At 70.6% G+C, this 455,594-nt stretch carries 418 protein-coding genes, 6 tRNA genes and 10 pseudogenes (1 of these 434 cut by a window edge); 228 read left to right on the forward strand and 206 right to left on the reverse strand.

Annotation, left to right across the window (positions count from 1 at the left end):
• Positions 1-75: 75 nt before the first annotated feature.
• From ACTXG6_RS04305 to ACTXG6_RS04315, 3 genes are all read left to right on the forward strand, one after another.
• Entirely contained in the window at positions 76-1,632 is a 1,557-nt protein-coding gene (locus tag ACTXG6_RS04305; protein ID WP_445186457.1) for an AMP-binding protein, read from the forward strand.
• Entirely contained in the window at positions 1,625-2,827 is a 1,203-nt protein-coding gene (locus ACTXG6_RS04310; RefSeq protein WP_445186458.1) for an acyl-CoA dehydrogenase family protein, read from the forward strand. The genes ACTXG6_RS04305 and ACTXG6_RS04310 overlap by 8 nt, the downstream gene beginning before the upstream one ends.
• Positions 2,828-2,909: 82 nt before the next feature.
• The gene (locus ACTXG6_RS04315; protein ID WP_445186459.1) at positions 2,910-3,842 is read left to right on the forward strand and encodes an alpha/beta hydrolase; all 933 of its coding nucleotides are present in this window, start codon (positions 2,910-2,912) and stop codon (positions 3,840-3,842) included.
• A gap of 63 nt (positions 3,843-3,905) precedes the next feature.
• On the opposite strand, the gene ACTXG6_RS04320 is transcribed toward ACTXG6_RS04315, so the two are convergent.
• The 3 genes from ACTXG6_RS04320 to ACTXG6_RS04330 form a co-directional block, all read right to left on the reverse strand.
• Positions 3,906-4,193 (reverse strand): hypothetical protein, encoded by a 288-nt coding sequence (locus ACTXG6_RS04320; RefSeq protein WP_445186460.1) that lies wholly within the window; start codon positions 4,191-4,193, stop codon positions 3,906-3,908.
• Positions 4,194-4,804: 611 nt separating this feature from the next.
• Positions 4,805-5,653 (reverse strand): tetratricopeptide repeat protein, encoded by an 849-nt coding sequence (locus ACTXG6_RS04325; RefSeq protein WP_445186461.1) that lies wholly within the window; start codon positions 5,651-5,653, stop codon positions 4,805-4,807.
• A 115-nt stretch (positions 5,654-5,768) separates the two neighbouring features.
• Positions 5,769-6,392 carry a phosphatase PAP2 family protein gene (locus ACTXG6_RS04330; protein ID WP_445186462.1) on the reverse strand — a complete coding sequence of 208 codons (624 nt, stop codon included), beginning with the start codon at positions 6,390-6,392 and terminating at the stop codon, positions 5,769-5,771.
• A 294-nt stretch (positions 6,393-6,686) separates the two neighbouring features.
• On the opposite strand from ACTXG6_RS04330, the gene ACTXG6_RS04335 reads away from it, so the two are divergent.
• Both ACTXG6_RS04335 and ACTXG6_RS04340 read left to right on the forward strand, forming a co-directional pair.
• Entirely contained in the window at positions 6,687-7,511 is an 825-nt protein-coding gene (locus tag ACTXG6_RS04335; protein ID WP_445186463.1) for a hypothetical protein, read from the forward strand.
• Positions 7,512-7,694: 183 nt separating this feature from the next.
• A complete protein-coding gene (locus ACTXG6_RS04340; protein WP_445186464.1) occupies positions 7,695-8,645 on the forward strand; it encodes an ROK family glucokinase in 951 nt (316 codons plus the stop codon).
• Positions 8,646-8,677: 32 nt separating this feature from the next.
• Here ACTXG6_RS04340 and ACTXG6_RS04345 read toward each other — a convergent pair whose 3' ends face one another.
• Positions 8,678-9,220, reverse strand: coding sequence for a TetR/AcrR family transcriptional regulator (locus ACTXG6_RS04345; protein ID WP_445186465.1), 543 nt, complete (start codon positions 9,218-9,220; stop codon positions 8,678-8,680).
• 469 nt (positions 9,221-9,689) lie between these two features.
• Between ACTXG6_RS04345 and ACTXG6_RS04350 the strand changes: the two genes are divergently transcribed.
• Both ACTXG6_RS04350 and ACTXG6_RS04355 read left to right on the forward strand, forming a co-directional pair.
• Entirely contained in the window at positions 9,690-10,640 is a 951-nt protein-coding gene (locus ACTXG6_RS04350; protein WP_445186466.1) for a glycoside hydrolase family 43 protein, read from the forward strand.
• Positions 10,641-10,768: 128 nt separating this feature from the next.
• Complete coding sequence (locus tag ACTXG6_RS04355; protein ID WP_445186467.1) at positions 10,769-11,590, forward strand: mycofactocin-coupled SDR family oxidoreductase; 822 nt, start codon at positions 10,769-10,771, stop codon at positions 11,588-11,590.
• Positions 11,591-11,629: 39 nt separating this feature from the next.
• On the opposite strand, the gene ACTXG6_RS04360 is transcribed toward ACTXG6_RS04355, so the two are convergent.
• From ACTXG6_RS04360 to ACTXG6_RS04370, 3 genes are read right to left on the reverse strand one after another with little or no spacing between them, the layout of a single operon-like run.
• Positions 11,630-12,913 carry a M20 metallopeptidase family protein gene (locus ACTXG6_RS04360; RefSeq protein ID WP_445186468.1) on the reverse strand — a complete coding sequence of 428 codons (1,284 nt, stop codon included), beginning with the start codon at positions 12,911-12,913 and terminating at the stop codon, positions 11,630-11,632.
• A complete protein-coding gene (locus ACTXG6_RS04365) occupies positions 12,910-14,073 on the reverse strand; it encodes an amidohydrolase family protein (RefSeq protein WP_445186469.1) in 1,164 nt (387 codons plus the stop codon). The genes ACTXG6_RS04360 and ACTXG6_RS04365 overlap by 4 nt, the downstream gene beginning before the upstream one ends.
• Positions 14,061-15,437, reverse strand: coding sequence for a glutamine synthetase (locus ACTXG6_RS04370; RefSeq protein ID WP_445186470.1), 1,377 nt, complete (start codon positions 15,435-15,437; stop codon positions 14,061-14,063). Before ACTXG6_RS04370 ends, ACTXG6_RS04365 begins: the two co-directional genes overlap by 13 nt.
• Before the next feature lie 124 nt (positions 15,438-15,561).
• Between ACTXG6_RS04370 and ACTXG6_RS04375 the strand changes: the two genes are divergently transcribed.
• Positions 15,562-17,064: an APC family permease gene (locus ACTXG6_RS04375; RefSeq protein WP_445186471.1), complete on the forward strand. Its 1,503-nt coding sequence runs from the start codon at positions 15,562-15,564 to the stop codon at positions 17,062-17,064.
• Positions 17,065-17,160: 96 nt separating this feature from the next.
• On the opposite strand, the gene ACTXG6_RS04380 is transcribed toward ACTXG6_RS04375, so the two are convergent.
• A complete protein-coding gene (locus ACTXG6_RS04380; protein WP_445186472.1) occupies positions 17,161-17,859 on the reverse strand; it encodes a GNAT family N-acetyltransferase in 699 nt (232 codons plus the stop codon).
• A gap of 102 nt (positions 17,860-17,961) precedes the next feature.
• On the opposite strand from ACTXG6_RS04380, the gene ACTXG6_RS04385 reads away from it, so the two are divergent.
• On the forward strand, positions 17,962-18,963 hold the full coding sequence (locus ACTXG6_RS04385; RefSeq protein ID WP_445186473.1) for an NAD(P)H-quinone oxidoreductase: 1,002 nt from the start codon (positions 17,962-17,964) through the stop codon (positions 18,961-18,963).
• A 103-nt stretch (positions 18,964-19,066) separates the two neighbouring features.
• On the opposite strand, the gene ACTXG6_RS04390 is transcribed toward ACTXG6_RS04385, so the two are convergent.
• Positions 19,067-20,266, reverse strand: coding sequence for an aminotransferase class V-fold PLP-dependent enzyme (locus ACTXG6_RS04390; protein ID WP_445186474.1), 1,200 nt, complete (start codon positions 20,264-20,266; stop codon positions 19,067-19,069).
• A 112-nt stretch (positions 20,267-20,378) separates the two neighbouring features.
• Between ACTXG6_RS04390 and ACTXG6_RS04395 the strand changes: the two genes are divergently transcribed.
• The 5 genes from ACTXG6_RS04395 (at position 20,379) to ACTXG6_RS04415 (ending at position 25,024) form a co-directional block, all read left to right on the forward strand.
• Positions 20,379-20,939 (forward strand): bacterial proteasome activator family protein, encoded by a 561-nt coding sequence (locus ACTXG6_RS04395; RefSeq protein ID WP_445186475.1) that lies wholly within the window; start codon positions 20,379-20,381, stop codon positions 20,937-20,939.
• Between the two features lie 53 nt (positions 20,940-20,992).
• On the forward strand, positions 20,993-21,862 hold the full coding sequence (gene wzm / locus ACTXG6_RS04400) for a galactan export ABC transporter permease subunit Wzm/RfbD (RefSeq protein ID WP_445186476.1): 870 nt from the start codon (positions 20,993-20,995) through the stop codon (positions 21,860-21,862).
• A gap of 11 nt (positions 21,863-21,873) precedes the next feature.
• Complete coding sequence (wzt, locus tag ACTXG6_RS04405; RefSeq protein WP_445186477.1) at positions 21,874-22,641, forward strand: galactan export ABC transporter ATP-binding subunit Wzt/RfbE; 768 nt, start codon at positions 21,874-21,876, stop codon at positions 22,639-22,641.
• Positions 22,638-23,552, forward strand: a complete 915-nt coding sequence (gene glfT1 / locus ACTXG6_RS04410) for a galactofuranosyltransferase GlfT1 (RefSeq protein ID WP_445186478.1) — start codon at positions 22,638-22,640, stop codon at positions 23,550-23,552. The genes wzt and glfT1 overlap by 4 nt, the downstream gene beginning before the upstream one ends.
• 134 nt (positions 23,553-23,686) lie before the next feature.
• The gene (locus ACTXG6_RS04415) at positions 23,687-25,024 is read left to right on the forward strand and encodes a UDP-glucose dehydrogenase family protein (protein ID WP_445186479.1); all 1,338 of its coding nucleotides are present in this window, start codon (positions 23,687-23,689) and stop codon (positions 25,022-25,024) included.
• A 44-nt stretch (positions 25,025-25,068) separates the two neighbouring features.
• On the opposite strand, the gene ACTXG6_RS04420 is transcribed toward ACTXG6_RS04415, so the two are convergent.
• Positions 25,069-25,584: a GtrA family protein gene (locus ACTXG6_RS04420; RefSeq protein ID WP_445186480.1), complete on the reverse strand. Its 516-nt coding sequence runs from the start codon at positions 25,582-25,584 to the stop codon at positions 25,069-25,071.
• 57 nt (positions 25,585-25,641) lie between these two features.
• On the opposite strand from ACTXG6_RS04420, the gene ACTXG6_RS04425 reads away from it, so the two are divergent.
• Both ACTXG6_RS04425 and ACTXG6_RS04430 read left to right on the forward strand, forming a co-directional pair.
• Positions 25,642-27,042 carry an FAD-binding protein gene (locus ACTXG6_RS04425; RefSeq protein WP_445186481.1) on the forward strand — a complete coding sequence of 467 codons (1,401 nt, stop codon included), beginning with the start codon at positions 25,642-25,644 and terminating at the stop codon, positions 27,040-27,042.
• Between the two features lie 11 nt (positions 27,043-27,053).
• Positions 27,054-27,809, forward strand: coding sequence for a decaprenylphospho-beta-D-erythro-pentofuranosid-2-ulose 2-reductase (locus tag ACTXG6_RS04430; RefSeq protein ID WP_445186482.1), 756 nt, complete (start codon positions 27,054-27,056; stop codon positions 27,807-27,809).
• A gap of 91 nt (positions 27,810-27,900) precedes the next feature.
• On the opposite strand, the gene ACTXG6_RS04435 is transcribed toward ACTXG6_RS04430, so the two are convergent.
• Entirely contained in the window at positions 27,901-30,159 is a 2,259-nt protein-coding gene (locus ACTXG6_RS04435) for an FUSC family protein (protein WP_445186483.1), read from the reverse strand.
• A 116-nt stretch (positions 30,160-30,275) separates the two neighbouring features.
• On the opposite strand from ACTXG6_RS04435, the gene ACTXG6_RS04440 reads away from it, so the two are divergent.
• Positions 30,276-30,911: a nitroreductase family protein gene (locus ACTXG6_RS04440; protein WP_445189909.1), complete on the forward strand. Its 636-nt coding sequence runs from the start codon at positions 30,276-30,278 to the stop codon at positions 30,909-30,911.
• On the opposite strand, the gene ACTXG6_RS04445 is transcribed toward ACTXG6_RS04440, so the two are convergent.
• From ACTXG6_RS04445 to ACTXG6_RS04465, 5 genes are all read right to left on the reverse strand, one after another.
• Complete coding sequence (locus tag ACTXG6_RS04445; protein ID WP_445186484.1) at positions 30,856-32,094, reverse strand: acyltransferase family protein; 1,239 nt, start codon at positions 32,092-32,094, stop codon at positions 30,856-30,858. The two genes, ACTXG6_RS04440 and ACTXG6_RS04445, sit on opposite strands and share 56 nt — an antisense overlap.
• Before the next feature lie 59 nt (positions 32,095-32,153).
• A complete protein-coding gene (locus tag ACTXG6_RS04450; RefSeq protein WP_445186485.1) occupies positions 32,154-34,226 on the reverse strand; it encodes a glycosyltransferase in 2,073 nt (690 codons plus the stop codon).
• Positions 34,227-34,233: 7 nt separating this feature from the next.
• Positions 34,234-35,466 carry a UDP-galactopyranose mutase gene (gene glf / locus ACTXG6_RS04455; RefSeq protein WP_445186486.1) on the reverse strand — a complete coding sequence of 411 codons (1,233 nt, stop codon included), beginning with the start codon at positions 35,464-35,466 and terminating at the stop codon, positions 34,234-34,236.
• Between the two features lie 146 nt (positions 35,467-35,612).
• A complete protein-coding gene (locus ACTXG6_RS04460) occupies positions 35,613-38,075 on the reverse strand; it encodes a DUF6541 family protein (protein ID WP_445186487.1) in 2,463 nt (820 codons plus the stop codon).
• A gap of 161 nt (positions 38,076-38,236) precedes the next feature.
• On the reverse strand, positions 38,237-38,968 hold the full coding sequence (locus ACTXG6_RS04465) for a GntR family transcriptional regulator (RefSeq protein WP_445186488.1): 732 nt from the start codon (positions 38,966-38,968) through the stop codon (positions 38,237-38,239).
• A gap of 174 nt (positions 38,969-39,142) precedes the next feature.
• Here ACTXG6_RS04465 and ACTXG6_RS04470 point away from each other — a divergent pair, with 174 nt between their 5' ends.
• A complete protein-coding gene (locus ACTXG6_RS04470; protein WP_445186489.1) occupies positions 39,143-40,501 on the forward strand; it encodes a cytosine permease in 1,359 nt (452 codons plus the stop codon).
• Complete coding sequence (locus ACTXG6_RS04475; protein ID WP_445186490.1) at positions 40,498-41,949, forward strand: amidase; 1,452 nt, start codon at positions 40,498-40,500, stop codon at positions 41,947-41,949. The genes ACTXG6_RS04470 and ACTXG6_RS04475 overlap by 4 nt, the downstream gene beginning before the upstream one ends.
• A gap of 69 nt (positions 41,950-42,018) precedes the next feature.
• Here the strand turns inward: ACTXG6_RS04475 and ACTXG6_RS04480 are convergent, their stop codons facing one another.
• Both ACTXG6_RS04480 and ACTXG6_RS04485 read right to left on the reverse strand, forming a co-directional pair.
• On the reverse strand, positions 42,019-43,296 hold the full coding sequence (locus ACTXG6_RS04480) for a glycosyltransferase family 2 protein (RefSeq protein WP_445186491.1): 1,278 nt from the start codon (positions 43,294-43,296) through the stop codon (positions 42,019-42,021).
• Positions 43,293-44,240 (reverse strand): glycosyltransferase family 2 protein, encoded by a 948-nt coding sequence (locus ACTXG6_RS04485; RefSeq protein ID WP_445186492.1) that lies wholly within the window; start codon positions 44,238-44,240, stop codon positions 43,293-43,295. The genes ACTXG6_RS04480 and ACTXG6_RS04485 overlap by 4 nt, the downstream gene beginning before the upstream one ends.
• Positions 44,241-44,404: 164 nt before the next feature.
• Here ACTXG6_RS04485 and ACTXG6_RS04490 point away from each other — a divergent pair, with 164 nt between their 5' ends.
• On the forward strand, positions 44,405-45,823 hold the full coding sequence (locus tag ACTXG6_RS04490; RefSeq protein WP_445186493.1) for a lipopolysaccharide biosynthesis protein: 1,419 nt from the start codon (positions 44,405-44,407) through the stop codon (positions 45,821-45,823).
• On the opposite strand, the gene ACTXG6_RS04495 is transcribed toward ACTXG6_RS04490, so the two are convergent.
• The 4 genes from ACTXG6_RS04495 to ACTXG6_RS04510 form a co-directional block, all read right to left on the reverse strand.
• Positions 45,787-46,380 carry a class I SAM-dependent methyltransferase gene (locus tag ACTXG6_RS04495; RefSeq protein ID WP_445186494.1) on the reverse strand — a complete coding sequence of 198 codons (594 nt, stop codon included), beginning with the start codon at positions 46,378-46,380 and terminating at the stop codon, positions 45,787-45,789. The two genes, ACTXG6_RS04490 and ACTXG6_RS04495, sit on opposite strands and share 37 nt — an antisense overlap.
• 31 nt (positions 46,381-46,411) lie before the next feature.
• Positions 46,412-47,335, reverse strand: a complete 924-nt coding sequence (locus ACTXG6_RS04500; protein WP_445186495.1) for a decaprenyl-phosphate phosphoribosyltransferase — start codon at positions 47,333-47,335, stop codon at positions 46,412-46,414.
• Positions 47,332-47,889, reverse strand: a complete 558-nt coding sequence (locus ACTXG6_RS04505) for a phosphatase PAP2 family protein (RefSeq protein ID WP_445189910.1) — start codon at positions 47,887-47,889, stop codon at positions 47,332-47,334. Before ACTXG6_RS04505 ends, ACTXG6_RS04500 begins: the two co-directional genes overlap by 4 nt.
• 163 nt (positions 47,890-48,052) lie before the next feature.
• A complete protein-coding gene (locus ACTXG6_RS04510) occupies positions 48,053-48,886 on the reverse strand; it encodes an HAD family hydrolase (protein ID WP_445186496.1) in 834 nt (277 codons plus the stop codon).
• Positions 48,887-49,106: 220 nt separating this feature from the next.
• Here ACTXG6_RS04510 and ACTXG6_RS04515 point away from each other — a divergent pair, with 220 nt between their 5' ends.
• Positions 49,107-50,768, forward strand: coding sequence for an acetolactate synthase large subunit (locus ACTXG6_RS04515; RefSeq protein ID WP_445186497.1), 1,662 nt, complete (start codon positions 49,107-49,109; stop codon positions 50,766-50,768).
• Between the two features lie 13 nt (positions 50,769-50,781).
• Here ACTXG6_RS04515 and serS read toward each other — a convergent pair whose 3' ends face one another.
• Both serS and ACTXG6_RS04525 read right to left on the reverse strand, forming a co-directional pair.
• Positions 50,782-52,041, reverse strand: coding sequence for a serine--tRNA ligase (gene serS / locus ACTXG6_RS04520; protein WP_445186498.1), 1,260 nt, complete (start codon positions 52,039-52,041; stop codon positions 50,782-50,784).
• A gap of 72 nt (positions 52,042-52,113) precedes the next feature.
• Positions 52,114-52,569 carry a DUF350 domain-containing protein gene (locus tag ACTXG6_RS04525; RefSeq protein ID WP_445186499.1) on the reverse strand — a complete coding sequence of 152 codons (456 nt, stop codon included), beginning with the start codon at positions 52,567-52,569 and terminating at the stop codon, positions 52,114-52,116.
• Between the two features lie 208 nt (positions 52,570-52,777).
• On the opposite strand from ACTXG6_RS04525, the gene ACTXG6_RS04530 reads away from it, so the two are divergent.
• Positions 52,778-53,878 carry a methyltransferase gene (locus tag ACTXG6_RS04530; RefSeq protein ID WP_445186500.1) on the forward strand — a complete coding sequence of 367 codons (1,101 nt, stop codon included), beginning with the start codon at positions 52,778-52,780 and terminating at the stop codon, positions 53,876-53,878.
• A gap of 28 nt (positions 53,879-53,906) precedes the next feature.
• Here ACTXG6_RS04530 and ACTXG6_RS04535 read toward each other — a convergent pair whose 3' ends face one another.
• On the reverse strand, positions 53,907-55,073 hold the full coding sequence (locus ACTXG6_RS04535) for a glutathionylspermidine synthase family protein (RefSeq protein WP_445186501.1): 1,167 nt from the start codon (positions 55,071-55,073) through the stop codon (positions 53,907-53,909).
• A 22-nt stretch (positions 55,074-55,095) separates the two neighbouring features.
• A complete protein-coding gene (locus tag ACTXG6_RS04540; RefSeq protein WP_445186502.1) occupies positions 55,096-55,764 on the reverse strand; it encodes a hypothetical protein in 669 nt (222 codons plus the stop codon).
• A gap of 414 nt (positions 55,765-56,178) precedes the next feature.
• Between ACTXG6_RS04540 and ACTXG6_RS04545 the strand changes: the two genes are divergently transcribed.
• Positions 56,179-57,501, forward strand: a complete 1,323-nt coding sequence (locus tag ACTXG6_RS04545) for a septum formation family protein (protein ID WP_445186503.1) — start codon at positions 56,179-56,181, stop codon at positions 57,499-57,501.
• A gap of 18 nt (positions 57,502-57,519) precedes the next feature.
• On the opposite strand, the gene ACTXG6_RS04550 is transcribed toward ACTXG6_RS04545, so the two are convergent.
• Entirely contained in the window at positions 57,520-58,245 is a 726-nt protein-coding gene (locus ACTXG6_RS04550; protein ID WP_445186504.1) for a histidine phosphatase family protein, read from the reverse strand.
• Complete coding sequence (gene pheA, locus ACTXG6_RS04555) at positions 58,242-59,234, reverse strand: prephenate dehydratase (protein WP_445186505.1); 993 nt, start codon at positions 59,232-59,234, stop codon at positions 58,242-58,244. The genes ACTXG6_RS04550 and pheA overlap by 4 nt, the downstream gene beginning before the upstream one ends.
• A gap of 255 nt (positions 59,235-59,489) precedes the next feature.
• Between pheA and ACTXG6_RS04560 the strand changes: the two genes are divergently transcribed.
• Positions 59,490-60,002 (forward strand): macro domain-containing protein, encoded by a 513-nt coding sequence (locus ACTXG6_RS04560; RefSeq protein WP_445189911.1) that lies wholly within the window; start codon positions 59,490-59,492, stop codon positions 60,000-60,002.
• A 35-nt stretch (positions 60,003-60,037) separates the two neighbouring features.
• On the opposite strand, the gene ACTXG6_RS04565 is transcribed toward ACTXG6_RS04560, so the two are convergent.
• A complete protein-coding gene (locus ACTXG6_RS04565) occupies positions 60,038-60,922 on the reverse strand; it encodes a hypothetical protein (RefSeq protein WP_445186506.1) in 885 nt (294 codons plus the stop codon).
• Positions 60,923-61,063: 141 nt separating this feature from the next.
• Between ACTXG6_RS04565 and ACTXG6_RS04570 the strand changes: the two genes are divergently transcribed.
• Positions 61,064-61,840: a DUF2470 domain-containing protein gene (locus tag ACTXG6_RS04570; protein WP_445186507.1), complete on the forward strand. Its 777-nt coding sequence runs from the start codon at positions 61,064-61,066 to the stop codon at positions 61,838-61,840.
• Here the strand turns inward: ACTXG6_RS04570 and ACTXG6_RS04575 are convergent.
• Together ACTXG6_RS04575 and ACTXG6_RS04580 are read right to left on the reverse strand one after the other, a co-directional pair.
• Positions 61,787-62,176: a DUF3817 domain-containing protein gene (locus ACTXG6_RS04575; protein WP_445186508.1), complete on the reverse strand. Its 390-nt coding sequence runs from the start codon at positions 62,174-62,176 to the stop codon at positions 61,787-61,789. The two genes, ACTXG6_RS04570 and ACTXG6_RS04575, sit on opposite strands and share 54 nt — an antisense overlap.
• A gap of 283 nt (positions 62,177-62,459) precedes the next feature.
• Positions 62,460-62,939: a hypothetical protein gene (locus ACTXG6_RS04580; RefSeq protein WP_445186509.1), complete on the reverse strand. Its 480-nt coding sequence runs from the start codon at positions 62,937-62,939 to the stop codon at positions 62,460-62,462.
• 35 nt (positions 62,940-62,974) lie between these two features.
• Here ACTXG6_RS04580 and ACTXG6_RS04585 point away from each other — a divergent pair, with 35 nt between their 5' ends.
• Positions 62,975-63,781 (forward strand): CPBP family intramembrane glutamic endopeptidase, encoded by an 807-nt coding sequence (locus ACTXG6_RS04585; protein ID WP_445186510.1) that lies wholly within the window; start codon positions 62,975-62,977, stop codon positions 63,779-63,781.
• 4 nt (positions 63,782-63,785) lie between these two features.
• Here ACTXG6_RS04585 and ACTXG6_RS04590 read toward each other — a convergent pair whose 3' ends face one another.
• The gene (locus ACTXG6_RS04590) at positions 63,786-64,949 is read right to left on the reverse strand and encodes an L-talarate/galactarate dehydratase (RefSeq protein WP_445186511.1); all 1,164 of its coding nucleotides are present in this window, start codon (positions 64,947-64,949) and stop codon (positions 63,786-63,788) included.
• A 334-nt stretch (positions 64,950-65,283) separates the two neighbouring features.
• Here ACTXG6_RS04590 and ACTXG6_RS04595 point away from each other — a divergent pair.
• Positions 65,284-65,757, forward strand: a pseudogene (locus ACTXG6_RS04595) (ATP-binding cassette domain-containing protein); the annotation flags it as partial.
• A 34-nt stretch (positions 65,758-65,791) separates the two neighbouring features.
• A complete protein-coding gene (locus ACTXG6_RS04600) occupies positions 65,792-67,039 on the forward strand; it encodes an arginine deiminase (RefSeq protein ID WP_445186512.1) in 1,248 nt (415 codons plus the stop codon).
• Between the two features lie 242 nt (positions 67,040-67,281).
• Here the strand turns inward: ACTXG6_RS04600 and ACTXG6_RS04605 are convergent, their stop codons facing one another.
• From ACTXG6_RS04605 to ACTXG6_RS04660, 12 genes are all read right to left on the reverse strand, one after another.
• Complete coding sequence (locus ACTXG6_RS04605; protein WP_445186513.1) at positions 67,282-68,247, reverse strand: DUF5926 family protein; 966 nt, start codon at positions 68,245-68,247, stop codon at positions 67,282-67,284.
• The gene (locus ACTXG6_RS04610; protein WP_445186514.1) at positions 68,244-69,206 is read right to left on the reverse strand and encodes a DUF4328 domain-containing protein; all 963 of its coding nucleotides are present in this window, start codon (positions 69,204-69,206) and stop codon (positions 68,244-68,246) included. Before ACTXG6_RS04610 ends, ACTXG6_RS04605 begins: the two co-directional genes overlap by 4 nt.
• Before the next feature lie 13 nt (positions 69,207-69,219).
• Positions 69,220-69,555 (reverse strand): rhodanese-like domain-containing protein, encoded by a 336-nt coding sequence (locus ACTXG6_RS04615; protein ID WP_445186515.1) that lies wholly within the window; start codon positions 69,553-69,555, stop codon positions 69,220-69,222.
• A 170-nt stretch (positions 69,556-69,725) separates the two neighbouring features.
• Complete coding sequence (locus tag ACTXG6_RS04620; protein ID WP_445186516.1) at positions 69,726-71,363, reverse strand: solute symporter family protein; 1,638 nt, start codon at positions 71,361-71,363, stop codon at positions 69,726-69,728.
• Positions 71,360-71,701 (reverse strand): DUF485 domain-containing protein, encoded by a 342-nt coding sequence (locus ACTXG6_RS04625; RefSeq protein ID WP_445186517.1) that lies wholly within the window; start codon positions 71,699-71,701, stop codon positions 71,360-71,362. The genes ACTXG6_RS04620 and ACTXG6_RS04625 overlap by 4 nt, the downstream gene beginning before the upstream one ends.
• A 265-nt stretch (positions 71,702-71,966) precedes the next feature.
• Positions 71,967-73,709 carry a sodium/solute symporter gene (locus ACTXG6_RS04630; RefSeq protein WP_445186518.1) on the reverse strand — a complete coding sequence of 581 codons (1,743 nt, stop codon included), beginning with the start codon at positions 73,707-73,709 and terminating at the stop codon, positions 71,967-71,969.
• Between the two features lie 72 nt (positions 73,710-73,781).
• Positions 73,782-74,663: a hypothetical protein gene (locus ACTXG6_RS04635; RefSeq protein ID WP_445186519.1), complete on the reverse strand. Its 882-nt coding sequence runs from the start codon at positions 74,661-74,663 to the stop codon at positions 73,782-73,784.
• 88 nt (positions 74,664-74,751) lie between these two features.
• Positions 74,752-75,630 (reverse strand): LytR/AlgR family response regulator transcription factor, encoded by an 879-nt coding sequence (locus ACTXG6_RS04640; protein WP_445186520.1) that lies wholly within the window; start codon positions 75,628-75,630, stop codon positions 74,752-74,754.
• Positions 75,631-75,795: 165 nt separating this feature from the next.
• Positions 75,796-76,770, reverse strand: coding sequence for a S49 family peptidase (locus ACTXG6_RS04645; protein ID WP_445186521.1), 975 nt, complete (start codon positions 76,768-76,770; stop codon positions 75,796-75,798).
• A gap of 58 nt (positions 76,771-76,828) precedes the next feature.
• The gene (locus ACTXG6_RS04650; protein WP_445186522.1) at positions 76,829-78,034 is read right to left on the reverse strand and encodes a sensor histidine kinase; all 1,206 of its coding nucleotides are present in this window, start codon (positions 78,032-78,034) and stop codon (positions 76,829-76,831) included.
• A gap of 3 nt (positions 78,035-78,037) precedes the next feature.
• On the reverse strand, positions 78,038-78,901 hold the full coding sequence (locus ACTXG6_RS04655) for an Fpg/Nei family DNA glycosylase (protein WP_445186523.1): 864 nt from the start codon (positions 78,899-78,901) through the stop codon (positions 78,038-78,040).
• A gap of 9 nt (positions 78,902-78,910) precedes the next feature.
• A complete protein-coding gene (locus tag ACTXG6_RS04660; RefSeq protein ID WP_445186524.1) occupies positions 78,911-79,357 on the reverse strand; it encodes a hypothetical protein in 447 nt (148 codons plus the stop codon).
• A 254-nt stretch (positions 79,358-79,611) separates the two neighbouring features.
• Here ACTXG6_RS04660 and ACTXG6_RS04665 point away from each other — a divergent pair, with 254 nt between their 5' ends.
• Positions 79,612-80,946 (forward strand): hypothetical protein, encoded by a 1,335-nt coding sequence (locus ACTXG6_RS04665; RefSeq protein ID WP_445186525.1) that lies wholly within the window; start codon positions 79,612-79,614, stop codon positions 80,944-80,946.
• Between the two features lie 81 nt (positions 80,947-81,027).
• On the opposite strand, the gene ACTXG6_RS04670 is transcribed toward ACTXG6_RS04665, so the two are convergent.
• Positions 81,028-82,704, reverse strand: coding sequence for a DUF1996 domain-containing protein (locus tag ACTXG6_RS04670; RefSeq protein ID WP_445186526.1), 1,677 nt, complete (start codon positions 82,702-82,704; stop codon positions 81,028-81,030).
• Between the two features lie 127 nt (positions 82,705-82,831).
• Entirely contained in the window at positions 82,832-83,794 is a 963-nt protein-coding gene (locus ACTXG6_RS04675; RefSeq protein ID WP_445186527.1) for a DUF4142 domain-containing protein, read from the reverse strand.
• 370 nt (positions 83,795-84,164) lie between these two features.
• Between ACTXG6_RS04675 and ACTXG6_RS04680 the strand changes: the two genes are divergently transcribed.
• Both ACTXG6_RS04680 and ACTXG6_RS04685 read left to right on the forward strand, forming a co-directional pair.
• Positions 84,165-84,848, forward strand: a complete 684-nt coding sequence (locus ACTXG6_RS04680) for a winged helix-turn-helix domain-containing protein (protein WP_445186528.1) — start codon at positions 84,165-84,167, stop codon at positions 84,846-84,848.
• Between the two features lie 132 nt (positions 84,849-84,980).
• Positions 84,981-86,315: an MFS transporter gene (locus ACTXG6_RS04685; RefSeq protein ID WP_445186529.1), complete on the forward strand. Its 1,335-nt coding sequence runs from the start codon at positions 84,981-84,983 to the stop codon at positions 86,313-86,315.
• 50 nt (positions 86,316-86,365) lie between these two features.
• Here ACTXG6_RS04685 and ACTXG6_RS04690 read toward each other — a convergent pair whose 3' ends face one another.
• The 3 genes from ACTXG6_RS04690 to ACTXG6_RS04700 form a co-directional block, all read right to left on the reverse strand.
• Positions 86,366-87,310: an acyl-CoA desaturase gene (locus ACTXG6_RS04690; protein ID WP_445186530.1), complete on the reverse strand. Its 945-nt coding sequence runs from the start codon at positions 87,308-87,310 to the stop codon at positions 86,366-86,368.
• A gap of 153 nt (positions 87,311-87,463) precedes the next feature.
• On the reverse strand, positions 87,464-88,021 hold the full coding sequence (locus ACTXG6_RS04695) for a methylated-DNA--[protein]-cysteine S-methyltransferase (RefSeq protein ID WP_445186531.1): 558 nt from the start codon (positions 88,019-88,021) through the stop codon (positions 87,464-87,466).
• Positions 88,022-88,085: 64 nt separating this feature from the next.
• A complete protein-coding gene (locus tag ACTXG6_RS04700; RefSeq protein WP_445186532.1) occupies positions 88,086-88,760 on the reverse strand; it encodes a TetR/AcrR family transcriptional regulator in 675 nt (224 codons plus the stop codon).
• Between the two features lie 112 nt (positions 88,761-88,872).
• Between ACTXG6_RS04700 and ACTXG6_RS04705 the strand changes: the two genes are divergently transcribed.
• Positions 88,873-90,279: a cytochrome P450 gene (locus tag ACTXG6_RS04705; protein ID WP_445186533.1), complete on the forward strand. Its 1,407-nt coding sequence runs from the start codon at positions 88,873-88,875 to the stop codon at positions 90,277-90,279.
• Between the two features lie 110 nt (positions 90,280-90,389).
• Here the strand turns inward: ACTXG6_RS04705 and ACTXG6_RS04710 are convergent, their stop codons facing one another.
• Positions 90,390-91,091: a substrate-binding domain-containing protein gene (locus ACTXG6_RS04710; protein ID WP_445186534.1), complete on the reverse strand. Its 702-nt coding sequence runs from the start codon at positions 91,089-91,091 to the stop codon at positions 90,390-90,392.
• 30 nt (positions 91,092-91,121) lie between these two features.
• On the reverse strand, positions 91,122-91,712 hold the full coding sequence (locus ACTXG6_RS04715; protein WP_445186535.1) for a hypothetical protein: 591 nt from the start codon (positions 91,710-91,712) through the stop codon (positions 91,122-91,124).
• Between the two features lie 223 nt (positions 91,713-91,935).
• Here ACTXG6_RS04715 and ACTXG6_RS04720 point away from each other — a divergent pair, with 223 nt between their 5' ends.
• The 6 genes from ACTXG6_RS04720 to ACTXG6_RS04745 all read left to right on the forward strand — a co-directional run bounded on the left by ACTXG6_RS04720 (position 91,936) and on the right by ACTXG6_RS04745 (position 97,177).
• Positions 91,936-92,412: a nitroreductase family deazaflavin-dependent oxidoreductase gene (locus ACTXG6_RS04720; protein ID WP_445186536.1), complete on the forward strand. Its 477-nt coding sequence runs from the start codon at positions 91,936-91,938 to the stop codon at positions 92,410-92,412.
• A 56-nt stretch (positions 92,413-92,468) separates the two neighbouring features.
• Complete coding sequence (locus ACTXG6_RS04725; RefSeq protein ID WP_445186537.1) at positions 92,469-93,095, forward strand: TetR/AcrR family transcriptional regulator; 627 nt, start codon at positions 92,469-92,471, stop codon at positions 93,093-93,095.
• A 60-nt stretch (positions 93,096-93,155) separates the two neighbouring features.
• On the forward strand, positions 93,156-94,382 hold the full coding sequence (locus ACTXG6_RS04730; RefSeq protein ID WP_445186538.1) for an acyl-CoA dehydrogenase family protein: 1,227 nt from the start codon (positions 93,156-93,158) through the stop codon (positions 94,380-94,382).
• 221 nt (positions 94,383-94,603) lie between these two features.
• Positions 94,604-95,359: a transglycosylase family protein gene (locus ACTXG6_RS04735; protein ID WP_445186539.1), complete on the forward strand. Its 756-nt coding sequence runs from the start codon at positions 94,604-94,606 to the stop codon at positions 95,357-95,359.
• 184 nt (positions 95,360-95,543) lie between these two features.
• Entirely contained in the window at positions 95,544-96,206 is a 663-nt protein-coding gene (locus tag ACTXG6_RS04740; RefSeq protein WP_445186540.1) for a sugar transferase, read from the forward strand.
• Between the two features lie 110 nt (positions 96,207-96,316).
• On the forward strand, positions 96,317-97,177 hold the full coding sequence (locus ACTXG6_RS04745) for an SCO6745 family protein (RefSeq protein WP_445186541.1): 861 nt from the start codon (positions 96,317-96,319) through the stop codon (positions 97,175-97,177).
• Positions 97,178-97,199: 22 nt separating this feature from the next.
• Here ACTXG6_RS04745 and ACTXG6_RS04750 read toward each other — a convergent pair.
• From ACTXG6_RS04750 to ACTXG6_RS04790, 9 genes and pseudogenes are all read right to left on the reverse strand, one after another.
• Positions 97,200-97,331: pseudogene (locus tag ACTXG6_RS04750) on the reverse strand (acyl-CoA dehydrogenase family protein); the annotation flags it as partial.
• A gap of 58 nt (positions 97,332-97,389) precedes the next feature.
• A pseudogene (locus tag ACTXG6_RS04755) lies at positions 97,390-97,521 on the reverse strand (acyl-CoA dehydrogenase family protein); the annotation flags it as partial.
• 38 nt (positions 97,522-97,559) lie between these two features.
• Complete coding sequence (locus ACTXG6_RS04760; RefSeq protein ID WP_445186542.1) at positions 97,560-98,816, reverse strand: acyl-CoA dehydrogenase family protein; 1,257 nt, start codon at positions 98,814-98,816, stop codon at positions 97,560-97,562.
• A 4-nt stretch (positions 98,817-98,820) separates the two neighbouring features.
• Positions 98,821-99,699, reverse strand: a complete 879-nt coding sequence (locus ACTXG6_RS04765) for an SDR family oxidoreductase (RefSeq protein WP_445186543.1) — start codon at positions 99,697-99,699, stop codon at positions 98,821-98,823.
• Between the two features lie 14 nt (positions 99,700-99,713).
• A complete protein-coding gene (locus ACTXG6_RS04770; RefSeq protein WP_445186544.1) occupies positions 99,714-100,577 on the reverse strand; it encodes a MaoC/PaaZ C-terminal domain-containing protein in 864 nt (287 codons plus the stop codon).
• 5 nt (positions 100,578-100,582) lie between these two features.
• The gene (locus ACTXG6_RS04775; protein WP_445186545.1) at positions 100,583-101,014 is read right to left on the reverse strand and encodes a type II toxin-antitoxin system Rv0910 family toxin; all 432 of its coding nucleotides are present in this window, start codon (positions 101,012-101,014) and stop codon (positions 100,583-100,585) included.
• Between the two features lie 26 nt (positions 101,015-101,040).
• On the reverse strand, positions 101,041-102,231 hold the full coding sequence (locus ACTXG6_RS04780; protein WP_445186546.1) for a lipid-transfer protein: 1,191 nt from the start codon (positions 102,229-102,231) through the stop codon (positions 101,041-101,043).
• A 248-nt stretch (positions 102,232-102,479) separates the two neighbouring features.
• Positions 102,480-104,117 (reverse strand): CocE/NonD family hydrolase, encoded by a 1,638-nt coding sequence (locus ACTXG6_RS04785; RefSeq protein ID WP_445186547.1) that lies wholly within the window; start codon positions 104,115-104,117, stop codon positions 102,480-102,482.
• Between the two features lie 70 nt (positions 104,118-104,187).
• Positions 104,188-105,081 carry an MOSC domain-containing protein gene (locus tag ACTXG6_RS04790; RefSeq protein WP_445186548.1) on the reverse strand — a complete coding sequence of 298 codons (894 nt, stop codon included), beginning with the start codon at positions 105,079-105,081 and terminating at the stop codon, positions 104,188-104,190.
• Between the two features lie 173 nt (positions 105,082-105,254).
• On the opposite strand from ACTXG6_RS04790, the gene ACTXG6_RS04795 reads away from it, so the two are divergent.
• Positions 105,255-105,968: a TetR/AcrR family transcriptional regulator gene (locus ACTXG6_RS04795; protein ID WP_445186549.1), complete on the forward strand. Its 714-nt coding sequence runs from the start codon at positions 105,255-105,257 to the stop codon at positions 105,966-105,968.
• Complete coding sequence (locus tag ACTXG6_RS04800; RefSeq protein ID WP_445186550.1) at positions 105,965-106,882, forward strand: aminotransferase class IV; 918 nt, start codon at positions 105,965-105,967, stop codon at positions 106,880-106,882. Before ACTXG6_RS04795 ends, ACTXG6_RS04800 begins: the two co-directional genes overlap by 4 nt.
• Before the next feature lie 44 nt (positions 106,883-106,926).
• Here ACTXG6_RS04800 and ACTXG6_RS04805 read toward each other — a convergent pair whose 3' ends face one another.
• Positions 106,927-108,582 (reverse strand): TM0106 family RecB-like putative nuclease, encoded by a 1,656-nt coding sequence (locus ACTXG6_RS04805; protein WP_445189912.1) that lies wholly within the window; start codon positions 108,580-108,582, stop codon positions 106,927-106,929.
• Between the two features lie 163 nt (positions 108,583-108,745).
• Here ACTXG6_RS04805 and ACTXG6_RS04810 point away from each other — a divergent pair, with 163 nt between their 5' ends.
• The 4 genes from ACTXG6_RS04810 to ACTXG6_RS04825 all read left to right on the forward strand — a co-directional run bounded on the left by ACTXG6_RS04810 (position 108,746) and on the right by ACTXG6_RS04825 (position 111,390).
• The gene (locus tag ACTXG6_RS04810; protein WP_445186551.1) at positions 108,746-109,258 is read left to right on the forward strand and encodes a DUF6474 family protein; all 513 of its coding nucleotides are present in this window, start codon (positions 108,746-108,748) and stop codon (positions 109,256-109,258) included.
• A 71-nt stretch (positions 109,259-109,329) separates the two neighbouring features.
• Complete coding sequence (locus tag ACTXG6_RS04815) at positions 109,330-109,923, forward strand: hypothetical protein (protein WP_445186552.1); 594 nt, start codon at positions 109,330-109,332, stop codon at positions 109,921-109,923.
• A 103-nt stretch (positions 109,924-110,026) separates the two neighbouring features.
• Positions 110,027-110,803, forward strand: a complete 777-nt coding sequence (locus ACTXG6_RS04820; protein ID WP_445186553.1) for a YcnI family copper-binding membrane protein — start codon at positions 110,027-110,029, stop codon at positions 110,801-110,803.
• The gene (locus tag ACTXG6_RS04825) at positions 110,803-111,390 is read left to right on the forward strand and encodes a copper resistance CopC family protein (RefSeq protein ID WP_445186554.1); all 588 of its coding nucleotides are present in this window, start codon (positions 110,803-110,805) and stop codon (positions 111,388-111,390) included. Before ACTXG6_RS04820 ends, ACTXG6_RS04825 begins: the two co-directional genes overlap by 1 nt.
• Before the next feature lie 147 nt (positions 111,391-111,537).
• On the opposite strand, the gene ACTXG6_RS04830 is transcribed toward ACTXG6_RS04825, so the two are convergent.
• Complete coding sequence (locus tag ACTXG6_RS04830; protein ID WP_445186555.1) at positions 111,538-112,257, reverse strand: GntR family transcriptional regulator; 720 nt, start codon at positions 112,255-112,257, stop codon at positions 111,538-111,540.
• 154 nt (positions 112,258-112,411) lie between these two features.
• Here ACTXG6_RS04830 and ACTXG6_RS04835 point away from each other — a divergent pair, with 154 nt between their 5' ends.
• The 3 genes from ACTXG6_RS04835 (at position 112,412) to ACTXG6_RS04845 (ending at position 115,545) form a co-directional block, all read left to right on the forward strand.
• Positions 112,412-113,626 carry an acyl-CoA dehydrogenase family protein gene (locus ACTXG6_RS04835; protein WP_445186556.1) on the forward strand — a complete coding sequence of 405 codons (1,215 nt, stop codon included), beginning with the start codon at positions 112,412-112,414 and terminating at the stop codon, positions 113,624-113,626.
• 68 nt (positions 113,627-113,694) lie between these two features.
• Positions 113,695-114,540 (forward strand): fumarylacetoacetate hydrolase family protein, encoded by an 846-nt coding sequence (locus ACTXG6_RS04840; RefSeq protein WP_445186557.1) that lies wholly within the window; start codon positions 113,695-113,697, stop codon positions 114,538-114,540.
• A 69-nt stretch (positions 114,541-114,609) separates the two neighbouring features.
• Complete coding sequence (locus tag ACTXG6_RS04845) at positions 114,610-115,545, forward strand: VOC family protein (protein ID WP_445186558.1); 936 nt, start codon at positions 114,610-114,612, stop codon at positions 115,543-115,545.
• A gap of 64 nt (positions 115,546-115,609) precedes the next feature.
• Here ACTXG6_RS04845 and ACTXG6_RS04850 read toward each other — a convergent pair whose 3' ends face one another.
• On the reverse strand, positions 115,610-117,055 hold the full coding sequence (locus tag ACTXG6_RS04850; RefSeq protein WP_445186559.1) for a dihydrolipoyl dehydrogenase family protein: 1,446 nt from the start codon (positions 117,053-117,055) through the stop codon (positions 115,610-115,612).
• Complete coding sequence (locus ACTXG6_RS04855) at positions 117,052-117,732, reverse strand: NAD(P)H-binding protein (RefSeq protein ID WP_445186560.1); 681 nt, start codon at positions 117,730-117,732, stop codon at positions 117,052-117,054. Before ACTXG6_RS04855 ends, ACTXG6_RS04850 begins: the two co-directional genes overlap by 4 nt.
• Positions 117,733-118,001: 269 nt before the next feature.
• On the opposite strand from ACTXG6_RS04855, the gene ACTXG6_RS04860 reads away from it, so the two are divergent.
• The 4 genes from ACTXG6_RS04860 (at position 118,002) to ACTXG6_RS04875 (ending at position 120,913) form a co-directional block, all read left to right on the forward strand.
• Complete coding sequence (locus tag ACTXG6_RS04860; protein ID WP_445186561.1) at positions 118,002-119,072, forward strand: amidohydrolase family protein; 1,071 nt, start codon at positions 118,002-118,004, stop codon at positions 119,070-119,072.
• 72 nt (positions 119,073-119,144) lie between these two features.
• Positions 119,145-119,840, forward strand: a complete 696-nt coding sequence (locus ACTXG6_RS04865; protein WP_445186562.1) for an iron-sulfur cluster assembly protein — start codon at positions 119,145-119,147, stop codon at positions 119,838-119,840.
• Positions 119,841-119,899: 59 nt separating this feature from the next.
• Positions 119,900-120,607 carry a haloacid dehalogenase type II gene (locus tag ACTXG6_RS04870; RefSeq protein WP_445186563.1) on the forward strand — a complete coding sequence of 236 codons (708 nt, stop codon included), beginning with the start codon at positions 119,900-119,902 and terminating at the stop codon, positions 120,605-120,607.
• Positions 120,608-120,655: 48 nt separating this feature from the next.
• Positions 120,656-120,913: a hypothetical protein gene (locus tag ACTXG6_RS04875; protein WP_445186564.1), complete on the forward strand. Its 258-nt coding sequence runs from the start codon at positions 120,656-120,658 to the stop codon at positions 120,911-120,913.
• A gap of 82 nt (positions 120,914-120,995) precedes the next feature.
• Here ACTXG6_RS04875 and ACTXG6_RS04880 read toward each other — a convergent pair whose 3' ends face one another.
• The 4 genes from ACTXG6_RS04880 to ACTXG6_RS04895 form a co-directional block, all read right to left on the reverse strand.
• On the reverse strand, positions 120,996-122,138 hold the full coding sequence (locus ACTXG6_RS04880; RefSeq protein ID WP_445186565.1) for a 5-methyltetrahydropteroyltriglutamate--homocysteine S-methyltransferase: 1,143 nt from the start codon (positions 122,136-122,138) through the stop codon (positions 120,996-120,998).
• A gap of 245 nt (positions 122,139-122,383) precedes the next feature.
• Positions 122,384-123,001 carry a uridine kinase gene (locus tag ACTXG6_RS04885; protein ID WP_445186566.1) on the reverse strand — a complete coding sequence of 206 codons (618 nt, stop codon included), beginning with the start codon at positions 122,999-123,001 and terminating at the stop codon, positions 122,384-122,386.
• Complete coding sequence (locus tag ACTXG6_RS04890; RefSeq protein WP_445186567.1) at positions 123,002-123,244, reverse strand: DUF2630 family protein; 243 nt, start codon at positions 123,242-123,244, stop codon at positions 123,002-123,004. It lies immediately after the preceding gene.
• A 45-nt stretch (positions 123,245-123,289) separates the two neighbouring features.
• A complete protein-coding gene (locus ACTXG6_RS04895) occupies positions 123,290-123,865 on the reverse strand; it encodes a hypothetical protein (RefSeq protein WP_445186568.1) in 576 nt (191 codons plus the stop codon).
• Positions 123,866-123,916: 51 nt separating this feature from the next.
• Here ACTXG6_RS04895 and ACTXG6_RS04900 point away from each other — a divergent pair, with 51 nt between their 5' ends.
• The gene (locus tag ACTXG6_RS04900; RefSeq protein ID WP_445186569.1) at positions 123,917-124,699 is read left to right on the forward strand and encodes an IclR family transcriptional regulator; all 783 of its coding nucleotides are present in this window, start codon (positions 123,917-123,919) and stop codon (positions 124,697-124,699) included.
• Between the two features lie 105 nt (positions 124,700-124,804).
• Positions 124,805-125,608 (forward strand): enoyl-CoA hydratase/isomerase family protein, encoded by an 804-nt coding sequence (locus ACTXG6_RS04905; protein ID WP_445186570.1) that lies wholly within the window; start codon positions 124,805-124,807, stop codon positions 125,606-125,608.
• A gap of 65 nt (positions 125,609-125,673) precedes the next feature.
• On the opposite strand, the gene ACTXG6_RS04910 is transcribed toward ACTXG6_RS04905, so the two are convergent.
• Together ACTXG6_RS04910 and ACTXG6_RS04915 are read right to left on the reverse strand one after the other, a co-directional pair.
• The gene (locus tag ACTXG6_RS04910) at positions 125,674-126,081 is read right to left on the reverse strand and encodes a PaaI family thioesterase (RefSeq protein ID WP_445186571.1); all 408 of its coding nucleotides are present in this window, start codon (positions 126,079-126,081) and stop codon (positions 125,674-125,676) included.
• Positions 126,082-126,572: 491 nt separating this feature from the next.
• Positions 126,573-126,655: transfer RNA gene (locus tag ACTXG6_RS04915), tRNA-Leu, on the reverse strand.
• Between the two features lie 176 nt (positions 126,656-126,831).
• Here ACTXG6_RS04915 and ACTXG6_RS04920 point away from each other — a divergent pair.
• The 10 genes from ACTXG6_RS04920 to ACTXG6_RS04965 all read left to right on the forward strand — a co-directional run bounded on the left by ACTXG6_RS04920 (position 126,832) and on the right by ACTXG6_RS04965 (position 138,123).
• Positions 126,832-128,094: an FhaA domain-containing protein gene (locus ACTXG6_RS04920; RefSeq protein ID WP_445186572.1), complete on the forward strand. Its 1,263-nt coding sequence runs from the start codon at positions 126,832-126,834 to the stop codon at positions 128,092-128,094.
• A 62-nt stretch (positions 128,095-128,156) separates the two neighbouring features.
• Positions 128,157-128,615: an FHA domain-containing protein FhaB/FipA gene (locus ACTXG6_RS04925; protein WP_445186573.1), complete on the forward strand. Its 459-nt coding sequence runs from the start codon at positions 128,157-128,159 to the stop codon at positions 128,613-128,615.
• Positions 128,612-130,024: a PP2C family protein-serine/threonine phosphatase gene (locus ACTXG6_RS04930; RefSeq protein ID WP_445186574.1), complete on the forward strand. Its 1,413-nt coding sequence runs from the start codon at positions 128,612-128,614 to the stop codon at positions 130,022-130,024. Before ACTXG6_RS04925 ends, ACTXG6_RS04930 begins: the two co-directional genes overlap by 4 nt.
• Entirely contained in the window at positions 130,024-131,493 is a 1,470-nt protein-coding gene (locus ACTXG6_RS04935; RefSeq protein WP_445186575.1) for an FtsW/RodA/SpoVE family cell cycle protein, read from the forward strand. The genes ACTXG6_RS04930 and ACTXG6_RS04935 overlap by 1 nt, the downstream gene beginning before the upstream one ends.
• A 28-nt stretch (positions 131,494-131,521) precedes the next feature.
• Entirely contained in the window at positions 131,522-132,997 is a 1,476-nt protein-coding gene (locus tag ACTXG6_RS04940) for a peptidoglycan D,D-transpeptidase FtsI family protein (RefSeq protein ID WP_445186576.1), read from the forward strand.
• A 52-nt stretch (positions 132,998-133,049) separates the two neighbouring features.
• Positions 133,050-134,447: a serine/threonine-protein kinase gene (locus ACTXG6_RS04945; RefSeq protein WP_445186577.1), complete on the forward strand. Its 1,398-nt coding sequence runs from the start codon at positions 133,050-133,052 to the stop codon at positions 134,445-134,447.
• Positions 134,448-134,565: 118 nt separating this feature from the next.
• Complete coding sequence (gene pknB / locus ACTXG6_RS04950) at positions 134,566-136,539, forward strand: Stk1 family PASTA domain-containing Ser/Thr kinase (RefSeq protein WP_445186578.1); 1,974 nt, start codon at positions 134,566-134,568, stop codon at positions 136,537-136,539.
• A gap of 37 nt (positions 136,540-136,576) precedes the next feature.
• Positions 136,577-137,209: an aminodeoxychorismate/anthranilate synthase component II gene (locus ACTXG6_RS04955; RefSeq protein WP_445186579.1), complete on the forward strand. Its 633-nt coding sequence runs from the start codon at positions 136,577-136,579 to the stop codon at positions 137,207-137,209.
• Positions 137,210-137,322: 113 nt separating this feature from the next.
• On the forward strand, positions 137,323-137,607 hold the full coding sequence (gene crgA / locus ACTXG6_RS04960) for a cell division protein CrgA (RefSeq protein WP_445186580.1): 285 nt from the start codon (positions 137,323-137,325) through the stop codon (positions 137,605-137,607).
• Positions 137,608-137,661: 54 nt separating this feature from the next.
• Positions 137,662-138,123 (forward strand): PH domain-containing protein, encoded by a 462-nt coding sequence (locus tag ACTXG6_RS04965; protein WP_445186581.1) that lies wholly within the window; start codon positions 137,662-137,664, stop codon positions 138,121-138,123.
• A gap of 2 nt (positions 138,124-138,125) precedes the next feature.
• On the opposite strand, the gene ACTXG6_RS04970 is transcribed toward ACTXG6_RS04965, so the two are convergent.
• Together ACTXG6_RS04970 and ACTXG6_RS04975 are read right to left on the reverse strand one after the other, a co-directional pair.
• Positions 138,126-138,932, reverse strand: a complete 807-nt coding sequence (locus tag ACTXG6_RS04970; RefSeq protein ID WP_445186582.1) for a rhomboid family intramembrane serine protease — start codon at positions 138,930-138,932, stop codon at positions 138,126-138,128.
• A gap of 101 nt (positions 138,933-139,033) precedes the next feature.
• Positions 139,034-139,570 (reverse strand): peptidylprolyl isomerase, encoded by a 537-nt coding sequence (locus ACTXG6_RS04975; RefSeq protein ID WP_445189913.1) that lies wholly within the window; start codon positions 139,568-139,570, stop codon positions 139,034-139,036.
• A 134-nt stretch (positions 139,571-139,704) separates the two neighbouring features.
• Here ACTXG6_RS04975 and ACTXG6_RS04980 point away from each other — a divergent pair, with 134 nt between their 5' ends.
• On the forward strand, positions 139,705-139,983 hold the full coding sequence (locus tag ACTXG6_RS04980; RefSeq protein WP_445186583.1) for a hypothetical protein: 279 nt from the start codon (positions 139,705-139,707) through the stop codon (positions 139,981-139,983).
• Positions 139,984-140,109: 126 nt separating this feature from the next.
• On the opposite strand, the gene ACTXG6_RS04985 is transcribed toward ACTXG6_RS04980, so the two are convergent.
• On the reverse strand, positions 140,110-141,090 hold the full coding sequence (locus tag ACTXG6_RS04985) for an alpha/beta hydrolase family protein (protein ID WP_445186584.1): 981 nt from the start codon (positions 141,088-141,090) through the stop codon (positions 140,110-140,112).
• Between the two features lie 277 nt (positions 141,091-141,367).
• Here ACTXG6_RS04985 and ACTXG6_RS04990 point away from each other — a divergent pair, with 277 nt between their 5' ends.
• Complete coding sequence (locus tag ACTXG6_RS04990) at positions 141,368-141,793, forward strand: hypothetical protein (RefSeq protein WP_445186585.1); 426 nt, start codon at positions 141,368-141,370, stop codon at positions 141,791-141,793.
• A 149-nt stretch (positions 141,794-141,942) separates the two neighbouring features.
• On the opposite strand, the gene ACTXG6_RS04995 is transcribed toward ACTXG6_RS04990, so the two are convergent.
• Positions 141,943-143,277, reverse strand: coding sequence for an MFS transporter (locus tag ACTXG6_RS04995; RefSeq protein ID WP_445186586.1), 1,335 nt, complete (start codon positions 143,275-143,277; stop codon positions 141,943-141,945).
• 162 nt (positions 143,278-143,439) lie between these two features.
• On the opposite strand from ACTXG6_RS04995, the gene ACTXG6_RS05000 reads away from it, so the two are divergent.
• On the forward strand, positions 143,440-143,961 hold the full coding sequence (locus ACTXG6_RS05000; protein WP_445186587.1) for a winged helix-turn-helix transcriptional regulator: 522 nt from the start codon (positions 143,440-143,442) through the stop codon (positions 143,959-143,961).
• Between the two features lie 15 nt (positions 143,962-143,976).
• Here the strand turns inward: ACTXG6_RS05000 and ACTXG6_RS05005 are convergent, their stop codons facing one another.
• On the reverse strand, positions 143,977-144,798 hold the full coding sequence (locus ACTXG6_RS05005) for a methylenetetrahydrofolate reductase (protein ID WP_445186588.1): 822 nt from the start codon (positions 144,796-144,798) through the stop codon (positions 143,977-143,979).
• A gap of 82 nt (positions 144,799-144,880) precedes the next feature.
• Here ACTXG6_RS05005 and ACTXG6_RS05010 point away from each other — a divergent pair, with 82 nt between their 5' ends.
• The 3 genes from ACTXG6_RS05010 (at position 144,881) to ACTXG6_RS05020 (ending at position 147,867) form a co-directional block, all read left to right on the forward strand.
• Positions 144,881-145,837, forward strand: coding sequence for a ribose-phosphate diphosphokinase (locus ACTXG6_RS05010; RefSeq protein WP_445186589.1), 957 nt, complete (start codon positions 144,881-144,883; stop codon positions 145,835-145,837).
• Between the two features lie 102 nt (positions 145,838-145,939).
• Complete coding sequence (locus tag ACTXG6_RS05015; protein ID WP_445186590.1) at positions 145,940-146,389, forward strand: hypothetical protein; 450 nt, start codon at positions 145,940-145,942, stop codon at positions 146,387-146,389.
• 155 nt (positions 146,390-146,544) lie between these two features.
• Complete coding sequence (locus ACTXG6_RS05020) at positions 146,545-147,867, forward strand: MFS transporter (RefSeq protein WP_445189914.1); 1,323 nt, start codon at positions 146,545-146,547, stop codon at positions 147,865-147,867.
• Positions 147,868-147,906: 39 nt separating this feature from the next.
• Here ACTXG6_RS05020 and ACTXG6_RS05025 read toward each other — a convergent pair whose 3' ends face one another.
• Positions 147,907-148,275: a hypothetical protein gene (locus tag ACTXG6_RS05025; protein ID WP_445186591.1), complete on the reverse strand. Its 369-nt coding sequence runs from the start codon at positions 148,273-148,275 to the stop codon at positions 147,907-147,909.
• Positions 148,276-148,305: 30 nt separating this feature from the next.
• Here ACTXG6_RS05025 and ACTXG6_RS05030 point away from each other — a divergent pair, with 30 nt between their 5' ends.
• Complete coding sequence (locus tag ACTXG6_RS05030; protein WP_445186592.1) at positions 148,306-148,848, forward strand: acyl-CoA dehydrogenase family protein; 543 nt, start codon at positions 148,306-148,308, stop codon at positions 148,846-148,848.
• Here ACTXG6_RS05030 and ACTXG6_RS05035 read toward each other — a convergent pair.
• The gene (locus tag ACTXG6_RS05035; protein ID WP_445186593.1) at positions 148,845-149,393 is read right to left on the reverse strand and encodes a hypothetical protein; all 549 of its coding nucleotides are present in this window, start codon (positions 149,391-149,393) and stop codon (positions 148,845-148,847) included. The two genes, ACTXG6_RS05030 and ACTXG6_RS05035, sit on opposite strands and share 4 nt — an antisense overlap.
• 102 nt (positions 149,394-149,495) lie before the next feature.
• Between ACTXG6_RS05035 and ACTXG6_RS05040 the strand changes: the two genes are divergently transcribed.
• The 6 genes from ACTXG6_RS05040 (at position 149,496) to ACTXG6_RS05065 (ending at position 155,377) form a co-directional block, all read left to right on the forward strand.
• Positions 149,496-150,350: an enoyl-CoA hydratase-related protein gene (locus ACTXG6_RS05040; RefSeq protein WP_445186594.1), complete on the forward strand. Its 855-nt coding sequence runs from the start codon at positions 149,496-149,498 to the stop codon at positions 150,348-150,350.
• Positions 150,351-150,410: 60 nt separating this feature from the next.
• Complete coding sequence (locus ACTXG6_RS05045) at positions 150,411-151,949, forward strand: AMP-binding protein (protein WP_445186595.1); 1,539 nt, start codon at positions 150,411-150,413, stop codon at positions 151,947-151,949.
• Entirely contained in the window at positions 151,946-152,782 is an 837-nt protein-coding gene (locus ACTXG6_RS05050; RefSeq protein WP_445186596.1) for an enoyl-CoA hydratase/isomerase family protein, read from the forward strand. Before ACTXG6_RS05045 ends, ACTXG6_RS05050 begins: the two co-directional genes overlap by 4 nt.
• A gap of 169 nt (positions 152,783-152,951) precedes the next feature.
• Positions 152,952-153,308, forward strand: a complete 357-nt coding sequence (locus ACTXG6_RS05055) for a hypothetical protein (RefSeq protein WP_445186597.1) — start codon at positions 152,952-152,954, stop codon at positions 153,306-153,308.
• A 218-nt stretch (positions 153,309-153,526) separates the two neighbouring features.
• Complete coding sequence (locus ACTXG6_RS05060) at positions 153,527-154,357, forward strand: oxidoreductase (RefSeq protein ID WP_445186598.1); 831 nt, start codon at positions 153,527-153,529, stop codon at positions 154,355-154,357.
• 45 nt (positions 154,358-154,402) lie between these two features.
• On the forward strand, positions 154,403-155,377 hold the full coding sequence (locus tag ACTXG6_RS05065; RefSeq protein ID WP_445186599.1) for a helix-turn-helix domain-containing protein: 975 nt from the start codon (positions 154,403-154,405) through the stop codon (positions 155,375-155,377).
• On the opposite strand, the gene ACTXG6_RS05070 is transcribed toward ACTXG6_RS05065, so the two are convergent.
• The 3 genes from ACTXG6_RS05070 to ACTXG6_RS05080 form a co-directional block, all read right to left on the reverse strand.
• Complete coding sequence (locus ACTXG6_RS05070) at positions 155,374-156,591, reverse strand: MFS transporter (protein WP_445186600.1); 1,218 nt, start codon at positions 156,589-156,591, stop codon at positions 155,374-155,376. The genes ACTXG6_RS05065 and ACTXG6_RS05070 overlap by 4 nt on opposite strands.
• 88 nt (positions 156,592-156,679) lie before the next feature.
• Positions 156,680-157,408 carry an isocitrate lyase/PEP mutase family protein gene (locus ACTXG6_RS05075; protein WP_445186601.1) on the reverse strand — a complete coding sequence of 243 codons (729 nt, stop codon included), beginning with the start codon at positions 157,406-157,408 and terminating at the stop codon, positions 156,680-156,682.
• Entirely contained in the window at positions 157,405-157,911 is a 507-nt protein-coding gene (locus ACTXG6_RS05080) for a carboxymuconolactone decarboxylase family protein (protein ID WP_445186602.1), read from the reverse strand. The genes ACTXG6_RS05075 and ACTXG6_RS05080 overlap by 4 nt, the downstream gene beginning before the upstream one ends.
• Before the next feature lie 47 nt (positions 157,912-157,958).
• Between ACTXG6_RS05080 and pdxR the strand changes: the two genes are divergently transcribed.
• The 6 genes from pdxR to ACTXG6_RS05110 all read left to right on the forward strand — a co-directional run bounded on the left by pdxR (position 157,959) and on the right by ACTXG6_RS05110 (position 161,964).
• A complete protein-coding gene (gene pdxR / locus ACTXG6_RS05085) occupies positions 157,959-159,398 on the forward strand; it encodes a MocR-like pyridoxine biosynthesis transcription factor PdxR (protein ID WP_445186603.1) in 1,440 nt (479 codons plus the stop codon).
• 180 nt (positions 159,399-159,578) lie between these two features.
• A complete protein-coding gene (locus ACTXG6_RS05090) occupies positions 159,579-160,022 on the forward strand; it encodes a DoxX family protein (protein WP_445186604.1) in 444 nt (147 codons plus the stop codon).
• An 82-nt stretch (positions 160,023-160,104) separates the two neighbouring features.
• Positions 160,105-160,374, forward strand: coding sequence for a dihydrofolate reductase family protein (locus ACTXG6_RS05095; protein ID WP_445186605.1), 270 nt, complete (start codon positions 160,105-160,107; stop codon positions 160,372-160,374).
• A 252-nt stretch (positions 160,375-160,626) separates the two neighbouring features.
• Complete coding sequence (locus ACTXG6_RS05100; protein ID WP_445186606.1) at positions 160,627-161,097, forward strand: ester cyclase; 471 nt, start codon at positions 160,627-160,629, stop codon at positions 161,095-161,097.
• 134 nt (positions 161,098-161,231) lie between these two features.
• Positions 161,232-161,576: a hypothetical protein gene (locus ACTXG6_RS05105; RefSeq protein WP_445186607.1), complete on the forward strand. Its 345-nt coding sequence runs from the start codon at positions 161,232-161,234 to the stop codon at positions 161,574-161,576.
• A 58-nt stretch (positions 161,577-161,634) separates the two neighbouring features.
• Positions 161,635-161,964 (forward strand): hypothetical protein, encoded by a 330-nt coding sequence (locus ACTXG6_RS05110; protein ID WP_445186608.1) that lies wholly within the window; start codon positions 161,635-161,637, stop codon positions 161,962-161,964.
• Between the two features lie 5 nt (positions 161,965-161,969).
• On the opposite strand, the gene ACTXG6_RS05115 is transcribed toward ACTXG6_RS05110, so the two are convergent.
• Entirely contained in the window at positions 161,970-163,211 is a 1,242-nt protein-coding gene (locus ACTXG6_RS05115; RefSeq protein WP_445186609.1) for a LuxR C-terminal-related transcriptional regulator, read from the reverse strand.
• 187 nt (positions 163,212-163,398) lie between these two features.
• On the opposite strand from ACTXG6_RS05115, the gene hxlB reads away from it, so the two are divergent.
• Together hxlB and hxlA are read left to right on the forward strand one after the other, a co-directional pair.
• Positions 163,399-163,971 (forward strand): 6-phospho-3-hexuloisomerase, encoded by a 573-nt coding sequence (gene hxlB, locus ACTXG6_RS05120; RefSeq protein WP_445186610.1) that lies wholly within the window; start codon positions 163,399-163,401, stop codon positions 163,969-163,971.
• Between the two features lie 47 nt (positions 163,972-164,018).
• Positions 164,019-164,642, forward strand: coding sequence for a 3-hexulose-6-phosphate synthase (gene hxlA, locus ACTXG6_RS05125; RefSeq protein WP_445186611.1), 624 nt, complete (start codon positions 164,019-164,021; stop codon positions 164,640-164,642).
• Between the two features lie 408 nt (positions 164,643-165,050).
• Here hxlA and ACTXG6_RS05130 read toward each other — a convergent pair whose 3' ends face one another.
• The 6 genes and pseudogenes from ACTXG6_RS05130 to ACTXG6_RS05155 all read right to left on the reverse strand — a co-directional run bounded on the left by ACTXG6_RS05130 (position 165,051) and on the right by ACTXG6_RS05155 (position 169,748).
• Positions 165,051-165,395 carry a cupin domain-containing protein gene (locus ACTXG6_RS05130; RefSeq protein ID WP_445186612.1) on the reverse strand — a complete coding sequence of 115 codons (345 nt, stop codon included), beginning with the start codon at positions 165,393-165,395 and terminating at the stop codon, positions 165,051-165,053.
• A 3-nt stretch (positions 165,396-165,398) separates the two neighbouring features.
• Complete coding sequence (locus ACTXG6_RS05135; RefSeq protein WP_445186613.1) at positions 165,399-166,865, reverse strand: 4-hydroxyphenylacetate 3-hydroxylase family protein; 1,467 nt, start codon at positions 166,863-166,865, stop codon at positions 165,399-165,401.
• 189 nt (positions 166,866-167,054) lie between these two features.
• On the reverse strand, positions 167,055-167,402 hold the full coding sequence (locus tag ACTXG6_RS05140) for a VOC family protein (protein WP_445189915.1): 348 nt from the start codon (positions 167,400-167,402) through the stop codon (positions 167,055-167,057).
• A pseudogene (locus tag ACTXG6_RS05145) lies at positions 167,336-167,509 on the reverse strand (VOC family protein); the annotation flags it as partial. The gene ACTXG6_RS05140 and the pseudogene ACTXG6_RS05145, both read right to left, overlap by 67 nt.
• A gap of 78 nt (positions 167,510-167,587) precedes the next feature.
• Complete coding sequence (locus ACTXG6_RS05150) at positions 167,588-168,313, reverse strand: hypothetical protein (protein ID WP_445186614.1); 726 nt, start codon at positions 168,311-168,313, stop codon at positions 167,588-167,590.
• A 112-nt stretch (positions 168,314-168,425) separates the two neighbouring features.
• Positions 168,426-169,748 carry a LuxR C-terminal-related transcriptional regulator gene (locus ACTXG6_RS05155; protein ID WP_445186615.1) on the reverse strand — a complete coding sequence of 441 codons (1,323 nt, stop codon included), beginning with the start codon at positions 169,746-169,748 and terminating at the stop codon, positions 168,426-168,428.
• Between the two features lie 96 nt (positions 169,749-169,844).
• On the opposite strand from ACTXG6_RS05155, the gene ACTXG6_RS05160 reads away from it, so the two are divergent.
• Both ACTXG6_RS05160 and ACTXG6_RS05165 read left to right on the forward strand, forming a co-directional pair.
• Positions 169,845-170,018 carry a hypothetical protein gene (locus tag ACTXG6_RS05160; RefSeq protein ID WP_445186616.1) on the forward strand — a complete coding sequence of 58 codons (174 nt, stop codon included), beginning with the start codon at positions 169,845-169,847 and terminating at the stop codon, positions 170,016-170,018.
• A 286-nt stretch (positions 170,019-170,304) separates the two neighbouring features.
• Positions 170,305-170,823, forward strand: coding sequence for a phosphotransferase family protein (locus tag ACTXG6_RS05165; RefSeq protein ID WP_445189916.1), 519 nt, complete (start codon positions 170,305-170,307; stop codon positions 170,821-170,823).
• A 206-nt stretch (positions 170,824-171,029) separates the two neighbouring features.
• On the opposite strand, the gene ACTXG6_RS05170 is transcribed toward ACTXG6_RS05165, so the two are convergent.
• From ACTXG6_RS05170 to dnaA, 11 genes are all read right to left on the reverse strand, one after another.
• Positions 171,030-171,105: transfer RNA gene (locus ACTXG6_RS05170), tRNA-Ala, on the reverse strand.
• 46 nt (positions 171,106-171,151) lie between these two features.
• Positions 171,152-171,265 (reverse strand): DLW-39 family protein, encoded by a 114-nt coding sequence (locus ACTXG6_RS05175; protein WP_445186617.1) that lies wholly within the window; start codon positions 171,263-171,265, stop codon positions 171,152-171,154.
• 40 nt (positions 171,266-171,305) lie between these two features.
• A tRNA-Ile gene (locus ACTXG6_RS05180) sits at positions 171,306-171,379 on the reverse strand.
• Between the two features lie 110 nt (positions 171,380-171,489).
• Complete coding sequence (locus ACTXG6_RS05185) at positions 171,490-172,848, reverse strand: DUF3566 domain-containing protein (RefSeq protein ID WP_445186618.1); 1,359 nt, start codon at positions 172,846-172,848, stop codon at positions 171,490-171,492.
• Between the two features lie 104 nt (positions 172,849-172,952).
• Positions 172,953-175,475 carry a DNA gyrase subunit A gene (gyrA, locus tag ACTXG6_RS05190; protein WP_445189917.1) on the reverse strand — a complete coding sequence of 841 codons (2,523 nt, stop codon included), beginning with the start codon at positions 175,473-175,475 and terminating at the stop codon, positions 172,953-172,955.
• Between the two features lie 82 nt (positions 175,476-175,557).
• Positions 175,558-177,540: a DNA topoisomerase (ATP-hydrolyzing) subunit B gene (gyrB, locus tag ACTXG6_RS05195; RefSeq protein ID WP_445186619.1), complete on the reverse strand. Its 1,983-nt coding sequence runs from the start codon at positions 177,538-177,540 to the stop codon at positions 175,558-175,560.
• A 299-nt stretch (positions 177,541-177,839) separates the two neighbouring features.
• The gene (locus ACTXG6_RS05200; RefSeq protein ID WP_445189918.1) at positions 177,840-178,334 is read right to left on the reverse strand and encodes a DUF721 domain-containing protein; all 495 of its coding nucleotides are present in this window, start codon (positions 178,332-178,334) and stop codon (positions 177,840-177,842) included.
• Between the two features lie 239 nt (positions 178,335-178,573).
• On the reverse strand, positions 178,574-179,749 hold the full coding sequence (recF, locus tag ACTXG6_RS05205; RefSeq protein WP_445186620.1) for a DNA replication/repair protein RecF: 1,176 nt from the start codon (positions 179,747-179,749) through the stop codon (positions 178,574-178,576).
• 16 nt (positions 179,750-179,765) lie between these two features.
• A complete protein-coding gene (gnd, locus tag ACTXG6_RS05210; RefSeq protein WP_445186621.1) occupies positions 179,766-180,680 on the reverse strand; it encodes a phosphogluconate dehydrogenase (NAD(+)-dependent, decarboxylating) in 915 nt (304 codons plus the stop codon).
• Between the two features lie 70 nt (positions 180,681-180,750).
• A complete protein-coding gene (dnaN, locus tag ACTXG6_RS05215) occupies positions 180,751-181,908 on the reverse strand; it encodes a DNA polymerase III subunit beta (RefSeq protein WP_445186622.1) in 1,158 nt (385 codons plus the stop codon).
• Positions 181,909-182,600: 692 nt separating this feature from the next.
• Positions 182,601-184,367 carry a chromosomal replication initiator protein DnaA gene (gene dnaA / locus ACTXG6_RS05220; RefSeq protein WP_445186623.1) on the reverse strand — a complete coding sequence of 589 codons (1,767 nt, stop codon included), beginning with the start codon at positions 184,365-184,367 and terminating at the stop codon, positions 182,601-182,603.
• Positions 184,368-184,845: 478 nt separating this feature from the next.
• On the opposite strand from dnaA, the gene rpmH reads away from it, so the two are divergent.
• From rpmH to ACTXG6_RS05260, 8 genes are all read left to right on the forward strand, one after another.
• Positions 184,846-184,989 (forward strand): 50S ribosomal protein L34, encoded by a 144-nt coding sequence (gene rpmH, locus ACTXG6_RS05225; RefSeq protein WP_028924291.1) that lies wholly within the window; start codon positions 184,846-184,848, stop codon positions 184,987-184,989.
• Between the two features lie 16 nt (positions 184,990-185,005).
• Complete coding sequence (gene rnpA / locus ACTXG6_RS05230) at positions 185,006-185,506, forward strand: ribonuclease P protein component (protein WP_445186624.1); 501 nt, start codon at positions 185,006-185,008, stop codon at positions 185,504-185,506.
• Positions 185,503-185,808, forward strand: coding sequence for a membrane protein insertion efficiency factor YidD (gene yidD / locus ACTXG6_RS05235; protein ID WP_445186625.1), 306 nt, complete (start codon positions 185,503-185,505; stop codon positions 185,806-185,808). The genes rnpA and yidD overlap by 4 nt, the downstream gene beginning before the upstream one ends.
• Entirely contained in the window at positions 185,802-186,896 is a 1,095-nt protein-coding gene (gene yidC, locus ACTXG6_RS05240; RefSeq protein ID WP_445186626.1) for a membrane protein insertase YidC, read from the forward strand. The genes yidD and yidC overlap by 7 nt, the downstream gene beginning before the upstream one ends.
• A 104-nt stretch (positions 186,897-187,000) precedes the next feature.
• Positions 187,001-187,579: a Jag family protein gene (locus ACTXG6_RS05245; RefSeq protein ID WP_445186627.1), complete on the forward strand. Its 579-nt coding sequence runs from the start codon at positions 187,001-187,003 to the stop codon at positions 187,577-187,579.
• 1,326 nt (positions 187,580-188,905) lie between these two features.
• The gene (rsmG, locus tag ACTXG6_RS05250) at positions 188,906-189,799 is read left to right on the forward strand and encodes a 16S rRNA (guanine(527)-N(7))-methyltransferase RsmG (protein WP_445186628.1); all 894 of its coding nucleotides are present in this window, start codon (positions 188,906-188,908) and stop codon (positions 189,797-189,799) included.
• Between the two features lie 197 nt (positions 189,800-189,996).
• Positions 189,997-190,872, forward strand: coding sequence for a ParA family protein (locus ACTXG6_RS05255; protein ID WP_445186629.1), 876 nt, complete (start codon positions 189,997-189,999; stop codon positions 190,870-190,872).
• Complete coding sequence (locus tag ACTXG6_RS05260) at positions 190,869-191,837, forward strand: ParB/RepB/Spo0J family partition protein (protein ID WP_445186630.1); 969 nt, start codon at positions 190,869-190,871, stop codon at positions 191,835-191,837. Before ACTXG6_RS05255 ends, ACTXG6_RS05260 begins: the two co-directional genes overlap by 4 nt.
• 641 nt (positions 191,838-192,478) lie before the next feature.
• Here ACTXG6_RS05260 and ACTXG6_RS05265 read toward each other — a convergent pair.
• Both ACTXG6_RS05265 and ACTXG6_RS05270 read right to left on the reverse strand, forming a co-directional pair.
• Entirely contained in the window at positions 192,479-193,423 is a 945-nt protein-coding gene (locus ACTXG6_RS05265; protein ID WP_445186631.1) for a D-alanine--D-alanine ligase family protein, read from the reverse strand.
• A gap of 33 nt (positions 193,424-193,456) precedes the next feature.
• Positions 193,457-194,779: an aminotransferase-like domain-containing protein gene (locus ACTXG6_RS05270; protein WP_445186632.1), complete on the reverse strand. Its 1,323-nt coding sequence runs from the start codon at positions 194,777-194,779 to the stop codon at positions 193,457-193,459.
• A gap of 286 nt (positions 194,780-195,065) precedes the next feature.
• On the opposite strand from ACTXG6_RS05270, the gene ACTXG6_RS05275 reads away from it, so the two are divergent.
• Positions 195,066-195,731, forward strand: a complete 666-nt coding sequence (locus ACTXG6_RS05275) for a GNAT family N-acetyltransferase (protein WP_445186633.1) — start codon at positions 195,066-195,068, stop codon at positions 195,729-195,731.
• A gap of 218 nt (positions 195,732-195,949) precedes the next feature.
• On the opposite strand, the gene ACTXG6_RS05280 is transcribed toward ACTXG6_RS05275, so the two are convergent.
• The 9 genes and pseudogenes from ACTXG6_RS05280 to ACTXG6_RS05320 form a co-directional block, all read right to left on the reverse strand.
• A complete protein-coding gene (locus ACTXG6_RS05280; RefSeq protein WP_445186634.1) occupies positions 195,950-197,095 on the reverse strand; it encodes a peptidoglycan-binding protein in 1,146 nt (381 codons plus the stop codon).
• Between the two features lie 212 nt (positions 197,096-197,307).
• Positions 197,308-197,655: pseudogene (gene trxA / locus ACTXG6_RS05285) on the reverse strand (thioredoxin); the annotation flags it as partial.
• 21 nt (positions 197,656-197,676) lie between these two features.
• A complete protein-coding gene (gene trxB / locus ACTXG6_RS05290) occupies positions 197,677-198,675 on the reverse strand; it encodes a thioredoxin-disulfide reductase (RefSeq protein WP_445186635.1) in 999 nt (332 codons plus the stop codon).
• A gap of 211 nt (positions 198,676-198,886) precedes the next feature.
• On the reverse strand, positions 198,887-199,552 hold the full coding sequence (locus ACTXG6_RS05295; RefSeq protein WP_445186636.1) for a hypothetical protein: 666 nt from the start codon (positions 199,550-199,552) through the stop codon (positions 198,887-198,889).
• Positions 199,549-200,115, reverse strand: a complete 567-nt coding sequence (locus tag ACTXG6_RS05300) for a sigma-70 family RNA polymerase sigma factor (protein ID WP_445186637.1) — start codon at positions 200,113-200,115, stop codon at positions 199,549-199,551. The genes ACTXG6_RS05295 and ACTXG6_RS05300 overlap by 4 nt, the downstream gene beginning before the upstream one ends.
• Before the next feature lie 69 nt (positions 200,116-200,184).
• Entirely contained in the window at positions 200,185-201,978 is a 1,794-nt protein-coding gene (locus ACTXG6_RS05305) for a protein kinase family protein (protein ID WP_445186638.1), read from the reverse strand.
• A gap of 158 nt (positions 201,979-202,136) precedes the next feature.
• Positions 202,137-203,765 carry a murein biosynthesis integral membrane protein MurJ gene (murJ, locus tag ACTXG6_RS05310; protein WP_445186639.1) on the reverse strand — a complete coding sequence of 543 codons (1,629 nt, stop codon included), beginning with the start codon at positions 203,763-203,765 and terminating at the stop codon, positions 202,137-202,139.
• On the reverse strand, positions 203,762-207,136 hold the full coding sequence (locus tag ACTXG6_RS05315) for a hypothetical protein (RefSeq protein WP_445186640.1): 3,375 nt from the start codon (positions 207,134-207,136) through the stop codon (positions 203,762-203,764). Before ACTXG6_RS05315 ends, murJ begins: the two co-directional genes overlap by 4 nt.
• The gene (locus ACTXG6_RS05320) at positions 207,133-207,624 is read right to left on the reverse strand and encodes an NUDIX hydrolase (RefSeq protein ID WP_445186641.1); all 492 of its coding nucleotides are present in this window, start codon (positions 207,622-207,624) and stop codon (positions 207,133-207,135) included. The genes ACTXG6_RS05315 and ACTXG6_RS05320 overlap by 4 nt, the downstream gene beginning before the upstream one ends.
• Before the next feature lie 139 nt (positions 207,625-207,763).
• Here ACTXG6_RS05320 and ACTXG6_RS05325 point away from each other — a divergent pair, with 139 nt between their 5' ends.
• Positions 207,764-209,236, forward strand: coding sequence for a CCA tRNA nucleotidyltransferase (locus ACTXG6_RS05325; RefSeq protein ID WP_445189919.1), 1,473 nt, complete (start codon positions 207,764-207,766; stop codon positions 209,234-209,236).
• 176 nt (positions 209,237-209,412) lie between these two features.
• On the opposite strand, the gene ACTXG6_RS05330 is transcribed toward ACTXG6_RS05325, so the two are convergent.
• Entirely contained in the window at positions 209,413-210,657 is a 1,245-nt protein-coding gene (locus ACTXG6_RS05330; RefSeq protein WP_445186642.1) for an MFS transporter, read from the reverse strand.
• A gap of 257 nt (positions 210,658-210,914) precedes the next feature.
• On the opposite strand from ACTXG6_RS05330, the gene ACTXG6_RS05335 reads away from it, so the two are divergent.
• Positions 210,915-211,514 carry a YqgE/AlgH family protein gene (locus ACTXG6_RS05335; protein ID WP_445186643.1) on the forward strand — a complete coding sequence of 200 codons (600 nt, stop codon included), beginning with the start codon at positions 210,915-210,917 and terminating at the stop codon, positions 211,512-211,514.
• A 93-nt stretch (positions 211,515-211,607) separates the two neighbouring features.
• Entirely contained in the window at positions 211,608-211,985 is a 378-nt protein-coding gene (locus ACTXG6_RS05340) for a hypothetical protein (protein WP_445186644.1), read from the forward strand.
• Between the two features lie 5 nt (positions 211,986-211,990).
• Here the strand turns inward: ACTXG6_RS05340 and ACTXG6_RS05345 are convergent, their stop codons facing one another.
• Positions 211,991-212,557 carry an SdpI family protein gene (locus tag ACTXG6_RS05345; RefSeq protein WP_445186645.1) on the reverse strand — a complete coding sequence of 189 codons (567 nt, stop codon included), beginning with the start codon at positions 212,555-212,557 and terminating at the stop codon, positions 211,991-211,993.
• Between the two features lie 275 nt (positions 212,558-212,832).
• On the opposite strand from ACTXG6_RS05345, the gene leuS reads away from it, so the two are divergent.
• Entirely contained in the window at positions 212,833-215,766 is a 2,934-nt protein-coding gene (gene leuS / locus ACTXG6_RS05350) for a leucine--tRNA ligase (RefSeq protein ID WP_445186646.1), read from the forward strand.
• 102 nt (positions 215,767-215,868) lie between these two features.
• Here the strand turns inward: leuS and ACTXG6_RS05355 are convergent, their stop codons facing one another.
• The 4 genes from ACTXG6_RS05355 to ACTXG6_RS05370 form a co-directional block, all read right to left on the reverse strand.
• Positions 215,869-216,480, reverse strand: a complete 612-nt coding sequence (locus ACTXG6_RS05355) for a DUF1707 SHOCT-like domain-containing protein (RefSeq protein ID WP_445186647.1) — start codon at positions 216,478-216,480, stop codon at positions 215,869-215,871.
• A 147-nt stretch (positions 216,481-216,627) separates the two neighbouring features.
• Positions 216,628-217,467: a C40 family peptidase gene (locus ACTXG6_RS05360; protein WP_445186648.1), complete on the reverse strand. Its 840-nt coding sequence runs from the start codon at positions 217,465-217,467 to the stop codon at positions 216,628-216,630.
• A 513-nt stretch (positions 217,468-217,980) separates the two neighbouring features.
• A complete protein-coding gene (locus tag ACTXG6_RS05365; protein ID WP_445186649.1) occupies positions 217,981-219,099 on the reverse strand; it encodes an inositol-3-phosphate synthase in 1,119 nt (372 codons plus the stop codon).
• A complete protein-coding gene (locus ACTXG6_RS05370; RefSeq protein ID WP_445186650.1) occupies positions 219,096-219,662 on the reverse strand; it encodes a PadR family transcriptional regulator in 567 nt (188 codons plus the stop codon). Before ACTXG6_RS05370 ends, ACTXG6_RS05365 begins: the two co-directional genes overlap by 4 nt.
• Before the next feature lie 240 nt (positions 219,663-219,902).
• Here ACTXG6_RS05370 and ACTXG6_RS05375 point away from each other — a divergent pair, with 240 nt between their 5' ends.
• The 4 genes from ACTXG6_RS05375 to ACTXG6_RS05390 all read left to right on the forward strand — a co-directional run bounded on the left by ACTXG6_RS05375 (position 219,903) and on the right by ACTXG6_RS05390 (position 225,321).
• Positions 219,903-220,307, forward strand: a complete 405-nt coding sequence (locus ACTXG6_RS05375; protein ID WP_445186651.1) for a DUF5318 domain-containing protein — start codon at positions 219,903-219,905, stop codon at positions 220,305-220,307.
• Between the two features lie 97 nt (positions 220,308-220,404).
• Positions 220,405-222,948: a transglycosylase domain-containing protein gene (locus ACTXG6_RS05380; protein WP_445186652.1), complete on the forward strand. Its 2,544-nt coding sequence runs from the start codon at positions 220,405-220,407 to the stop codon at positions 222,946-222,948.
• Positions 222,949-222,967: 19 nt separating this feature from the next.
• Complete coding sequence (locus ACTXG6_RS05385) at positions 222,968-224,467, forward strand: glycosyltransferase family 87 protein (RefSeq protein WP_445186653.1); 1,500 nt, start codon at positions 222,968-222,970, stop codon at positions 224,465-224,467.
• 215 nt (positions 224,468-224,682) lie between these two features.
• Complete coding sequence (locus tag ACTXG6_RS05390; protein ID WP_445186654.1) at positions 224,683-225,321, forward strand: TetR/AcrR family transcriptional regulator; 639 nt, start codon at positions 224,683-224,685, stop codon at positions 225,319-225,321.
• 50 nt (positions 225,322-225,371) lie between these two features.
• Here the strand turns inward: ACTXG6_RS05390 and ACTXG6_RS05395 are convergent, their stop codons facing one another.
• A complete protein-coding gene (locus ACTXG6_RS05395) occupies positions 225,372-227,429 on the reverse strand; it encodes a M13 family metallopeptidase (protein ID WP_445186655.1) in 2,058 nt (685 codons plus the stop codon).
• 188 nt (positions 227,430-227,617) lie between these two features.
• Here ACTXG6_RS05395 and ACTXG6_RS05400 point away from each other — a divergent pair, with 188 nt between their 5' ends.
• Positions 227,618-228,322, forward strand: a complete 705-nt coding sequence (locus tag ACTXG6_RS05400) for an NUDIX hydrolase (RefSeq protein WP_445186656.1) — start codon at positions 227,618-227,620, stop codon at positions 228,320-228,322.
• Here the strand turns inward: ACTXG6_RS05400 and ACTXG6_RS05405 are convergent.
• Both ACTXG6_RS05405 and ACTXG6_RS05410 read right to left on the reverse strand, forming a co-directional pair.
• Positions 228,263-229,753 carry a glycosyltransferase family 87 protein gene (locus tag ACTXG6_RS05405; RefSeq protein ID WP_445186657.1) on the reverse strand — a complete coding sequence of 497 codons (1,491 nt, stop codon included), beginning with the start codon at positions 229,751-229,753 and terminating at the stop codon, positions 228,263-228,265. The genes ACTXG6_RS05400 and ACTXG6_RS05405 overlap by 60 nt on opposite strands.
• Positions 229,750-230,520: a deoxyribonuclease IV gene (locus tag ACTXG6_RS05410; protein ID WP_445186658.1), complete on the reverse strand. Its 771-nt coding sequence runs from the start codon at positions 230,518-230,520 to the stop codon at positions 229,750-229,752. Before ACTXG6_RS05410 ends, ACTXG6_RS05405 begins: the two co-directional genes overlap by 4 nt.
• 167 nt (positions 230,521-230,687) lie before the next feature.
• On the opposite strand from ACTXG6_RS05410, the pseudogene rpsF reads away from it, so the two are divergent.
• The 5 genes and pseudogenes from rpsF to dnaB form a co-directional block, all read left to right on the forward strand.
• Positions 230,688-231,002 (forward strand): annotated as a pseudogene (gene rpsF / locus ACTXG6_RS05415) (30S ribosomal protein S6); the annotation flags it as partial.
• 205 nt (positions 231,003-231,207) lie between these two features.
• Positions 231,208-231,705, forward strand: coding sequence for a single-stranded DNA-binding protein (locus tag ACTXG6_RS05420; protein ID WP_445186659.1), 498 nt, complete (start codon positions 231,208-231,210; stop codon positions 231,703-231,705).
• A 60-nt stretch (positions 231,706-231,765) separates the two neighbouring features.
• On the forward strand, positions 231,766-232,005 hold the full coding sequence (gene rpsR / locus ACTXG6_RS05425) for a 30S ribosomal protein S18 (protein WP_445186660.1): 240 nt from the start codon (positions 231,766-231,768) through the stop codon (positions 232,003-232,005).
• A gap of 9 nt (positions 232,006-232,014) precedes the next feature.
• Positions 232,015-232,470 (forward strand): 50S ribosomal protein L9, encoded by a 456-nt coding sequence (rplI, locus tag ACTXG6_RS05430; RefSeq protein WP_445186661.1) that lies wholly within the window; start codon positions 232,015-232,017, stop codon positions 232,468-232,470.
• Between the two features lie 524 nt (positions 232,471-232,994).
• A complete protein-coding gene (dnaB, locus tag ACTXG6_RS05435) occupies positions 232,995-234,389 on the forward strand; it encodes a replicative DNA helicase (RefSeq protein WP_445186662.1) in 1,395 nt (464 codons plus the stop codon).
• Positions 234,390-234,489: 100 nt separating this feature from the next.
• On the opposite strand, the gene ACTXG6_RS05440 is transcribed toward dnaB, so the two are convergent.
• The 9 genes from ACTXG6_RS05440 to ACTXG6_RS05480 all read right to left on the reverse strand — a co-directional run bounded on the left by ACTXG6_RS05440 (position 234,490) and on the right by ACTXG6_RS05480 (position 244,696).
• Entirely contained in the window at positions 234,490-235,110 is a 621-nt protein-coding gene (locus ACTXG6_RS05440) for a DUF1707 SHOCT-like domain-containing protein (RefSeq protein WP_445186663.1), read from the reverse strand.
• Positions 235,111-235,124: 14 nt separating this feature from the next.
• Entirely contained in the window at positions 235,125-235,907 is a 783-nt protein-coding gene (gene pcaD / locus ACTXG6_RS05445; protein WP_445186664.1) for a 3-oxoadipate enol-lactonase, read from the reverse strand.
• A gap of 2 nt (positions 235,908-235,909) precedes the next feature.
• Positions 235,910-236,683 (reverse strand): CoA-transferase subunit beta, encoded by a 774-nt coding sequence (locus ACTXG6_RS05450; protein ID WP_445189920.1) that lies wholly within the window; start codon positions 236,681-236,683, stop codon positions 235,910-235,912.
• A 62-nt stretch (positions 236,684-236,745) separates the two neighbouring features.
• Complete coding sequence (locus ACTXG6_RS05455; protein ID WP_445186665.1) at positions 236,746-237,549, reverse strand: CoA transferase subunit A; 804 nt, start codon at positions 237,547-237,549, stop codon at positions 236,746-236,748.
• 138 nt (positions 237,550-237,687) lie between these two features.
• Positions 237,688-238,629, reverse strand: coding sequence for an aldo/keto reductase (locus tag ACTXG6_RS05460; protein WP_445186666.1), 942 nt, complete (start codon positions 238,627-238,629; stop codon positions 237,688-237,690).
• Between the two features lie 50 nt (positions 238,630-238,679).
• Entirely contained in the window at positions 238,680-239,285 is a 606-nt protein-coding gene (locus ACTXG6_RS05465) for a TetR/AcrR family transcriptional regulator (protein ID WP_445186667.1), read from the reverse strand.
• Entirely contained in the window at positions 239,282-241,321 is a 2,040-nt protein-coding gene (locus ACTXG6_RS05470) for an ATP-binding protein (protein WP_445186668.1), read from the reverse strand. Before ACTXG6_RS05470 ends, ACTXG6_RS05465 begins: the two co-directional genes overlap by 4 nt.
• 13 nt (positions 241,322-241,334) lie before the next feature.
• Entirely contained in the window at positions 241,335-242,924 is a 1,590-nt protein-coding gene (locus tag ACTXG6_RS05475; protein WP_445189921.1) for an acyl-CoA carboxylase subunit beta, read from the reverse strand.
• 53 nt (positions 242,925-242,977) lie between these two features.
• The gene (locus tag ACTXG6_RS05480) at positions 242,978-244,696 is read right to left on the reverse strand and encodes an acyclic terpene utilization AtuA family protein (protein WP_445186669.1); all 1,719 of its coding nucleotides are present in this window, start codon (positions 244,694-244,696) and stop codon (positions 242,978-242,980) included.
• A 246-nt stretch (positions 244,697-244,942) separates the two neighbouring features.
• Between ACTXG6_RS05480 and ACTXG6_RS05485 the strand changes: the two genes are divergently transcribed.
• On the forward strand, positions 244,943-245,773 hold the full coding sequence (locus ACTXG6_RS05485) for an aldo/keto reductase (RefSeq protein ID WP_445189922.1): 831 nt from the start codon (positions 244,943-244,945) through the stop codon (positions 245,771-245,773).
• A gap of 79 nt (positions 245,774-245,852) precedes the next feature.
• Here the strand turns inward: ACTXG6_RS05485 and ACTXG6_RS05490 are convergent, their stop codons facing one another.
• Positions 245,853-247,001 carry an AI-2E family transporter gene (locus tag ACTXG6_RS05490; RefSeq protein WP_445186670.1) on the reverse strand — a complete coding sequence of 383 codons (1,149 nt, stop codon included), beginning with the start codon at positions 246,999-247,001 and terminating at the stop codon, positions 245,853-245,855.
• A 470-nt stretch (positions 247,002-247,471) separates the two neighbouring features.
• On the opposite strand from ACTXG6_RS05490, the gene ACTXG6_RS05495 reads away from it, so the two are divergent.
• From ACTXG6_RS05495 to ACTXG6_RS05505, 3 genes are all read left to right on the forward strand, one after another.
• The gene (locus ACTXG6_RS05495) at positions 247,472-247,861 is read left to right on the forward strand and encodes a hypothetical protein (RefSeq protein WP_445186671.1); all 390 of its coding nucleotides are present in this window, start codon (positions 247,472-247,474) and stop codon (positions 247,859-247,861) included.
• Between the two features lie 285 nt (positions 247,862-248,146).
• Complete coding sequence (locus tag ACTXG6_RS05500) at positions 248,147-249,523, forward strand: hypothetical protein (protein WP_445186672.1); 1,377 nt, start codon at positions 248,147-248,149, stop codon at positions 249,521-249,523.
• Positions 249,524-249,635: 112 nt separating this feature from the next.
• Positions 249,636-250,919, forward strand: coding sequence for a D-arabinono-1,4-lactone oxidase (locus tag ACTXG6_RS05505; protein WP_445186673.1), 1,284 nt, complete (start codon positions 249,636-249,638; stop codon positions 250,917-250,919).
• A gap of 12 nt (positions 250,920-250,931) precedes the next feature.
• Here the strand turns inward: ACTXG6_RS05505 and ACTXG6_RS05510 are convergent, their stop codons facing one another.
• Entirely contained in the window at positions 250,932-252,266 is a 1,335-nt protein-coding gene (locus ACTXG6_RS05510) for an amidohydrolase family protein (protein ID WP_445189923.1), read from the reverse strand.
• A 53-nt stretch (positions 252,267-252,319) separates the two neighbouring features.
• Positions 252,320-252,943 carry an NYN domain-containing protein gene (locus tag ACTXG6_RS05515; protein WP_445186674.1) on the reverse strand — a complete coding sequence of 208 codons (624 nt, stop codon included), beginning with the start codon at positions 252,941-252,943 and terminating at the stop codon, positions 252,320-252,322.
• A gap of 35 nt (positions 252,944-252,978) precedes the next feature.
• On the opposite strand from ACTXG6_RS05515, the gene paaI reads away from it, so the two are divergent.
• A complete protein-coding gene (paaI, locus tag ACTXG6_RS05520; protein ID WP_445186675.1) occupies positions 252,979-253,443 on the forward strand; it encodes a hydroxyphenylacetyl-CoA thioesterase PaaI in 465 nt (154 codons plus the stop codon).
• Here the strand turns inward: paaI and trmB are convergent.
• Positions 253,415-254,080: a tRNA (guanosine(46)-N7)-methyltransferase TrmB gene (gene trmB / locus ACTXG6_RS05525; protein ID WP_445189924.1), complete on the reverse strand. Its 666-nt coding sequence runs from the start codon at positions 254,078-254,080 to the stop codon at positions 253,415-253,417. The genes paaI and trmB overlap by 29 nt on opposite strands.
• A gap of 196 nt (positions 254,081-254,276) precedes the next feature.
• Here trmB and ACTXG6_RS05530 point away from each other — a divergent pair, with 196 nt between their 5' ends.
• The 12 genes from ACTXG6_RS05530 (at position 254,277) to ACTXG6_RS05585 (ending at position 270,712) form a co-directional block, all read left to right on the forward strand.
• Entirely contained in the window at positions 254,277-256,040 is a 1,764-nt protein-coding gene (locus tag ACTXG6_RS05530; RefSeq protein WP_445186676.1) for a DUF2339 domain-containing protein, read from the forward strand.
• A 69-nt stretch (positions 256,041-256,109) separates the two neighbouring features.
• Positions 256,110-257,597 carry a hypothetical protein gene (locus ACTXG6_RS05535; protein WP_445186677.1) on the forward strand — a complete coding sequence of 496 codons (1,488 nt, stop codon included), beginning with the start codon at positions 256,110-256,112 and terminating at the stop codon, positions 257,595-257,597.
• A complete protein-coding gene (locus ACTXG6_RS05540) occupies positions 257,594-257,866 on the forward strand; it encodes a hypothetical protein (protein ID WP_445186678.1) in 273 nt (90 codons plus the stop codon). Before ACTXG6_RS05535 ends, ACTXG6_RS05540 begins: the two co-directional genes overlap by 4 nt.
• A gap of 154 nt (positions 257,867-258,020) precedes the next feature.
• Entirely contained in the window at positions 258,021-258,821 is an 801-nt protein-coding gene (locus tag ACTXG6_RS05545; protein ID WP_445186679.1) for a helix-turn-helix domain-containing protein, read from the forward strand.
• Entirely contained in the window at positions 258,811-260,334 is a 1,524-nt protein-coding gene (locus tag ACTXG6_RS05550; protein ID WP_445186680.1) for a TldD/PmbA family protein, read from the forward strand. Before ACTXG6_RS05545 ends, ACTXG6_RS05550 begins: the two co-directional genes overlap by 11 nt.
• Entirely contained in the window at positions 260,335-261,786 is a 1,452-nt protein-coding gene (locus ACTXG6_RS05555) for a metallopeptidase TldD-related protein (protein WP_445186681.1), read from the forward strand.
• A 275-nt stretch (positions 261,787-262,061) separates the two neighbouring features.
• Entirely contained in the window at positions 262,062-263,888 is a 1,827-nt protein-coding gene (locus ACTXG6_RS05560; RefSeq protein WP_445186682.1) for a phosphoenolpyruvate carboxykinase (GTP), read from the forward strand.
• Between the two features lie 151 nt (positions 263,889-264,039).
• Positions 264,040-265,065 carry a hypothetical protein gene (locus tag ACTXG6_RS05565; protein ID WP_445186683.1) on the forward strand — a complete coding sequence of 342 codons (1,026 nt, stop codon included), beginning with the start codon at positions 264,040-264,042 and terminating at the stop codon, positions 265,063-265,065.
• Entirely contained in the window at positions 265,062-266,381 is a 1,320-nt protein-coding gene (locus ACTXG6_RS05570) for a hypothetical protein (protein ID WP_445186684.1), read from the forward strand. Before ACTXG6_RS05565 ends, ACTXG6_RS05570 begins: the two co-directional genes overlap by 4 nt.
• Before the next feature lie 66 nt (positions 266,382-266,447).
• Entirely contained in the window at positions 266,448-266,717 is a 270-nt protein-coding gene (locus ACTXG6_RS05575; protein WP_445186685.1) for a DUF3311 domain-containing protein, read from the forward strand.
• Complete coding sequence (gene mctP, locus ACTXG6_RS05580) at positions 266,714-268,375, forward strand: monocarboxylate uptake permease MctP (RefSeq protein ID WP_445186686.1); 1,662 nt, start codon at positions 266,714-266,716, stop codon at positions 268,373-268,375. The genes ACTXG6_RS05575 and mctP overlap by 4 nt, the downstream gene beginning before the upstream one ends.
• Positions 268,376-268,498: 123 nt before the next feature.
• Positions 268,499-270,712: a hypothetical protein gene (locus tag ACTXG6_RS05585; protein WP_445186687.1), complete on the forward strand. Its 2,214-nt coding sequence runs from the start codon at positions 268,499-268,501 to the stop codon at positions 270,710-270,712.
• An 89-nt stretch (positions 270,713-270,801) separates the two neighbouring features.
• On the opposite strand, the gene ACTXG6_RS05590 is transcribed toward ACTXG6_RS05585, so the two are convergent.
• Complete coding sequence (locus tag ACTXG6_RS05590; protein ID WP_445186688.1) at positions 270,802-271,137, reverse strand: DUF3024 domain-containing protein; 336 nt, start codon at positions 271,135-271,137, stop codon at positions 270,802-270,804.
• 99 nt (positions 271,138-271,236) lie between these two features.
• Here ACTXG6_RS05590 and ACTXG6_RS05595 point away from each other — a divergent pair, with 99 nt between their 5' ends.
• Positions 271,237-271,836, forward strand: a complete 600-nt coding sequence (locus ACTXG6_RS05595) for a peroxidase-related enzyme (RefSeq protein WP_445186689.1) — start codon at positions 271,237-271,239, stop codon at positions 271,834-271,836.
• Positions 271,837-271,937: 101 nt separating this feature from the next.
• Here the strand turns inward: ACTXG6_RS05595 and ACTXG6_RS05600 are convergent, their stop codons facing one another.
• From ACTXG6_RS05600 to ACTXG6_RS05615, 4 genes are all read right to left on the reverse strand, one after another.
• On the reverse strand, positions 271,938-272,744 hold the full coding sequence (locus ACTXG6_RS05600; protein ID WP_445186690.1) for an amino acid ABC transporter ATP-binding protein: 807 nt from the start codon (positions 272,742-272,744) through the stop codon (positions 271,938-271,940).
• Positions 272,741-273,688 carry an amino acid ABC transporter permease gene (locus tag ACTXG6_RS05605; protein ID WP_445186691.1) on the reverse strand — a complete coding sequence of 316 codons (948 nt, stop codon included), beginning with the start codon at positions 273,686-273,688 and terminating at the stop codon, positions 272,741-272,743. The genes ACTXG6_RS05600 and ACTXG6_RS05605 overlap by 4 nt, the downstream gene beginning before the upstream one ends.
• Before the next feature lie 7 nt (positions 273,689-273,695).
• Positions 273,696-274,628: an ABC transporter substrate-binding protein gene (locus tag ACTXG6_RS05610; protein WP_445186692.1), complete on the reverse strand. Its 933-nt coding sequence runs from the start codon at positions 274,626-274,628 to the stop codon at positions 273,696-273,698.
• A gap of 164 nt (positions 274,629-274,792) precedes the next feature.
• Positions 274,793-276,376, reverse strand: coding sequence for an FMN-binding glutamate synthase family protein (locus ACTXG6_RS05615; protein ID WP_445186693.1), 1,584 nt, complete (start codon positions 276,374-276,376; stop codon positions 274,793-274,795).
• Between the two features lie 101 nt (positions 276,377-276,477).
• Between ACTXG6_RS05615 and ACTXG6_RS05620 the strand changes: the two genes are divergently transcribed.
• The 4 genes from ACTXG6_RS05620 to ACTXG6_RS05635 all read left to right on the forward strand — a co-directional run bounded on the left by ACTXG6_RS05620 (position 276,478) and on the right by ACTXG6_RS05635 (position 280,581).
• Complete coding sequence (locus ACTXG6_RS05620; protein ID WP_445186694.1) at positions 276,478-276,759, forward strand: antitoxin; 282 nt, start codon at positions 276,478-276,480, stop codon at positions 276,757-276,759.
• A 166-nt stretch (positions 276,760-276,925) separates the two neighbouring features.
• Positions 276,926-278,173, forward strand: a complete 1,248-nt coding sequence (locus ACTXG6_RS05625; protein WP_445186695.1) for a thiamine pyrophosphate-dependent dehydrogenase E1 component subunit alpha — start codon at positions 276,926-276,928, stop codon at positions 278,171-278,173.
• A 3-nt stretch (positions 278,174-278,176) separates the two neighbouring features.
• Complete coding sequence (locus tag ACTXG6_RS05630; protein ID WP_445186696.1) at positions 278,177-279,151, forward strand: alpha-ketoacid dehydrogenase subunit beta; 975 nt, start codon at positions 278,177-278,179, stop codon at positions 279,149-279,151.
• A 5-nt stretch (positions 279,152-279,156) separates the two neighbouring features.
• A complete protein-coding gene (locus tag ACTXG6_RS05635; protein WP_445186697.1) occupies positions 279,157-280,581 on the forward strand; it encodes a dihydrolipoamide acetyltransferase family protein in 1,425 nt (474 codons plus the stop codon).
• Positions 280,582-280,675: 94 nt separating this feature from the next.
• On the opposite strand, the gene ACTXG6_RS05640 is transcribed toward ACTXG6_RS05635, so the two are convergent.
• A complete protein-coding gene (locus ACTXG6_RS05640) occupies positions 280,676-281,239 on the reverse strand; it encodes a TetR/AcrR family transcriptional regulator (RefSeq protein WP_445186698.1) in 564 nt (187 codons plus the stop codon).
• A gap of 87 nt (positions 281,240-281,326) precedes the next feature.
• On the opposite strand from ACTXG6_RS05640, the gene ACTXG6_RS05645 reads away from it, so the two are divergent.
• Positions 281,327-281,779: a DUF4267 domain-containing protein gene (locus ACTXG6_RS05645; protein ID WP_445186699.1), complete on the forward strand. Its 453-nt coding sequence runs from the start codon at positions 281,327-281,329 to the stop codon at positions 281,777-281,779.
• Positions 281,780-281,803: 24 nt separating this feature from the next.
• Here the strand turns inward: ACTXG6_RS05645 and ACTXG6_RS05650 are convergent, their stop codons facing one another.
• A complete protein-coding gene (locus ACTXG6_RS05650; RefSeq protein ID WP_445186700.1) occupies positions 281,804-282,643 on the reverse strand; it encodes an alpha/beta fold hydrolase in 840 nt (279 codons plus the stop codon).
• A gap of 121 nt (positions 282,644-282,764) precedes the next feature.
• Here ACTXG6_RS05650 and ACTXG6_RS05655 point away from each other — a divergent pair, with 121 nt between their 5' ends.
• A complete protein-coding gene (locus ACTXG6_RS05655) occupies positions 282,765-283,268 on the forward strand; it encodes an FxsA family protein (protein ID WP_445186701.1) in 504 nt (167 codons plus the stop codon).
• Positions 283,269-283,390: 122 nt separating this feature from the next.
• Here ACTXG6_RS05655 and ACTXG6_RS05660 read toward each other — a convergent pair whose 3' ends face one another.
• Together ACTXG6_RS05660 and ACTXG6_RS05665 are read right to left on the reverse strand one after the other, a co-directional pair.
• Positions 283,391-283,609, reverse strand: coding sequence for a hypothetical protein (locus tag ACTXG6_RS05660; RefSeq protein ID WP_445189925.1), 219 nt, complete (start codon positions 283,607-283,609; stop codon positions 283,391-283,393).
• Positions 283,543-284,220, reverse strand: a pseudogene (locus ACTXG6_RS05665) (hypothetical protein); the annotation flags it as partial. The gene ACTXG6_RS05660 and the pseudogene ACTXG6_RS05665, both read right to left, overlap by 67 nt.
• A gap of 30 nt (positions 284,221-284,250) precedes the next feature.
• Between ACTXG6_RS05665 and ACTXG6_RS05670 the strand changes: the two are divergent.
• From ACTXG6_RS05670 to ACTXG6_RS05690, 5 genes are all read left to right on the forward strand, one after another.
• A complete protein-coding gene (locus ACTXG6_RS05670) occupies positions 284,251-284,931 on the forward strand; it encodes a nitroreductase family protein (RefSeq protein ID WP_445186702.1) in 681 nt (226 codons plus the stop codon).
• Positions 284,932-285,154: 223 nt separating this feature from the next.
• Positions 285,155-286,345 carry an AAA family ATPase gene (locus tag ACTXG6_RS05675; protein ID WP_445189926.1) on the forward strand — a complete coding sequence of 397 codons (1,191 nt, stop codon included), beginning with the start codon at positions 285,155-285,157 and terminating at the stop codon, positions 286,343-286,345.
• Positions 286,346-286,638: 293 nt separating this feature from the next.
• Positions 286,639-286,959, forward strand: coding sequence for a GroES family chaperonin (locus tag ACTXG6_RS05680; RefSeq protein WP_445186703.1), 321 nt, complete (start codon positions 286,639-286,641; stop codon positions 286,957-286,959).
• 66 nt (positions 286,960-287,025) lie between these two features.
• Positions 287,026-288,903 (forward strand): VanW family protein, encoded by a 1,878-nt coding sequence (locus tag ACTXG6_RS05685; protein ID WP_445186704.1) that lies wholly within the window; start codon positions 287,026-287,028, stop codon positions 288,901-288,903.
• A gap of 164 nt (positions 288,904-289,067) precedes the next feature.
• A complete protein-coding gene (locus ACTXG6_RS05690) occupies positions 289,068-289,502 on the forward strand; it encodes a CBS domain-containing protein (protein WP_445186705.1) in 435 nt (144 codons plus the stop codon).
• A 48-nt stretch (positions 289,503-289,550) separates the two neighbouring features.
• Here ACTXG6_RS05690 and ACTXG6_RS05695 read toward each other — a convergent pair whose 3' ends face one another.
• Positions 289,551-290,111, reverse strand: a complete 561-nt coding sequence (locus ACTXG6_RS05695; RefSeq protein WP_445186706.1) for a helix-turn-helix domain-containing protein — start codon at positions 290,109-290,111, stop codon at positions 289,551-289,553.
• Between the two features lie 111 nt (positions 290,112-290,222).
• On the opposite strand from ACTXG6_RS05695, the gene ACTXG6_RS05700 reads away from it, so the two are divergent.
• Positions 290,223-291,287, forward strand: a complete 1,065-nt coding sequence (locus ACTXG6_RS05700) for an EamA family transporter (protein WP_445186707.1) — start codon at positions 290,223-290,225, stop codon at positions 291,285-291,287.
• A gap of 148 nt (positions 291,288-291,435) precedes the next feature.
• On the opposite strand, the gene ACTXG6_RS05705 is transcribed toward ACTXG6_RS05700, so the two are convergent.
• Positions 291,436-293,292, reverse strand: a complete 1,857-nt coding sequence (locus ACTXG6_RS05705; protein WP_445186708.1) for an acyl-CoA dehydrogenase — start codon at positions 293,290-293,292, stop codon at positions 291,436-291,438.
• Positions 293,293-293,500: 208 nt separating this feature from the next.
• Between ACTXG6_RS05705 and ACTXG6_RS05710 the strand changes: the two genes are divergently transcribed.
• Both ACTXG6_RS05710 and ACTXG6_RS05715 read left to right on the forward strand, forming a co-directional pair.
• Positions 293,501-294,601, forward strand: coding sequence for a peptidoglycan recognition protein family protein (locus tag ACTXG6_RS05710; protein WP_445186709.1), 1,101 nt, complete (start codon positions 293,501-293,503; stop codon positions 294,599-294,601).
• Positions 294,602-294,856: 255 nt separating this feature from the next.
• Entirely contained in the window at positions 294,857-297,727 is a 2,871-nt protein-coding gene (locus tag ACTXG6_RS05715) for a LuxR C-terminal-related transcriptional regulator (protein ID WP_445186710.1), read from the forward strand.
• A 195-nt stretch (positions 297,728-297,922) separates the two neighbouring features.
• Here ACTXG6_RS05715 and ACTXG6_RS05720 read toward each other — a convergent pair whose 3' ends face one another.
• The 4 genes from ACTXG6_RS05720 to ACTXG6_RS05735 form a co-directional block, all read right to left on the reverse strand.
• The gene (locus ACTXG6_RS05720) at positions 297,923-299,416 is read right to left on the reverse strand and encodes a dynamin family protein (protein WP_445186711.1); all 1,494 of its coding nucleotides are present in this window, start codon (positions 299,414-299,416) and stop codon (positions 297,923-297,925) included.
• On the reverse strand, positions 299,413-301,272 hold the full coding sequence (locus ACTXG6_RS05725; protein ID WP_445186712.1) for a dynamin family protein: 1,860 nt from the start codon (positions 301,270-301,272) through the stop codon (positions 299,413-299,415). Before ACTXG6_RS05725 ends, ACTXG6_RS05720 begins: the two co-directional genes overlap by 4 nt.
• A 217-nt stretch (positions 301,273-301,489) precedes the next feature.
• Positions 301,490-302,314: an IniB N-terminal domain-containing protein gene (locus tag ACTXG6_RS05730; protein WP_445186713.1), complete on the reverse strand. Its 825-nt coding sequence runs from the start codon at positions 302,312-302,314 to the stop codon at positions 301,490-301,492.
• A gap of 623 nt (positions 302,315-302,937) precedes the next feature.
• The gene (locus tag ACTXG6_RS05735; RefSeq protein WP_445186714.1) at positions 302,938-303,774 is read right to left on the reverse strand and encodes an IniB N-terminal domain-containing protein; all 837 of its coding nucleotides are present in this window, start codon (positions 303,772-303,774) and stop codon (positions 302,938-302,940) included.
• A gap of 341 nt (positions 303,775-304,115) precedes the next feature.
• Between ACTXG6_RS05735 and ACTXG6_RS05740 the strand changes: the two genes are divergently transcribed.
• Positions 304,116-306,296 carry an Hsp70 family protein gene (locus ACTXG6_RS05740; protein ID WP_445186715.1) on the forward strand — a complete coding sequence of 727 codons (2,181 nt, stop codon included), beginning with the start codon at positions 304,116-304,118 and terminating at the stop codon, positions 306,294-306,296.
• A 580-nt stretch (positions 306,297-306,876) separates the two neighbouring features.
• Here the strand turns inward: ACTXG6_RS05740 and ypfJ are convergent.
• Positions 306,877-307,830 carry a KPN_02809 family neutral zinc metallopeptidase gene (gene ypfJ, locus ACTXG6_RS05745; RefSeq protein WP_445186716.1) on the reverse strand — a complete coding sequence of 318 codons (954 nt, stop codon included), beginning with the start codon at positions 307,828-307,830 and terminating at the stop codon, positions 306,877-306,879.
• A gap of 68 nt (positions 307,831-307,898) precedes the next feature.
• Here ypfJ and ACTXG6_RS05750 point away from each other — a divergent pair.
• The 7 genes from ACTXG6_RS05750 to ACTXG6_RS05780 all read left to right on the forward strand — a co-directional run bounded on the left by ACTXG6_RS05750 (position 307,899) and on the right by ACTXG6_RS05780 (position 319,204).
• Positions 307,899-307,986, forward strand: a tRNA-Ser gene (locus ACTXG6_RS05750).
• Between the two features lie 418 nt (positions 307,987-308,404).
• Entirely contained in the window at positions 308,405-309,235 is an 831-nt protein-coding gene (gene mobA / locus ACTXG6_RS05755) for a molybdenum cofactor guanylyltransferase (protein WP_445189927.1), read from the forward strand.
• 39 nt (positions 309,236-309,274) lie between these two features.
• The gene (locus ACTXG6_RS05760) at positions 309,275-311,077 is read left to right on the forward strand and encodes an aldehyde ferredoxin oxidoreductase family protein (RefSeq protein WP_445186717.1); all 1,803 of its coding nucleotides are present in this window, start codon (positions 309,275-309,277) and stop codon (positions 311,075-311,077) included.
• 210 nt (positions 311,078-311,287) lie between these two features.
• Complete coding sequence (fdhF, locus tag ACTXG6_RS05765) at positions 311,288-314,269, forward strand: formate dehydrogenase subunit alpha (RefSeq protein WP_445186718.1); 2,982 nt, start codon at positions 311,288-311,290, stop codon at positions 314,267-314,269.
• Positions 314,266-316,029: an NAD(P)H-dependent oxidoreductase subunit E gene (locus ACTXG6_RS05770; protein ID WP_445186719.1), complete on the forward strand. Its 1,764-nt coding sequence runs from the start codon at positions 314,266-314,268 to the stop codon at positions 316,027-316,029. The genes fdhF and ACTXG6_RS05770 overlap by 4 nt, the downstream gene beginning before the upstream one ends.
• Entirely contained in the window at positions 316,026-317,246 is a 1,221-nt protein-coding gene (locus ACTXG6_RS05775; RefSeq protein ID WP_445186720.1) for a molybdopterin molybdotransferase MoeA, read from the forward strand. The genes ACTXG6_RS05770 and ACTXG6_RS05775 overlap by 4 nt, the downstream gene beginning before the upstream one ends.
• 29 nt (positions 317,247-317,275) lie before the next feature.
• Positions 317,276-319,204, forward strand: a complete 1,929-nt coding sequence (locus ACTXG6_RS05780; protein ID WP_445186721.1) for a molybdopterin biosynthesis protein — start codon at positions 317,276-317,278, stop codon at positions 319,202-319,204.
• A gap of 317 nt (positions 319,205-319,521) precedes the next feature.
• Here ACTXG6_RS05780 and ACTXG6_RS05785 read toward each other — a convergent pair whose 3' ends face one another.
• Positions 319,522-320,979, reverse strand: a complete 1,458-nt coding sequence (locus ACTXG6_RS05785; protein ID WP_445186722.1) for a catalase — start codon at positions 320,977-320,979, stop codon at positions 319,522-319,524.
• A 362-nt stretch (positions 320,980-321,341) separates the two neighbouring features.
• Positions 321,342-322,025 carry an MIP/aquaporin family protein gene (locus ACTXG6_RS05790; protein ID WP_445186723.1) on the reverse strand — a complete coding sequence of 228 codons (684 nt, stop codon included), beginning with the start codon at positions 322,023-322,025 and terminating at the stop codon, positions 321,342-321,344.
• Positions 322,026-322,257: 232 nt separating this feature from the next.
• Between ACTXG6_RS05790 and ACTXG6_RS05795 the strand changes: the two genes are divergently transcribed.
• Complete coding sequence (locus ACTXG6_RS05795) at positions 322,258-322,896, forward strand: HD domain-containing protein (protein ID WP_445185185.1); 639 nt, start codon at positions 322,258-322,260, stop codon at positions 322,894-322,896.
• A 270-nt stretch (positions 322,897-323,166) separates the two neighbouring features.
• Positions 323,167-324,012: pseudogene (locus tag ACTXG6_RS05800) on the forward strand (serine hydrolase domain-containing protein); the annotation flags it as partial.
• 119 nt (positions 324,013-324,131) lie between these two features.
• Here the strand turns inward: ACTXG6_RS05800 and ACTXG6_RS05805 are convergent.
• The 4 genes from ACTXG6_RS05805 to ACTXG6_RS05820 form a co-directional block, all read right to left on the reverse strand.
• On the reverse strand, positions 324,132-325,097 hold the full coding sequence (locus tag ACTXG6_RS05805; protein WP_445186724.1) for an amidohydrolase family protein: 966 nt from the start codon (positions 325,095-325,097) through the stop codon (positions 324,132-324,134).
• Positions 325,098-325,241: 144 nt separating this feature from the next.
• The gene (locus ACTXG6_RS05810) at positions 325,242-325,883 is read right to left on the reverse strand and encodes a TetR/AcrR family transcriptional regulator (RefSeq protein WP_445186725.1); all 642 of its coding nucleotides are present in this window, start codon (positions 325,881-325,883) and stop codon (positions 325,242-325,244) included.
• Positions 325,874-326,725, reverse strand: coding sequence for a fumarylacetoacetate hydrolase family protein (locus tag ACTXG6_RS05815; RefSeq protein WP_445186726.1), 852 nt, complete (start codon positions 326,723-326,725; stop codon positions 325,874-325,876). Before ACTXG6_RS05815 ends, ACTXG6_RS05810 begins: the two co-directional genes overlap by 10 nt.
• A 118-nt stretch (positions 326,726-326,843) precedes the next feature.
• Positions 326,844-327,509 (reverse strand): VOC family protein, encoded by a 666-nt coding sequence (locus ACTXG6_RS05820; protein WP_445186727.1) that lies wholly within the window; start codon positions 327,507-327,509, stop codon positions 326,844-326,846.
• 329 nt (positions 327,510-327,838) lie between these two features.
• Between ACTXG6_RS05820 and ACTXG6_RS05825 the strand changes: the two genes are divergently transcribed.
• A complete protein-coding gene (locus ACTXG6_RS05825; protein ID WP_445186728.1) occupies positions 327,839-328,135 on the forward strand; it encodes a VOC family protein in 297 nt (98 codons plus the stop codon).
• A gap of 46 nt (positions 328,136-328,181) precedes the next feature.
• Here the strand turns inward: ACTXG6_RS05825 and ACTXG6_RS05830 are convergent, their stop codons facing one another.
• Entirely contained in the window at positions 328,182-329,174 is a 993-nt protein-coding gene (locus ACTXG6_RS05830) for an LLM class flavin-dependent oxidoreductase (protein WP_445186729.1), read from the reverse strand.
• Between the two features lie 627 nt (positions 329,175-329,801).
• Between ACTXG6_RS05830 and ACTXG6_RS05835 the strand changes: the two genes are divergently transcribed.
• Genes ACTXG6_RS05835 through ACTXG6_RS05845 form a run of 3 tightly spaced genes read left to right on the forward strand, consistent with a single transcriptional unit; the run spans position 329,802 to position 332,412 of the window.
• The gene (locus ACTXG6_RS05835) at positions 329,802-330,275 is read left to right on the forward strand and encodes a hypothetical protein (RefSeq protein WP_445186730.1); all 474 of its coding nucleotides are present in this window, start codon (positions 329,802-329,804) and stop codon (positions 330,273-330,275) included.
• Positions 330,272-331,648, forward strand: a complete 1,377-nt coding sequence (locus tag ACTXG6_RS05840) for a dihydrolipoyl dehydrogenase family protein (protein ID WP_445186731.1) — start codon at positions 330,272-330,274, stop codon at positions 331,646-331,648. The genes ACTXG6_RS05835 and ACTXG6_RS05840 overlap by 4 nt, the downstream gene beginning before the upstream one ends.
• A 5-nt stretch (positions 331,649-331,653) precedes the next feature.
• Positions 331,654-332,412, forward strand: a complete 759-nt coding sequence (locus ACTXG6_RS05845) for an SDR family oxidoreductase (protein ID WP_445186732.1) — start codon at positions 331,654-331,656, stop codon at positions 332,410-332,412.
• Positions 332,413-332,432: 20 nt separating this feature from the next.
• On the opposite strand, the gene ACTXG6_RS05850 is transcribed toward ACTXG6_RS05845, so the two are convergent.
• A complete protein-coding gene (locus ACTXG6_RS05850) occupies positions 332,433-333,044 on the reverse strand; it encodes a muconolactone Delta-isomerase family protein (protein WP_445186733.1) in 612 nt (203 codons plus the stop codon).
• Between the two features lie 181 nt (positions 333,045-333,225).
• Here ACTXG6_RS05850 and ACTXG6_RS05855 point away from each other — a divergent pair, with 181 nt between their 5' ends.
• Together ACTXG6_RS05855 and ACTXG6_RS05860 are read left to right on the forward strand one after the other, a co-directional pair.
• On the forward strand, positions 333,226-335,004 hold the full coding sequence (locus ACTXG6_RS05855; RefSeq protein WP_445186734.1) for an MOSC domain-containing protein: 1,779 nt from the start codon (positions 333,226-333,228) through the stop codon (positions 335,002-335,004).
• Between the two features lie 34 nt (positions 335,005-335,038).
• Entirely contained in the window at positions 335,039-335,869 is an 831-nt protein-coding gene (locus ACTXG6_RS05860) for a nuclear transport factor 2 family protein (RefSeq protein ID WP_445186735.1), read from the forward strand.
• On the opposite strand, the gene ACTXG6_RS05865 is transcribed toward ACTXG6_RS05860, so the two are convergent.
• Positions 335,859-336,851, reverse strand: a complete 993-nt coding sequence (locus ACTXG6_RS05865) for a poly(ethylene terephthalate) hydrolase family protein (RefSeq protein ID WP_445186736.1) — start codon at positions 336,849-336,851, stop codon at positions 335,859-335,861. The genes ACTXG6_RS05860 and ACTXG6_RS05865 overlap by 11 nt on opposite strands.
• A 281-nt stretch (positions 336,852-337,132) precedes the next feature.
• Between ACTXG6_RS05865 and ACTXG6_RS05870 the strand changes: the two genes are divergently transcribed.
• The 3 genes from ACTXG6_RS05870 to ACTXG6_RS05880 all read left to right on the forward strand — a co-directional run bounded on the left by ACTXG6_RS05870 (position 337,133) and on the right by ACTXG6_RS05880 (position 340,673).
• Complete coding sequence (locus ACTXG6_RS05870; RefSeq protein ID WP_445186737.1) at positions 337,133-338,491, forward strand: MFS transporter; 1,359 nt, start codon at positions 337,133-337,135, stop codon at positions 338,489-338,491.
• A gap of 68 nt (positions 338,492-338,559) precedes the next feature.
• A complete protein-coding gene (locus ACTXG6_RS05875; RefSeq protein WP_445186738.1) occupies positions 338,560-339,255 on the forward strand; it encodes a GntR family transcriptional regulator in 696 nt (231 codons plus the stop codon).
• Positions 339,256-339,416: 161 nt separating this feature from the next.
• Positions 339,417-340,673, forward strand: a complete 1,257-nt coding sequence (locus ACTXG6_RS05880; protein WP_445186739.1) for an oxygenase MpaB family protein — start codon at positions 339,417-339,419, stop codon at positions 340,671-340,673.
• A 30-nt stretch (positions 340,674-340,703) separates the two neighbouring features.
• Here ACTXG6_RS05880 and ACTXG6_RS05885 read toward each other — a convergent pair whose 3' ends face one another.
• From ACTXG6_RS05885 to ACTXG6_RS05905, 5 genes are all read right to left on the reverse strand, one after another.
• Positions 340,704-341,192 (reverse strand): SRPBCC family protein, encoded by a 489-nt coding sequence (locus ACTXG6_RS05885; RefSeq protein WP_445186740.1) that lies wholly within the window; start codon positions 341,190-341,192, stop codon positions 340,704-340,706.
• Positions 341,182-341,553 carry an ArsR/SmtB family transcription factor gene (locus tag ACTXG6_RS05890; protein WP_445186741.1) on the reverse strand — a complete coding sequence of 124 codons (372 nt, stop codon included), beginning with the start codon at positions 341,551-341,553 and terminating at the stop codon, positions 341,182-341,184. Before ACTXG6_RS05890 ends, ACTXG6_RS05885 begins: the two co-directional genes overlap by 11 nt.
• A 76-nt stretch (positions 341,554-341,629) precedes the next feature.
• Positions 341,630-342,694 carry a sodium:calcium antiporter gene (locus ACTXG6_RS05895; protein ID WP_445186742.1) on the reverse strand — a complete coding sequence of 355 codons (1,065 nt, stop codon included), beginning with the start codon at positions 342,692-342,694 and terminating at the stop codon, positions 341,630-341,632.
• A 448-nt stretch (positions 342,695-343,142) separates the two neighbouring features.
• Positions 343,143-343,328 (reverse strand): hypothetical protein, encoded by a 186-nt coding sequence (locus tag ACTXG6_RS05900; protein ID WP_445186743.1) that lies wholly within the window; start codon positions 343,326-343,328, stop codon positions 343,143-343,145.
• A gap of 142 nt (positions 343,329-343,470) precedes the next feature.
• Positions 343,471-343,941, reverse strand: a complete 471-nt coding sequence (locus tag ACTXG6_RS05905) for an ArsI/CadI family heavy metal resistance metalloenzyme (protein WP_445186744.1) — start codon at positions 343,939-343,941, stop codon at positions 343,471-343,473.
• Between the two features lie 79 nt (positions 343,942-344,020).
• Here ACTXG6_RS05905 and ACTXG6_RS05910 point away from each other — a divergent pair, with 79 nt between their 5' ends.
• The 3 genes from ACTXG6_RS05910 to ACTXG6_RS05920 are packed head-to-tail and all read left to right on the forward strand — an operon-like array spanning position 344,021 to position 345,931.
• Positions 344,021-344,398, forward strand: a complete 378-nt coding sequence (locus ACTXG6_RS05910) for an ArsR/SmtB family transcription factor (protein ID WP_445186745.1) — start codon at positions 344,021-344,023, stop codon at positions 344,396-344,398.
• Complete coding sequence (arsB, locus tag ACTXG6_RS05915) at positions 344,395-345,486, forward strand: ACR3 family arsenite efflux transporter (RefSeq protein WP_445186746.1); 1,092 nt, start codon at positions 344,395-344,397, stop codon at positions 345,484-345,486. Before ACTXG6_RS05910 ends, arsB begins: the two co-directional genes overlap by 4 nt.
• A gap of 31 nt (positions 345,487-345,517) precedes the next feature.
• On the forward strand, positions 345,518-345,931 hold the full coding sequence (locus ACTXG6_RS05920; protein ID WP_445186747.1) for an arsenate reductase ArsC: 414 nt from the start codon (positions 345,518-345,520) through the stop codon (positions 345,929-345,931).
• Between the two features lie 151 nt (positions 345,932-346,082).
• Here ACTXG6_RS05920 and ACTXG6_RS05925 read toward each other — a convergent pair whose 3' ends face one another.
• A complete protein-coding gene (locus ACTXG6_RS05925) occupies positions 346,083-346,805 on the reverse strand; it encodes a hypothetical protein (RefSeq protein ID WP_445186748.1) in 723 nt (240 codons plus the stop codon).
• Positions 346,806-346,980: 175 nt separating this feature from the next.
• Here ACTXG6_RS05925 and ACTXG6_RS05930 point away from each other — a divergent pair, with 175 nt between their 5' ends.
• Positions 346,981-347,562, forward strand: coding sequence for an ATP-dependent Clp protease proteolytic subunit (locus ACTXG6_RS05930; protein WP_445186749.1), 582 nt, complete (start codon positions 346,981-346,983; stop codon positions 347,560-347,562).
• 158 nt (positions 347,563-347,720) lie between these two features.
• On the forward strand, positions 347,721-348,608 hold the full coding sequence (locus tag ACTXG6_RS05935; RefSeq protein ID WP_445186750.1) for a bifunctional helix-turn-helix transcriptional regulator/GNAT family N-acetyltransferase: 888 nt from the start codon (positions 347,721-347,723) through the stop codon (positions 348,606-348,608).
• A gap of 79 nt (positions 348,609-348,687) precedes the next feature.
• Here the strand turns inward: ACTXG6_RS05935 and ACTXG6_RS05940 are convergent, their stop codons facing one another.
• Entirely contained in the window at positions 348,688-349,059 is a 372-nt protein-coding gene (locus tag ACTXG6_RS05940) for an FKBP-type peptidyl-prolyl cis-trans isomerase (protein ID WP_445186751.1), read from the reverse strand.
• A 246-nt stretch (positions 349,060-349,305) separates the two neighbouring features.
• Here ACTXG6_RS05940 and ACTXG6_RS05945 point away from each other — a divergent pair, with 246 nt between their 5' ends.
• Complete coding sequence (locus ACTXG6_RS05945) at positions 349,306-349,599, forward strand: ABC transporter permease (RefSeq protein ID WP_445186752.1); 294 nt, start codon at positions 349,306-349,308, stop codon at positions 349,597-349,599.
• A gap of 12 nt (positions 349,600-349,611) precedes the next feature.
• Here ACTXG6_RS05945 and ACTXG6_RS05950 read toward each other — a convergent pair whose 3' ends face one another.
• On the reverse strand, positions 349,612-350,052 hold the full coding sequence (locus ACTXG6_RS05950) for a YdeI/OmpD-associated family protein (protein WP_445186753.1): 441 nt from the start codon (positions 350,050-350,052) through the stop codon (positions 349,612-349,614).
• Between the two features lie 398 nt (positions 350,053-350,450).
• Here ACTXG6_RS05950 and ACTXG6_RS05955 point away from each other — a divergent pair, with 398 nt between their 5' ends.
• The gene (locus ACTXG6_RS05955) at positions 350,451-350,723 is read left to right on the forward strand and encodes a GlsB/YeaQ/YmgE family stress response membrane protein (protein WP_445186754.1); all 273 of its coding nucleotides are present in this window, start codon (positions 350,451-350,453) and stop codon (positions 350,721-350,723) included.
• Between the two features lie 7 nt (positions 350,724-350,730).
• On the opposite strand, the gene hisC is transcribed toward ACTXG6_RS05955, so the two are convergent.
• Positions 350,731-351,786: a histidinol-phosphate transaminase gene (hisC, locus tag ACTXG6_RS05960; RefSeq protein ID WP_445186755.1), complete on the reverse strand. Its 1,056-nt coding sequence runs from the start codon at positions 351,784-351,786 to the stop codon at positions 350,731-350,733.
• Between the two features lie 92 nt (positions 351,787-351,878).
• On the opposite strand from hisC, the gene ACTXG6_RS05965 reads away from it, so the two are divergent.
• The 4 genes from ACTXG6_RS05965 to ACTXG6_RS05980 all read left to right on the forward strand — a co-directional run bounded on the left by ACTXG6_RS05965 (position 351,879) and on the right by ACTXG6_RS05980 (position 354,956).
• The gene (locus tag ACTXG6_RS05965) at positions 351,879-352,586 is read left to right on the forward strand and encodes a dienelactone hydrolase family protein (protein WP_445186756.1); all 708 of its coding nucleotides are present in this window, start codon (positions 351,879-351,881) and stop codon (positions 352,584-352,586) included.
• Positions 352,587-352,661: 75 nt separating this feature from the next.
• Positions 352,662-354,659, forward strand: a complete 1,998-nt coding sequence (locus tag ACTXG6_RS05970; protein ID WP_445186757.1) for an acetoacetate--CoA ligase — start codon at positions 352,662-352,664, stop codon at positions 354,657-354,659.
• A 97-nt stretch (positions 354,660-354,756) separates the two neighbouring features.
• A tRNA-Ser gene (locus ACTXG6_RS05975) sits at positions 354,757-354,846 on the forward strand.
• Between the two features lie 37 nt (positions 354,847-354,883).
• A tRNA-Arg gene (locus ACTXG6_RS05980) sits at positions 354,884-354,956 on the forward strand.
• Between the two features lie 108 nt (positions 354,957-355,064).
• Here ACTXG6_RS05980 and ACTXG6_RS05985 read toward each other — a convergent pair.
• Together ACTXG6_RS05985 and ACTXG6_RS05990 are read right to left on the reverse strand one after the other, a co-directional pair.
• Entirely contained in the window at positions 355,065-356,225 is a 1,161-nt protein-coding gene (locus tag ACTXG6_RS05985) for a tyrosine-type recombinase/integrase (RefSeq protein WP_445186758.1), read from the reverse strand.
• Complete coding sequence (locus ACTXG6_RS05990) at positions 356,197-356,961, reverse strand: hypothetical protein (protein WP_445186759.1); 765 nt, start codon at positions 356,959-356,961, stop codon at positions 356,197-356,199. Before ACTXG6_RS05990 ends, ACTXG6_RS05985 begins: the two co-directional genes overlap by 29 nt.
• An 87-nt stretch (positions 356,962-357,048) precedes the next feature.
• Between ACTXG6_RS05990 and ACTXG6_RS05995 the strand changes: the two genes are divergently transcribed.
• The 12 genes from ACTXG6_RS05995 (at position 357,049) to ACTXG6_RS06050 (ending at position 364,656) form a co-directional block, all read left to right on the forward strand.
• Positions 357,049-357,294 (forward strand): DNA-binding protein, encoded by a 246-nt coding sequence (locus ACTXG6_RS05995; RefSeq protein ID WP_445186760.1) that lies wholly within the window; start codon positions 357,049-357,051, stop codon positions 357,292-357,294.
• A gap of 329 nt (positions 357,295-357,623) precedes the next feature.
• On the forward strand, positions 357,624-357,974 hold the full coding sequence (locus ACTXG6_RS06000) for a hypothetical protein (protein ID WP_445186761.1): 351 nt from the start codon (positions 357,624-357,626) through the stop codon (positions 357,972-357,974).
• Positions 357,975-358,081: 107 nt separating this feature from the next.
• Positions 358,082-359,137, forward strand: a complete 1,056-nt coding sequence (locus ACTXG6_RS06005) for an AAA family ATPase (protein ID WP_445186762.1) — start codon at positions 358,082-358,084, stop codon at positions 359,135-359,137.
• Positions 359,138-359,387: 250 nt separating this feature from the next.
• The gene (locus ACTXG6_RS06010) at positions 359,388-359,549 is read left to right on the forward strand and encodes a hypothetical protein (protein WP_445186763.1); all 162 of its coding nucleotides are present in this window, start codon (positions 359,388-359,390) and stop codon (positions 359,547-359,549) included.
• Between the two features lie 597 nt (positions 359,550-360,146).
• A complete protein-coding gene (locus ACTXG6_RS06015) occupies positions 360,147-361,745 on the forward strand; it encodes a hypothetical protein (RefSeq protein ID WP_445186764.1) in 1,599 nt (532 codons plus the stop codon).
• 217 nt (positions 361,746-361,962) lie between these two features.
• The gene (locus ACTXG6_RS06020) at positions 361,963-362,211 is read left to right on the forward strand and encodes a hypothetical protein (RefSeq protein ID WP_445186765.1); all 249 of its coding nucleotides are present in this window, start codon (positions 361,963-361,965) and stop codon (positions 362,209-362,211) included.
• Complete coding sequence (locus ACTXG6_RS06025; protein ID WP_445186766.1) at positions 362,211-362,813, forward strand: hypothetical protein; 603 nt, start codon at positions 362,211-362,213, stop codon at positions 362,811-362,813. The genes ACTXG6_RS06020 and ACTXG6_RS06025 overlap by 1 nt, the downstream gene beginning before the upstream one ends.
• A 2-nt stretch (positions 362,814-362,815) precedes the next feature.
• Complete coding sequence (locus ACTXG6_RS06030; RefSeq protein WP_445186767.1) at positions 362,816-363,253, forward strand: hypothetical protein; 438 nt, start codon at positions 362,816-362,818, stop codon at positions 363,251-363,253.
• A gap of 13 nt (positions 363,254-363,266) precedes the next feature.
• Positions 363,267-363,749, forward strand: a complete 483-nt coding sequence (locus tag ACTXG6_RS06035; RefSeq protein ID WP_445186768.1) for a helix-turn-helix domain-containing protein — start codon at positions 363,267-363,269, stop codon at positions 363,747-363,749.
• The gene (locus ACTXG6_RS06040; protein WP_445186769.1) at positions 363,749-363,985 is read left to right on the forward strand and encodes a hypothetical protein; all 237 of its coding nucleotides are present in this window, start codon (positions 363,749-363,751) and stop codon (positions 363,983-363,985) included. The genes ACTXG6_RS06035 and ACTXG6_RS06040 overlap by 1 nt, the downstream gene beginning before the upstream one ends.
• 245 nt (positions 363,986-364,230) lie before the next feature.
• A complete protein-coding gene (locus tag ACTXG6_RS06045) occupies positions 364,231-364,407 on the forward strand; it encodes a ribbon-helix-helix protein, CopG family (RefSeq protein ID WP_445186770.1) in 177 nt (58 codons plus the stop codon).
• 24 nt (positions 364,408-364,431) lie between these two features.
• Positions 364,432-364,656 carry a hypothetical protein gene (locus tag ACTXG6_RS06050; RefSeq protein WP_445186771.1) on the forward strand — a complete coding sequence of 75 codons (225 nt, stop codon included), beginning with the start codon at positions 364,432-364,434 and terminating at the stop codon, positions 364,654-364,656.
• 281 nt (positions 364,657-364,937) lie between these two features.
• Here ACTXG6_RS06050 and ACTXG6_RS06055 read toward each other — a convergent pair whose 3' ends face one another.
• The 9 genes from ACTXG6_RS06055 to ACTXG6_RS06095 form a co-directional block, all read right to left on the reverse strand.
• Entirely contained in the window at positions 364,938-365,450 is a 513-nt protein-coding gene (locus ACTXG6_RS06055) for a hypothetical protein (protein ID WP_445186772.1), read from the reverse strand.
• An 840-nt stretch (positions 365,451-366,290) separates the two neighbouring features.
• Positions 366,291-366,449 carry a hypothetical protein gene (locus ACTXG6_RS06060; RefSeq protein ID WP_445186773.1) on the reverse strand — a complete coding sequence of 53 codons (159 nt, stop codon included), beginning with the start codon at positions 366,447-366,449 and terminating at the stop codon, positions 366,291-366,293.
• A 211-nt stretch (positions 366,450-366,660) separates the two neighbouring features.
• The gene (locus tag ACTXG6_RS06065; RefSeq protein ID WP_445186774.1) at positions 366,661-368,718 is read right to left on the reverse strand and encodes an FtsK/SpoIIIE domain-containing protein; all 2,058 of its coding nucleotides are present in this window, start codon (positions 368,716-368,718) and stop codon (positions 366,661-366,663) included.
• Between the two features lie 106 nt (positions 368,719-368,824).
• On the reverse strand, positions 368,825-369,349 hold the full coding sequence (locus tag ACTXG6_RS06070) for a DUF2637 domain-containing protein (protein WP_445186775.1): 525 nt from the start codon (positions 369,347-369,349) through the stop codon (positions 368,825-368,827).
• Complete coding sequence (locus ACTXG6_RS06075) at positions 369,346-369,564, reverse strand: hypothetical protein (protein WP_445186776.1); 219 nt, start codon at positions 369,562-369,564, stop codon at positions 369,346-369,348. The genes ACTXG6_RS06070 and ACTXG6_RS06075 overlap by 4 nt, the downstream gene beginning before the upstream one ends.
• A 17-nt stretch (positions 369,565-369,581) precedes the next feature.
• The gene (locus ACTXG6_RS06080) at positions 369,582-369,821 is read right to left on the reverse strand and encodes a hypothetical protein (protein ID WP_445186777.1); all 240 of its coding nucleotides are present in this window, start codon (positions 369,819-369,821) and stop codon (positions 369,582-369,584) included.
• A 569-nt stretch (positions 369,822-370,390) separates the two neighbouring features.
• The gene (locus ACTXG6_RS06085) at positions 370,391-370,834 is read right to left on the reverse strand and encodes a tyrosine-type recombinase/integrase (RefSeq protein WP_445186778.1); all 444 of its coding nucleotides are present in this window, start codon (positions 370,832-370,834) and stop codon (positions 370,391-370,393) included.
• Positions 370,723-371,193, reverse strand: a complete 471-nt coding sequence (locus ACTXG6_RS06090; protein ID WP_445190347.1) for a hypothetical protein — start codon at positions 371,191-371,193, stop codon at positions 370,723-370,725. The genes ACTXG6_RS06085 and ACTXG6_RS06090 overlap by 112 nt, the downstream gene beginning before the upstream one ends.
• A 49-nt stretch (positions 371,194-371,242) precedes the next feature.
• Positions 371,243-371,383, reverse strand: coding sequence for a hypothetical protein (locus ACTXG6_RS06095; protein ID WP_445186779.1), 141 nt, complete (start codon positions 371,381-371,383; stop codon positions 371,243-371,245).
• A gap of 88 nt (positions 371,384-371,471) precedes the next feature.
• Between ACTXG6_RS06095 and ACTXG6_RS06100 the strand changes: the two genes are divergently transcribed.
• The 8 genes from ACTXG6_RS06100 to ACTXG6_RS06135 all read left to right on the forward strand — a co-directional run bounded on the left by ACTXG6_RS06100 (position 371,472) and on the right by ACTXG6_RS06135 (position 378,904).
• Positions 371,472-373,403: a thiamine pyrophosphate-binding protein gene (locus ACTXG6_RS06100; protein ID WP_445186780.1), complete on the forward strand. Its 1,932-nt coding sequence runs from the start codon at positions 371,472-371,474 to the stop codon at positions 373,401-373,403.
• A gap of 67 nt (positions 373,404-373,470) precedes the next feature.
• A complete protein-coding gene (locus ACTXG6_RS06105; protein ID WP_445189928.1) occupies positions 373,471-374,148 on the forward strand; it encodes a flavodoxin family protein in 678 nt (225 codons plus the stop codon).
• A 30-nt stretch (positions 374,149-374,178) separates the two neighbouring features.
• Entirely contained in the window at positions 374,179-375,396 is a 1,218-nt protein-coding gene (locus ACTXG6_RS06110; RefSeq protein ID WP_445186781.1) for a cation:proton antiporter, read from the forward strand.
• 36 nt (positions 375,397-375,432) lie between these two features.
• Positions 375,433-376,080, forward strand: coding sequence for an RNA polymerase sigma factor (locus ACTXG6_RS06115; RefSeq protein WP_445186782.1), 648 nt, complete (start codon positions 375,433-375,435; stop codon positions 376,078-376,080).
• Positions 376,081-376,082: 2 nt separating this feature from the next.
• On the forward strand, positions 376,083-376,313 hold the full coding sequence (locus tag ACTXG6_RS06120) for an anti-sigma factor family protein (protein WP_445186783.1): 231 nt from the start codon (positions 376,083-376,085) through the stop codon (positions 376,311-376,313).
• 486 nt (positions 376,314-376,799) lie between these two features.
• Positions 376,800-377,033, forward strand: coding sequence for a DM13 domain-containing protein (locus tag ACTXG6_RS06125; RefSeq protein WP_445186784.1), 234 nt, complete (start codon positions 376,800-376,802; stop codon positions 377,031-377,033).
• A 189-nt stretch (positions 377,034-377,222) separates the two neighbouring features.
• Positions 377,223-378,131 (forward strand): GNAT family N-acetyltransferase, encoded by a 909-nt coding sequence (locus tag ACTXG6_RS06130; protein ID WP_445186785.1) that lies wholly within the window; start codon positions 377,223-377,225, stop codon positions 378,129-378,131.
• Positions 378,128-378,904, forward strand: a complete 777-nt coding sequence (locus ACTXG6_RS06135) for a GNAT family N-acetyltransferase (RefSeq protein WP_445186786.1) — start codon at positions 378,128-378,130, stop codon at positions 378,902-378,904. Before ACTXG6_RS06130 ends, ACTXG6_RS06135 begins: the two co-directional genes overlap by 4 nt.
• Positions 378,905-378,971: 67 nt before the next feature.
• Here ACTXG6_RS06135 and ACTXG6_RS06140 read toward each other — a convergent pair whose 3' ends face one another.
• From ACTXG6_RS06140 to ACTXG6_RS06155, 4 genes are all read right to left on the reverse strand, one after another.
• Entirely contained in the window at positions 378,972-379,388 is a 417-nt protein-coding gene (locus ACTXG6_RS06140; RefSeq protein ID WP_445186787.1) for a hypothetical protein, read from the reverse strand.
• Positions 379,389-379,495: 107 nt separating this feature from the next.
• The gene (locus tag ACTXG6_RS06145; RefSeq protein WP_445186788.1) at positions 379,496-381,145 is read right to left on the reverse strand and encodes a phytoene desaturase family protein; all 1,650 of its coding nucleotides are present in this window, start codon (positions 381,143-381,145) and stop codon (positions 379,496-379,498) included.
• Positions 381,146-381,261: 116 nt separating this feature from the next.
• Complete coding sequence (locus tag ACTXG6_RS06150; RefSeq protein WP_445186789.1) at positions 381,262-382,305, reverse strand: spirocyclase AveC family protein; 1,044 nt, start codon at positions 382,303-382,305, stop codon at positions 381,262-381,264.
• Positions 382,306-382,316: 11 nt separating this feature from the next.
• Positions 382,317-383,459, reverse strand: a complete 1,143-nt coding sequence (locus ACTXG6_RS06155) for a spirocyclase AveC family protein (protein ID WP_445186790.1) — start codon at positions 383,457-383,459, stop codon at positions 382,317-382,319.
• A gap of 138 nt (positions 383,460-383,597) precedes the next feature.
• On the opposite strand from ACTXG6_RS06155, the gene ACTXG6_RS06160 reads away from it, so the two are divergent.
• Positions 383,598-384,209, forward strand: a complete 612-nt coding sequence (locus ACTXG6_RS06160) for a TetR/AcrR family transcriptional regulator (RefSeq protein WP_445186791.1) — start codon at positions 383,598-383,600, stop codon at positions 384,207-384,209.
• Positions 384,210-384,278: 69 nt separating this feature from the next.
• Here ACTXG6_RS06160 and ACTXG6_RS06165 read toward each other — a convergent pair whose 3' ends face one another.
• Positions 384,279-385,553, reverse strand: coding sequence for a PucR family transcriptional regulator (locus tag ACTXG6_RS06165; protein WP_445186792.1), 1,275 nt, complete (start codon positions 385,551-385,553; stop codon positions 384,279-384,281).
• Between the two features lie 155 nt (positions 385,554-385,708).
• Here ACTXG6_RS06165 and ACTXG6_RS06170 point away from each other — a divergent pair, with 155 nt between their 5' ends.
• Both ACTXG6_RS06170 and ACTXG6_RS06175 read left to right on the forward strand, forming a co-directional pair.
• A complete protein-coding gene (locus ACTXG6_RS06170) occupies positions 385,709-386,836 on the forward strand; it encodes an LLM class flavin-dependent oxidoreductase (RefSeq protein WP_445186793.1) in 1,128 nt (375 codons plus the stop codon).
• Between the two features lie 11 nt (positions 386,837-386,847).
• Positions 386,848-387,330, forward strand: coding sequence for a nuclear transport factor 2 family protein (locus ACTXG6_RS06175; RefSeq protein ID WP_445186794.1), 483 nt, complete (start codon positions 386,848-386,850; stop codon positions 387,328-387,330).
• 170 nt (positions 387,331-387,500) lie between these two features.
• On the opposite strand, the gene ACTXG6_RS06180 is transcribed toward ACTXG6_RS06175, so the two are convergent.
• Positions 387,501-388,262: a hypothetical protein gene (locus ACTXG6_RS06180; RefSeq protein WP_445186795.1), complete on the reverse strand. Its 762-nt coding sequence runs from the start codon at positions 388,260-388,262 to the stop codon at positions 387,501-387,503.
• Positions 388,263-388,499: 237 nt separating this feature from the next.
• On the opposite strand from ACTXG6_RS06180, the gene ACTXG6_RS06185 reads away from it, so the two are divergent.
• From ACTXG6_RS06185 to ACTXG6_RS06195, 3 genes and pseudogenes are all read left to right on the forward strand, one after another.
• Positions 388,500-390,128: a PQQ-dependent sugar dehydrogenase gene (locus ACTXG6_RS06185; RefSeq protein WP_445186796.1), complete on the forward strand. Its 1,629-nt coding sequence runs from the start codon at positions 388,500-388,502 to the stop codon at positions 390,126-390,128.
• A gap of 87 nt (positions 390,129-390,215) precedes the next feature.
• Positions 390,216-390,581: a hypothetical protein gene (locus tag ACTXG6_RS06190; RefSeq protein WP_445186797.1), complete on the forward strand. Its 366-nt coding sequence runs from the start codon at positions 390,216-390,218 to the stop codon at positions 390,579-390,581.
• Positions 390,582-390,673: 92 nt separating this feature from the next.
• A pseudogene (locus ACTXG6_RS06195) lies at positions 390,674-391,249 on the forward strand (transposase); the annotation flags it as partial.
• Between the two features lie 37 nt (positions 391,250-391,286).
• On the opposite strand, the gene ACTXG6_RS06200 reads toward ACTXG6_RS06195, so the two are convergent.
• A complete protein-coding gene (locus ACTXG6_RS06200; RefSeq protein ID WP_445183634.1) occupies positions 391,287-392,864 on the reverse strand; it encodes an ISL3 family transposase in 1,578 nt (525 codons plus the stop codon).
• A gap of 96 nt (positions 392,865-392,960) precedes the next feature.
• Between ACTXG6_RS06200 and ACTXG6_RS06205 the strand changes: the two are divergent.
• Positions 392,961-393,674 (forward strand): annotated as a pseudogene (locus ACTXG6_RS06205) (IS256 family transposase); the annotation flags it as partial.
• 120 nt (positions 393,675-393,794) lie between these two features.
• On the opposite strand, the gene ACTXG6_RS06210 reads toward ACTXG6_RS06205, so the two are convergent.
• The 3 genes from ACTXG6_RS06210 to ACTXG6_RS06220 all read right to left on the reverse strand — a co-directional run bounded on the left by ACTXG6_RS06210 (position 393,795) and on the right by ACTXG6_RS06220 (position 402,089).
• Positions 393,795-395,456, reverse strand: a complete 1,662-nt coding sequence (locus ACTXG6_RS06210) for a multicopper oxidase domain-containing protein (RefSeq protein WP_445186798.1) — start codon at positions 395,454-395,456, stop codon at positions 393,795-393,797.
• 472 nt (positions 395,457-395,928) lie between these two features.
• Positions 395,929-400,830, reverse strand: coding sequence for an AAA family ATPase (locus ACTXG6_RS06215; RefSeq protein WP_445186799.1), 4,902 nt, complete (start codon positions 400,828-400,830; stop codon positions 395,929-395,931).
• Between the two features lie 464 nt (positions 400,831-401,294).
• Entirely contained in the window at positions 401,295-402,089 is a 795-nt protein-coding gene (locus tag ACTXG6_RS06220; protein WP_445186800.1) for a GAF and ANTAR domain-containing protein, read from the reverse strand.
• 163 nt (positions 402,090-402,252) lie between these two features.
• Here ACTXG6_RS06220 and ACTXG6_RS06225 point away from each other — a divergent pair, with 163 nt between their 5' ends.
• Positions 402,253-402,525 (forward strand): winged helix-turn-helix domain-containing protein, encoded by a 273-nt coding sequence (locus ACTXG6_RS06225; RefSeq protein ID WP_445186801.1) that lies wholly within the window; start codon positions 402,253-402,255, stop codon positions 402,523-402,525.
• Positions 402,526-402,568: 43 nt separating this feature from the next.
• Here ACTXG6_RS06225 and ACTXG6_RS06230 read toward each other — a convergent pair whose 3' ends face one another.
• A complete protein-coding gene (locus ACTXG6_RS06230) occupies positions 402,569-403,216 on the reverse strand; it encodes a class I SAM-dependent DNA methyltransferase (protein ID WP_445186802.1) in 648 nt (215 codons plus the stop codon).
• Positions 403,217-403,358: 142 nt separating this feature from the next.
• Between ACTXG6_RS06230 and chrA the strand changes: the two genes are divergently transcribed.
• From chrA to ACTXG6_RS06255, 5 genes are all read left to right on the forward strand, one after another.
• Positions 403,359-404,576, forward strand: a complete 1,218-nt coding sequence (gene chrA / locus ACTXG6_RS06235) for a chromate efflux transporter (RefSeq protein ID WP_445186803.1) — start codon at positions 403,359-403,361, stop codon at positions 404,574-404,576.
• A gap of 153 nt (positions 404,577-404,729) precedes the next feature.
• On the forward strand, positions 404,730-405,179 hold the full coding sequence (locus ACTXG6_RS06240) for a hypothetical protein (protein WP_445186804.1): 450 nt from the start codon (positions 404,730-404,732) through the stop codon (positions 405,177-405,179).
• A 64-nt stretch (positions 405,180-405,243) separates the two neighbouring features.
• Complete coding sequence (locus tag ACTXG6_RS06245; protein WP_445186805.1) at positions 405,244-405,936, forward strand: DUF305 domain-containing protein; 693 nt, start codon at positions 405,244-405,246, stop codon at positions 405,934-405,936.
• 505 nt (positions 405,937-406,441) lie between these two features.
• Entirely contained in the window at positions 406,442-408,001 is a 1,560-nt protein-coding gene (locus tag ACTXG6_RS06250) for an amino acid permease (RefSeq protein ID WP_445186806.1), read from the forward strand.
• 1 nt (position 408,002) lies between these two features.
• Positions 408,003-408,860, forward strand: coding sequence for a glutamate ABC transporter substrate-binding protein (locus ACTXG6_RS06255; protein ID WP_445186807.1), 858 nt, complete (start codon positions 408,003-408,005; stop codon positions 408,858-408,860).
• Between the two features lie 27 nt (positions 408,861-408,887).
• Here ACTXG6_RS06255 and ACTXG6_RS06260 read toward each other — a convergent pair whose 3' ends face one another.
• Positions 408,888-409,757 (reverse strand): metallophosphoesterase, encoded by an 870-nt coding sequence (locus ACTXG6_RS06260; protein ID WP_445186808.1) that lies wholly within the window; start codon positions 409,755-409,757, stop codon positions 408,888-408,890.
• Positions 409,758-409,930: 173 nt separating this feature from the next.
• Positions 409,931-411,799: a putative nucleotidyltransferase substrate binding domain-containing protein gene (locus ACTXG6_RS06265; RefSeq protein WP_445186809.1), complete on the reverse strand. Its 1,869-nt coding sequence runs from the start codon at positions 411,797-411,799 to the stop codon at positions 409,931-409,933.
• A 64-nt stretch (positions 411,800-411,863) separates the two neighbouring features.
• Here ACTXG6_RS06265 and ACTXG6_RS06270 point away from each other — a divergent pair, with 64 nt between their 5' ends.
• Positions 411,864-412,640: a PhzF family phenazine biosynthesis protein gene (locus tag ACTXG6_RS06270; protein ID WP_445186810.1), complete on the forward strand. Its 777-nt coding sequence runs from the start codon at positions 411,864-411,866 to the stop codon at positions 412,638-412,640.
• Here the strand turns inward: ACTXG6_RS06270 and ACTXG6_RS06275 are convergent.
• From ACTXG6_RS06275 to ACTXG6_RS06290, 4 genes are all read right to left on the reverse strand, one after another.
• Positions 412,637-414,244 carry a lipid II flippase MurJ gene (locus ACTXG6_RS06275; protein ID WP_445186811.1) on the reverse strand — a complete coding sequence of 536 codons (1,608 nt, stop codon included), beginning with the start codon at positions 414,242-414,244 and terminating at the stop codon, positions 412,637-412,639. The genes ACTXG6_RS06270 and ACTXG6_RS06275 overlap by 4 nt on opposite strands.
• A 133-nt stretch (positions 414,245-414,377) precedes the next feature.
• A complete protein-coding gene (locus tag ACTXG6_RS06280; RefSeq protein ID WP_445186812.1) occupies positions 414,378-415,319 on the reverse strand; it encodes a hypothetical protein in 942 nt (313 codons plus the stop codon).
• Positions 415,320-415,402: 83 nt separating this feature from the next.
• Positions 415,403-416,593, reverse strand: a complete 1,191-nt coding sequence (locus ACTXG6_RS06285; RefSeq protein WP_445186813.1) for a lipid II:glycine glycyltransferase FemX — start codon at positions 416,591-416,593, stop codon at positions 415,403-415,405.
• A gap of 214 nt (positions 416,594-416,807) precedes the next feature.
• On the reverse strand, positions 416,808-417,143 hold the full coding sequence (locus tag ACTXG6_RS06290; protein ID WP_445186814.1) for a YnfA family protein: 336 nt from the start codon (positions 417,141-417,143) through the stop codon (positions 416,808-416,810).
• 638 nt (positions 417,144-417,781) lie between these two features.
• On the opposite strand from ACTXG6_RS06290, the gene ACTXG6_RS06295 reads away from it, so the two are divergent.
• The 3 genes from ACTXG6_RS06295 (at position 417,782) to ACTXG6_RS06305 (ending at position 421,151) form a co-directional block, all read left to right on the forward strand.
• A complete protein-coding gene (locus ACTXG6_RS06295; RefSeq protein WP_445186815.1) occupies positions 417,782-418,405 on the forward strand; it encodes a phosphatase PAP2 family protein in 624 nt (207 codons plus the stop codon).
• A gap of 866 nt (positions 418,406-419,271) precedes the next feature.
• Complete coding sequence (locus tag ACTXG6_RS06300; protein WP_445186816.1) at positions 419,272-420,105, forward strand: hypothetical protein; 834 nt, start codon at positions 419,272-419,274, stop codon at positions 420,103-420,105.
• A gap of 152 nt (positions 420,106-420,257) precedes the next feature.
• Complete coding sequence (locus ACTXG6_RS06305) at positions 420,258-421,151, forward strand: SDR family NAD(P)-dependent oxidoreductase (protein WP_445186817.1); 894 nt, start codon at positions 420,258-420,260, stop codon at positions 421,149-421,151.
• Positions 421,152-421,334: 183 nt separating this feature from the next.
• Here ACTXG6_RS06305 and ACTXG6_RS06310 read toward each other — a convergent pair whose 3' ends face one another.
• Entirely contained in the window at positions 421,335-421,535 is a 201-nt protein-coding gene (locus tag ACTXG6_RS06310) for a hypothetical protein (protein ID WP_445186818.1), read from the reverse strand.
• A 511-nt stretch (positions 421,536-422,046) separates the two neighbouring features.
• Between ACTXG6_RS06310 and ACTXG6_RS06315 the strand changes: the two genes are divergently transcribed.
• Positions 422,047-422,322: a hypothetical protein gene (locus tag ACTXG6_RS06315; protein WP_445186819.1), complete on the forward strand. Its 276-nt coding sequence runs from the start codon at positions 422,047-422,049 to the stop codon at positions 422,320-422,322.
• A 166-nt stretch (positions 422,323-422,488) separates the two neighbouring features.
• Here ACTXG6_RS06315 and ACTXG6_RS06320 read toward each other — a convergent pair whose 3' ends face one another.
• The 6 genes from ACTXG6_RS06320 to ACTXG6_RS06345 all read right to left on the reverse strand — a co-directional run bounded on the left by ACTXG6_RS06320 (position 422,489) and on the right by ACTXG6_RS06345 (position 427,624).
• A complete protein-coding gene (locus tag ACTXG6_RS06320) occupies positions 422,489-423,280 on the reverse strand; it encodes a hypothetical protein (protein ID WP_445186820.1) in 792 nt (263 codons plus the stop codon).
• Positions 423,281-423,381: 101 nt separating this feature from the next.
• Complete coding sequence (locus tag ACTXG6_RS06325) at positions 423,382-424,218, reverse strand: SDR family NAD(P)-dependent oxidoreductase (RefSeq protein WP_445186821.1); 837 nt, start codon at positions 424,216-424,218, stop codon at positions 423,382-423,384.
• A gap of 71 nt (positions 424,219-424,289) precedes the next feature.
• On the reverse strand, positions 424,290-424,706 hold the full coding sequence (locus tag ACTXG6_RS06330) for a MaoC/PaaZ C-terminal domain-containing protein (RefSeq protein WP_445186822.1): 417 nt from the start codon (positions 424,704-424,706) through the stop codon (positions 424,290-424,292).
• Entirely contained in the window at positions 424,703-425,167 is a 465-nt protein-coding gene (locus tag ACTXG6_RS06335; protein ID WP_445186823.1) for a MaoC family dehydratase N-terminal domain-containing protein, read from the reverse strand. Before ACTXG6_RS06335 ends, ACTXG6_RS06330 begins: the two co-directional genes overlap by 4 nt.
• Positions 425,167-426,357 carry a lipid-transfer protein gene (locus tag ACTXG6_RS06340; protein WP_445186824.1) on the reverse strand — a complete coding sequence of 397 codons (1,191 nt, stop codon included), beginning with the start codon at positions 426,355-426,357 and terminating at the stop codon, positions 425,167-425,169. Before ACTXG6_RS06340 ends, ACTXG6_RS06335 begins: the two co-directional genes overlap by 1 nt.
• 85 nt (positions 426,358-426,442) lie before the next feature.
• On the reverse strand, positions 426,443-427,624 hold the full coding sequence (locus ACTXG6_RS06345) for a TetR/AcrR family transcriptional regulator (RefSeq protein ID WP_445186825.1): 1,182 nt from the start codon (positions 427,622-427,624) through the stop codon (positions 426,443-426,445).
• 144 nt (positions 427,625-427,768) lie between these two features.
• Between ACTXG6_RS06345 and ACTXG6_RS06350 the strand changes: the two genes are divergently transcribed.
• Both ACTXG6_RS06350 and ACTXG6_RS06355 read left to right on the forward strand, forming a co-directional pair.
• Positions 427,769-429,343: an acyl-CoA synthetase gene (locus tag ACTXG6_RS06350; protein WP_445186826.1), complete on the forward strand. Its 1,575-nt coding sequence runs from the start codon at positions 427,769-427,771 to the stop codon at positions 429,341-429,343.
• Positions 429,344-429,567: 224 nt separating this feature from the next.
• A complete protein-coding gene (locus tag ACTXG6_RS06355) occupies positions 429,568-431,793 on the forward strand; it encodes an FUSC family protein (protein ID WP_445186827.1) in 2,226 nt (741 codons plus the stop codon).
• Between the two features lie 183 nt (positions 431,794-431,976).
• Here ACTXG6_RS06355 and ACTXG6_RS06360 read toward each other — a convergent pair whose 3' ends face one another.
• Both ACTXG6_RS06360 and ACTXG6_RS06365 read right to left on the reverse strand, forming a co-directional pair.
• Positions 431,977-433,509, reverse strand: a complete 1,533-nt coding sequence (locus ACTXG6_RS06360) for a DHA2 family efflux MFS transporter permease subunit (protein ID WP_445186828.1) — start codon at positions 433,507-433,509, stop codon at positions 431,977-431,979.
• Between the two features lie 252 nt (positions 433,510-433,761).
• Complete coding sequence (locus ACTXG6_RS06365; protein WP_445186829.1) at positions 433,762-434,748, reverse strand: R2-like ligand-binding oxidase; 987 nt, start codon at positions 434,746-434,748, stop codon at positions 433,762-433,764.
• Between the two features lie 326 nt (positions 434,749-435,074).
• Between ACTXG6_RS06365 and hppD the strand changes: the two genes are divergently transcribed.
• The 7 genes from hppD (at position 435,075) to ACTXG6_RS06400 (ending at position 440,861) form a co-directional block, all read left to right on the forward strand.
• Complete coding sequence (gene hppD / locus ACTXG6_RS06370; RefSeq protein ID WP_445189929.1) at positions 435,075-436,274, forward strand: 4-hydroxyphenylpyruvate dioxygenase; 1,200 nt, start codon at positions 435,075-435,077, stop codon at positions 436,272-436,274.
• 103 nt (positions 436,275-436,377) lie between these two features.
• Entirely contained in the window at positions 436,378-436,956 is a 579-nt protein-coding gene (locus ACTXG6_RS06375) for a TetR/AcrR family transcriptional regulator (RefSeq protein ID WP_445186830.1), read from the forward strand.
• Between the two features lie 238 nt (positions 436,957-437,194).
• Positions 437,195-437,875, forward strand: coding sequence for a GntR family transcriptional regulator (locus tag ACTXG6_RS06380; protein WP_445186831.1), 681 nt, complete (start codon positions 437,195-437,197; stop codon positions 437,873-437,875).
• A 248-nt stretch (positions 437,876-438,123) separates the two neighbouring features.
• The gene (locus ACTXG6_RS06385) at positions 438,124-438,744 is read left to right on the forward strand and encodes a YdeI/OmpD-associated family protein (RefSeq protein ID WP_445186832.1); all 621 of its coding nucleotides are present in this window, start codon (positions 438,124-438,126) and stop codon (positions 438,742-438,744) included.
• Positions 438,737-439,459 (forward strand): class I SAM-dependent methyltransferase, encoded by a 723-nt coding sequence (locus ACTXG6_RS06390; RefSeq protein ID WP_445186833.1) that lies wholly within the window; start codon positions 438,737-438,739, stop codon positions 439,457-439,459. Before ACTXG6_RS06385 ends, ACTXG6_RS06390 begins: the two co-directional genes overlap by 8 nt.
• 5 nt (positions 439,460-439,464) lie before the next feature.
• Entirely contained in the window at positions 439,465-440,055 is a 591-nt protein-coding gene (locus ACTXG6_RS06395; protein WP_445186834.1) for an O-methyltransferase, read from the forward strand.
• A gap of 152 nt (positions 440,056-440,207) precedes the next feature.
• The gene (locus tag ACTXG6_RS06400; protein WP_445186835.1) at positions 440,208-440,861 is read left to right on the forward strand and encodes a hypothetical protein; all 654 of its coding nucleotides are present in this window, start codon (positions 440,208-440,210) and stop codon (positions 440,859-440,861) included.
• Between the two features lie 31 nt (positions 440,862-440,892).
• Here the strand turns inward: ACTXG6_RS06400 and ACTXG6_RS06405 are convergent, their stop codons facing one another.
• The 3 genes from ACTXG6_RS06405 to ACTXG6_RS06415 all read right to left on the reverse strand — a co-directional run bounded on the left by ACTXG6_RS06405 (position 440,893) and on the right by ACTXG6_RS06415 (position 444,265).
• Positions 440,893-442,191: a multidrug effflux MFS transporter gene (locus ACTXG6_RS06405; RefSeq protein WP_445186836.1), complete on the reverse strand. Its 1,299-nt coding sequence runs from the start codon at positions 442,189-442,191 to the stop codon at positions 440,893-440,895.
• Between the two features lie 195 nt (positions 442,192-442,386).
• Positions 442,387-443,742 (reverse strand): RNA polymerase sigma factor, encoded by a 1,356-nt coding sequence (locus tag ACTXG6_RS06410; protein ID WP_445186837.1) that lies wholly within the window; start codon positions 443,740-443,742, stop codon positions 442,387-442,389.
• Between the two features lie 97 nt (positions 443,743-443,839).
• Entirely contained in the window at positions 443,840-444,265 is a 426-nt protein-coding gene (locus ACTXG6_RS06415) for a YciI family protein (RefSeq protein WP_445186838.1), read from the reverse strand.
• A gap of 262 nt (positions 444,266-444,527) precedes the next feature.
• On the opposite strand from ACTXG6_RS06415, the gene ACTXG6_RS06420 reads away from it, so the two are divergent.
• On the forward strand, positions 444,528-445,058 hold the full coding sequence (locus ACTXG6_RS06420; protein WP_445186839.1) for a hypothetical protein: 531 nt from the start codon (positions 444,528-444,530) through the stop codon (positions 445,056-445,058).
• A 99-nt stretch (positions 445,059-445,157) separates the two neighbouring features.
• Complete coding sequence (locus tag ACTXG6_RS06425) at positions 445,158-446,033, forward strand: crotonase/enoyl-CoA hydratase family protein (protein ID WP_445186840.1); 876 nt, start codon at positions 445,158-445,160, stop codon at positions 446,031-446,033.
• Between the two features lie 291 nt (positions 446,034-446,324).
• Here ACTXG6_RS06425 and ACTXG6_RS06430 read toward each other — a convergent pair whose 3' ends face one another.
• Positions 446,325-446,900, reverse strand: a complete 576-nt coding sequence (locus ACTXG6_RS06430) for a TetR/AcrR family transcriptional regulator (protein WP_445186841.1) — start codon at positions 446,898-446,900, stop codon at positions 446,325-446,327.
• A gap of 80 nt (positions 446,901-446,980) precedes the next feature.
• Between ACTXG6_RS06430 and ACTXG6_RS06435 the strand changes: the two genes are divergently transcribed.
• The 8 genes from ACTXG6_RS06435 to ACTXG6_RS06470 form a co-directional block, all read left to right on the forward strand.
• Complete coding sequence (locus ACTXG6_RS06435) at positions 446,981-448,525, forward strand: class I adenylate-forming enzyme family protein (protein WP_445186842.1); 1,545 nt, start codon at positions 446,981-446,983, stop codon at positions 448,523-448,525.
• Complete coding sequence (locus ACTXG6_RS06440; RefSeq protein WP_445186843.1) at positions 448,522-449,457, forward strand: alpha/beta hydrolase; 936 nt, start codon at positions 448,522-448,524, stop codon at positions 449,455-449,457. Before ACTXG6_RS06435 ends, ACTXG6_RS06440 begins: the two co-directional genes overlap by 4 nt.
• 142 nt (positions 449,458-449,599) lie before the next feature.
• Positions 449,600-451,939: a PEP-utilizing enzyme gene (locus ACTXG6_RS06445; protein ID WP_445186844.1), complete on the forward strand. Its 2,340-nt coding sequence runs from the start codon at positions 449,600-449,602 to the stop codon at positions 451,937-451,939.
• 108 nt (positions 451,940-452,047) lie between these two features.
• Positions 452,048-452,224, forward strand: coding sequence for a hypothetical protein (locus tag ACTXG6_RS06450; protein ID WP_445186845.1), 177 nt, complete (start codon positions 452,048-452,050; stop codon positions 452,222-452,224).
• A gap of 55 nt (positions 452,225-452,279) precedes the next feature.
• Positions 452,280-452,417, forward strand: coding sequence for a hypothetical protein (locus ACTXG6_RS06455; RefSeq protein ID WP_445186846.1), 138 nt, complete (start codon positions 452,280-452,282; stop codon positions 452,415-452,417).
• A 6-nt stretch (positions 452,418-452,423) separates the two neighbouring features.
• A complete protein-coding gene (locus tag ACTXG6_RS06460) occupies positions 452,424-453,698 on the forward strand; it encodes an AGE family epimerase/isomerase (RefSeq protein WP_445186847.1) in 1,275 nt (424 codons plus the stop codon).
• A gap of 82 nt (positions 453,699-453,780) precedes the next feature.
• Positions 453,781-454,764 carry a pirin family protein gene (locus tag ACTXG6_RS06465; protein WP_445186848.1) on the forward strand — a complete coding sequence of 328 codons (984 nt, stop codon included), beginning with the start codon at positions 453,781-453,783 and terminating at the stop codon, positions 454,762-454,764.
• A gap of 201 nt (positions 454,765-454,965) precedes the next feature.
• On the forward strand, positions 454,966-455,594 hold the beginning of the coding sequence (locus ACTXG6_RS06470) for an LCP family glycopolymer transferase (protein WP_445186849.1). The gene runs 655 nt beyond the window's last position; only the first 629 of its 1,284 coding nucleotides appear in the window; the start codon lies at positions 454,966-454,968; its stop codon lies off the right edge, out of view.

Consider the following 455,594-nt stretch of genomic DNA (forward strand, 5'->3'; position numbering starts at 1 on the left):
AGTATCAAACTGACCGTGCACTCAGTCAATACGGTGCGCCTGTCATCATGTGCCGCCTCAGAACGGAGTTCGCCGATGAATGTCGAACCGGCCGTGCGCTGCGGGACCCGCAGCCGCTCCCATGCCGAGGTCAAGGCGCGCGCCGCCAGGGTGGCCGCCGGTCTGGGCGCCCTGGGGGTCCGGCCGGGCGACCGGGTGGCGGTGGTGCTGCGCAACGACATCGAGTTCGTCGAGATCACCCTTGGCACGGGGTTGATCGGTGCGGTCCCGGTGCCGGTGAACTGGCACTGGAAGGGCAAGGAGCTGGCCTACCTGCTCGGTGACAGCGAAGCGAAGGCGGTCTTCTCCCACAGCGACCTCGCGCCGGATGTCGCGGCAGTCCTCCCGCCCGGCGTCCGGCTGATCGAGGTCGTCACCTCCGCCGACGTAACCGAGGCAAACAACCTCTCCGACGAGGACATCGCACCGCGCACCGGGCACCCGGAGTTCGAGTCCTGGCTGGCCGAGCACGAGCCGTGGACCCGGCCGCCGACCAGTGCGCCGATGGGGGTCATCTACACCTCCGGCACCACCGGGAACCCGAAGGGGATCCTGCGCGCACAGCCCACCCCGGAACAGAACCAGAAGCTCGCCCAGTTCCTGCTGGACAGTTGGAAACTCGCCCCGGGCATGCGGACCCTGCTGCCGACGCCGGTGTATCACAGTGCGCCGAACGTGCACGCGATGATGAGTATCGCGCTCGGCTCGGACCTGACCTTCATGCCGAGATTCAGCGCCGAGGGGCTGCTGCGGCTCATCGACGAGCACCGGATCCAGCACATGCAGCTGGCCCCGACGATCCTGATCAAGCTGCTGGCGCTGCCCGAGCAGACCAGGGCCCGCTACGACGTGTCCTCGCTGCAGGCCGTCGTGCACGGGGCGGCGCCCTGCCCGGTCGAGGTCAAGAAAGCGATGATCGACTGGTGGGGCCCGATCTTCATCGAGTGCTACGGCGGCTCCGAGGCCGGCATCGTCACCGCCGGCAACACCGAGGACTGGCTGACCCACCCGGGCACCGTGGGCGCCGCCGTCGGCGGCGGGGCGGACCTGTTGGTGCTGGACCCGGACACCCGCGAGCCGGTGCCCACCGGGCAGGTCGGCGAGGTCTTCCTCAAGCGCCCCAACGTCTGGCCCGACTTCACCTACATCGGCGACCCGGGCAAGCGCGCCGCGATGGAGCAGGACGGCTACTGGACCCTCGGTGACCTCGGCTACCTCGACGAAGACGGGTTTCTCTACCTCACCGACCGCACCAGCGACATGGTCATCTTCGGCGGCACCAACGTCTACCCGGCCGAGATCGAGGAGTGCCTAGTCGGGTTGAAGGGCGTGAACGACGTCGCGGTCTTCGGCATCCCGGACGCGGAGTTCGGCGAGGTCCTCGCCGCGCACCTCGACGTCGACCCCGCGGCCGGGCTCACCCAGGACGACGTCCGCGGGCACGTGGCGGCCAACCTGGCCAGGTACAAGGTGCCCAGGGTCGTGGTGTTCGACAACGACCTGCCCCGGGAGGAGACCGGCAAGCTTTTCAAACGACGCATCCGGCAGCGCTACCTCGACGCCGCGGCCGAGAAGGTGGCAGCAGATGCCTAGCGTCGCGCCCTCGCCGACCCGCCACCAGCGACCCGAGAGTCCGGCCCGTCAGCATCCGATCTTCACCGAGGAGCACGAGGCCCTGCGGCAGATGATCCGGGCGCTCCTGACCAAGGAGTTCGTGCCGCACATCGAGGAGTGGGAACGCACGACGTTCCCGGACTCGGTGTTCGAGAAGATGGCCGGCGCCGGACTGCTCGGCCTCGACATGCCCGAGGAGTACGGCGGCCAGGGCGGGGACTACTACAGCGCCATGGTGCTCGCCGAGGAACTGTGGCGATCCTGCGCCGTCGGGACGGCCACCGGGATCGGCGTCAACGTCTCCCTGGTCATGCCCGTACTCCTGGCGCTCGGTACCGAGGAGCAGAAACAGCGCTACCTGGTGCCCGCAATCGCGGGCAAGGAGATCTTCTGCCTCGGTATCACCGAGCCCGACGGCGGCTCGGACGTCGCCGCGATCCGCACCCAGGCGGTGCTCGATGAGGCGACCGGCGAGTACGTGATCAACGGCTCGAAGATGTTCATCTCCAACGGCATCCGCGCCCACACGATCCTGCTACTGACCCGGACCGGCCCCGAGGACGGCCATCATGGGTTCACGCTGTTCCTGGTCGACATGGGCCTGCCCGGCGTCATCCGCGAGCGCAAGCTCGACAAGATGGGCATGAACTCCTCCGACACCGGGCTGCTGGCCTTCCAGGACGTCCGAGTGCCGGCCAGTGCCGCGATCGGGGAGATCGGGTCCGGGTTCTTCCACATCATGGCCGAGCTGCAGGCCGAACGCCTCGTCATGGCCGCCGGGGGGGTCGCCGCCGCGCAGGCCATGTTCGACAAGACCCTCCAGTACGCGGGAGAACGGACCGCGTTCGGCCGCCAGATCGGGCACTTCCAGGCCATCCGGCACAAGTTCGCCCAGATGGCCACCGACCTCGAAGCCGCCCGCCAACTCACCTACGCCACCGCGCGCAGCTACGCAGCCGGCGAGTACCCGGTCCGGGAAATCTCCATGGCCAAGCTGTTCGTCAGCCAGATCGCGTGGAAGGTGGCCGACGAGTGCCTGCAGATCCACGGCGGCGCCGGCGTCATGCGCGAGTACGGCATCGAACGCGCCTGGCGCGACGCCCGGATCATGCGCATCGGCGGCGGCACCGACGAGATCGTGCTGGACCTGATCGGCCGGACCTACGGCCTGTGACAGGTGCGGGCCCCGCTGTAGTCGAGCACCAGCCCGAGCACAGTCCACGACCGAGGCCCAGAACTCGACGAGGAGTTCGCGGATGACGATGACCTCCTGGGAAGGGCCAATGAAGCGGGTCAGCGTGCGCAGTCGGGTCCTCGCGACCGGGATGCGGCTGACCCTCTATCGGGTTGCGGACCGGGATGGGCGGCAGGCGCTGCGCGGACTGGCCAGAATGCGCCGTCTCGCCGATCACATGGGCGTACTCGGCCCACGCGCATCCGTGACCCCGGTGAACATGGGCGGTGTGCCAGGCGAGCTGGTCCGGGCCCTGGGCGTCCCCGCAACCGGCCCAACGGTGCTGCACCTGCACGGCGGCGGGTTCATCCTCGGCTCCCCTCGATCGCACCGGGGGCTCGCGGCCCAGCTGTCGGCGTACGCGGGTGCCTCGGTCTGGCTGCCGCACTACCGGCTTGCCCCGGAACACCCGTTCCCCGCTGCCTTCGACGACGCGGTTAGTGCCTACCAGTGGCTGGTGTCCGAGGGCAGGGCCGACCGGGAAACACTGGTCGTGGCCGGTGACTCCGCGGGCGGCCAGCTCGCCACCGCCCTGACCGCTGCGCTCAGCACCACCGGCCAGCCGGCTGCGGCGGGACTGCTGTTGCTCTCCCCGTGGCTCGAACTCGACGTCGCCAAACTCGACGCCAGCATCAGGGACCCGATGCTACCCACGAGTTACGGGTACGCCTGCCGCAATGCCTACTTCGGCACCGGCGACCCCACCGACCCACGCCTCAACGTGCTCACCAGTGATGTCACCGCCTTCCCGCCGGTGCTGCTTCAGGTCGGCGGGACCGAGATACTCACCGGCTGCGCCCAACAGTTCACCACCACACTTCAGGCTGCCGGCGTGCCGGTCGAGCTGCAGATCTGGCCCGGACAGATCCACGTCTGGCAGGCCTTCAGCCCGTTGGTCCCGGAGGGAAAGCGCGCCCTTCAGATCGCAGCCCGGTTCATCAGCGCACGCACCTGAAACCGTGACCGGGGTGCGAGGGAAGGCCCGGCTGGCTCGGCTTCAGCGGCTACAACGACGTGGCTAGAACGGGGCCCACTCGCGGCGACTGCCCCCCGTTTGAACCGCATGAACGCGCTTACGGATCTCCTCGGCCACCGACTCGCTCTCGCGTGCTTTTCCGGCGAGCCAGAGCGTCATCGATAGCTCGCGATAGTCGGCCAGAGTCGGATACCCGGGCCAGGGCATGATGTCAAAGCCGTAGACCTCGACGAACGTCCGGTACTCCTGCTCGGTGTGCCAGCCGAACCGGTCGTAGAAGAGCGCCGTCTCGCCCAGTGACCCGGGGTCGCGGGCAATCCTGACGATCACCGGCTTCCGCAGCCGGAAAACGGCGTTCGAGCCGATCCGGATCAGGGTGGCTCCCTGTACGTCGAGATCGAGCTGCTCGCCGGCGACGGCCAGGATGGGCGGTCTCTTCGGTCAGGCTCACAGGCGGTGTCTTCCTCACGATGGTCTCGCCAAGCCCCGCCGAACGTACCCGTCCGGCAAGCGCTCTGCGTGGCAGTGGGGGTCTGTTGAGGAGTTCATCGACTCGGGACAGCAGCCGCATCACGGCGGTGGCCGGAGGCTGCCCGGTCGAGTTCTGGGCGTCCCGGCGCGTGCTACCTGCGTGCTGTAAGCGGTGGCCAACAGCGGTACACCACGGTCACCAGTGACCGGCATGCCCTACAGGTCAGGTGCCCTACGTCGGCTACCTGATCGAGTTCCCAAGCTGAGAACGCGGGTTCGATTCCCGTCATCCGCTCCACTAGCAAAAGCCCAGGTCAACCGGTGTCCACGCCGGACCTGGGCCTTCGTCTTCGAGCCCCGCTGATCGGCTGGGCCTCCTCGCGGCGTTCCGCCGGAAGATCGCCAACTTGTTCAGATCAGACCGGTGCTGACGTGGAGGGCACCGGTGCGGTTGTTGAAGCGGCGGATACCTATGCGGATGGCTCGTGAATCTGCTCGAGCATGGTCTGACGCCACAGCGCCGCGGCCAACCGCCGGTCCGGGACAGCTGTCGAGATCGTCTGGTCGGGCGACCGGACCTCGCCCTCGGCCTCGAGTAGTTCGCGGAACAGCTCGACAGCTCCGCGGGCCGCGGCCAGGGCCTCGCCGGACCGGCCGACCCCGGCCAGAGCCTCAGCGAGGGTGTCCAACGATGCCGCCAGATTGAGCAGGTGCGCGGGGCGGTCGAGCGCGGCCAACTTCTGGTGCAGCTCGACGGCTTCGTGAGCGGCGGGCACGGCTTCACGTGGGCGACGCGCTGTGCACAGGTAGACCGCGAGTGTGTTGACCGCCCCGGCCAGGTCAGGAAGGTGGGCCTCGCCTCTGAGTTCGATGAGTTCCCGGTGCAGTTCGACGGTTTCCCGGGCGGCGCCGAGCCCTTCGCGTGGCCGGCCCGCCTCAGCTAATCGCAGGGTGAGGTTGTTCATCGAAATGGCGAAGATGAGCAGGTGGGTGTCGCGGTCGATGCCGACCAGCTCCCGGTACAGATCCACTGCTTCCCGGGCCGCGGTCAGCGCCTCATTCGGACGGGCGGCCTCGGACAGGTCAACAGCGAGGTTGTTCACCGCACCCGCCAGATCAGGCAGGTGACGGTCGCGGTCCAGCGCGACCCACCTACGCAACGATGCGACGGTGCGCTGCGCGGTCAGCACCGGATCGTCGACGGCCTCATGCCCATCCACCAGGGTCACCGCCCATACCCCCAGCCGTAGCTCAGTGAGTGTCCATGCGGGGCGCGGCTGATCCACAGCGCTGGGGGAGCCGCGCCCCGCGCCGCCCACGTCCTGCCTGAAGCTGCGGGCGGCTCGCCAACCTCAACGAGGAGCCAACCCCCGGGTTTCTGCCGTGCCTCTCAGCCTGTGCACGATCCTCAGCATCAGCCGGACCACGACGGGCTCAGGGGCTTCCGGCGGCGGATTTGGCCCGGGGGGTACGAGGCGCCGAGGTGATCAGCGGCCGGAAGATCGTCGGATCAGCCAGACCCAGAAGGCGGACCAGGGCGCGCCGTACAAGCAGGTACCCGAGCAGACTGACGGCCGCGCCAAGCAGCAATCCGGTCAGGACGTCGACCGGGAAGGCGGCCGCAATGTAGATCCGGGCGAATGCCATCACCAGCGCGGCCAGCGCCGCCCACCAGCCGAGCGCCCGGTTGACCAGGCACATGGTGGCGGCCACCGCGCCGGCCAGCACCGCGTGATCGCTGGGGAACCCCGGCGCCAGGCTGTGCTGAGCCAGGATCAACAGGTCCGGATACAGCATGTAGGGACGCCGCTCGGCGAACATCGCGGTGATCGGTTGGTTGATCGCCAACGCCAGCAGCATGCCAACCGGAGTCCAGAGCGCGGCGGCCACCGCCGCCAGATCCGTTCGCCGCCGCGCCAGCCACCACCCCGCGAGCATCAACCCGGCGAACACCACCAAGCCACCCTCGGTGGCATAGGCCGCCATCAGCGGTTGCAGCCACGGCGTGGACCGGGCCAGCGCGTTGATGGTCAACAACAGTTCGACGTTGACATTCACGGCACGTCCTCATCCTCAACGTTGAGAGCAAGAGACCGGTCAACAACGGCACCGACGTTACCGCGCTTGGTGCCCCTGGGGCGAAAGGAGAGCGTGCTCGGTGCCCTGCGGGCCTGCCTGGTCATTACCGTGCGTGTTCGGGCCCGTAGTGGCGGCGTCGGCCCGAACAGTCGCCGAGGTCCTGACCTCGACGGATCCCCCTTGCCGCAGTTGACGCAACCGTAACGGGGCGTGGTTGCGGCGTTTGCTAGGTTGCCTGTCCTCTGAGTTGTCTGACTCAGGCTGGAGGCCACCATGAAGCGCCGTGTCACTGCTCTCGCCGGGCTCGCGCTCGTCGGACTGTTAGCCGGGTGCGCGCAGGACAAGCCCGTCGTCCCGGCGGGCCCGCCGCCGTTGGCGAAGTTCTCCTCGGCCGGGGAGTTGAGCACCGCGGTGCTGGAGCGGGTGACGGCCGACAAGACCGCGAAGATGACCCTCACCGGCGGGGTGGATGGTCAGCCCGACCAACAGTTCTACGGCGTCGGAGTGCTGCGCCAGGGTGAGGGCGGCACGTCGATGCAGTTCGCCGAGCAGGTCCAGCGCCCCGGCGCGGCCGCCTCGGAGGTCAGGCTGGTTGTCCAACCTGACGCGACCTACCTCAAACCCCCGGCCGATGCGGTGCTGCCGCCGCGTAAGTCCTGGCTGCAGCTGGGTCGGTACACCACCGATCCGTTCTACCGGCGGTTCATGCCGATGGCGGCCGCGTTGCGCGCTTACGCCGACCCACAGGCGTTCTTCGCGCAGTACGGCGGCGCGATCACGATCATCCGCTCCGCCGAGGAACCAGTCGACGGGACCCGAGCGGTGCGCTACGACCTGCGCGCCGACCCGGCCGGAGCGGGGGCCAACCGCACCAGGCCCGCGATCGAGCAAGCCGCACTGAACCCCACCACCGCTGAGAGCCTGACCAGCGTGAACTACACAATCTGGCTCGACGAGAGCAATCACCCGATACGGACCCTGGTCGACGAACCCGTCCCCGGCGTGCCAGGCCCGTACAGCCTGGACTCGCACTACACCCGTTGGGGAGATCCCGTCTACATCAGCGCGCCGGAGCCGCTCCAGGTCACCCAGCAGTAGCGGCACGATCGACCTCGGCTGTCCCGCATCAGTCCCGAAGGCCGTCCTGTCGATGGCGCGGCCGGGTGACGTAGCGGTCCGATGTTCCGCCAGGCGTTGCCCCGAAGAGCATCTCGTCGCTAGCGTCGCAGGCCCGATTCAGCTTCCCTGCGTGGCCGCTGCCTTCGAGCTAGGAGGACGACGATGGGGTTGGTGATCGGAGTCGACATCGGTGGCACGAAGGTCGCCGCCGCGGTGGTGGACGACGACGGAACCATGATCGACAAGATGCGCTGTGACACCCCCGCGAGCACCGCGGAGACGGTCAACGACGCCATCGCCGACCTGGTGTGGCAGCTGCGGGAGCGACACGAGGTCGAGGCGGTCGGGATGGGTGCGCCCGGCTTCGTCGCCGCGGACCGGTCCACCGTGCTGTTCACCCCGAACCTGCCCTGGCGCGCCGAGCCGCTCGGTGCGTCGATGACCGAGCGGCTCGAGCTGCCGGTGGTGGTGGAGAACGACGCCAACTGCGCGGCCTGGGCGGAGGTCCGATACGGCGCCGCGCGCGGTGAGCGCAACGTCGTGGTGCTCACCATCGGCACCGGCATCGGCGGCGGCATCATCATCGGCGGCCGGCTGCTCCGCGGCCAGTTCGGCATCACCGCCGAGATCGGCCACATGAACGTGGTGATCGAGGGCGGACTGCGCTGCGGCTGTGGCAACCGGGGCTGCTGGGAGCAGTACGGCAGCGGTAGCGCGCTGGTCCGGGACGCCCAGGACTTCGCCCGCATCTCCCCTTCCCTGGCCCGGCGCATGCTCGACCTGGCCGACGGCGACCCGGACAAGATCACCGGCCCGGTGGTCACCCGGGCCGCCCGCGAGAACGACCCGGCCGCGGTGGAGATCTTCCGGGAGGTGGCCCAGTCGATCGGGTCCGGCATGGCCGGCCTGGCCGCGATCCTGGACCCGGCGGTGTTCGTCATCGGCGGCGGTGTTGCCGATGCCGGCGAACTGCTGCGCGACCCCGTCGAGTTGGCGTACCTGGAACGGCTCACCGGTCGGGGGCAGCGCCCGAACTCCAGGGTGGTGCTCGCTCAACTTCGGGGCGACGCCGGCATCGTCGGAGCCGCGGACCTCGCACGCTCAACCCACTGAAGCGCCATGTCCACCTGGCGCATTCGGCCGGGTCAGCTCGCACCCATTCCCTTCAGCAGGGTGCCGACGGCGAGGTCCGCGGCCTGCCCGGGGTCGCAGTCGGGGAACTGCAGCGCGAGCAGGCCGACAATCTCGTGGAGCAGGGCGACGGCCATCCCTTCGGGCAGGTCGGACCGGATGAGTCCCTCGTCCATGGCCCGCCGCATGAAAACGGCAATCCGGGCACGCTGTTCGAGCATTCGGGAATAGGACTCGGCGCTGCCGCGCATCTGCTCCGGGTCGATCGGGTAGCGGCGAACGACCGCGATAATGCCTTCCACGAACCGGTGCAGAGCCACAGCGACCGGCGCCCTGTCCAGCCGGGCGTCGCTGATTACCGCGTCGATCGCCCCAAGTTTGGCGTCGATCACGCTATCTTCCAGCGCTTCTCGACTTGCGAATCGGCGGTGAACCAGACGCCGGCTGACTCCGGCCTCAGCCGCAATAGCGGTAACGCTCGTGCTGGAATCCTCAGCCAGGAGCCGGGCACCTGTCTGAAGGATCGCGTCAAGATTCCGTGCCGCATCAACGCGCATAACTCAAAATCTACTCCATGTCGGACTTCCGGCGTATTGAGTGATGCCTAAATCCCTCAGGAGGATCTAAGAGAAACAGTTCCATGGTTCCAGCTACCACCCGAATGGGGGCCAAAACATTAGAGGAAGGTAAGGGGATGGCAAAGCGCACCTGAGCGAACCCCGAGGACGCCGGCGCCTCTTGGCTGCCGCGCCTGGCCTCGCCACGCTCGGCGAACGCGCCGTCCAGCCCGCGCCGCGCCTGCCAGCGGCTCCGCACTCACAACCCCGGGTCCGCCCCATTGCCGATCGACCTCCTGATCAACCTTCGCCTGAACTGCGGATACACGCCGACTGAACGGTTGTGATCCAGCTCCTACTTCCACCGCGGGGCGACCCCCTAGAATTTGCCTCGATGTCTCGCTTCCCCTATAGCACCTTGGTGCCACTGCTGACAGCTTCCCTCGCAGTCATACCGGTCGCGGCATTGGTGGCCGCAACAGCGGTCTCGACAATTAAACCGGTTATCGGGCGCGATTTTCCCGACCCCGCGGTGCTCGCGGTCGACGACAATTATTTCGCCTATTCGACAGCGAGCGGCTACGGGCATCAGTTCTGGCACGTGCCGGTCCAGCGCGCTTCCGACCTGAGCGGCGACTGGACCGTGGTCGGGGATGCCCTGCCGGTGCTGCCGCCCTGGTCCGCCAGGGACTCCCACGGCAACGCGAACGTGACGGCGCCCGAGGTGGCCCCCCGGAAGGGCGGTGGCTACATCCTGTACTTCGTCGCACAGGGCGGCCCGAAGAACGTGCAATGTGTCGGCGCCGCCCTGGCCAGCTCGCCGACCGGGCCCTTCCAACCGACGCCCAGCCCGCTGGTCTGCCAGCCGGGCTACGTCGACAGCATCGACCCGCAGGCATTCACCGACAGCGACGGCAAGCGGTACCTGCTCTATGCCAGCGGTCAGACCCGCACCACGATCTGGCTCCAGCAGGTGACCCCCGACGGGCTCGGCCTTGTCGGCGACCGCCGGGCACTGATCCAGGCGGACCGGCCGGACGAGGCCAACATCGTGGAGGCTCCGTCGCTGGTCAAGCACGGCTCCGAGTACGTGCTGTTCTATTCCGGGGACACGTTCAACAGCGGCGGCTACTTCGTCAACTACGCAATCTCGCCCGCACTTGCCGGCCCCTTCAAGAAGCACGACGGCCAGCTCGTCAACCGCGACTCGATGGGCGGTTCGTACCCCAACCCCGGCGGGGAGTGCGTAGTGGTCGGAAAGAAACACGACGCCCTTGTCTTCCACGCATCCGCCGGTCCGCACCGGCGCGCCATGTTCGTGGCCGGGCTGAGCTGGAGTCCCCTCGGCCGCCCGACCGTTGACCTGGACAACGGGCTGACCAGCCGATACTCCGACCTGGCGGCCGGCCGTCCGGACTGACCGGGATCCCGGGCTGCCGCGGTGATGCTCCACGTGAAACGCTCCACGTGAAACATGCCCCGAAATCCGACTGCGCCCCGACCGCCGGATCGGTAGCTTCGGCGACCGGCTCGAAGGGGGACGATCTCGTGGCTGGAAAGCTCGAAGGCAAGGTTGCGCTGATCACCGGGGCGGCGCGCGGGCAGGGCCGCAGCCACGCGGTGCGGCTCGCCCAGGAGGGCGCGGACATCATCGCGGTGGACATCTGCCGCCAGCTCGATGCGGTCAGCTACCCGATGGCCACCAAGGAGGACCTGGCAGAAACGGTGACCGAGGTCGAGGCGCTGGACCGGCGGATCGTGGCCACCGAGGCGGACGTGCGGGACGTGGCCGCGCTGAAAGCCGTGGTCGCGGACAGCGTCGCCCAGCTCGGCGGCGTCGACATCGTGCTGGCCAACGCCGGGATCGCCGTGTTCGACCCCGCCCTCCCCGACGCCACCGCGTTCCGCGAGGTGGTCGAGGTGAACCTGTTCGGGGTGTGGAACACGGTGCACGCCGCCACGCCGACGATGATCGAGCAGGGCCGGGGCGGCTCGATCGTGCTGACCGCGTCGGTGATGGGACTGACCGGGCGCGGCGGCAGCGGCAACGCCGGCGCGGACGGCTACGTCGCGAGCAAGCACGCACTGGTCGGGCTCACCCGGACCTGGGCGAACTGGCTCGCCAAGCACAACATCCGGGTCAACTCGGTACACCCGACCGGGGTGAACACCCCGATGATCGTCAACGACGTGATGCAGGAGGCGCTCGCGTCGCTGCCGCCCGGCGGCCCCGACCTGGGCAACCTGCTGGACGTCCCCATGGTCGAGTCCGTGGACGTCAGCAACGCCATCGCCTGGCTGGTCTCCGACGAGGCCCGCTACGTGACCGGGGTGGCACTGCCGGTGGACGCCGGGTTCCTCGCCAAGTAGCGCCCGTTTCCGGCCCTCCCCCAACCCTGCCGGGCAGGTTCAGCGGAGCAGGTCCAGCCCCCCGACGAGACCGGCCAGGTAGGCCCGGGCCAGCTCACCGACCACCGCGTCCGGCGGGGCGAACCTCGCGTTGTGCAGGCCGGGTGCACCGGGGGTGCCGTCGTCCACCCCGACGAACAGCATCACCGACGGCATCGCCTCGCTGTAGTGCGCGAAGTCGTCCGAGCCGCAGGACCGGAACTCCTCGTCCGCGGTCAGCCCCAGCCCGGAGAGGGTGGGCAGGATCGCCGACGACAGCCGAGGGTCGTTGCGCAGCGCCGGCTCGTTCTCCTCCAGCTCCAGCGTCCCGGTGCAGCCGTACGCGGCCGCCGTGTGCACCACCACCTCGCTCGCCGCCTCGCACAGCCGTTTGCGGTCGGCGGGGTCCAGCGCACGGATCGTGCCGTACGCCCGCGCCACCGGCGGGATCACGTTGGTCGCGGTGCCGGCGTCCAACCGGCCGATGGTCAGCACCGCCGAGTCCAGCGGATCCACCCGCCGGGAGATCAGATGGTGCAGCGACACGACGGTCTGGGACAGCGCCAGCACCACGTCGTCGGATCGGTGCGGGTACGCGGCGTGCCCGCCCCGGCCCTTGACGGTGATCGTCAGCTCGTCGCAGGAGGCGTTGACCGCCCCGGCGCGGCCGCTCACCACGCCGCGTGGCAGCACCGGCTGGACGTGCACACCGACCACCGCGCGCACCTCGTGCGCGGTGAACGCCGGGTCGGCGAGCACATCGCCTGCCCCGGTCGGGGACGCCTCCTCCCTCGGCTGCAGCAGCACCAGCAGGCCGTGCGGCAACAGTTCCGGCCGCCGCACCGCGACCCGGCGCACCGCCCTGGCCATCGCGACCAGCGCCGCGCAGTGCAGGTCGTGCCCGCAGGCGTGCATCACCCCGGAGTTGGACGCGAACGGCAGCCCGGTCTGCTCGAGCAGCGGCAGCGCGTCCAGCTCGGCCCGCAGCGCCACCGACGGACCGGTGGCCGGGCCGAGCCGCATCAGCCGACCGGTGCCGGCCACCCGTACCGGCGCATCCGCCGCCCAGCCCAGCTCGGCCGGCAAGCGCACGCCGTCCAGTTCGCCGGTCGGGCCGACCGCGGCGCACACGGCGTCGGCGGTGTCGTCCTCCTGCCCGGACAGCCGGGGGTTGAGGTGCAGCTGCTGCCGCAGCGCGATCGCGCCGGGCAGCTCGGCCGGCAGCTCGGCGGCCACCAATGCGGCCAGCTCGCCGAGCGGCACGCCGCCACCAGGCACGCCGCCGCCGGACACGCCGCCGGTCACGCCGCCACCGGCAGTCGGTAGAGGCCGGCGGAGTTGTGCTCGGCGATCATCGCGGCGATCCGGTGGACGTCCGGCTCGGCGGCCTCGCCGTCCCGCGCCCACCCGCCCAGGACCTGGTGCACCGCCCGGCGGAACGCGTTCGCCGCGACCAGGTACAGCTCGGGCAGCCCGAACGCGTCGGAGGAGTAGAGCACCTTGCCGAACGGCGCCAGCTCCAGCACCTCGGCGAGCAGCTCGGCGGCCCGGTGTCCGACGTAGGTCGAGGCCAGGCCGACGTCGAGGTACACGTGCTGGAAGGAGTGCGCCAGCCAGGCCGCTTCCCGGTGGTACGGGTAGCAGTGCAGCAGCACGATCGGCGTCCCGGTGCCCTCGGTGGCTCGGCAGAAGCCGGCGAGCAGCGCGGGGTTGGCCCGGTGCAGATCTTCCTCCGGGTCGCCGAACCCGGTGTGCAGCTGCACCGGCAGGCCGGCGTCCACCCCGCACCACAGCGCGTGCCGCAGCAGCACCGGATCGGCGATCCGCCCGGCCGCCGGCTCCCGCTCACGCAGCAGCAACCAGCGGTCGGTGGCCACCGCGACCTCGGCCGACGAGGGCCGCGTCGGGTCCACGTCGAAGCCGTACCGGTAGGCCAGGATCGACTTGCAGCCGACCACCGACTCCGCCGAGGTGCGCCGGGCCACCTCCTCGGCCAGCGCGGCGGGGTAGTCCTGGGCGCCGACCCCGGTGTCGGCCAGCGCCTCGGCGACCGCCTCCAGCCGGACCACCTCGCCCACCGGGGCACCGGCCGCCGACGCCAGCTCGTCCAGTCCGAGCAGGTCGTCGCCGCGGTACCCGTGATCGACCAGCAGCCGGGCGGTGCCGGACGCGGCGAACAGCCGGCGGTTCACCTCGGTCACGCCGAGCTCCGAGCGGCGGGCGAGGTACTCGGCGGCCGGGGCGTGCACCGCGAGGTCCAGCACCGGGGCGCACTCCCGGCGCACCGAGAGGCCGACCGCCGAGTCGAAGGGGTCGGCCCCCGGCGCCGGCGCGGGCGCCTCGGTGAGCAGCGCGCCGAACCGCTCCGGGTCCAGCGCGGCACCCAGCACACTGTGGCAGTGGTGGTCGACCAGCCGCAGCTCACCGACCCAGTCGGGCCACGCCGACACCATCAGTGCCGCCACCGGGTCACCGCGACGACCTCCTCCGGGCTGGCGTCGGCGAACTTCTCGATCTCGGCGTGCCGCACCGCGAGGATCGTCTCGGTGAGCTCCGGGCCGAACGTCTCGGTGAGCACCTTGTCGGCGGCGAACGCGTCCACCGCGGCGGCGAGGCGCTCCGGCAGCCGGGCGATGTTCCGCGCGGTGCGCTGTTCGTCGGACAGGCTCGCCGGGTCGCCGTGCACCGGGTCCGGCAGGGTGGTCCGCTGCTCCAGCCCGGACAGCCCGCTGGCCAGCAGGGCGGCCATCAGCAGGTACGGGTTGGCGCTCTGGTCCACGCACTTGACCTCGAAGTTCGCCGCCCGGGTCTGCTCGCCGACCGACCCGGTGACCAGGCGCACGGCGGCCTCCCGGTTCTCCAGTCCCCAGCAGCCGTACGCGCCGGCCCAGTGCGAGGGCAGCAGCCGCAGGTAGCTGGCCACGCTCGGCGCACCGACCGCGAGCAGCGCCGGCAGGCGCTCCACGATGCCGGCCATGAACGACTCGGCGTCCGTGGTCAGCCCGAACCGCCCCTCGCCCCCGCTGAACAGCGGCTGCCCGTTGCGGGCCAGCGACAGGTGCACGTGCCCGCCGTTGCCGACCCCGCCGGCCTGCACGCTCGGCGAGAAGGACACCGCCAACCCGCGCCGCGCGGCCACCGCCCGGATCGTGGAGCGGACCAGCACCGCGGTGTCGGCGGCGGCCACCGGCGACTCCGGCGCTACGGAGAGCTCCAGCTGCCCCGGCGCGTACTCCGGGTGGAACTGCTGCACCGCGACACCCTGCGCGGACAGCGTGCGGAGCAGCTCGACGGCAAAGTCGGATACCTCGATCACCCGGTTCATCCCGTACGCCGGGCCGATGCCGAACGGCTCCGGGTCGCTGTCCGCCGGGCCGCGGAAGAGCACCCACTCGACCTCGAACGCGGCCTTGGCGGTGATGCCGGACTCGGCGAGGCGGTCCACGACCCGGGATGCGAGCAGCCGGCTGCAGCCCGGGTGCGGCTTGCCGTCCTGGGTGTAGCGGTCCGCCGGCGCCCAGGCCCAGCCCGGCTGCGCGGACAGCGGCACCACCCGGCTCAGATCCGGCAGCAGCCGCAGGTCACCACTCGGGTTGGCCACCGAGGTGTCCGCGATGGAGTCGTCGAGCAGGAAGGCGTCGAACACCGGGGTGGCGCCGACCCCCCAGCCCGAGATCCGGTCGAACACCGAGACCGGTACGCCCTTGACCCGGCAGATCCCGCTGGTGTCCACGAAGGTCACCGCCACGGCCGCGACATCCCGCGAAGCCAGCCATTCCGCCTGCCGACGGCCCTTGGCGACCCGTTCCGCGCGCTCCTGCTCGTCCATCTACCTGTCCCCTCGCACCCGGAGCCTTGCCCGGACATTGATTCGGAAACATACTTTGAAGATCGTGCTGTAGAGATCAGTCGCGTCACTCGGTCGGGGGTTGGGCCGAACCTAGGAGGTCACCATGACCGCTGCCGATCCGACCCCCGCCAAGGAGCCTACGACCGGCCCGCAATCCGCTCCCGGGACCCGGCCCGCACTGCGCCGGAGCCTCTCGGTCTGGCAGGCGGTCGGCCTGTCGATCGCCCTGATGGCGCCGAGCATGGCGGCCAACATCAACCCGCAGGGAACCGCGACGTCGGTCGGCCGGGCGGTGCCGCTGGCGTTCCTGCTCGCCACCATCGGCGTCCTGCTGGTGGCCTACGTGTTCGTCCGGCTGTGCCAGCGGTTCAACCACGCCGGCTCCGTCTACGCATTTGTCGCGGCCACCCTGGGCGCCCGCGCCGGTACCGTGGCCGGCTGGTCGCTGATGGGCACCTACTGCTTCTACGGCGTCGTCACCTCGACCGCCGCCGGCATCTTCGGCACCTCGTTCCTGCAGACGTCGGGTGTGTGGCCGGACCCGCCGGACTGGGCGCCGTTCCTGATCAGCTGCCTGGCACTGGTGCTGGTCTGGCTGCTGACGGTGATCCCGGTGCGCGGCGGCACCCGGGTGCTGCTGTCCGTGGAGGGCATCACCGTCGCGCTGATCCTGGTCGTGTCGGTGGTGGTGCTGGTGCACCTGGTCAACGGCACCGCGCCCGGCGGCCTGCGGCCCACCTGGAACGTGTTCAGGGTGGCACCGGGCAGCGACAGCTCCACGGTGTTCCTCGGCGTGGTGTTCGGCTTCCTGTCCTTCGCCGGCTTCGAGGCGGCCGCGACCCTCGGCGAGGAGGCCAGGCACCCGCGCAAGGACATCCCCCGGGCGATCCTGGGCACCGCGATCTTCGGCGGCGCCTACTTCGTGTTCGTCACCGCCGTGGATGTCATGGGGTTCGGCACCGACGCCGCCGGGGTGGATGCGTTCACCAAGTCCAGCTCGCTGCTCGGTGACCTGGGGACGCGGTACGTCGGCGCCTGGGTGGGCGACCTGATCTCGCTCGGCGCGGCGATCAGCGCGTTCGGCTGCGCGCTGGCCTGCGCGGTCGGCGGGTCCCGGCTGCTGTTCGCGCTGAGCCGGGACGCGGCCGGCGAGCGCGGGCTCGGGCGGGTCACCAAGGCCGGTACACCGGCGGCCGCCGCGGTAGTCGTGGTGCTGGCGATGTACCTGATCGTCGCGGTGTTCGCGCTGGGCGCCGGCTCCTCGGCGATGGACGTGTTCCTGGCCAGCGGCACGATCGGCACGCTGATCCTGCTGGTCGTGTACCTGGTGACCACGATCGGCGCCATCCGGCTGCTGTTCTTCACCGCGCCCCGCACGGTGCCGATGTACGAGATCGCGGTGCCGCTGCTCGCGCTGGTCGTGCTCGGCTACACCCTGTTCCGCAACGTGGTGCCCTACCCGACGGGGACCAGCGCCTCGTACCCGCTGGTGGCCGGCGGCTGGATCGTGCTGGGCATCGTCGCGGTGTTGCTGGTGCCCAGGCTGTCCCGGTTCGCGCTGCGCGAGGACCTCACGGCGCCGACCGCTGTGCCGGCCCGGCGGTAGCGTGCGGCGGCCTGTTACCGAGCTGCACACCAGGCAGGTTTTTCGGCCACCTGACCTGCACCGTGTGCAGCTCGGTAACAACAGGCCGGCCCGCGGCTAGCCGGCGCCGAGCAGGTCGCGGCAGGCGTCCACCCCGCTCACCCTGGGTACCCACGCCGGGCGGTGCGCCTGGAAGTCGTCCCGGGTCAGCAACAGCCGGGTCTGGCGGCGCGCGCTGCCCCGGACAACCTCCGTCCGGCTGCCGTCCGCCCGGTAGCCGAGCCGGCGTGACACCGCGAGCGAGGCCGGGTTGTCGGTGAACGCCTCGGACCGGGCCAGCTCGGCACCCAGGTGGTCGAACGCCAACCCGAGCACCGCCGCGCGCATCTCGGTGCCGATGCCGCGCCCCTGGTACGCCATGCCCAGCCAGGACCCGGTGCTCACCTCCCTGGTCACCGCGAAGTCCACCCCGCGCAGGTGCTGACTGCCGACCACCCGACCGTCCAGCCGGACCAGGAAGGCCACCAGCCAGCTCTCCGGTCCCAGTTCGGCCCGGTTCCGCCAGTGGTACTGCAGCGTGCCCCGCCCCAGATAGCGCGGATCGGCGTCGGTCCAGGGCTCGTTGAACGGCATCTGCTCCGGCAGGTGCACGCCCCGGTAGGCCACCGCAACGAGTTCGGCGACGCCGGCGTCGTCGTCCGGGCGCAGCTCGAGGCGCGGTGTGCGCACGACGAGCCCCTGAAGCGGCCACGGGTCGGGATAGCTCCCGGTCGCGTCGGTGCCGGTCGCCTCGGTCCGGGCTGTGTCGTTCCCCATGCCGGTACAGGGTGCCGCACCACCGGCCACCGGCTCGACCGAGTTACGCCCCCCGGCGCCAGCCGCCCGGCGCCAGCCGCCCGTTGGGACTAGGTTTCCGCCATGCACGCGATCACGCTCCGCGAACCCGGTGGCCCTGAAGTCCTGGAGTGGACGGAGGTACCCGACCCCGAGCCGGGTCCGGGGGAGGTGCTGATCGACGTCGCGGCGAGCGGGGTGAACCGTGCGGACCTACTGCAGCGCCAGGGCTTCTACCCACCGCCGCCGGGTGCGTCGGAGATCATCGGCATGGAGTGCTCCGGCCGGGTCGCCGCGGTGGGCAGCGGAGTGTCGAGCTGGCAGCCGGGTGACGAGGTGTGCGCGCTGCTCGCCGGCGGCGGCTACGCGGAGAAGGTCGCGGTGCCGGCCGGGCACCTGCTGCCGGCGCCCCCGGGCTGGGACCTGGTCGACGCCGGCGGGCTGCCCGAGGTGGCCTGCACGGTGTGGTCGAACCTGGTCGGGGTGGCCGGGCTGCGGGCCGGCGAGCTGGTGCTGATCCAGGGTGGCACCGGTGGCATCGGCACCCACGCGATCCAGGTCGCCGCCGGACTGGGCGCCCGGGTGGCCGCCACGGCGGGCTCGCCGGAGCGCCTCGAGCGCTGCCGTGAGCTCGGCGCCGAGCTGGCCATCGACTACCACGACAAGGACATCGCCGACCAGCTGCGCGAGGCCACCGACGGGCGGGGCGCGGACGTCATCCTGGACAACATGGGCGCCTCCGCCCTTGCCGACAACATCGACCGGCTGGCCCCGGGCGGCCGGCTGGTGATCATCGGCCTGCAGGGCGGCACCAAGACCGAGCTGGACATCAACAAGATGCTGCGCAAGCGGGCCACCATCGCCGCGACGAACCTGCGCGGCCGGCCCACCGACGGCCCGGACGGCAAGGCGGCCATCGTCGCGGAGGTGCGCAGCGGGCTGTGGCCGCTGCTGGAGTCCGGCCGGGTCAAGCCGGTCGTGCACGCCAGGCTGCCGATGAACGAGGCCGGCGAGGCGCACCGGGTGCTCGGCGAGGGTGGCGTGATCGGCAAGCTCCTGCTGGTCAACCCGTCGTACCAGGGCTGAGCCGGCGCCGCTGACGCGGTCGTCGGAGGTGCCTTTGCTCTGCGTACATATGCGCAACAGCTGAGTTTGTTGCGTATACCTACGCAGAGCAAAAGGGGCCGGATCAGACCATCTCGTTGAGCGCCCGCGCGAGCTGGTCGATCTCCGAGCTCGTCGTGTAATGCGCCAGGCCGACCCGGACCACGCCGCCGACCTCGCCGCTGCCCAGGTGTTCGAGCACACCGTGGTCGCCCATGTCGGCCACCGCGCAGACGCCCCGGTCGGCCAGGTAGGCCGCCACGTCCTGGGCCTTGCGGCCGTCGTGGGTGAAGGACAGCGCCGGCACCCCGCCGGACGGGTTGCCGACGATGGTGATCCGGTGAACGAACTTGAGCTCGTAGATCAGCTTCTCCATCAGCTCGGACTGGTACTCGGCGACCGAGCGCATCGAGATGGCCAGCCGGTCCGCGCGCTCGCCCTGCGCCTCGTCGTCCAGCGTGGACAGGTAGTCGATCGAGGCGACCAGGCCGGCCAGCAGCGGGTAGCAGTGCGGGCCGACCTCGAGCCGCTCCGGGCCGGTGGCCAGCGGGTCGAGCGAGCAGGACGGCAGCCGCTCCAGCAACGACGGGTCGCGGAACACCAGCGCGCCGCACTGCGGGCCGCCCCACGCCGACGCGGACAGGACCAGCACGTCCGCGCCCAGCTCGTCGATCCGCAGCGGGCCGCAGGCCGCCGCCGCGTAACCGTCCACGACGACCAGCGCGTTGGCGCGGTGCGCCCGCTCGGCGATGCTGGCCACCGCCGGCCGGGTGCCAACGTGTTCCGAGCCTGCGGTCACGGCGACCAGCTTGACCGGGCCGTCGAGCAGCTCGTCGTACTGCCAGTCGGGCAGCTCGCAGGTCTCGATCTCGATCTCCGCCCAGCGCACCCCGATGCCCCGGGCGTCGGCGGCGCGTTGCCACGGGGCGATGTTGGCGACGTCGTCGAGGCGGGACAGCACGATCTGGTCGCCCAGCTGCCAGCTCGGCGCCAGCGCTTCGGCCAGCCGGCTGAGCAGCACTTCCCGGCCCGGACCCAGCACCACACCACGCGGGTCAGCGCCCACCAGGTCGGCGGCCGCCTGCCTGGCGGCGTCCTCGATGACCTCGGCGCGTTGCGACGCGGGGAACGCCTCGCCCGGCGGTGAGATGGGCGCGCGCACGGCTGTACCCATGGTCAGCGCGACCTGTTCGGGGCACTGGGCACCGGTCGGGGCATCGAGGTGCACCCACCCGTCACCGATCGCGGGAGTGAGTCCGCGCACCCGCGCCACGTCAAAGGGCATCATCATACGGTAACGGCACCCACAAGTTGATCGTCGACTGATCGGGTGTCGGCGGATTTTCCACCCGATCCCCCGATTCGACCGGGCATCCGGGAAGGGCCAGGATGGACCCATGAGCGAGCCTTCGGAGCAGCCCGAGAACAACGAACAGCAAGTGGTGGTCATCGGCCCGGACGGCTCGCCGGTCGGCATGGCCCGGGTCCCGGGCAGCGGTTCCGGGGAGTCGGAGCCGAGCCGCTCGGGCGGCGTCATGGACATGGTCGAGCAGCCGGCCAAGGTCATGCGGATCGGGACCATGATCAAACAGCTGCTCGAGGAGGTCCGCGCGGCGCCGCTGGACGAAGCGTCCCGGTCCCGGCTGCGCGAGATCCACGAGAACTCGATCAAGGAGCTGGAGCAGGGCCTTGCCCCCGAGCTGCGCGACGAGCTGCACCGGCTGAGCCTGCCGTTCTCCGACGACAGCATCCCCTCGGACTCCGAGCTGCGGATCGCCCAGGCACAGCTGGTCGGTTGGCTGGAGGGTGTCTTCCACGGCATCCAGACCGCGCTGTTCGCCCAGCAGATGGCGGCCCGCCAGCAGCTGGAGCAGATGCGCAAGGGCCTGCCGCCGGGCATCGGCGGCCAGCAGATGCCCGAGGGCATGGGCGGCGGCCAGACCGGGCAATACCTGTAACCGACGGGACGGGTGGGCCGGTGGCGATCGGCCAACCGGTACCGTGGGTCACCATGTCCAGCACCGTCCGCATCGACTCGGCCGAGTCGCCCGCCACGCCGTCCGCTCCGTCCCGGAGCTGGCAGCGCGCGTTCGGTGACCTGCGCCAAGGATGGGCGCAACGGTCGCTGTGGGGCTACCTGGGCTGGCAGGACATCAAGCAGCGGTACCGCCGCTCGGTGCTCGGTCCGCTGTGGATCAGCATCAGCATGGGCGTGCTGGCCACCGGGCTCGGCATCCTCTACGCCGCCCTGTTCAACAGCCAGATCCAGCAGTTCCTGCCCTACGTCGCCACCGGCCTGCTGATCTGGAACTTCATCTCCGGCTGCATCCTGGAGGGCAGCGAGGTCTTCATCACCAACGAGGGCCTGATCAAGTTCCTGCCCGCGCCGCTGAGCCTGCACGTGTTCCGGCTGATCTGGCGGCAGACGCTGTTCTTCCTGCACAACGTGGTGATCTGGCTGATCCTGATCCTGCTGTTCCCGCAGCCGATCAGCTGGACCCTGTTGCTCGCGGTCCCGGCGTTCCTGCTGCTGATAGTCAACGGCTTCTGGATCGCCATCCTGACCGGCATCGTCGCCACCCGGTTCCGGGACATCCCACCGATCGTCGCCAGCGTGGTGCAGCTGGTCTTCTACATGACCCCGATCGTCTGGGACTACGCCACGCTGGCCAAGAACCCGAACCCGCACGTCGCGGAGCGGGCCCGGCTGGCCGAGCTGAACCCGGTGATGCACTTCCTGGAGATCATCCGCGAGCCGATGCTCGGTGAGCCCATCGTCTGGCGGCACTGGGCGGTCGCCGGGGCGATTACCGTGCTCGGGTGGGCGGCGGCCCTGCTCGTTCTGCGCAACTACCGATCCCGCGTCGCGTACTGGGTGTGAGTGAGTAGCGAATGGTCAGCATCGACATCCAGCACGCCTTCGTCGACTTCCCGATCTTCGACGCGAAGACCCGGTCGCTGAAGAAGGCCGTGCTCGGCAGGGCCGGCGGGAAGATCGGCACCGAGAGCAGGGTGCCGATCATCGAGGCACTGCACGACATCAACCTGTCGCTGCACCAGGGCGCCCGGGTCGGCCTGGTCGGGCACAACGGCGCCGGCAAGTCCACCCTGCTGCGGCTGATGTCCGGCATCTACGAACCCACCCGGGGCAGCGCGCGGATCTCCGGCAAGGTCGCGCCGGTGTTCGACCTCGGCGTCGGCATGGACCCGGAGATCTCCGGGTTCGAGAACATCATGGTGCGCGGGCTGTTCCTCGGCATGACCCGCAAGCAGATGCAGGCCCGCGTCGACGACATCGCCGAGTTCACCGAGCTCGGTGACTACCTGGCCATGCCGCTGCGCACCTACTCGACCGGCATGCGGGTCCGCCTCGCACTCGGCGTGGTGACCAGCATCGACCCGGAGATCCTGCTGCTGGACGAGGGCATCGGCTCGGTCGACGCGGAGTTCCTCGCCAAGGCCCGGAACCGGCTCAACGCCCTGGTGGAACGCTCCGGGATGCTGGTGTTCGCCTCGCACTCCGACGAGTTCCTGGTGGACCTGTGCGACACCGCCATCTGGATGGACCACGGTCGGGTCAAGGCGCACGGCCCGCTGCGCGACGTGCTCAACCGCTACAAGGGCCGCGACGTCGTCGCCGAGCTCGCGGAGCGCACATGACCGCCCCACTCGCACCGGACTCGGTGGTCGCCGTGGTGGTCACCCGGCACCGGTCCGCGCTCCTGGTCGATTCACTGGCCGCGATGGCCAAGCAGACCCACCCGGTCACGCACCTGGTGGTGGTGGACAACGGCCCGGACCAGCCGGCCCGTGACGTGGTCGAGGCCTGCGGGCTACCGGTCACCTACCTGCAGTCCTGGCACAACCTCGGCGGCGCCGGCGGCTTCGCGCTGGGCATGCTGCACGCCCTGGCACTGGGCGCCGAGTGGGTCTGGCTGGGCGACGACGACGGCCGGGCCGCTGACGAGCACGTGCTGGCCACGCTGCTCGACATCGCCAAACGCCGCGAGCTGGCCGTGGTCTCGCCGGTGGTGGCCGACCAGGCCGACCCGGAGACACTGGCGTTCCCGCTGCGCCGGGGCCTGCGCTGGCACCGGGGGCGCGACGCGCTGGTGGGCCCGGACAACGACGAGCTGCTGCCGGGCATCGCATCGTTCTTCAACGGCGCCCTGTTCCGCGCCTCGACGCTGGACGTGGTCGGGGTGCCCGACCTGCGCCTGTTCGTCCGGGGCGACGAGGTGGAGATGCACCGGCGGGTGGTCCGCTCCGGGCTGCCGTTCGGCACGTGCCTGCGCGCCGCGTACGTGCACCCCAACGGCTCCGACGAGTTCAAGCCGATGCTGGGCGGCCGGTTGCACGCCCAGGACCCGGAGGACCCGGTCAAGCGGTACTACACCTACCGCAACCGCGGCTACCTGTTCGGCCAGCGCGGGATGCGGCTGATCGGCGCACTGGAGCTGGCCCGGTTCGGCTGGTACTTCCTGATCTCCAAGCGGGACCCGGCCGGCTTCCGCGAGTGGCTGCGGCTGGTCCGTCTCGGGCGCCGCGAGCAGTTCCACCGCGCCCCCTGAGCCGACCCGGAGCCCCGGGAACCGTCCCGACAGCCGAACGATCACCAATGTTCAGGCCGAATGCCTCTGCTGGTCGGCGGGGATGCCGACAATCTCCAGGCGAGACGACATCCCCGACACCGGCCAGGAGCGCGATGTTCGTTCGTCGTATCGCTGTCATCGGCACCGGGTACGTGGGCCTGACCACGGGTGCCTGCCTCGCCTCGCTCGGCCACCGGGTGGTGTGTGCCGACATCGACGCGGAGAAGATCGCCCGGTTGCGTGACGGTGACGTCACCATCCTGGAACCGGGGCTGAGTGAGCTGGTCGCGGAGGGGGTGGCGGCGGGGCGGTTGAGTTTCGTGGTCGGTGCCCGTGACGCTGTCGCGCCGGTCGGTGCTGCTCCGGACGGCGGCTCTCTCAACGGCACTGACGACCCGGTCGAGGTGGTGTTCCTGTGTGTGCCCACCCCGATGGGCGAGGGTGGTGCCGCTGATCTGGCCGCCGTCGAGGCCGTCGCGCAGGAGGTGCGTGACCTGTTGCCGCGCGGGTGCGTGGTGGTGAACAAGTCCACCGTGCCGGTCGGCACCGCGGCGCGGACCAAGCAGCTGCTGGGGCGCCGGGACATCGCGGTGGTGTCCAACCCGGAGTTCCTGCGTGAGGGCAGCGCGGTGCACGACTTCCTCAACCCGGACCGGATCGTGGTGGGCTGTGAGCAGCAGGACGCCGCGGAGCGGGTCGCCGCGCTGTACTCCCGGCTCGGTGCGCCGACGCTGCTGACCGACGCGGCCAGCGCGGAGATGGTCAAGTACGCGGCGAACTGTTTCCTGGCGATGAAGCTGTCGTATGTGAACGCGATGGCCGAGCTGTGCGAGCGGCTCGGCGCCGACGTGCACGAGGTCACCGAGGGCATGGGCTACGACAAGCGGATCGGGCAGTCGTTCCTCAAGCCCGGCCCGGGCTGGGGTGGGTCGTGTCTGCCGAAGGACACCCACGCGCTGATGCAGATCTCCGACGCCGCCGGTTTCGACTTCCCGCTGCTCACCGCGTCGCTGGAGACGAACCAGCGGCAGAGCGGGCGGATGGTGGACAAGATCCGCGGTGCGGTCGGCGGCTGCCTGGCGGACAAGCGGATCGGGTTGCTCGGGTTGACCTTCAAGGCCGGAACCGACGACCTGCGCGACTCCCCGGCGCTCGCGGTGGCCGCCGACCTGCTCGCCGAGGGCGCCGAGCTGACCGGGTTCGACCCCGGCTGCCCCGCCCCGGTGCCCGGGTTCACCGACGGCATCGCGGTCACCGACAACGCGATGACCGCCGCGAAGGACGCCGACGCGATCGTGGTGCTCACCGAATGGCCGGAGTTCCGGGCATTGGACTGGCCGGCGCTGGCCCGGGTCGCGGCCACCCGCACCGTGGTCGACACCCGCAACCTGCTCGACCCCGACGTCCTACGCCGCGCCGGCTTCTCCTGGGTCGGCGTCGGCTGCCGCTGACCAAACCCGTGAGCGGCGAGCTGGGCCATCACCCAACTCGCCACTCACGGGCTCGGCACAGGGTCCGGTCCCGGGGGCGGGAGGCGGAAGACGACGGTGCGCAGCACCAGGAAGTTGATGCAGGTCGCCGTGGCCTGCGCGAGCAGCCAGCAGATCGTGGTCTTCAGCGACATGTCCGGGATGAGCTTCAACGCCACCGCGTTGACCCCGACGTTGACGAAGAACGTGGTGCCGTAGAGCAGCAGGAACCCGGTGAACCGGCTCGCGCCCCGCACGGTCGGCGCGTTGAAGGTGAAGCGCCGGTTCAGCAGGTACGCCGTGGTGGTGCCGCAGATGAAACTGATCGCCTTGGCCAGGCTGGCGTGCAGGTCGAGATGCAGCAGCGCCTGGTAGAGGCCGTAGTCGACCACCGCCGACATGCAACCGACCAGCACGAACCGGCTGAGCTGGCGCACCAGCCTGGACCGGGGGTCCATACTGGGTGCCGTAGCCGGGCTCACATCCACCACATCAGGGTAGGCGAGGGCGTCCATCCCGGGGCGTCCGACCCCGGTGTCCACCGGGAACGTCAGACCCGTGCCCGGACGGGGTGACGCCGATCGGTAGCCTGAGCGGCGATGTCACCGCAGCCCAGCGAGCCGAGCACCAGCGTTCCCGGTAGCGCCCAACAGCAGCGCCTCACCGGGTTCGGCCGGACCGCGCCCACCACCGCGCTGGTGGCGCCGATCACCGCCGAGTCCGAGGTGTTGGACGCGCTGCGCTCCCCCGGTCCCCGGGGCATCACCGCCCGCGGCCTCGGCAGCTCCTACGGTGACCCGGCCCAGAACGCCGGCGGCCTGGTGCTCGACATGACCGGGCTGAACCGGATCCATGCGATCGACTCGGATGCCTGCGTCGCGCGGGTGGACGCCGGCGTGTCACTGGACACCCTGATGCGCGCCGCGCTGCCGTTCGGGCTGTGGGTACCGGTGCTGCCGGGCACCCGCCAGGTCACCATCGGCGGTGCGATCGCCTCCGACATCCACGGCAAGAACCACCACAGCGCGGGCAGCTTCGGCAACCACGTGCTGTCCATCGACCTCGCCACCGCCGACGGCACCGTGCACACGCTGACCCCGGACGGGCCCCGGGCCGAGCTGTTCTGGGCGACCGTGGGCGGCATGGGGCTCACCGGCATCACGCTGCGCGCCACGATCGCGCTCAAGCGGTGCGAGTCGGCGTACTTCGTGGTCGACACCGACCGCACCGCCGACCTGGACGAGCTGATGGCGCTGCTCACCGACGGCTCGGACGACCGGTACGACTACTCGGCGGCCTGGTTCGACACCACGACGACCGGTGCCGCACTCGGCCGCGCGGTGCTCACGCGGGGCTCGCTGGCCCGGCGCGAGGAACTGCCGGCCAAGCTGCGGGGCAACCCGCTGCGGTTCGACGCACCGCAACTGCTGCGCTTCCCCGACGTGTTCCCCAACGGGCTGGCGAACCCGAGGACGCTGCGCGCGTTCAGCGAGCTCTGGTACCGCAAGGCACCGAAGCGCCAACGCGACGCGGTACAGAACATCACCGCCTTCTACCAGGCCCTGGACGTCTTCGCGGACTGGAACCGGGTCTACGGCAAGCGCGGTTTCCTGCAGTACCAGTTCATCGTCCCGTTCGGCGCGGAGACGGTGTTCCGGCGGATCGTGGAGACCATCGCCTCCTCGGGCCACTCCTCCGGGCTGAACGTGCTCAAGCGGTTCGGCGCGGGCAATCGGGCGCCGCTGTCCTTCCCCGCCCCGGGCTGGACGATCTGCGTGGACTTCCCGATCGCTGCAGGTCTCGCCGAGCTGTGCAACGAGCTGGACGCGATGGTCCTGGACGCCGGCGGGCGGCACTACCTGGCGAAGGAGTCGCGCACCTCGCCGGCGGCGATCCGGCGCGGTTACCCCCGTCTCGACGAGTGGCGCAAGGTCCGCGCCGCCGCCGACCCGGACGGGGTGTTCACCTCCGATATGGCACGACGGCTGGAGCTGGTCTGAGTGATCTCCCGATGATCGACGCGGTAGGTAGTCCGCAGTCCGTGCTACTGCTCGGCGGCACGTCCGAGATCGGGCTGGCCATCGTGCGCCGGCTCGCCGGTGGCCGCCCGATCCGGGTGATCCTGGCCGGGCGCGCGTCCACCCGGCTGGACGAGGCGGTCGCCGGGCTGGAGCAGGGCGGCTGCGCGGTACAGACGCTGGACTTCTCCGCGACCGACACCGGGACGCACGCCGAGGTGGTGGCCAAGGCGTTCGCCGGCGGTGACGTCGATGTGGCGGTGGTCGCGTTCGGGCTGCTCGGGGATGCCGAGGCGGCCTGGCAGGACGTCGACACCGCCGTCGAGCTGGCCACCGTCAACTACACGGCGGCAGTCTCCGTCGGCGTGGCGCTGGCCGGTCAGTTCCGCTCGCAGGGGCACGGCGCGATCGTGGCGTTGTCCTCGGTGGCCGGCGAGCGGGTCCGGCGGTCCAACTTCGTGTACGGCTCCTCGAAGGCCGGCATGGACGGGTTCTACCTCGGGCTGGGCGAGGCGCTGCGGCCGTCCGGGGTGCGGGTCACCGTGGTCCGCCCCGGCTTCGTGAAGACCAGGATGACCGCCGGTATGCCCGCCGCCCCGCTCTCGGTGACCGCCGACGACGTCGCCGACGTGGTGGCCGCCGCGGTGCGCAACCGACGTGAGCTGGTCTGGGCGCCGTCGCCGCTGCGCGCGGTGATGAGCGTGCTCCGGCACGTCCCGCGCCCGATCTTCCGCCGCCTACCCCTCTAGCAGCAGCTCGCACACAGGGCCTGTACGCCGCACAGAGGCTGGGACCTCTGTGCGGCGTGCACCCGGTCTGTGCGGCCCGCTCTCGCGCGCCTCAGCCTCGGATGGCGGGATGCGGGTCGGCGCTGTGCGAGCGGTCCCGGGGGACGCTGATGGTCTGCGCCAGCGGGGCCGCCATGCCCAGCAGCAGCTTGTCCAGGCGGTCCAGCGAGTTGATGGTGCGGCGCAGGTGCAGCACCTCGATCCGGTCCGGCTCGCCACCGCCGTTGTTCGACGCGGCCAGCGCATGCACGTCCACGGTCGGGGCCAGTGCCGGCCCGCTGACCAGCTTCGCCGTCGCCGGTGGCGTACCGGTCGCGGCGAGCAGCACCTCGGTGTTGGCGATGATCCGGTCCAGCGTGCGGGCGGCGGAGGGCAGCCCGGCGAGCGCACCGGGCTCGGCCGCGCGGGCCAGGTTTCGCGCGGCCAGCGAGGACTCCTCGGTCAGCGTCAGCAGCCGGGTGGCGTGCCCCCGGCGCACCCGGGACGGGCTCAACCGGTGCAGCATCGGCGCGATCGCGGTGCGCACGTCGGTCGCGGCGCGGTCCACCTCACGGGTCGCCGCGATCACCGAGACCCGGTCCGCGTGCACCAGCAGCCGCTCGGCGTCCACCAGCTCCCGGTTCAGCGCGCCGAAGTAGTCGTGCAGCTCGGTGAGCACGGTGGACCGGGTGCGCATCGGCAGCACCAGCATCGCGGCGATCACCGAACCGGTCACCCCGATCGCCGTCTCCTCCAACCGCAGCAGCAGCAGGTCCGGGGTGAACGTGCCCAGGATGTCGTAGAGCATCCCGAGCATGACCGTGATGAAGAACGTCATCGTCGCGTAGGAGACCCGCAGCGAGTAGAACGCCAGGAAGATGCACACCAGCAGCAGCACGATGTTGACCGGGATGTTGCCGGCCAGCAGGGTGGCCAGCACGGTGCCGGCGATGATGCCGAGCAGCGTGCCCCAGAGCCGCCGCCAGCCCTTGACCAGCAGGTCGCCTCGGGAAGTGGTGCCGGCGAACACGATGAAGCCGGCGATCACCGCCCAGTACCAGCGTTGGTCGGAGAGCAGCTCGCCACCGATGATCGCCAGTGCGCCACCGATCGAGGCCTGGATGGCGCTGCGGGTGGACGAGGCCAGCTCGTGGTGGTGCGGCGGTTCCGGCTCCCGGTCGGCGTCAGCGAGGTCGTCGTCGGCGTCGAACCCGCCCTCGGCGTCCTCCAACGTCGGCTCGCGCTCGGAGACCTCGCCGGCCTTGCGGGGCACCTGCGGTTCGGTCTGCACCCGCACCGTGGTCTGGCGCATCTGCACGATGGCCAGCAGCATCTCCCGGATCGCCCGGCGCACCAGCAGCGTGTGGTGTGCCGGGTCGGTGGCCAACCGGCCCGGGTCGCCCTGGATGTCGTAGCGCGCGATGCGCAGCAGCAGCTCGTCGGTGTCCAGGGTGAGCGCGGCGGTCGGGTCGCGGTCCACGAAGCGGTGCAGCCCGCGCATGTCCTCGGCGAGGTCGGCGCGGGTGGCCTCGTCGAGGTCGTCGCCGAGCGCGCGCACCGTCGTGCGGGCCAGCCGGTCGGCGGAGAGCTCGGCGTCCACCAGCTGGCGCTGCCACTGCGGGTCCAGCCCGAGCAGGTCCGCGCGGTCCTCGATCTGCAGTGTGGTCTCGTGCATCCGGGTGGCCTGGCGGGCGACGCCACGCGGCAGCTCGTCGGACTCCGGCAGCGGGTCGCCCTCGTCGAGCAGCTTGACCAGCTCCTCGACCAGCCGGGCCACCTGCGCCCGGATCGACCCGGTGGTGCGCCGCAGCACGCTCGCCGGGGTCTCCCGGAACACCAGCAGCGCCATGACCGCGCAGCTCGACGCCCCGATCGCGACCCCCAGGTACATGGCGGGCAGGTCGGTGACCTTGGCCTTCAGGAACATCGCGAAGAAGAACGCCATGAACGTGCCCATGCCGAGGCTGGACCCGAGCTGGTCGAACCTGCGCAGATAGACCGCGATGAACATGACCACGACGAAGGCGGCGTCGCCGGCGAACGCGTACGGCGAGAGCAGCGTGGCCACCGTCAGTGAGGCGGCCATCGCCGGCGCGAAGAGCAGGATGTTCACCGCGCGCTGGCCGGTCGTGCCGGTACGCATCGACGTGGAGCAGACCATCGCGGCGACCGCCCCGAGGAGCAGCGCCGTCGACGGCACCCGCGCCGCGCCCAGCACCAGCACGGCCAGGATGACGGACAGCACCGCCTGGGAGGCGTAACGGAACCGGGTCAGCCCGTGATCGGAGGCGAAGAACCGGTCGGCGAGAGAGGCGAACCAACGGACGATCACCTCGCGACGATAGCCCGCCGGTCGCGGTGCCCGATCCGCAAAAACCCGCAACTCGGACGGCGGAATCCACCGACTCGCGCAAGGATTCGGGAGTGACTGGAACATCGGTGCTGAACCTGACCCCGGACGAGCTGCTGACCACCACGCGCTCGGTGCGCAAGCGGCTGGACCTGAACCGCCCGGTGCCGCTGGAGTTGATCAAAGAGTGCCTGGAGATCGCACTGCAGGCGCCCAGCGGGTCCAACCGGCAGGGCTGGCACTTCATGGTGGTCACCGACGCCGAGGAGCGCGCCGCGATCGGTGAGTACTACCGGCGCTCGTTCGCCGACTACGCCAAGTCCAGGGGGTTCGCCGGCGCGCTGCACGCCGACGACCCGAACCGCGCCGCCGTGCAGCAGCGGGTCGGCGACAGTGCCTCCTACCTCGGCGAGGTGATGGGCCAGGTGCCGGTGCTGCTGATCCCGTGCATCGAGACCGGGTCGGCGGAGCTGCCGGCGGAGAACCAGTCCGGGCTGTGGGGCTCGGTGCTGCCGGCGGCGTGGAGCTACATGCTGGCCGCCAGGGCGCGCGGCCTCGGCTCCGCGTGGACCACGCTGCACCTGAGCTTCGAGCGCGAGGTCGCCGAACTGCTCGGCATCCCGGAGACCGTCCGGCAGGCCGCCCTGCTGCCCACCGCGTACTTCACCGGCGAGACGTTCAAGCCGGCGGCGCGCCAACCGCTTTCGGAGGTACTGCACGTGAACCGCTGGTAAGCCGGCTTGAACGTCTCAGCACCCGCCGGCTCGGCTCCTCCACCAGGCTGTAGAGCAGGTGCGCGATGCCGAACGCGGCGAGGAACACCACCGGGGTCAGCACCGTGCCGAGCGGCCCGTCCGCGTGGAACGCCGGGATCCGCTCCATCACCGCCCAGAACACCTCGAACAGCGGCACGTGCACCAGGTACAGGCTGTAGGAGATCCGCCCGCCGTGCACCGCCCACCGGGTGGACAGCAGCCGGTCCACGCCGACCCGGGACCCCCCGGCCAGCGACAGCGCGCCGACCAGCAGCGGGAACAGCACCAGCACCACACCGCCGCGCTCGGTGCCCTCCGGGGCGACGCCGAGCCAGGCGCCGAACCACAACCCGCCCAGCACGGCGGCCAACAGCAGCCAGCTCAGCCAGGACGCGATCCGGCGCACCCGGTCGGTACGCACGATGTCCCGCACGACCAGGTAGATCAGCACCCCGGCGGTGAACCCGGTCAGGATCCGGGCCGCCCAGCTGAACGGGAAGTACGGGCTGCCGGTGCGCAGGCACAGAATCGACTCCGGTGCCATCAGCAGCACCGCCAGGCCGGCCAACAGCCAGCGCGGCCAGCGGCGCAGCCGGAAGAACAGCAGGGCGCTCGCCGGGAACAGCACGTAGGCCAACCACTCGGCGCTGATCGACCAGGCCGGCCCGACGAACGAGGCGCCGTCGTGCCACGGCCGCAGCCAGATCTGCACCATGCCCAGCTGCTGCAGCCACGAGCTCACGGTCAGCGTCGGCTGCACGTTCTGGTACGCCGGCGTGGCGTCGGACAACCGCACCATCTTGATCGCCAGGTAGGCCCCGAACAGCGTGGTGACCAGCGCGTACACCGGCCAGATCCGGCACACCCTGGCCCAGAGGAACTTGCCGGCGACCCGCCAGCGCCACCGGGGGCCGAGCTTGCCGAGGTAGGTGAACGCGATCACGAACCCACTGAGCACGTAGAACAGGTCTACGCCCATCGCGCCGGTGGTGACCGCCGGGTAGATCGGCGCCAGCACCTTCTCCAGCAACTTCCCCTGGGTGAACTCGAAGTGGAACAACACCACCCAGGCCGCCGCGAACAGCCGCAGCCCGGTCAGTGCGCGGATCTCGCCCGGGTCAGCGCCCAGCGAGGTCGGCGGCGCCGGCGCGGGGCGCGGCAACGTACCGGTCGCCGGCCCCGCCTCCGAAAGCTCGGTCTGATCTCCCGTGTCCGCCACGCTCAGCCGTGGTACACCCGGGTCCACTGCTCCGGACCGGTGAGTTCAGGCAACGCATCCTGGTAGGCCCGGCGCAGCCGAGGGAACTCCCTGGCCAGCCGCAGGTGGTTGCCGACCGCCGTGCCCAGCAGCTTCCAGAACACCCTCGGGTCCCGCTTGCGGTACGCAACGCCGCGGCCGTCCGAGGTGCCCACGGTCGCCCCGTCCAGGCGGGCCAGCAGGAACCAGCGGGCGTCCTGTGCGGCGACGTTGAGCTGCGGGCGCTTGTGGTGCTCCGGCTGCACCGGCACCACGTTGTGGATCAGGCCGCTGATCAGCGTGACGCCGATGGTGATCGGGTTCGTCGGCGGCTTGAGGAAGCGGCTCGCCCGCACCCGGTCCATCGACGGCAGCGGCAGGTCCTTCGCCGACGCCAGGACGCGGCCGTCGTCGAACTCCGAACGCTTCTTGCGCACCTCACCGAGCGCCACCGGCAGCTGGTCGAACAGCGCCGCCGGCCCCTCAGCGAAGTCGTGCATGGCCAGTTCCTGCAGGGCCACCGTGGAGTACTCCAGCGACATCAGGTGCTTCAGCGTGCTCTTCAGGCTGTGCCGGAACATCGCGCCGCCGTGCCGGTACGGGCTGTGCAGCGCCGCGACCACGAGCCGGTTGCGCAGGTGGAAGTAGGCCTGCCAGTCGGTGGCGTCGTCCTTGTCCGACCAGGGCATGTGCCAGATGGCCACGCCGGGCAGGCTCGCCGTCGGGTGCCCGGCCTTCTGCGCCCGCAGCCCGTACTCGGCGTCGTCCCACTTGATGAACAGCGGCAGCGGCAGGCCCAGCTTCTCCGCGATGACCCGCGGGATCAGGCACATCCACCAGCCGTTGTAGTCCACGTCGATGCGCCGGTGCAGCTTGACCGACTTGGTGGCGTGCCGCAGCGGGTACTTGGCGAAGTCGTGGTCGTAGGTGACGTTCGGCGCGGCCTGCCACATGAACTTGTGCCGGTCGACGACCTCACCCATCGAGTGCAGGTGGCTGCGGGCCTGCAGGTTCAGCATCTGGCCACCGACGATCATCGGGTACTCGGCGAACCGGGAGAACGCGATCGCGCGCAGCACCGAGTCCGGCTCGATCACGATGTCGTCGTCCATCAGCAGGATCTGCTCGCAGTCCGTGCTGGTCAGCGCCTCGTGCATGCCCCGGGAGAAACCACCGGAGCCACCCAGGTTGGGCTGGTCGTGGATCCGCAGCCGGTCGCCAAGCACCTCGGCGGCGGGGCCGAAACCGCCCGCGTCCTTAATCTTCTGGTTGCCCTGGTCGGCGACGATGACGGCGCCGATCCCGTCCCGGACCAGCTTGTCCTCGCCGAGCGCGGCGAGCGCGGCGACGCAGTCGTCCGGCCGGTTGTAGGTGCAGATGCCGATGGCCACGTTGGCCTGGCCAGGCGCGTCCACCGGCGCGTACCAGCTGGCCTCGAGCAGGGTGACCGGCTCGTCGTCGGTGGTCAGGTCGAACCAGTACCAGCCGCCGTCCTCGAACGGCTGCAGGTCCAGCAGGAACCGGCCCTGGTGCACCCCACTGCCGGGGGCGGCGGCGCGGCCACCGAGCACCGTGCCGCGCACGTGGATCTGGCTGCCGTCGGCCTTCGACCGGTAGATGTCGATCCGGCACTCGGCGTCCACGGCCAGGCGCAGCTCGACGCTCTCCAGGGTCGTCCAGCGCCGCCAGTAGCTGGCCGGGAACGCGTTGAAGTAGCTGGCGAAGCTGATCTCGGACTGGGCCGGCAGCCGCAGCCGGGTACGGCTGTCCGCCGCCGCCCGCTTGCGGTTGCCCTCGTCCTCGTCCAGATACAGCGCACGTACGTCCAGCGGGTCGCCGGCGCGGGGCAGGATCACCCGCTGCAGCAGCGTGCCCGGGCCGTCCCAGACCACCTCGGCGGCGGCCGGCGCCGGCTCGGCGGCCGGCGTCCCGGCAGCCGAGGTGCTCCCGGTGCGCTTGCCGGCCGTCTTGGTTGCGGTCTTGGAGGAGGCGCCCCGGCGGGTGGTCCCGTTCGGGGTGCTGGGCACCGCACTGGTCTGCGTGGCCAGTTCCGTCATCTGTAGGTCAGTCCTCTGCGTTGGTGGCTGCGTTGGCGTCCGAGCCGTCGAGTGCATGGCCGTCGGTGAAGTAGGGAGCGATCCGGTTGTCGAACATGGACAGCGCGGAACCGATCGCCATGTGCATGTCGAGGTACTGGTAGGTACCCAGTCGGCCGCCGAACAGAACCTTGCGGTTCGCGGTCTCCTTGCGGGCCAGCTCGCGGTAGCGCTCCAGCTTGACCCGGTCCTCGGCGGTGTTGATCGGGTAGTACGGCTCGTCACCGGACTCGGCGAACCGCGAGTACTCCCGCACGATCACGGTTTTGTCGGTCGGGTAGTCCCGCTCGGGGTGGAAGTGCCGGAACTCGTGGATCCGGGTGTACGGCACGTCCGCGTCGTTGTAGTTCATCACCGGGGTGCCCTGGAAGTCACCGGTGTCGGTGAGGACCTCCTGCTCGAAGTCCAGGGTGCGCCAGCCGAGCTCGCCCTCGGCGTAGTCGAAGTAGCGGTCCAGTGGCCCGGTGTAGATGACCGGCACGTCCGGCAGCTGGTCGCGGACCTCGAAGTAGTCGGTGTCCACCCGCACCTCGACACCCGGGGTCGCGGCCATCTTCTCCAGCCACGCGGTGTAGCCGTCGACCGGCAGACCCTCGAAACTGTCGTTGAAGTACCGGTTGTTGAACGTGTAGCGCACCGGCAGCCGGGTGATGATCGACGCGTCCAGCTCGGTCGGGTCGGTCTGCCACTGCTTGGCGGTGTAACCCTTCACGAACGCCTCGTACAGCGGGCGCCCGATCAGCGAGATCGCCTTCTCCTCGAGGTTCTTCGCGTCCGCGGTGTCGACCTCGCTGGCCTGCTCGGCGATCAGCGCCCTGGCCTCGTCCGGCGTGTGTGAGCGGCCGAAGAACGAGTTGATCAGCGCCAGGTTCATCGGGAAGGCGTAGACCTGGTCGGCCACCTTGGCGAACACCCGGTGCTGGTAGCTGGTGAACGCGGTGAACCGGTTGACGTACTCCCACACCCGCTTGTTCGACGTGTGGAACAGGTGCGCCCCGTAGCGGTGGATCTCGATGCCGGTCTCCGGCTCGGGCTCGGAGTAGGCGTTGCCGCCCAGGTGCGACCGCCGCTCGAGCACCAGGACCCGTTTGCCCAGCTCGGCGGCCGCCCGCTCGGCCACGGTCAGCCCGAAGAACCCGGACCCGACCACCACCAGGTCGACATCCGAGACACGGTCCGGACTGCTGGCTGGCTCGCTCACTGGGCCGCTGGTTCGCTCACTCACGACAACCGAGGGTAGTGGCGGGCGGTCCCGGTCCCGAAGTCGGCACCGACCGCCCACCGACTGTCGGACACAGGACAGCGCCCGGCAGCCGGGTGTCGGCCACCGTTGGTGACCGCCCGGCGCTACTTGGCCACGCCGGCCGGCGGCGGGGCAGCCGGCGGCTGGGCTGCCGGCGGTGGGGCGGCCGGGGCTGGCGGCGGCTGGGCAGCCGGCGGTGGGGCGGCCTTGGCGGGGGGCGCCGGGGTGGCCGGGGCTGGGGCGGCCTTGGCGGGGGCCGCCGGGGTGGCCGGGGTGACCGTCGCCGGCTGGACCGGGGCCGCGCTGACCGGCGCGGGGCCCGTCGCCGGTCTGGCCGGTGCCGGATCCGGCTCGGCCGTCCGTTCGGCGGCGTCCATCATCCGGATCCTGTCCAGGTCCACCTTGTAGATCCGCACCGAGCCGTCCACATGGGCCAGGATCAGGCCGGGGGTGTCGTCGAGGCGGTCCAGCCCGGGCACCGTTGTCATGAAGCCGCCACCGGTCCAGTTGCCCGGTGCTCCGGACGCCCCGATGATCGGCGCCCGCGAGTCCACGTAGACCCAGGCGATGTTCAGCTGCAGCACCAGGTGCCGGATGTACGGGTCGACGTCGAGGTAGCGGAAGCCGCGCATGAGGTCGTAGGTGTACGGGAAGTCGGGCACCCCGAGCGTGCTGATGTTGACCACCGGCAAGTTGTCGTGCACGTAGAGGTAGGTCGAGCCGTCGTTCGGGCTGTTCATGATCCGTTGGCCCGGCTCGACCCGGGGCTTCAGCCAGTCCGCCGCCGCCCTGTCCTCGGCATCCACCCGCATCAGCTGCGGCTGCGACCAGCGCTGGGCCAGTGCCTCGGAGGTGGTCTGCAGGTAGCGGCCGGTCGGCCCGGCCAGGTAGCCGAACATCATCAGCAGCAGCGCCAGCACCCCGAACGCGCCGACCAGCCGGGGGCGCGGCGGGCTGAACCTGGCCAGCGCGCCCGGCAACCGCACCGCCCGGGCCGCCATCATCAGCGCGATGAGCAGCCCGAAGACACCGAGGCCGGCCAGCGCCGGGGCGAACAGCGCCACATGCGTCTGCACCCGGCCGGCACTGTTGTAGAAGAAGCCGAGGATCGGGGCGGTGATTCCGGTGGGGTTGCGGTAGGCCAGCAGGGTGATCACCACCCAGGTCACCCAGGCCGCCACCAGCGGCAGTGCCCTGGCGAACACCAGCGTGGTGCCCACGCCGACGACGAGCAGCAGGGTCGGCCACACCTGCACCATGGACCTGAGGTCGAACATGCCGCCGTACATCAGCGGCAGCACCGAGCCCAGCGCGCGCACGATCGGCACGTGCGGACTGTCCGGCGGGAACGCCTCGATCCGGCCACTCACCGCGAGCGCGCCCCGCAGCACCGGCAGCGCGACCAGTCCGCCCGCCGCCAGCAGCAGGACCAGCACCGACCACTGCGCGCGCAGCATGGCCCGGCCGTCCCGGCTGCACAGCAGCGCCAACCAGCAGACCAGCACGCTCAGGCCGACGGACAACCCGGAGCTGGGGTGCACCGTGACGATCCCGGCGCAGGCCACCCCGATGCCCAGCGCGGTACCCCACGCCTTCGGCCGCACCAGCAGGATCGCCGCCAGCACCCCGGGCACCAGCACCAGCGCGCTGGCGTTCGGCAGCAGCCCGTTGTCCCTGGCCAGCTGCGCTCCGGGGCGGAACAGCCCGGCGGCGATCACCGACGTGACACCGGCGCCCAACGCCATCCAGCCGGCGTCGGCCCGCAGCCAGCGCACCGCCACCGCGCCCAGCGCCGCCGCACTCGTGGTCCACGCCGCGCCGGCCACCATCGCGATGGCCCCGTTCATGCCGACCACCGGGTCGCCGAACACGGAGCCGATGGTCGCCGCGAGCAGGTGGAACCCGTCCGGGTAGTAGACGGTCCGGCCGCCGGTCAGCACGTCTGCCGGCATGATCTGCCACGGCGCGCCCCGCCCGGTGCGCTCGATGTAGGCGGTGAGTACCGAGTGCAGGATCGGGTCGTGGTCCTGGTTGTAGGTGCTCCAGGTGCCGAACCCCTGGTACCAGGCGCGCAGCACGAACCCGGCGCCGAGGAGCACCAGTACGGCACCGGCCAGCTGGGCGAACCGCCCGGTCAGCGTGCCGAGCGGCGGCAGCAGCGGGCGGGCGGTCGGCTCGGGCAGCGTGGCCGGGGGGCCACCGAACCGCCAGCCCGCCGGCACCCAGCGCCGCGAACCGAGGCGGCGCACGTTCCGGCCGACCCGACCGCGTCCGATCGGTCCCGGACCGGCCGCCACCCGCCGCGCCAGTGCGCCGAGGCCCAGTCCCCGGCCGAGCAGCAGCCAGCCGAGCAGACCGCCGACCACGGCCAGCAACACGGTGCCGACCAGCAGTGTCTTCGGTTCGAATGGCACCCCGAGCACCGCGCAACCGCACGCGGTGAGCAGCGCGACGCCCACCGAGGCGGCCGGCGTTGCGCCCAGCAACACCACGCCCTGGCGCACCCCGAGCGCGAGCAGCAACACCAGGCCGGGCCCGTAGACGGTGGCGGCGGCGACAAGAACCACGCCTAGACCGGTGACCTCCCTCGCCTCCTCCTCGCCCGTTCCCAACCTCCGCCGAAGAGTAAACCGAACGATGCCGAGTACCCGATCAGCCCGGCTGCGTAGTTACCCAATTGGCGCCGGGCGGCGGGTTGAGCAGCGGCCGCCGCTCTACGGGCGGGGCGTCAGGGACGGCCGCGGTGGCGGGCCATCGCGGTGAGCGCGCGCACCACCCGCTGCTCGACCACCTCCATCGACTCGCCGACGTGGCGGTGCAGCGCGGTGAGTGCCTCGGCGAGGCGGCCGGCCAACGTCAGCTCGAGGATCTCCAGGTGCTCGGCGATGGTGAGCTCGATCCGGTCGGCGGTGAGGAAGTCGTACATCCGGACCGGCCGGATCCGCGCGTTCACCGTCTCCAGCGCGGCCGCCAGCACCGGGTTGCCGGCCGCCCGGCACAGCGTGAGGTGGAAGTCCTCGTCGAGCAGCACGAACCGGGGGTCCGGCGCCGGCGGCTCGGCGGCCAGCGCCCGCCAGGCCTGCAGCAGCGTGTCCAACGCCGCCGGGTCGTGCCGCACGGCGTCCGGCTCCATGGCCCTGGCCAGCCCGCGCAGCTCGATGGTCACCCGCAGCTCGTAGAGGTCGCGCAGCTCGGTCAGGTCCGGCAGCACCGGGTAGTAGCCGCTGTCCTGGCGCACCAGCAGCCCGTCGGCCGCCAGCCGGATCAACGCCTCCCGCACCGGTGTCCGGGACACCCCGAGCTCGGCGGCGAGCCGCTCCTCACCGAGCCGGTCCTGCGCGCCGAACTCGCCCATCATCAGCCGTCCGCGCAGGTCCTCGTACACCTGCTCCCGCAGTGAGGTGGACCGCGCCCGGCCACCGCCCCGATCCGCGCCGTCCGTATACAGCGACGTATCCATGGCTTGGACGTTAACGAGCCGGTGTTACGGACAGGTGAAACGACAGCATGATCGTCAGACGATCCGGCAACGGGCTCGTTACCGGAGACGCCTAGTGCCGAAACCGACGGTTCTTACCGTGACTGGCATGGATACAGCTGCGTATACAGCGCCGGACACCGAGGGCGGCACCCGATGACCGCGGTCACCAACAGTCCCGCCGCCACCGAGGCCCACGGGCTGACCTCGGAGTTCGAGCACGAACCCGTGCCCGCCACGCACCGGCGGTCCTGGCTGTCGGTGGCGGCGGTGTGGTTCGGCTTCCCGATGATCCTGACCAACGCGGTGTTCGGCGGTGTGATCGTCTACGGGCTCGGCCTGGTCCGGGGGCTGCTCGCGATCCTGGTCGGCAACCTGGTGCTGATGCTCTACGTCGGCCTGCTCAGCCACCTTGCCGGTTCGACCGGGCGCAACTTCGCCATCGTCGCCAAGTCCACCTTCGGCAGCCGGGGCTACGCGATCGCCTCCGGATTCCTGTCCACCATCGTGATCGGCTGGTTCGCCTTCCAGACCGGGCTCACCGGGGCCACCCTGCACAGCACACTGGGCTGGAACGAGCCGGGCACCATCCTGCTCGCCGGAGTGCTGTACATCGCGGTCACCTTCGTCGGGATCCGCGCGCTGGCCATCCTCGGCGCGGTGGCCGCCCCGCTGTTCATCGTGCTCGCCGCCGTGGCGATCGGATTCGTCGCCTCGCAGCGGGGTCTCGGTGGCGTGCTCGGGTACGGCGGACACCCGGGAGCGACCGTACTGAGCATCGGCGCCGCGGTGACGATGACCGTCGCCGGGTTCGCCGACTCCGGCACCATGACCGCCGACTTCACCCGCTGGTCGCGCTCCGGACGGCACGCGGTCGGCGCGAGCGCCACGGCGTTCCCGCTGGCCAACTTCGTCTCGATGGCGGTCGGCGGGGTGATCGTGGCGGCCGGCGCGGCCACCGACCCGGACAAGAACGGCGGCGACTTCCTGGGCATCCTGGTCGGGCACCACCCGCTGCTCACCGCGCTCGCTGTCGTCTTCGTGTTCATCAACCTGGGCTCGGTGTGCACCCACTGCCTGTACAACGGGGCGGTCGGCTGGAGCCACATCACCGCGAGCAAGATGCGGCTGCTCACCGTCATCCTCGGCATCATCGGAGTGGTGGCCGCGGTGGCCGGGGTGTGGACGCTGTTCGCCGACTGGCTGAACATCCTGGGCGTGTTCGTACCGCCGATCGGCGCGGTACTGATCACCGACCAGGTGCTGCTGCGCCGCCGCACCGAGCACCGCGCGACCGCCACGTTCCGGCCGACCGCGTTCGCCGCGTGGGCGATCGGCGCGGTGGTGGCCGCGGTCGTGCACTTCACCGCCCCGCAGTACGCCGAGGCCATCGCCGGCATCGTGGCCGCGACACTCGCCTACCTGGTCATCACACGGTTCGCCGGCAGTTCCACCGGCGCCGCTACCGCCGTCCCCGATACCGACTCGGTGCCGGCCGGGGAGACCACCCGATGAGCTCGCCGGACGAGATCTGCCAGCTGTCCGCCACCGAGCTGGTGCACAACATCCGGCAGGGGGAGCTGTCCCCGATGGAGGTGACCGAGGCGGTACTGGCCCGGCAGGAGCGCCTCGACCCGCTGCTGCACGCCTTCTGCACGCCCACCCCGGAGCTGGCCAGGGAGCAGGCGCGCCAGGTCGGCGAGAAACTCGCCCGGGGTGAAACGGTCGGCCCGCTGGCCGGCGTACCGGTCGGCGTGAAGGACCTGATCGCGACCAAGGGCATCCGCACCGCCATGGGCTCGCCGGCCTACCGGGACTTCGTGCCCGACGAGGACGACGTGGCCGTGGAACGGATCCTCGCGGCGGACGCGGTCATCCTGGGCAAGACCAACGTGCCGGAGCTTGGCTACAGCGGGGTGGGCCACAGCCCGATCTCGGCGACCACCCGGAACCCGTGGAACACGGACATGACCTCGGGCGGCTCCAGTGCGGGCTCCGGCGCGGCGGTGGCCAGCGGCATCGGCCCGGTCGCGCTGGGCAGCGACGGCGGCGGCTCGGTGCGCATCCCGGCGGCGCACTGCGGCATCTACGGGTTCAAGGGCTCAATGGGCCGGATCCCGCTGTACCCCGGCTGCCGGGACGAGCGGTACCCCGGCGTCTCCAGCTGGGAGAGCCTGGAGCACCTCGGGCCGATGACCCGGACCGTGGCCGATGCGGCGCTGATGATGTCGGTGCTGGCCGGCCCGGACCCCCGGGACCGGCACTCGCTGCCGGCCGGGGACGTGGACTGGTTGGGTTCGGTGGCCGAGGCGCGGTCGGACGGCCTGAGCGGGTTGCGGGTCGCGTTCAGCCCGGACCTCGGTTACCTGGCCGTGGACCCGGAGGTCCGGGAGATTGCGGCCAGGGCGGCGGCGGTGTTCGAGAAGGACCTGGGCTGCGTCGTCGAGCAGGCCGACCCGGGCTGGGAGAACCCGTTCGACAGCTTCTGGGGTCTGGTCGTCGCGGACACCGACCTGGCCGGCATGCGCGCGATGGTCGACGAGCACGGCGCCGAGATGTCGCCGCACCTGGTGGAACTGGTGCGCCGGCCGTGGACGGCGGCGGAACTGACCACGGCGGGGATGGTCCGCAAGGCGGTGAACAACCGGATGTGGCGGTTCATGGCCGACTACGACCTGTTCCTGACCCCGACGCTGGCGGTACCGCCGTTCCCGGTGCACATGCAGGGGCCGGAGATTATCGACGGGCGTTTTGTGCCGGCCACCTCGTGGTTGGGGTTCACCTACCCGATCAACATGACCGGCCAGCCGGCGGCGACCGTGCCGGCCGGCTTCACCTCGTCCGGCCTGCCGGTCGGCCTGCAGATCATCGGGCGGCACCTGGCTGACGGTGCCGTGCTGGGCGCCTCCGCCGCGTTCGAGGCGGCCGCGCCGTGGGCGCATCTCTGGCCCGCGCTGGACTGACCGGGGACCCGCGGACGCGCCCGAGTCACTCCCTCGACCTGGGAACCCGGGGCGAGCGAGCGACCCGCTCTAGTCCTCGCCGATCCGGGTCAGCGCCATCGTGAAGCTGACGATGATCACCTGGAAGCCGGTCACCGTCAGCACCATGCCGATGATCGGCACCTGCATCGTGTCCGAGGCGTCCAGCGCGCCGAACCCGGTGGCCCCCCATGACGTCAGCGCGACCAGGAAGCAGGCCGTACCGAGCAGGAACAGCAGGCCGCCGATCAGCAGCCCACGCTCCAGCGAGAACCGGGACACCATCCTGGCCAGCCGCGCCGAGGGCAGCAGCAGACCGAGGTGGCTCGCGTAGGACCGGGAGATCACCGCCAGCCCGAGGCCCTGCACGCCGAGCATGAACATGGTGGCGCAGGCCAGCATGCTGTGCGGCCCGAAACCGACATCGCCGACCATCTGCGGGCCGACCGCCAGCCAGACCAACCCGGCCAGCCCGATGCCCTGCAGCGCCAGCGACGGGTAGAACAGCAGCCAGCGTGGGCTGAACGCGAGCAGGAAGCGCAGGTGCCGCCAGCCGTCCCGCCAGGTGCGCAGGTGCGGGGAGCGGCTCCGCCCGTCGGGGCGCAGCGTGGTCGGCACCTCGACGATCTTCAGCTGGGCGAGCGAGGCCCGCACCACCATCTCGCTGGCGAACTCCATGCCCGAGGTGCGCAGCCCGAGCTCGATCATGCGGTCGCGGCGGAACGCCCGGATCCCGCAGTGGAAGTCGCGGACCGGGATCCGGAACAGCAGCCGACCCATCCGCGACAGCACCGGGTTGCCGAGGTAGCGGTGCAGGAACGGCATGGCGCCGGCCTCGATGCCACCCTTGAACCGGTTGCCCATCACCAGGTCGGCCCCGTCGCGCAGCGCGGCCACGAAGTCGTCCAGGTCGTCCAGCGCGTAACTGTCGTCCGCGTCGGCCATCAGCACGTACTCGCCGTGCGCGGCGGAGATGCCGGCCATCAGCGCGGCGCCGTAACCGCGCCGGGGCACGTCCACCACCCGGGCACCGTGTGCCCTGGCGATGTCCTGGGAACCATCGGTGGAGCCGTTGTCGGCCACCACGACCTCGCCGGTGACGCCGAGCCGCTGCAGCGAGGCCTGCGCCTTGCGCACACAGGTCGCCAGCGTCTCGGCCTCGTTCAGGCAGGGCAGCACGACGGACAGCTCGATCAGCGCGGCCGCCGCGGCGGGGCTGACCTTCTCGGTCGCCTCCGCCAGCCCGGCGGGGACCTGACCTTCGGTCAACTCTTCAGCGGTCACCGGCCCGGTGCTCTCTGCCTCTTCGGTGGCTTCGGTCGACGTCATCGGGTGTGCACTCCTTCGCCGGGCCCGGCGCCGTCCGGCAGGCCGGCCGGGACGGTGCTGAGTGCGCCGCGCAACATGGTCCGCGCGCCGCCGAGATTGCCCGCCACGAGCAGGCCGGGCAGCTTGCACAGCACGTGCAGCCGGGAGGTCAGGTGCCAGCGCGCCGCCCGCGCCGCCCTCGGCCACCCGTGGGCGGTCAGCTCGGCGGCCGCCTCGGTGAAGAACGCGCGCTCCTCGATGAACCGGGAACCGTCGTCGGCGCGCGCCGAGGACAGGCTGGCGGAGTGCCGACGGTACTCGATGCCGGGCCGCTCGCACAGCACCGCGGTCCCACCGCCGCGCAGGATGCGCAGGTACAGGTCGAGATCGAGGACGATGTCGAAGCCCGGCCGGAAACCGTGTTCGACCAGCGCCGCCCGGCGGAACACCACGCTCGGGAAGTACATCCAGTTGCCGCGCAGCAGGGACGCCGCGAGCCGCTCGCCACCCACCTCGGCGCTGTCCCGGACCCGGATCGAGGTGCGCGCCTTGACCCGGTCGACCAGCGGCGTGGTCGGGTGGCCGGCCTCGTCCACGATCCGGGCGCCGGTATGCAGGAAGGCGGCGGCCGGGTACTGCTCGGCGAGCCGCCGCACCCGGGCCACGAAGTCGGGCAGCAACCGGTCGTCGGCGCCCAGGATCACCACCAGCTCGGCGCTGCTGAGCTCGGCGCAGCGCTGGAAGTTGCGGTTGATGCCGAGGCGCACCGGGTTGGCCAGGTAGCGCACCCGCTCGTCGCCGAGCCCGGCCAGCCACGGCCCCAGCCCGGGGTCCCGGCCGACCGCGACGCCGTCGTCGACCACGGTCAGCCGCCAGCTCGGGTCGCCCTGGGCGAGGACGCTGGCCACCGTCTCGCGGAGGTGCGCCCCGTCGCCGTAAGCGGGCACCATGACGTCGACCAACACGGCGGCAGGATAGTGGCCCCCGGCAGCCGGCTCTGGATGCCCCTCCACAACCTGATCACAGTTTGGCAACGCCGTCCGGTCACAGGGCCCCGACCGGCGGACATCCACCGCCACCCGGGCGCCTGCTCCCGGACTACCGGGCCGCCCGGCGTACTGTCTGCCGGGTGGCGAACCGGAGCCAGCTGCGCGCCCGACTGGCCAGCATCGCGCCGGTCGGCGGCGGGCTGGCCCTCGTCGGGCTCGCGGCGTACGTCGTGCTCGCACTAGCTGGGCATACCCTGAATCCGCGCGACTACGCAGCCGCGGCCTCGATGTTCCTGCTCACCGCGATCGTCGGACCCGGTGTGTTCGCCGCCGTCGAGCAGCAGACCAACCACGAGGTGAGCGCCCGGCTGGCCGCCGGCGTCGACCCCGCGCCGGCGGTGCGCGCGGCCACCGTGGTCGCCGCCGGGCTCGCGGTGTTCATGTCGCTGGTGGTTCTCGCGCTGGGGCCGCTGCTGGTGCCCCGCGCGTTCGCCGGCCACACCGCCCTGCTGGCCGCCACCGTGGTGGCCGTGCTCGGCGCGGCGGCCGCCTACCTGCTGCGCGGCATCTTCGCCGGTCAGCGACGGTTCCAGTGGTACGGCATCAGCCTGGCCGGTGAGGGGCTGGGGCGGCTGCTGCCCTGCGTGGCGCTGGCGTTGATCGGCTGGGCCACCGCGGACCGGTTCGGCTTCGTCTTCGCGCTCGGCTGCGCGGTGGCCGCCGCGGTCACCCTGCCCGCCCTGCGCCGGCCCGATCAGCCGACCACCCGCAACCCGGACAGCCCGAGCCCGGCGGCGCGGATCCCGGCGGGCGCTGCCAGCGGCGCCTCGGCGATCGACGCCCCGGGCGGCGCACCGGTCCGGTTGCCCCGAATGGCCGCCTCGGTCGCCTCGCTCGCCTGTGCCTCCAGCCTGACCCTGCTGGTGGTCAACCTCGGCCCGGTGGTGCTGACCTCCCGGCTGGGGACCGACCGCGCCGACGCCGAGCTGGCCGCGAGCTTCGTGTCCCTGTTCCTGCTGGCCCGGATCCCACTGTTCCTGTTCGCGCCGGTGCAGGCGTTCCTGCTGCCCGCGCTCACCGCGGCCGCGGAGCGGGGTGACCTGGGTCTGGTCCGGCGCCAGGTGCGCACCGCGCTGCTCGCGGTGGCCGCCGTCGGCCTGCCCGGGGTATTGGCTGCCGGGCTGCTCGGCCCCTGGGCGTCCCGGGTGCTGTTCCACGCGCCGACCGAACTGTCCCGCCTGGTCGCCGCGCTGCTCGGGATCAGCACGGTGGCCATGATGGCCGCGCAGATCCTGCAGCCCGCGCTGGTCGCGTTGGGCCGCAACCGGGCCGCGATGGCGATCTGGGTGGTGGCCTCGGCGCTGTTCGTCGGCCTGCTGTTCGCGCCGATCGCACCGCTGAGCGCGGCGGTGGCCGCGCAGTTGGTGGCCCCGACGCTGGTCTGCCTGTTGATGACGCTGACCCTGCGCGCCGAGACCCGGGCGCGCACCGCCGGCGGGCCCGAGGTCCGCTCCGGCGGTGCTCAGCCGATCGAGCCCTCGGTGACGAACTCGTTGTAGGTGAACAGCTTGCCGGCCCAGCGCGGCAGCGGGAACGACGTCTGCTCGCGGACGGTCAGCCCCAGGGTGGCGTACAGCTCGGCCACCTCGTCGAAGCCGCAGAACCGGACGTGGGTGGCGTCGCTGGCGTAACCGCGCTCCTGCGGGGTGATCACCACGACCACCGCGCCGGGTCGCAGCGAAGGCAGGTACGAGCCGACCACCTCGAGCGCCGAGGGCTGGTCCATGTGCTCGACCAGGTGCGCGGCCAGCAGCCCGTCGAACGAGCGCGGCGCCCCGTGCGCGGAGGCGCGGAAGTCGTCGGGTGTGTACGCGGTCATACCGCGCTCGCGGCAGTAGGCCACCGAGTGCGCGTTGTGGTCCACGCCGACACTGCCGGGGCCGAGGTTGGCGAGGTTGCGGCCGATGCCACAGCCCACGTCCAGCACCGCGCGGTCGCCGACCAGGCGGCGCAGGTTCCGCCGGTACGGCGCCTGCACGTCCAGCAGCCGCTTCCAGCGCGCGCCTTCCAGGCGGGCCAGCCGCTCGGTGTAGGAGGAACCTTCGGTCGTGCTCATCGAGCCACCCCAGTCACAGGTCCTGCGAAAGTCACACGTACACCGCGACGACCAGTGCGCACAGCCAGAGCACCGCGAGCACCTGCAGCACCCGGTCGCCGATGGCGATCTCCTCGGGCTCGCCGCCGTTGCCGCCGTCCACATCGACCGCGTAGCGCAGCACGGCCACCACGAACGGCACGATGGAGATCACCGACCACACCGAGTTGTGGTGCGCGGCGCGGATCTCGAACGCCCACAACCCGTAGGTCATGATCAGCACGGTGGCCGACAGCGTCCAGACGAACCGCAGATAGGACGCCGAGTAGCGCTCCAGCGACTTGCGGATCTTCGCACCGGTCCGGCTGGCCAGCTCGAACTCCGCGTACCGCTTGCCGGCCACCATGAACAGCGACCCGAACCCGGCGGCCAGCAGGAACCACTGCGACAGCGGGATGTTCGACGCGGCACCACCGGCGATGGCCCGGATCAGGAAACCCGACGCCACGATGCAGATATCGATCACCGGCTGGTGCTTGAGGCCGAAGCAGTAACCCAGCTGCACAGCGATATACACCGCGATCACGATCAGCAGCTGCATCGAGGCCAGCCAGGCCACCGCCAGCGAACCCACGAACAGGACCGCCGAGGTGGCAACCGCCAGCTTCACCGGCACCAGGCCGGCCGCGATCGGCCGATGCCGCTTCACCGGGTGCGCCCGGTCCTCCGCGACATCCACCGAGTCGTTGATCAGATACACCGCCGAGGCGGCCATGCAGAAGGCGACGAACGCCAACCCGACCTTCTCCAGCACGGCGACCTGGACCAGGTCGGCACTCGCCAGCGGCGCGGCCAGCACCAACACGTTCTTCAGCCATTGCCGCGGCCGCATCGCCTTGACCAGGCCACTGACCGAGGACAGGGGTCGGCGCACGGGCGACTCCGGGCTCGCGGCCGGCGGGGAAGTTGTGGTCATCGCTCCGCCGATCCCTCGACGGCGTCCGGTGCGACAGTGCGCCGCCACCTGGCCAGCCGAGGAGTCAGTGCGGCCACGGTCGCGCCCAGCGCGGACCCGGCCAGCACATCAGTAGGGAAATGCACGCCGAGGACCAGCCGGGACAGCAGCATCGGCGGCACCAGCGCCGGGGTCAGCCGGCGCCCGAGCAGCGCACCGAACAGCACCGCGGCCGCCGTGGTCGAACTGGCGTGCGAGGACGGGAAACTCAACCGGCTCGGGGTGCCGACGAGCACCTGGACCGCCGGGTCGTTCGGGCGGGGACGGCGCACCACGCGCTTGACCGCGATGGACGCACCGTGCGCGACGGCGATCCCACCGGCGGCGTAGAGCCAGTCCCGCCGCCGCGGCCGGTCCACCGCGGCACCCAGTACGCCGATCGCCAGCCAGCCGGCGGCGTGCTCACCGAACAGCGACATGCCCCGCGCGACCCGGACCACGGCCGGCGCGTGCAGCCGGCGCTGTACCGCGCCGAGCAGCCTCGTCTCGGCGGCTCGCGACGGGTCGTGGTCGATCGCGGTGGTCCCAGTGGGCGCAGCCGCGGTCGTCCCGTTGTGGGCAGCCAGCGGTTCGGCCACTCCGGACGCCTCCAGGAGGTCGGGGCATGAGCAGGTGCCTAAGAGCAATTCCAGGCAGGGGCCGATGCTACGCGGAGCGCCGGATCCCGCCGCACTTGGCTCAGAACCAGCGCTCCAGTACCAGTGCCACGCCGTCGTCGGTGTTGCGCGCGGTCACCTCGTCGGCCACCGCGAGCACGTCCGGGTGGGCGTTGCCCATCGCCACCCCGTGCCCGGCCCAGCGCAGCATGTCCACGTCGTTGGGCATGTCCCCGAACGCGATCACATCCGCCTGGGCCACCCCTGCCGCCGCGGCCACCGCCGCCAGCCCGGTCGCCTTGGTTACCCCGGCCGGCGCCATCTCAACCAACCCGTTGGAACTGGCGAAGGTGAGGTCGACGGCGCCGCCGAGTGCCGGAGTCAGGATCGCGCTGAGCTCGTCGCTGCTCCGGGCCGGGTCCTTGACCAGCAGTTTGATCGCCGGGGCGTCGAGCAGCTGCTCGCGGGGCACGGCCGTGTGCTGCGAACTGGACCAGACGCTCTTGTACGCCTCGGGCTGACGCAGCCGCACGTCGACCTCGCAGAGGAACTGGCCCTCGATGTCGTCGAATGCGCCCCTGCCGACCCGCTCCACCGCGAGCCACGCCCCGGGCAGCAGGCGGGAGCAGGTCCGCGCCAGCTCGCCCAGCAGGGCCGGCTGCAGGGTCTCGGCGCACAGCACCCGGTCGGTGGGGATGTCGTAGAGCACCGCCCCGTTGGCGCACACGGCGGTACCGAGGCCGGGCAGGTAGTTCGCGATCGGCGGGATCCAGCGCGGCGGCCGGCCGGTGACCAGCACGAACGGGGTGCCGCTCGCCAGCACCTTGGCGACCGTGGCGATCGTGCGCGCGCTGGGCTGCAGGGTCGCCAGTAGCGTGCCGTCCACGTCCGAGGCGACCAAACGGGGCTGCTGCACGGTCCCAGCTTACGGAGCGGGTGCTCTCCGACGAGGGTGCCGCGGCGACGGTGTGCGCAACGGCTCACCTCCGGGGCGGAGCTGTGAGCCATCGTGCACCCGGGTCGCCCGGCAGCCGGCGCCGGACCGCAACCTGTCCCGGCCCATCACGCTGACGAGGTGAGGTTGCCTGCCTGCGTCCTGCCTGCGACCGCGGGTCAAGGGGCCTACGCTGGGCCGAGTGACGGATCCGGCCCAGCCCACCATCGCCCAGCTCATCGTGCAGATCCTCGAGGCGGAGGGGGTGGAGTACGTCTTCGGCATCCCCGGTGAGGAGAACATCGGGCTGATCGACGCGCTGAGCACCTCGAGCATCCGCTACCTGCTGACCCGGCACGAGCAGGCCGCGTCGTTCATGGCCGAGATCTACGGCCGGCTCACCGGCAAGGCCGGGGTCTGCTCGGCCACCCTCGGTCCGGGCGCGATCAACCTGCAGCTCGGGGTGGCCGACGCGACCACCAACTCCACCCCGTTGCTCGCGCTGTCCGCCCAGGTCGGCCTTGACCGGATCTTCAAGGAGTCGCACCAGGTGGTGGACCTGGTCCGGATGTTCCGCCCGATCACCAAGTGGTCCGACATGGTGCCCGCGCCGGCCGCCGTGCCGGAGATGCTGCGCCGCGCGTTCAAGACCGCGCAGACCGAGCGCCCCGGCGCCACCTACCTGGCCATCCCGGAGGACGTGGAGTCGGCACCGGTCCCGGACGGCGTCGTGCCGCTGCCGATCAACCGGGTGCGCGCCGAGGAGCCGTCGCCGGCGCAGATTCGGCGCGCCGCGGCGGTGCTGGCCGGCGCGAAGGCCCCGATCCTGCTGGCCGGGCACGGTGCGGCCCGGGATGACGCGGGCGCCGCGCTGCTCGCGCTGGCCGAGCAGTGGGGCGTGCCGGTGGCCACCACGTTCCACGGCAAGGGGGTCTTCCCGGACGACCACCCGAACGCCCTCGGCGCGGTCGGCTTCATGCGCCACGACTACGCGAACTTCGGTTTCGACGCCGCCGACGTGGTCGTCGCGGTCGGCTACGAGCTGCAGGAGTTCGACCCCGTCAAGATCAATCCCGGGCGGGACAAGCAGATCATCCACGTGCACCGGTTCGCTGCCGAGGTGGACGACCACTACCCGGTCGCGGTGGGCATCGAGGGCGACATCTCGCACTCGCTGGCCGCGCTGGGCACCGCGGTGGCCGGCCCGTTCGCGGGTGGCACCGGCGCCAGCAAGATCCGCCAGCTGCTCACCGACGAGCTCGAGCGCGGCGCCACAGACGACCGGTTCCCGCTGGTCCCGCAGCGGGTGGTGGCCGACACCAGGGCCGCGCTGGGCCGCGAGGACATCGTGCTCGCCGACACCGGCGCGGTGAAGATGTGGATGGCCCGGCTCTACCCGACCTACGCGCCGAACACCTGCCTGATCTCCAACGGGCTGTCCACCATGGGCTTCGCGCTGCCCGGCGCGCTGGCCGCGCACCTGGTGCACCCGGACCGCAAGGTGCTGGCCTCGGTCGGTGACGGCGCGTTCCTGATGAACTCGCAGGAGATCGAGACCGCGATCCGGGAGAACATCCCGCTGACCGTGCTGGTCTGGGTGGACGACTCGTACGGGCTGATCGAGTGGAAGATGAACCTGGAGCTCGGCCGACACAGCCACGTCAAGTTCGGCAACCCGGACTTCGTCAAGTACGCGGAGAGCTTCGGCGCACGCGGCCACCAGATCAGTTCGGCCGGCGAACTGCTGCCGACACTGCGCGAGGCGCTGGACTACGACGGCGTGTCGATCATCGCCTGCCCGGTTGACTACACCGAGAACCTGCGCCTCACCGACCGCCTCGGCGAGCTGACCGGCCCGTTCTGACCGTTCGGGGTGCTCACACCGGGGTGAGCACGTCCTGGCCGAGGAACGGGCGCAGCTGCGCGGGCACGGTCACCGAGCCGTCCGGCCGCTGGTGGTTCTCCAGGATGGCCACGATCCACCGGGTGGTCGCCAGCGTGCCGTTCAGGGTGGCCACGACCTGGTTGCGGCCGTCGCCATCGCGGTACCGGACGTTGAGCCGCCGCGCCTGGAACGTGGTGCAGTTCGACGTCGAGCTCAGCTCCCGGTACCGGCCCTGCGACGGCACCCAGCCCTCGCAGTCGAACTTACGCGCGGCGCTGGCGCCCAGGTCACCGGCGGCGGTGTCGATCACCCGGTACGGCACGTCGACGGCGGCCAGCATCTCCCGCTCCCAGCCGAGCAGCCGCTGGTGCTCCGCTTCGGCGTCGTCCGGCGGGCAGTAGGAGAACATCTCGATCTTATCGAACTGGTGCACCCGGATGATGCCCCTGGTGTCCTTGCCGTAGCTGCCGGCCTCCCGGCGGAAACAGGTCGACCACCCGGCGTAGCGCTTCGGGCCGGCGCTCAGGTCCAGGATCTCGCCGGAGTGGTAGCCGGCCAGCGGCACCTCGCTGGTGCCGACCAGGTACAGGTCGTCGTCGCGCAGCCGGTACACCTCGGCGGCGTGCGCACCCAGGAACCCGGTGCCCTCCATGATCTCCGGCTTGACCAGCACCGGCGGGATCATCATGGTGAACCCGGCGGCGATCGCCTTGTTCATCGCCATAGTGAGCAGCGCCAGCTGCAGCTGCGCGCCGATCCCGGTGAGGAAGTAGAACCGGGCGCCGGCCACCTTCGCGCCGCGCTCGCTGTCCAGGCCGCCGAGGCTCTCGAGCAGCTCCACGTGGTCACGCACCGGGAAGTCGAACTCGCGCGGGGTGCCCACGTGCTCGAGCACCACGTAGTCGTCCTCGCCGCCCGCCGGCACCCCGTCGATGACCAGGTTCGGCAGCGCGCGCTGAGCGGCGGTGAGCCCCTCGTCGGCCTCGGCCTGCGCCGCCTCGGCGGCCTTGACCTGGGCGGCCAGCTCCTTGCCGTAGACCAGCAGCTCGGTGCGCTCGTCGCCGCGCGCCTGGCCGATCTTCTTGCCCAGCTGACGCTGCTCGGCACGCAGCGTGTCGGCCCGCCCGACGGCCTCCCGGCGACTCTCGTCGGCGGCCAACAGTGCATCCACGGCACCCGGGTCCTCGCCGCGGGCCCGCTGCGAGGCGCGCAGCGCTTCCGGGTCGTCACGAAGCAATTTCAGGTCGATCACAGCAAGACAGCCTAGTCAGCGCCTGTTCGCGGACTCATTCGGCTCAACCGTTCCGACGCCGCACCACGGCCGCTACAGAATGGCGACCGCGACGACCAGACCGAGGGCGATGTGCGCGGCGCACACCACGAACGCCTGCGGGCGGCGCTCCTCGGCGGCCAGCACGTCGCCGATGTCGATACCGGTCACCCACTCCAGGATCCGCACCGCGATCGCCTGCACCACGATCCCGACCAGGCCGAAGATCAGCGAAGCGAGCAGGCCCTCGAGCAGCCTCCCGGACGAGCCGTAGATCGCCACCACGATGATGAACGCCATGCTGACCATGCCGAAGGCGGTCACCGCGACGGCGTTCGGCCGGCCCTCCCGGACCAGTTGGTTCAGCTTGCCCGGCGTGGTCAGGTCGATCGCGTAGAAGCCGAGCAACATCAGCAGCAGCCCGACCAGCGCGTACAGCACGATGGCGCCGAGGCCGCCGCCGATCACCCGGAAGAATCCCGGTTCGAGCGCGAGAATCGACGTGGTCACGTGTTTCTCCATCTCCTTCAGATCGGCAGCGGTGCGACTATTCCAGATCAACCGCCGCCGAAACGCACTGGCAGTCGGAACCACCCGACCGGTTTTCGCTGGCCATCCGCCGTCGGCGCGACCTACCCTCGACGACCGACGCCCTCGGCTGGGCATCGTCGCGCCCGGCAGCGGGCCCCGGCACCTCCGATCGGTCAGGAGCGGTGCATTGAGCGGCTCGGACGCACTGGCGCGCGGCGAACTCCCGGACCCGGTCGAGGTCACCGAGCCGAGGGCGCGGCCGTCCGCCCCGGTACCGAGGCGGACACCCGTCCCGACCCCGGCCCGGATCATGGAGCTCACCCGGGGTTACTGGGCGACCAAGACGCTGTTCAGCGCTGTCGAGCTGGGCGTGTTCGCGGCGTTGGCCGACGGTCCGGCCACGGCCGAGGAGCTGCGGAACCGGCTCGGCCTGCACCCCCGCGCGGCGCGGGACTTCTTCGACACACTGGTCGCGCTCGGCATGCTCGACCGGGACCAGCACGGCTACCGCAACACCGTCGAGACCGGCCTGTTCCTCGACCCTGCCAGGCCGACCTACATGGGCGGGCTGCTGGAGCTGCAGAACACGCGCAGCTACCCGCTGTGGGCGTCACTGACCGAGGGGCTGCGCACCGGGCAGCCGCAGAACGGGGCCGAGGCACAGGACATGTTCACGGCGCTCTACGCGCACCCGGAGAGCCTGCGCGAGTTCCTTGCCGCGATGAGCGGAGTCAGCCTCGGCCCGGCCACCGCGCTGGCCGACAAGTTCCCGTGGGACCAGCACCAGGTGTTCTGTGACCTCGGCGCCGCCCAGGGCATGGTGCCCGCCCAGCTCGCGCTGCACCACACCCACCTGCGCGGGATCGGCTTCGACCTGCCGCCGGTCGGGCCGGTCTTCGAGGAGTTTATCGCCAGCCGGGGGCTGAGCGACCGGGTGAGCTTCCACGGCGGCGACTTCTTCACCGATCCGCTGCCCGCCGCGGACGTGTACGTACTGGGCCGCATCCTGCACGACTGGGGGTTGCCGGCCAGGCGCCTCCTGCTGAGCCGGGTCTACGACGCACTGCCCGACGGCGGCGCACTGATCGTCTACGACACGATCATCGACGACGAGCGGCGGGTCAACGCGGTGGGCCTGATGATGAGCCTGAACATGCTGCTGGAGACCCAGGACGGCGCCGACTACACCGGTGCGGACTGCCAGGGCTGGCTGGCCGAGGCCGGGTTCCGGGAGAGCTACGTGCGCTATCTGGTCGGCGCGGAGTCCATGGTCGTCGGCCGCAAGTAGCCCGGGCGATCCGCCGCGGCCGGCGCGGTCAGGACTCGGGGATGCGGTGTGGCACGAACACCGCGCCGTCGTCGGTCACCAGGCCGGTCGTCTCCCGGATACCGAGCCCGGCGGCGTCGTCCCCGACGATCCAGGCACCCAGCGCCGGCCGGAACCCGTCGAACTCGGGCAGCGGGTCGAACAGCTGGTAGACGTAACCTTCGTCGCCGTACACGCCGCCGGTCTGCACCTCAGAGCCCGGGGAGACGATCGAGATGTTCGCGCCCTCCCGGCCCAGCCTGGGCTTGCGGACGTACTCGGTGAGGATGCCCGGGTTGTCCAGGAACGCCGGCAGCAGGTTGGGGTGCCCCGGGTACATCTCCCAGAGCACCGCGAGCAGCGCCTTGTTGGACAGCACCGACTTCCACAGCGGCTCGATCCAGAGCATCTCGGGCAGGCTGCGCAGGGCGTGCTTGCCGAACTCGTCGCTGAGGATCCACTCCCACGGGTACAGCTTGAGCAGCGCGGCGATCGGTGCCTCGGCGAGATCCACGAAGCGGTCCAGGGCGGCGTCCCAGCCGAGGTCCTCGATGGCCAGCCCGACGGTGTCCAGGCCCGCCTCGGCGGCGGTCTCCTGCAGGTAGGCGGTGGTGACGTGGTCCTCGCCGCTGGTGTCCGCGCTGGACCAGGTGAAGTGCAGCTCGGAGCCGGGCAGCGCATCGGCGATCGCGGCCCAGCGCGCCACCAGCTTCTCGTGCAGCGAGTTCCACTGGTCATCGCCGCCGTGGGTGTCCTTGAGCCAGTGCCACTGCAGGATGGACGCCTCGAGCAGCGTGGTCGGGGTGTCCGCGTTGTACTCCAGCAGCTTGGCCGGCCCGGACCCGTCGTAACGCAGGTCGAACCGCCCGTAGAGGTGCGGGTCGGAGCGCTTCCAGGACGCCGCGACGCCCTCCCAGGACCATTCCGGCAGCGCGAAGTCGCGGAACCGCTCAGTGGTCACCACGTGGTCGACGGCCTCCAGGCACATCGAGTGCAGCAGTTCGACGTCCGCCTCGAGGGCCAGGATCTCGTCCATCTCGAACACGTAGTGCACCGACTCGTCCCAGTACGGCCGGGACACCCCGCCCACACCGCGACCAGGGCTGTCGTAGACCATGCCCTGCTCGGTGATCCGCTGCTTCCAGTCCGGCCGGGCCGTACCCGTCTCCCGACGCATCAACTACCGCTTTCCCGGCGCATCAGCCGCCACTGGACCTGCCGCCGGAGGAACTGCCGCCGGAGGAACTGCTGCCGACGCCGAACCCGCCGCGCTTGACGCTGGACGAGCCGGCCTTGCTGTCCGTCGCGGCGCCGGGCGACCCGCCGGCGATGGTCCGGCCGGACGGGGTGGTCACGGTGCCGTTCCTGGGCACCGTGGTGGTTCCGCCGCTGGCCACCTGGCCGACGTTGCCGGAGCCGCCGTAGTTGTAGTGGTACTGCCCGCCGCCGCCCCCGATGAAGATCGGGAAGAACCCGCCGCCGAAGCCGCCGGAGTGGTATTGCGAGGAGTTCGCGGCCGGCTGCACGCAGTTGTTGTCGTCCACCACCACGTTCTTGTCGTCCACGCAGCGGGCCTCGACGGTGTCCGGCTGGGAGATCGCGTAGCCGATCGCGATCAGTGCGGCCACCCCCACGGTGGCGCCGCCGCCGATCATCACCCGCTTGCGGGTCTTCGCCTTGCGTGCCTCGTCGGCGAGGCGCAGCTCCTCGGCCTCCTCCTCCTGGCGCTGCGCCTGCAGGCGGGCCCGGCGCTCGGCCAGGGTGGGCTCGCGAGGTGTCGTGGAGTCCGGGTCCTGGTAGCTGACCCGGCCCGGCCGGCGCGCCGGCGGCGGCTCGGCCTCCCCGGTTGACCCGGTCGACTCCTCCACTGTCCCGGCCGGTCCTTCTCCCGTCCCGGCCGGACCGGTCGCCGCGGTCGGTTGCCCGCTCGACCCGCTCGGCTCGGTCGAAGGCAGCTCGATGGGCTCCGGCGCCGGCGGCTCCGCTGCCGCGGTCGGCTCTCCGCCGACTGGATTCGACCGCCGGGGCTCTCCCTCGGTGCTCATGGCATCACCCCTGCGCGAACCGTACCGTCCGGGTCCCGGTTTCCGGCGACCGACCGCGCCGGATCCGGGGACCGACCGCTCACCGGTCGCGGTGCCGTCGGTCGCCGCCCGGCCCGGCCCCGGGCCGAAAACCCGACCGCTACCTGGGCATTTCGCAGCACAACAGGAACCGACCAGCGCGCCGCGGCCCCCCGAAATGGGTTCCCCCGACCGGGCAACGGCATGATGAGGCCCGACATGGAGCCGACCGCTGGCGCCTCGCGCGCACACCGATCGCCCGGCCGAGCCGGCCGGGCGGGCCGGATCAAGCTCGGTCCACGCCATGTCGGCGTCGTGGTCGGCCTGCTCATCGGCGCCGCCGTCATGCTCATCGTGGCCACCCTCAACGACGTCGTCGGTGCCCGCGTCCCGGTGCTCAGCACGCTGGCCTCCGCGCCCATCCCGGACAACGAGCGGCCGCTCGCCGAACGCACCCCGCCGCCGGCCACCCCGGGCACCTGCCTGACCTGGCAGCGGACCGACGCGGCTGATGCGGTCCTCGTCGACTGCGCCCACCAGCACCTGTTCGAGCAGGCCGGCCCGGTCCAGCTCACCGATTTCAAGCCGGGCGCCACGATCCCGAACAACGACAAGTTCCGCGAGCTGGTCAACGAACGCTGCGCGCCGCTGGTGGTCAACTATCTCGGCAACAAGTACGACCCGTTCGGCGCGTTCCGGGCCGGTGCGCTCAAGCCGTCGCAGAAGAGCTGGAACGGCGGCGACCGGACGCTGCGCTGCGGGCTGCAGCGGTTCTCCCGGTCCGGCGCGCTCTATCCGATCGTCGGCAAGGTGGCCACCCAGGACCAGGCCGACGTCCGGCCGGCCGGCACCTGTCTCGGTATCGACGGCCGGTTCATCGGCGACCCGGTCGACTGCTCGCTGCCGCACGCGGAGGAGTCCGTGGGGGCCGTCGACCTGAGCCAGAAGTTCACCTCCGGCAAGTTCCCGGCGCCCGGTGACCAGGACGGGTTCCTGCAGCCGCAGTGCACCAAGCTCGCCGGTGCCTACGCCGGCAGCACGGACGTGATCACCAGCAAGAACCTGGTGGTGATCTGGAACAACGTAACCCAGCAGTCCTGGGCGGCCGGCACCCGGCGGGTGGCCTGCAACCTGGCCGCCGTACTGCCCGACAAGAGCGGGTACGCGCCGATCACCGGCAGTGTGAAGGGCCCGGTCCAGGTCGGGAACAAGCCGGCGGCGCCGGCCCAGCCGGAGGTCCCGCCGGGCGCACCGGCTCCCGGGGCGGGCGGCGACGACTCGGACAGCGACGGCCCCGCGTCCCAGGCACCGCCGCAGCAGCAGCCGTCCATCGCCCCGGTGCCGTTGCCGGCGAACCCGCTCCCTGCCCTGGGCGGCGGCAACGGCAACCAGGGCGGCAAGCCACCGGCGGGCCCGCTGGGCGGCGGCGACAAACCACCGGCCAACCCGTTGGGCGGCACTGACAAGCCACCGACCAACCCGCTGGGCAACGAGCCGGCGCTGACCAAGCCGGCCGAGGCGAGGAACAGCACACCCGGCTGATCAACAGCCGGATGCTCCCTAGTCCGGGGTCTGGTCTCCCGCGCCGCCGGTGCTGTCGCCCGGCACCGGCGAACCCTCGTCCCAGGACTTGAGCAGCCAGCCGCCCGCCCCCGCCGAGCCAGCCGGGAGCCCGCCCGCACCGTCCAGCGGTGCCAACACCACCCGGCCGGCGTTGGGCACGTAGCGGGTGTCGGCGTACTCGCCGATCAGGGCGCCGGCCGCGAGCCGGATCGCGGCACCGTGGCTGACCAGCACCAGCAGCCGGTCCGGGGTGTCGGCGTGCCGCGTCCACAGCTGCGCGACCGTCGGCAGGAACCGCTCACGCAGCTCGAGGGCCGACTCCCCGCCCGGCAGCCGCCGGCTCAGGTCACCGTCCGCCCACGCCGAGTAGACCTCGTCGAACATCTCCCTGGCCGCCTCGTCGGAGCGCCCTTCCAGGTCGCCGCAGAACACCTCGTGCACACCGGGGACCACCTCGACCGTCAACCCGCGCCGGGCGGCCACCGGCGCGGCGGTCTGCTGGGCGCGCACCGCGGTGGAGGCGTAGACGGCGGTGATCGGCTCGACCGCCATCGCCGCGCCGAGCGCCTCGGCCTGGGCGCGCCCCAGTTCGTTCAGCGGTGGGCCGGGGGGCCGGCTGTCCAGCGACTTGAGCACGTTCGACGCGGTCTGCCCGTGCCGCACCAGCACCAGCAGCGGGCCGCTGAGCCCCGCCGGGTTGGCGGCCGGGTCGGCGGCGCTCATGCCAGCCTCCCGGCGCGCACGCCGTCCAGCCAGCTGGCGGCCGCCGCGAACCGGCCCGCCTCGAGCGCGCTCACCGGGTCCGCGCCGACCGGGCCGCCGTTGCCCGCCGCCACGCCGGTGGATCCGCCGGTCCCGGTAGCGCCGTTCAAGCCGCCGTCGGGTGCCGCGCTGCGCGGGTACGAACCGAGGTAGCGCACCCGCAGGCAGCGCCGGTGCAGGGCGGCCAGCGCCTCCCCCATCGCCGGCTGCGCCACGTGCCCGGTGCAGTCCAGGTGGAACCAGTACTCGTCGCGCCGGCCCTTGATCGGGCGGGACTCGATCCTGGTCAGGTCGACGCCGCGGACCGCGAGCTCGTTGAGCACGGCGAGTAGCGCGCCGGGCCGGTTCTCCGTGGTCGCCGCGAGCGTGGTGCGGTCCAGGGCGGTCGGCGCCGGGGGTGGGCCGGGCGGGCGGACCAGTACGAACCGGGTGACCGCCGCGGCGTTGTCGGCGATGTCGTCGGCCAGGATCTCCAGACCGTGCACGATCGCCGCGACCGGTGCGGACACCGACGCGTCCACCTCACCCCGGGCGGCCTGCGCGGCGGCCTCAGCGGTGGAGCTGGACATCAGCACGGTCGCCTTGGGCAGGTTCGCGGCCAGCCAGTGCCGGGTCTGGGCCTCCCCGTGCGGGTGCGAGGACACGGTGCGGATGTCGTCCAGCGCGGTGCCGGGCCGGGCCATCAGGGCGAACTCGACGGCCACCTGCGTCTCCCGCACGATGACCAGCGGCGGGTCGGCGACCAGCGAGTCCAGCACCGCCGGCACGCCGCCCTCCACGCTGTTCTCGATCGGCACGCAGGCCGCGTCCGCCTCGCCGTCGCGCACGGCGGCGAGCGCGGCGGTGGTGCCGACGCAGGGCATCAGCTCAGCGCCTTGGGACTCGGGCAGGCTGAGCAGCGCCTGCTCGGTGAATGTGGCACGGGGGCCGAGGAACGCCAGACGGGGCACGCCGTCGAGCCTAACCGTCCCGGCGGGCTCGCCTAGGCGGGTCCTGAACAATGACGCTCGTCGCGAGCGGCGGTCCAGCCGGATGCATCGCAAGGCGGAGGAGCCGGCCGATACCGCCGTTGTATCGGCGGCGACGACAACGCCGCGAGGCGCCGGCTGGGCGACGCGCAGCAGAGCACGCATTGTTCAGGGCTCGCCTAGGCTGGCCGGGTGCCTGAGGTCCCGGAGCTGGTGCTGGTGGCGGTCGACGAACCGATGGCCTCGGCCTGGGACAAACTCGTCGCCGGCCGCCCCTGGGTGCGGGTGTTCCGGGGCTCGGTGACCGATCTCGAGGTGGCCGCCGTGGTCAGCCCGGCGAACTCGTTCGGCTGGATGCGCGGCGGGATCGACGGCGTCTACTCCCGGTGGCTGCCCGGCATCGAGGACCGGGTGCGGGCGGCGATCGCGGCCGAGTGGGGCGGCGAACTGCCGGTGGGCGAGACCGTGCTGGTGCCGACCGGTATCGAGCCGCCCGCGCCGACCTGGCTGATCAGCGCGCCGACCATGCGCCAACCCGGGGAACGCCTGGACCGCGCCGGCACCGCCGCCGGGCTGGCCGCCAGGGCGATCCTGCGACGCTGGCGCGACGGCGTGCTGCCGGACGGGCGGCCGGTCCGGGATGTGGCCGGCTCGATCGCGCTGCCCGGCCTTGGGACCGGCGTCGGCGGGCTCGCGCCGAAGACCTGCGCGCGCCGGGTGGCCGAAGCACTCGACGAACTGTTCGGCTGACGCGCCGAGGGCGCCCGCGACGAACCGTGGCCGGGTTAGAGCAGGCCCAGGTTGGCGAGTTCGGCCGCCGGCTCCTCGGCCGGGCCGCTGCCGCAGCGGGCCAGCAGGCCGCGCACGGCGCCGCCGGCCGCCTCGGACAGCCGGGCCACCTCGCGGACCAGCACTTTTGGGTCGGTCTCCAACAGCGCGCCCCGGACGTCACCGTTCACCAGCGCCCTCGCCACCCCGACCAGCAGGTTCAGCATGCCGTGGTCGGCCCGGCCGTTGCCGTCGTCGCGGCGCACCGCGTGCGGCACACCCAGGCTGGTGGTGAATCCCGCCGGGGCGCCGTCCGCGGCGGCCACGAAGTCGGCCACCTCGTCCACCGAGGGCACGTCGGAGAGGCGGGGGCCGCCGCAGCGCAGCTTCGGGGTGCAGCCGTGCTCGGACACTCGGCGCACCGCGTCCAACCACTGGGCGGTGTCGCCCTCGAGCGGGCGGCGCGGCTCGACCACCGGCAACACGTCCTCCGGCACGAACTCGGACACCCGTTCCAGCCAGGTCGAGTCCACGTCCGGCGGCGCGGCGGTCTCCACCGTGCACGGTGTGAGCAGCGAGTCCCGCGACAGCACCAGCGACAGCGCCTTGGGTACCGAGCCGAGGCCGGTGTCCACCACCAACGAGATGTCCACCGGCTCGCTGGGTGACATCTTGGCCAGCTGGCTGACCACTTCGGGTAGCCGCGACACCGGGCAGACCAGCTGGCCGGCCATCCCGCCGTAGTGGCCGTCCCGGGTCTTCAGGTAACGGCTCAGCACGTCGTGGACGGGCGGGATCAACTGCCTCGGCAGCAACAGGGTGGTGTCGTCGACGAGGTGAGCGAACAGAGCCGGGATCGGAACGGCTGCACCCCCAGGTTCGCCCTCGCGCACGGTCGACACCGACCGAACCTATCCGCTCGGCCGAGCTATTCCAAAACGGCTGCGCACGGGCCCGAGCGTGTTCGGGAGCACTCCCATCGGGGGTATCGCCAGGCACTTCGGACTAGGTTAGGCTCACCTAAGAAACTGGGAGGTGTACCTGTGGGCAGTACCCGACTCCGCCGGCCGCTCGCGCCGTCCAACGCTGAGCGCGCGCGCAGCATTGCCAGCCGAGGGGGCCACGCCGCTGTCGTTGGCCTGGATCAGACGCAGCGGGTCGTGCCGCTGCTGCACCACATGGATCCGGACGGCGCGGCGACCCTGTTGCTGCCGACCGATCATGAGCTGATGACCTGCGTACGGGAGGGTCCGCGCAGCGGCCTGCCCGCCATGCTGGAGCTCACCGACACGGCACCGGTCGCGCTGCGTGAGCCGGTCCGAGGGCTGCTGTGGATCAGCGGCTGGCTGGTGGCGCCGGGACCGACCTACGCGCGCCGACTGGCTCTCGACGTCGCCGAGAAGCGGCCGCACCCGCGACTGCTGGACCTCGGCCACGGCGCCAGCCTGCTCCGACTGCGCCCCGGCTCAGCGGTGATCGCCGACGCGGAGGGCACCGGTCCGCTGGCGCCGGCCGAACTCTCGGCCGCCTCGCCGGACCCGTTCTGCCAGTTGGAGAACGGCTGGCTGCAGCACCTTGAGGAGGCACACCCAGACGTGTTCTCCTCGCTCGCCCGGCACCTGCCGGAGCCGCTGCGGCAGAAGTCCGGCTGCCGGATCCGCCCGCTCGGGGTGGACCGCCTCGGCATCCGGCTGCGCGTGGAGGCCGAGGACGGCGACCACGACGTCCGGCTCGCGTTCGAGTCCTCGGCGGACACCGCCGAGCAGCTACGCGCGCAGGTCGGGCTGCTGGTCGGCTGCCCCTTCCGGGCGGCGCACTGAACGTCCGCCCGGGCGACGGCTCGAGGGCGGGGGCATCTCGCGCACCAGCTTGGTGACCTTCCGCTCGGCGTAGAAGGACACAAACGGGATGGTGCCGGCCAACGCCACCAGCAGCGCACGCACCGGCCGCCACCGGCACCGTTCGGCCAACACCAGCGAGCAGACCACGTAGGCCATGTAGAAGAACCCGTGCAGCGCTCCCACGATCGCAACCGGCTGGTTGTTACCGCCGAGGTACTTGATCGGCATTGCGATACACACCAGGACAACGAGTCCGGTACCGGTGATGTACGCCATTACCCGATAGGCATTCAGCGCAATTTTGCGGCTATCCATTGCTCGACTCCGAGGAGAGGGTCCCGGTCACAGACCGGAGTGTACGCCTGCCCTCTGGAATGCGGCACAGCACAGTGAGCCGCCACTGACCTGGCCAGATCGTGGGCAGGGAGCCCCTCGCCGTCAAGCTAGGAATTCGCTGAGAACTTCATTCCGGACGCTCGGGAGTGCCGCACTCAGAATTCGACGACCATTGCCGAACAGCATTCGCACGCGACCGCACGCGATAGAAATCAACGCAACGGAACGACGTGACGGCGCACACATTACAAGGCGGCGCTGCCTAACGGCCGCGGGCGGCTTCGGCCGCGCGGTCGCGGACGGCGAGCTCGGCGAGCATCCGGTTGTACGCGGCCAGCTCCGGGTCGTCGTCCAGGTCGTCGGCCGGCTTCTCGGGGATCCGTACCGGCTGCTCGGCGCGCGTCGGCGCCGACTGCTCGGACACCGACGGTGACCCCGGCCCGGCCGCGTCCGACTCAACCGCGTCCGGCTCAACCGCGCCCGACCCGACTTCCTCGAACTCCGGCCCGAACTCGGCCTCTTCGTCCAGCCGCTGGGACTCCAGCCGCAGCATCCGCCACCACATCACCGCGAAGAACACCGCGAACAGCGGCCACTGCAGCGCGTAGGCCATGTTCTGCAGCGAGTGGGTGATCTCCGCGCGGCCCCACTGCCACTGGGCGAGCAGCAGGCAACTCGCCACCGCGACGACCACCAGGACATGGCCGAAGACCCAGCGGGGGGCGAACACGAACCGGCGCACCGGACCAGCGTAGCCGCCAGGTAGCGTCGGTCACCGTGACGGGCGGGCTGCGCGACTGGCTGATACCGCGCGGGCCGTCCGATCCGACTCCCCTCGGTGAACCGGACCGCCGGCTGATGACGGCCGAACTGTGGGTCGTCTTCGGCATCACGCTGGGACTGTCCGGGTTGCGCAGCGCACTGTCGCTGCTGCAGTCCGCGCTGCAGGGGCCGCTCGCCAACCAGCGGGTCACGCTCAACGCGCCGGCCGCCACCAACCCGTACATCGACCTCGGGCTGCAGCTCAGCTTCGTGGTGCAGCTCGTCGGCTGGGGCGCCCTCGGCGGCTACCTGCTGGTGCGGGCCGGGCTGAAGCTGCGCGACATCGGGCTGGACCGGCGCCAGCCCCTGCGGGACGGGTTGATGGCGGTCGGCCTGGCCGCGCTGATCGGCATCCCCGGGCTCGGGCTCTACCTGCTCGCCAGGGCCGCCGGCCTGAACCTCACCGTGCAACCCAGCACCCTGACCGACACCTGGTGGCGGCTGCCGGTGCTGATCCTGTCGGCGGCCGGCAACGCCTGGGCCGAGGAGGTGCTGCTCACCGGGTACCTGCTGACCAGGCTGCGCCAGCTGGGCTGGTCACCGAACCGGTCGGTTGCGGTGTCGGCGCTGGTGCGCGGCTGCTACCACCTGTACCAGGGGCTGGGCGGCGGGGTGGGCAACCTGGTGATGGGCCTGGTCTTCGGCCGGGTGTGGCAGCGGACCGGCCGGCTGTGGGCGCTGGTCGGCGCGCACACGCTGCTGGACGTGGTGGCGTTCCTGGGCTACGCGCTGCTCGCCGGCCACCTGTCCTGGCTACCCTGACCGATCAGGCGTTCACCTCGTGGGTGGCGACCGTCCAGGCCCGGGCCTGCTCGCTCATCGTCACGCCGAGACCGGGACGCGCGGACAGGTGCATCCGCCCGCCGGAGATCTCCAGCCGCTCGTTGAACAACGGCTCCAGCCATTCGAAGTGCTCGACCCACGGCTCGCGTGGGTACGCGGCGGCCAGGTGCAGGTGGATCTCCATCGCGAAGTGCGGGGCCAGCTGCAGGTTGTGGTGCTCCGCGAGCGTCATCACCTTGAGGAACGGGGTGATCCCGCCGATCCGGGGTGCGTCCGGCTGCAGGATGTCGGCCGCGCGGTGCCGGATCAGCTCGGCGTGCTCCGCGACGCTGGTCAGCATCTCGCCGGTGGCGATCGAGGTGTCGAACGCCGCCGCGAGCGTGGCGTGACCCTCGGCGTCGTAGGCGTCCAGCGGCTCCTCGACCCAGACCAGGCCGAACTCCTCCAGCGACCTGCACATCCGGCGCGCGGTCGGCCGGTCCCACTGCTGGTTCGCGTCCACCATCAGCGCGACGCCGTCGCCGATCCGCTCCCGCACCGCGCCGACCCTGGCCAGGTCGGTGGCGTTGTCCGGGTGCCCGACCTTGATCTTGATACCGCCGATGCCGGACTCCACCGACGCAACGGCGTTGTCCAGCACCTGCCCGATGGGGGTGTGCAGGAACCCACCGGAGGTGTTGTAGCAGCGCACCGAGTCGCGGTGCGCGCCGAGCAGCTTCGCCAGCGGCAGGTCGGCGCGCTTGGCCTTGAGGTCCCACAGCGCCACGTCGAACGCCGCGATCGCCTGTACCGCGAGCCCGGAACGGCCCACCGAGGCGCCGGCCCAGACCAACCTGTCCCAGATCTTGGCGATGTCGCTGGGGTCCTCGCCGAGCAGCACCGGCGCGATCTCTCTGGCGTGCTCGTACTGACCGGGTCCGCCGGCCCGCTTGGCGTAGCTGAACCCGATGCCGGCGTGGCCGGACACCGTGCTGATCTCGGCGAACAGCATCGCGACCTCGGTCATCGGGCGCTGCCGGCCGGTGAGCACCTTGGCGTCGCTGATCGGGGTGGCCAGCGGCAGGGTCACCGAGGAGATTCGCACAGCCGAGATGCGGTCGCCGGTGGCACCGGCCCGGGCGGCGGTCGACGCAGCGGTGGCGGTCACATTTCGGAGGCTAGGGCCGGCGGCGATACCCGTCCAGGATCGGTTGGGCATCGGTCGATACCCGGACGACATCGACTCGAGCCTCGAGCCGTTGATTCAGGTGGCGGCTGGCAAGGCGCCGCCCGCAGCTCAGATCGGGCGTATCCGCCAGGGCGGCAACGCCGCCCACGCCCTCCGAACAGACACCAACACCGCCGTAACGCTGCGGGTAACGCCCCGTCACCGACAGGGCGGCCCGGTGTCGACCCTGGTGCATCCATCGTCACCGAGACCAACGTCAGTCCGGTAATTTTCGCTGAGAACCGGACTCACGTTGACCTCGATGCACCCCGCTCTCAGGTCAGCGCCCGGCGAGCGGATCGCGGTGGTCGGCCCGTCCGGCGCCGGCAAGTCCACCCTGGGGCGGCTGCTGGCCGGGGTGAACCCGCCGGATGCCGGGTCGGTCACCATCGGCGGGGTCGAGGTCAGCGCGCTGCCACTGGTGCGGCGCCGCCGCGAGGTCGTCCTGGTCACCCAGGAGCAGCACGTGTTCACCGGCAGCCTGCGGGACAACCTCACGCTGCCCCGGTCGGCCTCCGACGCCGAGCTGTGGTCGGCGCTGCGCACGGTCGGCGCCGGCGGCTGGGCGGAGCGGTTGGCCGCCGGGCTGGACACCGTGCTCGGTGCCGGCGGCGAGCCGGTGCCGCCGGCCACCGTGCAGCAGCTGGCACTGGCCCGGCTGATCCTGGCCGACCCGCACACGCTGGTGCTGGACGAAGCGACGTCGTTGGTCGAGGAGTCGATGGCCGGCGAGCTGGAGCGCTCGCTGGGCAAGGCGCCACGCAGTCCCTAGAGTCCTGGACGTGACTCAGGCCGCCGACACGACACAGCCCCAACCGCCCAGGGTGGACAGCGAGGTCGGCCGGCTGCGGGCTGTGCTGCTGCACCGGCCGGGGGCCGAGCTCACCCGGCTCACCCCGCGCAACAACGACCAGCTGCTGTTCGACGGCATCCCCTGGGTGGCCAGGGCGCAGCAGGAGCACGACCGGTTCGGCGCCGCCCTGACCGAGCGCGGCGTCGAGGTGCTGCTGCTGAGCGACCTGCTGGTCCAGGCGCTCGCGGCGGACGTGGACGCCCGGGAGCGGGGCATCGCGAGCGTGCTGGACGAGCGCCGGCTCGGACCACCGCTGGCCAGCCTGCTCGGCGACTTCCTGGCCGACCTGCCGCACGACGAGCTGGCCGGCGTGCTGATGGCCGGGCTGACGTTCGCCGAGCTGCCCGGCGGTTCGACGTCCGGTGCGCTGAACGGGTCGCTGGTGCGCACCATGCACGAGCCCAGCGACTTCGTGCTGGACCCGCTGCCCAACCTGCTGTTCACCCGGGACTCCTCGGTGTGGGTGGCGGACCGGGTGGCGATCACCTCGCTGGCGCTCCCGGCGCGGGCCAGGGAGACCGCGCTGACCGACCTGATCTACGCCCACCACCCCCGGTTCGTCGGCACCAAGCGGGCCTACGAGGCGCACTCCGCGCCGGTGGAGGGCGGCGACGTGCTGCTGCTCGCCCCCGGGGTGCTCGCCGTCGGGGTCGGCGAGCGCACCACGCCGGCCGGCGCCGAGTCGCTGGCCCGGTCCGCGCTGGCCGACGGGCTGGCCACCGCCGTGCTGGTGGTCCCGATCGCGCAGACCAGGGCGACCATGCACCTGGACACCGTGTGCACCATGGTCGACCGCGACGCGGTGGTGATGTACCCGACGATCGCGGACAGCCTGCGCGCCTACACGGTGCGGGCCGACAACGCCGGCGGCATCACCGTGGACGGCCCGGTGCCGTTCCGGGTGGCCGCCGCCGAGGCGATGGGGGTGGCCGAGCTGCGCGTGATCGACACCGGCCTGGACCCGGTGACCGCGGAGCGCGAGCAGTGGGACGACGGCAACAACACGCTCGCCCTGGCCCCGGGCGTGGTGGTGGCCTACGAACGCAACACCGAGACGAACGCCCGGCTGGAGGACGCCGGCATCGAGGTGATCAGGATCGCCGGGTCGGAGCTGGGCTCCGGCCGGGGCGGGCCGCGCTGCATGTCCTGCCCGCTGGCCAGGGATCCGCTGGACTGAGACCGGGACCGGGCCCTCGGTCGAGCCCTGGACCCGCAAGCTGGACCGAACCGCTCACCGAGCAACCTGAACCGCGAGCTGCCGGCCACCACCGCCGTCGACCCGACCGCGCCACCGCCCGCCGGCCCCCGGGTCTGACCGGCAGCGGCTACAACGGAGGACGGACAGACGACGGCCCCGGGCAGCACGCCCGGGGCCTTCGTAGTTGCTCAGCCCTAACGAGACTCAGCCGTGACAACGACTCAGCGCAGGGTGACCTGGCGGCCGGCGAGGGAATCCCGGGCCCGGCGTTCGCGCTCGGTCGGCGGCTGCTCCTCCAGCGAGGCCAGCGTCTCGGTCAGCCGCTTGGCGAACGCCTCGGCCGGCGCCGACCACTCCTTGACGTGCATCTCCTGGTCCAGGTCCCACACCGGCACCAGCAGCCCGTGTGCCCGGAACGAGCCCACGTACCGGGAGCCGGTGCCGAGGTCCAGCTCGTCGTTGACCTGCAGCCGGGCCAGCGCGGCGACCAACTGGTCCTCCGGCTCGGGGCGGACCCAGCGCAGGTGCGCCTTGGAGCCGGCGTCCACCCAGTACGCACCCCGGACCCCGTCGGCGCGGACCACCTCGGTCGGCATGATCACGTTGTTCGCGTGTTCCAGCGCGGCGGCGGCCTCCGCGCTCGGCTCACCCTCGTCGGGCAGCCACCAGGCGAAGTCGGCGTGCAGCGTGACGTCCAGCGCCGCGTCCGCGACCAGCAGGTCCTGCAGGCGCACCGGCCCGTCGCCCACCGACGCCCCGGCCACCGGCAGCACCTCGCCCGGCTCGGCGGTGAGCACCCAGCGCAGCGCCCGGCCCAGGTCGGCGGAGATGTCGCCGCTGCGGGTCTGCACCTGGAGCCCGACCAGCGCGTCGCCGTTCGGGCGGATCAGCGCTGCCGAGGCGCCGGGCAGCACGGTGGCCAACCGGGCGGTCCGCGAGCCGGCCAGCTTCTTCGCCTCGGCCGACAACGTCAGCGGCGCCAACCCGGACGGCACGAACTCGCGCAGCGCCACCAGGTCGCACTCGGCCGCGAGCCCCTCGAACGGGCGCAGCACGATGACGTCGTCGCCAGCTCCGTGGCAGGCCTTGTAGCGCTTGCCCGAACCGCATGGGCAGGGCTGGCGCGGGTTGGGACCGTCGGTGCCGGCCGCGGCGGGGCGGGGCCGGTTCTTCGTCTTCTTGCTCATCGCGGCAACACGGTACTTGCCGTCGCCCGACCAGCTCCGGCCGGCTCACGCACACTGACCACCCGGGGCAGCGGAATGCTCTTCGGCGGCCCGACCAGGGCGGTCAGCCAGAGCACCACCTTGGCGGAGACCACAGCGGTGGCGGCGGCGAGCAGGTCGACCAGTGCATGCAGCTCGACGCCGTTCGCCCTGGCCTGTACACCGCTGCGCAGCGACCAGAGCACGGTGAAGACGGACAGCGCCACGTTCGCCGCCCACAGCGCCCACCAGAGCAGCAACAGCCGGGACGGGCGGGGTCGCTGACCGGCCGGGCGGCCCAGCGCCGCGTGTTCCACCTCGGCAAGCACCGAACCGGGCACGCTGATGTTCAGCACCGGCACGATCCACCCGATCAGCACCATGCGCCGGCTCCTGGCCGGCCGGACGCCGGACCGCTCGGCGGCGGCCTCGATCACCCGTAGTACCCAGAGCAGCAGGTACACCCCCACCGCGACACCCAGCACGGTGCACACCCAGGAGGCGGCCTCAACCAGTGCGTCGGACGCGGCCACCTGGCCCGCGTCGAGTGCCTCGCCGCGGCTGCGCAGCAGCAGCACGTAGCGCCAGATCTCGGCGGCACCGGACAACGCGGCGAGCAGGGCCAACCCGCGCAGCAGCGGCACCAGCAGCCCGGCGTGGCCGGCGGCGATGCTCGCCGACGAGGGCGGGGTGGCCGGCTTCTCCAGCCGCCAGGGCAGCGCCGGGAACCCCCAGCGCGGCGGCGAGAGGTACCGGGGCGGACCGCTGTAGCGGCCGCGGCGCTCCGCCGGCGGGGTCGAGCCGGCCGCCGACTCCGGCGGCAGCGCGACCCACCGGGTGCGGACCAGGAACTGGCCGCAGTGCACGCAGAAGACCCCCTCGGCGTCCGGCGGCTGCGCGCGACCGCAGCGGGGGCAGTTCACCCCGGCCGCCCGGTGCACCGGTGGGCTGGCATCACACGACCTCGGGCTCGCCGGGGCCGTCGGACACCATCGGGCGCCCGGCCGACGCCCAGGCCTGCATGCCGCCGTCCACATTGACCGCCGGGTAGCCCTGGGCGATCAGGAACTCCACGACCCGCGCGGACCGCCCGCCGGAGCGGCAGATGACGTAGAGCGGGTCCTGGTCGTCGGGCAGCTCGCTCAGCCGGCCGGTGAGCTCGGACATCGGAATGTGGACGGCGGTCGGCGCGCGGCCGGCCGTCCACTCGTCGGCCTCACGCACGTCGAGCGGGCGCACGCCGTCGGGCAGGGCGGCGACGGTGACCGACGGCAGCTGGGAAGAAGTCACCTGCCCATGTTGCCACTAGGGCACGTCAGCGCACGGTAAGGCCGCCGCACGGCCACCCTCCTGTACGAACGCTCTCCGAGTGGACGAACGCTGCGCGAACGGCGCCGGGGCCGGCCCCACGTACTGGGACCGGCCCCGGCGAAACGAGCGGTACAGCGGAGTAGCGGAGGTCAGTGCGGTACCACCGCGTCGGCGCGCTCGGCGCCGGCACCGGTCAGCGAGCGGACCTCCATCTCGGCGTACCCGGCCTCGGCGGCGCGCTCCCGGCCGCCGACCAGGGTGCCCACCACGCCGAGGACGAACGACAGCGGGATGGACACCAGGCCGGGGTTGGAGAGCGGGAACCAGTGGAAGTTCGCGCCCTTGATCATCGAGGTCGCCGAGCCGGACACGGCCGGCGAGAAGATGATCAGCAGTACCGAGGAGCCGAGCCCGCCGTAGATGCTGAACAGCGCACCGGTGGTGTTGAACCGCTTCCAGAACAGCGAGTACAGGATCGTCGGCAGGTTGGCCGAGGCGGCAACCGCGAACGCCAGGGCGACCAGGAAGGCGATGTTCTGCCCGTTGGCCAGGATGCCGCCGATGATCGCCACCACGCCGATGACCAGCGCGGTTCGCCGGGCCACCCGCACCTCGGAGTCCGGTGCGGTGTTGCCCTTCTTGATCATGCTCGCGTAGACGTCGTGCGCGAACGAGGCGGACGCGGTGATGGTCAGGCCGGCCACCACCGCGAGGATGGTGGCGAACGCGACCGCCGAGATCAGCCCCAGCAGCACCTCACCGCCGAGCTGGTAGGCCAGCAGCGGTGCGGCCGAGTTGGCGCCGCCCGGCGCCTTGAGGATCGCGTCCGGGCCGACCAGCGCGGCAGCGCCGTAACCCAGCACCAGGGTGAACAGGTAGAAGATGCCGATCAGCCAGATCGCCCAGACCACCGAGCGGCGGGCCTCCTTGGCGCTGGGCACCGTGTAGAACCGCATCAGGATGTGCGGCAGCCCGGCGGTGCCGAGCACCAGTGCCAGCCCGAGCGACACAAAGTCGATCTTCGAAGTCGCCGTCTTGCCGTACTGCAGGCCGGGGCCGAGGATCTTCTCGCCGGACTTCGGGCTGTTCTCCACCGCCTTGCCGAACAGCGCGGACAGGTTGAAGCCGAACTTGCCAAGCACCCAGGCCGTCATCACGGCCGCGCCGACCAGCAGCAGGGTGGCCTTGATGATCTGGACCCAGGTGGTGCCCTTCATGCCGCCGACCAGCACGTAGACCACCATCAGGATGCCGACCACGGCGATCACCAGGGACTGCCCGTCGAAGAACGTGGACTTGTCGTCCTCCACGCCGAGCAGCAGTGAGATCAGTCCGCCGGCGCCGGCCATCTGGGCGAGCAGGTAGAAGAACGACACCACCAGCGTGGAGATGGCGGCCGCGGCCCGCACCGGGCGCTGTCGCATCCGGAAGCTGAGCACGTCGCCCATGGTGAACTTGCCGGTGTTGCGCAGCAGCTCGGCGACCAGCAGCAGGGCCACCAGCCAGGCCACCAGGAAGCCGATCGAGTACAGGAAGCCGTCGTAGCCGACCGTGGAGATGGCGCCGGCGATGCCGAGGAAGGACGCGGCGGACAGGTAGTCCCCGGAGATCGCCACGCCGTTCTGGGTGCCGGTGAAGGCCCGGCCGGCGGCGTAGTAGTCGGCCGCGGTGCGGTTCTGCCGGCCGACCACGAACACGACGACCAGGGTGATCAGCACGAACACCAGGAAGATGCCGATGTTCAGGCCGGGCTTGCCGACCGTGGCGGCCAGGTTCAGCCCGGTCATCGGATATCTCCCTCGAACCGCGTCCGAATCTGCTCGGCGGCTGGGTCCAAATGCTTGTTGGCGTATCGCACGTACACCGTGGTGATCACGAAGGTGCTGACGAACTGCAGCACCCCGATGAGCAGACCGACGTTCAGGTTGCCCAGGAGCTTGATCGACATGAACTCCGGTTCGTAGGCCGCGAGCAGCACGTAGAGCAGGTACCAGACCAGGAAGACACCGCTCATCGGGAAGACGAACCGGCGCAGCCTGCGGCGCAGCTCGACGAACTCCGGACTGGCCTGGATCTGCTCGTACAGGGTGCCCTCGCCCGGTTGGCGTTCACCGGTGGTAGTCACGGGCCTTCTCCTTCGAAACGTGCTCGACCGTGCGCTGGACGAACAACTGACACAGTGCTCCTTGCTCTGCTCGACGGCTCGCATCGAGGACCGGGCACTGTCGCACGAGTCAGCGTTCGGTCCGCTCAGTAGTTTCTCAGACACGCTGAGTTGCGTCCATCACGCTAGAGCACCAGGTCGACCCGGGGCTCCGACGGCATTGCCGGATCGCGCCGCGCCGGCCGAAATCACCCCAGTAGGTGATCAAAAACCACGTCGGCCTCGGTCAGTTCAGTCGGTGCGTGCGGTCCTGGCTCAGCCCCAGCCGCTCCGGGGCGTGCAGCCGCAGCAGCAGCCTCGGCACATCCGGCAGCAGCCGCTTGCGGGTCAGCTTGCTGACGACCGTCATCGTCAGGAACGCCAGTGGCACGGTGATCAGCGCCGGCCGGTTCAGCAGCAGCCCGATCCAGCCGCCCGGGTCCAGCCCGAACAGGCTCAGCGACACGGCGCCGCCCGAGCTGATCCCGCCGACCAGCAGCCCGGCCACCGCGCCCCGGTCGGTCAGCCCGCTCCACCAGATGCCCAGCACCAACAGCGGGCAGAAGGTGGACGCGGCGACCGCGAAAGCCAGCGAGACGGTCTGCGAGAAGTCCAGCCGGGCGGCGACAAGGGCCAGCCCCAGCGGCACCAGCCCGGCGATCACGGCGGCCACCCGGAAGTCACGCACGCCGCCGCGGGGGAACAGCGACGGACTGGTGGCCAGCACCCCGGCCACGCCGACCACCAGGCCGGACGAGGTGGACAGAAACGCCGCCCAGGCCCCCGCCGCGACCAGCCCGGCGAGCAGCGTGGCGAGCATGCCACCACCCAGCGCGGCGGTCGGCAGCAGCAGGACCGCCGCGTCGGTGTTGCCGCTGACCAGCAGCTGCGGCACGTAGAGCCGGGACAGCGCACCGAGCAGCGTGGGCAGCAGGTAGAACGCGCCGAGGAACGCCAGCACCACCACGGTGGTGCGCCGGGTCGCCCGACCGTCCGGGTTCGTGTAGAAGCGCACCAGCACGTGCGGCAGCCCCATGGTGCCCAGGAAGGTCGCCACGATGAGTGAGTAGATGGCGAACAGCTGGTAGTTGGAGTCCCCGGACAGCGGGGTCAGCCAGCTCGAGTCGCGCACCGGCAGGCCGTTGGGGATCGGCACCGAGCTGCCTGCGGTGAAGCCGAGCTTGGCGCCGGCCAGCACGCTGTGCAGACCGGCGTTCCAGATCACCGTGCCGTCCGTCGCCGTGCCGTCCACGACGCCGTCGGCCCGCAGCACCACGGGCTGGGTCACCCGCAGCAGCACGTCGGTCTTGATGCTCACCGTGGTGTCGGCCGGGAACTGGGGCGGCGCCGGCCGGTTGAACGGCTGGTGGTTGCCGCCCACGAAGATCAGCAGCACCACGGCGGGCACCGCCAGCGCGGTCAACTTCAGCCAGAACTGGAACGCCTGCACGAATGTGATCGACCGCATCCCGCCGAACACCACCGTGGCGATGACCACCACACCGGCCGCGACCATCCCGCTCCAGGCGGGCAGCGAGGGCACCACGGTGGCCACCGTGAGCCCCGCGCCCTGCATCTGGGGCAACAGGTACATCCAGCCGATGATGATCACGAAGATGGTGCACACCCGCTGCACCGCCGGGCTGCGCAGCCGGAACTCGGCGAAGTCCGGCACCGTGTAGGCGCCGGAGCGGCGCAGCGGCGCGGACACGAACAGCAGCAGCGCGAGATAGCCGGCCGTGAAGCCGACCGGGTACCAGAGCGCGTCCGGGCCCTGCTTGAGGATCAGCCCGGCGACCCCGAGGAAGGACGCGGCGGACAGGTACTCACCGGAGATCGCGCCGGCGTTCGCGGTCGGGCCCACGGTGCGGGAGGCGACCAGGAAGTCGGAGGTGTTGCGGGCGAACCGGACACCGAACGAGCCGATCACGGTGGAGGCGACCGCGACGATCGCGATGCAGCTGAGCGCCACCACGGCTGCCGGGGTCATGTTCAAGAGCCTAAGGCCTCATCGGATGACGCCAGAGCTTCAGGCCTGGTCTGGACCGCGGCTCAGTGACCGCTAGTTCTGGATGTGGTCGGCGAACACCTGTTCCAGGCGTTCGGCGGACCGGGCGTACATCCAGCCGAGCGCGAGCAGGAACGGGTAGGCCAGGACACCGAGCAACAGCCAGGGCAGCCGCAGCCCGAACAGCTCGAACCGGCCGAGCACCGGGAAGATGACGAACATGGCCGGCAGCGCGCCCAGGGTGATCAGCGCGATGCCGCCGATGCGCAGCGCCAGCGCCAGCTGCGAGCGGATCAGGCTGGAGCTGAGCACCTCGCCGACCTGGGTGAGCTCCTGCACGTCGACCACGGTGCGCACCGGCCGGGTCTGGCCCTTGCGCTGCGACAGCACCACCCGCTCCCGCTTGCCGGGTACGACCGGCTCCGGGGCCTCGAGCTCGGGGAAGGGCGGCGGCGGGGCGAACAGCGGCTCCACCCGGGCCGACCGCGGGATCGGCTCGGACTCGGGGCGGGCGGACATGGGGCGCTCGGTCGGGTCCTGCCGGACCCGGGAGAACACCTCGGTGACGTCGGTCGGCGACACCGGCACCGACCCGGGCCCCGGTGTGCTGATGGCGTGCCGGGGCACGTAGTCCAGCCGGGGTGGCCGGGGCTGCGCGCCACGGCGGGAGTGCCGGCCACCGCCGCCCACCCTGGCGCCCGGCGCGGTGTCCGGCCCGGCGGTGTCGGTGTTCGTGTCGACGGCCGGGACGGATCCGTTGGCGGCCTGGCGGCGCAGCTCGCGACGCAGCCGCATGGGTGAGTCGTCGGGCAGCGTGTCGACGTCCGGGTCGGCGGACTGCTTGCCGCGGTGCAGGTGGGACGGCTGAGCAGGGAGATCCGCGGGCTCGGGGTACTGGTCCGAGACCACAGACGGCACACGGCCGTCGTTGGTCACGCCCCGGCTCCTCGCTCGTTCCGCTCCTCGCTCGCTAACGCCCGCCGCACAGTTGTCGGACGAGCTGGCTCACCGTTGCCGCCTGCGGTCACCGCTGACTCCAGGCCTGCTTCGTTGCGCGGACCAGCCGATCCTTGAGCTCACGGGTGTGCCGGCGGCTGACCGGCAGCTCAGCGGTCTCCGGGCCGGTGCCGATCCGCACCACGTAGCCAGACCCGGACAGTCGCAGCTCGGTGACCAACGGCAGGGACACCAGGTACGAGCGGTGGATCCGGACGAAGCCAGCGTCGCGCCAGCGGTCCTCCAGCACCGACAGCGGGATCCGCACCAGGTGGCTCTTGTTGTCGTTGGTGTGCAGCCGGGCATAGTCGCCCTGGGCCTCGACGTAGCGCACCGCCGAGCGCGGCACCAGCTTCGTGGTGCCGGCCAGCTCGACCGGGATCACCTCGTCGTCATTGGCGCCGTCGGAGCCACCCGAGTCGTTGCTGGCCACCACCCGGCTGGACAGGATCCGGTCCAGCGAGCCGCGCAGCCGCTCCGAGCGCAGTGGCTTGAGCAGGTAGTCGACCGCGCCGACGTCGAAGGCGTCGACCGCGCGGTCGTCGTGCGCGGTCACAAACACCACCGCGGGTGGCACCACCATCGAGGAGAACACCCTGGCCAGTTCGAGCCCGTCCAGCCCCGGCATCCGGATGTCCAGGAACACCACGTCCACGTCGGTGCTGCGCGCGATCGGCGCGCCGGTGACCGGATGCACCGGAACCTGACCCGACGCCATCCCGGGCAGACCGTCCCGGGGACGCTCCCGGGTACTGAGCATGCGCAGCGCGTCATTGGCGTTGGAGGCGGTCAGCACGGTGCCGATCCGCTGGTCCTGGCCGAGCAGGTACTCGAGCTCGTCGAGCGCGGGCTTCTCGTCGTCTACCGCAAGAACGACGAGCCCACCAGAGCCTTCTGTGCTATTCACGATCTCCTCATCCTGCCCAATCCCCCCGGCCGTGACGTACATCATCGCACCGGAGCTGCGCCCACCGCGTCCTTATCGCGCATTTCAATGGTGACGGTGATCGTGGCCGAGTGCCAGAGCCACTGCGATTTTCACCACTCCCCGCGACGGGGGCCCAGCATGCCATCAAAGTCCGTACCGGGCCCACGCGGCGCGCACCTCGGCGGCCTGCAGTAGGTCACCGACCAGCCCGGAGACGCCGGAAGGCCCGGCGAGGGCCGACACACCGCCGACGCCCAACCGGGCCAGCAACGGCTTGCGGCCCTCCACCAGCACCGGTTCGGCATCCGGGAACCGGGCGCTGATGATCTCCCGCAGGGTACCCAGGCCGTCCACCAGGCCGAGCTCCGCGGCCTTCGCGCCGGTCCAGACCTCGCCGGTGAACAGCTCGCCGGCCGGGTCGGTCACGCCGGCGGCGGCGAACTTGTCGCCCCGGCGGCTGTTGACCCAGTCCTTGAACAGCACGTGCAGCTGGTCCTGCATGTCGGTCAGCCAGGCGACGTCCTCCGGCTTCTCCGGCAGGAACGGGTCGAGCCGGGCCTTGTTGGTGCCCGCCGTGTAGAGCCGCCGCTCCACGCCGACCCGCTCGAGCAGCCCGGAAAGGCCGAAGCTCTGGCTCACCACGCCGATCGAGCCGACCATCGAGGTGGCGTGCGCGTAGATCTCGTCCGCGGCGCAGGCCAGCCAGTAGCCGCCGGACGCCGCGACGTCCTCGCAGAAGGCCAGCACCGGCACCGGCGTCCTGCCCGGGCCCTTTGCACCGTTTGCCGAGGTCGCGTTGCCCGGGCCGGTGCCGTGTTCCTCGGCGAGGCCCCGGATCCGGTCCGCGATCAGCGCGGACTGGGTGGGTGCCCCGCCCGGCGAGTTGATCACCAATGCCACGGCGGCCAGCCCGTCGACCTCGAAGGCCCGCTTGAGCACCGGTTCCAGCACGCTCAGGTTGATCACCGAGCGGGCCATCGGGCCCATCGCCGGGGTGATCACGCCATGCAGTCGCACCACCGCCACCACGGACCGTTCGGCCCGCTCACCGAGCTTGCCCGGGAGCCGATCGGTCACTTCCTTCGGGAGCCTGTCGAGCAACCTTTGTGCGCCAGTCATGCCGACAACCTACGCGTTGACCAGGGTTGCCGGTCGCTGGAGCGCTCAGGTGGCGGCCTCAGGCGCGGATGCCGGCGCGGAACTTGGGCACCCGCAAGGTGATCTTGGTGCCGGCTCCCGGCGCGGTATCCACCACCAGCCCGAAGTCGTCGCCGAACGCCGAGCGCATCCGGTCGTCCACGTTGCCGAGACCGACGTGCGCGCCGGACAGGTGCGCGTCGGTCATGTCCTCGCGCAGCCGTCGCGGGTCCATCCCGACACCGTCGTCCTCGACGCTGATCACGCACTCGGCACCGGCGTTCTCCGCGATCAGGGTGATCGACCCGCCGTTCGGCTTGCCGGCCAGCCCGTGGCGCACGGCGTTCTCCACCAGCGGCTGCAGCGCCAGGAACGGCAGCACCACCGACAACACCTCGGGGGCGATCTGCAGCCGTACGTCGAGCCGGTCGCCGAATCGGGCCCGCTCGATCATCAGGTAGCGCTCGATGTTGGTCAGCTCGTCCTGCAGGGTGGTGTACTCGCCGGCCGAGCGGAACGAGTACCGAGTGAAGTCGGCGAACTCGATGAGCAGCTCGCGGGCCCGGCTCGGGTCGGTGCGGATCAGCGAGGAGATCGTGGTCAGGGCGTTGTAGACGAAGTGCGGCGAGATCTGGGCGCGCAGCGCGCGCACCTCGGCGCGGTTCAACCGGGCCCTCGACTCGTCCAGCTCGGCCAGCTCCAGCTGGCTGGAGATGTAGCGCGCAACCTCGGCGGTGGCCCGCAGCAGCACCGGCCCGGCGGTCGAGTCGGTCAGCGCGCCGAGGGTGCCGACGATGTTGCCCTCGGTCTCCAGCGGCACCACCACGATGCCCTTGACCACGCAGTCGTCCCGACCGCAGTCGATCGCGGTGTGCGAGGCCACCTGTTGACGGCCGGTCTCCACCACCTGCTTCGCCAGCTCCACCACGTCCATCGTGTGGTGGTCGGCCTCCCCGTCCCAGGCCAGCGACTGCGCCTGGGCGTCGGTCATGGTCAGCGCGCAGGTCTCCAGCAGGGTGCGCAGGTAGGGCAGCGCGAACGCGGCGGACTGCCGGGAGAGCCCCTCGCGCAGCGCCGGGGCGGCCAGCGAGACGGTGTGCAGGGTGGAGAAGGTGGCCCGCTCCAACGGCGAGGCGAACGCCCGCCGCCGCGCCCGCCACAGCATGAACAGCGCGATGGTGGCGACGATCAGCACGGTGACCAGCAGCACCAACAGCGAGCTCGGCGACGAGAGGAAGTCAGGCACGGCTCATCTCACCAGTCGTGACAGGCGGCGGTCCGCGAGGGGCTTGCCACCGGTCTGACAGGTGGGGCAGTACTGGAAGGAACGGTCCGCGAAGGACACCTCGCGCACGGTGTCGCCGCACACCGGGCAGGGCAGCCCGGTCCGGGCGTGCACCCGCAGACCGGAGCGCTTCTCCCCCTTGAGCCGCGCCGCGTCCTGGCCGACCGAACGGGTCACCGCGTCGGCCAGGACGGTGTGCATGGCCGCGAACAGGGCGTCCAGCTTGGTTTCGTCCAGCCGGCCGGCCACCGCGTACGGGGACAGCTTCGCCACGTGCAGGATCTCGTCGGAGTAGGCGTTGCCGACCCCGGCCAGCACGGCCTGGTCGACGATCAGGTTCTTGATCCGCTCGGTGCGGCCGGCCAGCAGCTCGGCCAGCTCGGCGCGGCTCAGGCTCAGCGCGTCGGGGCCCAGCCGGGCGATGCCGAGCACCTGGGCGGGGTCGGTGACCACGTAGACCGCCAGCCGCTTCTGGGTGCCCGCCTCGGTCAGGTCGAACCCGGGGCCGCCGACGGCGTCCAGGTGTACCCGCAGCGCGATCGGCCCCTTGCCCGTCGGCTTGGGCGGCACCGCCGACGCGGTGTCGTGCCAGCGCAGCCAGCCGGCCCTGGACAGGTGGGTGACCAGGTGCAGGCCGTCGCAGTCCAGATCGAGGAACTTGCCGTGCCGGGCGGCGCCGGTCACGGTCCGGCCGACCAGCGCGGAGGCCGGCGGGTCGAACGTCTTGAGCGCGCTCATGCTGGCCGGGTCGACCCTGGCGACCCGGTGGGCCACCGCGTTCTCGCGCAGGTGGTGGGCCAGCGCTTCCACCTCGGGTAACTCAGGCATGGCGGGTTCTCAGCTCACCGGCTGCAGCGGGCTGTCCGCGTACGCCGGGGTGGCCCTGGTGCGGATCATGCGGATGATCAGCTTGGTCTCCTCGCGGGCCTTGCTGACACCGCGCACCATGCCGACCCAGTGCTCCGGGTCCAGGTCGTAGCCGCCCGGGGTCTGCGCCACCAGGGTCCACGGCCGGCGCAGCGTCCAGCGCACCGGGAAGAACCCCACCACGATCAGGCCGGCGAGAACCACCCACCACGGCACGTGCACATCGGCGGGCATCCAGCTGAACAGCGCCACGTAGAACATGCCGAGGGTGGACAGGATCAGCACGGCGGCGGCCCGACCGCCGTCCACGTCGTGCTCGAACTCCTCGCCGGTGGCCGGCATGGACCACTCCATGCGCCGGCGCACCGTCCAGGTCCGGCCATCCGACCCGGTGACCGTCTTCGACTTGGTGACCATGTAACTGTCGTCCGCTCCCGTGCCGCCGGGCCTGTCGCCTGCTCCTTCCACTGTCCCACATCCCGGGGCCGTTGCCATCGACTCACGCGCCGGGTGCCGCCGCGGATCGGCTCCGGCACAGTCGCGACGCTCTGTGGTGGCATTTGAGTGGTTGATACCCGAAAGCGTGAGCTTGTTAGGCCACCAAGATCGCTCACGGTTACCGTCTCTGCCAGAGCTGACGACGGGGGCCGGCGCGAATGCAACGATCGTGGGTGCTGCTGCCCGTCGCCGCGGCGGCGTTGCTGATCACCCAGCTCGACACGCCGACGCTGCCCGCCGGTTACATCGACCCGGTGGCGCTGGCCACCGCGACCGCGGCCGCCACCTGGCACTGCGTCCTGCCGCACCGGGCACACCGGGTGGCCCTGCGCTCCACCGGCCGGCCACCGCTCACCGTCAGTGACTCCGAGCTCACGGCCGCCGAGGACGACGCTCCCGGCCGGTCGAAGGAGATCCCCGGCCTCGGCACCGGCACCGGCGAGAACCCCCGGGCGCAGATCAACGGCGAGCTGACCGGCGCGGACAGCACCGAGAGCTACCGGATACCGATGCGCGCCGGCGAGGTGCTCGGGGTCAGCGTCGCCGGCGGGGCCCGGCAGCTGGACATCCGCGACCCGAACGGCACCCTGGTCGAGGGCTCCAGCGCGGACCGCGCGTCCAGCTACCCGCAGTCCTCACCGCTGCCCGGCGGCGGCAACGCGACGGTCGACCACGTGGCCGCCGTCACCGGCACGCATGTGCTCACGGTGAGCAAGGGCACCGGCGCGTACCAGGCCACCGTGTCGATCCTGGCGCCGCCGACGGCCGGCCCACAGCAGATCTTCCTGGACTTCAACGGCCCCTCGGTGGACACCAGGATCTTCGGCCAGGACACCGGCGCCGCCCAGCCGAGGAAGCTGAGCCCGCTCTCGTCGTTCCTGGCGGCGTGGGGGCTGCCCGCCACCGACGAGCCGGCGCTGATCCAGAAGATCACTGACAGGGTGGCGGCGAACCTGCGCGGGGTCGGCGGCGGCACTCCCATCGAGGTCACCAACTCCGCCAGGTCGCCGAACATCTGGGGGCGCCCGGACGTCAGCCGGGTGGTCATCGGCGGCACCGCGGCGGAGGCCGGCATCGACACCGTCGGCATCTCCGAGTCGGTGGACCCGGGCAACTTCGACCGCAACGAGACCGCGCTGGTGCTGCTGGACAGCCTGAGCCGGCCGGCCAGCGAGGCCATCTCGCTGAACCACTACCTGGCCAACGGCGGCGACCGGCTCGACTTCATCGCGCACGCGGTCGGCAACATCGCCTCGCACGAGTCGGGCCACTTCCTGGGCAGTTGGCACACCGACCCGAACTCCGGCCGGCACGACCTGATGGCGCCGGGCGACCTGGTGGGCGCGTTCGGCTACGGGCCGGACGGGACCGGCGGCACCGCCGACGACACCAGGCCGAAGTTCGGCCAGGACAGTTTCGCCCCGGCCGAAGGCTTCACCGGTACCGAGGACACCCGCAACCGCACCGAGGTCGGGCTCGGCGGCGGGAACCGCCCCGCACGCGGCTGACCGACCGGGCTCGCGAACACGGCCCACCGAGTGAGCTCGGTGGGCCGTGTTCTCGCGGCGGAGCGTGGTGCTCCGCTCAGGTCAGCAGTTCCGGCCGGAGTTGATGCAGTCCGCGGCCAGCTTCCCGACGTCGTCCGACACGATGTTCATGAAGTCGGCGTGGTCCGTCGACGGGTCGTGCTGCTGGTCCGGGAAGGTGTCCAGGGCGAAGTTGCGCCCGTTCGGCCGGTTGTAGGTGAGGGTCTCGCGCAGTCGGGGGATGGCCTGGAACCCGTTGCCGCAGCGGCCGTCGTCGCCCGGGAACGCCACGTGCGAGCGGTGGTCGGCGGAGTCGAGGTTCTTGCCGTCCCAGCAGCTGGGGAACTCCAGGATCCGGACGAGGTCGCTGCCAGCCGGGCACAGCGGGTACTTGTCGGTGACCCGGTTCTCGAACCCGGTGCAGGTCCACTGCGCCTTGGCGTTCTTCGAGCCGTTCGTCTTCGCCTTGGCGTCACCCATGATGATCGTCAGGTCGTCCGGCATCGCGATGACCTTCTCCTCCGAGTTGCCCAGGAAGCGCAGGTCGACCGTCTTCTCCTGGAGGATCTTGCCGAGGTTCCCGTCGCGGCCGCCGCCGTCGGAATCGGCGTCGTCGCCCTGTTGGGTGGTATCGCGCACGACGGGCCAGAAGAACGTGGACTTGTTGTCCCGGTCGCAGCTGGTGCCGGCCGTGTGCAGGCTGTTGTCGGTGGAGTTCGCGTCGGTGGACAGGTTGCCGACGTAGTTGTGGATGTGCTGGGCCCCGTTGCGCTTGCCCGGCGTGACCATGAAGTTGTCCGAGTTCCGGTGGCCGTTGGGCAGGCCGCAGCGCGCCACGAAGCTGCCGGTGGAGCTGCCCCCGTTCCCGCCACCTCGGTTGCCGCCCTGGTTGTCGCCTCGGTTGTTGCCTCGGTTGTCGCCCTGGTTGCCGAAGTTGTTGCCGCTTCGGTTATCGATCTGGTTGCCGCGCTGGTTGTTGTCGCGCTGATTGCCGAACTGGTTGTCGATCTGGTTGCCGAACTGGTTGTCGATCTGGTTGCCGCGCTGGTTGCCGACGTTGTTGTCACGCTGGTTGCCGACGTTGTTGTCACGCTGGTTGCCGACGTTGTTGCCGCGCTGGTTACCGACGTTGTTGTCGCGCTGGTTGCTGCGCTGGTTGCCGCGGAGCCGGCCGTTGTCCGGGGGGACGTCGTTGATGTCGATGAAGTCGTCGTCCGACGCGGGCTGCGCTTTGTCCCGTCCGGGGAACTCCTCGTTGTTGTTCTGGTTGTTGTTCTGGTTGTTGTTCTGGTTGTTGTTCTGGTTGTTGTTGTTGTTCTCGTTGTTGTTAGCGTTGTTGTTGTTCTGGTTGTTGTTGTTCCGGTTGTCGTTGCGGTTATTGCGGTCGACGTTGTTCCGGTTGTTCCCGCCGTTGTTGTCCTGCTGGTTGTTGCCGTTGCCGCGATCTCTGTCGTCGGCCTGGCCGTTGCCGTTCTGGCCGTTGCCGTTCTGGTTGTTGTCGGCCTGGTTGTTGTCGGCCTGGTTGTTGTCGGCCTGGTTGTTGTCGGCCTGGTTGTTGTCGGTGCCGTCCGGGGTCTTGCCCCGAACTCGCCCGTTGCGGCCGTTGCCATCGCGCTCGTCGCCGTTGGCCTGGTCGGCCGCGGTGAGGTCGGTACGACTGTCGCCGCCGGCGGCTGCCGCGGTGCCGGCGGCCACCACGATTCCGCAGCCCACCAGCAGGGTCACCACCAACGCCAGCATCCGCGTCGGTCGAGGTAGTCGATGTCGTGTCGTGGGTCGAACCATGAGCGTTCTCTTCTCGTCATCGGGGAACGGTGAGGTGACCGGCATCGGGGCGCCGGGCACCGTCAGCCAGCAAGGTCGTCGGTTACCAAGGTCGTCGGGCGCCGCGGGGGCCGAGCTCCACCGGCGGTAGCGGCGCGACCGGCCGGCGCAACCGCACCGGTCGGAGCGCCACCGGCCGTCGGTGCGGATCCGAGGTGGTCAGGGGCGCCCACCGCCGACCGGAGGGAGCGTCCACGTAGGCCCGCACCACGCGGACCACTCCGATCACGGCGATCGCGGCGGCCAGGACCACCAGGACGGACAGCGTGACCATCGTCGGGTCAGGCCCGGGCAACCGGACCTGTGCCGCCGCTGAACCACTGCGCGCTGAGAGCGGAGCCCCGCCGGCCGGCTGAGCCGCGCCGATGGTGGTCACGCCCGACTGTGGGGACGACGTGCCGGCCGCCCCGGGAGCCGCGGTGCCGGCGGCCCGCCCAATTTCGTCGATGTACTCGATGTGCCTGCCGACCAGCTGCCCAGCCTGGACGGTGAGCTGGCGGATCTGTTCGTTCTTGGTGTCAGCTCCGGCCTTGTTGATCACCTTCAGGGTGTCCGCGCAGGCCAGTCGCAGCCGTCTGACCATGGTCTGGTCATAGGCCGGACCGGACTTGCCGGCGATCTCGACCAGCCAGCTCTGCTGATCCGGGGTCGGCTGGCTGGGCAGCACCACGCCCAACCGGCCGGAGACCGCGCGCAGTTGGCCCGACAGCCAGCCCAGATCGGTGGCCACGGTGCCGCCGAGCTGACGGACCGCCGGGCTGACGGCCATCTGTTGGGCCTGCTGGCCGGCCGGAACCTCCCACAACCCGTCCTGCCGCAGTGCAACCAGCAGCGTCCGGTCGGTGGGGCCGACCGGGCCGGAAGCGGTCTGCGTCCAGCCGCCGGACCCGGCGGGAGGGATCCGGGGTGACGGGATGAACAGCCAGGCCAACACGGCCACCGCAAGCCCGGTGAGGGCCGCGAAGACCATGGTCACGCGCAGCGTTGGAGTCGTGTCGGGGAGCACGGGAACGCAACCTTTCTCCGGCGCTGCCGAACGGGCCGGGGTGGCCGACGGGTCGCCGGTCGTACTGTGTCGCGGGGGAGCGAGCGAGACTTGGGCGCCGGTCCGATCCCACGGGGGAGCGTCTGACCCGGACTGGCGCTTGCGGGGACAGTTAAGAACCGACGCCACGCCAGGTTGCGGAAGCTGAGAGACCCACAACTCGGTGGTCGGCGGCCCGCGCCCAAGGGCGAGCCACTGCGCCGATAGCCACGGCACGCTGCGCCAACTGTCAGACAGCAAGCTCAGAAAACCCTGAAAATCGCTCCGCCGCACGGGTTGTCCCACCGTTCGTCGATTGTCATGACACGCATAGCGCGCGACGCTGGGCCGAGTGCAGCAGCCTCGGACGACCACGTTCCGGCGGTATCGCGTTCTCCTGGCGGTGCCGTCCGACCGGTCGACGGGCGCCCTGCTGCGGGGCCTGCGGTCCCACTCGTTCGACGCCACGGTGATCCACGACGGCACCCGGGTGCTGGACGCCGTACAGACCGCCTCCTTCTCCGCCGTGGTGCTCGAGGTCGGACTGCCCGGCCTGGACACCTCCTCGGTGCTCGCCGGGCTGGCCCGCCTCGCCGCCGACACCCCGGTCGTCGTGCTGACTCCCCGCGAACAGCGCGACCAGGTGGTGGCCGGGCTGCGCGGCGCCAAGGACGACTACCTGCTCACGCCGTTCGGCGCGGACGAGCTGGTCACCCGGCTGCGCCTGCGGGTCCGCGACCAGCAACCGCAGGAGCGTTCGGTGGCGCGGCGCGGCGACGTCACCGTGGACACCGCGCTCGGCCTGGTCAGCGTGGACGGCCGGCTGGTCACCCTGACCCCGACGGAGTTCGCGCTGCTCACCATCCTGATCAGCCACCCGGACCAGGCACTGTCCCGCGAGCAGCTGACCACCATGCTGTGGCGCGACCCGCCGTCCTCCAACGTCGTCGAGGTCTATATCGGCTACCTGCGCCGCAAACTCGGCTCCGAGCGCATCCGCACCGTCCGTGGCGTCGGCTACCTCCTGGAGGAGTAACCCGGCCCACCACCGTCCGTCCTTCCGCGAGTCGGGGCTCTCAGCACACTGTGTCGGTGCTCCCAGCACACTCACCCGCGCCGGGGCGAAACTCGGCGGCGGCGCGGCGGCCCGTCGACCATGCTGTGTGGCGTGTTCACCTTGATCAGGACCAACCGCGACTTCGGTGCACTCTGCACCGCCCGGACGGTGTCCTTCCTCGGTGACACGCTGAGCCTGGTCGCGTTGCTCCTCTACGTCGCGGACCAGACCGGTCAGGCACTGGCGGTGGCCGCGTTGCTGCTGGTCGGCGATGTGCTGCCGGCGCTGCTGGGCCCGCTGGCCGGCGCACTGGCCGACCGGTACGACCTGCGCCGGATCATGATCGGCTGTGAGCTGGCCCAGGTCGGCCTGACCGTGCTGCTGGCGCTCTGGCTACCGTCGCTGCCGGTGCTGCTCGTGCTGGTCGCGGCTCGCGCACTGGCCGCGCAGGTGTTCGCCCCGGCGTCCCGGACGGCGGTCGGCAGACTGGTGGAGCCGGCCGCGCTGCCCGGTGCGAACGCCGCGCTCGGGCTCGGTACCAACGGCGCCGAGGCGCTCGGCCCGCTGCTCGCCGCCGTGCTGCTGCCGCTGCTCGGGGTGCGCGGTGTCCTGTTGCTGGACGCCGGCACATTCGCGGTGTCCGCGCTGCTGCTGGCCCGCCTTCCGGCGCTGCGGCGGGCCGGCGCGGCGGTCGGGGACGGGGCAGGCGGCGCACTCGAGGCTCCGGCGGGGTTGGGGCGGGCCACCAGGGACGGGCTGGCCTACCTGTTGCGCGCCAGGGTGGCCAGGGCGGTGGTGCTCGGCACCTTCGCGGTGGTCGCCTGCAACGGCATCGACGACGTGGCGCTGGTGTTCCTGAACCGGGACGTCCTGGGCGGCGGCGACTCGGCGATCGCGGTGCTGCTCAGCGCGGTGGGCATCGGTCTGTTGGCCGGCTACTGGCTGCTCGGGCGGCCGGCGCTATCCCCGCTGAGCGGCGGGGCGGCCAGCGGGACAGCGGGAGGCGCGGGGGCCGACGGCGGGGCGGCGATGACCCGAGCGGCGACCGGGCGACTGGCGGTGCTGATGCTCGGCGGCTGGGCGGTGAGCAGCGCCGGCAATCTGCTCACCGGGTTGAGCTGGGCGGTCGCGGTGGCGTTCGGGCTGCAGGCGGTACGCGGGCTGGGCATCGCGGGGATGGACGTCGGCGGTACCACGTTGCTGCAGCGGGCGGTGCCGGCGGCAATGCAGGGTCGGGTGTTCGGCGCGTTCAACGGGGCGATCGGGGTGGCGGCCGGGTTGTCCTACGCGGGTGGCGCACTCCTGCTGGACGCCACGTCGGCCCGTGCGACGTTCCTGATCGCCGGCGGCGGCGGGCTGATCGCGACGGTGGCGACGGCGGTGGCGCTGCGTTCCCTGGTGCGTTCGCGAGTCCCGGGCGGTTCCGAAGAACCGCCCGGGAGCTGACGAAATCCGCGACTCACCCTGACGAGAGCCCCGACTCGCGGGGCGTTGGGTCAGGGGGTGATGCGCTTGGCGGCGATGCGCTCCTGGTTCGGCCAGCGGACGTTGGACGCCCAGCCGAGCTGCTCGAACCAGCGGATCACCCGTGCGGAGGAGTCGAGCTGCCCCTTGAGCACGCCGTGCCGTGCGCTGGTCGGGTCGGCGTGGTGCAGGTTGTGCCAGGACTCGCCGAACGACGGGATGGCCAACCACCACACGTTGCGCGAGCGGTCGCGGGTGGTGAAGGTTTCGTCGCCGAACACGTGGCAGACCGAGTTGATCGACCAGGTGACGTGGTGCAGTAGCGAGATCCGGACCAGGCTGCCCCAGAAGAACGCGGTCAGCGCGCCGAACCAGGACCAGGTGACCAGTCCGCCGATCAGCGCGGGCAGCAGCATCGAACCGACGACCAGCAGCGGGAAGAAGCGGTGGATGCGCTCGATGTCCTTGTCCGCCACCAGGTCCGGGGCGTACTTCGCGCGGTTGGTGCGCTCGTCGCTGAACAGCCAGCCGACGTGGGCGAAGAACAGGCCCTTGGTCAGCGCCTTCCAGTCGTTGCCGAACCGCCACGGCGAGTGCGGGTCGCCCTCGAGGTCGGAGTACTTGTGGTGGCGGCGGTGGGTGGCCACCCAGTCGGTGACGCTCATCTCGAGGGAGATGCTGCCGGCCAGCGCGAGCGCGATGCGCAGCGGCCGCTTCGCCTTGAACGAGCCGTGCGTGAAGTAGCGGTGGAAACCGACGGTGACGCCCAGCCCACTCACCACGTAGAACACGGCGAAGATCACAACGTCGCTCCAGCCGAGCCAGCCGGCGCCCCAGGCGAGGGGAACCGCAGCCAGCACGGCAAGGAACGGCAGCACCACGAACACCACCAGGAGCACCTGTTCGAGCTTGCTCTTCGGTTCGGGTTCGAGCTCCGGTCTCGCTGTGGTCTGGGCGGCGGTTGGGGCTGCTGTCATCGGATTCCTCTGGGGCTGAAGGGGCGATAAATTAGGGCTACCTAACTCTCACCTAAGAGTGTAGGAGGCGGCTCTCAGCCCGACAATGCGAATGCGTCCCCGCTCACTTCGTCGGTCGCGCCACACCGCACCTGGAAACGACAGGCCAGCTGCTCAGTTGGGCCACAGGTCGAGCATCGGCGGCAACGCGCCCTCCAGGCCGAGCAGCCACCGTTTGGCCTCGAGCCCACCGCCGAAACCGCCCAACCCGTCGACGGCCAGCACCCGGTGGCACGGCACGAGCACCGGGACAGGGTTCGACCCCATGATCGCGCCGACCCGCCGGGCGGCCTGCCCGGCGCCGCGCTCGGTGCGGTAGGCGCCACTGCGCACCGCGAGCTCGCCGTACGTGATGGTCCTGCCGTAGCCGACGGACTCGTACAGCGCGGTCAACACGGTGCGCTGGTCGCCCGTGGTGAGCCGCCAGTCGATCGGGTGGTCGAACGTGTGGCGGCGGCCGGACAGGTACTCGGCGAGCTCGGTGACGGCCGCGTCGGTGCGGACGGCGTCGACCGCCGGCTCGGTGCCCAGCCGCTCGGCCGCGATCGCCAGCTGCCGGCCCGAGCTGCGCGCCGGGCCGAAGCACACCAGCGCGACGCCCGCCTCGGTGACGCCGAGAGTGAGCGCGCCGATCGGTGCGGGTGCGGGCACCTCGGTCGATGCGAACCACACGCCGCCATTATGGCGACCGCCCCCGACAACTCCGGCCGCGAGCGGTCAGCCGCCGCGCGTGCGGTCAGCCCGGCGGGGCAGCTGTGGCCGAACCGGCCAGCCGCCTGGCCATCGCGGGCAGTGCGTTTCCCATGGTCAGGGCGTACTCGACGCTGATGTCGACCAGCTCGTCGCGACTGATGTCCAGGCCGCCGTCCAGCCAGGCCAGCACGAACTCGGTGACCCCGCCGGTAAGCAGCAGCGATATCGCCCGCAGGGTGCGCTCCCCGTCGGGCGGCAGCTCGAGCAGGTCGTGGCTCTGCTCCACCACCACCCGCGCGATGGTGCGCATCGCGGCGAACCGGCGTTGCATCAGGGCGGCGCTGCCGTACGCCTCGGCGAACAGCACCCGGGCCCTGCGCGGGTCGTCGAGGATCTCGGCGATCATCGTGCTGAACGCGGCGGTGGTCCGCGCGGTCAGCTCGTCCGGCGCCGCCGCGATGGCCTCGAGCGTGTGCCGCATCGCGGTGTCGAACAGCTCGTCGTGCAGCGCCGCGGCCAGCTCGTCCAGGTCGGCGAAGCTCTCGTAGAAGAACCGGGGACCGACCTTGGCCCGCTCGCAGATGCCTCGCAGGGTGGTCGCCGACCAGCCCTGGGTGCCGACGCTGTCCAGTGCGGCGTCCAGCAGCCGGCGGCGGCGCTCGGCGCGGCGCTGCTCGGCCGACACACCGCCGTAGGTGCCGGTCGCGGTCCGAGCCATGCCGTCAGTCTGACACAGTGACGCGAATTAGGAATCAACCGTTTACGGAAACGAGTGATTCCTCTATCGTTCGGGGACAGGCTTTTGCGGCGCGGCGAAAGGTCAGTGGATCATGACTGGTGCACTCATCAGGCAGGTGCAGTCCGTCGCCGTTGCCCTCTCCGAGCGGGTGCCGACCTTGGTCCGCCCGCTGGCCACGCCGCCCGATCCCCGACTCAAGCCGGTCATGGGTGACGCCGGCCCACCGTTCATCGGCCACGCGATGCCCGTGCTCTACGACACCCTGGAGTTCGGCCGCCGGCGCTACCAGAGGTTCGGCCCGGTCAGCTGGGGTGGCGTGCTGGGCACCAAGGTGGTCTCGCTGATCGGCCCGGAGGCCACCGAGATCGTGGCCGCCAACCGGGACAAGGCGTTCGCCAACGAAGGTGCCTACGAGTACTTCATCGGCCCCTTCTTCCACCGGGGCATCATGCTGATGGACTTCGACGAGCACCTGCTGCACCGCCGGATCATGCAGGAGGCCTTCGCCCGCCCCCGGCTGATCGGCTACCTCGACGCGATGAACCCGCGGATCGCGGACGGGCTGGCCGGTTGGCGCCCGGGTCGCCGGTTCGCGCTGTACAACGCCGCCAAGCAGCTCACCCTGGACATCGCCAACGAGGTGTTCGTCGGCGAGAAGGTGGGCAGGGACGCCGACCGGATCACCAAGGCGTTCGTGGACGCGGTGCACGGCGGCCAGGCCTACCTCCGCGCCAACGTGCCGGGCGGGGTCTGGGCCCGCGGCCTGCGCGGGCGGCGGGTGCTGGAGGACTACTTCCGCGACCGGCTGCCGGCCCATCAGACCGGAGGTGGCGACGACCTGTTCAGCGTTCTCTGCCGGGCGCGCAGCGAGGACGGCGAGCGGTTCACCGACGACGACATCGTCAACCACATGATCTTCGTGATGATGGCGGCGCACGACACCAGCACCATCACCCTTGCCATGATGGGCTACTACCTGGGCAAACACCCGGAGTGGCAGGACAAGGCCCGCGCCGAGGCACAGGAACTGGGCAAGGACGCGATCGAGTTCACCGACCTGGACCGGCTGAGCACGCTCGACCTGGTGATGAAGGAGACGATGCGGATCAACGCCCCGGTCGGCGGGCTGTTCCGGGAGACCGTCAAGGACACCGAGGTGCTCGGCCACTACATTCCGGCCGGCACCATCGTGATGACCAGCACCTACGCCACCCAGCGGCTGGCCGAGGTGTGGCCGAACCCGGACGAGTTCGACCCCGGCCGGTTCGCCGAGGACCGCCGCGAGGACAAGGTGCACCGCTACGCGTGGGCGCCGTTCGGCGGCGGCGCGCACAAGTGCATCGGCCTGCACTTCGGCGGCATGGAGGTCAAGGCGATCATGTACCAGCTGCTGCTGCGCTTCCGGTGGAGCGTGCCGGCCGGGTACGAGCCGCCGATCGGCTACGGCACCGGCCCGATGCCCATCGACGGACTCCCGGTACGGCTCGAGCGGCTCTAACCCAGCAAGCGGCTCCCGGCTCCCGCACCGGCGGGGGGCACCTCGGTCGAGTGGGCCAGGACCGGTTCAGCCCCAGGTCAGACGTCGGGGATCGCGGCGTCGACCAGTGCTCACCGTTCGACGGCACCGGACCGGGTGCTGTCCCGGACGACCAACCTCGGCTCGAGCGCGATGTGCGCGGCCCCCCGGGCCGGGGTCACGTCGGCGGGACCGGCGTCGCTCGCGGCGGCGAGCAGCCGGACGGCCTCCGCCGCGATCCGGTCCCTCGGTTGGTCCACCGTGGTCAGCGCGGGCTCGCCGAGCCGCGCGAAGTCGATGTTGTCGAACCCGGTGACCTGAACTCGGCCGGGGACCGCGACACCGTGCGCCCGGCAGGCCCGGGTGACGCCGAGCGCGATCAGGTCGTCGGCGCAGACGACCGCGTGGGGCAGCGGGCCGCCGGCAACCAGCGTCGCCACCGCGCCCGCTCGGCCTGGCCGGTGGCCGCCGCGCTCGGTCCGGCCGCGGTGCGGCGGGCGGGGCGGCTGTCCGACTTCGCGCTGGACGCCGCCCGCGCCGGCGGCTACCCGGCGGTCATGACCATGCTGTTCGCCGCCGAGACGCTGTACCTGGCCTGGTGCACCAGCGCGCACCAGGCCGGTCTGGCGCCGGCCGGCCCGGTCGGCGACTGGGTGGCGCTGCACGCCGCCGAGCCGTTCCGGGCCGGGGTCACCGCGCTCGCCGAGCAGGTCGACCAGATCCCGGCGGCGATCGCGGACAGCACCCTCGCCGGCTGGTTCGGCGGGATGCTCGACGCCGAGATCACCTTCCACGACGCGGTGTACGGCTGAGCGAGTGACTCCTCAGCCGGAGGTGTGCCGGGTGCCGGGGCGCAGCGTGTGGTCCCGGTAGGTGAAGGACTGGGTGAGGCGGACATGGGGGCCGGCGGCCAGCGGCGCATCCGGGCCGAGGGCGTCCCCGCTCACGGTGACCGTCGGGTGCGCGATCGTGACGTCGGCCTTCTCCAGGTAGATCGGGTCCGAGTCCGAGATCAGCACCCCGAGCGAGCGGGGGTGCGTCGGGCTGGAGCTGCCGTCGAACGCCTCGATCCGCAGCGGATTGCTGGACGTCGTCGTGGAGCAGGTCAGCGAGACGACCGCATCGGAGACGCCGTCGCCGGTGATGTCGCCGTACACCACCTGGTCGACGAGCACCTTCTGGTCCTCGGCCGGGCACCGGTAGCCGGTCACGGTGGCCCAGTCGGCGCCCTTGAGCGGGCTGGCCGCACCCGCCTTCGGGGCCGCCGAGGCGGACGCCCCGGCGTCGGTCGAGGTCGGCTCGGCCGAGCCGGACGGCGGCGTGCCCGCCGTGGGGGCCGGGGCGCCACAGGCCGTCAGGCCGAGCACCAGCGCGCCGAGCGCGGCGACGGGCACCATCCGCGCCGATGTGCGCATCTCGTCTCCCTCTCCGACTCGCCGGGCGGTCGGCGAGTCGGGGAGAGTCTTGCGCCGGCAGCGGCTCGACCGACCGCAACCGCCCCGATGGTGGGCGGGTTCCAGCCGGGGCTCAGGGACCGGTTGGAGCGGTGCACGAAGTGCACAGCGCGGGTGCACGCCAGGCCAAGCCCGTCGCCCCGGTCTGCGCCAGACTCAACGGCGTGACGAACCGGAACCGAGTGTGAGCGGCCTGCGGGACCTGGCCCAGCGTGCGGCGGGCTCCAGGGCGGGCGCCTTCCTCTACGTCCGGGTGTTCCCGCACATCGACCGGCCACTGCTGCGGGCCACCGGTGGGCGGTTCAGCGTGAGTGTCGGCTACCCGGTGCTGCTGCTGACCACCACCGGCGCGCGCAGCGGCCACACCCGGGAGAACCCGCTCGTGTACGGCACCGACGGCGACCGGATCACCCTCATCGCGTCCAAGGGCGGCGCGACGAGCCACCCGTCCTGGCTGCACAACCTGCGCAAGAACCCCAGGGTGTCGGTGCTGGCCGGCGCGCGCAGCGGCGACTACCTGGCCTCCGAGGCCACCGGCGCCGAGCGGGACCGGCTGTGGCGCAAGTCGGTCGACTTCTACCGGGGCTACGCGGACTACCAGCGCCGCACGGACGGCCGCCAGATCCCGGTCGTCATCCTCACCCCGGTGCCACCCGACTGAGCCTCGCCCGACGCGGTCACCCCCGGTCGGCCGGGCGGTGCGGATATTGTCGGGGCGTGGTGGCGCCAGAACAGCGGGTCGCTCGCACCCAGCAAGAGCGCCGGGGACACACCAGGGCGCTGATCCTGAATGCCGCGGTGGAGTGCCTGGTCGCTGACGGTTACGAGCGCACGACGACGGTCACCGTGCAGGCGCGGGCCGGCGTCACCCGAGGTCGCCTGCTGCACCACTTCCCGTCCCGGGCCGCCCTGCTGGTCGCCGCCGCGCAGCACCTCGCCAGCGAGCGGATCAGTGAGATGGAGCGGTGGATCGCCGAGTCCGAGCAGCGCCAGACCACCGGCGCGGACCGCATCGACCGGGCCACCGAGCTGCTCTGGGAGACGTTTCGCCAACCGTACTTCTGGGCCGCGATGGAGCTCTGGCACGCCGCCCGCACCGACGACGAGCTGCGCGGCGAGCTGGCCCCCACCGAACGTGAGCTGGGCCGCGCGGTCCGCCACGTGATCGAGACCATGTACGGCCCGGAACTGAGCGGCCACGACAGCTTCGCCGAGGTCCGCGACCTGCTCCTCACCAGCATGCGGGGGGTGGCGCTCAGCTACGCGGTGCAGCCCCGGGACCCGGGCACCGACCCCCACCTGCCGATGTGGAAACGGCTCGCCCGCAGGACGCTGCTCGACTGATCGGGCAAAACGGTCACGCATGACTGTATTCTTCCGGGCAGTCGAAAAAGGAGCGCGCTGATGGCCACCGCACCGCCGCGGACCCAGGACCGGATGACCCACGACGTCTGGCTGCCGCCGGAGATCGTGGCGCTGCGCGCGGAGGCCCGGACCGCGGTCGAGAAGCGGCTCGCCCCGTTCGCCAGGGAGATCGGCCGGCGCGAGGAGTCGGTGGACAGCTTCCCCTGGGAGGCCTTCCGCGGCCTGGCCGACGAGGGCCTGTTCACGGTCCCGTTCGGCGCCGACTACGGCCGGGGCCTGGAGCACCCGATGCTCGGCACCTGCACCGTCACCGAGGAGATCGCGTACCACTCGTCCTCGATGGCCGGCGTCTACGACGGCCAGTGCATCCTGGTGCCGCAGACCCTGACCTTCGCCAGCGACGAGGTCCGCGCCCGGCTGATCCCCGAGCTGACCAGCGGACGCACCGCGTTCTCCTTCGCCACCACCGAACCGGAGACGAGCTCGGACCTGACCGCCGAGCGCATGCAGACCGTCGCCGAGGAGACACCGGACGGCTTCGTCGTGACCGGCCGCAAACGCTGGATCACCAACAGCGTGGTCGCCGGCTGGGTGTCCATCCTCTGCCGCGCCGGGCACACCGACCGCGCCACCATGCTGCTGATCGACCTGCACTCGCCGGGCGTCCGGGTCGGCCGGCCGGACCTGAAGATGGGCCACCGAGGCCAGATCACCGCCGACATCGTGCTGGACAACGTGGAGGTGCCCCGGGAGAACCTGCTCGGCACCGCCGGCGGTGGCCTCGGTGTCGCACTGTCCGCGCTGGTCCGGGGCCGGATCGGGATCGGCGCGGCGGGCGTCGGCGTCGCCCAGGCGGCCCTCGACCTCGCCGTCGAGCGGCTGCGCACCCGGCACGTGTTCGGCGGTCCGCTGGGCAGGATGCAGCACTGGCAGTTCACCATGGCGCAGCGCGCCACCGAGATCGAGTGCGCCCGGACGCTCTACCAGAAGGCCGCCACGCTGCTCGACCGCGGCGACCGCTCCGCCGAGCCGGAGGCCGCGATGGCCAAGGCGTACGGCACCAAGCTGGCCAACGACCTGGTTCGTGAGGCCATCCAGATCCACGGCGCCGTCGGCTTCGCGCGCGAGGTCGCCGAGAGCGGCGAGTCCGTGCGGCTGGAGGAGATGTACCGGGACGCCAAGATCTTGGAGATCTTCGAGGGCGCCAACGAACTGCAGCAGTGGATCATCGCGCGGAACCTGATCGGTCGCGACGTCACCGGCTGAGGTCAGCTAAGACCTGAACGACCTCGAGAGTCACGCGCCGCTCGGGCGGCGGCCACCGTTGCACGAACCTTGCACGCGGGTCGGTACGGGACACACCGGGCACGCAGTGTTGCCAAAGATCTCGATTCGATTACCCTACGTTGCACCGATCCACGCTCCCCCTCGTTGGATCAACTGGAACAGCGCGTCCAAGCCCTGGTGTTCGTCGTGTCTGGAGTTCGATGTCTGGTCGCCACCGCAAGCCCACGAACACATCCCTGTGCCTGGCGCGGGTCGGCACGCTGACCGTGATGGCGACCGTGCCGCTGGCGATCGCCGGGACGGCGGTGGCCGCCACGCCGACGCTGACCGACCGGGGCTCGGCCAAGTGGGCCGACGACGACTCGGGCAACTGGTCGGACGACGACTCGGCCAGCGACTCGACCAGCGACTCGGACTCGTCGAGCCGGGACTCGACCGACTCGGGCGACTGGTCCGACTCCGACAACTCGTCCGACTCGGACAACTCCGACGACTCGGCCAGCTCCCGGAACGACGACTCGGGCAGTTCGGCCGACGGCGAAACGCCGTCGTGGCGCAGCCACCGCTCATCCAGAGCGGCGACCGACGACTACTCCCCCAGCTGGCGGCACACCGACTCGCCGTCCTGGAAGGAACCGAAGACGCACACCTGGCAGAAGCCGGCGAAGCCGTCCTGGAAGCAGTCGCAGTCGCCCAGCGCGAGCGCGCAGGAAGCCAGGTGGGACAAGCTCGCCCAGTGCGAGAGCACGCAGAACTGGGACGCCAACACCGGCAACGGTTACAAGGGCGGCCTGCAGTTCAACGACGCGACCTGGCGGGCCTACGGGGGCCGGCAGTACGCGCCGACGGCCGACCAGGCCAGCCGCGAGCAGCAGATCGCCGTCGCCAAGAAGGTGCAGCGTGACAAGGGTTGGCATGCCTGGCCCGGCTGCAGCAACAAGCTCGGATACACCTGAGCCGGCCAGCCGCAGATGTCCGCAACCACACTGACCCCTGAGATCCGCGCTGAGAATCACCATGGATCGGCTGTCGAGGGATCCGCCGACAACGCGAACCTTGACCGTTCCCGCTCGTTAGACGTTGTTAGTCGCGCCTTCAGCTCGGTGCGCACGTTGCCGGCGACCGCTGTTGGAGGGTTCGATGCCTGAGGCCGTACTCGACTTCCCGCTGCCCACGGCAGCTACCTGGGAGTCTGTCGCCCGGCGCGTCGTAGACCTGACAGTGGCAATCCTCGGCCTCCTGGTGCTGGCCATCCCGCTGATCGTGATCGGGATGATGATCCGCTGGACGAGTGTCGGCCCGGCGTTGTTCCAGCAGCAGCGGGTGGGCTTCGGCGGCCGCACCTTCACCATGTACAAGTTCCGCACCATGCACACCGGCGTCGGCGACGAGATGTTGCGCGCGCTGATCGCGGCCGAGCTGCGCGGTGAGGACACCTCGATCGACGGCAGCTACAAGCTGGACAGCGACCCTCGGGTCACCGGGGTCGGCGCGTTCCTGCGCGCGACCAGCCTGGACGAGCTACCCCAGCTGCTCAACGTGCTGGTCGGCGACATGTCCCTGGTCGGCCCCCGCCCGTGCCTGGAGTGGGAAGCGCAGATGTTCCCGGCCGAGTTCCGCCCCCGGTTCTCCGTGCGGCCGGGCATCACCGGGCTGTGGCAGGTCAGCGGCCGCTCCGCGATGGGCACCCTCGAAATGCTGCACCTCGACCTGACCTACGTGCGGACCCGCAACCTGATCAGCGACATCTCGATCCTGGTCCGCACCCTGCCCTCGGTGCTCCGGGACAGCAGCGCCCGCTAGGCGGGTCCTGAACAGCGTTCACCGGCCCCGGGCCGGGCCGGCCGCCACGTTCTGGGTGGCCGCGACGGCGACGCCGTGCCGGGCAGCTCACCGTGCGGCAGGGTGAAGCCATGGCACCGACCCCCACCCTGGCCAGGCGGTTCTGGGAAGCGATCGAACCGATCCACGCCGTCGCCTACTTCGCCCCCGAATCCGCCGAGGCCGTCCGCCGGGTCGGGCTGCGCGGCTTCTGGATGGGCTACTTCGCGAGCCGGGTGGCGCCGCTGGGTCCGGTGCCGTCGGAGGTAGTGGCCGCGATGGCCTACGGGTTCGCCCCCGCGATGGTCGCCAGGGCCATCCCGGACGCCTGGGGGTTCGCCGCTCCCGCGGCCGTGCTGGACGCCCGGATGACCGGCGCCGCGGCCGCCCTGCGCGCGAGCCTCGACCCGACCGCGATCGCCGACCTCACCGAGCTGTCCGGCCTGCTGTGGGAGGCGGTGGCCGGCTGCCGGTTCGACGGCCGCCCATTGGCCGCCGCGTGGTCCACAGCGCCCCGCCCGGCGGACCCGGTGGCGTCGGCCTGGCTGGCGACCACGATCCTGCGCGAGCACCGGGGCGACGGCCACGTGCTCGCCGCGGTGGGCGCCGGGCTGCGCGGGCTGGACGCCACGCTGACCCTCGTGGCCACCGGGGCGATCACCCGGGAGGTCATCCAGCCGAGCCGGGGCTGGAGCGACGAGGACTGGGCCCAGTCGCTGAGCGAGCTGCGGGCCAGGGGCATCCTGGACCGCGACGGCCGGCTCACCGAGGTCGGTGGTGCGCTGCGCCGCGACATCGAGGAGCTCACCGACCGGCTCGCCGAGGCGCCCGTCGAACGCCTCGGGCCGACCGGCGTCGAACGGGCCATCGACCTGGCCGCGCCGATCAGCCGGCACCTCGTCGACACCGGAGTCATCCCGGTGCCCAACCCGATGGGCGCCCCGCGCCCGTAAGCCGGGCGTCCGGTCAGCCCGGTCACAGGGTGCGCGCGATGATCTCCTTCATGATCTCGTTGGACCCGCCGTAGACCTTCTGCACCCGCGAGTCGGCGTACAGCCTGGCGATGGGGTACTCGGCCATGTAGCCGTAGCCGCTGAACAGCTGCACGCGCGATCGTCGCCTCGTGCGCGAACGTCCCGCCGCCGCCCCCGTACTCCTCAGGGATGGACGCACACAGCAGACCCAGCTCACCGGCCCTGAGCCACACCTCCCGGTCCACGTGCTGCTGGCGGCCCCAGCGCTGCTCGTTCGGCGCGCACTCCTTCTCGAAGAAGTTCCGCGCCATCTCGGCGAGCATGTCGGTGTCGGAGTCCAGCCAGCCGGACCGGTGCACGCTCACGCGAGCAGCCCCTTCGCGATGTGCGTCACCTGGATCTCGTTGCTGCCCGCGTAGATCATCAGCGACTTGGCGTCCCTGGCCAGCTGCTCGACGCGGTACTCGGCCATGTAGCCGTTGCCGCCGAACAGCTGCACCGCCTCCATCGCCACCTCGGTGGCCGCCTCGGAGGAGTACAGCTTCATCGCCGAAGCCTCGGCCAGCGAGATGGTCTTGCCGGCCCGTTGCTTCTCGATGGCGGCGAAGACCATGTTCTGCACGTTGATCCGGGCGATCTCCATCTTGGCCAGCTTGAGCTGGATCAGCTGGAAACGGCCGATCTCCTGGCCCCAGAGCGTGCGGCTCTTGGCATAGTCGACGCAGAGCCGGTGGCACTCGTTGATGATGCCGAGCGCCAGCGAGGCCACGCCGATGCGCTCCATGGTGAAGCCGGAGCGGACCTCGCTCTTGCTGTCGCCCGCATCGGCGCTGGGCTCCCGCTCGCCCAGCAGGCGGTCGCGGCCGAGCCGGACGTTGTCGAAGAACAGCTCCCCGGTGGGCGAGGACATCATGCCCATCTTCTTGAACGCCTTGCCCTGGGTGAGCCCCGGCATGCCCCTGTCCAGCACGAACGTCAGCACCTTGCGGTCGCGCTTCGCGGTACCCGGGTCGCCCTCGTCGAGCTTGGCGTAGACCACGATCACGTCCGCGTCCGGGCCGTTCGTGATGAACGTCTTCTGCCCGTTCAAGACGTAGTCCTCGCCGTCGCGTTTGACGTAGGACTTCATCCCGCCGAAGGCGTCCGAACCGGAGTCCGGTTCGGTGATCGCCCAGGCGCCGACGTGTTCGAAGGTGGCCAGCTTCGGCAGCCAGCGCTCCTTCTGCGCCAGGGTGCCCTTCGAGGTGATCGTGGCGGCGGTGAGCCCGAGACTGACGCCGATCGAGGCGACCAGACCGAGGCTGACCCCGGCCAGCTCGCTCGCCACCAGTGCGGCCATCGACTCCTGGCCGGTGCCGCCGCCGGAGCGCTTCTTCTTCTCCGCCGGCGGCTCGCCCGCCGCGGCCGCCGCCTCCTTCGCCCGCTGCCGTTCGAGCATCTTCCTGGTGGCCTGCGCGGCAATCGCGTCGATGCCGAACGCGGCGAACAGCTTGCGGATGATGTCGTAGGGCGGCAGCTCGCCACTCTCGAGCTGGTCGAGGTGGGGGCGGATCTCCTTGTCCACGAACTCCCGGACGGAGTCGCGGATCAGGACGTCGGTCTGGGACCACTCGATCATGGCGTCAGGCCCACTCGGCCAGGCGACCGTCGACGTCGTCGATGGTCCACGGGTCGTCGGACTCGGTGCTCGCACTCACGGTCCAACCCTGCAGCCTCTGGATCGAGCCGCCCTGCACCGCGAACACCTGGCCGGTGTGCGGGCATTTCTCGGTCGCCAGGTACGCGACCAGCGGCGCGATGTTGGCCGGCGAGAACATGTCGAACTCGCCCTCCTCGACCTCCTGGGCGAAGATCGCGCCCATCCCCGGGGTTGCCAGGGTGAGCCGGGTGCGGGCGATCGGCGCGATCGCGTTGACCCGCACCCCGTAGCGCTCCAGCTCCTCGGCGGCCACCAGGGTCAGCGCGGCGATGCCGGCCTTCGCGGCGCCGTAGTTGGCCTGGCCGGCGTTCGGCAAGGTGACCCCGGACGCGGAGCAGGTGTTGATCACCGCGCCGTTCGGCTGGTTGCCGGCCTTGGACTGGGCCTTCCAGTAGGCGGCGGCGTGGTGCAGGACCGCGGCGTGGCCCTTGAGGTGCACCGCGATGACGGAGTCCCACTGCTGCTCCTCGATCCCGGCGAGGAACGCGTCGCGCAGGATGCCGGCGTTGTTGACCACCACGTCGAGCTTGCCGAACTCGGCCACCGCCTGCTCCACCAGCGCCTTCGCGCCGGCCCAGGTGGCCACGTTGTCGGTGTTGGCGACCGCGCTGCCGCCGGCGGCGGTGATCTCGTCGGCCACTTCCTGGGCCGGACCGGTGTCCGCCCCCGAGCCGTCGTTGTTGCCGCCGAGGTCGTTTACCACCACGCTGGCACCCTCGGCGGCGAACAGCAGGGCGTGCTCACGCCCGATGCCCCGCCCGGCCCCGGTGATGACGGCGACTCGCCCGTCCAGTGCTCCCATGATCAGCTCTCCGCTCAGTCAGCGATCTCGGCAAGGCCGTCTTTGATCACAACGTCGTCGCCCACGGTGGTCTCGAAGTAGTACGTGGTGACCCCGTCGGCGGAGCTACCGCGCCAGATGGAGGTGGTGATGTCCTGGCCGGGCAGCACCGGCTTGGCGAAGCGCACCGCGAGTCGCCTCAACCGGGACACGTCCGAGCCGCCGACCTCGGTCAGCAGGCCCCACGAGGTGAAGGCCTGCATGCACAGGCCGTGCGCGATGATCCCGGGCAGCCCGGAGTCCTTCGCCGCCTCTTCGTCCAGGTGAATGGGCATCGGGTCGCCGGCTGCAGGCCCGTACCGGAACGTCTGGTCGTCGTCGACGTGCTGGGTGATGGTCGCGGTCGGCGGCTGGGCGCGCAGCGACTCGTCGAACCGGTGGTCCGGGGCGAGCGTGCCGACCGTGTCTCCGGTGTTGAACTTCCGCACGAACAGCGTCACGTACTGCTCGTTGACCAGCTCGCCGGCGGCGTCGCGGCACTCCAGGTACACGCAGGCCGCCGTGCCGTTGTCCTGGCCGCGCCAGCCCGTCATGGTGCCCTTGGAGACGAGCGTGTCGCCGGGGCGGATCGGGCGGTGGAACCGGAAGTCCTGTTCACCGTGCAGCACCCGGCCGAACAGCTCCAGCGGCACCACCTCGATGGCCGGCTCCAGCAGCGACTGGAACACCGGCACGATCGCGAACACCGGGTTGGCGGCGTCCCCGGCCAGGTGTCCCGCGATGGGGTCGTTGGTCGCCTTGGCGTACTCGACCAGCCGCTCCCGGGTGACCTCGAAGGTCGACGGTGGCGTCCAGGTGTCCAACCCGCTCTTGTCGAACTTCAGCTCGTCGTCGGCCATCGCGATCAGCCGACCAGCGCGGCGAACTTCACCAGCGAGGTGTCCAGGTTCTTCTTGCCGTCCTTCTCCACCGCCTTGCCGAGCGCCCCGACGATCATCTGGCCCTCGAAGGAGGCATCGATGGTCGCCTTGGAGCCGGCACCGTCGGCGGCCACGGACAGCGCGAAGCTGACCTTCACCCCGGCCATCCCGGTGCCGGAGATGACCAGCTTGTGCGGGGCGTCGAACTCGTCGACGGTCCAGGTGATGGTGTTCGGCATGCCGAGCATGGTGACCACCTCGGCGACCTGTGCACCCTTGCTGAACTGCGCGGGGACGTCACCCTTCCACTTGGTGTGGATGGTGAGCCACTTCTCGAAGTTGTTCGGGTTGGAGAACTCCGACCACACTTTGTGCGGCAGGGCTGTGAGGTTGATGGCAGCAGTGATCTGACCCATGGCGATTTTCCTATTGCTTAGGGGGTTCAGCGGTCGGCGAGCTGGTACGCGGTGACGACGGCGGCGCCGCCGAGGCCGATGTTGTGCTGCAGGGCGGCGGTGACGTTGTCCACCTGGCGCTTGGCCGCGGTGCCGCGCAGCTGCCAGGTCAGCTCGGCGCACTGCGCCAGCCCGGTGGCGCCCAGCGGGTGGCCCTTGGAGATCAGGCCGCCGGAGGGGTTGACCACCCAGCGGCCGCCGTAGGTGGTCTCGTTGTTGTCGACGAGCTTGCCGCCCTCACCCTCGGCGCACAGGCCGAGCGCCTCGTAGGTCAGCAGCTCGTTGGCGGAGAAGCAGTCGTGCAGCTCGATCACCTGGAAGTGCTCGGGGCCGAGCCCGGACTGGTCGTACACCTGGCGCGCGGCCTGGCGGCTCATGTCGAAGCCGACCAGGTTCTTCGCGGTGCCGTCGAAGGTCGAGGCGAAGTCGGTGGTCATCGCCTGGCCGACGATCTCCACCGCACGCGCGGCGAGATCGTGGCGCTCCACGAAGGCCTCGCTGGCCAGGATCGCCGCCCCGGAGCCGTCCGAGGTGGGCGAGCACTGCAGCTTGGTCAGCGGGTCGTAGACCATCCGCGACTGCTGGATCTGCTCCAGCGTGTACTCGTCCTGGAACTGCGCGTACGGGTTGTTCACCGAGTGCTTGTGGTTCTTGTAGCCGATCTTGGCGAACTGCTCGGCGGTGGAGCCGTAGAGCCTCATGTGCTCACGCCCGGCCGCGCCGAACATCCACGGCGCCGGTGGGAAGAGCACCTCGGAGATCTCCGCGAGCGCCGCGATGTGCCTCATCATCGGCTGCTCGCGGTCCTCGTACATCATGCCCAGCGAGCCGGGCTTCATCTTCTCGAAGCCCAGCGCCAGGGCACAGTCCGCGCGGCCGCCCCGGATCGACTCCGCGGCCAGGTACAGCGCGGTGGACCCGGTGGCGCAGTTGTTGTTGACGTTGACCACCGGGATGCCGGTCATGCCCAACTCGTAGACCGCGCGCTGCCCGGAGGTGGACTCGCCGTAGACGTAACCGACATACGCCGCCTGGACCTGGTCGAACCCGATCCCAGCGTCGGTGAGTGCGTTGGTGCCGGACTCCTTGGCCATGTGCGGGTAGTCCCAGCCGTCGCGGCGGCCGGGCTTCTCGAACTTCGTCATCCCGACGCCGACCACGTACACCCGACCTGACATGCCACATCCTCCTCATTTACATGCAGCGCTGTCTGTATGTAACCATGGACTCCGGCGGAGGGCAATCGTGGTCCGGGCCACCGACCCCGCCGGCCGACCCGAGCACAAGGGAGTGGCACGGAGATGGGACCGCCGATGCGCTGCCCGGCGTGCGCACCGAGATACTGGCCCGGGTCGGGCACATGCCGCAGGTGGAGACACCGGCCCGGCTCGTCGAGCTGCTCCCGCGGTTCGCGCCCGCGCGCGGGTCAGGTACCGGGTTGGACCGGCAGCGTGATGCTGGACAGGTGCCGGATCTCGTGGTCGGTCGGGACCAGTCGGGTGGCGCTGCCGAGGGGCTCCCCGGTACCGGTGTTGCGGGCGAACCGAGGGAACGAGCCGCCGGAGATCTGTAGCCGCAGCCGGTGGCCCGGTCGGAACCGGTACGCGGTCGGCCACAGCCGGACCGGCACGGTGTGCGTCTCGTCCGCGTCCGCCGGGAACGTCTCCGGGGTGATCCGCTGGAGGCCGTCGCACACGTTGACCGACCGGCCGTCGGGATCGACGTCGCAGAGCCGGACGAACACATCGGCGTACCCGGTGCTGGTGCGGAGCTGGATGGTCGCGGACACCGGGCCGATCACGTCCAGCGGTTCGCGCAGCATGGTGCTGGTGTAGGTGAGCACGTCCGGCCGGGCCTCGAGCTCGGCGTTGTCCGTGCGGCCGCCGGTCTTGGGGTCGAGCAGCGGGCCGCCGACGGTGGGTGTCGGGTCGGCGGGGTCGTAGCGGAACCGGTCCGCGCCGTCGCCGGGCGGGGTGGTGGCCAGTCGACGGTCCGGCTGCGGGTACCAGGTCTGCGGCGCGGTGCCCGGCGGTGGCCATTCCGGGTACTCCCGCCACTGCTCGGCACCCTGCAGGTAGAGCCGCACCGGTTGGTCCCGCACCGGGGTGTGGTCGCCGGTGACCTGCGCGCGGAACCACACGAGCGACTCGCGCACCGCCTCGGCGAACATCTCGAAGGAGACGTGCAGCCACGGGCCTACGGTCAGGTACGGGTTGCGGCCGGCGGCGCGCATGGCGGCGTAGTCGTCGAGCTGGCCCAGCAGCAGTACGTCGTGCCAGCCCCCGAACAGCAGGGTCGGCGCGGTGATCTGGCCGATCCGGTCCCGGTGTTCGCGGTCGGGCCCCCAGTACGGGTCGCCGGGTTGCTCGGTGACCAGCCAGCGCTGGAACCAGTCGACCTGCCGTCCGGTGCCGAGTTTGTCCAGCTCGGCGAGCGGCAGGTGGGTCATGGCCCTGCGGGCGCGCTTGTCGCCGAGCAGCTCCAGGACGTCGGCCTTCAGCGGGTTGCTGCGCTCCAGGGTCACCATCCGCGCGGTCCAGGCCAGCAGCCCGGCCAGCTCGAACGCGCCGCCGTAGTACCAGTTGTCCCGGAACCCGGAGGTGGTGATCATGGGCACCAGCGCGGTGATCCGGTCGCCGGCGTCGGGGGCCAGCGCCAACTGGACGTAGCCCAGGTAGCTGGGGCCGAACATCAACACCTTGCCGTTGTGCCAGGTCTGCTCCTCGACCCAGTCCAGGGTGGCCAGCCCGTCCTTGCGGTCGTCCAGGAACGGGTCGAACACCCCACCGGCGCCGTCCGTGCCCCGGCAGGTGGCCACCACGACGTTGTAGCCGCGCTCGGCAAAGGTGCGACAGATCAGCCGGCTGACCAGACCCCGGCGCCCGTACGGGGTGCGCATCAGGATCGTCGGGGCACCCGGCACCCGGCGGGGCCGGTACACGTCGGCGAGCAGCTCGACCCCGTCCGGCGTCGGTATCCGCTGACCCCGGATGACCGCGACGCTGCGGGTCACCGCCGGCGGCAGGTGCAGGATGCGCTCGACAGCTCGGCTCTGCAGGGTCACCGGGATACCCGTCCTTCGTCTCGGCCGCGGTGCATCAGGCGGTGCATCAGGCGGTGCATCAGGCGGTGCATCAGGCGGCCAGGGCGACGGTGTCGCCGGTGTGGATGGTCCCGGTGCGGGTGGCGGTGGCGTACGCGCCGGCGCAGGGGTACCGGCCGATGTCAGCGAGGGCGAGCCGGTTGTTCCGCACGATCGTGCGCAGCACCCCGGGATCGGCCGGCAGCTCCTCCAGGGCCAGCGTGGTCATCACGCAGCGGGGGGTGGGCAGTGGGACCGCCAGCTGGACCGCGTCGCCGACGTGCAGCGCGGCGCCGACCCAGGTGTTCTCCGCGAACCCCGGTGTGGGGGTCTCGACGATCAGGTTCATCCGGAACCGCCGCAGGTCGAAGTCGCTTCCCACTCCCAGGGCCGCGAGGTGCTCCAGTGTGGAGGTGGTCAGGATGCTGAGCGGGAACAGGTCCATGAACGAGCCCTCCGGGACCGCCGACGGCCACCCCAGGGCCGCGAACAGCGCCGACCCCAGTTTCATCTCCACCAGCACGTCCCGCTCCCCGGCGGGGTTGAGCTGCTCGATGTCCGGGTGGTACTCGTCGATGGTGTAGTCGGTGGGCGCGAACCGCCCCAGGTGCACCTCGCGGCCGAAGAACCGGGACAGCACGGCGTCGGCATCGGGGTCGTCGCTGCGCAGCGCGGTGCCGTCCGCGAGGTCGATCCGTACCGGCGGGAGTGGCTGCCCGACCCGGGGCGGCCGGAGGTAGTGGGCCCGGCAGGCGAACAGGTCCGGCCATAGCCGGGGATGCTTGGCGCTGACCACCTTGCCGGTCTGCCGGTCGATCAGGGCGTGGCCGCGGTCACCGACGATGCCGACGTCAGTGATGTCCACCGTCTCGACACGCTCGCCGAGCATCGACTTCACCGGGAACCGCCAGAGCCCCACGACCGTGCCGATCCGTTCGGTACCCATGCTGTCTCTCCCCGTTCATATCGGTGCAATGTTCCAAAAATAGAACCTTATTCTGCTAATGTAAACCCGTGACGTTCAAGGCGCGAGCGCCACCGGGGAACACGGCGTAGCAGCACCCGACGCCTCTCGGAGCGCCTAACCTGCGGAGTGACGACGCACGCGATGGGGAGCGCATGTCCACGACTGAATCGAAGAGCTCGCCGCGCCAGGATCGGCGCAAGGCCCGCACCCGGGCCCGGATCCTGGACGCCGCCGAGGAGTTCTTCGCCTCGGCCGACCCCGAGTCGGCGACGATCGCGCGGATCGCCGAGGCGGCCGATGTCGCCGTCGCAACGCTGTACCAGCACTTCGTGGGCAAGGACGACCTGCACCTGGCGGTGGTCGAGCGCGCCCTGGAGCACAACGAACGCCAGATGCTCGCCGTGTACGACTCCGAACTGCCGCCGGCAACGAAGCTGATCGACGCCGCCGGCGCCTACCTGCGCTTCTACCTCGAGTCGCCCCAGCTGTTCCGGGTGGTCGCGCTGCGCCAGGGGCGGGTCAGCGAGGAGTCCACCGACAGCCCGGTCGCGGTGATGATGGCCGAACGCGTCGACCGGATGACCCAGGCGCTGGCCCGTGTCGTCGCCGACGGCGTGCGCGACGGCTCGCTGCGCCCGGTCTCGCCGCTGGACACCGCGCGGTTCCTGTGGGGCTCGTTCAACGGGGTGATCGGGCTCGCACTGCGCCCGGACCGGTTGCGGCTGACCGGACCCGAGCTGCTCACCGCCCTCACCCAGGGGGTCGAGATCGTCCTCGACGGACTCGTCGGCGAGCCGCTTCGCGGCGACGACGGCCACCTCGCTCCCGAACTCCGCAGCCGGCTCCACGCCACACTGGGATCATGACCACGGGATTCGAGCGGGGCGCCGCATTCGTCGACGGCCGGTTCGTGCCCGTCGACGAGGCCCGCGTCCCGATCACCGACGTCGGGTTCTCGAGGTCCGACGTGACCTACGACGTCGTCGGCGTGTGGGACGGGGCGTTCTTCCGGCTGGACGACCACCTGGCGCGGTTCGAGCGCAGCTGCGCCGGCCTCCGGCTGCGACTGCCCTTCAGCAGGGCCGAGACCACCGAGATCCTGATGCGGCTGGTCCGGCTGTCCGGGCTCCGCGAGTCCTACGTGGACGTGATCTGCACGCGGGGCGTGCCCCGGGACGGCTCACGCGACCCGCGCACGTTCGAGAACCGCTTCTACGCCTACGCGATCCCCTACGTCTGGATCCTCCGCCCCGAGGACGCCGAGACCGGGATGGACGCGGTCATCGCGGCAACGGTCCGGCGGATTCCGGCGAGCTCGGTGGATCCGACGGTGAAGAACTTCCACTGGGGCGACCTGACCAAGGGGCTCTACGAGGCGTACGACCGGGGCGCGCGCTATCCGATCCTGCTCGATCACGACGGTTACGTGACCGAGGGCTCCGGCTACAACGTGTTCGCCATGGTCGGCGGGGAGCTGCTCACCCCCGAAGCCGGCGCGCTGGAGGGCATCACGCGCCGCACCGTCCTCGAGCTGGCGGCCGAGGAGGGCATCCGGGCGCGGTCCGCCGCGATCTCCGAACAGGCATTTCGCGGCGCCACCGAACTCTTCGCCACCTCGACCGCCGGCGGGGTCATGCCGATCACCTCGCTCGACGGCGAGCCGGTCGGCGCCGGGCTACCGGGACAGGTCACCAGCCTGCTGCGCGAGCGGTACTGGCAGGCGCACAAGGACCCGCGCTACCTCACGCCGGTCGACTACGGGCCGGCCCCGGCTCACTGACCCGGGCTCGGCGTCAGCCGACCGCGCTCACCGAAAGAGTGCCGTCACAGCTCGCTGGCCAGCGGGACCCGCTCCAGTGCCGGCGAGCACATCCACTCCCGCAGCACGTGGGTGGCGTGCACGTCGTCGGCGTTGTAGCGCAGCAGTCGCTCGCGCTGGCCCTCCTGCGGCGGGGCGCCGTCCATCCCGACCGCGTCCCGGTACCAGCGCATCGAGTTCTCCCCGCTCGCCTCGGGGTCGCGCCAGCTGAACCCGGCGGCGGGCGCAATCCGCTTCAGCCCCTTGCCGTGTGCGCACAGGAACCACTGGCTGACCACGGCGAACAGGTCCACCCAGCGGTCCGAGGAGATGAACTCGACGATCTCGGCGCGGTCCGGGATCCCGGGCCGGCCGGCGAACCGGTCAGCCGAGCCGAGCAGCCACCGGTTCTCCGCCTGCTCGTTGTAGCAGTACGCCGCGAAGGTCAGCCCGAGCTCGGCGCAGCGCCGGCGCACCGTGCGCAGCCAGCCCCAGAACTCGGCGAAGGAGCGCGCCTCGTCGACGGTGGGCAGTGGCTCCCAGGTGGCGAATGCGCGGTACCCGGTTGGCTCGCCGAGCTTTTCGGCCAGGTCGGCCCCACCCGGCGTGGACAGCAGGCACCCCCACAGGTACGCGCCGGACTCGCCGAAGCTCTCCATGTCGACATCGATCTCGACGTCGGCCCGGACCACCGGCACCCTGGCCACCTTGCGGACCACCGGCAGGCCCCGCTGCCAGGCCCTGGCCAGCGCCACCGCGTCGGCGAACGGCATCCCGTGCAGTGGCACCGGCGGCAGCCCGAACGGATCCAGCGCGGCCAGCTCGGTAACCTTGGTCACACCGATTGCACGCAGCGCAACAGCATCCTCACCGCGCAACACCAGGCTGACGTCGCCCTCGTCGGCCAGCACCGCCTCGCAGGTGGGCCACCAGGGGCAACGCCGGCACTCGGTGATCCGGGACGGCTGGGCCAGTGCCGGCGCGCCCGTTGCCGCCGCGTTCGCGACGGCGAGCCGGTCGGCGAACCGGGCGTCGTACTCGGCCAGCGTGCTGCGCCCGCCCGGCCAGCTCGGTGCCGCCAGGTCGTGCCAGAGCACCACGTCCGCGTCCATCCCGATCACACCGCCCAGGCTGGCGCCCGAGGCGCACCCGGTGACCTGCAGCATCCTGGTCAGATGGGCCAGGCGCAGCTGGTCACGAGTCTGCGAGCGCGGTCGGCGGGCCGGGTCCGGCGCGGCGAGCTCGGCCCTCGGCGCAAGGAACGGGCTGGTCAGCGCGCCCGAGCCCGGGTCGGTCACCCGGTGCCGCACCACGATGAGCGGCTGGTAACCGCCGTCCTCGGCGCGCACCAACAGGTCGACCTCGCCGCGCCGGGCACCGGCAAGGTCCAGGGGTAGCGCCGCGTTCCAGATGAACGGCACGCCGGCGGCCACCGCCGCCGAGGTGGCCTGCTCCCGCTCCGACGGGCGCCCGGGCGGCACCGCCAGCCAGCCCTCGCCGAGCGCGGCAGCCAGCTGAGCGCCGACCTCGGCCCGGTGCGAGACCGAGTCCGACTGGCGCTGCTCCAGCGCGGGATCGGGGCGCGCGCGGGGCGCCCCGGCGGCGGCCGGATCGTGGTCGAGGTGCACCCGGCGGCGGCAGCGGACCGTAGCGGCGGCGTCCAACGCCACCCGACCCGCAATCACCGTCACGCCAAGCAGAGTAGAGACCTTCCCCGACATCCGTGCGTCGGCAACACGCCAGCCACCTCCCGGCCACCCTCGTGGGGTCGTTCTGTCCGGCACGCAGCGCGCTTCCGGTGGATGAGCACGGCGTTCGGTGATCCAGACGGCTAGGGTGTCGCGCATGAAGCGGCGACAGGACAAGGCAGCCGGCGAGGCCGAGTCGGCACGGCACCTGTCCGACATGGTCACCGCGAGCAACGCCAAGCGGGCGATCGCGGTCGGCAAGGTGTTGGCGCCGGTGCTGCTGCCCATCGCCATGCGCGCGGCCGCGGTGGCCCGGGGCGCCTGGGACGACCGGCGGGCCCGCCGCCTGGGGGTCACCCCCGGCGAGCTGAACACCTACAGCGGCAAGGGCGGCGCGCTGCATGCCCGGATCGACGGCATCGCGAACACGCTGCGCCAGCTGCGCGACTCCGGCGCCCGGGAGGGCGGCGCGGCCGCCGTGGACAAGTTCGTCGCGGACACCGAACCCCGACTGCTGGACCTGACCGCCGCGGTCCGGGCCGCCGAGCTGATGCCGACCGAACGCCGCCGGGCCGCACACCGGGCGGTTGGCGCCGAGCTGGACCGGATCGAGCCACAGCTTCTCAACCTGCTCGGCGTCGACTCGCGGGGTCCATCCGCTGATCAGTAGGGTTCAATACCGATCTGTCTAGTAGGCCATTCGGCAATTACCGGTCTTCGGCCCGTTAAGCTGCGCCGGTGATGCCGGTCCCGACTCGAGGTGGTGCGCGGGTAGCGCGCGGCCTGTCGGCGGCGTCGGTCTGTGCGCTGCTGACCTACGGCGGCCACCGCGCGGCCGGTGGCGCCCTGCCGGACCTCGGGCTGTTGATCGTGCTCGCGCTGCTGCTCGCCGGGTTCCTGATCACCCTGGCCGACCGCAGGCGCGGACCACTGGCCATCCTCGTCCTGGTCGGCGGCTCGCAATTGGCGCTGCACGGGTTGCTCCAGTTGCTCGGCGGCTCGCACGAGCACACGGCTTCCGCCGGTTCGTCCGGTTTGCCCGGTTCGCTCGCTGTGCCGGCGCTGATGCCGGTGCTGATGTTCGGGGCGCACGCGCTGGCCACGGTGATCACCGCCGCGGTGCTGGCCGGCGCCGAGGCAGCCGTGTTCACCGTCGCGCACGCGCTGACCCGAGTGCTGCCGCTGTCCCTGTCGATGCCGCGCACGCCCGAGCCCCCCGGCCGCCCCGGCGTGGTCACCGGACCGCTGGACGCCCGGCTGCGCGGCGTGCTCGGTCGGCGGCTGCACCTGCGCCGAGGGCCACCGCTGCGATGTCCGGTCACCGCCGGGTACTGACCCGCGCGCCCCGAACCCCCGACACCCTCCCCTCCCCGGCACCGCCACAGCGGCGTGCCGCGCCGCGCGCCTTCCCGCGCGGAGACCCGAGACAGGAACAACCATGAGCACCTCCCGAACCAATCGCACCCCCTGGCGCGCGCCGCTGCGCGCCGGCCTGGCGGTCGCCGGCGCCGCCGCACTCGCGCTGGTCACCTCCGGGGTGGCCTTCGCCCACGTCACCGCGCAGCCCGGCGTCGCCACCAAGGGCAGCTACGCCAAGATCGCCTTCCGGGTGCCGTCCGAGTCCGAGACCGCCAACACGGTGAAGCTCGAGGTCACGCTGCCCTCCGACCACCCGATCCCCTCGGTGCGGACGACCCCGATGCCCGGCTGGACCGCGGTGGTCACCAAGGCGCCGCTGAACCCGCCGGTGGAGACCGACGACGGCAAGGTCACCGAGGCGGTGCACACCATCTCCTGGACCGCGCAGCCCGGCACCAAGCTCACCCCGACCGAGTTCGCCGACTTCGAGGTGTCGCTGGGCGCACTGCCGGACAACACCGACTCCCTGGTGATGCCGGCGGTGCAGACCTACGACGACGGCACCGTGGTGAACTGGAACCAGACCCAGGCCCCGGGCGCGCCGGAGCCGGAGCACCCCGCGCCCACGTTGAAGCTGGTCGACGGCGAGGGCGGGGCGCACGACATGGACATGGCCGGGCACGGGATGGCCACCCCGGCCGGTCCCGGTGACTCGTCGGGCGCATCCGGCGGCTCGGGCGGTGTGGACAACACGGCCCGCTGGCTGGGCGGGATCGGCCTGATCCTCGGCGCGCTCGGCCTCGGTCTCGGTGGCGGTGCGGTGTTGAAGGGCCGGCGGGGCGGGCAGGGCAACTGATGCGCCTGCTCTACCGGCAGCTGCTGGTCTGGCTGGTCGCCGGGCTGGCGCTGCTACTCGGCGCCGGCACGGCGTTCGCGCACGACGTACTGACCGCCAGCGACCCGGCGAACGGGGCCAGCCTGGCCACCGGGCCGAGCAAGGTGACCCTGACGTTCGACCTGCCCGTGAAGGAGTACTTCAGCACGATCACCGTGGTCGGGCCGGACGGCAACCACTTCGAGGCCGGACCGTCGACGGTGGACGGCAGCACGGTGAGCGCTCCGGTCCAGCCGCTCGGGCCGGCCGGCGGGTACACCGTCGGCTACCGGATCGTGTCCGACGACGGTCACCCGGTGAGTGGCCTGGTGCGCTTCACCCTGACCCAGGCCGGCCCCGGGCACGGCGTGCCGGCGGCCGAGGCGGCGGGCAGCTCGGCGGGTCCGAACGCGCCGTCGGCGACCGGGTCCGGCTCAGGCGGCTCGGGCTCGGGCTCCGGCTCGGGCTCCGGCGGCATCCCGGCCTGGCCGTGGATTCTCGGCGGGGTGCTGCTGGTGGCCGCCGGCGCGGCGATCGCACTGCGGCTGGGCAAGGGCGCCGGGGACTGACCCGACCCGGGGTGGCGGCGGGCCCGGCCGGCTCGCCGCCACCCCGGTTCACCTGCAGCGGCACGGCCGGGCCCGCGTGCTGAAAACCCCGACTCACCCTGCTGAGAACCCCGACTCGCGGGGGATGACACGCCGGCCGGGCGGGGGTCAGGCGCTGGTGGCGGGGTCGATCAGCGAGTCGTCAACGGTGGCCAGCGCTGTGGAGGCTCGGGTGAGCAGCACGTCGGTGGTGTGCTGGATGTGTGCGCTGAGGGCTGCCGCGGCGGCGTCCGCGTCGTGCGCCAGGGCGGCGTCCAGCATGGCCCGGTGCTCGCCGGGGATGTCGCGGTGCGTGTCGCTGCCCAGGGACACCGCCCAGCGGCGGTACAGCTCGGCGGCGTCCCGCAGCGACGCGGCGACGGCCCGCAGCCGCGGGTTCGGGCAACCGGCGAGCAGCGCCTCGTGGAACTCCGCGTGCGCGCTTGCCCACTCCTCGCTGACCCGGTCCGGGTCATCGGCGGCCCGATCCGGGGTGCGCTCCAGGCGGTGGTGCGCGGCCACCAGCTGACCCTCCCAGGCCAACCCGCCGTGCTCGACCGCCAGCCGCAGCACCAGTGGTTCGACCGCGCGCCGGGCCTCGGTGAGGTGCCCCAGGTCGTCTGGTGAGATCGGCATGACCCGGAAGCCGTACTGCGGCTCCGACTCGACGAGCCCCTCGGCGGCCAGCCGGGTGAGCGCCTCGCGGACCACACCCATGCTGGCGCCGTAGCGGGCGGACAGGTCGGCGAACGGCAACCGGTCGCCGGGGTGGCGCCGACCGGCCAGGATGTCCGCGCGCAGCTCGGCGTACACCCGCTCGGCGCGGGTGGGGACGCCGCTGCGACTCATGCGCGAGAGTCAATCATCTTCAGCATCACGCTGCAATGTTGAAAACGCCTTGACTTGTCGAGGTTTCCCCCGCAGCCTGTGACCTGAAGCTGTGACCTGAGCCCATGACGTGAGCACGCTGAAATCCCGCACCGCGGCCCCCCGGGAGAGATCTATGAGCATCATCCTGGACCGACCCAGCGCCACCGACGAAGACCGTGAGCTGCGCGCCGACCTGGTCGGCCGGGCCGCGAAGCTGGTCCCGCTACTCGCCGCCAACGCCCGGCGCAGCGAGGACGACCGCCAGGTGGTGGTTGAGAACATCACCGCCATCGACGAGGCCGGGCTGCTGTCGATCATGCGGCCCAGGCGCTACGGCGGACTGGAGACCGACTTCCGCACCAAGCTGGAGGTCTCCCGCGAGCTGGCCAGGGGCTGCGGTTCCACCTCCTGGGTGACGAGCCTGCTGAACGTGTGCGCCTGGTTCACCGCGCTCTGGCCGGAGCAGGCCCAGCACGACGTCTGGGGCGAACACCCCGGCAACCGGGTCGCCGGTGTGCTGTCCCCGACCGGCACCGCGACCGACGTGCCCGGTGGCTACCGGGTCAGCGGCAAGTGGGGCTGGGCCAGCGGCTCGGCGCACGCGCAGTGGGCACTGGTCGGAATCCCGCTGGTCAATGCCGACGGCACGCCCCGCGACCAGGGCCTGGTGCTGATCCCGATGACCGAGCTGACGATCGAGGACACCTGGTTCGTCGCCGGCATGAAGGGCACCGCGTCGAACACCCTGGTGGCGGACGACGTGTTCGTGCCGGCGCACCGCTACCTGTCGCTGGTCAAGGCGATCCAGGGCGACTACGCCACCCCGTTCACCGACGAGGCGCTGTACCGCTCCGCGTTCATCCCGGTGTCCGCGCTGATCCTGGCCGGTCCGCAGCTCGGGCTGGCCACCGCCGCGCTGGACCTGGTGATCGAGAAGGCGCCGAAGCGGACCATCTCCTACACGTTCTACGAGAACCAGGTCGGTTCGCCCAGCGTGCAGCTCGCCGTGGCCAGGTCGGCGTCCCTGATCGACTCCGCCCACCTGCACGCCTACCGGGCCGCCGCCGAGATCGACGAGGCCGCCGCGCAGGACGTCTACCCGGACTACGACGCGCGCGCCAAGTCCCGGATGGACACCGGCGTCGCGGTGACCTACGCCAGGGAGGCGATCCGGACGCTGGTGTCCGCGCACGGGGCATCCAGCTTCGCCGAGGTGAGCCCGTTGCAGCGGATCTGGCGCGACAGTGAGGTGGCCAGCCGGCACGCGGTGGTCCACCCTGAGATCAGCGCGGAGGTCTACGGCAAGTCGCTGCTCGGCCTGCGCGGCGACGTGACCCCACTGGTCTGATCCGTGGCGCCGGAGCGGGGGCGAGTGCGCCCCCCGCGGTGGTCACGACATCGAGGGAGGAATACGGAGTGCGTATCGGAAATCTGTCCGGCCGGCTGACCCTGTTCACCGAGCAGGGCGCCGTCGACGTGGACAAGGCCAGCGCCGGTCGGTTCGGGCCGGACCCGCAGGCCGTCTACGACGTCTGGGACGAGTTCCTGAGCTGGGCACAGGGCGCGGAGCTGGGTGAGGCGGTCAGCTTCGACGCGGCCGACCTCGGAGCACCGACCCCGACGCCGGCCCAGGTGTTCGGCATCGGGCTCAACTACTCCGACCACGCGGCCGAGTCGAAGCTCGGCGTGCCGGACAAGTTCCCGCCGGTGTTCACCAAGTTCCGCACCTCGATCTCCGGGCCGGTCACCACGGTCACGCTGCCGCCGGGAGGGCACACCGACTGGGAGGTCGAACTGGTGGTGGTGATCGGGCGCCGCGCGGAGAACGTGTCCGCCGACGACGCCTGGTCCTACGTGGCCGGGTTGACCGTGGGGCAGGACATCTCCGAGCGGATCCGGCAGACCGAGGGCCCGGCGCCGCAGTTCAACGTCGGCAAGTCGTTCCCCGGCTTCGCGCCGATCGGCCCCTGGGTGGTGACCCCGGACGAGTTCGACAACCCGGACGACCTCGAGCTGGGCTGCGCGATCGACGGCGAGTCGGTGCAGCACTCACGCACCAGCCTGCTGATCTTCTCGGTGCCCCGGGTGATCGAGGGGCTCTCCGCGGTGCTCCCGCTGCTGCCCGGTGACGTGATCTTCACCGGCACCCCGGCCGGCGTCGGGCTCGGCCGCAACCCGCAGCGGTGGCTGCAGCCGGGCGAGGAGCTGGTCACCTACGTCACCGGCATCGGCGAGCTGCGCCAGCGGTTCGTCAGCGCCTAACCCCTGTGGGTGGCGTTGGTCGGTATCGCGGCCAACGCCACTCACAGGTCCGTCCAAAGGAGGACAGGCATGGCACTGCATCGGTTGTCCCAGGTTGTCATCGGCGTGCCGAACGTCGAGGAGACCGCCCGCTACTACTCCGACTTCGGGCTGACCGGGGTCCGCGAGAGCACCGGCGAGTGGGGTTTCCGCACCCTGGACGGCGGCGAGCAGCTGCGCCTGGTGCCCAGCCCTCGGCGCCGGTTGGTGGAGCTGACCGTCGGCGCCGACGACCGGGACGACCTGGACCGCGTCGAACACCAGCTCACCGCGCTGGGTGTGCCGGTGACCAGGGGCGCGGACCGGGTGAGCGCGGTGGAGTCGGCCACCGGGGCGCGCGCCGTGGTGGCGATCGGGGCGCGGCTGAACCAGGCAACCGTGCCGGCCACCCCGTACAACGGCCCCGGCCGGCTGGAGCGGCCCAACGTGCGCGCTCCCGGCGTGGAGCGGATCACCCCGGTGCGGCCGCGCAAGCTGGGCCACGTGGTGGTCGGGACGACCGACGTGGCGAGCACCGAGCGGTTCTTCCTGGACGGCATCGGGTTCAAGCTGTCCGACCGGATCGCCGGCGCCGGCGCGTTCATGCGCTGCTCGACCGACCACCACAACGTGCTCGCGTTGGCCGCACCGGTGTCCTTCCTGCACCACACGTCCTGGCAGGTGGACGACGTGGACGAGGTCGGCCGCGGCGCCATGACGATGTTGGAGGACCACCCGGAGCGGCACGTCTGGGGGCTCGGCCGCCACCACGCCGGGTCCAACTTCTTCTGGTACCTGAAGGACCCGGCCGGCAACTTCTCCGAGTACTACTCCGACATGGACTCGATCCTCGACGACCAGCTGTGGACGCCGGAGGCGCACGAGGGCGCGAAGGGCCTGTTCAACTGGGGCCCGCCGCCGCCGGCGTCGTTCCTCAAGCCGGAGGACCTGGCCGCGCTGATGGTCGGGGCGCACTCCGCCCCCTGAGACGTCCCGTGAACAACTCGTGAGTGGCTGAGTGGTCACGGGGACCACTCAGCCACTCACGGGGTCAGGACTTCGCGCGGTAGGCCTCGAGCAGCCGCAACCACACCTCGTTGATCGTCGGATAGGCCGGCACCGCGTGCCACAGCCGCGACAGCGGCACCTCGCCGACCACCGCGATCGTCGCCGCGTGCAGCATCTCCGCGACGTCCGGGCCGACGAACGTGAGGCCGACGAGCACCTCCCGCTCGGTGTCCACCACCATGCGGGCCTTGCCGGTGTAGTCGACCGCGTGCACGTAGGAGCCGGCCACCGCGATGTCCAGGTCCACCGTGCGCACGGTGAGGCCCTCGGCGGCGGCCTGCTCGGCGGTACGGCCCACGGCGGCCACCTGCGGGTCGGTGAACACCACCTGCGGCACCGCGTGGTGATCGGCTGTCGCGGCGTACTCGCTCCACGCCACCGGGGTCGGCACGGCACCCCGGGCACGCGCGGCGATCGCGGCGCCGGCGATCCGGGCGGCGTACTTGCCCTGGTGCGTGAGCGGGGCGCGGCCGGTGACGTCGCCGGCGGCGTACAGCCAGCCGCCCTCGACCCCGAGCACCTGCCCGGAGTCGTCCACCTCCAGCGCCCGGTCCTCGGCCAGCCCGAAGTCGGCGAGCCCGAGCCCGGTGGTGCGCGGCCGCCGCCCGGTCGCGACGAGCAGCTCGTCCACCACGACCGTCTCATCGCCGACCCGCAGCTCGATCGTCTCGATCGTCTCGCCCTCGACGGCGCCGCGAGCAGTGCCCGCCTTCACCGAGTCCAGGCCGGTCTCCAGCCGCAGGTCTACCCCGGACGCCCGCAGCCCGTTCGCCACCAGCTCGCCGGCGATCGGCTCCAGGGCCATCAGGACGTGGGGATCGCGGACCAGCAGTGTCACCCGGGAGCCCAGTGCGGCCCAGGCCTGCGCCAGCTCGACGCCCACCACGCCGCCGCCGAGCACCCCGAGCCGGGCCGGCACCTGGTGCGCCGAGGTGGCGTCCCGGGAGTGCCACAGCCGCACCTCGTCCAGACCGGGGATCGGCGGAGTGACCGGGACACTGCCGGTGCACACGGCGACGGCCTGGCGGGCCCGCAGCGTGCGTTCCCCGCCGTCCGAATCCGTCACGGTCACCGTCCGCACCCCGGACAGTCGCGCGGTGCCGCGCACCACGGTGATCCCGGCGCCCTCGGCCCAGCGCAGCTGGCTGTCGTCGTGCCAGTGCGAGGCGATCTCGTCGCGGCGGACCAGGACGGCCTCGGGATCGAAGTCGGCGTTGACCCCGGGCAGCCGCCGCGCCGCGGCCACCGCCTGCGGGGTGCGCAGCAGCGCCTTGGACGGCATGCAGGCCCAGTACGAGCACTCGCCGCCGACCAGTTCGTTCTCCACGATCGCGGCGGTCAGCCCACCCCGCACCGCGTAGTCGGCCACGTTCTCACCGACCGCGCCGGCGCCGATCACGATGACGTCGTACTCGTCCGACTCGCTCATGCCCGGTTCCCAGCGGCGCCCGGCAGTACCGAGGCGATCGCCTCGGTCACCGCGGTGTCGCCGCCCAACAGGTCCAGCACCAGGCCGTCACTGGCCGGTTCGGCGAGCAGCCCGGCCACCACCTCGGCCACGTCGTCTCGGGTCACGTCGCCCCTGGGCAGCCCTGGCGGGGCCAGCTGGACCAGCCCGGTGCCCGGGTCGTCGGTGAGCCGGCCGGGGCGCAGCACGGTCAGCGCGACCGCCCGCTGCGCCACCTCCACCTCGGCCGCCTTCTTGGCGCGCAGGTAGGCGGCCCACACCTCGTCGGTGCCCGGCGCGGGCGGCCGGTCCACCCCGGTCGAGGAGATCAGCACGTAGCGGCGCACCCCGGCGGCCACGGCGGCGTCGGCGAGCAGCACGGCAGCACCCCGGTCCACGGTGTCCTTGCGCTCGGCGCTGCTGCCCGGGCCGGCCCCGGCGGCGAACACCACCGCGTCGGCGCCGGCCAGCCTCTCGGCGACCTGGTCGGCCGTACTGAACTCCAGGTCGATGACCTCGGCGTCCGCCCCGGTCCGCTGCACGTCCGGCACGTGGTCGGCGTTGCGCACCAGGCCGACAGCCTGATCACCCCGCTCGCTCAGCACCCGTTCCAGCCGCAGCGCGATCTTGCCGTGTCCTCCGGCGATAACAACTCGCATGACACCGACGCTAGCCGCACCCGCAAGCCCGCGCCGGACCGCCGCGCCGACCGTAATGGCTTGATCACAGGTACGAAGTGACCACTGACCAGCGCCCGCCACTCCACCGGGCTTCACCTGTTCGTCGTAAGACAGGCCCTTTTCTCGCCCTGCGAAAAACTTGCCCCCTTGTGAGCGGCGGCACCCGCGGTTGAGATCGAGTAGGCGAACACGAGTGCCCGAACACCCGCACCCACCCGCGAACCGAGCACCCCGATGGAGGGCCCCTGATGTACGAGAAGGACGGCGAGAAGTACTTCGTGGTGGATTCCCACTCGCACTTCTGGGACGCCAGCGAAGAGAACTGGGTGCCGGGGGCGGAGGAGTACGCGAAGGGCTGGATCGACTGCTTCTACGGCTACCACAAGCTGGGCCCGCCGGAACAGCACTGGGACTGGAACCGCTTCCTCAAGGTCACCGAGGAGGACTTCGTCCGGGACGTGTTCGACGAGGGCCACGTGGACGTGGCGATCTTCCAGTCGACGTACCTGAAGGAGTGGTACGGCAGCGGCTTCAACACGCTGGACCGCAACGGGGCGCTCGCGGAGCGCTACCCCGGGAAGCTGATCGTGAACGGCCGGTGGGACCCCCGTGAGGGTGAGGCCGGGATGAAGCAGCTGGAAGAGGACCACAAGCGCTACAACTTCACCGGCGTCAAGCTCTACACCGCCGAGTGGCGCGACGGCTCGCGGGGCTGGAAGCTGACCGACCCGGAGGCCTACCGGTTCCTGGAGAAGTCCCAGGAGCTCGGCATCAAGAACATCCACGTGCACAAGGGCCCGACGATCTGGCCGCTGGACAAGGACGCGTTCGACGTCTCCGACGTGGACCACGCGGCGACCGACTTCCAGGGCCTGAACTTCATCGTCGAGCACGTGGGTCTGCCGCGGATCGAGGACTTCTGCTTCATGGCGGTGCAGGAGCCGAACGTCTACGCGGGGCTGAGCGTGGTGGTCGGCGGGCTGATGTACGCGCGGCCGAAGTTCTTCGCCAAGGTGATGGGCGAGCTGTTGTTCTGGGTCGGCGAGGACAAGATGCTCTACGGCGGGGACTACAACATCTGGACCCCGAAGTGGCAGGTCGAAGGCCTCGTCGACTGGCAGATGCCCGATGAGGACCAGTTCTCCGACTACCCCAGGCTGACCACCGACTCCAAGAAGAAGATCCTCGGGCTCAACGCCGCCCGGCTCTACGGCATCGACGTACCCGCCGAGTACGAGCTCGGCGCCTCGGCGTCCGGCGGGGACGCGGACGCACCCGGCGAGGAACTTGTCAGCGGATCCGCCGGATCGCAGGCCTGATCACGACTCGTGAGTGGCGGGTGTCCTCTGGGACCACTCGCCACTCACGGGTCCGACGAAGGAGGACCAGGCATGACGGTCTCCGAGCGCGTGTACGCCGCGCTGGACACGGTCCGGGATCCCGAGCTGGACGAGTCGGTGCTGTCGCTGGACTTCGTGGCGTCCTGCACGGTGTCGCCGGACGGGGCGGCGGAGGTGCACCTGCGGCTGCCGACGTTCTTCTGCGCGCCGAACTTCGCGTTCCTGATGGTCGCCGACGCCTACGACGCGGTGATCGCGGTGGACGGGGTGAGCGCGGCGGCCATCGTGCTCGACGACCACTTCGCGTCCAACGCCATCAACGACGGCGTGGCCGCGCGGGCCGGTTTCGTGGCGTCGTTCGAGGGTGAGGCGCAGGGCGAGCTGGAGGAGCTGCGCACCAACTTCCTGAACAAGGCGGTGCTGGCCGGACAGGACCGGGTGGCCCGGCCGCTGCTGTCCGACGGCTGGAGCCCGGAGCGGCTCAGCGCGGCACATCTCGGCGAGGTGCCGCCATCACCCGAGCTGGAGCGGCTGCGGCACCGGCGCGGACTGCTCGGGCTGCCGGCCGGCGACGACGCGCCGCTGCTGATGGACGCGGCCGGCGCGCGGGTCACCCTGGACGCGATGCCACTGCACCTGCGGCGGGCCCGCACCACCCGGGTCGGCATGGAGGCCAACGGCGGCTACTGCCAGAGCCTGCTCGCCGACCGGTACAAGCTCGGGACGGCAACGGCGCCGGCTCCGTGACCGGCGTGAGTGGCGAGTAGTCCTGGGAGACCACTCGCCACTCACGATGTAATGGGCCCATGGATGTGCGTGCGCTGATCTTCGATGTGTTCGGCACCGTGGTCGACTGGCGCGGCGGGGTGATCAGGGACGGCGCGGCGCTGGCGGCCCGGACCGGACTCGAGATCGACTGGCCGGCGTTCGCCGACGACTGGCGCGACCGCTACCTCCCGTCGATGAACCGGGTACGCACCGGCGAGCTGCCCTGGACGAACCTGGACGGGCTGCACCGGAGCTCGCTCGACGAACTGCTCCGCGAGCACGGGGCCGACGCACTCGGTGAGGACGACCGGGCGTTCCTGGTCGGCGCCTGGCACCGGCTCGACCCGTGGCCGGACTCCGTGCCCGGGCTGACCCGGCTCAAGGCGCGGTACACCATCGCGCCGCTGTCCAACGGTCACGTGGCGCTGCTGGTGAACATGGCCAAGCGCGCCCGGCTGCCCTGGGACCTGGTGCTCTCCGCCGAGCTGGTGCACGCGTACAAACCGGACGCGGCGACGTACCGGTCCGCGCCGGAGCTGCTCGGCTTGGAGCCCGGCGAGGTGATGATGGTGGCCGCGCACCTGGACGATCTGGCCGCCGCACGCAGCCGCGGGCTGCGCACCGCCTACGTCCGCCGCCCGTCGGAGTGGGGCGCCGGTGGGACCGCCCCGGAACCCCGCCCCGGCGACGAGCTGGACCACGTGGTCGACTCGCTCACCGAGCTGGCCGACCACCTCGGTGCCTGACCCGCCGGTCCCGCCCGGCGGCGAACCCGTTGGCGACGACGACCTGCCATGGCGGCCGTGGAGCCCGGCGGAAGTGGCGCGGCGGTTGTCCGGGGTGACCGCGACCTGGTGCGTGGCCGGCGGCTGGGTGGTCGACCTGCACCTGGGCCGGGTGACCCGGGAGCACGGCGGCCGAAGGACGAGGCCGACCTGGCGACCCTCCTCCCGGTGCTGGATGGCGCGCAACGGGACTGGCTCGCGCGGTCGATCACCGTCGTGCACCCGGAGCACCCGTGGATCGCCGCCGTTGCTGGTCGCGGGGCCTGACGAAATCCCCGACTCACCCTGACGGAATCCCCGACTCGCGGGAGGTGTGGGGACGGCGGTCAGCCCCGGATCTCTTCGGCGGTCAGCCCCAGATCTCTTCGGCGGTCTCCACGATGAGCCGCAGTTTGGCGACCTGCTCCTCCAGGGTCAGCGCGTTGCCCTCGACGGTGGAGGAGAACCCGCACTGCGGGGAAAGGCACAGCTGCTCCAGCGGCACGTACTTGCTGGCTTCCTCGACGCGGCGCTTCAACAGGTCCTTCGACTCCAGCTCGGGGCGCTTGCTGGTGACCAGGCCGAGCACGACCCGCTTGCCCGGGGGCACGAAGCGCAGCGGCTCGAACCCACCGGAGCGCTCGTCGTCGAACTCGCAGAAGAACCCGTCCACCTCCAGCTCGCCGAACAGCGCCTCGGCCACGAAGTCGTAACCGCCCTCGGCGGCCCAGGACGAGCGGTAGTTGCCCCGGCACATGTGCGTGGTCACCCGCATCCCCGCCGGCCGGCCGGCGAGCGCGGCGTTGATCAGCCGGATGTAGCGAAGGTGCTGGTGATCCGCGTCCTCCCCGCGACCGGCCATCATCGCGCGCTGGGCCGGGTCGTTGAGGTACGCGAGGCTGGTGTCGTCGAACTGCAGGTACCGGCAACCCAGCTCGCCGAGCGCACGCACCTCGTCGGCGTAGGCGGCGGACAGGTCGGTCCAGAACTGCTCGACGTCCGGGTAGACGGAGCGATCGATCGCGGCGGTACCGCTGCGGTAGTGCACCATGCTCGGCGACGGGATGGTCAGCTTCGGCACCGCCGTGCGGGTGTGCTCGGCGAGGAACCGGAAGTCCGCGCCGAAGATGGTGTGCTCCAGCCGGACCGGGGCGCGAACGGCCAAACCGGCGGAGGTGAACGAGTTCTCCCCCCTCGCGTTGCGCATCCGGACCCGCATCTGCTCGTCGGTCTTCTGGATGCCGCCGAGCTGGTAGATGAAGTCCATGTGCCAGGAGGTGCGGCGGAACTCGCCGTCGGTGGCGGCGCGCAGACCGATCTCCTCCTGCAGCGCGATGACCGTGGTGATCGCCTCGTCCTCCACACCGTGCAGGTCCTCGGCGGAGAGCTTGCCCTCGGCGTGCGCCTCCCGGGCCGCGAGCAGCATGGGTGGGCGGAGCAGGCTGCCGACGTGGTCGGCCCGGAACGGCGGTTCGGTCAACTGGCGGGCGCTCTGCGCGGTCGGCACTGACATGCCCAGAACCTAATACGAATCAACTCCGCGCGAATGCCCCGGCGAGCTCATCCAGCCGACCGGCGGCGGCGGCGAAGTTCAGGTGGTCTCACCGCCGAGCACGCCGCGCACGACCCGGCGTTGCGGGCGCGCACCGTCGGCGTGCTGGTGGACGGCCTGCGCCCGCGTTAGTTCGAGCGCGGACCGAGCACCCCAGCAGCGCCGTCAGCGCCGTGAGCGCGGACCGGGCAGACCGGCGGCGGCGCTCAGCGCTGCACGAGAGCCGGGCGGGCCGGGTCGTCGAGCAGCACCAGCACGTCCGCGCCGGCCGGGTCGTGCTCGGCGTCGTAGCGGGCGTAGGCCGGCAGCGTCCACGCCAGCGCGGGGTCGGTGCGCCGGGCCAGCGCGGCCGCGGACATCCGCAGGTGCACAGTCAGCTCCGCCGGTAGACCGCGGCCGAGGAGCAGCGCGCCGGACAGCAACAGCACCCCGTTGCCGGCAAGCTCGACGCGCGGGTCCCGGTACGCCCGGTCCACCTCGGCGTCCCAGAGCCGGGGCAGTACCCACCCGCTGCCGGCCGGGCCCGCCGGGTCCAGCACCTCCCGGCGCAGCCCGGCCAGGTCCAGCCAGCCGTCCAGCAGCTCGTCCGGGTCGTCGCGGCCGTGCTCGAGGCGCACCGACGCCGGGCGCAGGTAATCCGACGCCGACACCCGCAGGACCGGCCGGCCGCGCAGCCTCAGCTCCTCGGCCAACCCGTCCGCGAAGCCGGCCGGTTCGGTCGGCGGCGCGCCGTCCAACAGCACCCGGACCCGGCCGGGCTCGCCGGCCAGCCGCTCGGCCAGCTCGTCGACCAGCACGGACCGCCGGATCGGGCGAACTTGCACCTACTGCTGGTAGTTCTCGACGACCCGGTCCGGGCGCACCTCGGCGGTCTCCGGGCTCTGGCCCATCTCCTTGCGGGCGCGGCGCTGGCGCAGCAGGTCCCAGCACTGGTCCAGCTGGACGTTCAGCGCATTCATCTGGGCGTGCTCGTCCTCGCTGAGCGCCCGGCCGACGTGCGCCCGCTCCAGCTTGTGCTCCTCGTCGACCAGTTCGCTGATCTTGGCCGTGATCTCACGATCGTCCACGGGACTGCCCTTCGGTTTCGGTCCGACTCACCGACGCGCGCAACGCTACGGCGCCCGCCAATATGCCTCACCGCGCGGGGAGAGCCGGTAGCCGACCTCCAGGCTCGTGGTGAGGCCGAGGTTCTTCAACTTCCGCACGTCGATCTTGAACGGTTCGCGTTCGCGGCCCAGCTCGACGGCCAGGTCACCGGCCCGCACGCCCGGGTGCGCGGCGATGACGGCCAGGGTGTCCGCCGTCCACGGCCCGTGCGTGCTCGCCGCGTCGAGCCGGTCCAGCCGGCGGTCCAGGTCGGCGCGCTGTGCGGCGGTGAGCCGGTCGTCGGCGGCCAGCGCGGTGCGCGGGTCGGCCCCCGCGTAGTGGAAGGCGATCCGGTACAGCGGCAGCGCGGGATCGCCGCGCAGGTCGTCCAGCAGCACTCCGAGCACGGGGTACCCGGCGGCGCGGGCATCGGCGTCGGTGATCGAACCGGGCGGCACGACCCGCACCTCGTCGATCTCGATCATGCCGCCGGCCGCCCGGTGCCGCCGCCCGGCGACCGCCTGCGACACCTTCCACCGGCGGTAGGTGACTGTGACGGAGCCGTCCGCCATGCCGGCCCAGAACCTCTGTTCGAACTGCATCCGTCTCAGAGTAAGACGTCCACCCCAGTGGCGCGGGCCACACTTCAACACATGACCACCCGTACCCCGCTCACCGCCGAGACCTCGGTCTGGCGCGCGCTGCGGGTGGTCGAGGTGGTCGCCGAGGTCGGGGACGGGGTGACCCCGAAGGCGATCGCCCGCCGGCTGAACTTCACCCTGCCCACCACCTACCGGCTGCTGGCCACCCTGGTCGACGAGGGCTACCTGGTCCGGCTGCCCGAGCCGCGCGGGTACGGGCTGGGCTACCGGATCGGCGAGCTGGCCCGCCGGCTGGTCGACCAGGTGACGGTGCCCGCCTCGGTCCGGGGGATCCTGCACGACGTGCACCGGGTCGCCGAGGGTGCGGCCTACTACCTGGTGCTCCGGGGGGCCGACGTCGTGGTCGCGCACCTGGACGAGTGCCCGGCACACCCGGCGCCCGCCGCGCTGCGGGTCGGCGAGCCGGCCGCCGCGCACGCCACCGCCGCCGGCAAGGTACTGCTCGCCGCCCTGGACCGCCGACGCCTGACCGCGCTGGTCGCCGACCCGTTGCCGCCGCTCACCCCGAGGACCGTGGTCGACCGGGCCGAGCTGTACGGCGAGCTGGAACGGGTGCGTGAGGTCGGCGTCGCCGTCGAGCTGGGCGAGCTGCAGCTCGGCCGGGCCGGGATGGCGGCCCCGGTGCGCGGGCCGGACGGCGTGGTGACCGGCGCCCTCGGCATCTCGGTGCGGGGCACCGACTTCGCGCTGCGCCGCGCCGGCCTGGAACGCGCGGTCCGCGACGGCGCCAACCGGGCTGCTTGCGTGCTGACCGAGCGCGCGGCGGCGGGATGACCCACTCCCCGGCGCCGACCTGTGGGTGGCGACCGGGGCTGCGCTGATTCCCGTGGCCCACTCGCCACTCACAGGTGCTCCGTCCCGGGTACTACGGTGCGCCGGGTGACTTCCGCTGACGGCGCCGGCCCCGTTGCCGATCTGGTCCGGTACGACCTGGACGGCCACGTCGCCACCATCACCTACAACCGCCCCGAGCGGCTCAACGCCATCGACGGCGCGATGCGCCAGGCGCTGAACGCGGCGTTCTCCCGGTTCCGGGACGAGGAGGACGCCTGGGTCGCGATCGTGACCGGTGCGGGACGGGCCTTCTGCGCAGGTGCGGACTTGCGTGGCGAGGGCGACCCGACCGGCGAGTTCACCGGCACCTTCTGGGAGCGCCCGACGGTCAACTCGTTCGAGAGCGGCTGGGAGATCTTCAAACCGGTCATCGCGGCGGTCAACGGATACTGCATCGGGTACGGCTTCACCTTGGTGACCTGGTGCGACTTCGTGATCGCCAGCGAACGCGCGGAGTTCGGCTTCCCCGAGGTACGGCTCGGGGTCCCGACCATGGTCGGCGCGATCCGGTTGCCTCGGAAGATCAACTGGCAGTACGCGATGGAGCTGCTGCTCACCGGTGAGCGGATCGGCGCGGACCGGGCACACGAGATCGGATTGGCCGGCTGGGTGGTGCCGCACGAGGAGCTGATGAACGAGGCACGGGCACTGGCCGCCCGACTGGTACGCGGCGCGCCGCTGGCCGCCCGGGCGATCAAGGAGGTGGCGGTGCGCACCGCGGACCTGCCGATGACCGACGCTATCCGGTTCGGCGAGACCATGCGCCGGGTGGCCGGTGCGACCGAGGACGCCGCCGAGGGCGGGGCCGCCGCCGCCGAGCGCCGCGAGCCGCGGTGGCGCGCCCGCTGAACGTGCCCAGGGACGAGCTCGAGCACCCGCTGGACGCCACCCGGCCCGGGCGGCCCACGGCGGCCTCAGCTGAGAACGGCCTGGGTCTGGTTGGTCAGGCCGACCAGGCGGCCGGTGTCGTCGCGCAGCTCGGTCTGCACCACGATCGTGGAGCGGCCGGAGTGCATCGGGCGGGCGGTGGCGGTGACCGTGCCGGAGCGCACGGCCGCGAAGAAATGCGTGCTGGACTCGATCGTGCTGGTCCGGGCCCCCGGTGACGTTCGAGCGAGTCCGGCGAAGGCGCAGGCGGCCCCAGCGCAGTCGGCCAGCGCCATCAGCGCCCCGCCGTGCAGGATCCCGCCGACGGTGCACAGGTCGGCCCGCCAGTCCAGGCTCAGCACGGTCTGCTCGGCGGCCACGGTGTGTGCCTGCACACCCCAGGCCGCGGCCAGCGGCATCGCCTCGGACACCACCCTGATCAGTTCGTCGCTCACCCACCGAACCCTGCCGGCGGGCCGGCGAGCTGTCCATGACCCCAGAGGTAATGGTCAACTCACCTGGCGCCCTCCGGCACCCGCTCTGCCCTCCACAGTAGCGAAAACCACCCCCGAACAGCCCAAACCAGCTAACGATTCGACCTTCGACAACGACACCCAGGTGACAAGCGCGGCACACTGGCGCCCACAGGAGGCAGCTCACAGAGGAGCCAGCGACGAGCAACGGCCAGAACAGCGGCCACCCAAGGTGAGCACCGAAGGTGACCACCGGAGGCGAGCGAAGCAACGCCCCAACAGTGAACACCGAAGGTGACCACCGCTGGGCGGCGAAGCAACGCCCAACGCGGGCCACGAAAGGTGACCACCGAAAGGGGGGTTCCGGGGGGCGAAGCCCCGCCGGGCGGGGCGTGGGGGTTGCACCCCCACAACATCGACGAGATGTCCCACCGCCCGCGCTCTCCGCGGGCATGGAAGCGCAATACATCGAGTGGGCGAGGAGGGAGTTGAACCCTCACGTCCTTACGGACACACGGACCTGAACCGTGCGCGTCTGCCATTCCGCCACTCGCCCGGGCGTGGTGGAAACGTTAGCACCGGGTCCGGGACCCCCACCGCGGGGGTACCAAGAACGACTAGAGACCGACATCGACCGACTGAACCACGAACTAATGGATAACTGACCCGCTTCCCTAGCACAGATACGATCGTTGGTAGGAGAAACACGCCGAGAGGACGAAGGGGTACCGAGTGGGCCGCGCGGATCGCTTCGAGCGCCGGTTGGAGGGTTTTGTGGGGGATGCGTTCGCTCGCGTCTTCGGCGGCAACGTCGTGACCGAGGAGGTCTCCCAGGCGATCGTTCGCGAAGCCGAAACCTCCGTGCGCCCGCTTGCCGGCGGCCGGCAACTCGTCCCGAATCGCTACGCGGTGCTGCTCAGCCCGACCGACCATGAACGGATGGCCGAGGATGCGCAGCGCGTCACCCAATCACTGACCACCAGGGTGTTACAGCTGGTCGCCGACCAGGGATGGGACACCTACGGCGACGTCGTAGTCTCATTGGAGCGCTCCGAGGCGCTGCACACGGGTCAGTTCCGTACCAGCTCGGTCGTGGATCCCGACACTTCGGGCCCCGCACCGAGACAACGCAACGCAAAGGAACCACCGATGAGCCAGCCACCAGGGCACCCTGAGGAGAACGGCCGCTACGGCTATGACCGCGCCCCGCGCGGCTACGGCCAGCAAACCTATGCCGAGCCGGCCGGGAACGAGCCTCAGGGTCAGGAGCCCGCCGGGTACGACCAGCAGGGCTACTCGCAGGACTACGACCCCCGTTACGCCCAGCAGCAGGGCCAGGACCAGGGCTACCCGCAGCAGCCGGGCTACGGCCAGCCGGGCTACCCGCAGCAGGGCTACGACCAGCAGGGTTACGCCCAGCCCGGGTACGACCAGCAGGGCTACCCGCAGCAGCAGGGCTACCCGCAGGGCTACGACCAGCAGGGTTACGCCCAGCCCGGGTACGACCAGCAGGGTTACGCCCAGCCGGGCTACGACCAGCAGGGCTACCCGCAGCAGCAGGGCTACCAGCAGGGTTACGCCCAGCCCGGCTACGAGCAGGGCTACTACGACCAGCAGGGCTACGACCAGCAGGGCTACCAGCAGCAGGGCTACTACGACCAGCAGGGTTACCCGCAGCAGGGCTACGAGCAGGGTTACCAGCAGGGCGCCGGCGCGAGCCTGACCATCGACGACGGCTCGAACCGCAGCTTCGACCTGCACGGTGGCACCACGGTCATCGGCCGCGGCCAGGAGTCGGACTTCCGGCTGCCGGACACCGGTGTGTCCCGTCGGCACCTCGAGATCAACTGGGACGGCCACACCGCCACCCTGTCCGATCTGGGGTCCACCAACGGCACCACGGTCAACGGCAACCCGGTGCAGACCTGGCAGCTGTCGGACGGCGATGTCATCCGGATCGGCCACTCGACGCTCGTCTACCGGGCAGCGGGATAGCCTTTCCTGAAGCCCCGCCCGGTTTCCCGGGTGGGACACGTCAGGAACGGAGTACGTCGCGGGTGCCGGAACTGGTACTGCAGCTGACCAGGGCAGGGTTCCTGGCCCTGCTTTGGCTGTTTGTGTTGGTCGCGCTGCGGGTGGTTCGCTCTGACCTGTACGCCGCGTCCGGGTTGCGTGCCCTGGTACCCGGACGGCGAACGAAAGTGCGAGCCAGCCGAGGAGGACGGGCGGCACGTCAACTCATCGTGACCCATGGTGCGTTGGCGGGAACTCGGGTGTCCCTAGACTCTAGGCCGATCATGTTGGGACGCGCGGACGATTCGACGCTGGTGCTGGATGACGACTACGCCTCGACCCGGCACGCAAGGTTGTCGCTGCAGGGCGAGGAGTGGTACGTGGAGGATCTTGGGTCAACCAATGGGACATATCTCGACCGAGCTAAGGTCAGCGGACCAACTCGGGTGCCGCTGGGCGTCCCGATCCGCATCGGCAAGACCGTGATCGAGCTGCGCTCATGACCCTCGTCCTTCGTTACTCCGCCCGGAGTGACCGTGGCCTGGTTCGGCAGAACAACCAGGATTCGGTCTACGCCGGGCCTCGACTGTTGGCGCTCGCGGACGGCATGGGCGGCCACGCCGCCGGCGAGGTGGCCTCCAAACTGGTCATCCAGGCCCTGGTCCCGCTCGACGACGACGTGCCCGGCGACGACCTGCTCGGCGAGCTGCGCGACGCCACCGCCGAGGGCAACGCCGCAATTACCCACCTGGTCTCCGAACAGCCCGATCTCGAGGGCATGGGCACTACGCTGACCGCGATCCTGTTCGCCGGGAACCGGCTCGGCCTGGTGCACGTCGGTGACTCCCGCGCCTATCTGATGCGCGACGGCCAGCTCAACCAGATCACCAAGGACGACACGTTCGTCCAGTCGCTGATCGATGAGGGCCGGATCAGCCCGGAGGAAGCGCACACGCACCCCCAGCGGTCGCTGCTGCTGCGCGCCCTGACCGGCCACGACACCGAGCCGTCACTGGCGGTTCGGGAGGCTCGGGCCGGCGACCGCTACCTGCTGTGCTCAGACGGGTTGTCGTCGGTGGTCTCCGAGGAGACGCTGGCCGACACGCTGCGCACCACGGACCCGAAGGTCACCGCGGACCGGATGATCGAGCTGGCGCTGCGCGGCGGCGGACCCGACAACATCACCTGCATCGTGGCCGACGTCGTCGACATCGACTTCGGCGAGGACGCCCCCATCGTGGGTGGCGCCGCCGGGGACGGCAGCGAGCAGCCCCAACCGGACTCGGCCGCCGCGCGCGCCTCGGTCACCACGCTGCCCAGGGTCGCGCCGCAGCGCATCGAGGCGACCACGATGGAGCTGCCCACGGTCCGCCGCCGGGGTCGCGCCTGGCTGGTCCTGCTGTCGCTGCTGGTCGTGCTGATCGGTGCCGGCGCGCTGGCCAGGCTGTGGGTGCTGCAGCAGTACTACGTCGGGGTCAGCGGCAACCAGCTCGCCATCTACCAGGGCGTGCGCGGCAGCGTGCTGGGCATCCCGCTGCAGAACCTGCGCGAGGGGTCGTGTCCGCCCGGCGCGACCGGCTGCACCGAGCTCTCGCTCGACGACCTGCAGGAGACCGCCCGCAGCGCGGTCCGCGACGGGATCATCTCCGGCAACGGGCTCCAGGGCGCCCGCGCCACCGTGGCGCGGCTGCGCGCCGACGAGATGCTGCCGCCCTGCCCGGTCACCCCACCGGCGGCGCCGGCCAACAACGCGCCACCGGCCGGTAACGGTGGCCGCGGCGCTCCCCCGACCGGGGCCAAGCCCCCACCCGGCCAGGGCGCCGCCTCGGGTGCCCCGACTCAGACCCCGGAGACCACGACGCTCCCTTCGGTGCCACCTCAGCCGGGCAAGACCTGTCGTCCGGTGAGCTGATGGGCTCACCCCGCCCGAGCGGAACGCCCGCTGGAGCAGCTGGAGCCGCACCGAAACCAACCCCGGCCAGCACGAACCCGCCGGCTGTGCCTTCTACGGGGCGGTCGATCGAGTTGGTGCTGCTCGCCTTCGCCGCGGTGCTGACCACCAGCGCGCTGGTGCTGGTCGAGGCCAACCAGGAGCAGGAGCTGACCAGGACGCTGCTCTGGCTGGGGCTGGCCTACCTGGGCCTGTTCACCGGAGCGCACCTGGTGGTGCGCAGGCTGGCGCCCTATGCCGACCCGTTGATCCTGCCGTGCGCGGCGGTGCTGAACGGGCTCGGCCTGGTGATGATCCACCGGGTCGACCTGGCCCGCTCGGACCGGGCGGCGCAGCTGGGCAGCCCGCAGCCGGATCTGTTCGCCGGCCGCCAGGTGGCCTGGACGGCGATCGCGCTGGTGCTGTTCGTCGGCACCCTGTGGTTCGTCAAGGACCACCGGACGCTGGCCCGCTACGGCTACACCATGGGTTTCGCCGGCCTGGTGCTGATCATGCTGCCGGGCATCCTGCCGAGCAGTATCTCCGAGGTCAACGGCGCCAAGATCTGGCTGCGGCTGAGCATCTTCTCGATCCAGCCCGGTGAGTTCGCCAAGGTGCTGCTGATGATCTTCTTCTCGGCGCTGCTGATCTCCAAGCGGGACCTGTTCACCACCGCCGGGCGGAAGGTCCTCGGCATGGAGTTCCCCCGGCCGCGCGACCTGGCACCGCTGCTGCTGGCCTGGGGCGCCTCGGTGGGCGTGCTGGCGCTGGAGAACGACCTGGGCACCTCGCTGCTGTACTTCGGCGTGATGCTGGTGCTGCTCTACACCGCGACCGAGCGGGTGTCCTGGCTGATCATCGGCATGGTCTTCTTCATGGCCGGCGCGATCGCCGCCTACCACCTGTTCGGCCACGTGCGGGCCCGGGTGCAGATCTGGCTGGACCCGCTGGCCGACTACAACCACTCCGGCTTCCAGCTCAGCCAGGCACTGTTCGGGCTGGGGACCGGCGGGGTCGGCGGCACCGGGCTGGGTGCCGGCCGCCCCGAGTTGGTGCCGTTCGCCTGGAGCGACTTCATCGTGGCGTCCATCGGCGAGGAGCTCGGGCTGATCGGGCTTGCCGCCGTGCTGGTCATCTACCTGGTGCTGGTCACCCGGGGGCTGCGCAGCGCGCTGGCGGTACGCGACAGCTTCGGCAAGCTGCTGGCGACCGGGCTGTCGTTCTCGCTGGCGCTGCAGGTGTTCGTGGTCATCGGCGGGGTCACCAAACTGATCCCGCTGACCGGCCTGACCATCCCGTTCATGTCCGCCGGCGGCTCCTCGCTGGTGGCCAACTACATCATCGTGGCGCTGCTGCTGCGCATCTCCAACGCGGCCCGCTCCCCGGCGAGCAAACCGGTGGCCCCGAAGACCCCGCTGGCCGACGCGCGCACCGAGATGGTCGAGCGTTGAGGCGGCCGTCCAGGGTCGGGGCGCGGCGGTGAACACACCGGTCCGCCGAGTCGCCATCGCCGTGATGGTGATGATCATGATGCTGCTCGCCAACCTCACGTATGTGCAGGTGGTGAAGGCGAGCGACTATCGCAACGACCCGCGCAACCAACGGGTGCTGCTGGGCGAGTACGCCCGCAAGCGCGGCCAGATCAGCGCCGGCGGGCAGGTGCTGGCCAACAGCGTGGAGACCGACGACCGGCTGCGCTACCAGCGCCAGTACGCCAACGGGCCGCTCTACGCCGCGCTCACCGGCTACTACTCGGTGATCTACGCGTCCAACGGCATCGAGCGGGCCGAGGACGGCGTGCTCAACGGCTCCGACGACCGGCTGTTCGTGCGCCGGCTGTCCGACCTGATCACCGGCCGGGACCCGAGCGGCGGCAACGTGGTGCTCACCATCGACCCGCAGGTGCAGAAGGTCGCCTTCGACGCGATGAACGCCAAGAAGTTCGCCGGGGCGGTGGTCGCACTGCGGCCGGCCACCGGGGAGATCCTGGCGATGGTGTCCACCCCGTCCTTCGACCCGACCCCGCTGGCCAACCACAACGCCGAGGTGCAGAAGAACGCCTGGACGCAGTACGCCGCCGACAACCCGCCGACCCTGATCAACCGGGCCATCTCGGTGACCTACCCACCCGGCTCGACGTTCAAGCTGGTGGACACGGCCGCCGCGCTGCAGGACGGGTTCACCCCGGACAGCCCGCTCACCGCCGCCTCCAGGGTCACCCTGCCGGGCACCAACACGACGCTGGAGAACTTCGCCGGCACCCCCTGCGGAGCCGGCCCCACAGCGACCCTGGCCGACGCGCTGGCTCGTTCCTGCAACACCGCGTTCGCCACCCTCACCGGTCAGGTCGGCCAGTCGAAGCTGCGTACCCAGGCCGAGCAGTTCGGCATCGGCGAGACCGACCTGGCCATCCCCATGCCGGTCGCGGCCTCCACCATCGGCGCCATCCCGGACACCGCCGCGCTGTACCAGTCCGGCATCGGCCAGCGGGACGTGGCGCTCACCCCGCTGCAGGACGCCGAGATCGTGGCCGCCATCGCCAACGGCGGCGTGCGGATGACGCCGTACCTGGTCAAGTCCATCCAGGCACCGGACCTGTCGACGCTGGACACCACCGACCCGGACCGGGCCGGCCGGGCCATCCCCGCCGACGTGGCACAGACCATCACCCAACTGATGATCGGCTCAGAGAATCGCACCCAGGGCGGTGGGAAGATCGCGGGAGTGCAGATCGCGTCCAAGACCGGCACCGCCGAGCACGGCAACACGCCGAAGCAGACCCCGCCGCACGCCTTGTACGTGGCGTTCGCACCGGCGGAGAATCCGCAGGTCGCGGTGGCCGTTGTGGTGGAGAATGGCGGTGACCGGGCGCTGGAGGCCACCGGTGGTTCGGTGGCCGCGCCGATCGGACGCGCGGTGATCGCCGCCGCGCTGGGTGGCGGTGGCGGGCGCTGATGGCTGTACTGATGGCCGGGCTGACGGCTGTACTGACGGCTGGCGATACCTGATGGCACTGAAGCCGGGCGACCACATCGCCGAGCGCTACCAGCTGAACCACCGCATCGCGGTCGGTGGCATGGGCGAGGTGTGGGAGTCCGCCGACGAGCGGCTCGGCCGCACGGTCGCGATCAAGGTGCTGAAGCCGGAGATCGGCTCCGACCCGGAGTTCCTGGAGCGCTTCCGCACCGAAGCCCGGATCGCCGCGTCGATCAACCACCGGGGCATCGCCGGCGTGCACGACTACGGCGAGGACATCACCCCGGACGGCACCCCCACCGCGTACATCGTGATGGAGCTGGTGCGCGGCGAGCCGCTGTCCGCCCGGCTGGCCACCCGGGGCAAACTCGGCCCGGTACTCACCCTGGACCTGCTGGAACAGGCCGGCCGGGCACTGCAGGCCGCGCACTCCAAGGGCTTCGTGCACCGCGACGTGAAACCGGGCAACATCCTGCTCTCCGAAGACGGCACGGTGAAGCTCACCGACTTCGGCATCGCGAAGGCGTTGGCGGCCGCGCCGGTGACCGCGTCCGGCATGGTGATGGGCACCGCGCACTACATCGCCCCGGAGCAGGCCAGAGGCGCCGAGGCCGGGCCGGCGAGCGACGTCTACTCCCTGGGTGTGGTCGGCTACGAGTGCCTGGCCGGGCATCGGCCGTTCCAGGACGAGAGCCCGGTCAAGGTCGCCATGATGCACATCAACGACCCGGTGCCGCAGCTGTCGACCGACATCCCCACCAACATCCGCGCGCTGATTGCGATCGCCCTGGTCAAGGACCCTCGGCGGCGCTACTCCGACGGCGGTGAGTTCGCCGCCGCGGTGGCCGCCGTGCGGCGCGGCCAGCCGCCGCCGACCCCGGGCACCCCACCCCTGGTGGGCGCCGGCCCCCGGCCGATCGTGGCGTCGGGCTCGCACGACCGGGTCACCGGGCCGTCCAGTGACGGGCTGGCGCTGTCCGGGCTCGCCGCGCCCGGGCTGCCGCCGCTGCCCGGCAACCAGTCCGGCAGGCTGCGCCCGCTGCCGGCGCCGGTGCGCGGAGGACGGGGCGGGCTCACCGTGGCGTTCGTGGTGCTCACCGCGGCCGCCGTGGCGATCGGGGTGCTGGTGGTCCGGCAGGCGGTGAGTTCGGACGGCGTGCTCCAACGGCCTCCCCCGGCGGCCACCGCGCCGCCGGGGGCCAACACCTCGGTGTCGGCGGACAGCGTGTTGGTGGACCCGGCCGGCTACAGCGGCCGGCCGGTCACCGCGGTCCAGTTCGAACTACAGAACAACGGGTTACTCACCCAGGCCCGCACGATGCAGGGCCTGGCGCCGACCACGCCGGCACTGTGCATGGTCACTGATGTGAGTCCAGCGGGCACGCTGCGTAAGGGAACGGTGGTGACGATCACGTGCGCACAACAGTGATGACCCAGAATGCGCAGGTCACCGACCGCAACGGGCCGGCGACCGCGGCCAGTATCGTTGCCGGGGCGTGCACCAGGCATGATGAACGCACCCTCGAGACCCCCAGGAAAAATCACCGATGACCACCCCGCGCCTGCTTTCCGAGCGCTACGAGCTGGGCGACACGCTCGGCTATGGCGGCATGTCCGAGGTGCACAAGGGCCGGGACGTCCGTCTGAGCCGCGACGTGGCGGTCAAGGTGCTTCGCGCGGACCTGGCCCGCGACCCCCAGTTCCAGCTGCGCTTCCGGCGTGAGGCGCAGAACGCGGCGGCGCTGAACCACCCGGCCATCGTGGCGGTGTACGACACCGGCGAGACCGAGAGCGAGTTCGGCACGCTGCCGTACATCGTGATGGAGTTCGTCGACGGGCAGACCCTGCGGGAGATCGTGAAGGGCACGGGCCCGCTGTCCCAGCAGCGGGTCATGGAAGTGATGGCCGACGTCTGCGCCGCACTGGACTTCAGCCACCGGCACGGCATCATCCACCGCGACGTCAAGCCGGCGAACGTCATGATCACCCGCGGCGGCGCGGTCAAGGTGATGGACTTCGGCATCGCGCGCGCGCTGGCCGACGGCCAGAACATGACCCAGACCGCGGCGGTCATCGGCACCGCGCAGTACCTGAGCCCTGAGCAGGCCAGGGGCGAGGCGGTGGACGCCCGCAGCGACGTCTACGCGGCCGGCTGCGTGCTGTTCGAGCTGCTCACCGGCGAGCCGCCGTTCTCCGGCGACTCCCCGGTCGCGGTGGCCTACCAGCACGTCCGGGAGGACGTCCGACGCCCGTCCGAGGTCAACCCGGACGTGCCGGCGGAGCTCGACTCCATCGTGCTCAAGGCGATGAGCAAGAACCCGGCCAACCGGTACCAGTCCGCCGCCGAGATGCGCTCGGACCTGGTCCGGGTACTGCGCGGGCAACGTCCGCTGGCGCCGCAGGTGATGAGCGACGAGGAGCGCACCGCGCTGCTGCACGGCGGCGGCGGCGCTACCCGGCGGCTGCACGCGCCGAGCACCCGGCACGCCGCGCAGACCGACTACGCCGACGACGGCCAGGCGGGCCGCGGCACCACCCGGATGATCGCCATCGGCGTCGGGGTGGCCGCGCTGATCGCGGTGATCGCATTCGTGGCCACCAAGCTGTTCGGTGGCCCGGGCTCTCCGGAGCAGGTGGCGGTGCCGAACGTGACCGGCCAGCTGCAGGAGGCGGCCAGGGAGTCGCTGAGCAACGCCGGTTTCCTGCCCAACATCCAGCGTGAGTCCTCCACCAACGTGCCGATCAACCAGGCCACCCGCACCGACCCGGCCGGCCTGGAGAAGGCGGCCAAGGGCAGCCAGGTCACCCTGTTCATCAGCACCGGCCCGGCGCAGGCCAAGGTGCCGGACCTGAGCGGCAAGACGACCAGCGAGGCCGCCCAGCTGCTACAGGCCAACGGCCTGGTCGCCTCCACCAACACCAACACCAAACCCACCACGGACCCGAGCCAGGTGGACAAGGTGGTCGACCAGGATCCGAAGGCGGGCGCCACGGTCGCCGGCGGCACCCAGGTGACCCTGACCACCGGCACCAAGCAGAACACCCTCACCGTGCCGCAGCTGACCGGGCTCGCGATCGACCAGGCCGAGCTGCAGCTGACCAACATGGGTCTGCAGTGGAACGCCACCCAGGTCGACGGCCCGGGCGACCGGGACACCGTGCTGAAGACCAGCCCGGCCGCCAACCAGCAGGTGGCGATCGGCGGGACGGTCACCCTGTACGTCTCCCGGGGCAACCAGATCAAGATGCCCGACGTGCGCAACCTGACCGCGGCCGACGCACGCACGGCTCTCAAGAGCGCCGGCTTCGACGGTGACATCCAGTTCACCAAGACGAGCGTGTCCAACCCGAGCCTGGCCGACGTGGTGGTCTCCCAGTCGGTGGCGCCGAACCAGGGCGTTGACCCCGAGGGTTCGGTACAGCTCGCGGTCGGCCAGTACTCCGGCACCTCGAGCAGCAGTAGCAACAGCAGCAGCGGGAACCGCTCGAACAACAACAACACCGGCGGATCCGGCAACTGACGTGCGCGCCGGGGCCGCCGTGCGGGATGCTGGTTCCATGCGCGTCCTGGTGATCGACAACTACGACAGCTTCGTCTACAACCTGGTGCAGTACCTGGCCCAGCTCGGCGCCACCACCACGGTGCGGCGCAACGACGTCGTGTCGATGGACGAGGTCGACGGCGTGGACGGGGTGCTGATCAGTCCCGGGCCGGGCACCCCGGAGCGGGCCGGCTCCAGCATGGCGCTCATCCGGCACTGCGCCCAGCTGCGGGTTCCGGTGCTCGGCGTGTGCCTCGGTCACCAGGCGATCGGCGCGGTGTGGGGCGGCGTGGTCGAGCGGGCGCCCGAGCTGCTGCACGGCAAGACGTCGCAGGTGCACCATGACGGCGCCGGCGTGCTGAGTGGGCTGCCCGATCCGTTCACCGCCACCCGGTACCACTCGCTGACCGTCCGGCCGGACTCGGTACCCGACGTACTCGAGGTCACCGGGCGCACCGAGAGCGGCGTGATCATGGCACTGCGGCACCGCGAGCTGCCGGTGGAGGGCGTGCAGTTCCACCCCGAGTCGGTGCTCACCGAGGGCGGCCACCGGATGCTGGCGAACTGGATGGCCAGCTGCGGCCACCCGGTGCCGGAGCCGCTGGTGGCGCGTCTGTCCGCTGAGGTAGCGGCACTCATCGAGGCCTGACCGAGGCCTACCCCGCGCGCGGTACCGTGACGTCAACGCGGTGCACTGCCCGGGTCCGCCCGGGCGGTGGCCGCCGCTGTCCCTGCACGCCGTCGAGATCAGTCGAGGACGAGATGCCTAAGTCCAAGGTTCGCAAGAAGGCGGTCTACACGCCGCCGAAGGAGAAGCCGACACCGGCGCAGGTCCGCGCCGCCGGCCCGTCCAGCCCCGTCTACGTCGGGGTGATGCTCGGCTTCATGGTGCTCGGGCTTGCCTGGTTGGTGGTCAACTACCTGGCCGGCGACAAGATCGGCTTCATGATCGCGCTGGGTGGCGACGGCTCCGGGTTCAACTACAACTTCGTCGTCGGCTTCGTGATGATCATTGTCGGGCTGCTGATGACCATGCGGTGGCGTTGACCCACAGCCCGGTAACTACACGCCTGTAACTCGTCCACACTGGGGACAACTCCTGTGGATAACTCCGCGACGCCGGGTTCGCCGGCTGTGCACAACTTCCGGTGGGCACCACCCGCGGCGCTGGTCGTAGTCGGCTGGCTCGGTGCCCTGGCGGCGCTGTTCTGGTGCACGCTGGGCACCAGCGAGCCGACCGGGCGGTTGCTGGCCGGGGTAACCGTGCTGGTCCTGGGCTCGGCGGCGCTGTTCGGCAGTGTGGCGCGCCCCCGGCTCGCCGCCGACCGCGCCGGCCTGCGGGTACGCGGCCCGCTCAGCGCCAAGGAATTCGACTGGGCACAGGTCAGCCGGGTCCGACTTGTGCACACCCGGCGATTCGGCCGTGACGTGCCGAGCCTGGAGATCGAGACCCGGGGCTCAGGGGCCGACGACGAGGGGCTGCTGGTGTTCAGCTGGCTCGACCTGGGGACAGATCCCAGGGAGGTGGCCGACACGCTGGACAGCCTGCGCCGCCCGATCTAGAGCTAGAGCGTGACGGCGCGCAGTTCCATGATCAGTAGCAGGACTACGACCAGCGCGGCGATACCGCCGGCCTGCCAGCCGTTGCGGTTGCGGGCCGGGGCGTAGACGAGCACCACGGTGCCGATCGCGCCGGCGACCAGCCCACCGAGGTGGCCGAGGATCGAGATGTCCGGCACCACGAAGCTGAGCACCAGGTTGAGCCCGATCAGCGTCAACGCCGGGCGGGCCGACAGCTTCATCCGGCGCAGCACCACCGCCAGGCCGCCCATCAGCCCGAACACCGCGCCGGACGCCCCGGCCACCTGCGAGTTCACCGAGCCGAACAGGAACGGCGCCGCCGAGCCGCCGAGCAGCCCGACCAGGTAGAGCGCCAGGAACCGGACCCGACCGAGGACCGGCTCCAACTCCTTGCCGATCACCCACAGGGCCACCATGTTGAACGCCAGGTGCAGCGGCCCGAAGTGCAGGAAACCGGCGGTGAACAGTCGCCACCACTGCCCCGCCGCCACCTCGGTCGGCTGCAGCGACCAGGCCTGGAACAGTGGCGCGACCGCATTGTTGGACAGGCTCGCGGCCTGCACCACCGTCCAGAAGAACACCGCCACGTTCAGCACGATCAGTGCCGCCACGGTGACCGGCTTGGCCGCCAGCGTGGCGCCGGCGACCGTCCGCCCGTACCTCGGCGCCGGCGCCGAAGCTCGCGGCGGCCGGGGCCCGGTCGGCGCGGCGGCACCGACGCACTCCACGCACTGGTAGCCGACCGAGGCCTCCCGCAGGCACTGTGGGCAGAACGGCCGCTCACAGCGCACGCAGGACAGCCCGGTCCGCCGCTCGGGATGCCGGGTACAGCTCACCGGTCCCGGCGGCGGAGCGGGCTGCGCACCACCGGTTGGCGGTGTGGTCGGATCGATCAGGGGACCTCGATCCGCTCGATGACCGCGTCGCGCACCGGGCGGTCCTGGGCGCCGGTCTGGGTGCTGCCGATGGCGTCCACCACCGCGCGGGACTCCGCGTCGGCCACCTCGCCGAAGATGGTGTGGCGGCGGTTCAGGTGCGGCGTCGGGCCGAGGGTGATGAAGAACTGCGAGCCGTTGGTGCCGGGGCCGGCGTTGGCCATTGCCAGCAGGTAGGGCCGGTCGAAGCGCAGCTCCGGGTGGAACTCGTCCTCGAACTGGAAGCCGGGGCCACCGCGCCCGGTGCCGGTCGGGTCGCCACCCTGGATCATGAAGCCGGAGATCACCCGGTGGAAGATCGAGCCGTCGTAGAACGGCCCCGAGCTCGCCCCGCCGGCGTTGGGCTGTGAGTAGTTCTTGGTGCCCTTGGCCAGCCCGACGAAGTTGGCCACTGTCTTCGGGGCATGGTCCGGGAACAGCACCACCCGGATGTCGCCCGCCGAGGTGTGCAGCGTCGCGGTCTTGTCAATGTCTGGTTGAGTCACGGCGCATATCGTGCCATCACCTCGAGAGTACCGTCGGGCCGACAGGTAGCGGCGGCCCAGCGGCGGCCCAGCGGCGGGCCAGCAGCGGCCCAGCGGCGGGCCATGGACGAGCCGCTCGAAACCGGCGTCGAGAGGTCATCAGCGTGAGTCGCACCAACACAGCCGAGCTGGATCTGCCCGGGCGCCTGCGCGATGCGCGCCGCGAGCTGACCGGCCGGCTCGACCCCGGTCCGGCGCCCGACCGGGTGCGCCGCCGCTTGCTCTGGGTCGGGCTGTTCGTCACCGCGGCCGGCGCGGCGATCTGGGCGATGCTGTCCCGGCGGCCCGCTGAGCTGGGACCGCTGTCCGCGCCGGCCACCCCGGTACCGGCGGCGAACACGACGAACGGTCGCGCTCCGAGCCCCTCGGACGCAGGGCACTGACCGCTTCCGAGTGGGATTCCCGGCGCTTTGCTCTGCGTAGGTATACGCAACAGGCGCCGGACCGACCCCGTGTTGCGTATATGTGCGCAGAGCAAAGGACTACGCAAAGGACTGTCGGGCGGCACGTCAAGCCGTAGGCGCGTGCTCAGTGAGGAAGTCCGCAACCGCGGACTCGTAGCCGGCGGGGTCCACGTTCCAGTTGGCGGTGTGCTCCGCACCCGGCACCTCCACGTACCGCAGCGGCCAGCCCAGCCGGGGCGCTGAGGCCGCAAGCGCCCGGCTCGGTCCCACCGGGACGGCGGTGTCCACGTCGCCGTGGAACAGCAGTGTCGGCGGCCGCCGGGCCGGCGGCCGCCGGAGCAGGTCGAACCGGTCGAAGTCGATGCCGATCCGGTGCCGGGTCACCACCGTAGCCAGTGAGGTCAGGCCGGGTGGCAGGTGGCGCAGGGTGGCCTGCTGGCGCAGCGTGGCCCGCCAGTCCAGCAGCGGGCTGTCCCACACCACCGCCCGCACCAGCGCGACCGTCGCCTCGGGGGCCCGGTCCAGGTACGCGCCGATGATCGCCGCGCCCATCGACCAGCCGTAGAGCACCAACCCGGTCGCGCCGTGGGCCAGCGCGTAGTCGACCGCCGCCGCCAGGTCCTGCCACTCGGTGTCGCCGAGGTGGTAGTGCCCGTCCGGGCTGGCCGGCGCGTCGACGTCGTTGCGGTAGGAGATGGCCAGCACCGGGTGGCCGAGCCGGTGCGGAACCGGCAGCACCCGCAGGCATTCCCGCCGGTCCGCGCCGCGGCCGTGCACCGCGATCACCCAGGTCGTGCCCGCCGCCGGCACCAGCCACGCCGGGCAGTCACCGAGCGGGGTGTGCACGCCGACGGTCTGGAAGGGCAGCCCGCGCGCACCCGGGTCCGGGTCGAAAGGGCCGGCGTCCAGCACCACCGGGCCGAGCGGTGGTGCCGCGCTGCCGGCCCGCAGCGGGCGGCGCAGCACCGTCTCGGCCTCCCCGGTCACCGGCCCGACGACAGCCAGCCCACCGGGCCAGCGCAGCCCCCAGTCGCCCGGCTGGCCGGCCCAGCGGCTGGGCCTGAGCCAGACCTCGCCGTCACGCACCGCTACCACCTGATCCGGATACTGAAGATCACGAACGGGCCGGAGCAGGACGCTCGAGTAGTACCAGCCCGTCACGCCCAGGAGCACGCCTAATGCGAGCAGAACGACCACGGATCAAGGATGTCAGGTCTGAGATCAGACCGTTATGCCACCGATATGGGTGAACTCATCTAGTTCCGTGCAGCTGATCACACCGCGAGCGCCGATTACTCGTTGTGGTTACGAAGCGACCGACTGCTTTCGACGACGCCCAGGCCTCTGGGAAGGGATTCAGAACATGAACCAGTACATCCACCGGACCGTCCGGGCCGTCGTGGCCGCCGCGTGCATGGCGACACTCGGCATGGCACTCATCACCACCGCCGCACCGAGCGCGAACCTGGACCAGAACGCACAGGACCAGTCGACCAGCAGCAGCAGCACCGGCGACTCGGACCAGTCGGACAACCTGGACAACCAGGCTTCGAAGACCCCGCCGCTGACCGGCGACGCGAACAACCCGCCCGGCCTGCACAACAACCTGATGAACCTCGAGGCGCCGAAGGTCAAGACCGCCTCGTACAGCAAGCACGACGCCCGCCACTGCTACGGCTTCGACGGCAGCGAAGACGTGCCCGGGCACAACAAGGTCCAGCACCCGTGCCAGGCGAAGCACAACAGCGTCCACAAGGGCGACGCCCAGTTCTTCGGCCACTCGGTCTGAACCGGCTCCCCACCAGCACAATGTGAGTCGCCGTTTCTGCGGCGCACCATGTGACGCGCTCCGAGCGCCCCGGTTCCCCGAGACCGGCGCGGCGCTCGGGGCGCGTCATCTTGTTGTCCCGGCCGGCCCGGGCTCGCCGGCCTGCGGGGCTAGGCGACCCGGCGCCACCGCAGGCAGCCGAGCACGACCGCCGCACCCAGTACCGAGAACAGCACGCTGACCAGCACCGCGGCGTTCCAGCCGACCAGCAGACCGCCGGCGACCGGCCGGGTGGCCAGCACCGCGGCGATGGTCACCCCGACCGCTGAACCGAGATAGCGCGCGGTGTTGTTCGCGCCGCTGCCCATCCCGGCGCGGCCGGCCGGCACGCTGGACACCGCCTGGCGACCCAGCGCGGCGTTCAGCACCCCACTGCCCAGCCCGGCGACGACCAGCCCGGGTAGCAGCCGGCCGAGTCCGTCACCGGGATGCAGGCCGGCGAGCGTGGCCAGTCCGGCGGCCACCACCAGCAGCCCGGCCGCCAGTTGCATGTCGCCGTCCACCCGGGCCGGCAGCCGCCGAGCCGCGAGCGCGGTGAACACGCTGACCCCGGACCAGGCCAACAACGCCAGCGCACCCATGACCGGGCTGCCGCCGAGGCCACGCTCGATGACGGTGGACACCAGCGACATCACGGCGATCACGCCCAGCCCGGTGGCCAGCCCGGCGGCGGTGGCGGCCACGAAGTCGGGGCGGCCGAACAGGGCGAGGTCCAGCAACGGCGCCGGGCTGCGTCGTTCCACGAAAACGAATGCCAGCAGCAGCAGCGCTCCACCGGCCAGCAGCACGATGACCGTGGGCCGGGTCCAGCCGTCGCGCCCGGTCACCAGGGCGGCCAGCAGCGCGCTCAGCCCGGTTCCCAGCAGCACGGCGCCCACCGCGTCCACCGGGTGCGACCGGATCGCCCTGGACTCGGTGAGCAGCAGCCGGGACGCCACCCCCAGCGCCACGGTGAGCACGGCGACCAGCAGGTAGGCGGCCCGCCAGCCGGCCGCCGTGTTGTCCAGCAACGCGGCCAGCAGCGGTCCGGCGGCGATACCGGCGCCCACGCTGGCGCCCCAGATCCCGGTGGCCCGCGACCGCGCCGGGCCCGCCGGGAAGGTGTGCCCGACCAGGCCGAGCCCGCACGCGACCAGAGCCGCCGCGCCCAGCCCCTGGCCGACCCTGGCCAGCACGAACGGCAGCGGTGAGCTGACCGACGCACCGATCACCAGCGTCACCGCGAGAACTCCGGCCCCGGCCACGAACATCCGCCGCCGGCCGAAGTCGTCGGCGAGCGCACCGGAGACCAGCAGCCCGGCGGCCAGCCCGACGCTCATCGAGCTGAGCACCCAGGTCTGAGCGGCCGGCCCGGCGCGCAAGGCGGTGGCCAGCGTGGGCAGCGCGCTCATCGGCAGTGTGAAGGCGACCAGCGCCAGGAACGTACCCAGGGCCGCCAGCAGCACGGTGCGGCTCGACCCCGCTCCCGTTCCGGCCGATTCGGGTCCGGCAGGGTGAGCCTGCGGTCCGGTAAACGCGCGCTGGCTCACGAGCCCTCCTCGGTCTGGTCACTGAACCGTAGCAAGGGTAAGGTTCAGTCACCAGACCGAAATTCTTAAGGTGGTCTCATGTCTCTGGGCAAGGACTATCAGCGCCAGGACTGTTCGCTGGCGCGCGCGCTCGAGGTCGTCGGGGAGCGCTGGACACTGCTCGTACTGCGGGACTGCCTGTTCGGCGTCACCCGGTTCTCCGACCTGCGCGGCCGCCTCGACATCCCGCGCGCGGTGCTCGCCGACCGACTGTCCGCACTGGTCGGCGCGGGTCTGCTGGAGCGGCGGCCGTACCGGCCCGGGCGCGAGGAGTACGTGACGACCGAGCAGGCGCTCGCGCTGTGGCCGGCGATCTACGCGCTGCGCGAGTGGGGCGAGCGGTACTACCCGCCGGCCGGCGGGCGACGCCGGTACTTCAGCCACATCCCGTGCGCCACCGACATCGACTCGACCGGGCGCTGTCCGGCCTGCGGCGCGATCCCGTCACCCGCTGAGCTGGAGACCCGCCCCGGGCCGGGCGCCGACCCGACGCTGCGCGACGACGAGGTGAGCCGCGCGCTCTACCAGCCGCACCGGTTGCTCACGCCGCTCACGCCCTGACCCGCCGCATGCCGGTCAGGCCCGCTCCGGCAGGTAGGTCGCGCAGCGCTCGTCACGCGCGCGCAGCGCGACCTCCAGCTTGGCGGCGACCTGGCGGAACCGGCTGACCGGCACGAGGTGCACGCCGGCGAACGCCCCGGTCTCGCGCAGCGCGAGCACCTGCTCGCAGGCAGCGTCCACGCCCGCCGCCGGATCCGCCTCCACCCGACGCACCAGCTCGTCCGGGATCTCGATGTCCGGAATGCTCGACGCCAGCCGCTTCGCCATGCCGGCGCTGGCCAGCACCATCACCCCGACGTAGACCGGCAGGTCGATCGGGTTCTGCTCACGCCATCGCAACAGCGTCGGGATCGAGTAGCTGACCTGCGCGAACACGAAGTCCGCCGACCGCTTCCAGGCCGGGAAGGGCCGGCTCAGCCCAGCAGCCACGCCGATTTTGAACCCGCCCGAGCCGGCGAACACCGGATCCTCGGCGGTGGACCGGGCCTCGGCCATCATGGTGCGGACGGTGAGCTCGCTGGTGCGGCCGCCGGCGGTGGGTTTGTCGCCGTGCACGAACAGGAACTGGTCCACCCCGTAGGCGGCGGCGGTGAGCAGGTCGCGGCGGAACCCGAGCAGGTTGCGGTCCCGGGAGTTGACGCAGGCGATGCTGCGCCCGCCCATCGCGGCCACCTCGTGCGCCACCGCGATGCTGGAGACGGTGGCCCGGCCGATGTGGTTGTCCGGGATGAGGAACGAGTCCGCCACCGGTGCGAGCACGCCGATCTGGTGCCGCGCGTGCCGCAGGTCGGGCCTGGTGGGGGGCTCGATCTCACAGATCAACCGGAAACCGCTCATCGGGGAAGATTACCGTCGGAGAGTTCAGGCTTTGATCAGTCGAGCTCGGCCGCGGCCCGTCGCCGTGCGGCACGATGGCGTCATGCGCGAGATCACCATCTTCAGCGGCTCGGCCCACCCCGAGCTGGCGGCGGCGATCTGCCAGCACCTCGAGGTACCGCTCGCCCCGAGCCGGCTGGTCCGCTTCACCAACGACTGCCTCGAGGTCCAGCTGCAGGCGAACTGCCGGGAGCGGGACGTGTTCATCGTCCAGCCGCTGGTGCCGCCGGTGCAGGAGCACCTGGTCGAGCTGCTGCTCATGCTGGACGCGGCGCGCGGTGCGTCCGCCGCCCGGATCACCGTGGTGATGCCGCACTACGCCTACGCCCGCTCGGACAAGAAGGGCGCGCCGCGGATCTCCATCGCCGGCCGGTTGGTGGCCGACCTGTTGGCGACCGCGGGCGCGGGCCGGGTGCTGACCATGACGCTGCACTCGCCGCAGGTACACGGCTTCTTCAGCGTGCCGGTCGACCACCTGCACGCGCTGACCGAGCTGGCCGAGCACTTCCGGGGCCCGGACCACCATGCGGACCTGCGCAACTCCGTGGTGGTCTCGCCCGACCTCGGCAACGCCAAGGAGGCGGCCAAGTTCGCCCGGCGGCTCGGCCTGCCGGTAGCGGCGGCGGCCAAGGAGCGGATCTCCGACGACAAGGTGGTGGTCACCTCGATCATCGGCGAGGTACGCGGGCGGGACGTGATCGTGCTCGACGACGAGATCGCCCGCGGCTCGACCATCCTCGAACTGGTGGACCGCCTCGCCGAGCAGGACGTCGCCTCGATCCGGGTGGCCTGCACGCACGGGCTGTTCACCGACGGCGCGCTGGACCGGATCGGCGCCCGGGACGACGTGGCCGAGATCGTCTGCACCAACACGGTGCCCATCCCGGACGCACACCGCCACCCCAAGCTCACCGTGCTGTCGGTGGCCAGGCCACTCGCCGAGGCGGTCCGCCGGATCCACAACGGCGAGTCCGTGAGCGTCCTGTTCGAAGGCCACTGACGCCACCGGGCACGCCCCGGCCGCCCCGGTGCCGGGTCAGCGGCGGCCACCGTCGGCGCGCACCTGGCCCGCAACCTGGCCCGGGACGGCGCCCAGCTGCTGGTGACCGACATCGACGAGAGCCGGCGCGGCGTCGCGGCGGAGATCGGCGCCACCTGGTGCGAGCCGGGAGCCGCGCTGACGGCCGAGGCGGACCTGCTGGTACCGGCCGCGCTGGGCGGCCAGCTGACCGCCGAGGTGGTGCCCGCCCTGCGCTGCCGCGCGATCGTCGGCCCGGCGAACAACCAGCTCGCCGACGACGGCGTGGCGCGGCTGCTGCACGAGCATGGCATCCGCTGGGTGCCGGACTACCTGGCCAGCGCCGGCGGGGTGACCTACGCGGTGGCCCGCGAGCTGCACGGCGCCGGGCTCGACGAGGCGCGGCACCAGGTGCTCGGCATCGGCGCGGTCACCGAGGAACTGTTGCGCACCGCCGACCGCCTCGGCACCGATCCGCACCAGGCCGCCCTGGGCCGGGTGCGCGAACAGCTGGCGGCGGCGGCGAGTAGCTGAGAGGAACAACCTGCGGGATGCGACCGGAACGCTCATGATGTTCTCGGCGACCTGGCCGGATCCAAGGAGGACCGATGCCCGAGTTCAGCGGGCCCGATCTCGCGGCGGGTTCCGGAGGTCCCGGCCCGGCGGCCGGCGGCTCGATCGCGACCCGGATGGACCGGCTGCCGATCACCCGAACCCACCGGCAGGCGACGGTGGCGGTCGGTCTCGGCATGTTCTTCGACATCTACGAGGTCTTCCTGGCCGGGGTGCTCAGCGGGGTGCTCGCCTCGCAGTTCCACCTGTCCAAGGCGGCGCTGACCCCGGTGCTGGCCTCGACGTTCATCGGGATGTTCCTCGGTGCACTGGTGCTCGGGCGGGCCGCCGACAGGTTCGGCCGGCGCGGCGCGTTCCTGTTCAACCTGGCGCTGTACTCGGTGTTCTCGCTGCTCGGCGCGTTCAGCCCGAACGCGGTCTGGCTGATGGTCACCCGCTTCTGCGCCGGCCTGGGGCTCGGCGCCGAGCTCCCGCTGGCCGACGCCTACCTCACCGACCTGCTACCGGCCCAGCGCCGGGGCCGCTACATCGCCTGGGCGTACACCGTCTCGTTCATCGGGGTGCCGTTCGTCGGGTTCCTCGCGCACTCACTGTTCGAGATCACCGTGCTCGGGCTGGCCGGCTGGCGGTGGATCTTCATCATCGGCGCGCTCGGTTCAGTGGTGGTGTTCTTCCTGCGGCGTGGGCTGCCCGAGTCGCCGCGCTGGCTGGACTCGGTGGGCCGCACCGAGGAGGCCGAGCGGATCACCGCCCGGTTCGAGGACGAGGCGCGGGCCGAGGGCCACGAGCTGACCGACCCGGACCCGAGCGACGGCCCCGCCAGCACCGGGAGCGAGCCGATCCGAAACCTGTTCCGCCCGCCGTACGGCCGGCGCACCGCGATGATGCTGGTGTTCCACCTGCTGCAGACCCTCGGCTACTACGGCTTCGGCACGCTGGTGCCGGTGGTGCTCGCCGCGAAGGGGTTCCCGGTCGGCCAGTCGCTGCTGTTCACCGCGGTGACCTATCTCGGCTACCCGGTCGGCTCGGCGCTGTCGCTGCCGATCGTGGAGCGGTTCGAGCGCAAGTTCCTGATCATCGGGGCGGCCATCGGGATGGCCCTGTTCGGGCTCGCCTTCGGGATGTCCCACGCGATGACCCCGATCCTGATCTTCGGGTTCCTGTACACCGCGACCAGTAACGTGTTCTCCAACTCGTACCACATCTACCAGGCGGAGATCTTCCCCACCGGACTTCGCTCCACGGCCGCCAGCGGCACCTACGCGCTGTCCCGACTGGCCACGGCGGCCATGCCGTTCGTGCTGGTACCGCTGCTGAGCAGTGCCGGCGTGGGTGCTCTGTTCAGCGTGGTGTGCGGCGCGATGGCCATCGTCGCGGTCGACGTCGCGGTACTCGGGCCGCGTACCACCGGGCGCCGGCTGGAGACCGTCAACCAGTGACCCCGGCGGCGCGGTCCGGCGGCTCGAGCAACTGCTCGATCAACGTCTCGGCGAGCCAGCTCTCGTAGCGCTCCGCCGTCCACCGAGCCGGCCGACCAGCATGTCGTAGAGCGTCGGGTGGTTGAGCGTGTAGAGCACGTCGGTGGCCTGGTCCTCGGTGAGCCCGGAGCGCAGCGGGCCCTTGCGGCGCAGCGCCGCGATGGTGTGTCGCTGGTTGTCGTGGAACTCCGCCTGCATCTTCTCCCACAGCGCGGAGATCTCCTCGTCGGCCGGAGCCGCCGCCCGGATGGCCTCGATGATCGGCGCGATCCGCGACTTGACCTGTCGGGACCCGACCACCTGCAGCCGCAGGTGCTGGCGCGGGTCGGGCGCGGCGATCATCTCCTGGAACCATTCCTGCTCCACCACCGGGCGCGGGTCCGGACCGTCCTTGACGGCGTGGTCCCAGGCCGCGACCAGCGGTGTCGTCCGCCGACCCCCATCGCGGCGGTGCCGTTCTTCGCACTCGGCCCACTGCTCGGTGCCGTCCCGCTCGGCATCGCCGCGCGCGCACTGGACGAACTGCTCGTGTTGGCCAGGACGAAGGTGCGCTTCGGTCAGGCCCAACCGCTGATCCACGACCAACGGTTCCAGGACGGCTTCACCTCGGCGCGGGTCAGGCTGAGCGCCGCGCGGAGCTACCTGCTGGAACAGGCCGCCGAGGTGTGGCGGACCGCCGTCGCGGGCACTGTCGGGCCGACGGCACAGGCAGGCGCCACCCTCGCCCTCGGTGCGGCCGCCGAGGCCGCTGTCGCCGCCGCGCGGTTCGCCCACGAGGCCGCCGGCACCGCGTCCATCCGCGCCGACAGCGTGCTCGCGGGGTACCTGAACGATGCCACCGTCGCCACCCGGCACGTCGCATTCAGCCCGTTCGCCCGGCAGAACGCCGGCCGGCTGCTGCTCGGCCTGCCACCGGAGCAGCCCGGCGGCCGGCCGCGCTAGTCGCCGGCGGCGAAGCCGCGGATCGGCATGCCGGCCACGGTGAACGCCATCTCGCCCGAGTTCATGTCCGGCAGCCTGACCCGGCACGAGTAGACCAGCGCCTCGCCGGGAACCAGCTTCTTCGTCTGGGGCGTCAACTCGACCGGCACCGGGGAGCCCCGGAACGTCACCTCGTGGGGGCCCAGGTCGGCGGTGTTCACGGTGATCGGCTGGCTGCCCTGGTTCTGCGCGACGATGGTCAGCAGCACGCCGCCCTTGACCTTGGTGACCACCGCGGTGACCGCCAGCCCGGTGGAGGTGACCACCGGCTGGGCGAAGCCGACGGGAACCACGGCGCCGGCCGAGGTGGTCGGCGCCCCCGGCTCTCCGGGTGCCGCGCGCGCGGTGCCGGCCGCCGGCGGCGCTGCCGCGGCGGGACGGGTCGACGTGCCGGCGGCGGCGAGTACGGCCCCCAGCCACCCGAGCCCGAACGCGACGAGTACCGCCACCACCAGAGCGCCCGAGACGCCGGGGCGACCACCGCGCCGGTGCGCGGGGCTACCCATGTCACAATTCTATTCCCGCTGACCCGACCGGCGCCGACAAATCTCATCCCGCGCCCTAAACTAACCGCGCTTAACTTTGCTTCTATCTCTGGGGGATAAGCGGTGGTCAGGATCATCTCCAGCGAAGAAGATGAGCAAGGCACCGTTCACCGTGCGGACCACGCCGAGGTAGCCACGCTGACCCTGGCTCGCGGCCGGTTCAACGCAATCACCGGCGCCTTCGCCGACCAGCTGATCACCGCGCTGAGCGAGTGCGGCGCCGACCCCGCCGTCCGGGCGATCGTGCTGACCGGCGCCGGGCGCAGCTTCAGCGTCGGCGCCGACCTGACCGCCGGGCCGGCCTCGATCCGCGCCGAACTGGTCGCCGACGGCGCCGCGGCGCCGGGATACCGCGAGCCGGCCGGCCGCGTCACGGTGCGGATGACCGGGCTGACCAAGCCGGTGATCGCCGCCGTGAACGGTGACGCGGTCGGCGGCGGCGCCACCATCACGCTGGCCGCCGACCTGCGGTTCGCCGCCGACACGGCCCGCTTCGGCTTCCCGTTCACCCGCCTCGGGGTGTGTCCGGAGGGCGCCTCGACCTACTTCCTGCCCCGGTTGGTCGGGCCGTCGAGGGCGGCGGACTGGCTGCTCAGCGGGCGGCTCGTCGGGGCGGTCGAGGCGGAACGGAGCGGCCTGGTGAACCGCGTCCTGCCGGTCGGGGAGGTGCTCGCGGCCGCCCAGGAGTACGCGCGGGAGCTCGCAGCCACCACCTCCCCGGCCGCCGTCGCGGCCACCAGAGCGCTGCTGGGCGCCGGGCCGGGCACCGTCGTCGAGGCGTCCGACGCGGAGAGCCGCGCGATCGTGGCGCTGGCCGCCGGCGCCGACTGCGAGGAGGGCGTGGCGGCCTTCCTGCAGCGCCGGCCACCGCGCTTCACCAGGGCGGACTCAGCGGAATCGCTGACGTCGCCGCGCTAACCGGCACCGGAACCGGTACGAAGGTAACCAGCACCTCACCCGACTGCCCGGAGGTCAACGATGAGCTCGCCAGAGATCCGCTGCGGCGATCGCAGCAGGACCCGCGACGAAGTCCTGCAACGGGCGTCGCGGATCGCCGCCGGACTGGCCGGCCTCGGCGTCCAGCCCGGCGACCGGGTGGCCGTGGTGCTGCGCAACGACATCGAGTTCATCGAGGTCAGCCTCGGTATCGGGCAGCTCGGCGCGGTGCCGGTGCCGGTCAACTGGCACTGGAAGGGCGCCGAGCTGGGCTATCTGATCACCGACTGCGGCGCGAAGGCGGCCTTCGTGCACCGCGACCTGGTGCCGGTCGTGGAGGAAGCGCTGGCCAGCCCGATCCCGCTGGTCGAGGTGGTGCCCAGCGCCGCCCTGCGCCAGGCGTTCAGGCTGCCGGACACACTGGCGGACCAGCGGCCGGATACCGGCCGCCTGGAGCTGGAGAGCTGGCTGGTCGATCAGGCCAACCACGTCGAGCCGCCCGCCGCGCCACCGCTGAGCGTCATCTACACCTCGGGTACCACCGGGCAGCCGAAGGGCATCCTGCGCGAGCCGATGGACCCGGCGCTCAGCGAGCAGGTCATCGGGCGGATCTTCCAGGCCTTCGGGTTGGCGCCCGGGCACCGCACCCTCATCCCGGCGCCGATGTACCACACGGCACCGAACGTGCACGCGCTGTTCGCGGTGGCCGCCGGGCTGGACCTGACGATCATGCCTCGGTTCGAGCCGACGGAGTTCCTCGCGCTGGTCGAGCGGCTCGGCATCCAGCACGCGCAGCTGGTGCCCACGATGTTCGTGCGGCTGCTCGCGCTGCCCGAGCCGGAGCGGACGAAGTTCGACCTGTCCTCGCTGGTGGCGGTGGTGCACGCGGCCGCGCCGTGCCCGCCGACGGTGAAACGCCAGATGATCGACTGGTGGGGCCCGATCGTGCTGGAGTACTACGGCGGCTCGGAGACCGGCGCGGTGGTGGCCTGCGACAGCGAGCAGTGGCTGGCCCACCCGGGCACCGTCGGAAAGGCGGTGGCCGGCTGCGACGTGCGGGTCTACCTGCCCGACGGTACCGAGGCGCCCGCCGGCACCTTCGGTGAGATCTACATCAACCCGGGGCCCGGCTGGCCGGACTTCACCTACATCGGCAACGACGAGAAGCGCCGGGCGATGGACCGCGACGGCTTCCTCACCCTCGGCGACGGCGGCTGGTTGGACGAGGACGGCTTCCTCTACCTCAGCGACCGGATGAACGACATGGTCATCTCCGGCGGGGTGAACATCTACCCGGCCGAGATCGAGCAGTGCCTGATCAGCCTGCCCGGGGTGCGGGACGTGGCGGTGTTCGGCATCCCCGACAGCGACTACGGCGAGACGCTGGCCGCGCACGTGGACACCGACCCGGACAGCGGGCTGACCGAGGACGACATCCGCGAGTACGTCCGGGCCAACCTGGCCAACTACAAGGTTCCCAGGGTGGTCGTGCTGGACCGGGACCTGCCGAGGGAGGACTCCGGCAAGCTGTTCAAGCGGCGGATCCGGGAGCGCTACCTGCAGGCGGGCAGCGGCACATGAGCCAGGTCGACAGCCAGGTCGACAGCCAGGTCGACAGCCAGGTCGACAGCCAGGTCGACATTGTCCGGGACGGCCACTGCGCGCACCTGGTGCTGCGGCGCGCGCAACGGCGCAACGCGCTGGACCGGGCTCTGGTGGACGACCTGTACTCCGCCGCGGCGGAGGTCGAGCACGACGCGGACGTGCACTGCGTGGTGGTCCGTGGCGACGGGCCGGCGTTCTGCGCCGGTATCGACGCCGGCACCCTGGTCGAGTTGGCCACCCCGGCCGGGCTGCGGGACATCCGGGGCGCCTTCGTGCGCGCGTTCGACCGGCTGCAGGCGATGGCCAAGCCCACCGTGGCGCAGGTGCACGGCGCCGCGATCGGCGCCGGCTTCGAGCTGGCACTGGCATGTGACCTGCGGGTGGTCGCCGCCGACGCCACGATGGGGCTGCCGGAGACCCGGATGGGCGTCGTACCGGACGTGGGCGCCTGCTCCCGGTTGACCGCGCTGGTCGGCGCCGGCCGGGCCAAGGAGCTGATCATGACGTCGGCGATGATCGACGGGATCCGGGCCGGGGAGCTCGGCATCGCCAACCGGGTGGCCGCCGCCGACGGGCTCGCCGAGGCCACCGGTGTGCTCGTCGGCGAGTTGCTGGCCTGCTCACCGTCGGCGAACGGCCTGGTCAAGGGCATCATCGACCACGCGGCGATGCCGGCCCAGGCGGCGGTCAGCGACGCCGAACTGGTCGCCCAGCTGTCCTGCATCCACACCCCGGAGTTCCGCGCGGCGGCCGAGGCGTTCCGCTCCGCGCCGGCCTCGAACGGGCGACCCGCGCCGGTCCGCGGCTGAACAGGTAGAGCTCTGACCTGCTCGTTCCCGAACCCCGAAGTTGATGTTGTACGCCGCGTACAACGGCTCCGGACAGCTTTGGCGGGACGAGACATCGTGGGTGCCGGACAACTCACTTAACCTGGACGTTCCGTCCCGTAACCGTCGAACGTGTGCATCGGGAGTTGGTGTGGAGCTAGTTCGGGGCCACTCTGCAGAGATCAACACAACGGCGGTGGACGCGTGCCGTTGCGGCCTGCCCACCCAGCCGCCGGAGGGCGGCAGCTGGTGGCGGCCGGACCTGGACGCCGATCCCGGGCCGAGGGTGCGCGCCGTGGTCCGCTACGGGGACAAGCCGGAGCTGCGCCGGGTGGTGCGCCTGGAGAACAACTCCGGGTGGGCCGAGCGCGGCGCCATGGTCGACTTCTACTCCGACCGCACGCCGCCGATCTTCTGGGCAGGTGTGGGGCGGTGCTGGGCGAACACCGCCCACCCGGTCGTCGCGGTGCGCGAGAGCGGCAGCGGCACCTGGGACATCAGCGCCTGACCGCCCCGGCACGAGCGCGGACCGGCAGCGCCACCGAAACCGGCAGCGCCACCGCCGGACCCGCCGCTCGCCCGGTGCCGGCCACCGGGTAGCCGCGCCGGTCCCTGGGTGCACTACCCCCTGGCAGCCGCCCGGCGCGCTCCCGATGATCGAGGTCATGGCCCCCGGTACAGGGGGAACGCACCGCGGTCAGCGCGGCTGCCGGGAGGGAATGCTCGATGTCTGTGTGGTTCATTACCGGGTCGTCACGCGGCCTGGGGCTCGAGATCGCTAGGGCCGCCCTGGAGAACGGTCACCAGGTCGTCGCCACCGCACGCGACAAGGCGGCGGTGACCCGGGCGCTCGGCAGTTCGGAGCGACTGCTCGCGGTGTCGCTGGATGTGACCGACGCGGGGCGGGCCGCGACGGCGGTCGAGGAGGCGACGGCGGCGTTCGGCCGGATCGACGTGCTGGTCAACAACAGCGGCTTCGGGCTGCTCGGGGCCGTCGAGGAGATCTCCGACGCCGAGGCCCGCGAGGTCTTCGACGTCAACGTGTTCGGCCTGCTCGGGGTGACCCGCGCGGTACTGCCCGGGATGCGGGCGCGGCGGTCCGGCCGGATCATCAACATCGGCTCGATCGGCGGGTTCGTGACCATCCCGAGCAGCGGCATCTACGGGGCGACCAAGTTCGCGGTCGAGGGCATCACCGAGGCGCTGTCCGCCGAGCTCGCCGGTACCGGCGTCACCGCGACCGTCGTCGAGCCCGGCGCGTTCCGCACCGAGTTCCTGGCGCCGAGCAGCATCCGCTTCGTGGACCCGAGCATCGACGACTACGCGGATACCGCGCACGCGATGCGCGGCCGGCTCGAAGCGGCGAACGGACAGCAGCCCGGCGACCCCAGGAAGGCCGCCGCCGCGATCCTGGAGGTCGCCGGCACGCCGAACCCACCGCTGCGCATACAGCTGGGCGCCGACAGCGTCGCGCGGGTGGAGGCGAAACTGAAGCTGGTCGCCGAGGAGCTGGCCGAATGGCGCGAGCTGAGTGAGTCGACCGCGTTCACCGAGTAGCGCGCCCGGGATGACTGAAGCACGTCCATCCGTACACTTCCAGCCATGACGAGTGTCGCGTTGGCCGTCACCGAGGGGATCCCGCTGATCGAGGTGGCCGCCCCGTGTGAGGTCTTCGGCGTGGACCGCTCGGACCTCGCCGACCCCTGGTACGACTTCGCGGTCTGCGGGCCGGACGACGCCAGGGTCGGCGGCTGGTTCAAGGTCGACGGGCCGGCCGGCCTCGACGTGCTGGTCGCGGCGGACACGGTGATCGTGCCGGCCTGCCGCAACGTGCACGAGAGCCAGCCGGCCGACCTGGTCGACGCGGTGCGCGCGGCCCACGAACGCGGCGCGCGGGTGGTGTCCATCTGCTCGGGGGCCTTCGTACTGGCCGCGGCCGGGCTGCTGGACGGTCGGCGGGCCACCGCGCACTGGCTGCACGCCGACCTCCTGGCGCAGCGGTACCCGAGGGTGCGGGTCGACCCTGAGGTGCTGTACCTGGAGGACGACGGCATCTTCACCTCGGCGGGCAAGGCGGCCGGGATGGATCTGTGCCTGCACATCGTGCGGCTCGACCACGGCGCCGCGGTCGCCAATGCGCTGGCCCGGCGGCTGGTGGTGGCGCCGCACCGCACCGGTGGGCAGGCCCAGTTCATCCCCACGCCGCTGCCGTCGGTCGGCGGCAACCACGGCCTGGCCGAGCTGCTGCCGTGGGCGATCGCGCGGCTCGAGCAGCCGCTGACCGTCGGCGACCTGGCGCGGCGGGCGAACATGAGCTCGCGCACCCTGGCCCGGCACTTCAACGCGGTCACCGGGGCCGCCCCACTGCAGTGGCTGCTGACCCAGCGCATCCACCGGGCCCAGGAGCTGCTCGAGACCACGAACGACAGCGTCGAGGAGATCGCCGCCCGCACCGGCATGGGCACCGCGACCACGTTGCGCCGGCACTTCAGCCGCTCGGTCGGGGTGCCGCCGGACACCTACCGCCGCACCTTCGCACCCGAACCGCCCGCTCCCGCCGATCTACTGGCTGACTAAGGGCGGCGTGCCTGCCAGGTCGTCCAGGCCAGCGTCAGCGCGGCGAGCACCGCGACGGCGACCAGGAGCGCACTGGGCGGCACCACCCCGGCCGCCGCGGCCAGCGCGAACGACGCGAGGAAGCCGAGGTAGGACACCGCCTGGTAGCTCGCGGTCATCCCGGCGAGCTGCTCCGGCGGGGCCAGCCGCTGCACCTCCAGCAGCCCGCACACCTGGCAGCAGCCGTAGCCGGCGCCGAGCACCAGGGCGGCGAGCACCACGAGCGCTGGGCTGAGCAGGACCGAGGCCGCCACCGCCACCAGCAGCCCGGCCACCACGATGCCCAGCGCAGTGGCCAGCAGCCGGCGCTCACGCCCGTGATCCAACCGCCGGGCCAGCGGCTGCACGGCGATGCCGGCGCCGGCGGTCAGCAGCGTGACCACCGCGCTGAAGATCAACGCATGGCCGGCGAGCTGATCCTTGACCAGCCCGGGAAGGTAGGCCAGCGCGATCGACGCGGAGCCGAACACCCACGGCGCCAGCGGCACCACCACGGTCCGGAACCGCCGTTTCGCCGCGGTCGGGAGCGTGGGCCGGCGGCGTGGCGCCCCGGTCTCCCGGGCACGGGTCTCCCGGGTGCGCAGGGCCAGCGGGATCGCGGCGACGGCCAGCACCAGGTGCGGCAAGTAGGGCAGCACGGTCGGCGCCGGCGCCCACTGGGCCGCCGCGCCGGCGACCAGCGGCCCGAGCCCGAAGCCGATGCTCATCGTCACGGTGAGCCGCCTCGGCCCGGGGTTGGCGCCGCCCGGGCCGCCGGCGTTACCGAGCTCCTTGATCCACGCCGCGCCGGAGCTGAACGCCGCCCCACTCGCCGCGCCGGCCAGCAGCCGGCCGGCGAAGAGCCACCCGACGCCGGTGCCGCCGAGGATCAGTGCCACGGTGCCGGCCACCGAGACGACCAGGGTCGGGACCATCACCCGGCGCCGGCCGTACCGGTCGGACACCGGACCGCCGAGCAGCAGGCCCGGGATCAGCCCGAGCACGTAGAGCCCGAAGGTGGCCTGCACGACGGTCGACGACAGTCCCAGTTCGGCCTGGTACAGCAGCAACAGCGGGGTGAACTGCTGAGCGCCCCAGCCCACGGCGGCCACCGCGAGCCCGGCACCCCACCAGGCCAGCCGCTCCCTGGTGGCACCTGCCTCAGGCACCGCGATTCGCTTCGTCACGCCGACCATGCTCGCCGCCGGGGAGATCGACCGCGAGTGACTGGAACGCCAACCTCCGAACACTTCCGGACAGCCCCTCCCGGAAGCCGCCGCGGGACTACCCGGCGTCCACCGAGCGCAGCCGCGCCGCGAGTTCGCCGGTCGAGCCCATCGCGTGCCGCTGCATCCCCGGGCCGAAGGTGACCCGCGTCGCGCCCAGCCGGGCCAGCTCGGCCACGGACTCCCTGTCCGGCCCGGCAGCCATGTTGAGAGGACCGTCGATACCCGCCCGCAGCTCCGGGAGCACCTCGGCCGGCGCGAGGAGCGGGTAGACGCAGTCGGCGCCGGCGGCCAGGTACAGACGGGCGCGTGCCACGGCGTCGGCGGGGTCACCCGTCCCGAACAGGAACGTGTCGACCCGCGCGTTGACGAAGAGAGCGTCACCCGCCTCCGCCCGTACCTCGGCCAGCCAATCCGCGTGCCGCCCAGCCTCTTTGAGCGAGGTGCCCTCCTCGGAGTCCTCCAGATTGCAGCCGACGGCGCCCGTCTCCAGGAGCCGCCCCACCAACTCCGAGGGAGCGAGGCCGTAGCCGCCCTCGAGGTCCGCGGAGACCGGCACGGAGACGGCCCGGACGATCCTGGCCACCGCGGCGAACATCTCCTCGGGCGGGGTCGCGCCGTCCTGATAGCCGAGCGAAGCGGCGATCCCGGCGCTCGGGGTGGCGAGCGCGGGGAAGCCCGCGTCGGCGAGGACCTGGGCACTGCCCGCGTCCCACGGCCCCGGCAGGACGAGCGGGTCGTCGGCGGCGCGGTCGTGATGCAGGGCACGGAAGGCGGTAACGGTCACCCGAAGTCGCCCGGCGTGTAGTGGCCGGGGACTGACCGGGTGGACACCCCGAAGCGGTTCCAGGCGTTGATCGCCGTGATCGCGGCGATGAGGTGGGCCAGCTCGGTCTCGTCGAACTCCTTCGCCGCCTTCGCGTACACCTCGTCGGGGACGAATCCGTCCGTGAGAACGGTGATCGCCTCGGTCAGCTCGATCGCCGCGATCTCCTTCGCCGTGTAGAAGTGCTTCGACTCCTCCCACGCGCTGAGCTGGATGATCCGTTCCGCCGACTCGCCGGCCGCCAGCGCGTCCTTGCTGTGCATATCCAGGCAGAAGGCGCAGTGGTTGATCTGGGACGCGCGGATCTTGACCAGTTCGAACAAGGTCGGCTCGACGCCCTTCCTCGCGGCCGCGTCGAGACGGATCATGGCCCGGTAGGCCTCCGGGGCGAGCTTCGCCCAGTCCAGGCGCGCTGGGTGTTCGGGGAGGTGTTGCTTGCTTTCCTGCGCTTCGTTCGTCGTCATGGCTACGACGCTACGTGCCCGGTGGCACAGGGGTATGGTCCATTTCTATGACCGATTCGTGGGCCAATTCGGCGGCCGACCCGCCTTCCGCGTTCGGTACGGACCTGCATCTGGAACTGAACGGATCCGGGCTGCGCACCGGGCTCATGGACGCTCTGCGGGAGGCTGTGCGCACGGGGCGTCTCGTGTCCGGCACCCGGCTGCCCTCCTCCCGCTCGCTCGCCGCCGACCTGGGCGTCGCCCGTAACACCGTGGCCAACGCCTACGCCGAACTGGTCGCCGAGGGCTGGCTCACCGCGCGGCAGGGGTCCGGGACCCGAGTGGCCAGGCGGGCCGAACCGCGCAGGGCCGCGCCCGCCGCTCCCCGTACCCGGCCGACCCGGCGCCGTCCCACGTACAGCCTGGTGCCGGGTTCGCCGGACCTCGCGGCGTTCCCCCGGACGCAGTGGCTCGCCGCCGCCCGCCGCGCACTGACCGCGGCGCCGCACGATGCCTTCGGCCGCGGCGACGCCCTCGGCCGGGTAGAACTGCGCACCGTCGTCGCGGACTATCTGGCGCGGGCCCGCGGCGTGTACGCGGACCCGGAACGGATCGTCATCTGCTCCGGTTTCCACCACGGCCTGATGCTGATGGCACAGGCACTGCGGGCGCGGCGGGTGCGGGCGGTGGCCGTCGAGTCGTACGGCCTCGACATTCACCGGGGCCTGCTGACGGACGCCGGCCTGCGCATCCCGCCCCTGTCCGTGGACGAACGTGGCACACGCACCGACGACCTGGCGCAGCTGCGCGGAGTCGGCGCGGTACTGCTGACACCCTCGCATCAGTTCCCGACGGGGGTCGCGCTGCACCCGGACAGGCGCGCGGCGGCTGTCGACTGGGCCCGTGCCACCGGCGGGCTGATTCTGGAGGACGACTACGACGGGGAGTTCAGATACGACCGTCAGCCGGTGGGCGCCCTGCAGGTCCTCGACCCGGAGCGGGTGGTGTATTTCGGCACGGCGAGCAAGTCACTGGTGACGGGGCTGCGGCTCGGCTGGATGGTGCTGCCCGAGGAGCTGGTGCCGGAGATCGTGGCGGCCAAGGGGCACGGCGACTGGATGACGAGTGCGCTGGAGCAGCTGACGCTCGCGGAGTTCATCGCGTCGGGTGCGTACGAACGTCAGGTGCGCTCGATGCGGCTGCGCTACCGGCGCCGCCGCGACCAGCTGGTCGCGGCCCTGGCACAGAGCGCCCCCGGCATCCGCGTGACCGGCATAGCCGCCGGGCTGCACGCGGTCGTCGAACTGCCGAGGGGGACCGAGCGCTCCGTCGTCGAGGCAGCGGCCTGGTTGGGCCTGGCGGTCAGCGGAATGGCGCGGTTTCGCCACGACGCGGCGGACTCCGGGCAGCGGTTGCCCGAGCAGGACGCGCTGGTGGTCGGCTACGCGACACCCTCGGACAGCGCGTGGGCGGGCGCTCTGGACGCACTGTGCAGGGTGCTGCCGTAGGCCGGGAGCTGTCCGGCTCGTCGTCCAAGGGGAGCGCCCGGCCCACTGAGGGACTCTGAGAGCCCCGCCGGGTCGGGACGCACCGATTCCGCTCGAGGACGCGTTGGGTATGCAGTGGATCGGCCCGGCCGTGGCTGCCGGGTGGTTCCACCGGTAGGCAGGCCCGAAGGAGTCGTCATCGTGAGGTTGCCGAGTTGGTCCCGGGACGTCACCGCGCTGGTCGCGCGGATCGGCATCGGGTTGGCGTGGATCGCGCACGGCTGGCCCAAGATCCAGGATCCGGCGAGGGTCGCGGCCGGTTTCGCCCGCACGGGCGTCTACCTGCCGGTGGTGTCGGCCTGGTACGCGTCCATCGTGGAGTTCGCGGTGGCAATCGCGCTGATCATCGGGATCGCTCTGCCGGTGGCGGGGACACTGCTCTTCCTCGACGCACTCGGTGTCATCTACTTCACCGTCGGGTTCACCGGGTTGCTGCACTGGCGCGGGGACTCGCAGCTCGCGCTGGTACTGGGCGTGGGTGCGCTGGTCGCCGGGTTGCACGGAGGTCGACTCTCCCTCGACTCCCTGATCACCCGATTCCGTACCCCGACACCGTCCGTCCCCCGCGCCTCCACGCCGACCTGACCGCCCCACGGCATCCCTCACCCGCCCTCAAGACTCACCGCGCACGTCGGGTTTCGTCGCGCGCTGCGCGCTGAAGCTCACCGTGCACACCTTCCTCACCCTCGACGGCGTCATGCAGGGACCCGGCGGCCTCGACGAGGACCCCGGTAACGGGAACGTCATCTCGTCCGACGTCCTCGCCGCGGTGTCGGCGCTCAAGGACACGCCCGGCCGCGAGCTGCAGGTGCACGGCAGCTGCCAGCTCGCCCGCACCCTGCACGACGCCGGGCTGGTCGACGAGTACCGGCTGCTGGTCTTCCCCATCGTGCTCGGCTCCGGCAAGCGCCTCTTCACGGACGGGGCCAGCACCTAGGCGTACACCCTGGTCGACAGCGAGATCACCCGCGCCGGCGCGGTCTACCAGGTGCTGCGACCGACGTCGTTCGGGGTGGGCGGGTTCACTGTTGAGGACGGCAAGCTCGCCATCCGACAGCCCGGGCCCGGGTCCGCCGAAATCTTTTGAGTCCTCGGCCTCACGTTCCGGCCGCAGCCGACGTCTACCCGACAAGGCGCCTCGGTAAGAGGCAGCCGAGCGATTCATTGACCATCGGGAAAGGCGCCAATTATGTCGGCAGAAGCGAACGCAGGAGAGAACGCAGAAGAGAACAAGGCCATCGTCGGGCGTTGGTTCAGCGAATTTTGGGGAAAGGACTTCAACCCAGCGGTCATCGACGAGCTCGCCGCTCCCGATATCCGGTTCGAGTACTCACTGCACGCTCCATGCCAGGGGCGTGAGCAGGTGCGCCAGTTCGCCAGCAAATTCCGCGCCGCGTTCCCGGATCTCAACTTCTGGGGCACGGCCGACCTGATCGCAGAGGGCGACTACGTCGTGGGCCAGTGGGAAGGCGGCGGCACCCAGACCGGCGACGCGTTCGACGACATGCCCATCGGTTCGCTGCCAGCTGGCACCGGCAAGACGATGCGCTTCACCGGCATCACCATCCTCAAGGTCGAGAACGGCCAGATCATCGAGGAGATCGGACTGGACGACGGAGTCACCGTCCTGCGCCAGCTCGACCTGATCGCACAGGCGTGACGAGCGGTGACCTCGCGGACCGGGCACTCCGGTCGGCGAGGTCACCAGCCGCATCCGCACTACCAGCAGGCCAGAGAGCGAAAGACCGATCCTGCCACCGCACGTCCCAGACCTGATGATCAGGAGCTCGTCCCATGACCAGTACTTCCGAGAACCGCCACAGGCCGGAATCCGTGGTTCTCACCCAAAACTGGCGCGCCGCGCCGGAAAGTACGACAACCCGGGGGCCAGCAGAAACCCGAGGTGACCCATCCGTTCGCGGGGGGATGCCGGACGCCGAGCGCAGACGACTGGCGGTCGCCGCACACCGGGCGTTGAACACTCATCCCGGATCGGTGGGCGAGTTGATTCATCGTGAAATCCACGCGTTCCTGGACTTCGGTTACCGCTTCGACGGTGGTGCGCTGATCATGCGGCTGGCCCAAGAGGTGACCGACGCCGACGTCGTTGCGCGACGTCCCACGCTTCCCCGGCAATAGCCGGGATCCCAACAGTCCTCCGCCAACCAGCCCACGCCGCTACCAGGAGTGAACACACATGCAGCAGCCACTAACCACCACGCCGCTCCCACCCGCCGCACCAGCCCTGAGCCGTGACACCACACACGCCGCGCTGCGCGCCGCCGCCTATGCCTTGCACGCCTACCCGGGTCCCGTCGGGGAGCTCATCGACCGGGAGTTGCGCAGCTACGTCGACTCCGGCCACGCCGCACACCCCGCCGCGTTGCCCGCACGACTGATCGCCACGCTCGCCGCCGCCGAGAGCCGCGAACCCACCGCGGCGCCCGGGCGAGACAACACTTCTGGATTGCCCGCCCGCTACCGCCCCGGCTCACCACTGCAGTGGGAATACGGCACCAGTTCTTGACCACGTCATCGGGCGGCATGGACCATCGCCGCGACTTCGGCCCTCGACCTCGCGCCCATCTTCCGAAACAAGTTCGCGATGTGGAACTTGACGGTGTTCTCGCTGATCCCCAGTTCGTGGGCGATGGAGCGGTTGCGGCGCCCCTCCGCGACATGCTTGAGCACCTCGAGCTCACGCACCCCGAGTCCCCATTCCTCGAGGTGCCCGAGCGGCGGCTCCAGCGGGTCCAGTGGAATCCGGACATCGAGTTCTGATCCCCACCCGGGCGTCGAGTGCGTGGTCGCCACGCCGTTGAGGGCGTGCACGCGCAGCACGAGCTGATGCATCGCGGGCGTGTCGATGGACAGGCCGCCCGGCCCGTCGTCGCGGATGTTCATCAGCAGGTTGGTGCCGTCGCAATCCCACTGGACACGGATCCGGCCGACCTCGCTCTGGTCGACCATCGCCAGGATGGTGCCGCGCACCACGGCCCGGGCCGTGTGCGCGACCTCGCCCGGCAACGCCCGGCCGTCGACCGGCGGCGCGATGAACTGCACATCGACGTTCCCGAACCGGACGAGTGGCCGCAGGTCCTCCCGCAGGCGCGCGAACGCCGCGTTGACCGGTTCCTCGGCGAGGCTGCGATCGCGATCGCTGACGGTGCGCAGCCGCACCATCGCGGCCGCCGCGAGGTCGGTGGCGGTCCGCCGGGCCCGCGCGTCATCGAGCTCCGCCGAGCGCAGCGCGGCCAGCAGCGTCTCCAGCGTGGTCGCGTGCACGTCGGTCAGTTCGGCGATGACGCGGGTGCGCTCGCTGGACGCGGCCCGTGATTCGCGAAGGTATGCCGGCGGAGCGGCGGCGACCTGCTGCTGGATGCGTACGGCAACCATCTGCCAGAGCTCGTCGACGAACGAGGTGAGTTCGCGCAGGTCATCGTCGGCGGAGGTAGCGAGGTGCGGGTCGGTGAGCACCAGCAGCGCGCCCGTTGACGCCATCCACGCGATCGCGTCCCGCTCGGTGCCACCGAGAACCGGCCGGCCGCACCACGCCCCGCTGCGCGGAAGCACCACCCGAAGGTCGTCGAGTTCCCCGATGGTCACCCGCGAGATGATCGCCTCGTCGCCGGCCTTCTTCTGCGGCCGGCCGATGCACGCCTCGGTGAAGATCACCAACGCGCTGTGCGGCAGGTACGCGGCGAGCGCGGTCGAGAAACGCTCGGCGATCTCCAGGAGCGGGGCCTCGAGGACATGCGCCAGCGACCTGAGCACTGACCGCGTCGTCGCCGCGTCACTCGGGCGCCCGTGGGCGCCGCCGATCGGCGGGAGACGAGGGGGCATCATCACGCTCACTCCCGCAGTGTACGCGATCGACCGCGCGGCAACCTACCCGTTCAGGTAGGTAGAACCATGCCATCTACTGGGGCGCCTACCTGATCAGGGGGGCCACAGTGGAGATATGGCGCACGAAGATCTCGTCTTTCTCTCCATCGGTCTGGATACGGTCCTGAAGGAGAACACGCAGCTCGTCGAGCTGCTGAACCGGACACAGTTCGAAGGGCTCACGGACCTGATCCGCACCGCGCCCGGGGTGTTCGTCGCGGGGGCCGGCCGTTCCGGCCTGGTGCTGAAGATGACCGCGATGCGGCTCATGCACCTGGGGATGGCCGCCCACGTGGTGGGCGAGACCACAACACCCGCGATCGGGGCCGGCGACCTGCTCATCGCGGCGTCCGGCTCCGGGACCACCCCGAGCGTCGTGCGGTCCGCCGCGAAGAGCCGGGAGGTCGGCGCGAACGTCGTGGCGTTCACGACCGCCGAGGACAGCGCGCTCGCCGACCTGGCGACCCGGGTGGTCGTCCTTCCGGCGGCGCAGAAGCAGGACCACGGCACGACTGTTTCGCACCAGTACAGCGGGAGTCTGTTCGAACAAAGCCTGCTGCTCGTCACCGACGCGCTGTTCCACGCCCTGTGGCAGATCGACGGAAGTCCCGCCGAGGAGCTGTGGCCGAGGCACGCCAATCTCGAGTGACCCCCGAGGAACCAAACAGAAGAACAACAACTAAGGAGAAGAGAACAATGAAACTGCAAGTGGCGATGGATGTCCTCACGACCGACGACGCGCTCGCGCTGGCCGGGAAGGTGGCCCCCTACGTGGACATCATCGAACTCGGTACTCCGCTGATCAAGAGCGAGGGCCTCGCGGCGGTCACCGCGGTGAAGAACGCACACCCGGACAAGATCGTCTTCGCCGATCTCAAGACCGCTGATGCCGGCGCTCTCGAAGCGGACATCGCGTTCAAGGCCGGGGCCGACCTGGTCACGGTTCTGGGCACCGCGGGCGACTCCACGATCATCGGCGCCATCAAGGCGGCTAAGGCTCACGCCAAGGGCGTCGTCGTCGACCTGATCGGGGTCAAGGACAAGGCGGCCCGGGCGCGCGAGGTCAGCGCCCTCGGCGCCGAGTTCGTCGAAATGCACGCCGGACTTGACGAGCAGGCCGAGGCCGGCTTCACGTTCCAGACGCTGCTGGACGAGGGCGAGAAGGCGCAGGTGCCGTTCTCCGTCGCCGGCGGCATCAACGTCGGGACGATCACCGCGGTCCAGCGCGCCGGAGCGACCGTCGCCGTCGCCGGTGGTGCCATCTACGGTGCGGATGACCCCGCGGTCGCCGCGAAGGCTCTCCGCGACGCGATCGTCTGATCAAGATCGTGGGCGCACGCCCGGCGTTCAGTGGCGACACGGCTCAACGATGGCAAGGCGCCGAAACATCCCCGGGATATGGGGATGTTTCGGCAACGCCGCCAGGCGGGGCAGAGCATCGCCGTTCAGGCGGTCTCCCTCGGGCGCACCACCTTCAGTCCGGAGGGCGCGGTCTCGGGATGGAAGCTGTCGAGGGTGCCGAGGTCGACGGCGGCTTGGTCCCAGTTCCCGGCGTGCACGTCCTGGTGGATCCAGCAGCCCTGCCGGGAGCACCTCGGCAGCCCGGGCCACGCCGTTCCGGGTGAGCCTGTTGACGTTCATCATGTCGTGCGTGTGCAGGAACCAGCGGCGCGCGTCCGTCGCAGCGCGGCGCCGTCAGGGGAGGGGCCTGATGGCTGGGCATCACGGTTACCCGGAGTCCGGGTAGCGGACCTCGAACCTGGTGCACCCGTCCGGCGAGCGCCACGTGCCGTGGGGCATACGGGGCGGGCGGCAGGCGTAGGCGCCCTCGGTGAAGGTCTGCCCGCACAGGTCGGTGATGGACCCGGTGAGGATGTCGACCTCTTCCCAAAAGTCGTGTAGCTGCACTCCGTTCGGGGTCGTGTCGGTGCCGGGCGCGAAGCGCAGGATTCGGGTCGCGACGTGCCCGTCGCTGGCCAGGACGCGCTCGTCAAGGCCGGGGCAGGCGCTGCCCGGCACCGGCGTCCATTCGACGGCGGTGCCGGAGGAGAACTCGCGTTCGGGTTTCGCCATGACCTACCTCGCTCCACCGGTCGCTGACGCGAGGTTGTAGCTGTCGAGGAACACGTCGACGGCGCGCGCGGCGTCCTCGTATCCGTAGTTGCGGTAGGCGTAGCCCTTCGCCACGAACGGCGCGCCCGCATAGAACATTTCGTACTGGTGGTGGCGGCCCGCGAACTCGGAGCCGACGACGTCCCAGGCGAGCTTGAACAGCTTCACCCGTTCCTCAACCGGGTAGCCCGGCGACTGCACGTAGCGCGCCATGTCGTCATGCGTCCGGTCGTCGATCAACTCCTTGTACGAAGCGGGAAGCTGGATCACGCCGCCGCCGGCGAGCTCGCGAATGATGTGCAGGATCCGGGGGTAGGTCTCGGCCTGCAGGGCCATAGGGCTGTAGACGAACCGAGGGTGCGGCCGGCAGACGCCCTGCATGTCGACTGAGCAGGTATACTCCGCCGCCAGCATCAGCCCCTCCACGGTGGCCGCAAGAGCAGCCAGCTCACCGAGTTTTTCCAGCACGCTCGGGATCTTGTCAATCTGGTTGACCTCGCAGATCTTGCGCGCGACTCCGGCTAGGAACTGCACTTTCGTCGCGAACCGGATCTGCGCCTGGCTGTTGCCCAACACGTGGGCGCTGGTTTCGAAGAACTGGGCACGCAGCCCGTCGACTTCCCGGCACACGAACACGTCCGACCAGGGCACGAGCACATCGTCGAACACAACCAGCGCGTCGGACTCGTCATAGCGGCACGACATCGGATAGTCGTAGGCACTGGGCTGGCCGACCGCGTACGGCCGCCGGCAGTACGTCTTCAACCCCGGCGCGGCCACGGGGACCACGGCGGTGAACGCGTGGTCGACATCTTCGGGAGTGAGCGGCTTGATGCAGGACACCAGGAGATAGTCGCTGACCGCTGTGCTGGTGCCGAGCATCTGCGCGCCGCGCAGCACGATGCCGTCCTGGTTCTCCTCGACCACGCCGACCTGCACGAAGTCGCCGTCCCAGCCGTGCGCTGTGGTTGCTCGGCTCACCTGCGGCGGGACGATCACGTAGCTGAAGAACAGGGAGTCATCCAGCAGCCGGCGGTACCACCTGGTGACATTGGCCCCGAGCCGGCGCCCGTTGCGGTCGAATACCTCGGGATGGCCGGCGAACCCGGCGAGGAAGGATGCGACGTGGTCGGGGCCCCGACCCACGAAGCCGTGCGACAACTGGGCCCACCTGGTGATCGACTCCCGGCGTTCGCGCAAGTCCTCGGGGGTTCGCGGGATCATGAACGGCTTGAGTGCCTCCCGCCCCGTCTCGGGCGCGACGGCGGTCATCCCGTTCGTGGAGTCAGCGGCGAAGTCATACATCTGTGCCACCGTGCCAACGATTCCGGCGAACGCCGGGTGTGCGGTGACGTCCTGGACGTACTCGCCCTCCACGATCACCGTGCGGCCATCACATAACGACTCTAGGTATTCCTTGCCCGTGCGCATGATCAGGTCCTCCTTGACCTCGTATCCGCGGGACCGGGCCGCTCAGCCGCCTCTGGCAGTTCGCGGCGCCGGATGTATACCTTCATCGACCATGAGAAGCCGTTCACGTGGGTCGCCGGGTGTCCCCATGCATGGCGACGCGGAAGGAGCGCCGCCGGCGGTGGTCGGCTGATGCCGGGCTCACGTTGTTCAGGAGTGAAAGGCGATGAGCTCGAGTTGCACGCCGTCCGGGTCGCGGAATGTCACGAGCGACAGCGGGAAGCCCTCCATGGGGTACACCCCGGAGTTGGTGACGTCCTGGCTGTTCAGGTGCGCCACCCACGCGTGTAGGGCATCGACCGAGGCAACTTGGAAGGACAGGTGGCGAGCCCGGTTCGGGTCGGGTCGAAGTTGTCCCCGGAGTTCGCTGGGTGGTGATCGACTCCCAGGCTGAATGAGGAGTCGGGTGGGCCGAGCACGATTGTGTAGCCACCGGCGTCGCTGCGATGGTGCCGCTCCTCGAACTGGCGCTGGAAGCCGAGCACTCGCTCGTACCAGGTGGCGCTGGTCTCGGCATCGGTGACCGTGATGCCGACATGGTGGATCGCGGTGAGGGCCGGTTGCACCGCGGTATCGGGCGTCGGCTTCGTCTCGATGCTGGTCATGTCACTCCTCCTCTGGGTCGTTTGAGCCGCGTAGGTCACGTGCCAGTCGCGCCGACCCTGGCGTTGCGAACCGGGCGATCAGGCGTGGGCCAGGAAGCGGGCGTCGTAGGCGTCGGCGAGTTCCCGCAGCGCGTTGCGACCATTGCCGGTGAAGGACGACCCGTGCATGAGCGCCAGCGTTGAGGTGTCCAGCTCGGCCAGCCGGGCGAGGGTGACCGGCAGGTCGGGCCCCAGCGAGGAGTACCGGAACATCGTCTCCATGTGCATCGCGGGGCCCACGATGTCGTCGGTTGTGAGTGCGGGGCCATCGCCGAGGTGGCTGAATAGATCGCCGCACAGCAGCGTGCCGGTGCTCTCCTCGTATAGGACTCGGGCCTCCCAGTTGTGCGGCACATGTGGCGTATCGAGGTGCCGCACCCGCTTGCCGCCGAGGTCGAGCACCTCGCCGTCGGCCATCGGTCGAGGCGGCCGGTCGCACAGGTCGTTGAGCGAGACCTCGCAGCCGAGCGCGCCGTGCGCGACCTTCGCGTCGGGGGCTGCTGCCAGCCACTGGTTCATCGAGCCGCACTCGTCGGACTCCACGTGCCCGAAGGCCACCCACCGCAGCTCCGCGACCGGGCATATACGCCCTACCGCATCGGACACGAGGGGGAACATCGCCCGAGGACCGGTGTGGAACAGCAGGGGCTCCTCGGCATGGATGAGGAACTGGTTGAACGTCAGGCCCGCGGGCGGAGCGATCTCAGGCACCCAGGTAGACAGCCGGTAGATGCCCTCGGCGATCTCGTCGACCTTCGTCTCCATCCGTCCTCCAGGATTCGGGCCGCCCCCTATCAGGCGGGCCGTCCCAGAGGGTGAGCCGATCGGCTCATCGCCACATCGGGCGAGTCCCCAATTTGTCCCCCTACACGCCCGATCAGGGTCGGTGGGGGGTCTGCGCCGCGGCGGCCGCGACCGCGGCGGCCTCAGCCCGGCTGCGCACCCCCAGTTTGGCCAGCACACGGCCGACGTGGTGCTCGGCGGTCTTGGCGGAGATGAACAGCCGCCCACCGATCTCGGCGTTCGTCAGGCCCTCGCGCAGCAGGCCGAGCACCTGCTGTTCCCGTGCGCTCAGCCCGGCTACCGCCGCCGCCGGCTGACGGGCGACCGAGCGGGCCCGGACTCCGAGGGAGCGCAGCAACGCCTCAGTGCGATCCACAAGCAAAGGGGCGCGGAGCCGCTCGAAGATCTCGACGGCCGCGCGGGCGTGATCAATCGCCGTGCCCCGGTCACAGACATCGGTACGCACCTGGGCCAGCTCCAGCAACACCATCGCGGCCAGCAGCGGGCGTTCGTCGGGATGCAGGTGAGACCGCGCCCGCTCGAAGCTTGCGATGGCCGCCTCAGGGTCAAGGCGCGCGGCGGCCACGCGACCGGCGGCGAGCGCGGCGTCGGCCCGAAGCAGTCGGCTATCAGCCAGCTCGGCCAGCTCGGCCAGCTCGTCGGCGTGCGCGGCCGCGGCGGCCACGTCGTCACGGGCCAGCTCGACCTCGACCAAAATCGACCGCAGGACGCCGACCCGCAGGCGGTCACCGTCGGCGCCCTCCAGGCCACGGCGGGCGACAGCTGCTGCCAGGTCGAGCTGCCCGGTGACCAGGTACACCCGAGCAAGCGGCTCGCATGCGCTCGGGCGGTCCTCGAACGGCCGCAGCAGCTCGGCTGCCTCTCTCACCTGGCCCTGCAGTACGCGCAGCGACGCCAGCCGCGCCGCTGCTTCGGCGCGGTGGGCGAAGATGACCGACCCTTCCGGCCCCAGGGCCTCCAGCAGAGTTGCCTCGCCCTCTGGCCACCTTCCCGCCGCGCACAGCACCGACCCGTACACCAGACGACAATGGGTGTGCAGTGCCCGGGGCCGGCCGCCGAGCGGCTCAGTCAGTGTCGCGGCGATCACCCGGGTCCATTCCTCGGCACGCGCCACATCACCGGTGCGGTCACACGCCCCTAACAATGCGCAGTAGCTCATCCCAGCGGTTGCCGGGTTACGCACCTCGCCGGCAGACAGCGCCGCCATCGCCTCGTCCAGCCTGGCAAACCCTTCGGCTGTCCGGCCCTGCACCACCAGCGCATAACCGCTGTCGGCGAGGGCTCGGACCTCAAGGTCGGTGTCAGCGAACTCGATCGCCAACTCCAGCGCCATCCGCGCCGCCTCTTCTAGACGGTCGATGTCCTCCGCCTCGCACGCGAGGACCGCCAGCTCCACATAACCCTGTTCTACGCAACGGCCCTCACCCACCAACAGCCGGCGTGCCCGCGACGCCCAACCATGCCCCACGACTCGATTCCCGAACCATGACGTGTGCAGGTCAACAAGCGCAGCCGCGACGAGCGCGGCCGCCCGCGGTTCACCCGCCGCCTTCCACTCGCGAAAAGCCAGCTCGAACTCCCGCCGGGCACCGATCAGGTCGTCATCGAACAGCAGCACGCCCCCCAGCATCTGCCGAGCCAGCGGGTCCGGATCCCCGGCGACTGATTCGCGCAAGTGAGCGAGCGCGCCGACGACATCGCCCCTGGCCAGCGCGACCTGCGCCGATTCAACCAGCGCCGAGCCATCCACAAACGAAAGCGTAATCCCCCAGGACACCGATCAGGGCCCCGAACCCGGCCCTCCTCGTTCGATGTTGCATACCCGCCACGGGCACGCCGGCGTGGGGGGTGTGGTGGCAAGCGCCGAGATCACGGCTACTACCCGCGCCGGCACCACTGGTCCAAGACCGGGCACGCTGGCGCCGCAGGGGCCGGTGCGAGCCGTGGCCGACATGTTCTTCACCCCGGAGTACTGGGACAACCACTTCGGCGGGCCCGACGGCCCCCCGATCCCCGACGACCTGCGGGACATGAAGCGAGTGCTCGCCGCCTTCCGTCGGCTGTGGGAGTTGGAGGACTCCGCACCGAGGGCGATCAGCCACGGTGACCCCCACATCGGCAACACCTACATCGACGCCGACGGACGTCCCGCGTTCCTGGACTGGCAGGGCATCTGCGCCAACCCGCCACTCGACGACGTCGCCTATTGGATCGCCGGGGCGCTCACCGTCGACGACCGCCGGGCCCAGGAACGAGCGCTCCTGGACCACTACCGCGAAGCGCTGACCGCCGCCGGGGGCACGCCCACCACCCCGGATCAGATATGGCAGGACTACCGACGCCAGCACCTGCACGGGTTCCTGTGGTCGCTGACCGGCCCCCGGATGCAACCCCGGGAGCGGGTGTTCGCCATGTCAGAGCGGCACGTCGCCGCCATCGAGGACCACGAGACGCTGGCACTGCTGACCTAGGCTAGTAGGCGCATCCGGCTCCGGCACAGTCGTGTACGTCGTCAGCTCGGGCCGGCCCGGGCGGCGGTCGGTGCCGGACAGTCCCGACATTCGTGCGGACCAGCTACTCGGTGGCCGACGGTAGGTTCGCCGTTGCGGCAACGCCTGCCGCAGGCCTCGTCCATGCTGCCGGCCGAGCCGGTGAGCGGTGTATCCGCTGGTCTAGCTGGTGGAGACGAGGGGAATCGAACCCCTAACCCCCGCCTTGCAAAGGCGGTGCTCTGCCAATTGAGCTACGTCCCCGGTTCCGGGCGGGTTCGACATCCCACCCGCCACAGTGTGCGGTGCGTCAGCTGTTCGAGGTCGCCTGCTGCCAGAGGTCGTCGCCGGAGCGGGACCTGACCTTGGTGAACACAAACAGCGCGGCACCGACAACGGCGGCGATAGCCAGCAGCTTCTTCATGTGATCCCTAGTCCTCTACGTGTGAGTGGGAGTTCTGGAGTGGGCCCAGGTGGACTTGAACCACCGACCTCGTCGTTATCAGCGACGCGCTCTAACCAGCTGAGCTATGGGCCCCTCGAAACGAGGCGTTGACGAGCCTAGCTCAGCCCGTCAACCGGGCCGAAACCGGGCCGGCTCTGCCCGGAGATCGACCGGACACGGCCAGGACACCTCCCGGTCACGGCTCAGTCCCGCTCGGACAGCGTCACTTCGACACCGCCGACCAGGTCCGCGGACACGTTGTAGACGAACGCACCGACCGACAGCGCCACCGCGAACAGCAGGCTGTTCACCGCACCGATCACCGCGGCCGCACCGAACACCCGTCCGGCGCTGATCAACCGGTCACCGGCCTGCTCGGTCACCAGATCGGCGTACTGGCCGTTCAGCCGGTCCCACACCCCGATGCCGTCCAGCACGCCATACAGCACACCGACCGCAACCAGCCAGATCAGGTACAGCACCACGGCGAGCACCAGGGCGATCTTCAGCACCGACCACGGGTCCAGCCGCTTGAGCTGCAGGCTGGCCTGCCGGGGGCGGCGGTTGCGCGGCCAGCTCATCGGGAAACCGCCCGGCGACCGGCCGGGACCGGCCCGCTCGTCGGAATCCGGGGTGGCCTCCGACTCCGCCGCGCGGCCGCCGAGGCGACCGGACTCGAGCGACACGGTCCGCGCCTGGCCGAGGTCGTTCTGGTCGGTTCGCTGCGCCCGGGGCCGGCGGCCGGCCGGATCGCGCTGGACCGCTTCGGTCGCCATGCCGGCGGCGGCAGCGGCGGACGCCACGGTGGCAGCGCGGGGTCCCCTGGGCCGGGACGGCGGCCTGGGTGTCGGAGAGGGTGTCGGAGAGGGTGTCGGAGAGGGTGTCGGAGAGGGCGCCGGCCGGGCGGCCTGCTCAACCGGCTCGTCGCCCGTCCGCCAGGTCCGGGTGTCCGACCCGGTCGGCTCGGAGGACTCGGGGATCCGCTGCCACGGCGGCGGCAGGGCGGCCGTCGGGGCCTCGGGCTGGCCGTTGATCGCGCCGGCCGCCGGCTCCGGGTCCGGTCCGGGCGAGGCCGTTTCGTGTTTCGCGGATGCCGGCCAGGTGACCGGCGGATCGGCCAGCGCCTGCTCGGCCTCATGGTCGAACACCGCATCAGACGTCGGGCCGGTGTCCGGTACCGAAGCGTCCGAGACAGGAGCATCCGAGACAGGAGCCCCGGACAGCGAACTGTCAGCGCTGTCAGCACTCGGATGACCCGGCACGGCGCTGTCCACGTTGTCCGGGCCGGGAGCCTCGAACGACGACGGGGCCGGGGCTTCGGGCACCGCCGCATCGGGCGCCGGGACGACCCCGGCATCGGTGGGCGGCGGCCCGGGCCGGGGCACGCGGGGTCTCGGGGACGGTCGGACTGTCCCGTTGCCCGCGCCCTGCGCCGCGCCGGTGACGTTGCGTGCCGGTTCGGCGGCGGGGTCCGACGCGGGAGAGGCGGCCGCTTCGGGGTCGCCGTTGACGGCTCCGGCCGCGGTCCGGTTGGAGTCCTGGGGGTCGGTCGGCTTGGTCACGAGCTGCCTCGCACCTCCTCGGTGCACACGTGGACGGACTACCAGAGCCTAGGGTCCTGGGAGCGAGGTTTCTGCTCCCAGGACCCTAGTGTCGTGAGTCCGTCCTAGCCGGCTGTGCCGTTGCCGGTGCCATTCTCGCCGGTGCCGTTCTCGTCAGGGTCGTCGAGCGCCTCGGCGTTGCGGGCGATCGCCAACAGCGTGGCGCCCTCACCGAGGTTCATCAGCCGCACGCCCTTGGTCTGGCGGCCGGCCTTGCGCACCTCGCGTGCCGTGGTGCGAATCACCCCGCCGCTGGACGTGATGGCGTAGATCTCGTCCGCCACGTCCACGATCAGTGCACCGACCAGGGTGCCACGGCGCCGGTCGTACTGGATGGTCAGCACACCCTTGCCGCCTCGACCCTGGACCGGGTAGTCCTCCATCGGGGTCCGCTTGGCGTAGCCACCCCCCGTGGCGACCAGCACAAACGTGTCGGCCAGCACGACGCCGAGGGACAGCAGCCGGTCATCGCCGTTGAACCGCATACCGAACACACCCGAGGTGGCCCGGCCCATCGGCCGCAGCGTCTCGTCGTCGGCGTGGAACCGGATCGACTGGCCCTCTGCGGACACCAGCAGCAGGTCGTCGTCCGGCCCGCACAGCACGGCGCCGACCAGCTCGTCGTCGTCGCGCAGGTTGATCCCGATCAGGCCGCCGGTGCGGTTCGAGTCGAAGTCCTCCAGCTTGGTCTTCTTGACCAGGCCGTTCTTGGTGGCCAGCACCAGGTACGGCGCCGCGCTGTAGTCCTTGATCTGCATGACCTGGGCGATCTGCTCGTCCGGCTGCAGGGCGAGCAGGTTGGCCACGTGCTGACCCCGGGCGGCCCGGTTGGCCTCGGGCAGCTCGTAGGCCTTGAGCCGGTAGACCCGGCCCTTGTTGGTGAAGAACAGCATCCAGTCGTGCGTGGAGCACACGAAGAAGTGCGCCACGATGTCGTCCTGCTTGAGCGCCGCGCCCTGCACGCCCTTGCCGCCGCGCTTCTGCGCCCGGTACAGGTCGGTCTTGGTGCGCTTGGCGTAGCCGGTCTGGGTGATCGTGACGACGACGTCCTCGACGGCAATCAGGTCTTCGTCGGTGACCTCGCCGTCGTCGGCGATGATCTGGGTGCGCCGGTCGTCGCCGTGCTTCTCCACGATCTCGATCAGCTCGTCGCGGACGATCTGGCGCTGCCGCTCCGGCTTGTCCAGGATGTCCTGCAGGTCGGCGATGATGACCTCGAGCTCGGCCAGCTCGTCGATGATCTTCTGGCGCTCCAGGGCGGCCAGGCGGCGCAGCTGCATGTCCAGGATGGCCTGCGCCTGGATGTCGTCGACCTCGAGCAGCTCGATCAGGCCGGTGCGCGCGACGTCGACCGTCGCCGACGCCCTGATCAGCGCGATGACCTCGTCGAGGGCATCCAGTGCCTTGACCAGACCACGCAGGATGTGGGCCCGTTCCTCGGCCTTGCGCAGCCGGTACCGGGTCCGCCGGACGATGACCTCGATCTGGTGCCGGATGTAGTGCCGCACCACCTGGTCTAGCCGCAGGGTGCGCGGCACCCCGTCGACGATGGCCAGCATGTTGACGCCGAAGCTGTACTGCAGCTGGGTGTGCTTGTAGAGGTTGTTCAGCACCACCTTGGCCACCGCGTCACGCTTGAGCGTGACCACGATGCGCATGCCGATCCGGTCCGACGACTCGTCGTTGATCTCGGCGATGCCGGCCAGCCGGCCGTCCCGCACCAGCCCGGCGATCGACTCGATCACGTTGTCCGGGTTGACCTGGTAGGGCAGCTCGGTGGCCACCAGGATGACCCGGCCCTTGACGTCTTCCTCGACCTCGACGACCGCGCGCATCCGGACCGAGCCCCGCCCGGTGCGATAGGCCGACTCGATGCCGCTGCGCCCGACGATCAGGCCCGAGGTGGGGAAGTCCGGGCCCTTGATCCGCTCCATGAGAGCGGCCAGCAACTCCTCGTCGCTGGCCTCGTAGTTCTCCAGCGCCCACACCACGCCGGCGCCGACCTCGCGCAGGTTGTGCGGCGGGATGTTGGTCGCCATGCCGACCGCGATGCCGGAGCTGCCGTTGATCAGCAGGTTCGGCACCCGGGCCGGCAGCACCAACGGCTCTTGCGTCTTGCCGTCGTAGTTGTCGGCGAAGTCGACGGTGTCCTCGTCGATGTCCTGCAACATCGCCATGGCCAGCGGGGAGAGCCGGCACTCGGTGTACCGCATGGCGGCGGCCGGGTCGTTGCCCGGCGAGCCGAAGTTGCCCTGGCCGTCGATCAGCGGGTACCGCATCGACCACGGCTGGGCCAGCCGGACCAGCGCGTCGTAGATCGACGAGTCGCCGTGCGGGTGGTAGTTACCCATCACCTCGCCGACCACGCGGGCGCACTTGACGTAGCTGCGGTCCGGCCGGAAACCGTTCTCGCCCATCGAGTACAGCACCCGGCGGTGCACCGGCTTGAGCCCGTCCTCGACCAGCGGCAGCGCCCGGCCGACGATCACGCTCATCGCGTAGTCGATGTAGGAGCGCTGCATCTCCTGCTGGATGTCGACCGGCTCTATCCGGTCACCGCCACCGGGGGGTGGGGCGGTGGGGTCAATGGTGTCCGTCACGTAGTCCTTCTTCTACTCGTACGGCTGGCTCTGCTGATGGCGCGGTTCGGCGCGCGGACCTACCGGCCCGTCACACGTCGAGGAACCGGACATCCTTCGCGTTGCGGGTGATGAACGAACGCCGCGACTCCACGTCCTCGCCCATCAGGATCGAGAACAGCTCGTCCGCGGTGGCCGCGTCGTCGAGGGTGACGCGCATGAGCAGCCGGACCGCCGGGTCCATGGTGGTCTCCCACAGCTCCTTGGCGTTCATCTCGCCGAGGCCCTTGTAGCGCTGCACACCCTCTTCCTTGGGGATCCTCTTGCCTGCCGCGCGCCCGGCCTCGATCAGCCCGTCGCGCTCCCGGTCGGAGTAGGCGAACTCCGGCTCGGATCCCCGACCGCCCCACTTGATCTTGTAGAGCGGCGGCTTGGCGAGGAACACGTGGCCGTGCTCGATCAGCGGACGCATGAACCGGAACAGCAGGGTCAGCAGCAGGGTCTGGATGTGCTGGCCGTCCACGTCGGCATCGGCCATCAGCACGATCTTGTGGTAGCGCAGCTTGGCCAGGTCGAACTCGTCGTGGATGCCGGTGCCCAGCGCGGTGATGATGGCCTGGACCTCGGTGTTCTTCAGCACCCGGTCGATCCGGGCCTTCTCCACGTTGATGATCTTGCCCCGGATCGGCAGGATCGCCTGGAACATCGAGTCCCGACCGGACTTGGCCGAGCCGCCGGCCGAGTCGCCCTCGACGATGTAGACCTCGGAGCGGATCGGGTCGGTGGAGCGGCAGTCGGCCAGCTTGCCGGGCAGCCCACCCAGGTCGCCGGCGGACTTGCGGCGGACCAGCTCGCGGGCCTTGCGAGCGGCCATCCGGGCCTGCGCCGAGGAGACCGCCTTGTTCAGGATGGTCTTGGCGTCGGCCGGGTTGCGGTCCAGCCAGTCGGCCAGCCACTCGTTGCACACCCGCTGCACGAACGACTTGACCTCGGTGTTGCCCAGCTTGGTCTTGGTCTGCCCCTCGAACTGGGGCTCCTTGACCTTGACCGAGACGATCGCGGCGAGGCCCTCGCGGATGTCGTCGCCGGTCAGTGCCGGGTCCTTCTCCTTGAGCAGCTTCTTCTCCCGCGCGTAGCGGTTGACCGTGGAGGTCAGCGCGGCGCGGAAGCCCTCCTCGTGGGTGCCGCCCTCGTGGGTGTTGATGGTGTTGGCGAACGTGTACACCGACTCGCTGTAGCTGGAGTTCCACTGCATCGCGACCTCGAGCTGGTGCTGGTCGCCGGCGGCCTGGAAGGAGACCACCTTCTTGTGGATCGGCTCCTTGCTCCGGTTCAGGTGCGCCACGAAGTCCTCGAGGCCGCCCGGGTAGCAGAACGTCTGCTCCTTGACCTTGGCCACGTAGCCCTCGGCGTCGGGCTCCTCCTCCTCGGCCGGGTGCCCGTTGCGCTCGTCGCGCAGCACGATGGTCAGCCCCTTGTTCAGGAACGCCATCTCCTGCAGCCGCCGGGAGATCGTCTCGATGTTGTACGTGGTGGTCTCGAAGATCGTGTCGTCGGCCCAGTAGGTGAGGATGGTGCCGTTGGTCTTGGTCGCCTCGCCCTTGCGCAGCTGGCCCGGCACCGAGCGCTCGTAGTGCTGGCGCCACACCACGCCGTCCCGGTGGATCTCCACGTCCAGCGCGGTGGACAGCGCGTTGACCACGCTCACACCCACGCCGTGCAGACCGCCGGAGACCGCGTAGGACTTGTCGTCGAACTTGCCGCCGGCGTGCAGCCGGGTGAGCACCACCTCGATGGCTGGCACCTTCTCCACCGGGTGCATGTCCACCGGGATGCCGCGGCCGTCGTCCTTGACCGAGACCGAGCCGTCGGACCGGAGGGTGACCTCGACCCGGGTGGCGTAGCCGGCCATCGCCTCGTCGACCGCGTTGTCCACGACCTCCCAGACCAGGTGGTGCAGACCACGCTCACCGGTTGAACCGATGTACATACCGGGCCGCTTGCGGACCGCTTCCAGGCCCTCCAGCACGGTGATCGAGGATGCACTGTAGGCGTTCTTCTTCGGGACAGCCACGGACCTGCACGTCTCCTTGCCTGGGTACGAACCGGTCGGGCTGCTCGATGCCTCGACCGGGGGTGGTCACGCGGAAATCGGGGCCGCGGAAACCCTCCCACTTACATCTTACTGGTCGGACCGACGAGAAGTACGCCTAGGACACCCCTAGAACGCACACAGAAGCCCGATCGGCGACCGGGACGGGTCAGTTAGCCCGAAAAGCTCCTCGAAAGTGGCCCTCGCCGTCACAGCGCGCCCTGAAACCGCCTCCTGCGGCCTCCCGCGGGTTCCGTGAGGTGTCAACCACCGGAGGGAACTCAGCCGTAGGTGTCGCGCGGGCCGCGCCCCGGCGCGTGCCGGGGACCCTTGCGCCAGGTCGGCGCCGACGGCCCTTGGATCTTCATCCGGCGCACCACGTTGGGCCCGAGACCAGCGGCGATCTTGCCGAGCAGCTGGCGCTGCAGGGTACGCAGCTGGGTGGCCCAGGCGGTCGAGCTGGCGGCCACCGTCAGCTCCCCGTCCTTGAGGCTGATCGGGGTGGCGTGCTCGGCCACGTCGGCGCCGACCAGCTCGGCCCAGCGGCCGAACACCGACGCCGAGACCAGCTGCTCGTTCCAGCCCTGGCTCTTCGCCATCTTGGCGGCGAGCCGACCCAGCGGCTGGGGGTCCCGGTCGTCAGCGCCGGAGCCGGACCAACCGCGTCGCCGCGCGCCCCGGCTGCTGCGCCGCCACTTGCCCGTGGTCGCCGCGCCGGGACGGTGGCCGCGGGCGGCAGCGGCCGCCTGGGCGGCCCGCAGCGCGTCGCGCGCCAGGTCCGACCCCGACGCGCCGGGCTTGGGACCGGTGGGACTGGGCGTGTCGTTGTCACGCTGTGCGACCGGCGGTCCCTCGGAACCATCCCCAGGCCTGAGGACAACCTCAGACTGAGAGCGCGGGTTGAGCGGTCCGCGGTCCGCGGCGGGCGGTTCGGAGCCGTCGGCGTCCCCAGCTGGTCCGGAGTTATCCACAGTATCCACAGTGTTGTCCACATCGCCTGTCGCGCGCGTTCCGGCTAGGCCGGGCCGGTTACCTGGCCCGATTCGATATTGAACCAAGCGCCCCGGAGTTTCTCCGGCACGTCGTCGGGCACTGCCGCGGTCACCAGTACCTGCTCCGCCCGCACCGCCAACTCGGCGAGCGCACGCCGCCGCCGGGCGTCCAGTTCGGCGAAGACGTCGTCCAGGATCAGGATCGGGTCGGTCGAGTCACCGGGGTCGCCGCGCAGCAGCTCGAACGACCCGAGGCGCAGCGAGAGCGCCAGTGACCAGGACTCGCCGTGGCTGGCGTAGCCCTTCGCCGGCCCGTCACCGAGGCGCAGCTCCAGGTCGTCGCGGTGCGGCCCGACCAGGCAGACACCGCGCTCGATCTCCTGCTTGCGCACCTTGGTGAGCTCGGCCAGCAGTGCCTCCTCCAGCGCGCCGGCGTCGGTGTCCTCCGGCACCCCGGTCGGCACCCCCGTCGGCACCGCCCCCGAGTCTCCGGCACCGGGCACCCCGACGTCGGGCACGCTGCACCGGTAGCGCAGCTCGATCGGCGGCGACTCCGGTGCCACCTCGGCGTAGGCGTCCCGGACCGGGCCGGCCAGCTCGGCGGCCAACCGAAGTCGCCCGGCCAGCAGCGCCGCACCGTGCCGCGCCAGGTGCCCGTCCCAGGAGTCCAGGGTGCGCAGGTCACCGGCCGCGCGGGCGGTCTTGAGCAACGCCGAGCGCTGCCGCACCACCCGGTCGTAGTCCGCGCGGATACCGGCGAACCGAGGCCACCGGCTGACCAGCAGGTCGTCCAGGAACCGCCGGCGCTCCCCGGGGTCGCCCCGGACCAGCGCCAGGTCCTCCGGGGCGAACAGCACGCTGCGCACGATGCCCAGCGCCTCGCGGGCCCGGGGCAGCTGGGCCCGGTTCACCCTGGCCCGGTTGGCCTTGCCCGGGGTGATCTCGACCTCGACCGCCAGCTCGCGACCGTCCCGGACCACCAGGCCCCGCACCACCGCGCGATCGGCACCCCGGCGGACCAGCGGCGCATCGGTGGCCACCCGGTGTGAGCCGAAGGTGGCCAGGTAACCGACCGCCTCCATCAGGTTGGTCTTGCCAACGCCGTTGGGGCCGACCAACACGCTCACCCCGGGCACCAGGGTCAGGTCGGCGGACGGCCAGGACCGGAAGTCGGTGACCGCCAGCCGGCTCAGGTACACCCGTCCGCCGGCGCGTTCAGCTCGGGCGCGACAGGGTGGCCGACTCCGCCCCACCGTGCCGGACCGCGTGCCCGCCGAACTGCTGGCGCAGGGCGGCGACGGCCTTCATCGCCGGCGACGCATCCTGGCGGGAGGCGAACCGGGCGAACAGCGCGGCCGAGATGGCCGGCATCGGCACCCGGAGATCGATGGCCTCCTCGACGGTCCAGCGGCCCTCGCCGGAGTCGTCGACGTAGGCGTCCAGCTCGGCAAGACCCGGGTCCTCGTCCAGCGCGCGGACCAGCAGGTCCAGCAGCCAGGAGCGCACGACCGTGCCGCGCGACCAGGCCTTGACCACACCCGGCACGTCCTCCACCAGGTCCTTGGCCAGCAGCAGCTCGTAACCCTCGGCGTAGGCCTGCATCAGGCCGTACTCGATGCCGTTGTGCACCATCTTCGAGTAGTGCCCGGCGCCCACCGGCCCGGCGTGCACGAAGCCCTCCTCGCGGGGGCCCTCCGGCCGCAGCCCGTCGAAGATGGGCATGGCGCGCTCGACGTCCTCCTTCGAGCCGCCGCACATCAGCCCGTAGCCGACCTCGCGGCCCCACACCCCGCCGGACACCCCGCAGTCGACGTAGTGCACCGACTTCTCGGCGAGCAGCGCGGCGTTCTTCTGGTCGTCGGTGAACCGGGAGTTGCCACCGTCGATCACCATGTCGCCCTCGGCGAGCAGGTCGCCGAGCTGGGCGACCGTGTCCCTGGTCGGGTCGCCGGCGGGCACCATGATCCAGACGATCCTCGGGGCCGCCAGCTTCTCGACCAACTCGGCCAACGACGACACATTGCTGGCCTCGGCATGCGGGTCGTAACCGACCACGTCGTGCCCGGCCGCCCGGAGACGTTCGGCCATGTTGCCGCCCATGCGCCCAAGGCCCACCAGCCCAAGCTGCATTACCGCTCCCATCGCGAATGCCCAGCAGAATGTGTCTCGCCACGCCGCCGGGTAGGCGACCGCCGACGAGTTATCCAGGCAACCGTACCGGCATCAGCAGATGCACGTACCCCGACGCGTGGCCCGGATTCGCGGCGGTCGCATCGTCACTCGAAACGGGGCGGGCCAACGCCGGTCGGCTCGGGGTGGTGAACCCGAGGTGGGCGCGCTCGGTGTGCAGCGCAGTCAGCCCGTCCAGCAGGTATCCGGGGTTGAATGCAATGGTCAGCGGCTCGCCGTCGAGCTCGCAGCTGAGTTGCTCCTCCGCGCTGCCCTCGTCGTCGCCACCCGCGGTCAACCGCAGTGAACCTTCGGTGAACTCCATCCGGACCTGCGCGCCGCGGTCCGCGACCAGGGACACGCGCTTGATCGCCTCGAGCAGCGGGGCGACCTCGAGGATCGCCGCCGAGGTGTGGTCGGTGGGCAGCAGCTGGCGGTACTTGGGGAACTCCGCGTCCAGCAGCCGGGTGGTGGTCCGCCGGCCGTTGCCGGCCAACCCGAGCATGCCGTCGCGGTCGGCGAGGGCCAGCTGCACGGCGTCCTTGCCGGTGAGCGTCTTCGCCGCGTCGGCCAGCGTCCGGGCCGGTACCAGGACGGCGGTGCTGATGCCGGCGTCGCCCGGCTCCCACTCCAGCTCGCGGACCGCCAGCCGGAACCGGTCGGTGGCGGCCATGGTCAGCTTGGTGCCCTCGATCTCCAGCCGGATCCCGGTGAGCATCGGCAGCGTGTCGTCCTTGCCGGCGGCCACCGCGACCTGGGTGACCGCCTGGGCGAACACGTCCGGGCGAACCGAGCCGGCGAGCTGTGGCATGTCGGGGAGTTTCGGGTAGTCCTCCACCGGCATGGTCGGCAGGCTGAACCGGGCGCTGCCGCAGGTGATGGTGGCCCGGGAACCGTCGACCGAGACGTCGACCGGATGAGGAGGCAGCGACTTGGTGATGTCGGCGAGCAGCCGCCCGGACACCAGTGCCCGGTCCGCCGAACCGACCGAGGCCTCGACCTCGACCCTGGTGGACACCTCGTAGTCGAAGCCGGAGACGGTCAGCCCCTGGCCGTTGCCGTCCACACCTCCGGTGCCGGCTTCCAGCAGTACCCCGCCGAGGACGGGAACCGGTGGCCTGGCCGGCAGGCTGCGTGCCACCCAGGCAACTCCGTCGGCCAACGCGTCTCGTTCGACCCGGAACTTCATGGCGGACCTCTTCACCCCAAGCAGCCATTCACGGCCAGTGACCCCGCGGCAGGCTCGATCCACACCCTGCGGCGGGAGCAGCGCGGCTTGCTAGGGGCACAACCGTAGAGCCTGCGCCTGAACGGGCCGACGCCGGGCATGCCGATCGGTCCGGCGACGGGTTCGAGGCCGGTCGGGACCACCGGTCCGGAGCACCGAGCCTCGGCCGGGTCCGCCGGCCGAGGAGCACACCGTGCACAGCGTTGTTTCTGTATTTCTCCTTTGGAGAAGAGAAATACAGTCGTAGCAGTAGGGGTTGTGGATACTGGGGAAGCTTGCCATCGGGCCTGCTCAGGTGGCGTGTCGCGATGGGGACAACCGGACAGCTCGGCTGCGGACAGCTTGAGGGGGTCGGTGGATAACCCTCCGCTGTCCCCCGGTCCGTCCCCAGTCATCCCCGGTTGACCCCAATCGCTCCACCGCTCGGGGCCGAGTAGTCCACGGGTTGGGGGCGGATGCTCCACGGACGTTCGGCCGAATCGCCGAGGAACCATCCACAGAGTTATCCCCAAGTGTGGGTGGAGGGTTGCCGATGCTTACACAGCGCGACGACTCGCCTGGGCTTCGCCTGGATCGGGTCGCGGCGAAATCAACGCGGTCGAGTGTGCCGCGGGGTGTGATCGATTACTCCGTGTCGTGAACGGGGGGTGAACTCAGGACCTCGCGCGCTGCTTGATACGCGCGGTGAGCTCCTGGACCTGCTCGAACGTCTTGCGCCGCTGGGCGATCTCGTTCCGGATCTTCTTGTCCGCGTGCATGACCGTGGTGTGGTCACGACCGCCGAACGTCTGGCCGATCCGGGGCAGAGACAGGTCGGTGAGCTCCCGGCACAGGTACATGGCGATCTGCCGGGCCTGCGCGACCGCCTTGGTCTTACCGGGTCCGCACAGCTCGTCGAGCGTCATGTCGAAGTACTCGGCGGTCACCGCCATGATCGTCGGCGCGGTGATCTCCGGGGACTGCGAGTCCGGAATCAGGTCCCGCAGCACGATCTCGGCCAGTTGGGTGTCGACCGGCTGGCGGTTGAGCGAGGCGAACGCGGTGACCCTGATCAGGGCGCCCTCCAGCTCGCGGATGTTGCGCTCGACCCGGGCGGCGATGAACTCCAGTACCTCGGCCGGTGCGGCGAGGCGGTCCTGGGCGGCCTTCTTGCGCAGGATGGCGATCCGGGTCTCCAGCTCGGGCGGCTGGATGTCGGTGATCAGGCCCCACTCGAACCGGGTGCGCATCCGGTCCTCCAGGGTGGCCAGCTGTTTGGGCGGCCGGTCACTCGACACCACGATCTGCTTGTTCGCGTTGTGCAGCGTGTTGAAGGTGTGGAAGAACTCCTCCTGGGTGCCTTCCTTGCCCTCCAGGAACTGGATGTCGTCCACCAGTAGCACGTCGACATCCCGGTAGCGGCGCTGGAACGCCACCTTGCGGTCGTCACGCAGGCTGTTGATGAAGTCGTTGGTGAACTCCTCGGTGGAGATGTAGCGCACCCGCATCCCCGGGAAGAGCCGCTGCGCGTAGTGGCCGACCGCGTGCAGCAGGTGCGTCTTGCCCAGACCGGACTCGCCCCAGATGAACAGCGGGTTGTAGGCGCGGGCGGGTGCCTCGGCGACCGCGACGGCGGCCGCGTGGCTGAACCGGTTGGAGGCGCCGATGACAAACGTGTCGAAGGTGTACTTCTCGTTCAGCCGACTGGTCAGCCTGGCCTGTGCGCCACCCTGGCCGCCGCCCGAGCCCGGCCCGCCGGTGTTCGAGCCGCCCTGCGCCGAGTAGGTCGGCCAGTTCTCCGGCTGCGGCGGTGTCTCGCGCGGGCCACCGGGTGGCGGGCCGCCCCAGTCCCTGGTCTGCTCGCGGGTCTGTGAGGTGTCCAGGTCCGGCTGGTTTCCCAGTCGGTCACCGAGCCGATCGTCGGGCTGGTCGTAGGGACCGCCGTTCCCCAGGTCCGGGCGACCGCCCAGGTCCGGGCGGACGCCGAGATCGGGTCGGCCGGTCATGTCGGCGCGACCGAGATCCGCGCCGGTGGGCGCCGGGCCGCCGATGTAGCGGGGCCGCTGGTCCATCCCGCGCTGGTCGTACCGCTCGTCGGGGCTGGCCTCGGCGCGGGGGACCTCGGTGCCGCTGGCGGCGGCGGCCGGGTCGACCACCACGGCCAAGGTGACCGAGGTACCCAGGTGGCGACCGAGCGCCTCGCTGATCGGCCGGCGCAGGATGCGTTCGATGGCGTCCTTGGCGAACTCGGTCGGCGCGGCGAGCAGTGCGGTGTCGTCGAGCAGGCCGAGTGGCCTGGTCAGACGTAGGAAGGCGCGCTGCTGGGCGGAGAGCGCGGCCCCCGGCGCGGTCGAGTCGGTGGTGCCGCCGTCGCGCGCTTGGCAGAGGTCGGCGACGACCCGCTGCCAGACCTCGCCAAGGCCGTTCGCCTGGTCGGCCATCGTGCGGCGCTCCCCCCTCGATCATTCCCTTTGCCAAACACCGATGTCAGCGGTGCCGTCCACAGGGTTATCCACACCTGTGCGCGGGACGCTACGCGGAGAGGAGGCTGAGGTGTCTGGGCACCCCCGGCGGCCGAAGCGCCCGGTCGCGGCCACTTCCCCTGGGTCGAAGCACGAAGGAGGGCACGCTAACAAGGTGACCATTCGTCCACAAGCTGCAACTTCGGCCATGCCCAGGTGTTGACAGGTATTGACACCACTGCGGGGTCGGCGTTGCGTCGGTGCTCACAGCCACCGGTCGAATGCCACCCGGTTTGACCACCCGAAAGCGTGCTGCGTACCCTGGACGTAACCGCGCCGCGAGCCGGCGCGCTGTGGCATGCAGTCATCCGGTCACTCTTCCCAGGAGTGACCGGCGTGGTCCGTCGAACGACGGCGTATGCACAGACCAACTCGCCGTTGAACGGGAGAACGCGAAGTGAGCAAGGGCAAGCGCACGTTTCAGCCGAACAACCGCCGTCGTTCGCGCACCCACGGCTTCCGGCTCCGCATGCGGACCCGCGCCGGCCGGGCGATCCTGGCCGCGCGCCGCCGCAAGGGCCGGGAGAAGCTGTCCGCCTGACCGGCCGCGACACACGGTGCTTCCGGCCGCTGCCCGGTTGACCCACCGGGACGATTTCTCCACGGTGCTCCGGCATGGACGCCGAGCTGGGCGCACACTGGTTGTAATGCATGTCCTCGTACCGGACCGGGTCCGAGGCGCCGCGGCCCCGGGTACGGCGGTGGTCGGCGCCCCGGCTCCCACCGACGCCGTTGTGTCGACGTCGGCTGCTTCTTCCGAGGCGACTTCTGGCGATGCTGATTCTTCCGGGGCGACCGACCTGGGCGCGCGCGATGCGTCGGCCGGTCCGTCGCCTCGGGTCGGATTCGTGGTGAGTAAGGCCGTGGGCAACTCGGTGGTCCGGCATCGGGTGGCCCGCAAGCTCCGGCACGTACTGCGCGAACGGCTCGATCAGGTGCCACCGGGTTCTCGGCTGGTGGTTCGGGCATTGCCGAAATCGGCCACCGCGAACTCGGCTCGGTTGGCCGCTGATATCGACCGGGCCCTGCGCACGCTGCTCAGCGCTGATTCTCGATGAGCGGGGAAGCGGAGAGCGTCGACCGGGCCGGTGGGTCGGACCGGGTCTCCCCGCTTGCCTGGCCGCTGATCTGGCTGATCAAGATCTACCAACGGGTGATCTCGCCGGTGCTGCCGCCGAGCTGCCGGTTCTATCCGAGTTGTAGTGCTTACGGGGTCGAGGCACTGCGGGTACACGGCCTTCTCCGGGGCAGCGCGCTCACGATATGGCGACTGCTGCGCTGCGGGCCCTGGCACCCTGGAGGTCTCGACCCAGTGCCACCTAGACGAACACGCGCCACCGAGGAGCGAGCTCCGTGCTGAATTTCATCTACTACCCGGTCTCGTGGATCCTCTGGTTCTGGCATGAGGTCTTCGGTTTTGTGTTCGGCCCCTCCACCGGTGTCGCCTGGGCGCTCGCGGTGGTGTTCCTGGTCTTCACCCTGCGGGCGATCCTCTACAAGCCGTTCGTGCACCAGGTGCGATCCATGCGCAAGATGCAGGAGTTCGCCCCGGAGATCCAGAAGCTCAAGAAGAAGTACGGCAACGACAAGCAGAAGCTTGCCGCCGAGATGCAGAAGCTGCAGGGCGAGCACGGGGTGAACCCGGTGGGCGGCTGCCTGCCGATGCTGATCCAGGTCCCGGTGTTCATCGGCCTGTTCCACGTACTGCGCGAGTTCCAGCCGTACAAGCAGGAGAACTACGTCTTCGACCGCGCGGACGTCGTATCGTTCAACGACGCGAGCATCTTCGGCGCGAAGCTCGGCGCGTCGGTGGTCCCCTACCACGGCGCACTGCCGCTGGCCGACTACCACACGACGATCCCGCAGATGATGGTCGTGATGATCCCGCTGATGATCGCGGCCGGTCTGTTCACCCACATCACCGCGCGACACTCGGTGGCCCGCCAGACCGAGGCTCAGCTGGCCAACCCGCAGTCGGCGATCATGAACAAGCTGACCCTGTACGTGTTCCCGATCGGCGTCGTGATCGGTGCCCCGTTCCTCCCGCTGGCCATCCTGTTCTACTGGGTCTCCAACAACCTCTGGACCCTTGGCCAGCAGCGCATCGTCTACAACAAGATCGACCGCGAAGAGGCGGAGAAGGTCGTCCGCAAGGTCGAGACGCAGAAGAACCTGGCCCCCAAGGTCGGCCAGAAGCCGGCCCCGGCGGCACGCCAGAAGAAGCCGGGTGCCAAGCCGATCGGACCGGCCCGCGCCGGTGACAGCTCAGGTTCCGGTGCCCCGGCGTCGAACGGCACCCCGAAGGTGAACGGGTCGAGCAGCGGGTCAGCGAAGTCGAACGGCACCGGCGAGCGCGAGGCGGGTGAGGTCACCGGCAACGGCGACAGCACCGCAGCGCAGCGCAATGGCCAGCCATCCGCGCCGACCAAGCGAAGTCGTAAGCGCTAGCAGAGCGAGCGGTGCACGGCTGAGCCGGAGCCCCGCCGATCGGACCGTTTTACACCGGCGGGCGGCCGGTAGCGTCGTGCGAAATGTGTCGGAGAGGAGCAATCGTGGCGAAGACCGCACAGGCTGATCAGGCGGACCAGGATCAGACGGAGCAGGTGGCGGGCGGCGAGGCAGCGGGCGGCGAGGCGACCGCGAGCTCTGGCTCCGGCTCTGGCTCGCAGGAGCTGCTGATCAAGGAGGGCGATGTCGCGGCCGACTACCTCGAGCGGCTGCTCGACGTGCTCGACTACGACGGCGACCTTGATATCGATGTCGAAGCTGGTCGTGCCGTGGTCAGCGTGGACGGCGGCGAGGACCTCGCCCGACTGGTGGGCGACCGCGGTGCCGGGCTGGAGGCACTGCAGGAGTTGACCCGGCTCGCCGTTCAGCAGGCGACCGGTACTCGCAGCCGACTCATGCTGGATGTCGCCGGCTGGCGGGTGGCGCGTCGCGCGGAGTTGGCGGAGCTCGGCAAGCAGACGGCGCAGGACGTGCTGAACACCGGTGAGCCGGTCCGGCTGCGCCCGATGACGCCGTTCGAGCGCAAGGTCGTGCACGATGCGGTGGCCGGGATCCGTGGTGTGTTCAGCGAGAGCGAGGGCGAGGACCCGCGTCGTCGCGTGGTGGTCTTCCCCCGTACCTGAGTGACTGTGAACGGTGCAGTGATGGCTCGATGTTTCACGTGAAACTCCTGCCGTGCAGCGCCCGTCTGGTCCGGCGATCCTGGTCGCCGACCGACGGGCGCTGTTCTGTTTCAGGGTCCGGTGGTTTTGAGGGGTGGTACGGGTGCGGGGCGCGGTGGACTGTGCGCGAGCCGATGGTCGGTCGGACCTTGCCGAGTTGGGTTCCTGTCGGGGGGCTGGGGTTCAGTCTGTGGCGGATCGGTCTGTGGCGGATCGCTCCTGGCGCTCCGGTCGGGTTGCCGTCGTGACCGGTAGGCCGGATGAAGCGCCGCGAGCGTGCACACCGGGGGTGGGGATGGATGCTGGCTCGGGTGAGGTCGACGGGTTGACGGGCTCTGTGGGTTTGGTTTGTTGGCCGGGTTCGGTTGGTTCGCGCGGCGGCTCGGCCGCAACGTCGGGGCCGGTGGGTGCGGGAGGTGCCGCGGGACCGGTCGAGTTGGCGGGATCGGCGGCATTCGCCGGCGCCCCCGAGTCAGGCGGTTCCGCGGGACTCGCCTTGTCGGCGGGTTCGGTCGAGTTGGCGGGGTGGGCTGCGCTCGTCCGCTCGGCCGGGTCGAGAGGCGTAGCCGGTCCTGGACGACGGCACGGGTCTACGGAGCCGGCGGCGGTGATGGTCGGCTCGGCGGGCCGACCCTGGGGCGGGCCCGGCGGGATGGACCCGGTCGGCTGGCTGACTCCGAGCGCCGGAGCCGACAGGTGGGGGGAGCTCGTCGGTGGCGGCGACGCGGGTGGGACCGACGCTCCGACGTGGCACCCCGAGTCGACAGACCGGAGCGGGCAGTACGCGGAACCTTCGATGTCGGCCGGGGAGCTGTACCCGCCCGGGCGCGCGGTCCCGGCGGGGGCGGGTGAGTTGAGGCCGGGCGGTGAACTGGGGATCGTGCACGGCGCTGAGGGCAGCGTCGGTACCGACGATTCGGCCGGGCGCGAGGACGGGTCCTCCGGTACCAACCAAGCTTCCGCGGCATCCTGGTACCTGCTGACCCAGCATCGGTCGGCTCGTCAGTGGTGGCCGTCGATTGGGTGGCGGCCGGCCTCTCGGAGCCCACGCCTGACCCGGCCGGGCGTGGTCGGCGCTCCGTCGCGCCACCGAGGACGGGGCAGCCCGTTGCTCCCGGCGCTGGCGCTGAGCCATGAGTTTGCTCTACGGGTGCGGGCGCCCCGTTGCGTGTTGTTGAGTCGCGGCGGCGTCCTGTCCGTCGCGGATGATGTTTCCACCCCGGCGTCAACGCGGCTCGGCGCGCGGCGACAGCGGGAAGTGAGTCGGCGGTCTCTGGAGGTTCGTCAGTGCGCGATGTGTCGGAACTGGGCAGCGACGTGACAGCGACCGGAGGTCCAGGTATTCCCCGCGGTTCGGAGCCTGAGGTTTCAGGACCCAGTGCGAGCACTGAGTCGGGCGACAGGGCCGCCGAGGCCGGCGGTCCCCGGGACGCCGACCCGGAGTCCGGTCCTGCCGCTGAGTCCGGCCTGCCGGCGAGCTCCTACCAGGCAGTTGCGGACGACGACTCGGATCCGCTCCCGGTTGCCGCCGCGCTGTTCGGCGATCGCCTGGAACTGGCTCAGCGGTACGTCGCCATGTTGGCGGACACCGGCGTGACGCACGGGCTGATCGGTCCCAAGGAGGGCGACCGGGTCTGGCAGCGGCACGTGCTCAACTGCGCGGTGCTGGCCGAGCTGGTGGAGTCGGGGGCGCGGGTACTCGACATGGGGTCCGGCGCCGGGCTGCCCGGCATACCGCTCGCGTTGGCCAGGCCGGACCTGGAGATCGTGCTGCTCGAACCGTTGGCGCGGCGGGTCGACTGGCTGCGTTCGGTCCTCGAGGAACTCGGCCTGCCGTTGACCGTCGTCCGGGGTCGCGCCGAGGAGCCGACCGTGCGTCAGGAGTGGGGCGGCGCCGACGTGGTGACCGCGCGGGCGGTCGCACCACTGGCCCGGCTGACCCGTTGGGCACTCCCCTTATTGCGGCCCGGTGGTCGACTTCTTGCGATGAAGGGTGCCTCGGCGACCGCTGAAGTGATTCGTGACAGTGCAGCCGTACGTGGCTTTGGAGGGTCGGCCCCGCGCGTGGTCCAATGCGGGGGCACGCACGTCGATCCGCCGGCCACTGTGGTCGTCGTGGAACGGACGGCAGCCCGGCGTGGCACCCGGGAAGCCCGACGAACGAGGGGACGGCAAGGATGAGCGTGTGGTTGCCCCCGGACGGCGGGCGAGCCTTCGGTGATGGGTCTGATGGTCGTCCCCACGACCGCGGCCACGACCGGAACCCCGATGTTTCACGTGAAACGTCCGCCGCCGGCCCAGCAGTTCCGGCAGCCGACCAGAGCTCCCAGGCCCGGCTCCACGCCGGCGCTCCCATTCAATCGTCATCGGAGGAGTACATGTGGACTCCCATCGCTGAGGAGGCCGAGCGGGCCGCCCGGGTACTACACCCGGGTGCCCCGTCGATGCCGAGACCAGCGCAGCGACGGATTCTGACCATCGCTAACCAGAAGGGTGGTGTCGGCAAGACCACCAGCGCGGTGAACCTCGCGGCCGGGCTCACCTCCTTCGGCATGCGCGTGCTCGTGATCGACCTCGACCCGCAGGGCAACGCGAGCACCGCACTCGGTGTCGAGCACACCAGCGGGACTCCGTCGGTGTACGAGTGCCTGCTCGGCGAGATCGCGCTGACCGACGCCGCCGTAGAGAGCACCCAGTCCCCCGATCTGCTGTGCGTGCCGGCCACGATCGACCTGGCCGGCGCCGAGATCGAGCTGGTGAGCATGGTGGCCCGCGAGCAGCGACTCAAGCAGGCGCTGGCACCGCACATTCTCGACGAGTTGGACGTCGACTACGTGTTGGTCGACTGTCCACCCTCGCTCGGTCTGCTCACGGTGAACGCGCTCGTGGCGACGTCCGAGGTGCTGATCCCGATCCAGTGCGAGTACTACGCGCTGGAGGGATTGGGTCAGCTGCTGAACAACATCGAGCTGGTTCGGGCTCACCTGAACCGCGACCTGTTCGTCTCCACCATCCTGCTCACCATGTACGACGGCCGGACCAAGCTCGCCGACCAGGTGACCAACGAGGTCCGCCAGCACTTCGGCGAGCGGGTCCTGCGCACCGTGATCCCGCGCAGCGTCAAGGTCTCAGAGGCCCCCGGCTTCGGGCAGACCGTGCTGGCATACGATCCCGGCTCGCGCGGTGCGATGAGCTATATGGACGCGGCCCGCGAGATGGTGACGGCTCAGCGCGAGGCGGAGTCGCGTCAGTGAACACACGCAAGGGTGGCTTGGGACGTGGCCTTGCCGCTCTGATTCCCACCGCCCCGCCGGACGGGGCGCCGTCCGGCGGCACGAACGGCGACAGATATCCGGTTACCGTGGCCGGCGCGCCGACCACGGCTGGCACGGCGGGTGAGTCGTCCGGTGGCACGGTTGCCGGAGCCAGCTACCGCGAGCTGGCAACCGCATCGATCGCACCGAACCCGCAGCAACCGCGCCGCGCCTTCGACGAGGAAGCGCTGGCCGAGCTGAGCCACTCCATCAAGGAGTTCGGCCTGCTGCAGCCGATCGTGGTCCGCGAGATCGGGCCGGACCGGTACCAGCTGATCATGGGCGAGCGCCGTTGGCGGGCCGCCCAACAGGCTGGCCTCGAGCAGCTGCCCGCGATCGTGCGGCAGACCGAGGACGACGCGCTGCTCCGCGACGCGCTGTTGGAGAACATCCACCGGGTCCAGCTCAATCCGCTGGAGGAAGCCGCCGCCTACGAGCAGCTGCTGGCCGAGTTCGGCGTGACGCACGATCAGCTCGCGGACCGGCTGGGTCGCAGCCGCCCGGTGATCACCAACATGATCCGGCTGCTGCGGCTGCCGGTCGCGGTGCAGCGCAGGGTTGCCGCCGGGGTGATCTCGGCCGGCCATGCACGCGCGCTGCTCGGTCTGGACGATCCCGCTCGGCAGGAGGAGTTGGCCACCCGCATCGTGGCCGAGGGCATGTCGGTGCGGGCCACCGAGGAAGCGGTCACGCTGGCCAAGCGCGAACCCGACCGGAAGACGGCCACCCCGGCACGTCGCGCGCCGCGGCCACCGGAGGCGGACCGGGTGGCCGACCGGCTCTCCGATGCTTTCGACACCCGGGTGAAAGTGGAGCTCGGCCAGCGCAAGGGCAAGATCGTTGTCGAGTTTGGTTCGCTGGACGATCTGGAGCGCATCGTCGGGCTGATGGCCCCGCCCGACTGACCTGTCGGCCGCTCCGAGGTTGGCCACGGCTCCGGGCCCGACCAGATTTTCGTGGCCGGGCCGAATCCCGGTGCCGCGGCCCGAGGGGCACCGTCCCGATCGATCGACCGTGGCCGGCACTCCTCGTCACGGGACCAGTTCGGGGGCGACACCGGCCGTCTCAGCGGCCTCCCTGACCATCGCTGTGGCCACCGTTGAGCACCCGTGGCCAGAGGGGCCGGCCAGGGGGTAGCTACGGCCCATGGCCAGCTCACGGCCAGTACGCCGATTGGGGTGGCCGCGCGAAGATGTGGCCATCCGGATCTTGGCCACGGCCAACCTGACGGGTCGCGCCGGCCGGGCGCGTGGCCGTGGCCGGTACCCCGCCGGTGGGGGCGAAACGGGCCGTGTCGGGCGCGTGGCCGAGGCCCGCCTGTGGCGGCCGGGTGGGCGGAACCGCGTCGGGCCAGTGGAGCCCTCCCGGATGCGGGCCAGCCGCGTGCCGGGATAGCCGGGCCACCCGGGTGCCGGGCCGGTCGGGTGCCGGGCTAGCCGGGCCAGCCGGGTGCCGGGCCGGTCGGGTGCCGGGCTAGCCGGGCCACCCGGGTGCCGGGGCCAGCCGGGCGCGGGCCGGCCGGGTGCCGGGTCAGCCGGGTGCCGGGTCAGCCGCGTCGGATCGCCTCGTCGATGAGTCCGCTGAACAGTTGGCCGAGGTGCTCCCCGGCCGCGGCGGCGGCGATCGGCAGCAGCGAGGTCTCGGTGAGCCCGGGGCTGACGTTCACCTCGAGCACGTGCACGGTGCCGTCCTCGGTGACGATCGCATCGGTACGGGACAGGTCACGCAGCCCGAGTAGCCGGTGTGCGTCCAGGGCGGCCTGCTCGGCGGCCCGCTGGACCGGCTCGGGCAACCGGGCCGGACAGTGGAACGTGGTGGCGCCCGGGGTGTAGCGGGCGGTGTAGTCGTACACGCCGCCCTTCGCGCAGATCTCCACCACCGGCAGCGCCCTGGGCTCCGGGTCGGCGCACACCGAGATGGCCACCTCGGTACCGACCAGGAAGCGCTCGGCGAGCACCGCGTTCCCGTAGGCCAGGCAGTCGACCATGGCGGCCGGCAGGTCCTCGGCGGCACGGACCACCTGGGTGCCCAGCGCTGACCCGCCCTGGTCCGGCTTCACCATCAGCGGCAGCCCGAGCCGGGCGACCATGGCCGCCAGCACCGCGCGGGCGCCGAGCTCGCGGAACGTGGCGTGCGGCAGCACCACCCAGTCCGGGGTGGCCAGGCCGGCCCTGGCCAGCTCCGCCTTCGCGGTGGGCTTGTCCCAGGCGCGGCGGCAGGCCCGGGAGTCGGTGCCCACGAACGGCACCTCGAGCATCTCGAGTACCGCCTGCACCGAGCCGTTCTCACCCTCGTCGCCGTGCAGCGCGATCACCACGGCCTCCGGCCGCTCGGTGCGCAGCCGCTCCAGCAGCGTCGCGTCGGCGTCCCACTGATGGACCACTGTGCCGACATCGCGCAGCTCGGTGGCGAGGCGCCGGCCGGAGCGCAGCGATATCTCCCGCTCGGCGGAAAGGCCTCCGGCCAGTACAGCTACCGTTCGATCACCCACCGGGCCATTCTGCGCCCACCGGGTGGCGGGTGCTCAGGTGGTGTCCGGAGAGGGTGTCTGCGGGCCGCGCCGGGTGCCGCTGCCGACTGACCGAGTGGCCGCTCGGTCCGGCGTCCCGAAGGTGTGCAGCACCTCCAGCTCGGCGTTCAGCACGCCGGCCAGCCGCCGGACCCCCTCGGTGATGCGCTCCGGCGTCGGGTAGCAGTAGGACAGCCGCAGCTGGCGGCTCCCCAGCCCGTCGGCGTAGAACCCGGTGCCGGACGCGTAGGCGACCCTGGCACGCACCGCACGGGGCAGCATCGCCTTGGTGTCCACGCCCTCCGGCACGGTGAGCCACACGTAGAACCCGCCGTCGGGGTGGGTCCAGCGGCAGCCGGCCGGCAGGTAGGTGCTCAGCGCGCCGAGCATCGCGTCGCGCCGCGCCCGGTACATCTCGCGGAACGACTTGACCTGCCCGCGCCAGTCGTGACCGGCCAGGTAGCGCGACACCATCATCTGGTTGAAGGTCGGCGGGCACAGGGTGGCCGACTCGGCGGCCAGCACCAGCTTGTCCCGCACCGCCGGCGGCGCGAGCGCCCAGCCGACCCGCAGGCCGGAGGCGAACGTCTTGGAGAACGACCCGAGGTAGATCACGTTGTCCGGGTCCATCGAGCGCAGCGCCGGGTAGGTCTGGCCGTCGAAGCCGAGCAGCCCGTACGGGTTGTCCTCGACCACCAGCACGTCGTACCGGCGGCACAGCTCCAGGATCTCCGCCCGGCGGGCCACCGCGAGCGTCACGCCGGCCGGGTTGTGGAAGTTCGGCACGGTGTACAGGAACTTCGCCCGCCGCCCGGCCGCGGCCAACTGGCTCAGCGCCTCGGCCAGCGCGGCCGGCACCAGGCCGTCGTCGTCCATCGCGACGTGCCTCACCTGGGCCTGGTACGCGGCGAACGAGCCGAGCGCGCCGACGTAGGACGGCCCCTCGGCCAGCACAATGTCACCTGGATCACAGAAGATCCTGGTCACCAGGTCCAGCGCCATCTGCGAACCGATGGTGACCACCACGTCGTCGGCGTGCGCGCGGATGCCCTCGGCGGCCATCACCTCGGTGATCTGCTCGCGCAGCAGCGGCACGCCCTGGGCCGAGCCGTACTGCAGCGCGACCTGCCCGTCGCGCGAGATCAGCTCGGCGACCTCGGTGGCCAACTCCTCCAGCGGCAGTGCCGCCAGGTTGGGCATGCCGCCGGCCAGCGAAACCACCTCCGGGCGGCTGGCCACGGCAAACAGTGCACGGATTTCCGACGCGGTCATGCCTTCGGTGCGGGATGCGAAGCGGTCCGCGAGGTCCGGCAGGCGCGCCGGCACCGGTGCGGACACAGCTGCCGACCCGGCTTCGGGTATGGCGGGACGGGACTCGGGGGCCGGCGAGGCGGCGGCCGAAGGGGGCACCCTGACGCTCCGGGATCGCTTGAGGCCGAACTCGGTCAGTCGTGAGTGTAAGCGGTCCCCGATCGGGCCAACCCTTCGCCGATGTTCACCGACCGGCCGCGGACCAGTGGGTTCCCGTCCGTTCCTGGATCGATCTATCCTCGAGAAAGGGCGCCGTAGACCGGCGTCCGGTGAGCCTTGGCCGGCCACTCGACGCCGTGGAGGTCCGAAGCACGTGTCGTCTGTGATCGGTATCACGCTCGACAACATCGACGAGCTGCCCAAGCGATGCAGGAGCTGCGTCTTCTGGGAGCTCGCGCCGCAGATGGGCGAGCAGGCCGCCGAGTACGGCAATACCGAGCTCGAGAAGGAAGCCTGGCTGTCCAGCACGCTGCTGGACTGGGGCTCCTGCGGCAAGATCGTCCATATCGACCGGATGCCCGCCGGCTACGCGATGTACGCCCCGCCCGCCGCCGTGCCGAGGGTGGCGTCGTTCCCCACCGGCCCGGTCGGGCACGACGCCGTGCTGCTGACCGCGGTCGCCGTGGTGCCGGAACTGGCCGGTGGTGGCATCGGCCGGATGTTGGTGCAGGCGGTCGCGAAGGACCTCACTCGGCGCGGGGTGCGTGCCATCGAGGCGTTCGGCGACGCCGCTCCGACGGCGGACTCGCACTGCGTGATCCCGGCCGACTTCCTGCTCTCGGTGGGCTTCAAGACCGTCCGGGCGCACCACCGCTGGCCCCGGTTGCGCCTCGAGCTGCGCAGCGGTCTGTCCTGGAAGGAAGACGTGGAGGCCGCCCTGGAGCGGCTGCTCAATGAGATCACCATCCCGGCGCAGAACACCGGCGCACTGCCCGCCATCGAGATCCCTCGCACCCCGGCACCCGCCCCGGCCCACTGACCGACCGACGCCGGGCACCGATCGGGCCATTTTGCGCCGGCTGCCGCTGAGACGTCCGGACAGGCGTTCGAGCGTTGCTCCGGTCGAGTGTGTCAAGTTGCCCGAAGTAGCGGCCCTACGGGCCACACAGGGCCGCCTGTACGCCGTCTGGGTGTGCTGAAACGACCGACTCGGTGTGCTGAGAGCCCCGACTCGCGGGAACGGTGCGGGGGGTGCGGTTATTCGGCGCGGGCGAGTTCGCGGGCGAGCACGTCCTGGAAGGTGAACGTGCCGGTGGGCTGGTCGTCCTGGCCGAGCAGGTACAGCCGCTTGACCGCGACCAGGATCCCTTCGGCGACCACGTCCCGGAACACCGGGTCGAGCAGCTTGCGCCGGTCGCCGAGGTGCGTCAGGTAACCGACCTCGATGCGTACCGCCGGCATCCGGGTCAGCCGCAGCATCTCCCAGGTCCGTCCCTGGATGCCGCAGTCCAGCATCCGGGTGCGGGCGACCAGCTCGCGGTGGATCAGGCCGGCCAGCGCCTCGCCGAGCGTGGAGGTAGAACCGTTGCCGGTGCCGAAGTGGAAGGTCGCCAGTCCCTGGGCGTGCATGCTGTGGTTGGCGTCGGTGTGCAGCGAGAGCAGCATGTCGGCGCCGGCGGCGTTGGCGAACGCGGCACGCTCGGCGTCCGGCGGGCAGGAGTGCTCGCCCCGGCAGAGCAGCGCCTCCATGCCGGTGGCGGCCATCCGGCCCTCCAGCCGGCGGGCCAGGTCCCACATCAGGTCGGCCTCGGCCACGTCCGCGACCATCACGCCGCGATCCGGGCCGCCGTGGCCGGGGTCGATGACGATGCGCTTGCCGCGCAGTCGGGGGCCGGCCTTGCGCACCCGCTCCTGCTCTCGCAGCAGGCCGGGCCGGCCGCCGGTGACCTTGCGGCCCAGCTGGCGCAGCGCGCGCAGGGTGGCCGGCCCGCAGATGCCGTCCTGGTTGAGCCCGTACTCGCGCTGGAAGGCCCGCAGTGCCTTCTCGGTCTGCGTGTCGAAGACGCCGCCCGGTCGGCCGGTGTCGAACCCCAGCTCGAGCAGCCGCTCCTGCAGGGTGAACACGTCGTCGCCGGCCATCGGCGCGGAAATCATCAGGCCCAGCATCCGGTCACCCAGCGACCAGCGTGCCTCGCGCAACGCCCGTGCGGTGGCCGGCCCGACGATGCCGTCGGTGATCAGCCCACGTTGCTGTTGGAAGGCCCGCACCGCACCTTCGACGAAGCTGTCGTAATGGTCGTCGGGGGCTCCGGCGGCGAGCGGGACGAGCAACCCGAACTCGCGCAATGCGGAGCGCACCTCGGCGACGGCCGGACCGCTGTCCCCCGTGCGCAGTAGCTGCATGCACCCCTCGCATCGCTTGACGTTCGCCGGCGCCGCCGGACGGCGCCCTAGGTCTGTGGGCCGGCATTATTGTGCCCTGACGGGCCCGATAGCACCCAATGCGCCCCCGGCACGTCTTCCGATCGTCCCCCGGACGGCCTAGTCGAGTCGTCTGAGAGTGCACACAGCAACGCCGGGCCGACATTGGGTCGGCCCGGCGTCGCTGAGATGGGTTACAGGTAGTCCGACAGGTCGTTCAGCAGCGCGGCCTTCGGCTTGGCGCCGACGATCTGCTTGACCGGCTTCCCGTCCTGGAAGACGATCATTGTCGGGATGGACATGACCTGGTAGTCCCGTGCGGTGCTCGGGTTCTGGTCGATGTCCAGCTTGGCCACCGTGATCTTCTCGGAGTTCTCACCGGCGATCTCGTCCAGGACCGGGGCGACCATCTTGCACGGTCCGCACCAGGTGGCCCAGAAGTCCACCACGACGGTCTTGCCGCTCTTCAGTACGTCCTGGTCGAATGTGTCGTCGGTAACGTTCACGGTGTTGGCCATCGATTCTCCTTCTGTTTGATGTCTCTTCGTCTGGTGGCTGGCGGGTCAGTGGGTGGCCGCGCTCACCTGCTCGGCGGTCGAGCCGTAGCCACCGCCGACCGGCTCGGAGCCAACCTGCTCCTCGGCCAGCCAGCGCTCGGCGTCGATCGCGGCGGCGCAACCCGAGCCCGCCGCGGTGATCGCCTGCCGGTAGGTGCGGTCCACCAGGTCGCCGGCGGCGAACACACCCGGGATCTCGGTGTAGGTGCTCGGCGCCTTGGGGGCCCGCAGGTACCCGTCCTCGTCGGTGGCCAGTACGTCGGAGACCAGGCCGCTGCGTGGGTCGTGCCCGATCGCCACGAACATCGCGGTGACGTCCAGCACGGACTCCGCACCGGTCACCGTGTCGCGCAGCCTCAGCCCGGACACGCTGCCGTTGGTACCGAGGACCTCCACCGGCGCGACGTTCGTGCGCCACCGGATCTTCGGGTCGTTCTGGGCGCGCTCGAGCATGATCCGCGACGCCCGGAACTCCTCGCGCCGGTGCACGATCGTCACCGAGCGGGCGAAGCGGGTCAGGAACGTCGCCTCCTCCATGGCCGAGTCGCCGCCGCCGACCACCGCGATGTCGTGGTCGCGGAAGAAGAACCCGTCACAGGTCGCACAGGCGCTGACGCCGCGGCCCAGCAGCTCCTGCTCACCCGGGATGCCCAGGTAGCGGGCCGCCGCGCCCATCGCCAGGATCACCGCGCGAGCCGAGTAGGTCTGCCCGTTCGCGGTCACCGTCTTGACCGGTCCGGTCAGATCGACCGACTCGACGTCCTCGGCGCGCAGCTCGGCGCCGAAGCGCTTGGCCTGCTCACGCATCTGCTCCATCAGGTCCGGGCCCATGATGCCGTCCCGGAAGCCGGGGAAGTTCTCCACCTCGGTGGTCGTCATCAACGCACCACCGAACTGGGAACCCTCGAACACCAGGGGGTTCAGCTGCGCCCGCGCGGCGTAGACAGCGGCCGTATAACCGGCCGGCCCCGATCCGATGATCACCAGATCCCGCACGTCCGACATATCTCCACCCGTCCGTTCCTCGCTTGATGTGCAAGCCTTTCAACGCGATCCTAGGAGGAGGCATTCCCGCTGGTGACGCGCGTCGCCGTTGAGGTGACCGGTGGTCATGCCGGCCCGGTCCCAGGATGCGCGGAAGTCGGGTCGCCGCAGGTCAGGGCCCTCCGCCCGGGAGCTGTGACCGCGCTCGCCGGAATGCCTCGACGGCCGGGGGTCAGCGGCCGACCGGGGTGTCGGCCAGCACTTCGCCGCGACCGGGCCCGCAGTCCGGGCTGACCACCAGCGCGCGCAGCCGCCCCGGCTCACCGGTGGGCAGGACCAGCAGCACTCCCGGGCGGCCGGCCCAGTTCACCTGCCTGGCCCCCAGCACGGTCGCGCCCGGTGCTCCGACGTGCGCCAGGCAGCCGGCCCGGCGCGCGGGATCGCCGAGCGGGCCGTAGTCCTGGCCGCCCATCGGCAGGTCCTTGCTGGTCAGCGCCAACGGGCCGGCTTGCTCGAGTTGACCGGCCGGCGGTGGTGTGGCCGGCACGGGTGCGGCGGTGGTGCCGGGGACGGCGACCAGCACCGCCGCGGCGGCAGCCGCCGCGACCACCAGCCCGGCGGCCCAGCGGGTCGACCGGCGGTCGGTGAGGCGGTGGACCGGTGCGAGCTGTCCGGTCGGTACCAACGGCGGGAGTTCGGCCAGCGCGGCATCCCAGCGGCGGAGCAGGTCCGGTGGCGGTGCGGGGAGCTCGGTGTTCGCCAGCTCGATGCGGTTGGCGGCCAGGGCGTCGAGCAGCTCCGGCGACAGGCCCGCCACGTCGAGGTCGTCGGGCACCAGCTCACCGAGGGCCAGCGCGACGGCCGGATCGTCCGAGCACGAGGGGTTCATCCCGTTCACCGTTCCTCCGTCGCGGCCGCCAGGGTGGGTGGCTCGCCCCGGTAGAGCTCCGCCATTCGCTTGCGACCGCGCCAACCGCGGCTCTTCACCGTGCCCTCCGCGACGCCGAGCAACTTCGCGGCCTCGTGGACCGGATAGCCGGCGATCTCCACCAGGAAGATCACCCGGCTCTGCTCCGAGGGCAGCTGCTCCAGCGCGGCGAACACGTCCATCCGCTCCTCGTGGTCGGCGATCGGGTTGCGCGGCGCGGGAATCTGCTCCAGCACCTCGCCGGGCACCGCCTCGGCCGGGCGGGCCCGGTCGCGCCGGTGCCGGTCCAGACAGATGTTCCGCAGGATCTGGCGCAGCCACGGCCAGATCGAGTCGCCGGACTCGCAGCTGGCAGCGGCCTGATGGGCGCGCATGAGGGTGTCCTGCACGGCGTCGGCGGCGTCCTCGCGGTTGCTCAGGGTGTGCACCGCGGTCGACCACAGCCGTGGGTAGTACCGGTTGGCCAGCACGGTGAACGCCCCCGGCTCACCGGCCAGATGGGCGCGGAGCAGCTCGGCATCGGAACGGGTCACCCCGGCGACGCTAGGGAGCCCTGTCGCCCGGTCCGGCCGGTTCGGGGAAATGCTTCGCGATCGCGAGCGCTACCCGGTGACGCGCTCGAAGCGGAGGTCGGAGATCTCGGTGACGTTCTGGTCGCCGCCGCCGCCCAGCTTCGTGATCCAGACCAGCACGTTCTGCACCGGTTGGCTGCCGGCCAGCGACACCACCGTGCTGTTGCCCGCAACCGTGGTGCTGCCGATCGGGATCGTCTGGCCGAAGGCCGCGTCGGGGGTCGGCGCGGAACGGATCTCGATCTGGCTGCCCACGCTCGGCGAGGCGATGGTCAGCGTCGACAGCTGCACCGGCGACGCGAACGACACCATGATCCCGACGCCAGGCTTGAGCGCAGGAAACGGCTGGTGATAGATGTAGGTGCCCCAGTTGGAGTTGGGGTCGTCGTCCACCACCCGGCCGACGCGGCCGGGATTGTCCGGGTCGCCGGTCGGGTCGAACACCCGGACCGAAGCCGCGTGCACCACGGCCTCACGGTTGCCGGCCGGCGCGGTGTCCGCGTCTGCTCCGGCGTTCGGGGCGGCACCGGGCGCGGCCGGGGCAGCGGCGACCGGGCCGGCGGCGGACGGGCCGCTGACAGTGATCCGGGGCGCCGAGGCCGGCGTGATGCCGAGCAGCGACCCGACCTGGATCCCGACGTAGGTGATCACCGCGACCATGCCGATCGCGAGGCCACCCATGCCGATGCTGAGCTTGCGCTTGCGGTCCGGCTCCGGCGGGGCCACCGAGTCGACCCGCCAGACCTCGTCCGGGTCGACCGGCGCGCCGTCGTCCGGCGGGGGCAGCATTGCCGCCTCCTGCTCGGCCTCCAGCAGCTCGGTGAGCACCTTGTGCACGCCGGCGGCCGTGTGGACCTGCCCGTGCGGGGAGCCGGCCCCGAGCGCGCCGAGGGCCAGCGCGGACACCTCCACGGACACCCCGGGGCGGATGATGCCCGGCGGTACCACCACGTTCTGCACGTCCCGGGGCGCGGCGGCCAGCCCGGCCAGCTCGGCGTCCGTACCGGAGAGCGGCCACCGGGCGGTGAGCAGCGCGTAGAGCAGCGCACCGAGCCCGCGCACGTCGTCGGCCGGCGTGACATCGGGGTGCGGCAGCGCGAACGCCAGCCTGGCCTTGCCCTCCGGGGTGATCCGGACCCGCTGCGGGTGCGCGCAGCCCAGTACCAGGCCCTGGCGGTGTGCCGCCTCGGCGGCCTGGGCGAGCGGGTCGAGCATGCCGAGCACCACGCCGGTACGCAGCGGCCCGGCGGCGACTGCCTCGGCCAGGCTGCGGCCGGGCACCCATTCGGTGACCGCGAGCCCCAGCACGTCGTCCGGCAGCCCGCCGTGGTCGTTGCGCATGACGTCGAGCAGCCGGGCACAGCCGACGTGCTCGAAGCGGCCCCAGCGCAGCGCCCTGCTGATCATGTCGGCGGCCCGCGCGGACTGCCCGGACTCGCCGGTCTCCTGCAGCAGGGTGAGCGAGACGTCCCGCTCGAGCACCGTGTCCCTGGCCCGCCAGAACTCGGCGTGCACCGAGTTGTCCGCGCCTGCCTGGGCCAGCAGCCGGTACCGGTCGGCGATCACCGTGCCGGCCGAGCGGGCCGGCTGGCTGTTCGGGCCGAGGCCGGTCGGTGGCTTGGCCGGGCCGGCCGCGGTGCTCTCTCCGACAGGCCTCGCCCGGGGGCGCGGAGTGGGGTGGTAGTTCGGCGGCGCGAGCGGGTTCTGCGCCGAGTCGTCGGGCCCGGCGGTCGAAGATCCGATGCCCTCGTCGTCGGCTTCGGCCTCAACGGTGGCCTCGCCACCCAGGGTCACGGCCGAGCGCCGCTCAAACTGCCTGCTCACCCTGCCCGACCCCCTCCGCCACTCGGGACCCGCGAGCCCCGGTTCAAGCCTACGGCAGGCGTACCCGGATCGAGCTCATTCAGGCTCAGCTGAGACGAGAGCGTCACCTGTCTCTCAGCCGGGTGTCAGCCGGATGACGGCGGCGGGCCAACGGTGTTTCAGCGGCGGGCCAACCGCTGCCAGAGCGGGTTCAGCTCGGCCAGGCGCACCACCCGCATGCCGATCAGGGTGACCACCATGGCGGCGACGGTGCCGGCCAGCAGCACGATCCAGGCCTGCGCGACCGGGCCGACCTGCTCGCCGAGCGGGCCGCGCACCCAGAGCACCAGGCCCGCGCCGGCCAACCCGCCGAAGGTGGACGCCACCGCCGTCTTGCCGAAGGTGACCGCCACCGAGGAGGTGTCCAGCGCGCCGAGCCGGTGCCGCAGCCAGACCTGGCCGACGACCGCGCCGACGATGAACGAGGCACTGTTCGCCGCCGCCAGCCCCAGCACCACGTCACCGGCCGGCAGCAGCACCGGGCAGAGCAGCAGCATCGGGATCTTCACCAGCACCATGACCAGCTGGATCAGCGTCGGGGTACGGGCGTCCTTCATGGCGTAGAAGACCCGCAGCTGGAGCAGGCACAGCGCATAGGGCAGCAGCCCGAACGCGGACACCGCAAGGGTGGCGCCCAGTCGGCTGGCACCGGACTCGGAAGTACGCCCGATGCTGAACAGTGCCACCCCGATCGAGGTACCGAACAGCGTGATCCACACGGTCACCGGGAGCAGCGCGATGGTCGAGTAGCGGCTGCCGAGTGACAGGTCCTTGATCACCTCGCCGAGTCGGCCGGCGGCGGCCGCGCGGCTCATCCGGGGCAGCAGGGCGGTGAGCAGGGACACCCCGAGCACCCCGTACGGCACCTGCAGCAGCAGCCAGGCATTCGCGTAGGTGGACACGCTGCCGGCGAACGGCGCGGCCACCCGGGTGGTGACGATGTAGCCGGCCTGCCCGATCAGCACGTAGCCGATCACCCAGGCGTACAGGCCGCCGGCCTCCAGCAGCCGGTTGTCCCAGCCCCACCTCGGCCGCCAGTGGAACCCGGCCCGGCGCAGCGATGGCAGCAGCACCAGCGCCTGCACCGCGATGCCCAGCGTGGTGCCGAGGCCCAGTACCAGCACCTTCGGATCGGTCAGGTGGATCGGGTACAGGTTGATCTCACCCGGCATCAGCAGGTAGATGCCGATCACGCCGAGCATCACCACGTTGTTCAGCACCGGCGCCCAGGCGAACGGCCCGAACACTCCCCGGCTGTTCAGGATCGCGCCGAACAGCGCGCCGAGGCCGTAGAAAATGATCTCCGGCAGCAGCAGTACGGCGAAGGCGGTGGCCAGCTTCGGATTGGCCGCGCTGTGCGAGTCACCGCCCAGGTACAGCCAGGTGAGCAGGGGCGCGGTGGCGATGGCGACCACGGTGGCCAGCACCATCACCGCGGTGGCCACGGTGAGTAGCTTCTGGGTGTACGCCTCGCCGCCGTCCGCATCCTCGGCCTGCGCGCGCACCAACAGCGGCACCATCACGCTGCTCAGCACGCCGCCGAGCAGCAGCTCGTAGACGATGTTCGGCAGCGTGTTGGCGACCGTGTAGGAGTCGTTGAGCACCGAGAGCCCGAGCGCGGCGGCCAGCGCCAGCTGCCGGACGAACCCGGTGATGCGGCTGACCAGGCTGGCCACCGCCATCGAGCCGCTGTCCCGAATCAGGGAGGTGCGCCGGGCGGCGGGGGACGAGGGGGTGGGCGAGGTCACCGACGCGGCACCCTCGGGCCGGTCGGCGGGGTGCCCCGCTCGCCCGGTGGCGGCGGCGTCGTCCTCGGACGACTCGGCGGGCCGCCCGTGCCGGCCGGTTGGTTCACCGGTGGGTTGGCTGCCCGGTCGCCCGGTGGGTTGGACTGCGGGTTGGACTGTGGGTTGGCCTGCGGGGTGGCCGGTTGGCCCACCGAGCGGCCGGACCGGTCGGTTCGGTCCGACCGGCCACTGGTCGGTCGGCCGATCGTCGGGGCCGGCCGGGTGGCCGGGGTGTTCGGCTGGGTCGGTTGCGCCGGGTTCGCCGCCGGTGGCCTGGCCTGGGGTGCCGGACCGTGCCTTACCGGCGCCTGGGGCGCCGGGGTCTGGGGCGCCGGGCCCTTGGGTGCCGGGCCTTGGGGTGACGGGCTCTTGGGTGCCGCGGGCTGACCCTGTTGGGCCGGCCGGTTCGCCGGGGGCTGTACCGGCTGGCTCGTGCTCGGCCGGCTCACCCGGGGGGCCGCCGGCAATGATCGTCCCGTCCGCCCCGGGTAGGCCGCCGGGGAGCTCGGCGGGACCGGCGTGCCGACCGACGGAGTGGGCGGGCCGACGCTGCGGCCGATCCGGTTGCCCGTCGACGCCGGCCTGGTGACGGCCGGGGTGCCCGAGGGCGGCTTGGGGCGCGCCGGCGCCGTTCGGTTGCCCGGGGCCGACGGGGTGCCCGCCGGCACCGAACGGCTGCCGGGGCGGGTCGCCGTGGTCACCGGCGAGGCTCTGCTCGGACCCGGTCGCACCGGGCGTCCGTCGGCTGGCGGCAGCGGCCGGGCCGGGTCCACCGGCGGCCTCGGGCTCGCCTCGGCGCGCCGACCGACCGGCGCCCCGCGCAGCCGACGGGTGATCCGCCGTACCGCGAGGATCACCAGCAGAAGGCCAGCTGTACCCGTCAACCACAACGTGATGGTGCCGTAAGCGGTCGAGCGCAACTGCAACCGGCTCGGTAGGCCGAGTGGGCTGCCGGCCAGCGTGGTCAGTCGCGCCTCCACGCTGAACTGGCCGGAGCGGGTCAGTTGGGTGTTCACCCGGAGCTGGAGCCGGCCCATCGGCGGGATGCGTTGCTCCGGGATCGACTCGGTGCGCAGACCGGGCGTGTTGGACAGCGCCACCCGCACCCGCATCGCCACCGGCAGCCCGTTGGCCAGGGTGATCGGCAGCGGAGCGCCCTTGTCACCGAGCGCGTACGGGCTCGGCGGCTCGAGCACGCGGACCAGTGAGCGCAGCAGCGAAACCCGCTGGGTGATCACCGAGGTTGCCACGCCGGCCAGGTCCGGGTTGCCGCGCCAGACCGCCGAACAGGCGCGCAGCAGTCCCTCGGTGACCGGGTCGAAGACCTGCGCCGGGGTGGCCCCGACGCCCGGCTCGGCCTCGGCGGCGGAGCGCAGATCGTGGGTGGCGTCCCGGTCGGCCCCCAGTTCGGCGGTGATCGTGCCGGGCACCTCGCGGGCGCCGGCGCGCAGTGGGTACACCAGTGTCGCGCTGGGTGCCGATGAGCTACTGACCTCGAGATCGGGGGCCGCGGGATTCGGGGCCCCGGCCGACGGGGTAACGGTGCCCGGCTGGCCGGCGGCGGGCGCCCCGCTCGCGGTGGGCTGCCCATCGGCGGCGGACGGGGGGTTGGCGGCCGTGGCGGGCGTACCGGGCAGCGCGGCCGGGGAGAGGCGGCCGGCGGCGATCAGGGTGCCGAGGGTGCCGAGCAGCTCACGGGCGTCGGTGCCGGTGGTGTTCCAGCGGTGCGGCGGTGCCACCAGCAGCGGACTGGTCGAGCTGCTGGTCGAACCGCTGGATGCCGAGGTCGGGCCGTTCAGCGCGCGGAACGCGGTCGCGCCGATGGTGTCCTGGTCGGAGAGCGGGGTGCCGCTGCCGGCCGGGCTGACGCTGTTGCCGGCCAGCGCGCCGAGGCCCCGGTTCGAGCCGTCCGAGCCGACCTCACCGGAGTACATGCCGCCGGTCGCCACGTTGCTGTCCTGACCGCGGGCGGCCAGCGTGACCAGCGGGTCGGCCAGCAGCCCGTTGGCCTCCGCGCCGGCGGCGGCCAGCCGGACCAGTCCACCCGCGGTGCTGCGGCTGGACCGTCCGCTCACCGCCACCGCGTCGGCGGACAGCACCACCTCGCGGCCGCCGTTGTGCACGTAGTCGCTGAGCGAGCGCTCGTCCAGCAAGCCTTCGGCCGGCCAGGTGGTGTCCGTGCGCACCGGCGTGCGCAGGATCTCCGAGGCGATCTTGGCGCCGTCCTGGGTGGCGTAGGCGGACAGGTCGTCCAGCCCGGCCCTGGACAGCGCGACCAGGTCGGCGTCCGCGTACGGCAGGGCCACCACGCAGCGCCCGGCGGCCAGCGCGCGCAGCCGGTCCAGCCACTGACCGGCGGCGGTCGCGCCCCGCCCGTCGACCTCCTGGCCGTCCGGCGGGCGCACCCGGTAGCCGGTGCTCATGTCCGCCGCCGTGCGGAGCAGGTCGGGGTCGACGGCCAGGCAGATCGCCTCGCGCACCGGCGACCCGACTGGGGCCGCGGTCTCCAGCGCGCCGAGCAGGCCGTCCAGCCGCCCGCCGTGGCTCATCGAGGCGGCCAGCTGGTCGTCGCCGAGCAACACCGGCTCACCGGGGCCGGTGGGCAGCCGCCGAGGTTGGTCGGCGATCGGGTAGAGCATGGATACCGGCGTCGGCCCGCCGGTGACCTCACCGGCCGAGGGCTCGGGTGCGCCGCCGTCCGCCGCCGGCAGCCCGAGCACCGGCAGCAGCATCCGAACCCCTGCCAGCCGGGCCTGGGCGCCGCTGTCCGGGGCACCGTTGACATTGATCAGCAGCTCGTAGACCCCGGTGCGCTGCAGGGCGAGCGAGCTGGTCACGGTGCCGCGCACCGGCACGCTGAACCGCACCGGTGTGCCCTGGCCCGGCCCGAGCTCGTCGGTCACCGGGGTGAACCCGGGGGTCACCGAGTCGTCGGCGGCGTTGCCGGTCAGCGCGGTGCGCACGTCGCCCTCGGTGCGAAGTCGGTCGCCGCGCTGGGCACGGATCTCGACGTCGCGCACCACCTGGTCGCCGATGTTCACCAGCTGCCCGGTCAGGGTCAGGGTGGCCGGCCCGGTGGAGGTCACCATCCGGGGGCTCATGGTGGCCACCCGCAGCTCCAGCCGAGGTCCCCGGGATGTCGGCGCGGTCGGCGCCGGGGCGGTCGCCCGGTTGGCGGGCAGCTCGCGGGGCGGTGGGAGGGCCCGCGCGCTGCCGGTCGGGGATGCGCTGGCCAGGCCGGGTACCGCGGCACCGAGCCCCCAGAACGCGGCGATCGCCAGCACGGCCAGCGCGACCAGCTTGGTCGCGGGCCGACGCGGGCCCAGCGTCACGCCGATTCCTCCAGCATGGCGGTCGCCCGCCGGACCAGTCGCCGCTCGTCGGCGTAGGCCAGCCTGGTCTCCAGCTCGTTGAGCGGGACCCAGGCCACCTCGGTCACCTCCACGTCGATGTCGGAGAGCTCGCCGCCGGTGGCCCGCAGCAGGAAGTGGTGCACGGTCTTGTGCACCCGCCGGTCCTCGGCGACGAACCAGAAGTCGATGGTGCCCAGTGGGGCCAGCACCTCACCGACGATCCCGGTCTCCTCCTGCACCTCGCGGACAGCGGCCTGTTCCGGCGTCTCGCCCTCCTCGATGTGGCCCTTGGGCAGTGACCACAGCAGCCGGCCGCGCCGGTCCAGCCGACCGATCACGGCGGCGATGGATTTCTCGTGGTCGACGACGAGTCCGCCGGCGGAGGTCTCGTCGACCGTGCGCAGCCGCCGACGGCGTTCCGGGCCGCGCCCGCGGCGCCCATCCGAGCGACCGCGGGAAGGGGACATGCCGAGATGGTAACGACGTCGCAAACATCACGTCCGGCGCACGACCCGGTTCAGTGGTGACCTGCCGTGGGTATGCACGCCCGCTGCGTCGGTACGCATAGACTGGTTCGCCGTGTCTGCTTTCGCCGCGTCGTACCCGATATCCCGAGATCTGCCCACTCGAGCAACCCACCGAATTTCCCGGGCCAGGGAGAATGCGGTCGTGGAGTTGTTGCGGGTGGCGCCGCTCGCGGATGAGCTGGCCGAGCGGTTCGCCGCCGAGGGGTACCGGCTGTTCCTGGTCGGTGGCAGCGTGCGGGACGCGCTGCTCGGCCGGCTGGGCAAGGCCGGCAGCGGCGACCTCGACTTCACCACCGACGCGACCCCGGACGCCGTGCAGCGGCTGCTGTCCGGCTGGGCGGAGCGGCAGTGGGACACCGGGATCGCGTTCGGCACCATCGGCGCGATCCGCCAGGGTGTGCAGATCGAGGTCACCACGTTCCGCGCCGACAGCTACGACCGGCGGACCCGCAACCCCGAGGTTGTCTTCGGTGACACCGTCGAAGGTGACCTGCTGCGCCGCGACTTCACGGTGAACGCGATGGCTATTGATCTGACCGGCGTGGACGGCCGCCGATTTGTGGATCCGCACGACGGGCTCGCCGCGCTGGCCAGCCGCATCCTGGACACCCCGGCCGCGCCCGAGGACTCGTTCGCCGACGACCCGCTGCGGATGTTGCGGGCGGCGCGCTTCGTGTCCCAGCTCGGCTTCGACGTGGCGCCGAGGGTGCGCGCCGCGATGACCGCGATGGCCGAGCAGATCACCCGGATCACCGCCGAGCGGGTGCAGGCGGAGCTGTCCAAACTGATCACGGGTGCGCACCCGAGGGCCGGCCTCGAGCTCCTGGTGAGCACCGGGCTGGCCGAGCACGTGCTGCCCGAGGTGCCGGCGATGCAGCTGGCCACCGACGAGCACATGCAGCACAAGGACGTCTACGAGCACTCGCTCGTGGTCATGGAGCAGGCGATCGAGCGCGAGGTCGACGGTCCCGACCTGGTGCTGCGCCTCGCCGCGCTGCTGCACGACGTGGGCAAGCCGGCGACCCGCAAGCTCGAGCCGGACGGGCGGGTCAGCTTCCACCACCACGAGGTGGTCGGCGCGAAGATGACCAGGGCCCGGCTGCGCGCGCTGCGCTACCCGAAGTCGGTCATCGACGAGGTGTCCCGGCTGGTGTACCTGCACCTGCGGTTCCACGGCTACGGCACCGGCGAGTGGACCGACTCCGCGGTGCGCCGCTATGTCACCGACGCCGGCCCGCTGCTGGAGCGGCTGCACCGGCTGGTCCGCTCCGACTGCACCACCCGCAACCGGCGCCGCGCGACCGCCCTGCAGCGCAGCTACGACTCGCTCGAGCAGCGCATCGCGACGTTGCGCGAGCAGGAGCAGCTGGACGCGATCCGGCCGGACCTGGACGGCAACGAGATCATGCGGTTGCTCGACCTGAAGCCGGGCCCGCTCGTCGGCAAGGCCTACCAGCACCTGCTCGCGGTCCGGATGGAGCAGGGCCCGCTCACCCACGAGCAGGCCGAGGCCGAACTCCGCCGCTGGGCCGCCGAGCAGAACCTGTCCTGACCCAAGCCGACCGCCGCCCCCCACCCCACCCCTTCCGCGAGTCGGGCGTCTCAGCACACTGAGTCGGGGCTCCTGGCACACACCCGCGCACGGGCCCGCACCGCACGCAGGTGTGCTGAGATGCCCGACTCGGTGTGCTGAGAGCCCCGACTCGCGGGGAGCTACGGGACGGGGAGCTACGGGCCGGTGAGGGCGGCGTCGGCGGCCTTGGCGGTACGCGGGGTGCGGCGGTGCAGCAGCTCGTGGCCACCCAGCCCGACGAAGTAGCACGCGGCGGCCAGCACCAGCAGCAACGGTGAGCGGCCGGTCGGCGGGGACAGCAGCGCGGCGGCCGCCACCGCCACCACGTAGCCGATGTTGAACACCGCGTCGTAGAGCGCGAACACCCGGCCGCGGGTGTCGTCGTCCACCTCGCTCTGGACGGCGGAGTCGGCGCAGAGCTTGACGATCTGCCCGCAGCCGGTGAGCAGGAACGCGCCGATCAGCGCGGCCTCCATCCGGATGTGCATGGCGAGCACGAGCGACGTCAGGCCGGCGATGACCAGGGCGATCCGGATCGCCCCCGACCGGCCGACCTTGTGCGCCAGCCACGGTGTGGCCACGGCGGCCGCGCCCAGCCCGGCGGCGGCCACCGCCACCATCTCGCCGATGCCACCCATCCCGGTGAGCAGCACGCCGTGCCTGGTGAAGCCGTGCCGGAAAAGCAGCAGCATCAGCAGCGTGGACACCCCGAACGCCAACCGGTGCGCAACCAGTGCGGCGAAGGATGCCGACGCACTGGGCACCCGGGCGGTGGCCCGCGCCCCGTCGACCAGGCCCCGGGCCACCGCGACGATCGCGCGCTTGGCCTCGGTGCGCTCGTCCGGGCCGAGCACGCCGGGGCGGAAACCGACGGCGACCAGCGCCGCGGCCACCGCGCCGAGCGAGGCGATCACCGTGATGGTGGCCGAGCCCGGGTTGTCCGCGCCGAACACGCCGCGCAGCGCAATGGCACAGGCCCCGCCGATCGCGGCGATCGCGGCCCCGGCGGTCGCCGCCACCACATTGGCCTCGACCAGGTGCTTCTCCTCGACCACGTGCGGCAGCGAGGCGGACAGCCCGGCCAGCACGAACCGGGTCACCCCGGTGACGGCGAGCGCACCCAGGTACAGCGGCGCGCCCGCGACGCCGGTGGCGACCAGCACCGCGACGACAACGGTGAGGACCGCACGCACCAGGTTCGCCGCCCACAGCACCCGGCGGCGGTCCCAACGGTCCAGCAGTGCGCCGGCGAACGGGCCGATGATCGAGTACGGCAGGAAGAGCACGGCCAGCCCGATGGCTACGGCGATCGGGTCGGCCTCGCGCTCGGGGTTGAACAGCACCGCGCCGCCGAGCGCGGCCTGGAACATCCCGTCGCCCCACTGCGCGGCGAACCGCACCACCAGTAACCTGCGGAAACCCCGGGTACCGAGCAGCCCGCGAAGACCGAGCCGATTGCGGCGCGTGTCTCCCTTGACGTTTCCGACCCGGTTGATGTCATCTCCAGCTACTCGCTGACCCGAACCCACGAGGCTCAAGGCTAACGCCTCCCCTGGTCCCCGCGGGCCGGTATTAGGCGTTGGGTATGGAGTCACCGAAAGGCTCGACAGAGTGTCATGATTACACGGCTGTCACGTGGGCACTGGAGGATGAAACGATGAGCGACGTGGCGGCGCACGGGCGGGCGGAAGAGGACCGCGACGTCGAGCCGGGGACTTTGCTGGTGGCGACGCCGGGCTTGTCCGACCCGAACTTCCGGCGAACCGTGGTCTATGTGATCGAACACCGCGGCGAGGGCACCCTGGGTGTCGTGCTGAACAGGCCGAGCGACGTCTCGGTGCAGGAGGTGCTACCCGCATGGGCGCCGCACACCACCCGACCGAGGGCGGTCTTCGTGGGCGGCCCGGTGGACGCCAAGACCGCGCTGTGCCTGGCCGCCTTCCGTCCGGGGCACGACCCGGCGACGATCGGCGGGGTCGTCGCGGTGCGCGGACCAGTGGCACTCGTGGACCTCGACTCGAACCCGGCCGAGCTGGCGCCTCGGCTGCGCGGCCTGCGGGTGTTCGCCGGTTACTCCGGCTGGAACTCCGGTCAGTTGGCCGGTGAGATCGGCCGGGGCGACTGGATCCTGGTGCCGGCTCTGCCGGACGACGTGCTCGCCTCCGGCAGCGGTGACCTGTGGGGGCGGGTGCTGCGCCGCCAGGGCATGCCGCTCGCGCTGCTGTCCACCTTCCCGGCCGACGTAGCGGCCAACTGACCGCTTGACCGAGCTGGTAGTCCCACCCGTTCGAGCAGCTGGTTCACACCAATCGCTTGGCGCGGGTCCGCCTCCGGCGCGCACACTTGGCCGGTGCGCAGTCTGTCCAGGTCATCGCGGGTCCACCGGGGCGCCGCGTTGGCGCTCGCCGGCCTGGCGCTGACCCTGCTCACCGGCTGCGCCCGGTTCAAGCCGTCCGAGGACTACACCGCGCCGGGGGCGGTGCCACCGGGGCCGAACTCGGCCGTGCTGCCGACCGCCTCGTCCACGGCTGGGACGGCCGGGCCCGGTCAGTCGGTCGGCTCGACGCCGAAGGCCACCCCGGCGACCGGGCCGTGGACCCTCGGCCGCCCGATGACGGCGTGGGAGAAGCAGTACCGCGACGAGTGTCAGCGGGGCATCGTGCAGAACGGCTGCAAGTACTTCACCGACCAGTCGCTGGAGCTGCAGGGCGTCAACCCGTTCAGCTGAGCGGGTCAGTTGGACGAGGGCTCGTCCGACGTGACGTCGGAGCTGCTCCCGGCATCCGCGCTCACGGTGTCCTTGGTCACAGCGCGCGCGCCATTGCCAGCACTCGCGGCGTCCGAGCCACCCGAGTCAGCTGAGCCAACCGAGTCGCCTGAGCCAGCCGAGCCACAGCCGTCCACCAGGCTGCACCCGGCGCACACCCCACTGCAGCCGCCGAGGGTGGGCACCGGCACCAGCTTCGCCGCCCTGTCCCCGAGCACCCCGCCGACCGCGGTCAGTACCAGGGCACCGAGCGCGGCGAGCACGATCAGCGTCAGCCGCACCGCGGTCGAGGGCGTGGCCAGTACCGCGAGCCCGCCGAGCACCGCGACCGCGCCGGCGGCCATCGACAGCGGCGCACCGATCTGGTTGCCGACCGCGAAGGTCTCGTCGTCGCGCAGCGTGTTGACCGTGCGCACCCCGGCGAACCGGTTGCGCGGCAGCCGCCGCCGCCAGCCGAGTATCCCGACCACCGCCAGCGCCAGCCCGCCGAGCACGAGCAGCCCGGCGATCACCCCTAATGCCTGACCAGCCACCGGACCAGACTAACCGGACCGGACAAAGCGCCAGGCGCGGCGGGGAACCGATGCGGGCCCCGTCGCGCTCGCGAGCTACCCTGGAGACGTGCTAGCGGCCCGCCTGCTGCTTATCGAGCCGCGCTGAGCGAATTCCACGCCGGCGCGGCCGACCCCTCATGCCTCTCGGCGGAGGGGTTTTTCCATTCTCAGCAGTGCGGATGCAGGCAGGGCGAACCGCGCCGCGGTCGGATCGACACCGACAGCGGCGGCCCGATCAGGAGGACCGGAGACACATGAGTACCGATACCACCGCGTCGAGCGCGGCCGCGACCGCGCGCGAACCGGAGGACGCGCCGCCGTTCCGGTACACCGCCGCGCTGGCCGGTCGGATCGAGCGCCGCTGGCAGGACCACTGGCGCGATCACGGCACCTTCAACGCGCCCAACCCGAGTGGTGAGCTGGGCGACCCGGAGCTGGCCGCCGCGCGGGGCGACAAGGTCTACCTGCTGGACATGTTCCCCTACCCGTCCGGCTCCGGGCTGCACGTGGGCCACCCGCTGGGCTTCATCGGCACCGACGTGCTGGGCCGCTACCTGCGGATGACCCGCCACAACGTGCTGCACACGATGGGCTTCGACGCCTTCGGGCTGCCTGCCGAGCAGTACGCGGTGCAGACCGGCACGCACCCGAGGACCACGACCGAGGCGAACATCGAGCGCTACCGCACCCAGCTGCACCAGCTGGGACTGGCGCACGACGACCGCCGCTCGGTGGCGACCACGGACGTCGAGTTCTACCGCTGGACTCAGTGGATCTTCCTGCAGATCTACAACGCCTGGTACGACACGGACACGAGCCGGGCCCGCCCGATCAGCGAGCTGGAGGCGGAGTTCGCCGCCGGCACCCGGGCGGTTCCGGCCGGTACCGAGCCGTGGGAGCAGCGCTCGCCGGTGCAGCGCCGGCTGCTGATCGACTCGTACCGGCTGACCTACCTGTCCGAGGCGCCGGTCAACTGGTGCCCCGGGCTGGGCACCGTGCTGGCCAACGAGGAGGTCACCCCGGACGGGCGCAGCGAGCGGGGCAACTTCCCGGTGTTCCGCCGCAACCTGAAGCAGTGGATGATGCGGATCACCGCGTACGCGGACCGCCTGGCCGAGGATCTGGACCGGCTGGACTGGCCGGACTCGGTGAAGTCCATGCAGCGCAACTGGATCGGCCGCTCCGAGGGCGCCACCGTGCGCTTCCCGGTCACCGGTGTCGACCAGAGCATCGAGGTCTTCACCACCCGCCCGGACACGCTGTTCGGCGCCACCTACATGGTGCTGGCGCCTGAGCACCCGCTGGTCGATGCGCTGGCCACCGGAGCATGGCCGGACGGCGTCGACGACCGGTGGACCGCCGGCGCGGCCAGCCCGGCCGAGGCGGTGGCCAGCTACCGGGTGGCCGCCGGGCGCAAGTCGGAGCTGGACCGCCAGGAGAACAAGGACAAGACCGGCGTCTTCACCGGCGGCTACGCGACCAACCCGGTGAACGGCGCGGTCATCCCGGTCTTCGTGGCCGACTACGTCCTGATGGGCTACGGCACCGGCGCGATCATGGCGGTGCCCGGCCAGGACCAGCGGGACTGGGACTTCGCGGTGAAGTTCGGGCTGGACATCGTGCGCACCGTGGCGCCTTCCGACGGTTTCGACGGCGAGGCGTACACCGGCGCGGGCCCGGCGATCAACTCGGCGAACGACGAGGTCAGCCTGAACGGCCTGGACGTCGCGGACGCCAAGCGGGTGATCATCGACTGGCTGGCCGGCAAGGGCGCCGGGGAGTCGGTGGTGCAGTACAAGCTGCGCGACTGGCTGTTCTCCCGGCAGCGCTACTGGGGCGAGCCGTTCCCGATCGTGCACGACGAGTACGGCCCGCTGCCGCTGCCGGAGGACCAGCTGCCGGTGGTGCTGCCCGAGATCGACGACTACTCGCCGCGCAGCTACGACCCCGACGCCGCCGACACCCAGCCGGAGCCGCCGCTGTCCCGGGCCACCGAGTGGGTCGAGGTCGACCTGGACCTGGGCCCGGTCGCCGGCTCCGCCACGGGTCAGGGTGTCCGGCACTACCGCCGCGAGACGAACACCATGCCGCAGTGGGCCGGTTCCTGCTGGTACCCGCTGCGCTACCTGGACCCGACGAACAGCAAGACGTTCTGCGACCCGGACGTCGAGCGCTACTGGATGGGCAAGGACCCGGCCCGGCACGGCGCGGCCGACCCGGGCGGCGTGGACCTGTACGTCGGTGGCGTGGAGCACGCGGTGCTGCACCTGCTGTACTCCCGGTTCTGGCACAAGGTGCTGTTCGACCTGGGCTACGTCAGCTCCGAGGAGCCGTTCCGCCGGCTGTTGAACCAGGGCTACATCCAGGCCTACGCCTACACCGACGCGCGCGGCACCTACGTGCCCGCCGAAGAGGTGGTCGAAGCCGAGAGTGCCGGCGGCACCCCTGGTTTCACGTGGAACGGTGCGCCGGTCCGGCGTGAGTACGGGAAGATGGGCAAGTCACTGAAGAACGTGGTGACCCCGGACGAGATGTGCGATCGGTACGGCGCGGACACGTTCCGGCTGTACGAGATGTCCACCGGGCCGATGGACGTCTCCCGCCCGTGGTCGACCCGGGACGTGATCGGCTCGCAGCGGTTCCTGCAGCGGCTGTGGCGCAACCTGGTCGACGAGCAGACCGGGCAGGCCGCCGTGCTGGACGGCGTCGAGCCGGACGAGGACACCCTGCGGCTGCTGCACCGGACCATCGACGGCGTGCACACCGACTACGCGGCACTGCACTACAACACCGCCGCCGCGAAGCTGATCGAGCTGAACAACCACCTGACCAAGGTGCTCAAGCCGGGCTCGGTGCCGCGTCCGGTGGCGGAGTCGCTGGTGCTGATGCTGGCGCCGCTGTGCCCGCACATCGCCGAGGAGCTGTGGTCGGTACTGGGGCACGAGGAGACGCTGGCCTACGCGCCCTTCCCGGTGGCGGACGAGCGGTACCTGGTGGCCGACACCGTGGAGTACCCGATCCAGGTCAACGGCAAGGTCCGGTCCCGGATCACCGTGCCTGCCGACGCGGACCGGGAGGCGGTACAGGCCGCCGCGCTGGCCGACGAGAAGATCGTTGCGCTGGTGGACGGCGGCAGTCCGCGCAAGGTGATCGTGGTGCCCGGCCGGCTGGTCAACATCGTGCTCTGACCCCGCCGTTGCGTGTACCTACGCAGAGCAGCTCTGCGTAGGTATACGCAACACGGCTCTCCGGGCGTCCCCCGGCGTCCACCGGTAAAGCCGGGCGTGGTGTCAGTCCGTCCGGTGCGGCCCCCGGCCCAGGTGTCCCCGGTCGCGGTCGCGGTCGCGCTGGTCCGGGTCCTTGTGGTGATCGCCCTTGATGACCCCGGCCAGGATGGCGACCGCCCAGATCGGCAGCACGATGCCCGGCCAGTAGCTGTGCCAGTCGAACCCGGAGGTCGCGGCCCAGATGCCGTTGGTGATGACCGCGCCGCCGAGCCAGCCCCGCCCCTGCTGGATCAGGTAGGCCCTGGTCCGGCCGGCCGGCTCCGCGCCCCCGGCCGGGACCGGTGAGGCCGTACCCGCGGACCCACTGCCCGCGGACCCACTGCCCGCGGACCCACTGCCCGCGGACCCGCTGCCCGCGGAGCCGCCACCCTCGGCGGGGAGGATCGACGACCCGGGCGCCGCGTCCGGCAGATCGCTGGTGACCTTGGCCAGTTCGCCGTAGGTCAGCGAGCCGTACGCGGCGCCGAGCCGCTCGTCGTACTCCAGCAGGGTCAGTCGGCCCTCGTCCACTGCCTGGCGCAGCCGGTCGGCCACCCGCTGGCGGTCCGAGTCGCTGGCCCGGAGGTGCTCCCTGGCCCGGAGGTGCTCCTCGTGTGGACCGGTACCGCTGGCCACCGCGTCCTCCCCATCACCGCTCTGCGCCTTTGTCGACGCCGAGAGTAAAGGTAGAACGGGCGGTCAGCCGGCCCGATTTTCGGCCTGAGGCCCGAAAGCCCGAGCCCCGAAGCCCGAAGCCCGAAGACCGAGGCCCGAAGCCAGTGCTCAGGTGATCCGGCGGGCGTTGTGGAACGGCATGCGGCTGATCGGGCTGAGCTTCACCACGTCGCCGGTCTGCGGCGCGTTCAGCACCTGGCCGTTGCCCACGTAGATGCCAACGTGGCTCACCGGGCTGTAGAAGAACACCAGGTCGCCGGGCTGCAGGTTGGCCCGGGACACCGGCTGGCCCATGACACTCTGCGCGGAGCTGCTGTGCGGCAGCGAGACGCCGGCCTTCTTGAACGACCACAGCATCAGCCCGGAGCAGTCGAAGCCACCCGGCCTGGCGCCACCCCAGACGTACGGGGTGCCCTTGGCGGTCAGCGCGGCCGCCAGAGCGCGGGACCCCTTCGACGGCGGCGGTGCGATCTTTACCGGCGGAGCGGCCGGGACCGCCGCCACAGCCGGGGCGGCCGCCACAGCCGGGACCGCCGCGGCCGGCGGCCGGGCGGCGGTGAGCGCGGCGTTGAGCAGTGCCGGGTGGTTCGGCCACAGCGGGGTGGCCGCGAGGGCCGCGACGGAGGCGGCCGTGCGGCCTGCCAGTGCGACCGGGATGGCCCCGGGCCCCGGGACCGCCGCGCTGGCCGCTGACAGGGCCGGTACGGCCGCCGGGTGGATCGCGGCGGGGGTGGGCATGGCGTGCAACGGCAGGTGGATGGCCGGGGTGCTCAGGTGGTCCGAGTAACCCAGTCGGCCGACCGAGGTGGGGAAGTCAGCGGAGCCGGCCGCGAACAACGCGGCAACGGTCGCGGTAGCGGCGGTGGCTTTGACCAACGCGCTCGCCCTGAGAGTGGGCTTGGCCGTGGCGGTTGCCCCGGTCCAGAACGCTTCAGGATGGTGCGGCACAGACTCCGAGCTCCTTCGTGGCGCCCGTCGATCGAGTCGCTGCCCCGGCCACCCGGGCCGCAGGTGAGCGGCCGAGAGGCGGTCGAGGCCGACCGGTACCCCCCTGGGTGATGAAAGGGGAGCGTCCGGGCGGGACCGCTGACCCGCTCCGTGCCGCCGCCTGGCGGTAGTTGCGGGTCCGATCGACGGTGGCCCCGCCGTGTCCACCCGGGGTCGGGTGGCGCGTTGCCGTGGGGCCGAACAGAAGTTACGAAGTTTATTGAATAGAAACTATGATGCAGATCACATTTGAACGATATTGTTTCGTGATGGATGTCACTAATCGTTCTCTAATGTTTTCGTTATTCAACCGTTTTCATCGCGGAACCGATCGTTATCTGACCTATATCTGCAGCTCAGGCCTTCGCGATCGGCCGATCAGCCCAACGTATTACTAGCTTATAGAAAGCAAACCGGGGAACTTTCACAATGGAAAGTTCCCCGGTTGATAAGGACATCTGTGCAGGTCAGAGGCTACTCACCGCGAATGAAGGACTCCACCGAGTCACGGGCCACAGAGTCCGAGTACTGCTCCGGCGGGGACTTCATGAAGTAGCTGCTGGCCGATAGCACCGGCCCGCCGATACCCCGGTCCAGGGCGATCTTGGCGGCCCGGACGGCGTCGATGATGATGCCGGCCGAGTTTGGCGAGTCCCAGACCTCCAGCTTGTACTCCAGGTTCAGCGGGACGTCACCGAACGCCCGGCCCTCCAGGCGCACGTAGGCCCACTTGCGATCGTCGAGCCAGGAGACGTAATCCGACGGCCCGATGTGAATGTTGTCCTTGCCGATATCGGAGGACAACTGAGAAGTCACCGACTGTGTCTTGGAGACCTTCTTCGACTCCAGTCGCTCCAGTTCCTTCATGTTCAGGAAGTCCATGTTGCCGCCGACGTTCAGCTGCATGGTGCGGTCCAGCTGGATACCGCGGTCCTCGAACAGCTTGGCCATGACCCGGTGCGTGATGGTTGCCCCCAGCTGCGACTTGATGTCGTCGCCGATGATCGGCAGGCCGGCCGCGCGGAACTTCTCCGCCCATTCCGGGTTGGAGGCGATGAATACCGGGAGTGCGTTCACGAAGGCCACCCCGGCGTCCAGGGCGCACTGCGCGTAGAACTTGTCGGCGTCCTCGCTGCCCACCGGCAGGTACGCGACCAGCACGTCGACCCGGGCCTCGCGCAGCGTGGCGACCACGTCGACCGGCTGCTCGTCGGACTCGGTGATGGTCTCCCGGTAGAACCGGCCCAGCCCGTCCATCGTCGGACCGCGCTGCACAGTGACGCCCAGCGGCGGCACGTCGGCAATCTTGATGGTGTTGTTCTCGGACGCCCCGATGGCCTCGGACAGGTCGCGGCCGACCTTCTTGGCGTCCACGTCGAACGCGGCGACGAAGCGGATGTCCCGGACGTGATAACCGCCGAAGTCGACGTGCATCAGCCCGGGAACCCGGGCGGTCGGGTCGGCGTCCGCGTAGTACTGCACTCCCTGCACCAGCGACGCGGCGCAGTTGCCGACGCCGACAACGGCGACTCGTACCTCGTGGGCGGGTGAGTTCACGGCCGGGTCCTCCTTGTGCGGTTCCTTATAAGTCATGTCAGGTCCTGTGTGGTGTCACGCTGCTCGGCTTGCTCGTGGGCAATCAGCTCGTTGAGCCAGCGGACCTCGCGCTCACTGGCGTCCAGGCCCAGCTGGTGGAGCTCCCGGGTGTATCGGTCGATCTGTTCGCCGGCCCGACCCAGCGTCGAGCGCAGCCCCTCGCGCCGTTCCTCGACCCGGCGTCGCCGACCCTCCAGGATCCGCATCCGGGTCTCGGCCGGCGTGCGGGCGAAGAAGGTCAGGTGGATACCGAAGCTGTCGTCCTCCCAGGTCTGCGGGCCGGCGTCGGCCAACATCTCGGCGAACCGTTCCTTGCCCTCGGCGGTGAGGTGGTACACCCGGCGTCGGCTGCGTCGCGACCAGGAGCCGGTCGGCTCTTCGCCGGGCTCCGCCGTGTCCTCGCTGATCAGCCCGTCGCGGACCAGCCTGCGCAGTGCCGGGTAGAGCGATCCGTAGGAGAAGGCGCGGAACCCGCCCAGCCGGACGCCGAGCTGCTTGCGCAGCTCGTAGCCGTGCATCGGGGCCTCGTAGAGCAGCCCGAGTACCGCGAAATCGAGCAAGCTGCCCTCCTCCGGGTCCGTGGCGCCCGCGGGTCACTCGCGGAACACATTGGCGATGGAGTGCCCCACTGTATCGCTCCGATACATCAGGCGGAGACATGACGTGGTGTGGCTCACCTCCAGCGGTGTTTGCCGCCCTGGTCAGGGCAGGACACCTGCCGTTCGCCCCCGAGTCGGGTACGGCTGCCCGGTTTCGCCGTCCCTGGGAGGCGCGTCAGTGGTCCCGCGTACCCTGGTCGGGTGCGGAGTCCGCGACAGATCGTCGACTATGCGTTGCAACGCCGGTCCTTGCTGGCCGACGTGTACGCCGGTCGTGTCGGCGTGGCCCAGGTCTGTGACGCCAGTCCGTACTTGTTGCGAGCGGCCCGCTTCCACGGTGAACCCTCCGAGGTGACCTGCCCGGTGTGCCGCAAGGAACGGCTCACCGAGGTCTCCTGGGTGTTCGGTGACGGCCTCAAACACGTCTCCGGCTCGGCTCGCACACCCGATGAGCTCGAGCGGATGGCGGCCACCCACCACGACTTCTCCGTCTACGTGGTCGAGGTGTGCCGCACCTGCAACTGGAACCATCTGGTCCAGTCGTATGTACTGGGCACCTCCGAGGCCCCCGGCCCCGGGGCGCGAAGAAGGACCGCCGCCGAGTGACCGGCCCCTACCGCCACTCGGTCGTGCGGCACGACCGAGACCCCGAGCGCCGACAGCGCCGGCCCCGAGCTACCGGTCGCCGCTGAATGGAGTCGACGTGAACGACCAGCGCGATCCCCGAGGTCGGGCCGAGCCGCCGGGCTGGCCCGTGCCCGCGCACGCCGCCCCGCCCGGCCTGCCACCGCAGGTCCCGCCTCCACCGCGGCGTCCGATGGCGCCACGGCGCGGCGCCAGCGTGGGCCCACGCCGCTTCGACCCGGCGCAACCGCCACCTCCCCCCGGCCCCGCCGGGCGGGCGGCCAACCCCGGTATCGAACCGGAGCTGCTGACCCATTTCGACGGCCCGGCCTCGCACGCGGTCGCCGCCGCCGGCCGGGCGCCCGCTCCACCACAGGCACCGCCCTACCGCCGGGGCCGGCCGACCCGGATCGAGCCGAACCCGCCACTGGCCGCGCCGGGCGGCGGCGGCCCGCCGGGCCCGGTACCGCCGCGCCACGGCGGCGCCGGTGGTGGCGGTGGTCACGGTGGCCAGCCCCGCAAAACCGGCTGGGCGCGGTTCCGCAAGCTAACGCTGGTGCTGGCCGCACTGTTCGTACTCGGACCGATCGTGGCCTTCGCCATCGGCTGGCTGATCTTCCCCGCGCCCACCCCGGACGACGTGGCGACCAGCCAGGTGGCCGAGGTGAACTATGCCGACGGCACCGAGCTCGCCAAGATCGTGCCGAGCGGCAACGTGAACCGCATCAAGGTGAACCTGAGCCAGGTGCCCCAGTCGGTGCGGTACTCGGTGATGAGCGCGGAGGACCGTTCCTTCCTGTCCAACCCCGGCTTCGACATCATGGGCCTCGGGCGGGCGGTCTGGAACCAGCTCACCGGCGGCCGGGGCGGCGGCTCGACCATCACCCAGCAGTACATCAAGATCACCACCGGGCAGGACCAGTACTCGCTGTTCCGCAAGTACAAGGAGCTCGTGCTCGCCGCGAAGATCTCCAAGGAATACAGCAAGGACCAGATCCTCGAGGACTACCTCAACACCATCTACCTGGGGCGCGGCGCGTACGGCATCCAGGCCGCCAGCCAGGCCTACTTCGGCGTGAACTCCGACAAGCTGTCCGTCTCCCAGGGCGCACTGCTGGCCGGGATGATCCAGTCGCCGTCACGGTGGGACCCGGCGAAGAACCCGGCCAAGGCCACCGAGCGGTGGAACTTCGTGCTGGACGGCATGGTGACCCAGCACTGGTTGAGCGCCGCCGACCGCGCCAGCGCCCGGTTCCCCACCACGCTCGCGCCCAAGCCGCCGGCCGGCGGCATCCCCACCGACGCGCGCGGGCACATCTACACCCAGATCAAGGCCGAGCTGGAGAGCAAGGGGATCAGTGAGCAGGAGCTCAACCAAGAGGGCCTGAAGATCACCACCACGATCAGCCCGTCGCTGCAGAAGCAGGCGCAGGCGATCTCCGACAAGGTGATGAAGGCGCAGCCGTCCAACCTGCGCACCGCGATGGTCTCGATCGACCCGCGCACCGGCGGCATCCTGGCCTACTACGGCGGTGAGAACGGCGTCGGGCTGGACTATGCCCAGGTGCTCAAGCAGCCGGGTTCGTCGTTCAAGCCGTTCGTGATGGCGGCGGCGCTGGAGAAGAGCCCGCCGGTCGGGCTGGGCACCACGTTCGACGGTTCGTCGCCGCAGACCATCGCCGGCCAGACCGTGTCCAACTCCGACGGCGACAGCTGCGACAGCTGCGACCTGAAGACCGCCATGACGAAGTCGATCAACACGATCTTCTACCAGCTCGCGGTCCAGGTCGGCCCGAGCGCGGTGGTCCAGGCGGCGCACCAGGCCGGCATCCCGGACGAGCTGCTGCCCAACCCCACCGCCGGCATCGCGCTGGGTGACAAGGAGGTGCACCCCGGCGACATGGCCGCGGCGTACAGCACCTTCGCCAACAACGGGGTCTACCATTCCCCGCACATGATCACCAAGGTGGAGACCGCGGACGGCCGGGTGCTCTATGACGGCGGCACCGATCCCGGTGAGCAGCGGATGAACCAGCAGGTGGCGCGCAACGTCACCGAGTCGATGATGAACGTGGCCAGCGGCTCGCTGATCCCGCTGTCCGGTGGCCGCCCGGTGGCCGCCAAGACCGGTACCACGCAGAGCCGCATCGAGGGCCAGAACAACGACGCCTGGACGGTCGGTTACACCCCGTCCATCGCCACCTCGGTCTGGGTCGGCACCGACGACAACTCACCGATCAAGACCTCGGCCGGCCGGCCGATCTACGGCCGGATGGTGCCCGGCACCATCTGGCAGCAGTTCATGAACGCCGCGCTGCGCAACAAGCCGGTCGAGCAGTTCAGCACGTTCGTCCCGCTGGGCACGCCGCCGGACGAGGGCTCGACCGACGCCTCCTCGAGCAACGACCCGAACAGTGACAACAGCGGTGACAACGGAAGCAGCCGCAACGACCTGTTCGGCGGCCAGGATCCGTGTGACTTCGTGGCCTGTGACGACAACGGCGACCCGATCGGCGGCCTGAGTCGGCGTCACAACCGGGGCAACAGCGACAGCAACAGCAGCAGCAACGACGGCAACAACGGCAACAACAACGGCGACTCCGGTAACTCCGGCAACAACTGACCCGAGAGGTCCTGGAGCTGTGCCGAGCGAGCCGCCACCCCCGGCGCGGGTGGTCCCGACCTGGACCGAGCCGGTCGCGGTGGCCGCCAGTGCGGTGATCGGTGGCCCGCTCGGCCGGCACGCGGTCGTCGGCCGGGCCCGGTTCTGGACGCCGCTGCGGGTCGTCCTGCTGGCCGCCGTGCTGGTGCTGTCGATGGGCTGGCTGGTCAAGGCGCCGTGTGTGCAACAGCACCCCGGCCCGACCGGGAAGCTGGCGCTGGACTGGCAGGACGGCCGGCAGTACGTCTCGATGTGCTACAGCGACGTCGTCACGCTCTACTCCGACTACCGGCTGACCGGTACCCAGCTGCCCTACCAGGCGCACTGGAACGACGAACCCGGTACCTCCGCCGACACCGTGCACTACATGGACTACCCGGTGGTCACCGGCTTCTTCCTGTGGGCCACCGCCCGGCTGACCATGCACTACGAGGAGCACGCGGCGTCCGGTGGACTGCCGACCGGGCTTCCCGAGGTGGTGTTCTTCGACCTGGTGGCGGCGTGTTTCGCGGCGCTCTGGCTGGTGGTGGTGTGGGCGGTGCGCCGGCAGCGCCCGCAGCGGCCGTGGGATGCCGTGTTGGTGGCCATCTCACCGCTGGCACTGCTGCACGTGTTCACCGGTACCGACGCGATCGCGGTGGCCGCGGTGGCGGGCGGGCTGTACGCATTCGGTCGCGGCCGCCCGGTGCTGGCCGGGATGCTGCTCGGGGTGGCCACGGCGGCCAAGCTGTATGCGGTCCTGCTGCTGTTCCCCCTCCTGCTGCTGGGCTGGCGGCGCCACCAGGCCGCTCCGGCGCTGCGCGCGTCGGTTGCCGCCGGGCTGACCTGGCTGGTGCTGAACGCGCCGGTCGCGGTGGCGTTCACGCCGGGCTGGTTGGAGTTGTTCCGGACCGGGGTGCGGGGTGCGCCGGAGCCCGACTCGATCTACTTCGTGCTGAGCTACTTCACCGGCTGGCTGGGCTTCGACGGTCAGCAGCAGCCCGGGCAGACCCCGGTGCGGCTGGACCTGGTGGTGCTCGGGCTGTTCCTGGTGTGCTGCGTGGGCATCGGGGTGCTGGTCCGGCGCGCTCCCCAGCCACCCCGGGTGGCCAGCCTGTGTTTCCTGGTGGTGGCCGCCGCGCTGCTGGTCAACAAGTCGTGGAGCCCGCAGTTCTCGCTCTGGCTGGTGCCGCTCGCGGTGCTCGCGCTGCCCCGGTGGCGGCTGCTGCTGGCGTGGATGACGGTGGACGCGCTGGTCTGGGTGCCCCGGATGTTCTACTACCTCGGGGTGGACGACCGCGGTCTGCCGCCGGAGCCGTTCCTGGTGATGGTGCTGCTGCGGGACGCCATGGTGGTGCTGCTCGGCGTGCTGGTGGTCCGTTCGGTGCTGCACCCGGAGACCGACCCGGTCCGGGCGCTGGGTACCGACGACCCGGACTGGCCGGCCCCCGTGCGGCGCGAGCCGGCGGGTCCCGCCCCGGTCGCCGCCGCGCGGTCCTGAGCCGCGCTGGTCCGGCGGTGGCGCGCGGTCCTGAGCACCCGCGGCCTGTTGTTACCGAGCTGCACACCCGGCAGGTTTTTGCGGCCCGCGGCCTGCCTCCTGTGCAGCTCGGTAACAACCTCGGGCGGTCCCGCGCCGAACGAGACTTGACGGTCTAGTCTCGCGCTCAGAAACTAGACGAGACCGTGCAGTCTTACAACCGATAAGCTGCGGCCGTGGCTGAGCAGGTGCGGGACCCGAGGCGTTCACCGGTGAAGCGGCGCGCCATCCTGGACGCCGCCGTCGCGGTGTTCTGCCGGGAGGGCTTCACCCGGACCAGCGTGGACGCGATCGCCGCCGTCGCCGGTGTCGGCAAACAGACCGTGTACGGCCACTTCGGCGACAAGGAGCGGCTGTTCCTGGCCGCCGTGGACGATGCCCGCAACGCGTTCCCCGCGGTCCGCGACGGGCTGGTCACCGACTCCGGCGACCCGCGCGCCGACCTGACCGACGCCGGCGAGGCGATCCTGGACGTGGTGCTCTCGCCCACGGTGTCGGCGCTGCACCGGTTGACCATCGCCGAGCTGCCGCACCACCCGGAGTTGCAGCGGATCTGGCGCGAGGGTGCCGAGCCGACCCTGGACAACGGCATCGCCGCTTACCTGCGCGGCTGTGCCGCCGCCGGCACGCTCGAGGTGACCGACCCGCTGCGCGCGGCCCGCCAGTTCTCCCACCTGCTGATCAGCGAGGCACGGGTGGCCACCGCCTACGGCACCCAACCGCTCGCGTCCGCCCTGCGGCGCAGCATCGCCGCCGGCTGCGCCGACCTGATCGTGCGCGCCTACCGCCCGGACCCGGTGAGTGCGCGGAGCTGAGGTCCCGTGAGTGGCGAATGGTCCCAGGGGACCACTCGCCACTCAAGAGGTCACCAGATGTGGATGCGGTCCTGGGGTGTCCGGAACAGGCTGTCGCCCACGTGCACGTTGAACGCCTGGTAGAAGGCGTCCACGTTGGGCAGCACGCCGTTCGTGCGGAACTGGCCGGGGCTGTGCGGGTCGGTGAGCAGGCTGTCCCGCAGCGACTCGTCGCGCTCCTTGCTGCGCCAGATCTGCGCGTAGCCGAGGAAGAAGCGCTGCGCCCCGGTGAAACCGTCCAGCACCGGGGGCTGCTTGCCGCCAAGGGATGCGACGTAGGCCCGGTTCGCCACGGTCAGTCCGGACAGGTCGGCGATGTTCTCGCCCAGCGTGAGCGCGCCGTTGATGTGGGTCCCGGGCAGCGGCGCGTAGCCGTTGTACTGCGCTACCAGGGCCTGGGTCTTCGCGGTGAAGGCCGCGATGTCCGCCGGTGCCATCCACTCGCGCAGGTTGCCGTCGCCGTCGTAGTGCCGGCCCTGGTCGTCGAACCCGTGGCTGATCTCGTGCCCGATCACCCCGCCGATCCCGCCGTAGTTGACCGCGTCGTCGGCGTTCGCGTTGAAGAACGGCGGCTGCAGGATGGCGGCCGGGAAGACGATCTCGTTCATCGACGGGTTGTAGTAGGCGTTCACCGTCTGCGGGGTCATGAACCACTCGGTCCGGTCCACCGGTTTGCCCAGTTTGTCCAGGTCCCGCTGGTACGCCAGGCGGGCCGCGCGGTCCAGGTTGCCGATCAGGTCGGCCCGGTCGACCCGCAGCAAGCCGTAGTCCTTCCACTTGTCCGGGTAGCCGATCTTCACGGCCAGCTTGGCCAGCTTGTCCTTGGCGGCCACCTTGGTCGGCGGGCTCATCCAGTCCAGGTTGTCGATCGATGTCCGGTACGCGCCGAGGATGTTCTGGACCAGCGTGTCCGCCCGTTGCTTGGCCGCCGGGGTGAAGTACCTGCCCACGTACAGCTGGCCGAGCGCCTCGCCCATCGCGGTGTTCACGCACGTGATCCCGCGCCGCCAGCGCTCCCGGTTCTGCTGTCGGCCGCCGAGTGTGCGGCCCACGAAGTCGAACCGAGCGTCGACGAAGTCCTGGCTCAGGTACGGCGCGTGGTCCCGGATCAGGTTCCAGCGCAGGTACTGCTTCCAGGTGTCCAGTGGCACCGAGGTCAGCAGGCCGCTCAGCGTGCTGAAGTAGCTGGGCTGGCTGATCACCAGGTCCGATTGGGTAATGCCGGCGGCGGCCAGGTAGTCCGCCCAGTCGAGGCCGGTCGAGCGGGTCGCGCTGGTCACGGTGAACTTGTTGTAGCTGGCCACCGCGTCGCGGTTCTGCACGTTCGTCCACTGCGCCCGGGCCAGCTTGGTCTCCAGGGCGAGCACCCGCCCGGCGCTGGCGTCGGCGTCCGGCTGCCCCGCGAGCGTCAGCATCTTGGCCACGTAGGCCCGGTACTTGTCGCGGATCGCGGCCATCTTCGGGTCCGGCGAGAGGTAGTAGTCCCGGTCCGGCATACCGAGGTCGCCCTGGGACGCCTCGGTGACGTAGTGCGTGGCGTCCTTGGCGTCCTGGGTGACGCCGATCGAGATCGGGTCCGAGGCGTTGAAGCGTTCGATGTCGCCGAGGTGGCGGATCAGGTCGATCGGGGTGTTCAGCTGGTCGACGGCGGCGAAGTAGGGCGCCAGCGGGGTCGCCTTCAGCTGGTCCAGCCGGGCGGTGTCCATGAAGCTGGCGTACAGGTCGCCGATCTTGCGCTGGTTCGAGCCGTCCGGTGCGCCGGTGCTCGACTCGGCGCCCTCGATCAGGGTGCGCTGGTCCTCCTCGGCGCGCTGGGACAGCATCGAGAAGGAGCCGTACTCGGACAGGTCCGGCGGGATCTGGGTGTTGCGCAGCCAGGTGCCGTTGGCGAAGGAGTACATGTCGTCCTGCGGGCGCACCGCCTGGTCGTAGCCCGGCAGGTCCAGCCCGGAGACCGGGGCGGTCGGCCCGGAGCCGGGTGACGCCGGCGAGGCGCAGGCCGCCACGGTCGCGGTCGCCGCCACGAGCACCGCGCAGGTGGTGAGCCGTCCACTCCGGTTACCCAGCATCCGCCACCCTTTCGGTCGCACAGGCCGGTGAGTCGGGCACCGACGTCCTACAGTCCGTCACGCCGACAGTCTCTGCGACTACGGACGGTCAGTGCGCCCGGGGTCGGCGGCGGCGGATCACGGCCCGGGTCGGCGGGGCCGGCGGGCGGCGGCGGGCGGCGCGGCCGGACCGGTGGCACAGTGAGCGGGTGTTGACCGAGGAGTCCGTCCGCGCCGCGCTGGCCGGGTTCGACCGCACCACCGAAGACCGTCCGGACCTGCGCGCCGCCGCCGTGGCGATCACCCTGGTCACCACCGGCGGGAGCACGCGCGGCGGCACGGACGGCGGCACGGACGGCGGCACGGACGGCGGCGACGCGGACCGGAGCTCAGACGGCGGCACGGTGCAGGTGCTGCTCACCCGCCGGGCACCGAAGCTGCGCACCCACGCCGGGCAGTGGGCGCTGCCGGGCGGGCGGGTGGACGCCGGCGAGTCGGTGGTGACCGCCGCCCGCCGTGAGCTGGCCGAGGAACTGGGGCTTGAGCTGCCCGAGGCCGCGGTGCTCGGCCGGCTCGACGACTACTCGACCCGGTCCGGGTTCGTCATCTCGCCGGTGGTGCTGTGGGCCGGCCCGGTGCACGCCGGCGGGACCGACCGCCCCGGTGACCGCGCGCTGCATCCCCGCCGGGGCGAGGTGGCCGCGGTCTACGGCATCCCGCTCGACCAGCTGGACGTGGAGCCGATCTTCGTCAGCATCCCGGAGTCGGACGCGCCGGTGATCCGGCTGCCGCTGATGGGCAGGTTCGTGCACGCCCCCACCGGCGCGGTGCTCTACCAGTTCCGCGAGCTGGTGCTACACGGACGCGCCACGCGGGTGGGACACCTCGAGCAGCCGGTCTTTGCCTGGCGCTGAGCCAACCGGGCCGCCGGCCCCGGTACCGGTGCGGAAGGTCGGCTCGGTCTTCAGGAACACTCCGAACAGGGCGACCAGCAGCGCGGCCCGTCCCCACACCCCGACCATCACCGCCTGCGCGGCCAGCCCGTCGAAGATGTCGAAGCCGGCGCCGGACTTGACCACGTAGAAGTAGCGGAAGATGCCCAGCCCGATGGCCACGTCGGCGATCAGGTAGCCCAGCACCCAGCCCCAGCGGATCCGCAGCAGCACGAAGAACGGCACCAGCCAGAGCGCGTACTGCGGCGAGTGCACCTTGTGCAGCAGCAGGAACCCGGCCAGCATCGCCGCGCTGACCTGCACCCACGGGTACGTGCCGGTGTGCCGGTAGCGCCGCCAGCCGAGCCCGACGGCCACCGCGAACGACAGCAGCACCAGCGTCGGGGACAGCCAGTCGACCATCGCCTGGAACGGCGCGTTGCCCGGCTCGGAGTACGGCCGGAACGCCCAGTACCAGACCGAGTTCGTGGTCATGTCGACCTTGCGCAGCTCCTGGAAGGTGAACGAGGCGCGCCAGCCCCGGTAACCCAGCAGCGCGAACGGCAAGTTCACCAGGACCGCCACCCCGGCGCTGGCCGCCACCACCCGCAGCGCGCCGGCCCAGTCCAGCTTCCTGGCCCTGGTCTCGCCGCCGGTCAGCACGTACAGCGCGAGCGGCAGCACGAACGCACCCGGGTACAGCTTCAGGGCGAACCCGAGCCCGAGCAGCACGCCCGCCCAACTGGCCCGGCGCACCAGCTCGTCGCGTCCGGCGGCGGGCCCGGAGCGCCCGTGCAGCACCGCGACCGCGGCCACCGCGCAGGCGACCGCCGGCAGGTCCCAGTTGTGGAACGCGTAGAGCAGCAGCGGCGGCCCGATCGCCCAGATCAGCGCCCGCCACCGGGACAACCCGCCGAGCAACCAGCCCACGAGCAGCCCGAACGGCGCCAGCAGCAGCGCGCTGTCCCGCAGGAACTCGCCGTCGGTGTGCGCACCCAGCGCGCCGGCCCAGATCAGCAGCCCGGTGAGCACCGGGTACTCCACCGTGCCGCCGGTCAGTGAGCCGGTCGGGGTGATCCCGCCGTGCAGGTAGGGGAACAGGTGCTCGTTGATCCCCCGACCCAGCCACAGGTGCTGGATGTCGGTGTAGCAGAGGTCGCGGTCGTGGCGTGCCTCGTAGTCCGGCGCGGAGCGACCGGCCGGGTCGAACTCGGGGCCGACGCAGCGGGTCTTGTTCGCGTAGCTGACCAGCATGGTCAGCGCGGTGAGCAGGACGAGCACCACCAGGGCCCCCCGGCTGACGCGGCCGAGCCGGCGCGCCGCATCGCCGTCGGCGGCGGTCCGGCCGGCCGGCCCGGGGGGGCCTTCGGCGGTCGGGGTCGCCGGCGGGCGGGGCTCGTCGCCAGCTGTCATCCCAGCCGCTCGCGCAGGAACGCGATGTCGGCGGCCTGCCCTTCGGCGGGGGTCTCCACCACGACCGGCGCGCCGGCGGCCGCGCACACCGCGACCAGCTGGTCCGGGTCGATGGTGCCGCCGGCAATGTTGGCGTGCCGGTCCCGCGCGGAGTTGAACTCGTCGCGGGAGTTGTTCAGGTGCACCAGGTCGATCCGGCCGGTGATCGCCTTGGCCCGGTCGACCACGTCGACCAGGTCCTCCCCGCCGGCGAAGGCGTGGCAGGTGTCCAGGCAGAACCCGGCGTCGAACTCGCCGACCGCGTCCCAGAGCCTGGCCAGCGCGTCGAACCGCCTGGCCATCGCGTTGTCGCCGCCGGCGGTGTTCTCGATCAGGATCGGCACCGCGAAGCCGCCCTCGTCGTGCTGGCGGGAGAAGAACTTGCGCCAGTTGTCGACGCCGACACCGGCGTCCTCGCCGACGGTGACGTGGCCGCCGTGTACCACCAGCCCGACCGCGCCGACTCGGGCCGCCCCCTCGGCGTGCTGCTGCACCAGCTTGCGGGACGGGATCCGGATCCGGTTGTTCGTCGATGCCAGATTGATCACGTACGGCGAGTGCACGAAGACCGTCTTGTCGCTGTCGCGCAGTTGCTCGGCCATCGGGTGGGCCGGCGGCTTCTTCCAACCCTGTGGGTCGGAGAGGAAGAACTGGAGGGCGTCCGCGCCGCACTCGTCGGCCGAGCCGAGCGGATCGCTGTCGGATCGAACGTGTGCCCCGATACGCATGGCAGCCAAGCCTACGCAGTCCACCGGGACCGGCGCGGAGTGCCCGGCGGCCCGATTGCTAACCTGTACGTGCAGGCCCCCTCGGCAATTGTCGGTGCCTGTTGAGACCCTCCTGCCGCGGACGGACCGCGGCCGCCCTTTGAGTCCATAGGAGGTTTGTGGTTCTCATGCGTCATTACGAGCTCATGGTCATCCTCGACCCCAATCTTGACGAGCGCACCATCACCCCGTCGCTGGAAGCGTTTCTGCGGGTAATCCGCGCCGACGGCGGCACGGTCGAGAAGGTCGACGTCTGGGGCAAGCGCCGGATGTCCTACGAAATCCTGAAGCACGCCGAAGGCATCTACGCGGTGCTCGACGTCACCTGCGAACCGGCCACGGTCGCCGAGCTGGACCGTCAGCTGTCGCTGAACGAGTCGGTGCTGCGCACCAAGGTGATGCGGGTGGAGACGCGCAAGCGGGCTGCCGCGCGCGCCGCCGCTCCGGGTGGCCCGGCCAACGTGGCCGCGGCGCCGTCCACGGCCGCGCCGTCCGACGCTCCGGCGTCGGCCCCGGCCCCCGACGCCCCGGCGTCGGCCTCCGCTGCTCCGGCAGTTCCCGCGCCGGCAGCTCCGGCTGCTCCGGCCACCCCGGCAGAGCCGGCCGCTCCGGCCGCGACTCCGGCCGACTGAGAACAGGGGTCCGACGATGGCAGGCGACACGATCATCACTGTGGTCGGCAATCTGACGGCCGACCCGGAACTGCGCTTCACCCCGTCCGGGGCCGCGGTGGCGAACTTCACCGTGGCCTCCACCCCGCGCCAGTTCGACCGGCAGAGCGGTGAGTGGAAGGACGGCGAGGCGCTGTTCATGCGCTGCAACATCTGGCGCCAGGCCGCGGAGAACGTGGCCGAGACCCTCACCAGAGGTTCCCGGGTGATCGTGTCCGGCCGGCTCAAGCAGCGCTCGTACGAGACTCGTGAGGGCGAGAAGCGCACCGTGGTGGAGCTGGAGGTCGAAGAAGTCGGCCCCTCGCTGCGCTACGCCACGGCGAAGGTGAACAAGGTCAGCCGGGGCAGTGGCGGCGGCGGGTTCGGTGGCGGCGGCAGCGCCGGCGGCCCGTCCGACGACCCCTGGGGCTCGGCACCCGCCGCCGGTAGCGGTGGCGGCAGCGGTGGCGGCAGTGACGAAGAGCCCCCGTTCTGACCCGCACCGGGCGCTGATCGCCCACACAGACTGAATAACCACATCTTGGAGTAACGCACGATGGCCAAGCCCATTCTGCGCAAGACCGCGAAGCCGAAGGTCTGCGCATTCTGCAAGGACAAGCACCAGCAGATCGATTACAAAGACTCCGGCCTGCTGCGTAAGTTTATCTCCGATCGAGGCAAGATCCGGGCCCGCCGGGTCAGCGGCAACTGCCGTCAGCACCAGCGCGATGTTGCGGTCGCGGTGAAGAACTCCCGCGAGGTGGCCTTGCTGCCTTATACCTCGACGGCCCGCTAGGAGATCACAGTGAAGCTGATCCTCACCGCCGACGTGTCGAACCTGGGTGCGCCCGGAGACATCGTCGAGGTCAAAGACGGCTACGGCCGTAACTTCCTGCTGCCTCGGCAGCTGGCCATCCCGGCCACCCGCGGCGCCGAGAAGCAGGTCGCCGCGATCCGCAAGGGCCGCGAGGCCCGCCAGATCCGCGACCTCGGGCACGCCAAGGAGGTGGCCGCGACCCTCAAGGCGCTGCCGCCGGTCAAGCTGGCTGCCAAGGCCGCGTCCGACAGCGGTCGCCTCTTCGGTTCGGTGACCCCGGCCGACGTGGTGGACGCGGTGCGTGCCGCCGGCGGCCCGCAGCTGGACCGCCGAGCGGTCTCGCTGCCGACACAGATCAAGACGGTCGGCCGGCACTCAGCGTCGGTCCGGCTGCACCCGGAGGTCAACGCCGAGCTGACCCTTGAGGTCACCGCTCGCGGCTGATCGCCAGACCGTTCTGGACCGGGACCGGTTCGCTCGATCGTGTCCCGGACGGCTTTTCCGGTGCCCCCGTCGCCCACAGTTGGCGGCGGGGGCACTGCCATGCCGGTAGCTGTGCGTAGCTGACGAACCCTCAGTCTTGGGTGTGGGTTGAGAGTCTGAGGCCCGCCGGACACGCCCGGAGAAGGATTTCTACCGGACACGCCGGGGTAATTTCGGGTGACTTGTCCCCATCGACCGTAACCGTCCTGACGTGCGCAAACGGCCGATATAGCGCAATCCGTCCCCAGGTTGTCCACATCGGGCACGCTTTCTGTGCGGGAGCTGTCCGAGTTGTCCCCAACTGATCAACAGAGTTGTCAACAGAGCGTTTTGGTTACTCAGCCCGCACACCCCTAGCCTGCCTTCTCGGGCTGGACGCGGATGGACTCGCCGACTGGATGAAGGGCGACCACCGGTCCACCCGAAGCCTTTCAGTTCTGTCGGGGACGACCGGTAGAACGATCACGGGGGAGGAAGGCAGCGCGATGGCGGTACCCGACGAACGGCCGGCAGGTCGGCCTCGTCATGTCCGGTCGGCGGATGAGCCGCCGCCGGAGTTCGATCGCCAGCCGCCTCAGGATCTGATGGCCGAGCAGTCCGTGCTGGGCGGCATGCTGCTCAGCAAGGACGCCATCGCCGACGTCGTGGAGGTGCTGAGCCCCGACGACTTCTACCGGCCGGCGCACCAGACGGTCTACGACTGCATCCTCGATCTGTACACCCGGGGTGAGCCGGCCGACCCGGTCACCATCTCCGCCGAGCTGGAGCGGCGCGGCGACCTGGTCCGCCTCGGCGGCGCGCCGTACCTGCACACGCTGATCGCCACCGTGCCCACGGCGGCCAATGCCTCCTACTACGCCGAGATCGTGGCGGAGAAGGCGATCCTGCGCCGCCTGGTGGAGGCCGGCACCCGAATCGTGCAGCTGGGCTACCACGGCGCGGACGGTGCCCAGGTGGACGAGGTGGTAGACCGCGCGCAGGCCGCCATCTACGACGTCACCGAGCGGCGCACCAGCGAGGACTACGTAGCTCTCGAAGAGCTGCTGCAGCCCACCATGGACGAGATCGACGCGATCGCGTCCCGAGGCGGGGTCTCCCTCGGCGTGCCCACCGGCTTCGTCGACCTGGACGCCTGCACCAACGGCCTGCACCCCGGCCAGATGATCGTGGTCGCGGCCCGGCCCGGTCTCGGCAAGTCCACCCTCGGGCTGGACTTCGCCCGCTCCTGTTCGGTGAAGCACGGCATGACCAGCGCTTTCATGTCCCTGGAAATGGGGCGCAACGAGATCGTGATGCGGCTGCTGTCCGCCGAGGCCCGGATCAGGCTGACCGACATGCGCGCCGGGCGGATGAGCGACGACGACTGGACCAGGATGGCCCGGCGGATGAGCGAGATCAGCGAGGCGCCGCTGTTCATCGACGACTCGCCGAACCTGACGATGATGGAGATCCGGGCCAAGGCGCGGCGGCTCAAGCAGCGCAACAATCTCAAGCTGTTGGTGGTCGACTACCTGCAGCTGATGACCTCGGGGCGGCGCGTGGAGTCCCGCCAGCAGGAGGTGTCGGAGTTCTCCCGGCAGATCAAGCTGCTGGCCAAGGAGCTCGAGATACCGGTGGTGGCGATCAGCCAGCTGAACCGTGGCCCCGAGCAGCGCACCGACAAGCGGCCGATGCTGTCCGACCTGCGTGAGTCCGGCTCGATCGAGCAGGACGCCGACATGGTGATCCTGCTGCACCGCCCGGACGCCTTCGAGCGCGACGACCCCCGGGCCGGCGAGGCGGACCTGATCCTGGCCAAGCACCGAAACGGCCCCACCAACACCATCACGGTGGCCCACCAGCTGCACTACAGCCGCTTCGCCGACCTGGCCCAGAGCTAGCCTCTCTGTGGCTGGCACAGACCTGGTGCCGCCGGCACAGGGTCTGCAGGGTCTGTGCGGCCGGTACCCGGTCTGTGTGACCGATACGCGGAGCGCCCGGTCAGCGGCGGCGGGTGGCGCGCGGGTGCCAGACGGTCACCGAGGCGAGTGTGGCCCGCCCACGCAGGACGAACTGGGTGGGCAGCACCGGGTCGGGCTCCCGGCCGCCGCCGGGCAGCAGCCGGCGCAGCCGCCCCCGGGGCCGGTCCGGGCGACCACTCGGGCCTCGGTGGCGTACCGAGCCGGCGACCAGCTCGAGCCCGTCGGTGTCCACCTCGGCGACGGCCGGCAGTACCACCCGGGTGGCGCTCATGTTGGCCGCAACCTCGATGATCACTTCGGGGCGCCGGATCACCGCGTCGGTGAAGTCGAGCATGGTGCGCTGGCCGAGGCCGGTGATCCGGACCAGCTCCGGTACCGCCCAGCGGCCGGTCCGCCGGACCTGGCCGAAGGCCACGTCGAGGACCAGCGGGGCCAGCTCCGGGGGCGGGCCGCCGGGCAGGTCGGACAGCACCGCGAGCAGCTCGGCCCGGGTGCGCGCCGCCCAGGACGCCTCGCAGCGGTCGCTGAACTCGACCGGGGAGATCCGACCCTGCTCCATGGCGGTGGCCAGCAGCGAGCAGGCCCGTTCCCGGTCCAGGTCGGAGATCCGCAGTTCGCTCGGACCCAGCTCGTCGGACACGGGGCCACGGTAGCTCAGCCGCCGAAGTGCGCGGTGAGCAGCGCGTTCACCTCGCCGGGCCGCTCGATGTTGAGCAGGTGCGCGGCCCGCACCAGCTCGAAGCGCACCCCGGGGATGCCGGCGGCGATGGTGGCGCCGTGCGGCTGCTCCGGGGTGGACGGGTCGTCGGTGCCGCAGATCATCAGGCTCGGCGCGGTGATCTCGCCGAGGCGCGCCACGTGGTCCCAGTCCCGGATCGCCTGACAGCAGCCCAGGTAACCCAGGTCCGGCGTCTTGCGCACCGAGTCCCGCGCCCAGTCCACCGTGTCCGGGTGCGCGGCGGCGAAGTCGGCGGTGAACCAGTTCCTCACCACGGCGTCGGCGATCGCGTCGGTGCCGCCGTGGGCCACCGCCTCGATCCGGGTCTCCCACGGAGCCTTGTCCGGGTAGCCGGCCGAGGTGGCCATCAGTGCGAGCCGGTCGATCCGCTCGGGTGCCTCGGCGGCAAGGTACATGCCGACCATGCCGCCGAGCGACAGGCCGGCGAAGTGCACCCGGTCCAGCTCGAGCCGGTCCAGCAGCGCGAGCACGTCACCGGCCAGCTCAGCGATCGTGTACGGGCCGGCGGGGACCGGCGAGCCGCCGTGGCCCCGGTGGTCCACCTGGATCACCCGCCAGTTCGGGGTCAGCGCCGGCAGCTGCGGGCGCCACATGTCCAGCGCGCTGCCCAGCGAGCCGAGCAGTACCAGCGGCGGTGCGTCCGCCGGGCCCTCGATCACGTGGTGCAGCGCCACCGAGCCGCGGTCTCCCATCGCCATAGTTACTGCCCCACCGTTCGCAGCGAGCGGAGTACCTCGAGCTCGCGGCCGGTCGGCGCCGGCGTGGGCACCAGCGGCTCCGAGCTGATCGCGAGCGGCCAGCCGGTCTCGGCGCGCACCTGCTCGACGGTGATCCCGGGGTGCAGCCCGGTGAGGGTCAGCTCGCGGGTCTCCGGGTCCGGCTCCAGCACGCCGAGGTCGGTGATCACCCGCAGCGGGCCGGCGCCGGTCAGGCCGAGCCGTTTCCGGTCATCCGGGCCGCTGCCGTGCCCCAGCGAGGTGATGAAGTCCACCCCGGACACGAACGCGCGCAGCCGGTGCCGCATCACGATCATCACCTCGCCGCAGGACGCGGCGATCTCCGGCGCCCCACCGGACCCGGGCAGCCGCACCGACGGCTCGTCGTACTCGCCGATCACGGTGGTGTTGATGTTGCCGTAGCGGTCCAGCTGGGCGCCGGACAGGAAGCCGACGTCGATCCGCCCCGGCTGCAGCCAGTAGTTGAACACCTCGGGCACGCTGACCACGGTCAGCGCGGACTCGGCCAGGATGCCGTCGCCGATGGACAGTGGCAGCAGCTCCGGGCGGGTGTCCAGGGTGCCCGACTCGTAGATCAGTACCAGGTTGGGCGCGTGCAGCCGTCGCGCCAGGTTGGCCGCCGTGGACGGCAGCCCGATGCCGACGAACAGGACCGCGCCGTCGCGCAGTGCCCGGGCGGCGGCCACCGTCATCATCTCGTCGGCGGTGTAGGACGGTGCCGCCTCGGTGCCGGCCATCGGCTCGACGGCGAGCTCTGTACGCGCCTCGCTCAGCACTGATGGTTCGCTCGTCGCCTCGCTCACGGTGCCACCAACTCCTCGAGCCACGCCGAGAACTTCTCCCGGTCCCGGCTCACCAGGTCCCAGGCCTTGTACGCGGCGTTGTCCCGCTCGTAGTAGCCGAACGCGTAGGACGGCTTCGCCCCGCCGGGGGCCACCGCCACCGCGTCGATCACCCAGGACGGCAGCAGTACCGCACCGGGCACCGGCTCGAGCGTGTCCACGATCTCCTCGACAGTGACCAGCGAACGCTTCGCGGCCAGCACCGCCTCCTTCTGCACCCCGGTGATGCCCCACAGCTGCACGTTGCCGTCCCGGTCCGCCCGCTGCGCGTGGATCACCGCGACATCGGGGTTCAAGGCCTTCACGGCGGCCAGCTGCTCGCCGGTGAACGGGCAGGTCACGGTGCTGATCGTGTCGGTGTGCGCGGGCAGGTCGGTGCCGGCGTAACCGCGCAGCACCCCGAACGGCAACCCGGAGGCGCCGGCCACGTAGCGGTTGGCCATGCCGGCGTGGCTGTGCTCCTCGATCTGCAGCGGCACCGGCCAGTTGTGGCTCAGCGCGTCGCGCATCCGGTGCAGCGAGCCGACGCCGGGATTGCCGCCCCAGGAGAACACCAGCTTCGACGCGCAGCCGGCGCCGATCATCCGGTCGTAGATCAGGTCCGGGGTCATCCTGATCAACGTGAGGTTGCGCTTGTGCTGCCGGATGATCTCGTGGCCGGCGGCGAACGGGATCAGGTGGGTGAACCCCTCCAGGGCCACCGAGTCCCCGTCGTGCACCAGCTCCGCGACCGCGTCGGTCAGCGTCTTGATCTCGGCCATGGCTCCGTCCGTGCTCAGCGGCCATCCGTCGTGTCATAACAGGGGTGGCCGGTCTGGCCGAACGTTAACCGTCCTTGCCGGGTGCCGCCAACGGGCGACTACCGCCGAGCGGAAGTGTTATCCGCCACCGGGTTCGGGTTAGAGCGCGGCCACGCTGTCGGCATCGGCGGCGGACAGCGCCCAGGAGGTGGCGGCGACGTTGGCCGCGACCTGTTCCGGCTTGGTCGCGCCGGCGATCACGGACGTCACCGACGGCTGCGCCAACAGCCAGCCGATGGCCAGTTCGGTGACGGTGTGCCCGTTCTCGGTGGCGAACGCGGTGTAGGCGTCGACCTTGGCGAAGTTCTCGTCGGTGGCGAAGCGGGCCAGCCCGGCGGCGCCGGCCTTCTTGGCGAACCCGAGGCGGCTGTCCTCGGGGTACGGCTCGTCCTTGCGGTACTTGCCGGTCAGCATCCCGGAGGCGAGCGGGAAGAACGGCACCACGCCGAGGCCGGTCGCGGTGGCGGCCGGCACGATCGACTCCTCGACATCCCGGGACAGCAGGCTCCACTCGATCTGGGTGCCGGTGAACCGCGCCCAGCCCTGGTCGGCGGCGACCTCACCGGCCCTGGTGATCTGTGCCGCCGAGACGTTCGAGTTGGCCAGGTACAGCACCTTGCCGGCCTCGACCAGCTCGTTCAACGTCTCCAGAGCCTCCTCGACGGGCCCGTCGGCGTCCGGGTAGTGCTGGTAGTACACGTCGATGTAGTCGGTACCGAGGCGGCGCAGACTGCCTTCGACGGCGGTTCGGATGCGGTCCGCGAGCACGCCCGGCCGGTACGCCTCGTCATTCGGTCGCGGGCTGAACTTGGTGGCGATGGCCACCTCGCTCCGCCGGGTACCGAGCGCGGCACCGAGGAACTCCTCGGAGCGCCCGCCGCCGTACATCTCGGCGGTGTCGAAGTGGGTGATGCCGGCGTCCAGCGCCGCGTGCACCACCGCCGTCGACGCCTCGGCATCGATGCGCATGCCGAAGTTGTTGCAGCCGAGACCGATCACCGACAGCTTCGGCCCGCCGTCACCGAGTGCGCGTTGCTCCATTGGTTGAACGTAAAACCGACCGGGCGGATCGGCAACTTCCGTTCTCAGCGTCAGAGCATCTGTCGCAGCACCCGGGCCCACTGCGCGGCGATCTGGCCGCGCCGTGCGGTGTCGTCGGTGAGGGTGTGCGCCAGGCCGAGCCCGCGCGCCAGGTCCAGGGTGGCCTGCACCAGCTCGCGCACCCCCGGGTGTGCCTCGTCCACCCCGAGCAGCTCGACGGCCACCCGGTGCGCCTCCCGGCCGACCTTGGCCTCCAGCGGCACCACGGCGGCCCGCAACGCCTCGTCGGTGGACGCGGCCACCCAGACGTGCAGTGCGGCCCGGAACGTCGGTCCGACGTACAGGTCGAGCAGCATGTCCACCACCGGTTCGACCCGGGACGCGCCACTGGGCAGCCCGGCGGCCCTGGCGCGCAGCTGGCGCAGCTGCTCCTCGCCCAGGTAGTCCACGGCGGCGGTGACCAGTGCCTCCCTGGTCGGGAAGTGGTGCTGCGCGGCGCCCCGGGACACGCCGGCCCGCTCCGCGATGACCGCCACGGTCGCCCCGCTCCAGCCCAGCTCGGCGATGCAGCTCACCGCCGCTTCGAGCAGCCACCGCCGGGTGGCCCGACTGCGTTCCTGCCGAGGTTCCCTGACGGCGCGCTCCCCCGTCGTCACTCGCCCGGTACGACGGCGAGCAGGGTGCCCACCTCGACCTGCTGGCCCACGCCGACCGGCAGCTCGGTGACCACGCCGTCTGCCGGCGCGGTGATCTTGTGTTCCATCTTCATCGCCTCCAGCCAGAGCACCGGCTGACCGGCCCGGACCTGATCGCCCACGGCGACGGCCAGGCGCAACACGGTGCCCGGCATCGGCGCCACCAGCGAGCCCGACGCCAGCGCCGACTCCGGATCGCGGAACCGGGGCAGCGGCGTGAGCGTCACCGAGCCCAGCGCCGACTCCACCGCGACCAGGCCCGGGTAGCGCGCCACCGCGAAGGACCGGCGCAGCCCGCCGACCTCCAGCACCACCTGCTCCGCTGTCGCCGACACCAACGCCACGCCGTCGTAGCCCTCGGCCCGCAACCCGTCCCGGGACAGTCGGTAGCTGACCTCGATACCGGTGTCCGGCTCGTCCGGTGCGGCGCCGGCCGGTAGGTAGCGCTTGCGCTGCGGCACGGACGCGACGTTGCGCCAGCCGCTGGGCAGCCGACCCTGCACGGTCGCGGCACCCCGGTTGGCGGCGGACTGGGCCAGCGCGGCGGCCAGCGCGGACAGCCGCACCGACTCGGGCCCGGCGAGCGGAGCGGCCAGCCCGGACGTCCCGGTCAGCCCGTGCCGGTCGAAGAACGCGGTGTCGATGTCCCCGGCCAGGAACGCCGGGTGGCGCAGCACGTTGACCAGCAGATCCCGGTTGGTGCGCACGCCGTGGATCTCGGCGCCGGCCAGCGCGGCGGCCAGGGCGCGGGCGGCGGACACCCGGTCCGGCCCCCAGGCGATCACCTTGGCCAGCATCGGGTCGTAGTGCACGCCCACCAGCGACCCGTCCACCACTCCGCTGTCCAGCCGCAGCCGGGGTCGTGAGTGGCGAGTGGTCCTCTGGGACCACTCGCCACTCACGGGCGGCAGTTGGAACTCCGCGTCGACCCCGGGCACGGCGAACCGGTGCAGGGTGCCGCTCTGGGGCTGCCAGTCCAGCGCCGGGTCCTCGGCGTAGAGCCGCACCTCGATGGCGTGCCCGGTGAACTCGGGTGGCCCGCCGGGCGGCAGCGGGGCGCCCTCGGCGACGGACAGCTGCAGCGCGACCAGGTCGAGGCCGGTGACGCACTCGGTGACCGGGTGCTCCACCTGCAGCCGGGTGTTCATCTCCAGGAAGTAGAAGGCCACGGTGCCGTCCGGGGCGGTGGCGGCGAGGAACTCCACGGTGCCGGCGCCGACGTAGTCGACGGCCCGGGCGGCCGCCACCGCCGCGTCGCAGAGCCGGGCCCGGGTCGTGTCGTCCACCAGCGGGGACGGCGCTTCCTCGATCACCTTCTGGTGCCGACGCTGGATCGAGCACTCCCGCTCGCCGAGTGCCCACACGGTGCCGTGCGCATCGGCCAGCACCTGGACCTCGATGTGCCGCCCGGTCGCCAGGTAGCGCTCGCAGAACACCGTCGGGTCGCCGAACGCTGAGCCGGCCTCCGCCGAGGCACTGGCCACCGCGTCGGCCAGCTCCGCCAGCGCCGAGACGATCCGCATGCCCCGGCCGCCGCCGCCCGCGGACGCCTTGACCAGCACCGGCAGGTCGGCCTCGGTCACCTCGGCGACCGCGAGCTCGGGCAGCACCGGTACGCCGGCGGCCGCCATCAGCCGCTTGGACTCGACCTTCGAGCCCATCGTCTCGATCGCCGACGGCGGCGGCCCCACCCAGGTCAGCCCCGCATCGGTGACCGCGCGGGCGAACGCGGCGTTCTCGGACAGGAACCCGTAGCCGGGGTGCACCGCGTCGGCGCCCGCCTCGGCCGCCGCCTTGACCAGCAGGTCGGCCCGCAGGTAGGTGTCGCCGGGCGCGTTGCCGGGCAGCCGCACCGCGGCGTCCGCGTCGGCCACGTGCGGCGCATCGGCATCGGCATCTGAGTACACCGCGACGGTGCCGATGCCCAGCGCCGAACAGGTCCGGAACACCCGGCGGGCGATCTCGCCCCGGTTGGCGACCAGCAGATTGGTGATCATCGTGGGAAGACCTTCACATCCGGAAGACGCCGAAGCCGTCGGCGCCGCGCACCGGGGCGTTGTGCACGACCGACAGGCAGAGCCCGAGCACGGTGCGGGTGTCGCGCGGGTCGATGATCCCGTCGTCGTAGACCATCCCGGACAGGAACATCGGCATCGACTCCGACTCGATCTGCCCCTCGACCATGGCACGCATCGCGGCGTCGTTCTCCTCGCTGTAGGCGGCGGCTGACTCAGGGCCCCGGGACGCGGCGGCCGCCCGGGCGACGATGGACAGCACACCGGCCAGCTGCGCCGGTCCCATCACCGCGGACTTCGCGCTCGGCCAGGCGAACAGGAACCGGGGGTCGTAGGCCCGCCCGCACATCCCGTAGTGCCCGGCCCCGTAGGACGCGCCCATCAGCACGGACAGGTGCGGCACCGTCGAGTTGGACACCGCGTTGATCATCATCGAGCCGTGTTTGATGATGCCGCCGTGCTCGTAGTCCTTGCCGACCATGTAGCCGGTGGTGTTGTGCAGGAACAGCAGCGGCGTGTCGGTCTGGTTGGCCAGCTGGATGAACTGGGCGGCCTTCTGCGACTCCTCGCTGAACAGCACACCCTGCGCGTTGGCCAGGATGCCGATCGGGTAGCCGTGCAGCCGCGCCCAGCCGGTGACCAGCGACGGGCCGTAGAGCGGCTTGAACTCGTCGAACACCGGAGCGCCGTCGACCGAGCCAGCTGGGCCGGCAGCGCCAGCTGGGCCATCCACAATCCGGACGATCACCTCGCGCGGGTCGAACGGCACCTTCAGGTCCGACGGCACGATGTCGAGGAGGTCCTCGGCGGGCAGCAGCGGCTCGCCGTAGTCGGTCTTCGGGGCCGGCCCGTGCTTGCGCCAGTTCAGCCGCGCCACGATGCGCCGGCCCAGCCGGATCGCGTCCTCCTCGTCGACGGCAAGGTAGTCGGCCAGCCCCGAGGTACGGGCGTGCATCTCCGCGCCGCCCAGCTCCTCGTCGTCGGCGTCCTCCCCGGTCGCCATCTTGACCAGCGGCGGGCCGCCCAGGAACACCTTGGCCCGCTCGGCGACCATCACCACGTAGTCGGACATGCCGGGCAGGTACGCGCCGCCGGCGGTGGAGTTGCCGAACACCAGGGCGATGGTCGGCACCTTGCGCTGGCTGGACCGGGTCAGGTTGCGGAAGGTGCGGCCGCCGGGGATGAAGATGTCCTTCTGGGTGGGCAGGTCGGCGCCGCCGGACTCGACCAGGTTGATCAGCGGCAGCCGGTTCTGCTCGGCGATCTCGGCGGCCCGCAGCCCCTTCTTCAGACCGGACGGGTTGATCGCGCCGCCCTTCACCGTCGGGTCGCTGGCGATCAGCATGCACTCGACGCCCTCGACCACACCGACACCGGTGATCACGCTGCCGCCGACGGTGTAGTTGGTGCCCCAGGCGGCCAGCGGGGACAGCTCCAGGAATGCGCTGTCCTCGTCGATCAGCAGCTCGACCCGCTCGCGCGCGGTCAGCTTGCCGCGCTTTCGGTGCCGCTCCACGTACTTCGCGCCACCGCCGGCAATCGCCTTGCCCTGCTCGGTGTCCAGCTCCGCGAGCTTGGCGAGCATGGCGGCGCGGTTGGTCGCGTGTTCGTCGGTGGGGGTGAAGGTGGTCGGCGCGGTCACAGGATTGCCTCCGGGATGTCGGCGTGCCGGCCGCGCAGCCACTCGCCGAGCGCCTTGGCCTGCGGGTCGAACCGGTGCTGGCTGGCCACCCCCAACCCGAGCAGGCCCTCGATGACGAAGTTCACCGCGCGCAGGTTCGGCAACGGGTGGCGCTGGATGGTCAGGTCGGCGGTTTCGGGGAGCAGCTCGCGCAGCTTCTCGGTGCTCAGGGTGTGCGCGAGCCATCGGTACGCGGCGTCGGCATGCTCGCCGGGACGCACCCAGACACCCAGGTTCGCGTCGCCGCCCTTGTCGCCGGAGCGGGCGCCGAGCACCGTGCCAAGCGGCGCCCGGCGGGTGCGGCCCGGCGGCGGTGCGGGTGGCGGCGGCGGGTCGGGTACGGCGGCCAGTGGGATCCCGCCGGCGGTCGGCGCGATGGTCAGCCGGTCGCCGCCGGGGAGCACCGCGATGTGCTCGACGGCCTCGGCGGGTACGTACTCGGCCCGGTAGACGCCGTACGGCGCGGCGTCGGTCGGCGGCGCGGTGACGTGGAAGCCGGGGTAGCTGGCCAGCGCGAGCTCGACCGCCGCCGCGCTGAACGCCCGCCCGGCCACCGTCGGGTCCGGGTCGCGCACCGCGCAGTGCAGCAGCGCACTGGCCCGCTGCTCGGTGTCCGCGTCGTCGTGGTCGGTGCGGGCCAGGGTCCAGGTCAGCTCGGCCGGTCGCTTGCTCAGCCCGGCCTCCAGCTGCGCCTTGACCAGGTCGGCCTTGGCGTCGATGTCCAACCCGGTGAGCACGAACGTGGTCTCGTTGCGGAACCCGCCGAGCGTGTTCAGGCAGACCTTGAGCGTCGGCGGTGGGGCCTCACCCCGGACGCCGGAGATCCGCACCCGGTCTACGCCGTCCTGCTCCAGCGCGATGCTGTCGAACCGGGCGGTCACGTCCGGGCCGGCGTAGCGGGCGCCGGTGATCTCGTACAGCAGCTGCGCGGTGACCGTCTCCACGTTCACCTCGCCGCCGGTGCCGTCGTGCTTCGTGATCACGCAGCTGCCGTCGGCGTCGATCTCTGCGATCGGGAAGCCGGGGGTGCCCAGCCGGCCGCGGCCGGTCAGCTCGGTGAAGAACGCGTAGTTGCCGCCGGTGGTCTGCGCGCCGCACTCCAGCACGTGCCCGGCGACCACCGCGCCGGCCAGCGCGTCGTAGTCCTCGCGGCCCCAGCCGTAGTGCGCGGCGGCCGGCCCGACCACCAGCGAGGCATCGGTGACCCGGCCGGTGACCACCACGTCGGCGCCGGCGTCGAGGCACTCCGCGATGCCCCAAGCACCCAGGTAGGCGTTCGCGGTGAGCGGTTCGCCGGCACTGTTCAGGCCCAGCTCGCCGGTCCGGTCCAGCAGATCGTCGCCGGTGACGTGGGCGATCCTGGCCTCGATGCCGAGCCGGTCGGCCAGCCCGCGCAGCGCGTCGGCCAGCCCGGCCGGGTTGAGCCCGCCGGCGTTGGTGACGATCTTTACGCGGCGCTCCACGGCCAGTCCGAGGTTCTCCTCGAGCTGGCGCAGGAAGGTCCGGGCGTAGCCGCGGTTGGCGTCCTTCAGCCGGTCGCGGCCCAGGATCAACATGGTCAGCTCGGCGAGATAGTCGCCGGTCAGCACGTCCAGCGGGCCGCCGGTCAGCATCTCCCGCACAGCGGAGAACCGGTCACCGTAGAAGCCCGATGCGTTGCCGATACGCAGTGTCACAGGTCAGCAGCGTGCCAGTGCGACCCGGGAAAAACAAGCGCGCGTGATTGTTTATTGCCCGCCGCTCGGGTGACAACCATTGGGGTACACCACATGTCGGACTCGTCACGTACACGAGCGGCCTACGCACCCCGCCTGCAACGCTTGGAGCCTTCCGACCAGCGACATTTCTCGGGGGCGAAATACGTGAGCAGTACCACCTCTACCGGACTCGGCACCGGCCGACCGGCCGCCGAGAGTGGGCAGATCCAGCTCGCCGACACGATCAAGGTGACCCGGCTGGGCTTCGGCGCCATGCAGCTCCCCGGACCGGGAGTCTGGGGCCCGCCGGCTGACCACGACGAGGCGATCCGGGTGCTTCGCCGGGCGGTCGAGCTCGGCGTCGATCTGATCGACACCGCCGACTCCTACGGCCCGACCATCAGCGAGGAGCTCATCCGTGAGGCCCTGCACCCCTACGACGAGAACCTCGTCATCGCCACGAAGGCGGGGCTCCTGCGCACCGGGCCGGGCAAGTGGTTCCCGTGCGGGCGCCCGGAGTACCTGCGCCAGCAGTGCGAGCTGAGCCTGCGCCGCCTCGGCGTCGACCGGATCGACCTGTTCCAGCTGCACCGGATCGACCCGACCGTGCCGGCCGAGGACCAGTTCGGCCTGCTCGCCGACCTGCAGTCCGAGGGCAAGATCAGGCTGGTCGGCCTGTCTGAGGTGTCGGTCGACGAGATCGCGGCCGCCTCGAACATCGTCGACATCGCCAGCGTGCAGAACCGGTACAACCTGACCGACCGCGCCTCCGACGACGTGCTGCGCTACTGCACCGAGCGGGGCATCGGGTTCGTCCCGTGGTTCCCGCTCGCGGCCGGTGAGCTGGCCAAGCCGGGCGGCGTGGTGCACGAGGCCGCCGAGCGGCTGGGCGCCACGGCCAGCCAGGTGGCGCTGGCCTGGCTGCTGCAGCGCTCGTCGATCATGCTCCCGATCCCGGGCACCTCCTCTGTGGCGCACCTGGAGGAGAACCTGGCGGGCGCCGGCCTGAAGCTCGACCTGGCCACGGTGAACGCACTGGACGACGCCGTCTCCTAGGCATAACGGTTCGGAGGGGCCCGCTGACCGAACCTGGTCGGCGGGCCCTTCAGCGTCCGTTGCGCGGTGCCGGCGAACCTCAGCGCGCGGTCGTCCGACTCCAGTTGTTGAGCTTGGCGACCACCCGGAGCAACCGACGGCGCTCCTTGGCCTCGGACGGGCCGGCCTTCGCGTGCAGCGGGTCCAGCGGGTCGATGTCCTCCGGGCGCGGCTCGTCCGGGGAGAGCAGCGAGCGCACGATCGCCGACAGCACCGCGATGGTGGGCACCGCGAGCAGTGCCCCGGTGATGCCCGCGACCACCACGCCGCCGGCCACCCCCAGCACGACCGCCAGCGGGTGCAGCTGGACCGCCCGGCCGAGCAGGATCGGCTGCAGCACGTGGCTCTCCAGCTGCATCACCGCGATGACAACGCCGAGCGCGATGGCCGCCGGCACCGGGCCGTTCGCCACCAGCGCGATCAGCACCGCCACCGAACCGGACAGCACCGCGCCGACCACCGGGACGAACGCGCTGAGGAACACCAGCGCGGCCAGCGGGACCACCAGCGGCACCCCGATGGCCCACAGGCCGATGCCGATACCGACGGCGTCCACCACCGCAACCACCACGGTGGCCCTGGTGTAGCCGACCAGCGAGGCGAACGCGCGCTGGCCGGCGATGTCCACCCGGGGCCGCTGGGCCAGCGGGATGACCCGGATCAGGAACCTCCAGATGCTGCCGCCGTCGTGCAGGAAGAAGATCAGCACGAACAGCCCGAGCAACATGCCGGAGGCGGCCTCGCCAACGGTGGCCGCGGTACTCAGCGCACCCGAGGTGATCACGTCGATGTTGGACGTGATGGAGCGCTGAAACTCACCGGACAGGTCGTCGAGCCGGGTCATCGGGATGCGCAGCGGCGGCCCGGCCAGCAGCGGCCGGAAGGTGACCTGGTAGCTCTGCACGAGGCGGTTCACCAGGTCGGGCAGGCCGGCGATGAAGGCGTTGACCACGAACGACATCACCATCGCGAACAGCGCGATGCTCGCGATCAGCACCAGCCCGGTCGCCACCCCCCTGGGTAGCCGCAGCCGGTCCACCACCGTGGTGACCACCGGCGCGAGCAGCGCGGAGAGCAGCAGTGCGATGGCCACCGGAATGACCACGATGCGCAGCTGGACCAGCAGGAACAGCAGCACGCTGAGCGCGGCGGCGATCAGCAGGAAGCGCGCGGACAGTTCGGAGGCCACCCGCAGCGGCGCCGGGATCGGAGATGGCGACAGGACCGAGTCCGTTGCCGGTGCCGGTCCGATTTCGTCCCGGCGAGCTGGCGGTTGGACGCTGGGCGGCCCGTTCGGTGACTCGGCGCGGTCGGGGTGCACAAATCCGACACTAGCGGCTACCTCGACATACTTTCCGCCGCGCGGCCGGCCGTCCCCCGTTTGGTGAGGATCGACCTGGATCGAGCCTGAACGGCCGGCGGCGGGCGCCGGCTCGGATGGGCAGGGATACGGCTGGGAGACAGCTGGGATACGGCCGCGAATACGGGGCCGGCCCAATAAGGCCACTCTATCGAGCCCTCATTCGTTTGTTCGGCTTACAACTCGGTAACTCCCGCAACCTCCGGTGGCGGCAGCCGTTGTCGCAGTGCAGACCCCGGAAGGCCCGACCGGCGCGGCGCGGCGCCGCGGGCCCGGGCGCGCAATTGAACGAGATCGTGGTGGAGGTAAGCGCACAGGTGTACGAGCCCTCAATTGACTTGGACAAACTCGGCAACGACGAGTGCGAGTCCACCCCGATATTTCATGCATTGGCCCGCCGCGCGGGTGATCCGGTCGAGCATTTCCGGCGAGATCCGCTGCGCGCCCCGCTGCCGTCGACCGGTCCGGCGGCGCCCGCGATGACCCGCATGCTGCTGCACGCGGTCCCGCCCACCGAGCGCGGCCGGGTAGCCGGACACGCCAGGTCGAACCGAACCGATGCCACCGCGCACCGGTCGGAGGAGGCCGTCCCGACGGCGGCCGCCCACCCGGAGCCCGGGGGAATCGCCGAGGTCGCCGGCGGGCGGGGTGGGCGGCACCGAGCGCTCCGTTCGATCGGGCACTCCTAGAGCGTCCGGGCATCGCTCACAGCGCGGTGACCGGCACTCGGCACAGTCGGGTGAGGTGCATGTTCCGTACGGGTCGCGTGGGGAAACTTCGCAACAGAGCGTGACGGCCCGGTTCGGCGCCGGCGCCGTGACGTGCGGAGATCAGCGGAATATAACGAAGCGTGACCAAATTGCCGGGCTGCCTCACTCTCGTGAGGCAGTTACCCGGAACCCATCCCCGCGTTGAACCTTCTGAAGAACGTTCCGCCGTCGCTGGTGGCACCGAGACACCGATCGAGCATTCGATTGACCACGGTGGCCATGCCGCGCCGGACGTCGAAGGAGGACCGGATGGACACCTGGGGTAGGCGTGGTTTCGCTGCCGCTGTCATCACCGGAGGCATGATCGGACTGAGCGGCACGGGCGCCGTCGCCGCCGTGCCGTCGGCTCAGTGGGGCGGCAGCCCCGAACCGGAACCGAGGACGCCGCAACGGCCACCGGCCGACCCGTCGGCGACCCGGTACGGCGCACCGGAGTACCAGATGGAGCCGCGCGCGGCCGAGTACCGGCTCGCGGAGTCCGCCGAGCAGACCGTGGCGACCCAGGCGCAGCCCGAGCAGGCGCCCCGGCACGCCAACCCGGCCTACGCTGCCGCTCCGGTCGCCGCCGACTACCAGGTCGACTACCCCACCGGTGGGATGGCCCGGGTACCGGCCACCGCCGGTGCGCACGGTTCGGACGGGTTCCTGGCCGGTGACCTCGCGGCCCTGGCCGACCCGCTGTCGCCGTCGTACAGCGGCACCCCGATCGGCGCGCTCGGCCTGGCCGAAGGCAGCATGGGCACCGGGTTCACCTCGTACGGGACCAGTGCGCCGGAGTTCGGGCGGATGGAGAGCCGGCACGCCCGGCCGGAGCAGCCCGAGCAGTACGGGGAGCGCCCGGCCGACTCGTACGCCGAGCGTCCCGCCGACCTGTACGCGGACCGGCCCGCCGAGCTCTACGGCGAGCGCCCCGCGCAGAGTTACGCCGAGCGTCCGGCGCAGAGCTACATCGAGCGCCCCCCGCAGAGCTATGGCGAGCGCCCCGCCGACCTGTACTCGGACCGGCCCGCCGAGCTCTACGGCGAGCGTCCGGTGCAGAGCTACGGTGAGCGCCCGGCCGAGCTGTACGGGGAGCGTCCCGCTGAGCTCTACGGCGACCGTCCGGCCGAGCTGTACGGCGAGCGTCCCGCCGAGCTGTACGGCGAGCGCCCGGCCGAGTTGTACGGCGAGCGCCCCGCCGAGCTGTACGCGGACCGTTCGCCCGGTGTGGAGATGCACCCGTCGGCCATGTCGCCGAGGTCCCCGATCGGCTCGATGGGCCAGCCGGCGGTCCCGCTGAGTCAGCAGGAGTACCAGCAGGCGTACCACGGCTACTCGCAGCCTGGGGGCTACCAGATGGGCCACCAGCCGATGCAGCCGCCGGCCGCGCCCGTGTACCAACAGATGGGCCTGCCGACGAGCTACCCGGCCGAGCGGTCGGTGCGCGCCGTCGAACTGGTCGGTGCGGCGTACCCCCAGGGTGCGCACCGGGGGCCGGAGCGGCACGGCGAGCCGGATCCGTCCCTCGACTCGGACACCTCGGCGCTGGGCAGTCTCGACAGCAGTGCGATGTTCGGTTCGCTGTCCCGGCCGCCCAGGTAGCCGATCACCCCAGAGATGTGCGGGTCGCGGGGACCTGCCAGTGACAAACCCGGATGGCACACGCCGTCCGGGTTTGTCGTGTCCGGGCCTCAGCCGGTTAGGCTCGCACCGCATGTGGACGAACTGGTCGGGTGGGCTGCAGTGCCGCCCCAGCGCCACCGTCCGGCCGCTGGATGAGACAGGGGTGCGGGCGGCGGTCCAGCGTGCCGCCCGACGTGGGGTCCGGGTCCGGCCGGTCGGCGCGGGACTCTCGTTCAGCCCGCTCGCGGTGACCGACGACGTACTGCTCGACCTGTCCGCGATGACCGGCCTGGTGCGGGTCAGCGGCGATCGGGTGCGGGTCCGCGCCGGCACCACGCTGGCGGCCCTGAACGTGGCGTTGGCCGGGCGCGGGCTGGCGCTGGCCACCCTGGCCGACGTGGACACCCCGACTGTGGCGGGCGCGGTCGCCACCGGGACCCACGGCAGTACCGGCCGCACCGGGTCGCTGTCCGCCCAGGTCACCGCGTTGCGGCTGGTGCAGGGCGGTGGCGAGGTGGTCGAGGTCGGCGGTGCCGACCTGGATGCCGCCCGGACCGGGCTCGGCGCGCTCGGCGTGGTCACCGAGGTCGAGCTGGCGGTGGTGCCGGAGATCGTGCTGCGCGCGTCGCAGGCGAGGCTCCCGCTGGCCGAGGTGCTCACCCCGGACTATCTGGACGCACACCGCTGGGCCGAGTTCTCGGTGTTCCCCTATGCCCGCCCCGACTCCGCGATTGCACTGGCCCGGTGGGCGGACGAGGTCACCGACCAGCCCGACCCGCAGTCCAGGGCCAACACGGTGCGCACCTTCGTGGAGCGCCGGCTGGTCCGGGCGGCCGCGGTGGGCGGCGGGGTGGCGCTCGGGCGGACGGTGCCCCGGCTGGTGCCGACCATCAACCGGGTGGCCACCGTGCTCACCGGCTCCGGCTCGGTCACCGACCTGGCGCACCGGGTGCTGGTGGCCCAGCCGGTGGTGCGGTGGGAGGAGAGCGAATGGGCGCTGCCCAGGGAGGCGCTGGCCGACGGGGTGTGTGAGCTGCTCGCCGCGATCAAGGAGCGGGAGCTCGACGTCGGCTTCCCGCTCGAGGTCCGGGTGGGGCCGGCGGAGAGCGGGTGGCTGCACCCGGCGTACGGCCGCGACACCGGATGGGTGGCGGTACACACCGCGACCGGTACCGACCCTGAGCCGCTGTTCACGCTGACCGCCGAGGTTCTGGGCGCACACGCTGGCCGACCGCACTGGGGCAAGCGGCACCCGTGGACGTCCGCGCAGGTCGCGGACGCCTACCCGAGGCTGCCCGACTTCCTGGCCGTGCGGGACCGCTACGACCCCGAACGGGTGTTCAGCAACGCGCACCTGGCCGCGCTGCTCGGGTAGTCACGGGCGTAGTCAAGACGCGCGGAGTCTCGCGGCCACCGCGCGGGCGTCGGCCTGCGCCTGGCCGCGATCCACCCGGGTCGGCTCACCTTCGGCCAGCACCTGGTCACCGGCCACCCATACGTCGCGGACCAGCCGCCCGCCGCCGGCCCACACCAGGTTGGAGACCAGGCCGCCGTCGTCGTCCAGGTTCAGGAACGCGGGGTCGTCGGTGCTGACGTGCACCACGTCGGCCCACCGACCGGGCTCGAGTGCACCCAGGTCGTCCCGCCCGATGGCCGCCGCGCCGAGCCGGGTGGACAGCAGCAGTAGGTCGGCCGCGGTCAGCTCGGCGGCGTTTCCGCTGGCCAGGCGCGCCAACCGGCCGGCGAGCCTGGCGTGCGCCCACAGGTCAAGGTCGTCCGAGGACGCCGGGCCGTCGGTGCCCAGTGCGAGCGGCACACCGGCCCGGCGCAGCGCCATCACCGGCGCGGTGCCGGCTGCCAGCTTGGCGTTCGAACCGGGGCAGTGCGCCACCGCGACCCGGTGCCGGGCGAGCAGCGCAATGTCCTCGGCGTCGAGGTGTACGGCGTGCGCCGCGAGCACCCGGCCGGGTGAATCAGCCCGGAGCGCCCCGAGGGCGGCCAGCATCCGGGGCACCGAGCCGTACTCGGCGCGCTGCGCGGTGTCCTCGCCGGTGGTCTCGGCCAGGTGGAGGTGCATCAGCGCACCGCGTTCGCGGGCCTCCTCGGCCACCGCCGGCAGGGCTTCGGCCGGCAGCGTGTACGCCGCGTGCGGCCCGTACCCGAGCTCGATCCGTTCCCCCGGTCCGTGCCGCAGCCCGTCCGCGTCGATCCGGGCGGACACCTCGGCCAACATCTGCTGCCAGGCACCGAGGCGGTCCCAGCCGGGCGCCGCGATGATCCCCGGGGTGAGCAGCACCCGACTGCCGGCGGCCAGCACGGCGTCGGTCACCGCGTCGGTGAAGAAGTACATCTCCACGCTGGTGGTGACCCCGGCGCGGAGCATCTCGACGCAGCCGAGCACCATCCCGGCGCGCACGTCGGACGCGTCCAGCTTCGCCTCGGCCGGCCACATCACCTCGGTCAGCCAGCGCATCAGCGGCAGGTCGCCGCCCATGCCGCGCAGCACCGTCATCGGGGTGTGGCAGTGCGCGTTGACCAGCCCGGGCAGCAGCAGCCCGTCGAGCTCGCGCACCGTCGCCGAGGCCGGCAGTGCCGGCGCCGCCGACCGCGGCCCACACCAGGCGATCCGGCCGTCCGCCGCGATGTCCAGCACCCCGTCGCGGACCACCGAGCAGCTCAGGTCGCACGGCAGCAGCACGGGCGCCGCCAGCCGGGTGACCACGTTGGAGCCGTCGTAAACAGTGCCGTCGTAAACAGTGCCGTCGTAGGCAGCGCTCAACGCTTCTCCAACAGCGATCGCAGGGAACGGAACGGCTGCAGCCAGGCCCCCTCGTCGGGCAGCGAGTCCAGCGTCATCCGAGGCAGCGGCTCGCGGAACACGCCGTCGATCTCCTCCAGGTCGCGGAAACCGATCACCTCCGAGGACTGCGCGAAGGTGGCGTACTCCCGGAAGCCGATGACCGTGACGTCGATCCCGTCGCGGACCAGCGCCTCCAGCGGGGACCGGAACGCCCGGCCGTCGCCGGAGGCCACCACGACCTGGGCGAGGTCGCCCTCTTTGCGGCGCAGCTCGATGTGGTCGAGCATGTCCGAGTCGATGTCGCTGTCGTCGGTGACCTTCGGCTTGGCGAACACCGCGAAGCCGACGTTGCGCAGCGCCTCGACCCACGGCCGCACCACCTCGGTGCTGCCCGGGGTGACGTTGGTGAACACGCACGCCTCGGCGACGCCGTCACCGGCCAGCTCGAGCAGCCAGCGCCCCACTGCGTCGAAACGGGGCCGGTACGCCGATGTCGGGCGGGCACCGAGCAGCGAGCCGAGGCTCATGTCCATGTTCGGTGCGTCCCAGACCAGCAGCACCCGGCTCCCGGGTGACTGCGGTACTTCGACGTCGGTCATGGGAGGACCCTAGCTGGCCTGCACACTGTTATCCCATGGCGGCTGATCAACGCGCGGAAGCACTGGCTCGGCGGATCGCGGATGCGATGCGCGCCTCGGACGCGGCGCAGGCCGGGGCCGGCGTGGAGCTCCTCGACGTCGGCCCGGGACGGGCGGTGGCTCGGCTGACGGTGACCGAGCGACACGTGAACGGGCACGGGGTGTGCCACGGCGGCTACCTGTTCCTGCTCGCCGATGCGGCGTTCGCCTACGCCTGCAACAGCTTCGGGGTGCCCACCCTGGCGGCCGGCGCGGACATCGTGTTCCTGCGCTCCGGTGCGCTCGGTGAGGAGCTCGTCGCCGAGGCGCGGTTGCGTTCCGAGGTCGGCCGCTCCGGGCTCTACGACGTGACGGTGCGCGCCGGCGACGCGGTGGTCGCCGAGTTCCGGGGACGCAGCAGGGCGGTGCCGACGCTGGCGCACCCGCCCGGGTTCATTCCGGATCCGCCCGCCGATAGATGAGGTCGCGGACCTCCCGGCCCTCGATCCGGGCGCGCTGCTCGAACTTGGTGAGCGGCCGCCAGTCCGGGCGGGGGCTCCAGCCGCCGTCGGCGGCGGTGTTGCGCAGCGTCGGCTCGCCCTCACAGACCTCGTACATCTGGGCGGCGTAGTGCGCCCAGTCGGTGGCCAGGTGCAGGGTGCCGCCGGGGTGCAGCCGGGAGGCGGCCAGCGCGACGAACTCGGGCTGGATCAGCCGCCGCTTGTGGTGCTTGCGCTTGGGCCACGGGTCCGGGAAGTACACCCGGATACCGGCCAGCGTGCCCGGTCCGAGGTACGCGGTGAGCACCCGCACCGCGTCGCCGCGCAGCAGCCGCAGGTTGGTCAGCCCCTGCTCCCGGATCCGCATCAGCAGTTGGCCGAGGCCGGGCTGGTAGACCTCGACCGCGAGGTGGTCGCGGTCCGGTGCGGCGGCGGCCAGCGCGGCCGTGGACTCGCCCATCCCGGAGCCGATCTCCATGATCACCGGTGCGGTCCGGCCGAACCAGCGGGGCAGGTCCAGTGGCTCGCCCGGTGCACTCGACAGCGGCTCGTTCAGCGGCAGCTCGCGCCCGTAGGTCGACCAGCTCTGGCGCCAGGCGTGTTCCTGGCCGTCGGTCATCCGGCCGCCCCGGTGCACGAAGCTGACCACTTCCCGGCCGCCGGCGGGCACGCGATCCGCGGCCCGCGAGCTGGGCGCGGTCTGGGCTTCTGACACGCCCGGAACGATACGTCGGCCACGACCGAGACCGCCTCGTGACCGGGATCCCCGTACTAATACTGATTCGCCCGGCCGCCGCCGAGGCGATCCTGGCGCTATGTCCACGACACTGTCCGATGCCGACCGGGTCGCCCGTCTGGCCGCCGAACTGGCCGAGCTCGGCCGGCGGCTGGCGTGGGCGCGCTTCGAGCTGCTGTCCATGGCGCCCCCGCCCTCGGTGCCGCCGCACCAGCCGACGTCACCGCCGCCGGCGCAGCCAACACCGCCCGCCCAGCCCTCTCCGGAGCCGCCGAACAGCAGGGAGAGCCAGCTCAACGGGCAGCTGCTGCCCTGGGCCGGCGGCGCGATCACGTTGATCGGCGTCGTGATGTTCCTGGCGTTGGCGGCGAGCTGGGGTTGGTTCGGGGTGTCGGCGCGGCTGTTCGCCGGCGGGATCCTCGGACTGGTGCTGGTCGGCCTCGCGCACCGGGTGCACCGCCGGGTCGAGGGACAGGCCGGGGCGCTCGCGCTGGCCGGCACCGGCATAACCGCGCTGTACCTGGACGTGGTCACCGCGACGGCGCGCTACCACTACCTGCCGGACGCAATCGGCCTGCTGGTCGGGCTGCTCGTGGCCGGTGCCGGGCTGGCGGTGGCCGACCGGTGGCGCTCCGAGCTGCTGGCCTGCGGCGCGGTACTCGGAGTCGGGCTGATGCTGCCGGCGTTGTACGGCGGTTCCATGCCGCTGCTGGTGGCGTTGGCGCTGGTGCCGCAGGTGGCCGCCGCACCGGTGGCACTGCGCCGGCGGTGGACCGGGCTGGCCATGGTCGCCGCCTTCTTCCCGGTGCTCTACGGGTCGGTCGCGGTGTTCGCCGCTGTGCTGAACGAGTCGCTGAACGGCGAGCCCGACCTCGGTCCCACGGTGGCCGCCGTGGCCGCGGTGTTCGTGGTCGGACTGGCGCTCGCCGTGCTCGGCTCCAACCGGCTGAACCCGGTGGCCGTTGCGGTGCGGCTGGTCGCCGCCCCGATGCCCCTGCTGGCCATGGCCACCCTGTACGTCGACTGGCGGGGCGCCTCGCTGGCCGCGGTCGTCGGCCTGGCCGCACTGACGGTGGCCGCACCGCTGCCGAAGCTGCCGCGGCCGCACCGGCTGACCAGGGTGACCGGCGCGGCCATCGGCGGGGTGGCGATCTTCGAGGCCACCGCGCTGCAGGTCGGTGGCACCGCGCTCACCGGCGTGTTGCTCGGCCAGGCGCTGGTGCTCGCGGTGCTGGCCGCCGTCGCCGGTCGACGTGGCCCGTTGGTCGGCGGGGTCTGCTATGGGTTGGTCGGACTGTCGCTCGCGGTGTGGCGCGACGCTCCGCTGCGTGCCCTGGTCGAGTTCCCGGCACAGCCGTACCTGTCGCGGGGGGAACCCGACGTCCGTGCGCTGCTCACCGGGCTCACCCTGTCGGTGCTGGTGTTGCTGCTGGCCACGGCGGTCATGGTGGCCTCGGTACGGCTGGGGCTGGCCAAGGGAGCCGCCCGGTCGGCATGGCTGTGGGTGCCGGCCGGGGCGACCGCGCTGTACGGCGCTGCCGGCACCGTGGTCACCGCCGCGCTGCTGCTGGTGCCCGCGCGGCCCGGATTCATCGGCGGCCACGCGCTGGTGACCATCTCCTGGACGCTGGCCGCGCTGCTGTTGCTGGCCCGGGGGATCGACCGGCCGGCACCGAGGGTGGCCGGCCTGGTGCTGATCGCGGCGGCGGTGGCCAAACTGGTCCTGTTCGACCTGGTGTCGCTGGACGGCCTGGCCCGGGTCGCCGCGTTCGTCGGCGCCGGACTGCTGATGCTGGCCGCCGGCACCCGCTACGCCCGGCTGGTCGCGCGTTCGCAGGAGTGAACGATTTCCCCCGAACCGCCCCGGTGCGCCGGGCCGTCGCTGACCATCACTGGTGTGGATCACCTCACCGTGGCAGCCGGCGTCCCGGCCCCGCCCTTCGTTCCGGTCGCGCTGCTCGAGCTGCTCGCCCGGCACGACCCGGCGCGAGCCGAACAGGTCCAGCGGCTGGGCGACGAGCCGCCACCGGACGCGGTGCTGGTCCTGGGGCCGGCCGAGCAGGCGGTCGGCCAGCTGGCCGCGGCACTCGCCGCCCGAGTGCCCGCCCGGCTCCGGTGCGCGCCGGTCGAGGTGTCGGATCGACACGCCAGGATCGCCGAGACGCGCGCCGTGGTGTGGGTGTTCGACGCGGCCGCGTCGGCTCCCGAGGCGCACTGGGCACGGTTGGCGGCACTGGCCGGGCAGGTGGACGAGGTGCACCTCGCGCTGGCCGGCACCGAACCGGGCCGGGGCGGTGGTGCCGCGCTCGCCGCTGTCCGCGCCCGGCTGGCGGAGCAGCTGCCCAGGCTGGCCGCCGCGCCGGTCCACCTGCTCGCCGAGGGACCGGGGCGGTTGGTGGCCGCGCTCGTCCGGCCCGCCGACTACCCCGGATACCGCAATGCACTGCGCGTCCTGGAGACCGGGCTGGTGGAAGCACTGGGTCGGCGGCTGACCCGGCAGCGCAACGCCGCCCGCCGCGAGATCGCCACCGGGGAAGCGTTGGGCAGGAACCGCGACGAGCTGGCGGGCCTGCACCGGGAGGCGATCGGCGAGTGGCCGAGGCGGTTCCGAAACGACCTGGCGGAGCTGCGTGGGCGCACCTCGCTGGAGCTGACCGGTGCGCTGCGGATACTGCGGGACGACGCGCGTGAACAGCTCAATCACGCCGACAGAGCCGCTCGTGCCCGGTTCCCCGAGCAGTTCGGCTCGGCCGCCGGCGAGCTCGCCCGGCGGGTGTCCGAGCAGATCGAGGACCTGTACGAGATCACCGGGCAGCCGGTGGACGGGGCCCCGCCGGGCGAGCACGCGGCGAGGATGGGCCCGCCGGTACCGAGTATCGCGCCGCCGGTCCGGTCCAGCCGATCGGTGTTGGAGGACCGGCTGATGTTGGTGGTCGGCGCATCCGGTGGGCTCGGGCTGGGGCGGCTGGCGATGTCGTCGCTGCTCGAGGTGACGTCGGTGCTCGGCGCTTCGGCGATGCCGGTCTCGGTCGGGCTCGGCGTCGGCGCCGCGTGGTGGCTCGCGCGCGCCCGTCGGGCGGTGACGGAGCGCGCCAGGCTCGCCCAGTGGGTGGGCGGGGTGCTCGATGAGCTGCGGATCGGCCTCGAGGCGATGGTGACCGAACGAGCGCTGGCCGAGGAGCGCCGGTTGGGCGGGGCGGTGAGCCGCGCGGTCGACGAACGGGTCGCCGTGCTCTCGGCGCGGCTGCGGGAACATGAGCGGCTGGCGCGCCGGGCGGCGGTCCGGCGCGCCGAGTTGCGCAGCGCGGACAACCGGAGCACCGACGAGCTCAGGGCCGCGGGCGCCGAGCTGGTCCGGTTGCTCGCCGTGCCGCTCGCGGAGCCGGAGCTGGCCGGATGATCCGCCCCGACGACCGCGACCGGATCGAGATCAACACCGGCGTGGACACCGACCTCGACGGCCACCCGGACACCGTGTTGCTGCCGGATCCCCTGGACTTCGCGCTGCTGGTGGACGTGGACCGGGACGGGCTGGCCGACCTGTTCATCCGGATCGGCCCGGACGGGGCCGCCAGCACCACCGATCTCACGGTCGACCCGGTGCCCTGGTGGCCGACCGACCCGGCGGCCGATGCCTGTTACGACCCGTTCTGGACGGACCGACCGTGACATCGGTGTGCCCGGGCATCGGCGGCGCGCTCGCGTCGAGGGGATCGGGGCGGCGGCGGGAGGTGATGTGCGACGGTGTGCGCGATGGCTCACATTTCGGCGCAAAATGTGAGCGAAGGCTCACACCCCAAAACACCTCCCCGCCAGAGCCCCGATGACGCGGGCCACCCGTCGGCGCGACGGCATGCGCGACCGGGACGGTCGGTTGCGCCGGGTCGGTGTGGGCGCGAACCGGGTCGAACCGGACGGCGTGCGGTTCCGAACCGTGCCGGAGCTGATCGGGTATCTGCAGGACTACCTGCGGATCTCCCAGGCGGACCTGGCCGACCGCTGCGGTCTGCGCCGCGAAACGGTGTCCCGCTGGTCGTCCGGCACGGTGACCCCGACGTTGGCCACCCTGCGGGCCGCGTTGGCCCCACTGGGGTGGTTGCCGGCGATCACGCTGGAACCGACCGAGGCGGTGCTCGACGAGCAGCTCGGCCGACCGGTCGACCTGGACGAGCTGCTCGGCCGGCAGGTGCTCGACCTGCTGGCCACGGTCTGCGCCGCCGCCGCCGAGGGCCTCGACGTGGTGGTCGGCGGGGAGGTCGCCGCGGTGCTGCAGGGCGTGCCGCTGCGTACCAGGCATCTGGTCATCCACCTGCGCGAGGAGCACCGGAACCGGTTGAAGCAGCTGGCCACCGCGCGCTGGCAGGGCGTCAACCTGGTGCTCGGTGCCGACCCGGACTCGGATCCGGTGTGGGCGCTCGGAATCGGCGGGGTGCGTGCGGTGCTGCGCTCCGGGCCGATCCGGCCGGCGACCCGGGTGGTACATCCCGAGCACCCGAAGTTCAACGGTGCCGCGGTGCCGGTGGTCAGCCTGACCGCGCTGCTCGCCACGGACTCGGCCGACGACGGTGGTCTCGGCCCGGCCGCGCGGGAGGTGACGGGTAGGTTCACCGCTCGTGGAGGGTGACGAGCGGATAGATCCAGAGTTCCGGGCACTGCCGTTGAGCGCGCTCGCCGACGCCGCGCTGAGCCGGGCCCGCCAGCTCGGCGCCAGCCACGCGGACGTGCGGGTGGAGCGCATCCTCAGCCAGTCGCTCGCGCTGCGCGACGGCGCGGTCTCCTCGGCGATGGACGCGATCACGGTCGGGTTGGCGGTGCGGGTGATCGTGGACGGCACCTGGGGTTTCGCCTCCACCGTCGAGCTGACCCCGACCGCCGCGGCCGCGATCGCCGCCAGGGCCGTCGAGGTCGCCCGCACCCTGCGCGCGGTGAACACCGAGCCGGTGGTGCGCGCCGACGAGCCGGTGTACGCCGGGGTCAGCTGGGTGTCCGACTACGACATCGACCCGTTCACCGTGCCCACCCAGGACAAGATCGCGCTGCTCGGCGACTGGTCGGAGCGGTTGCTGGCCGCCGACGGGGTGGACCACGCGGACGCCGCCTGCCCCCAGGTCAAGGAGAACAAGTTCTACGCCGACCTGGCCGGCACCACCACCATGCAGCAGCGGGTCTGGATCGAGCCCCGGTTCACCGCGACCGCCGTGGACCGGGCCGCCGGGCAGTTCGAGACCATGCGCACGCTCGCGCCGCCGGTCGGGCGGGGCTGGGAGTACGCCCTGGGCACCGCCGGCGGCTGGGACTTCGACGCCGAGCTGGCCCAGGTACCCGAGCTGCTGGCCGAGAAGATGAAGGCGCCGTCGGTCGATCCCGGCCGCTACGACCTGGTCATCGACCCGACCAACCTGTGGCTGACCATCCACGAGTCGGTCGGCCATGCCACCGAGTACGACAGGGCGATCGGCTACGAGGCGGCCTATGCGGGAACCAGCTTCGCCACCCCGGACCTGCTCGGCACCCTGCGCTACGGCTCCGAGCTCATGCACGTGACCGGGGACCGCACCGTGCCGCACGGGCTTGCCACGGTCGGCTACGACGACGACGGCGTGGCCACCGGCGAGTGGGACCTGGTGCGCGACGGCATGCTGGTCGGCTACCAGCTGGACCGCACGTTCGCCCCCCGGCTCGGCCTGGAGCGGTCCAACGGCTGTGCTTTCGCCGACTCGCCGCACCATGTGCCGATCCAGCGGATGGCCAACGTCTCGCTGCAACCGGACCCGGCGCGGGACACCACCACCGACGAGCTGATCGCCGGTGTGGACCGGGGCATCTACGTGGTGGGCGACAAGTCCTGGTCGATCGACATGCAGCGGTACAACTTCCAGTTCACCGGGCAGCGGTTCTACCGGATCGAGAACGGCCGCCTCGCCGGGCAGCTGCGCGATGTGGCCTACCAGGCGACCACCACCGACTTCTGGGGCTCGCTGCGTGCGTTGGGCGGGCCGTCCAGCTGGCTGTTGTCCGGCGCGCTGAACTGCGGCAAGGCCCAGCCGGGGCAGGTCGCCGCGGTCAGCCACGGTTGCCCGCCCGGGCTCTTCGAGCAGGTCAACGTACTCAATGCGGCGCGGGAGGCGGGGCGTTAGATGCGCGCGCAGGAGCTGGTCGAGCGGGCCCTCGCGGTCCGGGGGACGGACGTCGTCGGCCGCGTCGTGCTGGTCACCGAGTCCAGCGAGGCGGTGCTGCGCTGGGCGAACAGCACGATGACCACGAACGGGCACAGCACCGCGCTGAGCTGGTCGGTGATCTCCCTGGTCAAGCTGGCCGGTGCGGGCAACGGCGCCGGTGGGGTGGCCGCCGGCGTGGTCAGCTCCTCCGCGCAGGTCACCGACGCGAGTGAGATCGAGTCGATGGTGCGGGCCAGCGAGCTGGCCGCACGCCAGTCCGGCCCCGCGCGGGATGTCGCCGAGCTGCCGCTCCCCGGTGGCGCCGCCGACTCCGCCGGCTGGGCGGACCCGGCCGGCGAGACGTCGATCGGTGTGTACGGGGCACTGGCCGAGCAGCTGGCCGAGGCGTTCGCCCGGGGCCGCGACGGTGCCGCTGACGGCAAGCGCACGCTCTACGGTTTCGCCAGCCATGAGGTGGCCACCACCTGGCTGGGTACCTCCACCGGGGTGCGCAGGCGGTGGACCCAGCCGACCGGGTCGGTCGAGCTGAACGCCAAGACCGCCGACCTGACCCGTTCGGCCTGGGGCGGCCGTTCCACCGCCGACTTCACCGACGTCGACCTGCTCGAGCTGGACGCCGAGCTGGCCACCAGGCTGTCCTGGGGTGCCCGCCGCGTCGAGGCGCCGGCCGGGCGCTACCCGACGATCCTGCCGCCCTCCGCGGTCGCCGACCTGCTGACCTACCTGTGCTGGGGCATGTCCGGGCGGACCGCGCAGGAGGGCCGCAGCCCGTTCTCCGCCCCGGCCGGGTCCACCGCGGCCACCCGGGTCGGCGAGCGGCTGACGACGCTGCCACTCACCCTGACCAGCGACCCGGCCATGGGCTCGGCCGAGTCAGCCGGTCTCGGCACGGTGCCGTTCCTGGCCACCGCGTACTCCAGTGACGACGTCAGCGTGTTCGACAACGGCGCGCCGCTCGGCCGGGTGGACTGGATCGCCGACGGGACGGTCAACGCGCTGACCTACCCGAGGGCGGCGGCGGCGGAGTTCGGTGCCGAGTTCGCCGCACCGGGCGACAACCTGGCGCTCACCGGCGGCACCGGCGGCTCGCTCGCCGACCTTGTCGCGCGTACCGAACGCGGGCTGCTGCTGACCTGCCTGTGGTACATCCGGGTCGTGGACCCGGGCACCCTGCTGCTCACCGGGTTGACCCGGGACGGGGTCTACCTGGTCGAGGGCGGTGAGGTGGTCGGCGAGGTGAACAACTTCCGGTTCAACGAGTCGCCGCTGGACCTGCTGCGCCGTGCGAGCTCGGTCGGCTCCGCCGAGCGCACGCTGCCCCGGGAGTTCAAGGACTGGTTCACCCGCACCCTGATGCCGGCGATGTTGGTCCCGGACTTCAACATGTCCTCGGTCAGCCAGGCCAGCTAGGTGTGAAATCGAGCACTGAATTGGATCTCTGATCGGATGGAAACGTAAGCGCTTACGCAGTGATCTCCAGCGCTTTTCGGCTTCTGAATCGTTTCCCTTGATCGCTCCTGTGAGTGATGTGACAGTGTCCAGCGGCTGTGCGATGCGCTTTGCGCGACTAACCTCCAAGGCCAACCCTCCTCTCGGAACATGCCCGTCAGCACCAAGGTCTTGGCGGGCGGCTTGGGCATTCCAAGCCATTTCATGAGACGGCCGCCAGCAAGGAGACGTCAAACATGACCGCTGCAACCGTTCCCGGGCTCGAACAGGCCCCCACGACGAACGCCAGGCTGTTGAGCTGGGTCCGCGAGGTGGCCGAGCTCACGACGCCGGAACGGGTGGTCTGGGCGGACGGCTCGGAAGCCGAGTGGGACCGAATGACCTCGCAGCTGGTCGAGGCCGGCACATTCATACGCCTGAACGAAGAGAAGAAACCGAACTCCTTCTGGTGCGCCTCCGATCCCAAGGATGTCGCCCGCGTCGAGGAACGCACCTATATCTGTAGTGAGACCAAGGAAGGCGCCGGGCCGACCAACAACTGGGTCGACCCGAAGGAGATGAGGGAGACCCTGAACGGTCTGTTCCAGGGTTCGATGCGCGGCCGCACCATGTACGTCGTCCCGTTCTGCATGGGGCCGACCGACGCCGAGCAGCCGATGCTCGGGGTCGAGATCACCGACTCCGAGTACGTGGTGGCCTCGATGCGCATCATGACCCGGATGGGCGCCTCGGTGCTGCCGCTGTTCGACGGTCCGGCCGGGGACAAGTTCGTGCCCTGCCTGCATACCGTCGGCGCGCCGCTGGAGCCCGGGCAGCAGGACGTCGCCTGGCCGTGCAACGAGACCAAGTACATCGCGCACTTCCCGGAGTCCCGCGAGATCTGGAGCTACGGCTCGGGTTACGGCGGCAACGCGCTGCTGGGCAAGAAGTGCTACGCGCTGCGGATCGCCTCGGCCATAGCCCACGACGAGGGCTGGCTGGCCGAGCACATGCTGATCCTCAAGCTGACCAGCCCGGAGAAGAAGGACTACTACATCGCCGCCGCGTTCCCGTCGGCCTGTGGCAAGACCAACCTGGCGATGCTGCAGCCGACCGTGGAGGGTTGGACCGCGCAGACCGTCGGCGACGACATCGCGTGGATGCGCTTCGGCAAGGACGGCCGGCTGTACGCGGTGAACCCGGAGTTCGGCTTCTTCGGCGTGGCGCCGGGCACCAACTGGAAGACCAACCCGAACGCGATGCGCACCATCGAGCAGGGCAACTCGCTGTTCACCAACGTGGCGCTGACCGATGACGGCGACATCTGGTGGGAGGGCCTGGAGGGCGAGCCCCAGCACCTCACCGCGTGGACCGGGCAGGAGTGGACGCCGGACTCGGAGTTCGCCGCCGCCCACCCCAACTCCCGCTACACCACCCCGATCTCGCAGTGCCCGGTGGTCGCGCCGGAGTGGCAGGACCCGCAGGGTGTGCCGATCTCGGCGATCGTGTTCGGCGGCCGCCGCGCGGACACCGTCCCGCTGGTCGCCGAGTCCCGCGACTGGCAGCACGGCGTGTTCGTCGGCGCCACCCTGTCCTCGGAGAAGACCGCCGCCGCGGCCGGCAAGGTCGGCATGGTGCGCCGCGACCCGATGGCCATGCTGCCGTTCCTCGGCTACGGCGTCAGTGACTACTTCCAGCACTGGATCGACGTCGGCAAGAGCGCGGACGCCAGCAAGCTGCCCAAGATCTTCTGCGTGAACTGGTTCCGCCGCGGCGAGGACCGGCGCTTCCTGTGGCCCGGCTTCGGCGAGAACAGCCGCGTGCTGAAGTGGATGGTCGAGCGCATCGAGGGCAAGGCCGCCGCTGTGGAGACGCCGATCGGCTACGTGCCGACGCCCGACCAGATCGACCTGGAGGGCTTGGACGGCGTCACCGCCGACGTCGCCGACTCGCTCGCGGTGCACATCGAGGAGTGGAAGGCCGAGCTGCCGCTGATCGAGGAGTGGTTCGCCCAGATCGGCGACACGCTGCCCACCTCCATGCGCGACGAGTTCGAAGCACTCAAGCAGCGCCTCAACGCCTGATACCGGGCACGGGCATAAAACGGGGGCGGGCGCCAAGGCGCCCGCCCCCGTCCCGTACGTGAGGGGGCTCCGCCCCCATCCCGCGAGTCGGGGCTCTCAGCACACCGAGTCGCGGCTCTCAGCACACTGCCGCCCGGCTAACGTCTGCCCGGTGAGACGCGTGGCCGCTCGGCTGATCACCACCGCACTGATCAGTGCGGTCGCCGTGTTGGTCAGCGACGGGGTGGCGTGGGCGCACGCCGGCGGCCTGACCTCGTCGTCCAACGAACCCGTGGTCGTCGGCATCCAGCCGCCGGTACCCGGGCTGACTGTGACCGTGGTGGAGGCCGGCGCCCGGCTACGGCTGGACAACCGGACCGGTCAGCGGGTCGGCGTGCTGCCCCCGCCCGGCTCGGTGATCAACGCGCTACCGGTGGTGGACCCCGGTGACGTCGCCCTCTGGTCCGACCCCCGGATCGTCGCCGCCTCGACGAAGTCCCGGCCACCGGACGCGCGGCTGGCCTGGCGCATCCCACTGCGGGTCGGCGACGGCACCGTGCCGATCGAGCTGGTCGGCGAGCAGCGCTGGCCACCGCCGCCGGACGCCGGGCTGTGGTGGCTGCTGACGGCGGGTGCGCTGGTCCTACCGGTCGGGTTGGTCGCGTTGGGCAACCGATCCTCGGGGCGGCGTGTGCTGAAATCCCCGACTCAGTGTGCTGAGAGCCCCGACTCGCGGGGGACACGGGGTGGGGTATCGGCGGTGAGTCGGTGGACGTTGGCGGTGGCCACGGCGGTGGTGATGGGGGCGCATGTGGTGCACATGTACGGCTCGGCGCTGGTGGTCGCGCAGGGCACGCTGATCTGGGTGTTCCTGGCCGCCGCCGGGTTCGCTGTGGTCGGCTGGCCGATCGGGGCGGCGGGTGCCTGGCTGACCGCGCGGGGCCGGCCGGCCGGGCCGTTGCTCTGCCTGGTGGCCGGTGCGCTGCTGGCCATCATCATCGCGCCGGCCGACGTGTTCAGCTTCCACGACGCGGTCATCCCGTTCGCCTGGGGCCCCGACCTGGACCGGCTGCTCATCGCGCTCACCGTCGGCGGCGGGCTGGGTGTGGTGGCCGCCGCGTGGCTGCTGATGCGCCGCACGCCGGCGACCGGGTCGGCCGTGCCGCCGGCCACCGAGGCGTCAGGGGGGCAGTCGTGATTCTGGCGCACGGGATCGGTGGGCGCGCCGACCTTCCACTGCCCGGCGAGCTGGTGCTGCAGGCCGGCGGGTTCGTGGTGCTGGTGTCGTTCCTGGCGGTCGGGCTGACCTGGCGCCGGTCGCGGTTCCACACCGCCGTCCCCGGGCGCCCGCTCCCGGCGGCGGTGCAGCGACTGGCGGACAGTGACCGGGTCCGGCTCGGCCTGCGCTGTCTGATGCTCGCGCTGCTGGCCTACCTCCTGGTGCAGGCGTTCAGCGGCGTGCCGGACCCGAACCACAACCCGGCGCCGAGGGCGCTCTACGTGCTGCTCTGGGTGGGCATCGTGCCGGCCTCGCTGGTGTTCGGGCCGGTGTGGCGGGTGCTCAACCCGCTGCGCGCCCTGCACCGCGGCCTCAGCACCGTCCTGCGGCTGCCGCCGGCCGGGTACCGGGAGCTGCCGCCCGCGTTGGGTTACTGGCCGGCCGCGCTCGGGCTCACCGTGTTCGTCTGGCTGGAGCTGGTCCCGGGCGCGCGGGCGGACCCGCCGGTGGTCGGCGGGTTCATGGCCGGGTACGCCGTCCTGATCACCGCCGGCGCGCTCCGCTACGGCCCCTCCTGGTTCGACCGCGCGGATCCGTTCGAGGCGTACTCGTCGCTGGTGGCCGCCCTGTCCCCGGTGGGCCGTGCGGGGTACCCCGGTAACCACCACGAGGTCGAGCTGCGCAACCCGTTCCGGGGGCTCAACGCGGTGCGGCCGGCGCCCGGCCTGGTCGCTGTGCTGGCCGTGTGGTGGGGCTCGACGGTGTTCGACGGGGTGTCCGGCACGCCGTGGTGGGCGACCACCAGCCAGGTGGCCGCCGCCGCGTCCGGGATACCGGTCGAGCTGATCGCCACCGGCGTACTCGCCGCCCTCATCGCGCTGGTCGCGGCCAGCTACCGCCTCGCCACCGGCGCGCTGGCCCGGGAGCTGGTCAGCACGCTGATCCCGATCGCCGTCGGCTACACCATCGCGCACTACGCCTCACTGCTGCTCGTGGAGGGGCCGCGCGGACTGGCGCAGCTGGCGGATCCCTCGGCGCCCGCGCTACGCGGCGCGCCGGCCCCGCTGCTGATCGCGGTCATCCAGGTGGCCGCGATCCTGGTCGGGCACGTGGTCGGCGTGATCGCCGCGCACGACCGCGTGGTCGCGCTGAACCCGACAGCCCGCACCCCGGCCGCCGCGTCGATCGACAGTTCGGCGCTCACCGAGAGCCGGCGGCTGGCCGACCAGGTTCCACTCGTCCTACTCATGATCGTTTACACCATGATCGGACTTTATCTTCTTGTGATCGCCTGATCGGGCGGGAGGAGGCAGACTGACGCGTCGGCACGCTCCCGTTTCGGCACGGTCAGAGGAGTTTCGATGGCGTCACCCGAGGGGTCGGGTCTGCGCGTGAACGCGTGGAACCTGCTGCTGCTGGTCCCGTTCCTGATGTTGGTGGTGCCGTGGTTCAACTCGGATGCCCCCCGCCTGTTCGGGCTGCCGTTCTTCTACTGGTCGCAGTTCGCGTTCGTGCCGGTCGGGGTGGTCTGTGTCGCCGTGGTGTTCAAGATGACCAAGAGCGAGCCGACCTTGCCGGCGCCCGGTGCCTCCGGTGGCGTTGACGAGCTGGACGAGGGGACCGCCCGATGATCCACTGGGTGGAGCTCACGGTGTTCGCGGTGCTGTTCGTCGCCGTCACAGTGCTGGGGTTCCTGGCCTCGAGGTGGCAGCGGGGTGGCAGCCTGGACCATCTCGACGAGTGGGGCCTCGGCGGGCGCAAGTTCGGTTCCTGGGTGACCTGGTTCCTGGTCGGCGGCGACCTCTACACCGCGTACACGTTCGTCGCGGTGCCCGCGCTGCTCTTCGGCGCCGGCGCGCTGGGCTTCTACGCGCTGCCCTACACGGTGGTGCTCTACCCGCTGGTGTTCCTGCCGGTGCTGCGGCTGTGGTCGGTGTCGCGGGTGCACGGCTACGTCACCCCGGCCGACTTCGTGCGCGGCCGCTACGGCAGCTCGCTGCTGGCGCTGGTGGTCGCGCTGACCGGGATCGTCGCCACGATGCCGTACATCGCCCTGCAGCTGGCCGGGCTGGAGGCGGTGCTGCGGACCATGGGGCTGAACGCCTCCGGCATCGCCGGGCACCTGCCGCTGTTCGTCGCGTTCGTCATCCTGGCGCTGTACACCTACCAGTCCGGGCTGCGCGCGCCCGCGCTGATCGCCTTCGTCAAGGACATCCTGATCTACCTGGTGATCCTGGTCGCGGTGTTCTACCTGCCGGCCAAGCTCGGCGGCTGGTCGCACATCTTCGACGTGTCGGCCAAGAAGCTCGCCACCCCCAACCCGAGCACCGGCGCCCCGATGGGCTCCATCCTGCTGACCGGCAACAACCAGCTGCAGTACGTCACGCTGGCGCTCGGCTCCGCGCTGGCGCTGTTCCTCTACCCGCACTCGGTGACCGGCGTGCTGGCCTCGCGCGGGCGGGTTGTCCTCAAGCGCAACATGGTCGCGCTGCCGGCCTACTCGCTGCTGCTCGGGCTGCTGGCGCTGCTCGGTTACGTGGCCATCGCGGCCGGCGTCAAACCGATCACCAACAACGCCACCGGCCGCCCGGACACCAACACCGTCATCACCGTGCTGTTCCAGAACCAGTTCGGCGCGGTGTTCGCCGGCATCGCGTTCGCCGCGATCGGCATCGGCGCGCTGGTGCCGGCGGCGATCATGTCCATCGCGGCGGCGAACCTGTGGACCCGCAACATCTACAAGACGTACCTGAAGCGCGACGCCACCCCGGCGCAGGAGGCGAAGCAGGCCAAGCTCGCCTCGCTGGTGGTCAAGGTCGGCGCGGTGCTGTTCATCGTCGCGGTGGACCCGCAGTTCTCGATCGACCTGCAGCTGATCGGCGGCGTGATCATCCTGCAGACGCTGCCGGCGGTGGCCATCGCGCTGTACACCCGCTGGTTGCACCGTTGGGCGCTGATCGCCGGCTGGCTCGCCGGGATGGGCTACGGCCTGTATCTGCTTTACAAGATTCCCAACCCGGCGGCGAAGCGGCTGCATTTCGGCGGCTCCGCGCTGACCCTGGACAAACTCACGGTGTTTGGTTGGCACCCGTTCATCGGCTCGACGGTGCAGATCTACGTCGGTTTCGTCGCTCTGGTGGTGAACCTGCTGGTCGCGGTCATCGCGACGCTGGTTCTGCGGGCCACCTCGGCGTCGAATGGCGAGGACGAGACCACCGCGGAGGATTATCACACGGACGAGGGGAGCGATAGAATTAAGCCACCCGCGGTGGGCTCAGTGATCCATTAGAGAACGCACAGAGTGACCTCCGGAAAAATATTGGGCTGAACGGTGGAACGTTTTCGCCGATCGTCCGATACATGATGTGACCGCAGTCGCGGGCCTACCCTGGCCAGCCGGAGGTGACCAACTGTGTTGGATCTGGGAGCGTCGGAACACTCCGACCTCACCGAGGACCCAGCGAAGGAACTCGTTGCTGAGTTGACCGCGCACGCCGTCGAGGACGGCGCGCCGGCACACGCGGCAGCGGAGATCCGACGCCGAGGCGCGGCCGGGGAGACCCCGATCGGGCTGTACAGGCTGTCCGAGGTACTGGCCCCGGCGGGCGGCGCGGTGCCGCCGCAGCGGCTGCCGGCCGGCGAGCCGGGCGAGGTGGTGGACGTGGTCCACCGCTACCCGTGCGCCGTACTGGACGCGCCGAATCCCGCCCAGGTGGCGGAGAACCTGGCCGCCGTCCTCGCCGACGGCAAGCGGGTACTGGTCAGCGGTTCGGACGCCGAGGCGCTCGCCGCGGTGCGGGCGGCCCTGCCCGAGTCACTGCAGGGCGTCTGCCTGGACGCACCGCCGCCGCTGTCCGACACCGAGCTGCGCGAGCTGCGGTCGCTCCTGGTCACCGCCACACCCAGTCGACGGCTGCGCCTGGACCAGATCCTGCCGCACCCGAACCTGGTACCTGGCGCCGATCAGGTCGCCGCGCTGTGCCGGTCGGCCGGCGGCCGGGGCTACCCGCCCCGGGACGGCGTGGACATGCTGCCCGAGCTGCTCGGCGGGATGCCGGCGGAGCGATTAGCGGCGCTGTTGGAGACCGCAAGGCGTTGCCAGAGCACACTGCGCGCGATGGACCCGGCCGGTGACGCCCGCTGGGGGAGGGCGTTGCTGGAGCGGGTGCTGTTCGGCTCCGACCGCGAGCCGTTCGACAGGTTGCTGCGGCGCACGACCGACGTGGTGCTGGCCGCCGACAAGCTGCGCGACGCCGGCGACCAGATGGCCGTCGTCGGCACGCTGCCCCCCGGTTCGGTCGAGCAGCTGCGCAGCTACGTCACCTACCTGGACTCCGGTGGCCGGGCCCGGGTGTACTTCCGCTCGCCGCAGCAGCGCGCCGTGCAGCCGGTGCTGCGCCACCTGCGCCTGGACGGGGTGCCGCTGAAGGACTCCACGGTGCTGCACCAGGCGCTGGCGTTCGTCGAGCTGATCGAGTCGATGGACGAGATCGGCGAGCTGTGCCGGCGGCTGCGGGTGCCCGAGCCGAGGAACGTGCCGGCGGTGGCCGAGCTGAACCGTCAGCTGGACCGGGTCGAGGAGGCCGCCAGGGCCGCCGAGCACCTGCGGCACGAGGTGTTGTTCGTCCACCACGACAGCCCGGTGACCGTGCCCGACCTGATGACCACCGAACAGGTCGCGCGGACCATCGTGGAGTCCGGTGGCACCGGCGGGATGAACCAGGCGCGGGACCGGCTGATCGGGATGGCCAACCGGCTGGAGCGCTCGATGCCGAGCCAGGACGCCGCCCCCGAGTTCGGCGTGCTGATCTCTGCCCTGCTCTCGATCAACCTGCCCGCCTACCTGGACGCGCTGGACGTGCTGGCCGCCGCCCGCAGGGAGTACGCCGACCAGCGACGACAGGTCGAGCTGCTGGGGCGGCTGCGCACGGCCGTGCCCCGCCTCGCCGAGCTCTGGGAACAGGTCGGGCCGCGGCGGTTCACCCAGGGCACCGCCCGGTTCGTGCTGCTGGACGAGCTGCTCGAGGAGCTTCCGGAAGCCGACACCGCCGACCTCGTGCTGCTACTCGGTGCCGGGTCGCTGGGCACTGAGAACCTGCTCGTTGCGGCCGCGGCGCCCCGGCTGCTCGCGGTATCCGGTGGTTTTGCCGCCGCGCCGCTGCCCGGGCCGCCCAGCGCGGCGGACACCGTGCTGAGCACGCTGCGCCGGGCCGCCGTCCCGGTGATCGTCGCGGCCGGGGCCGAGGCTCCCGCCGAGCCGGCCGAGCCGGTGGCGCCACCGGTCGAGAAGCCGCCGGCCCCGGTGGCCTACGTCGAGATGCCGGCGCCCCCGGCCGGTGTCACCGAGGTACCGCCGCCACCACTGAGCGACGCGCCGGACGAGTTCTCCAACCCGCCGACCGAGGTACCGGCGGCCAGCCAGCCGTTCACCATGCCAGCTCAGCGGGAGGCTCCGGTCGAGGAGTCCGACCCGTCGATCAGGCGTGCCGAGCGCGGCAGTGCGCACCGGCAGGCCGAGTCGGCGGAGAACACCGAGCCGGCGGAGGCCGAGACGGAGTACGTGGTCCTGCCGCTGGGCATCGTGGCCCGGGCGGTCGAGTCGGCCGGCGGGCGCGACCAGAACTGACGCGTTGGTGGGGCGGCCCAGCCCGGGCCGCCCCGCTCAGTGCCGCCAGTGCCGCCTCCGCCGCCAGTGCCGCCTGCGCGGGGGCCCGCTCAGCCCCAGAACACGAACAGCGGGTCCTCGACGATCTCGGCGAGCAGCGGTTCGGGCCCGGCGTTCGGCGGGTGGTCGTAGCGCCGCCAGCCTTCGCCGACCCGGTGGTAGATCCGCCACAGGCCCTGCTCGGGATCGTTGTAGCGCAGCTGCGCAACGTGCACGGAGGACCACGCCGAGCCCAGTTCGGGGAACGCCGGCGGCCGCCGCTCCATGATGGTCACCCGGTCACCGTGGATGGTGTAGCCGATCTGCAGACTGGCACGAGCGTGCCCGGGAACGCGATCGGCGCACCAGCGGCTGAACAACGCCTGGTACTCCTTGGGCACGGCCATCGGTTCATGATCCCTGGTACGCGGTCCGGGCGCGATCGACCATCCCGCTGACTGGGAGCGCCGTGCCGGGTGACGGGTGCGGGGCTAGTGTCCGGGCCCATGAGTGCGCCTGAGACCGACCGCCCGGTGAGCCGCTTCGGCGTCGTCGAACCCGCTGACCTGCCGGACGACCTGCGGCAGCGGATCGAGGCCATCGCGGAGAAGTCCGGTTTCGTGCCGAACATCTTCCGGGCACTGGGGCGGCGGCCGGCCGAGCTGCGCGCGTTCCTGGACTACCACGACGCGCTCATGACCCCCGGCGAGGACGACCCGACGCTGTCGGCGGCCGAGCGGGAGCTGATCGTGGTGGCCACCTCCGGGGCGAACCACTGCACGTACTGCGTCGTGGCGCACGGCGCGATCCTGCGGGTGCGCAGCAAGGACCCGGAGCTGGCCGACCACGTGTCGGCGAACCCGTACAGCGTGGTGCTGGACGATCGGCGGCGCGCCATCGTGGACCTGGCGCTGCAGATCGCCACCGACTCGGCCAGCCTGCGCGACGAGGACCTGGAGGCCGCCCGGGACGCCGGCCTGACCGACGACGAGATCTGGGACATCGGCTCGATCACCGCGCTGTTCGCGATGTCCAACCGGCTGGCCCACCTCACCGCACTGCGCCCCAACCCCGAGTTCTTCCTGATGGGCCGCCTGCCCCGCTGACCCGGTACCGCCGCCGTACCCTCTCGGCGGCACAGACCCACCGCCGCTCGCACAGACCTTGCAGGCTCTGTGCGGCCCGGGGTGGGTCTGTGCCGGCCGGATCAGAGCACCTTCGACAGGAACGTTTGGGTGCGCTGGTGGACCGGGTTGGTGATCACGTCGCGGGGTTTGCCGGCCTCGACGATCACGCCGCCGTCCATGAACACCAGTGAGTCGCCGACCTCGCGGGCGAAGCCCATCTCGTGGGTCACCACGACCATCGTCATGCCGTCCTCGGCGAGCCCGCGCATCACCGCGAGCACGTCGCCGACGAGCTCCGGGTCCAGCGCCGAGGTCGGCTCGTCGAACAGCATCAGCTTCGGCCGCATGGCCAGGGCGCGCGCGATCGCCACCCGTTGCTGCTGCCCGCCGGACAGCGCCGCCGGGTAGGCGTCGACCTTGTCCCCCAGCCCGACCCGCTCCAGCAGCTCGCGGGCCTGCTCCCGGGCCGCCGAGCGGGAGTCGCCGCGGACCGTCACCGGCGCCTCCATGATGTTCTCGGCGGCGGTGCGGTGCGGGAACAGGTTGAACCGCTGGAACACCATGCCGATGTCGCGGCGCTGCCGGGCCACCTCGGACTCGCGCAGCTCGTGCAGCTTGCCGCCGTGCTCCCGGTAGCCGACGAGCTGCCCGTCCACCCACAGCCGCCCGGCACTGACCTTGTCCAGGTGGTTGATGCAGCGCAGGAACGTCGACTTGCCCGAGCCGGACGGCCCGATGATGCACATCACCTCGCGCGGCTGAACCTGCAGGTCGATGCCGCGCAGCACCTGGTTGGAGCCGAAGCTCTTGCACACCTGCTCGGCCTTGACCATCGGTTGCTCGGTGTCGGCCGGGGTGTCGGCACCGGTGTCCGGCTGAGTGCTCATGTGTCGGCTCCGCTCTTGGGTCGACCGAATCCGAACCGGGCGCGCATCCCGACCGGCTCCGCGCCCGGGAAGCCGGTGCCGCGGCCGTAGTAGCGCTCCAGGTACATCTGCCCGACCGAGAGCACCGAGGTGAGCACCAGGTACCAGAGCGCGGCCACGATCAGCAGCGGGACCGGTTGGAAGTTCCGCGAGTAGATGGACTGCACGGCGGTCTGCAGCTCGAAGTAGCCGATCACCACGACCAGCGAGGTCGTCTTCAGCATCGAGATGGTCTCGTTGCCGGTCGGCGGGATGATCACCCGCATGGCCTGCGGCAGCACCACCCGGCGCAGCGCCTGCGGGCGGGACATGCCGAGCGCGCTGGCCGCCTCGGTCTGCCCGTGCTCCACCGAGTTGATGCCGCCGCGGACGATCTCCGCCATGTACGCGGCCTCGTTCAGCCCCAACCCGAGCAGGCAGGCGGTGAACTGCACGATCAGCTTGTTGGTGTCGAAGGTGACGAACTCCGGCCCGAACGGGATGCCCAGCCCGAGGGTGGGGAACAGGCTGGCCAGGAAGTTCCAGAAGACCAGCTGGGTGATCACCGGGGTGCCCCGGAAGAACCAGATGTAGCCGCCGGCGACGCTGGAGAGCACCGGGTTCGGGGACAGCCGCATGACCGCGAGGATCAGCCCGCCCACCGCGCCGATCGCCATCGCCAGCAGGGTCAGCAGCAGGGTGTTGCGCAGCCCGCTGAGTACCACGTCGGAGAATGCGAACTGGCCGACCACCGGCCAGTTGAACCGGGGGTTGGTGAGGATCGCGTTCACCAACATCGCGGCCAGCACCGCGAGCACCGCCACCGAGGCCCAGCGACCCGGGTGGCGCACCGGCACCGCCTTGATCGGCGCGGCCCCGGTGGGGGCCGAGCCGACCGGCGGGCCGGGATCTGTCTGTGTGGTCACCGCTCGCTCACTGTCCGGTGTCGGGGTTGATCTGCGCGGTCTTGATCGCGCTGTCGGTACCGCTCGCGCCGTTCCACTTGGTCACGATCTTGCCGTAGCTGCCGTCCTCGATCAGTGCCTGCACCGCGCCCTGGACCGCCTTGGTGAAGTCGCCCTGGCCCTTCTTCAGCGCGATGCCGTACGGCGCGGCCTCGTACTGGTTGCCCAGCTGCTCGAGCTGGCCGTTGGTCTGGATCACCGCGTAGTTCACCACCGGCGAGTCGGCCAGCATGGCCGCGATCCGCTTGGAGGTCAGTGCCAGCGTCACGTCGGTCTGGGCCTGCAGCGCGGTCAGCGCGATCGGCGCCTTGCCCTCGGCCTGGCACTTCTTGCTGCGCGCGGTGACGTCCTCCTCCTGGACGGTGTCCTTCTGCGTGCCGACCGCCTTGCCGCAGAGGTCGTCGAGGGTGAGGTGGTCCGGGTTGCCCTTCAGCACCGCCGCCTTGGTGCCGGCGTTGAAGTAGCTGACCAGGTCGACGGACTTCTCGCGCTCGGCGTTGATGGTGAACGAGGACATGCCCAGCTCGTACTTGTCCGACCCGATGCCCAGCAGGATCGCGCCGAACGCGCTGTTCTGGAACTCGGCGGTGAGCCCGAGCTTCTGCGCGACGGCCTTGCCGAGGTCGACGTCCATCCCGACGAAGGTCTGGCCGTCGGTGTCGTAGAACTCGTTGGGCGGGTACGAGGCGTCGCTGCCGATCACCAGCTTGCCGTCGGACGCCACGCCCGCCGGCACCAGCTTGGCCAGCGCGTCGTCCTTGGCGGCCGCTGGCGCGTCCGACGGAGCCGCACCGCCCGGGCTCGGGGCGCCGCTGCCGCCCGCCCCGCAGGCGGCGAGCACCACCACCGACGCCGAGAGGCCGAGCAGGGCAAGCGCGCGGGTGTGGGTACGGCGGATCACGGTCGTCTCCTCAGGTTCAGCTCAGGAATTCACCGCATCGTGCCAAACCTGCCCCGATTGAGGTAAGCGTTTGACTCGATCAGTCGCCGAACCGATGCGGTCGGCGGATGGCTCCGGCCCGGATGGCCGAAGGCGGCGGTGTCGGTTAGCGGGTCTCGCGGCGCTCAGGCGGTGAACCTGGACGGGTCGGCGGCCTTCCAGTCGTGCACCCAGCCCTCCGGCGGCTCGGCCAGCAGCTCGCCCGGGCGCAGCCACTCGTACAGCTCGGCGTAGCTGCGCATCTCGGTGGGCGTCACCCGGCGGCGCAGCATGTGCGGCCGCAGCTCGTCCGGGTCGTGCACGCCGATCGAGGCCATGATCTGGGTCGCGCTGCGCACCGTGGCGCGCTGGAACTGCTCCACCCGCTCCGACTTGTCCGCCACGTCCAGCGCGCGGGCCCGCCGGGCGTCCTGGGTGGCCACCCCGACCGGGCAGAGGTTGGTGTGACACTTCTGCGCCTGGATACAGCCCACCGCGAACATCATCGCCCTGGCCGCGTTGGTGTAGTCCGCGCCCTGGATCAGCCGCTTCACGATGTCCGACCCGCTGGAGACCTTGCCGGACGCGCCGATCTTGACCCGGTCCCGCAACCCGGTGCCGACCAGCGCGTTGTGCAGCGTGATCAGCCCCTCGGTGAGCGGCGTGCCGATGTGGTCCAGGAACTCCAGCGGCGCGGCGCCGGTGCCGCCCTCCGAGCCGTCCACGATGATGAAGTCCGGGGCGGTGCCGACCTCGATCATCGCCTTGCACACCGCGAGCACGTCGCGCCGCGAGCCGACGCAGAGCTTGAAGCCGACCGGCTTGCCGTCGGACAGCTCGCGGATCCGGACCAGGAACTCGATCAGCCCGACCGGCGTGGAGAACACCTTGTGCGCGGGCGGCGAGATCACCGTCACCCCTTGCGGCACGCCGCGCACGCTGGCGATCTCGGCGTTCACCTTCGGCCCCGGCAGTACACCGCCGAGCCCCGGCTTGGCGCCCTGGGACAGCTTCAGCGACACGCAGCGCACCGCCGGGTTGGCGGCCTTCGCGGCGAACTTCGACTCGTCGAAGCCGCCGTCGTCGGTGCGGCAGCCGAAGTACCCGGTCCCGATCTCCCACACCAGGTCGCCGCCGGGCCGCAGGTGGTACTCGGACAGCCCGCCCTCGCCGGTGTCGTGCGCGAACCCGCCCCGGGCCGCGCCGGAGTTCAGGGCCAGGATCGCGTTCGAGGACAGTGACCCGAACGACATCGCGGACACGTTGAGCAGCGCCATGTCGTACGGCTGGCGGCAGTCCGGTCCGCCGATCCGCACCCGGGGTGGCTGCTCCGGCGTCGGCAGCGGGCACATGGCGTGCACGAAGTGCTCGTAGCCGACCTCGTACACCTCCCGCTCGGTGCCGAACGGCTGCTCCGCCTCGGTCGCTTTCGCGCGCTGGTAGACCAGCGAGCGGACCTCCCGGTCGAACGGGCGGCCGTCGGTGTTCCGCTCGATGAAGTACTGCTGGATCTCCGGCCGGATCTCTTCCATCAGGAAGCGCAGATGCCCGACGACCGGGTAGTTGCGCAGGATCGAGTGGTCGCGCTGGAGCAGGTCGTACACGCCGAGCCCGGTCAGTGCCAGCAGCGGCCCGGCGGCCAGCCACCACCAGGGACTGAGCGCGACGGAGAGCCCGAGGGTGGCCAGCGCGAGGAGCGCGATGCCGCCGAGATAGGTGAAACGGGTCACAGCGCGAGGCTAAGCGATGGCCGATACATCCGCCGGTGCGCACGCCGGAACCTGGAGAGTGGTTCGGTACGTTGTCAGGCCGACAGCAGAAGGGACTCGCCATGTCGTTGATCCGGAAGCTGGCTGCGCTTGGAGTGGCCGCAGAGGCCGCGCGCCGCTATGCCCAGAAGAACCCCCAGAAGGCCCGTGAGCTGACCGAGAAGGCAGCCTCGTTCGCCGACCAGCGCACCGGCGGCAAGTACCACGGTCAGATCGAGTCGGCCAGGCGCAAGCTCGCCGACCTCGGTGGCTACGCCGCGCCGGAGCCGCCGCTCACCGCACAGGCGGTCATCACCCCCCCGGAGCCGCGCCCGGCCCCGCCGACCCCCTACAAGCGCGGCTGAATCCGCGCGGGCGATGCCGCCCGAGGCGGCTCATGCCACGATGTCGATAGCGAGCCCGTCCATCCGGACGGGCGGCCGGCGCCCCCACCGGGTCGCCGGCCCGTTCGCTGCCGATGTGCCCCGGGCCGCCACAAGCGGCTTGGGGACCTGAGCACGAGGAGCCGCCATGCCGTCGTCGTGGCCCGGTTTTGTCGAGCCTGACCCCACTCCGCAGCAGGTCATCGCCGGCCTGCACGCCACCGTCGAAGGTGGCGAGGACCTGGTTCAGGTGCTCACCCCGGAGGGGGTGCGGGTGGCCGAGCCCCGGTTCGACCATTACCTGACCGACATCGACGTGGACGGCCTCAAGGCGTTCTACCGGGACATGGTGCTGGTCCGCCGGGTGGACCGGGAGGCCAACGCGCTGCAGCGGCAGGGCCAGCTCGGCATCTGGGTGCCGCTGCTGGGCCAGGAGGCCGCCCAGATCGGCGCCGGCCGGGCGATGGCGGCGCGGGACATGGCGTTCCCCAGCTACCGCGAGCACGGTGTGGCGTGGTGTCGGGGTATCGACCCCACCGAGCTGCTCGGCATCTTCCGCGGCACCGACCAGGGCAGCTGGGATCCCGCCGAGACGGGCTTCCACCTGTACACCATCGTGATCGGCAACCAGTGCCTGAACGCGACCGGCTACGCCATGGGCCAGCGCTTCGACGGCAAGGTCGGCGAGGCGTCGACCGGGGAGGCGACGATCTGCTTCTTCGGCGACGGCGCCACCTCCCAGGGCGACGTGCACGAGGGCTTCGTGTGGTCGGCGGTCTACGACGCGCCGGTGGTCTTCTTCTGCCAGAACAACCAGTGGGCCATCTCCGAGCCGCTGGAGCGCCAGACCCGGGTGCCGCTCTACCAGCGCGCCAGGGGCTACGGCTTCCCCGGTATCCGGGTGGACGGCAACGACGTGCTGGCCACCCTCGCGGTCACCCGGTGGGCGCTCGAGGAGTGCCGCACCGGCAACGGACCGGTGCTGATCGAGGCGTTCACCTACCGGATGGACGCGCACACCACCTCCGATGACCCGTCCCGGTACCGGCTCAGCGACGAGCTGGAGCTGTGGAAGCTGAAGGACCCGATCGAGCGGCTGCGCGTCAACCTGGTCCGCGAGCACCAGGTCGGCCAGGACTTCTTCGACGGGATCGCGGCCGAGTCCGACGAGTTGGCCGCCCGGTTCCGGGCCTACTGCGTTGCCATGCCGCAGCCCGGGCCGGAGCGCATGTTCTCCGAGGTCTACGCCGAGTCCGCGCCGGTGTGGGACAGGCAGCGGGACGAATATCTGGCGTACCACGCGTCGTTCCAAGCGCCCGAAGAACCGCTTGCGGGTTCGAGCATCAGCGCCGAAGAACCGCTTGCGGGTTCGAGCATCAGCGCCGAGGAGGCCTGAGCGATGGCAGGCGTGACGATGGCGAAGGCGCTCAACAACGGGTTGCGCGCGGCGATGGAGCGGGACCCGAAGGTCCTGGTGATGGGTGAGGACGTCGGAAAGCTCGGCGGCGTGTTCCGGATCACCGACGGGCTGCAGAAGGACTTCGGCGAGCAGCGCGTGCTGGACACCCCGCTCGCCGAGTCGGGGATCATCGGCACCGCGATCGGCCTGGCCATCCGCGGCTTCCGCCCGGTCTGCGAGATCCAGTTCGACGGCTTCGTGTTCCCCGGGTTCGACCAGATCGTGTCCCAGTTGGCCAAGCTGCACTACCGCTCGCAGGGGCGGGTGCCGGTGCCGGTCGTGGTGCGGATCCCGTTCGGCGGTGGCATCGGCGCCGTGGAGCACCACTCGGAGTCGCCGGAGTCGCTGTTCGCGCACGTCGCCGGCCTCAAGGTGGTCGCCTGCGGCAACCCGGTGGACGCCTACTGGATGATCCAGCAGGCCATCGCCTCGGACGATCCGGTGATCTTCTTCGAGCCGAAGCGGCGGTACTGGGAGAAGGCCGAGATCGACTACGACATCCCGCCGGCCCCGCTGTTCACCTCGAGGGTGCTGCGGACCGGTTCGACGCTGACCCTGGCGACCTACGGGCCGATGGTGCGCACCTGCCTGGACGCCGCCGAGGCCGCGCGCGCCGACGGCCACGAGCTCGAGGTGATCGACCTGCGCACGCTGTCCCCGCTGGACCTGGACCCGGTGTACGACTCGGTGCGGCGCACCGGGCGGCTGGTGGTGGTCGCGGAGGCGCCGTCGGAGGTGTCGGTGGCCGCCGAGGTGGCCGCCAAGGTGCAGCAGGACTGCTTCTACTCACTCGAGGCGCCGGTGCTGCGGGTGACCGGCTTCGACACGCCGTACCCCCCGTCCAAGTGCGAGGACGAGTTCCTGCCCGACCTGGACCGGGTACTGGACGCCGTCGACCGCTCGCTGGCCTGGTGAGTCGGATGCGTCAGGTGTTCAACATGCCGGATGTCGGCGAGGGGCTGACCGAGGCGGAGATCCTGTCCTGGCACGTCGCGGTGGGCGACACGGTGACAGTGAACCAGATCATCGTGGAGATCGAGACGGCCAAGGCGGCGGTGGAGCTGCCCTCGCCGTACGCCGGCACGGTGGCCGCGCTGCTGGTCGAGCCCGGGATCACTGTCGAGGTGGGCTCGCCGATCATCGCGATCAGCGACGGCGCCGACGAGCCAGCCGGCGCACCGGCCCCCGCGGAACCGGTCGCCGCCGCGGTCGAGGCCGCCGCCGAACCGGCCGGCGCGAAGATCGGCGAGCCGGGCGTGGACGGCCGCATCGCCAACCTGGTCGGCTACGGACCGAAACCCGGCTCGGTCACCCGCCGTCCCCGCACCCCGCGAGTCGGGGCTCCCAGCACACCGAGTCGGGACTCTCAGCACACCGAATCGGCCGCCGCGCCCGCCGTTTCGACCCCGCCCGCCGTTTCGACGCCGCCCGCCAATTCGACCCCGCTGGCCATCGAGCCGTCGCCAAAGCTGGTGCCACTGGCCAAACCGCCGGTGCGCAAGCTGGCCAGAGAGCTCGGCATCGACCTGAGCGCGGTCACCGGCAGCGGGCCGAACGGCGTGATAACCCGCGACGACGTCCGCCTCGGCGGCGCACCGGCGGCCAACGGCGCCACCGCGGCACCGGCGCCCGCGTCGGGCGGCACCGGCGGCGAACGGCGGGTGCCGATCAAGGGTGTCCGCAAGGCGACCGCCTCGGCCATGGTGAGCAGCGCGTTCACCGCCCCACACGTCACCGAGTTCCTCGCGGTGGACGTCACGCCGATGATCGAGCTGCGGGACCGGCTGCGGGCGTCGGCGGCGTTCTCCGGCGTCAAGCTGAGCCCGCTGACGTTCGCCGCGAAGGCGGTCTGCCTGGCCGCCCGGCGGACCCCGGAGGTCAACGCGAGCTGGGACGACGCCGCGCAGGAGATCGTCTACTACGACCACGTGCAGCTGGGCATCGCGGCGGCCACCCCGCGCGGGCTCGTGGTGCCGAAGATCCGGGACGCGGACACGCTGTCCCTGCGCGAGCTGGCCGAGGCGCTCGGCGAGCTCACCGTGACCGCGCGGGCCGGCAAGACGTCGCCGGCGGAGATGCTCGGCGGCACGTTCACGATCACCAACGTCGGGGTGTTCGGGGTGGACACCGGTACGCCGATCCTGAACCCCGGCGAGTCGGCGATCCTGGCGCTCGGCGCGGTGAAGCAGGCCCCCTGGGTGGTCGACGGGCAGCTGGCGGTGCGCACGGTCTGCCAGCTCGCGCTGTCGTTCGACCACCGCGTGGTGGACGGCGAACAGGGCTCCCGGTTCCTCGCCGACGTGGGCGCCCTCCTGGCCGACCCCGGCCTGGCCCTGACGTACTAGCGCGGTCCCGGCGGCTCACACAGCTCCCCGGGCTCGACACAGCCGCCCGGGCCGCTGTGTGAGCGCCACTGGAGCTGTGTGAGCCGAGCCGGGGTCAGGTCGTGAGCTGGGTGATCAGGAGAGACAGGCGCTGCTCCGCGTGGGTGGGGCGCAGGCGGTTGGCGGCAGTGAGGGTGGCCAGGCCGTGCAGGGTGCTCCAGAACAGCTCGGTGCGCGACTCCAGGTCGGGCTCGGCCCCGTGTCCGCCGACGGCCTCGCGCAGCACCTCGAACGCGACCCGCAGCGGCTCCGGTGACTCGGCGTCGGCGAACGTCAACGCCGTGTCCATGGTGAACATCGCCGCGTAGACGGCCGGGTGGTCGGCCGCGAAGCGCAGGTAACCATGGGCGACCGCGGCCAGCCGGGCACTCGGGTCGGCCCCGTCGGCGCGCAGGGACGCGGTGAGCTCACCGAACCCCTCGAGCGCGACCGCCGCCACGATCTCGTCCTTGCCGGCGAAGTGGCTGTAGAGCACCGGCTGGCTGTACTCGATGCGCTCGGCGAGGCGGCGGGTGGTGACCGCGTCCCACCCTTCCGTCTCGGCGATCTCCCGGGCGGTGTCCAGGATCAGCCGGTGGCGCTCGGCGCGCTGTCGCTCACGGCGTTGCTGGATGGCCATGGACTGAACACTAGCACTGCTAGACAAAAGAGCGATGCTTCGCTTATCGTTACTAGGACAGCTAGCGGCGCTAGGAAAGAGGTAGGGATGAGCCAGGACAGTACGACCGGTGCCGGTAGGAAGTTCGGCTACGCGGTGGCCGGGGTGATCGGCGTCGGCATCATCGCCATCGGCGCCCGGTTCCTGCTGGACCCGGTGGCCGCGACGGCCGGGTTCGGGGTGCAACCGCCGCCGGTCACCGACCCCTATCTGGACGTGAAGGGAGTCCGGGACATCGGCGCCGGGCTGGTCCTGCTGGCGCTGCTGGCGACAGGGCGGGGAGCGCAGCGGCGGCGTTCGGTGGGCGCCGCGATGCTGGCGGCGTGCGTCATCCCGATCGGTGACGCGGTGATCGTGCTGACCCACGGCGGCCCGGCGGCCGTCGCGTTCGGGGTGCACGGCGCGACGGCCGCGGTCGGGATCGCCGGTGCGGTCGCCCTGCTGCGTGGGGCCCGGCGCCCCGTCCCGGAGTCGGTGCGCCCGAACGAGGTGCGTGTCTGAGCGGGCGTGTGTCCGACGGGGCTACTACTCGGCGGACCAGCGCTTGAGGTGCGGCAGCAGCAGCGCGCTGAGCTGCTCGGGGACCTCGTCCGGGATCCAGTGGCTGACCCCGTGCAGGATCTCGAGCTGGTACGGGCCCTGCACGTAGTCGGCGCACCGGTCGACGCCGTGGCGGTCGATGAAGGCGTCGCCGTCGCTCCACACGAACAGTGTGGGCGTACGCACGGGCTCGCCGGAGCGGCGCGGGTCCACCAGTGGCATGGCCCGGTACCAGTTCAGCGCCGCGGTCATCGCGCCCGGTTCGGCGAACGCGGCCGCGTCCCGGTTGGCGTGCTCGGTGGACTGCCCACCCTGGACCAACACGCGGGCCAGGTACCGGCGCAGCAGCCACTCCGGCAGCCAGGGCAGCTGGAAGAACAACATGTACCAGGACTTGAGCCCCTGGCGGCTGGTCACCATCGCGCGCAGGAACGCGCCGACGTGCGGCACCGACACCGCGGTCACGCTGCGGACCTTGCCGGGCTGCTCGGCGGCGAGCCCCCAGGCCACCCCCGCGCCCCAGTCGTGGCCGACCACGTGCGCCGAGCCGCCGCAGAACTCGTCGATCAGCGCGGCGGCGTCGGCGACCAGTCCGGTGATCCGGTATGCCCGCCGGCCGCGCGGGCGGGCGCCCGGTGAGTAGCCGCGCTGGTCCATCCGGACGGTGCGATAACCGGCGGCGGTGAGCTCGGCGACCACGCCGTCCCAGCTATCGCTGTGCTGTGGCCAGCCGTGCAGCAGGACAACGGGCTCACCGTCCGGCGGGCCGTCTACGGTGACGTCGAACCGGAGTTCGCCCCGGGTGAGTGCCTTGGTGGCTGACATCGACCCAGACTTTCACAGTAACGGCGTTTTGGCACGGCCCTGATGGGCTATTCGGCACGTCACCACCGCCTCGGGAGCATCGGCGCGTGTTCGTGCGTTGAGTAGGTAGAGGGAGGCCGAGATGCGCCTGTTCGGGTTGTACGTGGTGATCGAGCTGGTCGCGCTGGTCGCGGTCGTCTCGTGGTTGGGCTTGGCCTGGACGCTGTTGTTGATGATCGCCGGGGGCGTCCTCGGGATGTGGCTGGTCCGGCGGGAGGGTGCCCGTGCTGCGCTGGCGATGGCTGAGGCGGTGCGTGGCGGTCGGGCGGCACACACCGAGGTGACCGACGGCGCACTGATCCGGCTGGCCGGACTGTTGATCCTGGTACCTGGCGTGGTGAGCGACCTGCTCGGGCTGCTGCTCGTGCTGCCGCCGAGCCGGGCGCTGGCCCGGCGCTGGCTGATGCGCGAGGCGGAGCGGCGGGCACCCGGGCTGCGCACGGTCCGGATCCGCACGGGTGGGCCGGTGATCGATGGCGAGGTGGTGCCCGGCTCGGGCCCGGCAGGCCCCGCTGGTCCGGCTCAGCGGTCCAGCTACCCGGACGGCCCGCCCCGGGTCATCGAAGGCCGGGTCATCGAGGGCTGAGCCCCCGGGCTCCGGCGGCCTGTCGACCCCGCTGTCGAGCGCACTATCCGACGATCTACCGCGGCGACTAGAGAGCGCTAGACGGCGGTAGCGACCCCGGGCCGGCGGGCGGTGCCGAGGGGTCAGAGCCGGGGATCCACCGGCTCCGACTCGCAGGCGAGCACAGCGGCGACCGCCTCGTCCACCCGCCACAGCGGCTCGCCGGCCACGAACCGGTGCAGCGCCTCCAGGCCGAACGCGTACTCGCGCAGCGCCAGCGAACGCCGCCGCCGTCCACCAGCGCCTGCCACCACGCCGTGCCGGCCGCACGGGACGCCGGGTCGGCCAGCGTGACGGTGCACCGGGCGGTGCTGACCAGCGTGCCCGGCGCTGCCGCCACCAGCCGGTCCAGTACGTCCAGCTGCCAGGCCACCGGCCGTTCCGCATACACCTCGCCGGCGCCGGCCAGCACGCAGAACGGGGCCAGCCGCACCGGCTCGCCGAGTCCCGCGTACCGCCGCCACGCCGCGTCGAAGCCCTCGGCGTCGGCCACCCTGGGCTGTGCCGCGGCCAGCTCGTCGCGCACCGGGACGCCCCGGGCGGCGGCGGCCGCGAGCACGGCGGCCACCGCGGCGGTGTCGGCCAGCGCGGCGTCGGTGCGCCGGGCCAGCGCGACGGGGTCGACGTCGACGATCAGGGCGGCGGTCGGCGCGGCCTCGCCCAGCTCCGGGAAGCACACCGTGGCGATGCCGAACGGCAGCTCGGCGCGGTGCACCCGGTCCGGGTGTTTGCCCAGCAGGTAGCCGAGGTCGCCGGCCGGCCGGTGGGTGGTGGTGATCGTCAGCAACACGCCGGCCAGTGTGGCAGCCGGGCCGAGTCGCCGGCCGCCGGTTTTTGCCGGGGTTGTCGAGCACCGTATTGAGCGCCGTATTCGGTGATCTAGCGCAGACCGTAGAAAGCGATAGATGGGCATAGCGAGCCCGGACGGGGCATCATCGCGACTGTGGAGCTCTACGACGCGATGCGCACGACGCCGGCCACCCGGGCGTTCACCGACGAGCCGGTGGACGACGCGGTGCTGTACCGGATGCTGGACAACGCCCGGTTCGCCCCGAACGGCGGCAACCGCCAGGGCTGGCGGGTGGTGATCCTGCGTGACCTGGCCACCCGGGTCCGGATCCGCGAGCTGTACCAACTGGGCTGGCGCGAGTACACCGAGCACGTGCGCCAGGGACTGGTGCCGTTCGCGCCGAGGGACAACGGTCGCTGGACGGGCCCGGCGATCGATCTGGAGGCCGCGCGCAAGATCCCGGCGGATAACGAGTTCGGCGACAACCTGGAGCACATGCCGGTGCTGCTGCTGATCGTCGCCGAGCTGGGCGCGCTGGCCACCGTGGACAACGGGCTGGACCGCCAGAGCATCATCGGCGGCGGTTCGATCTACCCGTTCTGCCACAACCTGCTGCTCGCGGCGCGCAACGAGGGCCTCGGCGGCGTGCTGACCTCGGTGCTGATGCGGGAGGAGCCGGCGGTGCGCGAGCTGCTCGGCATCCCGGACGGCTTCGCGGTGGCCGGCCTGATGGCACTCGGCCACCCGCAAAAGGTGATCACCAAGCTCCGCCGGGACCCGGTCGAGGACTTCACCGTGATCGACCGCTTCGACGGCCCCACGTTCACCGCCTGAGCCCCCGTGAGGGAGCTGCACCGCCCGTTACCGAGCTGCACACCAGGCAGGTTTGCGGCGCTCGCGACCGGCCTGCAGTGCAGCTCGGTAACGGCAGGCGGCCTGGCTACCTCAGCGCGGGGCGCGCCCGGAGCTCCCCGGGGCCTGACCAGCCAGGACGACACGTATCCGGGAAACTAGCCAAATCTAAGATCAAGGCAAGACTGCCGGATACAGTCCGATGGTGGACCCGGTACGCAATCCGTTCGCCCCCGGCGCCGGCCAGCGCCCGCCCGAACTGGCCGGCCGCGACCGGGAGCTGGACGCGTTCGACGTGGTGCTGGAGCGGGTTGCCCGCGGTCGCCCGGAACGCAGCCTAGTGCTCACCGGGCTGCGCGGCGTCGGCAAGACCGTGATGCTCGGTGAGCTGCGCTCGATGGCGCTGCGCCAGGGCTGGGGCGCCGGCAAGGTCGAGGCCCGCCCGGACGCCGACCTTCGTCGCCCGCTGTCCGCCGCGCTGCACCGCGCGGTGCGTGACCTGGCTGTGCGGCACCGCGCCCAGGACCGGGTCGAGCACGTGCTCGGCGTGCTCAAGGCGTTCGCGTTGCGCGCCGCGCCGTCCGACGCGAAGCTGCGGGACCGCTGGCAGCCCGGGATCGATGCGCCGCTGGTCAATGGCCGGGCCGACTCCGGGGACATGGAGATCGATCTGGTCGAGCTGTTCGCCGAGGTCGCCGAGCTGGCCGCCGACGTGGGCTCCGGGGTGGCGGTGCTCATCGACGAGATGCAGGACCTGCGCCCGGACGACGTCTCGGCGCTCTGCGCGGCCTGCCACGAGCTGTCCCAGTCCCGCTCGCCGCTGGTGGTGGTGGGCGCCGGGCTGCCGCACCTGCCGTCCGTGCTGTCCGCGTCCAAGTCCTACTCCGAGCGGCTGTTCCGGTACATGCGGATCGACCGGCTGGAGCGCGAAGAGGCGGACCGGGCGCTGATCCTGCCGGCCAGCCGGGAGGACGCCAAGTTCGAGCAGGACGCGCTGGACGCGCTGTTCGACGCCTCCGGCGGCTACCCGTACTTCATCCAGGCCTACGGCAAGGCAGCCTGGGACGCGGCCCCGACCAGCCCGATCACCAGCGCGGACGTCCTGGTCGCCGCACCGGAGGCGGAGGCGGAGCTGGCGGTGGGCTTCTTCGGCTCGCGCTACGAGCGGGCCACCCCGGGAGAGCGGGAGTACCTGGTCGCGATGGCCGAGCTGGCCGCCGGTAAGGACGAGCCGGTGGGCACCGCGACGGTGGCAGAGCACCTGGCCCGCAAGCCGTCCTCGCTGTCCCCGGCCCGGGACAGCCTGCTGAAAAAGGGGCTGGTGTTCTCCGCCCAGCGGGGTCATATCGCGTTCACCGTGCCGCACTTCGGCCGCTATCTGCTGGCCCAGGACTAGTGCACCTGCGAGGGTTCCACTAGCCCGTAAGGCCCTGCCCTGAGCGTCCGTTCAGCCCCGCACGGCGGCCGGATGCCCGATCTGCTACGCCAAACGGGTGAACCAGGCCTTTTTTCGCAAAGGGTGTAACGCACACCACCATTCGCTCGACAACCGGGTAAGCCCCGCGGCGCTGTCGGACCCCCGACCTGGCAGCCCCGCGGGGTCCCTTCGTTTCGGGGCAGGGTCCGGGCCGATTCCCCAGGCCCGGGGCACGCGGTACCTCGAGCGGGTCGGTCCGTAGCATCGTGCGGGTGTCAGACCCGAAGCTCGAGATCCAGATGCTGCACGACCGTGTGATGGTGCGGATCGCGCAGGGGTCCGGCGAGCGGCGGAGCAGCGCGGGGATCGTCATCCCGGCAACGGCGCAGATGGCCAAGCGGCTGGTCTGGGGTGAGGTGCACGGGGTGGGCAACCACGTGCGCACCGTGAAGGTCGGGAACCGGGTGCTGTTCAGCCCAGAGGATCAGTTCGAGTTCGAGGTCCAGGGCCAGACGTACCTGGTGATGCGCGAGCGCGACCTGCACGCGGTGGCGGCCGAGTCGTCCGACGACGGCAGCGGCCTCTACCTGTAGCGGGCCGGGGTGACCCGAGACCGGCAACGGCATCCGCTCGGCAACGGGTGAAGGGAAGAGGCGACAGTGCCCGACCGGCACAACGAGCCCGACTGGGCGAACCAGCCCACCGAGGTCATGCCCGCGATCGGCCGGCACCGCGTCGATCAGACCGCGGATCAGACCGGGGACAAACCACCGGCCGCTGGCGGCACCCCCGGCGGCCCGGACGGCGCTCCGCAACCGGTCGGCAACCGGTGGGTGTCCCTGGCGAAGCGGCGCTGGATGATCCCGACCGCCGCGCTCGGCGTGCTCCTGCTGGCCTACCTGGTCGACCTGGCCGCCACCCGCGGTGACATGCCGCGCGGTGTGCAGGTCTCCGGCGTGGCACTGGGCGGACTGACCCAGGCCGCCGCCCAACAGACCCTGATCGCCGAGCTGACCCCCGACCTGCGCCGGAACGTAGCTATCCGGGCCGGCCAGATCGGCACCTCGCTCGCGCCGGCCAGCGCCGGGCTGCGGGTGGACTGGGCATCCACCATCGACGCCGCCGCGCACCAGCCGCTCAACCCGTTCACCCGGCTCGCCTCGCTGTTCGGCGGTACCACCGAGCTCGGCGTGGTGACCTCGGCCGACGAGGCCCGCCTCGGCGACGCGCTGGACGGGATCAACACGATGGTCCGCAGGGAGCCGACGGACGGCGGGGTGCGCTTCGACGGCAGCACGCCCACCGCCGTCAAACCAGCTCCCGGCATCGCACTGGACCTGCCGGCGGCCGCCGCCGAGATCAAACGGGACTGGACCACCGGGCTGCCCGTCGACCTGCCGACCACCTCCGTCGAGCCGGCCGGCCACGTCACCGACGCGGCGGTCAGCCGGACCCTGGCCGAGGTCGCGGGGCCGGCGGTGTCCGCCCCGGTCACCGTGATCGGCAACGGGCGGGAGGCCAGCCTGAGCCCGGCCATCATCGCCATCGCGCTGAGCTTCGCGCCGGACGGCGCCGGCGGGCTCAAGCCGGTTGTGGACATCCCGAAGCTGGCCGATGCGGTCCGCCCCGAGCTGGTGACCACCGAGCAGCCCGCCAAGGACGCCTCCGTGAGCCTGATCGGCGCCACACCGGTGGTGACCCCGTCGGTGGACGGCCACGGCATCAACTACGAGGACACCTTCACCGGCCTGGTCGAGGTGCTCAAGCGGCCGGTCAACCGGCAGATCAGCGCCGTCTACGCGCCGCAACCGGCGAAGCTGACCACCGAGCAGGTCAACGCCCTTGGCATCAAGGGCAGCATCAGCACGTTCAGCACCGGCGGGTTCGCCGCCGACTCCGGGCAGAACATCAAGCGGGCCGCCGAGACGATCAACGGGAAGATCCTCAAACCCGGTGAGACGTTCAGCCTGAACACCGCGACCGGCCCGCGCGACGCCCCGCAGGGCTACGTGCCGGCCGGCATCATCGAGGACGGCCACCCGGCGCGGGGCATCGGCGGGGGTGTCTCGCAGCTCGCCACCACGCTGTACAACGCCGCCTACTTCGCCGGCATGACCGACACCGGGCACCAGGAACACAGCTACTACATCAGCCGTTACCCGGCCGCCCGCGAGGCGACGGTGTACGAGGGCGCGATCGACCTGAAGTTCCGCAACGACCTGACCACCGGGGTGCTCATCCAGACCGCCTGGACGCCGGCCGACATCACCGTGACGTTCTGGGGCACCAAGCGCTACGAGGTCACCTCGGCCACCTCGCCGCGCAGCAGCCCGGTCCCGCCGCAGACGCTGAACATGCCGGCCGGGCAGCCGTGCACACCCAGCGCCGGCGGCCAGGGGTTCACCGCGACCGACACCCGCACGATGCGGGACCTGACCACCGGGGAGACCAAGACCAGCACACACACGGTGCACTACAAACCGTCGCCGGCGGTGGTCTGCGCCCCGGCGCCCTCGGCCGACCCCGCGCCCAACTAGGGGCGCCCCGAGCGGTGGCTGCTCCGATCGTGTAGCCAGGCGCCCTTCGACGCAACCGGTGTCACGCCTTAGCGCAACGTCGCACCGGAAACCCTTCAGTTTAGTAGTACCGGTCACCTACCCTTCCAAGAGGGATGTCCACTCGATGCGAAGCGAGGTAGCAGATGAGCCGGATTTCCGACGTGCTGCGCAACAAGGGTGCCGACGTCGTCACCATCCGTCCGGACACTCCGGTGTCCGACCTACTGTCCCTGCTGGTCGGGCGCAATATCGGCGCCGTCGTGGTGACCTCAGAGGACGCCGTGGTCGGCATCGTGAGTGAGCGTGATGTGGTGCACTGCGTCTTCGGCAGAGGCGGGCAGCTCCTGACCACTCCGGTGTCGGACATCATGAGTAGCAACGTGGTCACCTGCGTCCCCGAGGACGAGGTCGACAACCTGATGCGGACCATGACCGAGCGGCGGATCCGACACCTCCCGGTGGTGGTGGACGGCAAGCTGATCGGCATTGTCAGCATCGGCGACATGGTCAAGGCGCGGATCGGCGAGCTCGAGGAGGAGCGCGCCCACCTGCACTCGTATCTGGCCGCGGGCTCCTGAGCAGCTGCGCAGAGAGCGGCCGCCAGCTGTAGCGGCGGCCGCCGGGTCTCACTGCGGCACGGTGGCGATCAGCATGAACTCGGCTGGCCGGTCGCCGGTGTTGCGATAGGCGTGCGCCTTGTCACCGGGCCAGGTGATGGCGGTGCCCACCGGCGCGATGCTGAGCTCACCGTCCGATTCGACGCCGACCTCGCCGGCGATGACCAGCAGCGCCTCCCTGGTGCCGAGCGTGTGCGCCTCGCTGTGCCGCACCTCGCCCGGCTCCAGCCGCCACCACCAGAGCTCCACCTGGTGCGGCGGGTCGGTGGACAGCAGCAGTTTCCCGGTGCCGCCGGACGGTCCGCGCCAGAGCGTGCTGGACTCGTCGACCGAGGCCTGGCGCAGCGTCGGCGCGCGCTCGGTGTCCACCAGTTCGGTCAACGACACCGAGAAGGCGTCGGCGAGGCGGCACAGCGTGGTCAGGCTGGGATTGCCCCGGTCACCCTCCAGCGTCACCAGTACGCCCTTGCTCACCCCGGCGCGCTGGGCGAGCTGGTCCAGGCTCCAGTTGCGGCGCCCGCGCAGCGCCCGCAGGTTCGCCGCCACCGCCCGGCTCACGGCGGAACTCACATCCCGATCGGTCACAGCACCCTCGAACGGTCATTATGATGGTACGTGGAGAGCAACAAAATGTACCATCGCACGGCGTGATCCGTGCGAGATCTTGATGGGGGTTTAGCGGTGCCGATTGTGCTGGCCGGGATGGCCGCAACGGTGTTCGGGGTATCTGACTTCATGGGCGGCACGGCGGCCCGACGAGTGCCCTCGGCCGTCGTCGCGATGCTCGCCCAGTTGGCCGGGCTGCTGGCGTTGGGCTTGATTCTGGTGGTGTTGCCGGCCACGGTGCTGCCCAGCGCGCTGGGCTGGGGTCTGTTGGCCGGGCTGGCCGGCGGCATCGGCGTGCCGCTGCTGTACCGGGGGCTGGCGGTGGGGCCGATGAACGTGGTCGCCCCGCTGACCGCGCTGACCTCGGCGGCCGTGCCGGTGATCACCGGCGCGGTGCTCGGCGAGCGGCCCTCGGTGCTGGCCTGGGTGGGCATCGCGTTGGCGCTGATCGCCGGCGTGGTGGTCGGGATGTCCCTGGACCCGAAGGGCACCGGGGGCTCGAACGGCTCAGCTGGCACGGATGGCTCAGCCGGCACGGATGGCACCGGCGGCGCCCTCGGTGCTGACCGGGGTGCTGACCGGGGTGCTGACCGAGACGCGCGCCGGCGTGCGCTGCGCGGCGTGGCCATCGCGCTGTTCTCCGGGCTGTGCTTCGGCGGGTTCTTCGTGCTGCTCGCCCAGGCCGACCCGGTGGCCGGGCTCTGGCCGGTGGCTACCGCGAAGGTGGCCGGCAGCCTGGTGGCCGGGGTCGCACTGCTCGGTGCGCTGCGTTCCGGCGGGCTCGCGGTCGGCCGGCTCGGTGGTGTCGGGGCCGGCGCGGGCGAGGTCGGTGTCGACCCGGCTTCCGGTGTCGGCGAGTTCGGTATCCAGGCCGGCGGGTCGAACGGCGGCGGCGTGTTGCTGGCCGGTCACGGCTGGCGGCTGGCCGCGCTGGGCGGTGTGCTGGATGCGCTGGCCAACGCGCTGTACCTGTTGGCCGCGCACCACGGGCAGCTCGCCGTGGTCGGCTCTGTGGTGGCGCTGTACCCCGCGTCGACGGTGCTGCTCGCCCGGCTGATGCACGGCGAGCGGATCGGGCGGGTGCAGCGCATTGGCCTGGCACTCGCGGTGCCCGCGTTGGTGCTGGTCAGCGGCGGCTGACCGGGCCGAGAACGAGACAACAGTGGCGGGTGGCCCTCAGGGGCACCCGCCACTGGCGTGTCGTCGAGCGAGTGTCGTCGAGCGAGTGTTGTCGAGCGAGTGTTGTCGAGCGAGTGTTGTCGAGCGAGTGTTGTCGAGCGTGGTGCTTCTAGAACGCCGCCTCGTCCAGCTCCATGAGCGCGTTGTCGGCGTTCTCGACGATCTTGCGCCGCGAGGTGAGCTCGGGCAGCACGGTCGCCGCGAAGAACCGTGCGGCGGCGATCTTGCCCTGGTAGAACGGGGTGTCGCGAGAGGACGCAGTCGAGGCTCCGACGTCGAGCGCCTTCTGGGCCACGTCCGCCTGGCGCAGCAGCAGCCAGCCGATGACCAGGTCGCCCACGCTCATCAGCAGCCGGACGCTGTGCTGGCCGACCTTGTACACCGAGGCCGGGTCCTCCAGCGCGCTGGTGGCGTAGCCGAACAGCGTGCCGAGCATGCCCTGGGTGTCCTCCAGCGCGGTGCGCAGCAGGGCCCGCTCCTCCTTGAGCCGGCCGTTGCCCGACTCGTCGTCCAGGAACTTCTGGATCTCACCGGCCACGTGCGCGAGCGCCACACCCTGGTCCTTGGCGATCTTCCGGAAGAAGAAGTCCAGGGACTGGATCGCGGTGGTGCCCTCGTACAGACTGTCGATCTTGGCGTCCCGGATGTACTGCTCGATCGGGTAGTCCTGCAGGTAGCCGGAGCCGCCCAGGGTCTGCAGCGACTGGGCGAGCTGCTCGTAGGCCCGCTCCGAGCCGACGCCCTTGACGATCGGCAGCAGCAGGTCGTTCACCCGCTCGGCCAGCTTCGTGTCCGTCCCGGTGGCCAGACCGGCCTTGATCTCGTCCTGGAAGGACGCGGTGTAGATGTAGACGGCGCGCAGGCCCTCGGCGTACGCCTTCTGCAGCATCAGGCTGCGGCGGACGTCCGGGTGGTGGGTGATGGTCACCCTCGGGGCGGTCTTGTCCATCATCCTGGGCAGGTCGGCGCCCTGCACCCGGTTCTTGGCGTAGTCCAGCGCGGTCAGGTAGCCGGTGGACAGCGTGCCGATCGCCTTGGTGCCGACCAGCATCCGGGCGTGCTCGATGACCTCGAACATCTGCGCGATTCCGTCGTGCACCTCGCCGAGCAGCCAGCCGACCGCCGGCGTGCCGTGCTGGCCGAAGGTCAGCTCGCAGGTGGACGAGGCCTTGAGGCCCATCTTGTGCTCGACGTTGGTCACGAAGGCGCCATTGCGCTCGCCGGGCTCACCGGTCTGGCCGTCGAAGTGGAACTTGGGCACCAGGAACAGGCTCAGGCCCTTGGTGCCAGGCTTGTTGAGCCCTTCGCCCTGGGGGCGGGCCAGCACCAGGTGCATGATGTTCTCGGTGATGTCCTGGTCGCCCGAGGTAATGAACCGCTTGACGCCCTCGATGTGCCAGCTGCCGTCGGCCTGCTGGAACGCCTTGGTGACGCCGGCGCCGACGTCGGAGCCGGCGTCGGGCTCGGTGAGCACCATGGTGGCCCCCCAGCCGCGATCGATCATCAGCTCGGCCCAGCGCCGCTGCTCCTCGGTGCCGTTGCGGTGCACCACGGCGGCGAAGTTCGGGCCGGCCATGTACATGAAGGCGGCCGGGTTCGCGCCCAGGATCAGCTCGGCGGCGGCCCACTGCACGGTCGGCGGGATGCCGTAGCCGCCGAGCTCGGCGGGCAGCCCGAGGCGGTACCACTCGCCGTCCCAGAGCGCCTTGTACGACTTCTTCAACGAGTCCGGCAGCGTCACGGAGTGCGTGGCCGGGTCGAACACCGGCGGGTTGCGGTCGGCGTCGGCGAACGAGTCGCTGAGCGGCCCGACGGCCAGCTTCGCCAGCTCGTGCAGCACGCCCCGCGCTGTCTCCTCATCCGCTCCGTCCTCGCCGAACGCGCCCGCGTTCAGCCGGTCCTGGACGCGGAAAACCTCGAAGAGGTTGAACTCCTGATCACGCACATTGGTCTTGTAGTGACCCATGGCCCTGGCTCCCTACTCGCTAGTAACTACAGAATATTACCGGCGAGTAACTCAAGCAACCCCTACCTCGTCACACGTTGTCGCCACCACTCCAGGGAGCGACGACCCGACACGGTGATCACACGTTCGAATGATGATCACGAACGGAAGGATCACTGTGCGCGATCGTTTCTAGTGTCGATGAGGCTGTCGGGACCAGGGAGGCGCGATGTACTCATCACGTCCCCCATCACCCCGGCCGGATGGCGTTCCGGCAGATACCCCAAAACTGACCAGGCGCGGGCTGATCACCCTGTTCAGCGGACTCGCGGTGGGTGGCGCGGCGGTCGCCGACGTGCTCTCCGGGGACGGGGTGGACCCGGTGGTCGAGGTCCGGCGGCTGCCCGGCCCGAGGCGACCGCCGATCTACACCTGTGACGCCTGGCGCGCCCGGCCGCCGTCCTCGCCGGTGGTCGTGGTGGACCAGCGGCCGAGCAAGATCCTGATTCACCACACCGCGACCGCCAACCGGAACAACGTCGCCCCGGTCGACCTCGGCGTGCTGACCAGGGCGATCCAGAAGTTCCACATGGACACCGAGGGCTGGATCGACTCCGGGCACCAGTTCCTGGTCAACCGAGGTGGGCTGATCGCCGAGGGTCGGCACCGCAGCCTGGAGACGCTGCTCAAGGGGAAGAGCTTCATCGAGGGCTCGCAGTGCTCCGAGTACAACGACGTGTCCATCGGCATCGAGAACGAAGGCACGTACACCGACGTCGACCCGCCGGCCGGTCAGCTCGCCGCCCTGCGCGCGCTGTGCGCGTTCGCCTGCGTGCAGTACCGGGTCGACCCGGGCCATCTGTACGGCCACCGCGACTACCGCGACACCGCCTGCCCCGGCGACCGGCTCTACGCGATGCTGCCCGCACTGCGCACCCAGGTGGCCCAACTGGTGGGTAAGGGCGCCGATTGGCGGGCGTCCGCGCCGCTGACCTGGCCACTGCTGCGGATCGCCGACCGGAGCGTCGCGGTGTTGGCCGCCCAGCACCTGCTCCGTGCCGCCGAGGTCCCGGGGGTGCCGGCGGACGGGGAGTTCGGCCGGACCACCGCCGACGGGGTCTACGAGTTCCAGCGCCGGCACGGCATGGAGCTCACCGGGATGATCGGCGGCGGGTCCTGGCCGTTGCTCGCGGTACCGGTACGGCCCGGCCAGGGCGGTGAGGCTGAAGCGGCGGTGCAGGTGCTGCTGAACCGGCCCGGGGTCCGACAGGTCCGGTGGCCGACCACGATGACCCAGGCGACCTGGCAGCAGCTGCTCAACACTGCGTGATCGAGCGGTGACCGGCTGGGTGATGACCGCCGGTGCGGGGACGTGCGACCGTGGGAGCGGGCTGGGCGTGCTGGTCGGGCCGATGTCGGGGGGCAGTATCCTCACCGAGCTCGTCACGATGGAGTGATCGGCCGGGCTCCGCCGCGGCGCTCCGTGCGCGGTGAGCTCGACGGAGACCCGCTCTGGGAGCGCCAGTGGAACTCCGGGCCCGGCGGACGTCGAGTGAGCGCCCGTGCCGTTGAGGGGAGACACTTCGTGCGTGCCAGCACCCGGATGCCGGTACGGCCGGGAGGCCCCGCCGGTGAGGCGGCCCTGACCGGCGCACCGACGGCCCGACGGCTCTACCGGGAGATCGCCGCCGCACCGGATGCCCCGCTGCGGCTGGACGTGGTCGGGGTGGCCGGCACCGGCAAGTCCGTGCTGCTGGATGCACTGGCGGAGCTGTACGCAGAGTCCGGTGCCCGGGTGCTGCGGGACGCCACCGCGCTGCCGGGTGACCTCGACCCCGCCACCGTGCTCCTGGTGGACGACGCCCACCTGCTCGCCGGTCCGGTGTTGGACGCACTGACCAGGCTGGCCCAGCCCGGCGCGCACCCCCGGCTCGCGGTGGCGCACCGGCCGTGGCCCCGCCCGCCCGGTCTGGCCGCGCTCGGCGGGACCCTGGCCAGGGCGCAGGCCCCGCTCGTGCTGACCAACCTGGACCGTTCCGGGGTGGCCGGCCGGGCCGCGCTGATGGTCGACGGTCGCCCGCAGGCCGCGCTGGTCGACTTCGTGACCGCCGAGACCGGTGGTCTGCCCTCGCTGGTGGAACGGTTGCTCGGTGCGCTGCGTGACGGCGACCAGCTGGACTCCGCGAGGGCCGGCACCGAGCTGCCCGCCGGCTTCGCCGAGCAGCTGTACTACGACCTGGACCGCCAGCCCGAGGCGGTGCAACGGCTGACCCTGGCGCTCGCGGTCGGCGCGCCGCTGGATGCCGAGGTGTTGTCCCCGCTGCTCGCGGTGTCCGCCCTCGAGGTCGACGAGCTGGCCGAGCAGGCCCGGTCGGCCGGGTTGCTCGCGGAGAGTGGCGCGCTGCGCCCGGTGCTGGCCAAGGCGGTGCTACGGCGCACCCCGGTGGTCCGTCGGCTGGCGCAGCGCCAACAGCTGGCGCAGGTGCAGCTCGACCGCGGTGGCTCGGTGCTCACCGCCGCGCGGAACCTGCTGGACACCGGGGCGTCCGGTGCGCGGATGGCCGCGGTGTTCGAGACCGCGGCCGACGAGGCGCTGAAGGACTCGTCCCCCCTGGCCGGGCGACTGCTGGACGCCGCCATCGCGGCTGGCGCGCCGGCCGGCAAGCTGGCCGCGCGGGGTGCCGAGGCGGCCGCCCGTGCCGGTGACCTGGACCGCGCCCTCGAGCTCGCCGACCAGGTGCTCGCCGATCCGACCGGGGTGACCGACGCGGACCGGGCGCGCGCGGTCACGGTGGCGGCCGCCGCGTTGGCCCAGCGTGGCCTGCTCGCCCGCAGCGCGGAGCTGTACCGCTGGCTCGGCGCCCAGGCGATGGGCGCGGCGGCGGTGGTCGCGGTGCCCGCGCTGATCGGCACCGGGGCGCTGGCGGAGGCGCGCGCGCTGCTCGAACCGGCCGCGGCCCCGGCTCCGGGTGCGCCGCCGGCCGGGCTGATCCGGCCACCGACGCTGCTGGCCGGTGCCGAGTCGCTGATGGCGCGGGGCATCTACGACACCATCGAGGGCTCGCCGACCGCCGCGCTGTCCCAGCTGGCCAGGGCCGCCGCGCTGCTCGAGCCGTCCGGCGCCGGCGTGCTGCTGCCGGACACCCCGGCCGCGTTGGGTGCGCTGGTCGCGGCGCACTGTGGCGAGCTGGACGTGGCCCAGTCGGTGCTGGACCGCGCGGTGGCCGCCGGGCTGGGCGGTCGGTCGGCGGCGTCGCGGCACCGGCTGCTGCAGGCCTGGATCGCCATGTCGCGGGGCACCACGCCGACGGCCCGCGCACTGCTCACCGAGGTCGACGCGACCGGGCGGCTGGAACCCCGCGACGAGCTGGTGGCCTCGGCGCTCGAGGTCGGGCTCGCGCGCCGCGCCGGTGACCTCGCCGCGCTGATGCCGGCCTGGGGACGCGCGCGTGAGGCGATCGTGCGCCACCCGGTCGACCTGTACGTGCTGCAGCCGCTCGGCGAGCTGATCGTGGCCTCGGCCCGGCTGCGCGAACAGGCGTGGGTGCGGCCGCACCTGGAGGAGGCGCACGCGCTGCTCGCCCAGTTGAACTACCCGGTGCTGTGGTCGGCGTCGCTGTACTGGTCGGAACTGCACGCCGCGCTGCAGGCGGAGAACTGGCCGGAGGCGCAGCGCCAGGCCGAGGCACTGGAGTCGGCCGCCGCCCAACCGACCGGCGGCGGCCGCTACGCCGGCGCGATGGCGGTGGCCGCGCGCAGCTGGCTGGCCGTGCTGCACGGGCAGGTGGACCAGGCGACGGTGGAGTCCGCGGCGCGCGGCCTGCACGCCGTCGGGCTGTCCTGGGACGGCGGCAAACTCGCCGGCCAGGGTGCCATCCGTACCACCGACCGCAAGGCGATGGTGGCCCTGCTGGCCTGTGCTCGCGGGTTGCAGAACAGCGGCCAGCACGTGGACGCCGGCCCGACCCCCGCCGCGCCGACCCCGGGCGAGCAGTCCGTGGGCGACCCGGTCGCCGATGGCCGGCCCGCGAACGGCCGCCCGGACGCCGGCCGCTACGGCACGAACTCCGGTGCGGCCGCCGGCCCCGGTACATTCCCGGCCCCGGTTGCGCCGAGCCCTCCGGTCCCGCCGCGAGGTGCTGGCCCCGGTGCGGGGGGTGGCCGTATCGGGGGTGGCGGCGCTGGTTCCGGCGCCGGCGGTGCCGGTTACGGCGGCGGGGGCGGCGGCGGTGCTGGCTACGGCAGCGCGGCCGAGCCGACCGGCGCGCTCAGTGACCGGGAGGTCGAGGTCGCCGCGCTGGTACTCGAGGGCCTGACCTATAAGCAGATCGGCGAGCGGCTGTTCATCTCCGCCAAGACCGTCGAGCACCACGTCGCCCGGATGCGCCAGCGCCTGGGCTCGAACAGCCGCGCCGAATTGATGGCCCACCTACGCATGATCGTCAACCGCCCCTGACCCCCGCGCGGGCAAGGCGAACGACCCCCCGCGAGTCGAACGACCCCCCGCGAGTCGGGAGTCTCAGCACACCGAGTCGCGGATCTCAGCACACCGAGTCGCGGATGTGCTGACAGTCCCGACACAGTGTGCTGAAATCCCCGACTCGCGGGGAGGTACGGGGCGACGTGACCTGGTGACCGGCGACGGCGGCGGTCAGCGTGGGAGGGCGGCGAGGATGCCTTCGCAGCTGCGCATCACGACGCGGGCGGCGTCGGCCAGCGCCCGGGAGGACAGCGGGTTCTCCGCCCGGCGGCGCCACCGGCTGAGCGCGTCCAGTGCCGCGGCGCGCGCTTCCCGGGGGTCCGCCATCGGGTCGAGGCCGAGCCGGGCCGGGGTGGCGCCGCCGTCGCCGCCGAGCAGCCGCTCCGCCTCGACGCGAGCCTCCTCGGGCACCTTGACGGCGCCGGAGCGCAGCGCGGTGAGCAGCCGGAGCTCGGCGAACTCGTGCGCCCCGGACATGATCCGCTCCAGCTCCACGGCCAGTGGCTGCGAGCTGGGCTTCGGCTCACGGCGCAGCACCAGGTCGAGGGCCAGCAGCGCGGACCGGGCCTTGAGCAGGTCGCGGCGCTCGGTGAACTGGATGTTGAGCACCTCGCGCAGGTCGTCCAGCCCGGAGCGGCGGACCAGCTCGGTGGACAGCTTCGTCGGGTCGGCCATGCCCTGGCGGATCATGGTGACGCTCAGCCGGACGCCGAACAGCCCGAACCGCTCCAGCAGCGCGCCGCGCGTCTCGGTGCTCAGATTCGCCGTGGTCTCCGACTTCACGAACCGGTCGGCCGAGAGCAGCAGCGCGTCCATGTCGTCACGGGGCAGCGTGGAGAGCTCGGTCAGCGCGGCGAACTCGGCCTGGCGCAGGGTGCGGCCGGTCTGGGCGAGCAGCCCGGCCACCGCGACGACGGTCTGGCACAGGTCGCGCAGCTTGTCGTCGGAGCGGTAGCGGCTGGCGATCCGCTTGGCGGACATCAGCGCGTCGAGCCGGCCGACCCCGATCTCGTCGGCGCGCGACAGCACCGCGATGGTGTTCACCGCCGTCGCCTTCGCCACGCCCTGGTCGTGGAACGACTCCAGGAACCGCACGTCACCGGAGTGCAGGTGGCGCATCAGGTACACCACGGCGTCGGCGGCGGTGGGCTCGTCCTCCGGGGCGAGGAACTGGTGGCTGCGCGCCGAGACGTCGGTGGACAGCGAGTCGATGCCCGGGGTGTCGATCAGCGTGGTGCCGCGCAGGCTCTGGGACGGCCAGTCGACGACCAGCCGGTCCACCCGTTCGGTCGGGGTGCCGGCCAGGTCGAAGGCCAGCGCGCCGTCGTTGCGGTGGATGCTCAGCTGCCGCGGTGAACCCCCGCCCTTGGTGTACATCAACACCTTGGGGCTGGGGGCGTCCTGGTACCAGGTGACCACCCGGGTGCACTCGCCCGCGTCGGTGGGCGCGATCTCCTCGCCGACCAGCGCGTTGAGCAGCGTCGACTTGCCGGCCTTCACCTTGCCGGCGATGGCCACCCGCAGTGGCTCGTCGAACCGGGTCAGGTGCATGCGCAGCCAGCCGGCGGCCTGCGGGCTGTCCCCGTAGGTCTCGATCGCGCGACCCAGCAGGTTGCGCACCGAGCCACCCAGGTGCATCGAGGCCGGCCCGTACGCTCCGGTCATCGGCCGGCCCCGAGCGCGGCCCCGCCGGAGGAGAACGCGGCCTGCGAGCCGACCGGGTCCAGTGCTTTGGCCCGCTGCGCCATGTTGTCGATCCGTTCCAGCTCGGCCCGCAGGTCACGGATCCGGGTGGCCCGGCCGCCCTCGACGGTCTGCACCGCCTTCTGCGCGGACATCACCGCGTCGGCCAGCGACGTGGACATCTCCTCGGCGACGGATGAGAAGTGGTCGCGCAGGGTGCGTTGCAGCTGGCGCAGCATGTCCCGCACGTCGCGGCCGACCTGGAAGGTGGTGTCGTCGATGTGCCGGCGCATCGCCTGCTTGGCGTCGGCCTGCCGCCGCTGCTTGTTGCGTTTCAGCTCGTCGTGCAGGGTCTTGCCGCCGAAGAGCAGCCCGGCACCGGCGGACAGCGGGTTGAGCATCGAGATCCCGGCCAGCCCCATGGCCATGCCGCCCATCACGAAGCCGCTGTAACCACCACGCACCCCGGTGAACAGCTTGGAGCCGATACCGACGACCTCCAGGTCCGGTTTCTCCAGGTGGGCCAGCTCGGACTGGAAGTCCTGCTGGCCGTAGTTCAGCTCCGGCAGCTGCCCCGACCCGTTCTCGCTGAAGTGCTCGGCGACCTGGGTGGCCAGGTACTGGGTGCGCTGGATGGTCCAGACGAAGTTCTGCGTGACCGACTGGGAGACCTGCTGCTCGAACCAGGTGGTGAACTGGTCCCAGGTGTCCTTGGGGTCGCTCTGGTCGATGACGTGCTCGGCCTCCCGGCTCACCGAGCGCAGCCGGTCCCGCAGGTCGTACTCGATGTCCGAGGTCAGGTCCTGCACGCCGTCGTTCAGGGTCTGCTGCCAACGTGCCGAGCGCTGCCGCAGGTCGTCGGCCTTCTGCTTGGCCTCCTTGAGCTGCTCGATCAGCCCGGCTGCCTTCTCCGGGTCCTCCTGGGCGATCAGCTCGGACTGCATGCTGGCGGCCAGCTGCTGGCTCACCGCGAGCACGTCCTGGCTGACCGAGCGGCGGTCCAGGTCGTCGGCGTGGCCGACCACGTCCCGCTGCAGGTAGTGGATCAGCTCGACGTAGCCGGACTCCTCCATCAGCGCGGTGTCCTCGGTGCGCAGCGCGTGCAGCCGCAGCGTGGAGGACACCGGGAAGACCCGGGGGCTCTCGCCGACCACCCGCAGGTGGCCCTGGTCCAGCTCGACGATGCGCCGCCAGTGCGGGTACAGGTCGGTCTTGGTGATCACGCAGGCCACGTTGGGGCACAGCTGCCGGGCGGCCGCGAGGAACTCCAGCTCCGGCGCGGTGTACTCCTGCGCCGCGTCGGACACCAGCAGCACCGCGTCGGCCCTGGGCAGCGCACCCATGGTGGCCGCGCCGTGGCTGGAGCCGAGGCCGCCGACGCCGGGGGTGTCCACCAGCACCAGGCCGCTCTCCAGTAGCCGGCGGGGCAGGCCCACCTCGGCGTAGGTCAACTGGTGGCGGTTGCCCGGGTTGCCGGCCTCCGAGACGTACTGCGCGAGCTGCTCGATCGGCACCTCGGTGCGCTGCGCCGGAAGCGGCTCACCGCTGTCGGACTGGCTCTCCCGCACCAGGGTGACCCCGGCCGCCTCGGCGTACTTGACCACGGTCGGGACGGCTGTCGCAATGTCGTCGTCGACCGGGCACACCGGGGCGTTCACCAGCGCGTTCACCAGCTGGCTCTTGCCCTGCTTGAACTCGCCGACGATCAGCACCCGGACGTTCGGGTCGGCCAGCCGGCTCCGGGTCGCCTGTAGCCGTTTGCCGAGATCGGGCCGGCCGTAGGCGCTGGTTGCCTTGAGCGCGAGGTCAACCAGCGCGACCGCATCAGGTAGCGCCACGCCGCTCCCCCTCCTCGTTCGAAGCCCTGCTCGTCACCAGCTCGCCGGTGACCATGTCGGTCACCCGCCGCCGGCCGGCGCCATCACGCCAAAGGGCCGGCTCCACGACCCGTGAGGGTGTGGAGCCGGCCGCTCCAGGTCTGCCGCCCAGGCTAGCGCGTGACCGGTGGATCTTGTGGGTCAGCGGGTGTCGCCTCACCGGCACGTGTTCATTGCCTCACGCGTGGTGCACGTCCAGGTCGTGACTGTCGTCGAAGCTCGCGCTGTTGTGCGAGTTGATGTCGTCGTGGCTGTCGCTGCGCGAGTCGTCCTCGTAGTTGCTGTGCGTGCTGTCGTCGTGCTGGCTCTGGTCGGCGTTCTGGCTCGCGTCGCCGTGGCTGCCGGCGGCGTTGACCGAGGTGTCACCGGAGCCGGAGTTGTGCACCGACGTGCTGGTGTCGTTGTCCTCGTTGTGGCCGTAGGCGTTGCCGCCGATGGACACCGAGCCGCCGTCGCCGACGTTGGTGTGGCCGAGGTCGGCGGTGGTCGCGTCGCCGGAGCCGAAGGCGGTGGTGTTGCCGTCGCCGGTCACCGCGTGGTTGCCGTCGCCGACCACGTTGCCGTTGCCGGTGGTGAGGGTGCTGTCGCGGATGTCGCCGCCGGCGGCCACGGCACCGTCACCGGAGGCCACCACCGGGTCGTTGTCGATGACCTGGTCGAAGTCGCCACCGTGGGTGTCGATGTCCTGGTGCACCGAGTTGTCGATGTTGGTGTTGTGCTCTTCGATGGTGGTGTAGTTGTTGGTGATGTAGTTGTTCAGGTAGTGCCCCGCGTCGTTGTGGCCGTGGTAGTCGTGCGGCGGCGGGTAGTGCACCCCGTGGTTGTTGTGCGAGTGGTCGCTGTCCGAGATCAGGCTCAGCGCGTCGTGCACGTCGGCGCTGGACACGTCGTGGAAGCCGCACTCGTTGAGGTAGCCGTCGGGGTCGGCCTGGAAGGCGGCCCGCGCGTCGGGGTCGCGCAGCAGGGAGAGCAGCCAGTCCAGCAGCGAGGTCGTGGTAGCCATCGGTGTGATCTCCTGAGTTCTCGTACGTCTCTGAGGTGTCGGACGTGGGTGTCGGACGTGGGTGTCGGACGTGGTGATGTGTCGCTGTGCCGCCGGTCGGGTGCTCCGGCGATGAGGCAAAAGCTATGGCCTTGGGTGCCCTGCGCCATCGGGGATGGGACAGGGTTCCGGCGGGCCGGCATTACGGGATGGGGCATTGGGCCGATTGGGGGGTTGGGGGATCCCCGGCTCGACGCCCTGATCTCACTCCGCGCACCTGGTTCAACCCGGCGGCCGGGCAGAGCCCTGGTCCGGCGGCCGGCGAGTCATCACGCTCGTGGGACCGGGGCTCAAGCTAGCAGCACACCCGGGTAGGGCAACCACAATTCCCTACAGGTATGAGCCGGATGGGGTCCCCCAGTCAGCTGAACGGGTGGGTCCGGTCGCGCGGTACGTGTCCGGCCAGGCGGTCCAACGCAGGTCGCCACCTGCCGGTCCGGGGCCGGACAGCAGTACGGCCGGTGCCTGGACCTGGGATTTCCCCGAGATCGCGGCACCGGCCGTGGGTACTGCGGGAGGTCGACCGGAAGGGTTGGTTTGAAACCCCGACGGTGGAGTTCAGTGCTGGACCCCAGTACTGAACCTCAGTGGTGGACGTCGTAGTCGTGGCTGTTCTCGTAGCTGGAGTCGTTGTGCGAGGCGACCTGGTCGTGGCTGTCGCTGTGCGAGCTGTCCTCGTAGTTGGTGCGCGTGCTGTCGTCGTGCTCGCTCTGGTCGGCGTGCTGGGCCGCGTCGCCGTGGCTGCCGGCGGCGTTGACCGAGGTCTCGCCGGAGCCGGAGTTGTGCACGTTGGTCTCGGTGTCGCTCTCGGTGTTGTGGCCGTGCGCGTCGCCACCGATGGACACCGCGCCGCCGTCGCCGACGTTGGTGTGGCCGAGGTCGGCGGTGGTCGCGTCGCCGGAGCCGAACGCGGTGGTGTTGTCGTCGCCGGTGACCGCGTGGTTGTCGTCGCCGACCACGTTGCCGTCGCCGGTGGTGAGGGTGCTGTCGCGGATGTCGCCGCCGGCGGCCACCGCGCCGTCACCGGAGGCAACCACAGGGTCGTTGTCGATGTGCTGGTCGAAGTCGCCGCCGTGCGTGTCGACCTTCTGGTGCACCGAGTTGTCGATGTCGGTGTTGTGCTCGTCGATGATCTTGTAGTTGTTGGTGATGTAGTGGTTCAGGTACTGCGGTGCGTCGTGGTGCGAGTCGTAGTGCGGCGGCGGCGGGTAGTGCACGTCGGTCGAGGCGAACTTGTGGTCGTAGCTGGCCGACCCGTTGTCCGCGATCAGGCACAGCGCGTCGTGCACGTCGGCCGAGGACAGGTCCTGGAAGCCGTGGTCGGACGCGTAGCCGTCCGGGTCGGCCTGGAACGCGGCCCGGGCGTCCGGGTCCCTGAGCAAGCTGAGAATCCAGTCGAGCAGCGAGGTCGAGGTGGTCATGGTGGTGATCTCCAGCGGGTGAGTGGTGCGGCTTCGGGTGGCGGTGCAGGTGGGATGGGGTAGCGGCGGGGCGGGGCTCGGATGACTGCCGGGTGTCTGCGTGGTGACTGCCGCAAAGTTAGGCCGCCGGGCCGTCGCCGCCATCGGGGATCGGACAGGGTTCCCGATCGGTCCCGATACGGGGTATGGGAGTCTGCGCGTTGGGGGCATTGGGGGATCACTCCCCCGATCCGACTACGGTGCTGGCTGCATATCGGCCGCGGTACCAAGCGCCGAGCAGGCTCGATCCCCCTACTCGTAGGGGATTCACGGCACCGGCCGCGGGGTAAGGGGAACGCGCGATGACCTACCAGCTCGGCATCGATCTGGGCACCACCTACACCGCGGCCGCGATCTGTCGGGCCAACGAGCGGTCGCCCGGCGGCGCCGATGTGGTCACCCTGGGCGCACGGTCGGCGACCGTCGCCTCGGTGATGTACCTGGCCGACGACGGCTCGGTACTGGTCGGTGAAGCGGCCGAGCGGCGTGCGCTGACCGACCCGGACCGGGTGGTCCGCGAGTTCAAGCGCCGGATCGGCGACGAGATCCCGCTGATGATCGCCGGCCGCCCCTTCCAGGCCCACGAGCTCGGCGCGCGCATGATCCGCTGGGTCGTCGACCTGGTCAGTGAGCGCGAGGGCGGCCCGCCCCGGCGGATCGCGGTGACCCACCCGGCGAGCTGGGGCGCGCACAAGAAGGACCTGCTCGGCCGGGCGCTGCGTGACGTCGGCCTGACCGTCACGTTCCTGGCCGAGCCGCAGGCCGCCGCGGTTAGCTACGCCTCCGCCGAGCGGGTCGACGCGGGCAGCACCGTCGCGGTCTACGACCTCGGTGGCGGCACCTTCGACGCCGCCGTGGTGCGCAAGAACAACAACGGCACGTTCGAGCTGCTCGGCCAGCCGGAAGGCATCGAGCGCCTCGGCGGGGTCGACTTCGACGAGGTCGTGTTCGGCCACGTCCGGGACAGCCTCGGCGGTCAGCTCGACTCGCTGGACCCCGAGGACCCGAACGTGCTCAGCGCGGTGGCCCGGCTGCGCCGCGAGTGCGTGGAGGCCAAGGAAGCGCTGTCCAGCGACACCGAGGCGACCATCCCGGTCCTGCTGCCCGAGCTGCGTACCCAGACCCGGTTGGTCCGCTCCGAGTTCGAGGCGATGATCCGGCCCGCGCTGGAGGAGACGATCGTGGCGCTGCGCCGCGCGGTCAGCTCCGCCGGTCTGAGCCCGGCCGACCTGAGCGCGGTGCTGCTGGTCGGCGGTTCGTCGCGGATCCCGCTGGTGTCGCAACTGGTGTCCGACGAGCTGGGCCGCCCGGTCGCGGTGGACGCCGACCCGAAGACGGCGATCGCGATGGGCGCCGCCCTGGCGATCTCGCCGCAGCCGCCCGCCGCCCGGCAGGCGCCGCCGGTGCCGGCCCCGATGCAGCAGGCCCGCCCGCCGGCTCCCGGCCCCTCCGCCGGTGCGGCCGCCGGTGTCGCGGGTGCCGGTGCCGCCGCGGGTGCCGCCGCCTACCTGTCCCGCCCGAGCGGCGGGTCCGGCGGATACGGTGGGCCCCCGGGCCCGCCGCCCCGATCGATGGGCGCCGCGCCGCCGCCGCGCCCGGACGCAGGCATCGAGCCGGCCTCGTTCGTCAACCCGCCCCGCCGTGGGCATGGCGGGGCGGACGACGGCTACTACGCGGAACCGGCCAAGCGCAAGCAGACCGGCCTGCTGATCGGCATCGGCGGCGTGCTGGCCATCGCGGCGATCCTGGCCGCGGTGTTCCTCTGGCCGTCCTCGACCGACACCAACTCGACCGGCAACAGCACCGACCTCACCCCGTCGACCGCCGCTACGCCGACCACCACCGAGAAGTCCTCCTCGGGGTCCGGGGTCAGCACGCACGTGAACAAGCCGACCCCCAGGGCGCCCACCCGCACGACGATCAACCAGCCGCCGACCACCCGCGTCGTCCCGCCGCCGGTCACCTCGGACACCACACCCACCTCGAAGACCGAACCGACGACGAAGACGCCGCCGTCCTCCACCAGCAACAGTGGCGGCACTCCCGACCCGGGCACCGGAACCGGTGGTGGGACGCCGAACCAGGGCCAGGGCGGCGGCCAGACCGGCACTGGGGGCCAGACCGGCACCGGCGGCCAGACCGGCACCGGGGGCGGCAGCGCCGCCGCCAGCCCGAGCGCCGGCAACACCGGTCAGAGCGGGTCCGGCGCCGGTCAGCTGGGCAATCCGAACAGCAACAGCCAGGTCGGCAACAACCAGAACAGCAACGGCCAGGTCAACCCGCAGGTGACGGCGTCGAACGCGCCGCCGGCCGCGGGCAACCAGCCACGGCAGGCCGAGTCGGACGAGAACACCGGCGCCGCGCCGACCATCAACCAGCAGCCGTCCTGGGCGCAGAGCGGTGGGGTCGGCCACGCGGTGGCGCAGCCGAATGCCAGTGGTGCAACCGGGGCGGGGCAGCAGGGCGCGGCCAGCCCGAGCTGACCGATGGCGGTGCCGGGAGGCGTTGCGCGACCGATGGCGGCTACCGGTCGGCGAACGCATCGAAACGCCGACCGAGTTTGCGCATTTCCCCGGCGAGACCAGTCAGCCGCCGCGTAAGTGGGTTGAACGGAGCTATCGGTTGCCGCGCCGGACCGATTTCGCCCACGATGAGCACTTCGCCGCACTGGAGCAGCCGGTCGCGCTGGTCTCGGACGTTAGGGAGTTCTTCCGTCCGGTGCGTTTCCCCACCTGGGAGATTGACACGCATAACTACGCCGCATCGAAATCGCCGCCGTCTCGTTACCACTTCAGAGTGACCGGGGTCGGCGTGGAACGGGAGCCCCCGCCCGGCCCCGGTCACCACCAGCTCCATTCAGTGAACGTCTCCTCACCTACTTGAGGCTTCGGCTGCTGAGCACCCGCGATCCGGATGCGGCCTGCTCAGTACGGGCCCGCTTAACGCCCCGATGGGGTATCAATCCCGGTCACCCACAACTGTGAATACGCCGGTTGTGATTCATTCCCGGTGCTCGGAACGGTTTGTCAATCTCATTGTCAGCCGTGCTCCCCGATCGGCCGATCAGCCGAGGTTCACGCCGCGCGAGAAGGTGTCGCATTGCTTGGGGTCGCCGGTCTGCAGCCCGGTGGTCAGCCATTTCTCCCGCTGAGTCGAGCTCCCGTGGGTGAACTGACTCTGGTTCACCTGTTGGCCGGCGATCTGAGACTGGATGAAGTCGTCGCCGATCCGCTCGGCGGTGTCCAACCCCGCGTTGATGTCGTCCTGGGTGATGTTCTCGATCAGCGGTTTGCCGGACGCGGCGGTGGTCTGGGTCGCATGGTTCGCCCAGACACCCGCGTAGCAGTCCGCTTGAAGTTCGAGGCGAACCGACCCTGATGTCGGCCCCGCGACGTTGCTCCGGACACGGTCGGAGGTGCCGATCAGGTCTTGAACGTGGTGCCCGTACTCGTGGGCCAGTACGTACGCCCTGGCGAACAGCCCGCCCTTGGCTCCGAAGCGGGTCTGCAACTCCTGGTAGAAGCTGAGGTCGATGTACACCTTGCGATCGGCGGGGCAGTAGAACGGCCCGGTGTCCGACGACGCGGCGCCGCACCCGGTCGATACCGACCCGTTGAAGAACCGGGTGTTCGCGGCTACGTACTTCGAACCCGTCCGCGCAAACTGGGTGGTCCAGTAGGACTGGATCGAGTTGATCAGCGCGACGGCCTCGCAGTCGTTGTTGCTGACGGTGTCCCGCCCGGACTGGCACTTCTGTTTGATCGATTCGTTGTCGACCTGCTGCCCGGACTGCACGTCGCTGAACCCACCGGCCTGCGGCAAGCCCTGGGGAAGGCCTTGCGGCAGTCCACCACCCCCACCCAGTTGTGACAGGAGGAAGTAGATCAGCAGACCGACGAGGCTGATTCCGCCGCCACCGGCGGCGACCCGGCCGCCGAGGCCGCCACCACCGCCGCTCGAGCCTCGGAGGTCCTCGACCTGCGAGGTGTCGAGTTCGGCGTCGGGGTTGATGTCCACGGGAGGATCCCACCACAGGTACCGGCGCTGGTCGAGAACCCGGCGCGCGGGTCGCTAGGCTGTCGGGTGGAAGCGTGGCAGAGCGGCCTAATGCACTCGCCTTGAAAGCGAGAGTCCCGAGAGGGTCCGGGGGTTCGAATCCCTCCGCTTCCGCCAACTGACCAGGCACGACAGCGGGGTACACCGATCTTGATGTACCCGCTGCCCGAGCCCTCGTCTCAGTTCTCGTCTCATTTGTGTGTCCGTGGCGGTTTCCCAGAGGTGTGTGCCGATCTGGGTGGCGACGTGGCCGAGGACGTGGCCCGTGACGTGCTGGTAGCGCTGGGCGAGCACCGCGTTGGACCAGCCCATGATCTGCATTGCCGCCCGGTCCGGAACCCCTAGCCCCAGCAGGACCGCCTTCATGAATGCCTTTGGGAGTACGTGCTCGCCCGAAGCGGTAGATAGGGCTACCTTACAAAGAGCACACAGTTGATCCTCTCGGTCGATCTTGCTCGCCGACTTTGCCACCTCCATAGCATGACGGACCACTAGGCTCACCCGGGTGGAAACCGGTGCGGGTGTCGCGGCGGGCGTGGTACTCGCTGGCGGACGCTCGTCACGCATGGGTGTGCCGAAGTCTGGCCTGGAGTGGCACGGCTCAACTCTGCTATATCGCACGGCAGCGCTGGTCGCCCGCACGGTGGGTGGCCCGGTTGTCGTGGTGGGTGCGCCCGGCCAGTTACTTCCGGCGCTGCCGGTCGGGGTCGCGGTCGTGACGGACCCCGTCGAGGGGCTGGGACCCATGCAGGGCATCGCAGCGGGGCTGGCCGCGGTCGCCGACCGCGCCGCGGCGGCATTCGTGTGCTCTACCGACATGCCGTTCCTCCACACCGCCTTCGTCCGGCGCGTGCTGCGGGGTCTGGCTGTCCCCGACGTCGACATGGTGCTGCCGGTGGCGCGTGGTTTCCGACAGCCACTGGCCGCCGGCTACCGGACCGCACTGGCCGGGCTGATCACGGATCTGGTCGCCGAAGGTGATCTGCGTCCGGGCATGCTGTTCAAGCACTGCCGGGTTCTGCAGCTCGACGACGCGGAGCTGCTCGCGGACACCGCTCTGGCCAGGTACGACCCGGACCTGGAGTCCGTGGTGAACATCAACACCCCGCAGGACTACGCACAAGCCCACGGACGCCCGCCGGCGGAGGTCACTGTGCAGTGTTTCGGCGCGCTGGCCGGTGGCGGTCGGCGCGGCGCGCGGTCGATCCGGGCGGCGACGTTGGATGAGGCGGCGAGCGGGGTGGGCCTCGCGTTGGATCGGCATGTGGTGGCCGCGCTGAACGGCGACCAGATCACCCGGGACGGACAGTTGCCGCTGGAGGCCGGGGACAGTGTTGCGTTCATATCCGGGGACGCCGGCGGCTGAGGCCCCGCTGTCCGGCGAGGACAGGCATACAGTCGGGGTGTGACCGCGGGCGGGTATTTCGGCCGGGCGCTGATTGTCGAGGTCAGTGGCCGAGCGGCGACCGCTGCGCCGTTGGCGCTTGAGGAGCGGGTGCTGCGGTCCTACCTCGGCGGGGTGGGCTTGGGCACCTGGCTGATGCACCGTTGCGCACCGGCCGGGGTGGATCCGTTGGCGCCGGCGGCCCCGTTGGCCTTCGTTTTCTCCCCACTTGTCGGCACCCCGTTGACCACCAGCGCGAAGTTCGCCGTGGTGGCCAAGTCGCCGCTGACCGGGCTGCTCACTGACGCACTAGCGTCGAGCCAGTTCGCCATCTCCGGCAAGCTGACCGGGCACGATGCGATCGTGATCCGCGGCCACGCGGATGAGCTCTCGGTGCTGCTGATCGACGCCGACGGGGTGCGCCTAGAACCGGCGACTGAGCTGGCCGGGCTGCCCGCCGCCGACGCGGAGGCCGCAGTCCGAGAACGCTTCGGCCGTGGCTGGCGCACCGCGGCCATCGGCCCCGCTGGGGAGCGGGGCGTGCGCTACGCGACGATCAGCCACGACGGCCGCCACGCCGGCCGTGGCGGGTTGGGCGCGGTACTCGGCGCGAAGAACATCAAGGCCGTGCTGGTGCGAGCCGGCACGAAGGTCGCGGTCGCCGACCCATCGGCTGTCCTGGATGCCGCCCGCGACCTGCGGAAACGCAGCTTTGGCCCGGCGACCGCCAAGTACCGCGAGCTGGGCACGCTGGCGAACCTGCTGGCCTTCAACGCCGTCAGCACCCTTCCCACCCGCAACTTCACCGCCGCCACGTTCGAAGGTGCGCCTCAGTTGGCCGCCGAGGAGCTGCACGAGATGCGCGGGGTCGCCCGCAACAGCTGCGCGTCGTGTTCCATCGGTTGCGAGCACATCTACTCCCGCAAGGGTGGCGGCAGCCAGCGGATGGAGTACGAAAACGTGTTCGCGCTCGGCCCGCTCTGCGGTGTCTCCGACCCGGACGACGTGTTTGCCGCGAGCGCCCGCTGCGACGAGCTGGGCATCGACACCATCTCCGCCGGCGGCACGATCGCCTGGGCGATGGAGTGCGTCGAACGCGGACTGATCGACGAACCGTGGCTGCGCTTCGGCGATGGCGCGGCGCTGCTGCGCGCCCTGAACGCGATCGGGGCGCGTGACCCGGGTCTGGGTGAGTTGCTCGCCCAGGGGTCACGGCAGGCCGCCGGAGTGGTCGGCCACGGTTCCATCGACTTCGCCCCGCAGGTCAAAGGCCTGGAGCTGCCCGGCTACGAACCGCGCAGCCTGCAGTCCATGGCGCTGGGCCTGGCGGTGAACTCCCGTGGAGCCGATCACAACCGCTCCGGTGCGTACGAGGCCGACCTGTCCGGCGAGCTGGACCGCTTCGACGGCGGTTCGGCGCACGTCGCTGCCGCGGTGGGCACCGAAGACCGGGCCGCGGTGATGGACTCGATGATCCTCTGCAAGTTCCTCCGTGGCGTCTTCACCGAACCCTTCACCGAGTGGGCGGCGCTGCTGACCTCGGTGACCGGGTGGGAGGTGGTTGCCGACGAGCTGCGCGAGACCGCACGGCGGATCGTCCGGGCCAAGCGGGCGTTCAACCTGCGTGAAGGTGCGACGGCGGCTGACGACAGCCTGCCGGCCAGGATGTTGGAGACCCCGCTCGCGCTGGAGTCAGGCCGAATGGCCACACTCACCGCCGAGCGCCTGCAGTCGATGGTCGATGGTTATTACGCGGCACGCGGCCTGGACCAGGCCGGACGGGTCGTTCCCGCGGACCTGGCGGACCTGCTGCTCGACGCCTGACGCACATCGAGACGCAAGGTCGGGCTCGTTGAACTAGGGTTGTCTGGGTCACAGTGCTCGACCACAGGGACCCCAGATGGCGGCTTCGCGGACCCGAGTTCGCCCCTCCGCGCTGGAATCCACCGCGATCGGGCTCCGACTCAGAGAGCCTTGCATACTGTATTCAGCTAAGGTTGCCTGGGTCACACAATCTGCAAGGCGGAGGTCGATATGACGGCTGTCCAGGAGCCGGCCACCTCGGTCCGCACCGTCACGGCCGAGATTGACGGCCAGTCGGTGACGGTGCCGGAGGGCACGACGATCTACGACGCAGCGAAGCAGGTCGGCGTCGACATCCCGGTGCTGTGCCACAACGAGCGCTACGACCCGGTCGGGGTGTGCCGGTTGTGCGTGGTCGACACCGGAGGTCGAGTCTTCGCGGCGTCGTGCGTGCGTCCGTGCGAAGACGGCATGGAGATCAAGACCTCGACGCCGGAGTTGGAACGCAACCGGGCGACCCTCACCGAGCTGCTGGTCGCTGACCAGCCGCCTCGGGAGCAGGACCCGAAGCAGACCACCACCGGCGACAACTTGCTGCTCGCGCTGGCTGACCAGTTCGGCGTCGCCCGCGAGACCACCGAGTTGCCGTGCGGCTCCGGCCGGGGCCACGACTCGTCCAACCCGGTCATCGACGTCGATCATGACGCGTGCATCCTCTGCGACCGGTGCGTGCGGGCGTGCGACGACATCCAGGGCAATGACGTCATCGGCCGGTCCGGCAAGGGCTACTCGACCAGGATCGCCTTCGACTTCAACGATCCGATGGGCGCCAGTTCCTGTGTCACCTGCGGTGAGTGCGTGCAGGCCTGCCCGACCGGCGCCTTGACGAACAAGTCGATTCGCAACATTCCGATCCGCCCCCGCGAGGAGCTCGACGCGGTCGACAGCGTGTGCCCCTACTGCGGGGTGGGCTGTGCGCTCACCTACTACGTGGACCGCGAGCGCGGGGCGATCTCCTTCGCCGAAGGCCGCGACCAGCCCGGCTCGCAGAGCCGGTTGTGCGTCAAGGGCCGCTACGGCTGGGATTACTCCGCCTCCCCGCAGCGGCTCACCGTGCCACTCATCCGTGTCGACGCCGCCTACCCCAAGGGCCCGCTGTCGGCGGACGTGCGCGGCGATGGCCGGGGCGGCACTCACAACGATCGAGGCCGAGGCAGCGGGAGCGGCAACCGCAGTGGCGGTGGGCGCCCCGAGAAGCGACCGGACGGCAGGCCGGGCAAGGACCGCGGCCGCAAACCCGGCGGGCTGGTCGACTACGACGAGGTGATGCCGCACTTCCGGGAGGCCACCTGGGACGAGGCCCTCGACCTGATCGCGCGCCGGCTCACCGAAGTGCACGCGGCGGGTGGTCCAGGCGCGATCGCCGGCTTCGGCTCCGCCAAGTGCTCCAACGAGGAGGCGTACCTCTTCCAGAAGCTCATCCGCACCGGCTTCGGCACCAACAACGTCGATCACTGCACCCGGCTCTGCCACGCCTCGTCGGTGGCCGCGCTGTTCGAGGGCGTCGGATCAGGCGCGGTGTCCACCACGTACGGCGACGTCGCCAACGCCGACGTCGTGATCATCGCCGGCTCCAACCCTACGGCCAACCACCCGGTGGCCAGCTCGTTCTTCAAGCAGGCCCGCCGGCGCGGCACGAAGATCGTCTATGTGGATCCGAGGGCGTCGACGGTCTCCGAGCACGCCGACATCTTTGTCCAGCTCAAGCCCGGTACCGATGTCGCGTTCTACAACTCGATCATGCATGAGGTGATCCGGCTCGGGCTGATCGACCGGGAGTTCATCGCGAACCGCACGTCGAACTACGACGAGCTCGCCCGAACCGTGGCGGACTATCCGCCGGAGCGGGCCGCGCAGATCACCGGGGTGGACGCCGATCAGATCCGCGAGGTCGCGAAGCTCTGGGGCGAGGCGGGCGCCGCGGTCGTGTATTGGGGCATGGGGATCTCCCAGCACACCACCGGCACTGACAACGCCCGTTGCCTCATCGCGCTCTGCTCGATAACCGGACAGGTCGGGCGCCCCGGCACCGGCCTGCACCCCCTGCGCGGGCAGAACAACGTGCAGGGGGCCTCGGACGCCGGGCTGATCCCGATGTTCTACCCCGACTATCAGGGCGTTGACCGGGACGCTACCCAGCGGCTCTTTGAGCAGGCCTGGGGCACCCCGCTCAACCCGAACCGAGGACTGACCGTCACCGAGATCATCAAATCGGTGCTGCAGCCCGACGGCGTGCGCGGGATGTACATGCTCGGGGAGAACCCGTTCCTGTCCGACCCGAACATCAACAAGGTGCGCAAGGCGCTCGCCACGCTGGACTTCCTGGTGGTCCAGGACATCTTCCTGACCGAGACCGCCGAGTTCGCCGACGTGATCTTGCCGGCCACCTCCTACCTGGAGAAGGACGGCACCTACACCAACACGGACCGCCGGGTGCAGCTCGGGCGCAAGGTGATGGATCCGCCCGGTCAGGCGCGGCCGGACTGGCAGATCGTGCAGGAAATCGCGCGGCGGATCGGGCTGGACTGGAACTACGGCAAGCCGAGCGAGGTGTTCGACGAGATGGTGGCGCTCATGCCGTCGTACCGAAACCTCACCTACGACAACCTGGGACTGTCCGGGAAGCTCTACCCGAACGCGGATCCCGAGCACACCGACGGCACGATCGTCATGTTCGACGAGAAGTTCAACACCGACGACGGTCTCGCGCATTTGGTGCCGGCGCAGTGGCTGCCGCCCCGGGAGCTGCCGGACGCCGAGTACCCGCTGGTGCTCAACACCGGGCGGTTGCTGGAGCACTGGCACACCGGCTCGATGACCAGGCGATCGTTCGCGCTCGACGCGATCTCGCCGGTCGCCGAGGTGTACATGCACCCGAAGGACGCCGCCGACCGCGGCCTCGCCCACGGCGAGATGGTGCGCGCCCGCTCCCGGCGCGGGTCGATCGAACTGCAGGTACGGATCAGCCACCGGGAGCAGCTGGGCAACTGCTTCATCCCGTTCCACTTCCGGGAGGCGGCGGCCAACCTGCTGACCATCGACGAGGTCGACCCGTTCGGGAAGATCCCGGAGTTCAAGTTCTGCGCCCTGCAGGTGGAACCGCTGGGCATGGCGTACGCGGGAACCGCATCGACGCAAGGGGCAGGGGTATGACCGAGGTGTCCGACCGCGCGGCCGAGGTCCGGTCACGGTGGGTGCCGGGCGTGGAGGCACGGGCTGGGAAATTCCCCGGACCGTCCCTGATCCCGGCACTCAACGCGATCCAGGCCCGGTTGGGTTGGCTGCCCCGCGAGGAGCTCGAGGAGCTGTCTCGGGATACGCGCCGTCCCCGGTACGAGATCGAGGGGCTGATCTCGTTCTACCCGCACTTCCGCACGACGCCGCCGACGAAGGTGGCCCTGCACGTGTGCCACGACCTGTCCTGCTGGCTTCGCTCCGGCGAGGAGCGGCTCGCTGAGCTGCGCGAACGTTACGGCGCGGACACCGACGTCGAGTTGGTCGAGGTGTCCTGCCTGGGCCGATGTGACAGCGCGCCGGCTGCGGCGGTGAACGAGTACCCGGTCGCGGCCTCCGACGTCGATGCCCTGGTGGCCGCCGCTCGGGACAGCGGAGTGGGCCACGCCGAACCCACTTCCTCGGGACGCACCGAGCCCTGGCCGAACGACCCCTACCCGTCCGGCTCCGGTGTGGGTGAGCGGTATGCGTCTCTGCGGGCGCTGCTGAGCGGTGAGCTGACCGCCGACGGGGTGGTGGCCACGCTCAAGGACTCCGGGCTGCGCGGGATGGGCGGCGCCGGATTCCCCACCGGGCAGAAGTGGGGCCTGGTCCGCGACGCGGAACCGGGCAGCGTGAAGTACGCGGTCTGCAACGCCGACGAGTCCGAGCCGGGCACATTCAAGGACCGGCAGATCCTGGCCGACCAGCCGCATCTGGTGTTGGAGGGGTTGCTGCTCGGTATGGCGGTGGTCGGGGCCGAGCAGGGCTGGGTGTTCATCCGGCACGAGTACGGGCCCGAGGAGCACGTGCTGCGCGCGGAGATTGGCGCGCTGCGTGCGGCCGGGGTGATCGGCTCGAATGCCTGCGGCAGCGGACGGCGCCTGGAGCTGGAGATCTTCGTCTCGCCCGGTGGCTACATCCTCGGTGAGGAAACCGCGCTTCTGGAGTGCATGGAGGGCCACCGGGGCGAACCGCGCAACAAGCCGCCGTTCCCCGGCAACTACGGGTTGCACGGCCGGCCGACGCTGATGAACTCGGTGGAGACCTTCGCCGATGTGCCGGTGATCCTGCAGCGCGGCGCCGACTGGTGGGGCCAACAGGGTCTGGGCGAGTCCGTCGGCTGGAAGTTCTTCGCCGTGTCAGGGCACGTGCAGAACCCCGGGGTGTACTGCGTGCCGATGGGCACCACCGTGCGATCCCTGATCGACCTCGCCGGCGGCGTCCGCGACGGAGGCCAGGTCGGCGCCGTACAGCCCGGCGGAGCATCGTCCAACTTCATCGGACCCGACCAACTCGACCTGCAGCTGGACTTCGGCACGCTCGCCAAGGGCGGCACCATGCTGGGCTCCGGCGCGATGGTGGTGCTCGCCGAAGGGACCGACCTGCTGGCCGCGTCGACGAACGTGCTGCGGTTCTTCCGCAATGAGTCGTGTGGCAAGTGCGTGCCGTGCCGGGTCGGCTCCACCAAGGCGCACGAGCTGCTCAGCGGCGTGCTGGACTCGGGAACCTCCGCGCTGGACGAGGCGCAACGCGGCCGGATCCTGCAGCTGGAGGAGGCCATGCGCAAGACCTCCATCTGCGGGCTCGGCCAGGTCGCGTTGGGACCGGTCGTGTCGGTATTGGGCCTGGACAAGGGCGGGGCGGCGGCCCGCGAGCAGCCCAAGCCGCAGGGCCAGCAGGAGCAGCCGCCACGGTGACTGGGCGGGAGTTCTTCACCGCCCGCACCGTCGCCGAGGCCCTTGCGGGCTTCCAGCCCGCCTACCGGACGCCGGTGCAGACAGTGGCGCTGGCAGACGCGCTGCACCGGGTTCCCGCAGGTGAAGTCCGCGCGCTGTCCCCACTGCCGGGATTCGCGCGGTCGACGGTCGACGGATTCGCCGTTCGGGCCGCGGACACCTACGGCGCCTCGGACGGGCTGCCCTCCTACTTGGACCTACTCGGGGCGGTGCTGATGGGGGCGGCGCCAACGGTCGCGGTCCGGCCGGGAGGTTGCGTGGCGATGCCGACCGGCGGGGTGCTTCCCGAGGGCGCTGACGCCGTGGTGATGGTCGAGTTCACCGCCGAAACGATGCCAGGCACGATCGAGGTCACCCGGCCGGTCGCGCCCGGTGGCGGACTGGTGCGCGCGGACGAGGACGTCGCCGCCGGAGGTGAGCTGGTTCCGGCCGGGCGACCCCTGCGGGCCCCTGACCTCGGGCTCCTTGCCGCCGCCGGGGTCACCACCGTCGAGGTGCACGCCCGGCCCCGAGTGGCGATCCTCTCCACTGGTGATGAGGTGGTGCCGCCGGACACCGCCGAGTTGGCGCCGGGGCAGGTGCGCGATGCGACCGCGTCGGCCTTGGCCGGGTTGGTCATCGACGCCGGCGGCGAACCCGTGATCGCCGGCATCGTCGGTGACGAACCCGGAGCACTAAAGAAAAGGCTGTCCGAGGTCCTGCCGCAGGCCGATCTGGTCGTCGTGTCGGCCGGGTCGTCGGTAGGGGCGCGGGACGAAACCGCCGACGCGGTGGCCGCGGTGGGTGAGGTCTGGTGTCACGGGCTGGCCATCAAACCTGGCAAGCCCACGCTGCTGGCCGAGTGCGGAGGCACCCCACTGATCGGACTGCCGGGCAATCCGCTGTCCGCTCTGGTGGTGTTCGGCCAAGTGGGAGTGCCGCTGTTGTGGCGAATCGCCGGCTGCGAGACCGCGCCGCCGCAACCGTCCCGCCGTGCCCGGTTGTCCCGTGACCTCGCCTCGGCGGCCGGTCGGCTCGACATCGTGCAGGTGCGAATTCGGGAGGGGGTCGCTGAGCCGCTGTTCGGCCCGTCGGCGCTGCTGTCGGTGCTGACCCGGGCCGACGGGTATCTCGTCGTCCCCGAGCCAGCGACCGGCCTGGACGCCGGCACCGACGTCGAGGTCACCCTCTACCGATGAGCCGTCACCGCGTGGCTACCGTCGGGAGAATGAGCGCTGAGAGCCCGTTCATCTCCGACCTACCCGCGGCCCAGGCGCTGGAGGCCTGGCGGGACGCGCGAGCCGCGGCGGGATGCCCCGCGCGGATGGAAGCGGTCCGGGTGCCCGTCGCCGCTGCGGTGGGTCGGGTCACCGCGGAACCGGTCTGGGCGCAGCGCTCCTCACCCGCCTTCGACTCCTCGGCGATGGACGGGATCGCGGTGCGAGCGGTCGACACGATCGGCGCGGCTGAAACCACCCCGGTACTGCTGTGCGCCGGGGATTACGAGGTGGTCGACACCGGCGACCCGCTGCCGGCCGGGTACGACGCCGTGGTCATGCGCGAGCACGTGCACCGCACCGAGGACGGGTCGGCTGAGCTGCGCGCCGCGGTCGCGCCGTACCAGCACGTCCGGTCGATCGGGGAGGACATCAGCGCGGCGGAGTTGCTGCTGCCCGAGGGCCATCGCCTGCGCCCGGTTGACGTCGCCGCCTGCGCCGCCGCCGGAGCGGTCGAGCTCGGTGTCCGCCGGGCGCCGGTGGTAGTGATCGTGCCGACCGGGGACGAGATCCGCCCGATCGGCAGCGAGCTGGCTCCCGGGGACATCCTCGACACCAACTCGCTGATGCTGGCGGCGCAGGCTCGCGAGGTGGGTTGCGAAGCCCGGGTCACGGAGATCATCAGCGACGACCCGGCCGCCATCGCCGCCGCGCTGCGTAGCGCCGCCGCTGAGGCGGATCTAGTCATCCTCATCGCCGGCTCCAGCGCCGGGCGCGATGATTACACCGCGCGCGTCGTCGCCGAGGCGGGCACGCTCGCCGTGCACGGCGTCGCGGTGCGCCCTGGCCATCCTGTGGTGCTCGGCACCGTCGACGGCGACCCGTCCACTCCGGTTCTCGGCGCACCCGGTTACCCGGTCTCCGCCGCGCTCACGTTCGACATCTTCGCTGCCCCGATGCTCGCCGACCTGGAAGGTGCCGCCCCGAGGGAGCGCCCGTCGACGACGGCGCGGCTGGCGCGGAAGTTGCCGTCGGCGATCGGGATGGACGACTGGGTGCGGGTCCGGCTCGGCCGGGTAGGCGGTGAGGTCGTGGCCACGCCGCTGCCCCGGGGCGCCGGCGTGCTCACGTCGCTGGTGCGCGCGGACGGGCTGCTGATGGTGCCGGCCGGGTTGGAGGGGCACCACGCCGGCGCGCAGGTACGGGTGGAGCTGCTGCGTGGGCTCGCTGAGATCGGTCGCACGATCGTCGCTATCGGCTCGCACGACCTGGTGCTCGACTTGGCCGCCTCCCGGCTGCGCGCAACCGACCCGTTGATCACCCTGGCCTCGTCCAATGTCGGGTCGCTCGGTGGGCTGGTGGCCCTGCGCGACGGGCTGTGCCACATCGCCGGGTCACACCTGCTCGACCCCGCAACTGGGCAGTACACGCTGCCCTACGTCGACAAGCTGGTCGGTGCCGATTCCAACGTGGCCGTCGTCCGGCTGGTGCACCGCGACCAGGGGCTCATCGTCGCCCCCGGAAACCCGCTCGGGTTGACCGGTGTCGACGATCTCACCCGGGCCGGGCTGCGGTATGTCAACCGCCAGCGCGGAGCCGGCACCCGGGCCCTGCTCGATCACGAAATGGCCACCCGCGGCATCGATCCCCAGCAAGTGTCCGGATACTCCCGCGAGGAGCACACCCACCTCGCGGTCGCCGCTGCGGTCGCGGCCGGGCGCGTGGACACCGGGATGGGCATCCTGGCCGCCGCGCGGGCGTTCGGGTTGGATTTCGTGCCCGTCGCCCAAGAGCCCTACGACCTGGTGCTGCGCAGTGCAGGGTTGAGCGAGGCGCTTCTCGCGCCCCTATGGGAGCTGCTGGAACGCGCCGACTTTCGGGCCGAGGTCGAAGCGCTCGGCGGTTACTCCTGCGCCGAAACCGGCCGCCGGATCCGCTGAGGACCTGGATCCGTCCCCGGCTCGCGACACACCAGCCACACTCATGCCGCCGGCGTAGCTGAAGAACTCGACGGGGCCGACGCGGCAAGTTGACGGTAGCCATTCCCGACCACCCACGGCTGCGTCCCCAACACCCCACCGAACGGCCCGCAGCTCGACGACCCGCACCTCCGAACTCACTCCGGCACGCTCGCGGGACCTGCTAGCTGCAGCCGGGCAACTGGCGCGCGGGCACTACTTTCAGTGTTTCCTCCGGTGGGGTGGTCGTGCGGCCCAGGCTGGCTCCGTTCGGACCGCACGACCACCATATATCTTATTTAGCCCAGTTCTTCGACAGCCTTGGCGACGCCTTTACCGTAGGCAGGGTCGGCCTTGGCGCAGTGGCCGATCCAGCGTTGCTGGATCTCCTGAGGGACGCCCCGCATAGCACGGGCGGTGTTATCGAACAACACTTGCTGTTGTTCCGCGGTCATCTTCCGGAAAAGATTCCCGGGCTGGCTGTAGTAGTCGTCGTCATCTTCGCGGAAGTTCCAGTGATCCGCGACATTGCCAATGGACTCCGGTGGGTTACGGTAGGCGGCCTGCTCCTGCCACTCGCCGTAACTGTTGGGCTCGTAGTGCAGAGTGCTGCCGTAGTTGCCGTCGACGCGCATCGCGCCATCTCGATGGTAACTGTGGACAGGACATTTCGGGGAATTGACCGGAATCTGATGATGGTTGACGCCGACCCGATAACGCTGTGCGTCCCCGTAGGAGAACAGTCGTCCTTGCAGCATCTTGTCCGGCGAGAAGCTGATACCGGGCACGACCTGTGCGGGGTTGAACCCCGCTTGCTCGACATCGGCGAAGTAGTTGTCCGGGTTGCGGTTGAGTTCCCACTCGCCGACCTCGATGAGCGGGTAGTCGCCCTTCGGCCAGATCTTCGTCAGGTCGAACGGGTGGTAGGGCACCTTGGCGGCGTCCGCTTCCGGCATGATCTGGACGCACAGCTTCCAGCGGGGGAAGTCACCGCGCTCGATCGCCTCGTAGAGGTCACGCTGGTTGCTCTCGCGGTCGTCGGCGATGACCGCGGCCGCCTCGGCGTCGGTGAGGTTCTTGACACCCTGCTGTACGCGGTGGTGGAACTTGACCCAGAAACGTTCGCCCTCGGCATTGATGAAGCTGAAGGTGTGGGATCCGAATCCGTGCATGTTACGAAACGAGGCCGGAATTCCCCGATCGCTCATGATGATCGTGACCTGGTGCAGCGATTCCGGCAGCGAGCTCCAGAAGTCCCAGTTGTTCTTCGGGCTCCGCAGATTGGTACGGGGGTCCCGCTTGACCGCGTGGTTGAGGTCGGTGAACTTGAGTGGGTCGCGGAAGAAGAAGACGGGAGTGTTGTTCCCGACAAGATCCCAGTTTCCCTCTTCGGTGTAGAACTTCAGCGCGAATCCGCGGATATCGCGCTCTGCCTCGGCGGCGCCGCGTTCCCCGGCGACGGTCGAGAACCGGGCGAACATCTCGGTCTTCTTGCCGACCTCGGAGAAGATTTTCGCCTTGGTGTATCGGGTGATGTCGTTCGTGACGGTGAAGGTACCGAACGCGCCGGAGCCCTTGGCGTGCATTCGCCGTTCGGGGATGACCTCCCGGTCGAAATGGGCCAGCTTCTCCAGGAACCAGACGTCCTGCAACAGCATGGGTCCGCGTGGTCCCGCGGTCTGGACGTTCTGGTTGTCCGGCACGGGTGCACCCGCGGCCGTAGTGAGTTTCCCAGAATTCCCGTTTTCTTCAGTCATCCCTTTTCCTTTAATCTCGTTGCAAGGCTACCGACAATCCGTGCAGTAGCCCCAAAATGGAGCTCCACCTCATCAATGGTGAAGCCATCGGTATTGCCAGATGACGCAGCCCGCATCGCTATCGCGTTGCGGTTCCGGCAAAGGTGGAGAACCTGATCACCGACTCTGTCGTGACGCCCGGCCGGAACACCGCGGCTTGGTGTAGGCGCTGACATCGCTGGTCGCCTCGAACCGAAGGCCACTGCCCTCGGCGTGCGGCTGGCGATCGCCGCGAGAGGGGTGCCGCCATGCCCGGTCGGGCGCTTTGCGTAGCCGATCGCGTGCCGGGGCGTCCGGCTGGATCGCAGGCCCCGCGGCCGGGGTCACTTGTCGTTGGGGTTGAGGACGCGGAAGGCGAGTCCGGCGGCGGCGCCGGCGACGAGCTCGGCCACCGGGTAGAGCCAGAACGTCGGCCAGGCGAACAGGTCCATGGTGGCGCCGCCGAGGGCCACCGCCGGGTTGAACGCGCCACCGGAGATCCCGCCGACGGCGACCGCGCCGGCTAGGACGGTGAACCCGATCGCCAGCCCGTAGAAGGAGTTGTCCGGGTGGTCCTTGCTGGTGGCGACGTTGAGCACGACGTAGGCCAGGGCGAAGGTGAACAACAGCTCTGCCACGATGGCCGCAGTCAGGGCGTGCCCGGACAGGGTCAGGGTCTTGACCGACGCCGGGGTAATGATCCCGCGGACCACCAGCGCGGCGAGCAGGCCGGCCACCAGCTGCGCGATCCAGTACCCGACAGCCCCACCGAGCCCGATCCGGCCCCGCACCAACACCGCCATGGTCACGGCCGGGTTGTAGTGGCCGCCGGAGACATGCCCACCGGCGTAGATCATGACCATGAGGGACGCGCCGATAGCCAGCGGCGCCAACGCGCTGCCGCTGTACACGCTGGCACCGACGGTGAAAACGAGGAAGAACGTCCCGATCAGCTCGACCGCGAGCTTCCGACCAGTCCCTCGGGCGGCGACGACCTTCGCGGTTTCTTGGGGCGTGAGAACATCCATGACAGCGATATTCGTTCTCTGACGGGCACCCGTCGCTGCGGCCACCGCCCATCTGCGTTCCTGGTTGGCTGGAACGGGTGCGTACCTGCTAGCGGTAAATGCGCCGGTCCGGCCACCGGCGCTGCCCGATGCGCCGCGGAAACGCTGAGGAAGGCCACCGCGATGGGGCGATCCGGTCGGCGAGAGTGGAGATCACACCGCCACGGGCCGCGCACACTCGAAGGAGCCGAACATGACCGAGACCATCGCCGGCGTGACGATCCCGGACAGCCGACTGGTCGCCGAGGCGACCGAGCTGGTCCGCGACTCGGCGCCGCCGCTGTTGTTCCACCACTCTCGCCGGGTGTTCCTGTTCGGCATGCTGCAGGGCATCCGCCGCGGCCTGACCCCGGACCCGGAGCTGCTCTACGTGGGCGCGATGTTCCACGACCTGGGGCTGACCGAGAAATACCGCACCCGCCACCAGCGCTTCGAGGTGGACGGCGCGGACGAGGCCCGCCGCTTCCTCACCGCGCACGGCATCGACGACGAGGGCGCCCGCCGAGCCTGGACGGGCATCGCGCTACACACCACCCCGGGCATCCCGGAGTTCATGGAGCCGGAGGTCGCCCTGGTCACCGCCGGTGTGGAGACCGACGTGCTGGGCATCGGCTACCTCGACCTGGACCCGGCCGCGGTCCGCGCGGTGACCGACGCCCACCCCAGGCCGGACTTCAAGCGGCAGATCCTGGCCGCCTTCACCCAGGGCTTCGCCGACCGCCCGGACACCACCTTCGGCACGGTGAACGCCGACGTGCTGGCGCACTTCGCCCCCGGGTTCACCCGCACCGACTTCGTCGAGGTCATCCAGGGCAACGCCTGGCCAGAATGAGGCCGCGCACGACCAGTAAAGATCAGTGCCGACGCCCTCTTCAGCATCGATTGAAGGACGACGATGGCCGATCAGAAGCGCGTAACCATAGCCGATCTCGGCCTGTTCACCGGTGCGCCGCAGCACGAGAACTTCTGCCGGGTCAAGGACCTGCTCGACACGCGCGAGATGGCTTCCTCGTCGAGGCCCTACACCTGGGCGCAGGGTGACCCGATCCGTTTGCCGGGGACTTACGAATTCGGAGGCACCGCGCGTTCGGCCGAGGAGTTCATGGCCGACACCGACACGGCGGCACTGCTCGTGCTGATCGACGGCGTCGTCCGGTACGAGCGCTACACCCTGACCGGCGGAGCTGACGTCCAGTGGCTCTCCATGTCGGTGGCCAAGAGCTTCATCTCCGCGCTCGTCGGGATCGCGGTCGCCGAAGGGCACATCGCGCGCATCGACGAGCCGGTCAGCTCCTACGTGCCGGTGCGGCCCGGATCCGCGTACGACGGCGTGTCCATCAGGAACGTGCTCAGGATGTCCTCCGGCGCCCGGTGGAACGAGGACTACCACGACCCGAACTCGGACATCTTCCGGCTCAGCATGGCCGGGCTGGGCATCGGCGGCACGCTCGACGACTTCGTCGCCGCCATGGTGCGCGAGAGCGAGCCGGGGACCGTCTGCCGCTACAACTCGGGTGACACGCAGGCGCTGTCGATGCTCGTGGCCCGGGCCACCGGCCGCTCGGTCTCCGACTACATGCGGGAGAAGCTGTGCGAACCGCTCGGCATGGTGTCCCCCGGCTACTGGATGGTGGACCCCGCGGGGACCGAGCAAGGCTACGTGGGGCTCAACTTGACCGCGCGCGACTACGCGAAGCTAGGCGAGCTCTACCGCAACGACGGACTGTGGCAGGGTCAGCAGATCGTCCCGGCCGACTGGGTGCGCGACTCGGTGACGGTCGCCGCCCCGCACCTGGAGCCCGGCCGGCCACTGGTCGGCGGGCACCATGTCGACCTGGGTTACGGCTACCAGTGGTGGATTCCCGCCGGAGACCGCGGTGAGTTCAGCGCGATCGGCGTCTACAACCAGTTCGTCTACATCGACCCGGCCAGCAGCACCACCATCGTGAAACTGTCCGCCAACCGCAGGTACGGCACGTCCGGTGTCGGTCTGGGGCGAGCGAACGCTGGAGGCGCAGATCATCGAGGCACGGTCTCCGGCGCTCCACCGACGACGATCTCCAGAACTCACGGCCGGACGGTACTCGCCAAGCTGGGCAGCAACTGGGCGGCGTTCTCGGCCAGCACCTGCTCGCGCAGGTCACCGGCAAGCAGCGGGGTCGCGTCGATCCGCTCGGCCAGTGCCTGGCACGCCGCGAGCGGGGTGAACGGCCAGTCGCTGCCGTACATGATGTGCGATGGGTCGGCCACCGAGAGCAACGCGCCGAGTAGTTCGGGTACCGGCGCTCCGGCCAGGTCGAAGTACAGCTTGCGCAGCGCGGCGCGCATCCCGGGCGGCGGCGGGGCGCCGGGCTCGCCCAGGATTGGCAGCAGCAGCTCGATTCGGTTGGCCAGCACCGGCAGCACCGCTCCGGCGTGCGGCACGATGACCTTCAGCGCCGGGTTGCGCTCGAGCACGCCGGAGATCACCAGATTGGTGATCGACCGGGTGGTCTCGAAGATGAACTCGAGCATCGGGCTCGGGAAGCCCAATGCCAGCTCGGCCCCACAGGACGGCGACGTCGGGTGCACGAAGACCACGCCACCCCGGCGGGCCAGCTCGGCGTAGAGCTCTTCGAGTGCGCTGTCGCCCAGGTACTGGCCGTGGTGGTTGGTTTCCAGCACAGCGCCGAGCGCGCCCAGCTCACCCATCGCCCGGTCCAGCTCGGTCAGTGCGGCGGGCACGTCGGGCAGTGGGAGCGAGGCGAAGAACCCGAATCGGCTGGGGTGGGCGGCGACCAGCCGGGCCGCCTCGTCGTTGCACCGACGCGCCAGTTCGGCGGCGGCCGCGTCGTCGCCGAGGTGCACACCCGGCGAGGAGATGGACAGCGCGGCGCTGCTGATGTCCAGCTCGTCCATGGCCTGCAGCGCCGACTGCTCGTCCCAGGCCGGGATGGCCGCGATGCCGTCCGGGCGGTCATGGCCGGCAGCCACCAGCGCGTCCCGGTAAAAGTCGGGCACGAAGTGGGCGTGCACGTCGATCCGTGTGGTCACAGTAACCATCGATACCGGAACAACGGGGCGAACGCATGGACGCTGGCTGCCGGAAATTCGAGACCGATCGTCCTCGGCCACGGCTGCTACCCGGGGATCGGCGGGGGAAGCTCGACGGAACGGGGGTGGCGTGCTGGGGACTGTCTAAGCGTTCTCGATCAGGGTGATGGTTGCCGGGGCCAGTGTTGATTGTCTGTCGAGGTGGATGGCGGTGCGTAGGGCGGTGAGGAGGGTCGCGGTGGCGAGTTCGACCAGGGTGGGTGTGTCGATGTCGTGGTGTTCGAGTCGATCCAGGATGATTTCGTCGAAGAAGCCGACCCAGCCGCGCATGGTTGTGCGGAGCACGGCTGGCACGGGGTCGGTGATGCCGAGGCGGTGCAGGATCCGCCGTGCGCCGTTCCAGCGGAGTTCGTCGACCATCGCGCGCATCTCGGGGTCTGCGCCGAGCCCGCCGCGCATGATGGCGACGAAGCCGGTGGCGTGTTGATCGATGTAGGTGATGTGGTCGGTGAGTGCGTGGCGCAGCTGCTCTCGCAGGGTGTCGCCACGTGGTGGGCGGCTCTGGTTCGCGGCGAGTTCGTCCGCGATGTCGCGCATGACGGCGAGGTAGAGCCCGCGCTTGTTGTCGAAATGGTGGGCGATGAGTCCGTAGGCGACGCCGGCGGCTTTCGCGATCTCGCTGGTGGTGACTTTTTCGTAGGAGTGTTCGGCGAACAGCTTGGCCGCGGCCGCGACCAGCAGGCGGCGCCGGTCCGTGCCCGCCGGTGCGGTGGTTCTCACATCCACTTGGCCAGGCTAGTGCGCGAGGTGGGTCGAGCCGGCGAGGCGGGCGGCGCGGTGGTGACGGGGTTCTCGATATGGCCGATACCGTCGATCTCGACCCTGATGGTGTCGCCAGGGCGCAGGAACCGTCCGGCGGGCCACCCGGTGCCGGCGAACGTCCCGCACGCGACGACATCGCCGGGCTCGAGCGCGCAAAATTGCGACAGCTGACTGAGGATGTCCGCCGGGGATCGGATCAGCTCGGCGATGCGGCCGCGCTGGCGCAGTTCACCGTTGAGGAACGTGCGCACCTCGGCGGTGGCAAGGTCGATCTCGTCGGGGGTTGCCAGCCATGGCCCGAGCGGGCCGTGGCTGGGGAAGCCCTTGGCCATGGCCGCCGAGGTGGGGTTGTCGGTTTGCCAGTCACGGACGGAGACGTCGTTGGCGACGAGGTAGCCGGCGATCGCGTGCTCGGCGTCGCGGACGCTGGCCTCGCGCAGATGGGCTCCCACGACGACGGCGAGCTCCCCTTCCCAGTCGACTCGTGAGGTGCCTGCAGGTAGCCAGATCTCCTCGAACGGCCCGGTGACCGATGAGGTGGCCTTGGCGAAGAAAAACGGGTAACGGGGTCTGGGGTGGGCGAGAGCGTAGCCGGCGGCGATGCGCACCAGTTTCGGCTCTCGCAGCAGCCAACGCAGGTTGACCTCGCGGCGGTGGTCTCGGGAATTGATCCCGATCGCCAGGTACTTCGGTGGGGCCGGGATCGGCGCCTGAAGGGTGACCGAGCCGAGCGGGTGGCGTGGCGCCGCCGGGAGCAGCGCGGCCACTCGTTCGTCGCGTTGGGTGTCGCCCAGCAGCTCGAGCACGGTGGCCGGGCCGTGCTCGGCGGCGGACAGGTCGGCGACCTGCTCTCCTAGCACGACCCCGACCCGCGTGCGGCCGTCGTGGCCTCGGAACGTTGCCAGTTTCACGATGTGCTCCCGGTTAGAGGGTCTTCCAACGGATGGTGCGCAGACCGCTTCGAGGCGGACGCCCATCGGGTGGGGCCGACCCGCGCTTGCCTAGTTCCTCGATGCTCACCCCGCCACGGAGGCGGCGTTCCAGTACGTCCGGGTCGAACTCGACGCCGATGGGGTTGTCGGCGAACTCGCCGCTCTCTAGCCAACCAAGCAACTCCAGGTTGCTGGCGAAGTTGTCGACCTGCAGCTCGAGGCGGTTGCCGTCAGGGTCCTCGTAGTACATCGACGTCGTCGGGCCGTGATTGATGCACCACACCGGATTGATGCCCACCCGGGCCAACCGTCGGTAGACCGCGATCAGCTCGCCGAGGTCGTGATAAGTGAACGCGACGTGATCCACGCCCCAGAACTTCCGGTGCAGGGCCCAGAACAAGCCTGGGATCCGCAGCAGGGCCGGGGTGTGGACCAACGCGATCCGATGGTGCTCGTCGTCATAGGTTAGAAAGGTGATCCGCTTGTCGCCGAACACCACAATGGCGTCCAGCACGGTCTGATACCACTCGGTCATCTGGGTCGGGCGGGGTGTCTTGAGAACAATGTGAGCGAGCTTCGCGGGGGCGCCCGGGCGCCGGCCGCGACCGAGGTCGGCCGCTTTGATCCGGACCGCCGGGGTCCGAGGTGTGGTGGCCATCATGAGAGTCCTCTCGGTGTTCGGGCGGTGAAAGGTCCGCTGTTGCGTGCCGGACTGGGATCGGCGCCGCGTGGTAGGCGGGGTGATCGCGGGTGAGGAGTCGCCGGCTGGACCAGTGCGCGCCCGGAGCGGGATCTCGGTGCGGGAGCGGAATCGCTGGTCGGGGTCGCGGCGGCTTGGTTTTTGTTCATGACGACTTCCCCCTTCGGCCAGTGGGCACCCGACGCGGCGCCGGCCTCCTGGCCTCTGTCGACGGTCTGATTGACCTGGCATCCGACGTCACCTACTGTGGCAGCTGATTGATAATCAGTCAACACCGAAGGGTGGCCATGACAACCCCAGAACCGCTCCATGCCGTGCGCGTGGACCCTAATCGTGCGGCGCCGATTGCCGGGTGCCGTTTAGGGCGCGCGCATGAGCTGCCGCATCTCCGTCGCACCAAGCTGCGCCTGCACATCGACGTCAACCCCACCGACCGCGACCAGGAGGAGGAACTGGAGCGCCTGCTGTCACTGGGCGCACGAAAGGTCGACATCGGCCAGACCGGCGAGGAGTCCTGGCACGTACTGGCGGACCCGGAGGGTTACGAGTTCTGCCTCCTACGGCGCCGCCTCGACCCGGTCTAGGCGGGTCTAGGCGGCGGGCCGTTGGCGTCGGTTCAGGTCGGAACGCCTACATGGCGTCGACCTTGGGCATGATCTCCTCCTTCAGACGCTTGAGATCATCGAGCGTCTTCGCGACCGGCACGTCCGCGAACGGCGGCCACAGCAGAGGCATCGTCAGCCCGGCCTCCTTGTAGCGCTTGAGGGTGTCGGTGATCTGCCCGGCGGATCCCACCATCAGGTTGGTGAGCTTGCCGTTCGCTGTCTGGTCGACGTCCTGGTCGGTGATGACGAACCAGAGCATGCTGGCGATCTCGAGGTCGTCGATCGTGTGGGAGCTGTCCATCTCCTCGAGCTCGCGCTGGATGGCGCCACGCCACCCCTTCAGGTCCTCCGGGGAGTCCTGGATGCCGATCCAGCCCGACAGGCCGTACTTGGCGACGCGGGTCGCCGCGCGCTTCGGGTCCTTGAGCCCGCTGAAGAAGATCGGCGGGTGCGGCTTCTGCACGGGCTTGGCCCCGAACCCGCAGCTCTCGAAGTCGGCGAACTCGCCGTGGTACTCGAAGACCTCGTTCGTCCAGATGCCCTGCATGATCTCGATCGTCTCGCGCACGTGCTTGTTGCGCTTGGGGAAGATGTGTGCGGCGCTCGCGGCCGCGAACTCCTCGGGCATCCAGCCGGCACCGACGGCGACGTTGAGCCGGCCGTTGCAGAGGTGGTCGATGGTGGCGAGCTCGGCGGCGAGCACACCGGGCGAGCGGTACGGCGTGTCGATGATGCTCATGCCGATCCGTACCTTGCTCGTCTTCGCGGCGAGCCAGGGGAGCAGCGGCATGCCCTGGAGGAACTCACCTCGGGAGGACACCGGCAGGCCCTTGGGCATCTCCGGGATCATGCCGAACGAGTACTGGAGCTCTCCGCGGTCGGAGGCCTCCGGGACGACGATCCGGTCGAGCGTCCAGACGGAGTCGAAGTCGAGATCCTCGGCGAGCTCGGTGAGGTCCTCGAGTTCCTTGACGGTCACCTTGTTGCGGAAGTTCGGCAGGTAGAGAGCGAGCTTCATGAGATACGGCCTCCTTGCCGGGCATGAGGGGGATGGCGGGAGCCAACGCTGGGGGGCGAGCGACACGCTTCCGCACCCACCGACCCGCCGCAAGGATTGGAGATCCTTACGGGCCCTGGTTGACGCTAAAGACTGAAGCTGACGCACCGCGCTCGTCCCAGTCGTCTCAGTTCGCCGCGGTACTGCCACCGGGTTCGGGGCGGATGGTGCGTATCGGTTCAGGCAGAGATGGGTGCTTGCCACGGTCACCTGACCGGTCCACTCTGGGCGCGCAGCTGGGAACGAAGACGGCAATGAGCGTCGATTTGGGACCGATTCGCGCACACCCCGGCACTATCCAGAACGACGAAATGGTGACGTCGCCACCGACCCCTCATCGCCGGTACAGCAGGAAATCCCTGACACAACCAAGGAGGCCGCGATGAGCACAGCGGATGTCCGGAGCAACGAGGCGAGCAGGGCCCCGAGCGTCAAGGGTGTCGAGCTGAAGTTCGAGGCGGTCGTCATCCCCGTCTCGGATGTTGACCGCGCGAAGGAGTTCTACGGGAACCTGGAGTGGCGGCTCGACGCCGACTTCGCCTTCGACAACGGCTTCCGGATCCTCCAGTTCACGCCACCCGGCTCGGGGTGCTCGGTTCAGTTCGGCTCAACGTCACGTCGGCCGCGCCCGGCTCCGCCCAGGGCCTCTACCTGGTCGTCTCCGACATCGGGGCCGCGCGCGAGGAGCTCGCCGCCCGCGGTGTCGACGTCAGCGACGTGTTCCACCCCGAGACGCCCGGCGCCCAGTTCCAGCCCGACGGCACGAGCGGTCGGGTCAGCGCGCCCGCGCCCGATCACGCCAGCTACAGCTCCTTCGCCACGTTCAGCGACCCGGACGGCAACGGCTGGCTGCTGCAGGAGGTCACGACGCGGCTGCCCGGCCGGATCGACGCCGCTGAGACGGTTTACGCGTCCGCCGCGGACCTGGCGAGCGGGCTTCGGCGTGCCGCGGCCGCCCACGGCGAGCACGAGAAGCGGACCGGCGAGGCGGACGCGAACTGGCCCGACTGGTACGCCGAGTACATGGTGGCGGAGCGGGCCGGGACGGAGCTGCCGACGTGAGTGACTATGACGTGATCGTTCTCGGCGGCGGGGCGCCCGGTGAGCACTGCGCCGCCGCGCTGGCCGAGGGCGGGCTGCGGGTCGCTGTCGTGGAGCGGGAGCTGGTCGGCGGCGAGTGCTCCTACTGGGCCTGTATCCCGTCGAAGTCGCTGTTGCGTCCCGGCGAGGCGGTGTGGGGCGCGCGCGAGGCCGGCGCGAGCGCACAGGTCGACGTTGCGGCGGCGCTGGCCTGGCGGGACTTCATGGTGTCGAGCTATTCCGACGCGGGCCAGGAGCGCTGGCTGGCCGACCACGGCATCGACCTGCTGCGCGGCACGGGCCGGTTGGCCGGCACCGGCGTGGTCGAGGTCGGGGGCGTCCGCCACACCGCGGCGCACATCGTGGTGGCGACCGGCGCGGATCCGATCGTGCCGCCGGTCCCGGGACTTCGTGAGCTGGACGGCGTGTGGACCAACCGCGAGGCCACCGGGATGAAGGCGGTCCCGCGCCGCCTGCTGGTGCTGGGCGGCGGGCCGGTGGGCGTCGAGATGGCCCAGGTCGTGCGGCGGCTCGGTGGCGAGGCGGTGCTCGTCGAGGGCGCAGACCGCCTGCTTCCCCGGGAGCCCGCGCCGCTGGGCGAGGCGCTCGGGGAGGCCCTGCGCCGGGATGGGATCGAGCTGAGGCTCGGGATGCACGCCACTGCCGCGCTGCGGGAGGGTGACGAGTTCGTCCTGCGCTTCGACGGCGGTACGGACCTGCGGGGCGACCGGCTGCTGGTGGCGACCGGTCGGCGCCCACGCGTCGAGGGGATCGGCCTGGAGACGGTCGGGGTGGCGGTCGACCCCCGTGGGATCCCGGTTGACGAGCACCTGCGCGCGGGCGAGCGACTCTGGGCGATCGGCGACGTCACCGGGATCTGGCCGCTCACCCACGTCGGCGAGTACGAGGGAGACGTGGTCGCGGCGAACATCCTCGGCGATGCGCGTCCGGCGAACTACGAAGCTGTTCCGCGAGTCACCTACACAGATCCGCAGGCCGCGGCGGTGGGCGCGGTCGAAGCGGCCTACAGCGCCACCGCACCCATGTCAGAGGTGCCGAAGACCGCCACCTACACGCACGCCTACGCCGAATCGAACGGGTTCCTGACGCTGCTCAGCGACGGCGAGCGACTGATCGGCGCCTACGCGCTGGGGCCCGAAGCCGGTGAGTGGCTGCAGCAGGCGACGCTGGCCATCCGCGCACACGTCCCCCTCGAGGTGCTGAGCGACACGATCCAGCCCTTCCCCAGCTTCTCGGGGATCTACGACGCGGCGGTGAAGGCGCTCCGTAGGCAGATCGCGGACATGCCGCGGCCGGTCGGACCGACGGAAACGCAGATGGCGAGCCTGAGGTGACGCAGATGAGCAGCGCAACCACTCCTGTTTCCACCCAGCGTGAACCGGAACTGCTCGGACAGACGGTCGTCGTGATCGGCGGCAGCGCGGGCATCGGGCTGGAGACAGCTCGACGTGCCCGGGCGGAGGGTGCCGATGTGTTCCTCACCGGCCGCAATCCCGACCGGCTGGAGCAAGCGGCGCTGGAGGTCGGCGCGCAACGCACCGCGGCCTTCGACGCCAACGACGCGCCTTCCCTGGCGAGGTTCTTCCAGGACCTGCCAGCGCCGATCGACCACGTGATGGTCACAGCCGGTGGTCCGCACTACGGGCCCCTGCTCGAGATGGACTCGGCCCAGGTGCGCCAGGCGATCAGCGGGCACGTGGTGCTGGCGCTCGAGGTCGCGCGTAACGCCGCCGGCAAGATGAGGCCCGGGGGGACGCTACTGCTCGTGGGCGGTACCGGCGGCCGGCGCGTCGGTCACGGCCTCGGCATCGTCTCCGCCGCCACCGCCGCGCTGCCGCCGTTCACGGCGGCCCTCGCGCTCGAGCTCGCGCCGGTCCGGGTCAACCTCATCGCCGCCGGCTTCGTCGACACCCCGTTGTCAGCAGCGCTGCTCGGAGATCGACTCGAGGAGCGCCGGAACGAGCTGCGCAAGACGCTCCCGATCGGCCGCGTCGTCGGCCCCTCCGACGTCGCCGCGCTCGCTGTCCACATCATGGCCAACACGGCGCTCACCGGCGCGACGTACGACATCGACGGTGGGCAACAGTTCGTCTCCTGATGAACACGCGAACGCCGTCGTCAGCCGCCGGCGAGCGCCGGGTCACTGGGGTGTGGGGTGAGCGGCGTGGTCTGCACGTCCATCCAGCCCAACACCGACAGCGGCAGCGACGCCATGATCGCCTGAATCTCGGCGCCGTCACCTGCCTGCCACAGACCCAGTGCGCGCCCCTGCCCGGGCAGCGTCCACAGCCGCAGCAGGTGTCCCTGCCCGGCCTGCTCCCGCGCGCTGGCTGCCTCGCGTGCCAGGGCGGCATCGACCGTCTCGCGGGGCGTACCCGCCGGGACGGTGACGGTGAACGTGGTCAGGAACTCGGGCGCGACTGACCGGGGCTTCTCGGTCTGCCCGGTCGGGTCATTGGGGTGCGGCGCGAGCGGTGTGACCTCATCGGTGCGCCACACCCGCAGCGGCATCGAGGCGAGGACCTTCTCGAGCTGGTCGCCGTCGCCGGCGGCGAACATGCCGAGCGAGCGCCATTCGCCCGGTTGCAGCGGCGGGCGCCACAGGCGCAGCAGGTTCCCCTGCGCCGCGAGGTCGCGCGAGTGCGCGGCCTCGCGGGTGCGGATGTCCTGGACGTCCCCCTCTGGCGTTCCAGCCGGGACCTGGGTGGTCATGGTGACGAGGTATTCCATGATGAGCGCCTCCTGGGCGGATCGGGGCCTTCGCTCGCGGACCCGAACCCCGCGGCAGCCGGGCCGCCTCATTATTGCCCGCACCCGCACGTCCGGCCCCGCGTACCTGTGGAGGACCGATCGTCCGCCTGGGAAGGTTGTGGCTACTTTCGGGCGCGCGCCGACGGAGGGTAGGCAGCCGGTGATCACAGATCGACGGGTCGGCCGACTGCTGTCGGTGAACGTGGGCCTGCCGCGGGATCTCGACTGGCACGGCCAGGTGGTGCACACGGCGGTCTGGAAACGGCCGGTCGAGGGCAGGCGGCTGGTGCGGCGGCTGAACATCGACGGCGATGGGCAGGGCGACCTGGGCGGGCACGGCGGGGAGCACCGCGCCGTGTTCGTGTACCAGATCGAGTCCTACCGGCACTGGCAGGAGCAGCTGGGTCGCGACGACTTCGAATACGGCCAGTTCGGGGAGAATTTCACCGTGTCGGGCCTGGCGGATGACCAGGTGCGCATCGGCGATCGGTACCGGATCGGGGAGGCGATGTTCGAGGTGACCCAGCCAAGGGTCACCTGCTACCGGGTCGGCATCCGGATGAACGACGCGCGCCTGCCTGCACTGCTGGTCTCCCATCGGCGGCCCGGGTTCTACCTACGGGTGCTGAGCGAGGGCGTTGTGCAGGCCGGGGACGAGATCGTCCAGGTGGCCGCGGGTCCGGCGGCCATGACGGTCGCCGAGGTCGACGCCCTGCTCTACCTGCCCGGACATCCCCGCGGGCGGCTGCGGGAAGCGCTGCGGATCCCAGCGCTTCCCGACGGCTGGAAAGCCTCCTTCCGGGCGATGCTCGCCCAGCCCGAGATCCCCGGTAGCGCGGCGGGCAACGCCGGACTGGCCGACGTCAGCCCGCCGCCCGCCTGGCCGGGGTTCCGTCCGCTGGCCGTGACCGAGGTGGAACCGGAAAGCTCCTCGGTGGTCTCGGTGCACCTGGCCCACCCCGAGGGCGGGGCCGTGCCGGCCGCCCTGCCTGGGCAGTTCCTGACCCTGCGACTGCACCCCGGCCCCGGCAGGCAGCCGCTCCTGCGCAGCTACTCGCTGTCCGGTGCCCCTGACGCCGGTACCTACCGCATCAGCGTCAAGCGCGAGCCGCATGGCGCGGGCAGCGGGTTCGTCCACACCCGGGTGCGCCCTGGCGACCTGCTGGAGGCTGCCGCGCCGAGGGGCACCTTCACCCTCCGCCCCGGCACCGCACCGGTCCTGCTGGTCAGTGCGGGCGTGGGGGCGACCCCGGTCCTGGCCATGCTGCACACCCTGGCCGCGGCGGGGTCCGACCGTGACATCTGGTGGCTGCACGGCGCCCGCAACCTGGCCGAGGAGCCGTTCGCCACCGAGTCACGGTCCCTGCTGGCGACGCTGGCGAATGGGCACCGACACGTCTGCCACAGCCACCCCGGCCCGCACGACGTCCAAGGACGCGACTACCAGACGGCTGGGCGGCTGTCGGCGCAGGTACTGGCCGCGATCGAGCTGCCGCGCGACGCCGATGCCTACATCTGCGGGCCGGCCGGGTTCATGGCGGAGATGTCCGCCGCCCTGGTCGACCTTGGCATCGCTCGGGCACGCGTGCGCACCGAGATCTTCGGTGCCGGGCCGGCGCAGACCCCGGGGATAGCGAGTGCGACGGCCCGGCCGCCGCACCCGCCGGCGTCCCAGCCGGTCGACGGTCCGCTCATTGCCTTCGCGCGCAGCGGCCTGACGGTCCGCTGGGACCCTGGTTGCGCCAGCCTGCTGGAGCTGGCCGAGGCATGCGACGTGCCGGTGCGCTGGTCCTGCCGTACCGGGGTGTGCCACACCTGCGAGACAGGCCTGATATCCGGAGCAGTCAGCTATGCCCCCGACCCGGTCGACGTTCCCGCCGACGGCAGCTCGCTGATCTGCTGCTCCCAGCCCCGTGGCGACCTGGTACTCGACCTGTGAGCAGCGAGTATGTGGATTCGAGAGTGGGGTTGAGATGCCGTGGTTTCCGGACTTCGCCAATGCCGCGGAGCTGGTGCGCAGGCAGACGCGCGCCGAGGGTCAGGCTGATCCGGTGGGGCAGTACTTCACCGCGCTGAACAACGGTGACACGCACGCCCTGGAGACCGTGTGGCCCGGCGAGGTCGTGGTCTACGACCCCCGCGCCGGCGAGGTCCGCGGTCACCGGCAGCTGCGGCGGTTCGTCCGGCACAACCAAGCGTGGCTGGCCGAGCGTCACGCACGGATCGAGACGGTGGCCGCCACGTGTGTCGGTGGGCGGGCCGTGGTCGAGCTGCTGGCCCACCTGACCGACGACGGGCGGGACCTGGCCTGGCCGGTGGCGGTCGTCGCGGAATCCCCGGACGACCGGTCGGTGGTGTTCCGCACCTACTGCAGCCAATGGCCGGTCGACGGGCGGCGCCACCTCCGGCCTCCGATACTCGAGGCCGGGGCCGTCCACCCCGGTGACGTCGTCGGCCGCTACCAGGCCGCGCTCGAGGCCGGTGACGCCGAGGCGGTAGTGGGCACCTTCGCGTCGGATGGGTACTTCCGTGGCCCTATCGGCCCTCGGCACGCCCACAGCGGCGTCGGTGAGCTGCGTTCGTTCTTCACCCGGTGCTTCAGCGCGGGCGGCGGCATCGGCCTGCAGCCCTGCGTCGTGACCGACGACGGCGTGCGCTGCGCCATGGAGTACAACTGCGTCCGCTGGGGCAGCCACGACCTGCCGCCCCAGGCGGGAGTCGGCGTCTACGAACGCGGCCCGGACGGGCTGTTGGCCGCGGTCCGCGTCTACGACGACATCGAAGCACCAGAGGTCAGTGCGTGATGTTGCTGTGCTGGTTGCTCCAGTTGGTGCGCTCACGGAACAGCTCACCGGTCTGTGCGACAAACGCCTGGTGGGCGTAGTGGTCGTGCCGGAGGCGGTCCATCATCCACGCGGTCGGGTATCCCAGGTAGCCGTAGACGCCGTTGAAACAGAGGGCGGTCAGGGGAGCACAGCCGGGCTGGCCCGTGACGTCGTTGTGACTGGGGCCGTCGAGCGTTGCCCACGCTTTGGTGACCGACGCGGGCGCGGCGTCGTAGTAGGCAGAGTTGGACTGAAGCCCGGTGAGCGCCCACGGCAGTGGCTGGGTGGACGGTGAGATCAGCTGGTCGGCCGACCCGTTGACTAGGAAGATCGCGCCACCGGTGAGTTTCCGGGTATCGGGACAGCTGGTCGTGCTGCCACAGAGGATCTGCGCGGGAGTCTCGACGAGGACCGCCGTGGTGATCAGTCCATCGGACTGGATCATGGCGTTGAGCGCGCCGGCCGCACCCTGGGAATGCCCGATCGCTCCCACCCGTGCCGTTGCCAGCCGGTGGTAGAAGGGGCTGGACGGCCGACTGTCCTGGCGTACCAGCCAATGCGCGGCATCCAGGATCTGCTGTCCGCTGCCGGTGTTGCTGTCCTCGGTAGCGACCACGACAAAACCCCAGGACGCCAGGTGTGCGAGCAGGTAGGCGTACTGACTGGGGACGTTGAAGGTCCCGTTACCCCAGGTGATGACCGCATGCCGGGTCCCGCTGCGCCCGAGGTCGGCGGGGTACCACACGTCGAACTTCGAGCCGGAGGAGTCACAGCAGCCGACCGCGGTTGTTGAGGTGACCGCCCAGGGGCCGCGGGCAAAATACTTCTGCTCGATCGGCAGCGTGGGCGCGTTGGGTACCCGGGCCGAGTCGGCCGCCCAGGCGGGGACGCTGACGACGGCCATCGCCACCCCGAAGCTCAGCAGTAGCAGCACGGCGCGGGAGACCGCGCGTCTTGTCAAGGTGACTCCGCTGGCGCACCGGTAACGGCGGACCGGCGGGAGACACCCATACCCGGTTAACGTCGATGTCTACGACCGGTCACGACTCCCGGGAGAGGCGCGGCACACAGGGCGGGAGCCGGGCCAGCGAAATTGTAGCGATGATTCGCGCCAGGATTGTTGACAATATTGCTCACGTTACTGACGCTGGGAGCACCGACGGACGAGGAGCGGTGACGTCGAAGTGCCGTCGGGCACCGTGGATCGCTCCGCCACGTTCCGCACGACAAAGGCGTTGATATATGCAGAACTCGAACGCGGCCAACCGGCTCGACAGACTGCCGATCTCCCGTTTCCACAAGGTCACCCTGCTGGCCGTCTCCTTCGCGTACTTCTTCGAGTTCGCCGACATCAACAGCTTCGCGGTCACCGCACCCCGGCTGATCTCGCTGTGGGGCGTCACGATCAACCAGATCGCCTACGTCACCTCGCTGTCGTTCGTGGGGATGTTCCTCGGCTCGATGGTGGCGGCCTGGATCGCCGACCGCTGGGGGCGCAAGAACGCCCTGACGTGGACGACGCTGTTCTTCGGCTTCTTCTCCTTCGCGTCCGTCTTCTCCTGGGACACCGTGTCGCTGGGCGCCTTCCGCATCCTGACCTCCGCGGGCCTGTCCGCGATGACGGTCGTCGCGGTCATCTACATCAGCGAGCTGTACCCGGCCGCCCGCCGCGGCAAGTACCAGGCCTACGCCATCACGATCGGCATCTGCGGCACGCCCGTCACCAACCTCATCGCCAGCGTGGTCGTCCCACTCAACGACTGGTCGTGGCGCCTGGTGTACCTCTGGGGTGCGCTCGGCCTGTTGTTCCTGGTGTTCGTCCGCCATCTGAAGGAGTCGCCGCGCTGGTACGAGAGCCGGGGCGAGCATGCGCGCGCCGACGCCGTGCTGCGCGAGATCGAGGAGCAGGTGGCCGCCGAGAAGGGACCGCTGCCCGAGCCCGCCGCGCCCGCTCCGGTCCCCGACACACCACCGGCCAAAGCCAGGCTGCGCCTGCTGCTACAGAAGAGGTACCTCGCCCCCACCCTGCTGCTCACCGTGCTCTGGGTGACGCAGACGATCGGTTTCTTCGGCTACTCGAGCTGGGCCCCCACCCTGCTGGCCAAGGAGGGCTTCAGCGTCGAGAAGTCGATCTTCTACGTGGCACTCACCACGATCGGCGCACCACTGGGCTCCTTCTTGGCGTCCCTGGTCACCGACCGGTTCGAGCGCAAGTGGTGCCTCGCGGCCTTCGGGACGGTCATCGCGGTCTGCGGTCTGCTCTACGGACTGACCTTCAACCCGGTCCTGATCGTCGTGTTCGGCTTCCTGGTGAACCTGATCGAGCGCGGCTACACCGCGCTGGCCTACGCCTACTCTCCCGAGCTGTTCGACACCCACGGCCGCTCGCTGGGCACCGGTGTCTCCTACGGACTGGGTCGCCTGTCCAACGCGGCCGGCCCGTTGATCATCGCGAGCCTCTACAACGGGAGCGGCTACCAGAGCGTGTTCGTCTTCATCGCGGGCACCTGGCTGGTCGGTGCGCTCGCCCTGGCCCTCTTCGGTCCGAGCACCCGGCGGGCCCGGCTCCAACAGGCCGCCGCGCGGCCGGTGGGGGCCTGAGCCCGGCACCAGGCGTTACCGTTGACGCACCAATCGTGTCCCGAATCCGCGCGCGGAGGTTGTAGACAATGACGGCGACAGAGAGCTCGGGCTCGGTCGACGCCGAATCCGCACCGGCGGTACCTGTCGTCGACGGCATCCGCGCGGCCATCGCCGACGGCGAGTTCGTCCCCGATCAGCGCCTCGTCGAAGCAGACCTCTCCGAGCGGTTCGGCGCCAGCCGCGCGAGCGTCCGGACCGCGCTGGTCCAGCTGACCAGCGAGGGTCTGGTCGAACGGGTGCAGAACCGAGGCGCCCGCGTTCGAGCGATCTCACTCGCCGAGGCCATCGAGATGACCGAGGTGCGGATGGCCCTCGAGGGGCTGTGCGCGGCCAAGGCGGCCGAGCGGTTGACCGACGACAACCGTGATCAGCTCCGCGGCATCGGCTCGGCCATGCAGGCAGCTGTCGCCGCCGGAGACCTCCTCGGCTACTCCGAGCAGAACAAAGAGCTCCACGCCCTGATCCGCGCCCTCGGGGGGCAGACAACCGCCAGGGCAATCCTCGAACGACTGCGCGGGCAGAACGTCCGCCACCAGTTCCAGCTGGCCATGCAACCCGGGCGGGCCGCCGCCTCTCTACCGCAGCACCTGGAGATCATCGAGGCGCTCTGCGCGGGTGATCCCGACGCCGCCGAGGCCGCCATGCGCAGCCACCTGCGCAGCGTCATCGACACCCTGCCCGACGTAGCGGCATCTCGACCACGACGGTTCAACGCCCTCTGACCCCGGCCGCCGCACTACGTCGGAATAGCCGGTGATCGGCTCGGGGAGTGGTGGCTCACCGGTTCAGCCGGTCGTCGAACGGCGGCCGGACTTTCGGCGTCACCGGGGACCGGTCACTACGCGAGTTGAACGCGAGTAATTATTCGTGTCACCATCGGGACATGTTCTCTCGGGCTGAGCTCGCACCGGCTGAGGCTGTCGACGCCGACACCTTGGTCTACCCACACCGGTTCAACAGCGCGCGCGAGCGCAACGAGCGCCTGGCCCGCCCGCTGCGCATCATCGCGGGGGTCACGACGGTGGATGAGCGATTGCTCGACCGGTTGGGCCGGCGGATGTTCGCCCGCGACGAACTCGGCGCGCGGCTGGTCAAGGCGATGCGCCTGGCGAAGGACGACCCCGAGCGGGTCACCATGGCGCAGTTCAACCGTGCCATCGCCGAGGGGATCGACGCCGTGGTCGAGGCACCCGAGGCGCTGCGCGAGTTCTTCGCGGTCGTCGACCAGGTTCCGGACTGGGTGGACTTCGATCTCGTCGAACGGGGAGCGCGGGCGTTCCGCCGGCTCGGGCGCAGCCGCGATGACGTATTGCTGCAGCTGTCGCTGATCGGCGGATACCGGTTCGCCGGACCGGCCGACCTGCTCGTGCAGACCGGTGGTCTGACCGGGTCGACCGCCCTGCGCCGGCTCGGGGAGACCCAGAAATGGGGCGACGCGGTCGGCACGCCGGCCGGCATGCGCCGGGACGGCGAGGGCTTCAAGCTCACCGTCCACGTGCGGGCGATGCACGCGCTGATCAACCACCAGTTCGAGACCAACGGCCGCTGGGACACCAGCCAGTACGGCCTGCCGATCAACCAGAGCGACCAGGCGGCGACACTGGGGCTGTTCAGCAGCACCCTTCTGCTCGGGGTCCGCGCGCTCGGGCGCATCGTGACCCGCCCCGAATCGCTGGCGATCATGCACCTGTGGAAGTACGTGGGCTGGCTGATGGGGGTCGACGAGGACTGGCTCTTCGACACCGAACGCGAGCAGAACACGTTCAACTACCACGTCCTGCTCGCCCAGGCGGACACCACACCGGCGGGTGCCGCGCTGGCCGTCGCGCTGGTCGACGGCCAGCTCACCCAGAACTACGGGCACCTGAACACAGTGCGCGGCCAGTACACCCGACTGCGGACGCTGAGCATGCTGCGCTACTTCCTGCGCAAGGACGGCCTGCGTGACCTGAACCTCCCGATCACACCGGTCTGGGCCGTCCCGCCCATCATCGCGATGAACGTCCTCGAATCAGGACTGATCGCCCGCACCCGCGCCGGGCGCCGCTACCTCGAACACGCGGGCGACCGGACGTCGCTGCGGCAGCTGCACCTCCGGTTCGGCACCGCACCGAAGGAGATCGGCGCCCTGCCGAGCTGACCGCCGCGGCGGCCGACCCACGGCTCGCCGTCAGGAGGCGACCTCGACGTACCGGGTCAGGATGCCGGTCCAGCCGCCGGACGAGGCGAACACGCCGCGCATCGTCTCGGCCTGGTCGCCGTAGCGCTCCAGGTGGCGGTGCCGCAGCTCGACGACGGTGCTCGTCCCGGCGGTATCGGCGGTGAAGCTGATCTCGACCTCGGTCTCCAGGGACGGGTCGAAGGTCCAGTTCGTGCCGATCTGCCAGAGCAGCACCAACTCGCCCGGCGGCTCCCAGCGAGCCACCCGGCCCCACTGACACTCAGTGCCGTCCACGCCGCGTTCGAACCAGCGGCCGCCGGGGTGGGGTTCGACGACGACCTGCGCGATGGCCGAACTGCCGATGGAATGCTCGCGCGGCCACCAGTCGGACATCCGCTCGGTGAACAGCGCAAACGCCCGATCGGCGGCAAGCGGGACGCTCACCGTGCGGTGGACCACGATCTCGGTGCTCGGGACGGTGTTCGGCTCAGTGCTCATCCCACTTCTCCTCACGCTCGCTCCCCGACTCATCGGCGGGGTCGGTCCGGGTTGCCGCCTCGGCTCGGGCGAGGGCGGCGAAGTTGTCCAGTGCGGTCGTCCAGAAGCGATCGAAGTAGTCGCGGACCGCCTCGAAGCCCGCTGGGTTGATCCGATACAGATGGCGAGTCCCGGCCACGGCCTCGATGACCAGCTCGGCCTCCTTGAGCACCCGCAGATGCTGCGACACCGCCGGCCGCGAGATCGGCAGCTGTTCGGCGAGTACGCCGACCGCCATGGGCCCGTCCAGGAGGCCCTCCAGGATGGAGCGGCGTCGGGGGTCACCGAGCGCGTCGAGCACGGCGGCGGCTGATGCGGACACATCGGTAAGTCTCTACGAACGGTAAGTGTGTGTCAACCGTTCGCTGAAACTTACCGTTGTACGTGCACCGGGGTACTCACATGACGAGGGCGAGCCCGATGGCGAACGCGCTGTAGAACAGCGCCGCCGCGGCGAGGAGCCGGGGGGTGAGGCGGCCGGTCCGCAGCAGTATCAGCAGGTAGGTCACGGCGGCGATGGTGGCGATGCCGGCCAGCAGGAGCGGTGTGTCGAATCGCCACGGGGTGAACAGCAGGCCCAGCCCGGACGGGATCGTTGCCTGGATCATCATGGAGCCGGAGATGTTGGCCAGCGCGAGCTGGGTCTTGCCCTGGCGCACCCAGATCAGGGCGTTCATGGTCTCCGGCAGCTCGGTGGCGATGGGCGCCAGCAACAGTGCCACGACCACCGGCGGTAGCCCGAGCGCCGGACCGGCCCACTCCAGTTGTCCGACGAACACCTGCGAGGCCGCAAAGATCAGCGCCAGCGTGATCAGGGTCTGGGCGACAACGGCGAGGCGGGACGGGACCTCGCGGCGGGGTTGGAGCTTGAGTGGCTCCAGGTCCGACGTCGTCGACGGTCCTCCGCCGCGCAACTCCCGCCAGAAGTACACCGCGTATGCGGCGAAGAACGCCACCCCCAGCCAGGGCTTGATGCTGAACGCGACCAGGCCGAGCCCGACCTTGACGGCGAAGACCGCCAGGAACCAGGTTTGGTCGCGGGCCAGCCGTCGAGTGTCGACTCCCTCGATGGCGTCCCGGGTCTGAGTCCGGGGGCCGATGTGCTCGCCCGCGTCCGGACCCGCGGCAGCATCGGGGACGGTGATGCGGGTGGCACGGGCTCGCCAACGACGGACGATCAGGGTCGCGCCGACGGTGGCGTAGGCGATGGTGCCGACCACCAGCGGGCCGCCGAGCGCGGCACCGACTCCGATGTCCGCGCCGTGCGGGCCGCCGCCGAAGGTGACCGCGACCAGGGTCACGACACTTTCCGGTAGCGCGGTACCGACAGCGGCCAGGACCGTGCCGACCGCCATCGCCCCGACGTTGAGCTGCAGGCCAAGCCATTCGACGGCGTTGACGAACCACTCGCAGGCCAGATAGATGACCACCGCGCATCCCAGCAGCAGCAGTACGTGGACCACGACTCACCTTCCCGCGCCGGGAGGATCTCAGTCGCGGTGCTGGGCGACCACGATCCGCGACGGATAGCTCATCCGAACTGGATCGAAGGTCTCGCCCACCCACCACCTCAGCGGTGTGGGTCCAAGGGCCGGGGAGTACGCGACTCCCAGTATGTCGACCGCTTGATTGGGGGCTACTCCCCTTCACGAACACGGCCACCCTAACGCCGGTTTCGTCGATTTCGCAATCGACGAAATGTTGGGCGAACCGAAGTCCCGATTCAGGCTCTCGCAACAATGGAGAACGCCACGGCTCAACCGCGGTTGTTGGCCGCCTCATCTGTCGGGCTGCCAGGCGCGACGCTCACCGAGTGCGCTGGGCCGACCCTCGGCACCGCGCCGCGGCCGTACCCCAGTGGCCCGCCCGGCTGCGCATTGTGCGGTTGGTCACACAGGTGGAGCCGCCCGGTCAGAGGCCGGGCTGACCCGATTCGCCGAGCCCACGTCCCCGTGCCGGGGAGATCAGGCGGGCAACGTTCCGCGCACGTGGCACACCGGTCACGCCGAGCCAGTCACGACACGTGGCCAGCAACAGTGCCAGGCCGTACATCGCGACAGGCAGCAGCACCAGCCCGACTGTGATCACGACGCTCATGCTCGCTCCCTCGGAGGCAAGATGAACGAAGGCTACCGGCCCAGGGCTGGTCGCGAGACCGCCGAGGCGGTGAATTTAGCCACTCCACACCTGAAAGTTAGGCGCGCCTCAACCGGGCGGTTCACTCGGGCGCGGCGCTACGTCAGCAGCAGGTCGACAGCTCTTCGCCGTCCTTGGTGCTGGGCGTCCCGCAGATGCACTCGCCCGTGTCCGGCTGTCCGAGGGTGTGGATGCTGGTGGCCCCGGGAGCGTCGGCCTTGACGGTGTAGACCTCCCACGGCTCGGCACCGGGCCCGTGCACCCAGACCTTGTCCTGCAGGGCGTAGCAACAGGTGGTGTCGTCCTCGACCTGGGTGAACAGGCCTAGCTCCGACAGTCGGCCGGTGGCGGTGCGGACCTCGTCGGTGGTCTCGACCTCGACGCCGAGGTGGTCCAGCACGGTGGGCTTGTCAGGTTCGCCCTCGATGAGCACGAGTTTCAGTGGTGGCTCCGCGATGGCGAAGTTGGCGTAGCCGGGGCGCCGCTTGGCCGGTTCCACGCCGAACAGCGACCGGTAGAACGCGATCGATCCTTCGAGGTCGGAGACGCGCAGGGCGAGCTGAACACGGGACATGCCGATCACTCTCCAGCTTGTTTCGAAGTCTGTCGAGACAAACCTTGCGGCCTGATTAGAGGACTGTCAAGATAGAAATGTGTCGAAACAGGAGCGCCTGCTGACGGTGCTGACCGAGGCGGCGGAGTGCTGCTCCCCGCTGGTGCGCGAGCCGTTGTCGGGCGGTCAGGCCGTTGAGCTGTCCCGGTTGTTCAAGGCGATGGGCGATCCGGTCCGGCTGCGGTTGCTGTCGCTGATCGCCTCCCACGCCGGCGGCGAAGCGTGCGTCTGCGACCTGTCCGGCGTCTTCGACCTCACCGGGCCGACGATCAGCCACCACCTCAAGGTCCTACGGGAGGCCGGGCTGATCTCCGGTGAACGGCGCGGCACCTGGATCTACTACCGGGTGCTGCCCGAGGCGCTGGGGCGGCTCGCCGCGGTACTCGTCACGGATGACGCTCCGGTGGTGACCGCGTGAGCGGTGACGACCTCACCTCGACCGCGGCATCCGGGGTTGTCGCCAAACTCTCCACCCTGGACCGGTTGCTGCCCGTCTGGATCATCGCCGCGATGGTGGTCGGGCTGGCCGGCGGCCGGCTGATCCCGGGCCTTGGCGGGGCGCTCGACGCCATCTCCGTCGACGGGGTCTCGCTGCCGATCGCGCTCGGCCTGCTGGTCATGATGTACCCGGTGTTGGCGAAGGTCCGCTACGACCGGCTCGACACGGTCACCCGCGACCGCCGGCTGTTGATCCCGTCGCTGGTGCTGAACTGGATCGTAGGCCCGGCGCTGATGTTCGCCCTGGCCTGGCTGTTCCTGCCTGATCTGCCCGAGTACCGCACCGGGCTGATCATCGTCGGGCTCGCCCGCTGCATCGCCATGGTCATCATCTGGAACGACCTCGCCTGTGGTGACCGCGAGGCGGCGGCGGTACTGGTGGCGCTGAACTCGGTGTTCCAGGTCATCGCCTTCGCCGGGCTGGGCTGGTTCTACCTGCACGTACTGCCCGGCTGGCTCGGCCTGCCCCAGGCCGATCTGAACATCTCCGCCTGGCAGATCGCGAAATCGGTGCTGATCTTCCTGGGTATCCCGCTGGTCGCCGGCTACCTGACCCGCCGCCTCGGGGAACGCGCGAAGGGCCGGGACTGGTACGAGGCGGCGTTCCTGCCGCGCATCGGCCCGTTCGCGCTCTACGGGCTGCTGTTCACCATCGTCGTCCTGTTCGCCCTGCAGGGCGACGCGATCACCAGCCGACCGCTGGACGTGGCGCGGATCGCGCTGCCGCTGTTGGTCTACTTCGCGCTGATGTGGGCCGGCTCCTACGCCCTGGGCAAGGCGGTCGGGTTGAGCTACGAACGCACCACGACCCTCGCGTTCACCGCCGCCGGCAACAACTTCGAACTCGCCATCGCCGTCGCGATCGCCACCTTCGGCGTCACCTCCGGGCAGGCCCTCGCCGGCGTGGTCGGCCCGCTCATCGAGGTCCCGGTCCTGGTCGCGCTGGTCTACGTATCGCTGGCCGCCCGCCGCCGCTGGAGCAACACCCCCACGCCAGCCAGAGCCTGAACCCGCTCTGGCTCGAGCCCGAGGAGCGATCGTGAAGAACGTCCCCGAAGTGCTGTTCGTCTGCGTCCACAACGCCGGGCGTTCCCAGCTGGCCGCCGGGCTGCTGCACCACCACGCCGCCGGTGCCCTGCACGTCCGCTCCGCCGGCTCCGCACCGGCCGATGAGATCAACCCCGCCGTGCGCGAGGCGATGGCGGAGATCGGGCTCGACATCTCGCGGGAGTTCCCCAAACCACTGACCGACGACGTTGTCCGGGCCGCCGATGTGGTCATCACCATGGGTTGTGGGGACGCCTGCCCCGTCTACCCCGGCAAGCGCTACCTCGACTGGGAACTGGACGACCCGGCCGGGCGGGGCATCGACGCGGTACGCCCGATCCGCGACGAGATCGACCGCCGCGTCCGTGCCCTGCTCGCCGAACTGCTCGGCACCAGCTCGACATGACAACCCGGGCACGGGTACGCATGGACTCCGCACCAGATCCGCTACGCCGAGCTGCTGTGGGGAAACTGTCTGCCCGCGCGGTACGACACTGTTGCGGCCGCGGTGCGGGCGATCCGGGCCGAACGGGCGACGCAACCCGGCTGAACCCTGGTCAGGACGGCAGTGCGCCGACCGCGCGGGCGATGACGAGGACCGAGGTCAGGAGTGCCGCGATGGACTCCACGGTCATCAGCAGCTTCGCCCGGGTGGACAGCGGCATCGTGTCGGTCGGGCTGAACGCGGTGGAGTTGGTGACGGAGACATAGAGGTAGTCGATGAGGGTGGGGACCCAGTCCGCACGGCCGCTGGCACTCACCGCGACCTCCTCGACGGCGTCGTCGTTCTCGTCCTGGGAGAACCGGAAGTCCGCGGCGGGTAGTTCGCGGCGCGAGCCGCCCTGGGTCCGTGCCACCGGACCGCCCCGGTCGAGTTCCCAGAAGATCAGCCCGAACGCGATGATGTTGGTGAACCACACCTGCCCGGCCGCGAGCAGCAGTTCACGTGCCTGCTCGCCGGTGACGGTCAGGAGGGCGTGCAGCAACAGTCCGAGGGCGACCTGGTTGGCCACGGCGATGACCAGGGCCACCGCCAGTGACAGCCGACGGGACCATCGCGTTTGGCGGGTGAGCCGGCGGGGGTTCACCACGATCACCGGTATGAGCAGCAGGATTTCGAGGGCGGGGACCACGTACCGGGGGACCGCGAGGAGCCGCTCCGGCAGCAGCGCGTAGAGCGCGATCGCAACCAGTACCGCGGCGACCGCGGGCAGCCGCGCCTCGCCCCGGCGTCCCTGGCGGGGGTGGGGCCGGTCACTGCGGCCGATCGCGCCGAGCATGGGTGCCTCCAGCTGTCCGGCCAAACCCGGGAGGCAGTCAGCATGCCACGACGTCGATCACGTCGAACTTCGTGATCGTCGACGGGTCGCTTATATCCGGGGCGGCGGTCACGGAGCAGAATGCGGTGGGACAGGATGGCAGTACCCACTGAGCCAGGAGGCGCCGGAGATGCGGATGAACGGCATGGCGGCGATGACCATGAGCGACTCGGTGTACGAGCGGCTGCTGCAGCAGCGGATCATCGTGCTGGGTCAGCAGGTGGACGACGAGATCGCCAACCGGATCGTGGCGCAGCTGTTGCTGTTGTTCGCCGAAGACCCGGAGGCCGAGATCCGGCTGTACATCAACTCGCCCGGTGGTTCGGTCATGGCCGGTATGGCCATCTACGACACCATGCAGTACATCGAGTGCGATGTGGCCACCTACGCGATGGGCCTGGCCGCCTCGATGAGCCAGTTCCTGCTCACGGCCGGGGAGCGGGGCAAGCGGTATGCGTTGCCGCACGCGCAGATCCTCATGCACCAGCCGTCGGCCGGCGTCGGTGGCACCGAGTCGGACATCGCCATCCAGGCCGAGCAGTTCCGCCGGCACAAGCGGGTGATGGCAGAGCTGACCGCGGAGCAGACCGGGCAGACCGTCGAGAAGATCACCGCCGACGCAGACCGGGACCGGTGGTTCACCGCCCAGGAGGCCTTGGAGTACGGCTTCATCGACCATGTCGTCTCCCGGGTGACCCAGGAGCCGAGCGGACAGTAAGCCAGCGGGCGCGTCCGAGACCGCCCCTCGCCGAGTTCAACCCCAGCGGCTGTTGATCATGTTGGGGTGCCCGCCGCGGTTGAACTCGGCGGCGGCGTCCGGGAGTGGCACTGAATTCGGATTGCCTACGCCGGCCGTTCTCTGACTAAGGTCAGAGAATGGATCCGACCTCGGTCGCGCAGGTGCGCCGGTTCAACCGGACGGTCACCCAGCGGGTGGGTGCTCTCAACGACAGGTTCCTCGGCCGGGACCGGCCGCTGGGCGAAGCGCGCCTGTTGTGGGAGATCGGGCCGCTGGGCCGTGACGTGCGTTCGCTGCGCGCCGAGCTCGGCCTCGACTCCGGTTACCTCAGCCGGCTGCTGCGAGCACTCGAGGCCGCCGGGTTGGTCACCGTCGACGCGGACGACGCCGACAAGCGGGTTCGGGTCGCCCGCCTGACCCCGGCCGGCGCGGCGGAACGCCAGGCTCTGGACCGACGCAGCGACGAGGTGGCCGAGATGCTGCTCGAGCCGCTGAGCCATCGGCAGCGGGACCGGCTGGTCGCCGCGATGGCCGATGTCGAACTGCTGCTGCGCGCCGGGATGATCGAGATCGAGGAGACCGATCCCGGCCACCCGCACGCGCGCTACTGCCTGAACTCCTACTTCGCCGAGCTCGACGCCCGGTTCGAGGGAGGCTTCGACGCCGCGCGGTCCATCCCCGCCCCCGAGGCCGGGCTGCGGCTACCCGCCGGGCTGCTCCTGGTGGCCCGCCTCGGCCCGGACCCGGTGGGCTGCGGGGTTCTTCGGTTCCACGGCGAGCGGCACTGTGAGATCAAGCGGATGTGGGTGGCAAAGACGGCCCGCGGTGTGGGCCTCGGCCGGCGGTTGCTCGACGAGCTCGAAGCTCGCGCCACCGCGCACGGCGCCCGGGTCCTCCGGCTGGAGACGAACGGTGCACTGACCGAGGCGATCAGCATGTACCGGTCGGCCGGCTTCGTCGAGGTGGCGCCGTTCAACGACGAGACCTACGCCCAACACTGGTTCGAGAAGCACCTCACCGGGTGAGCCAGCCGCACTGACCAGCCCCCGTGAGTGGCGAGTGGTCCCCTGGGACCACTCGCCACTCACGGGACAACTGTCGAGCTCAGACCGAGACCAGGTCGCAGACGAAGATGAGGGTCTCGCCCGGCGCAATCGCTCCACCGGCGCCGCGGTCGCCGTAGCCCAGGTGCGGCGGGATGGTCAGCTGACGGCGCCCGCCGACCTTCATTCCCTGCACGCCCTGGTCCCAGCCGGCAATGACGCGGCCGGCGCCGAGCGGGAACTGCAGCGGCGTGCCCCGGTTCCAGCTGGAGTCGAACTCCGCGCCGGTGGACCAGGCGACCCCGACGTAGTGCACGGAGACCGTGGAACCGGCCTTCGCCTCGGCTCCGTCGCCCTCCCAGATGTCCTTGACCTGCAACTCGGTCGGCGGCTCGCCTTCGGGGAAGTCGACCTCGGGCTTGTCGGTGCTCATCGGCGCGTCTCCTTGTGTGCGGTGCTTCGCCTGGCGCCGGGAGTTCCTGGGCAGGCGGCACGGGCTGCTGTCGGCCACGCGGGTCACCCGTCGCGACGGCACCCACGCTACCGAGAGCTGATCAAAGCTGTGTGGGGCACCTGTGCTCGCGGGACCGGCCGAGCTCCCGCGACCCGGCCATCCCGCCGTTCGCCGGGAGCCCTCCACCCGGTCGGCCTAGCGGGCATTACGCCAGGTAGGGCCCAGGTGCAGCTGGCCGCCATCCTGGACGACCGGCACTACATCAAGAAGCCGACCGACCGGGCCCACACCGTGCGGGCGTTCCAGAGCCTGCTCGACCAGCGCAGCCAGTTCATCACGTTCCTGACGCTGTTCACGGCGGCGGTCGCGGCGATCTTCCTGGTCGTCGGCGGGATCGGGGTAGCCAACATCATGCTGGTCGCGTTCGCGGTGAGCCTGGTGATCGGCCTGGTGGCCGGCGTCTACCCGGCGAACCGGGCCGCCCGCCTGCTGCCCATCGAGGCGCTGCGCTTCGAGTAGGCCGCGGCGCGCTCAGTGCCCGCGCAGCTCGTCCAGCACCTTGGCGATCCGCCGCTGCCTGGTCGCCTCGGCCTTGGCGGTCCCGACCTGGCGGGCGTGCTCGCGGCGGCGGCTGGTGGACAGGGCATCGAACGCCTGCCGGGCCCCCGGCTCCCGCTCCAGCGCGGCCGCCAGCTCGGCGGGCACCGCGACCTCACGGGGAGCGGTGTCCAGCTCGATGTCCACGTCCACCTGGTCGCCGGCGGCCACGCCGGCCAGGTTCCGGTTCTCCGCGCTGAGCGGCACGAAGTACGCCCCGCCCATCGGCGCCACCGTGGTCCGGTAGGTGTGGGCGCCGACGGTGACCCGAACCGGCGGGCGGCGGTGCGAGCCCAGCCCGGTGACCACCTCCTCGGGCACCCGGATTCCGGTCGCGGTTTTGCCGCCCAGCTCGACGGTGGCCTGGAAACGCATGGCCGGGAGTATCCACCCTCACCCGGTCGAGGGAACGTCATATTAGAGCCCGCAACAATCCGCCGAGGATTTGTCCGTGGCCTCGTTTGTGCTGCGCAACTGTGGGGTAACTCTTGGGCGTGCATTCGTGTCTCGGGTGGTGTGGCGCATGCCGGGGCCGTGGTACACAGCGGTTAGCTCGAGTGCGGTGTCCCGGCGTCCGTCGCGGTCGCCACCCTCGGGTTGGTCTCAGCCGCCGAGAGCCAGCCGTGGCGCCCTGACCAGCGCCCCGGACGAGTAACTCTTTGTCCTGTATTTGGGTTCTCAGGTGGTGCAACCGAACTGATCTTGTGATAGCCAATGCAGCCAACGGGCTGTGGCAGGGCGGCCCGTCGAAATCGGAGATACGGAGAGATCACATGATCGGCGCCATCGTCTCGTCAATCATCATCGGCCTCGTCCTGGGTGTGCTCGCCCGGCTACTTCTCCCGGGCAAGCAGAACATTCCGCTTTGGCTCACGATCGTGGTCGGGATCGTGGCTGCTTTTATCGGCAACTACCTGGCGACGCTGCTCGGCGTACGGGTCACACCCGGCTTCGACTGGATCCGGCACGGCATCCAGCTGGTGCTCGCCCTGATCGGCGTCGGTGTCGTGGCCGGCATGTACAGCAAGAAGGGCGTCCGGAGCTAGAGGCCGCCTAGAGCGCGAACTTCCTGGCCGCGGCCAGGAACGCGTCGTTCTCGTCCGCGCCGGCGACGGTGACCCGAACACCGTCGCCGGCGAACGGGCGAAGGATGACCCTTTCGCGCTCGCAGTGCGCCGCGAACTCGGTGCTCCGCTCGCCGAGTGGCAGCCAGACGAAGTTGGCCTGGCTCGCCGGCACCTCGAAGCCCAGCGCGAGCAGCTCGTCCCGGACCCGAGTCCGTTCCTCCGTCACCTCCGCGCAGGTGCCCAGCAACTCCGGCAGACAGTCCAGCGCCGCCGACGCCGCCGCCTGGGCCAGCGAGTTCACGCTGAACGCCGGGTACACCTTGCGCAGCGCTCCGATCACCGACGGATCTCCCACCGCGTAGCCCACCCGCAGCCCGGCGAGCCGGTACGCCTTGGAGAACGTGCGGAGCACCACCACGTTGGGCCGGCCGTCCAGCAGGGTCAGCCCGTCCGGCACGTCCGGGTCGGTGACGAACTCGTGGTACGCCTCGTCCAGCACCACCAGGACGTTCGCCGGCACCTCGTCCAGGAACGCGCACAGCTCGTCGCGGCGCAGCGCCATTCCGGTCGGGTTGTTCGGCGTGCACAGGAACACCAGCCGGGTGTGCGGGGTGATCGCCGCGGCCATCGCCTTGAGGTCGTGCCGGTACTCCGCGTCCAGCGGCACGGTCACGTTCCGCGCGTTGCTGACCCGCACGACGATCGGGTAGGCCTCGAACGACCGCCAGGCGTAGATGACCTCGTCGTCCGGACTGCCGCAGACGATCTGCACCAGTTGCTGGCACAGCAGCACCGACCCGCAGCCGACGGCGATCCGGTCGGTGGACAGGCCGTGCCGGTCGGCCAGTCGGGCGGTGAGTCCGGTCACCGCCGGGTCCGGGTACCGGTTGCCGGCGGCGGCCGCCGCGGCGATTGCGGCGAGCACGGCGGGCGGCGGCGGCAGCGAGATCTCGTTGCTCGCCAGCTTCAGGGAACCCGGGACGGTGCGTCCCGCTGCGTAGGCCGGGATTGCGTCGAGGTCAGCCCGGATCGTGGCGTCCATAAGGACGCACGGTAGTCGGAACCGGCCGGCGGTGGATCGGTGCATCGGGCCTGCATTCGGCATCGGGGACGACGACATGCGAGGCTGGCACCATGACCGATGTCCGCACCGAGACCGTGCCCCTCGAAGACGGCAGCGAGCTGCTGCTGACCGTCGCCGGGCCGGACAGCGCGGTACGCGGCGGGATCGTTGTGCTGCACGAGTCCAGAGGGGTCACCGACGGGGTTCGCTGGCTGGTACACAGCCTGGCCATGGAGGGCTGGCAGGTCGTCGCGCCGCACCTCTACCACCGCGACGGGGACGACGAGCAGGGCGCCGACGACAAGACCGACCAGCAGGTTCGCGACCAGGTCAACAGATTGACCGGGTCCAGCGTGATGGCCGACACCGACACCGCGTTCGGCTGGCTGGCCGAACGCGGCATCACCGCCGACCGGATGGGCGTGATCGGGTTCGACATGGGCGGCTCGGTGGCGCTGGTGGTGGCCGCGAAGCGCTCCCTGGGCGCGGCGGTCACCGTCGCCGGCAACCACATCTCCGAGCCGCTGTCGACCGACCTGCCGTCGCCGCTGGAGGCCGCACCCGAGGTGACCTGCCCGTGGTTGGGGCTGTTCGGGGAGCGCTCGAAGGATCCGTCGCTGCACGACGTGGAGAAGCTGCGCGCCGCCGTGGCCAGCTCGGAGGTCGCCAGTGACGTGGTGATCTACCCCGAGGTGGACCACCGGTTCGACGAGGACCACCAGCACTCCGCCGACGCGTGGCAGCGCACCCTGAACTGGTTCGACGCGCACCTGCGCTGATTCGAGCCCGGCTCGGGAGTGACACCCGCCCTGATCGGCTGGCCGACTCGGTAGCGGTCGGCCATGCTGAGTGGCATGACCGACAGTGCCGCCGCCTCCGCCGCCTCCGCCGATCTGCCCGAACAGATCTGGTCGCCCGATCCGGACCGGGCGCAGGCCAGCGGCATGGCCGAGTTCGCCCGATGGGTGGCCGAGCACCGCGGAGTGCACGCGGCTGACTACTCCGAGCTACATGCCTGGTCGGTCAGTGATATCGCCGGGTTCTGGTCGGCGCTCGCGGAGTTCTCCGGGGTGCACTTCCACGACCAGCCGGACACCGTGCTCGGCTCGCGGGCGATGCCCGGCGCCGAGTGGTTTCCCGGTGCCACGCTGAACTACGCCGAGCACTCGCTGCGCTCCGGCGACGGCCGGGCCGACGGCGACCTCGCGGTGATCTTCGTTCGGGAGGACGGGCTCGAGCGGACCGTCACCTATGGTTCGATGCGCGAGCAGGTGGCGAGGGCGCGGGCCGGGTTGGTGGCCGCCGGAGTCGGGCGGGGCGACCGGGTCGTGGCGCTGGCGCCGAACTGCGTGGAGACGCTGGTGGCGTTCCTCGCGGCGGCCAGCCTGGGTGCGATCTGGTCGTCCTGCTCGCCGGACTTCGGCAGCCGCGCGGTACACGACCGGTTCGCCCAGATCGAGCCGACCGTGTTCATCGCGGTGGACGGCTACATCTACGGCGGCAAGAGCTACGACATCCGGTCCACCGTGGAGGCGCTGCGCGGCCAGCTGCCGACCCTGGCGGCCACCGTGCTCATCCCGTACGTGAACACCGACGCGACCCTGGACGGCACGCTGAGCTGGGCGGAGTTCACCGCTGACGGCTCGGCGGAGCTGGCGTTCGACCCGGTCCCGTTCGACCACCCGCTGTGGGTGCTCTACTCCTCGGGCACCACCGGGCTGCCCAAGGGCATCGTGCACGGGCACGGCGGCATCGTGCTCGAGCACATCAAGGCGCTGCGGCTGCACTTCGACGTCGGCCCCGGCGACCGGCTGTTCTGGTTCACCACCACCGGCTGGATGATGTGGAACCTGATCATCTCCACGCTGCTGGTCGGCGGTACCGCGGTGCTCTACGACGGCCACCCCGGCCACCCCGGCCTCGGTGCGCTGTGGGCCATGGCCGAGCGGCACCGGGTCAACGTGTTCGGGGTGTCCGCCGGGTACGTGCAGGCCTGTCTGAAGAAGGGCCTGCGGCCGCGCGAGGACCACGACCTCACCTCCATCCGGGCGATCGGTTCCACCGGCTCACCGTTGTCCTCGGAGGGATTCCGGTGGATCGCGGACGCGGTGGACGAGCGGATCCAGATCGTCAGCTGCTCCGGCGGCACCGACCTGTGCGCGGCGTTCGTCGGCGGCTCGCCGACCGTGCCGGTGTGGCTGGGCGAGATCTCCTGCGCCGCGCTGGGCGCCGCGGTGAAGGCCTACGACGAGGCCGGCAAGGAACTGGTCGAGGAGGTCGGCGAGCTGGTGGTCACCGAGCCGATGCCGTCCATGCCGGTGTTCTTCTGGAACGACCCGGACGGCAGCCGGCTGCGCGAGGCGTACTTCGAGGACTACCCCGGGGTGTGGCGGCACGGGGACTGGATAAAGATCACATCGCGGGGCTCGTCGATCATCTACGGGCGCAGCGACTCCACGCTGAACCGGGGCGGCGTCCGGATGGGCACCGCCGACTTCTACGCGGTCGTCGAGGCGTCAGACAAGGTACTGGACTCGCTGGTGATCGATACGTCGTCGCTGGCCAAGGACGAGGGTGAGCTGCTCTGCTTCCTGGTGCTGGCCGACGGCGTGGAGCTGGCGGACGTGCAGCCGGCGCTGCGTACCGAACTGCGCCGTGAGCTGTCCCCCCGGCACGTGCCGGACCGGTTCATCGTGATCGACGAGATACCCCGGACGCTGAACGGCAAGAAGTGCGAGGTGCCGGTGAAGAAGATTCTGGCCGGCGTCGCGGTGGACAGGGCGGTGAGCCGGGGCGCGCTGGCCAACGCGGCGGCCCTGGAACCGTTCGTGGCGCTCGCGGCGGCCCGCTGAGCAGCGACTTCGGGCCGGATCGCGGACGGTGGTGTACCCCTTTGATTCGGCCCGGAGCGGCTGTGTAACCTATCCATCTGGAGGCCGACAGGCTTCGGGAGGCTTCGCCTAGTCTGGTCTATGGCGCCGCACTGCTAATGCGGTTTGGGGTCACCCCCCATCCCGGGTTCAAATCCCGGAGCCTCCGCGCAACACCCAGCCGCGGCTGGTATACAAGTGAACATGCGCTCGTAGCTCAACGGATAGAGCACTTGACTACGGATCAAGAGGTTGCAGGTTCGAATCCTGCCGAGCGCGCAACGAAAGTCCTGGTCAAAGCCTATATCGGGCTTGTGAGACCGGCCCTGATAGCACTCAGGGGGCCGAAAATCTCACAAAATCTCACAGTATTTAGTTGATCTAGTTTCAGCTGAACAGTTCGGCGAACGCCTCGGACCCAGATTCGAGGTCCTTGGCGCTCGGGTGGATGTACTTCCTCGCGGCCATGCTCAGGTCGGCGTGACCGGCCCAAGCGGAGATCGTTGGCGGTGGGACCCCCTTCTTGCTGAGGAAGGTCAAGGCCGCGTGCCGAGTGTCGTACAACCGCACCGGCCGTAGACCCGCGGCGGCGGACAGCTTCTTGAAGCGCCGCCGCAGCCAGTCGGTGCGCTGCGGCAGGCCCAGCTCATCGGCCAGCACGTAGACGCTGCCACGGTGTGCATCGGGGCCGGCGGCGAGCCGTTCGGCGGCGTGGCGCGCCTTGAGGGTCCGCAGCGCGGCGGTGAGCTGCGGTGGTAGGGGCAGCTCGCGCCGACCAGCCTCCGTCTTCGTCGACTTCTCGACCACCTCCAGGCCGTTGTCCGTGGCGACCAGCGTGCGGGCGTTCTGCACCTTGAGTGTCCGACCATCAAGGTCAATGTCGGACCAGCGCAGCCCGCACACTTCCTCGGGCCGCAGACCCATGACGGCCATCATCATGATGGGCCGCATCCGCTCGTCCAGGGACGACAGGAACGGGCGGAGGTCGTCCTCAGTCCACGGCTCACGGACCGTCTTGATCTGAGCCGGGCATCGCACCGGGGCGGCCACGTTGTACGGCACCAGCCGGCGGTGCACCGCACTGTCGAGGGCCGCCTTCAACCGGCTCAGCGTGAGCTGAACCGAGCGGGGCGACAGGCCGGTGCCGGGCTTCCCACCGCGCCGCCGACCCGACGTCAACATCCAGTCGACCAGGTCCTCGACGTCGTTCGTGGACAGCTTCTGCAGTTGGCGGGCGCCGAGCCGGTCTCGCACCGGTCGCAGCGCGTCCTCGTAGTTGCGGACGGTCGCGCGTTCCCGGCCCCTGGTGGCGCTGCGCAGCCACTCGGTGACGTAGTCGTCCACGGTGGTCTTGGTTGGCATCGAGAAGGTGCCACCGTTGACCCCGGCCATGATCTTCGTCAGCTCGGCGCTCGCCTCCCGGCGAAGGTCGAACGTCCTGGTCAGCTGCTTGCGCTTGCCGGTCTTCGGGTCATCACCGATGTCGACGATGAACCGGTACCGGATCTTGCCCTTCACCTCAATCGGCTTGATCGGTGGACTCGCCATCTTCACCATTCCCTTCGGTCTGCTCGGCTACGTGTTTGAGCGCGGCCGTGACGGCCATGCGCACAACTGACTCAAGATTGCGGTTGGCCTCCTCGTAGGCACGCTTGTATGCCTCTTCGCGTGCACTGGTGATCGCGGAGGCGGCATCGTCTCTGGCGGCCTTGAGCTCCTTGGCGGCTGATTCGAGTTGGTTCAGCACGGTGCTCCCAGAGTTGGAGAACCAGTTCTCTAGCTGATCTCGGCCGTCTCGGGTGATTCGCTCAAGCTCCGGGCCAACTAGCCAGTGATCTTCGGGCTTCGGGATGTAGTTGATCGCGCGGGTGAACTGGAGCCATGCCGCAGCGCGCTCCTCGTCCGTCTGCGCGTCCTTAGCGTCTGGCCCAGGGAGTGGCGGCAGACGTTCGCCAACCATCCACTCGTAGACCATGCGGGCCCGTGTCGTGGTGCCGCCGGTGACCGGGTACTCGGTGTCGTTCTCCGGCAGTAGCAGCGCGAGCGGGGATACCCCCAGTACGTGGGCCAGGGTCAGCAGCTCGTCCACGGTGATCCGGCGTCGTGGCTTGCCTTCCTTTCCGCGCGTCTCGATGAGGTACATCTGCCCGGTTGTCAGGGGTAGTCCCTGGTCAGCGCACTTGGCAATGACTTCTTCGACGGACCAGTCTCGGCGCTTGCGGGCGTCCCGCACGCGCTGGCCGATGAGATCGTTCAGCTCAGAATTCGACATCAGATGGAACATTACCAGACAGCGTGGAGTCTGTGGTACAACTGGTGTAGGCCAGTTCATCCGGAACTGTTCGACCTGAACGAGAAACGAGACTGTGAGATGACCCAGCCTCCAGCAACGATCAGCTACCCGCCGTCGGCGGCGCAGACGCTCAACGACCTCCGGCAGGGGCCGCCCACCCTGGACATCCCGACCGCGTGTAGGTGGATCGGCATCAGCAAGGCCCACGGCTACGCGATCGCCGCGAAGGGCGACTTTCCGGCGAAGGTGATCAGGGTGGGCGCGTCCTACCGAGTGATCACCGCGTCGCTGATCCGACTCTTGGAGGGCGCGGACGCGGCGTGATCAGGGCAAAAAAAAGGGGGCCCCGGCTGGCCGGCCCGGGCGCCCTCACCACCTATAACCCCAAGAACAGGATGCCATGACGTACCAACCAACGGCAAGCAGGGCCGACGATCAAGTTCCCGAGATCTGGGTCCTACAGGCACTGCCGACCGGGTTGCTGGCCGAAGAATCCAAGCGGCTGGACGCCGAGCTGACGGTCCGCCGCGAGGCCGAGCGCGGCCGGCCGAGTTCCCGTCAAACCGACGAACTCCAGGACCGTGCGTCCGCAGCCCGGCTGATCGTGAAGCGCCGTGAAGCGATGCGCCGCCACCCGTCGGGGGGTGGCCGCAGTGACCATCGGACAGCGTGACATCGGCGCCGTCGAGGCGTTCTTGGTTGACCTGATCACGGCCGGAGTCGACGGACCCCTGCCGATGCTGGGGTCCGCCGAGTGGTCTGCGGCCGACGAGTCGACCCAGCTGGCCGCGTTGGCCGCTTGGGCGCTTGGTGGAATCCGCGAGCTGGACCCGCGTGTGATCGAGGTACGTTGCGCTGCCGAGTTGGCCGCGCATGCGCTTCGAATGAAGGCCGCCGCTGTAGATGTCCACAGCGCCGCCGACTGGGCCGACCAGGCCCGGCGCCACGAAGCCCAGCAGCGGGCGCTCCGTGCGCGCGCCCAGCCCTACGGAGCAGCGGTATGAGCGCGCCCTTCGAGCCGACCCATGGGGACACCTCAGGGACACCTCTAGGGACACCTCCGCAGGCCCCTGACCTGCAAGGGGGACAGCAGGGACATAAGGGACAGTTAGTGGTGGTCCCCCGAAGCCGCTGGACCGCCGCCGAGCTAATGGGGATCACGTTCCCGCCGCCAAAGTGGGCAATCGCGGGCCTGGTTTCCGAGGGCCTAACCCTCCTCGCCGGTGCACCCAAACTCGGTAAGAGCTGGCTCGTCCTCGACTGGGCCATCGCGGTCGCACGCGGCGACAAGGTGCTCGGCGGAATCGACGTTGAACAGGGCGACGTGCTGTACCTCGCCTTAGAAGACACGGGACGCCGACTGCAGAACAGAGTCCGCAAGCTGCTCGCCGGCAGCGACGCCCCGGCCAGGCTCACCCTCGAGACACGGTCGGCGGCCCTGCCGAACGGTGGCAGCGACGGCATCCGGGACTGGCTCGACATCCACCCGGAAGCCCGGCTGATCGTCATCGACACGTTCGCTAAGGTGCGAGGCTTCGCCCGGCAAGGCCAGTCCGCGTATGACGCCGACTACGCCGCCGTCTGTGTGGCCAAGAGGATCGCGGACGACTACGGCGTCGCTGTGATCCTCGTTCACCATGTCCGCAAGATGAGTGCCGAAGACTTCCTTGAGGCAGTGTCCGGGACCAACGGCATCGCCGGTGCCGCTGATGCCGTACTCGTCCTTAAGCGCAGTCGAGGCGAGGCTGACGGGAGCCTCGATGTCACGGGGAGAGACATCGACGAGCGCCAGTACGCCTTGACCTTCAACAGTGAGACCGGGCAATGGTCCGCGCTTCCCGGCGAGGCGATCGACCACCTCATCGGAGACACCCGGGCCGCCATCCTGCGCCACCTCCGCGAACATCCCAGTCAGGGCCCAAAGCCCATCGCGGCGGCCACAGGACTTGCCTACGAGCTGGTCAAAAAGACGTGCGTCCGGATGGCTGAGGACGGCCAGATCGTCAACGACGGCCGGGGACATTACAAAACTGTCCCCGGTGTCCCTGCTGTCCCCACCGCAGGTCAGGGCCCCGCAGGGGTGTCCCCAGGGGTGTCCCCCGACGCCGCAACTGTCCCCGTAACAGCCGACCGCGATCTGTGGTTGATCTCTGGGGAATCGGCATGAACCGGAAGCGGTCTGGCGTTCCCTGTTCCCCAGACCCTGACCAGCCAAAACAGCCCCGAAAAGAGATCTCCTGATGGGTAGCAACCACTTCACCTTCGCTGTGGGCCGGTCACCGAAGCAGCCGCGCCACGCTCCGCGAGGAGGACCGGCGATTCCGCATTCAAAGCGGTGGCTGCCACCCCGAACCAAGGTGGAGTTCAACCCGGACGGCTGGACCAGTCCCGGTTCCGACCGTCTCCCAGCGTGCCCGGTGTTGCCCAGACTGAACGCGGGGCTGCCTCCCTGCACCAACGTCGCCGTGTTCCGCATCGAGAAGTACAGCCACAGCTACGTCAGTACCTCGTACTGCTGCTGGGAATGCATCCCCGACGACCAGGACGACATTCCCTTCTACGAGGCGGCAGGCGTCTAAAGACTTTCACCACCGCGAGGCAGCCCGGGCGTCCATGGCCCTCACCCCCGCCCGGGCTGCCACCTACCTCGAATCATAAGCCCTGTTGGTGCCCCGTGTTACCGTCGAAACTGCGGGGCCTGGGCGACGGCAATTGAACAGGCCCCGCACCTAACTCAATACCGAGGTGCCGCGTGAAACCTGACGCCGGGTAACTGAACCGGACATCAACGCGGGCAAGGCGACACACCGCATCTGTCGCCTGCGCGGCACCCTTGGACACACATCACACTCCGCTACGTACATTCACCCATTATGCAGCGGGGAAATTTGATAGAGTAGAAGTGCAGCATCCGGCGAGTTCCGGCTTATACCGGCGGCGACACAGTTCCCCGGCAGGGGAAAGTCCGCAGGGAAGTCAGAGAGCCGCCGCAAACTGAATGCAAGGCCACACGCACAAGTCGTGGTCGACAAAGGCTGCCGCAGAGGCTCCGGGTTGATCCTGGGGCGCGGCGTGCGAAAGTCGAGGCGAAGCGAACGGCGCGAGGAACCCCGGAAAAGGCCACAGGCCACCCGGGCGAAACCCCCTGTTCTGAAAACTCACCTCTGGAGTACCTAATGACTGTTTCTGAGCTGTTCTCGAATGCGGCCGACCCCGCCGATCTGGTCGAGCGGTTTGAGAAGTACAAGACTGTGCTGAACAAGTCGCGGGCTGCGGCAGCCGGTGGCGGGTCCCTCGCGCAGCAGCGCATTGCGGCCGAGCTGCAAGCCCTGCCGCTCAACAAGTCGCTGTCCCCCGAGATGGTCGCCTCCGTGTCTGAGGGCCTGAGCCGCAGTGATTTCCTCGCCAAGGATTTGAACCTGGCCGGGCCCGGTACCGCACTGGTTCCCTATGACCTTTCCGCGCCGGCGAAGGAATTGTATCCGCGCAACACACCATTGCGGAATCGCTTCGCTCGCACAAAGGGATACGGCACGGCGCACGAATTTCGTCGCATCCTGGGTGTAACGGGCTCGGGTACTGGCGGTGTGGCTACGGTCCACCCCGGTATCGGTGAGACCTCAACCACCACGTGGTCTGGGCGCACACTGGTTCGCCCGCCGGTAATTCAGATTGCCGCGGATGACGTCCAGGTGCCGTACCGGATGTTCGGCACCTCCGAACGGGTCACCAGCTCCGCGTACTGGGCGGGTCAGGGATATGAGGACGTTCAGCAGCTTGCCAGCACTTCCGCGTTGTGGTCGGCGATGTTGCTGGAGGAGCGCATGCTCATGTCCGGCCGTGGCACCGCATCCGGGTTTAGTGGAGCACTTGCCGTGCCGAGTGCTCCGACGGTGACTACCCCCGTTGCGTCTGGCAGCCAGGTCCCGGTGACCGGTGTGACCACGAATGTCTACGCGTTGATCGTGGCGGCGACGCAGTTCGGTAGCACCCCGATTGGTGTGGTTGGAACCTCGGTGTTCACCGCGGGTGATGTCGTCAACGTTGCTTGGGCGGTTCAGGCCGGCGCCGAGAGGTACGACGTCTACGTGGGCCAGGGTGCGTCGCAGCCGGCTAACTCCGCGTTCCACCTGGTCGGCAGCACCTTCGGCTCCAACACGAGCCTTCTGTTGCAGGGCGCGCTGGTCACCGGCACGGCCGCAGCCAGCACTGTCACCGGCACCGACGCGACCGCCTACAGCAACGGGTACGACGGGCTGATTCCGATTCTGACGAACCCGGCGCTGGCCGGCTCGGTGCAGACGGTGACTGGTGCGCTGACGTCGGACGCGCCATTCCAGACGCTGTTCACGGCGCTGTACGCCGGCAACCAGGCCGATCCGGAAACGGTGTGGCTTAACGCCGCCGACCGCTCCGCGCTGAGCGACGTGCTCAAGAACGCGAGCAGTGCGTCCTACCGCATCCAGCTTCAGAACGGCCAGGACGCGTCCATCGGCGCAGTGGTGACCGGAATGCAGAACCAGAACACGGGCCGCATGGTCGATTTGAACGTTCACCCGTTCATGCCGAAGGGTATTGCCCTGGCGACGTCGGAACACCTACCGGTGCCGAACTCGAACATTTCGAACTGTTTCGAGGTTGTCAACGTTCAGGATTACGTTGCATACCAGTGGCCGCAGATTGAGCTGGCGTTGGATTGCTCCGTGGTTTGGACGGGCACGTTCTGCGCATACGCGCCGGTGTTCTCGGGCAGCGTGATCTTCGCATCGTCCTAACCCACCATTATCTTGCACACTGGGGGCCAAACCCCCGGTGTGCAGCCAGCGGCTGGCGGAAACACTTCGGCGAGTTGACCCGCCAGTCGCATGGACTTGCGTGATCCGGTACCTGGGCGGGCCGGGCCACGCAACCCGATGGTCGGCGGTGCTCCCTTGGTGCAGCGGGCACCGCCGACCATCCACTCTCCGCCCACCGCCTAAAGGAGCCCGCCGAATGAGCAGCATTGATGACAACTTCCGCGGTGACCACACGAAGGACGACTTCCGGGAGGCCATGCGCACGGCCCCCAGTCGGCCCGTGAGCGCTGAAAACCCCATCCCCGGGTTGGGGCACGACGAATACATCATCCCCGCGCTGTGGGCCTGTGACATCCGCCGGCGCATGACCCCAGCGATGATCGAGGAAGACGCAAAACTCACCCGCGAATTCCTCGCCGACATGCACGGGCCGGTGAGCGACTAATGGCATACGGGGCGAGCCACATTTCGGTGTTCGCGCCGCTGGTCAAATCCGCCCCGGCCAGCGACGGCACCGTCATGGTCTACGGCAAAGCCACAGGCTCCGACCTCGACCTCGACCAGCAACGCATGGACGCCGGCTGGCTGCGCACCGCAATGCCCACCTACATGGTCATCGGAAATGTCCGCGAGATGCACAACGCCAAGCGGGCCGTGGGCAAGGCCATCGAGCACGAGGTCAAGGCCGACGGGCACTACATCAAAGCCCACATCGTCGACCCGGTCGCCGTGAGCAAAGTGAACGCCGGCATCTTCACCGGCTTCTCGGTCGGTATCTCATCGCCGGTGATCGTGAAGGCGGCCGACGCCCCCCAGGGCCTGGTGACGGGCGGCGCCATCATCGAAATCAGCCTGGTCGACCGCCCTGCCCTGCCCACCGCAACCCTCGCACTGTGTAAGGCGGCCGGGGCTGGACTGGTGCGCACCAAAGCACTGACCGGCCACATCGACTACCAGGCCAAAGCGGCAACGGTCACCGACCCCGCACTGATCCGCGGATACCTCGAACTGGCCCGCCGCAACAGCAACGTCAACAGGAGCGATTGAACATGGCACAGACCAGCGACCAGCCGTTCGTCGCCGCGCTGAACAAGGCGCTAGCGGGCGAGCCGGTCAACGTCAAGATTGCGGCGGTCGAAGCCGCAACCAAGGCGCTATCCGACCCCGACGTAATCAAGTCCCTCGCCGCCAGCGTCCTCATGAGCGAACCGGTCATGGCGAAGATCACGAAGGCGGCGCAGGACCACGCCCGAGAGCTCGTCGAGAAAGCACAGAAAGACAATGAGGCGTTCGTCGCGGACATGAAGGGCCGCCTCGACGTGGTCGAGAAGATGGCTCGTGTCGGCCAACCAGCGGTACGCCCCCAGCCCGAACCCAATCCGATGGGGCAGCGCTACCGCCAACTGGCCGCGCAGACCGATGACCGGGTGCTGCGCGCCGGCTACGAGCAGCTGGCCGGCGAGCACGACATCCGCTCGGTCAACTGAAGGGGGAGAACTGATGGGCAACCCGCGCACACCAGGGCAGCGCCTGGAGCACGCCCAGCGCGACGAGGAGATCGTCCGGCTACGTGCAGACGGAGTCCCGCCACGGGACATCGCCGCCCGCTACGGCGTCACCGAGAGCCGGGTCTCTCAGATTTGGACCAAGGCGCTCCGAAGCATGCCGGCACGCGGCCTCGACGAACGCAAGGCCGAGGCGGAGCAGTTCTACGAGACGATGATCTCCACCCTCGTCCCGCTGCTCCGCGACCCCTCCGTCCCAGCAGGCACCAAGGCGAAGATCAGCGACTCGATCAACAAGTGGTCGGTTAGCCGCGCTGAGTTGTGGGGACTCAACGCCGCCAAGAGGCGCGAAGTCGAAATCATCACCGCGAGCACGATCGACAAGGCCATCAACGAGCTCACGGGCGAGATCGAGGCCAAAGCCCAGCACGACCAAATCATGGCCGAACTAGCCGAACTTGACAGGAGAGACCACTGATGTCCAAGTACGTCATCACCGAGGAAGCCGTCGACCAACTCCTACTCGCCGAAAACCGCAAAATGGCGCGCCTCCTTCTCCAGGCCAAACGGCTGGGTTACGACACCACCGCCGAGGAGAACCGGATCCGCGAAATAGACGGCATCCTCACCAACCCCCAGAACAAGCAAACCCTCCAGCGAATCAGCGAGCTCGCCAGCGAAGACATGCAGCTGCCCCTCACCAAGCTGAAGTAGCCATTTAAGTAAGCCAGGCGGCCTCATCTGCCCTCGCGCGTGCGCGCGGGGCGCTGCGGTCCACGGTGGATGATCAACTATTGTCGTCCACTGTGGATCGGCGCATGATCGTTCGTCGTTCGCATTTCAAGATCGGTGATCTTGCTGATCCGCATTCATGATCCAAACGATCATGAGGTGATCATCGGGTAGCGGCACGGGGCAGGCTCCCTACAGTGTGGTCCAGGCGTGGTCAAAGGAGGACGATGGACAGCCCAGTCCGACGCAAGGGTGAGCAGCCCGCCCCGAAGGGCAATGTGGTGAGACTTCGGGTCTCGGACGCCGGCCTGGCGGCGCTGGACGCGCTGGCGGAACGGGAGCAGCGGAACCGGTCGGACATGATCCGCATCCTGCTGCGCCGGGGCATGGAAGCCAGCCCGTAGCCCGCGTCAGCGACAATGCTGGGCATGACCACTACCAACCCCGTCGTTGCGGCACTGCCCGGTCAAGGCTGGCGTTACGTAGTCGAGGACGCCGAGGGCCCTGTCCTCACTCCTGTCGTTGGCTTCCTCGTCCACGCTGACGGCTCCGTCGTAGCGGTCGCCGCCGACCCCGACTACGCCGACAACGGGATCCGTCCAGTCGCGGAACTTGGCGCCGTCACGACTCTGCTGCCGCCCAACGAGGACTAAGGCGAGCCTGCGCTCGTAGCGCCCGCGCCCAGTTCGCTCCGCTCCCGGTTCGCGGGAGGCGCTCCGAGCCAGACCGTTGGTGGTGGAGTTGGGCCTCAAATTGGCCCGGCGCGGCCCGTTTTCCCCTTGTCCACCCATCAAGTGACACCCGTCCTACCAGCGGAAACGACCCCCGTCTCACACACTTCTCACGCGGCGATCACCCGTTTTGCGGGGTTCCGAACGCACCGCAGCCCCCGACCGGCGTGGTCGGGGGCTGCTGGGGTGGGGGCTGGCTGAGGTTAGTGCTCCGCGAGCTGCGCGGCGAATGCGTCTTCCAGCGAGGCGGCCTCGGCGGCGGCGACGAACTCGGCCCGCAGTGCCGGATCGGCCAACACGGCACCCATCGCCAGCCGAACCAGCTCGTCGACGTCACGCTCGAACACCCGCTGCGACAGCGGCAGCGCGGCGAACCGGGACTGACCCTCGCTGTAGCCGTGGTTCCACGTCGCTTCGTGATACTGCCTAGCGGCGGTACGAACGGCCTTCTGTAGCACGCTGGGACGCTCGGCGCGTGGCGTCTTCGGCCTACCCGCAGCCTCAAGCACGCGGGCCATAGCGGCGTCGTTGAGCTCGTCTTCGTCCGGCGCGACGGTGGTGAGCTCGATGAGGCGATCCTGCACCCTGCTGGTGATGGCACACCGATGGCCGTCGAGGCTGAACAAGATCGTGTCCGCATTCGCCGGCGTGACGAGCGTGGTGCGGCCATCAATCAGGAGGCGCAGCTCGTCAATGTTCTGGGCGGTCGAACGCATGGCGGGTTCCTTCTCGGATAGGCGGGTGAGTCGCGGCCTGGCGGCCAGCAACGACGCCGGTCGAGCCGGCGCCGAAACTGGCGGTCAGAACGCGCTGAATTCGTCGGCCGCGACAGAGCCGGCGAACACCTCGGCGACCCGACGCTCGCGCTGCTGGACCGTGGGACGCTTATCGCCAGCGGCATGGGCGCGCTGACTGGGCACGGCAACCCGGGTCGAGACAGAGGTCTGGCCAGCGGTCGCGCGGGGGGTGTTTGGCATGCCCTCAGTCTACCAGTTCCACAAGGTCAACAGGGGTCTGACCTGCGAAAACAGGTCCAACCTGAGATCATTCACAGGGTCGATTGGTGATCCAACCGAGAGCCCACCGTGGCTTCTGCACCTTGAGCCCTGTTGATCAAGAGAGCCACCGGTGGCTTCTACGCAACTCCCCCCTTGCTCTGAGTTCACGTTTGAAACTCAGGGCAAGGGTTGGGGTTGCGACGGATTTTTTCTAGTTCTTGCGGCCGAGAGGTTTGCCCGCACCTTAGGTATTGCGTTTCTGCATTTGGGTAACGTGCAGGTTCGCCAATTTTTTTGCGGAGCGAGAGTTTTGGGCCGAATTTTTTTGGAGCATTCGTTAGTCGGAACGCTGGCCACCCCAGCGGAACCATTCGACTACGTACCGCCCGGCCCGGATTTGCCGTCCTGTGCCGTCGCAGCGGCCGCAGGGTCGCCAGGCTTTCCCGGTGGGGCTGCGGCGCTTCCCGGTGCCTGTGCAGCGTCCACAGCGCCGGTATGGCCATACGGTGCAGGTGATCCCGTAGCTGACCAGGATTAGCAGGCCGACTGCGACGGGTGTCATGAGTCCATCTCCTTGGCGAGTGCTTCGAGCAGTTGCATGCGGGTGACGGTTGAACCGTCGGGGAACAGGACGGCGTCTTTGTCGCCGAGCACGTCTAGGACGTCTTCGAGGAACTGTCGGCGGGATAGCCCGGGTGGTAGCCCGTCGGTGGTCATGGCGGTCTCCTCAGTCGCGGTGAGACGATCTTGTTCGAAGATGATGGGGGGTGGAAACCTCGGGGATTTGCTGATCCCGAGGTCCCGCAATGCTCTCCGCTACACACGTCAGATCAGGTGTTTGCCCAGTTCAGACGCTTGCGTGTGCTGCTACAAAGATCGCTACGTGTAGCGGGGCGCGCGCTACACAAACGGCGCCCCGCTACACGTGTCATTGCTCGATTTCCGGGTGTGCACCGGCTGCGGAGAGCACTTTCTCCAGGTCTTCGCGGCGCAGTCCGCGCCGGTTGACCCGCTCCCCGGTTTCGTCCTCTGCGGCTACCTGGACGGTGGGCACGCCGAGCTCGCGCAGCTCGACACCGAGCCTGCGGACGTCCCAGTCGCCGTAGACGGCTGGCCGCAGCTCGGCCAGCACCTCCAGCAGCTCCGAGTGCCACATGCGCTCACCGCCGGTCATGGCGAACGCGGTGCGCACGTCGGCCAGGAGGTCCACCTTCGGCGCCGCCTCGGGTGACTCCCCGGCTGCTTGCCCGGTCAGCAGTCCGGCCTTCTCCCGGGCCAGGTAGGCGCGGGACACGATCGAGTCGGTTGCGGCGGCGTCCAAGTAGTACGACCTGGTCACCACCGGCGCGTCAGTCGCTCCGACTAGGTAGCCGATGCCCCGGTCTGACCGGGTGAAATGGGTCGCCCGGATACCGCTCTTGTAGCTGGAGGTGCCCAGCACCATGTCGTTTTCGACCTGGCCCATCACCCGCAGACAGAACCGGGTGCCGACGTTCGCGCTGACCCCGGTCGGCAAGCTGTCCTTGTCTGGGCGCTGTGTCGCCAAGATCAGGATCACACCCAGCGCCCGGCCCCGTTTGATGATCGCCGTAGCGAGCTGACCTGCCTCTTTGCCGAATTCGCCGTGTGAGAACAGCTCCTGCGCCTCGTCGACCACGAACACCTTCGGGAACAGTCCCAAGGTGCGTCGATTTGCCAGCTCACGGGTCACTTTCGAGTCCGGGACAAGATCCCTGGCGGTGGTGCGCAGCTGCTTCAGCTTCGCGGCCCGGCGCTCCAGGTCGGCCAGCAGCAGCCGCAGCCCGTTGAGGCAGCCCTCGATGGTCTGGTCGTCCACACCGGACCCGTAGGCATGGGCGATCCGCTCGAACGACTCAAGGTCACCCGAACCTTTCAACTCCCATATGTCCAGCTCGGCGGTGGGATCGAGCGCGCAGCCTGCCAGGACGGTCCGCAGTGACGCCGTTTTGCCGGCGCCGGGCAGGCTGCCGATCAGCATGTTCGACTCGATCAGCGGGAGCTTCACGGGGCGGCCGCGCTGGTCGGTGCCGAACGCCAGCACCCCGAAGATGTCCGCCAGCCCCGAGTCCCGTAGCGGGTACTTCACCGGCCGCGCCTGTGACATGGCCACCTTGAGCACGGTCAACTCCAGGCGGCCGCCGTGCGCCTCCTGGTCGGCTTCGGGCCAGCAGCAGGAGATTGGGCGCCGCAGACCACTGGCTAGCTGCGGCCGGCGGTCCGCGACCATCTCGGCGGTGACACCCGCCGGCAGGTCCACCGACGCCAGCCAGCCCGAGCCGATATCCCGGATGGGCGCCGGGTAGGTGATCCGCCCTTGCTTGGGCGACATCGCGGCGATGCCGAGGCTTTGCAGCGCCGTGGTCAACACGTCCGCCCGGAGCGGCTCGGAGGTGAACGGACTGACCGTTGCTTGGTCGGTCACCCGCCTGTCGCCCGGTGCGCCCACCTTGCCCAGCACACCGACCACAGTCACCAGACCGGCGGCCATCCATTCCGGTGGCGCGAACGCCACGAACACCCACACACCGACTGTGACCAGCAGTAACCCGATCAGGGCGACCGTGCCTCGCTGCCGCGCCCGGGTGTTGCGCTGCCGGGAGAGGGACATGTACTCGGCGGTGGCGTTGCGGCGCACCGCGTCGTGTCGCACCGGGGCGGCTTCCGCGTCGAACACCCACCGGGTCACCGACCGGGCGGCCCGGTACAACCCGATGGGTGTCCACAGTGCCAACCGCGCCAAGTACAGGGGGCTGTGGGCTCCGTGGAACCGGACGGTGTGTGCTCCGTACTGGGCCTGCCACCGGCACCACGCCAGGAACTCCACCCGGTTCCGCAGGTAGGGCGGGAGCACTGGGCGCCGGTTCTCCACCCTGCTGGCGACCGCCGTGATGTCGATGGTGTGCGGCCGCTCAGGCAGGTCGACCGGCATCGGCTGGTCGTCCTCGTACGGTTCGAGCGCGGTCACGCGAACCACCGCCGGATGGTCCACGGCAGCCATAGCAGCCAACGGCGCTCGGTGCGGATCTCGGCAATTAGCTCCGACCGGGTGGGCTGCTTGGGCTCGACGGCGGTCATCGGGTCACCCCGCTCTTGGAGGCCAGCAGCTGCCGGGCGTGGTGCTCACTGATACCGGCGACCTTGGCGATCCGCCGCCGGCCGGCACCCTCAGCGATGAGTTCGGCGACCTGGTCAGGGTCATCTTGAGTGAAACCTTGGGTACCTACAGGTGGCCCGTTCGGAGCGACCATTCCGACGGCGAGGTGGACGCATAGTCCGAGGACGAGCGGCGGGATCGCGGCCACCCCGACGACAAGCAGCCAGGACGGGGACGAGCCGGTCGACTCCAACCAGTGCACGGTGCCGTTCAGCACGACGGAGATCGCCAGGAGCGACCAGGTCATGGCCAGCGGCTGCCGACCATGGGTGTGCAACCAGGCGGCACAGGAGGCGGCTGCACCGGCGTCGACCACGATCGGGTAGAGGAAGCTCAACGCTCCGTAGCCGGCGAGCTCGCCCAAGTGCATCAGAGACTGATAGGACAGGGCGGCGGCGGCCAGTGCGACCACCGCCAGCGCGGTCCGGACGACGATCCTCACAGTTGCTCACCGGCCTCGAGCTGGCGTGCGGTTGTCTCGTCTCGCCGCGCGGCGGTGATCGCGGTGGTGGTGTCCCGGCCGGCCTGGCGCAGAATCTCGGCGAACCGGTACCAGCCGACCGCACGGGAGTAGAGGCATTTGATCTGCTCGCCGACGTCGCCGGCCCGCTCGGCGGCCCAAAGGTCATCGTCGAGGCGGTCCATACGGTCGGACAACTTCCGCAGCTGCCGGTTCACAGTGCACCCCCGGCCAGCTCGGCGGCGGTGATCTCGTCGCGCTGCGCTGCGAGTTCGGCCCCGTGGGACTCCCGGCCGGCCTTGTCTAGCAGCTGGCCCCACTCGCGCCAGGCGTGAGCCCTCTCGCGCAGCGCCACGATCTGCGCGGAGGTGTTCCCGGCCTTCTGGGCCTCGAACAGCTCGATGTCCAACTCGTCCATGCGGTCACCGAGGATGCGCATCTCGTCGTGGTTCATCGGCCGCACTCCTTGCAGCCGGCGTTGTTGTCGTGGTCGGTGAACCGGCGACAGAACGCGCAGTACGCCGCATACGCCAGGCGGATCATCGGCCGGCCTCGGCTTCATCGCACGACCAGCAAAGGATCAAGTTCGGGCTGGAGTCGGGCCGAAAGTCGCGGCCACACTCGGCGCATTCGCGCAGGTCATCACACCAGGGTGGTCGGTTGATGTTGTCAGCGTGTCCCTCAGGGGGCGCTGTAGTGGGCTGTACGGTTTTCACGGGTCTAGGGCCTCCTAGATCAAGTCCCCGGCCGGCGGTGGTTCGCCGTGCTGGGGGCGTCCCGTCTCACGGACTTCTCACAGACCGTTTGAGGCGGGCCGGATTTGGAGGCTTTGACCGGACTTCCGCCGGACTAAAACGGCGGGAATGGACTCGTTTTGCCCCTGCGGATAGGTGTTATTCCGCTACGGATCAAGAGGTTGCAGGTTCGAATCCTGCCGAGCGCGCCACAGTCTTCGCGGGTAGGAGGCCCTGAATCCTAAGCGGATCAGGGTGTTTTTCATGCCCTGCATGACTAACTGCATGACTATGGGTCGTCAAGTGAGACGTCGCCGTCCTCGGTCGTACGAGCATCTTCCGGTGCCTTTGCCGCCTGCTGCGGGCCACCGCCGCCCGGGAAGATCTCGTTCATTGCCGTGGCCCCGTCCTCCAGCACGGGGCGGATCTGGAAGCGGTAGACCATCTCCGTAACGGCTGTCCCGCTGTGGCCGACCAGTCGTGAGATGTTCTCGATCGGCACCCCGTTGTCGGAGAGCAGCGAGACGAAGCTGTGCCGCATCTCCCGAGGCGTCCAGTCCGCGCTATCCATCCCTGCGTCGTCGAGAACCTGTCGGAACAGCCGTGAGACATTGCGCGGATTCAGCTCTGTCCCGACCGTGGAGGCGAACACCAGGCCGTGATCCCTCCACCGCGCGCCCGCCTTGCCCCGGTCGGCTGTCTGTAGCTCGCGATGACCTCTGAGCGCCTCCACGCAGCGCATCGGCATCGCGAGCCGTCGGCGTGACTGTTGACCTGCTTGGCCTCCTTCGCAAGCCGTCTGTCCACGTCGTCAACGGACAGGTCTCTGAGCTGCCGGCGTCCGAGCGCCGGAACAATATGGCCCTCAGCCAAGAACCGGAAGTTCTCCGCCGTGCGGGGCGATCGACCACTGAGCCCGAACTCAAGCCAGTAACGGACCGCTTCTCCGACGGTGTAGTCGCTTGGCGCGATGGTCAGGCCGTCGTCGAGGTCGCGGAGCATCTCCTTCAGGAGGTCCTTGCCGGCGGTCTTGGTCTTCGCGGACCGTTGGCGGACGATGCGCTTGCCACGAGCATCGAACCCGGTCGTCACCGAGACGATCCAACGATTGCGCCCCTCGGACCAATGCAGTGCGGGTCGATCACGGTGCCGAAGCCGCCGGGGGTGGCCCGTAGCCGGATCGACCCGCCGGCCCGTATTGCGGGCCGGCGAGCACCAGCTCGGCCACGCCGTGCAGCGCCCGCCTGGTCGCGATCAGGTTCGTTGAGCCGGTTGCGGTCATCTGGTCTCCTCGTGTAACGCCTGGGCCAGCTCGGGGCACTGAGCATGCCTGGCCCCCATCCAGTGTTCGCGGCACCAGGAGGCGTTACATGGCAGACGACGGCTGGCACCAGGTCAATCCCGAGGATGTGCCCGAGGACGGCCGGGTCCGCACCGTCGTTGTCGACGGGCGGAGTGTCGCGCTGTCGCGCTGCGGCGCGCAGTTGGGCGCGCTGGAAAACCGGTGTCCGCACCAGGGCGGCCCGCTCGGGGAGGGCTCGATCGAGAAGGGCTGGCTGCGCTGCCCGTGGCACGGCTACGACTATGACCCGATCACCGGCAAACCCCCTTCGGGATTCTCCGACGGCGTGACCACCTACCCGGTGCGCGAGGCCGAGGACGGCGTGTTTGTGCGGCTGCCGGAGCCCGCGCCGCCGGCCCGCACGGTCGCCGACGTGCTGGTCGAGACGCTGGTGGCCTGGGGTGTTCGCCACGTGTTCGGCATGGTCGGGCACTCCAACCTCGGTTTCGCCGAAGCGCTGCGGCGGGCCGAGCAGCGCGGCGAGCTGACCTACATCGGGATTCGGCACGAAGGCGCGGCGGCGTTCGCGGCCAGTGCCTACGGAAAGCTGACCGGGCGCCCGGCGGTGTGTTTCGCGATCGCCGGACCGGGCTCGACGAACCTGTTGACCGGGTTGTATGACGCCAAGCTCGACGGCGCCCCGGTGCTGGCGATCTCCGGCCAGGTGCCCTCCAAGGTGCTCGGGCGCGGCGCCTTCCAGGACCTCGACCTATCGGCGGTGTTCCGGGACGTGTCGGTGTCCACCACCACCGTGCACAGCGGCAGCGACCACGCCGAACTCGCCGCGCTGGCCGTCAAGCACGCGGTGGACCGGCGCGGGGTGGCTCATCTCGTGCTACCGGACGAGGTCCAGGTGCAACCCAGCGAGACACCGGCGGCAGCACCCGACGGGCGTCGGGACGACCGCATGGTGCGCCCTTCGGAAAGCGCCGTGGTCAGCGCCGCGACACTGGTTCGTGACGCCCGCCGGCCGGTGCTGGTCGTCGGGCACGGTGCCTGGGACGCGGCCCAGGAGGTGCGGGTGCTCGCCGAGAAGCTCGGCGCCCCAGTGCTGACTACGTTCAAGGCCAAGGGCCTGGTTTCCGACACGCACCCGCTCGGTGCCGGGGTACTGGGCCGCAGCGGGACGCCGGTGGCCAGCTGGCTGATGAACGAGTCCGACCTGCTGATCGTCATCGCTGCCTCGTTCGCAAACCACACCGGGATCGCCGCCTACAAACCGATCTTGCAGATCGACGACGACCACGCCGCGATCGGCCGGTTCGACGCCGTGACCACCGCGCTGCTCGGCGACGCCAGGCTCACCGTTGCCGCGTTGAGCGCCGCGCTCGGCGAGGTCAAGGCGGAGGACCAGCGCGGCGACATCGCCGCGCGGTGGCAGATCTGGCGAGCGGAGAAGGCCCGCCGAGCCCGCGACGACCGGGGCCGTGGGGTGGCGGCCGCGGCGGTGTTCGAGGTGTTGTCGGCACACCTGCCGGCCGACGCGGTAGTGACCGTGGACGTCGGCAACCACGCCTACTCACTCGGCCGGTACCTGGAGTCGAAGGGCCAGCCGGTGCTGATGTCCGGGTACCTGGGCTCGATCGGCTTCGGCTACCCGGCCGCGCTCGGCGCGTGGGCGGCGGCGCCCGGTCGCCCGATCGTCGCGGTGACCGGTGACGGGGGCTTCGGGCAATATGCCATGGAGCTGACCACTGCGGTGAAGTACGGCATCGGGATCAAGCACGTGCTGCTCAACAACAACGCGCTCGGCAAGATCAGCAAGGAGCAACTGGCCGGTGGCTACCCGGTCTGGCAGACCTCGCTGCGTAACCCCGACTGGGCTGGCTACGCCGAGCTGTGCGGCGCCACCGGGATCCGCGTCGAATCCCGCGACCGGCTCGACGACGCGATGACCGCACTGTTCAACTCCGAAGGACCCGCCCTGCTGTGCGTCGAACAGGACGCCGAGCTGCTCTGACCCGCACATTCTCTCGAGGAGGACAGTCGTGACCGCTACTGAGCCACGCTACGACGACCTGCGCGCGATGTTTATCAACTGCACCCTCAAACGCTCTCCGGAGCGCAGTCACACCGAAGGTCTGATCGACGTCAGCCGCCACATCATGGAGAAGCACGGCGTCGCGGCGGAGGTGGTGCGCGCCATCGACCACGACATCGCCACCGGGACCTGGCCGGACATGACCGAGCACGGCTGGGCGCGCGACGACTGGCCGGCGCTGTACGAACGGGTGCTGGCCGCCGACATCCTAGTGCTCGCCGGGCCGATCTGGCTCGGCGACAACAGCTCGATCACCAAGCAGGTCATCGAACGGCTCTACGCCTGCTCGCACCTGCTCAACGCGGCCGGTCAGTACGCCTACTACGGCCGGGCCGGCGGTTGTCTGATCACCGGTAACGAGGACGGCGTCAAGCACTGCGCGATGAACATCCTGTACAGCCTGCAGCACCTGGGTTACACCATCCCGCCGCAGGCCGACTCCGGGTGGATCGGCGAGGCCGGCCCCGGCCCGTCCTACCTCGACCCGGGCTCGGGCGGTCCGGAGAACGACTTCACCAACCGCAACACCACGTTCATGACCTGGAACCTGATGCACCTGGCCCGGATGCTCAAAGACGCCGGCGGCATCCCGGCCCAGGGCAACCAGCGCAGTGAGTGGGATGCCGGCTGCCGGTTCGACTTCGCCAACCCCGACTACCGCTGACCCGGCGCCGAGCATCAAGGACTGGTCGCCATGCCCGACGTCGCCTTCGTCAACCTGTTCGCCGTCACCGCCATCGCACTCTGCGCCCCGCTCGCTCTCGCCCTGGTGCCCAAGCTGCGGATCCCGGCCGTCGTGCTCGAGATCGTGGTCGGGATCGTCGTGGGCCCCTCGGGGCTGGGCTGGGTGCACCCGGACCTGCCGGTCCAGATCGTGTCCCTGCTCGGACTGGCGTTCCTGCTGTTCCTGGCCGGGCTCGAGATCGATGTACACCTGTTGCGCGGCCCGGTGCTGCGTCTGGCACTGCTGGGCTACGTGATCACCCTGGTGGTCGGCTTGCTGGCCGGGCTGGGGTTCGCCGCGGCGGGTTGGGTGCGCAGCCCGCTGCTGCTGGCCATCAGCCTGTCCGCGACCTCACTCGGGCTGGTGGTGCCGGTGCTCAAAGATGCCCACCGCGCCGAGGGCCGGCTCGGGCAGACCGTGATCGCGGCCTGCTCGATCGCCGACTTCACCGCGGTGGTGCTGTTGTCGCTGCTGTTCTCCGCCACCGGCGGCGGCACCGGCGGCCGGATCGTGCTGCTGGGCATGTTCGTCGTCCTGGTGGCGGTGACCGCGGCCGTGGTGTCGCTGGCCGGGCGCTCGATGCGGCTCGGTGCCACCCTGACCCGGCTGCAGGACACCACGGCGGAGATCCGGGTGCGGGCCGCGGTCGTGCTGCTGGTCGCCTTTGTCGCGCTGGCCGAGGCGTTCGGGCTGGAGAGCATTCTCGGTGCGTTCCTGGCCGGCGCCGTGGTGGGCCTGCTCGACCGGGACAGTACGTCGCACCCCCGGTTCCGGATCAAGCTGGACGCTATCGGCTACGGCTTCTTGATCCCGGTCTTCTTCGTGACCAGCGGGTTACGCCTGGACCTGGGTGGATTGTTGGCGGACCCGACCGCGTTGCTGCGGGTGCCGTTGTTCCTGGTGGCGCTACTGCTGGCGCGGGGTCTGCCCGCGGTGCTCTACGCACAGCGTTTCGGCCGCCGGTCGGCGCTGGCCGCCGGCCTGTTGCAGGCCACGTCGCTGCCGTTCATCGTCACCGCGACACAGATCGGCGTGCTCATCGGTCTGATGACACCGGTGACGGCCGCCGCGCTGGTGTGCGCGGGGCTGTTGTCGGTGCTGCTGTTCCCGGCTGGGGCGCTGGCCCTGCTGCGCGGCGGCCGAACGGCCGAACCGACCGACCGGGAACCCGAGCAACTGACGCAATGAACCGGCGGATCGGCGAGATGCCCGTATATTCCGCGGGTGACCCTGCCCCCGGACGACGTGCTGGTGGCGGCACTGCGCGACGGGGACAGCGCGGCGTTTGCCAGCGTGCTCGACGCATGGTCGTCCTCGATGCTGCGGCTGGCCCGCTCGTTCGTCTCCACCCACGCCTCGGCCGAGGAGGTCGTCCAGGACACCTGGCTGGCGGTGCTCAACGGCCTCTGCGGTTTCGAGGGCCGGTCGGCATTCAAGACCTGGGTGTATCGCATCCTGGTCAACACGGCCAAGAAGCGCGGTGGCCGGGAGTGGCGCAGCATTCCCTGGACCAGCCTGCTACCGAAGGACGAGGACCACGGCCCGACCGTCGACCCGACCCGTTTCCAGGGTGCCGACGGCGCCTACCCGGGTCATTGGCGGCAGTTCCCGGCCGAGTGGACCTCGCCCGAGGCCACCGCGCTGCGCGGTGAGGTGCGTACTGTGATCTCCGGGGTGCTCGGTGAGCTCCCGAACCGGCAGCGCATCGTGATCAGCCTGCGCGACCTGGATGGGCAGAGCTCCGAGGAGGTATGCGACCTGCTCCAGATTTCCGCCGCGAACCAGCGCGTCCTGCTGCATCGGGCCCGCGCGGTGGTGCGCGAACGGTTGGCCGGCTACCTGGCTACCTCGACCGCCGGGGAGGGCCGCTGAGCGTGGACTGCAACAAGTTCGTCGAGCTGGTCACCGCGTTCCTGGACGGCTCGATGCACCCGGATACCCAGGCTCGGTTTGTCGAGCACCTGGCCATCTGTGAGGGCTGCGAACGCTACCTTGACCAGTTCCGCGTGACCATTCGGGAACTCGGCCAACTGCCGCCCGAAACCCTGTCCGCTCAGGCACGGGACAGCCTCCTCGACGCCTTCCGCGGTTGGCACGCTCGATAGCACCCGGGACCGGTTCCGGTGCGTGGAAGGGCCCACGGGAACGGTCCACTTGGTGGAACCCGTCGACATGACCGGCGACCTGCTCCCCCTGCTCGAGCTACGCGGTCGGTCTCAGGTTGAAACCTGGTCGAAGCTTGATGTGTAACGTCTGGGACGGCATCCGACTCTAGACCTGTATGAGTCGTCGCGCCTCTCGCCCTTCGCCGCTGCCCCGACGCCCTGTCCAGATCCTGCTCGCGGGCGGTGTCGCCCTATTCGTTGTGGCCCTTGGGGTGTTCGAGCCCTGGAAGCTGGTGATTGATCGGACGATCGACGAGTCGCCCCCCGGAGTTTCCGAGTCCGTTACCTTGCTTGACGGCCCGATGGCGCCAGCGGTGCTGGCGAGGGGCCAGCTGGTCAGCCACGAGCACGCGAGTACCGGCACGGTGGTGGTCATGCGACTCGCCGACAACTCGCGGGTGCTGCGGCTGGAGGACCTGCGTACCAGTGACTCCGTTGCTGCAAGTGTGGCTGGCCGCCGCGCCGGTTACCGAGGGTCGGGACGGCTGGTATGTGTTTGACGACGACCGCCACGTCGACCTCGGCGAGCTCAAGGGCAACATCGGCAGCTCCAACTATCCGTTGCCACCCGACGTCGATCTCGCCGCGCTGCCGAGCGTGACGATCTGGTGTGACCGGTTCAACGTGTCGTTCGCTGCAGCCGCCCTCAAGCCCGAATGACGCATTTGGCGCTGCCAATGGTGTGTCCGCGATTGTCGCAATTGCTCAATCGTGAGCGCACGCGTCGCCCAGCCAACAACCTCGGCTGTCTGGCGGGCTAGCACCCAAGCGTGTGATCACCGAGAGGGGCAGATCATCACGACCGGCCAGCCCGGGTCGCCCGTGACCACTTTCCGACAAGTGTGCACCGTGGACCCCACCGGGCACCTTGATGAACTCGTTCGCTTCTATTGCGACGGGCTCGGACTCTCCGAGCTGGATCGTTCTGTCAACCACGCCAGCTCTCGGAGCGTGTTGCTCAGATTGCCCGGCGCGGAGCACTACCTCGAGTTCCGTCAGGGCGACCTCGGCCACCTGTGCCTTCCGCCCACCAGCGAAAACCTGCTCGTGCTCTACTTTGACGACCAAACTCAAGTGGCATCGGTCGCCGGCCGGCTGGCCAAGATCGGTCATCCACCGGCTCAGGCGGAGACCCCTGTCTGGTGGGAGAACGGCGCTGTCACCGTCGAGGACCCCGATCACCGGAGGATCGTCCTAGTGCCGAGGCGCCTGTTCGACAGGGTGGTCGAGCCCTCGGTGGCTATTGAGTGGTATGCTGGCGACCGGAGTGCACTCCGCGCGCTGTTCGAGCTGGCGGAGGACTCCGCGACCGAGCTTGACTCGTACCTGTCCTTCGGGCGGGTCCTCGTGGCGAAGACGGGGTGCGACATCGTCGGGCACCTGCAGTTGGTGAACGCCGGCGCACCCGGTCTTGCCGAGATCAAGAACATGGCGGTGCGCGAAGACCAACAGGGGCGAGGTGTCGGTCAGCGACTGGTCCAGGCAGCTCTGACGCTGCTCGCCGCCGAAGAAGTGGCGCGGGTACGGGTTGCGACAGCGGCTGCGGATATCGACAATCTCCGCTTCTACCAGCGGCAGGGCTTTCGCATGCGCTCGGTCGAGCGTGACGCGTTCACCGAAGCGAGCGGGTATCCGCCGAACAGCGAGGTCGCGGGCATCATGCTGCGCGACCGGGTGTGGCTCGACCTCGAGCTCGACCCCGCGTCACGCAGCGTTCCCCCTCGATCTTCATCGACTCTGGGGAAGTACGTGCGATGACGCGGCTGACCGATGTCGACCTGTATCTGCGCGGAGCGGAGACCCTGCTCTCCAGTTGGGAGCAGTATGCCAGGGGGGCGAGCGGTGCCTCGGTGCAGCACTTCCGAGGCGGTGTCGCGGCGGTCTTCCCCAACGAGCCCGAGCGTGCGGTCTACAACAACGTGCTCCTGCAGCGCGGTCTCGCCCATGCCGACCGGGCCGACGCCCTGGCCGTGACGGAGGCTGTGTACGACTCCGCCGGTATCACACACTTTGCCGCCTGGGTGCACGAGAGCGACACGGCGATGCGCGGCGAACTTGAGCAGCGCGGATACACCCTCGAGGAGTCGACGCGCGCGATGGGCATGACGCTCGACGACATTCCCCTGCCCCGCCCGGACATCGAACTCGGGCCGTCCGACTGGCTCGAGTGCCTGCGCATCCTTGCCGTGCCCCCTGGTCTGCTGAGCGGTGCCGATCACACCGCCTTCCACGTCCTGGTCGCGTGTCTCGACGGCGAGAGCGTGGCCACCGCCCTGGCCTTCGACCGCGGCGGTGACTGCGGCATCTACAACGTCACGACACTGGAGCGTGCGCGGCGACGCGGGGTGGGGACGGCGCTGACCGCCGCCCACCTGCACGACGCGCTCGCGCGCGGATGTCGTACCGCGAGCCTGCAGTCCACGGAGGTTGCCGAGCGTGTCTACGTCAGCCTTGGCTTCCGTGATCTGGGTCGGATCCTCGAGTACGTCCCGCCGATCCATGAGCGAGCCAGGAGACAGGCAGCGGGGTGAGCACCGACTGGTAGGTGGCGCAAACGATCACGGCGCGACCCCCCGGCGGGTGCGTTTCACTAGTCGATCAGCGGTGTTCGCGTCGGCCTGTCACGATGTTTGCGCTGTCCTGGCCACCCTCTTCGACCTCGAAGCCGAGGGCGGTGAGGACATCAGCGAGGGCGTAATTCATCGTCTGCTGGATCTCTTCATAGATCGTGTTCCCTGGTGCGTGGTGCTCCGTCTGTCGGGCGTGCTGGATCCACGCGATCGTCACGCCGTCGGTCGAAGGGGTCAGACAGACGCCAGCAACTGCGTCCTGGGGGGCGCGATGTTGGAGGTCGAATCCGGTCTCCACGAGGGCGCTCGTCAGCTCGCGGGCCAGCGCGCCATATGGGTGGTGCGCGGCAAGTGCCTCGTCCTGTCCGTCGATGAGTCGGTCGAGCTGATCCGAGGGGTGCGCTTCGAACCCATTGTCCTCGGGAGCCGCAGATTGCTCGTCCATTGGAGTAACCGTTCTTCGTGACAGTTCAATGTTCGCCGTGTCGTGTTCTGAACTGGCTCCGGCGTCGTTGTCCGCTGCTGCGGTCTCCTCGCTGTAGCCCGGGCAGATCAGGTGGGTCGGGTCGACGTAGCGGGAGTCGGCGTTGACCGTTGGCTCACGACGGCCCGGGCCCTGCGCAGCGTGTGAGGGCGCTTGCCGACCGTGCCGCGCCGTAGGAGCTCTCGCGCGGCGACGTAGCCTGGTCCACCGGTGATGCCGCCGCCCGGGTGCGTTCCGGCACCGGTGAGGAACAGCGCGTCGACCGGTGTTCGGTAGCCGCCGAACCCGCGTGCGGGGCGCAGCGGGCCCGCGCGTCCGAGGGTCATGTCGACGTGGGTGATGTTGCCGCCTGTGGCGTTGACGAGGTTGCCGATGTCGTGGTTGGTGAGGACTTGGCGGCCGATCTCGAGTTCCTGGAGGCCGTCGTAGTACTGCGCGGCCTGGGCTACCACGCTGCGTCCGAAGTCTTCCTTCGTGGTTTCCCATCCGTCCTGGGGCTGGTAGGGGGCGACGGCGACGTAGAGGTAGAGGGTGTCCTGGCCACCCGGGGCTTGCGAGGGGTCCAGGGCGGTGGGGATCACTGGCCAGATCGACCACTCTCCGTCGCGTGCGAGCAGGCCGGCGGCGGACCGCGCGAACGTTCGCTCCATGGCCGCCTCGGTACCCAGCGTGTGGGAGGGCTTGCGCAGGTCCAGGTCGTCGCGGCGCCACTTCTGATGGCGCGAGAGCTGTAGGCGACCCGACAGCGCGATGTCGACCTTGCCCTGGCCGTAGTTGAGATTCGAGGTCGGGATTGCCCGCACGCGCCTGTTTTCGGTGGACGACAGGGTGTCGGTGGGCAATAGTCGCTCGAGCGTCTGGCGCGGGTCGCACGCCGCCAGTACCGCGGTGCGTGCCTTGATCTCGCGCCCGTCGACCAGACGGGCTCCCACCGCCCGGTTGTTGCTGACGAGGATCTCCTGGACCATGGCGTCGCAGTGGACGGTCCCGCCCCGTTGCCGCAGGCGTCTCGTGAGCGCGTCCGGGATCGCTTGGACGCCACCGATCGGTCGCTCGCAAGCGAAGCGGTGCATCGTGGCCATCCACAGGAAAGCCACGCCGGAGCCGCTCTGGTTGTTAGGGATCGTCGAGCCGCAGGTTGCGTGGATGGCGTCGCGTACGACTTGGTGCTCGAAGCGCTCGATCGCGATCTCGGTGATCGACGAGGCGACCATCGAAACGATGTCGCGCAGGTCCTTGCGGGACTTCACGGCGCCACGGAGGACCTGGCGCAGTGCCGCGGGCTCGGGCCGCGTGGGGTTGGTGACGGCCATGGCGAAGACCATGTCGGCGAAGCCGTCCAGCATTCGCGCGAACTCGAGGTAGACCCGGGCATCGGCGGGGGAGAAGCGCGCGATCTCCTCGGCGGTACGGGCGGGGTCGACCCAGAACGCGATCGACTCGCCTTCGGGTCCGAGGTACACGTGACCGGGGTCGATCACCGTGTGCCGCAGCCCGTAGCGCTCGAGCTCGAGCTCTTTGGACGGCGGGAAAGCGTCCCAGAAGAACGCATCGACCGAGAAGGAGTTGATGAGATGGCCGGGTGCCTGCGCGATCGGGCGATGGCAGGAGGTCATGCCCCCGACGCGCGGGTTGGCCTCGAGGACGGTCACCGACAACCCGGCGTCGGCGAGGTAGTTGGCGGCGACCAGGCCGTTGTGTCCGCCTCCGATGACCACGACGTCGCACTCCTCGAGGCGGACCGGACGGTCGGCGTGCGGTGGCGAGGCGTCGTGAGACGAGCGGGGCGCTGGCGGTCGTGTCATGGCGGGTTCCTCTTTGACGAGAGCTGCGCTCAGCGGTCATGGGACTTAAGTTGCTTGAGGTACTGCGAGGCGCACAGCGGCGTGTGGGGCTGACCGCAGTACGCCGAGGTCGTCAGGTAGGAGGGCAGCTGGGGATAGCTGTCGGCCTGCATGGACATCCACGCGAAGGGCAGGAAGTACCCCAGCGCGGATACCGTCGCCCATCCGGTGATCGCGAGGAACGACAGCAGGCCCTTGATCCGGCCACCGACGGCGAGTCGGTCAAGTCCGCGCTCGACCGCAGATACGCCAGCGGCGTCGCGCGACTGGCGCAGCCACGTGATCATCACCGCGAAAACCGCGGCGAACACGCAGTGGTAGACGGGGAACTGATAAATCTGCCCGGCGAACAGCGTCAGCAACGTCGGCGTACCCGCGAACACGTAGAGCTGCGGGTAGACCAGCGCGGTGAACTCGACGAAGAAGTCACCGATGGTGACGAGCACGAACAGCATGGCGTAGAGCGACACGCTGCTGGCCGAGGGCAAGCGCTGTCCCAGCCATGCGAGCACCCGGCCGCCGATGATGGCTGCCAGCAGGCCGAAGTACATGTACAGCGGCATCGCCCACAAGAAGCCCTCCGCCATCTGCCCTTGGCCGGGACTGGAGTACCCGGGGATCCCGTTCGACCACGCCCCGAGGTTCACCGAGTGGGCGTTCATCAGGAAACTCGGGTTGTAGTAGTTGAGGATGGGGTCGACCTGGTAGGCGAGCATGAGCCCCAGCAGTAGCTTGCCGTCGAACGGCACCCGTCGAGTCCGCAGCCATGGTCGGATGACCGTGAACCACCCGAAGCTCAGGACGGCCAGGACGCTGGCGACCTCCACCGTGCGCAGCCACCACAGGTACTTGTAGTGGTCGGGCCCCGGATCGGGCGGGGCGAAGTCGTCGGAGAGCGCCCACCTCACCAGGAGGTATACGAACGAGACCGCGACGACTCCTCCGAGCGCCGCCCAGAAGTTCACCGTGCCCGCGGCCCGCGAGCTGTCCCGCTGGCCGGCCGGGAGAGAAGCGTCTGTTGTCGCCGGTGCCACGGTCGCTTCCCTCACCCGGCGGTGGACTGCGTCGGGGCGGCGGGCACGGTGGTGCCCTTGGGTGTGACGAGCGTGCCGTCGGGCGCGATGCGCAGCGACGACTCCCCGCGTGAGAACGGGACGCGCGGGTCCGGGCAGGCCACGTCGGTGCCGGGGCCGCACACCCCGGAGGTGAAGTACGAGCGCTCCTGGACGTCCTGGGGCCAGGCGTCGCCGCGCAAGGCGATCAGCGCGTTGGGCACGTGGTAGAAGGCGAAGAAGATCACCGTGATCGCGCCGGAGACCGCGGAGAAGCGCATCCAGCCCTTCGTCCTGTCGGAGACGTTCAGCTGGTCGATGCCGTGCTCGGCGAAGCTTCGTCCCCGGTCGTCGCGGAAGTACCGCAGGGAGCCCCACGTCGTGTACAGGAGGCTGGCGGTGATGCCCTGATAGACAGGGAACTCGTAGTAGTGGCCCGCGTTCAGCGCCAGCCAGCGGATCGATGAGCCGTAGTGGTGGGAGCCCATCATCATGAACAGCGCCTCCCACAGCGTGCCGACCACCGCCATCGGAATGAACGCGATGAACCACATGCTCACGGCACTGATCGAGGGGTAGCGCTGGCGTGTCTTGCGGAACAGCGCATTGACGATCACCACCATCAAGAAGAACGCGCACGTGTACACGCCCGGCAGCCAGAGCAGAGGCTGGGGGATGTTCTGGGGGTTGGGCGACATCCACCCCGGGACGTGCCCGACCCAGGAGCCGAAGTTGACGAAATACGCGTTGTAGTTGAAGCCGGGAGTGAAGTAGTTGTAGAGCGGATCGGACCACCACAGCAGCGCGAAGGCCAGGATCATCAGGCCGTCGAAGGTGAACGACCCGGTGCGCATCCGTGGCCTGACCGCCTTGAACCAGATCAGGGCGAGCATGCCCGCGAACAAACCCCATTGCTGGATGCTCAGCGCGATCTGCATCCAGGTGGGCAGCGGCGTCGGGCCGGTGGGAACGCGGTGCGCCTCGCCCGCGATGAGCCAGGCGACGATCAGGTAGGCGGCGAACGCGAGAAACCCGAAACCGAGCGCCGCCCACCAGGTGATCGGTCGCGTGCGCTTCGGAACGACCGCGGCAGCGTCAGGAGTTGCCGCCGCCGGTGGGGCAGAGGTTGTCGCCATCAGGATCTCCTTCACTTGCCCGGGCCAGGGGCGTTGCCAGCGCTGGCCGAGGATCACCGACTTCCTGAAGTAGATAGACAGACTGCCCATCTATTAGCCTTGTGTCAAGCTTGCACCCGGAAAGGGCCGACCGCATCGATGAGCAAATCCGAGATCAGAACAGAGGACCGCCGGCGCACCCGCGCGGCCACGCGTCACGCGCTGCTCGCCGCGACCAAGGACCTGCTCGCTGACGGAACGACCTTTGCCGCGTTGAAGGTCGAGCACATCGTCGAGCAGGCCGGGATGTCGCGCGCGACCTTCTATCTGCATTTCCGCGACAAGTCCGAGCTCGTCGCCGCGCTCGCCGCCGACCAGGTCGCATGGCGAGACGAGATCGGAGCCGAGGCGCTCGCGGACCCCACCCTGAAGCGCGAGACGCTCAGCGCGATGATCACCAACATCGTCGCGCGCTGGGCCGAGAATCGCGCCGTGCTGTCGGCGATCATCGAAGTCGCCGAGTACGACCCCGCGATGGCCGATACCTGGCGCGCGGCGATGCACGAGGTCGCCGACAAATCCGCCCAGCAGTTCCGCGCACGTTGGGCCGGGCGCAGCGACGGTCCACACGACCCCGACACCGTCGCCGAGATCTTCACCTGGATGTTCGAGCGATCATGCCATCAGATCCTCAGGGACCCCACCCGCCAAGCGACGGTCGCCGAATCGATCGAAGAGATCATCTGGCGTGTCCTCGAGTACCGCACCTGACGCCGGTCCAGGTCGTTCGCCCGTGGGGCAATCGCATGCGCTCTGGACCTGAGGATCGAATATCGATTCTCACGTGCTCGACGGCAGGGTGTCGTAGATAGCCAGGGCCGCATGCAGCTCGATGGCCCGCTCGGTGACGGGGCATCCCAGCAGCTCCTCGATGCGTTGCAGCCGGTAGCCCACAGTATGCGCGTGCACGCGCATCCGCCTGGCCGCCTCGCGCTGGTTGAGGTGGGTGTCGAGCAGCATCCGCAGGGTTTCGCGCAGCCGATCGTTTGCAGGGGTATCCCCTGCGAGCGGGCCGAGATACCACCGCATCATCCGGCGCGCCCGTTCCGGATGACTGCTCAACACCGAGATCAACGCGACCGAGCCGTACCGGGCCAACGGTCGGCCGATCCGCAGGGCGGTATCGAGCGCTTCCTGTGCCTGCTCGTGCGTCTCCCGGAACCCAGTCAACCCGTCCCCCGGCTCACCAATGCCGACCGTGGCACCGACCTTCTCCCCGAGCCGGCTGATCGCCAGCTGGTAGTCCGGGGTGATGGGCCCGTCGATTGGGTTCGTTACGGCAATCCACATCCAGGCGCTGTTGCCACCGGTGGGAAGCACGAGCGGTCGCCCCGAGCCCGGTGACAGCGCAGCGATCCGCTCGGCCAGCACTGCCGCGGTCGCCGCCTCAGACCCGCTCGGATCATCTTCGACACGAACCACGAAGCCCACGTTGCGACGGGACACCTCGTAGCCGAGCACCATGCTCAGCTCGGCGGGATCAGGGTCGGTGCGCAGATGCAGCAGGTCGTGGATCACCGCGATCTTCCGGGCGGTGGGCCAGCGCAGGTGTGCCAGCCGGGAGCTTCGGTACTCCTCGCGCAACCGGCGCAGGGCGGCGTTGATGAAGCGGAAGACGATCTCGGAGGTTGCCTCGAGCACCGGCCTGAGCAGGGTCGGGTCGTCGACGCGCTCGAATGCGATGCGTGCGCAGCTGCGCCACAGCGCGGCATGCCCGACCCTGTAACCGTCCAGCAACGACTCCACGTCCAGTGACCGATGGACCAACATGTCCATGTACCGCAGAGTCTCCGACGGTGGGGGTGGCGGCGTCGGGACGTCATCGCCCGTGACCGGACCTCCTCCCGCTACGGAGGGTCGCCGCAGCAGCTGCACGACGATCCGGATGTTGGCCTGGCAACTGAGCAGAATCTGGTGCTCACCCTCCGCCCCGAGGTCGGGCATCAGCGGCACGATGTCGTCCGCCAGTACGCGTGCGTTCGCCATCTCGTCCTCTGCGAGCCCGGCGGCGATGGCCGCCAACCCCTCCTCGACGGTGGAGACCGCCGCAGGCATGTCGCCGTTGGGTCGGCGGGGACCTGGATCGTCTGCCGCAACCCTTGGCGAACCTTTGGTCATGTGTGCCATTCCCTCCGCCAGGATCTGCTCCTAAGCTTCCCGCACTGCCGAAGAGCACTTTCTTTCGGGTGAGCACGATGCGGAGGACTGCAATGCGTTTCATGGTCGCAACGGAGGCAGAGACTCCACTCGGAACGACTCATCATCGTCGATACAAAGAGGTCTTGGAAGAGGCCAGATTCGCCGAGGAAATGGGCTTCCACACCTGGGGAACATCCGAGCAGCATTTCATGAGCCCGGTGTCGTGCGTATCCGCGCCGGAGGTCCTCTACGGGGCTGTCGCCGCACTCACCTCACGTATCCGTATTCGGCACGCGATCGTGCTGCTGCCGTTCGCCTTCAACCATCCCCTGCGGGTGGCCGAACGCATCGCCACGCTCGACATCGTCTCCGACGGGCGTGCTGAGCTCGGCGTCGGCCGAGGCAACCACCTGACCCAGCTCGGCGCCTTCGGCGGAGACGCCGAGCAGACCCGCCCGGAGATGCTCGAGTCCGTCGAGATCATTCAGAAGGCCCTCTCGCAGCCGACCTTCTCCCACCAGGGCAAGCTGCTGCAGATTCCCGAGGTCAGCCTGTGCCCCCGCCCGGTACAGCAGCCGTTTCCGCCGATGTTCATGGTCGCTACCAGCTTGGAGAGCCACCGGCACGCCGGTCAGCTCGGCATCGGCGTGCTCAGCAACGACAACTGGATGGGCTGGGATCACCTGCGTAAACAGTCCGATGCGTACGAGGAGGGACGCAAGGCCTGCGAGACGGAGTGGGGTGCCGGTACGAGGCCTTCCACCAAGAACTTCACCGCGTTCACCGGGTATGTGGGCAACGACGAGACAGAAGCCATCGAGGTCGGCGGCCCGATCGCCATGAGTTTCCTCGGCCCGGTGCTCGAGATGTTCTACGAGCCCCTCGCGGAGGCCGCACCCAGCTACGCCTACATGAAGCAGATTCGGGAGTCGGTGGGAGACGTGATCGAGACCGGCGATATCAGTGGGCTCGTGGAGCGCACGCCGAACGTGCTCGTCGGTACGGCGGAGCAGATCATCGACAAGATCGAGCGGCTTGAGATGCTCGGCTACGACGACGTTGGGTTTCGCATCGACGGGCACACCCACCAAGGAATCATGGAGCAGCTCGAGCGGTGGGGTAAATACATCATCCCGCATTTCACGATGCCGAACAGCGTCATCCCGAAAAATATGACCGTTCCGGGCCGAGTGGGCTGAGGAGAATCACCGTGACGAACAACGACGACATCACTTCCATGCTGCAGAGCTGGATCGGAGCATTCTGCACGGTCGACTCAGTGACAATGCTGACGTTCTGGCCTCAAGACTATGAGGACATCGTCTACCAGTCCGAGGAGAACGCCCGGGTGCTCACCACCTATGCCGAGATCAAGACCTACTGGGAGGAACAGATCCCGGCTTCTTTGGAGGGCATCGCCAAGATCGAGGACACCGACATCCGCATCCACGTGCACGGTGGCGACATCGCCACCGTCTACCTCTCCGCGCTGGCCTCGGCGAAGTTCCCGGGCAGCGAGCATCTGTACGTGGCCCCTTTTCGGGCCAGCATCGTGTTGCGGCGGTTCTCCGAGGGTTGGAAGTTCGTGCACTACCACGAGTCCCGCATCCTGGACCTCGATCTGGTGACCGAGGCGCTGAACAACGGCGGTGCCTCCGAGCTGACCTACGGGAAGGTCGCAAGCGCCGACTGACAGTGCCGCCGACGCGTGGGCGGCCCACGCCAACCGTCGAAGTCCCGTAGAGAGCTCAGAAGCGGTATGCGCCGACGACGACCGGCTGCCTGGCCGCGACGGCCGACTCGATGCCGCGCTGAGCATACTCCGCGGCGGGCTCTCCAGGAGTTGCTTAGGGCGTGTCCTGCTCACCGGGTTCCGGCCGACCCGGCAAGGGAGAGGTTGCGGAGTCGGGCGGTGTTGTCGAACGACCCGAAGCCCACCCTGCCGGAGTTGAAACTCGTGTCCGTGGCCGTCATGAGCGGAATCCGTGAGCCGTCCAGGTACACCGCGATCGTTCCCAGGTCGGCGCAGTGCAGCACCCGTACCCGATGCCACCGCTTGTCGGTGATCGCGGGCGCGGCACCCTTCTTGCGGCTCGCGTCCCATTGATCGTCGATTCGTCGCCGATCGGTGTTGTTGACGATGAAGATGCCGTTGTGCGCGTAGGACGTGTTGGCGGTGGAGAGATGGACGTAGTAGAACTCCGTGTCGGAGCGGTAGCCGAACACGATGATCGCGTCCCGGGCACTGTCGTCGAGAGTCGAGTCCAGCTGGACCTCGCCCTCGATCTGCACCGAGCCGAACTCCGAGCCCGCCGACAACACCGCATACTCGAACGGACGGCGAGGACCAGGACGTTCCGTTCCGGCCTCGGCGAGGATCGCTTCTGTCCCCGGGAATCGCCACTTTCCGGCGGTGATCGGGGCCCAGTTGTCCGCCGTCATCACGTCCGTCATCGTGGTGTCGGCGACGTCGCAGGCGGCGGCCGTCTCGTCCCGTTGGGGCGGTGCCGGGTCGGGCGGCGCCGGTGGATCCGGCGGTGCCGAGCAGGCCACGGCGAGCAGCGCGCCGGCGATGATCGTCGACAGGCGGCGCGACCGGGACGTCGACCCCGTGCCCGTTGACATCATCGGCTGGCCATTCTCCAGGCGTGCCTCTCTGGGCGGGGGCTGGGGCTTCGCAACGCAGGGTAGCGGCGAAGGGATCACTTCGTGGGCAGGCCAGGAGCTCCGCGCGTCCCCTTTCCGCGCTGGTCGTCCGGCGGGAAACCCCATAGTCTGATCACGATCGGTCGCGGCGCGGCTGTCCCCGACGCCGGCCGGCGCGGGGCCGGCGCCCGGCGTCATGCGGCACTAGGGGGGCACGTGGTCGATGACGAACCGGCGCGCCGCCGCACGCGGACCCGCCTGGTCTGGGCGATGCTGCTGCTGACTCTGGCGGTACCGGCCTGCGGGGGCTCCCCGGAGCCGGCGGCTCCGACGCCGGCCGGGCCGGCCGCGTCGCCGGAGCAGTCCCCCGAGCTGCCGCTTCCGCCGTTCACTCCGCCGTCGTTCCCGCTGCCGGAGCCCCGACCGGACGGCTTCGGGGTGACGCTCACCAAGTTCCTCACCCTGCCGCGGTCCGAGCTGATCCCGCCGGTGTTGGACGCCAGGCTGGAGCGCTACAACCGGATCAACTATTTGGGCGAGATCCCGGACGGCTCCGGGCGGCTGTTCGTGCCCGACATGAACGGGATGCTCTACGTCATCTCCGGCGGCAATCCGGCTCCGTACCTGGACGTCGGTGGCCGGGTCGGCCCGGACTTCTTCACCCAGAAGGGCCTCGGCTCGGGCCTGTCGTTCGCGGCCTTCCACCCGGACTTCGCCCGCAACGGGAAGCTCTACACTGTGCACACCGAGGCCCGCGGCGCGCTGACCAGGGCGAAGCCGAACCTGGGGCCGACACCGGCGCGCACCCAGATGCACAGCGTGCTGGTCGAGTGGACCTTCAAGGATCCGGCGGCCGCCACGTTCGACGGGACCCGGCGCGAGCTGATGCGCATCGGCTTCGTCGGGACGTACCACAGCATCCAGCAGATCGACTTCAACCCCACCGCCAAACCCGGCGACGAGGACTACGGCCTGCTCTACCTCGTGGTCGGGGACGGCGGGGCGGTCAACACGGCGGCCGACGACGGGTTGACCAGCAAGGTCCCGCAGGACCTCACGGTGCCGCAGGGGAAGGTCCTGCGGATCGACCCGCTCGGCACCAGCCCCGGCAAGCAGTACGGGATCCCCCGGGGCAATCCGTTCGTCGGCAAGCCCGGCGCCCTCGGCGAGATCTACGCGTACGGACTGCGCGACCCGCACCGCTTCAGCTGGGACCCCGAAGGCGCCCGCTCGATGCTGCTGGGCAGCATCGGGGAGGACAATGTGGAGTCGATCTACGATGTGCGCCCGGGTGACAACTTCGGCTGGAGCGACCGGGAGGGCCCGTTCGTGGTCCAGCCCGCGAAGAACTGCCTGGTCACGAAGCTGCCGGCGGACGACCGGCGCGGCTTCGTCTACCCGGTCGCCGCCTACGGCCACACCATCCCGCCGGGGATCAAGCCGTGCTCCGACACTGGGCACGCGGTGATCGGCGGGTTCGTCTACCGCGGCGAGGCGCTGCCCGAACTGCGCGGGAAGTACGTGTTCGCCGACGGTGTCTCCGGGCGGATGTTCTACACCGAGGCCGCCGAGATGCGCCGGGGCAAGCAGCTGGCGACGATTCACGAGTTGACGCTGTTCGACGAGGCCGGCGCCGCGATCACCATGCGCACGACGGCCGGCGACCCGAAGGTGTTGACGGCCGGCAAACCCCGGGTCGACCTGAAGTTCGGCATCGACGGCAGAGGCGAGCTGTACGTGCTGGCCAAGGCCAACGGGACGATCTGGAAGGTGACCGGCACCAAACAGGTCGAGCCGCCCGTGCCGTCTGCCACGCCGGCACCGCAGCCCTCCCCGTCGCGCTGACCTCCTAATGGGGCCGCTCTTAGGTGGAGCCGCTCCGAGCTGTCACAGCTGTCACTCTGTCACTTCGGGTCCCGCTGGTTTACCTCAATGAGATCAACCCCGGCCACCGCCCAGATCCACGTGAGCGAGCCACTGCGCCTCGATGCCTACGGCGTCGCCGCCACCATGGTGCCCGTCGGCGGCCATACGCCCGGCTCCAGCGTCGTACTCCTCGATGACGGCGACGCCGTGGTGGGCGACCTGTTCCGAGCTGGCTTCGGCCTGGGCCGCATCCGCCCCGGCCACCCACTGCGGCACTACTTCGCCGAGCACCCCGACCGCGTCCGGCAAGGGCTGGACCTCGTGCTGCGCCACGACCCGGCCCTGCTGCACGTCGCTCACGGCGGGCCCAGCGTGCCGGTCGGCGAGATCCAACGCCGACTCGACCAGATCGCTCCCCGTAATCGGCCGTGATCGCGGGACTGTTCCAAGATCGGTGTTTCCGGCCCGACACGCCGGGCCGTGGTCCGGCGGGATGGGCACTGTGAGTGATGACATCTGACGCTGTGAGCACAGAGAAGAAGATCAAGGGGTCGGACCGGGGGCTGTCGCCGGAGCAGGCGGCCGCGGCGGCGATGGTGGCCGAGGCTCGGCAGCGTGGGCTGAAGCTCACTGGTCCGAACGGGCTGTTGAAGCTGTTCACCAAGAACGTTCTGGAAACGGCGCTTAATGAGGAGATGACCGAGCATCTCGGGCACGAGAGGCATCGTGCCGATGCTGGTCGTGAGTCGACGAATGTGCGCAACGGCACCCGATCGAAGACGGTCATTTCTGACGCTGTCGGTGAGGTGCGGATTGAGGTTCCTCGCGATCGGGAAAGCGCGTTCGAGCCGCGGATTGTGAAGAAGCGTCAACGGCGACTCACCGATGTGGACGAGATCGTGTTGTCGCTCTATGCGAAAGGGTTGACGACCGGGGAGATCTCGGCGCACTTCTCCGAAATCTATGGCGCGTCGGTGTCGAAAGAGACGATCTCACGGATCACTGACAAGGTCGTGGCCGAGATGCAGGAGTGGGCCAGTCGGCCGTTGGACGCGGTGTACGTGGCGATCTTCGTTGATGCCATCGTGGTCAAGGTGCGGGTTCTGGCGCACGTTGCGTGATTTGTGCTGGTTGGTATCAGCAGGCGTGGAGGACTCGCGTGCGCAGGAGGTCAAAGTTGGCGCGGCCGAACATCTGTCGCTTCAGCATTTTGATCTTATTGACGGTGCCTTCGACCCGGCCGGAGCTGTGCTGCAGGGTCAACCCGGCGTGGACGGCGGCCTCGTCGCGGCGCAGGTTGCGGGCGAAGGACGCCATCGGTGTCAGGGTGTCCTGCTCGACGGCGACGATCCATTGTCGGAGGTCTTCGCCGCGCAGCTCGGTCATCATGGTGGCGAATCCTCGGACGTGAGTGGTGAGCCGGTCGAGCTCGGTGTCTGTCTCCCGGATCTGGCTCAGATGCTGAGCGTGCTCGGGGCGGAGCCGGTCTGGGTGGGTCATGATCCAGCTCGTGACCTCGCGGACGGTTGGGGGTTTCGGGCCGGGTAGCGCGGCGTGTCCTCGACCGTCGCGGAATTGGCGTAGGTAGCGCTGGACGGCCAATTCCCCGCCCGGATAGCCGAGTTTCTTGATCTCCCGGAACAGGCCGGTGGCGTTGCGTTGACCCTCGTTCCACCTCTGGTGCAGATACTCGATGTGCTCATCGACGAGGTGCGCGCGTTGCTCGGTCTTGGCGGTGAGGTCCTCGACCGAGCGCGCTTGGATGAGCTTGCGGACTGTGGCCGGGTGTAGGCCCAGCTGGCGACCGATCGCCACTTTCGACAGGCCCTGCTCCCAGAGTTCGTGCACCGCCGAGCGCTGTTCCCGCATCCGGGTGACGATCTTCTTCTCCGGAACAGACCGGATCAGCGGTGGCGCCGCCCCTGGTCCGGCGGCTGTCGCCGAAGATATGCCCGCGCAGGTGACAGGGGTGAGGTGGGCGCGGTGCGCGTTGACCGTTTTCTCCACGGCGTGGCCCAGGTTGCGCCATAGGTGCCACCGATCGGCGACCTGCACGGCGTCTGGCGCGCCCAGTCGGGCTGCTTCGGCATAGGCGCCTGCGCGGTCACGGCAGATCACCTCCACCCCGGGATGATCGAGTAGCCAGGCCTCGAGGGTCGCGGTCTCGCGGTCGGGCAACAGGTCGACCGGGCGGCCGCCAATCATGTCGATCACGACGGTGCCGTAGACATGGCCGCGGCGTAGAGCGAAGTCATCAACGCCGAGCACCGGTAACTTTCCGACGTGTGGGTCCGGCAGGCCGCGCAACAGCCGCAGCAAGGTGTCGCGGCTGGTCGGCATTCCCAGCCGCGCGGCCAGTCGAGTTCCCGCTCGTCCGGCGAGCGCGACCGCGATGGCGGTCAGCGCCGAGCGCAGCAACGACGTGTGCCGCAACCGCGGACCGGTCAACGCCGCGGGCTGCTCAACGAAGGTGCGCGCCGCGCACCTCGGGTTGTCGCAGAAGAACCTGCGGACCCGCACCCGCAGCACCACCGCCCGATCCGCTATCGGAACATCATCCAATCGCCGCTGATAGCGGCTGTGCACGCGGGCCGAACCATGCCCGCACCGCGAGCACTCCGCCCCGGCCGCGCGGACACGAACGTCCAAAATTATCCCGGCGCCGCCGGCGGTCACGGCCTCGATGACCACCGACTCCAGATGCGGCAGCAACACCTCAAGATCACATTGCCGTGATCTTTCGCGAGACCGATCCACAAATTCCTACGACACGCCGAGTACAGGGCCGATCACGCAACGTGCGCCAGAACCAAGGTGCGGGACGGGCAGGTCACTAACCGGCCCATCTACGCCGCTATCGGCGTCACCGTGGACGGCCGCAAGGACGTGCTCGGGTTGTGGGCCGGCACCGGCGGCGAGGGGGCGAAGTTCTGGATGAGCGTGCTGGTCGATCTGAAGAACCGGGGTGTGCGTGACGTGTTCTTCGTGGTCTGCGACGGGCTGAAGGGCCTGCCCGAGGTGGTCGAGAACGTATGGCCACTGACCATCGTACAGACGTGCATTATCCATCTCATTCGGAATACGTTCCGGTTGACCTCACGCAAAGACGCCGACGCGATCAAGCGCGACATCAAACCAATTTACACGGCGCCCAATCCCGATGCCGCGCTCGTCGCGTTGGACGAGCTCGAGGAGAAATGGGGGAAGAAATACGGTGCGATGATCCGACTGTGGCGTGGCGCGTGGAACGAATTCGTGCCGTTCCTGGACTACGACATGGAGATCAGGAAAGTGCTCTGTTCGACCAACGCGATCGAATCACTGAACGCACGATACCGCCGGGCCGTGCGAGCACGCGGGCACTTTCCCAGCGAACAGGCCGCGCTCAAATGCCTGTACCTTGTGACCCGCAGCCTGGACCCCACCGGTACAGGCCGCGCACGATGGACGATGCGCTGGCAACCCGTGATCAACGCCTTCGCCATCACCTTCAGTGACCGCTGGCCGGCCGCTGAAACCTACTAACCAAACCGCCGGAAACACCGATCATGGGATAGACCCGTGATCGCGGTCACCGGGACCAAGGCGCCGGCTCTGCGGTGTTCGATGGCTGAGCCGAATGGCCGGTAAACCCGGATTGGGCCGTTAGGTGCGGTAGGCGAGCACTCCCATCATGCCGGCGTTCTCGTGGTAGGCGTTGTGGCAGTGGGTGACCCACAGTCCGGGGTCGTTGGTGTCGAACTCGCAGGTGACGCTGGCGCCGGGGAGCACGATGACGGTGTCCTTGCGTGGTCCCCCAGGGCCGCCGACGGCGAAGGCGTGGCCGTGGAGGTGCATCGGGTGCCACATGGTGGTGGTGTTGATGTAGGTCATCCGTACCCGCTGTCCTGAGGTGAGAATCGCCAGCGGCGGTGCCGTGAGGCTGTACCGCTTGCCATTGATGCCCCAGTTGTAGCTCTGCATGTCGCCGGTCAGGGTGAGTGGGATGGTCTGGTCGATGGTGTGCGCGGGGAGCCGGTCGCTGCTGGCGGCGGTGAGTTGGCCGACCTGGCTGCCGCCCACGAGAGTGCCGTTGAGCTCCGCGGGGCGCACGGTGGCCGGCGGGACGGCGCCGTTGCCGGTGCGGACCAGCGCCAGCGCGGTTTGGTTCTTGCCTTCGGCCAGCGCGACGAGGGGGAACACGCCGTCGGCCAGGGTGACCAGGACGTCGTAGCGCTCGCCCATGCCGAGTAGCAGCGTGTCGGCCTGGACCGGGTTGATGGGGTGGCCGTCGGTGTGCACGACCGTCATCCGGTGCCCGCCGAGCGCGACGCGGAATGCGGTGTCACCGCCGGCGTTGATGAAGCGGATGCGGACCCGGCTGCCCGGCTTGCTGGTGAACGTCACGGGGGCGGTCGGCACCCGGCCGTTGATCAGGTAGTACGGGTACCTCACATCGCCGGCGTCGCCCCCGAGCAGCGGGCTGGTCGCGTTCATCAGGATCGCGCTGGATCCCGGCATCGAGCCGGTCGATGGTGAGGGGCTGCCACCCATGGGCATGCCACTCATCGGGGCGGCCGATGGCGCGGGGCTCATCCCCGGCATGTTCATGCCGCTCATGCCGGGCATGTTCATGCCGGTCATACCGGGCATCGGAGTTGAGCTCGGAGGTGCGGTGCCGCTGTCCATCCCGGGCATGCCCTTGTTGAGCGCGGCGGACACCTCCTCGGGGGTGAGCCCGTCAACGCCGTCCAGCCAGTCGTCGAGCACCACGGTCCAGTCCTCGTCGTAGGACAGCGGCTCGTGTGGGTCCTCGATGATCAGTGGTCCGTACAGGCCGCGGTCGAACTGGACCCCGACGTGGGGGTGGTACCAGTAGGTGCCCGGCTCGTCGACGACATAGCGGTAGGTGAACGACCCGCCGGCCGGAATCGGGTTCTGGGTGACGTGGGGGACGCCGTCCATATCGTTGCGGATGGCCAGGCCGTGCCAGTGCATGGTCGTGTCCTGTGGCAGATGGTTTGTCACACCGATCTGTACCTGGTCGCCGGCGTTGACTCGGAGCTCATGCCCGGGGACGACGCCGTCGTAGCTCCAGGTCGCGACGGTGGGGCCACCGAGGTCGACCATGCCGGGCGTTGCGCTGTAGCTGAACGTGCGCGTGACGCCGTCCCGGTAACGGCTCGCGTCCACCGCGTTCACCTGCGGCCCGTCCGGCGTCACCAGCGCAGCCGCGGCCGGCGCCGGGGAGCCTTCGCGGCTGCAGGCCGCGAGCAGGCCTACTCCGGCCAGCGCTAGCCCGTCCCGAAGGACGGCCCTGCGGCTCAACGGTCTACTGGAGCTAGTCACTGGTTGCAAATGCCCCTTCGGAAGCGGAATGGAGCAGGAAGGGGCGGGACCCTTCAGGGGCACGAGCGGCGGCGCTGGCGCAGCCGCGACAGCCACCGTGGCCACTTCCCACGATCACACCCTGCTGGCGATTGGCCTTCCCCGCAGGCGGCCAACTTCGCTACCGGCTAGCCGGAAGTCGCACCGTGTGAGCCCCTCGCGCCGGGGTTCGTCAGGCACGCAGGGACGGAGATCCATCGCCTTCACGACGTCCTTGCCCAGATACCCTCTATGAGGTGCGCCGGGTCGATGACCTGGGAAATCCTCTAGGCGCTGATCCTCGGATTCGCCCGGCGATCCTGCGCGACCTGTGATCGGTCTGCTGATCGCCGGCGCGATCGGGGCCTGGGTGCCGCGGTCCTGGTCCGTTGCCCGGGTCGTCACCTGACCGGCGTCGCCGGTGGCCCCCGCGTCAGCGAAATTTGCCGAGGCCGACAGTGCTGAGGGGAAGCTCCAGCCGCAGGGTGGTGCCCGATCCGGGCGGGCTGTCCAAAGAGATTCGTCCGCCGAGCGCCTCGGCGCGGTCTTTGAGGCCGAGCAGCCCGGTGCCCTGGGCCATAGCGCCACCACGCCCGTCGTCGCGGACCTCGACCCGCAGCAGATCGGCACCCTCGGCCTCGACGATGTCGGCCCGGACCTGGACCAGCGAGGCGGCGGCGTGTTTGGCGGCGTTGGTCAGCGCCTCGGAAACCACGTAGTACGCCGCGATCTCGACCTGTTCCGGCAATCGCTGCTCGACCGCGACGTTCAGCTCGACGGGCACGGCGCTGCGCAGCGCCAGCGCCTCCAGGGCGGCGTCCAGCCCGCCCTCCGCCAGGACAACCGGATGAATGCCACGGGCGAGTTCGCGCAGCTCATCCAGCGCGCTCGTCACCTCGCTGACCAGCGAGTCCAGCTCGACCGCCAGCTCGCCGGAATCGGGCGGCGTCCCCGCCTGTGCCGCGCGCAGCCGAAGGGCCAGGGAGACCAGTCGCTGCTGGGCGCCGTCGTGCAGGTCGCGCTCGATGCAGCGCCGGGTGTGGTCGGCGGCGGCCACGATCCGCGCCCGCGACGCGGTCAGCTCGGCATACAGCTGGGCGTTGTCCAGCGTGACGGCGAGCTGGCCGGCGATGAGCGTGACGGCGTCGAGCCGGTCGGTGGTGAACGCGCCACGCAGCAGCCGGTTCTCCAGCAGCAGCACCGCCCGCGGGCTACCCCGGCTCAGGATCGGTACCGCCAGCAGAGCGCAACAGGCCAGCTCGGTGAAGTACGGGTCGCGGGCAAAGCGGTCATCGCCGGTGGCATCGCCCACGACCAGCGGTTCACCGGTGCGCTGGACGTAACGCAGCACCGACATCGGCAGCTCGTGCTGGTGGCCGGTGCCGCTGATCGGGGTGGTACCGCCGGCGGGTGTCGGCAGTAGCCAGTCGTGCCGGTCGTTGTCCCAGAGCAGCAGGTGGACCGCGGTGGCGCCGGTCATCGCGCCGAGTACCTCGACCACCCGGGTGTGCAGCTGGTCGATGCTGGTCTGCGCGCTGAGTGCCTGCGACGCGGCCACGATGCCGAGCAGGTCCAGGGTGCCGGTGCTGACCCCAGCGCGGTCACGCGAACCGTCGGTGGGCTCCTCGCCGCCGACGGTCACCTCGAGGGGGCGTAGGGCGGGGTAGGCCCAGTCGAGTTGGTCCACCTTCGCGCTCGCCCCCCAGGCCAGGTAGTGCTCGCGGGCCTGGGCGAGCAGGGCGTAGCCGGCGTGATCGTAGCTGCGGGCCAGGAGAAAGCGGGCCGCCCGTTCGGTGATCAGGGCTCGATGCCAGGGCCGGGGACGGCCGGCGACCTCGCGACGCGCGATATCGAAACCCAGTGCGGCGGCGCGGAAGTCGCCGAGCGCCCAGGCGCGTTCGGCTTCGAGTAGCCGCAGCAGGTGTAAGAAGTTATCCGGGGCGGCCGCGGCGCGGGCTGCCAGCCAACCCGTCACCTCATCCAGCTCGGACAACAGCTCCCGACGGTCGTCACCATGGCCGGCGCGGACCTGCCCGGCGAGGGCCAGCCCACGCAGCAGGCGGGCCACGGCGGTCGGGTACTGGCCGAGGGCCGCCGGCAGCAGCGGCATCGCCGCCGCGGTGTGCCGCGTCAGGCCGGCCGGATCGCTGAAGATGGCGGCGGCCAGCGCGCGGGTGAGGTGCCCGTTGAGAAGCGCCAGCGGGTTGCCGACGTACCTCTCGGGCGTGACCTCACCAGCCGCGGCGGGGCTTTCGCCGCGGAGCACACCGGCCAGCCAGCGGTAGCCGTCGAGCCACTGGGCGATCTGTTCGCTGCCGGTATGCCGGGCGAAGGTTAGCGCGGCCTCCACCTCGGCGACGCAGGCGTCCAGCGATGGCGCGGCGTCCAGCAGGCCCGTGACGGCCGGGTAGTAGGTGTGTCCCGCAGTGGCCAGGTCACCCCCGGCGATCAGCCCTTCCCGGGCCCACTGCGCATCGTGGACACCGTTTTCGATCGGCTCGCCCCAGCAACTCAGGATAGCGAACAGGAAGCGAGCCTTCGAGGTGCCGGGCTCGTAGCCGCGGGCTTCGCCCAGCGCGAGGATCCGCCGCCTTCCCCGGTACCCGGCAGGGTAGTCGCCGCGCAGCACCACGGCGTGGAAGGCCGCGTGGCAGGCGGGGCCGACCAGAGCTCGGGCCGGGCCGTGCTGGATCACGATCCGCAGCGCCTCAAGACTCAGCCACCCGTGTATCGAGAAGTCCTGGCCGAAGTACGCCGGCGGCAGCGTTGCGTCGATCAGACCGGACGCGGCCAGCAACAGGGGGTCGGTGATGTCTGGCCGGGCCAGATCATCGGCGGCGTCGGTGTGGTCCAGCCACCGGTATAGACGGTCGGCCTGGCGGTCGAGCTCAGCCGGCAGACGGTCTGGCGCCGGGACGTCCATGCCGAGCTCACGCAGCGACTCAACACCCAGCACGACCGCCTCCGCGAATCGGGTCCGGTGGGTCAGGCTTCTCATCTGCACCGCCGTCGGGTCGGCGCGCTGTAGGGCGGTGGGGTGTAGCTGCTCGATGGTGCGGTACTCCTCGTCGGCCTCCTCCAGACGTCCGATGCTGTACAGGGCGGCGTGCCGGCCGGTGTGCACTGCGATCAGCGTGGCGGTCTGGCCCGGGTCGATCAGCCGCAGCGCGCCCGCCAGGAGTGCGTTCACCAGGGCGTACTCGCCGATCAGCGCCGCCTGGTCGGCGGCGCGGCGCAGTAGTCGCACCACCTGTGCGCGTTCCGAAGGATCGTCGACCGTATCGGCCACCGGCAGGTACTGCTCGGCCGCGACGGCGAACAGCTCCGGCACCTCGCCCAGCCGTCGCGCCATGGCCAGCTGCAGGGTGCGTCGCCGCGGCGGGTCCAGCCCGGCCAGGATGGCCTCGCGGATGCGGTCGTGGCGAAACCGCACCGCCTCCCGCGCCCCGGGCTCGGCCACCAGCAGGGCCTCCTCCAGGGCCGGCGCCAGCGCCTGCTCCACCGCGCCCGCTGGCGTCGCGGTGGCGGTCTGCAGCAGGCTCAGCTCGACATGCCCGCCCAGACACGCCATCGCCTCCAGCACCCGCCGCGACGGTGGCGGTAGGGCCTCGACGCGACCCGCGAGCAGCGCGGCCACGTCGGAGCCGCCGAGGTGCGTGCGCACGGCCGTGGTGTCCCACCGCCACCCGGCGGCGGTCATCGCCAGAAGGACGTCGCCGCGCAGTGCGTTGAGCAGCTCCACCGTCTCGTACGGATTGCCGCAGGTGCGCGGATGGATCAGCTCGGCCAGGCCCGCCGCCGTGGCCGGGTCCACGTGCAGCATCTCGGCCACCATGCCGACCAGACTCGACACGGACAGGTTGTCCAGCCGCAGGTGTTCCACGTCGGCCTGCTCGCTCCATCGGGACAGCGGTAGCGCCAGCGGGTGCGCGGCGTCCACCTCGCCGTCCCGAAGGGCGCCCACCAGCAACAAGCCCTCGACCGGCTCCTCGCTGAGCAGTAGGTCGACGAAGCCGAGCGGGGTGCGCCCGGCCCACTGCAGGTCGTCGAGGAACACCACCAAGGGTCGTTTCCGGGAGGCGACCGCGCGCACCACCGCCACACCCGCCCGCTGTATGCGCACCTGTGCGGTCAGCGGGTCCCCCGCACCCGGCTCCACGGCCAGCAGCGCGGCGAACTCCGGCACCACCGCAACCAGCAAACCCGCGTTGGCGCCCACCGCCCGCAGGATGCGCTCGCGCAGCCGCGCGAGCTCATCCTCGGGCTCGGCCAACAGCAGCCGACCCAACGCCCGAAACGCCTGATGTCCCGCGCTGAACTCGCTATCCCGCCGATACTGGTCGAACTTGCCCGCCACGAACCAGCCATCGCCGCCGGTCACCACCGCCCGCAGCTCATCGACCAGCGCTGTCTTGCCCACCCCCGCCGCCCCACCGATCAGCACCCCACGGCATCGACCAGCCAGCGCGGCCTCGAACGCCTCCTTAAGTACCGCCACCTCCGCCTCGCGGCCCACCAGCCGCGACGGCGGCACCAGCCGCACCGGAAAATCACGCCCACCGACACCGACACCGACACCGACACCGACCGCCGCCGCCGGACCGCTCTGGACGCGCCGGGCCCGCTCCAGGTCATAGACCAGCCCTTCCGCGCTCTGGTAGCGGTGATCCGGTTCCTTCTCCAGCAGGTGCAGGATGATCGCCGACAGCGGCGCCGGGACAGCCGGGTTCACCTCCGCAGGCGGGGGCGGCACCCGGGCCAAGTGGGCATGCACCAGGCGCAGCGGGTCACCCGAGCCGAACGGCGGCGCACCCGTGGCCAGCTCGTACAACGTCGCACCCAGCGCATAGAGGTCGGCGCGATGATCCACCGACCGCCCGGTCCGACCGGTCTGCTCCGGCGCCAGATACGCCAACGTCCCCACGATCTGGGTGTGGTGACTGAACTCCGGGCGCACCTCGACCAACGGCCTCGCCAACGCGAAATCCACCAAACACGGGGTGCCATCGCCCGAGAGCACGACATTCGCCGGAGTGATATCGCGGTGCATCACCCCGCGGCGGTGCATCCCGGCCACCGCCCGGGCCAACCGCACCGCCAGCTCGATCAGCTCGTCGACGTCCAGCGGCGTAGGCACCCTCGCGAGGCTGGTACCCCCGACGTCCGCCAACACGATCGAGTCCGGATATGTCGGCGCATCCAGCAGTTGCGCGACCCCCACCACACCGCGCAGCCGGCCCAGCATCCCCAGCTCGTGGCGCAGCCGCCGCGGCGCATCCGCCCCGAGCGGCTCCTTACGGATCACCGTGCCGCCGGGCAGGTACAGCCGAGTCACCCACGTGCGCTCGCTCTGGTGCACTACCTCGGCGCCAACCGGGGAATCTAGCTCCGGCCCCACCCCGCCTGCCCCCATCCGATACCCACACACCCCCCGACCCGCACCTCATACGTCCCCACACCCATGCCAGGGCCAAGGCGAGAGCTCAGGGAAGCGCGGGGTGGGGCGCGACGGCGATCCCGATCACCGGCCGACGTGCCGTCCCCAGCCGGTGATCGGGTGGGGACGATCTCCTCGCGCTCATGGCTGACACGAAACCCACGGCCACACTCTTCACGCACGGAGACTGGAGCGACCCCGGGACTGTCACGGGGGACCACCCCGGGTTACCGGGGAGAAACGTCCGCACACCCCGGGGTCGGGTGGGTGCGCGCCGGCTGCTCGGTGGAGAAACGTGTCCGCGTGGATGTCGCCGAACGGGAACGAGCAGCCACGGCTGCCAGGGCAGTCCCCGGCCTGGACTAGCGTTGAGCGGCGTGGCGCAGGTCGTCCATGTCGAGCTTGCCGGCGGCGATGATGTGGTTTGCGAGGTCGCTGACTCTGATGTTGAGTCGCTGCGAGGCGTTGCGTAGAAGTTCGAATGCCTCGTCTCTGTCCAGCTTGCTCTGGGCCATCAGCAGGCCGACCGCGGTTCCGATTTCGCGGCTGGAGCTCAGCGCGTTGAGCAGGTTGTTAGCGAGTGCGCGTTCCCGGGAGCCGATGATCGCTATTGCGGCGTGGGTGGCCAGGATCGCGGCCACCGCTTGCGCGTCCGCGTCGAAGGCCGCGGGGGTGCGGGAGTAGAAGGTGATAATGCCGATGGTGTCGGTGTCGGTGAACAGGCGCACCGCCAGCAAACTGCGGACCCCTGTCAGCTCGACTGCCTGGGCACTGAACGCCGGCCACCGTCGCTCGCTGGACAGGTCCTCGACCAGGACGGTGTGTTGATCTCGGATTGCGTCCAGGCTCGGGCCCTGGTCGGTGCGGTACTGCAGCTCATCAACTCGCGTCGGCACGTCGTCGGTGGCCGCATCGGTGCTCCGCCGGTCCCACTCGTGGATCAGTGAGACTCCGCAGTGATCACAGCCTGGGACGTAGCGCGTCGCGACCGAGGTGATCTCCGACAGGGTCGCGCTCGGCGAGTTCCCCGAGCTGAAGGCGCGGGCGATCTCGGCAAACCGATCCGCCCAGCCATGGTCACGCCACTCGTTCCTGGCTGTCCTCCGGTGTGCCAGTCGGAGGTTCGCCGATGCTGCGGAACGAGAGCTGGTCGTCATCGCGGACCTCTCCTCCACTGGGTGCGTCACCAGTACGCGGCAGCGTAAGCGGGCGGAGGGATGTACGTCAATAAAAACGTATGTTTAATCTCGCGTGTCTTGACTCGCGGGTTTATACTCAGCGCCGATGTCTCACGCACAGGACCAAAGCAGCTGGACGCTCTTGACCGCGCACGGGCGCGCCCTGGTGGCGATCGCCCAAGATCCCGACGCCAGAATGCGGGAGCTGGCCGAGGTGGTCGGGGTGACCGAGCGCACCGTTCAGGCGATCGTCGCTGACCTCGAGGCCGCGGGCTACGTGGCCCATACCCGGGTCGGGCGGCGCAACCGCTACACGGTGCACCTGGACCGCCCGTTTCGTCACCCCGCTCAGGACGGGCACCGGGTCGGCCCGTTGCTGGACCTACTCGGCCCGCCCGCCGCCGAGCACGAATAGACCCCTGACCCCTGTCGGCTTCAGGTTGAGCGTGAGCGTGAGATCAGGGTCGGGGCGGTTTGCGCGCGAGAAGGAAGGCCTGGGGGGACCGCTCAGGCTCCTCGGGCGCGCGACGGACCGTGGCGATGACCTCTAGCCCGACCTCGCGGAGCTGGGTGGTGACGTGGTCCGGGTCGAGGCTCCAGGCGTCGAGGTCGAGATCGTGGCCGTAGGCGTGGGTGATGCGCCGATGGCCGTCGCCCACCTGGAAGGCGAGCTGAAGGTGGCCGCCCGGCCGAAGAATGCTGCCGAGCGTCCGCAGCGTTGAGGGGAGCTCCCCGGGCGGCACGTGGATCAGCGAGTACCAAGCCAGCAGCCCCGCGAGGGATTCCGGGGCGGCGGCCGGCGCGTCGAGACGGCCAGTGTTGAACGACAACGTGGGGAAGCGGCGGCGTGCCTCGGCAACCATCGCCGGTGAGAGGTCTGCTCCCGCGACGTCAAGCCCCAGTTCGCGCAGATGCCCGGTGATGCGGCCCGGTCCACACCCCAGATCGAGCACCCGCCCGCCGCCCGCGGCCGTGACATGCTCGGCGAATGCGGACAGCACCGCGCGGTCCCAGATGTTCGTGGCGAGGTTGTCCTCGAGCAGTCGCGCATAGTCGACCGCCACCTGGTCGTACGCGTGCCGGGTTGCGGCGTAGGTGTCGTTCATGTTCGGAGACGCTAGAGCGGTGCCCTGACAGCAACACCCGGGTCGCCGGCTCACCCGGATCGACCACCGTGGCGTGCCACCTCGGCTGCCGCATCGACGTCCCGCTCCGCGCCGTGAGCCACCCCCTGATCCGGGAGGAACCGTGACTCCGCCCGCATTCCCCCACCGCGAGCCCCCCGACGAGCCCGCCGACGAGCCCGCCGACGATCTGTCGACCCCAACGCTGCTGACCGTGCTGCGTGACTGGGGTCGACTCGGTTGCGTCGGGTTCGGCGGCCCACCCACGCACATCAAGTTGCTGCGCGACCTGTGCGTCACGCGCCGGCGATGGATGGGGGCCGCCGAGTTCGAGGACGCGATCGCGGCATGCAATCTTCTGCCCGGGCCGGCGTCCACCCAGTTGGCGATCTTCTGCGCCTGGCGCGTCCGCGGCCGGATCGGGGCCGTGCTCGGCGGGGTCGCGTTCATTGCGCCGGGGCTGGTCCTGATCCTCGGGCTTGCCGCCCTGTTCCTGGCTGGCACTCCGCCACGGTGGGTGGCCGGGGCCGGCGCCGGCGCCGGTGCGGCGGTGGCCGCGGTCGCCGTGCAGGCCGGGTGGGCCTTGCTCGTGCCCAGTTGGAAACGTCCCCGCGACAGCGGCCGAGCGCGGTGGTTGATCTACCTCGTCGCCGGGGCGGCCGCGGCCGCGGTGATCGGTCCGTGGCTGGTGGTCGTCCTGCTCGGTTGTGGTGTGGCCGAGCTCGCCGCCCACCACCAACGGAACGACGGCGCGCCGCATTCATTCGTCGGGATCCCGGTTCTCGCGGCCGGCGCTGCCGGGGTGGGCTCGCTGCTGTCGCTGTCGTGGGTGGCGTTGAAGGTCGGTGCGCTGTCCTACGGCGGCGGGTTCGTGATCATTCCGCTGATTCAGGCCGACGCCGTGAACCACTACCACTGGATGAACGCGACCCAGTTCCTCAATGCTGTCGCGCTCGGCCAGATCACCCCTGGCCCCGTCGTGCACACCATCGCGGTCGTGGGCTACGCCGCCGGCGGAGTCGCCGGCGGCCTGCTCGCCGCCGCGGTCGCGTTCGCACCGTCGTTCGCGTTCGTGCTACTCGGCGCCCACCGCTTCGACGAGCTCCGCGGCAACATCCGAGTGCGCGCGTTCCTCGATGGCGCCGGCCCCGCCGCGATCGGCGCGATCCTCGGCTCCGCCGTTCCCCTCGCCACGGCACTGACCCAGACCTGGCAGTACGCCATCTTCGCCGGCGCCGCGGTACTCCTGCTCCCGCTCGGCAGGGGCGTGGTCCTCACCCTCCTGGGCGCCGCCGTGGCAGGAGTAGTCCTCACGTCCGTCGGCGTGCCCCTGCCTCGCTGACTCCGGGACACCGAGCCGAAACCGGGCGTCTCCTCGGTGTCCTGGTCGGCGGCCGCGTCGGCCACGCTGCACTGCCTCACCGGCTGCGCGATCGGGCGCCTACCACCACCACTAGACGCGGATCGGGCCCATGGTGCGGAGGTGAACGGTGGGATGGCTACAGTCGGAGTTGTGCCGACCCGGTCCACCACGGCGTTGCGTCAGTGGCTGTTGATCGTCGCGGTCGCCGCCGGTCTGGTCGGCATGCACCACCTCGTCGCTCCCGCGAGCCCGGCTCCCGGCGCACAGCCCGACACGGTGGGGATGGCGCCGACTCACCTGGGCATGGACATGGGCGGCCCGCTGCTGGCTACGGCGAACCAACCCGTGTCGGTGAGCGAGCCGGGTTGCTGCCCGTGCATGGGCGCGATGATGGGACACCCCTGTCAGGCGGTGCTGGGCGCCGACGCGGACGCGGCGGCCGAGGCGATGCTGCTCGCGGCGACGGCGGCCTCACGCGATGCACCGCTGGCCACGCCCGGTGCCGCGGCGAGCACGCTCCCGGCGCGTAGCCCACCGAGCAATGGTGTCCGGTTCTCCCAGCTCGGCGTCTGGCGGCGCTGATCAGTCACCCGCTGTTTCCGGTGACCCATCAGTAGCGCACAACACAGACGTAAAGGACACCACCATGATCACGCGTACCGTCGCGACCCGAACCGCCACCGTCGCCGCCGCTCTGACCCTGAGCGCGGTTCTGGCCGGATGCGCCAGCAGCACCAGCCCGACCAGCAGTGCACCGCCAGCCACCGCCAGCAGCCCAGCCACCACCAGTAGCCCAGCCCCGGCGGCGCAGGCACACAACCGGGCTGACATCACCTTCGCCACGGAAATGATCCCGCACCACGCCCAAGCTGTGTCGATGTCCGCACTCGCCGCGCGGCAGGCCAGCTCACCGCGGGTGAAAGACCTGGCTGCCCGGATCGAGGCCGCTCAGCAGCCCGAGATCGACCAGATGAGCGGTTGGCTACGTGCCTGGGACGCGCCGGTGCCCGACACCGACGCCCCGGGCACGGGCGGGATGAGCGGCATGGCCCACGGCGACACGAGCCAGAACAGCCAACCCGGGATGAGCCACGGCTCCGGCGCGATGCCGGGGATGATGTCGCAGCGGCAGACGCATCAGCTCAGCCAGGCCAACGGCGCCGCGTTCGACACGATGTTCCTGCAGATGATGATCGGCCACCACCAGGGCGCGATCACCATGTCCCAGACCGAACTGGCCGACGGTGAGAACCCCGACGCCAAGACGCTGGCCCAGAACATCATCACAGCTCAGCAGCGCGAGATCACCGAGATGCAGACCATGCTCGCCCACGGGTGAGCCATCGGTAACCGCTGCCGGGCCGGCCTGTCCGTCAGATGGGCGCCAGCTTTCGTCTATTCGACTGATGATGGCGCAGCGGTAGGGCGAATACCGTGCGGCTGGCTGTCGACTCACGGGTTTGGTCGGGGAGCCCGTTTGAAGAGGCAGGTGGTCCGCCGGCGGTCCCCCGGTCGGCGGGCCACTTGTCGCCGCGCGCTTATCAGGATTGGTAGGACGGCGCCCGCCCGGGCCGCCGAATTTAACCGGCACGCTGGACGCCCTTCGCGACCTCGCCGGCGGCTCGGTCAGCCAGGTCAGGGGCCCCAAACGACCCGGCCGCGCGGTGAGTATCGGTCCGGTACACGGTCGCGATCGATCATTGCACGCGGTCGCGTCGAACTCTAAGGTTGCCTCACTCGCATGGGTGACCTGTCGGCGGATCTCCGGCGTTGTTCACCTGGTTGACCATGCGTCACGAGGAGATGACTATGCGTGGCCCAGTCGACCAGGTGAGGACGATGCCATGACCCAGGACGAAGCCACCACCAAGACCCAAGAACCCCAGCATTCCCTAGACGCCGAGCAGGTCGGCTACAAGCAGACCCTCCAGAGCCGACACGTCCAGATGATCGCCATCGGCGGCGCGATCGGGACCGGGCTGTTCCTGGGTTCGGCCTCCCGACTGCACAGTACCGGGCCGGCGCTGCTGTTCAGCTACGCCTTCGTCGGGGTCATCGCGTTCTTCCTGATGCGCGCGCTCGGGGAGCTGGTGCTGCACCGGCCGACGTCGGGCGCCTTCGTGTCCTATATGCGGGAGTTCTACGGCGAGAAGTGGGCCTACGTCACCGGGTGGATGTACTGGCTGAACTGGGCGCTGACCGGGATCGCCGAGCTGTCCGCGGTCGGGCTGTACATCCAGTACTGGTGGCCGCAGATGCCCACCTGGGCAACCGTGCTCATCGCGCTGGCCGTGGTGCTGGCGATCAACCTGATGTCCGCCCGGGCGTTCGGTGAGTTCGAGTTCTGGGCGGCGATCCTGAAGGTCGGCGCGATCGTGATCTTCCTCGCGGTCGGTCTGGTCGTGGTGATCGGCGGGTTCAGCATCGGCACCCACAAGGCGGGGTTCTCCAACCTGTGGAGCAACCCGGGCGGCTTCTGGCCGGCCAGCGGCGACTACACCTGGTACGGGCCGATCCTGGTCATGTCCGGCGTGGTGTTCGCCTACGCGGCCATCGAGATGGTCGGCGTGGCGGCCGGCGAGATGGCCAACTCAGAAAAGGAAGTACCCAAGGCCGTCAACGCCGTCATCTACCGGATCGCCATCTTCTACTGCGGCTCGATCCTGCTGCTGGTCTCCATGCTGCCCACCACCGAGTACAAGTCCGGGACCAGCCCCTTCGTCACAATCTTCGACCGGATGGGCCTGCCCTGGATCAGTACGCTGATCCAGGCCGTGCTCATTGTGGCCGCGCTGTCCAGCCTGAACTCCGGCCTCTACTCCACCGGGCGGGTGCTGCGCAGCCTGGGCATGTCCAAGCAGGCGCCGAAGTTCACCCTCAAGATGAGCGCCTCGGGCGTGCCGTGGGCAGGCATCGTCATGACGTCGGTGGTGTTCGTCCTGGGCGCCGCGCTCAACGCGTGGGTCCCGGACGCGTTCGAGATCGCCCTCGAGGCCGCGGCGATCGGCGTCCTCTTCACCTGGGCCACTATTTTCCTCTGCCAGCTGCGGCTGCGCTCGCTGGTGAACCGGGGGGTGATCCCGGCCAGTCCGTTCCAGATGCCGGGTCACCCGTACACCAGCATCATCGGGCTGGTCTTCCTCGGCCTGGTCCTCATAGGCCTGGCCGTGTCGGGCTGGCAGAGCAGCCCGTACTTCGGCCACAAGGTCACCTTCCTGGTCGTCGTGTTCGGGATCCCGATCCTCGCCGTGCTACTCGCGCTGGGCTGGAAGCTCGTGGAGCCCGCGGTCATAGCCAACACCAACGGGCGGATCAAGGCGGTCTGGTCGAACGACGGGCCGACCTACGGGCCGAACGTCGACCCGGACGACCTCGACCCGGCCAAGCCGTCCGAAGGGAACTGAGATGGCGAACATGGTGCGACGGCTGGCCGCGGCGGCGCTGGCGGGGCTCGCCGTCGCCACCCTGGCGGCATGTGGTGGCTCCGGCGGCGCGGGGCCGAACCCCTCACCGGCGCCGGTGCCGGGGGCAACCCCCAACGGGCGGCTCACCATCGGGATCCCGTTCGACGAGCCCGGCATCGGGGTGAAGGACGGCACCAGCTACCGGGGCTTCGACGTGGAGACCGCGACGTACGTGGCCAAGGCGCTCGGCGTGCCGGAGGCGAACATCACCTGGAAGGCGGCCACCGGCGGCGACCGGGAGCAGCTGCTGCAGAGCGGCCAGGTGGACCTGATCTTCTCCACCTACTCAATCACCGACGCCCGCAAACAGGTGGTCGACTTCGCCGGGCCGTACTTCGTGGCCCACCAGGACCTGCTGGTGCGCCGCAACGACGAGGAGATCACCGGACCGGAGACGCTGAACGGCAAGGACCTGTGCGCCGTGTCCGGCACCACCTCGGCGGCCAACGTGCTGGCGCGCTACCAGGGTCGGATCCGACTGAAGGAGTTCTCCAGGTGGTCCGACTGCGTCCAGGCGCTGGCCGACAGCCAAGTTGACGCGGCGACCACCGACGACGTCATCCTGGCCGGTTTCGCGGCCGAGCCGCAGTACCGGGGTGTGCTGAAGCTGGTCGGTAAGGGCTTCTCCGACGAGGTCTACGGGGTCGGCATCCGGAAGGGCAACACCGAACTGCGCGACAAGGTGAACGCGGCGTTGAAGCAGTACGTCGCCGACGGCTCGTGGCGGAGTGCGCTGAACATCACCGTGGCGCCCTCGGGCTACAAGATCCCCGACCCGCCGAACCCGGGCAGCGCCTGAGCGGCTCAGGGCGTGTCCGTCGGATCGTCACAGATCCGCCGGACTCGCCCTGGTCCGGATCTCCCACGCACGCCACGGGAGGCGTGGCTGGCTCCCGTGGCCAGGATCGACGCCGATGATCCGGCCGCCGGGCAGGGCGGTGGTCTCGTGCTTCGCCTCCTCGTCGACGACGGTCAGCAGGGCCAGGTCCTCGGTGGCCCTGAAGCGTCGCCGCTGCCAGTCGAAGATCGAGTCATGACCGTGGATCTGGCTGAATGGCAGCGTCGTGGCCAGCCAGCTGGGCAACAGCTCGGTGGCGGTTTCCGCCCACACCGGGCCGACGCTGCGGGCGCGCCGCCGTCCGTGTAGCAGCGTGCCGGCGCGGAACAGCGCACCGTCGTTCGCGCCGATCAGGGAGTTGATCCTGGTCGCGGCCTGTTCGGCGCTGCTCGTCACAGTGAGCGCGGTACGCCAGAAGCCCGCCGTGACGCCCGCGTGGGTGATCAGGAAGCTCTCCCCGTTGTTACGCGAGTCGTCTCGCACCCAGGTGGCCACCCGCATCTGTCCCTCGGCCCACCAGCGGCGCAGGGTGTCCCCGGACCGGGCGCTGATCCGCTCCGGCCAGTGGAACACCGGATCGCGCAGGTAGTGCGCCTCGTGGTTGCCGACGAGCTGGACCCACTGGGTCGGCTGGTGGGTCAGGTAGCCGTCGACCAGGGCGACCACCGCGTCGGAGGCGGGGCCGCGATGAACCAGGTCACCGACCTGGATGACGGTCAGGTCGTCGGGCAGCCGACCGGTTGCGCTGTCGGCGCCGAGCCGCCGGAGCTCGGTACGCAGCTCGTCGATGTGGCCCGCGACGTCGCCGATGACCGCAACGCGGTGCGCCGGGCCGCCCGGTCGGTCGGAGCCCGGCACTAGGAGCGCCCTGAACGATGCATGCTCTGCTGCGCGGCGCCCAGTCGGCGCCTCGCGGCGTTGTCGTCGCGGCCGATACAACAACGGTATCGGCCACTCCGAGAACGACACAAGCCTTGCGACGCATCCCACTGGATCACCGCTCGCGACGAGCGGCACCATTCAGGACCCTCCTAATGTGCCGGCTCCGGTGAGGCCCACGCCTCGGTGGGGACGAACTGCGAGATGTTGTCCATCCGGCGCTGGACCGAGGAGATCTCCCGGACCGCCTGGGCGATCACGCTGCGGTCGATCGAGGACATCCGGCTCATGGTGAGCAGGTCGGACGGCCGGTCGCCGGCCCGGTTCTGCATCAGCTGGTAGCGCAACCGCAGCCGTTGCAGGACCTCGAACGCCTCGATCAGCATCCTGGCCTGCTCGTCCGGCAGCATGGCCGACCCGGCGGCCACCCGCAGCCGCTCGGTGGTGGGCAGCGCGGCGGAGCCGACGCTCAGCGCGGCCCAGCGCGCGATGTTCACGATGGGCAGCAGCGCGTGCGACTTGATGTCGAAGATGTCCGGCCGGCGGGCCAGGATGTTTCGCATCGGTCGCAGTTTCGCGCGCTTGGACAGCGACTCCCGCAGGAGCAGTCGCATGGTGCCCGGATGGCGGCGCACGTCGCCGAAGACCCGGGTCACCGCCGGCAGCCCCGGGTCGCCGTGGATCGGCCTCCCGTCCACCAGCAGCGACATCATCATCGCCCCGTTGTGCTCGGCCGGTGCGGCCATCCACTCCTCGGCGGCCAGGCGCCAGTCTTCGTTGGTGCGGGCGAACAGGGCGTGCCGGGCGGTCGCGCCGTTCTCGTCCCCGTGCAACCCGGCCCGCTCCAGCACCTGGTAGACCTCGCCGAATGCCTCCCGGTAGTGCACGATCTCGGCGTTCGAGACGGACCCGTCGAACGCCGCCGCCGAGTCGACGTCCGAGCTGAGCACCGCCTCCCGCCGCCCGTTGCTGCCCAGCGACAGCCAGGTGAAGGCGTCCACCGACAGTTCCGGGTGCTCGGCGAAGACGAACCCGATCGCGCGCCGGACCAGCGTGTCGACGACGGTGGAGTACACCGCGATCACCCGACCGGAGGCCAGGCCGCGGGACAGCAGGTCGCCCAGCATGGCCGGTATTCCGGCGGCGTGGCTGGTCAGGTCCTCGACGGAGGGGGCCCGGCGCAGCTGCTCGTGCAGCGAGACCCCGGCGGTACTGGGTGAGATGGCGAAGTCGCGTGGGCAGACGACCCCGCGCAGTCCCCCGGCCCTGTCGGTCACCAGCAGGAACTCGGCGTCCCGGTCGAGCAGGAGCAGCAGCGCCTCGGCGGCGGAGTCGCCCAGCACGGCGGTGGGCACCGAGGTGTCCATCACCGAGTGCGCGGGAGAGCTCGACGGCAGGCCCTCGACCAGCACGTGGGTACGCAACGCCGAGTCGGTGACCAGGCCGAACCGTCCGGTCTCGAGCGGGACCACGGCACAGGGCGCGCCCTCGGCGGTCATCCGCCGGGCCACCTCCGCGACCGGGGTGGACGGCTCGACGACCAGGGGAGGCCGGACGATCAGATCGTCGACCAGGCTGTAGGTCGGGGCGGCGGGCACCCGGCCTCGGGCCGTGGACACGATCTCGACCAGGAACCGCGCCCCGCGGCGCGAGGTGAAGACGGGCGCCGCCAGTGCGGCGGGGACGCGCGCCACGACCACCTCGCCGGCCGCGACGGCGCGTGGCCCGATCGAGCGCTCGGTCAGCATGGCCGAGAACCCGAACATGCCGCCGGGCGAGACGACCTCGTCGGGCCCGTCGGCGCGGGTGTCGGCGTCGTTCCACAGGTGCACGTGTCCCTCGAGCACGACGTACACCTCGCAGGACGGGTTCCGGAACGCGTCCAGGATGAGGTCGCCGTCGGCGAAGCGGTCCACCCGCGAGCCCTGCGCGATAGCGTCCAGAGCGCCCGCGCCGAGTGAGTCGAAGGGCGGGTGCTTGGCCAGGAATGCCGCGAGCTCGGCCGGGTTCACGTCCGTCATGCTGCCACAACGTCCCGACGTGCCAGCCGCGATTTGCGGCTCGACCTGTGTGTTGTCATGAGGCATGCGTGAACTGGTGGTCCTCGACGTCTTCGGCGGGCCCGGCCCCACCGGCGGCAACCGGCTCGGGGTGATCGTCGGAGACGACACTGCGCCCGGAGCACGGCAGCGACGAGCGGCGGAGCTGGGGTACAGCGAGACGGTGTTCGTCGACGACGTCGCGGGCGGGGTCGTCGACATCTACACCCCGAGCATCCGGCTGCCGTTCGCCGGACATCCGCTGGTGGGGGTGTCCTGGCTGCTGCGCGCCCGGCTGGGCACCTGCGACGTGGTGCACCCCGGAGCCGGTGCGGTACCTGCCGGGGTCGACGGTGAGTTCAGCTGGGTGGCGGGTCGGGCGGACTGGGTCACCGGACGGACCACGCTCGAGTTGGCCTCGCCCGCCGAGATCGACGCTCTGCCCGGCCCGCCCGTCGGCGAGGGCTTCCTCTACACGTGGGCATGGGTCGACGAGGCGGCCGGCGTGGTGCGGGCCAGGGCCTTCCCGCGCCGCGGCGACGCGATCGTGGAGGACGAGGCCACCGGTGCGGCCGCGCTCCTGCTCACCGCCGAGCTGGGGCGTTCGCTGACTGTGCACCAGGGCGTCGGCTCCGAGATCCGTACGCGGCCGCACCCGGACGGGCGGATTGCGGTGGGCGGCCGGGTCACGCTGGTCGAGGAACCCCGCACGACCGGCGAGCGGAACGGACCGGCGAATGTATCGCGATCGGGCCGTGTCCGACGCCGTCCAGACGGCCCAACCTGGGTTCCGCTCGGACGGAACCCCAGGCCCGACGGCTAGCCGAGAGAGCCGCGCCTTCTGCCGAGCAGGATCGCGGCCGCGAACAGTGCGACCGCCACGGTGCCGGTGGCCGTCAGGACCGCGAGTGTGGTCAGGCGGTCCGGAGCGAGGTGCTGCAGCAGCCAGTAGCCGGCGGCTATCGCGGGCAGCATGGCGAGGGTGGCGAGGAGGGCAGGCACCCCGTGCCGAGGGTCGACGAGGTGCTCCGGCCGGATGTGCCGCCGCAGCCGGTTGATCACGGTGGCGGCGGAGACGACCTCGCCGACCAGGATGGAGATCATCAGCATGACCAGGGTGAGCTTCGGGTCGGAGGTGAGGAACACGGTGGCGACCGCGATGACCGTGCCGGCCGCGAAACCCAGGATGCTCGCCCTGCGGGGGCCGCGGTCGTCGAGGCGGGCGAACAGCGCCCGGCGGCCGAGATCGTGCAACCCGGACACCAGCTGGCCGATCGCGGCGATCAGGAGGCAGGCGGTGAGCTCGTCGACCAGCGCCTGTTGGTGGAGCTGACCGTTGCTCAGCAGGTCCGCGGTGGGGCCGGCGAACGCCAGCAGCAGACACAGCGGGGGCAGCGCGGCGAGCGTCGCGTAGTAGAGACATTGCCGCCACGCCGCCGCGAAGCCCGGCCAGTCCGCGTCGGCGGCGGCCCGGGCGAGGCGGGGCAGCGCGGCCATCGAGACGGCGCGCCCGGCGACGTAGGACAGGGCGTAGAACAGCTGCGAGGCGAGCTGGATGACCAACACCCCGCCCGGCACGGTGGCGGCGATCACCGCGAGCAGGTAGTCGGTGGCGGCCGGAGCGGCGGCCACCGGGGTGGAACGGGTCATGCGGCGTACGCAGTCCTGCGCCACCGGTGACCGGTGCAGTCCCCAGCGCGGCGCCACGAGCAGCCCGACACGTGCCGCCCCGTAGAGCTGCAACCCGGTGTGGACCGCCACCGCCGCGGTGCTCCCCACGCCCAGCCAGACGACCATCGCCAGCGGTGAGTCGCCGACGTCCAGCCCGGTGCCGAACACCCGCCCCACGATCAGCACCATCGCGATGGTCGCGATGCTCTCGAAGGTGGGTGCCCCGGCGGCAAGGGCGAACCGGCCGCTGCTCTGCTGCGCGGCCACCGCCAGCGAGATGATCGTGTACAGGACGATCTGCGGAGCCACGAACATGATCAGCACCGCTGCCAGCAGCCAGGCCCGGTCGCGGTCGGGTCCGGGCACCCCGAGTACCAGCGACCACCCCAGGACCGGCGACAGCAGCGCCAGCGCGGCCGCGCACACGCCGGCGATGGTCAGCAGGCGCCCGGACACCCGGCCCAGCACGTCCCGGGCGCCGGCCGTTCCGGCATCAGCGCTCGCGCGCACCACCGAGGGGACGACGACCATCGCCACCATCGGGCCGGCAAAGATCGTGAACACGTAGTTGGGCAGCGTGTAGCCGGCCTGGAACACGTTCGCCAGATACGTCGGACCGAGTACCGCACCGATCACCAGGACGCGCGCCATGCCGGTGGCCCGGCTCAGCAGCGTCCAGACGGCCACGCTGGCCGCGGCCCGCTGCATGCGGCCCCGGGAGTTCGCTGAGCCGCCGCCACCGGCCGATGAGTCCACAGATCTCACCGCCGAGGAGCGCATCGTCCCCGGTCATCACTCATGCAGGCCACTCCCTGGGAACAGACGGATGCCCGGCGGGGTGCCGTGCGGACACCTCCCGCCGGGCACCGACGAGACGAGCTGATGGAGGTTACAGGAGGACGGTGGTCCGGTCCTTCTCCGCCAGCGGCACCACACCCAGCGGGGCGTCCGGGTCGACCTTGTAGCTGAGGACCCGTTTGTAGGTGTTCTTCTTCTCCATGCCGGTCTTGCGCCAGGCGGCGGTGAGGGCGGCTTTGGTCCAGAACGCGGGGCCGTCGAGTGAGTTGGATCTGGGCGCCCAGTGGGCCTTGTTGCGCAGGATGCCGTTGCCGTAGTGCATGGCGTAGGAGCGGCGGATCTGGGAGGTCCAGTGTTCGGTGGTGAGTGAGACGCTGAAGCCGTCGAGGTTGCTGACCCGGTGTGGGCCGTTGAGTGACCAGTGCAGCATGTCGCCGGGTCCGAGGTCGTGGACTTCGGCGTAGTCGTCGAACCATGGCTGGTAGTCCAGCTCTTCGGTGGTCAGGCTGCGCACGACGTTCTCGATGCGGGTGGGCTGCAGGAACGGCTCGGTGGGCGGGTAGATCCAGATCCGCTTGCGGCCGCGGATCTGCCAGAGGCCTTGGCCGGGGACGTCGAAGTGGTAGTAGACCCGGGCGGTGGGCGAAGAGATCAGCAGGCCGAGTTTGCGTTTGAAGGTTTTGAAGTCCGGCATGATGGTCTCGAGCTCGTCGTACATCTGCGCGAGCAGGTCGGCGAAGCGCGGGTCGGCCTTCTCGATGGCCATCAGGTTGATCCACACGCGGCCGCCGCGGACGGCGTCGAGCACCTTGGCGCCGGGTTGCCCGGCGCGGTCGACGTGTCCCCAGATCGCGGGGTCGTCGTCCATCGTCGTGATATCGATGCGCTTGAGATCGATGGTCTCGACCAGGTTCGCCAGCGACTCGTCGGAGAACAGGTCCTCCCGCTCGGCCAGGTTGTGCCGCAGCTTGACGGTGTGTTTGCCCCAGAGCTGGATATCGCGCGGCGAGATTGCGTCGAAAACGCGTGGCACGGCTTGGAACCCCCTTGTGGAAACTCTCAGGTAATAGTTTAGATCTGCCCCACTTTGAGGCAAACGAAAGTCGCGGTGGAACGTTACTTGCGGGTTTTCCCCGCACCGTGTCGCATCCACTGCCTGGCCTTGTCGACCACCACTCGGCCGGCGGACCTCGAACCGAGAATGTCGTAGCCCCTGCGCAGCAGCGGCGAGGAGATCAGCTCGACCGCGCGGGGGTAGTGGTGCAACCGACCGCCGAAGCCGAGCTTGAACCGCGCGGCGCCCTCGACGGTCGGCGAGCTGAATCCTTCATCCGCCACCGCGGCCGCCGCGGTGGCGGACAGGCCGCCGAGGTCGAACTCGGCGTAGCCGTTCGCCTTGGCCCACTTCATCGCTTCCCAGTCGAGCGCGGAGGTGACGCTGAGCCGCACCGCCGGGCTCGAGCGGTCCAGTCCGGTGAGCCGGCACCGCAACACGCCACCGCAGGTCGTGAACAGCTCCGCCGCGACCGGCTCGCCGTCGACCTCCCCGACGAAGATGTCCACGTGGCCGTGGTCGGCGAACTGGTGAAACAGGGTGCGCACGTAGTCCGGGGACAACTCCGAGAAACCCTGGTGCTCCGCTGTCCGCCGCAGCAGGTCGGCAAGTATTTCCAGGTCCGCGACCCCACCGCGGCGCACCGCCACCCCTGAGCTGGCCCACTTGCCCGTCCAGCGCCGGATCCGTTTACTCAGCCCGGCCCGCAGCTCCTCCTCGGTGGCCGACAGGTCGATCCGCACGGTCGCGGCCGGCGCCACCCCGGCCATCGAGTCCCGGAACCCCCGGGCCAGCAGCGCGGCGCTGACGTCATCGCCTTCGACCGGCTGCACGAACAACGCACACAACCGGGTCCGGCCCAGCCCCTCCAGCGCGTCGGCCAACGCGGCAACCACCGCCGCCCGCGGTGCCGCCGCGGCGATGACGGGCCCGTAGGAGACGTATCCGATCCGCCCGATGAGCGGTGTGCGCCGGACCAGTACCTGCGCGCCGCCGACCAGCACATCCGACTGCCAGGCGAACACGTACAGCGGCTCGTACCCCACCGTGCGCCGCACCGCCGCCCAACCGCTGAGCTGGGTGACGTCACTTTCCTTCGTCTCGGACACAAGCCGGTCCCACGCACTCAGGACCGATCCGGACGGTTGCTCGCACACCTGCGCAGAGACCACGCCCACCTCCAGCGTGACGGGCTCGGCCACCACACCGGAGTCACCGGGTCCGGCCAACTCGTGCAGCAAGTCCCGTTTCATTTCCGCCGTCCCCTGTGCCACCGATGGCCGTCACCAACTCCACGAATGCGCGGATAATGACACAGGGGGGTGCCCTATACGCAGGGCACCCCGGCCGGTGGCGCAATCCGGACCACCAGAACTAGCAGGTAAATCTCATGTAAACGCACCATAAACGACAGAAACCGCGGTCGGGCCGTCCGGCAACCGCACCTTCCGAAATCGGCCGCCCGGGTCAGGCGCCACGGGGCGCGTACATGATGACCGCGACTCCGGCGAGGCAGACCAGGGCGCCGGTGACGTCGTAGCGGTCGGGCCGGTAGCCGTCGAGGGCCATGCCCCAGGCCAGGGAGCCGGCGACGAACACCCCGCCGTAGGCGGCGAGGATGCGGCCGAAGTTCGCGTCGGGTTGCAGGGTCGCCACGAAGCCGTAGAGGCCGAGGGCGACTATGCCAGCGCCGATCCAGGCCACGCCGCGGTGCTCGCGCACGCCCTGCCAGATCAGCCAGGCGCCGCCGATCTCCGCGATGGCCGCGAGGACGAACAGCCCGATCGAACGCAGCACAGTCATGATGATCACGATAACTGCCGGTGCGACTCCGCTCCCACTCTCAGTGGGTTGCCAGGAACTCGGGAGCGGGGCCCGATCGGGTGAAAGCTACGGTTGCTCCGGTTTTCGGACCATGAGGTACGCGGGTGCGGTGTTCTCGAATCCGGCCGGCTCCCGGACCGGTCGGGCGTCCGTCACCGGCTCCGCCCGGTTCACCAGCTCGGCGAGACGGTCGGGCGGCCACCGGGAGCCGTTGAGCGACACAGCGTGGCGAGTTCGGTGCGAGCTAGCTCCGCGTAGTCGACGGCGACGGTGTCACAGGACGTCCAGGTGCCCGCGTCGGTAGGACGGTTCGGTCACGCCGAGGACGGATGCCACACCGCACCGACACGGGTCGGGCTCGAACGACGGCGGCCTGGCCGAGGACACCCTGAGCGGCAAAACCCGTGCTCCGCGTCGCCACCCCTCCCCCCGGCAGCGAACCGACGCTACGCTGAGAGCGGTTTCCGCCGGTGGCACCTCGCCCCGCCGTAGCTGAGGTCGGGCACCAGGCCCGGCCTTGGGACGTCGAGGAGCTCACCGACCGATCCGAGGGTGTCGCTAGGCCTTGCATTTGACGATGTGATCGCTCCCTCGCACTCGAATTTGAGGACACGCCCATGAACTTCAACATCGGGCTGTTGATGGCCGTGAACAAGCTGGCGCGGTCCACGCCCTGGCTGCACTCGGTGGTGCTCGCCTACGCGATCTGCGGCCTCGTGGTGTTCGCCGAGCTGATGCTCGCCGGCTGGTGGATCGCACGGCGGCGGGCGGAGCTGCCCGCGGTGGCCGCCGCGATCTGGACTCCGGTGGGCATGCTCCTGGCGCTGGCGATCAACCAGCCGATCACGGCGACGTTCGCCGAGCGACGCCCCTACCTGCTGTACCCGAACCTGCTGATCCTGGCCCAGCACAGCCTGGCCCCGGGATTCCCCAGCGACCACGCCGTGATGGCCGGCTCGGTGACCGCCACGCTGTTCCTGGTCAGCCGCAAGCTCGGGTGGTGGACCGCGCTGGCCGCGCTGCTGATGGCCTTCGCCCGCATCTACGTCGCGGCCGCCTTCCCGGTCGACGTCCTGGTCGGGCTGGTGCTCGGCGCGGTGGTCAGCCTGGTCGGGTTCCTGCTCGTCCGCCGCCCCTTGGTGCGACTGCTGAGCTTCGCCGGGCCGACCATCTTCCGGCCGCTGATCACAGCTGGCCCCCGTCCGGCGGCGAAGGCACCGGTGAAGCCCGCCGTCGGATGACCGGCGCTCCCGCCCACGCGTTCGACCTCAGCTGACTCGGCGGTGCCCCAGCGTGCGCAGACGCCGGCGCAGGGATCGGAACGGGGACCCGCCGGCGGGCGGGTCGCTCACCGTGCAGCCACGCTGTGGTGAACGGCGCGGTGAGCGCCGCTGGACGGGCCGTGGTGGTGGGCACGTCTCGCGGTAGGTGCCGCAGTGCACCGGCAGTAGTCCGGTGGGGAACTCGACCAGGACGGCCGGCTCGCCGCAGTTCGAGCACGGGTAGGCAATGGGGTTCGGGATACGAAGCATCAGGTTTCTGCCCCTCTCCTTGCGCCGCGGGCCCTGGGGAGCGGGGCCGCCGCGACGGTGCCGATTTCATCGGCGGGCGGATCGGAATGAACACCACCGGCGGGCCGGGTGCGACACGAGGCCGGTGGAAGCTGGGTGTGGGGAGTGCTCTCAACCGTGCCGACAGGTAAGTGGTGTCAGGTCGGGCAAGGCCACACATCAGGTGTGGCGGGCAGCACCGCGTCGAGCGGCCCCGCGATCGCTAACGTCGCGCGCCCACTCTATGTGTACCCGCTCAGCCCGGCCAACAGGGCCAGCGACACGGGGACGGGCGCCACAGTGTGCGCAAGCCCATGCCGGCGCCCGGTGACGAGTGGGGCGGGTGTGATTGTTCGGCTTGCGGTGTTACGTTGATGCCGTGGGTCAACCGAGCGTTGACCTCGCGTTCACCCTGGGTGCGTCTCGGTGGTGAACTCGCCTACCTCTGGCCGGTCCGGGCCGGTCGACACACCGCGGGGCCTGGCCGTGGCCGCCCCTCGAGGTGTGGAACCGCGGCGGTGGATCGCCGCCGCCCCGGGGAAGGAAGGGAACTGAACATGGCTCGATCAACGACCTCCGGTGCTGCCTCTGGCACCGGCACGACGAAGAGCGGCTCGAACCTGGACCGGCGGCGGGAGGCGCTGCGCGAGCGCGCCGGCGCGGCGGCGGCGGCAGGTGCGAAGGTGTCGTCCCTCGACGAGCAGCTGGACGCCACCGCGCTCGCGCACCGGGACAACGAGGCGAGCCTGCGGGCGGCGCTGGACCGGGTCGCCGGGTTGAAGAAGGCCATCAAGGCAGCGGAGAAGCAGCGGGACAAGCTGCGCGCCGCACGCAAGGCCGCCCGCCGCGCCGACGCGAAGGCCCGCCAGCGCGCCGCCGCCGCCGAAGCCAGGTACGACCGTGCGGTGCTCGCCGACATGGTGCGGCGGGAGAAGGAGCGCGACCTGTCCAAGCACGACCGACCGGCCGCCGACGAGCCGAGCTCAGCCGCCAAGGAGGCCGCCAAGGAGACTGTTGCGGTCCGCAAGAGCCCCGCTGCCGTCAAGAGCCCCGCTGCCGTCAAGAGCCCGGCTGCGGTCAAGAGCCCGGCTGCGGTCAAGAGCCCGGCTGCGGTCAAGAGCCCGGCTGCCGTGCGGACCTCGGCTGTGGCGAAGAGTCCGGCCGTCGGGAAGACGGCGCCTGTGGCTGCTGAGGCGGCCGCCGGGCCGGACACGGCGGCGGCCGCGCCTCGGACTCGGAGCACCCGGGCCAAGGCCGGCACCACTCGCGCCGCCAACGGGCGCTCGACCGCCCGCGCCGCCAGCGCGCCCTCGACCACTCGCGCCGCCAACACGCGTTCGACCACCCGCGCCACCAGCACGCGCAGCGCCCGCAACGGCAGCTCCGCCTAGCCGGGCCTGAACAACGCCGCTCGTCGCTCGTCGCAAGGCCCTGTCGTCCTCGGAGTGGCCGGTACCGCGGTTGTATCGGCCACTCCGACAACGCTACAGTGCAACAAAGTCGCGGCTGTGTCGCGGCTCAGCTCGCGGGCAGGGAGCGTCAGGTGAGCCAGACAGCAGAGCGGGACGTCCGAGATCTTCGCGTTGTCATCACCGGAGCCACCAGTGGCATCGGCGAGGAAATCGCCCGTGGACTCGTGCAGCGGGGTGCCGCGGTCACCATCGTGGCTCGCAACAAGGCGAAGGCCGATGCGGTGGCCACCGAGCTCGCCGCCGGCGCGGCCGGAGCGCCGGCGCCCGAGGTCGTCCTCGCCGACCTCGGCGACCTCGCCTCGGTGCGGCGCGCGGCCGCCGAGCTCGACCGGCGCCATGACCGGATCGACGTGCTGGTCAACAATGCCGGACTGGCCGCCATGAGCCCGTCGCGCAGCGCGGACGGGTTCGAGCTGATGATGGCGACCAACCACCTCGGGCCGTTCCTGCTGACCAACCTGCTGCTGGGCAAGCTCGGCAAAGCCGGGTCCGCCCGGATTGTCGGCACCGCGTCCGAGGCGCACCGGTTGGGTGGGCGCCCGCAGCTCAGGACACTTGCCGATCCGCTGGACTACGGCGCACTCGGCGGGCAGGCGGCATACGGCCGCTCCAAGCTGATGAACGTCCTGTTCACCGCGGAGCTCGCACGTCGCCTCGACGGCCTCGGCGTCACCGCGAACTGCTTCTGCCCGGGACTGGTGGCGACCGGCCTGACCCGGGATGTGCAAGGGGCCCAGCGGGTGGCGACGTTCCTCGCCAGGACCCCGTTCGTCCGCCGCCCCGAGCAGGGTGCGCGGATGGGCCTGAGGCTGGTGCTCGACCCGGCACTCGACGGGGTCAGCGGCCAGTTCTTCACCTCTACCCCGGGCGCTCGGCTACTGCCCTCGGTGGCCGCCCGCAACGACGCCCGCTACCAACGCGAGCTCTGGGACCGCTCGGCTGAGCTCGTCGGACTGCCCACCTGAGCTGCCGCTGACGCACCCGGCGTGCGGTCGAGCTCGTCACGGGGCCTGCCGCGACGGGGCTTGTCGCGACGGGGTTTGTCGCGACGGGGTTTGTCGCGACGCTGGGCGCCCCCACCGTCGAAGTCGGCGGGGACGCCCAGCGCGGTCGAGCCTGTGGTGCTTGTGCTCCTGCGACCAGCTCGGTCAGAGCTTGATGTGGGTGAGCTTGGCGAAGTCCGCCTGGTTGCTGTTGACGCCCGGGGTGACGTGGCCATCGAGAACCGAGCTGTCGCCCGAGGGGCCCGTCGACTCCGAGGTGGAGTCTGCGTAGGCGACCCCACCCAGGGTGAGGGTGCCACCGATAACGACTGCTGCGGCCAGGGCCAAACGGCGGGTGCGGCTCATTCTTTGTTCCTTTGCCTCGTGGCGATGCGTGCGGTGTGGCGCGGACTGCGTCGTCGCACCTGCCAACATCAACGAGAGTCGGACTCGCAGATAACGATCTGGCGGCGGTCTCACCAAGGTGGGTGACCAATTGGGTGTTCAGGCGCGAATCGCCCTCACTTATCGTGACCGGCGTCCAGGATTCGGGTGGCGCGATTGCTGCCTGAAACGCTCCGGCCAGCAGTTTTGCCATCCGCTCCGGCGTGTCGGCATATCCGTTGTCTTTTCACTTGGAGGTGAAGACTGCGTGACTCGGTAAACGCAGAGTGGTTATTTCGATGTAATAACGTGTATCACTCGAAAGGGCTCGTAACCTTTGTTGGGGATAAGGATCGCCCCCGTTTGGGCTACCCGCTGTCGCTGTGCTGAGAAGATCCTCTACATTAGCCGTTGCCGGCGGGTGCTCCCCAATTCTCGCTGGTGACATGGCGGGCATCGAGCGATGCTGCCTCAATGAACAGGAGAATCCACTGTGCTGAAGAAGGCTGGAATTGTGGTGGCGGTCGCCGCTGCCGGTCTGCTGGCGGCAACCCCGTTCGCGTTTGCGGGTGCCCTTGACGGTGCACACGGCCAGGTCGGCTGGGTGAACGTCCAGGACAGCGCCGCTCAGGTGCCGATGCAGGCGTGCAACAACTCGGTTGTCGAGGGCACTGCCGGCTTTGCGGCCAAGGACCAGGAGAACAGCGACAGCCACGACGGTGACTGTCACCAGAAGAACTCTTGGGTCGACACCGCGGGCAGCAACTGAGCTAGCTCCGCACGGGAAGGGGCGCCGGACTTCGAGTCCGGCGCCCCTTCTTGCATTTGCGACCCCGGCGCGAGGCGGATTGATATAACTTATTCGGAATTGCGGCGAACTGCGTGGACCGGGGCCGGTCCGGGCCGCGCGGGCCGTGCCGACCGATCTGCCGGAGCTACGGTGCCGGCGTGGCCTGGCGGCGCTCGAGCAGGTCGGCGACCCGGACGGCCAGCGCGTCGAGATCCCGGCTGTTCGGTCCGGTCGGGTCGAGGTTCTGCCCATCGTCGCGCTGCCGGCTGATCGCCCCGAGCAGCGTGACGAACATCGACAGCACCCAGACGCTGAAGGCCACCACCGGCAGCCACCAGGACAGGATGCCGTTCCACGCCAGCGGGCCGTCCATCACGAAGTACAGCCCGGCCGCCGGGAGTGAGCCGATCGCGCACCAGAAGTTGAGGTAGCCGAGCCAGCGCGGGAACACCGGTCGCTCGGACCCGTCCCGCAGGATCGCCAGCCCGGTGACCACGAGCTGGATGACGAACGCATAGAACGCGCCCACGAACAGCAACCAGGCCTGGTCGCTGAGCGCCTGGATGACCGCCGGTGGGCGGTCGCCCCGGTAGGCGGCGGCCGCCAGTGAGGTCATCGGCAGGATGATGACCACCGGGATCATCACGCCGAGGCTCAGCTGGGCGTAGGCGAACGGTGAGTGCGCGCCCTCGATGCGTTTGAGCTGCACGGTGATCACCGCGGTGAACGGGCCCATCAGGGCGGTGCCCAGCATGGCGACCACCAGGCCCAGCCGGATCTTGTTCGGGTTGCTGGTGAAGATGTCCGCCAGCTGCTGGGCGCTCAGGTTCGGCGCCGGCGGTGGGACGAAGTTCGCCAGCAGCAGCAGACCGCCGAGCAGCATGACCAGGAAGACCGGGGCGGTCCAGGTGCACAGGCGCTGGGATGTGGTGCTCATCGGTCCCGTCCGGGGTGCTGGGCAGCTCGCTCGAAGGGCTCGAGCGGCCGTGTCGCGATAAAATATCGCAGCCCCGGGCCATGGTCGAGATCTCGAAGGGACTATCCGTTGAAGCCGCCGCCGCAGATCACGACCTGGCCGCTGACGTAGTCGCTCTCCGGGATGCAGAGCAGGTACACCGAACCGGCCGCCTCGGCCGGCGTGCCCGCGCGGCGCAGCGGGATGGTCGCCTCGAACTGGGCGAGCAGCTCCGGGTTGACCCCGACCGCGATCTGCCGTCCGGCCACGTCGATCTTGGCGTCGCCACCGGCCGGCGTCTCGGTGAGCCGGGTGCGGATCAGTCCGAACGCCACGCAGTTGACCGTGACGTCGTAGCGGCCCCACTCCTTGGCCATCGTCTTGGTCAACCCGGTGACGCCGGCCTTCGCCGAGCTGTAGTTGATCTGGCCGGCGTTGCCGCCGGTGCCGGCGATCGAGGAGATGTTGACGACCTTGCGGGTCACCCGGGGGCCGCCGGCCGCGCGCTCCGCCCTGACCGCCGCGCTGATCACCGGCTGGGCCGCGCGCAGGATCCGGAACGGCGCCTTGAGGTGCACGTCCAGGATGTCGTCCCACTGCTGGTCGGTCATCTTCTGGACGACGTTGTCCCAGGTGTAGCCGGCGTTGTTGATGATGATGTGCAGGCCGCCGAACTCGCTGACGGCGGTGTCCACGAAGCGGTCGGCGAAGTCGGCGTCGGTCACGCTGCCGGCGCAGACGGTCGCCTTCCCGCCGTTCGCGGTGATGTCGGCGGCGGTCTGCTCAGCGACGTCCTTATCCAGGTCGTTGACCACGACCGAGGCACCGGCGGAGGCCAGCTTGAGGGCGATCTCCCGGCCGATGCCTCGGCCGGAACCGGACACCAGCGCGACGCGGTCGGCGAGGGGTAGGGCGGACATGGTTGCTCCCGGTGGGTAGAGGTCGGGGCTAGCTGTCAGGTCTTGCTGTCAGGTCTTGCGGTCAGGTCTAGCTAGGGGAGCGCGATGGTGGCGGTGCCGGTGAGCGTGACGGTGCCGTCGGCCAGGGTCACCGCGAGCTCCAGGTCGGCCCGGCGCTCGCCGTCCACCTGCTCGACGGACACCACCCGCCCGGTGCAGGTCGGCCGGGCGTGCACCGGGGTGATCGCGGCGAAGCGCACCGCGAACGTCCGGATCCGGTCCTGCGGCACCCAGTTGGTGAGCAGCCGGCCCAGGTAGGCCATCGACAGCATGCCGTGCGCGAACACGTCGTCCAGCCCGACCGAGCGGGCCACGTCGATGTCCAGGTGGATCGGGTTGTGGTCACCCGAGGCCGGCCCGAACAGCGCCAGCGTGGTGCGCGTGATCGGCTCCAGCTCGAGCGGCGGGAGTTCGGTGCCGACCTCGACGTCGGTCAGTGCGGTTGTCATTTCCCTGCTCCCGGGTCGCGCACGACGATGGTCTCCCGCAGGTCGGCGACCGGGTTGCCGCCGGCGTCGCGCACCGCCGTCTCCCGGACCAGGAACTGCAGGGCTCCGCCGCGCTTGCTGAACACATCGGTGATCTTCGGTGCCAGCGTCAGGGTGTCGCCGGCATGCGCAGGCGAGTGGTACGTGAAGCTCTGCTCGCCGTGCAGCACATGGCGCAGGTCCACCCCGAGGTCGGTGAGCCAGGTGAAGTCGGCCTCGCCGCGGCCCAGCCCGAGGCCGAACAGGAACGTCGGCGGCACCGGCAGGTCGGCGTGCCCGGCCGACTTCGCCGCATCGACGTCGGAGTACACCGGGTCGGTCTCGCCGATCGCGGAGGCGAACGAGCGCAGCCGGCCGCGCTCGACGTCGACCTCCCGGGCCGGCAGCTCGGTGCCGATCGCGGCCGGGTCGATCGCGCCCATCAGGCGGCCACCTTCTCGTACAGCGTGACCACGCAGGCGCCGCCGAGGCCCAGGTTGTGCTGCAGCGCGTGCCGCGCACCCTCGACCTGGCGCGGGCCGGCGGTGCCGCGCAGCTGCCACACCAGCTCGGTGCACTGCGCCAGCCCGGTGGCGCCCAGCGGGTGGCCCTTGGAGAGCAGCCCGCCGGACGGGTTGGTCACCACCCGGCCGCCGTAGGTGTTGTCGCCGTCGGCCACGAACTTCTCCCCGGACCCCTCCGGGGTGAGCCCGAGGCCCTCGTAGCTGAGCAGCTCGTTCGTCGCGAAGCAGTCGTGCAGCTCGACGACCTTGATGTCCTCCGGGCCGACGCCGGCCTGCTCGTAGACCTGGCGGGCGGCCTCGACGGTCATGTCGTAGCCGACGATCCGGCGCAGCTGACCGGCCTCGAAGGTGCTCGGGAAGTCGGTGGTCATGGCCTGGCCGGCGATCACCACCGAACCGTCCAGCCCGTGGCGGCGGGCGAACTCCGCGCTGCACACCACGGCGGCGGCCGCACCGCAGGTCGGCGGGCAGCACATCAGCCTGGTCAGCGGTCCGAAGATGCGCGGCGAGGCGAGCACCTGCTCCTCGGTGACCTGGTCGCGGAACACCGCGTACGGGTTGTTGGCGGCGTGCTTGCGCGCCTTGACCGAGATCTTGGCGAACGTCTCCACGCTGGTGCCGTAGGTGTCCATGTGCTCCTGGCCGGCACCACCGAAGTAGCGCGGGGCCAATGGGGCATTCTCCTCGGCCTCGTACAGGCCCTCGGCGGCCTCGTCGAACCGGGCGAACGGCGAGGTGCGGTCCGCGAAGCCCATCTGCAGCGCGCCGTTGGCCATCTGCTCGAAGCCGAGCGCGAGGGCGCACTCCACCGCGCCGCTGGACACGGCCTGGCGCGCCAGGTACAGCGCGGACGAGCCGGTGGAGCAGTTGTTGTTCACGTTCAGGATCGGGATGCCGCTGAGGCCGAGCCGGTACAGCGCGGCCTGGCCGGACGTCGAGTCGCCGTAGACCCAGCCGGCGTAGGCCTGCTGGACCTGGTCGTACCCGACACCCGAGTCCCGCAGCGCCTCGCGCGCCGCGCGCTCGCCCATCACCTCGTACCCCAGCGTCTCGCGCGGCTTGGTGAAGGGCACCATGCCGACACCGACGACGTGCACGGTCCGACTCATGAAGAGTTCCTTTGCGTCGACGTTCCTATGATTCAACGGCTACAAATCCGTGATGCTCAAGAAGTTCGACCTAATCACGATTCACTTAGGCGCGCAAGACCGCCCGTCCGAGCGCGCCGAGGTCGGCCTCGAACGCGGGTCGGCCCGGGACCGGGCGGTGCTGCGAGAGCGAGTTGGTGAGGCCGAGTGCGGTGTGCACCAGCACCCGGGCCTCCGGCTCGGACAGCTCGGTGCGGAACCGGCGCAGCAGCGCGACCCATTCGGCCACGTACTCCCGCTGGGTGCGACGGAAGTCGGTGCGCTGCTCGGCCGGCAGGCTGGCCACCTCGTTGAGCAGCACGGTGACGATCTCCGGGTTGCTCGCCATGATCACCACATAGCTGTCCAGCAGCCGGTCCAGCGCGTCCGCCGGTCCCTCCGCGCTGGCCAGCGCCTGGTGCAGGGCGAACCACAGCGCCTCGTTGCCCCGCTGCAGCGCGCTGAGCAGGACGTCGGCCTTGCTCGGGAAGTGGTTGTAGACGCTCGGGCCGGCGATGCCGATGGCGGCGCCGATGTCGTCCAGGCTGACGGCGGAGTAGCCGTGTACGGCGAACAGCTTGCTCGCCGCGGCCAGCAGCGCCTCCCGCCGCGACACCGGCAGCTGTGGATCCTTCGGTGCGTGCGGCGCGGTCCGCTCACCCGAAGCCGGCAGTGTCACGCTCAGCACGGCGGCGGCCGCCCGGTGCAGCAGTTCCACGAAGCGGTCCGGGTCGAGGTGGGTGCGGTGGCGCGAGGGGCTCTCCTGCACCGACGACACGGCGCGGGTGCGCAGTGCGACCTCGGCGGGGTCGACCACCCCGCGCTCGGCCAGTGTGGTGGCCACGGTGGCGGTGAGCCGGGCGAGCACGGCGCGGTGGCGGGCCTTCAGCTCGCCGAACTCATGTTCCGGCAGTTGCCCCGGTGCCCGTTCCCACAGCGTGGCGTACTCCCGGTGGGCCAGCACGACGCCGGTGGTGCCGCGCAGCTGGTCGTCCAGCGCCGAGGAGTCGGCGATCACCCGCTCCAGCCCGTCCAGCGACTCGGTCAGCACCGCGGCGAGCAGGTCGCCCTTGCCCCGGAAGTGCCGGTACAGCGCGCTGGCCCCGATGCCGACCGCGCCGGCGATGTCCGCCATGCCGACCTGGTGGTAGCCGCGTTCCCAGAACAGCCGGGCGGCGGCGGTGACGATCTGTGCCTTGCGGTCCCTCGGCCGCTTGCGGACCGGTCCATCGGTCGTCGGCAGGGCCATCGTCCCTCCTTCACAAGTCGCGGCCGAGCTGTCATTGTGAATGACGCACCAGTCTGCGGCGTGTTGTGGCAGCCTACGATCAGGCTAATTACATCAGATGTGAACCCCGCTGCGGACGTCTCCGACTTTGTGGAAGGACTTGCAATGCCCGGGATGTACCTGACACAGGGTCTGCACCGCGCCGTGGCGCAGACACCGGAGCTGCCGGCGACCATCTTCGGTGACCGGGTGCGCAGCTGGGCGGAGTCGGCCCGGCGGGTGGCCCGCTTCGCCGCCGGGCTGCGGGCGCTCGGCGTCGGCTCCGGTGATCGCGTCGGCATCCTGGCGCACAACTCGGACGTCTACCACGAATACCTGCTGGCGGTGCCCTGGGCGGATGCGGTGGTGGTGCCGGCGAACACCCGGTGGAGCCCCGCCGAGATCGCCTTCTCGCTGCAGGACTCCGGCACCGCGGTCCTGCTGGTGGACGACGCGTTCGCCGCGATGGTGCCCCGGCTGCGCGCGGAGGCGCCGGTACTGCGGACCGTGCTGCACGCCGGCTCCGGTGCGGCGCTGGAGGGTGCGCTGGACCTCGAGGAGCTGATCGCCGGCCACGACCCGGTGCCGGACGTGCGCCGCGGCGGCGACTCGCTGGCCGGCATCTACTACACCGGCGGCACCACCGGGCAGCCCAAGGGCGTGATGCTCAGCCACACCAACCTGCTCACCTCGGCGCTGGGCAGCGCGGCGTCCGGGGCGTTCATGGTGCCCGGCGGGCGCCTGCTGCACGCCGCGCCGATGTTCCACCTCGCGGACGGCGCCGCCTGGGCCGCCCGTACCGCGATCGGCGGCACCCATGTGATCGTCGCGGGGTTCACCCCCGCCGGGGTCGCCGAGGCGGTCGAGCGGCACCGGGTCACCGACGTGCTGCTGGTACCGACGATGGTGCAGATGCTGGTGGACTCCCCGGACGCGGCCGGCGCGGACCTGTCCAGCCTGCGCAACCTGATCTACGGGGCGTCGCCGATCTCTGAGGCCGTGCTGGAGCGCGCGGCCAAGCGGATGCCCACCGCCGACTTCACCCAGGCCTACGGGATGACCGAGCTGTCCCCGGTGGCCACCCTGCTGAGCCCGGCCGACCACGGCGTCCAGCGGCTGCGCCGGTCCGCCGGCCGGGCCGCGCCACATTCTGAGGTGCGCATCGTCGACGAGCAGGACCGCGAGCTCCCCAACGGCTCCGTCGGGGAGATCGTGTCCCGGGGGGCGCATGTGATGCTGGGCTACTGGAACCGGCCGGCCGAGACCGAGGCCGCCCTGCGCGGTGGCTGGATGCACACCGGTGACGGCGGCTACCTCGACGACGAGGGCTACCTGTTCGTGGTCGACCGGATCAAGGACATGATCGTCTCGGGTGGCGAGAACGTGTACTCGGTCGAGGTGGAGAACGCGCTGGCCAAGCACCCGTCGGTGGCGGCCTGCGCGGTGATTGGGGTGCCCGACGAGGAGTGGGGCGAGCGGGTGCACGCGGTGGTCGTGCTGGGAGGTGGCGGTGGTGGCGGCGGCGGCTCGGCACCGACCGGCGAAGAGCTGCGGGCGCACGTCAAGGAGCACATCGCCGGCTACAAGGCGCCGCGCTCGGTCGAGTTCACCGACGCGCTGCCGCTGTCCGGCGCGGGCAAGGTGCTCAAGCGCGAGCTCCGCGCCCGCTACTGGTCCGGCAGCAGCCGCGGCGTCTCGTAATACCCCCGTGAGTGGCGAGCGCCTCCTGGGGCCACTCGCCACTCACGACCCCGGCTGGCCCAGCGCGCGGGTGGTCATGGGGCTCGTACTATATGAATGTCGTAGTAAAGGGCAGGATAACGCTCTGCCCGCGGACCCGAACGCACTTGCGGGCTGCCGGAGCCGCGCACGAGCATGGGCGTACTCGACCGGGCCGCTCGCGCCCCGGCCGACGAGGAGTCGCCGTGCTGACCGCAGTTTCCGCCGCCCCCGCCCGTATGGCGGCGTGGCTGCGTGGGCGGGACCCGAACCTGACGGCGATCCGTGCCGCGGTCCGGGTCACCACGGCGGCCTGCGTCGGCTTCTTCCTCTGCCGCTACCTGCTCGGCGACGGCGTGATGGCCACCTACGCGGTGTTCGGCACGATCGCGCTCGGCGCCCTGTCCGACGTGTTCGGGCCGCCGGCGATCCGCACCCGGGTCTACCTCGCCGCGCTGCCGGCGGCCGCAGCCCTGGTCGCGGTGGGCACCATGCTCGCGGTGAGCACCTGGACGGCGGTGCTCGGCATGCTGGTGGTCGGCTTCGGGGTGGCCTACGCCGGCGTCGGTGGTCCCCGGCTGATCGGCCTGGTCAACGGGATGCAGCTGTTCTACATCCTGCCGTGCTTCCCGCCGTACGCCCCGGAGACGCTGCCCGAGCGGCTGATCGGGCTGCTCATCGGAGTCGCGCTGCTGATCGTCGCCGACCGGGTACTGCTGCCCGCGCCCGCGCCACCCGCCTTCTGCACCCGGATCGCGGACACCGCCGACCTGGTCGCCCGGTACCTGGCCGCCGTCCGGGCGCACCCCGAGACCGAGCAGGCGCAGCTGCGGGCGGTCACCCTGAAGGCGCTCGAGGGGCTGCGGCTGACCGCGATACCGGTGCCGCAGCGGCCCACCGGCCCCGGCCGCCGCGACCGGGGGCTCACCCACGCGGCCGGTGCGATCCGGATCATCGGTGCCCGGACCGCCGTGCTGGACGAGCTGATGCACAGCCGGGACGCACCGCCGGCCGAGTTCACCGCCGCGCTGCTGGACGCGGTCCGCACCTCGCTGGCCGAGGTCGCGGCCGCGCTGCGCGGGCGCGGGCCGGCCCCGATCGCCGGGCCGCTGATGGCCATGGTGGAGAAGTACCTGGACCGGCGCGCCGACTGGATCGCCCGCCGCGGCGACAGCATCGACCTGCCGGACGGACTCCGTGCCGGTGTGGCCGCGCTGGCCGTGGCCGAGTCCACCCACAGCCTCGTCGCGGCCACCCGCGCGGCCATCGGCGCCGAGCCCGACCACACGGCCGCGCCGTCGCCGGCCGCGTGGTACACGACCGCGTCGACGGCCACGCTGTGGCGTGGCCGGGTGCTCAGCCACCTCACCCCGCGCTCGGTGTACCTGCAGAACGCGGTGCGCCTGGCCGTCGGTCTCGCGGTGGCCAGGGCCGCGGTGGACGTGTTCGACCTCTCGCACGGGATGTGGGTACTGCTGGCCACCCTCACCCTGATGCGTACCTCGCTGATCGCCAGCGGCGCCGCGCTGGTCCCGGCGTTCGCCGGCACACTCGTCGGCGCGGCGCTGGGTGCCGGGCTGCTCACGGTGATCGGTGGCCACTCGACCGTCTATGCGGTCATGCTGCCGGTGGTCATGGTGCTGGCGTTCGCGGCCGGCCCGCTGCTCGGTCCGCCGTACGGCCAGGCCGGCTTCACCATCGTGGTGGCCACGCTGTTCGCCCAGGTCTCCCCGGCCACCTGGCAGCTGGCCGGCTCCCGGCTGCTCGACGTGGTGGCCGGCGGGCTGATCGGGGCGGCCATCGGCGCGGCGGTGTGGCCACGCGGCGGGGCCGGCGAGATCCGGCGGATCGCCGAGGCGGCGCTGCGGGCCGGCGCGGACGACCTGGTCACCACGGTCGACGCGGTCGGCGGGGTGTGCCGGCGGCCACCGGGCAAACTCCGCTCGCAGGGGCTCGCGGTGCTGTTCGAGAACACCTACGGCCAGTACCGGTCCGAGCCGGCGCACCGCAACGACGCCGACTGGCTGACCGTGCTCAGCGTGGTACACCGGCTGGCCAGCGATGCGCAGATGCTCACCAACCGGCACCCGGAGATCGACCCACTGCCCTGGCCCGCCGTCGCGGACCGGATCGACGACGCCGCCCGGGACGTGGCCACCGGCTACCGCGAGGTGGCGGACGCGATCGCCGCCAGCCGGCCGTCGAACTGTGGCGCCAACGCACTGCTGGCACGGCTGCGGACCAACCCGCTGGCGGCCAGGTTCGCCGCCGAGCCGCACGCCGCGCTGCGCGCGCTGGACGCCTGGGGTTGGCTGCTGGCACTGGCGTACGACCTTGACCGGGTGGAGCGGGCCACCTCGAGCACGGTCGAGCCGGTCCGGTCCGGCCCGGCGCTGGCCCGCCTCGTCCGCTCCCGAGCCGGCAGCGCCTGACTCCCCGGACCGAGCCGCCTAGGAGCGCACTGAACAACTCGGGCCTACTGCGCGGCGCCCAGGCGGCGCCCTCGCGGCGTTGGACGAGCGGGCCGATACAACCCCGGTATCGGCCCGCTCGTCCGCCTTGCGATGACACCACCTGGCCACCGCTCGCTACGGCCGGAGTTGTTCAGCACCCTCCTAGACCTCCACGTGAACCGGGCCGCCGACACTCTTCGGCTTGCCGGACCGCAGCATCAGGGCGAGTACCGCGCCGCCCGCGCTCATCAACGCCACGATGTAGAACCCGTTGTCGTAGGTCTGGGTGGTCACGCTCGCGCTGAGCTGCTGGTACATGCCGAGCAGGCCGGGTGCGCCCTTCTCGCTGGCCGCGGTCACCGCCGGCAGGGCCTGCGCGCCACCACTCACCAGCGAGCCCCGGTCGGACATCATCTGCGCCGACGCGGTCGCGTTGAGGCTGCCGAACACAGCCACCGCGACGCTCGAGGCCACCCGCTGCATCACGTTGTTCATGCCGCTGCCGGAGGAGGTCAGCCTGGCGGGCAGCGCGGACACCCCGGCGGTGATCATCGGCATCATCGCCAGCCCGGTGCCGACGTTGCGGATCGCGGTCCACAGCTCGATGTCGGCGCGCGGGGTGTTCGGGGTGAGCCCGGCCAGCAGGTAGGAGCCGTAGGCCATCACCGCCAGCCCGAGCGCTACCGGTACCCGGGGCCCGATCATGTCGTAGATCCGCCCGGCGAACGGCATCAGCACCACGAGCACGATCGCGGAGGGCACCAGCACCAGTCCGGCGTCCAGCGCCTGCAGACCCTGGATGTTCTGCAGGTACTGCGGGATGAAGTACAGCGTGGTGAACAGGCCGGTCATCGCCACGCCGAGCAGGATCAGGGACAACCCGTACGCCGGGACCTTGAAGATCCGCAGGTCGATGAGCGGGTTCTCCACCTCGAGCTCCACGATCACAAACAGCGCCAGGCTCAGCGCCCCGGAGATGAACAGCGCGAGGATCCGGTAGCCGGTCCAGCCCCAGTTCTGGCCCTCGGAGAAGGCCAGCAGCATGGCGAACAGGCCGTAGGCGATGGTGATGAAGCCCCAGAAGTCGAACTTGGGCCAGCTGGTCGGCGCGATGCGGGGGAACACCGCGACCGCGGCGATGGTGCCCAGGATGCCGATCGGCACGTTGATGTAGAAGATCAGCCGCCAGTCGATGTACTCGACCAGGTAGCCGCCCAGGGTGGGCCCGACGGCCGGTGCGACGACCACGCCGAGGCCGTAGATGCCCATCGCGGCGCCGATCTTCTCCCTCGGCACGATCTGGTAGAGCATCGTCATCGTGACCACCGGCAGGATGCCGCCGGGGATGGCCTGGATGACCCGGAAGACGATCATCGTGTCCAGGTTCCAGGCCATGCCGCACAGTGCGGAGGCCGCCGCGAAGCCGACCATCGAGAGGATGTAGAGCCTGGTCTGGCCGATGCGCATGCCGAGCCAGCCGGTCAGCGGCACCACGATGCCCAGCGCCAGGGTGTAGCCGGTGACGATCCACTCGACGTCGTCGGGCGCGGCGCTCAGCTCGATCTGGATCTTCGGTACCGCGACGTTGACGATGCTGGTGTCCAGCACGGACATGAAACTGCCGACGATCAGGACCGACAGGGGCAGCACCCAGCCCTGGGTGGCACGGCGCGTCGGCCGGGTCGCGGTTGTCACGTCACTAAGAATTACCTTAAGACACTGATCGTATCTAGTTTCAAAACTGCGTGACCTCAACGCGAGAACTGCCAGGACCTTCGGCTCTCGTCGATCAACTGATAAAGGTGCAGGTCAGGGCGTTACAGAGGCTCGGGCCGTCGGTCCAGATCAGACCGACGACCCGAGCGTGGCGTTGGCCACTGTCGCGCGTCTTGCGCAAAGTTGAGCTTCCGTCCCTGACCGAGGCGGGGCCGGATCCCTGCGGTGCCGCTACCCGCCGGCGCTGACCAGGGCTTCCTGGTGGCGCTTGGCGTCCTCGTCGCCGAAGCGGTCCTCCAGGTCCATCGGCGAGTAGTCCTCGTCGATCTCCCGGGGGTCGCGGCCGCGGGCGCCCTGGATGGACTCCATCCGCCGGGTCAGCTTGTCGGCGGCGTACTGCGCCATCTCGGCCTCGTCGATGCCGAACGGGGTCTCCCGGCCGTCGAAGCGGCCGTAGATCTCATTGGTCAGCGCGAGCGCCGGTTCCATGAGCTTGCCCATCTGCTGCTCCACGACGCTCCAGTTGTCGTCGCTGGCGGCCACGTGGCGGCGGCAGGTGAAGGTGCCCCAGGCCATGTGGCGGCGCTCGTCGTCGCCGATGTGCTTGATCAGCTTCTGCATGCCCGGCAGCAGTCCCCGGCTGTTGCAGACCTTCGCCCAGGCGAAGTAGCCGGTGAGTGCCAGGCAGCCCTCGACGATGTGGTTGTAGGTGACCGAGGCGCGGATCTGCGCGGCCGGCGACGGGTCGTCGATCAGTGCCCACATCGCCTTCGGCTGCTCGACCTTGAAGATGATGTCGTAGGCGGGCCCGTACTCGGCGAAGTCGTGCAGGTCACCGGTGAGCCCGACGGCGTCGAACCACATCCGGAAGCCCTGCATGTGCTTGGCCTCCTCGAACGCGAACTGCGCCAGGTAGGCCTCGTCGGCGAGGCGCCCCTCGGCGGCCATCGCGTGCATGAACGGCTGGATGTCCTGGGTCACCGACTCCTCCCCGGCCATGAACCGGGCGGCCAGCGAGCCGGTCATCAGCTTCTCGTCCTCCGTCATCGCCGCGAAGTCCTCGGCGTCGCGGGAGAAGTCGATGTCCTCGGGGTTCCAGAACTTCTTGTTGCCCTTGCGGAACAGCTTCATCGGGAACGAGTCCATCCGCAGCCCGCCCGCGCACAGGCTGCCGAATCCGTCACGTTTGTTGTGTTCGATACTGCGGTCGATCGCCATGGGTACTCCTCGGTGAATACGGGTGGCAAGCGCGTCAATTTTGTGCTGATCATCACACAGTCGGCCGCGTGATCAGAGGTCCTTGCGCGCCACCGTTGGCCCGAACGGGCCAGTGCGGTCGGGGTCGGTTGGTCCAGCCGAAGCGCGGTCGGTCAGAACCCGAGCTGCACTGTGCGCGGTGAGCTAGTCAATCTGTACAGGTCGGCGGGCGTCGTGCGAGGCGCAATGTGCACCAAAGGAAGCTACGAGGGTCGATATTGCGCACAAGGCCACCACTGGAGTGTCCTGGGGGCACACGCCCCGACCCGAGGAGGCCGCTCGTGAGCATTGACCAGACCCTCACCAGCCAGGAGCGGTTGGCCGACCTGGATCTCGACGAGCTGCGCCAGCTGGTCGGCCTGGTGGAGTACGACGCGCAGCGCGACCCGTTCCCCTTGACCGGCTGGGACGCGGTGGTGTGGGCGGTCGGCAACGCCACCCAGGCGGCACTGTTCTACCAGGCCGTGTTGGGCATGGAGCTGGTCGCGTACTCCGGGCCGGAGACCGGCAACCGGGACCACCACGCCTACGTGCTGCGCTCGGGCGCGGTGCGGTTCGTGCTCAAGGGCGGGGTGGACCCGGCGAGCCCGGTGCTGGACCACCACCGCCGCCACGGCGACGGCATCATGGACATCGCGCTCGAGGTGCCCGATGTGGATCGCTGCATCGCGCACGCGCGCGCCCAGGGTGCCACGGTGCTCGAGGAGCCGCACGACGTCACCGACGAGCACGGCACCGTGCGGGTCGCGGCGCTGGCCACCTACGGCGAAACCCGGCACACCCTGGTCGACCGGTCCGGCTACACCGGCCCCTACCTGCCCGGATACATCGCGCGCGGCTCCGGTTACCAAAAGCCGGTCGGCGAGCCGAAGCGGGTGTTCCAGGCGTTGGACCACGTGGTGGGCAACGTCGAGCTCGGTCGGATGGACGAGTGGGTGGCCTTCTACAACCGGGTCATGGGCTTCACCAACATGGCGGAGTTCGTCGGCGAGGACATCGCCACCGACTACTCCGCACTGATGAGCAAGGTGGTCGCCAGTGGCAACCACCGGGTGAAGTTTCCGCTCAACGAGCCGGCGGTGGGCAAGAAGCGCTCGCAGATCGACGAGTACCTGGACTACTACGGCGGCCCCGGCGCCCAGCACCTCGCCCTGGCCACCAACGACATCATCCGCACCGTGGACACGCTGCGGGCCAAGGGCATCGAGTTCCTGGCCACGCCGGACTCCTACTACTCCGACCCGGAGCTGCGGGCCCGGATCGGGAACGTCCGGGTGCCGATCGAGGAGCTGCGGAGCCGGGGCATCCTGGTCGACCGGGACGAGGACGGCTACCTGTTGCAGATCTTCACCAAGCCGATCGGGGACCGGCCCACTGTGTTCTTCGAGTTCATCGAGCGGCACGGTTCGCTCGGCTTCGGTATCGGCAACTTCAAGGCGCTGTTCGAGGCCATCGAGCGCGAGCAGGCCAAGCGCGGCAACTTCTGAGTTCGCCTTCGACCCCGGCCCGGCACCGCGCTCACCTACGATGGCCATCATCTAGCTGAGCCGGTCCGGGGCGCCCCGGCGGCCCGGGGCGAGGAGCCGCGCGGTGGGCCACTCCCAGGCCGACAAGGTCGCCAGTCACCAACGGATCGTGGAGATCACCGCGACCCGGCTGCGTGTCGACGGCCTGTCGCGACCGGCGATCGGCGAGCTGATGAAGGAGGCCGGCCTCACCCACGGCGGCTTCTACCGGCACTTCGGCTCCCGGGACGAACTGGTCGACGAGTCGATCGTGCGGGCACTGTGGGACGGCGCCCGGCGGATTGCCGACGCGGTCGGTGCCGAACGGGACGGCGGCGGTGACCCGCTGGCCGGGCTGATCGCGGCCTACCTGAGCCCCGAGCACCGCGACGACCTGGCCGGCAGCTGCGCGGTCGCCACCCTGGGCGCCGACGTGGCCAGGGCCTCCGATCGGACCCGGAGCGCATACGGCGACCAGGTGCGGAGCTACCTCCGGGTCATCGAGGGGCTGCTCGACGAACCGGACCCGACGGCCCGCCGGCGGCGCGCGGTGCTGACCCTGTCGGCGCTGGTCGGCGCCGTGGTCATGGCGCGGGCGGTGTCCGACCCCGAGCTGTCCGGCGAACTGCTGGCGCTGGTTGGCGATGCACTGACCGGTCCGTAGTGATGATCAGGATGAGGACTATCATCCTGAGCTGTCGACGGCGTATGGGGTTTGTGGGTGATTGGCACCCGGACAAATGCCTGCGAAAATGGGACGAAGCGACGGCGCCCGGCGCCGAGTTGTCACATCTGGACCAGGGGCATCCTTTCGTATCCCGCGAGGGGTGCGGTTAGATGGTCCGGAGACTGACTATCGCTCGGGCAATTTCCCACCGAGGTTCGATGCATTCGGAGACAAGATGACGAGCGTGGCGCCCGTTCGCCCGGTCGAGGCGGCTTCGGTCGTCGAACGGGTCACCTCGGAAATTCGTCACGCCATCGTGGCCGGCCGCTTAGCGCCGGGCCAGGAGTTCTCACTGCGCCAGATCGCCGGCCAGCTCGGGGTCAGCTTCATCCCGGTGCGCGAAGCGCTGCGCAGCCTGGAAGCGGAAGGGCTGCTGGAGACCCGGCGGGGGCGCAGTGCGATCGTCGCCCCGATCGAGCTCGAGGAGCTGCACGCCATCTGTCAGCTCTGTCGGCTGATCGAACCCGAGCTCACGGTCCGGGCCAGCGGCCTGATCCGGGCCAGCGAGCTGGATCGGCTCGAGGCCGGGCTCGCGTTCCTGGTCGACTCCACGAGCCCGAGGGACGAGGTGTACGACCGCAGTCACGTGTTCCACCTCGACCTGGTCCGACCGGCCGCCACCGCCTGGGACCTGCGGATCCTGGAGCGGCTGTGGCGGGCGCTGGAGCGCTACGTGCGGGTCGGCTACGCCCGGATCGACGGCGACGCGGGGCCTGGCAGTGTCCGGGGCTGGGACGACCGGGCGCAGCGCTCGCTCATCGCGGCGTACCGCTCCGGTGACGCCGAAACGGTCCGCCGGGCCACCCTGGACAACATCGACGCCTACGAACAGATCGCCCAGCGCGGCCTCGAATAGGTCGGTGGGCTCTGGTCCGGTCGCGTCAGGCCTGGCCGGGTGCGTGGTGGCTCGGTCCGTGAGGACCCGATCTCATGATCAACGCATCGTCGGTCCGGTTCTGAGCGCCGGAAACCAGACTTACGTTGCGTTGATCACCGGCCTCGCTGCCCACTCCAGTCGCTTGAGCACCAGGGGTGACCGGATCCTCAGTGCCCGGACAAATTGGTGGTGGGCGACCGGCCGGCGGTCTGCAAGGGTGGACGATCGTGGCTGACGATCTGGCGGAACTCACCGTCGCGGACGCCGCCGCCTGGCGGGCCTGGCTCGGCACGCACCACGGCGAACCGGTGGGGGTGTGGCTGGTGCTGGCCAAGAAGGGCATCACCACGCCGACCAGCCTCAGCTACGACCAGGCGCTGGACGAGGCGCTGTGCCACGGCTGGATCGACGGCCAGGTGCGCCGCCGCGACGAGGGCACCTACCGCCAGCGCTTCACCCCGCGCCGGGCGCGCAGCACGTGGTCGGCGCGCAATGTCGACCTGGTGTCCGGACTGGTCGCCGACGGCCGGATGTGCGCGCCCGGGCTCGCCGAGGTGGAGCGGGCCAAGGCGGACGGGCGCTGGGCGGCCGCGTACCCCGGCCAGGCCGCTACCGAGGTGCCCTCCGACCTGGCCGAGGCGCTCGCCGCGCGGCCCGGCGCCCAGGCCATGTTCGACACCCTGACCAGCCAGAACCGGTTCGCGATCCTGCACCGGCTGCGGTCGGTCAAGCGCGCCGAGACCCGGGCGCGACGGCTCGACGAGTTCGTCGCGATGCTGGCGAGAGGCGAGACGGTCTACCCGCAAAAGCGAACGGGCAGCGGCACGGGCAGTGGCGCCGATGGCTGAGCCCGATCTCGGCGGGGCGCCGGTGCCGTCCGACTACGACCTGGACCCGGGCCGGTTCGCCGCCAACATGCGGGCCACCGACGCGTACTCGATGTCCAGCGATGTGCACCCGATGGTCGCGGAACGGCTCGCCTCGATGGGCGTCGAGCGGGTGCTCGACCTGGGCGGCGGCACCGGGCGGCTGACCTGGTTGCTCGCCGACCGCGGCATCTGGACCCCGGTTCTCGACAACGCCCAGCACGTGCGGCAGGCGCCGCCACCCCAGGTGCTCGGCGAGGCCGAACAGCTGCCGTTCGCCGGTGCGTCCTTCGACGCCGTCGCCGCGCTATACCTGCTCTACCACCTGGAACGGCCGGTCCGGGTGCTCCGCGAGATCCGCCGGGTGCTGCGTCCGGGCGGCACGTTCGTGGCCAGCACCGCCGGGCGGACCAACGACCCCGAGCTCGCCTCGGTGCTCCCGGACTGGGGTCACCCGACCCCGTTCGACGCCGAGGAGGCGGCCCAGATCGTCGGCGAGGTCTTCCACGTGACCCAGGTGATCTCATGGGACCAGCCGTACGTCGAGTTGCCGGACCGCTCGGCCGCCGCGCTGTACCTTCGCGGTCGCGGGCTGTCCGAGCGGGAGGCCCGGGACCGCGCCGGCGAGCTGCCCACCCCGATGACGGTGACGAAGCGCGGCGCGCTGATCTGGGCCCGCGCCAGGACCAGGGGGTAACCGGAGTGGACGACGCGCTGCGCACGCTGTTGGACGAGCTGTACCGGGACGGCCTCCAATACGACGGGGCCCAGTCCGACCGGCTGAACCGGCGGCGCAACCTGGAGCCGGACGCGGCCGCACTGCTGTCGGTGGTCATCCAGGCGATGGGCGCGCGCACCGTGGTGGAGATCGGTACCTCGAACGGCTACTCCACGATCTGGCTGGCGGACGCGGTCGCGCCGGTGGGTGGCCGGGTGCTCAGCGTCGACCTGGACGCAGCGGCACAGGAGTTGGCCGCCGCGAACCTGGCCGCCGCCGGGCTGGACAAGTGCGTTGAGCTGCGCCGCTGTGACGGCGGAGCGGTGCTGGCCGAGTTGCCGGACGGCGGCTGTGACGTGCTCTTCCTGGACTCCGAGCGGCCGGAGTATCCGGGTTGGTGGCCGCATCCGGTGCGGGTGCTGCGCCCGGGCGGGCTCCTGGCGGTGGACAACGTGCTGTCACACCCCGACGAGGTCGCCCCGCTGCTGCGGCTGATCCACGCGGAGCCGACACTGACCGCGACCGTGGTGCCGGTCGGCAAGGGTGAGCTGCTCGCGGTGAAGGCCGTTTCCTGAGTTCCGCCGAGTTCTCCTGAGCGCCGGTCCCCCCGTTCTCATGATCGATAAAGTCCAGTGGGAAAACCTGTTATCACAGTCTGGTGTAGTTGATATTGACCCCGCTCGGGCCGTGTTTGAGTAGAGGGGTGGGTGGGCGGCTCGGTGTTGTAGTGGCAATCGGTGTGATGGTGGTCGTGGGCTTCGCGCTCGGCTGGGCGAGTCTGCCCGCCTCCCGAACACCTCCGGCGCTGGCGGTGCCGACCTTCGCCGCCCAGGCCGGACAGCTCGGGCCGGCCGCCACGGTCGCGCCGAGGGCCACCCTGCTGCCCACCGACTGCGCCGAGGTGCTGACCGGCCCGGTCGACGCCTCCGCACTGCTGGGCCAGCCGACCGGCACCGTCGGGGTGCACACCGTGATGGGGGTGCCGGCCCCGTCGGTGGGCATCGTCGAGCGGGTCAGCTGTGGCTACCAGGGGCCCCGCCCGGGCGGCCCGGCGCTGCAGTTGGGGCTCGCCGCGTTCACCGACGCGCCGTCGGCCGCCGCGCAGCGACTGCGCAACATCGCTGCCGAGCGCGGCGACACCAGGGCATCGGCGCCGGTGGCGCTCGGCGATGCACATGCCGTCCTGCTCAACCAGCCCACCCGGTCACTGCTGATGGTCGACTACGACCGCTACACGGTGACCGCGAGCCTGGCGCACGGCGTGGTGCCGGACACCCAGGACGGGCCGGTGCTGGTCGACCTGGTCCGGAGGGTGCTGCCCAACCTGGCACCGCCGGCCGCGGTCAAGGGCCCGGCGCCGGTGGCACCCGGTCGCCACTGAACCGGGCACCCCGAGCCGCTGACCGGCGCGCTCAGTGCGCGAACACCACCGTGTCGCTGACCTGCGAGGTGTCCAGCCGCCACGGCCGGGCCACCAGCACGAGCACCAGCATGGCCAGCAGCAGCCCACCGGCGATCACGGTGGCCATCGCCAGCGCGTTGTTGCCGAGCACCCCGACCACCGGCGACACCAGCGCACCGAGGCCGAACTGGACCGCGCCGAGCAGCGCCGCCGCCGTGCCGGCCGACTCGCCGTGCTGCGACAGCGCCACGGCGGGTGCGTTCGGCAGCATCAGGCCGGCGAAGAACAGCACCGCCCACAGCGGCAGCGCAACGGCGACCAGACCACCCACACCGGTCACGGCCAGCGCGAACATCGTTGCACCGGCCACCGTGGCGAACACGCTGGCGGTGACCAGGATCTGGTGCGGCTCGAAGCGGCGCAACAACCGGGCGTTCAGCTGGGTGGCCGCGATCAGCCAGATCGCGCTGACCCCGAACATCAACCCGAACTGCTGCTGGGTCAACCCGAACTGCAGCTGGAAGACGAACGACGAGCCGGCCACGAACCCGAACAGGGCAGCCATCGCCAGCCCGGCCACCAGCACCAGTCCGATGAACGTACGGTCCGCGAGCAGCCCGCCGTAGGTCCGCATGGTGACGCCGAAAGCGAGCTTCTGGCGGCGGTGCGGCGGCAGCGTCTCCGGCAGCGCAAGCGCGGCGAACAGCACGATCAGCAGGCCGAGCACACCGAGTGCCACGAACACGCCGCGCCACTGGGTCCAGCGCAGCAGCGCACTACCCAGGGTGGGCGCCAACACCGGCGACACACCCATCACCAGGATCAGCCGGGACAGCAGGGTCGCCGCCGCCCGGTCGTTGAACAGGTCACGCACGATCGCCAGTGCCAGCACCGCGCCGGCCGAGGCGCCCAGCCCCTGCAGCACCCGGGCCGCGGTGAGCAGCTCGACGTTCGGGGCCACCAGGCACAGGACCGACGCGACCACGTGGATCGCGGTGCCGACCAGCAGCGGCGTGCGGCGCCCGACCGCGTCGGACAGCGGCCCGACCAGCAGCTGGCCGAGTCCGAGCCCGAGCACCGTGCCGCTCAGGGTGAGCTGGATGGTCGACTCGGTGGTGAGCAGGTCCTGTGCGATGCGCGGCAGTGCCGGCAGGTACATGTCGATGGACAGGGGACCGAGCGCGACGAGCGCGCCCAGCACGAGCACCAGCTTCAGCTGCTGCCGGCCCGAGTAGCTGGCACCGGCCCCTGCGGACGGCTGGCCGGCCGCGACGGTGGTCGCCCTCGGCTGGTCGTCAGCGATAGTCACAACTTCTCCCAACTTGCTTGCCAGAAAAATGCACAGGCCTCGAACAACGCTGTGCGCTGGCCCAACAGGGGTTCACAAGCAATCGATCTTCCGGGTTGTTCCGCTCGGTCGGGAGATGTGAGTTAGTCGAAATTGATTGACCTTGGCCGAGGGGCGTGCGCGACGATGGGCAACGACAGCGCGGACAGGCGATGGTCAGCCGCTTCTGTCGTTCCCGCCGCTGTCGGCGCGGGTGGCGGTCACCCCGGCCGAGACCTCGGTGCACGCGGTGGCCCGCTCGGTCAGCAGCGCCCGTTCCCGCTCGTTCCCGGTGAGCGCGGCGGCCCGCTCGAACTCGGTGCGCGCCTCGTCGCGGCGACCCAACTTGACCAGCAGGTCGCCGCGCACGCTCGGCAGCAGGTGGTACGCCGTGAGCTCCGGCGCCGAGGCCAGCTGATCCACCAGTTCCAGGCCGGCGGCCGGGCCGAACGCCATGCTCACCGCGACCGCCCGGTTCAGCTCGACGACCGGGGACGGCACCGCGTAGGCCAGCAAACGATAGAGCTCGGAGATGCGGACCCAGTCGGTCTGCTCCGGTGTCCGGGCCCTCGCGTGGCAGGCCGCGATCGCCGCCTGCAGCGCGTACGGCCCGGGTGCCGGGCGGTCCGGTGGGCCGCACAGCGCCATCGCCCTGGCCAGCGCGGTGAGGCCGCGGTGGATCAGCAGCTGGTCCCAGCGCGCCCGGTCCTGCTCGAGCAGGAGGATCGGTGCGCCGCCCGGGTCGGTGCGGGCGCGCGAGCGGGAGGCCTGGATCTCCATCAGCGCCACCAACCCGTGCGCCTCCGACTCGCCGGGCACCAGCTCGGCCAGGATCCGACCGAGGCGCAGCGCGTCCTCACACAGCGCCGGGCGCATCCAGTCGTCGCCGGCGGTCGCCGAGTAGCCCTCGTTGAACACCAGGTAGACCACCTCGAGCACCGAGGGCAGCCGGGCGGCCAGCTCGTCGCCGACCGGGGCCTCGAACTGCACACCCGCCTTGGCCAGCGTCTTCTTCGCCCGCACGATGCGCTGCGACACCGTCGACTCGGGTACCAGGAACGCCCTGGCGATCTCGGTGGTGGTCAGGCCGCCGAGGACCCGCAGGGTGAGCGCCACCCTGGCCTCGGTGGACAGCACCGGGTGGCAGGCGGTGAATACCAGGCGCAGCATGTCGTCGCTGATGTTGCCCTCGACCGAGTCCAGCACGGCGTCGAAGTCGTCCTCGGACGGGTCTCGGCTGGTCTCCAGGTCGCGGCCGATCTCCTCCTGCTTGCGTTCGAACCGCTCCCGGCGGCGGATCTGGTCGATCGCGCGGCGCTTGGCCACGGCCATCAGCCAGGCGCCAGGGTTGTCCGGCACCCCCGAGGCCGGCCACTGCTCCAACGCCGCGACCAGCGCGTCCTGCGCCAACTCCTCGGCCTGCCCGATGTCCCGCACCAGCCGGCCCAGCCCCGCGATCAGCCGGGCCGCCTCGATCCGCCACACCGCCTCGATCGCGCGGTGTGTGGTGAGCGGGGGGTCCGGCCGGGGCACGCCACGATTCGAGCAGGTCCCGGTGACCGCCGCAACGACGTAAACCCCGTGAGTGGCAAGTGGTCCTATAGCGCCACTTGCCACTCACGACCTCTGGTCAGGCGTTCTGCTCCGCCTGGGCGCGGATCCGCGCTTCCTGCTCCTGCAGCTCCGGGGTGAACGCCTCGCCGAAGTCCTCCGCCTCGAACACCGGGCGCAGCTCGATGACGAACTCGCCGGTCTCCGGGCGCGGGGCCCGCTTGAGCCACTCGAGGGCTTCCTCGTAGGACTTGGCCTGCAGCAGCCAGAACCCGGCAATGAGCTCCTTGGTCTCGGTGAACGGCCCGTCCAGCACCGTGGTCTTCTCCGCCGTGTGCACCACCCGGGAGCCCCGCGAACTCGGGTGCAGCCCCTCACCGGCCAGCATGACGCCGGCCTTGACCAGCTCCTCGTTGTACGCGCCCATCGCGGCCAACTCCGCCTCGGTGGGCATCTCGCCGGCCTCGGAGCGCTCGTCGGCCTTGACCATCGCAATGAACCGCATGGTGTTCTCCCTGATTGTCTGGTGCTGGTGTGGTCGGGCCGCCGGGTGGGTGGGCCGCTGCTCACACGTCGAACGAGGGTGTCGGAGTTAGACACCGGAGCGAAGGTTTTTTCCACGCCCGGTCGGGGTGACCGGTGTTGTCGCCGTAGTAGTGCCCCTGAGCTGCGGATACTTCCGAATGGAGATCATTTTTGGAATCGGGTGTTTCACTCAAAGGGGGGGTGCCGGTACTGATCGTGGCTAACCGGACGATAGTGCAGATATGAGGTCTTTCCGGCGCATCGCGGTTGTCACCGTCTCGGCTGTTCTGTTGGTGGCGGGCGTAGCGCTCGGGTTCATGCCGGTCAGGACGCAGCTGACCGAGATCCAGCCGGAGCTGCGGCTGCTCAACGTGTCCTGCGGCAACAACTTCCTGCAGGCCTCGCTGCCGGCGCTGCCCGGCAACCTGGTCGCGCTGCCCGAGGAGCCGGGCGTCTACCTGCCCCGGGCCGACTTCGACGCGCACTGCGGTGCCGCGGCCGGTTGGAAGCGCTACGTCGCCTGGGGGCTGACCGCGCTCGGTGCACTCGGTCTGGCGCTCACGTTCTCCGCCGCGCGCACGCCGCGCGGCCCCGGCTCGCCGCGCCCGTCCGGCTCCGGTGGCCCGTCCGGTGGTCGCTCCGGCGGTCCCGGTCGCTCCGGCGGTCCCGCTGAACCCACCGAACCCGCTGGGTCCGCTGAGCCGTCCGAGCCCTCGGCGCCGTCCGAAGGGTCCGGGAGCCGCCACAGTCGTCGCAACGAGACGGCCTCCTGAACGGCTCCTGATCGGCTGGCCGTACCCCGTATCAGCTTTCACAGTCCAAACGGACTGTGAAAGGCTGCGGTCGATCTGGCCGGTGACGAGGAGGCGGACATGACCGACGACGGGTACCAGACGCTGCGCTACCGGGTCGCCGACCGCAAGGCGTACCTGACCCTGCACCGGCCGGACCGGCTGAACGCGATCACCGGCGAGATGGCCGGCGAGCTGGCCGCCGCGGTGCACCGGGCCAACGAGGACCCGGCCGTGCACGTGATCATCCTGAACGGGGCGGGGCGGGCCTTCAGCGCGGGTTACGACCTCAAGCGGTACGCCGAATCGGGCGAGGCGCTCCAGCCGCCGGTCTGGGACCCGATCAAGGACTTCGCCATGATGAAGCGCAACACCGACCAGTTCTTCACGCTGTGGCGCTCGCTCAAGCCGACGATCGCGCAGGTACACGGGTACGCGGTGGCCGGCGGCAGCGACATTGCGCTGTCCTGCGACCTCGTGGTGATGGCCGAGGACGCCCGCATCGGCTACATGCCGTCCCGGGTGTGGGGCTGTCCGACCACCGCGATGTGGGTGTACCGGCTCGGCGCGGAGCGGGCCAAGCGGATGCTGTTCACCGGCGACACGATCGACGGCAGGACGGCCGCCGAGTGGGGCCTGGTGCTGGAGGCGGTGCCGGCCGACGAGCTGTCGGCGGCCGTGGAGAAGCTGGCCGACCGGATCGCCGGCGTCCCTGTCAACCAGCTCGCCATGCAGAAGATGATGATCAACCAGGCGTACGACAACATGGGGCTGCAGGGCACCCAGCTGCTGGCCACCCTGTTCGACGGCATCACCCGGCACTCGCCGGAGGGGCGCTGGTTCCAGGAGTTCGCGAGCGAGCACGGGTTCGCCGAGGCGGTCCGCTGGCGGGACTCCGGCCGCTGGATCCCGGACGGCGGCGGCCCGATTCCGACCAAGGCCGACCTGGCCGACTAACCCGCCCCTCGCCGTGCCGCGTCCCCAAACTCCGCCGTCCCGCGTCCCCACACCCCGCCGTCTTTCCCGCGAGTCGGGGCTCTCAGCACACTGAGTCGGGGCTCTCAGCACACTGAGTCGGGGCTCTCAGCACATCCGGAACGAACTCCCATGAGGGCCCGAAATCGGCCACACCCCGCAGCGTTGTGCTGTGTTTCCCGACTCAGTGTGCTGTGGTTCCCGACTCGCTGTGCTGAGAGCCCCGACTCGCGGGGAGTTTGCGACTCGCGGGGGTGCGTCAGGTGGGGGGCGTCAGGCGGGGGGTAGGACGCGGGTCAGCCAGAGTTCGAGGATGTCGTCGGCGAGTGTGGGGTCGTCGCGCAATGTACTGGTCAGCGCCAGCCCGCGCAGCAGCATGAGCAGCGACTCGTAGGCCACCCGGGCCTGTCCAGGGTCCCGGTCAGCGAACTCGCGGGCCAGCAGTTCGCGCACTGCGCGGCCGATCTCCCGCTGCGACGGCAACAGCGCCGCGTGCAGCGCCGGATCGGTGCGGGCCGCCATCCACAGCTCCAGCGCGGCCTGGAACGCCGGCCCGGACATCGCCCCGCGTACCGCCGCCAGTCTGGCCCCCGGCGTATCCGGGCCGGCCTCGAGCGCGGCCGCGATGTCGGCGATCTGCAGCTCGGCGAGGTAGCCGACGGCGGCCGCGAACAGGTCGGCCTTGGAGCGGAAGTGGTGCAGTAGCGCGCCCCGGGACACCTCGGCGCGGTCCTGGATGCGCTGGGTGGTCGTGCCCGCGTAGCCGTAGTCGACGAGGCAGGCGACGGCGGTCTCGAGCAGGTGCAGTCGGGTGCGGTCGCGCTGCTGGCTGCGGCTGGTCGCGGGCATCGGGGCAGCGTACGGCGTGTCCGTCGGCAGGGATCGGAGACCGACCGTCCGGACGGACTGTGTACTCGGTAACCTGCCGCATGCTCGCAGTGGAGCTCGTCCGGCGCGGCGCGAGGCAACACGCCGACCGCACTGCGCTCGTCGTCGGAGATCGCCGGTTCAGTTTCGCCGAGGTGGATGAGCGGGCCAACCGGGTCGCGAACGCGCTGATCGGGCTCGGGGCCGGTCGGGGCAGCCGGGTCGGGCTCCTGGTCAACAACGGCGTGTGGTCGGTGCCGCTGGACTTCGGCTGCCTGAAGGCCGGCGTGGCGCGGGTGCCGCTGAACGCCCGGTTGTCGCTGACCGAGCAGACCCGGATGCTCGCCGACACCGGGGTGCGGCTGCTGGTGCACGGCGACGACCTCACCGAGCGCGCCCTGCAACTGGCCGGGGCTGTCGACGGGCTGCGGCTGGCCGGCCTCGGTACCCGGGCTCGCGCCGGGGACGTCGACCTGGCCGCCGAGGCGGGCGCGGCCGGCCCGGCCGATCCGCTGATCCCGGTGCGGCCGGACGACGTGACGTTGGTGCTGTTCACCTCGGGCACCACCGGCACGCTCAAGGCCGCCCAGCACACCCAGGCCAGCTTCGCCGCGATCACCGCCAACATCCTGGCCAACCTGGTCAGCCCCGGCCGCGACGACGCGATGCTGCACGCCGCCTCGCTGATCCACGCCAGCGGCACCTTCCTACTGCCGTACTGGGTGCGCGGCGCGCGTTCGGTGGTGCTGCCCGGGTTCGTACCGGACCAGTACGTCGACGCCATCAACAGGCACCGGGTGACCGCGATCAACCTGGTGCCCACCATGCTCGGCGTGCTCCTCGACTCGGGCGAGCTGGACCGCGCGGAGGCGGCGAGCAGCCTGGACACGATCATCTACGGGGCCAGCCCGATGCCCCGGCCCCTGCTGGAGCGGGGCCTGGAGCGCTTTGGGTCGAAGTTCGTGCAGTATTACGGCCAGACCGAGGCGCCGCTGTGCCAGACCGTGCTGACGAAGGCCGACCACGCCGAGGGCGGCGCGCTGCTCGGCTCCTGCGGCCAGCCGGCGGTGGATGCCGAGGTACTGATCGCCGCCGAGGACGGCACGCCGGTGAGCGCCGGGGAGATCGGCGAGATCCGGGTGCGCGCGCCGTTCACCATGGCCGGCTACCACAACGCGCCGGAGCGCAACGCGGAGACGATGGCCGCCGGCGGCTGGATCCGCACCCGCGACCTCGCCCGCGTCGATGACCGCGGCTACCTGTACCTGGTCGACCGCGCCAGCGACATGATCGTCACCGGCGGCTACAACGTGTACCCCCGCGAGGTGGAGGACGCGCTGGCCGCCCATCCGGCCGTCGCCGAGTGCGCGGTGGTCGGCGCACCGGACCCGACCTGGGTGGAGGCGGTCACCGCGTTCGTGGCGTTCCGCCCGGGCCTCAGCGCTCCGGCCGACGAGCTGCGTGACTTCGCCAGGGCCCGGCTGGCCGGTTACAAGATCCCCAAGCAGGTCGTCGTTATCGATGCGATCCCCAAGTCGCCGGTCGGCAAGATCCTGCGTCGCGCACTGCGTGATCCATTGTGGACAGATCAGGAAGGTCGGTCATGAGCGAGGTCGTCACGACAGAGGTCAGCATCCCGGTGCGCTTCAAGGGCGGCACCGGCCAGCTCGGCGGCACCCTGAGCATCCCGGCCGGCGGGGCGCGGACCGTCCAGCTGCTGGTGCACGGGTACAGCTACTCGCGCTACTACTGGGACTTCCCGTTCCAGGCGGAGACCTACTCCTACGTGCGGCGGGCCACCGAGGCTGGCTACGCGACGCTGGCCATCGACCGGCTCGGCGACGGAGTCTCCACCCGGCCCCCGGGACGGTGGTTGACCTGGGGGAACGCCGCGCTGACGGTCGCCGCGGCGGTCAGCGCGCTGCGCAACGGCAGCCTGGGCGCGGCGTTCGAGAACGTGGTGCTCGTCGGGCACAGCTACGGCTCGGTCACCAGCTACCTGGTGGCGGCCCGCCATCCCGGGGTGACCGCGCTGATCGCCACCGGCGCCGCGCACCGGGTCAACTTCGCCCGGATGACGCAGCTGATCCTCAACTCGCCGCCGGTGAGCCGCAACCCCGACTTCGACGTCACCGACCCGATGTACGTGACCACCCGGCGGGACTGGCGGGGCTTCCTCTACAACGAGGCGAACGCCGACCCCGAGGTGATCGCGGCGGACGAGAAGCTCAAACAGACCGCCGGCATGCTCGAGATCCCGAGCGCGCTGCCCTACCTGGTCAACGGCGTCAACAAGGCCACCGACATCCCGGTGCTCACGGTGATCGGCGACGAGGACCAGCTGTTCGCCAGCTGGGGCGCGGCGGACTGTTCCTCCGATGCCGCGCTCGCCGCGTTCGAACGGCGTTTCTACGGGCCGGGCGCCACCGTGGAGGCCATGGTCATCCCAGGTGGCGGGCACGACATCAACCTCGAGCGCACCGCCCCCAAGGCCTACGACCGCATGCTCGAGTTCGCCGACAAACACGTCGGCCACTGACTGGACAAGCATGTCGGCCACTGACTGACAGAATCCGCGACTCGCGCTGACAGAATCCCCGACTCGCGGGGACGTAGGTACCGGGGACTCGCGGGCATGTAGGTCGGGCACGTAGGTCGGGCATGTAGATACGGAGGATGGGGTGGTCGAGGTGGGCGACTTCGAGCTGGTCGGTACCGGGCTGACGGTGTACGAGGACGACCGGGTCATCGAGGGGCCGGTGCGCTGGCTGGACTCGCCGGCCGCCGTCATCGACTTCGTGAACAGCGGCCGGGCCGGCGAGTCGATCGTGCTGGCCCGCGGCGGCACCACCACGTTTCTCTCGCCGGCGCTGACCACCGGCGTCAAGGGAGTGGTCACCCTGCAGGGTGCCCCGGAGAGTCACCTGGGCATCCTGAGCAGGGAGTACGGCATCCCGTGCCTGATGTCGGTGGCGTTCACCAGCGGCGTCCGATCGTCCCGGGGTGAGATCATCCCGGCGGACGGGACCATCGTGCGGATGGACGTGTCCGGCTCGCCAACGGGCCGGGTGTACGCCGAGCCGGGCGCCGCCACCGCGGACCCGGGCGCGGACCCGGACACCGACCCGGGTGCCGAGGAGCGCCAGCCGGCCGGGCCGAGCGCGGAGGAACAGGCGCAGGTCCAGCACCTGCTGCACAACTACCTCGGCGAGACGCCGCACGGCTCGGCCGGTGACCAGTTGTTCCGCCAGCGGATCGGCACCGGTGTGCTGACCACCGGAGAGGACGACCGGGACCTCAGCCGCGACGAGCTGAACGACCTGCTCGGCTACATGGGCTTCAACCTGTGGGACTGCCTGGCGCTGCGGGCCACCGAGGGCGAGTCCGGGCTGATCCCGCGCCAGGAGTACGAGGCGTTCGGCGGCATCCAGATCTGGCAGCGCTACCCGGAGCTGCTCCGGTTCATCACCGACGAGGTCGGGGTGGACGGGCTGCACAGGATCGGCGGCACGTCGCGCCGTGAGATCGGCACCAAGGCGAACATGCTGCACATCTGGTGCCTCGGCTTCACCGTCGGCCTCGGCCGGGGGCTGTCCGTGGGCCTCGGCAAGCTCGGCGCGCACGAGCGCGAGGCCGACCTGCGCGACGGGCTGCAGTTCATGCGCAGGCTCTACACCGGGCTGCGCGGCGGGCCGGGCCAGCCGATGTTCAACACGATGAGCGGCTACGTCGCGCCGCTGCTGGACGGGGACTGGCTGACCCGGTTCCGCGACGAGGTCGTCCCGATCACCGATCCGGAGGCCCGGTCCCGCTACCAGCGGTTCAGCGCGAACACCGAGCTGATGGGTTTCCTGCTGCACTTCGACAACCGTTGCGGGCTGCACGACACCGGTCCGTACCCGACCGGCGACGGCGGGTTCGTGATCGTCCGGGACCACTTCCTGTCCGACGACCTGTACCACTGGGCCGACGTCGCCGAGGACCTGCCGCACGCGATCACCCAGGCGATGTTCTTCTCCCCGGACGCCCCGCTGGAGGTGTCGATCGGCGACCTCGGCACCGTGTTCACCAAGCCGGCCAACTACCTCAAGTACCTGACCGGCATGGCCGTCTACGCCCGGGACCGGTGGGACACCCCGGTCAGCGGGATCCGCCGCCTGGACGACGCCGAGATCGACCGGATCGGCGCGCGCTGCCAGAGTGCGACGACCCAGCTCTACAAGCGCATCGCCGCGATGTCCCGGCGGGACAAGATCATGGCCGGGGCGCAGGTCTACTACACCGACTTCCTGGCCCCGTTCGCCAGGGCCGCCGGGCTGTGGGAGCGGCTGAAGAACGAGTTCGACTTCTTCGAGATCGACCCGGTGGCCTCGGCGGCCTACTACGACCTGGTGCCCAACGACGGGGCGGCGCGCACGGTGCCCCGGCTGCTGCTCACCGGTGCCGCCTACCCGCCGGTGCGGGACCCCGTCTCGGCCGAGGAGGCGATGCCCGCGCTGCACGTGCTGGCACTGCGCGGCTGCTGCCCGGAGCTGCCGGCGCCCGGGCCGTCGCCCGACGAGCTGGCCAGCGCCGGTCTGGTGAGCCGGACCCCGGCGGGTTATCTGCTCACCGATGCCGGCCGGGCGCTGCACGAGCGGGGTCTCGCGGTCGAGCGCAAGGGCGTCGACGCGGAGCGCCTCGGCCAGGCCTACGAGCGGTTCCTGGCGCTGAACGGGCAGCTGAAGGCGGTGGCGACCAGGTGGCAGTCCGCCGACGAGGACGCCCGCTTCGAGCTGCTCGGCGAGCTGGCCGACCTGGTCGGGCGGGTCAAGCCGGCGCTGCGCCGAACCGCCGAGCAGCTGCCCCGGTTCGAGCCGTACCTGCCCCGGCTGCGCAAGGCGATGTCGCGCGCGGAGGAGGGCCAGTTCGAGTACGTGGTCAGCCCGACCGTCGACTCGGTGCACACGGTCTGGATGGAACTGCACGAGGACTACCTGCTGACCCAGGGCATCACCCGGGAACAGGAAGGCAGCTACTGACCGAGGGCGCCGACGCGCGGCCGAGGAACTCGCCGAGGCATGTTTCGGCGGCGAACGTCCCGGTTACCCAGGCGCATGGAACGTGGCAGTGCAAAGCACGGACCCCGGATGGACGAGGAAATGGAGCGCGAGGCGGCGGAGATGGCCCGAGCCACCCCGTCGGTGCGCGCCGAGCAGTGGCCGGACCCGGAGGAGCCGTTGGCCCGGCCCGGCGGGGCGGCGGAAACGGAACCCGACCCGGAAACCGAACCCGACCCGGAAACCGAACCGGGCACCACCCGTTGAGGTAGTGGCTCTCGAAGACGGATAACGCGGGCCGGCCGGGCGCCGATGACCAGGCATGTCCAGGTTCACGATCGGAATTGCCGCCGTCGGTGCCCTGCTCGGCCTGCTGTTCAACTCGGGCACCGACATCCCGTCCCCGACCGGGTCGCTGACCTCGGTTACCGCCTCGGTGGCCGCCGCGCCGGTACGCTGACCCACCGTGCTCGAACAGCGTTGGCCCGAACAGGGTGACCGACCGGGGCAGGCCGACTGGCTGGCCGCCGAGACCGCCCGACTGCTGCAGTTCGCCGAGGGGTCCTGGCACCCGCTCGGCGGTTTCGGCCGCCAGGACGACCGGGGGATGGTCGACCCCAGTGAGTCCGTCGAGCTGTGGATCACTGGCCGGATGACGCACTGCTTCGCGCTGGGCGAGCTGCTCGGCTACCCGGGCAGCGCGGGTCTGGTGGAGCACGGGCTGGCCGCGCTGCGCGGGCGGCTGCGGGACAGCGAGCACGGCGGTTGGTACCCCGAGGTCGGGTCGTCCGGCCCGGTGCGCACCGAGAAGCCGTTCTACCAGCACTGTTTCGTGCTGCTGGCGGCCGCGAGCGCACTGATCGCCGGGCACCCGGGCGCCGGCGAGCTGGTGGTCGACGCCCTCGCGGTCATCGACGAGCGGTTCTGGTCCGAGGCCGACGGAATGGTCGTGGAGACCTGGGACGAGCTGTTCACCGAGGCGGAGCCGTATCGCGGGGTGAACGCGGCCATGCACGGTGTGGAGGCGTTCCTGGCCGCCTACGACGCCACCGGCGACACACTGTGGCGGGACCGCGCGGTGCGGATGATCACCCGGGTCGCGCGGGAGTTCGCCGAGCCGAACGCCTGGCGCATCGCGGAGCACTTCGACAGCGCCTGGAACCCACTGCCGGACTACAACCGGGATCACCCCGACGACCCGTTCCGCCCGTACGGCGCGACCGTCGGGCACGGCCTGGAGTGGTCCCGGCTGTGCCTGCACGCGCACGCCGCCCTGGGCGGTCCCGCCGGGGACGGACCGTCCTGGCTGGTCGACGACGCGCGACGGCTGTTCGACGCCGCCGTGCGGGACGGCTGGGCGGCGGACGGCGCGGACGGCTTCGTCTACACCGTGGACTGGGACGGCAAGCCCGTGGTGCACCAGCGGATGCACTGGGTGCTGGCGGAGGGCGTCGGCGCGGCCACCACGCTGGCCACAGTCACCGGCGACGACTCCTACCGGCGCTGGTACCCGGTCTGGTGGGACTACGCCGAGCGGTACCTGATCGACCGGGAGCTCGGTTCCTGGCACCACGAGCTGGATCGGCACAACCGGCCGAGCGCGACGGTGTGGGTCGGCAAGCCGGACGCCTACCATGCGGTGCAGGCCACCCTGCTGCCCAGGATCCCGGTCCGCGCTTCGCTGGCCCGCGGTGTACGCGACGCGCTGACCAGCGGCGATCTTGAACCGCTTGACCGGTAAGAGGTGGATCGTGGCCGGGAATTCGCCCGCCAGGTAGTACGTTCAGATGATTGTTGAACGTTGTACTACTGAGGAGGTAACCATGCCGGCCGTGACGGTTTCCGACATCACCACCTTGGCCCGGATCCCCGAGCCAGCAGTCGACGCGGTGGAGCGCGGCGTGCGGTCGGTGACCGACGCGCCCACCGGCTACGAGGGCGAGGGGTTCCCGGTGCGCCGGGCCTTCGCCGGCGTGTCGATGACCGACCTCGACCCGTTCATCCACATGGACCAGATGGGCGAGGTGGAGTACGCGCCCGGTGAGCCCAAGGGCACCGCGTGGCACCCGCACCGCGGCTTCGAGACGGTCACCTACATCATCGACGGCACCTTCGAGCACGCCGACTCGCACGGCGGCGGCGGCACGATCACCAACGGCGACACCCAGTGGATGACCGCCGGCGGTGGCATCCTGCACATCGAGCGGCCGCCGGAGGCGCTGGTGGCCAGCGGTGGGCTGTTCCACGGCCTGCAGCTCTGGGTCAACCTGCCGCGCGAGCTCAAGACTGCGGCGCCCCGGTACCAGGACCTGCGGGCCGGCCAGGCCGCGCTGCTGACCACACCGGACGGCGGCGCACTGGTCCGGGTCATCGCCGGTGAGGTGGCCGGGCACGCCGGCCCTGGCTCGACCTACACGCCGATGGCCATGCTGCACACCACCATCAGCCCCGGTGCGCAGCTGCGGCTGCCCTGGCGCAAGGACTTCAACGCGCTGGTCTACGTGCTGTCCGGAGCGGGCAGCGTGGGTGCCGAGCGGCGGCCGGTGCACACCGGTCAGCTCGCCGTGTTCGGCCCCGGCGAGGTGCTCACCGTGACCGGCGCGGACCACCAGGAGTCCCGCCACCCCGCGCTGGACGTGGTAATCCTGGGCGGCACGCCGATCAAGGAGCCGGTGGCCTGGGGCGGGCCGTTCGTGATGAACACCAAGGCCGAGGTACTGGCCGCGTTCGAGGACTTCCAGGCCGGTCGGTTCGGTCAGATCCCGGCCGAGCGGATGCCGCACGGCGACCTGGGCCCGGTTCACTGAGCCCGGTTCACTGAGGCTTGTCCGGTGGCCCGTCGGGCCGGCGCGTCTAGGTCGGCGCGCCACACCCGTGTGCCGATCGTCACCGGACAGGCAACCTCCTGCCCGGTCGAGCGTCCTCCTACTGGGATGGTCTGCGCGCAGCGTGTCGCGGTGCGCACACCGTCCGAGGACGTGTATGACCGAGATGGGTGGTGTCAGGGCATGAATCGGGATGGTGGCGGATATCGGCCGGCGGGGCAGCGGCCCCCGGGGCCGCCGTCCGGCGCGCCCTCGTCCGGACCCCCGCCCTACCTCCCGCCGGCACAGCGCCGGCCACCTCGATCCGCTGGTCAGCGCGGTGGACCCGCCGACGGGCGGCCCCGGCGCACCGCCATCCTGCCCCCGCCCGGAGCCGAGCGGCCGCGCGGCGCGGGCCACCCGCCGGCATGGGGCCACGCGGCGGGCCAGGGCTACCCGCCGGCGCAGAGCTACCCGCCGCCCGGTCGTGGCTCCGGCCGGTCCGGCCCGCCGCGGCCGCCCACCGCCCGGCCGACCCGCCCGTCGCGGCCGCCCAGGTGGGGTCGGCGGCTGAAGGTGCTCGTCGTGCTGCTCGCGGCGCTGTTGCTGGGCGGCGGCATCTACGTGGACTCCCAGGTGACCAGGGTGGCCGCGCTGGCCGACTACGACGGCCGCCCGGACAGCTCCGGCACCAACTGGCTGATCGTCGGTTCGGACAGCCGCGCCGACCTCACCCAACAGCAGGAAGCGACGCTCTCGACCGGGAACGCCGCTGGCCAGCGCACCGACACGGTGATGCTGCTGCACACCGGCAGCGCCGGGACCACGCTGGT

The organism is Pseudonocardia sp. Cha107L01 (assembly GCF_052566575.1).

Excerpts from the sequence above, each read along its gene's own strand:
- ACTXG6_RS04305 (WP_445186457.1), top strand. The coding sequence starts at position 76 with ATGAATGTCGAACCGGCCGTGCGCTGCGGGACCCGCAGCCGCTCCCAT.
- ACTXG6_RS04310 (WP_445186458.1), top strand. The coding sequence starts at position 1,625 with ATGCCTAGCGTCGCGCCCTCGCCGACCCGCCACCAGCGACCCGAGAGT.
- ACTXG6_RS04315 (WP_445186459.1), top strand. The coding sequence starts at position 2,910 with ATGACGATGACCTCCTGGGAAGGGCCAATGAAGCGGGTCAGCGTGCGC.
- ACTXG6_RS04335 (WP_445186463.1), top strand. The coding sequence starts at position 6,687 with ATGAAGCGCCGTGTCACTGCTCTCGCCGGGCTCGCGCTCGTCGGACTG.
- ACTXG6_RS04340 (WP_445186464.1), top strand. The coding sequence starts at position 7,695 with ATGGGGTTGGTGATCGGAGTCGACATCGGTGGCACGAAGGTCGCCGCC.
- ACTXG6_RS04345 (WP_445186465.1), bottom strand. The coding sequence starts at position 9,220 with ATGCGCGTTGATGCGGCACGGAATCTTGACGCGATCCTTCAGACAGGT.
- ACTXG6_RS04370 (WP_445186470.1), bottom strand. The coding sequence starts at position 15,437 with ATGGACGAGCAGGAGCGCGCGGAACGGGTCGCCAAGGGCCGTCGGCAG.
- ACTXG6_RS04375 (WP_445186471.1), top strand. The coding sequence starts at position 15,562 with ATGACCGCTGCCGATCCGACCCCCGCCAAGGAGCCTACGACCGGCCCG.
- ACTXG6_RS04380 (WP_445186472.1), bottom strand. The coding sequence starts at position 17,859 with ATGGGGAACGACACAGCCCGGACCGAGGCGACCGGCACCGACGCGACC.
- ACTXG6_RS04385 (WP_445186473.1), top strand. The coding sequence starts at position 17,962 with ATGCACGCGATCACGCTCCGCGAACCCGGTGGCCCTGAAGTCCTGGAG.
- ACTXG6_RS04390 (WP_445186474.1), bottom strand. The coding sequence starts at position 20,266 with ATGCCCTTTGACGTGGCGCGGGTGCGCGGACTCACTCCCGCGATCGGT.
- ACTXG6_RS04395 (WP_445186475.1), top strand. The coding sequence starts at position 20,379 with ATGAGCGAGCCTTCGGAGCAGCCCGAGAACAACGAACAGCAAGTGGTG.
- wzm (WP_445186476.1), top strand. The coding sequence starts at position 20,993 with ATGTCCAGCACCGTCCGCATCGACTCGGCCGAGTCGCCCGCCACGCCG.
- wzt (WP_445186477.1), top strand. The coding sequence starts at position 21,874 with ATGGTCAGCATCGACATCCAGCACGCCTTCGTCGACTTCCCGATCTTC.
- glfT1 (WP_445186478.1), top strand. The coding sequence starts at position 22,638 with ATGACCGCCCCACTCGCACCGGACTCGGTGGTCGCCGTGGTGGTCACC.
- ACTXG6_RS04415 (WP_445186479.1), top strand. The coding sequence starts at position 23,687 with ATGTTCGTTCGTCGTATCGCTGTCATCGGCACCGGGTACGTGGGCCTG.
- ACTXG6_RS04425 (WP_445186481.1), top strand. The coding sequence starts at position 25,642 with ATGTCACCGCAGCCCAGCGAGCCGAGCACCAGCGTTCCCGGTAGCGCC.
- ACTXG6_RS04430 (WP_445186482.1), top strand. The coding sequence starts at position 27,054 with ATGATCGACGCGGTAGGTAGTCCGCAGTCCGTGCTACTGCTCGGCGGC.
- ACTXG6_RS04450 (WP_445186485.1), bottom strand. The coding sequence starts at position 34,226 with ATGACGGAACTGGCCACGCAGACCAGTGCGGTGCCCAGCACCCCGAAC.
- ACTXG6_RS04465 (WP_445186488.1), bottom strand. The coding sequence starts at position 38,968 with ATGGATACGTCGCTGTATACGGACGGCGCGGATCGGGGCGGTGGCCGG.
- ACTXG6_RS04470 (WP_445186489.1), top strand. The coding sequence starts at position 39,143 with ATGACCGCGGTCACCAACAGTCCCGCCGCCACCGAGGCCCACGGGCTG.
- ACTXG6_RS04475 (WP_445186490.1), top strand. The coding sequence starts at position 40,498 with ATGAGCTCGCCGGACGAGATCTGCCAGCTGTCCGCCACCGAGCTGGTG.
- ACTXG6_RS04480 (WP_445186491.1), bottom strand. The coding sequence starts at position 43,296 with ATGACGTCGACCGAAGCCACCGAAGAGGCAGAGAGCACCGGGCCGGTG.
- ACTXG6_RS04495 (WP_445186494.1), bottom strand. The coding sequence starts at position 46,380 with ATGAGCACGACCGAAGGTTCCTCCTACACCGAGCGGCTGGCCCGCCTG.
- ACTXG6_RS04500 (WP_445186495.1), bottom strand. The coding sequence starts at position 47,335 with ATGACCACAACTTCCCCGCCGGCCGCGAGCCCGGAGTCGCCCGTGCGC.
- ACTXG6_RS04535 (WP_445186501.1), bottom strand. The coding sequence starts at position 55,073 with ATGCGTCGGGAGACGGGTACGGCCCGGCCGGACTGGAAGCAGCGGATC.
- ACTXG6_RS04545 (WP_445186503.1), top strand. The coding sequence starts at position 56,179 with ATGGAGCCGACCGCTGGCGCCTCGCGCGCACACCGATCGCCCGGCCGA.
- ACTXG6_RS04550 (WP_445186504.1), bottom strand. The coding sequence starts at position 58,245 with ATGAGCGCCGCCGACCCGGCCGCCAACCCGGCGGGGCTCAGCGGCCCG.
- ACTXG6_RS04560 (WP_445189911.1), top strand. The coding sequence starts at position 59,490 with ATGGCCTCGGCCTGGGACAAACTCGTCGCCGGCCGCCCCTGGGTGCGG.
- ACTXG6_RS04575 (WP_445186508.1), bottom strand. The coding sequence starts at position 62,176 with ATGGATAGCCGCAAAATTGCGCTGAATGCCTATCGGGTAATGGCGTAC.
- ACTXG6_RS04605 (WP_445186513.1), bottom strand. The coding sequence starts at position 68,247 with ATGAGCAAGAAGACGAAGAACCGGCCCCGCCCCGCCGCGGCCGGCACC.
- ACTXG6_RS04620 (WP_445186516.1), bottom strand. The coding sequence starts at position 71,363 with ATGACCGGGCTGAACCTGGCCGCCACGGTCGGCAAGCCCGGCCTGAAC.
- ACTXG6_RS04630 (WP_445186518.1), bottom strand. The coding sequence starts at position 73,709 with ATGACCCCGGCAGCCGTGGTGGCGCTCAGCTGCATCGCGATCGTCGCG.
- ACTXG6_RS04645 (WP_445186521.1), bottom strand. The coding sequence starts at position 76,770 with ATGACTGGCGCACAAAGGTTGCTCGACAGGCTCCCGAAGGAAGTGACC.
- ACTXG6_RS04655 (WP_445186523.1), bottom strand. The coding sequence starts at position 78,901 with ATGCCTGAGTTACCCGAGGTGGAAGCGCTGGCCCACCACCTGCGCGAG.
- ACTXG6_RS04660 (WP_445186524.1), bottom strand. The coding sequence starts at position 79,357 with ATGGTCACCAAGTCGAAGACGGTCACCGGGTCGGATGGCCGGACCTGG.
- ACTXG6_RS04670 (WP_445186526.1), bottom strand. The coding sequence starts at position 82,704 with ATGCTGGCGTTGGTGGTGACCCTGCTGGTGGGCTGCGGAATCGTGGTG.
- ACTXG6_RS04690 (WP_445186530.1), bottom strand. The coding sequence starts at position 87,310 with ATGACAGCAGCCCCAACCGCCGCCCAGACCACAGCGAGACCGGAGCTC.
- ACTXG6_RS04700 (WP_445186532.1), bottom strand. The coding sequence starts at position 88,760 with ATGGCTCGGACCGCGACCGGCACCTACGGCGGTGTGTCGGCCGAGCAG.
- ACTXG6_RS04705 (WP_445186533.1), top strand. The coding sequence starts at position 88,873 with ATGACTGGTGCACTCATCAGGCAGGTGCAGTCCGTCGCCGTTGCCCTC.
- ACTXG6_RS04715 (WP_445186535.1), bottom strand. The coding sequence starts at position 91,712 with ATGCGCACATCGGCGCGGATGGTGCCCGTCGCCGCGCTCGGCGCGCTG.
- ACTXG6_RS04730 (WP_445186538.1), top strand. The coding sequence starts at position 93,156 with ATGGCCACCGCACCGCCGCGGACCCAGGACCGGATGACCCACGACGTC.
- ACTXG6_RS04735 (WP_445186539.1), top strand. The coding sequence starts at position 94,604 with ATGTCTGGTCGCCACCGCAAGCCCACGAACACATCCCTGTGCCTGGCG.
- ACTXG6_RS04740 (WP_445186540.1), top strand. The coding sequence starts at position 95,544 with ATGCCTGAGGCCGTACTCGACTTCCCGCTGCCCACGGCAGCTACCTGG.
- ACTXG6_RS04745 (WP_445186541.1), top strand. The coding sequence starts at position 96,317 with ATGGCACCGACCCCCACCCTGGCCAGGCGGTTCTGGGAAGCGATCGAA.
- ACTXG6_RS04760 (WP_445186542.1), bottom strand. The coding sequence starts at position 98,816 with ATGATCGAGTGGTCCCAGACCGACGTCCTGATCCGCGACTCCGTCCGG.
- ACTXG6_RS04765 (WP_445186543.1), bottom strand. The coding sequence starts at position 99,699 with ATGGGAGCACTGGACGGGCGAGTCGCCGTCATCACCGGGGCCGGGCGG.
- ACTXG6_RS04770 (WP_445186544.1), bottom strand. The coding sequence starts at position 100,577 with ATGGCCGACGACGAGCTGAAGTTCGACAAGAGCGGGTTGGACACCTGG.
- ACTXG6_RS04775 (WP_445186545.1), bottom strand. The coding sequence starts at position 101,014 with ATGGGTCAGATCACTGCTGCCATCAACCTCACAGCCCTGCCGCACAAA.
- ACTXG6_RS04780 (WP_445186546.1), bottom strand. The coding sequence starts at position 102,231 with ATGTCAGGTCGGGTGTACGTGGTCGGCGTCGGGATGACGAAGTTCGAG.
- ACTXG6_RS04790 (WP_445186548.1), bottom strand. The coding sequence starts at position 105,081 with ATGGGTACCGAACGGATCGGCACGGTCGTGGGGCTCTGGCGGTTCCCG.
- ACTXG6_RS04795 (WP_445186549.1), top strand. The coding sequence starts at position 105,255 with ATGTCCACGACTGAATCGAAGAGCTCGCCGCGCCAGGATCGGCGCAAG.
- ACTXG6_RS04800 (WP_445186550.1), top strand. The coding sequence starts at position 105,965 with ATGACCACGGGATTCGAGCGGGGCGCCGCATTCGTCGACGGCCGGTTC.
- ACTXG6_RS04810 (WP_445186551.1), top strand. The coding sequence starts at position 108,746 with ATGAAGCGGCGACAGGACAAGGCAGCCGGCGAGGCCGAGTCGGCACGG.
- ACTXG6_RS04815 (WP_445186552.1), top strand. The coding sequence starts at position 109,330 with ATGCCGGTCCCGACTCGAGGTGGTGCGCGGGTAGCGCGCGGCCTGTCG.
- ACTXG6_RS04820 (WP_445186553.1), top strand. The coding sequence starts at position 110,027 with ATGAGCACCTCCCGAACCAATCGCACCCCCTGGCGCGCGCCGCTGCGC.
- ACTXG6_RS04825 (WP_445186554.1), top strand. The coding sequence starts at position 110,803 with ATGCGCCTGCTCTACCGGCAGCTGCTGGTCTGGCTGGTCGCCGGGCTG.
- ACTXG6_RS04830 (WP_445186555.1), bottom strand. The coding sequence starts at position 112,257 with ATGAGTCGCAGCGGCGTCCCCACCCGCGCCGAGCGGGTGTACGCCGAG.
- ACTXG6_RS04835 (WP_445186556.1), top strand. The coding sequence starts at position 112,412 with ATGAGCATCATCCTGGACCGACCCAGCGCCACCGACGAAGACCGTGAG.
- ACTXG6_RS04845 (WP_445186558.1), top strand. The coding sequence starts at position 114,610 with ATGGCACTGCATCGGTTGTCCCAGGTTGTCATCGGCGTGCCGAACGTC.
- ACTXG6_RS04850 (WP_445186559.1), bottom strand. The coding sequence starts at position 117,055 with ATGAGCGAGTCGGACGAGTACGACGTCATCGTGATCGGCGCCGGCGCG.
- ACTXG6_RS04855 (WP_445186560.1), bottom strand. The coding sequence starts at position 117,732 with ATGCGAGTTGTTATCGCCGGAGGACACGGCAAGATCGCGCTGCGGCTG.
- ACTXG6_RS04860 (WP_445186561.1), top strand. The coding sequence starts at position 118,002 with ATGTACGAGAAGGACGGCGAGAAGTACTTCGTGGTGGATTCCCACTCG.
- ACTXG6_RS04865 (WP_445186562.1), top strand. The coding sequence starts at position 119,145 with ATGACGGTCTCCGAGCGCGTGTACGCCGCGCTGGACACGGTCCGGGAT.
- ACTXG6_RS04870 (WP_445186563.1), top strand. The coding sequence starts at position 119,900 with ATGGATGTGCGTGCGCTGATCTTCGATGTGTTCGGCACCGTGGTCGAC.
- ACTXG6_RS04875 (WP_445186564.1), top strand. The coding sequence starts at position 120,656 with ATGGCGGCCGTGGAGCCCGGCGGAAGTGGCGCGGCGGTTGTCCGGGGT.
- ACTXG6_RS04880 (WP_445186565.1), bottom strand. The coding sequence starts at position 122,138 with ATGTCAGTGCCGACCGCGCAGAGCGCCCGCCAGTTGACCGAACCGCCG.
- ACTXG6_RS04895 (WP_445186568.1), bottom strand. The coding sequence starts at position 123,865 with ATGCAGTTCGAACAGAGGTTCTGGGCCGGCATGGCGGACGGCTCCGTC.
- ACTXG6_RS04900 (WP_445186569.1), top strand. The coding sequence starts at position 123,917 with ATGACCACCCGTACCCCGCTCACCGCCGAGACCTCGGTCTGGCGCGCG.
- ACTXG6_RS04930 (WP_445186574.1), top strand. The coding sequence starts at position 128,612 with ATGACCCTCGTCCTTCGTTACTCCGCCCGGAGTGACCGTGGCCTGGTT.
- ACTXG6_RS04935 (WP_445186575.1), top strand. The coding sequence starts at position 130,024 with ATGGGCTCACCCCGCCCGAGCGGAACGCCCGCTGGAGCAGCTGGAGCC.
- ACTXG6_RS04945 (WP_445186577.1), top strand. The coding sequence starts at position 133,050 with ATGGCACTGAAGCCGGGCGACCACATCGCCGAGCGCTACCAGCTGAAC.
- pknB (WP_445186578.1), top strand. The coding sequence starts at position 134,566 with ATGACCACCCCGCGCCTGCTTTCCGAGCGCTACGAGCTGGGCGACACG.
- ACTXG6_RS04955 (WP_445186579.1), top strand. The coding sequence starts at position 136,577 with ATGCGCGTCCTGGTGATCGACAACTACGACAGCTTCGTCTACAACCTG.
- crgA (WP_445186580.1), top strand. The coding sequence starts at position 137,323 with ATGCCTAAGTCCAAGGTTCGCAAGAAGGCGGTCTACACGCCGCCGAAG.
- ACTXG6_RS04990 (WP_445186585.1), top strand. The coding sequence starts at position 141,368 with ATGAACCAGTACATCCACCGGACCGTCCGGGCCGTCGTGGCCGCCGCG.
- ACTXG6_RS05000 (WP_445186587.1), top strand. The coding sequence starts at position 143,440 with ATGTCTCTGGGCAAGGACTATCAGCGCCAGGACTGTTCGCTGGCGCGC.
- ACTXG6_RS05005 (WP_445186588.1), bottom strand. The coding sequence starts at position 144,798 with ATGAGCGGTTTCCGGTTGATCTGTGAGATCGAGCCCCCCACCAGGCCC.
- ACTXG6_RS05010 (WP_445186589.1), top strand. The coding sequence starts at position 144,881 with ATGCGCGAGATCACCATCTTCAGCGGCTCGGCCCACCCCGAGCTGGCG.
- ACTXG6_RS05020 (WP_445189914.1), top strand. The coding sequence starts at position 146,545 with ATGGACCGGCTGCCGATCACCCGAACCCACCGGCAGGCGACGGTGGCG.
- ACTXG6_RS05035 (WP_445186593.1), bottom strand. The coding sequence starts at position 149,393 with ATGGGTAGCCCCGCGCACCGGCGCGGTGGTCGCCCCGGCGTCTCGGGC.
- ACTXG6_RS05045 (WP_445186595.1), top strand. The coding sequence starts at position 150,411 with ATGAGCTCGCCAGAGATCCGCTGCGGCGATCGCAGCAGGACCCGCGAC.
- ACTXG6_RS05050 (WP_445186596.1), top strand. The coding sequence starts at position 151,946 with ATGAGCCAGGTCGACAGCCAGGTCGACAGCCAGGTCGACAGCCAGGTC.
- ACTXG6_RS05060 (WP_445186598.1), top strand. The coding sequence starts at position 153,527 with ATGTCTGTGTGGTTCATTACCGGGTCGTCACGCGGCCTGGGGCTCGAG.
- ACTXG6_RS05065 (WP_445186599.1), top strand. The coding sequence starts at position 154,403 with ATGACGAGTGTCGCGTTGGCCGTCACCGAGGGGATCCCGCTGATCGAG.
- ACTXG6_RS05070 (WP_445186600.1), bottom strand. The coding sequence starts at position 156,591 with ATGGTCGGCGTGACGAAGCGAATCGCGGTGCCTGAGGCAGGTGCCACC.
- ACTXG6_RS05080 (WP_445186602.1), bottom strand. The coding sequence starts at position 157,911 with ATGACGACGAACGAAGCGCAGGAAAGCAAGCAACACCTCCCCGAACAC.
- pdxR (WP_445186603.1), top strand. The coding sequence starts at position 157,959 with ATGACCGATTCGTGGGCCAATTCGGCGGCCGACCCGCCTTCCGCGTTC.
- ACTXG6_RS05100 (WP_445186606.1), top strand. The coding sequence starts at position 160,627 with ATGTCGGCAGAAGCGAACGCAGGAGAGAACGCAGAAGAGAACAAGGCC.
- ACTXG6_RS05105 (WP_445186607.1), top strand. The coding sequence starts at position 161,232 with ATGACCAGTACTTCCGAGAACCGCCACAGGCCGGAATCCGTGGTTCTC.
- ACTXG6_RS05110 (WP_445186608.1), top strand. The coding sequence starts at position 161,635 with ATGCAGCAGCCACTAACCACCACGCCGCTCCCACCCGCCGCACCAGCC.
- hxlB (WP_445186610.1), top strand. The coding sequence starts at position 163,399 with ATGGCGCACGAAGATCTCGTCTTTCTCTCCATCGGTCTGGATACGGTC.
- hxlA (WP_445186611.1), top strand. The coding sequence starts at position 164,019 with ATGAAACTGCAAGTGGCGATGGATGTCCTCACGACCGACGACGCGCTC.
- ACTXG6_RS05130 (WP_445186612.1), bottom strand. The coding sequence starts at position 165,395 with ATGGCGAAACCCGAACGCGAGTTCTCCTCCGGCACCGCCGTCGAATGG.
- ACTXG6_RS05135 (WP_445186613.1), bottom strand. The coding sequence starts at position 166,865 with ATGCGCACGGGCAAGGAATACCTAGAGTCGTTATGTGATGGCCGCACG.
- ACTXG6_RS05150 (WP_445186614.1), bottom strand. The coding sequence starts at position 168,313 with ATGGAGACGAAGGTCGACGAGATCGCCGAGGGCATCTACCGGCTGTCT.
- ACTXG6_RS05165 (WP_445189916.1), top strand. The coding sequence starts at position 170,305 with ATGTTCTTCACCCCGGAGTACTGGGACAACCACTTCGGCGGGCCCGAC.
- ACTXG6_RS05175 (WP_445186617.1), bottom strand. The coding sequence starts at position 171,265 with ATGAAGAAGCTGCTGGCTATCGCCGCCGTTGTCGGTGCCGCGCTGTTT.
- gnd (WP_445186621.1), bottom strand. The coding sequence starts at position 180,680 with ATGCAGCTTGGGCTGGTGGGCCTTGGGCGCATGGGCGGCAACATGGCC.
- dnaN (WP_445186622.1), bottom strand. The coding sequence starts at position 181,908 with ATGAAGTTCCGGGTCGAACGAGACGCGTTGGCCGACGGAGTTGCCTGG.
- dnaA (WP_445186623.1), bottom strand. The coding sequence starts at position 184,367 with ATGGCCGACCAGGCGAACGGCCTTGGCGAGGTCTGGCAGCGGGTCGTC.
- yidD (WP_445186625.1), top strand. The coding sequence starts at position 185,503 with ATGAGCGGGGAAGCGGAGAGCGTCGACCGGGCCGGTGGGTCGGACCGG.
- ACTXG6_RS05255 (WP_445186629.1), top strand. The coding sequence starts at position 189,997 with ATGTGGACTCCCATCGCTGAGGAGGCCGAGCGGGCCGCCCGGGTACTA.
- ACTXG6_RS05280 (WP_445186634.1), bottom strand. The coding sequence starts at position 197,095 with ATGCAGCTACTGCGCACGGGGGACAGCGGTCCGGCCGTCGCCGAGGTG.
- trxB (WP_445186635.1), bottom strand. The coding sequence starts at position 198,675 with ATGTCGGACGTGCGGGATCTGGTGATCATCGGATCGGGGCCGGCCGGT.
- ACTXG6_RS05320 (WP_445186641.1), bottom strand. The coding sequence starts at position 207,624 with ATGTCCCCTTCCCGCGGTCGCTCGGATGGGCGCCGCGGGCGCGGCCCG.
- ACTXG6_RS05335 (WP_445186643.1), top strand. The coding sequence starts at position 210,915 with ATGAGCGACGTGGCGGCGCACGGGCGGGCGGAAGAGGACCGCGACGTC.
- leuS (WP_445186646.1), top strand. The coding sequence starts at position 212,833 with ATGAGTACCGATACCACCGCGTCGAGCGCGGCCGCGACCGCGCGCGAA.
- ACTXG6_RS05365 (WP_445186649.1), bottom strand. The coding sequence starts at position 219,099 with ATGACTTATAAGGAACCGCACAAGGAGGACCCGGCCGTGAACTCACCC.
- ACTXG6_RS05395 (WP_445186655.1), bottom strand. The coding sequence starts at position 227,429 with ATGCTGGGTAACCGGAGTGGACGGCTCACCACCTGCGCGGTGCTCGTG.
- ACTXG6_RS05405 (WP_445186657.1), bottom strand. The coding sequence starts at position 229,753 with ATGACAGCTGGCGACGAGCCCCGCCCGCCGGCGACCCCGACCGCCGAA.
- ACTXG6_RS05410 (WP_445186658.1), bottom strand. The coding sequence starts at position 230,520 with ATGCGTATCGGGGCACACGTTCGATCCGACAGCGATCCGCTCGGCTCG.
- ACTXG6_RS05420 (WP_445186659.1), top strand. The coding sequence starts at position 231,208 with ATGGCAGGCGACACGATCATCACTGTGGTCGGCAATCTGACGGCCGAC.
- rpsR (WP_445186660.1), top strand. The coding sequence starts at position 231,766 with ATGGCCAAGCCCATTCTGCGCAAGACCGCGAAGCCGAAGGTCTGCGCA.
- dnaB (WP_445186662.1), top strand. The coding sequence starts at position 232,995 with ATGGCGGTACCCGACGAACGGCCGGCAGGTCGGCCTCGTCATGTCCGG.
- pcaD (WP_445186664.1), bottom strand. The coding sequence starts at position 235,907 with ATGGCGATGGGAGACCGCGGCTCGGTGGCGCTGCACCACGTGATCGAG.
- ACTXG6_RS05450 (WP_445189920.1), bottom strand. The coding sequence starts at position 236,683 with ATGGCCGGCACCGAGGCGGCACCGTCCTACACCGCCGACGAGATGATG.
- ACTXG6_RS05455 (WP_445186665.1), bottom strand. The coding sequence starts at position 237,549 with ATGGCCGAGATCAAGACGCTGACCGACGCGGTCGCGGAGCTGGTGCAC.
- ACTXG6_RS05460 (WP_445186666.1), bottom strand. The coding sequence starts at position 238,629 with ATGGAGCAACGCGCACTCGGTGACGGCGGGCCGAAGCTGTCGGTGATC.
- ACTXG6_RS05470 (WP_445186668.1), bottom strand. The coding sequence starts at position 241,321 with ATGATCACCAATCTGCTGGTCGCCAACCGGGGCGAGATCGCCCGCCGG.
- ACTXG6_RS05475 (WP_445189921.1), bottom strand. The coding sequence starts at position 242,924 with ATGCTCGCCAAGCTCGCGGAGCTGGACACCGAGCAGGGCAAGGCGATT.
- ACTXG6_RS05505 (WP_445186673.1), top strand. The coding sequence starts at position 249,636 with ATGTGGACGAACTGGTCGGGTGGGCTGCAGTGCCGCCCCAGCGCCACC.
- ACTXG6_RS05515 (WP_445186674.1), bottom strand. The coding sequence starts at position 252,943 with ATGACCGACGTCGAAGTACCGCAGTCACCCGGGAGCCGGGTGCTGCTG.
- paaI (WP_445186675.1), top strand. The coding sequence starts at position 252,979 with ATGGCGGCTGATCAACGCGCGGAAGCACTGGCTCGGCGGATCGCGGAT.
- trmB (WP_445189924.1), bottom strand. The coding sequence starts at position 254,080 with ATGACCGACGGCCAGGAACACGCCTGGCGCCAGAGCTGGTCGACCTAC.
- ACTXG6_RS05530 (WP_445186676.1), top strand. The coding sequence starts at position 254,277 with ATGTCCACGACACTGTCCGATGCCGACCGGGTCGCCCGTCTGGCCGCC.
- ACTXG6_RS05540 (WP_445186678.1), top strand. The coding sequence starts at position 257,594 with ATGATCCGCCCCGACGACCGCGACCGGATCGAGATCAACACCGGCGTG.
- ACTXG6_RS05545 (WP_445186679.1), top strand. The coding sequence starts at position 258,021 with ATGACGCGGGCCACCCGTCGGCGCGACGGCATGCGCGACCGGGACGGT.
- ACTXG6_RS05555 (WP_445186681.1), top strand. The coding sequence starts at position 260,335 with ATGCGCGCGCAGGAGCTGGTCGAGCGGGCCCTCGCGGTCCGGGGGACG.
- ACTXG6_RS05560 (WP_445186682.1), top strand. The coding sequence starts at position 262,062 with ATGACCGCTGCAACCGTTCCCGGGCTCGAACAGGCCCCCACGACGAAC.
- ACTXG6_RS05575 (WP_445186685.1), top strand. The coding sequence starts at position 266,448 with ATGGCGTCACCCGAGGGGTCGGGTCTGCGCGTGAACGCGTGGAACCTG.
- mctP (WP_445186686.1), top strand. The coding sequence starts at position 266,714 with ATGATCCACTGGGTGGAGCTCACGGTGTTCGCGGTGCTGTTCGTCGCC.
- ACTXG6_RS05590 (WP_445186688.1), bottom strand. The coding sequence starts at position 271,137 with ATGGCCGTGCCCAAGGAGTACCAGGCGTTGTTCAGCCGCTGGTGCGCC.
- ACTXG6_RS05595 (WP_445186689.1), top strand. The coding sequence starts at position 271,237 with ATGAGTGCGCCTGAGACCGACCGCCCGGTGAGCCGCTTCGGCGTCGTC.
- ACTXG6_RS05600 (WP_445186690.1), bottom strand. The coding sequence starts at position 272,744 with ATGAGCACTCAGCCGGACACCGGTGCCGACACCCCGGCCGACACCGAG.
- ACTXG6_RS05620 (WP_445186694.1), top strand. The coding sequence starts at position 276,478 with ATGTCGTTGATCCGGAAGCTGGCTGCGCTTGGAGTGGCCGCAGAGGCC.
- ACTXG6_RS05625 (WP_445186695.1), top strand. The coding sequence starts at position 276,926 with ATGCCGTCGTCGTGGCCCGGTTTTGTCGAGCCTGACCCCACTCCGCAG.
- ACTXG6_RS05630 (WP_445186696.1), top strand. The coding sequence starts at position 278,177 with ATGGCAGGCGTGACGATGGCGAAGGCGCTCAACAACGGGTTGCGCGCG.
- ACTXG6_RS05635 (WP_445186697.1), top strand. The coding sequence starts at position 279,157 with ATGCGTCAGGTGTTCAACATGCCGGATGTCGGCGAGGGGCTGACCGAG.
- ACTXG6_RS05640 (WP_445186698.1), bottom strand. The coding sequence starts at position 281,239 with ATGGCCATCCAGCAACGCCGTGAGCGACAGCGCGCCGAGCGCCACCGG.
- ACTXG6_RS05645 (WP_445186699.1), top strand. The coding sequence starts at position 281,327 with ATGAGCCAGGACAGTACGACCGGTGCCGGTAGGAAGTTCGGCTACGCG.
- ACTXG6_RS05650 (WP_445186700.1), bottom strand. The coding sequence starts at position 282,643 with ATGTCAGCCACCAAGGCACTCACCCGGGGCGAACTCCGGTTCGACGTC.
- ACTXG6_RS05655 (WP_445186701.1), top strand. The coding sequence starts at position 282,765 with ATGCGCCTGTTCGGGTTGTACGTGGTGATCGAGCTGGTCGCGCTGGTC.
- ACTXG6_RS05690 (WP_445186705.1), top strand. The coding sequence starts at position 289,068 with ATGAGCCGGATTTCCGACGTGCTGCGCAACAAGGGTGCCGACGTCGTC.
- ACTXG6_RS05705 (WP_445186708.1), bottom strand. The coding sequence starts at position 293,292 with ATGGGTCACTACAAGACCAATGTGCGTGATCAGGAGTTCAACCTCTTC.
- ACTXG6_RS05710 (WP_445186709.1), top strand. The coding sequence starts at position 293,501 with ATGTACTCATCACGTCCCCCATCACCCCGGCCGGATGGCGTTCCGGCA.
- ACTXG6_RS05720 (WP_445186711.1), bottom strand. The coding sequence starts at position 299,416 with ATGACCGGAGCGTACGGGCCGGCCTCGATGCACCTGGGTGGCTCGGTG.
- ACTXG6_RS05730 (WP_445186713.1), bottom strand. The coding sequence starts at position 302,314 with ATGGCTACCACGACCTCGCTGCTGGACTGGCTGCTCTCCCTGCTGCGC.
- ACTXG6_RS05735 (WP_445186714.1), bottom strand. The coding sequence starts at position 303,774 with ATGACCACCTCGACCTCGCTGCTCGACTGGATTCTCAGCTTGCTCAGG.
- ACTXG6_RS05740 (WP_445186715.1), top strand. The coding sequence starts at position 304,116 with ATGACCTACCAGCTCGGCATCGATCTGGGCACCACCTACACCGCGGCC.
- fdhF (WP_445186718.1), top strand. The coding sequence starts at position 311,288 with ATGACGGCTGTCCAGGAGCCGGCCACCTCGGTCCGCACCGTCACGGCC.
- ACTXG6_RS05770 (WP_445186719.1), top strand. The coding sequence starts at position 314,266 with ATGACCGAGGTGTCCGACCGCGCGGCCGAGGTCCGGTCACGGTGGGTG.
- ACTXG6_RS05780 (WP_445186721.1), top strand. The coding sequence starts at position 317,276 with ATGAGCGCTGAGAGCCCGTTCATCTCCGACCTACCCGCGGCCCAGGCG.
- ACTXG6_RS05785 (WP_445186722.1), bottom strand. The coding sequence starts at position 320,979 with ATGACTGAAGAAAACGGGAATTCTGGGAAACTCACTACGGCCGCGGGT.
- ACTXG6_RS05790 (WP_445186723.1), bottom strand. The coding sequence starts at position 322,025 with ATGGATGTTCTCACGCCCCAAGAAACCGCGAAGGTCGTCGCCGCCCGA.
- ACTXG6_RS05795 (WP_445185185.1), top strand. The coding sequence starts at position 322,258 with ATGACCGAGACCATCGCCGGCGTGACGATCCCGGACAGCCGACTGGTC.
- ACTXG6_RS05820 (WP_445186727.1), bottom strand. The coding sequence starts at position 327,509 with ATGGCCACCACACCTCGGACCCCGGCGGTCCGGATCAAAGCGGCCGAC.
- ACTXG6_RS05825 (WP_445186728.1), top strand. The coding sequence starts at position 327,839 with ATGACAACCCCAGAACCGCTCCATGCCGTGCGCGTGGACCCTAATCGT.
- ACTXG6_RS05830 (WP_445186729.1), bottom strand. The coding sequence starts at position 329,174 with ATGAAGCTCGCTCTCTACCTGCCGAACTTCCGCAACAAGGTGACCGTC.
- ACTXG6_RS05845 (WP_445186732.1), top strand. The coding sequence starts at position 331,654 with ATGAGCAGCGCAACCACTCCTGTTTCCACCCAGCGTGAACCGGAACTG.
- ACTXG6_RS05850 (WP_445186733.1), bottom strand. The coding sequence starts at position 333,044 with ATGGAATACCTCGTCACCATGACCACCCAGGTCCCGGCTGGAACGCCA.
- ACTXG6_RS05860 (WP_445186735.1), top strand. The coding sequence starts at position 335,039 with ATGCCGTGGTTTCCGGACTTCGCCAATGCCGCGGAGCTGGTGCGCAGG.
- ACTXG6_RS05870 (WP_445186737.1), top strand. The coding sequence starts at position 337,133 with ATGCAGAACTCGAACGCGGCCAACCGGCTCGACAGACTGCCGATCTCC.
- ACTXG6_RS05875 (WP_445186738.1), top strand. The coding sequence starts at position 338,560 with ATGACGGCGACAGAGAGCTCGGGCTCGGTCGACGCCGAATCCGCACCG.
- ACTXG6_RS05880 (WP_445186739.1), top strand. The coding sequence starts at position 339,417 with ATGTTCTCTCGGGCTGAGCTCGCACCGGCTGAGGCTGTCGACGCCGAC.
- ACTXG6_RS05885 (WP_445186740.1), bottom strand. The coding sequence starts at position 341,192 with ATGAGCACTGAGCCGAACACCGTCCCGAGCACCGAGATCGTGGTCCAC.
- ACTXG6_RS05900 (WP_445186743.1), bottom strand. The coding sequence starts at position 343,328 with ATGAGCGTCGTGATCACAGTCGGGCTGGTGCTGCTGCCTGTCGCGATG.
- ACTXG6_RS05905 (WP_445186744.1), bottom strand. The coding sequence starts at position 343,941 with ATGTCCCGTGTTCAGCTCGCCCTGCGCGTCTCCGACCTCGAAGGATCG.
- ACTXG6_RS05925 (WP_445186748.1), bottom strand. The coding sequence starts at position 346,805 with ATGCTCGGCGCGATCGGCCGCAGTGACCGGCCCCACCCCCGCCAGGGA.
- ACTXG6_RS05930 (WP_445186749.1), top strand. The coding sequence starts at position 346,981 with ATGAACGGCATGGCGGCGATGACCATGAGCGACTCGGTGTACGAGCGG.
- ACTXG6_RS05935 (WP_445186750.1), top strand. The coding sequence starts at position 347,721 with ATGGATCCGACCTCGGTCGCGCAGGTGCGCCGGTTCAACCGGACGGTC.
- ACTXG6_RS05940 (WP_445186751.1), bottom strand. The coding sequence starts at position 349,059 with ATGAGCACCGACAAGCCCGAGGTCGACTTCCCCGAAGGCGAGCCGCCG.
- ACTXG6_RS05950 (WP_445186753.1), bottom strand. The coding sequence starts at position 350,052 with ATGCGTTTCCAGGCCACCGTCGAGCTGGGCGGCAAAACCGCGACCGGA.
- ACTXG6_RS05955 (WP_445186754.1), top strand. The coding sequence starts at position 350,451 with ATGATCGGCGCCATCGTCTCGTCAATCATCATCGGCCTCGTCCTGGGT.
- hisC (WP_445186755.1), bottom strand. The coding sequence starts at position 351,786 with ATGGACGCCACGATCCGGGCTGACCTCGACGCAATCCCGGCCTACGCA.
- ACTXG6_RS05965 (WP_445186756.1), top strand. The coding sequence starts at position 351,879 with ATGACCGATGTCCGCACCGAGACCGTGCCCCTCGAAGACGGCAGCGAG.
- ACTXG6_RS05970 (WP_445186757.1), top strand. The coding sequence starts at position 352,662 with ATGACCGACAGTGCCGCCGCCTCCGCCGCCTCCGCCGATCTGCCCGAA.
- ACTXG6_RS05985 (WP_445186758.1), bottom strand. The coding sequence starts at position 356,225 with ATGGCGAGTCCACCGATCAAGCCGATTGAGGTGAAGGGCAAGATCCGG.
- ACTXG6_RS05990 (WP_445186759.1), bottom strand. The coding sequence starts at position 356,961 with ATGTTCCATCTGATGTCGAATTCTGAGCTGAACGATCTCATCGGCCAG.
- ACTXG6_RS05995 (WP_445186760.1), top strand. The coding sequence starts at position 357,049 with ATGACCCAGCCTCCAGCAACGATCAGCTACCCGCCGTCGGCGGCGCAG.
- ACTXG6_RS06015 (WP_445186764.1), top strand. The coding sequence starts at position 360,147 with ATGACTGTTTCTGAGCTGTTCTCGAATGCGGCCGACCCCGCCGATCTG.
- ACTXG6_RS06020 (WP_445186765.1), top strand. The coding sequence starts at position 361,963 with ATGAGCAGCATTGATGACAACTTCCGCGGTGACCACACGAAGGACGAC.
- ACTXG6_RS06025 (WP_445186766.1), top strand. The coding sequence starts at position 362,211 with ATGGCATACGGGGCGAGCCACATTTCGGTGTTCGCGCCGCTGGTCAAA.
- ACTXG6_RS06030 (WP_445186767.1), top strand. The coding sequence starts at position 362,816 with ATGGCACAGACCAGCGACCAGCCGTTCGTCGCCGCGCTGAACAAGGCG.
- ACTXG6_RS06035 (WP_445186768.1), top strand. The coding sequence starts at position 363,267 with ATGGGCAACCCGCGCACACCAGGGCAGCGCCTGGAGCACGCCCAGCGC.
- ACTXG6_RS06040 (WP_445186769.1), top strand. The coding sequence starts at position 363,749 with ATGTCCAAGTACGTCATCACCGAGGAAGCCGTCGACCAACTCCTACTC.
- ACTXG6_RS06045 (WP_445186770.1), top strand. The coding sequence starts at position 364,231 with ATGGACAGCCCAGTCCGACGCAAGGGTGAGCAGCCCGCCCCGAAGGGC.
- ACTXG6_RS06050 (WP_445186771.1), top strand. The coding sequence starts at position 364,432 with ATGACCACTACCAACCCCGTCGTTGCGGCACTGCCCGGTCAAGGCTGG.
- ACTXG6_RS06055 (WP_445186772.1), bottom strand. The coding sequence starts at position 365,450 with ATGCGTTCGACCGCCCAGAACATTGACGAGCTGCGCCTCCTGATTGAT.
- ACTXG6_RS06060 (WP_445186773.1), bottom strand. The coding sequence starts at position 366,449 with ATGACCACCGACGGGCTACCACCCGGGCTATCCCGCCGACAGTTCCTC.
- ACTXG6_RS06080 (WP_445186777.1), bottom strand. The coding sequence starts at position 369,821 with ATGAACCACGACGAGATGCGCATCCTCGGTGACCGCATGGACGAGTTG.
- ACTXG6_RS06095 (WP_445186779.1), bottom strand. The coding sequence starts at position 371,383 with ATGACCGCAACCGGCTCAACGAACCTGATCGCGACCAGGCGGGCGCTG.
- ACTXG6_RS06100 (WP_445186780.1), top strand. The coding sequence starts at position 371,472 with ATGGCAGACGACGGCTGGCACCAGGTCAATCCCGAGGATGTGCCCGAG.
- ACTXG6_RS06105 (WP_445189928.1), top strand. The coding sequence starts at position 373,471 with ATGTTTATCAACTGCACCCTCAAACGCTCTCCGGAGCGCAGTCACACC.
- ACTXG6_RS06110 (WP_445186781.1), top strand. The coding sequence starts at position 374,179 with ATGCCCGACGTCGCCTTCGTCAACCTGTTCGCCGTCACCGCCATCGCA.
- ACTXG6_RS06135 (WP_445186786.1), top strand. The coding sequence starts at position 378,128 with ATGACGCGGCTGACCGATGTCGACCTGTATCTGCGCGGAGCGGAGACC.
- ACTXG6_RS06140 (WP_445186787.1), bottom strand. The coding sequence starts at position 379,388 with ATGGACGAGCAATCTGCGGCTCCCGAGGACAATGGGTTCGAAGCGCAC.
- ACTXG6_RS06155 (WP_445186790.1), bottom strand. The coding sequence starts at position 383,459 with ATGGCGACAACCTCTGCCCCACCGGCGGCGGCAACTCCTGACGCTGCC.
- ACTXG6_RS06160 (WP_445186791.1), top strand. The coding sequence starts at position 383,598 with ATGAGCAAATCCGAGATCAGAACAGAGGACCGCCGGCGCACCCGCGCG.
- ACTXG6_RS06165 (WP_445186792.1), bottom strand. The coding sequence starts at position 385,553 with ATGCCTGCGGCGGTCTCCACCGTCGAGGAGGGGTTGGCGGCCATCGCC.
- ACTXG6_RS06170 (WP_445186793.1), top strand. The coding sequence starts at position 385,709 with ATGCGTTTCATGGTCGCAACGGAGGCAGAGACTCCACTCGGAACGACT.
- ACTXG6_RS06180 (WP_445186795.1), bottom strand. The coding sequence starts at position 388,262 with ATGTCAACGGGCACGGGGTCGACGTCCCGGTCGCGCCGCCTGTCGACG.
- ACTXG6_RS06190 (WP_445186797.1), top strand. The coding sequence starts at position 390,216 with ATGAGATCAACCCCGGCCACCGCCCAGATCCACGTGAGCGAGCCACTG.
- ACTXG6_RS06220 (WP_445186800.1), bottom strand. The coding sequence starts at position 402,089 with ATGACGACCAGCTCTCGTTCCGCAGCATCGGCGAACCTCCGACTGGCA.
- ACTXG6_RS06230 (WP_445186802.1), bottom strand. The coding sequence starts at position 403,216 with ATGAACGACACCTACGCCGCAACCCGGCACGCGTACGACCAGGTGGCG.
- ACTXG6_RS06240 (WP_445186804.1), top strand. The coding sequence starts at position 404,730 with ATGGCTACAGTCGGAGTTGTGCCGACCCGGTCCACCACGGCGTTGCGT.
- ACTXG6_RS06245 (WP_445186805.1), top strand. The coding sequence starts at position 405,244 with ATGATCACGCGTACCGTCGCGACCCGAACCGCCACCGTCGCCGCCGCT.
- ACTXG6_RS06250 (WP_445186806.1), top strand. The coding sequence starts at position 406,442 with ATGACCCAGGACGAAGCCACCACCAAGACCCAAGAACCCCAGCATTCC.
- ACTXG6_RS06255 (WP_445186807.1), top strand. The coding sequence starts at position 408,003 with ATGGCGAACATGGTGCGACGGCTGGCCGCGGCGGCGCTGGCGGGGCTC.
- ACTXG6_RS06265 (WP_445186809.1), bottom strand. The coding sequence starts at position 411,799 with ATGACGGACGTGAACCCGGCCGAGCTCGCGGCATTCCTGGCCAAGCAC.
- ACTXG6_RS06270 (WP_445186810.1), top strand. The coding sequence starts at position 411,864 with ATGCGTGAACTGGTGGTCCTCGACGTCTTCGGCGGGCCCGGCCCCACC.
- ACTXG6_RS06285 (WP_445186813.1), bottom strand. The coding sequence starts at position 416,593 with ATGAAACGGGACTTGCTGCACGAGTTGGCCGGACCCGGTGACTCCGGT.
- ACTXG6_RS06290 (WP_445186814.1), bottom strand. The coding sequence starts at position 417,143 with ATGACTGTGCTGCGTTCGATCGGGCTGTTCGTCCTCGCGGCCATCGCG.
- ACTXG6_RS06295 (WP_445186815.1), top strand. The coding sequence starts at position 417,782 with ATGAACTTCAACATCGGGCTGTTGATGGCCGTGAACAAGCTGGCGCGG.
- ACTXG6_RS06300 (WP_445186816.1), top strand. The coding sequence starts at position 419,272 with ATGGCTCGATCAACGACCTCCGGTGCTGCCTCTGGCACCGGCACGACG.
- ACTXG6_RS06310 (WP_445186818.1), bottom strand. The coding sequence starts at position 421,535 with ATGAGCCGCACCCGCCGTTTGGCCCTGGCCGCAGCAGTCGTTATCGGT.
- ACTXG6_RS06320 (WP_445186820.1), bottom strand. The coding sequence starts at position 423,280 with ATGAGCACCACATCCCAGCGCCTGTGCACCTGGACCGCCCCGGTCTTC.
- ACTXG6_RS06325 (WP_445186821.1), bottom strand. The coding sequence starts at position 424,218 with ATGTCCGCCCTACCCCTCGCCGACCGCGTCGCGCTGGTGTCCGGTTCC.
- ACTXG6_RS06330 (WP_445186822.1), bottom strand. The coding sequence starts at position 424,706 with ATGACAACCGCACTGACCGACGTCGAGGTCGGCACCGAACTCCCGCCG.
- ACTXG6_RS06335 (WP_445186823.1), bottom strand. The coding sequence starts at position 425,167 with ATGGGCGCGATCGACCCGGCCGCGATCGGCACCGAGCTGCCGGCCCGG.
- ACTXG6_RS06340 (WP_445186824.1), bottom strand. The coding sequence starts at position 426,357 with ATGAGTCGGACCGTGCACGTCGTCGGTGTCGGCATGGTGCCCTTCACC.
- ACTXG6_RS06345 (WP_445186825.1), bottom strand. The coding sequence starts at position 427,624 with ATGGCCCTGCCGACGACCGATGGACCGGTCCGCAAGCGGCCGAGGGAC.
- ACTXG6_RS06350 (WP_445186826.1), top strand. The coding sequence starts at position 427,769 with ATGCCCGGGATGTACCTGACACAGGGTCTGCACCGCGCCGTGGCGCAG.
- ACTXG6_RS06365 (WP_445186829.1), bottom strand. The coding sequence starts at position 434,748 with ATGGCGATCGACCGCAGTATCGAACACAACAAACGTGACGGATTCGGC.
- ACTXG6_RS06380 (WP_445186831.1), top strand. The coding sequence starts at position 437,195 with ATGACGAGCGTGGCGCCCGTTCGCCCGGTCGAGGCGGCTTCGGTCGTC.
- ACTXG6_RS06390 (WP_445186833.1), top strand. The coding sequence starts at position 438,737 with ATGGCTGAGCCCGATCTCGGCGGGGCGCCGGTGCCGTCCGACTACGAC.
- ACTXG6_RS06415 (WP_445186838.1), bottom strand. The coding sequence starts at position 444,265 with ATGCGGTTCATTGCGATGGTCAAGGCCGACGAGCGCTCCGAGGCCGGC.
- ACTXG6_RS06420 (WP_445186839.1), top strand. The coding sequence starts at position 444,528 with ATGAGGTCTTTCCGGCGCATCGCGGTTGTCACCGTCTCGGCTGTTCTG.
- ACTXG6_RS06425 (WP_445186840.1), top strand. The coding sequence starts at position 445,158 with ATGACCGACGACGGGTACCAGACGCTGCGCTACCGGGTCGCCGACCGC.
- ACTXG6_RS06430 (WP_445186841.1), bottom strand. The coding sequence starts at position 446,900 with ATGCCCGCGACCAGCCGCAGCCAGCAGCGCGACCGCACCCGACTGCAC.
- ACTXG6_RS06435 (WP_445186842.1), top strand. The coding sequence starts at position 446,981 with ATGCTCGCAGTGGAGCTCGTCCGGCGCGGCGCGAGGCAACACGCCGAC.
- ACTXG6_RS06440 (WP_445186843.1), top strand. The coding sequence starts at position 448,522 with ATGAGCGAGGTCGTCACGACAGAGGTCAGCATCCCGGTGCGCTTCAAG.
- ACTXG6_RS06450 (WP_445186845.1), top strand. The coding sequence starts at position 452,048 with ATGGACGAGGAAATGGAGCGCGAGGCGGCGGAGATGGCCCGAGCCACC.
- ACTXG6_RS06455 (WP_445186846.1), top strand. The coding sequence starts at position 452,280 with ATGTCCAGGTTCACGATCGGAATTGCCGCCGTCGGTGCCCTGCTCGGC.
- ACTXG6_RS06465 (WP_445186848.1), top strand. The coding sequence starts at position 453,781 with ATGCCGGCCGTGACGGTTTCCGACATCACCACCTTGGCCCGGATCCCC.